412 protein-coding genes, 3 tRNA genes, 1 rRNA gene and 3 pseudogenes (1 of these 419 running past the window's edge) are annotated in these 404962 nt (G+C 64.6%); 197 read left to right on the plus strand and 222 right to left on the minus strand.

What is annotated here, in order from left to right; translation table 11 throughout:
• Nucleotides 1–2056: the 3' portion of a ComEC/Rec2 family competence protein gene (locus tag BMX67_RS02530; protein WP_090732290.1), read on the plus strand. It extends 128 nt beyond the left edge of the window; 2056 of the gene's 2184 nt are visible here — the last part of the coding sequence; the start codon falls outside the window, past its left edge; the stop codon is at nt 2054–2056.
• Between the two features lie 66 nt (nt 2057–2122).
• Nucleotides 2123–2575, plus strand: a complete 453-nt coding sequence (locus BMX67_RS02535) for a DUF2380 domain-containing protein (RefSeq protein ID WP_090732292.1) — start codon at nt 2123–2125, stop codon at nt 2573–2575.
• Here the strand turns inward: BMX67_RS02535 and BMX67_RS02540 are convergent.
• The gene (locus BMX67_RS02540) at nt 2572–2904 is read right to left on the minus strand and encodes a TfoX/Sxy family DNA transformation protein (RefSeq protein WP_090732293.1); all 333 of its coding nucleotides are present in this window, start codon (nt 2902–2904) and stop codon (nt 2572–2574) included. The two genes, BMX67_RS02535 and BMX67_RS02540, sit on opposite strands and share 4 nt — an antisense overlap.
• 62 nt (nt 2905–2966) lie before the next feature.
• Here BMX67_RS02540 and miaB point away from each other — a divergent pair, with 62 nt between their 5' ends.
• Entirely contained in the window at nt 2967–4298 is a 1332-nt protein-coding gene (gene miaB / locus BMX67_RS02545; RefSeq protein WP_090732295.1) for a tRNA (N6-isopentenyl adenosine(37)-C2)-methylthiotransferase MiaB, read from the plus strand.
• A gap of 188 nt (nt 4299–4486) precedes the next feature.
• On the opposite strand, the gene ccoP is transcribed toward miaB, so the two are convergent.
• From ccoP to ccoN, 4 genes are read right to left on the minus strand one after another with little or no spacing between them, the layout of a single operon-like run.
• On the minus strand, nt 4487–5506 hold the full coding sequence (ccoP, locus tag BMX67_RS02550) for a cytochrome-c oxidase, cbb3-type subunit III (RefSeq protein WP_090732296.1): 1020 nt from the start codon (nt 5504–5506) through the stop codon (nt 4487–4489).
• A complete protein-coding gene (locus tag BMX67_RS02555; RefSeq protein WP_090732298.1) occupies nt 5506–5709 on the minus strand; it encodes a cbb3-type cytochrome c oxidase subunit 3 in 204 nt (67 codons plus the stop codon). Before BMX67_RS02555 ends, ccoP begins: the two co-directional genes overlap by 1 nt.
• Nucleotides 5710–5719: 10 nt before the next feature.
• Nucleotides 5720–6445: a cytochrome-c oxidase, cbb3-type subunit II gene (gene ccoO / locus BMX67_RS02560; RefSeq protein ID WP_090732299.1), complete on the minus strand. Its 726-nt coding sequence runs from the start codon at nt 6443–6445 to the stop codon at nt 5720–5722.
• A 13-nt stretch (nt 6446–6458) separates the two neighbouring features.
• On the minus strand, nt 6459–8063 hold the full coding sequence (gene ccoN / locus BMX67_RS02565) for a cytochrome-c oxidase, cbb3-type subunit I (RefSeq protein WP_090732301.1): 1605 nt from the start codon (nt 8061–8063) through the stop codon (nt 6459–6461).
• Between the two features lie 194 nt (nt 8064–8257).
• On the opposite strand from ccoN, the gene BMX67_RS02570 reads away from it, so the two are divergent.
• Nucleotides 8258–9097: a universal stress protein gene (locus BMX67_RS02570; RefSeq protein ID WP_090732302.1), complete on the plus strand. Its 840-nt coding sequence runs from the start codon at nt 8258–8260 to the stop codon at nt 9095–9097.
• 16 nt (nt 9098–9113) lie between these two features.
• Here BMX67_RS02570 and fnrL read toward each other — a convergent pair whose 3' ends face one another.
• Nucleotides 9114–9887 carry a transcriptional regulator FnrL gene (gene fnrL, locus BMX67_RS02575; protein WP_090732304.1) on the minus strand — a complete coding sequence of 258 codons (774 nt, stop codon included), beginning with the start codon at nt 9885–9887 and terminating at the stop codon, nt 9114–9116.
• A gap of 20 nt (nt 9888–9907) precedes the next feature.
• On the opposite strand from fnrL, the gene hemN reads away from it, so the two are divergent.
• The gene (gene hemN, locus BMX67_RS02580; RefSeq protein WP_090732305.1) at nt 9908–11260 is read left to right on the plus strand and encodes an oxygen-independent coproporphyrinogen III oxidase; all 1353 of its coding nucleotides are present in this window, start codon (nt 9908–9910) and stop codon (nt 11258–11260) included.
• 52 nt (nt 11261–11312) lie between these two features.
• Here hemN and polA read toward each other — a convergent pair whose 3' ends face one another.
• Complete coding sequence (polA, locus tag BMX67_RS02585) at nt 11313–14117, minus strand: DNA polymerase I (protein WP_090732306.1); 2805 nt, start codon at nt 14115–14117, stop codon at nt 11313–11315.
• Between the two features lie 101 nt (nt 14118–14218).
• Here polA and BMX67_RS19755 point away from each other — a divergent pair.
• Nucleotides 14219–14347, plus strand: a pseudogene (locus BMX67_RS19755) (DUF2256 domain-containing protein); the annotation flags it as partial.
• A 107-nt stretch (nt 14348–14454) separates the two neighbouring features.
• Here BMX67_RS19755 and BMX67_RS02595 read toward each other — a convergent pair.
• A complete protein-coding gene (locus tag BMX67_RS02595) occupies nt 14455–14643 on the minus strand; it encodes a zinc-finger domain-containing protein (RefSeq protein ID WP_090732843.1) in 189 nt (62 codons plus the stop codon).
• A gap of 147 nt (nt 14644–14790) precedes the next feature.
• Here BMX67_RS02595 and BMX67_RS02600 point away from each other — a divergent pair, with 147 nt between their 5' ends.
• Nucleotides 14791–15714, plus strand: a complete 924-nt coding sequence (locus tag BMX67_RS02600; RefSeq protein WP_090732308.1) for an ABC transporter ATP-binding protein — start codon at nt 14791–14793, stop codon at nt 15712–15714.
• 18 nt (nt 15715–15732) lie between these two features.
• Here the strand turns inward: BMX67_RS02600 and BMX67_RS02605 are convergent, their stop codons facing one another.
• On the minus strand, nt 15733–16116 hold the full coding sequence (locus tag BMX67_RS02605) for an HIT domain-containing protein (RefSeq protein ID WP_090732309.1): 384 nt from the start codon (nt 16114–16116) through the stop codon (nt 15733–15735).
• Between the two features lie 17 nt (nt 16117–16133).
• Entirely contained in the window at nt 16134–17711 is a 1578-nt protein-coding gene (locus tag BMX67_RS02610; protein ID WP_090732311.1) for a DUF5928 domain-containing protein, read from the minus strand.
• A 150-nt stretch (nt 17712–17861) separates the two neighbouring features.
• On the opposite strand from BMX67_RS02610, the gene BMX67_RS02615 reads away from it, so the two are divergent.
• Nucleotides 17862–18680 (plus strand): sulfotransferase family protein, encoded by an 819-nt coding sequence (locus BMX67_RS02615; RefSeq protein ID WP_090732845.1) that lies wholly within the window; start codon nt 17862–17864, stop codon nt 18678–18680.
• 61 nt (nt 18681–18741) lie between these two features.
• Here BMX67_RS02615 and dps read toward each other — a convergent pair whose 3' ends face one another.
• The 5 genes from dps to ndk all read right to left on the minus strand — a co-directional run bounded on the left by dps (nt 18742) and on the right by ndk (nt 22070).
• Nucleotides 18742–19215, minus strand: a complete 474-nt coding sequence (gene dps / locus BMX67_RS02620) for a DNA starvation/stationary phase protection protein Dps (protein WP_090732846.1) — start codon at nt 19213–19215, stop codon at nt 18742–18744.
• A 139-nt stretch (nt 19216–19354) separates the two neighbouring features.
• On the minus strand, nt 19355–19588 hold the full coding sequence (locus BMX67_RS02625) for an acyl carrier protein (protein WP_022707216.1): 234 nt from the start codon (nt 19586–19588) through the stop codon (nt 19355–19357).
• Nucleotides 19589–19758: 170 nt separating this feature from the next.
• Nucleotides 19759–20496, minus strand: coding sequence for a 3-oxoacyl-ACP reductase FabG (gene fabG, locus BMX67_RS02630; protein ID WP_090732312.1), 738 nt, complete (start codon nt 20494–20496; stop codon nt 19759–19761).
• A 54-nt stretch (nt 20497–20550) separates the two neighbouring features.
• Complete coding sequence (fabD, locus tag BMX67_RS02635; protein ID WP_090732315.1) at nt 20551–21477, minus strand: ACP S-malonyltransferase; 927 nt, start codon at nt 21475–21477, stop codon at nt 20551–20553.
• A gap of 170 nt (nt 21478–21647) precedes the next feature.
• Nucleotides 21648–22070 (minus strand): nucleoside-diphosphate kinase, encoded by a 423-nt coding sequence (gene ndk / locus BMX67_RS02640; RefSeq protein WP_090732317.1) that lies wholly within the window; start codon nt 22068–22070, stop codon nt 21648–21650.
• A 170-nt stretch (nt 22071–22240) separates the two neighbouring features.
• Here ndk and BMX67_RS02645 point away from each other — a divergent pair, with 170 nt between their 5' ends.
• The 15 genes from BMX67_RS02645 to urtE all read left to right on the plus strand — a co-directional run bounded on the left by BMX67_RS02645 (nt 22241) and on the right by urtE (nt 35495).
• A complete protein-coding gene (locus BMX67_RS02645) occupies nt 22241–23308 on the plus strand; it encodes an AI-2E family transporter (RefSeq protein ID WP_175479790.1) in 1068 nt (355 codons plus the stop codon).
• Between the two features lie 62 nt (nt 23309–23370).
• A complete protein-coding gene (locus BMX67_RS02650) occupies nt 23371–24126 on the plus strand; it encodes a GNAT family N-acetyltransferase (RefSeq protein WP_090732320.1) in 756 nt (251 codons plus the stop codon).
• 141 nt (nt 24127–24267) lie between these two features.
• Complete coding sequence (locus BMX67_RS02655) at nt 24268–25083, plus strand: urease accessory protein UreD (RefSeq protein ID WP_090732321.1); 816 nt, start codon at nt 24268–24270, stop codon at nt 25081–25083.
• Nucleotide 25084: 1 nt separating this feature from the next.
• The gene (locus BMX67_RS02660) at nt 25085–25396 is read left to right on the plus strand and encodes an urease subunit gamma (protein WP_022707223.1); all 312 of its coding nucleotides are present in this window, start codon (nt 25085–25087) and stop codon (nt 25394–25396) included.
• A complete protein-coding gene (locus BMX67_RS19500; RefSeq protein ID WP_175479791.1) occupies nt 25397–25573 on the plus strand; it encodes a hypothetical protein in 177 nt (58 codons plus the stop codon).
• The gene (locus BMX67_RS02665; RefSeq protein WP_090732323.1) at nt 25570–25875 is read left to right on the plus strand and encodes an urease subunit beta; all 306 of its coding nucleotides are present in this window, start codon (nt 25570–25572) and stop codon (nt 25873–25875) included. The genes BMX67_RS19500 and BMX67_RS02665 overlap by 4 nt, the downstream gene beginning before the upstream one ends.
• A 2-nt stretch (nt 25876–25877) precedes the next feature.
• The gene (gene ureC, locus BMX67_RS02670) at nt 25878–27566 is read left to right on the plus strand and encodes an urease subunit alpha (RefSeq protein ID WP_090732324.1); all 1689 of its coding nucleotides are present in this window, start codon (nt 25878–25880) and stop codon (nt 27564–27566) included.
• Nucleotides 27567–27574: 8 nt separating this feature from the next.
• Nucleotides 27575–28081: an urease accessory protein UreE gene (locus tag BMX67_RS02675; protein WP_090732326.1), complete on the plus strand. Its 507-nt coding sequence runs from the start codon at nt 27575–27577 to the stop codon at nt 28079–28081.
• Entirely contained in the window at nt 28056–28703 is a 648-nt protein-coding gene (locus BMX67_RS02680; protein WP_090732328.1) for an urease accessory UreF family protein, read from the plus strand. Before BMX67_RS02675 ends, BMX67_RS02680 begins: the two co-directional genes overlap by 26 nt.
• Entirely contained in the window at nt 28700–29338 is a 639-nt protein-coding gene (gene ureG, locus BMX67_RS02685; RefSeq protein WP_090732329.1) for an urease accessory protein UreG, read from the plus strand. The genes BMX67_RS02680 and ureG overlap by 4 nt, the downstream gene beginning before the upstream one ends.
• A 195-nt stretch (nt 29339–29533) precedes the next feature.
• A complete protein-coding gene (gene urtA / locus BMX67_RS02690) occupies nt 29534–30814 on the plus strand; it encodes an urea ABC transporter substrate-binding protein (RefSeq protein WP_090732330.1) in 1281 nt (426 codons plus the stop codon).
• Between the two features lie 63 nt (nt 30815–30877).
• The gene (urtB, locus tag BMX67_RS02695) at nt 30878–32812 is read left to right on the plus strand and encodes an urea ABC transporter permease subunit UrtB (RefSeq protein ID WP_425438957.1); all 1935 of its coding nucleotides are present in this window, start codon (nt 30878–30880) and stop codon (nt 32810–32812) included.
• A 1-nt stretch (nt 32813) separates the two neighbouring features.
• The gene (gene urtC, locus BMX67_RS02700; protein WP_090732332.1) at nt 32814–34049 is read left to right on the plus strand and encodes an urea ABC transporter permease subunit UrtC; all 1236 of its coding nucleotides are present in this window, start codon (nt 32814–32816) and stop codon (nt 34047–34049) included.
• Entirely contained in the window at nt 34046–34786 is a 741-nt protein-coding gene (gene urtD / locus BMX67_RS02705; protein WP_090732334.1) for an urea ABC transporter ATP-binding protein UrtD, read from the plus strand. Before urtC ends, urtD begins: the two co-directional genes overlap by 4 nt.
• Nucleotide 34787: 1 nt before the next feature.
• Nucleotides 34788–35495 (plus strand): urea ABC transporter ATP-binding subunit UrtE, encoded by a 708-nt coding sequence (urtE, locus tag BMX67_RS02710; RefSeq protein WP_090732336.1) that lies wholly within the window; start codon nt 34788–34790, stop codon nt 35493–35495.
• Between the two features lie 75 nt (nt 35496–35570).
• Here the strand turns inward: urtE and BMX67_RS02715 are convergent, their stop codons facing one another.
• On the minus strand, nt 35571–36020 hold the full coding sequence (locus BMX67_RS02715) for a DNA polymerase III subunit chi (protein WP_090732337.1): 450 nt from the start codon (nt 36018–36020) through the stop codon (nt 35571–35573).
• Between the two features lie 49 nt (nt 36021–36069).
• The gene (locus BMX67_RS02720; RefSeq protein ID WP_090732339.1) at nt 36070–37542 is read right to left on the minus strand and encodes a leucyl aminopeptidase; all 1473 of its coding nucleotides are present in this window, start codon (nt 37540–37542) and stop codon (nt 36070–36072) included.
• 113 nt (nt 37543–37655) lie between these two features.
• Here BMX67_RS02720 and lptF point away from each other — a divergent pair, with 113 nt between their 5' ends.
• The 6 genes from lptF to rsmA all read left to right on the plus strand — a co-directional run bounded on the left by lptF (nt 37656) and on the right by rsmA (nt 45497).
• On the plus strand, nt 37656–38783 hold the full coding sequence (gene lptF, locus BMX67_RS02725) for an LPS export ABC transporter permease LptF (protein WP_090732340.1): 1128 nt from the start codon (nt 37656–37658) through the stop codon (nt 38781–38783).
• Complete coding sequence (gene lptG / locus BMX67_RS02730) at nt 38780–39901, plus strand: LPS export ABC transporter permease LptG (RefSeq protein WP_090732341.1); 1122 nt, start codon at nt 38780–38782, stop codon at nt 39899–39901. Before lptF ends, lptG begins: the two co-directional genes overlap by 4 nt.
• A gap of 26 nt (nt 39902–39927) precedes the next feature.
• Nucleotides 39928–42282: an LPS-assembly protein LptD gene (locus BMX67_RS02735; protein WP_090732343.1), complete on the plus strand. Its 2355-nt coding sequence runs from the start codon at nt 39928–39930 to the stop codon at nt 42280–42282.
• 32 nt (nt 42283–42314) lie between these two features.
• Entirely contained in the window at nt 42315–43586 is a 1272-nt protein-coding gene (locus tag BMX67_RS02740; protein ID WP_090732344.1) for a peptidylprolyl isomerase, read from the plus strand.
• Nucleotides 43586–44551, plus strand: a complete 966-nt coding sequence (pdxA, locus tag BMX67_RS02745) for a 4-hydroxythreonine-4-phosphate dehydrogenase PdxA (RefSeq protein ID WP_090732346.1) — start codon at nt 43586–43588, stop codon at nt 44549–44551. The genes BMX67_RS02740 and pdxA overlap by 1 nt, the downstream gene beginning before the upstream one ends.
• A gap of 91 nt (nt 44552–44642) precedes the next feature.
• Nucleotides 44643–45497 carry a 16S rRNA (adenine(1518)-N(6)/adenine(1519)-N(6))-dimethyltransferase RsmA gene (gene rsmA, locus BMX67_RS02750; protein WP_090732347.1) on the plus strand — a complete coding sequence of 285 codons (855 nt, stop codon included), beginning with the start codon at nt 44643–44645 and terminating at the stop codon, nt 45495–45497.
• 22 nt (nt 45498–45519) lie between these two features.
• Here rsmA and BMX67_RS20015 read toward each other — a convergent pair whose 3' ends face one another.
• On the minus strand, nt 45520–45576 hold the full coding sequence (locus tag BMX67_RS20015) for a hypothetical protein (RefSeq protein WP_342707899.1): 57 nt from the start codon (nt 45574–45576) through the stop codon (nt 45520–45522).
• A 215-nt stretch (nt 45577–45791) separates the two neighbouring features.
• Between BMX67_RS20015 and BMX67_RS02760 the strand changes: the two genes are divergently transcribed.
• Complete coding sequence (locus BMX67_RS02760; RefSeq protein ID WP_245739125.1) at nt 45792–46217, plus strand: LysR substrate-binding domain-containing protein; 426 nt, start codon at nt 45792–45794, stop codon at nt 46215–46217.
• Between the two features lie 72 nt (nt 46218–46289).
• Here the strand turns inward: BMX67_RS02760 and BMX67_RS02765 are convergent, their stop codons facing one another.
• The 4 genes from BMX67_RS02765 to speB all read right to left on the minus strand — a co-directional run bounded on the left by BMX67_RS02765 (nt 46290) and on the right by speB (nt 50215).
• The gene (locus tag BMX67_RS02765) at nt 46290–47036 is read right to left on the minus strand and encodes a DUF4167 domain-containing protein (RefSeq protein WP_090732350.1); all 747 of its coding nucleotides are present in this window, start codon (nt 47034–47036) and stop codon (nt 46290–46292) included.
• Nucleotides 47037–47290: 254 nt separating this feature from the next.
• Nucleotides 47291–48115 carry a peptide chain release factor N(5)-glutamine methyltransferase gene (prmC, locus tag BMX67_RS02770; protein WP_090732351.1) on the minus strand — a complete coding sequence of 275 codons (825 nt, stop codon included), beginning with the start codon at nt 48113–48115 and terminating at the stop codon, nt 47291–47293.
• Complete coding sequence (gene prfA, locus BMX67_RS02775; RefSeq protein WP_090732352.1) at nt 48112–49167, minus strand: peptide chain release factor 1; 1056 nt, start codon at nt 49165–49167, stop codon at nt 48112–48114. The genes prmC and prfA overlap by 4 nt, the downstream gene beginning before the upstream one ends.
• Nucleotides 49168–49255: 88 nt before the next feature.
• A complete protein-coding gene (speB, locus tag BMX67_RS02780) occupies nt 49256–50215 on the minus strand; it encodes an agmatinase (protein WP_090732850.1) in 960 nt (319 codons plus the stop codon).
• Nucleotides 50216–50496: 281 nt separating this feature from the next.
• On the opposite strand from speB, the gene rpsF reads away from it, so the two are divergent.
• The 4 genes from rpsF to bmt all read left to right on the plus strand — a co-directional run bounded on the left by rpsF (nt 50497) and on the right by bmt (nt 52816).
• Nucleotides 50497–50859, plus strand: coding sequence for a 30S ribosomal protein S6 (gene rpsF / locus BMX67_RS02785; RefSeq protein WP_090732354.1), 363 nt, complete (start codon nt 50497–50499; stop codon nt 50857–50859).
• Between the two features lie 12 nt (nt 50860–50871).
• Nucleotides 50872–51099: a 30S ribosomal protein S18 gene (gene rpsR / locus BMX67_RS02790; RefSeq protein WP_022707247.1), complete on the plus strand. Its 228-nt coding sequence runs from the start codon at nt 50872–50874 to the stop codon at nt 51097–51099.
• 12 nt (nt 51100–51111) lie between these two features.
• Nucleotides 51112–51696 (plus strand): 50S ribosomal protein L9, encoded by a 585-nt coding sequence (gene rplI / locus BMX67_RS02795; protein ID WP_090732355.1) that lies wholly within the window; start codon nt 51112–51114, stop codon nt 51694–51696.
• Nucleotides 51697–51856: 160 nt separating this feature from the next.
• Nucleotides 51857–52816, plus strand: coding sequence for a betaine--homocysteine S-methyltransferase (gene bmt, locus BMX67_RS02800; protein ID WP_090732357.1), 960 nt, complete (start codon nt 51857–51859; stop codon nt 52814–52816).
• On the opposite strand, the gene BMX67_RS02805 is transcribed toward bmt, so the two are convergent.
• On the minus strand, nt 52813–53892 hold the full coding sequence (locus tag BMX67_RS02805; RefSeq protein WP_090732358.1) for a PA0069 family radical SAM protein: 1080 nt from the start codon (nt 53890–53892) through the stop codon (nt 52813–52815). The two genes, bmt and BMX67_RS02805, sit on opposite strands and share 4 nt — an antisense overlap.
• A gap of 126 nt (nt 53893–54018) precedes the next feature.
• Here BMX67_RS02805 and BMX67_RS19505 point away from each other — a divergent pair, with 126 nt between their 5' ends.
• Nucleotides 54019–54189: a hypothetical protein gene (locus BMX67_RS19505; RefSeq protein ID WP_175479792.1), complete on the plus strand. Its 171-nt coding sequence runs from the start codon at nt 54019–54021 to the stop codon at nt 54187–54189.
• Here BMX67_RS19505 and BMX67_RS02810 read toward each other — a convergent pair whose 3' ends face one another.
• Nucleotides 54190–54789, minus strand: a complete 600-nt coding sequence (locus BMX67_RS02810) for an HNH endonuclease (protein ID WP_090732360.1) — start codon at nt 54787–54789, stop codon at nt 54190–54192. It abuts the gene before it with no gap.
• Nucleotides 54790–54976: 187 nt separating this feature from the next.
• On the opposite strand from BMX67_RS02810, the gene BMX67_RS02815 reads away from it, so the two are divergent.
• Nucleotides 54977–55411 (plus strand): VOC family protein, encoded by a 435-nt coding sequence (locus BMX67_RS02815; protein ID WP_090732361.1) that lies wholly within the window; start codon nt 54977–54979, stop codon nt 55409–55411.
• 88 nt (nt 55412–55499) lie between these two features.
• On the opposite strand, the gene BMX67_RS02820 is transcribed toward BMX67_RS02815, so the two are convergent.
• Genes BMX67_RS02820 through BMX67_RS02830 form a run of 3 tightly spaced genes read right to left on the minus strand, consistent with a single transcriptional unit; the run spans nt 55500 to nt 57410 of the window.
• The gene (locus BMX67_RS02820) at nt 55500–56153 is read right to left on the minus strand and encodes an alpha/beta hydrolase (RefSeq protein WP_090732363.1); all 654 of its coding nucleotides are present in this window, start codon (nt 56151–56153) and stop codon (nt 55500–55502) included.
• Nucleotides 56150–56773: a DNA-3-methyladenine glycosylase family protein gene (locus BMX67_RS02825; protein ID WP_090732364.1), complete on the minus strand. Its 624-nt coding sequence runs from the start codon at nt 56771–56773 to the stop codon at nt 56150–56152. Before BMX67_RS02825 ends, BMX67_RS02820 begins: the two co-directional genes overlap by 4 nt.
• A gap of 4 nt (nt 56774–56777) precedes the next feature.
• Nucleotides 56778–57410, minus strand: a complete 633-nt coding sequence (locus BMX67_RS02830; RefSeq protein ID WP_090732366.1) for a GntR family transcriptional regulator — start codon at nt 57408–57410, stop codon at nt 56778–56780.
• A 66-nt stretch (nt 57411–57476) separates the two neighbouring features.
• Here BMX67_RS02830 and BMX67_RS02835 point away from each other — a divergent pair, with 66 nt between their 5' ends.
• From BMX67_RS02835 to ilvD, 5 genes are all read left to right on the plus strand, one after another.
• Nucleotides 57477–58148 carry a pyrimidine 5'-nucleotidase gene (locus BMX67_RS02835; RefSeq protein WP_090732367.1) on the plus strand — a complete coding sequence of 224 codons (672 nt, stop codon included), beginning with the start codon at nt 57477–57479 and terminating at the stop codon, nt 58146–58148.
• Between the two features lie 54 nt (nt 58149–58202).
• Nucleotides 58203–58388, plus strand: coding sequence for a hypothetical protein (locus BMX67_RS02840; protein WP_090732369.1), 186 nt, complete (start codon nt 58203–58205; stop codon nt 58386–58388).
• Nucleotides 58389–58463: 75 nt separating this feature from the next.
• Nucleotides 58464–59660: a UbiH/UbiF family hydroxylase gene (locus tag BMX67_RS02845; protein ID WP_245739127.1), complete on the plus strand. Its 1197-nt coding sequence runs from the start codon at nt 58464–58466 to the stop codon at nt 59658–59660.
• A gap of 224 nt (nt 59661–59884) precedes the next feature.
• Nucleotides 59885–60199 (plus strand): DMT family transporter, encoded by a 315-nt coding sequence (locus tag BMX67_RS02850; protein WP_090732372.1) that lies wholly within the window; start codon nt 59885–59887, stop codon nt 60197–60199.
• 109 nt (nt 60200–60308) lie between these two features.
• Nucleotides 60309–62147: a dihydroxy-acid dehydratase gene (gene ilvD / locus BMX67_RS02855; RefSeq protein WP_090732374.1), complete on the plus strand. Its 1839-nt coding sequence runs from the start codon at nt 60309–60311 to the stop codon at nt 62145–62147.
• 61 nt (nt 62148–62208) lie between these two features.
• Here ilvD and BMX67_RS02860 read toward each other — a convergent pair whose 3' ends face one another.
• Nucleotides 62209–62679, minus strand: coding sequence for an Lrp/AsnC family transcriptional regulator (locus tag BMX67_RS02860; RefSeq protein WP_090732375.1), 471 nt, complete (start codon nt 62677–62679; stop codon nt 62209–62211).
• A complete protein-coding gene (locus tag BMX67_RS02865; RefSeq protein WP_090732852.1) occupies nt 62676–63131 on the minus strand; it encodes an Lrp/AsnC family transcriptional regulator in 456 nt (151 codons plus the stop codon). Before BMX67_RS02865 ends, BMX67_RS02860 begins: the two co-directional genes overlap by 4 nt.
• Nucleotides 63132–63259: 128 nt before the next feature.
• Between BMX67_RS02865 and ilvC the strand changes: the two genes are divergently transcribed.
• The gene (gene ilvC, locus BMX67_RS02870; protein ID WP_090732376.1) at nt 63260–64282 is read left to right on the plus strand and encodes a ketol-acid reductoisomerase; all 1023 of its coding nucleotides are present in this window, start codon (nt 63260–63262) and stop codon (nt 64280–64282) included.
• Between the two features lie 70 nt (nt 64283–64352).
• On the opposite strand, the gene BMX67_RS02875 is transcribed toward ilvC, so the two are convergent.
• Both BMX67_RS02875 and BMX67_RS02880 read right to left on the minus strand, forming a co-directional pair.
• Nucleotides 64353–64988 (minus strand): NrsF family protein, encoded by a 636-nt coding sequence (locus BMX67_RS02875; protein WP_175479793.1) that lies wholly within the window; start codon nt 64986–64988, stop codon nt 64353–64355.
• Entirely contained in the window at nt 64985–65548 is a 564-nt protein-coding gene (locus tag BMX67_RS02880) for a sigma-70 family RNA polymerase sigma factor (protein ID WP_090732379.1), read from the minus strand. The genes BMX67_RS02875 and BMX67_RS02880 overlap by 4 nt, the downstream gene beginning before the upstream one ends.
• A 134-nt stretch (nt 65549–65682) precedes the next feature.
• Between BMX67_RS02880 and BMX67_RS02885 the strand changes: the two genes are divergently transcribed.
• The 4 genes from BMX67_RS02885 to BMX67_RS02900 are packed head-to-tail and all read left to right on the plus strand — an operon-like array spanning nt 65683 to nt 68047.
• Nucleotides 65683–65976, plus strand: a complete 294-nt coding sequence (locus BMX67_RS02885) for a BufA1 family periplasmic bufferin-type metallophore (protein ID WP_090732380.1) — start codon at nt 65683–65685, stop codon at nt 65974–65976.
• A gap of 53 nt (nt 65977–66029) precedes the next feature.
• Entirely contained in the window at nt 66030–66869 is an 840-nt protein-coding gene (gene bufB / locus BMX67_RS02890) for an MNIO family bufferin maturase (RefSeq protein ID WP_090732382.1), read from the plus strand.
• Nucleotides 66856–67569 (plus strand): HvfC/BufC N-terminal domain-containing protein, encoded by a 714-nt coding sequence (locus tag BMX67_RS02895; RefSeq protein WP_090732383.1) that lies wholly within the window; start codon nt 66856–66858, stop codon nt 67567–67569. The genes bufB and BMX67_RS02895 overlap by 14 nt, the downstream gene beginning before the upstream one ends.
• A 4-nt stretch (nt 67570–67573) precedes the next feature.
• The gene (locus tag BMX67_RS02900; RefSeq protein ID WP_175479794.1) at nt 67574–68047 is read left to right on the plus strand and encodes a DoxX family protein; all 474 of its coding nucleotides are present in this window, start codon (nt 67574–67576) and stop codon (nt 68045–68047) included.
• 119 nt (nt 68048–68166) lie between these two features.
• Here BMX67_RS02900 and dapA read toward each other — a convergent pair whose 3' ends face one another.
• A complete protein-coding gene (gene dapA / locus BMX67_RS02905) occupies nt 68167–69042 on the minus strand; it encodes a 4-hydroxy-tetrahydrodipicolinate synthase (RefSeq protein WP_090732385.1) in 876 nt (291 codons plus the stop codon).
• A 110-nt stretch (nt 69043–69152) separates the two neighbouring features.
• Here dapA and BMX67_RS02910 point away from each other — a divergent pair, with 110 nt between their 5' ends.
• Nucleotides 69153–71282 (plus strand): lytic transglycosylase domain-containing protein, encoded by a 2130-nt coding sequence (locus BMX67_RS02910; protein ID WP_090732855.1) that lies wholly within the window; start codon nt 69153–69155, stop codon nt 71280–71282.
• Here the strand turns inward: BMX67_RS02910 and BMX67_RS02915 are convergent.
• From BMX67_RS02915 to BMX67_RS02925, 3 genes are all read right to left on the minus strand, one after another.
• Nucleotides 71269–72225, minus strand: a complete 957-nt coding sequence (locus BMX67_RS02915; protein WP_090732386.1) for a DMT family transporter — start codon at nt 72223–72225, stop codon at nt 71269–71271. The genes BMX67_RS02910 and BMX67_RS02915 overlap by 14 nt on opposite strands.
• Nucleotides 72226–72317: 92 nt before the next feature.
• Nucleotides 72318–73109: an inositol monophosphatase family protein gene (locus BMX67_RS02920; RefSeq protein WP_090732388.1), complete on the minus strand. Its 792-nt coding sequence runs from the start codon at nt 73107–73109 to the stop codon at nt 72318–72320.
• Nucleotides 73110–73168: 59 nt separating this feature from the next.
• The gene (locus tag BMX67_RS02925; protein ID WP_090732390.1) at nt 73169–74083 is read right to left on the minus strand and encodes a LysR family transcriptional regulator; all 915 of its coding nucleotides are present in this window, start codon (nt 74081–74083) and stop codon (nt 73169–73171) included.
• Nucleotides 74084–74174: 91 nt separating this feature from the next.
• Between BMX67_RS02925 and metF the strand changes: the two genes are divergently transcribed.
• Nucleotides 74175–75050: a methylenetetrahydrofolate reductase [NAD(P)H] gene (metF, locus tag BMX67_RS02930; RefSeq protein ID WP_090732392.1), complete on the plus strand. Its 876-nt coding sequence runs from the start codon at nt 74175–74177 to the stop codon at nt 75048–75050.
• Between the two features lie 9 nt (nt 75051–75059).
• On the opposite strand, the gene BMX67_RS02935 is transcribed toward metF, so the two are convergent.
• Nucleotides 75060–76181 (minus strand): DUF2235 domain-containing protein, encoded by a 1122-nt coding sequence (locus BMX67_RS02935; RefSeq protein WP_090732393.1) that lies wholly within the window; start codon nt 76179–76181, stop codon nt 75060–75062.
• A gap of 34 nt (nt 76182–76215) precedes the next feature.
• Complete coding sequence (locus BMX67_RS02940; RefSeq protein ID WP_090732395.1) at nt 76216–77370, minus strand: type III PLP-dependent enzyme; 1155 nt, start codon at nt 77368–77370, stop codon at nt 76216–76218.
• A gap of 168 nt (nt 77371–77538) precedes the next feature.
• Here BMX67_RS02940 and BMX67_RS02945 point away from each other — a divergent pair, with 168 nt between their 5' ends.
• The gene (locus tag BMX67_RS02945; protein WP_090732397.1) at nt 77539–77970 is read left to right on the plus strand and encodes an Lrp/AsnC family transcriptional regulator; all 432 of its coding nucleotides are present in this window, start codon (nt 77539–77541) and stop codon (nt 77968–77970) included.
• Here the strand turns inward: BMX67_RS02945 and BMX67_RS02950 are convergent, their stop codons facing one another.
• Nucleotides 77971–78618, minus strand: a complete 648-nt coding sequence (locus BMX67_RS02950) for a winged helix-turn-helix transcriptional regulator (protein WP_090732399.1) — start codon at nt 78616–78618, stop codon at nt 77971–77973.
• Nucleotides 78619–78707: 89 nt separating this feature from the next.
• Between BMX67_RS02950 and BMX67_RS02955 the strand changes: the two genes are divergently transcribed.
• The 3 genes from BMX67_RS02955 to BMX67_RS02965 all read left to right on the plus strand — a co-directional run bounded on the left by BMX67_RS02955 (nt 78708) and on the right by BMX67_RS02965 (nt 83413).
• Nucleotides 78708–79427 carry a DUF1428 domain-containing protein gene (locus BMX67_RS02955; protein ID WP_090732401.1) on the plus strand — a complete coding sequence of 240 codons (720 nt, stop codon included), beginning with the start codon at nt 78708–78710 and terminating at the stop codon, nt 79425–79427.
• Nucleotide 79428: 1 nt separating this feature from the next.
• Nucleotides 79429–80202: a VOC family protein gene (locus BMX67_RS02960; RefSeq protein ID WP_090732403.1), complete on the plus strand. Its 774-nt coding sequence runs from the start codon at nt 79429–79431 to the stop codon at nt 80200–80202.
• 121 nt (nt 80203–80323) lie between these two features.
• Nucleotides 80324–83413, plus strand: a complete 3090-nt coding sequence (locus BMX67_RS02965) for a valine--tRNA ligase (protein ID WP_090732404.1) — start codon at nt 80324–80326, stop codon at nt 83411–83413.
• A 109-nt stretch (nt 83414–83522) separates the two neighbouring features.
• Here BMX67_RS02965 and BMX67_RS02970 read toward each other — a convergent pair whose 3' ends face one another.
• Genes BMX67_RS02970 through BMX67_RS02980 form a run of 3 tightly spaced genes read right to left on the minus strand, consistent with a single transcriptional unit; the run spans nt 83523 to nt 86306 of the window.
• The gene (locus tag BMX67_RS02970) at nt 83523–84623 is read right to left on the minus strand and encodes a pyridoxal phosphate-dependent aminotransferase (protein ID WP_090732406.1); all 1101 of its coding nucleotides are present in this window, start codon (nt 84621–84623) and stop codon (nt 83523–83525) included.
• Between the two features lie 42 nt (nt 84624–84665).
• Nucleotides 84666–84902, minus strand: coding sequence for an Lrp/AsnC ligand binding domain-containing protein (locus BMX67_RS02975; RefSeq protein WP_090732407.1), 237 nt, complete (start codon nt 84900–84902; stop codon nt 84666–84668).
• Nucleotides 84903–84932: 30 nt separating this feature from the next.
• A complete protein-coding gene (locus tag BMX67_RS02980) occupies nt 84933–86306 on the minus strand; it encodes an MATE family efflux transporter (protein WP_090732408.1) in 1374 nt (457 codons plus the stop codon).
• A 154-nt stretch (nt 86307–86460) separates the two neighbouring features.
• Here BMX67_RS02980 and BMX67_RS02985 point away from each other — a divergent pair, with 154 nt between their 5' ends.
• The 3 genes from BMX67_RS02985 to plsY are packed head-to-tail and all read left to right on the plus strand — an operon-like array spanning nt 86461 to nt 89293.
• Nucleotides 86461–87423 carry an aspartate carbamoyltransferase catalytic subunit gene (locus BMX67_RS02985; RefSeq protein WP_090732410.1) on the plus strand — a complete coding sequence of 321 codons (963 nt, stop codon included), beginning with the start codon at nt 86461–86463 and terminating at the stop codon, nt 87421–87423.
• Nucleotides 87420–88703 carry a dihydroorotase gene (gene pyrC / locus BMX67_RS02990; RefSeq protein WP_090732411.1) on the plus strand — a complete coding sequence of 428 codons (1284 nt, stop codon included), beginning with the start codon at nt 87420–87422 and terminating at the stop codon, nt 88701–88703. The genes BMX67_RS02985 and pyrC overlap by 4 nt, the downstream gene beginning before the upstream one ends.
• Nucleotides 88700–89293, plus strand: a complete 594-nt coding sequence (gene plsY, locus BMX67_RS02995; RefSeq protein ID WP_090732413.1) for a glycerol-3-phosphate 1-O-acyltransferase PlsY — start codon at nt 88700–88702, stop codon at nt 89291–89293. Before pyrC ends, plsY begins: the two co-directional genes overlap by 4 nt.
• Here plsY and BMX67_RS03000 read toward each other — a convergent pair.
• A complete protein-coding gene (locus tag BMX67_RS03000) occupies nt 89290–89712 on the minus strand; it encodes a hypothetical protein (protein ID WP_090732414.1) in 423 nt (140 codons plus the stop codon). The genes plsY and BMX67_RS03000 overlap by 4 nt on opposite strands.
• Nucleotides 89713–89924: 212 nt before the next feature.
• Here BMX67_RS03000 and BMX67_RS19845 point away from each other — a divergent pair, with 212 nt between their 5' ends.
• Nucleotides 89925–90989, plus strand: coding sequence for a glycerophosphodiester phosphodiesterase family protein (locus tag BMX67_RS19845; protein WP_090732415.1), 1065 nt, complete (start codon nt 89925–89927; stop codon nt 90987–90989).
• Between the two features lie 50 nt (nt 90990–91039).
• Here BMX67_RS19845 and BMX67_RS03010 read toward each other — a convergent pair whose 3' ends face one another.
• The 12 genes from BMX67_RS03010 to BMX67_RS03065 all read right to left on the minus strand — a co-directional run bounded on the left by BMX67_RS03010 (nt 91040) and on the right by BMX67_RS03065 (nt 101528).
• Entirely contained in the window at nt 91040–92410 is a 1371-nt protein-coding gene (locus BMX67_RS03010; protein ID WP_090732417.1) for a glutamate--cysteine ligase, read from the minus strand.
• A gap of 70 nt (nt 92411–92480) precedes the next feature.
• Complete coding sequence (locus BMX67_RS03015) at nt 92481–92987, minus strand: hypothetical protein (RefSeq protein WP_090732418.1); 507 nt, start codon at nt 92985–92987, stop codon at nt 92481–92483.
• 49 nt (nt 92988–93036) lie between these two features.
• Nucleotides 93037–93471: a molybdenum cofactor biosynthesis protein MoaE gene (locus BMX67_RS03020; protein WP_090732420.1), complete on the minus strand. Its 435-nt coding sequence runs from the start codon at nt 93469–93471 to the stop codon at nt 93037–93039.
• 2 nt (nt 93472–93473) lie between these two features.
• Nucleotides 93474–93719, minus strand: a complete 246-nt coding sequence (moaD, locus tag BMX67_RS03025; protein ID WP_175479806.1) for a molybdopterin converting factor subunit 1 — start codon at nt 93717–93719, stop codon at nt 93474–93476.
• Nucleotides 93715–94347: a CDP-diacylglycerol--glycerol-3-phosphate 3-phosphatidyltransferase gene (gene pgsA, locus BMX67_RS03030; RefSeq protein ID WP_090732423.1), complete on the minus strand. Its 633-nt coding sequence runs from the start codon at nt 94345–94347 to the stop codon at nt 93715–93717. Before pgsA ends, moaD begins: the two co-directional genes overlap by 5 nt.
• 131 nt (nt 94348–94478) lie before the next feature.
• A complete protein-coding gene (locus BMX67_RS03035) occupies nt 94479–94853 on the minus strand; it encodes a hypothetical protein (protein WP_090732425.1) in 375 nt (124 codons plus the stop codon).
• 74 nt (nt 94854–94927) lie between these two features.
• Complete coding sequence (locus tag BMX67_RS03040) at nt 94928–95725, minus strand: DUF429 domain-containing protein (RefSeq protein ID WP_090732426.1); 798 nt, start codon at nt 95723–95725, stop codon at nt 94928–94930.
• A complete protein-coding gene (uvrC, locus tag BMX67_RS03045) occupies nt 95700–97550 on the minus strand; it encodes an excinuclease ABC subunit UvrC (protein WP_090732428.1) in 1851 nt (616 codons plus the stop codon). The genes BMX67_RS03040 and uvrC overlap by 26 nt, the downstream gene beginning before the upstream one ends.
• A 290-nt stretch (nt 97551–97840) precedes the next feature.
• Nucleotides 97841–98617, minus strand: a complete 777-nt coding sequence (locus BMX67_RS03050) for an SDR family oxidoreductase (RefSeq protein WP_090732429.1) — start codon at nt 98615–98617, stop codon at nt 97841–97843.
• A complete protein-coding gene (locus BMX67_RS03055; RefSeq protein ID WP_090732431.1) occupies nt 98614–99540 on the minus strand; it encodes a calcium/sodium antiporter in 927 nt (308 codons plus the stop codon). The genes BMX67_RS03050 and BMX67_RS03055 overlap by 4 nt, the downstream gene beginning before the upstream one ends.
• 105 nt (nt 99541–99645) lie before the next feature.
• Complete coding sequence (locus BMX67_RS03060) at nt 99646–100452, minus strand: S49 family peptidase (protein ID WP_090732856.1); 807 nt, start codon at nt 100450–100452, stop codon at nt 99646–99648.
• A gap of 50 nt (nt 100453–100502) precedes the next feature.
• Nucleotides 100503–101528 (minus strand): LacI family DNA-binding transcriptional regulator, encoded by a 1026-nt coding sequence (locus tag BMX67_RS03065; RefSeq protein ID WP_090732432.1) that lies wholly within the window; start codon nt 101526–101528, stop codon nt 100503–100505.
• Nucleotides 101529–101629: 101 nt separating this feature from the next.
• On the opposite strand from BMX67_RS03065, the gene BMX67_RS03070 reads away from it, so the two are divergent.
• Nucleotides 101630–101706, plus strand: a tRNA-Arg gene (locus tag BMX67_RS03070).
• Nucleotides 101707–101946: 240 nt separating this feature from the next.
• On the opposite strand, the gene BMX67_RS03075 is transcribed toward BMX67_RS03070, so the two are convergent.
• Together BMX67_RS03075 and BMX67_RS03080 are read right to left on the minus strand one after the other, a co-directional pair.
• Nucleotides 101947–102798, minus strand: coding sequence for an alpha/beta hydrolase (locus BMX67_RS03075; RefSeq protein WP_090732433.1), 852 nt, complete (start codon nt 102796–102798; stop codon nt 101947–101949).
• A 54-nt stretch (nt 102799–102852) separates the two neighbouring features.
• On the minus strand, nt 102853–103314 hold the full coding sequence (locus BMX67_RS03080) for an Lrp/AsnC family transcriptional regulator (RefSeq protein ID WP_090732435.1): 462 nt from the start codon (nt 103312–103314) through the stop codon (nt 102853–102855).
• A 154-nt stretch (nt 103315–103468) separates the two neighbouring features.
• Here BMX67_RS03080 and ald point away from each other — a divergent pair, with 154 nt between their 5' ends.
• Nucleotides 103469–104587 carry an alanine dehydrogenase gene (ald, locus tag BMX67_RS03085; protein WP_090732436.1) on the plus strand — a complete coding sequence of 373 codons (1119 nt, stop codon included), beginning with the start codon at nt 103469–103471 and terminating at the stop codon, nt 104585–104587.
• 57 nt (nt 104588–104644) lie between these two features.
• On the opposite strand, the gene mscL is transcribed toward ald, so the two are convergent.
• From mscL to BMX67_RS03100, 3 genes are all read right to left on the minus strand, one after another.
• Nucleotides 104645–105079: a large conductance mechanosensitive channel protein MscL gene (gene mscL, locus BMX67_RS03090; protein ID WP_090732438.1), complete on the minus strand. Its 435-nt coding sequence runs from the start codon at nt 105077–105079 to the stop codon at nt 104645–104647.
• A gap of 177 nt (nt 105080–105256) precedes the next feature.
• Complete coding sequence (locus tag BMX67_RS03095) at nt 105257–105895, minus strand: DsbA family protein (protein ID WP_090732439.1); 639 nt, start codon at nt 105893–105895, stop codon at nt 105257–105259.
• Nucleotides 105896–105898: 3 nt separating this feature from the next.
• A complete protein-coding gene (locus BMX67_RS03100) occupies nt 105899–106432 on the minus strand; it encodes a DUF721 domain-containing protein (RefSeq protein ID WP_090732440.1) in 534 nt (177 codons plus the stop codon).
• Between the two features lie 86 nt (nt 106433–106518).
• Here BMX67_RS03100 and BMX67_RS03105 point away from each other — a divergent pair, with 86 nt between their 5' ends.
• Nucleotides 106519–107544, plus strand: coding sequence for an A/G-specific adenine glycosylase (locus BMX67_RS03105; RefSeq protein WP_245739130.1), 1026 nt, complete (start codon nt 106519–106521; stop codon nt 107542–107544).
• A gap of 16 nt (nt 107545–107560) precedes the next feature.
• Nucleotides 107561–108694 carry an alkane 1-monooxygenase gene (locus BMX67_RS03110; RefSeq protein ID WP_245739132.1) on the plus strand — a complete coding sequence of 378 codons (1134 nt, stop codon included), beginning with the start codon at nt 107561–107563 and terminating at the stop codon, nt 108692–108694.
• A 98-nt stretch (nt 108695–108792) separates the two neighbouring features.
• Here BMX67_RS03110 and BMX67_RS03115 read toward each other — a convergent pair whose 3' ends face one another.
• The 5 genes from BMX67_RS03115 to BMX67_RS03135 form a co-directional block, all read right to left on the minus strand.
• Nucleotides 108793–109923, minus strand: coding sequence for a site-specific DNA-methyltransferase (locus BMX67_RS03115; protein ID WP_090732442.1), 1131 nt, complete (start codon nt 109921–109923; stop codon nt 108793–108795).
• Nucleotides 109924–110014: 91 nt separating this feature from the next.
• Nucleotides 110015–110647: a ribonuclease HII gene (locus BMX67_RS03120; protein WP_090732444.1), complete on the minus strand. Its 633-nt coding sequence runs from the start codon at nt 110645–110647 to the stop codon at nt 110015–110017.
• The gene (locus BMX67_RS03125; RefSeq protein WP_090732861.1) at nt 110644–111123 is read right to left on the minus strand and encodes an ureidoglycolate lyase; all 480 of its coding nucleotides are present in this window, start codon (nt 111121–111123) and stop codon (nt 110644–110646) included. Before BMX67_RS03125 ends, BMX67_RS03120 begins: the two co-directional genes overlap by 4 nt.
• Before the next feature lie 22 nt (nt 111124–111145).
• The gene (locus BMX67_RS03130; protein ID WP_090732445.1) at nt 111146–112864 is read right to left on the minus strand and encodes a glycosyl transferase family 90; all 1719 of its coding nucleotides are present in this window, start codon (nt 112862–112864) and stop codon (nt 111146–111148) included.
• A 7-nt stretch (nt 112865–112871) separates the two neighbouring features.
• A complete protein-coding gene (locus BMX67_RS03135; protein WP_245739134.1) occupies nt 112872–114065 on the minus strand; it encodes an MFS transporter in 1194 nt (397 codons plus the stop codon).
• Nucleotides 114066–114336: 271 nt separating this feature from the next.
• Between BMX67_RS03135 and BMX67_RS03140 the strand changes: the two genes are divergently transcribed.
• Nucleotides 114337–115020 (plus strand): histidine utilization transcriptional repressor HutC, encoded by a 684-nt coding sequence (locus BMX67_RS03140; protein ID WP_175479795.1) that lies wholly within the window; start codon nt 114337–114339, stop codon nt 115018–115020.
• A 14-nt stretch (nt 115021–115034) separates the two neighbouring features.
• On the opposite strand, the gene BMX67_RS03145 is transcribed toward BMX67_RS03140, so the two are convergent.
• A complete protein-coding gene (locus tag BMX67_RS03145; protein ID WP_090732448.1) occupies nt 115035–116342 on the minus strand; it encodes a TRAP transporter large permease in 1308 nt (435 codons plus the stop codon).
• Nucleotides 116343–116568: 226 nt separating this feature from the next.
• Here BMX67_RS03145 and BMX67_RS03150 point away from each other — a divergent pair, with 226 nt between their 5' ends.
• Both BMX67_RS03150 and BMX67_RS03155 read left to right on the plus strand, forming a co-directional pair.
• Complete coding sequence (locus BMX67_RS03150; RefSeq protein ID WP_090732450.1) at nt 116569–117987, plus strand: L,D-transpeptidase family protein; 1419 nt, start codon at nt 116569–116571, stop codon at nt 117985–117987.
• 29 nt (nt 117988–118016) lie between these two features.
• Complete coding sequence (locus tag BMX67_RS03155) at nt 118017–118688, plus strand: extensin-like domain-containing protein (protein ID WP_139206440.1); 672 nt, start codon at nt 118017–118019, stop codon at nt 118686–118688.
• A 3-nt stretch (nt 118689–118691) separates the two neighbouring features.
• Here BMX67_RS03155 and BMX67_RS03160 read toward each other — a convergent pair whose 3' ends face one another.
• Together BMX67_RS03160 and BMX67_RS03165 are read right to left on the minus strand one after the other, a co-directional pair.
• Entirely contained in the window at nt 118692–119423 is a 732-nt protein-coding gene (locus BMX67_RS03160; protein ID WP_090732453.1) for a Crp/Fnr family transcriptional regulator, read from the minus strand.
• A gap of 104 nt (nt 119424–119527) precedes the next feature.
• Complete coding sequence (locus BMX67_RS03165) at nt 119528–120865, minus strand: FliI/YscN family ATPase (RefSeq protein WP_090732454.1); 1338 nt, start codon at nt 120863–120865, stop codon at nt 119528–119530.
• Nucleotides 120866–120963: 98 nt separating this feature from the next.
• On the opposite strand from BMX67_RS03165, the gene BMX67_RS03170 reads away from it, so the two are divergent.
• From BMX67_RS03170 to BMX67_RS03215, 10 genes are all read left to right on the plus strand, one after another.
• Nucleotides 120964–121350: a FlgB family protein gene (locus tag BMX67_RS03170; RefSeq protein ID WP_090732455.1), complete on the plus strand. Its 387-nt coding sequence runs from the start codon at nt 120964–120966 to the stop codon at nt 121348–121350.
• Between the two features lie 11 nt (nt 121351–121361).
• Nucleotides 121362–121754 (plus strand): flagellar basal body rod protein FlgC, encoded by a 393-nt coding sequence (flgC, locus tag BMX67_RS03175; RefSeq protein WP_090732457.1) that lies wholly within the window; start codon nt 121362–121364, stop codon nt 121752–121754.
• 12 nt (nt 121755–121766) lie between these two features.
• Nucleotides 121767–122045, plus strand: coding sequence for a flagellar hook-basal body complex protein FliE (gene fliE / locus BMX67_RS03180; protein WP_090732458.1), 279 nt, complete (start codon nt 121767–121769; stop codon nt 122043–122045).
• Nucleotides 122046–122048: 3 nt separating this feature from the next.
• Complete coding sequence (locus BMX67_RS03185; RefSeq protein WP_090732460.1) at nt 122049–122315, plus strand: flagellar biosynthetic protein FliQ; 267 nt, start codon at nt 122049–122051, stop codon at nt 122313–122315.
• A gap of 5 nt (nt 122316–122320) precedes the next feature.
• On the plus strand, nt 122321–123037 hold the full coding sequence (locus BMX67_RS03190) for a flagellar hook-basal body complex protein (protein WP_090732462.1): 717 nt from the start codon (nt 122321–122323) through the stop codon (nt 123035–123037).
• 11 nt (nt 123038–123048) lie between these two features.
• Nucleotides 123049–123834, plus strand: coding sequence for a flagellar basal-body rod protein FlgG (flgG, locus tag BMX67_RS03195; protein WP_090732463.1), 786 nt, complete (start codon nt 123049–123051; stop codon nt 123832–123834).
• Nucleotides 123834–124250 carry a flagellar basal body P-ring formation chaperone FlgA gene (gene flgA, locus BMX67_RS03200; RefSeq protein WP_090732465.1) on the plus strand — a complete coding sequence of 139 codons (417 nt, stop codon included), beginning with the start codon at nt 123834–123836 and terminating at the stop codon, nt 124248–124250. Before flgG ends, flgA begins: the two co-directional genes overlap by 1 nt.
• A gap of 16 nt (nt 124251–124266) precedes the next feature.
• On the plus strand, nt 124267–124992 hold the full coding sequence (gene flgH, locus BMX67_RS03205; protein WP_090732466.1) for a flagellar basal body L-ring protein FlgH: 726 nt from the start codon (nt 124267–124269) through the stop codon (nt 124990–124992).
• Between the two features lie 12 nt (nt 124993–125004).
• Nucleotides 125005–125520, plus strand: coding sequence for a hypothetical protein (locus BMX67_RS03210; RefSeq protein ID WP_090732468.1), 516 nt, complete (start codon nt 125005–125007; stop codon nt 125518–125520).
• A 72-nt stretch (nt 125521–125592) separates the two neighbouring features.
• Nucleotides 125593–126525: a glycosyltransferase family 2 protein gene (locus tag BMX67_RS03215; RefSeq protein ID WP_090732469.1), complete on the plus strand. Its 933-nt coding sequence runs from the start codon at nt 125593–125595 to the stop codon at nt 126523–126525.
• On the opposite strand, the gene rfbA is transcribed toward BMX67_RS03215, so the two are convergent.
• The 4 genes from rfbA to rfbC are packed head-to-tail and all read right to left on the minus strand — an operon-like array spanning nt 126522 to nt 129836.
• On the minus strand, nt 126522–127394 hold the full coding sequence (rfbA, locus tag BMX67_RS03220; RefSeq protein ID WP_090732470.1) for a glucose-1-phosphate thymidylyltransferase RfbA: 873 nt from the start codon (nt 127392–127394) through the stop codon (nt 126522–126524). The two genes, BMX67_RS03215 and rfbA, sit on opposite strands and share 4 nt — an antisense overlap.
• A complete protein-coding gene (gene rfbD / locus BMX67_RS03225; protein WP_090732866.1) occupies nt 127391–128245 on the minus strand; it encodes a dTDP-4-dehydrorhamnose reductase in 855 nt (284 codons plus the stop codon). The genes rfbA and rfbD overlap by 4 nt, the downstream gene beginning before the upstream one ends.
• Nucleotides 128242–129279 (minus strand): dTDP-glucose 4,6-dehydratase, encoded by a 1038-nt coding sequence (gene rfbB / locus BMX67_RS03230; RefSeq protein WP_090732471.1) that lies wholly within the window; start codon nt 129277–129279, stop codon nt 128242–128244. Before rfbB ends, rfbD begins: the two co-directional genes overlap by 4 nt.
• Nucleotides 129276–129836: a dTDP-4-dehydrorhamnose 3,5-epimerase gene (gene rfbC, locus BMX67_RS03235; protein WP_090732472.1), complete on the minus strand. Its 561-nt coding sequence runs from the start codon at nt 129834–129836 to the stop codon at nt 129276–129278. The genes rfbB and rfbC overlap by 4 nt, the downstream gene beginning before the upstream one ends.
• A 168-nt stretch (nt 129837–130004) precedes the next feature.
• Between rfbC and BMX67_RS03240 the strand changes: the two genes are divergently transcribed.
• Both BMX67_RS03240 and BMX67_RS03245 read left to right on the plus strand, forming a co-directional pair.
• On the plus strand, nt 130005–131531 hold the full coding sequence (locus BMX67_RS03240; protein ID WP_090732473.1) for a M10 family metallopeptidase: 1527 nt from the start codon (nt 130005–130007) through the stop codon (nt 131529–131531).
• 65 nt (nt 131532–131596) lie between these two features.
• Complete coding sequence (locus tag BMX67_RS03245) at nt 131597–131902, plus strand: hypothetical protein (protein ID WP_090732474.1); 306 nt, start codon at nt 131597–131599, stop codon at nt 131900–131902.
• A gap of 82 nt (nt 131903–131984) precedes the next feature.
• Here BMX67_RS03245 and BMX67_RS03250 read toward each other — a convergent pair whose 3' ends face one another.
• Nucleotides 131985–132563 carry a TetR/AcrR family transcriptional regulator gene (locus BMX67_RS03250; RefSeq protein ID WP_090732475.1) on the minus strand — a complete coding sequence of 193 codons (579 nt, stop codon included), beginning with the start codon at nt 132561–132563 and terminating at the stop codon, nt 131985–131987.
• Between the two features lie 103 nt (nt 132564–132666).
• Here BMX67_RS03250 and BMX67_RS03255 point away from each other — a divergent pair, with 103 nt between their 5' ends.
• Nucleotides 132667–133872: a multidrug effflux MFS transporter gene (locus BMX67_RS03255; protein ID WP_090732867.1), complete on the plus strand. Its 1206-nt coding sequence runs from the start codon at nt 132667–132669 to the stop codon at nt 133870–133872.
• Nucleotides 133873–133975: 103 nt separating this feature from the next.
• Here the strand turns inward: BMX67_RS03255 and BMX67_RS03260 are convergent.
• A tRNA-Leu gene (locus BMX67_RS03260) sits at nt 133976–134060 on the minus strand.
• Nucleotides 134061–134267: 207 nt separating this feature from the next.
• Here BMX67_RS03260 and BMX67_RS03265 point away from each other — a divergent pair.
• The 8 genes from BMX67_RS03265 to queG all read left to right on the plus strand — a co-directional run bounded on the left by BMX67_RS03265 (nt 134268) and on the right by queG (nt 145735).
• Nucleotides 134268–135254 (plus strand): complex I NDUFA9 subunit family protein, encoded by a 987-nt coding sequence (locus tag BMX67_RS03265; protein WP_090732476.1) that lies wholly within the window; start codon nt 134268–134270, stop codon nt 135252–135254.
• Nucleotides 135254–136057: an undecaprenyl-diphosphate phosphatase gene (locus BMX67_RS03270; protein ID WP_090732477.1), complete on the plus strand. Its 804-nt coding sequence runs from the start codon at nt 135254–135256 to the stop codon at nt 136055–136057. Before BMX67_RS03265 ends, BMX67_RS03270 begins: the two co-directional genes overlap by 1 nt.
• A gap of 152 nt (nt 136058–136209) precedes the next feature.
• Nucleotides 136210–137694, plus strand: coding sequence for an NAD(P)-dependent oxidoreductase (locus tag BMX67_RS03275; RefSeq protein ID WP_090732478.1), 1485 nt, complete (start codon nt 136210–136212; stop codon nt 137692–137694).
• Between the two features lie 78 nt (nt 137695–137772).
• Nucleotides 137773–138474 (plus strand): hypothetical protein, encoded by a 702-nt coding sequence (locus BMX67_RS03280; protein WP_090732480.1) that lies wholly within the window; start codon nt 137773–137775, stop codon nt 138472–138474.
• Entirely contained in the window at nt 138471–143009 is a 4539-nt protein-coding gene (gltB, locus tag BMX67_RS03285) for a glutamate synthase large subunit (protein ID WP_090732481.1), read from the plus strand. Before BMX67_RS03280 ends, gltB begins: the two co-directional genes overlap by 4 nt.
• A gap of 129 nt (nt 143010–143138) precedes the next feature.
• Entirely contained in the window at nt 143139–143861 is a 723-nt protein-coding gene (mtgA, locus tag BMX67_RS03290; protein ID WP_245739136.1) for a monofunctional biosynthetic peptidoglycan transglycosylase, read from the plus strand.
• A gap of 79 nt (nt 143862–143940) precedes the next feature.
• On the plus strand, nt 143941–144627 hold the full coding sequence (gene fzlA / locus BMX67_RS03295) for an FtsZ-binding protein FzlA (RefSeq protein WP_090732483.1): 687 nt from the start codon (nt 143941–143943) through the stop codon (nt 144625–144627).
• 49 nt (nt 144628–144676) lie between these two features.
• Entirely contained in the window at nt 144677–145735 is a 1059-nt protein-coding gene (gene queG, locus BMX67_RS03300) for a tRNA epoxyqueuosine(34) reductase QueG (protein ID WP_281249133.1), read from the plus strand.
• On the opposite strand, the gene BMX67_RS03305 is transcribed toward queG, so the two are convergent.
• Both BMX67_RS03305 and cobA read right to left on the minus strand, forming a co-directional pair.
• On the minus strand, nt 145705–148971 hold the full coding sequence (locus tag BMX67_RS03305; RefSeq protein WP_090732487.1) for a calcium-binding protein: 3267 nt from the start codon (nt 148969–148971) through the stop codon (nt 145705–145707). The genes queG and BMX67_RS03305 overlap by 31 nt on opposite strands.
• Nucleotides 148972–149091: 120 nt before the next feature.
• Nucleotides 149092–149853: a uroporphyrinogen-III C-methyltransferase gene (gene cobA / locus BMX67_RS03310; protein WP_090732488.1), complete on the minus strand. Its 762-nt coding sequence runs from the start codon at nt 149851–149853 to the stop codon at nt 149092–149094.
• A 155-nt stretch (nt 149854–150008) separates the two neighbouring features.
• Between cobA and BMX67_RS03315 the strand changes: the two genes are divergently transcribed.
• From BMX67_RS03315 to BMX67_RS03325, 3 genes are read left to right on the plus strand one after another with little or no spacing between them, the layout of a single operon-like run.
• Nucleotides 150009–151385, plus strand: coding sequence for a cryptochrome/photolyase family protein (locus BMX67_RS03315; protein WP_090732489.1), 1377 nt, complete (start codon nt 150009–150011; stop codon nt 151383–151385).
• A 3-nt stretch (nt 151386–151388) separates the two neighbouring features.
• Nucleotides 151389–151787 carry a DUF2177 family protein gene (locus BMX67_RS03320; RefSeq protein ID WP_090732490.1) on the plus strand — a complete coding sequence of 133 codons (399 nt, stop codon included), beginning with the start codon at nt 151389–151391 and terminating at the stop codon, nt 151785–151787.
• Nucleotides 151787–152449 (plus strand): SDR family NAD(P)-dependent oxidoreductase, encoded by a 663-nt coding sequence (locus BMX67_RS03325; RefSeq protein WP_090732492.1) that lies wholly within the window; start codon nt 151787–151789, stop codon nt 152447–152449. The genes BMX67_RS03320 and BMX67_RS03325 overlap by 1 nt, the downstream gene beginning before the upstream one ends.
• Here the strand turns inward: BMX67_RS03325 and BMX67_RS03330 are convergent, their stop codons facing one another.
• The 8 genes from BMX67_RS03330 to mobA all read right to left on the minus strand — a co-directional run bounded on the left by BMX67_RS03330 (nt 152450) and on the right by mobA (nt 159739).
• Nucleotides 152450–152986 carry a glutathione peroxidase gene (locus BMX67_RS03330; protein WP_090732494.1) on the minus strand — a complete coding sequence of 179 codons (537 nt, stop codon included), beginning with the start codon at nt 152984–152986 and terminating at the stop codon, nt 152450–152452.
• A gap of 11 nt (nt 152987–152997) precedes the next feature.
• The gene (locus BMX67_RS03335) at nt 152998–153705 is read right to left on the minus strand and encodes a TspO/MBR family protein (RefSeq protein WP_090732495.1); all 708 of its coding nucleotides are present in this window, start codon (nt 153703–153705) and stop codon (nt 152998–153000) included.
• Entirely contained in the window at nt 153705–154445 is a 741-nt protein-coding gene (locus tag BMX67_RS03340; protein ID WP_090732497.1) for an SDR family NAD(P)-dependent oxidoreductase, read from the minus strand. The genes BMX67_RS03335 and BMX67_RS03340 overlap by 1 nt, the downstream gene beginning before the upstream one ends.
• A complete protein-coding gene (locus BMX67_RS03345) occupies nt 154442–155692 on the minus strand; it encodes an MFS transporter (RefSeq protein WP_175479796.1) in 1251 nt (416 codons plus the stop codon). Before BMX67_RS03345 ends, BMX67_RS03340 begins: the two co-directional genes overlap by 4 nt.
• Nucleotides 155685–156845 (minus strand): SAM-dependent methyltransferase, encoded by a 1161-nt coding sequence (locus BMX67_RS03350; protein ID WP_090732500.1) that lies wholly within the window; start codon nt 156843–156845, stop codon nt 155685–155687. The genes BMX67_RS03345 and BMX67_RS03350 overlap by 8 nt, the downstream gene beginning before the upstream one ends.
• A 2-nt stretch (nt 156846–156847) precedes the next feature.
• Complete coding sequence (locus tag BMX67_RS03355; RefSeq protein WP_090732501.1) at nt 156848–157663, minus strand: DUF1365 domain-containing protein; 816 nt, start codon at nt 157661–157663, stop codon at nt 156848–156850.
• Nucleotides 157660–158967, minus strand: a complete 1308-nt coding sequence (locus BMX67_RS03360) for an NAD(P)/FAD-dependent oxidoreductase (RefSeq protein WP_245739140.1) — start codon at nt 158965–158967, stop codon at nt 157660–157662. Before BMX67_RS03360 ends, BMX67_RS03355 begins: the two co-directional genes overlap by 4 nt.
• Before the next feature lie 160 nt (nt 158968–159127).
• On the minus strand, nt 159128–159739 hold the full coding sequence (gene mobA / locus BMX67_RS03365) for a molybdenum cofactor guanylyltransferase MobA (protein WP_090732503.1): 612 nt from the start codon (nt 159737–159739) through the stop codon (nt 159128–159130).
• Nucleotides 159740–159832: 93 nt separating this feature from the next.
• Here mobA and BMX67_RS03370 point away from each other — a divergent pair, with 93 nt between their 5' ends.
• From BMX67_RS03370 to BMX67_RS03385, 4 genes are read left to right on the plus strand one after another with little or no spacing between them, the layout of a single operon-like run.
• Nucleotides 159833–160579, plus strand: coding sequence for a MotA/TolQ/ExbB proton channel family protein (locus BMX67_RS03370; protein WP_245739148.1), 747 nt, complete (start codon nt 159833–159835; stop codon nt 160577–160579).
• A complete protein-coding gene (locus BMX67_RS03375; RefSeq protein WP_090732506.1) occupies nt 160576–160971 on the plus strand; it encodes an ExbD/TolR family protein in 396 nt (131 codons plus the stop codon). Before BMX67_RS03370 ends, BMX67_RS03375 begins: the two co-directional genes overlap by 4 nt.
• 3 nt (nt 160972–160974) lie before the next feature.
• Nucleotides 160975–161355, plus strand: coding sequence for a biopolymer transporter ExbD (locus BMX67_RS03380; protein ID WP_090732507.1), 381 nt, complete (start codon nt 160975–160977; stop codon nt 161353–161355).
• A 4-nt stretch (nt 161356–161359) separates the two neighbouring features.
• A complete protein-coding gene (locus BMX67_RS03385) occupies nt 161360–162298 on the plus strand; it encodes an energy transducer TonB family protein (RefSeq protein ID WP_090732509.1) in 939 nt (312 codons plus the stop codon).
• 6 nt (nt 162299–162304) lie between these two features.
• Here the strand turns inward: BMX67_RS03385 and BMX67_RS03390 are convergent, their stop codons facing one another.
• The gene (locus BMX67_RS03390) at nt 162305–162490 is read right to left on the minus strand and encodes a hypothetical protein (RefSeq protein ID WP_090732510.1); all 186 of its coding nucleotides are present in this window, start codon (nt 162488–162490) and stop codon (nt 162305–162307) included.
• A gap of 37 nt (nt 162491–162527) precedes the next feature.
• Nucleotides 162528–163991 carry an MORN repeat-containing protein gene (locus BMX67_RS03395; RefSeq protein WP_090732512.1) on the minus strand — a complete coding sequence of 488 codons (1464 nt, stop codon included), beginning with the start codon at nt 163989–163991 and terminating at the stop codon, nt 162528–162530.
• A 120-nt stretch (nt 163992–164111) separates the two neighbouring features.
• Here BMX67_RS03395 and BMX67_RS03400 point away from each other — a divergent pair, with 120 nt between their 5' ends.
• Nucleotides 164112–165770 carry an NAD+ synthase gene (locus BMX67_RS03400; protein ID WP_090732513.1) on the plus strand — a complete coding sequence of 553 codons (1659 nt, stop codon included), beginning with the start codon at nt 164112–164114 and terminating at the stop codon, nt 165768–165770.
• 16 nt (nt 165771–165786) lie between these two features.
• Here the strand turns inward: BMX67_RS03400 and BMX67_RS03405 are convergent, their stop codons facing one another.
• Together BMX67_RS03405 and BMX67_RS03410 are read right to left on the minus strand one after the other, a co-directional pair.
• Nucleotides 165787–167091, minus strand: a complete 1305-nt coding sequence (locus BMX67_RS03405; RefSeq protein WP_090732514.1) for a calcium-binding protein — start codon at nt 167089–167091, stop codon at nt 165787–165789.
• A 260-nt stretch (nt 167092–167351) separates the two neighbouring features.
• Entirely contained in the window at nt 167352–168092 is a 741-nt protein-coding gene (locus tag BMX67_RS03410; protein WP_090732515.1) for a glucose 1-dehydrogenase, read from the minus strand.
• A 95-nt stretch (nt 168093–168187) separates the two neighbouring features.
• Between BMX67_RS03410 and BMX67_RS03415 the strand changes: the two genes are divergently transcribed.
• Genes BMX67_RS03415 through BMX67_RS03425 form a run of 3 tightly spaced genes read left to right on the plus strand, consistent with a single transcriptional unit; the run spans nt 168188 to nt 171527 of the window.
• On the plus strand, nt 168188–169129 hold the full coding sequence (locus tag BMX67_RS03415) for an ABC transporter permease (protein ID WP_090732517.1): 942 nt from the start codon (nt 168188–168190) through the stop codon (nt 169127–169129).
• Nucleotides 169126–169938, plus strand: coding sequence for an ABC transporter permease (locus tag BMX67_RS03420; protein WP_090732519.1), 813 nt, complete (start codon nt 169126–169128; stop codon nt 169936–169938). The genes BMX67_RS03415 and BMX67_RS03420 overlap by 4 nt, the downstream gene beginning before the upstream one ends.
• On the plus strand, nt 169935–171527 hold the full coding sequence (locus BMX67_RS03425) for an ABC transporter ATP-binding protein (RefSeq protein WP_090732520.1): 1593 nt from the start codon (nt 169935–169937) through the stop codon (nt 171525–171527). Before BMX67_RS03420 ends, BMX67_RS03425 begins: the two co-directional genes overlap by 4 nt.
• 45 nt (nt 171528–171572) lie before the next feature.
• Here BMX67_RS03425 and BMX67_RS03430 read toward each other — a convergent pair whose 3' ends face one another.
• Nucleotides 171573–173213: an MFS transporter gene (locus BMX67_RS03430; RefSeq protein ID WP_090732521.1), complete on the minus strand. Its 1641-nt coding sequence runs from the start codon at nt 173211–173213 to the stop codon at nt 171573–171575.
• Nucleotides 173214–173643: 430 nt separating this feature from the next.
• Here BMX67_RS03430 and BMX67_RS03435 point away from each other — a divergent pair, with 430 nt between their 5' ends.
• The 3 genes from BMX67_RS03435 (at nt 173644) to BMX67_RS03445 (ending at nt 176250) form a co-directional block, all read left to right on the plus strand.
• On the plus strand, nt 173644–174480 hold the full coding sequence (locus BMX67_RS03435; RefSeq protein WP_090732870.1) for a L,D-transpeptidase: 837 nt from the start codon (nt 173644–173646) through the stop codon (nt 174478–174480).
• A gap of 122 nt (nt 174481–174602) precedes the next feature.
• Nucleotides 174603–175307 carry a hypothetical protein gene (locus tag BMX67_RS03440; protein WP_090732522.1) on the plus strand — a complete coding sequence of 235 codons (705 nt, stop codon included), beginning with the start codon at nt 174603–174605 and terminating at the stop codon, nt 175305–175307.
• A 25-nt stretch (nt 175308–175332) separates the two neighbouring features.
• Nucleotides 175333–176250 carry a lytic transglycosylase domain-containing protein gene (locus tag BMX67_RS03445; protein WP_090732524.1) on the plus strand — a complete coding sequence of 306 codons (918 nt, stop codon included), beginning with the start codon at nt 175333–175335 and terminating at the stop codon, nt 176248–176250.
• 84 nt (nt 176251–176334) lie between these two features.
• On the opposite strand, the gene BMX67_RS03450 is transcribed toward BMX67_RS03445, so the two are convergent.
• Complete coding sequence (locus BMX67_RS03450; protein WP_090732871.1) at nt 176335–178536, minus strand: primosomal protein N'; 2202 nt, start codon at nt 178534–178536, stop codon at nt 176335–176337.
• A gap of 114 nt (nt 178537–178650) precedes the next feature.
• Between BMX67_RS03450 and fsa the strand changes: the two genes are divergently transcribed.
• The 5 genes from fsa to BMX67_RS03475 all read left to right on the plus strand — a co-directional run bounded on the left by fsa (nt 178651) and on the right by BMX67_RS03475 (nt 182539).
• The gene (fsa, locus tag BMX67_RS03455) at nt 178651–179304 is read left to right on the plus strand and encodes a fructose-6-phosphate aldolase (protein ID WP_090732525.1); all 654 of its coding nucleotides are present in this window, start codon (nt 178651–178653) and stop codon (nt 179302–179304) included.
• Nucleotides 179305–179337: 33 nt separating this feature from the next.
• On the plus strand, nt 179338–180039 hold the full coding sequence (locus tag BMX67_RS03460; RefSeq protein WP_090732527.1) for a DUF484 family protein: 702 nt from the start codon (nt 179338–179340) through the stop codon (nt 180037–180039).
• A gap of 32 nt (nt 180040–180071) precedes the next feature.
• The gene (locus BMX67_RS03465) at nt 180072–180977 is read left to right on the plus strand and encodes a tyrosine recombinase XerC (RefSeq protein ID WP_245739152.1); all 906 of its coding nucleotides are present in this window, start codon (nt 180072–180074) and stop codon (nt 180975–180977) included.
• A 114-nt stretch (nt 180978–181091) separates the two neighbouring features.
• Nucleotides 181092–181667, plus strand: a complete 576-nt coding sequence (gene msrA, locus BMX67_RS03470) for a peptide-methionine (S)-S-oxide reductase MsrA (protein WP_090732529.1) — start codon at nt 181092–181094, stop codon at nt 181665–181667.
• A complete protein-coding gene (locus tag BMX67_RS03475) occupies nt 181667–182539 on the plus strand; it encodes a 50S ribosomal protein L11 methyltransferase (RefSeq protein ID WP_090732531.1) in 873 nt (290 codons plus the stop codon). Before msrA ends, BMX67_RS03475 begins: the two co-directional genes overlap by 1 nt.
• Before the next feature lie 123 nt (nt 182540–182662).
• Here the strand turns inward: BMX67_RS03475 and BMX67_RS03480 are convergent, their stop codons facing one another.
• Together BMX67_RS03480 and BMX67_RS03485 are read right to left on the minus strand one after the other, a co-directional pair.
• Complete coding sequence (locus tag BMX67_RS03480) at nt 182663–182854, minus strand: DUF1127 domain-containing protein (RefSeq protein ID WP_090732873.1); 192 nt, start codon at nt 182852–182854, stop codon at nt 182663–182665.
• A gap of 175 nt (nt 182855–183029) precedes the next feature.
• Nucleotides 183030–183776, minus strand: coding sequence for a 16S rRNA (uracil(1498)-N(3))-methyltransferase (locus tag BMX67_RS03485; RefSeq protein ID WP_090732532.1), 747 nt, complete (start codon nt 183774–183776; stop codon nt 183030–183032).
• Nucleotides 183777–183791: 15 nt separating this feature from the next.
• On the opposite strand from BMX67_RS03485, the gene ubiA reads away from it, so the two are divergent.
• From ubiA to BMX67_RS03500, 3 genes are all read left to right on the plus strand, one after another.
• A complete protein-coding gene (gene ubiA, locus BMX67_RS03490; RefSeq protein ID WP_090732534.1) occupies nt 183792–184730 on the plus strand; it encodes a 4-hydroxybenzoate octaprenyltransferase in 939 nt (312 codons plus the stop codon).
• Between the two features lie 87 nt (nt 184731–184817).
• On the plus strand, nt 184818–186974 hold the full coding sequence (locus tag BMX67_RS03495; protein ID WP_245739158.1) for an OmpA family protein: 2157 nt from the start codon (nt 184818–184820) through the stop codon (nt 186972–186974).
• Nucleotides 186971–187300, plus strand: coding sequence for a cation:proton antiporter (locus BMX67_RS03500; protein ID WP_090732537.1), 330 nt, complete (start codon nt 186971–186973; stop codon nt 187298–187300). The genes BMX67_RS03495 and BMX67_RS03500 overlap by 4 nt, the downstream gene beginning before the upstream one ends.
• An 87-nt stretch (nt 187301–187387) precedes the next feature.
• Here the strand turns inward: BMX67_RS03500 and BMX67_RS03505 are convergent, their stop codons facing one another.
• The 4 genes from BMX67_RS03505 to rpsU form a co-directional block, all read right to left on the minus strand.
• Nucleotides 187388–188569 (minus strand): amino acid aminotransferase, encoded by a 1182-nt coding sequence (locus tag BMX67_RS03505; protein WP_090732538.1) that lies wholly within the window; start codon nt 188567–188569, stop codon nt 187388–187390.
• 1 nt (nt 188570) lies between these two features.
• On the minus strand, nt 188571–189425 hold the full coding sequence (gene sseA / locus BMX67_RS03510) for a 3-mercaptopyruvate sulfurtransferase (protein WP_090732540.1): 855 nt from the start codon (nt 189423–189425) through the stop codon (nt 188571–188573).
• Between the two features lie 74 nt (nt 189426–189499).
• The gene (gene smpB, locus BMX67_RS03515; protein ID WP_090732542.1) at nt 189500–189973 is read right to left on the minus strand and encodes an SsrA-binding protein SmpB; all 474 of its coding nucleotides are present in this window, start codon (nt 189971–189973) and stop codon (nt 189500–189502) included.
• A gap of 159 nt (nt 189974–190132) precedes the next feature.
• Entirely contained in the window at nt 190133–190339 is a 207-nt protein-coding gene (gene rpsU, locus BMX67_RS03520) for a 30S ribosomal protein S21 (protein WP_022705914.1), read from the minus strand.
• 99 nt (nt 190340–190438) lie between these two features.
• Here rpsU and BMX67_RS03525 point away from each other — a divergent pair, with 99 nt between their 5' ends.
• Both BMX67_RS03525 and BMX67_RS03530 read left to right on the plus strand, forming a co-directional pair.
• Nucleotides 190439–191095 (plus strand): COQ9 family protein, encoded by a 657-nt coding sequence (locus BMX67_RS03525; protein WP_090732543.1) that lies wholly within the window; start codon nt 190439–190441, stop codon nt 191093–191095.
• Between the two features lie 9 nt (nt 191096–191104).
• Entirely contained in the window at nt 191105–192094 is a 990-nt protein-coding gene (locus tag BMX67_RS03530; RefSeq protein WP_090732545.1) for an NAD(P)H-quinone oxidoreductase, read from the plus strand.
• 267 nt (nt 192095–192361) lie between these two features.
• Here the strand turns inward: BMX67_RS03530 and BMX67_RS03535 are convergent, their stop codons facing one another.
• On the minus strand, nt 192362–192997 hold the full coding sequence (locus BMX67_RS03535) for a ribonuclease T2 family protein (RefSeq protein WP_090732875.1): 636 nt from the start codon (nt 192995–192997) through the stop codon (nt 192362–192364).
• Nucleotides 192998–193184: 187 nt separating this feature from the next.
• Between BMX67_RS03535 and BMX67_RS03540 the strand changes: the two genes are divergently transcribed.
• Nucleotides 193185–193937 carry a DUF1013 domain-containing protein gene (locus tag BMX67_RS03540; RefSeq protein WP_090732546.1) on the plus strand — a complete coding sequence of 251 codons (753 nt, stop codon included), beginning with the start codon at nt 193185–193187 and terminating at the stop codon, nt 193935–193937.
• Nucleotides 193938–194006: 69 nt separating this feature from the next.
• Here BMX67_RS03540 and BMX67_RS03545 read toward each other — a convergent pair whose 3' ends face one another.
• Complete coding sequence (locus BMX67_RS03545; RefSeq protein WP_090732548.1) at nt 194007–194261, minus strand: GlsB/YeaQ/YmgE family stress response membrane protein; 255 nt, start codon at nt 194259–194261, stop codon at nt 194007–194009.
• Nucleotides 194262–194362: 101 nt separating this feature from the next.
• Nucleotides 194363–195835 (minus strand): NAD-dependent succinate-semialdehyde dehydrogenase, encoded by a 1473-nt coding sequence (locus tag BMX67_RS03550; RefSeq protein ID WP_090732877.1) that lies wholly within the window; start codon nt 195833–195835, stop codon nt 194363–194365.
• Between the two features lie 190 nt (nt 195836–196025).
• Between BMX67_RS03550 and BMX67_RS03555 the strand changes: the two genes are divergently transcribed.
• The gene (locus BMX67_RS03555) at nt 196026–196694 is read left to right on the plus strand and encodes a DUF1236 domain-containing protein (RefSeq protein ID WP_090732550.1); all 669 of its coding nucleotides are present in this window, start codon (nt 196026–196028) and stop codon (nt 196692–196694) included.
• Nucleotides 196695–196755: 61 nt separating this feature from the next.
• Here the strand turns inward: BMX67_RS03555 and BMX67_RS03560 are convergent, their stop codons facing one another.
• The 5 genes from BMX67_RS03560 to BMX67_RS03580 all read right to left on the minus strand — a co-directional run bounded on the left by BMX67_RS03560 (nt 196756) and on the right by BMX67_RS03580 (nt 203852).
• Nucleotides 196756–197742, minus strand: coding sequence for a P1 family peptidase (locus BMX67_RS03560; RefSeq protein WP_090732552.1), 987 nt, complete (start codon nt 197740–197742; stop codon nt 196756–196758).
• Nucleotides 197743–197899: 157 nt separating this feature from the next.
• Nucleotides 197900–199405 carry an ABC transporter permease gene (locus BMX67_RS03565; protein ID WP_090732553.1) on the minus strand — a complete coding sequence of 502 codons (1506 nt, stop codon included), beginning with the start codon at nt 199403–199405 and terminating at the stop codon, nt 197900–197902.
• 12 nt (nt 199406–199417) lie between these two features.
• Nucleotides 199418–200467, minus strand: coding sequence for a quaternary amine ABC transporter ATP-binding protein (locus BMX67_RS03570; RefSeq protein ID WP_090732555.1), 1050 nt, complete (start codon nt 200465–200467; stop codon nt 199418–199420).
• 63 nt (nt 200468–200530) lie between these two features.
• On the minus strand, nt 200531–201496 hold the full coding sequence (locus tag BMX67_RS03575; protein WP_090732557.1) for an ABC transporter substrate-binding protein: 966 nt from the start codon (nt 201494–201496) through the stop codon (nt 200531–200533).
• Between the two features lie 31 nt (nt 201497–201527).
• Nucleotides 201528–203852 carry a DUF1989 domain-containing protein gene (locus BMX67_RS03580; protein WP_090732558.1) on the minus strand — a complete coding sequence of 775 codons (2325 nt, stop codon included), beginning with the start codon at nt 203850–203852 and terminating at the stop codon, nt 201528–201530.
• 110 nt (nt 203853–203962) lie between these two features.
• Here BMX67_RS03580 and BMX67_RS03585 point away from each other — a divergent pair, with 110 nt between their 5' ends.
• On the plus strand, nt 203963–204973 hold the full coding sequence (locus BMX67_RS03585; RefSeq protein ID WP_090732560.1) for a substrate-binding domain-containing protein: 1011 nt from the start codon (nt 203963–203965) through the stop codon (nt 204971–204973).
• 25 nt (nt 204974–204998) lie between these two features.
• On the opposite strand, the gene BMX67_RS03590 is transcribed toward BMX67_RS03585, so the two are convergent.
• From BMX67_RS03590 to BMX67_RS03600, 3 genes are read right to left on the minus strand one after another with little or no spacing between them, the layout of a single operon-like run.
• Nucleotides 204999–205427, minus strand: coding sequence for a type II 3-dehydroquinate dehydratase (locus BMX67_RS03590; protein ID WP_090732561.1), 429 nt, complete (start codon nt 205425–205427; stop codon nt 204999–205001).
• 12 nt (nt 205428–205439) lie between these two features.
• A complete protein-coding gene (locus tag BMX67_RS03595) occupies nt 205440–206624 on the minus strand; it encodes a nucleotide sugar dehydrogenase (RefSeq protein WP_090732563.1) in 1185 nt (394 codons plus the stop codon).
• 39 nt (nt 206625–206663) lie between these two features.
• Complete coding sequence (locus BMX67_RS03600; RefSeq protein WP_090732564.1) at nt 206664–208202, minus strand: asparaginase; 1539 nt, start codon at nt 208200–208202, stop codon at nt 206664–206666.
• 162 nt (nt 208203–208364) lie between these two features.
• On the opposite strand from BMX67_RS03600, the gene BMX67_RS03605 reads away from it, so the two are divergent.
• From BMX67_RS03605 to BMX67_RS03615, 3 genes are read left to right on the plus strand one after another with little or no spacing between them, the layout of a single operon-like run.
• Nucleotides 208365–208826, plus strand: coding sequence for a (2Fe-2S)-binding protein (locus BMX67_RS03605; RefSeq protein ID WP_090732565.1), 462 nt, complete (start codon nt 208365–208367; stop codon nt 208824–208826).
• Nucleotides 208827–208829: 3 nt separating this feature from the next.
• The gene (locus BMX67_RS03610; RefSeq protein WP_090732567.1) at nt 208830–210977 is read left to right on the plus strand and encodes a xanthine dehydrogenase family protein molybdopterin-binding subunit; all 2148 of its coding nucleotides are present in this window, start codon (nt 208830–208832) and stop codon (nt 210975–210977) included.
• A gap of 10 nt (nt 210978–210987) precedes the next feature.
• On the plus strand, nt 210988–211608 hold the full coding sequence (locus tag BMX67_RS03615; protein ID WP_090732569.1) for an Isoquinoline 1-oxidoreductase subunit: 621 nt from the start codon (nt 210988–210990) through the stop codon (nt 211606–211608).
• A gap of 49 nt (nt 211609–211657) precedes the next feature.
• On the opposite strand, the gene BMX67_RS03620 is transcribed toward BMX67_RS03615, so the two are convergent.
• A complete protein-coding gene (locus tag BMX67_RS03620) occupies nt 211658–212686 on the minus strand; it encodes a histone deacetylase family protein (protein ID WP_217645768.1) in 1029 nt (342 codons plus the stop codon).
• A 1-nt stretch (nt 212687) separates the two neighbouring features.
• Nucleotides 212688–213233 carry a DUF924 family protein gene (locus BMX67_RS03625; RefSeq protein ID WP_090732571.1) on the minus strand — a complete coding sequence of 182 codons (546 nt, stop codon included), beginning with the start codon at nt 213231–213233 and terminating at the stop codon, nt 212688–212690.
• An 83-nt stretch (nt 213234–213316) separates the two neighbouring features.
• On the opposite strand from BMX67_RS03625, the gene BMX67_RS03630 reads away from it, so the two are divergent.
• Nucleotides 213317–214075, plus strand: coding sequence for a TSUP family transporter (locus BMX67_RS03630; protein ID WP_090732572.1), 759 nt, complete (start codon nt 213317–213319; stop codon nt 214073–214075).
• A 123-nt stretch (nt 214076–214198) separates the two neighbouring features.
• Here the strand turns inward: BMX67_RS03630 and BMX67_RS03635 are convergent, their stop codons facing one another.
• On the minus strand, nt 214199–215182 hold the full coding sequence (locus BMX67_RS03635; RefSeq protein WP_090732574.1) for an asparaginase: 984 nt from the start codon (nt 215180–215182) through the stop codon (nt 214199–214201).
• A 150-nt stretch (nt 215183–215332) separates the two neighbouring features.
• Between BMX67_RS03635 and BMX67_RS03640 the strand changes: the two genes are divergently transcribed.
• The 3 genes from BMX67_RS03640 to BMX67_RS03650 all read left to right on the plus strand — a co-directional run bounded on the left by BMX67_RS03640 (nt 215333) and on the right by BMX67_RS03650 (nt 218093).
• On the plus strand, nt 215333–215857 hold the full coding sequence (locus tag BMX67_RS03640; RefSeq protein ID WP_411957337.1) for an invasion associated locus B family protein: 525 nt from the start codon (nt 215333–215335) through the stop codon (nt 215855–215857).
• A 185-nt stretch (nt 215858–216042) separates the two neighbouring features.
• Nucleotides 216043–217215 carry a dual-specificity RNA methyltransferase RlmN gene (gene rlmN, locus BMX67_RS03645; protein ID WP_090732575.1) on the plus strand — a complete coding sequence of 391 codons (1173 nt, stop codon included), beginning with the start codon at nt 216043–216045 and terminating at the stop codon, nt 217213–217215.
• Nucleotides 217216–217286: 71 nt separating this feature from the next.
• Entirely contained in the window at nt 217287–218093 is an 807-nt protein-coding gene (locus BMX67_RS03650; RefSeq protein WP_281249126.1) for a glycosyltransferase family 2 protein, read from the plus strand.
• Nucleotides 218094–218135: 42 nt separating this feature from the next.
• Here BMX67_RS03650 and BMX67_RS03655 read toward each other — a convergent pair whose 3' ends face one another.
• Nucleotides 218136–218948, minus strand: a complete 813-nt coding sequence (locus BMX67_RS03655; RefSeq protein WP_090732882.1) for an LOG family protein — start codon at nt 218946–218948, stop codon at nt 218136–218138.
• Nucleotides 218949–219063: 115 nt separating this feature from the next.
• On the opposite strand from BMX67_RS03655, the gene dapD reads away from it, so the two are divergent.
• Together dapD and BMX67_RS03665 are read left to right on the plus strand one after the other, a co-directional pair.
• Nucleotides 219064–219885 (plus strand): 2,3,4,5-tetrahydropyridine-2,6-dicarboxylate N-succinyltransferase, encoded by an 822-nt coding sequence (gene dapD, locus BMX67_RS03660; protein WP_090732578.1) that lies wholly within the window; start codon nt 219064–219066, stop codon nt 219883–219885.
• Nucleotides 219886–219932: 47 nt separating this feature from the next.
• A complete protein-coding gene (locus tag BMX67_RS03665) occupies nt 219933–220391 on the plus strand; it encodes a YaiI/YqxD family protein (RefSeq protein ID WP_090732580.1) in 459 nt (152 codons plus the stop codon).
• Between the two features lie 143 nt (nt 220392–220534).
• Here the strand turns inward: BMX67_RS03665 and BMX67_RS03670 are convergent, their stop codons facing one another.
• From BMX67_RS03670 to BMX67_RS03705, 8 genes are read right to left on the minus strand one after another with little or no spacing between them, the layout of a single operon-like run.
• Complete coding sequence (locus BMX67_RS03670; protein WP_090732581.1) at nt 220535–221335, minus strand: crotonase/enoyl-CoA hydratase family protein; 801 nt, start codon at nt 221333–221335, stop codon at nt 220535–220537.
• Nucleotides 221336–221372: 37 nt separating this feature from the next.
• Nucleotides 221373–222299: an AEC family transporter gene (locus BMX67_RS03675; protein WP_090732583.1), complete on the minus strand. Its 927-nt coding sequence runs from the start codon at nt 222297–222299 to the stop codon at nt 221373–221375.
• Entirely contained in the window at nt 222299–222967 is a 669-nt protein-coding gene (locus BMX67_RS03680; protein WP_090732585.1) for a nitroreductase family protein, read from the minus strand. Before BMX67_RS03680 ends, BMX67_RS03675 begins: the two co-directional genes overlap by 1 nt.
• 26 nt (nt 222968–222993) lie before the next feature.
• Nucleotides 222994–223971, minus strand: coding sequence for an iron exporter MbfA (gene mbfA / locus BMX67_RS03685; protein ID WP_090732586.1), 978 nt, complete (start codon nt 223969–223971; stop codon nt 222994–222996).
• The gene (locus BMX67_RS03690; RefSeq protein ID WP_090732588.1) at nt 223971–224240 is read right to left on the minus strand and encodes a sulfurtransferase TusA family protein; all 270 of its coding nucleotides are present in this window, start codon (nt 224238–224240) and stop codon (nt 223971–223973) included. Before BMX67_RS03690 ends, mbfA begins: the two co-directional genes overlap by 1 nt.
• Complete coding sequence (locus tag BMX67_RS03695; protein ID WP_090732589.1) at nt 224237–224749, minus strand: DUF2478 domain-containing protein; 513 nt, start codon at nt 224747–224749, stop codon at nt 224237–224239. The genes BMX67_RS03690 and BMX67_RS03695 overlap by 4 nt, the downstream gene beginning before the upstream one ends.
• Entirely contained in the window at nt 224749–225372 is a 624-nt protein-coding gene (locus BMX67_RS03700; RefSeq protein ID WP_090732590.1) for a response regulator, read from the minus strand. Before BMX67_RS03700 ends, BMX67_RS03695 begins: the two co-directional genes overlap by 1 nt.
• The gene (locus BMX67_RS03705; protein WP_175479799.1) at nt 225369–226706 is read right to left on the minus strand and encodes a histidine kinase; all 1338 of its coding nucleotides are present in this window, start codon (nt 226704–226706) and stop codon (nt 225369–225371) included. The genes BMX67_RS03700 and BMX67_RS03705 overlap by 4 nt, the downstream gene beginning before the upstream one ends.
• Nucleotides 226707–226815: 109 nt before the next feature.
• On the opposite strand from BMX67_RS03705, the gene BMX67_RS19510 reads away from it, so the two are divergent.
• From BMX67_RS19510 to BMX67_RS03730, 5 genes are read left to right on the plus strand one after another with little or no spacing between them, the layout of a single operon-like run.
• Nucleotides 226816–227181, plus strand: coding sequence for a hypothetical protein (locus tag BMX67_RS19510; protein WP_175479800.1), 366 nt, complete (start codon nt 226816–226818; stop codon nt 227179–227181).
• A gap of 54 nt (nt 227182–227235) precedes the next feature.
• Complete coding sequence (locus BMX67_RS03715) at nt 227236–227688, plus strand: GAF domain-containing protein (RefSeq protein ID WP_090732595.1); 453 nt, start codon at nt 227236–227238, stop codon at nt 227686–227688.
• A complete protein-coding gene (locus BMX67_RS03720; RefSeq protein ID WP_090732596.1) occupies nt 227666–228058 on the plus strand; it encodes a GFA family protein in 393 nt (130 codons plus the stop codon). The genes BMX67_RS03715 and BMX67_RS03720 overlap by 23 nt, the downstream gene beginning before the upstream one ends.
• A gap of 6 nt (nt 228059–228064) precedes the next feature.
• Complete coding sequence (locus tag BMX67_RS03725) at nt 228065–228691, plus strand: LysE family translocator (RefSeq protein ID WP_090732598.1); 627 nt, start codon at nt 228065–228067, stop codon at nt 228689–228691.
• The gene (locus BMX67_RS03730) at nt 228688–229335 is read left to right on the plus strand and encodes a pseudouridine synthase (RefSeq protein ID WP_090732599.1); all 648 of its coding nucleotides are present in this window, start codon (nt 228688–228690) and stop codon (nt 229333–229335) included. Before BMX67_RS03725 ends, BMX67_RS03730 begins: the two co-directional genes overlap by 4 nt.
• Nucleotides 229336–229588: 253 nt before the next feature.
• Here the strand turns inward: BMX67_RS03730 and BMX67_RS03735 are convergent, their stop codons facing one another.
• From BMX67_RS03735 to BMX67_RS03800, 14 genes are all read right to left on the minus strand, one after another.
• A complete protein-coding gene (locus tag BMX67_RS03735) occupies nt 229589–230932 on the minus strand; it encodes an alpha,alpha-trehalose-phosphate synthase (UDP-forming) (protein ID WP_090732600.1) in 1344 nt (447 codons plus the stop codon).
• 11 nt (nt 230933–230943) lie between these two features.
• Entirely contained in the window at nt 230944–231657 is a 714-nt protein-coding gene (otsB, locus tag BMX67_RS03740) for a trehalose-phosphatase (protein WP_090732602.1), read from the minus strand.
• 139 nt (nt 231658–231796) lie between these two features.
• Nucleotides 231797–232420: a cob(I)yrinic acid a,c-diamide adenosyltransferase gene (gene cobO / locus BMX67_RS03745; RefSeq protein WP_090732603.1), complete on the minus strand. Its 624-nt coding sequence runs from the start codon at nt 232418–232420 to the stop codon at nt 231797–231799.
• Nucleotides 232421–232432: 12 nt separating this feature from the next.
• Complete coding sequence (gene argC / locus BMX67_RS03750; protein WP_090732604.1) at nt 232433–233350, minus strand: N-acetyl-gamma-glutamyl-phosphate reductase; 918 nt, start codon at nt 233348–233350, stop codon at nt 232433–232435.
• A gap of 68 nt (nt 233351–233418) precedes the next feature.
• On the minus strand, nt 233419–233748 hold the full coding sequence (locus BMX67_RS03755) for a DUF779 domain-containing protein (protein WP_090732606.1): 330 nt from the start codon (nt 233746–233748) through the stop codon (nt 233419–233421).
• Nucleotides 233745–234803: a DNA topoisomerase IB gene (locus BMX67_RS03760; protein WP_090732607.1), complete on the minus strand. Its 1059-nt coding sequence runs from the start codon at nt 234801–234803 to the stop codon at nt 233745–233747. Before BMX67_RS03760 ends, BMX67_RS03755 begins: the two co-directional genes overlap by 4 nt.
• A gap of 104 nt (nt 234804–234907) precedes the next feature.
• Nucleotides 234908–236434 (minus strand): aldehyde dehydrogenase, encoded by a 1527-nt coding sequence (gene adh, locus BMX67_RS03765; protein WP_090732609.1) that lies wholly within the window; start codon nt 236432–236434, stop codon nt 234908–234910.
• Nucleotides 236435–236567: 133 nt separating this feature from the next.
• Complete coding sequence (locus BMX67_RS03770; protein ID WP_175479801.1) at nt 236568–237518, minus strand: GAF domain-containing protein; 951 nt, start codon at nt 237516–237518, stop codon at nt 236568–236570.
• 80 nt (nt 237519–237598) lie between these two features.
• The gene (locus BMX67_RS03775; RefSeq protein WP_090732611.1) at nt 237599–238837 is read right to left on the minus strand and encodes an ABC transporter ATP-binding protein; all 1239 of its coding nucleotides are present in this window, start codon (nt 238835–238837) and stop codon (nt 237599–237601) included.
• Between the two features lie 24 nt (nt 238838–238861).
• Nucleotides 238862–240397 (minus strand): alpha-amylase family glycosyl hydrolase, encoded by a 1536-nt coding sequence (locus BMX67_RS03780; RefSeq protein WP_090732886.1) that lies wholly within the window; start codon nt 240395–240397, stop codon nt 238862–238864.
• Nucleotide 240398: 1 nt separating this feature from the next.
• Complete coding sequence (locus tag BMX67_RS03785) at nt 240399–241532, minus strand: carbohydrate ABC transporter permease (protein ID WP_090732612.1); 1134 nt, start codon at nt 241530–241532, stop codon at nt 240399–240401.
• The gene (locus tag BMX67_RS03790) at nt 241532–242527 is read right to left on the minus strand and encodes a carbohydrate ABC transporter permease (RefSeq protein WP_090732614.1); all 996 of its coding nucleotides are present in this window, start codon (nt 242525–242527) and stop codon (nt 241532–241534) included. Before BMX67_RS03790 ends, BMX67_RS03785 begins: the two co-directional genes overlap by 1 nt.
• A 68-nt stretch (nt 242528–242595) precedes the next feature.
• Nucleotides 242596–243885, minus strand: coding sequence for an ABC transporter substrate-binding protein (locus BMX67_RS03795; protein WP_090732887.1), 1290 nt, complete (start codon nt 243883–243885; stop codon nt 242596–242598).
• A gap of 158 nt (nt 243886–244043) precedes the next feature.
• Nucleotides 244044–245102 carry a quinoprotein relay system zinc metallohydrolase 2 gene (locus BMX67_RS03800; protein WP_090732616.1) on the minus strand — a complete coding sequence of 353 codons (1059 nt, stop codon included), beginning with the start codon at nt 245100–245102 and terminating at the stop codon, nt 244044–244046.
• Between the two features lie 142 nt (nt 245103–245244).
• On the opposite strand from BMX67_RS03800, the gene pqqA reads away from it, so the two are divergent.
• The 6 genes from pqqA to BMX67_RS03830 all read left to right on the plus strand — a co-directional run bounded on the left by pqqA (nt 245245) and on the right by BMX67_RS03830 (nt 249242).
• Nucleotides 245245–245337, plus strand: coding sequence for a pyrroloquinoline quinone precursor peptide PqqA (gene pqqA, locus BMX67_RS03805; RefSeq protein WP_076522366.1), 93 nt, complete (start codon nt 245245–245247; stop codon nt 245335–245337).
• A gap of 70 nt (nt 245338–245407) precedes the next feature.
• Complete coding sequence (pqqB, locus tag BMX67_RS03810) at nt 245408–246289, plus strand: pyrroloquinoline quinone biosynthesis protein PqqB (RefSeq protein WP_090732617.1); 882 nt, start codon at nt 245408–245410, stop codon at nt 246287–246289.
• Complete coding sequence (pqqC, locus tag BMX67_RS03815; protein ID WP_090732619.1) at nt 246286–247038, plus strand: pyrroloquinoline-quinone synthase PqqC; 753 nt, start codon at nt 246286–246288, stop codon at nt 247036–247038. Before pqqB ends, pqqC begins: the two co-directional genes overlap by 4 nt.
• A complete protein-coding gene (gene pqqD, locus BMX67_RS03820; protein ID WP_090732621.1) occupies nt 247035–247334 on the plus strand; it encodes a pyrroloquinoline quinone biosynthesis peptide chaperone PqqD in 300 nt (99 codons plus the stop codon). Before pqqC ends, pqqD begins: the two co-directional genes overlap by 4 nt.
• Nucleotides 247331–248464 carry a pyrroloquinoline quinone biosynthesis protein PqqE gene (gene pqqE, locus BMX67_RS03825; RefSeq protein WP_090732622.1) on the plus strand — a complete coding sequence of 378 codons (1134 nt, stop codon included), beginning with the start codon at nt 247331–247333 and terminating at the stop codon, nt 248462–248464. The genes pqqD and pqqE overlap by 4 nt, the downstream gene beginning before the upstream one ends.
• A 4-nt stretch (nt 248465–248468) precedes the next feature.
• Nucleotides 248469–249242 (plus strand): quinoprotein dehydrogenase-associated SoxYZ-like carrier, encoded by a 774-nt coding sequence (locus BMX67_RS03830; protein ID WP_090732624.1) that lies wholly within the window; start codon nt 248469–248471, stop codon nt 249240–249242.
• 39 nt (nt 249243–249281) lie between these two features.
• Here the strand turns inward: BMX67_RS03830 and BMX67_RS03835 are convergent, their stop codons facing one another.
• Nucleotides 249282–249590, minus strand: coding sequence for an EF-hand domain-containing protein (locus BMX67_RS03835; RefSeq protein WP_175479802.1), 309 nt, complete (start codon nt 249588–249590; stop codon nt 249282–249284).
• 219 nt (nt 249591–249809) lie between these two features.
• On the opposite strand from BMX67_RS03835, the gene BMX67_RS03840 reads away from it, so the two are divergent.
• From BMX67_RS03840 to BMX67_RS03860, 5 genes are all read left to right on the plus strand, one after another.
• Complete coding sequence (locus BMX67_RS03840; RefSeq protein ID WP_090732625.1) at nt 249810–250517, plus strand: response regulator; 708 nt, start codon at nt 249810–249812, stop codon at nt 250515–250517.
• Nucleotides 250517–251683 (plus strand): FIST N-terminal domain-containing protein, encoded by a 1167-nt coding sequence (locus tag BMX67_RS03845; RefSeq protein WP_090732627.1) that lies wholly within the window; start codon nt 250517–250519, stop codon nt 251681–251683. The genes BMX67_RS03840 and BMX67_RS03845 overlap by 1 nt, the downstream gene beginning before the upstream one ends.
• On the plus strand, nt 251673–252995 hold the full coding sequence (locus BMX67_RS03850) for an ATP-binding response regulator (RefSeq protein ID WP_090732629.1): 1323 nt from the start codon (nt 251673–251675) through the stop codon (nt 252993–252995). Before BMX67_RS03845 ends, BMX67_RS03850 begins: the two co-directional genes overlap by 11 nt.
• A gap of 100 nt (nt 252996–253095) precedes the next feature.
• On the plus strand, nt 253096–253713 hold the full coding sequence (locus BMX67_RS03855) for a hypothetical protein (protein ID WP_090732630.1): 618 nt from the start codon (nt 253096–253098) through the stop codon (nt 253711–253713).
• Complete coding sequence (locus BMX67_RS03860; RefSeq protein ID WP_090732632.1) at nt 253710–254048, plus strand: hypothetical protein; 339 nt, start codon at nt 253710–253712, stop codon at nt 254046–254048. The genes BMX67_RS03855 and BMX67_RS03860 overlap by 4 nt, the downstream gene beginning before the upstream one ends.
• A gap of 4 nt (nt 254049–254052) precedes the next feature.
• Here BMX67_RS03860 and ubiB read toward each other — a convergent pair whose 3' ends face one another.
• Together ubiB and ubiE are read right to left on the minus strand one after the other, a co-directional pair.
• Nucleotides 254053–255582, minus strand: coding sequence for a 2-polyprenylphenol 6-hydroxylase (ubiB, locus tag BMX67_RS03865; RefSeq protein WP_090732633.1), 1530 nt, complete (start codon nt 255580–255582; stop codon nt 254053–254055).
• Entirely contained in the window at nt 255582–256328 is a 747-nt protein-coding gene (gene ubiE / locus BMX67_RS03870) for a bifunctional demethylmenaquinone methyltransferase/2-methoxy-6-polyprenyl-1,4-benzoquinol methylase UbiE (RefSeq protein WP_090732635.1), read from the minus strand. Before ubiE ends, ubiB begins: the two co-directional genes overlap by 1 nt.
• A 76-nt stretch (nt 256329–256404) precedes the next feature.
• Here ubiE and mutM point away from each other — a divergent pair, with 76 nt between their 5' ends.
• Entirely contained in the window at nt 256405–257250 is an 846-nt protein-coding gene (gene mutM, locus BMX67_RS03875; RefSeq protein WP_090732636.1) for a bifunctional DNA-formamidopyrimidine glycosylase/DNA-(apurinic or apyrimidinic site) lyase, read from the plus strand.
• Here mutM and BMX67_RS03880 read toward each other — a convergent pair.
• The 4 genes from BMX67_RS03880 to BMX67_RS03895 all read right to left on the minus strand — a co-directional run bounded on the left by BMX67_RS03880 (nt 257247) and on the right by BMX67_RS03895 (nt 260839).
• A complete protein-coding gene (locus tag BMX67_RS03880) occupies nt 257247–257690 on the minus strand; it encodes a potassium channel family protein (RefSeq protein ID WP_090732637.1) in 444 nt (147 codons plus the stop codon). The genes mutM and BMX67_RS03880 overlap by 4 nt on opposite strands.
• 43 nt (nt 257691–257733) lie before the next feature.
• Nucleotides 257734–258429, minus strand: a complete 696-nt coding sequence (locus tag BMX67_RS03885; protein WP_090732639.1) for a 5'-nucleotidase, lipoprotein e(P4) family — start codon at nt 258427–258429, stop codon at nt 257734–257736.
• A 51-nt stretch (nt 258430–258480) separates the two neighbouring features.
• Nucleotides 258481–259728, minus strand: a complete 1248-nt coding sequence (locus tag BMX67_RS03890) for an MFS transporter (protein WP_090732641.1) — start codon at nt 259726–259728, stop codon at nt 258481–258483.
• 160 nt (nt 259729–259888) lie between these two features.
• Nucleotides 259889–260839, minus strand: coding sequence for an SDR family NAD(P)-dependent oxidoreductase (locus tag BMX67_RS03895; protein ID WP_090732642.1), 951 nt, complete (start codon nt 260837–260839; stop codon nt 259889–259891).
• A gap of 126 nt (nt 260840–260965) precedes the next feature.
• On the opposite strand from BMX67_RS03895, the gene BMX67_RS03900 reads away from it, so the two are divergent.
• Nucleotides 260966–261601, plus strand: a complete 636-nt coding sequence (locus tag BMX67_RS03900) for a TetR/AcrR family transcriptional regulator (protein ID WP_090732643.1) — start codon at nt 260966–260968, stop codon at nt 261599–261601.
• 67 nt (nt 261602–261668) lie between these two features.
• Here the strand turns inward: BMX67_RS03900 and gyrB are convergent, their stop codons facing one another.
• The 6 genes from gyrB to BMX67_RS03930 form a co-directional block, all read right to left on the minus strand.
• Nucleotides 261669–264104: a DNA topoisomerase (ATP-hydrolyzing) subunit B gene (gene gyrB / locus BMX67_RS03905; protein WP_090732645.1), complete on the minus strand. Its 2436-nt coding sequence runs from the start codon at nt 264102–264104 to the stop codon at nt 261669–261671.
• A 120-nt stretch (nt 264105–264224) separates the two neighbouring features.
• Nucleotides 264225–265295 (minus strand): DNA replication/repair protein RecF, encoded by a 1071-nt coding sequence (gene recF / locus BMX67_RS03910; RefSeq protein WP_090732646.1) that lies wholly within the window; start codon nt 265293–265295, stop codon nt 264225–264227.
• Complete coding sequence (dnaN, locus tag BMX67_RS03915) at nt 265292–266410, minus strand: DNA polymerase III subunit beta (protein WP_090732647.1); 1119 nt, start codon at nt 266408–266410, stop codon at nt 265292–265294. Before dnaN ends, recF begins: the two co-directional genes overlap by 4 nt.
• A 98-nt stretch (nt 266411–266508) precedes the next feature.
• Nucleotides 266509–267894: a chromosomal replication initiator protein DnaA gene (gene dnaA, locus BMX67_RS03920; RefSeq protein WP_090732889.1), complete on the minus strand. Its 1386-nt coding sequence runs from the start codon at nt 267892–267894 to the stop codon at nt 266509–266511.
• Nucleotides 267895–268459: 565 nt separating this feature from the next.
• Nucleotides 268460–268729 (minus strand): 30S ribosomal protein S20, encoded by a 270-nt coding sequence (rpsT, locus tag BMX67_RS03925; protein WP_090732649.1) that lies wholly within the window; start codon nt 268727–268729, stop codon nt 268460–268462.
• 154 nt (nt 268730–268883) lie between these two features.
• Nucleotides 268884–269660, minus strand: a complete 777-nt coding sequence (locus tag BMX67_RS03930) for an enoyl-CoA hydratase (RefSeq protein WP_090732651.1) — start codon at nt 269658–269660, stop codon at nt 268884–268886.
• A gap of 139 nt (nt 269661–269799) precedes the next feature.
• On the opposite strand from BMX67_RS03930, the gene BMX67_RS03935 reads away from it, so the two are divergent.
• Together BMX67_RS03935 and glf are read left to right on the plus strand one after the other, a co-directional pair.
• On the plus strand, nt 269800–270786 hold the full coding sequence (locus BMX67_RS03935) for a glycosyltransferase (RefSeq protein ID WP_090732652.1): 987 nt from the start codon (nt 269800–269802) through the stop codon (nt 270784–270786).
• 104 nt (nt 270787–270890) lie between these two features.
• Entirely contained in the window at nt 270891–272036 is a 1146-nt protein-coding gene (gene glf / locus BMX67_RS03940; protein WP_090732653.1) for a UDP-galactopyranose mutase, read from the plus strand.
• A 247-nt stretch (nt 272037–272283) separates the two neighbouring features.
• Here the strand turns inward: glf and BMX67_RS03945 are convergent, their stop codons facing one another.
• From BMX67_RS03945 to BMX67_RS03970, 6 genes are read right to left on the minus strand one after another with little or no spacing between them, the layout of a single operon-like run.
• Nucleotides 272284–272874 (minus strand): hypothetical protein, encoded by a 591-nt coding sequence (locus BMX67_RS03945; protein WP_090732655.1) that lies wholly within the window; start codon nt 272872–272874, stop codon nt 272284–272286.
• Nucleotides 272874–273695, minus strand: a complete 822-nt coding sequence (locus BMX67_RS03950) for an ABC transporter permease (protein ID WP_090732656.1) — start codon at nt 273693–273695, stop codon at nt 272874–272876. The genes BMX67_RS03945 and BMX67_RS03950 overlap by 1 nt, the downstream gene beginning before the upstream one ends.
• A complete protein-coding gene (locus BMX67_RS03955) occupies nt 273692–274417 on the minus strand; it encodes an ABC transporter ATP-binding protein (protein WP_090732657.1) in 726 nt (241 codons plus the stop codon). Before BMX67_RS03955 ends, BMX67_RS03950 begins: the two co-directional genes overlap by 4 nt.
• Complete coding sequence (locus tag BMX67_RS03960; RefSeq protein WP_090732891.1) at nt 274417–274983, minus strand: cupredoxin domain-containing protein; 567 nt, start codon at nt 274981–274983, stop codon at nt 274417–274419. The genes BMX67_RS03955 and BMX67_RS03960 overlap by 1 nt, the downstream gene beginning before the upstream one ends.
• Nucleotides 274984–275006: 23 nt before the next feature.
• Nucleotides 275007–275969 (minus strand): YVTN family beta-propeller repeat protein, encoded by a 963-nt coding sequence (locus tag BMX67_RS03965; protein ID WP_090732659.1) that lies wholly within the window; start codon nt 275967–275969, stop codon nt 275007–275009.
• Nucleotides 275966–277150, minus strand: coding sequence for an ABC transporter substrate-binding protein (locus BMX67_RS03970; RefSeq protein WP_245739164.1), 1185 nt, complete (start codon nt 277148–277150; stop codon nt 275966–275968). The genes BMX67_RS03965 and BMX67_RS03970 overlap by 4 nt, the downstream gene beginning before the upstream one ends.
• A 176-nt stretch (nt 277151–277326) precedes the next feature.
• Here BMX67_RS03970 and BMX67_RS03975 point away from each other — a divergent pair, with 176 nt between their 5' ends.
• Together BMX67_RS03975 and BMX67_RS03980 are read left to right on the plus strand one after the other, a co-directional pair.
• Nucleotides 277327–277884, plus strand: coding sequence for an SRPBCC family protein (locus BMX67_RS03975; RefSeq protein WP_342707894.1), 558 nt, complete (start codon nt 277327–277329; stop codon nt 277882–277884).
• A 5-nt stretch (nt 277885–277889) separates the two neighbouring features.
• Nucleotides 277890–278828, plus strand: coding sequence for a YncE family protein (locus tag BMX67_RS03980; protein WP_090732662.1), 939 nt, complete (start codon nt 277890–277892; stop codon nt 278826–278828).
• Here BMX67_RS03980 and BMX67_RS03985 read toward each other — a convergent pair.
• The 10 genes from BMX67_RS03985 to hrcA all read right to left on the minus strand — a co-directional run bounded on the left by BMX67_RS03985 (nt 278803) and on the right by hrcA (nt 288189).
• Nucleotides 278803–279336, minus strand: coding sequence for a PQQ-dependent catabolism-associated CXXCW motif protein (locus BMX67_RS03985; RefSeq protein ID WP_090732663.1), 534 nt, complete (start codon nt 279334–279336; stop codon nt 278803–278805). The genes BMX67_RS03980 and BMX67_RS03985 overlap by 26 nt on opposite strands.
• Entirely contained in the window at nt 279333–280139 is an 807-nt protein-coding gene (locus BMX67_RS03990; protein WP_090732665.1) for a quinoprotein dehydrogenase-associated putative ABC transporter substrate-binding protein, read from the minus strand. Before BMX67_RS03990 ends, BMX67_RS03985 begins: the two co-directional genes overlap by 4 nt.
• A gap of 1 nt (nt 280140) precedes the next feature.
• The gene (locus tag BMX67_RS03995; RefSeq protein ID WP_090732667.1) at nt 280141–280794 is read right to left on the minus strand and encodes a c-type cytochrome, methanol metabolism-related; all 654 of its coding nucleotides are present in this window, start codon (nt 280792–280794) and stop codon (nt 280141–280143) included.
• A 111-nt stretch (nt 280795–280905) separates the two neighbouring features.
• Nucleotides 280906–282759, minus strand: a complete 1854-nt coding sequence (locus tag BMX67_RS04000; protein ID WP_090732669.1) for a methanol/ethanol family PQQ-dependent dehydrogenase — start codon at nt 282757–282759, stop codon at nt 280906–280908.
• A gap of 167 nt (nt 282760–282926) precedes the next feature.
• Entirely contained in the window at nt 282927–283754 is an 828-nt protein-coding gene (gene fghA, locus BMX67_RS04005) for an S-formylglutathione hydrolase (protein ID WP_090732892.1), read from the minus strand.
• A 193-nt stretch (nt 283755–283947) separates the two neighbouring features.
• Nucleotides 283948–284583 carry an ATP-dependent Clp protease proteolytic subunit gene (locus BMX67_RS04010; protein ID WP_090732671.1) on the minus strand — a complete coding sequence of 212 codons (636 nt, stop codon included), beginning with the start codon at nt 284581–284583 and terminating at the stop codon, nt 283948–283950.
• Nucleotides 284584–284662: 79 nt separating this feature from the next.
• Nucleotides 284663–285790, minus strand: coding sequence for an S-(hydroxymethyl)glutathione dehydrogenase/class III alcohol dehydrogenase (locus BMX67_RS04015; protein WP_090732673.1), 1128 nt, complete (start codon nt 285788–285790; stop codon nt 284663–284665).
• A 96-nt stretch (nt 285791–285886) separates the two neighbouring features.
• The gene (gene gfa / locus BMX67_RS04020; RefSeq protein WP_090732675.1) at nt 285887–286471 is read right to left on the minus strand and encodes an S-(hydroxymethyl)glutathione synthase; all 585 of its coding nucleotides are present in this window, start codon (nt 286469–286471) and stop codon (nt 285887–285889) included.
• Nucleotides 286472–286588: 117 nt separating this feature from the next.
• Complete coding sequence (locus BMX67_RS04025) at nt 286589–287089, minus strand: nucleotide exchange factor GrpE (protein ID WP_411958289.1); 501 nt, start codon at nt 287087–287089, stop codon at nt 286589–286591.
• 44 nt (nt 287090–287133) lie between these two features.
• Nucleotides 287134–288189: a heat-inducible transcriptional repressor HrcA gene (hrcA, locus tag BMX67_RS04030; protein ID WP_090732679.1), complete on the minus strand. Its 1056-nt coding sequence runs from the start codon at nt 288187–288189 to the stop codon at nt 287134–287136.
• Between the two features lie 73 nt (nt 288190–288262).
• Here hrcA and rph point away from each other — a divergent pair, with 73 nt between their 5' ends.
• Genes rph through BMX67_RS04055 form a run of 5 tightly spaced genes read left to right on the plus strand, consistent with a single transcriptional unit; the run spans nt 288263 to nt 291472 of the window.
• Nucleotides 288263–288976: a ribonuclease PH gene (gene rph / locus BMX67_RS04035; RefSeq protein WP_090732680.1), complete on the plus strand. Its 714-nt coding sequence runs from the start codon at nt 288263–288265 to the stop codon at nt 288974–288976.
• The gene (gene rdgB / locus BMX67_RS04040) at nt 288973–289581 is read left to right on the plus strand and encodes an RdgB/HAM1 family non-canonical purine NTP pyrophosphatase (protein WP_090732681.1); all 609 of its coding nucleotides are present in this window, start codon (nt 288973–288975) and stop codon (nt 289579–289581) included. Before rph ends, rdgB begins: the two co-directional genes overlap by 4 nt.
• Complete coding sequence (locus BMX67_RS04045) at nt 289574–289948, plus strand: RidA family protein (RefSeq protein ID WP_090732683.1); 375 nt, start codon at nt 289574–289576, stop codon at nt 289946–289948. The genes rdgB and BMX67_RS04045 overlap by 8 nt, the downstream gene beginning before the upstream one ends.
• A complete protein-coding gene (gene hemW, locus BMX67_RS04050) occupies nt 289945–291117 on the plus strand; it encodes a radical SAM family heme chaperone HemW (RefSeq protein WP_090732684.1) in 1173 nt (390 codons plus the stop codon). Before BMX67_RS04045 ends, hemW begins: the two co-directional genes overlap by 4 nt.
• Nucleotide 291118: 1 nt before the next feature.
• Nucleotides 291119–291472, plus strand: a complete 354-nt coding sequence (locus BMX67_RS04055) for a YbaN family protein (RefSeq protein WP_090732686.1) — start codon at nt 291119–291121, stop codon at nt 291470–291472.
• An 18-nt stretch (nt 291473–291490) separates the two neighbouring features.
• On the opposite strand, the gene BMX67_RS04060 is transcribed toward BMX67_RS04055, so the two are convergent.
• From BMX67_RS04060 to BMX67_RS04090, 7 genes are all read right to left on the minus strand, one after another.
• On the minus strand, nt 291491–292381 hold the full coding sequence (locus BMX67_RS04060; RefSeq protein ID WP_090732687.1) for a ParB/RepB/Spo0J family partition protein: 891 nt from the start codon (nt 292379–292381) through the stop codon (nt 291491–291493).
• A complete protein-coding gene (locus BMX67_RS04065; protein WP_090732689.1) occupies nt 292381–293166 on the minus strand; it encodes a ParA family protein in 786 nt (261 codons plus the stop codon). Before BMX67_RS04065 ends, BMX67_RS04060 begins: the two co-directional genes overlap by 1 nt.
• On the minus strand, nt 293159–293755 hold the full coding sequence (gene rsmG, locus BMX67_RS04070; protein WP_342707895.1) for a 16S rRNA (guanine(527)-N(7))-methyltransferase RsmG: 597 nt from the start codon (nt 293753–293755) through the stop codon (nt 293159–293161). The genes BMX67_RS04065 and rsmG overlap by 8 nt, the downstream gene beginning before the upstream one ends.
• Nucleotides 293752–295611, minus strand: a complete 1860-nt coding sequence (gene mnmG, locus BMX67_RS04075) for a tRNA uridine-5-carboxymethylaminomethyl(34) synthesis enzyme MnmG (RefSeq protein ID WP_090732693.1) — start codon at nt 295609–295611, stop codon at nt 293752–293754. Before mnmG ends, rsmG begins: the two co-directional genes overlap by 4 nt.
• 12 nt (nt 295612–295623) lie before the next feature.
• Nucleotides 295624–296889, minus strand: a complete 1266-nt coding sequence (gene mnmE / locus BMX67_RS04080; protein ID WP_090732695.1) for a tRNA uridine-5-carboxymethylaminomethyl(34) synthesis GTPase MnmE — start codon at nt 296887–296889, stop codon at nt 295624–295626.
• Nucleotides 296890–296899: 10 nt separating this feature from the next.
• Nucleotides 296900–298171 (minus strand): transcription termination factor Rho, encoded by a 1272-nt coding sequence (gene rho / locus BMX67_RS04085; RefSeq protein ID WP_090732696.1) that lies wholly within the window; start codon nt 298169–298171, stop codon nt 296900–296902.
• 126 nt (nt 298172–298297) lie between these two features.
• A complete protein-coding gene (locus BMX67_RS04090; protein WP_090732698.1) occupies nt 298298–298744 on the minus strand; it encodes a CopD family protein in 447 nt (148 codons plus the stop codon).
• Between the two features lie 484 nt (nt 298745–299228).
• Between BMX67_RS04090 and BMX67_RS04095 the strand changes: the two genes are divergently transcribed.
• The 4 genes from BMX67_RS04095 to BMX67_RS04110 all read left to right on the plus strand — a co-directional run bounded on the left by BMX67_RS04095 (nt 299229) and on the right by BMX67_RS04110 (nt 302294).
• On the plus strand, nt 299229–300083 hold the full coding sequence (locus tag BMX67_RS04095; protein WP_090732699.1) for a shikimate dehydrogenase: 855 nt from the start codon (nt 299229–299231) through the stop codon (nt 300081–300083).
• Entirely contained in the window at nt 300080–300667 is a 588-nt protein-coding gene (coaE, locus tag BMX67_RS04100) for a dephospho-CoA kinase (RefSeq protein ID WP_090732701.1), read from the plus strand. The genes BMX67_RS04095 and coaE overlap by 4 nt, the downstream gene beginning before the upstream one ends.
• A complete protein-coding gene (gene dnaQ, locus BMX67_RS04105) occupies nt 300660–301358 on the plus strand; it encodes a DNA polymerase III subunit epsilon (protein ID WP_090732703.1) in 699 nt (232 codons plus the stop codon). Before coaE ends, dnaQ begins: the two co-directional genes overlap by 8 nt.
• A gap of 63 nt (nt 301359–301421) precedes the next feature.
• Entirely contained in the window at nt 301422–302294 is an 873-nt protein-coding gene (locus tag BMX67_RS04110; protein ID WP_090732704.1) for a YihY/virulence factor BrkB family protein, read from the plus strand.
• Between the two features lie 49 nt (nt 302295–302343).
• On the opposite strand, the gene BMX67_RS04115 is transcribed toward BMX67_RS04110, so the two are convergent.
• Nucleotides 302344–303147 carry a response regulator gene (locus tag BMX67_RS04115; protein WP_090732707.1) on the minus strand — a complete coding sequence of 268 codons (804 nt, stop codon included), beginning with the start codon at nt 303145–303147 and terminating at the stop codon, nt 302344–302346.
• A gap of 96 nt (nt 303148–303243) precedes the next feature.
• Between BMX67_RS04115 and BMX67_RS04120 the strand changes: the two genes are divergently transcribed.
• The 7 genes from BMX67_RS04120 to BMX67_RS04150 are packed head-to-tail and all read left to right on the plus strand — an operon-like array spanning nt 303244 to nt 310220.
• Nucleotides 303244–303390, plus strand: coding sequence for a NepR family anti-sigma factor (locus BMX67_RS04120; RefSeq protein ID WP_090732709.1), 147 nt, complete (start codon nt 303244–303246; stop codon nt 303388–303390).
• Between the two features lie 3 nt (nt 303391–303393).
• Nucleotides 303394–303990 (plus strand): RNA polymerase sigma factor, encoded by a 597-nt coding sequence (locus BMX67_RS04125; protein WP_090732710.1) that lies wholly within the window; start codon nt 303394–303396, stop codon nt 303988–303990.
• Between the two features lie 20 nt (nt 303991–304010).
• Nucleotides 304011–305804 (plus strand): sensor histidine kinase, encoded by a 1794-nt coding sequence (locus BMX67_RS04130; RefSeq protein ID WP_090732712.1) that lies wholly within the window; start codon nt 304011–304013, stop codon nt 305802–305804.
• Between the two features lie 46 nt (nt 305805–305850).
• Entirely contained in the window at nt 305851–306543 is a 693-nt protein-coding gene (locus BMX67_RS04135) for a paraquat-inducible protein A (protein WP_090732714.1), read from the plus strand.
• On the plus strand, nt 306540–307202 hold the full coding sequence (locus BMX67_RS04140; RefSeq protein ID WP_090732716.1) for a paraquat-inducible protein A: 663 nt from the start codon (nt 306540–306542) through the stop codon (nt 307200–307202). The genes BMX67_RS04135 and BMX67_RS04140 overlap by 4 nt, the downstream gene beginning before the upstream one ends.
• 29 nt (nt 307203–307231) lie before the next feature.
• On the plus strand, nt 307232–309580 hold the full coding sequence (locus BMX67_RS04145; RefSeq protein ID WP_090732718.1) for a PqiB family protein: 2349 nt from the start codon (nt 307232–307234) through the stop codon (nt 309578–309580).
• 4 nt (nt 309581–309584) lie between these two features.
• Nucleotides 309585–310220: a PqiC family protein gene (locus BMX67_RS04150; RefSeq protein ID WP_245739166.1), complete on the plus strand. Its 636-nt coding sequence runs from the start codon at nt 309585–309587 to the stop codon at nt 310218–310220.
• Nucleotides 310221–310224: 4 nt separating this feature from the next.
• Here BMX67_RS04150 and BMX67_RS04155 read toward each other — a convergent pair whose 3' ends face one another.
• A complete protein-coding gene (locus BMX67_RS04155; protein WP_245739168.1) occupies nt 310225–311142 on the minus strand; it encodes a DMT family transporter in 918 nt (305 codons plus the stop codon).
• A gap of 92 nt (nt 311143–311234) precedes the next feature.
• Between BMX67_RS04155 and BMX67_RS04160 the strand changes: the two genes are divergently transcribed.
• Entirely contained in the window at nt 311235–312068 is an 834-nt protein-coding gene (locus BMX67_RS04160) for a helix-turn-helix transcriptional regulator (protein ID WP_090732720.1), read from the plus strand.
• 65 nt (nt 312069–312133) lie between these two features.
• Here BMX67_RS04160 and BMX67_RS04165 read toward each other — a convergent pair whose 3' ends face one another.
• Complete coding sequence (locus BMX67_RS04165; protein WP_090732721.1) at nt 312134–312433, minus strand: HU family DNA-binding protein; 300 nt, start codon at nt 312431–312433, stop codon at nt 312134–312136.
• 152 nt (nt 312434–312585) lie between these two features.
• Nucleotides 312586–314070 (minus strand): AMP nucleosidase, encoded by a 1485-nt coding sequence (locus tag BMX67_RS04170; protein ID WP_175479803.1) that lies wholly within the window; start codon nt 314068–314070, stop codon nt 312586–312588.
• Nucleotides 314071–314165: 95 nt separating this feature from the next.
• Between BMX67_RS04170 and BMX67_RS04175 the strand changes: the two genes are divergently transcribed.
• The 3 genes from BMX67_RS04175 to thpD all read left to right on the plus strand — a co-directional run bounded on the left by BMX67_RS04175 (nt 314166) and on the right by thpD (nt 317437).
• Nucleotides 314166–315023, plus strand: coding sequence for an SDR family oxidoreductase (locus tag BMX67_RS04175; RefSeq protein WP_090732723.1), 858 nt, complete (start codon nt 314166–314168; stop codon nt 315021–315023).
• Between the two features lie 50 nt (nt 315024–315073).
• The gene (locus tag BMX67_RS04180) at nt 315074–316300 is read left to right on the plus strand and encodes a UbiH/UbiF/VisC/COQ6 family ubiquinone biosynthesis hydroxylase (protein ID WP_090732898.1); all 1227 of its coding nucleotides are present in this window, start codon (nt 315074–315076) and stop codon (nt 316298–316300) included.
• A 198-nt stretch (nt 316301–316498) separates the two neighbouring features.
• Nucleotides 316499–317437 carry an ectoine hydroxylase gene (thpD, locus tag BMX67_RS04185; RefSeq protein ID WP_217645769.1) on the plus strand — a complete coding sequence of 313 codons (939 nt, stop codon included), beginning with the start codon at nt 316499–316501 and terminating at the stop codon, nt 317435–317437.
• A gap of 51 nt (nt 317438–317488) precedes the next feature.
• On the opposite strand, the gene BMX67_RS04190 is transcribed toward thpD, so the two are convergent.
• Genes BMX67_RS04190 through BMX67_RS04200 form a run of 3 tightly spaced genes read right to left on the minus strand, consistent with a single transcriptional unit; the run spans nt 317489 to nt 321792 of the window.
• Complete coding sequence (locus BMX67_RS04190; RefSeq protein ID WP_090732724.1) at nt 317489–319051, minus strand: alkaline phosphatase D family protein; 1563 nt, start codon at nt 319049–319051, stop codon at nt 317489–317491.
• A gap of 54 nt (nt 319052–319105) precedes the next feature.
• Complete coding sequence (locus BMX67_RS04195) at nt 319106–320560, minus strand: UdgX family uracil-DNA binding protein (RefSeq protein ID WP_342707897.1); 1455 nt, start codon at nt 320558–320560, stop codon at nt 319106–319108.
• Complete coding sequence (locus BMX67_RS04200) at nt 320557–321792, minus strand: putative DNA modification/repair radical SAM protein (RefSeq protein WP_090732725.1); 1236 nt, start codon at nt 321790–321792, stop codon at nt 320557–320559. Before BMX67_RS04200 ends, BMX67_RS04195 begins: the two co-directional genes overlap by 4 nt.
• Nucleotides 321793–321934: 142 nt before the next feature.
• On the opposite strand from BMX67_RS04200, the gene BMX67_RS04205 reads away from it, so the two are divergent.
• The gene (locus BMX67_RS04205; protein ID WP_090732902.1) at nt 321935–322507 is read left to right on the plus strand and encodes a LolA family protein; all 573 of its coding nucleotides are present in this window, start codon (nt 321935–321937) and stop codon (nt 322505–322507) included.
• Between the two features lie 176 nt (nt 322508–322683).
• On the plus strand, nt 322684–323583 hold the full coding sequence (locus BMX67_RS04210) for a DMT family transporter (RefSeq protein WP_090732727.1): 900 nt from the start codon (nt 322684–322686) through the stop codon (nt 323581–323583).
• On the opposite strand, the gene BMX67_RS04215 is transcribed toward BMX67_RS04210, so the two are convergent.
• Nucleotides 323561–324490 carry a LysR family transcriptional regulator gene (locus BMX67_RS04215; RefSeq protein ID WP_090732728.1) on the minus strand — a complete coding sequence of 310 codons (930 nt, stop codon included), beginning with the start codon at nt 324488–324490 and terminating at the stop codon, nt 323561–323563. The two genes, BMX67_RS04210 and BMX67_RS04215, sit on opposite strands and share 23 nt — an antisense overlap.
• A 106-nt stretch (nt 324491–324596) precedes the next feature.
• Here BMX67_RS04215 and BMX67_RS04220 point away from each other — a divergent pair, with 106 nt between their 5' ends.
• Nucleotides 324597–325595, plus strand: a complete 999-nt coding sequence (locus BMX67_RS04220) for a zinc-binding alcohol dehydrogenase family protein (RefSeq protein ID WP_090732729.1) — start codon at nt 324597–324599, stop codon at nt 325593–325595.
• Between the two features lie 9 nt (nt 325596–325604).
• Here the strand turns inward: BMX67_RS04220 and BMX67_RS04225 are convergent, their stop codons facing one another.
• Nucleotides 325605–326996, minus strand: coding sequence for an aminotransferase class V-fold PLP-dependent enzyme (locus BMX67_RS04225; RefSeq protein WP_090732731.1), 1392 nt, complete (start codon nt 326994–326996; stop codon nt 325605–325607).
• 87 nt (nt 326997–327083) lie between these two features.
• On the opposite strand from BMX67_RS04225, the gene BMX67_RS04230 reads away from it, so the two are divergent.
• From BMX67_RS04230 to pdeM, 5 genes are read left to right on the plus strand one after another with little or no spacing between them, the layout of a single operon-like run.
• Nucleotides 327084–327560, plus strand: a complete 477-nt coding sequence (locus tag BMX67_RS04230) for an Lrp/AsnC family transcriptional regulator (RefSeq protein WP_090732733.1) — start codon at nt 327084–327086, stop codon at nt 327558–327560.
• Between the two features lie 30 nt (nt 327561–327590).
• Nucleotides 327591–328583: a ligase-associated DNA damage response exonuclease gene (locus BMX67_RS04235; protein WP_090732734.1), complete on the plus strand. Its 993-nt coding sequence runs from the start codon at nt 327591–327593 to the stop codon at nt 328581–328583.
• Nucleotides 328580–330130: a cisplatin damage response ATP-dependent DNA ligase gene (locus BMX67_RS04240; protein WP_090732736.1), complete on the plus strand. Its 1551-nt coding sequence runs from the start codon at nt 328580–328582 to the stop codon at nt 330128–330130. The genes BMX67_RS04235 and BMX67_RS04240 overlap by 4 nt, the downstream gene beginning before the upstream one ends.
• Nucleotides 330127–332502 carry a ligase-associated DNA damage response DEXH box helicase gene (locus BMX67_RS04245; protein ID WP_090732737.1) on the plus strand — a complete coding sequence of 792 codons (2376 nt, stop codon included), beginning with the start codon at nt 330127–330129 and terminating at the stop codon, nt 332500–332502. Before BMX67_RS04240 ends, BMX67_RS04245 begins: the two co-directional genes overlap by 4 nt.
• Nucleotides 332499–333173, plus strand: a complete 675-nt coding sequence (gene pdeM, locus BMX67_RS04250; RefSeq protein ID WP_090732739.1) for a ligase-associated DNA damage response endonuclease PdeM — start codon at nt 332499–332501, stop codon at nt 333171–333173. Before BMX67_RS04245 ends, pdeM begins: the two co-directional genes overlap by 4 nt.
• Nucleotides 333174–333231: 58 nt before the next feature.
• Here pdeM and BMX67_RS04255 read toward each other — a convergent pair whose 3' ends face one another.
• The 8 genes from BMX67_RS04255 to BMX67_RS04290 form a co-directional block, all read right to left on the minus strand.
• Nucleotides 333232–333996: an outer membrane protein gene (locus BMX67_RS04255; RefSeq protein ID WP_090732740.1), complete on the minus strand. Its 765-nt coding sequence runs from the start codon at nt 333994–333996 to the stop codon at nt 333232–333234.
• Nucleotides 333997–334182: 186 nt separating this feature from the next.
• Nucleotides 334183–335328: an iron-containing alcohol dehydrogenase gene (locus tag BMX67_RS04260; protein ID WP_090732742.1), complete on the minus strand. Its 1146-nt coding sequence runs from the start codon at nt 335326–335328 to the stop codon at nt 334183–334185.
• A complete protein-coding gene (locus BMX67_RS04265; protein WP_090732743.1) occupies nt 335328–336704 on the minus strand; it encodes an aldehyde dehydrogenase family protein in 1377 nt (458 codons plus the stop codon). The genes BMX67_RS04260 and BMX67_RS04265 overlap by 1 nt, the downstream gene beginning before the upstream one ends.
• Complete coding sequence (locus BMX67_RS04270) at nt 336701–338056, minus strand: glutamine synthetase family protein (RefSeq protein ID WP_090732745.1); 1356 nt, start codon at nt 338054–338056, stop codon at nt 336701–336703. Before BMX67_RS04270 ends, BMX67_RS04265 begins: the two co-directional genes overlap by 4 nt.
• A 69-nt stretch (nt 338057–338125) precedes the next feature.
• Complete coding sequence (locus tag BMX67_RS04275; RefSeq protein ID WP_090732746.1) at nt 338126–339163, minus strand: TRAP transporter substrate-binding protein; 1038 nt, start codon at nt 339161–339163, stop codon at nt 338126–338128.
• A 63-nt stretch (nt 339164–339226) separates the two neighbouring features.
• Entirely contained in the window at nt 339227–340546 is a 1320-nt protein-coding gene (locus BMX67_RS04280; protein ID WP_090732748.1) for a TRAP transporter large permease, read from the minus strand.
• Nucleotides 340543–341124 (minus strand): TRAP transporter small permease subunit, encoded by a 582-nt coding sequence (locus BMX67_RS04285; protein WP_090732750.1) that lies wholly within the window; start codon nt 341122–341124, stop codon nt 340543–340545. The genes BMX67_RS04280 and BMX67_RS04285 overlap by 4 nt, the downstream gene beginning before the upstream one ends.
• Nucleotides 341121–341879 (minus strand): N-formylglutamate amidohydrolase, encoded by a 759-nt coding sequence (locus tag BMX67_RS04290; RefSeq protein ID WP_245739172.1) that lies wholly within the window; start codon nt 341877–341879, stop codon nt 341121–341123. The genes BMX67_RS04285 and BMX67_RS04290 overlap by 4 nt, the downstream gene beginning before the upstream one ends.
• A gap of 125 nt (nt 341880–342004) precedes the next feature.
• Between BMX67_RS04290 and BMX67_RS04295 the strand changes: the two genes are divergently transcribed.
• The gene (locus BMX67_RS04295; RefSeq protein WP_090732751.1) at nt 342005–342850 is read left to right on the plus strand and encodes a MurR/RpiR family transcriptional regulator; all 846 of its coding nucleotides are present in this window, start codon (nt 342005–342007) and stop codon (nt 342848–342850) included.
• Between the two features lie 97 nt (nt 342851–342947).
• Here BMX67_RS04295 and BMX67_RS04300 read toward each other — a convergent pair.
• Together BMX67_RS04300 and BMX67_RS04305 are read right to left on the minus strand one after the other, a co-directional pair.
• Nucleotides 342948–343112: pseudogene (locus BMX67_RS04300) on the minus strand (AAA family ATPase); the annotation flags it as partial.
• A gap of 169 nt (nt 343113–343281) precedes the next feature.
• Nucleotides 343282–343357, minus strand: a tRNA-Ala gene (locus tag BMX67_RS04305).
• 285 nt (nt 343358–343642) lie between these two features.
• Between BMX67_RS04305 and BMX67_RS04310 the strand changes: the two genes are divergently transcribed.
• A complete protein-coding gene (locus BMX67_RS04310; RefSeq protein ID WP_090732753.1) occupies nt 343643–344698 on the plus strand; it encodes a saccharopine dehydrogenase in 1056 nt (351 codons plus the stop codon).
• 71 nt (nt 344699–344769) lie between these two features.
• Nucleotides 344770–345951 (plus strand): PQQ-dependent sugar dehydrogenase, encoded by a 1182-nt coding sequence (locus BMX67_RS04315; protein ID WP_090732755.1) that lies wholly within the window; start codon nt 344770–344772, stop codon nt 345949–345951.
• 70 nt (nt 345952–346021) lie between these two features.
• On the opposite strand, the gene BMX67_RS04320 is transcribed toward BMX67_RS04315, so the two are convergent.
• Together BMX67_RS04320 and mutL are read right to left on the minus strand one after the other, a co-directional pair.
• Entirely contained in the window at nt 346022–346393 is a 372-nt protein-coding gene (locus tag BMX67_RS04320; protein ID WP_090732757.1) for a DUF3775 domain-containing protein, read from the minus strand.
• Nucleotides 346394–346445: 52 nt separating this feature from the next.
• Nucleotides 346446–348272, minus strand: coding sequence for a DNA mismatch repair endonuclease MutL (gene mutL / locus BMX67_RS04325; protein WP_090732759.1), 1827 nt, complete (start codon nt 348270–348272; stop codon nt 346446–346448).
• Between the two features lie 121 nt (nt 348273–348393).
• Here mutL and BMX67_RS04330 point away from each other — a divergent pair, with 121 nt between their 5' ends.
• Nucleotides 348394–348573 (plus strand): hypothetical protein, encoded by a 180-nt coding sequence (locus BMX67_RS04330; protein WP_139206441.1) that lies wholly within the window; start codon nt 348394–348396, stop codon nt 348571–348573.
• 60 nt (nt 348574–348633) lie between these two features.
• Here the strand turns inward: BMX67_RS04330 and BMX67_RS04335 are convergent, their stop codons facing one another.
• From BMX67_RS04335 to BMX67_RS04365, 7 genes are all read right to left on the minus strand, one after another.
• On the minus strand, nt 348634–349956 hold the full coding sequence (locus BMX67_RS04335; RefSeq protein ID WP_090732762.1) for a M16 family metallopeptidase: 1323 nt from the start codon (nt 349954–349956) through the stop codon (nt 348634–348636).
• Nucleotides 349953–351326 (minus strand): M16 family metallopeptidase, encoded by a 1374-nt coding sequence (locus BMX67_RS04340; protein ID WP_090732906.1) that lies wholly within the window; start codon nt 351324–351326, stop codon nt 349953–349955. Before BMX67_RS04340 ends, BMX67_RS04335 begins: the two co-directional genes overlap by 4 nt.
• 252 nt (nt 351327–351578) lie before the next feature.
• Nucleotides 351579–352799 carry a cytochrome P450 gene (locus BMX67_RS04345; protein ID WP_090732764.1) on the minus strand — a complete coding sequence of 407 codons (1221 nt, stop codon included), beginning with the start codon at nt 352797–352799 and terminating at the stop codon, nt 351579–351581.
• A complete protein-coding gene (locus BMX67_RS04350) occupies nt 352799–353323 on the minus strand; it encodes a DUF3035 domain-containing protein (protein ID WP_090732765.1) in 525 nt (174 codons plus the stop codon). The genes BMX67_RS04345 and BMX67_RS04350 overlap by 1 nt, the downstream gene beginning before the upstream one ends.
• Nucleotides 353324–353361: 38 nt before the next feature.
• Nucleotides 353362–354051 (minus strand): signal peptidase II, encoded by a 690-nt coding sequence (gene lspA / locus BMX67_RS04355; RefSeq protein WP_245739174.1) that lies wholly within the window; start codon nt 354049–354051, stop codon nt 353362–353364.
• Nucleotides 354051–355640 carry a bifunctional phosphoribosylaminoimidazolecarboxamide formyltransferase/IMP cyclohydrolase gene (gene purH / locus BMX67_RS04360; RefSeq protein WP_090732767.1) on the minus strand — a complete coding sequence of 530 codons (1590 nt, stop codon included), beginning with the start codon at nt 355638–355640 and terminating at the stop codon, nt 354051–354053. The genes lspA and purH overlap by 1 nt, the downstream gene beginning before the upstream one ends.
• 220 nt (nt 355641–355860) lie before the next feature.
• Nucleotides 355861–357117, minus strand: a complete 1257-nt coding sequence (locus BMX67_RS04365) for an RsmB/NOP family class I SAM-dependent RNA methyltransferase (RefSeq protein ID WP_090732768.1) — start codon at nt 357115–357117, stop codon at nt 355861–355863.
• A gap of 70 nt (nt 357118–357187) precedes the next feature.
• On the opposite strand from BMX67_RS04365, the gene BMX67_RS04370 reads away from it, so the two are divergent.
• The 5 genes from BMX67_RS04370 (at nt 357188) to BMX67_RS04390 (ending at nt 363437) form a co-directional block, all read left to right on the plus strand.
• Nucleotides 357188–357364 (plus strand): DUF1674 domain-containing protein, encoded by a 177-nt coding sequence (locus BMX67_RS04370; RefSeq protein WP_090732770.1) that lies wholly within the window; start codon nt 357188–357190, stop codon nt 357362–357364.
• Between the two features lie 2 nt (nt 357365–357366).
• Nucleotides 357367–358698, plus strand: a complete 1332-nt coding sequence (locus BMX67_RS04375; RefSeq protein WP_090732771.1) for an amidase — start codon at nt 357367–357369, stop codon at nt 358696–358698.
• A gap of 94 nt (nt 358699–358792) precedes the next feature.
• Nucleotides 358793–359998, plus strand: coding sequence for an aminotransferase class I/II-fold pyridoxal phosphate-dependent enzyme (locus BMX67_RS04380; RefSeq protein ID WP_090732773.1), 1206 nt, complete (start codon nt 358793–358795; stop codon nt 359996–359998).
• A gap of 4 nt (nt 359999–360002) precedes the next feature.
• Nucleotides 360003–362639, plus strand: a complete 2637-nt coding sequence (locus BMX67_RS04385; protein ID WP_090732775.1) for a DNA translocase FtsK — start codon at nt 360003–360005, stop codon at nt 362637–362639.
• A 132-nt stretch (nt 362640–362771) separates the two neighbouring features.
• Nucleotides 362772–363437 (plus strand): DUF2268 domain-containing putative Zn-dependent protease, encoded by a 666-nt coding sequence (locus BMX67_RS04390; RefSeq protein WP_090732776.1) that lies wholly within the window; start codon nt 362772–362774, stop codon nt 363435–363437.
• Here BMX67_RS04390 and BMX67_RS04395 read toward each other — a convergent pair.
• From BMX67_RS04395 to BMX67_RS04415, 5 genes are all read right to left on the minus strand, one after another.
• A complete protein-coding gene (locus BMX67_RS04395; RefSeq protein WP_090732777.1) occupies nt 363434–364144 on the minus strand; it encodes a rhomboid family intramembrane serine protease in 711 nt (236 codons plus the stop codon). The genes BMX67_RS04390 and BMX67_RS04395 overlap by 4 nt on opposite strands.
• Nucleotides 364137–364331, minus strand: coding sequence for a Trm112 family protein (locus BMX67_RS04400; protein ID WP_090732778.1), 195 nt, complete (start codon nt 364329–364331; stop codon nt 364137–364139). The genes BMX67_RS04395 and BMX67_RS04400 overlap by 8 nt, the downstream gene beginning before the upstream one ends.
• Nucleotides 364328–364951: an LON peptidase substrate-binding domain-containing protein gene (locus BMX67_RS04405; protein ID WP_175479804.1), complete on the minus strand. Its 624-nt coding sequence runs from the start codon at nt 364949–364951 to the stop codon at nt 364328–364330. The genes BMX67_RS04400 and BMX67_RS04405 overlap by 4 nt, the downstream gene beginning before the upstream one ends.
• Nucleotides 364951–365865: a thioredoxin gene (trxA, locus tag BMX67_RS04410; RefSeq protein ID WP_245739176.1), complete on the minus strand. Its 915-nt coding sequence runs from the start codon at nt 365863–365865 to the stop codon at nt 364951–364953. Before trxA ends, BMX67_RS04405 begins: the two co-directional genes overlap by 1 nt.
• 464 nt (nt 365866–366329) lie before the next feature.
• Complete coding sequence (locus tag BMX67_RS04415) at nt 366330–367115, minus strand: exodeoxyribonuclease III (protein WP_090732782.1); 786 nt, start codon at nt 367113–367115, stop codon at nt 366330–366332.
• Nucleotides 367116–367239: 124 nt separating this feature from the next.
• On the opposite strand from BMX67_RS04415, the gene BMX67_RS04420 reads away from it, so the two are divergent.
• Nucleotides 367240–368559 carry an MFS transporter gene (locus BMX67_RS04420; protein WP_217645771.1) on the plus strand — a complete coding sequence of 440 codons (1320 nt, stop codon included), beginning with the start codon at nt 367240–367242 and terminating at the stop codon, nt 368557–368559.
• A gap of 55 nt (nt 368560–368614) precedes the next feature.
• Nucleotides 368615–369589, plus strand: a complete 975-nt coding sequence (locus BMX67_RS04425) for a glutathione S-transferase family protein (protein WP_090732785.1) — start codon at nt 368615–368617, stop codon at nt 369587–369589.
• A 207-nt stretch (nt 369590–369796) separates the two neighbouring features.
• On the opposite strand, the gene BMX67_RS04430 is transcribed toward BMX67_RS04425, so the two are convergent.
• Complete coding sequence (locus tag BMX67_RS04430) at nt 369797–370483, minus strand: response regulator transcription factor (RefSeq protein ID WP_090732786.1); 687 nt, start codon at nt 370481–370483, stop codon at nt 369797–369799.
• A gap of 143 nt (nt 370484–370626) precedes the next feature.
• On the opposite strand from BMX67_RS04430, the gene ribA reads away from it, so the two are divergent.
• Nucleotides 370627–371685: a GTP cyclohydrolase II gene (ribA, locus tag BMX67_RS04435; protein ID WP_090732787.1), complete on the plus strand. Its 1059-nt coding sequence runs from the start codon at nt 370627–370629 to the stop codon at nt 371683–371685.
• Nucleotides 371682–372197: a L,D-transpeptidase family protein gene (locus BMX67_RS04440; protein ID WP_090732789.1), complete on the plus strand. Its 516-nt coding sequence runs from the start codon at nt 371682–371684 to the stop codon at nt 372195–372197. The genes ribA and BMX67_RS04440 overlap by 4 nt, the downstream gene beginning before the upstream one ends.
• A 9-nt stretch (nt 372198–372206) precedes the next feature.
• Here BMX67_RS04440 and BMX67_RS04445 read toward each other — a convergent pair whose 3' ends face one another.
• The gene (locus BMX67_RS04445; protein WP_090732908.1) at nt 372207–372860 is read right to left on the minus strand and encodes a YggS family pyridoxal phosphate-dependent enzyme; all 654 of its coding nucleotides are present in this window, start codon (nt 372858–372860) and stop codon (nt 372207–372209) included.
• Between the two features lie 73 nt (nt 372861–372933).
• The gene (locus BMX67_RS04450; RefSeq protein WP_090732790.1) at nt 372934–373899 is read right to left on the minus strand and encodes a porin; all 966 of its coding nucleotides are present in this window, start codon (nt 373897–373899) and stop codon (nt 372934–372936) included.
• A 268-nt stretch (nt 373900–374167) separates the two neighbouring features.
• Here BMX67_RS04450 and BMX67_RS04455 point away from each other — a divergent pair, with 268 nt between their 5' ends.
• The 6 genes from BMX67_RS04455 to BMX67_RS04480 all read left to right on the plus strand — a co-directional run bounded on the left by BMX67_RS04455 (nt 374168) and on the right by BMX67_RS04480 (nt 380216).
• Entirely contained in the window at nt 374168–374620 is a 453-nt protein-coding gene (locus tag BMX67_RS04455; RefSeq protein WP_090732792.1) for a DUF3576 domain-containing protein, read from the plus strand.
• Between the two features lie 94 nt (nt 374621–374714).
• Nucleotides 374715–377255, plus strand: a complete 2541-nt coding sequence (gene leuS / locus BMX67_RS04460) for a leucine--tRNA ligase (protein ID WP_090732793.1) — start codon at nt 374715–374717, stop codon at nt 377253–377255.
• A complete protein-coding gene (gene lptE, locus BMX67_RS04465) occupies nt 377242–377739 on the plus strand; it encodes an LPS assembly lipoprotein LptE (RefSeq protein WP_090732794.1) in 498 nt (165 codons plus the stop codon). Before leuS ends, lptE begins: the two co-directional genes overlap by 14 nt.
• The gene (gene holA, locus BMX67_RS04470) at nt 377736–378764 is read left to right on the plus strand and encodes a DNA polymerase III subunit delta (protein WP_090732796.1); all 1029 of its coding nucleotides are present in this window, start codon (nt 377736–377738) and stop codon (nt 378762–378764) included. Before lptE ends, holA begins: the two co-directional genes overlap by 4 nt.
• Complete coding sequence (locus BMX67_RS04475) at nt 378761–379939, plus strand: BaiN/RdsA family NAD(P)/FAD-dependent oxidoreductase (protein WP_090732797.1); 1179 nt, start codon at nt 378761–378763, stop codon at nt 379937–379939. The genes holA and BMX67_RS04475 overlap by 4 nt, the downstream gene beginning before the upstream one ends.
• Before the next feature lie 58 nt (nt 379940–379997).
• Nucleotides 379998–380216: a hypothetical protein gene (locus BMX67_RS04480; protein WP_090732798.1), complete on the plus strand. Its 219-nt coding sequence runs from the start codon at nt 379998–380000 to the stop codon at nt 380214–380216.
• Here BMX67_RS04480 and BMX67_RS04485 read toward each other — a convergent pair whose 3' ends face one another.
• From BMX67_RS04485 to glpD, 12 genes are all read right to left on the minus strand, one after another.
• Nucleotides 380217–380804: a glutathione S-transferase family protein gene (locus BMX67_RS04485; RefSeq protein WP_090732800.1), complete on the minus strand. Its 588-nt coding sequence runs from the start codon at nt 380802–380804 to the stop codon at nt 380217–380219. It abuts the gene before it with no gap.
• A gap of 4 nt (nt 380805–380808) precedes the next feature.
• Complete coding sequence (locus BMX67_RS04490; protein ID WP_090732801.1) at nt 380809–381228, minus strand: PaaI family thioesterase; 420 nt, start codon at nt 381226–381228, stop codon at nt 380809–380811.
• A 57-nt stretch (nt 381229–381285) separates the two neighbouring features.
• The gene (locus tag BMX67_RS04495) at nt 381286–381867 is read right to left on the minus strand and encodes a transglycosylase SLT domain-containing protein (protein WP_090732803.1); all 582 of its coding nucleotides are present in this window, start codon (nt 381865–381867) and stop codon (nt 381286–381288) included.
• 98 nt (nt 381868–381965) lie between these two features.
• Complete coding sequence (gene glpK / locus BMX67_RS04500; RefSeq protein ID WP_090732804.1) at nt 381966–383441, minus strand: glycerol kinase GlpK; 1476 nt, start codon at nt 383439–383441, stop codon at nt 381966–381968.
• A 141-nt stretch (nt 383442–383582) separates the two neighbouring features.
• Nucleotides 383583–385301, minus strand: coding sequence for an ABC transporter substrate-binding protein (locus BMX67_RS04505; protein ID WP_090732806.1), 1719 nt, complete (start codon nt 385299–385301; stop codon nt 383583–383585).
• Between the two features lie 39 nt (nt 385302–385340).
• On the minus strand, nt 385341–385604 hold the full coding sequence (locus BMX67_RS04510; RefSeq protein ID WP_342707900.1) for a DUF2160 domain-containing protein: 264 nt from the start codon (nt 385602–385604) through the stop codon (nt 385341–385343).
• A gap of 140 nt (nt 385605–385744) precedes the next feature.
• Entirely contained in the window at nt 385745–386164 is a 420-nt protein-coding gene (locus tag BMX67_RS04515; RefSeq protein ID WP_090732807.1) for a hypothetical protein, read from the minus strand.
• Nucleotides 386164–386985: a carbohydrate ABC transporter permease gene (locus BMX67_RS04520; RefSeq protein WP_090732808.1), complete on the minus strand. Its 822-nt coding sequence runs from the start codon at nt 386983–386985 to the stop codon at nt 386164–386166. The genes BMX67_RS04515 and BMX67_RS04520 overlap by 1 nt, the downstream gene beginning before the upstream one ends.
• Nucleotides 386985–387851 carry a carbohydrate ABC transporter permease gene (locus tag BMX67_RS04525; protein ID WP_090732810.1) on the minus strand — a complete coding sequence of 289 codons (867 nt, stop codon included), beginning with the start codon at nt 387849–387851 and terminating at the stop codon, nt 386985–386987. Before BMX67_RS04525 ends, BMX67_RS04520 begins: the two co-directional genes overlap by 1 nt.
• A complete protein-coding gene (locus tag BMX67_RS04530; protein WP_090732812.1) occupies nt 387851–388942 on the minus strand; it encodes an ABC transporter ATP-binding protein in 1092 nt (363 codons plus the stop codon). The genes BMX67_RS04525 and BMX67_RS04530 overlap by 1 nt, the downstream gene beginning before the upstream one ends.
• A gap of 29 nt (nt 388943–388971) precedes the next feature.
• Complete coding sequence (locus tag BMX67_RS04535) at nt 388972–390042, minus strand: ABC transporter ATP-binding protein (protein WP_090732813.1); 1071 nt, start codon at nt 390040–390042, stop codon at nt 388972–388974.
• Nucleotides 390039–391589: a glycerol-3-phosphate dehydrogenase gene (gene glpD / locus BMX67_RS04540; RefSeq protein WP_090732815.1), complete on the minus strand. Its 1551-nt coding sequence runs from the start codon at nt 391587–391589 to the stop codon at nt 390039–390041. Before glpD ends, BMX67_RS04535 begins: the two co-directional genes overlap by 4 nt.
• 142 nt (nt 391590–391731) lie before the next feature.
• Here glpD and BMX67_RS04545 point away from each other — a divergent pair, with 142 nt between their 5' ends.
• Complete coding sequence (locus BMX67_RS04545; RefSeq protein ID WP_090732816.1) at nt 391732–392502, plus strand: DeoR/GlpR family DNA-binding transcription regulator; 771 nt, start codon at nt 391732–391734, stop codon at nt 392500–392502.
• A 110-nt stretch (nt 392503–392612) separates the two neighbouring features.
• Complete coding sequence (locus tag BMX67_RS04550) at nt 392613–393773, plus strand: calcium-binding protein (protein WP_090732817.1); 1161 nt, start codon at nt 392613–392615, stop codon at nt 393771–393773.
• Here the strand turns inward: BMX67_RS04550 and BMX67_RS04555 are convergent.
• Entirely contained in the window at nt 393770–394135 is a 366-nt protein-coding gene (locus BMX67_RS04555; protein WP_090732819.1) for a winged helix-turn-helix domain-containing protein, read from the minus strand. The two genes, BMX67_RS04550 and BMX67_RS04555, sit on opposite strands and share 4 nt — an antisense overlap.
• A gap of 128 nt (nt 394136–394263) precedes the next feature.
• Here BMX67_RS04555 and BMX67_RS04560 point away from each other — a divergent pair, with 128 nt between their 5' ends.
• Complete coding sequence (locus BMX67_RS04560; RefSeq protein WP_090732911.1) at nt 394264–395445, plus strand: acetyl-CoA C-acyltransferase family protein; 1182 nt, start codon at nt 394264–394266, stop codon at nt 395443–395445.
• Nucleotides 395446–395791: 346 nt separating this feature from the next.
• Here BMX67_RS04560 and BMX67_RS04565 read toward each other — a convergent pair whose 3' ends face one another.
• The 5 genes and pseudogenes from BMX67_RS04565 to BMX67_RS04585 all read right to left on the minus strand — a co-directional run.
• Entirely contained in the window at nt 395792–396394 is a 603-nt protein-coding gene (locus BMX67_RS04565) for a queuosine precursor transporter (RefSeq protein ID WP_090732820.1), read from the minus strand.
• 89 nt (nt 396395–396483) lie between these two features.
• Nucleotides 396484–397380, minus strand: a complete 897-nt coding sequence (locus tag BMX67_RS04570) for an esterase-like activity of phytase family protein (RefSeq protein WP_090732822.1) — start codon at nt 397378–397380, stop codon at nt 396484–396486.
• Nucleotides 397353–398216 (minus strand): penicillin-insensitive murein endopeptidase, encoded by an 864-nt coding sequence (gene mepA / locus BMX67_RS04575; RefSeq protein WP_090732823.1) that lies wholly within the window; start codon nt 398214–398216, stop codon nt 397353–397355. The genes BMX67_RS04570 and mepA overlap by 28 nt, the downstream gene beginning before the upstream one ends.
• Nucleotides 398213–399754 carry an MFS transporter gene (locus BMX67_RS04580; protein ID WP_342707898.1) on the minus strand — a complete coding sequence of 514 codons (1542 nt, stop codon included), beginning with the start codon at nt 399752–399754 and terminating at the stop codon, nt 398213–398215. Before BMX67_RS04580 ends, mepA begins: the two co-directional genes overlap by 4 nt.
• A pseudogene (locus tag BMX67_RS04585) lies at nt 399684–400205 on the minus strand (acyl-CoA thioesterase); the annotation flags it as partial. The gene BMX67_RS04580 and the pseudogene BMX67_RS04585, both read right to left, overlap by 71 nt.
• A gap of 134 nt (nt 400206–400339) precedes the next feature.
• Here BMX67_RS04585 and BMX67_RS04590 point away from each other — a divergent pair.
• The 5 genes from BMX67_RS04590 to BMX67_RS04610 all read left to right on the plus strand — a co-directional run.
• Nucleotides 400340–400633 carry a YggT family protein gene (locus BMX67_RS04590; RefSeq protein ID WP_090732912.1) on the plus strand — a complete coding sequence of 98 codons (294 nt, stop codon included), beginning with the start codon at nt 400340–400342 and terminating at the stop codon, nt 400631–400633.
• Nucleotides 400633–402681, plus strand: a complete 2049-nt coding sequence (recQ, locus tag BMX67_RS04595; RefSeq protein ID WP_090732828.1) for a DNA helicase RecQ — start codon at nt 400633–400635, stop codon at nt 402679–402681. The genes BMX67_RS04590 and recQ overlap by 1 nt, the downstream gene beginning before the upstream one ends.
• A 204-nt stretch (nt 402682–402885) precedes the next feature.
• Entirely contained in the window at nt 402886–403782 is an 897-nt protein-coding gene (msrP, locus tag BMX67_RS04600; RefSeq protein ID WP_090732829.1) for a protein-methionine-sulfoxide reductase catalytic subunit MsrP, read from the plus strand.
• The gene (locus tag BMX67_RS04605; protein ID WP_090732831.1) at nt 403782–404402 is read left to right on the plus strand and encodes a protein-methionine-sulfoxide reductase heme-binding subunit MsrQ; all 621 of its coding nucleotides are present in this window, start codon (nt 403782–403784) and stop codon (nt 404400–404402) included. Before msrP ends, BMX67_RS04605 begins: the two co-directional genes overlap by 1 nt.
• A gap of 458 nt (nt 404403–404860) precedes the next feature.
• Nucleotides 404861–404962, plus strand: a 16S ribosomal RNA gene (locus tag BMX67_RS04610); the annotation flags it as partial.

A 404962-nucleotide genomic window follows, 5' to 3' on the forward strand; every position in this document is an offset into this window, starting at 1 on the left:
GGGCCTGTTTGCATGGGTGCCGGTACTGTTGTCGGCGGGAATCGGTGTGTGGTTCACCCGGCCGGGGCAATGGCCGGATGCAGCCTGGGCGGCGCTGGCAGGGTTGCTGCTGCTGTCGCTTGTGGCGGCACAGATGGCGCTGCCCTGGGCGGAACGCGGGCGCATCGGCTGGGGTCTGGCAGACGGCTTGCGGGTCGGGGCGGCGGGCCTGTCGCTGATGGTGGTGGGCTTCGGGCTTGCCGATCTGCGCAACCGGATGGTCGCCGCGCCGGTCCTTGAATGGCGCTATTACGGCCCCGTCGAAGGCCGGCTGGTCGAGATCGACCGTTCATCGCGCGATCGGATCAGGCTGACGCTGGATCAGCCGGTGCTGCGCGATCTGTCCCCCGACAAGACCCCCGCGCGGGTGCGGCTGTCACTTATGGAAGGCGCGGACGACAGGTTGCCCGCGCTGGGACAGCGGGTGATGCTGACCGGGCATCTGGGACCGCCGCCCGCCCCTGCGGCGCCGGGCAGTTTCGATTTTCGTCAGTATGCGTGGTTTCAGGGATTGGGCGCGGTCGGCTATTCGCGCACGCCGGTCATGTCCGTTTCGCCGCCCGAATCCGGGATCTGGACCGTTCATCGCGCCCGCATGGCGATCAGCGCCGAAATCCAGGCCCGCATCGGCGGACAGGCCGGCGCGGTGGCTTCGGCGCTGACGACGGGCGACCGGTCGGGCATCGAAGAAGCCACGAACGAGGTGATGCGCGCCTCGAACCTGTATCACATCGTCTCGATTTCGGGCCTGCACATGAGCATGCTGGCAGGGTTTGTCTATGCCGGTCTGCGCTATCTGCTGATCGCCGCGCAGGCGGCGCGGCTGATGTCGGGCCGCGCCACCCACAAGCAGGCCGCGATCGGCGCATTGCTGGCTTCGGCGGCCTATCTGTGGCTGTCAGGCGGTGGCGTCGCGACCGAACGCGCCTTCGTCATGGTCGCGGTGATGCTGATCGCGATCCTCGTCGACCGGCGCGCGGTCTCGTTGCGCACCGTCGCGCTGGCGGCGTCGATCATCCTGATCCTGAACCCCGAGGCGCTGACCTCGCCCGGATTTCAGATGAGCTTTGCCGCCACCATCGCCCTGATCCTCAGCTATGGCCCGTGGTCGCGCATCGCCCCGTATCTGCCGGTGTGGATCCGCCCGGTGGCGATGCTGCTGGTGTCGTCCTTCGTGGCGGGGATGGCGACCTCGCCCATCGCGGCCGCGCATTTCAACCGCATGGCGCAATATGGCCTGTTGGCAAACTTGCTGGCGGTGCCGGTGATGGGGACATTCGTGATGCCCGCCGCCGTCATCGCGGCGGTGCTGGCCCCCATCGGGCTGGCGGGCCCCGCGCTATGGGTCATGGGGATCGGGACCGAATGGATGCTGCGCGTGGCCGCATTCGTGGCCGGGCTGAACGGTGCGGTGACCGGTATCGCGCTGCCCCCCGGCGCGGTTGTGCCGCTGATGGGATTTGGCGCCTGCCTGTGCATCCTGTGCTGGCGGCAGGGGGCAGGCGCGCGCAGGCTGACACCTTTGGCGGCAGGCTTTGCCCTTGGCGGGCTGATGCTGGCGGCGGCGGCGGCACTGTGGCTGACGGCCAGCCGCCCCTTGCTGCTGATCGCACCCGAGGGCGAGGCCGTGGGCCTGATGACGCCTGCGGGGCGCGCCATCTCGAAGCCGTCGGGTGGATCCTTCACCGTCAGCACATGGCTGTCCGAGGATGGCGACATCACCACGCAGATGCAGGCCGCCGCGCGGCCCGCATGGCGCGGGGACAAACGCGACCGATATGCCCGCCTGCCCGACGGCTGGACCGTCTGGCACCTTACCGGGAAAGGATCGGGCGACCGCGCGCTGCCACATTGCCGCCCGCGACATGTCGTCATCGTCAGCGAAAAACTGGCGGTGCCTGGGCCGACCGATTGCCTGCTGCTTGATCTTGCGGCCCTGCGCCGCACCGGCGCGGTGGCGATGGACATGGGCCCCGAAGGCCCGATCCTGCGAACCGTGAACGGCACCCTTCGTTGATCCAGACCTTTTGCCGATTGCGTGTTGCAGGCGGCGCGACCTAGGCTGCCGAACAAGAGGTCCGTCATGCGCCATCTGTCCCTTGCCGCCTTCCTTGCCTGCCTCGCCGCGCCCCTATGGGCCGAAGGGATCGCGGTGTTTCCCGTCAAGCTGCTGGACACTTCGCATGAGGCGCGCGACCAGCGGGCCGATCACGATCGGCGGCTGATGCTGTTCGGGCAGGTCTTGGCCGACCACCTGCCCGATGCCCGGTTGATCGACCCGCAGGCACTGGACACCTGTCAGCCACAGCGAACCGAATGCCTGCTGGCCCTGGCACGCGACCAAGGTGCCGATCAGGCGGTGTTCGTGGTGATCCAGAAAACCAGCACGCTGATCCTGCAGGTCTTTGCCAATCGCGTCGATCTGACATCGGCGGACCGGGCCGACAGCCGGAACCTGAATTTCCGGGGCGACAATGATGCGGCATGGGAACGCGCCGCCCGGTTTCTGGCGGGGCAGCTGACGACGCCACGCTAACCGCGCGGCGCGATCACGCCGATTTCATCCAGCGCGGCCTCCAGCCCCGACAGGGGCTGGCCCCTGACCTCGGCCACCAGCGCATCAAAGCGGACGCGCAGCGCGGCCTTTTCCGCGCCCTTGCAATCGTTCCACGGACGTCCCTGCACCGCCATGCACAGCACGTAATAACCGATGAAATGCGGGCTTTCGCCCGCGACCAGCAGGGCGCGATAGGCCTCATGCGCGCCGATCCGGCGCAGATATGCGGCATCGGCCACCCCTGCGCCGATCAGGGCACGGGCGGTCGCGGGGCCGATATTGCGGATCTCGGTCAGATCGCTGGTCATCCCTGCCTTCCCAAAGCGCGTGATTTGCTGTATCAGCGCGCGGATTCCAAGGACAGCATGATATGACTCAGGACGCCACCCAGAAGGCCGCGAAAAAGCTATTCATCAAGACCTATGGCTGTCAGATGAACGTCTATGACAGCCAGCGCATGGCCGAGGCCATGGGCGCCGAGGGCTATGTCCTGACCGAGGACCAGTCGGATGCCGACATGGTTCTGCTGAATACCTGCCATATCCGCGAGAAAGCCGCCGAAAAGCTGTATTCCGATCTTGGCCGCCTCAAGCCGCTGAAGGCCGAAAAGCCCGACCTGAAAATCGGCGTCGCGGGCTGCGTCGCGCAGGCCGAGGGCGAAGAGATCGTGCGCCGGATGCCGCTGGTCGACCTGGTCGTGGGTCCGCAGACCTATCACCGCCTGCCGCAGATGCTGCGCGGCGAGGCGCCGAAGATCCTGACCGAGTTCCCCGAAGAGGACAAGTTCGACCACCTGCCCGAACGCAAGGTCACCCGCCGCGCGCCCGCGGCCTTCCTGACCGTGCAGGAAGGCTGCGACAAGTTCTGCGCCTTCTGCGTCGTGCCCTATACCCGCGGCGCCGAGGTCAGCCGCCCCGTCGAACGCATCCTGCGCGAGGCCCGCGATCTGGTCGCCCGCGGCGTGCGGGAAATCACGCTGCTGGGCCAGAACGTCAACGGCTGGCACGGGCTGGGCGAGGATGGCCGCGAATGGGGCTTTGGCCGCCTGATCCGCGCCATCGCGGAAATCGACGGGCTGGACCGCATCCGTTACACGACCAGCCATCCCAACGACATGGCCGACGACCTGATCGCGGCGCATCGCGACATTCCCGCGCTGATGCCCTATCTGCATCTGCCGGTGCAATCGGGCAGCGACCGCATCCTGAAGGCGATGAACCGCAAGCACACGGCCGACCAGTACCTGCGCCTGATCGACCGCATCAAGGACGCCCGCCCCGACATCCTGCTGACCAGCGATTTCATCGTGGGCTTTCCCGGCGAGACCGATCAGGACCATGCCGACACGCTGCGCCTGATCGAACAGGTCGGCTTTGGCACGGCCTTCAGCTTCAAATATTCGCCCCGCCCCGGAACGCCCGCCTATGACCGCCCCGAGGTGGACAGCGCGGTCGCCGATGCCCGGCTGCAGGAATTGCAGGCATTGCTGAGCCGACAGCAGAAGGCCGCCCAGGAAGGCATGGTGGGCCGCAGCCTTGGCGTCCTGTTTGAAAAGCAGGGCCGACTGCCGGGACAGATGGTCGGCAAGTCGGATTATCTTCATTCGGTCTTTGTCGAAGCGCCGGACGCGCAGATCGGCGATCTGGTTCAGGTGCGCATCGTCGAAAGCGCGGCCAATTCGCTGCGCGGCGAGCTGATCTGAACCGCCGGCCCCCAAGGAACGCGCGAACAGGTGGGGGCCGGCTGTCTTTCACGCGGTCCAGCCTGCGCGAAAGGTCGTGTCGCCATTTCGGTGGCGAATGACCGTGCGACCACCCCCAAGGAACGCGCGAACAGGACGGGGGTGGTCGCGGTCACGCCCGAGGGCGTGATCCGGAATGGTCGGGCGGGCTATTCGCCCCCGCCCAGACCGTGAACATAGGTGGCGACGGCGCGAATTTCGGCCTCGGACAGGCGCGAGGACCAGGCGGGCATCACGCCATAAGGGCCTTCGGTGATGATCCGGTTCAGCGCGGCGGGATCGCTGCCGTACAGCCAGACCGCATCGGTCAGGTTCGGCGCGCCCTGCGACCGGTCGCCGGTTCCGTCCTCCATGTGACAGGCGGCACAGTTGTCGGCAAAGATTTCAGCCCCCGCGCCCGCCTTGCCCGCGTCATGCGGCTGATCGGCCAGCGACAGGACGTAATGCGTCACCTGATCGATCTGCTGGCGGTCCAGCAGCCCATCGGTGCCAAAACGCGGCATTTCCGAATAGCGGGTGTCATCATCCTGCGGGTCGCGGATACCGTGTTGCAGCGTCAGGTGGATATCCTGCAAGCTGCCGCCCCACAGCCAGTCATTGTCCAGTAGGTTGGGATAGCCCCTGGCCCCCGCCGCACCCGAACCGTGGCATTGCGCACACCAGGTGCGGAACAGCGCCCCCCCGGCATTGGTCGCATAGCTTTGCAACTCGGGGTCCTGCGGGATCTGGTCCAGATCGACCGAGGCCAGCCGCGCCTGAATATCGGCATTGGCCTGATCGAATCGCGCGATCTCGGCGGCGACATTGTCACGGGTGGTGGTGCCGATCAGCCCCTTGGTCGCGCTGCTGACCAGCGGCACGGCGGGATAGGCCAGCATGTACAGGATCGCCCAGACGATCGTGACATAGAAGGTCCACAACCACCAGCGCGGCATCGGGTTGTCATATTCGGTGATCCCGTCCCATTCATGCCCGGTCGAGGGCACCTCGTCGGCCTGAACCTTCACGCCGTGGCGGCCCTTGCGGCGATGTCTGGGGGCCTCGGGCTGATCGGGCGCGGCACGCGGGGGGATGTCGCCGGCCAGCTTGGCGGCATGTTCGGCATCTGCCGCCGCGCGATTCTGGTCGATGGGCTCCTTGCCGTCGGGCTGCTTGTCCTTGTCGGCCATCACCGGCCCTCCTTCTTGTCGGCATGGCCCGCAATGTCGCGTGCGGGGCGCTTTTCGTTGCGGAAGATGCTTTCGGCCGCATCGCGTTGCTGGGCGCGGGCGCCGGGGCGGAAAACGAACAGGATCACGCCCAGAAAGAACAGCGTCAGGGCCAGCAGAACCCAGCTATCCGCCAATTGTCGCAGGAAACTATAGCGTTCCATGATGCCCCCCTTACCGCGCCGGATCCGGCTGGAAGGTCGAGAAATCGACCATCGTGCCCAGCACCTGCAGATAGGCGATCAGCGCATCCATCTCGGTCAGCTGTGCCTGCCGGTCGAAATTGCGCTGTTGCGCGCCGGGATAGCGTTCCTCCATCCCCGAGGCGTCGGCATCCGGATCGGCCTGGGCACGGAAATCCTGGGCCGCGGCGGCGATCATGTCCTCGGAATAGGGCACGCCGACCAGCGCATCGGTTTCCAGACGCTGCCCGACATGATCGGCCCCGATCACGCGATCCAGCAGAAACCCGTATTTCGGCATGATCGATTCAGGCACCACCGATTGGGGATCGCGCAGGTGGTCGATATGCCATTCGTCCGAATAGCGACCGCCCACGCGGGCAAGATCCGGCCCGGTCCGCTTTGAGCCCCATTGGAACGGATGGTCGTACATGGATTCGGCGGCAAGGCTGTAATGGCCATAGCGCTCGACCTCATCGCGCATCGGGCGGATCATCTGGCTGTGACAGACATAGCACCCCTCGCGGACATAGATGTCGCGCCCGGTCAGTTCCAGCGGGGTATAGGGGCGCACGCCCTCGACCTTTTCGATGGTGTTCTCAAGATAGAACAGGGGCGTGATCTGCACGATGCCGCCGATGGTCACGACGAGAAAGGAAAAGATCAGCAGAAGCGAGGCGTTCTTTTCCAGGATCTTGTGCTTGGCAAGAATGGACATGATCTGGGATCCTTCACTCGGCCGGGACGGCAATGGCGGTCGGATGGGCCTTGGGCTGACGGGCGACGGTCGCCCACAGGTTCCAGGCCATGATCAGGCCGCCGGCCAGATACATCAGGCCACCAAGGGCACGCACCACATACATCGGGAATTTGGCGGACACGGTGTCGGCGAAGGCGTTGACCAGAAAGCCCTGGCTGTCGACCTCGCGCCACATCAGGCCCTCCATGATGCCGGTGACCCACATCGAGGCGGCGTAAAGCACGATCCCGATCGTCGCCAACCAGAAATGCCAGCTGACCAGCGACAGGCTGTACAGCCTTTCGCGACCCCACAGGCGCGGCACCAGATAATACAGCGCGCCGAAGGTGATCATCCCGTTCCAGCCAAGGGCACCGGAATGCACGTGACCGATGGTCCAGTCGGTGTAATGCGACAGGCTGTTGACGGCCTTGATCGACATCATCGGGCCTTCGAATGTCGCCATGCCGTAAAAGCCCACGGCCACCACCATCATTCGGATGATCGGATCGGTGCGCAGCTTGTCCCAGGCCCCCGACAGCGTCATCAGGCCGTTGATCATGCCACCCCAGCTGGGCATCCACAGCATGATCGAGAACACCATCCCCAGCGTCGAGGCCCAGTCGGGCAGCGCGGTGTGATGCAGGTGATGCGGGCCCGCCCAGATATACAGGAAGATCAGCGCCCAGAAATGGATGATCGACAATTTGTAGCTGTAGACCGGCCGCTCGGCCTGCTTGGGGATGAAGTAGTACATCATCCCCAGAAAGCCCGCGGTCAGAAAGAAGCCGACGGCATTATGGCCGTACCACCATTGCACCATCGCATCCTGAACGCCCGAAAAGACCTGAACCGACTTGCTGCCGAAGATGCTGACCGGCATCGACAGGTTGTTGATCACATGCAGCATCGCGATGGTCACGATGAAGGCCAGATAGAACCAGTTGGCCACGTAGATATGCGGCTCTTTGCGCTTGATGATCGTGCCCAGGAACACGGCCAGATAGACCACCCAGACGGCGGTCAGCCACCAATCCACATACCATTCCGGTTCGGCATATTCCTTGGACTGGGTCGCGCCCAGCAGATAGCCGGTGGCGGCCAGCACGATGAACAGCTGATAGCCCCAGAACACGAACCAGGCGGCATTGCCGCCCCACAGCCGCGCCGCCGAGGTCCGCTGCACCACATAGAAAGACGTCGCGATCAGCGCGTTGCCGCCAAAGGCAAAGATCACCGCACTGGTATGCAGCGGGCGCAGCTTGCCGAAATTGGTATAGCCGTGCATCAGCTCGCTGAAATTCAGGACCGGGAAGGCCAGCTGGGCGGCGATCACCACGCCGACCAGAAAGCCCACCACCCCCCAAAAGGTCGTCGCGATCACGCCGGCGCGCACCACGTCATCCATGTATTGGCCGGTATCGGGGGCGACGACCGGCTCGTCGATGCGGCGCAGGGTCCAGATGAACATCCCGGCGGCAACGAACATGATCGTCAGCGCGTTGACCATATAAGCTGGGTCGCGGGCCAGATTGGCCCCGATCGCTGCTGCCAGGGCAACCGCGCCCAGCAAGATCAGCTTTACATAATTCCACATAGCTAAACCCTGTTCCTACGTTCCGGCAGCTGGCCCCGCATCGCGACGAATCACGGAAATGCGAGGTGCGTCAGGTGACAGATAGAATCGCCGGGTTCCGAAAACCTTGATCTGCATCAAGGCGCCGCTTGATCCCGATCAAGGACGCCGCCCGCCTGTCGGCGCAGTCTGGAAAAAACACGAAGGAGAGTGTCATGGCCTACAAGACGATCTTCACCGCCCTGTCCAGCAAGCAGCAAATGTCGCAGATCGATGCCGCCGCGGCCCTTGCCGCACGCGAGGACGGACATCTTGCCATTCTGTGCCTTGGTATCGATCACAGCCAGGCTGGCTATTACTTTCCCGGCGGCACGGCCTATACGGTTCAGGAATCCATCGAAAGCGCGATGCAGGACGCCGAGGGGCTGGAATCGCTGGTGCGCCAACATCTGGCCTCGGCCGCGGATCTGCGCTGGTCGGTCGAAACGGCGGTCGCGCAGATTGGCGGGCTTTCGGGGCTTGTCGGGATGCGGGCGCGGTTCTCCGATCTGACGGTTCTGGCGCGCTGCTATGGTGCCGACGCCCCCACCGACGCCGAAGCCGTGACCGAGGCCGCGCTGTTCGAGGGCGGTTGCCCCGTCATGGTCGTGCCGCCAGAGGACAGGCTGGCCTCGGCGCCGCGACGTGCGATCATCGCCTGGAACCAGTCGAACGAGGCCTTGGCCGCCGTCCGTCAGGCCCTGCCACTGCTGCAAGCCGCCGACAAGGTCGAGGTGACGGTGATCGATCCCGGTCGCGGCGGTCCCGAGCGGTCAGATCCCGGCGGCGCCCTGACGCAGATGCTGACGCGCCACGGCGTCAGGGCGGAAATCGCGGTTCTGTCGCGCACCGCGCCGACGATCAGCGACGAACTGAACCGCCGCGCGGTCGAGATCGACGCAGATCTGATCGTGATGGGGGCTTACGGCCATTCCCGCTTTCGCGAGGCGATCCTGGGCGGGGCCACGCGCAACATGCTGGAAAAGGCCAAGGTGCCGGTCCTGATGGCCCGCTGATCCGGGCGCGGCTGGGTCAGCTGATCCAGCCGCCATCCGCATCATCGCCCGATTCCTCGACCAGCCGGGCGAAATCGGTCAGCACGACGCCGCGCTTGCCCTGAAATTCGATGACGCCTTCGCGTTTCAGCGCATTCACCTGTCGGCTGACGGTTTCCAGCGTCAGCCCCAGATAATCGGCCATCGCCTCGCGGCTTAGCGGCAGTTCGACCTGCATCCGGTCGCCGGGCTTGCGGCGCTGCAGGGCGGCTTCGCGCCGGGCCAGGATGGTCAGGAAGGACGCGATCTTCTCGCGCGCGGATTTGCGGCCCAGCAACAGCATCCATTCCCGTGCCGCATCCAGTTCGTCCAGCGTCATTTCCAGCAGGCGATTGGCGATCTGCGGGGTCGTGCGCATCATCTCTTCGAAGGGTTTGCGGCGAAAACAGCACAGCGTCACATGACCCATCGCCACCGCGCTGAAGGCGGCAACACTGCGCCCCGGACGGCCCAGAAAATCGCTTGGCAGCAGCAGGCCGACCATCTGCGTGCGCCCGTCTTCCATCGTCTGGGTCAGCGAGGCGACGCCCGACACGACCGAGCCCACGAAATCCAGCGTATCGCCTTCCCAGACGATCCGCTGCCCCGGCTCATAGCTGCGATAGAATTTCATGTCTTCAAGCGCATCAAGCGAGTCGCCCTCGCAATGCGCACAGACCGCGCGATAGCGGATCGGGCATTCATCGCAGCGAATATCAACCTTCCGATGGGCCCCGGGCTGGTTGATCTGGGTCAATGACGGCGTATCCATGGTGCCTCATATCTGTTCGCATGAAGAATCTTACACAACTTCGTCAGCTTGGTCTATTCGACGCCCGTGTGCCTCGCTACACCAGCTATCCCCCCGCGACGCAGTTCAAGGGGCTGGCGCCCGACCTGCCGCACGCGTGGCTGCGGGCCGTGCCCCAAGGGGCACAGATTTCGCTTTATGTGCATGTGCCCTTCTGTCGCAGATTGTGCTGGTTCTGCGCCTGCCGGACGCAGGGGACATCGACGATGTCGCCGGTCGCGGGCTATGTGCAGACGCTGTTGGCCGAACTTGAGCTGCTGCGCGACGCGCTGCCGCAGGGCGTCACCCTGTCGCGGCTGCATTGGGGCGGCGGCACCCCGACCCTGCTGGACCCGCAGATGATCGCGCGGCTGGCGGGGGCGATCATGGACGCCTTTCCGCTGTGCCATGACGGCGAATTCTCGGTTGAGATCGACCCGTCCGAAATCGATGCGGCGCGGATGCGGGCGCTGGCGCGGGCGGGCATGACCCGCGCCTCGATCGGGGTGCAGGACTTCGACCCGCTGATCCAGCAGGCCATCGGCCGCGAACAAGGTTTTCAGGCCACCGCCGAGGCCGTGCGGCTGATCCGCGATCACGGCATCGCCAGCCTGAATGCCGACATCCTTTACGGATTGCCGCATCAGACCCCGGCGCGCATGTCCGATACCGTGCAAAAGCTGCTGGCCCTGTCGCCCGATCGCGTCGCGCTTTACGGCTATGCCCATGTGCCCTGGATGTCCAAGCGGCAGGTGATGATCCCCGACGACGCGCTGCCGGGAAACGAGGCGCGGCTTGACCTGTTCGACACCGCCCGCGCGCTGTTTCAGGCCGACGGTTTCGACCAGATCGGCATCGACCATTTCGCCCGCCCCGATGACCGGCTGGCGGTTGCGGCGCGGGCAGGACGGCTGCGCCGCAACTTTCAGGGCTATACCGACGATCAGGCACAGATCCTGCTGGGTCTGGGCGCCTCGTCGATTGCCCGGCTGCCGCAAGGATATGTCCAGAACGCCCCGGCCACGCAGGCCTATACCGCCGCCATCCGCGACGGGCGGCTGCCCCATGCGCGCGGACATGCCTTCACCGCCGAAGATCATTGGCGCGGTCGCATGATCGAGGCGCTGATGTGCGACTTTGAAATCGACGCGCTGGAATTCGTGCTGGACCACGGCATGACAGCAGCCGATCTGAAAGCGCTGTTCGCACCGATCGCGGCCCGGTTCGGCGAGGCGGTTCAGGTGGGGCCGTCAGGCCTGCGCATCACCGAAACGGGCCGACCGCTGACCCGGATGATCGCAAATGCGCTGGATGCCTATGCCTGTGCCCCGACCGGTCATTCGCCCGCCGTCTGACAGCGGGTGATCGGGCAGCGGGCGATGTGCCGGCGGGGCGATGGGGCGCGGATCAATGCGCCTCGGCCCAGTTCATCCCCGCGCCGGCATCGACGATCAGCGGCACCGACAGCTTGATCGCGGGTTCGGCCGCGCCCTCCATCACCTGCCGCGCGGCGGCGATCAGGTCGTCGACGGCGCTTTCCTCGACCTCGAAGACCAGTTCGTCATGGACCTGCAGCAGCATCCGCGCCGGCAGATCGCGGATCGCGGCAGGCATGCGGATCATCGCGCGGCGGATGATATCGGCCGCCGCACCCTGGATCGGCGCGTTGATGGCGGCACGGCGCGCGCCCCCGGCCGCCGGACCGGACTGATTGATGCCGGGGGTGTTGATCCGCCGCCCGAACAGCGTGGTGACGAAACCGTCGCGTTTGGCATCCTCGACCGTCTTGTCCATATAGGCACGGATTTCGGGGAAGCGTTCGAAATAGGTGTTGATGAAATCCTGCGCCTCGGCCCGCGGAATCCGCAGGTTGCGCGACAGGCCAAAACCCGAGATGCCATAGATCACGCCGAAATTGATCGCCTTGGCCTGACGCCGGATCATCGGGTCCATCCCCTCGACCGGGACATTGAACATCTGGCTGGCAGTCATGGCGTGAATGTCGATCCCGTCGCGAAACGCCTGTTTCAGCGCCGGAATATCCGCGACATGCGCCAGGATCCGCAATTCGATCTGGCTGTAATCCAGACTGACCAGCCGATACCCCTCGGTCGCCACGAATGCCTCGCGGATACGGCGGCCTTCCTCGCTGCGCACCGGGATGTTCTGCAGGTTCGGCTCGGTCGAGGCCAGACGCCCGGTCTGCGCCCCCGCGATGGAATAGCTGGTATGGACGCGCCCGGTATCGGGGTTCACGTGACCCTGCAACGCGTCGGTATAGGTCGATTTCAGTTTGCTGATCTGGCGCCAGTCCAGAACGCGGGCGGGCAGGTCATGGCTGACGGCCAGATCCTCCAACACGTCGGCGCTGGTCGAATAGGCCCCGGTCTTGCCTTGCTTGCCCCCCTCCATGCCCAGCTTGCCGAACAGGATCTCGCCCAGCTGCTTGGGGCTGCCGACATTGAATTTCTCGCCGGCAAGCTCGTGGATCTCGTCCTCCAGCTGCGCCATCTTCTGGGCAAAGGCGTTCGACATCCGACCCAGATGGCCACCATCGACACGAATGCCCGCCATCTCCATGTCGGCCAGAACGGGCACCATCGGGCGTTCCAGCGTTTCATAGACGGTACTGACCTTTTCCACCGGCATCATCGGCGCGAAATGCTGCCACAGGCGCAGCGTGACATCGGCATCCTCGGCGGCATAAGGCGTGGCCTTGTCGATCGGCACCTGCGCGAAGGTGATCTGCGACTTGCCCGATCCGATCAGTTCTTTGATCGGGATGCATTTATGGCCCAGATACCGCTCGGCCAGTTCGTCCATTCCGTGATTATGGGTGCCCGCATTCAACGCGTAGGACATCAGCATCGTATCGGCCAGCGGGGCCATGCGGATGCCCTGACGGGCAAGGATCTTCCAGTCGTATTTCAGGTTCTGCCCGATTTTCAGGATCGACGGATCCTCCAGCACGGGTTTCAGCGCCGACAGCACCTGATCCTGCGTCAGCTGATCCGGCGCAAGGCTGGGCGCGGTGGCGAACAACCCGTCGCCCGCCTCGCCCTCGACATGGCCAAAGGGGATATAGCAGGCCGTGCCGGGCGCGGTCGCCAGACAGATGCCCACCGGATCGGCACGCATGTCGTCCAGCCCGGTGGTCTCGGTATCGATGGCGACATGGCCCGTCTCGCGGATCGCGGCGATCCACTGATCCAGCGTCTCGATATCGCGCACCGTCTGATAGCTGGCGCTGTCGAACTGCGGCTGATCGGGCGCGGCCGGGGCTTCGGATGCGGGCGCGGCGGTGACGGCCGGGGCCTCGGCACCCAGACGGTCGGCCACGCGCGTGGTCAGGGTCCGGAACTCCATCTCGGTCAGGAAGCCCAGCAACGTCTCGGCGTCGGGGTCGCGCACCTCAAGGCTTTGCAGCGTGAAATCAAGTGGCGTCTTGCAATCCAGCTCGACCAGCCGCTTCGAGATCCGGATCTGGTCGGCATGGTCGATCAGCGTCTGGCGGCGCTTGGGCTGCTTGATCTCTGCTGCGCGCGCCAACAGCGTGTCCAGATCCCCGTAATCGTTGATCAGCTGCGCGGCGGTCTTGATGCCGATACCCGGCGCGCCCGGCACATTGTCGACCGAATCGCCGGCAAGCGCCTGCACATCGACCACGCGATCCGGGCCGACGCCGAATTTTTCGCGCACCTCTTCGGGGCCGATCAGCTTGCCCTTGATCGGGTCCAGCATGTCGACGCCATCGCCGACCAGCTGCATCAGGTCCTTGTCGCTGCTGATGATGGTGGCCGATCCTCCGGCCTCGCGGGCCTGGCAGGACAGCGTGGCGATGATGTCATCGGCCTCATAGCCCTCGATCTCGATGCAGGCGATGTTGAAGGCGCGGGTCGCATCGCGGGTCAGCGGAAATTGCGGGCGCAGATCCTCGGGCGGCTCGGGGCGGTTGGCCTTGTAAAGATCATAGATCTCGTTGCGGAACGTCTTCGAGGAATGGTCGAAGATCACGGCGGCATGGGTCGGGGCGGCGCTGCCATGCTCGTCGCTGACATATTTCCACAGCATGTTGCAGAACCCGGCAACAGCCCCGACCGGCAGCCCGTCGGATTTGCGGGTCAGCGGCGGCAGCGCGTGATAGGCCCGAAAGATAAAGGCCGACCCGTCGATCAGATGCAGATGGCATCCCTTGCCGAATCCCTCGCTCATGTCAGCCTCCTTCATCTTGCAGCAGCCAGCCGCGTTTTGACATGATCGGGCGCGGTCTGCCAGTGATCAGACCGGGAATGCGACAGGAAGGGCAAATGGCAATGCGGCGAAAATCGGACCTGCCCAGCAAGATTTGCGCAACCTGCGGACGTCCGTTCACTTGGCGGCGCAAATGGGCAAGGGTCTGGGATGAGGTGCGCTACTGTTCGGACAGGTGCCGATCCCGGCGCAACGGGGCAACCGCGCGGGGCGGCAGCGCCGCCCAGCCTCAAGGCCCCCTCGATGGGGGCGTTGAGGCTTCGCCGCCCCGGGACGGAACCCGGCGCGACGGAAGGTCTCAGTGATCGTCGTGCAGATTGTCGCGGTCGATCACAAAGCGCTTGTCGCAATAGCCGCAATCTACGAACCCCGTATCGGGCGAGATCTTCAGCCACACCCGCGGATGGCCCAGCCCGGCGGCATCGTCGCCGTCGCAGGCCACGCGCCAGGTCGTCACCTTCACCTCTTCGGGCGCGGGCATGCGCAGCGCCTCGGGGCCCTGCTCGGTCGAAAGCGGATTTTCGGGTGTCACACGCTCGGTCATGGCTGGCCTTCTTGTGGCGGCTTGCATCATCTGGTCTAACCCCATTAACGCAGCGCCGCCTGCCTTCGCAAGCTCTGCCAGGATGCCGACATGACCAATGCCATCGAAATCACCGGTCTGCGCAAGACCTATGCCGCCCAGGGAAACGCCCCCGCGAAGGATGCGCTGAAAGGTGTGGACCTGACCATCCCCTCGGGCAGCATCTTCGGCCTTCTGGGACCGAACGGCGCCGGAAAGTCCACGATGATCAACATTCTGGCGGGGCTGGTGAACAAGACCGCGGGCAAGGTGACGATCTGGGGGTTCGATCAGGACGTGAACCCGCGCCAGTCCCGCGCGGCCATCGGCGTCATGCCGCAGGAACTGAATGTCGATCCCTTCTTCACCCCCCGCGCCAGCCTCGAGGTGCAGGCGGGCCTTTATGGCGTGCCGAAATCCGAACGCTGGACCGACGAGCTGCTGGACATGGTCGGCCTGACCGATCAGGCCAATGCCTATGCGCGCACGCTGTCGGGCGGCATGCGCCGTCGCCTGCTGCTGGCCAAGGCGCTGGTCCATCGGCCGCAGATCCTGGTGCTGGACGAACCGACCGCGGGCGTGGACATCACCCTGCGCGAAATGCTGTGGAACAATGTCCGCAAGCTGAACCAGGCCGGCATGACCATCATCCTGACCACACATTACCTGGAAGAAGCCGAAGAGATGTGTGACGAAATCGCCATCATCAACCACGGCGAACTGGTCATCCGTCAGGGAACCCGCGACCTGCTGGCGCGTGCCGATGGCAAGACATTGGTCATTGATGCGGGGGGCCGCGTCGACCTGCCCGCCCTGCCCCAGGGTGCGCGCCCCGAATGGCGCAGCGACGGGCGGCTGGCGATCAGCTATCCGCCGTCGCGCGTGCGGGCCGATCAGCTGCTGGACGCGCTGCGCGGGGCCGGCGTGCCGATCATCGACGTCGCCAGCGAACAGCCCGACCTGGAAGATGTCTTCGTCGAGATGACCCGCGCCTGATCGCCTGTTTCCGGCGCCCTAGTCGCGCAGGATCACCATCGGCCCCATCATCCGACCGCCCATGATGTGCAGGTGGAAATGCGGCACCTCCTGCACGCCATGCGACCCCGCATTGGTGATCGCCCGGAAGCCCTGATTGCCCTGGTCCAGCCCGACGCCTTCCTTGGCGCAGACCTCCGCGCATAGCCGCATGAAGCCGGTGATCTCATCGGCCGAGGCATTGGCCGCGAAATCGTCGAAACTGACATATTTGCCCTTCGGAATCACCAGAACATGGGTTGGCGATTTCGGCGCGATGTCGCGGAAGGCCAGCGCGTGATCGTTCTCGGCGACCGTGTCATTGGGGATCTCGCCGCGCAGAATCCTGGCAAAGATGTTGCTGTCGTCATATTCGAAGGCCATGCGCCTCTCCTGCATTGTCAGTCCGTGAACAAATCGGGGGTCAGCGCCAGATCTTCTGCGATCGGCGCGGGAACATCCAGAAAGCGCGCAAGGGCGGCGGCATTCTCTGCCACGGGGCGCCCTTCGGCGATGCTGTTGAAATGGCCAAATCCCATGTCGCGCAGCCGCTCGACCTCGTGGCGCAGATCGCCGCGCACCACCGGGATCAGCCGCTGCACCACCTCGTCGGGCGATGCGGAATTGGTCAGGCCGATACGCTGCATGTGGCCGCGGATATAATCGTCATCCAGATCGGAATCGATGAACAGGATCCGCGTCTCGGCCCGATCCTCGGCGAAATCCGTGGCCAGCGACAAGGCCGAGGGGTCGATACACAGCGCGATGCGATGCGATTGCGTGTCGTCGAACAGCAGCCGCAGCAATGCCCGGCGATGTCGTTCGCGCTTGGGCAGGGTCGAGGCCATCCCCCCCAGATCGGGCAGCCCCGCCTGCAATTCGTTGAACACATAACCATAGGCCGGAATGTCGCTATGGGCGTTGATCCGCGCCGCCAGCCGTTTGGCGACATGCCATTTCTTGGCCACGATCAGATGCACGACACGATCCCGCCCCAGCGACCCTTCGGTTTCCCAGAACCGGGGCGCAAAGCGTCGCCCGACCCGCCCCTGCCCGGTCAGATAGCGAAACAGCCGCGGCCCCTCGTTCGAGATCGCGAACTGGGCGCCGTCTTCCTGCCACAACTGACCCAGACGCCGGCGCAGGTCCAGCGCCTCGGCGCTGATCTTGCGGGCAAACAGGTAATCCTGACGCAGCAGGAAATCGTAATGGTCGTTGTAGAAGGTCGCGGGCATCCCGTAATCGGAAAAGATCAGAAATGTCAGCGTGCGATTGCGCAGTTCGGCGCGCGGCACCAGATGGGCCACGATGGTCTGGAAAAAGGTCTCGTCGGGAATCCAGGTCGTGCGGAAGAACCGCAGCACGTCGCGCCGCTCATCGCAGAATTGCAGCACACGCTCGACCGTGGGACGGCGCAGACACCACCATTGCGATCCGATCATGACCTGTAGATCGGCGGGCGGCTGACGGCGCAGACCCAGCTTCTGCTGCAACGCAAGGCTGCGATAGAACAGCGTCTTGTGGGTGCGTTCGTTGAACCAGTGGCGATAGATCAGCCGTTCTTCCTTGAGACCGGTCTTGATCCAGTTGCCGTGGTGGAAATCATAGGCCTCGATGAAATCGGCATCCTCGCGATCCAGATAGGCCCGGACATATTCCGCCGATTTGATCGGCATGCAGTCCCCCGACAGCATGTAGAAATGCGTCGCCTGTGCAAATCGCGCCGCCGCCGCGCGCACGCTGTCCAGCGTGGCCGCGACCAATGACCATTCGCCCCAGCCGCATTTGTACCGCCGTGCGACCAGCAAGATCCGATCCTCGGCCGCCGCAGCGGCGTGCAGCCGCGCGTGATCCGCCGCGGGCGAGCTGCCATCGTAATGGATCGCGACGAAATCGCCCGTCGCCGTCAGCCGCCGCGCCTGCGCAATGACCCCGTCCGGGTCCTTGTGGCACAGCAGGATGAAGCAGATACGAGCCATCGGGTCCCGGTTTCAATCCAGACAAGTTGCGCGAAAAGATTGAATAATCAGCCGCGTTTTGCTTTGTCTTCCATGAAAGGCCCCATGCGGGCAAGTCCCGGTCACCGCAGTTTCCGCAATCGGACCGAATTGAAGAAGGTAAACAGGAACATGGGTTTCCCCGGCGTCTGGATGACCGAAAGCGAAAGCATGATCTATCGGGTGGTGCCGAAATGCGCCTGCTCGACCATCGGGCAGATCATGTATTTTTCAGATCACGGTGAATTTTTCGACGGCGACATCCATGATGCAAAGACCGGGCTGCACAAATGGTCCCGCGACGACAGCCACGCCCCGATCGAACGGGCCGTCCATGATCGCACCGCGCCGGCCTTTACCTGTGTGCGCAACCCCTATGCGCGGATCCTGTCGTCCTTCTTCGACAAGATCGCGGGGATTCAACGCAACGGCAGGCGCTATCGCGGCAATCTGGTACCGCAACTGGCGCAGCGTTATGGCATCGATGTCGGCAGCCCTGAAAACGATTTCGATTTCGACCAGATCGCCAGCTTTCGCCGCTTTCTGCTGTTTGCCCGAGACACCATCCGCTGGCGCCGCCCGATGGAGCCCGACATCCACTGGTCAGCCATGTCCGGCCATATCTCGACCTTCATCGTCAATGGTGGCCGTTATGACCGGATCTTCTTTACCGAGGCCCTGAACGACGGCATGGCGCAGGTTCTTGCAGATGCGCGCACGCCGCATCAGGTCGATCTGGCCAATGTGCCGCGGTTCAACGAAAGCGAAGGGCATGGCCCGAAACGCGCCTTCAAGGTCAGCGAATATTTCGACGATCTGTCGCGCCACCTGATCTGGGAAATCTACAAGGATGATTTCCAGCTGTTCCGCTATGATTTCGACGATCCTGACAACAAGATGCCCGTGGGCGACATCGACCTGGACGAGGTTCACGCCAAACTGGGCCGATAGCCCCCTGACGACGAAAGGGCCGCAGATGCGGCCCCTGTCCTGCACGGCATGATCTTTCAGATCACTCCAGATGGCTTTCCAGGAACCACAGATCCTTGTCCGCCGTGCGCGAGGCCGCCGTGAACAGGTCGGCGGTGTTCGCGTCGCCCGCCTCATCGGTGCTGTCGATTGCGGCACGCAGCTTGGCGCCATGATCGCGCATCCGTTCGCAGATCGCCTTGATGTGATCGGCGGATTTCACAAGATCGGTCGGATAGGGCGCCAGCGTGCTGGCCTTGGCGACCTCTTCGGCGGTGCCCACGGCGGTCCCGTCAAGGATCTGCACCCGCTCGGCCATGATATCCACATGCTCCTGGTTGTTGGCATAGACCGTGTCCAGCAACTCGTGAACGGCGATGAAATTGATGCCCTTCACGTTCCAATGCGCCTGCTTGATCGCCATCCCAAGCGCCAGCGCATCCGCCAGCCGCGCGTTCAGTTCATTGATCGCAGTCTTGCGGGCATTGTCGGTCAAACCTTCGATCTTCACAGCCATCATATCGCTCCTGCATTGCGGAATTCGGCGTGACAACACCGCGCCCCGCCTGCGGGTTCCTGCATGGCCGATATGAAAACGGCGCCCCTCCGACAGGAAGGGCGCCGTTTATCGAGATCAAATGATCGGCGTCAGGGGCTTAGACAGCGCCCTTGATGAAGTTCACTGCGTCGCCAACGGTCTGGATGGTTTCGGCAGCGTCGTCCGGAATTTCAATGCCGAACTCTTCTTCGAACGCCATGACCAGCTCGACGGTGTCGAGGCTGTCTGCGCCCAGATCGTCGATGAACGAAGCGGCTTCGACCACTTTGTCCTCGTCGACGCCCAGATGCTCGACAACGATCTTCTTCACGCGATCAGCGATATCGCTCATGTCATATCCTCATTCTCGCGGGCATCCGCCCAAAAATTACACGGACTATATGCCCGGTTCAGCACAGGGCGGTTCCCCTGCAGCTAAAGGCGGGGATATAGCACCGATGATTGGTCATGCAACCAGTTTTAAGTTGATTTTGGAACGGCGTTGCAGCGCCGCCGATCAACTCAGACCATCGCCATGCCGCCATTGACATGCAGGGTCGCCCCGGTGACGTATCCGGCCTCGCGGCTGGACAGATAGGCGACGGCTGCGGCGATGTCATTCGGGGTGCCCATGGCGCCTGCCGGAATCTGCGTCAGGATCTTGCCCTTCTGCTCATCGTTCAGCTTGTCGGTCATCGCGGTCTCGATGAAACCCGGCGCGACACAGTTGACCGTGATTCCACGGCTTGCGACCTCATATGCTAGCGATTTCGACATGCCGACCAACCCGGCCTTGGCCGCGGCATAATTGCCCTGCCCCGGATTGCCGGTGGTCCCCACGACCGAGGTAATGTTCACGATCCGGCCCCAACGCGCCTTCATCATCCCGCGCAGCACGGCCCGCGACAGGCGGAAAACACTGGTCAGATTGACCTCCAGAACCTGCGCCCATTCCTCATCCGACATGCGCATGAACAGGTTGTCACGGGTGATACCGGCATTGTTGACCAGAATATCGACCGATCCCATCGCCTCGGCGGCCGTTTTGGGCAGCCCGGTCACGGCCTCGGCGTCAGACAGATTCGCCGGCACGACATGGGCGCGCTCACCCAGCTTGTCGGCCAGCTCCCGCAGCGGCGCTTCACGCGTGCCCGACAGCGCGACGGTGGCCCCCGCCTGATGCAGCGCCTCGGCGATCGCGCCGCCGATGCCCCCCGAAGCGCCGGTGACCAGCGCATTCTTTCCCGACAGATCGAACATGCCTGTCTCCTTCTTCTTTGTCCAAATACCCATGGCGCAGGATCAGCCGCGCCGTCAGCCCTTCAATGCCGCGATATCGCCCGGCACGCCGATATTCCTGACGGCCGCATCCTTGGTGATCCGCTTGATCATGCCCGACAGCGCCTTGCCGGCCCCGATTTCCCAGAACTCGGTCACACCCGCCTCGGCCAGATTGGCAATCGATTCGCGCCAGCGCACGGTCCCGGTGACCTGTTCCACCAGCAGGCGCCGAATCGCGCCGGGCTCGATCACCGCCTCGGCGCGGACATTGGCGATCAGCGGCACTGCGGGCGGCTGAATCTCGACCCCGGCCAGCGCATCGGCCATGACGGCGGCGGCGGGCTGCATCAGCACCGAATGGAACGGCGCCGACACCGGCAGCATCAGCGCACGCTTGGCCCCGGCCTCTTTTGCGGCCGCGGCGGCCCGCTCGACCGCCTCCTTGTGACCCGAGATCACGACCTGCGCGGGATCGTTGTCATTGGCCGCCTGCACCACATCGTCGCCCGCGGCATCGCGCGCGATGCGATCGACGGTGTCGAAATCCAGACCCAGGATCGCGGCCATCGCGCCCTGCCCGACCGGCACCGCCTCTTGCATGGCCTGACCACGCAGGCGCAACAGCCGCGCCGTGTCTTCCAGCGTCAGCGCCCCTGCGGCACACAGCGCCGAGTATTCCCCCAGCGAATGACCGGCGACGTAATTGGCCTCTTGAATGCCGAATCCTTCGGCCTCCAATGCACGAAACGCGGCCATGGAGGCGGCCATCAGCGCGGGCTGCGCATTCTGGGTCAGCGTCAGGGTCTCGATATCGCCATCCCAGATCAGGTCGGACAGCTTTTCGCCCAAAGCCTCGTCGACCTGCTCAAACACGTCGCGCGCGGCCGGATAGGCCTCGGCCAGTTCGCGGCCCATGCCGATGGTCTGTGCCCCCTGCCCCGGAAAGACGAATGCCCGCATTGCGGCCCCCTGAAATGTTGTTCCTGGGAAACCGCATACCTTGCGCGGGGCTTTGCCGCAACTGACAGCACCCGGGCGCCGAATGGGCGCAGTCCGTCGCAGCCGCGCGCCATGACGAAAAAAGGCGCCCCGAAGGACGCCTTTTCCGAAGATCCGAAGACCCGGTTGGCTTAGCCGACCAGTTCCAGACCCGAGAAGAAGAACGCGATTTCCTGCGCAGCCGTTTCCGGCGCATCCGAACCGTGAACCGAGTTTTCGCCGACCGACAGGGCGAATTCCTTGCGGATGGTGCCTTCGGCTGCGTCCGCCGGGTTGGTGGCGCCCATCACTTCGCGGTTCTTGGCGATGGCGTTGTCACCTTCCAGAACCTGAACGACGACCGGCTCGGAGGCCATGAATTCCACCAGTTCGCCATAGAAGGGGCGTTCCTTGTGGACTTCGTAGAATTTGCCAGCCTGCTCGGCCGACAGCTTGATGCGCTTTTGCGCGACGATGCGCAGGCCGGCATCCTCGAACTTGGCGTTGATCTTGCCGGTCAGGTTGCGCTTGGTGGCATCGGGCTTGATGATCGAAAGGGTGCGTTCGGTCGCCATGGGTCTACCTTGTCTGTTTGACGTGCAGGGCAGCGGCCCCGCGATGAAATCCGCGCCCCGTTAACAGGCTTGCCGCGGGCGGGCAAGATTGGCGTGGTGGAACCGGCGGGATTTGCCGCAGTTTGACCATGACGACGCCCGCGACCCACCGCTTGCAGACAGGAGCCTCCATGCCCACGCCCCGGCCCCATCCCGACCGCCGCCCCGTTCCGCTGGCGACCATCCTGACGATCTTTGCCATCGCCCTTGTTCTGGCCGCGATCTGGGCGTGGTCGCGGGTGCTGTTGCTGGCCTTCGCGGCGATTCTGCTGGCGATCGCGCTGCGGGGCGGGGCGCGGGTGATGCACAACCGGCTGGGCCTGCCCTTTCGGCCCGGCGTGCTGATCACCGCCGCGGGCAGCGCGGGTCTTGTGGCGCTGCTGTTCGTCTATACCGGGCCGGCCATCTCGAAACAGTTCAACCAGCTTCTCGACAGCCTGCCCGACGCCTGGAAACAGGTCAGCGACTGGATGGATAACAGCAGCATCGGCAGCTTTGTGGAACAGCAGCTGGGGGGCGAGGGCGGCGATCAGGGTCAGGCCGCGGGCGGCAGCCTGTCATCGGCCTTCCAGTATCTGCGCGGCACCATCACCACCATGTTCGGCACCGCCGCCAACATCGTGCTGCTGATCACCATGGCGATCTTTCTGGCGCTGGATGCGGGCACCTATCGCGACGGGTTCCTGCGGCTGGTTCCGATTGGCTATCGCGACCGCGCCCGCGATATCATGGACGAAACCGGCACCGCGCTGGCCCGCTGGATGGGCGGACAGGCGCTGGACATGCTGATCGTGGCACTGCTGACCGGGGCGGGGCTTTGGCTGCTGGGCGTACCGCTGGCGCTGGTTCTGGGGGTGATCGCGGGGATCACCAACGTGATTCCCGTCATCGGCCCCTTCATGTCCGGCGTGCCTGCGGTCCTTTTCGCGATGACGCAGGGTGTCGACAAGGCGATCTATGTCACCATCCTGTTCGTCGTGATCCAGCAGATCGAGGGCAATATCCTGATGCCCATGATCCAGAAATACGCGGCCCATCTGCCGCCCGTCCTGACGGTCATCGCCATTGTCGCCTTTGGCAGCATTTTCGGCCTGTCCGGCATCATTCTGGCGACGCCGCTGTTGCTGGTCGCGATCATCCTGGTCCAGCGGATCTATGTCGAGGATATCCTGGGCGACCGCGACAGGGAACGCGGCTGAACGGGTTTCGTGATTCCGACATATCTTTGCGCTAGGATGGTCGCAGATATCAGGGTGACGCCATGCAGCCATTCCGCAAAGGTCGCCTTTCGGCGAGGCTGGCCGAAACGGCCGACGATCTGCAAGCCGCGCAGCGCCTGCGCTGGCTGTGCTTTGTCGCACGCACCGGGGTCGTCGATGACGGCACCGGGCTGGATGCAGACGCGCTGGACGCCGACTGCCTGCACATGATGATCGAGGATGCGGCCACCAGACAGCTGCTGTGCACCTATCGCTTTCTGCCGCTGGCCTGTGGGTCCGAAATCGCGCGTAGCTATTCCGCGCAGTTCTACAACCTGAAGGCCCTTGAATCCTTTGACGGCCCCATGGTCGAGATGGGCCGCTTCTGCATCCATCCCGAAACCCGCGACCCGACCGTGCTGCGTGTCGCATGGGCCGCCATGACCCGTTTCGTCGATGAGGCCGGGATCGAAATGCTGTTCGGCTGTTCCAGCTTTGTCGGCACCGAACCCGAGGCCCATGCCGATGCCTTCGCCATGCTGAAGGAACGCCATCTGGCCCCGCGCCGCTGGTTGCCGCGGGTCAAGGCCCCAAAGGTGTTCCGATTCGCCCGTGCGCTGCGTCTGCGCAAACCCGATCCGAAACGCGCCATGGCCGCGATGCCGCCACTGTTGCGCAGCTATCTGGCGATGGGCGGCTGGGTCAGCGATCACGCGGTCGTCGATCCGGTGCTGCGAACCATGCATGTCTTTACCGGGGTCGAGATCCGCGCGATCCCCCCGGCGCGGCGCAGATTGTTGCAGGCCGCCTCGAACTGAGGTCTCGCCAATTCCACTTTTGCCCGCCGCTTGGGCAGCTTGCACCAGTATCGAGCAGTCATCATGCAGATGCCCGTTCTCCGTGCAGTTTCGCCACGCCGGTGCATTGACCCTGCCGCGCCATCGGCGCCCTGTGCCCTCATGTTCGACGCATCTGCCCCTTCCGTGACCATGCAGCGCAGCCAGGGTGCCGCGCATGTCGTCATGGGGCCGCGCGGGCTGATCGACCTGTCGCAGCGCGGCTCGGCCAAGGCGATGCTGCCGCGCATGACGGCGGGCCTGCCCGAGATCGTGTTCCTGAACACCTCGGGGGGGCTGGCATCGGGCGACAGGCTGGCCTTCGCGGTCGATCTGCGCCCCGGCACGCGTGCGCTGGCCACGACCCAGACCGCCGAACGCGCCTATCGCGCGACGGACGACCCCGCGCAGGCGCAGGTGAGCCTGACCGTGGGCGCGGGTGGCTGGCTGGACTGGCTGCCGCAGGAAACCATCCTGTTCCACGGATCGAAGCTGGACCGCCACACGCGGATCGACCTTGCGGGCGATGCGGGCTGCATGCTGCTGGAAACCGTGGTTCTTGGCCGCATCGCCATGGACGAGGTTCCCGCCCGCCTGCATCTGCGCGACCGCCGAGAGGTGTATCGCGACGGTCGCATCCTGCATCACGACGCGCTGGCCCTGGACGATGCGACCCTGCCGCGCCTTGCCGGACCCGCGCTGACCGGCACGGCCCGCGCGCTGGCGACGCTAGCCGTGATCGCGCCCCATGCGCCCGATCTTCTGACTCGCGCGCGCGACGTACTGAACGAACCCGGCGTGACGGGCGCGGCCAGCGCCCCGCCCGGTCGCCTGGTCATCCGCCTTCTGGCGCAGGGCGACTGGCCCCTGCGGCGGCAGGTGAACCGCCTTCTGGGGGCGCTGCGCCCCGATCCCCTTCCCCGCATCTGGCAGGTCTGACATGAACCTTTCCCCCCGCGAGCGTGAAAAGCTGCTGGTCTCGGTCGCCGCGATGGTCGCCCGCAACCGCCTGTCGCGCGGCGTCAAGCTGAACCACCCCGAGGCCATCGCCCTCATCACCGATTTCGTGGTCGAGGGCGCGCGCGACGGCCGCACCGTGGCCGACCTGATGCAGGCCGGTGCCCATGTGATCACCGCGGGCCAGTGCATGCCCGGCGTGCCCGCCATGATCGAATCGGTGCAGGTCGAGGCAACCTTTCCCGACGGCACCAAGCTGGTTACCGTCCATCATCCCATTCGAGAGGAGGACTGAATGAGAACCCTGATCGCCGCCGCCACCCTGCTGCCCACCGCCGCACTGGCCCATCCCGGCCACCACGAGGACGCGGACCCCACCCACCTGCTGACCCAGCCCGACCACCTTGGCACGCTGGCCCTGATCGTGGCGGCGGGCGTCGCCGCATGGGTGCTGCTGCGGGGCCGCTCGTGATCCCGGGCGAGCTCCTGCCCGCCGAGGGCACGATCACCCTCAACGAGGGGCGGGACGAGATCGCGCTGATGGTCGCCAATACCGGCGACCGTCCCATCCAGGTCGGCAGCCACTACCACTTTGCCGAGACCAATCCCGGCCTGCGCTTCGACCGCGATGCCGCGCGCGGCATGCGCCTGTCGATCCCGGCGGGCACCGCCGTCCGGTTCGAGCCCGGCCAATCGCGGGAAATCCGCCTGATCCCCCTTGCCGGCGCGCGCGTCGTGCAGGGTTTCCGCCAAGACATCATGGGGGCGCTGTAACCATGGCCCAGACCTTGTCCCGTGCCGATTACGCGGCGCTTTACGGCCCGACCAAGGGCGACCGCATCCGGCTGGCCGATACCGAACTGCTGATCGAGGTCGAACGCGACCTGACCATCCCCGGCGAAGAGGTCAAGTTCGGCGGCGGCAAGGTCGTGCGCGACGGCATGGGCCAGTCGCAGGTCACCCGCGAGGGCGGCGCGATGGACACGGTCATCACCGGCGTCGTGGTCTTCGACCATCGGGGCATCGTGAAGGCCGATGTCGGCCTGAAGGACGGGCGCATCGCGGGCATCGGCAAGGCGGGCAACCCCGACACCCAGCCCGGCGTGACCCTGATCATCGGCCCCGGCACGGAAATCATCGCGGGAGAAGGGCGCATCCTGACGCCCGGCGGCTTCGACTGCCATATCCACTTCATCTGTCCCCAGCAGGTCGATCACGCGATCCATTCCGGCGTCACCACGATGCTGGGCGGCGGCACCGGCCCCGCGCATGGCACGCTGGCCACGACCTGCACCCCCGGCCCGTGGCACATCGCCCGCATGATGGAAGCCGTGGCAGACCTGCCCGTGAACATCGGCATCGCGGGCAAGGGCAACGCATCTGTCCCCGCACCGCTGGAGGAACAGATCCGCGCGGGCGCCTGCGCGATGAAGCTGCACGAGGATTGGGGCACTACCCCCGCCGCCATCGACAACTGCCTGACCGTCGCGGACCGCATGGACGTGCAGGTGATGATCCATACCGACACGCTGAACGAATCCGGCTTTGTCGAGGATACGATGGCCGCGATCGGCGGGCGCACCATCCACGCCTATCACACCGAGGGCGCGGGCGGCGGGCATGCCCCCGACATCATCCGCATGGTCGGCATGTCGAACGTCCTGCCATCGTCCACCAACCCGACGCGGCCCTACACCGGCAACACGATCGAGGAACATCTGGACATGCTGATGGTGTGCCACCATCTGGATCGTCGCGTTCCCGAGGATGTCGCCTTCGCCGAATCCCGCATCCGCCGCGAGACCATCGCCGCCGAGGACATCCTGCACGATCTGGGCGCCTTCAGCGTCATCTCGTCCGACAGCCAGGCGATGGGCCGCGTGGGCGAGGTGATCATCCGCACCTGGCAGACCGCCGACAAGATGCGCCGCCAGCGCGGACGGCTGGAGGAAGAGCAGGGCCAGAACGACAACTTGCGCGCCCGCCGCTATATCGCGAAATACACGATCAACCCGGCCATCGCGCATGGCGTCTCGCGCCATATCGGCAGCATCGAGGACGGCAAGCGCGCCGATCTGGTCCTGTGGTCCCCCGCCTTCTTCGGCGTCAAGCCCGAGATGGTCCTGGTCGGCGGGCAGATCGCGGTCGCGCAGATGGGCGATCCCAACGGCTCGATCCCGGTGCAGCCGGTCTTCAGCCGCCCGATGTGGGGGCATACGGGCCGCGCCTCGTCGATCTTCGTCAGCCAGGCGGGGCTGGAGGCCGGCGCGGGCGACGGCCTGTCGAAATCGCTGATCGCGGTCGAGAACACGCGCGGCATCGGCAAGTCCGACATGGCGCTGAACGACCGGATGCCGCAGATCGAGGTCGATCCCGAAACCTACGAGGTCCGCGCCGACGGTCAGCTTCTGACCTGCGAACCCGCGACCGAGCTGCCGATGGCGCAGCGCTATTTCCTGTTCTGAGGTTCGCCATGACCCTTCACTGCCACAGCATCATCCGCAACGCCCAAGGCCCCTTCGCCGCGGAAATCGCGCTGGATTACGAATCCCGCCTGCTGCGCCGCAAGCGGCTGACCAGCGCGGCGGGCGATTTCATGCTGGACCTGCCCGAGGTCGTCAGCGTCGAGGATGGCGATGCCTTCGCCCTGTCCGACGGGCGGCTGGTCGTCATGCGCGCGGCCCCCGAACCCGTGCTGGTCGTGACCGGCGATCTGGCGCGGCTGGCATGGCATGTCGGCAACCGCCACACCCCCTGCCGGATCGAGGCCGACCGCCTGATCATCCGTCAGGACCACGTGCTGGAGGCGATGCTGCGCCAGCTGGGCGCGACGGTCGAACGCGCCGAACTGCCCTTCAGCCCGGAAGGCGGCGCCTATGGCCACGGTCGCACCTTCGGGCACGATCACGGGCACGATCACGGCCATTCGCATGACCACGGGCATTCGCACGGCCATGACCACCATCACGAACACGCCTGAGGCCGCCCGCCTGCGGCTGGCGCAATACCTGTCGCCCGCCTTCCCGGTGGGTGGCTTCGCCTGGTCGCAGGGCCTGGAATATGCGATGGATCAGGGCATCGTGACGCGCGCGACCCTGCCCGCATGGCTGGCCGACTGGCTGGATCACGGCGCGGGCTGGACCGATGCCGTGATGGTCGCGCTGGCCCTGCGCGATGCCGGTCCCGAACCGGACGACCTGGCCCGCGCGGCCTGCCCGTCCTCGCAGCGGCTGGCCGAGACGGTGGAACAGGGCACGGCCTTTGCCGCCAACATCGCCGCGCTGACGGGGGACGCCGCCGCCCCCGCCACCCTGCCCGTCGCCTTCGGTCGCGCCTGCGCCGACATGCCCCTGCCCGCGCCCGAGATCATCGCGGCCTTCCTGCAGGCGCAGGCCGCCGCGCTGATCAGCGCCGCCGTGCGGTTCCTGCCGCTTGGCCCCATGCAGGGGCAGGCGATGCTGATCGGCCTGCAACCCGCGATCCTTGCCTGCGCCGCCCGTGCCGCCACCGCGACGCGCGACGACCTGCACAGCGCCGCATGGGGGGCCGACATCGCCGCCATGCGCCACGAAACCATGACCACGAGGATCTTCCGATCATGAGCCCGAACGCCCCCCCGAACCACGGTCCCCTGCGCGTCGGCATCGGCGGCCCCGTCGGCGCGGGCAAGACCACCCTGACCGAGCAGCTGGCCCGCGCCCTTGCGCCCCGCCTGTCGATGGCGGTCGTGACCAACGACATCTATACCCGCGAGGATGCCGAGGCGCTGATGCGCGCGCAGGTCCTGCCCGCAGACCGCATCCGGGGTGTCGAAACCGGCGGCTGCCCGCATACCGCCATCCGCGAGGATGCCAGCATCAACCTGGCCGCCATCGCCGATCTGAACGCGGCTATTCCCGACCTGGAACTGGTGCTGATCGAGTCGGGCGGCGACAACCTGGCCGCGACCTTCAGTCCCGAACTGGCCGATCTGACGATCTATGTCATCGACACGGCCGCCGGGCAGGACATCCCGCGCAAGCGGGGACCGGGGCTGGCGCGGTCCGACCTTCTGGTGGTGAACAAGACCGACCTGGCCCCGCATGTCGGCGTGGATGCCGCGCTGCTGGAAAAAGATGCGCGCGCCTCGCGCGGTGCGCGTCCGGTGATCATGGCCGCGTTGCGCCACGGCACCGGCGTCGATCAGATCGTCGATTTCCTGATCCGCGAAGGCGGACTGACCCCGCAGGCGGCCTGAAACTGCCCGCGCGGCAGGCAGTGGCGTCCCTACCTGCCCAGCATCGCACCACTGCCAAAGGACGCCGCGCGAAACCTGCCCGAATCCTGTTCAGCATCACCATTTCGTCATTTTCTGCATCTGCGAAGGCAACGACCTTCCCGAAAATCACAACAGGGACCCCGGCCAATGCGTCGTGCGGAAAGGGTGATGATAATGACCAAATTCACGAAGATTCTGATGATGACCAGCGCCATGGCGATGGCCGGCGCGGCCCATGCGCAGGACGGCGAACCGATCAAGATCGGCGTCCTGCATTCGCTGTCGGGCACGATGGCGATTTCGGAAACGACGCTGAAGGACACCGTGCTGATGATGGTGGAACAGCAGAACGCCAAGGGCGGCGTGCTTGGCCGCCCGCTGGAAGCCGTGGTCGTCGATCCTGCATCCGACTGGCCGCTGTTTGCCGAAAAGGCGCGCGAACTGCTGACCGTCAGCGAGGTCGACGCGATCTTCGGCTGCTGGACCAGTGTCAGCCGCAAATCCGTGTTGCCGGTGATCGAGGAACTGAACGGCCTGCTGTTCTATCCCGTGCAATACGAGGGCGAGGAATCCTCGAAGAACGTGATCTATACCGGTGCCGCCCCGAACCAGCAGGCGATCCCGGCAGTCGATTACATGGCCGAGGAACTGGGCGTCGAGAAATGGGCGCTGCTGGGCACCGACTATGTCTATCCGCGTACCACGAACAACATTCTGGAAAGCTATCTGAAGGAAAACGGGCTGGCCGAGGACGAGATCTTCGTCAACTACACCCCCTTCGGCCACAGCGACTGGTCCAAGATCGTGGCCGATGTCGTGGCGCTTGGCGCCGATGGCAAGAAGGTCGGCGTCGTGTCCACCATCAATGGCGATGCCAATGTGGGTTTCTACAAGGAATTGGCGGCGGCGGGCGTCAGCGCCGATGACATCCCGGTCATGGCCTTCTCGGTCGGGGAAGAGGAACTGTCCGGTCTGGATACTGCGAACCTTGTCGGCCACCTGGCGGCATGGAACTATTTCCAGACGGCCGAGTCGGATGAAAACACCGCCTTCATCGAGGAATGGCAGAAATTCACCGATGAAAGCCGCGTGACCAACGACCCGATGGAGGCGACGATGATCGGCTTCAACGCATGGGTCGCGGCGGTCGAAAAGGCCGGCACGACCGATGTCGATCCGGTTCTGGACGCCATCGTCGGCGTCGAGGTGCCCAACCTGACCGGCGGCACCGCGCAGGTCCTGCCCAACCACCACCTGACCAAGCCCGTCCTGATCGGTGAAATCCGCGAGGACGGCCAGTTCGACATTGTCAGCCAGACCGAACCGGTGCCCGGTGACGCATGGACCGATTTCCTGCCCGAATCCGCCGTTCTGGACGCCGATTGGCCGGGCAAGGACTGCGGCATGTACAACACCGAAACCGAAAGCTGCGTGCAGGTTCAGTCGAATTACTGATCCCGCGCGACCCGAAGGGGCGGCCCCGCCCCTTCGCCTTTTCCCTGTTGGAAAGACGCTGACGTGACCCATGCGACCCGCCCGCTGATCGCGGCCCTTGTGGCCTTCCTTCTGCTGATCCCGGCCTTGCCCGCCCATGCCAATGACGCGCTGCGGGCCGTTGTGGCGCAGAACATGGATCAGATCGAAAAGCCGTCGCGGCGGACGGTCGGCCCGCTGATCGACCAGATCGCCGCGACCGGGGCCGAAGGCGTGGCCCTGCTGGGCGCCTGGGCGGATCGGCGGCTGGGCCTTTCCACGGATGGGCGCGTCCTGATCGTGGATGGCGACATCGTGACGGATGCCGTCACCGGTGCGCCGGTGCCCGGTGCCGACCCCAAGATGCTGCGCCCCAATTCCGGCGTGCGCGGGGTGATCGAATCGGCGCTGGTCGCCAGCCAGATTTCCGACCCCGACCCCGCCATCCGCAGCGCCGCACTGGAAAGCATCGCCCGGTCGGGGACGGCGGATCATCTGGCCGCACTGACCGCCGCAGCGGCCGATCCAGACCCGACCCTGCAGGCGCGGCGCGACCGGCTGCGGACCCTGCTGACGATCCAGCATGACGACGATTCCGCCACCCGGATCGCGGCCATCGAATCGCTTGGCGGGGATGTCGGGCTTGATTTTCGCGCAGTGCTGAACCCGCTGCTGAGCACGCGTCAGATCGCCGCGACCGCCCCGCCCGAAGGCGCGAATATCGCGCGTGAACTGTCCCCCGGCGACGACGCGCTGTCCCGCAACGCGGCCTATGATCTGCTGAAGGCGCAGGGCATCGCCCAGCCGCGCCTGACCGCGGACGCGCAACGCGATGCGCTTGCCGCGCATATCGCGGATGGCGCGGTCGGCGGCATTCCGGTCGCTGATCTGTCCGACCCCGCCGCCCGCGACCGCGCCTACAAGGCGCTGGAGGCCACCGGTCAGGTCACCCCCGCCGCGACCGAGGCCGAGGCGCAGGCCGCCATCGACGCCCATCGTTTCTACGAAGTCTATGCCGAACCCGACAGCGCCGTCACCGATGCCGCCACCGCCGCCCAACGCAGCGCGCAGACGCGCCTGCTGGCGATGCGGGGCGTCGATCTGGGACTGGACGCGCTGTCGCTGGCCTCGATCTATTTCCTGGCGGCGATCGGGCTGGCGATCACCTTTGGCGTGATGGGCGTGATCAACATGGCCCATGGCGAATTCATCATGATGGGTGCCTATACCGGCTATGTCGTGCAGGGGCTGATCAGCGACCGCACGCTGTCGCTGATCGTGGCGCTGCCCGCGGCCTTTGCGGTGACCTTCATCGCCGGGGTCGCGCTGTACCGTCTGGTGATCCGGCATCTGGCGAAACGCCCGCTGGAAACGCTGTTGGCGACCTTCGGCGTGTCGATCGCGCTGCAACAGCTGGCCAAGAACATCTTCGGCACGCAGGCCCGCCCGCTGACCGCGCCCGGCTGGTTGGAGGGCGCGATCACGGTAAACGACGTCATCTCGATCAGCACGATCCGGGTGGCGATCTTCGTGTTGGCAGTGCTGTTTCTGGGCCTGTTCCTGTTCATCATGAAGCGCACCCGGCTGGGGCTGGAGGTGCGGGCCGTGACCCAGAACCCCGGCATGGCGGCATCCATGGGCATCAACCCCGACCGCATCGCGATGATGACCTTTGGCCTTGGGTCGGGCATCGCCGGGATCGCGGGCGTCGCCATCGGGCTGTTCGCGCAGGTCACGTCCGAACTGGGCCAGCAATATATCGTCCAAAGCTTCATGACCGTGGTCGTGGGCGGCGTCGGCAATATCTGGGGCACCCTTGCCGGGGCGGGGCTGATCGGCGTGCTGTCGAAGGTGATCGAAAGCTTCAACCCCTCGAACACGCTGGCGGCGCAGACCTTCATGATCCTGTTCATCGTGATCTTCATCCAGTTCCGGCCGCGCGGGATCATCCCGCAGCGTGGCCGCGCAGCCGAGGCCTGACATGACCCGCAAACCCCTGATCCTGCGCAACCCCTCGATCCTGATCGTGCTGGCGGTTCTGGCCGGCTTCACCCTGACCGTCACCCTTCTCAGCCAGGCCTATGGCAGCGGGGTGATCCCCACCTCGATGATCAAGGTTCTGGGCAAGACGCTGTGCCTTGCGCTGGCTGCCGTGGCGATGGATCTGGTCTGGGGCTATCTGGGCATTCTCAGCCTTGGTCAGATGGCGTTCTTCGCGCTTGGCGGGTACATGATCGGCCAGTGGCTGATGTATGCGCGGACAGAGGCCATCGTGGCCGCGTCCATGGCGCAGAACCCGATCCCGCCCACCCCGGCAGAACTTCAGACCGGCGTAGCCAACCAGATATTCGGCGTGGTCGGATCCTCGGACCTGCCCTTGGTCTGGAGCTTTGCGCATTCCCTGCCGATTCAGCTTGCGCTGGTGGTGCTGGTACCGGGGGTCTTGGCGCTGGTCTTTGGCTGGCTGGCCTTCCGCAGCCGGGTGAACGGGGTCTATCTGTCGATCCTGACACAGGCGATGACGCTGGCGCTGGCGCTGTGGCTGTTTCAGAACGACAGCGGCTTTCGCGGCAATAACGGGCTGTCGGGCCTGCAGAACATCCCCGGTCTGGAAGGCGTCGGACAGGCGCGGCTGTCGGTCTGGTTCCTGTGGGCCTCGGCCCTTGCGCTGGGGGTGGCCTATCTGCTGGCGGCCTGGGTGATCAGCGGCAAGTTCGGCAGCGTCGTCCGGGCGATCCGCGACGACGAAACCCGCGTGCGGTTTCTTGGCTATCCGGTCGAAGGGTTCAAGCTGGCGGTCTTTACGCTGGCCGCGATGATGACCGCGATTGCGGGCGCGCTGTATTACCCGCAGGCAGGCATCATCAACCCGGCCGAGCTGGCGCCCATCGCCTCGATCTATCTGGCGGTCTGGGTGGCGATCGGCGGACGCGGGCGGCTTTATGGCGCGATCATCGGCGCGGTTGTCGTGTCGCTGTTGTCCAGCTGGTTCACCGGCGGACGTGCCCCCGCGATCGAGCTGCCCTTCTACAGCGTGAACTGGGTTGATTGGTGGCAGGTCCTGCTGGGCGTGGCCTTCGTGCTGGTGACGCTGTTCGCGCCGCGCGGCATCGCCGGGATCGTCGACTGGCTGGGCGGCGTCATGCCGCCACGCCGTCACGGGCGCGATCTGGGCCCCGATCAGGGTGCCTTGCAGGAACAGGAGGCCAAGGCATGAGCGCGCTTCTGGAAGTGGACGGGATCTCGGTCAGTTTCGACGGGTTCAAGGCGATCAACGGGCTGTCCTTCAGCATCGGCGCTGCGGAATTGCGCGCGGTGATCGGCCCCAATGGCGCCGGCAAGACCACCTTCATGGATATCGTCACCGGCAAGACCCGCCCCGACGAGGGCCGCGTGCTGTGGGGCGAAACCTCGACCTCGCTGCTGAAGCTGAACGAGGCGCAGATCGCCCGCGCGGGGATCGGCCGCAAGTTTCAGCGCCCCACCGTGTTCGAGGATCAAAGCGTCGCCGACAATCTGACCATGGCGCTGCGTGCCAATCGCGGTCCCTTCGCGGTGCTGTTCTGGAAGCCCACCCGCGACACCGCCCGCCGCGTCGCCGAACTGGCCGACGAGGTCGGGCTGGCCGATCAGACCGACCGCAGGGCGGGCGAACTGAGCCACGGCCAGAAGCAATGGCTGGAAATCGGCATGCTGCTGGCGCAGGAACCGCGGCTTCTGCTGGTCGATGAACCCGCCGCGGGAATGACGCTGGCCGAACGTGAACAGACCACGACCCTGCTGAAACGTCTGGCGCAGACGCGGGCGGTCGTGGTCGTCGAACATGACATGGATTTTGTGCGCAGGCTGGATTGCAAGGTGACCGTGCTGCATCAGGGCGCGGTTCTGGCCGAGGGGTCACTGGACCATGTGACCCGAAATCCCGACGTGATCGAAGTCTATCTGGGGCGCTGAGATGCTGGACGCGACAAACCTGACCCTTCACTATGGCGGCAGCCAGATCCTGCATGGCATCGACATCGCCGCGCGGCCCGGATCGGTGACATGCGTGATGGGCAATAACGGGGTCGGCAAGACCTCGTTGATGAACCTGCTTGCCGGGCGGCACCCGCGATCGGGCGGGACGCTGCGTTTCGACGGCAGGGATCTGGGGCGTGCAAGCGCCCAGATGATGGCGCGGCTGGGCGTGGGCTATGTCCCGCAGGGGCGCGCGATCTTTCCGATGCTGACCGTGCGCGAGAACATGGAAACCGGCTTTGCCTGCCTGCCCCGGTCGGACCGTACGATCCCCGAGGAGATCTTCGACAGCTTTCCCGTGCTGGCCGAGATGGCCAATCGTCGCGGCGGCGACCTGTCGGGCGGCCAGCAACAGCAGCTGGCGATCGCGCGCGCGCTGATCACCCGCCCGCGCGTTCTGTTGCTGGATGAGCCGACCGAGGGGATCCAGCCCAATATCATCGCTCAGATCGGCCGGGTGATCGCCGCCCTGCGCGACCGCGGCGACATGGCCATCGTGCTGGTGGAACAATATTTCGATTTCGCCTGGGATCTGGGCGATGCGTTTCTGGTTCTGGAACGCGGGCGCGCGGTGGCGCAGGGGCCGAAATCCGCGCTGCGCCGAGAGGATCTGCACGCGCGGCTGGCGGGGCACGCGGCGGCATAGATAAGGGGGCTTCCCGCCCCCCTTTTGGCCTGCGGCCAATTCACCCCCCGGGGATATTTCCGCACAGAAGATGGTTCAGCGTTTGCGTTCCCAGCGGCCGGATTCCTCGGACCAGTATTCGGCGGTGACGCCTGCGCCGGTCAGCGCCTTCCACTGATCGCGGGCGCGGGCGGTCGCCGCCTGATCGCCGCCATCGAAAATGATGCAGCAACGTTCCAGGTCGGTGCATTCGGCCGGATCGACCTGCACTCCGTCCAGCGCCATCAGGCAGGACGGGGTATTGGCCGCCGCCTGCCCCGCGACGGTCAGCAGCACCGGCTGACGCGGATCATGGGGTCCGCCTGCCAGTCCATGCGGCAGGAACCCCTCGCCCCGCCACAGGTGATCGTCGAGGCGCTGCATCCGCGTGGGGTCGGCGCCGCGCAGCTCGACCCGCCAGCCGGCCTGCAGCGATTTGCCGATCAGGACCGGCAAAAGCTGTTCGGCGGGCGAGCGGGTGAGATGATAGAAAAGCGCGTTTCCCATCACCCGGCCCGTTCTGGCGCGGTCATGACCCCGACGGCGCGGCGCGGGGTCATTTCGGCTCGAACCGGTCGCGGACGAGGCGATCCAGCGTCATGACACCCCAGCCCGTCGCGCCCTTCGGGGCCAGATCGGTGGCCGAGGGCGGCAGGGCGACGCCTGCGATGTCGATATGCGCCCAAGGCTGATCCTTGCGGATGAAGCGTTGCAGGAACTGCGCCGCCGTGATCGAGCCAGCCGCCCGGCCACCGGTATTCTTCATGTCGGCCAGACGCGATTTGATCAGCTTGTCATAGGCATCGCCCAAGGGCAGGCGCCAGGCGCCTTCGCCTTCGGAACCGGCGGCGGACAGGATGCTTTCGGCCAGCTTGTCGTCATTGGCGAAAACGCCCGCGTTATCGTGCCCCAGCGCGATGATCACGGCCCCGGTCAGCGTCGCCAGATCGACGATGGCGGCGGGTTCGAACCGGGTCTGGGCGTACCACAGCACATCGGCCAGAACCAGGCGGCCTTCGGCATCGGTATTGATGACCTCGATCGTGTCGCCCTTCATCGATTTCACGATATCGCCGGGACGCTGCGCGCGACCGTCGGGCATGTTTTCGACCAGACCGACCAAGCCGACGACATTCGCCTTGGCCCGGCGCAGCGCCAGGGTCCGCATGACACCCGCGACGACGCCCGCGCCGCCCATGTCCATGGTCATTTCTTCCATGCCGGCGGCGGGCTTGATCGAGATGCCGCCGGTGTCGAAAACAACGCCCTTGCCGACCAGCGCCAGCGGCGCTTCGTCGCCACCGCCGTTCCAGCGCATCACCACGACCTTGGACGGGCTTTCGCTGCCCTGCCCCACGGCCAGCAGCGCGCGCATCCCCAGTTTCGCCAGCTCGTCTTCGTCCAGAACCTCGACCGTCAGGCCGATTTCCTCCATCGCCTTCAGGCGGTCGGCGAAATCGCTGGTGGTCAGCACATTGGCCGGCTCATTGATCAGGTCGCGGGTGAAGAACACGCCTTCGGCCACAGCCGCGCCATCCTTGGCCGCGCGGGCAAGCGTTTCGGGATCCTTGGCCATGAAGGTCACACGCGGCTTCTGCGTGTCGTCTTCCTGATCTTCGCGGGTCTGGTAGACCGAAAATTCATAGGCGCGCAGCGCAATGCCCAAGGCGATATCGGCGGCCTGCTTGCGCGCACCGGCCAGAACCAGCGAATGCGCCCTGCCCAGTTTCGCGCCGATGCTGGCACCGGCCTTGCGGGCCTCGGCGCTGGTGGCCTTGGGGGGCAGCATCACCAGTTGCAGCGACTCGGCGGCCATGCCCGCGGGATAGGCCAGTTCCAGCGCGGCACCGGGTTTCAGGGCCTTGCCCGCCTTCGAGTCCAGCGCCCGCAACGCGGCCTCGCGCGTGGCGCGGGGCAGGCCCGAGGGCAGCCGGGCGTCCGGCCCGACGATGATCGCGATGCGGCCCTGATGTTCGCCCAGCTTGTCGGTGGCGGTTTCGACGAATGTGATTTCTACGGGATGGGTCATGCCGGTTCCTCAATTCCTTGTTGCAAGAAACCTAGACCCGCAGCCGGGCCTTTTCCAGAGGCGCCCTTGCCGCTAGAACAACGGAACCCGACGCAGCAGGAAATCCGCCGCCCATGCCCCGGATCGACCGATATATTCTCAGCCAGCTGCTGACGCTGTTCGGCTTTTTCGCGCTTGTGCTGGTGTCGGTCTATTGGATCAACCGCGCCGTCAGCCTGTTCGACGACCTGTTGCGCGACGGTCAGACCGCGCTGGTGGTGCTGGAATTCACGGCGCTGACCCTGCCCTTGGTCATCTCGGTGGTGCTGCCGGTCGCGGCCTTCGCGGCCACGGCCTATGGCACCAATCGCCTGTCCGGCGAATCCGAACTGGTCGCGATGCAGGCGGCGGGGCTGTCGCCGTGGCGGATGGCAAGGCCGGTTCTGGTCTTCGGGCTGTTTGTCGGGCTGCTGGTCGCGGTTCTGGTGCATGGCCTTGTGCCGATGGCGCGGGCACGTCTGGCCGACCGCCAGACCGAGATCGCCGAGAATGTGACCGCCCAGTTCCTGCGGGCCGGATCCTTCCAGTATCCGGTCGATGGCGTCACCCTGTTCATCCGCGACATCGCCAGCGACGGCCGCCTTCTGGACCTGTTCATCGAGGATGCGCGCGATCCGGCCGACCAGACGGTCTATACCTCGGAAGAGGCGCTGATCCTGCGCGGCGACAGCGGCCCGGTTCTGGTGCTGTTGCAGGGCATGGCCCAGAACCTGCAGCGCAGCGATGCGGCCCCACCGCGCCTGTCGGTGACGCGGTTTCAGGAATTCAGCTATGACATCGGCGGCATGATCGGCGGCGGATCCCGCAAGGGGCGGGACCTGCGCGACTATGGCACCTTGCAACTGTTGAACGCCGATCAGCAGATGTTACAGGCGACAGGCGCCGACGCCGGACAGGCCCAGCGCGAGGCGCATGAGCGCATCGCCCAGCCCCTGCTGTCGCCCATCGCCGCGATGGTCGGCTTTGCGGCGCTGCTGGTCGGCGGCTATTCGCGGTTCGGCGTCTGGCGACAGGTGCTGTTCGCGATCGTGCTGCTGATCGGGGCGCAGTTTTCAACCAATGCCGCCGCACAGCAGGCGGGGCGCGATCCGGCACTGTGGCCGATCCTGTATCTGCCTGCGCTTGTCGGGGCGGGGATCTGCGTGGTCCTGCTGTGGTGGTCGGCCCGGCCACGCGGCCCATCCGGAAAGGGGGCGGCATGATCCTTGCCCGCTATGTCGCGCGGCGCTTTCTGCGCGCCTTTCTGTTGATCGCCGCGATCTTCTTCCTGATCCTGCTGCTGATCGACATGATCGAGATCATCCGCCGGTTTTCGGACCGCGATATCGGGCTGGCGGGGGCGGCGCAGCTTGCGGCCCTGAATATCGGCAGCAGCTTTTATCAGGTTCTGCCCCTGCTGACGGTTCTGGGCGGAATCGCGCTGTTTCTGGGGCTGGCCCGCAGTTCCGAAATGGTCGCGATCCGGGCCTCAGGGCGTTCGGCGCTGAAGGTGGTGACTGCGCCGGCGCTGACGGCGGTGGTTCTGGGCATGCTGTGCGTGGGCCTGTTGAACCCGCTGGTCGCCGCGACCGGCAACCTGTTCGACGAGGCGGTCGCGCGGATCGACCGGAACGGGCAGCAGACCGTCTCGGTCGGGGACAGCGCGGTCTGGCTGCGACAGGCGATCGCCGGTCAGGGCGCCGATCGGGACGGGGATGCCGGGCAGATCGTCATCCGCGCCCGCCGCGCCAGCCCCGATGCGACCACGCTTTACGACGCGACCTTCATGATCTTTGCCCCTGACAGCGGCCCGACCCGCCGGATAGAGGCGCGGCAGGCCCGACTGGAACCCGGCGCCTGGGCACTGACCGATGTCAAGGAATACCCGCTGGACAAGAACAACCCCGAGGCGCTGGCCGTCAGCCATGAAACGCTGTCGCTGGCATCGGATCTGACCGCCCAGCGCATCCGCGACGGTTTCGGCCGCCCCGAGGCCGTGCCGGTCTGGCAGCTGCCGGGCTTTATCGCCGGACTGGAACGGGCGGGCTTTTCCGCCGCGCGGCACCGCGTCTGGTTCCAGATGGAACTGGCCCGCCCCTTCCTGATGGGCGCGATGGTCTTGATCGCCGCCGCCTTTACCATGCAGCATATCCGGGGCCGCAACATGGGGGTTGCGGTACTTCTGGCCTTCGGGTCGGGGATCGGGCTGTTCTTTCTGCGCAATGTCGCGCAGGTGATGGGCGATAACGGACAGATCCCGCCCGCCATGGCGGCATGGTCGCCGCCGCTGGTCGGCGCGATGCTGGCCCTGGGATTAATCCTGCAGCGAGAAGACGGATGAACAGGACGACCGCAAGAACACGGCTGATGAGCGCGACGGTCCTGGCCGGGCTGACATGGATTGCCGCGATGCCCGCACAGGCGCAGGACATCTATGGTCAGGACGCGATGGAACCGGACAGCCGGATCAGTTCGGCCCCGCTGGACGGCCGCAGCGACAGTGCGCTGGCGCCGTCTGCCACGCGGCTGTCCGACACGCTGATCTCGGACGGGACGAACAGCACGCAACTGACCCGCAGCGCCGAGGCAAGCCGCGACATCACCCTGCCCGCCGACATGACCGGCCCGGCCACCCCCGAGGATGCGGCGACCGTTCTGGCCGACAGCATGTATCTGCAGGATGACAGCACGCTGATCGCCTCGGGTGGGGTCGTCGTCTGGTATCAGGGCGCAAGGCTGGTCGCCGATCGGCTGGTCGTGGACGGGCAATCGGGCGCATTGACCATCGAGGGGCCGATCCACCTGTCGCGCCCCGGCAGCGCCGATCCGGATGAAGACGCCATCCTGATCGCCGATTCGGCGCAGCTGGATCGCGAATTGCAAGACGGCATCATTCGCGGGGCGCGGCTGATGCTGAACCGCGAATTGCAGCTGGCCGCGTCGCAGGCCACGCGCAGCCAAAATGGGCGCATCACCCGGCTGGACAATGTCGTGACCTCGGCCTGCACCGTCTGCGCCGAGGATCCGGTGCCGCTGTGGTCGATCCGCGCCCGCAGCGTGACCCATGACGCCGAAACCCGGCTGCTGCATCTGGAACATCCGCAACTGCGCGTGGCCGGCGTACCGGTCGCGGCGGTTCCCTTTACCATCACCGCGCCGGATCCTTCGGTCGAACGGCAGTCGGGTTTTCTACGGCCCAGCTTCCGGACCACCTCGAATCTGGGTTTCGGGATCAAGCTGCCCTATTTCAGAACCCTGGGTGACAGCGCCGATGTGACCGTCACGCCCTATGTCTCGGCCAGCCGCACGCGCACGCTGGAACTGCGCTATCGTCAGGCCTTTGCCCGCGGCGAGATGGAGTGGAACGGCGCCGTCACCCGCGACGACATCCGCGAAGATGAGACGCGCGGCTATCTGTTCGGCGCGGGCCGGTTCGATCTGCCGCGCGGCTATACGCTTGGCTTTCAGGTGCAGGCCGCATCCGACCGGGCCTATCTGCTGGATTACGATGTCTCGGATGCCGACCGCCTGTGGAGCGGCCTGACCCTGGAACGCGTCACCCGCGACAAGCTGGTCTTCGCGCGGGTCGGCAATTACCATTCCTTGCGCGACGACGAGGACAATTCGACCTCGCCCACGCAGATCGGCGACGCGCTGTGGATCAACCGCTTCAGCCCGCGTCTGATCGGCGGCGAAGGCGCGCTGGAATGGTCGGTCCATGCCCATCGCCGCCCATCGGACACCGATATCGACGGGCGCGATGTCGTGCGCGGCTCGCTTGGTGTGGATTGGCGCCGATCCGAGATCCTGCCGGGCGGTGTCGTGGCGGCAGCGCTGATGGGGTTTGACGCCGACATCTATCACGTCGCGCAGGACAGCAATTACGAGGATCTGACCGCGCGGGCCGAACCGATGGTCGGCGTGGAACTGCGCTGGCCGCTGATGGGACAATCGCGCAATGCCAGCCACATCGTCGAACCCGTGGCCCAGATCCTGTGGTCGCCGAACGGCGATGATGACGACATCCCGAACGAGGACAGCCGCCTGATCGAATTCGACGAAGGCAACCTGTTCTCGGCCGATCGCTTTCCCGGTTGGGACGCCCGCGAAACCGGTCTGCGCGCCAATCTGGGGGTCAGCTGGACCCGGATCGCGCCGACGGGCTGGTCGCTTGGGGTGACGGCGGGGCGCGTTTTCCGCGCGGATGCGGACAATCAGTTTCCCGCAAGCTCGCCCCTGTCGGGACGGCGGTCCGACTGGTTGCTGTCGGCCACCTATGACAGCGGCACCGGGCTGGCGATCGCGAACCGGGCGCTGTTCGACGACAGTTTCAGCACCTCGCGCAACGAATTGCGCATCGGCTGGCTGCGCGAGGATCTACAGGTTTCGGCCGGTCACATCTGGATCGCCAGCGACGAGGCCGAGGATCGCGACACCGATACCAGCGAATTGACCGCGGAAATCGGCTGGCAGATCGCGCCGGGCTGGTGGGGCAATGCCGAAACCCGCTATGATTTCGCGGCGGACAGTGCGCAGATGGCGGCACTGGACGTCACCTATCGCAACGAATGCATCGCCGTCGAAATGGGCCTGTCGCGCCGCTTTACCGATTCGGACAGCTTCGAGGCTGAAACCAGCTTCGACCTGTCCGTCCGGCTTGGCGGCTTCGGGCGTCAGGATGAAGGCTTTGGCACGGTGGCGCGGCGCAGTTGCATGCGCTAGTCTCGCGACGAAAGAAGAATTGAGGGCAGCAGATGCGGCATTTCCTATCCAGCATGGCCATCGCGGCGGCAATCGCGTGCGCTCCGGCGTCTGCGGTACTGGCACAGAACCTGTTCGAGCCGGTTCTGTATATCAATGACAAGGCGATCACCCGCTATGAGGTCGATCAGCGGATGCGCTTCATGCAGATCTTGGGCGCAAGCGGCACCGATGCCGCCGCCGCCCAGGAGGCGCTGGTCCAGGACCGCCTGCGCGTTTCGGCCGCCGATCAGCTGGGGATCGCCGCCACCGACGAAGGGCTGCAAAACGGGCTTGAGGAATTCGCCTCGCGCGCGGGGCTCAGCGCCGCCGAATTCACCGCGCAACTGGAACGCGCGGGCGTCGAGCCGCAGGTGTTTCGCGATTTCGTCAAGGCGGGCGTGGTCTGGCGTGCCGTCATCCGCCAGCGGCTGTTGCCGCAGGTCGATGTCACCGATGCCGAGGTCGACCGCGAACTGACCAAGCGGATCGAAACCCCGATCATCACCCGTGTGCTGTTGTCGGAAATCATTCTGCCGGCTCCGGACGGGCAACAGAATGCCGCGCTGCGCCGGGCCGAATCGATCGCCGCCTCGGACCCGAACGAGGCACAGTTCGCCGCCGCCGCGCGGCAGTATTCCGCCTCGCAATCGGCGCAGGCGGGCGGTCGCCTGAACTGGCTGGATGTCGACAACCTGCCCCCGGGCCTGCGTCAGGTGGTCCTGTCGCTGCAACCCGGCCAGATGAGCCAGCCGCTGCCGGTGCAGGGCGCGGTGATCCTGTTCTTCCTGCGCGACAATGCGGGCACCCTGCGGGCAGGCGCGCGCGAACAGGTGCTGGAATACATGACGCTGCGGATGGCCTCGGTCACCGATGCCGCAACGCTGGCCGCACGCACCCGCAGTTGCGACGATCTGTATGTGCAGGCCGGGTCAGACCTGTCGCCCGCGATTCAGCGTCAAACCCTGTCGCAGAACCAGATCCCCGGCGCGATCGCGACGCAGCTGGCCTCGCTGGACGAAAACGAAACCGCGGTGCTGAACTATGGCGGTTCGGCCGATCTGGTGATGCTGTGCTCGCGCCAACCCGCGCTGCTGGCGCAGATGGACGACGACGTGGCGACCACCGCCCTGCCCGATGACGGGGTCGAGGCGGCCGTGCCCGGCGCTCAGGCGTTGCCCGACCGGACGATGGTGCGCGAAGACCTCTTGAACAGCAAGGTCAGCCAGATGGCCGATGCCTATCTGCAGGAATTGCGGGCCGATGCCGTGATCCGGCGCCCCTGATGGGCCGTCGCATCCTTCTGACCTGCGGAGAGCCCGCGGGCGTCGGCCCCGAGCTTGCCGTGAAGGCCTTGGGATGCGGCGTCGATTTCGCCTGGATTGGCGACCCCCGGCATCTGCCGGCCGGCACGCCGGTAGCCCAGATCACCGCCCCCGACGCTCAGGTTCCGCCGGGCCATCTGCCGGTGATCCGCCATGATTTCGCCGCCGATGCGACACCCGGTCAGCCGAACCCGGTCAATGCGCAGGGCGTCATCGACGTGATCGCCCGCGCGGTCGATCTGGTCGGTCGCGGCGATTTTGCCGCCATGACCACCGCCCCGATCAACAAGCAGGCCCTGAAGGAAGGAGCGGGCTTCGCCTTTCCGGGCCATACCGAATTTCTGGCACATCTGGCGGGCAATGTCGCGGTCGCGATGATGCTGGCCTCGACCAATGTCTCTCCGGCCTGCCGGGTCGTTCCGGCGACGATCCATATCCCGCTGGAACAGGTGCCCGCCGCGCTCAGCGACGAGGTGCTGGAACAGGCGATCCGCATCACCCATGCCGCGCTGATCCGGGATTTCGGCGTCGCGGCCCCGCGCATCGCTGTCGCGGGCCTGAATCCGCATGCGGGCGAAGGTGGCACCATGGGCCGGCAGGAAGCCGACAGGATGCGGCCGCTTCTCGATCGCCTGCGCGCGCAGGGGCTGGACATCACGGGACCGTTGCCAGCGGACACCATGTTCCATGCCCCCGCCCGCGCGGGCTGGGACGCGGCGGTCTGCGCCTATCACGATCAGGCCCTGATCCCGATCAAGACGCTGGATTTCGCCGGCGGCGTGAATGTCACGCTTGGCCTGCCTTTTGTGCGGACATCGCCCGACCACGGCACCGCGCTGGATATCGCGGGCCAGGGACGCGCCGATCCCGAATCGACCATCGCCGCCCTGCGCATGGCCCGCGACATGGCGGCCCTGCGCGCATGACCCGTTTTCCCCATCGCGCGACCTGCGGGGGGTCCGGGGGGCAGCCAGCCCCCCGGCCGTCGCGGGACGCAACCAACTCGGCCCGACCAAGATGAGCACGATCGACAATCTTCCCCCGCTGCGCGAGGTGATCGCACGCCACGACCTGCGTGCAAAGAAACAGCTGGGCCAGAACTTCCTTCTGGACCTGAACCTGACCGCGAAGATCGCCCGCAACGCCGGCGACATGTCCGGCTGTGACGTCCTCGAGATCGGCCCCGGTCCCGGCGGCCTGACCCGTGGCCTGCTGGCCGAAGGGGCGCGGCACGTCCTTGCCATCGAAAAGGACGCCCGCGCACTGCCCGCGCTTGCCGAAATCGCCGAAGCCTATCCCGGTCGCCTGACCGTGATCCATGGCGACGCGCTTCAGGTCGATCCGCTGGCGCATCTGACGCCCCCGATCCGCATCGCGGCCAACCTGCCCTACAATGTCGGGACCGAACTTCTGATCCGCTGGCTGACCCCCAAGGCCTGGCCGCCCTTCTGGGAATCGCTGACCCTGATGTTCCAGAAAGAGGTCGCCGAACGGATCACCGCCAAGCCCGGCTCGAAGGCCTATGGCCGTCTGGCGCTGCTGTCGCAATGGCGTGCCGATGCGCGGATCGTCATGTCCCTGCCCCCCGAGGCATTCGTGCCCGCGCCCAAGATCCACTCGGCGGTGGTGCATCTGACAGCCCTGCCCGAACCGCGCTATCCCGCCGATCCGACCGTTCTGTCCCAGGTGACCGCCGCCGCCTTCAATCAGCGGCGCAAGATGCTGCGCGCCTCGCTGCGTGGTCTGCATCCCGATATCGAAACCCTGTTGCAGGACGCGGGCATCGCCCCGACCGCCCGGGCAGAGGAAATCGATCTGGAACATTTCTGCGCGCTGGCCCGACATCTGCAACAGGCCCGAAGCGGGGGCTGACCCGCCGGGACCGGAGACGCCGCTATCGGCTGGCCGTCCCGACCACCGTGGACCCAGGCACGACGACATGGATCAGCATGATCGCCCGGTCCCTCCACAGGATGCCGACGACCAGCCAAAACCGTTCGCGGCATAACCGAGGATCTGGAAGATCGCCGATGTCGGAAATGCCGGGTCCGGTTCGAACGCCGCAAGCCACCTCAAGCCGATGCGCCCACCCCGGTTCCACCAGCCCTGACCAGCGCCACTCTTTTTATTGTCATGGCGTATCTTCGCCGGTCAGCTTGCCCTACCATGCTTGACGATTATGCTGCCTATGTTGGTCGGACCAGCCAGACGGACTGCGGTCGCAATCTGGTCGCTGGCGAAGATCTGCCCTTGGGTTTTGCGGCGCTGTCGCGGTTGACGCTTCCGCACGACACCCATGACCTGTGGCCGCAATTCATCACGGCGACGCAGGGGCCTGCCGCCCCCTTGCCGTCACGCGGGCTGCGGTTCAACCAGCTGACGCTTGCCCTTGATGCGGCATTGGCGGGTCAGGGCATCGCGCTGGCCCGTCGCCATTTGGTGCAGCGCGACCTGACCTTGGGACGCCTGATCCAACCGATCGGCGGCGCGCTTGAAGGCGGGCTGGATTTTCATCTGCTGACACCACGGCAAGGATCGTCACGGGCAAGCTTGCAGGTGCGGGATTGGATGCTTGGCTTGACCGACGCCTGATATCGCGCATCCGGTCAACGAAAAACGGGCCGCGACTGCGGCCCGTTGCGATTGTTGGTCCCGGAAAGGCGATCAGCCCTGCTCGGCTTCCTTGCCCGGGGCCTCGCCCGCATTGTCCTGCGCCTCGCCCTTGGGGGCGGCTTTGCGGCTACGGCCCGTCGGGCTGCGCGGCGTGCGCGGGCTGGACCGGCGGGCCGGCTTCTTGGTGGCACCATCGCCTTCGGGCGTGTCCACCGGGCCGCTTTCCGCAGCGTCGGAAGCGACCGCATCGGGCAGCCCTTCGCCCGCAGGCTCGGCTGCCTCGCCCTCATCCTGTGCGCGGCGGCTGCGGGGGCGGCGGGCGGGCCGAGTTTCCTCTGCCTTCGGCGCTTCGACCGGCTGTTCGGCGCTTACGGCCGCAACCTCGGCCTGTGCCGGGCTGTCGTCACCACCATCGGCCTCAACCTGATCGCGGCGCTGATGGCCGTGATCGCGCGGGCCATTGTCGCGACCGCCATTGCCGTCGCGTTCGTCATTGCCGCCATGACGCTGATTGTGGTTGTTGTGCTGCTGCTGTTGCTGACGCTCGGCCATCTCGCGCTGCGCCTCACCCAGCATGCGGGTGTAATGCTCGGCATGCTGCAGAAAGCTTTGCTCGGCCACGCGGTCATTTGACAGCTGCGCGTCACGGGCAAGGGTCAGATACTTGTCGATGATCTGCTGGGGCGTACCCCGTACCTTGCCCTCGGGACCCGAGCTGTCAAAGACACGGTTGACGATATTCCCCAGCGAGCGCTGGCGGTTCGACTTGTTACGCGAACGGGATTTGGATGATCTCATCAGTCTGTCTGTCAGTGGTTCCAGGTTGGTCTGGACGGCGTTCAGGGCGGCTTTGGCGGCGTTTACCGCGCCTCGCCGTTCAGCCCTGCCTTGCACCAATGACCGCGAAGGACGCGGACGGTCGGTTTCGGCTATGAAAGGCTGACCCGTGCGGTGGCCTTTCGGCCCCGACACTTGGCTGACTAAACATGCAGCAGCCTTCGATACAAGGGAAATCTTGAAAGATTCCCGAAAAATGCCCGTTTCGGCAGATTTCAGGCCGGAAAATCAGCCTGAACGACGCGATCCCGCCCATCCAGATCGGGCAGGACGCGCGTTTCCGCCCCCTGTGCCGCGAACATGGCGGCCACCGCAGGGCCCTGCGTCGGCCCGATCTCGACCAGAACATGACCGCCGGGGTTCAGATGCGCCCGCGCCCCGGCCGCGATCACGCGATAGGCGCCCAGCCCGTCGCCGCCATCGGTCAGGGCGCCATGCGGTTCCCAGTCGCGCACATCGGGGGCCAGCCCCGCCATTTCCGACACTGCGATATAGGGCGGGTTGGACAGGATCAGGTCGAACCGCCCGTCGATCCCGTCATACCAGTCGGCCTGCTGAAACCGAGCCTCGACCCCGATGCGGCGGGCATTGTCGCGCGCGACCTTCAAAGCCGCGTCCGAAATATCGGTGCCCAGCCCCCGCGCCCCGCGCCGCGCCGCCAGCACCGAAATCAGGATCGCGCCGGTGCCGGTGCCCATGTCCAGAATATCGTGTCCCGGCAGCCGCAGCGCCGCATCGACCAGCGTTTCGGTATCCGGCCGCGGGTCCAGCGTGTCCGCCGTCACCCGAAAGCGGTGGGCATAGAAATCGCGAAACCCGACGATCTGCGCCACCGGCTGATGCGCGGCACGCGCGGCGATGCCCTGCTGCATCCGGGCCAACTCGGCCTCGGACAGGTCGCGATCATCGGTCAGGCGCAGGCGCGACGGCTCGATCCCCAGCACCGCCGCAAGGATGCGATCGGCATCGCGGGCCGCGCCTTCGATCCCCGCCCGGCGCAGCGCCTCGGCCCCTGCCACGCGGGCGGCGGACAGCCTCATTCCTGCGCCGCCAGCCGCGCCGCCTGATCATGGGCCGTCAGCGCATCGATGATTTCGGCCAGATCGCCCGCCATCACCCGATCCAGCGCATAAAGCGTCAGGTTGATGCGGTGATCCGTCATCCGGCCTTGCGGGAAATTATAGGTCCGGATCCGTTCGCTGCGATCGCCCGAACCAACCTGACTTTTGCGATCGGCCGCGCGTTCGGCATCGGCCTTTTGCCGCTGCATGTCATACAGCCGCGCGCGCAGGACGGCCATCGCATTGGCGCGGTTCTGATGCTGCGACTTCTCGGAACTGGTAACCACGATCCCGGTCGGAATATGGGTGATCCTGACGGCCGAGTCGGTGGTGTTCACATGCTGCCCGCCCGCACCGCTTGCGCGCATGGTATCGATGCGGATGTCATTGGCGGGGATGTCGATCTGGGCATCCTCGGCAGCCTCGGGCAGGACGGCGACGGTGGCGGCGCTGGTATGGATCCGCCCCCCGGATTCGGTTTCCGGCACGCGCTGAACGCGATGCACGCCCGATTCGTATTTCAGCCGCGCAAAGACGCCGTCCCCCTCGATCCGGGCCACGGCCTCCTTGACGCCGCCCAGTTCCGTCTGCGCCAACTCCAGCAGCTGAAAGCTCCAGCCCTGGCCTTCGGCATGACGGCGATACATCGACAGCAGGTCGCCCGCGAACAACGCGGCCTCGTCCCCGCCGGTGCCGGGGCGGATCTCAAGAATGGCGGGCCGCGCATCGGCCGCATCCTTCGGCAGCAACGCGATGCGCAGATCCTGCTCCAGCGCGGGCAGCTCTTCTCGCAGGCGGGCCAGTTCATCCTCGGCCAGTTCGCGCATCTCGGGATCGGCCAGCATGGCCTGCGCCTCGGCCAGACCATCGCGCGCGGCGCGCCAGCGGTCGATCTGATCGACGACCGGCTTCAGATCGGAATATTCGCGGCTGATCTGGGCGATCTTGTCAGGGGCCGAGCCCGCGTTCAGCTGCGCCTCGAGAAACTCGAAACGCTGGATAATCTGGGCAAGGCGATCTTCTGGCAGCATGACCGTCGATTACCCGCCCGGCCCGAAACTCACAAGCCATGACAAGCGCGACGGGCCGGGTGACCACCCCTTGGCTGCACCTGTCATCTCAGCGACGGGTCCACCCGAACAACGCGATCAGCTCCATCGCGACATGGGCCCCCGCGATGGCGGTCGCCCCGGTCGTGTCATAGGGGGGCGACACCTCGACCACGTCGCCACCGATCAGGTCGACCCCGGCCAGTCCGCGCAACAGGGCCGCCGCCTGCCAGCTTGCCAGCCCGCCCCAGACCGGGGTCCCGGTGCCGGGCGCAAAGGCGGGGTCCAGCGCGTCGATATCGAAGGTGATATAGACCGGACGATCGCCGATCACCGCGCGCACCCTTTCCAGCGTGGCGTCGATGCCGTCGCGATGCACGCCCGGCGCATCCAGAATGGTGACGCCCAGTGTATCGGGATTGTCGGTCCGAATGCCGATGCTGACACTGGCCGCAGGATCGACAACGCCTTCCTTGATCGCCTTGTACAGGAACGTTCCGTGATCGATCCGCTTGGGATCGTCATCCACCCATGTATCCGAATGCGCGTCGAACTGGATCAACGCGACAGGCCCCCGCCGTGCCGCCACGGCACGCAGGATCGGCAGGGTGATGAAGTGATCCCCGCCAAGCGTGATCGGCGCCGCGCCGCCATCCATGATCGCCCCGATATGCGCCTCGATCCGGCCCGGAACCTCGCTGGTATTGGCATAGTCAAAAGCCATGTCGCCGTAATCGACCACATGCAGCAGACCCAGCGGATCATACCCCCAGCCATAGGGCGCATCAAAGGGCTGCAGGCTCGACGCCTCGCGAATGGCACGCGGACCGAACCGGGTGCCGGGCCGATGGGTCACCGCCTGATCGAAGGGAATGCCGGTCACCGCCAGATCGACCCCGCGCAGGTCCTTGGAATACCGGCGCCGCAGGAAACTGGTCGCCCCGCCGAATGCGTTCTCAAAGGACAACCCGCGCGGATCCTCGCGCGTGAAAGCCTGATCCACCTGCGTCTTCGCGTCTTCCAGGGCCATGACCCGCTCCTTTTCCCAGCGCGGGCAGACTGCCCAGCAACCGCCCGAACGGCAAGGGGCAACGACATCGCCGGCGATCTTCTGTGCCGAAATATCCGCCGGGGGTACGGGGGTGGCAAACCCCCGCGGCGCGACAAAGGCCGAATCACCTTGCATCTGCGGCATTCACCGCTATAAGACCGCATCCTTCCGCCGAGATGTGTGAACCGCGCAACCTCTCGTGGCGGGTGCGGAAGGTGTCATCCCGCCTATGAAGTGCGCCCGAAACCGAAAGGGATGCCATGCCTCTGTACGAGCATGTGCTGATCGCCCGCCAAGACCTGTCGAACACGCAGGCCGAAGGGCTGATCGAACATTTCTCGACCGTGCTGGCCGACAATGGCGGCAAGGTCGTTGAGAACGAATACTGGGGTGTCCGCACCCTCGCCTACAAGATTAACAAGAACCGCAAGGGCCATTACGCCTTCCTGCGTTCGGACGCGCCCTCGGCCGCCGTTCAGGAAATGGAACGCCTGGCCCGCCTGCACGACGATGTCATGCGCGTCATGACCATCAAGGTCGAAGAGCACGAGGAAGGCCCCTCGGTGCAGATGCAAAAACGCGAAGAGCGTGGCGAACGCCGCGAACGTCGCGAGCGGAACTGAGGAGTCTGACCCATGGCGAACAAACCGTTCTTCCGTCGTCGCAAGGTCTGCCCGTTCTCGGGTGAGAACGCGCCGAAGATCGACTACAAAGACACCCGTCTGCTGCAGCGCTATATCAGCGAACGCGGCAAGATCGTGCCCTCGCGCATCACCGCCGTCTCGGCAAAGAAGCAGCGTGAACTGGCCCGCGCCATCAAGCGCGCCCGCTTCCTCGCCCTGCTGCCCTATGTCGTGAAATAAGGAGACCTGATCATGCAAGTCATCCTTTTGGAACGCGTGGCCAAGCTGGGCCAGATGGGCGAAGTGGTGAAGGTCAAGGAAGGTTACGCACGTAACTTCCTGCTGCCCCAGGGCAAGGCCCTGCGCGCCTCGGACGCCAACATCGCCGCTTTCGAGGACCGCAAGGTTCAGCTGGAAGCCCGCAACGCGGAAAGCAAGGGCGAGGCCGAAAAGGTCGCGGCCAAGCTGGACGGCGAAACCTTCGTCATCATCCGCTCGGCTTCGGATGCCGGTGCGCTTTACGGTTCGGTCACGACCCGCGACGTCGCGGACACCGCGACCGAAGCAGGCTTCACGATCGAGCGTAAGCAGGTCGTGCTGGGCAACCCGATCAAGGATCTGGGTCTGCACACCGTCAGCGTCGTGCTGCACCCCGAAGTCACCGCCGAAGTGACCCTGAACGTCGCCCGCTCGAACGAAGAGGCCCAGCTGCAGGCACAGGGCAAGTCGATCCAGGATCTGGCAGCCGAGGCTGACGCCGAAGCCGAATTCGAGATCTCGGAACTGTTCGACGATATCGGTGGCGCATCGGACGACGACGGCGAAGACCGCGTCTGATCCATCGCGATCGCCTGAAGTTCTTGACCGCGCCGGGAAACCGGCGCGGTTTTTCATTCGTTCGGCTGCGGATTTGTTTCCGCCCCGATGGCGGATTAGACTGAGTTATGCGACACCGGCCGCAACGCTCGCGGACGGGCCCAACCGGAATGTGGTTTTCATGGATGACGCCCTAAGCCGGCTCTTGGCCCGGCACGACTGGATCCTTGCCGACGGCGCCACGGGCACCGCACTTCTGAACATGGGGCTGAAATCCAACGAACCGGCCGAGCTGTGGAACACCGACCATCCCGACCGGATCAGGGCGCTGTATCGCGGCGCGGTCGATGCCGGGTCAAGCCTGTTCCTGACCAACAGCTTTGGCGGCAATGCCAGCCGCCTGCGCCTGCATGGCGCGGCTGATCGCCTGCGCGACCTGAACCGCGCCGCCGCCGAACTGGGCCGCGAGGTCGCCGACAATGCCGGGCGCCCGGTCGTCGTCGCAGGCTCGATGGGCCCGACCGGCGACATCATGGCCCCGATGGGCAGCCTGACCCACGAAGCTGCGGTGGCGCTGTTTCATGAACAGGCCGAGGCCCTGAAAGAAGGGGGCGCCGATGTGCTGTGGATCGAAACCCTCAGCAGCATCGAGGAATTCCGCGCCGCCGCCGAGGCCGCGCGGCTGGCCGCAATGCCCTGGTGCGGCATGATGAGCTTTGACACCGCAGGCCGAACGATGATGGGGGTGACCTCGGTGCAGCTGGCCGCGCTGATCGACCGCCTGCCCTATCCACCGATCGCCTTCGGGGCGAATTGCGGTCTGGGCGTGTCGAACCTGCTGCGCAGCGTCAGCGGCTTCAAGGCGTCGGGCTGCGAACGCCCGATCATCGCCAAGGCCAATGCCGGCGTCCCGCATTTCGAGGCGGGCGACATCCATTATGACGGCACACCGCAGATGATGGCCGATTACGCCGTGCTGGCCCGCGATCTGGGCGTGCGGATCATCGGCGGCTGCTGCGGCACAACCCCCACGCATCTGCGCGCCATGCACGAGGCGCTGGAAACCCGCCCGAAGGGCCAGCGCCCCAGCCTTGAAACCATCGCCGACCGGCTGGGGGGCTTCAGCCCCGGTCATATCTAGAACAGCGACATCTGATCGCCCGCGCGCGGCGGCGGCCCGAAACGGCTGCTGTCCAGGGGCGGGCCTGCCTCGCGATATCCCAGCCGCTTGCGCGCCAGGCGAAAACGCTGCTGCGCCAGTTGCGCCTCGATCCCTTCGCCCTTGAACCGGGCCCCAAAGCGCGCGTCGTAATCCTTGCCGCCCCGCATCGCCTGCACCCGGTTCATGACATGTGCCGCCATATCGGGACGGTGCCTCTGCAACCAATCGCGAAACAGCGGTGCCACCTCATGGGGCAGGCGCAGGGCGATCATGCTGGCGGTGCTGGCCCCCGCCTCGCGTGCGGCGCCCAGAATCGCCTCGATCTCGGGCTCGGTCAGGACAGGTATCACCGGCGCCACCATCACCCGCACCGGCACCCCGGCCTTCGACAGATCGCGAATCATGCGCAATCGCGTGGCGGGCGTGGGGGCGCGCGGCTCCATCGCGCGGGCCAATGCGGGATCCAGCGTGGTGATGCTGACCCCGACCGCGGCCTGATCCCGCGCGGCCAGTTCCGCCCACAGATCCAGATCCCGCAGCACCGTCTGCCCCCGCGTCACCAAGGTGACCGGATGGTTCCAGTCGCGCAGCACCCGCAAGATGCCCGGCATGATCGCCAGCTTCGCCTCGACCGGCTGATAGGGATCGGTATTGGTGCCAAGCGCAATTGGCGCGACGCGATAGGACGGACGCGCCAGTTCCTTTTCCAGCAACTGCGCCGCATCGGGCTTGGCCGTGATCCGGGTTTCGAAATCCAGCCCCGGCGACAGGCCCAGATAGGCGTGGCTGGGCCGCGCATAGCAATAGATGCAGCCATGTTCACAGCCCCGATACGGGTTGATCGACCGATCAAAGGAAATATCGGGCGAACTGTTGCGCGTGATGATGCTGCGCGGGCGTTCGGTTACAACCTCGGTCCGCAGCAAGCGCTGTTCTTCGGGGATGTCCCAGCCATCCGCCTCCCGCACACGCTGATGCGGTTCGAATCGACCGTCAGGCCGTGTATCGGCCCCGCGCGCCTTCAACCGGTCATCGGGATCTTTGGGTGGCAGCATCCGCAAGAATTAGAACATACAACGAACACTTGCAACCCGTACCAGATTTGCCTGCGACAAATTGTACGGACCATCTTTCAACGCGGCCAGAACAGGCCCATATTCAAGGGTAAAGGAGGAAGCCCCATGCCATTGCCGCATTTTCTTCTGTTGGTGGTTGCGACCATGCTGGCCGCTGCGGTGACTCTGTGGGTCAGCCTCTCGGCGGGGGTGCCATTGGTGGCTTTCGGGCTTCTGGCGCTTAGCGCGGCCGCCCTTCTGCATATCTCGCGCGGCGGCCACGACCACGATCGCTGATCAGCTTTCCAGTTCCGCGTCCCAGTACAGAAAATCCATCCAGCTTTCATGCAGGTGGTTCGGCGGAAATCGCCGTCCGACCGCGTGCATTTCCTCGGGCGAGGGCTGGCGCGGCCGCCGACGCAGATGCAGGCCGGAATGGCGCAGGCTGCGATTGGCCTTACGCAGGTTGCAGGGCGAACAGGCCGCCACGACATTTTCCCAGCTGGTCACACCGCCACGTGATCGCGGCACCACATGGTCGAAGGTCAGATCACCCTTCGCGCCGCAATACTGACAGCAGAATTCATCCCGCAGAAAAAGATTAAAGCGCGTGAAGGCCACGCGCTTTTGGGGTCTTACATAATCTTTCAGCACAACGACCGACGGGATCCGGAAGGCGTGGCGCTGACTTCGGACCACCTCGTCATATTCCGCCAGAATGCTGACCCGATCCAGAAATACCGCCTTGATCGCCTCCTGCCAAGGCCACAGAGACAGCGGGTAGTAGCTGAGGGGGCGATAATCCGCATTCAGCACAAGCGCCGGATGGTGCTTCAAATTCGCAGGCTCGCGCACGAACTGCGTCCGAAATTCCGTGATCTGATGCCTGTCCAACATATCGCCTTCCCGCCTGCCCCGCTCAAGGGTGACCGGGGGCGCCCGTCAGAACCATGCCTCAACTATATATCGCGCCTTCGCTCTGACAAGCCCCCGGATGTATCCGGTTGTCCAAGCTGCTAAACCAGATCGGTGACAAGGGCATGACAGATTGCCAAATGCCCGCCTGGCTGGCAGGCTGCCCTTCATGCAATCAGACCCGCCGCCCTTGCTTGGAACACTGGAATCCGCGCTTTACGCAAGCGATCTCGACGCGGCCCGCAACTTCTGGGAAGGCGTGATGGGGCTGACCGCGTTCCAGACCAGCCCCGGCCGCCATGTCTTCTTTCGCGTGACCGATCAGCCGCGCCCGCAGGTGCTGCTGGTCTTCAACCCCGATGCAACCCTGACCCCGCCTCCGCCGGATGCGCGCCTGCCAGTTCCCCCGCATGGCGCCCGCGGACCGGGCCACTTCTGCCTGGCCACCGCCCCGAACCAGATGGACGCGTGGCGCCGCCACCTGGACCGCGCCGGCATCCCGATCGAGGCCGATTTTCACTGGCCCAACGGCGCGCGGTCACTCTACCTGCGCGACCCCGCCGGAAATTCGATCGAACTGGCCGATCCGGCGATCTGGGCCTAGCGCTTCTTCTTTGGCGAAATACCCTCGGGGGGTTCAGGGGGGCAGACAGCCCCCCTGGCGCCGCCGGCCTTCAGACCGGCAACCGGCCTCACTTGCCCAACCGATCCTTCAGAAAGCTCAGCGCGACCGACAACCCGTCAGGCGAGATACCGTGCCCGGTTCCCTTCATCACATGGCCATAGACCGTGAAACCGGCTGCTTCCAGCGCCTGACCGGCAAGACCCATATCCTCGAAAGGCACGACGGGATCCGCGTCGCCATGGATCAGCAGGACCGGCGGCTTGACCACGGACTCGGCGGCCAGCGTCTCGGGCGTCAGCAGGCGACCGGAAAATCCGACGATGCCCGCAATCTCGTTCTCGCGGCGTGGCAGGACATGCAACGCCATCATCGTGCCCTGCGAAAAGCCGATCACGACCAGCCGGTCGGCCGCGATCCCCTCATCCGCCAGCACCTTGTCCAGAAACGCATTCACCGCCGTGATCGAGCGGCCCATCGACTCCTGCGCCTGTGCCTCGGTCGATCCGTCAAGCCAGGGGATCGGGAACCACTGAAAGCCGAACGGATTGTTCACGCTGCGCTCTGGCGCATCGGGGGCGTAGAAGGCGGTGTTCGGCAAATGCGGCGACAGCGGATCGGCCAGCCCCAGAAGATCGGCGCCATCGGCGCCATAGCCATGCAGGAACACCACGGCCGCATCCGCGGCCTCCGGTCCCTTGCGGGCAAATTTCAGCTCTGTCATCGGATTCCCTCGCGTCCTTTGGCCAGCCGGTAATAGGCCCACAGCCCCCGTGCCGCAACCGCACGCCAGGGCTGCCAGGGCTGCGCCACCGCCCGCAGCGCCGCAGGGGTCGGGCGCGTCGGCAGGCCATACATCATCCGCGCGGCTTCCTGCAGCGCCAGATCGCCCGCCGCGAACACATCTGACCGCCCAAGCGCGAATTTCAGATAGATCTCGGCCGTCCAGACCCCGACGCCGGGCAGTGCGACCAGCGCGGCGATGGCTTCATCGTCGGGCATCCGCCGCAAACCCTGCCAGTCCAGCCCCGCGCCTGCAATCGCCTGCAGATAGCGCGCCTTGGGCCGCGACAGCCCGACGGCACGCAGATCCTCGGCTTCGGCGGCGGCGATCGCGGTCGCATCGGTCAGTCCCGCAGACTGCATGCGATCCCAGATCGCCGCAGCCGCCGCGATCGAGATCTGCTGACCGACAATGGCGCTGGCGATGGCCTCGAACCCGTCGCTGCGCCGGCGCAGCGGCAGGGGCCCCAGATCGGGCAGCACCCGCGCCCAGACCGGACAGACCGCCGCCAGATGCGCCGCGCCCTCGGCCAGATCGTCCTCGGTCTGGATCAGGCGCATCGGATCATTCCTGATCGGCGCCCGCGGCTTCCAGCTTCAACCGGGTTTCCCAGGCCATCGAGATATGCTGCCGCAAGGCCCGGTCCGCCGCATCCCCGTCGCCCGCGGCGATCGCATCCACGATATTCTTGTGTTCGGCCAATGCGGTTTCGCTGCGCCCCTCGGCCGCCAGCGATGTCCGCGCCATCAACGCCATGGTCCGATGGACCAGATCCAGTTGCTGCACCAGATAGCGGTTATGGGACGCCAGATGGATCTGGTGATGAAACCGCTTGTTGGCACGGGCCAGCGCCTCGGGCTTGCCGACGGCCTTCTGGTCTTCGGTCAGCATCTGCGCCAGAACCCTGACCTCTTCCGGGGTCGCGTGACGCGCGGCCAGACGCGCGGCCAGCGCCTCAAGCTCGGCCCGGACCACGTAAAGCTCGGCCAGCTGGTTATGGTCCAGCGAGGCCACGATCAGGCTGCGCCCGTCGCGCACCAGCATGGCCTGCGTTTCCAGCCGTTGCAGCGCCTCGCGCACGGGGGTCCGGCTGACGCCGAAACGCTCGGCCAGTTCGGATTCGACCAGCCGGTCGCCCGGCCGATAGGTGCCGGCTTCGATGGCGGCAAGGATCAGGGAATAGGCATCGTCTTTCATGGCGGCTACGATTGGCCGCGCGGCAGACAATTGCAAGCGTGCTGATCAGGGGGTATTCGCGCCGATATGGATTTTGCGCATGTCGATATCTGGATCTTCGATCTGGACAACACCCTGTACCCGCCGGAAATGGCGCTGTTCCCGCAGATCGAGGCGCGGATGACCGCCTATGTGATGCGGCTTTTGCAGGTGGAACAGGATCACGCCGACCACCTGCGCCGCGATTACTGGCGCCGCCACGGCACCACGCTGGCCGGGCTGATGGCCGAACACGCGATCGATCCGGTGGCCTATCTGGCCGAGGTGCATGACATCGACTTCACCGCGTTGCAGCCGGCGCCGGATCTGGCCCGCGCCATCCGCGCCTTGCCGGGACGCAAACTGATCCACACCAATGCCGACAGCACCTATGCCGCCAAGGTTCTGGCCGCCCGCGATCTTGACCTGTTCGAGGCGATCTACGGCGTCGAGGAAACCGGCTTTCGCCCCAAGCCCGCCCCCGAGGCGTTTCAGGCGGTGATCGCCCAGGCCGGGATCGACCCCCGCCGCGCCGCCTTTTTCGAGGATGATCCCCGCAATCTGAAGGTGCCGCACAGCCTGGGCATGCGCACCGTTTTGGTCGGACAGGGGCGCGACGGTCCCGACCTGATCGCAGGCGGCACCGATCACGGCCCCCATGTGCATCACCGCACCGATGATCTGACAGGCTTTCTGGAAAAGATTGCGGCGACGACCTGAGCCGGGGTAAAAGACCGGCGGAGCGCGCGCCACTTTTGTCCAGGAATCATTCCGATGACCGATCTTCAAGCTGGCAACAGCACCCGCCTTGCGCTGCGGATCTATCTGGCCGTTCTGGTCGTTCTTGTGGTGGCGGCTGCCATCGTTCTGGCCTTCGGCCTGCCCGCGCTTGGCGTGATCGGGCTGGTGCTGACCATTCTGGTCTTTGCCATCATGCTGGCCTTTACCGCCGGAAACTAGGCTGCGACAGCACGCCTGATGGCCTTTCGGGGCCAGGGGCGGCAAAATGATCGCGGCATTGCAAAGGGGCGCGTCGTGACGGGCGGTGTAGAAGATATCGATGTTCTGATTTCGGGCGGGGGGATCGCCGGGCTGGTCGCCGCGGCGGCCTTCGGGTCCGAAGGATATGCGACCCTCTGCGTCGACCCCGCCCCCCCGGTCACCGAAGAATCGCATCAGGGCGCCGATCTGCGCACCACGGCCTTTCTGCAACCCTCGGTCCGGCTGTTTCAGGATATCGGCCTGTGGGATCGGCTGTTTCCCCATGCGACCGCGTTGCAGGTCATGCGGATCGTCGATGCGGGCGGGGCCACGCCCCAGCCGCGCCTGACCCGCGATTTCGACGCCGCCGAGATCGGGGATGCGCCTTTCGGCTGGAACCTGCCCAACTGGCGGCTGCGCCGCGAGATCACAGCGCGTCTGGACCAGTTGCAGACGGTGCGCTTTCTGCCCGGCCGCGGCACGCGCGATGTCACCGCGCGCGACGAAGGCGCGCTTGTGACACTGGATGACGGGCAACGCTTTCGCGCAAGGCTGCTGATCGGCGCGGATGGGCGCAATTCGCCGGTCAGGCAGGCGCTTGGGATCGGTGTGCGCAGCTTTCGCTATGGTCAGAAGGCACTGGCTTTCGCGGTCACGCATGACCGGCCTCATGGCAATGTCTCGACCGAGGTGCACCGCTCGGGCGGGCCCTTCACGCTGGTGCCGCTGCCCGATCGCGACGGGCAGCCCAGTTCGGCCGTGGTCTGGATGGAGAACGGTCGCGAGGTCGCAAGACTGGCCAGCCTGCCCCGCGCCGAATTCGAGGCCGAGCTGAACGCCCGCTCGGCCGGGGTTCTGGGGCAATTGTCGCTGGCCACGCAGCTGACGCAATGGCCGATCATCAGCCAGATCGCCGACCGCTTTACCGGGCCGCGCACCGCCCTGATCGCCGAGGCGGCCCATGTCGTGCCGCCCATCGGCGCGCAGGGCCTGAACATGAGCCTGGCCGATCTGGCGATGCTTCTGGATCTGTCGCGCGACGGGCTGGGCGATGCCGAGGGATTGCGCCGCTTTGACCGCGCCAGGCGCCCCGAGGCCTATGCGCGACTGCTGGGGATCGACGCGCTGAACCGCACATCGCAGGCAGGGCTGCGACCGCTGCGCGACCTGCGGGCGGCGGCGTTGGGGGGGCTGTACGGCATCGCCCCCGTGCGTCGCATGATGATGCGCGCGGGTCTGGGGCTGCGCTGAGGCCCGCACCCGTTGCGCCAAGGCCGGGGCGCCGCATGACACATGCGGCGCCTTTTGCGTCCCGCGATGGCCGGGGGGCCAGCCCCCCGGACCCCCCGCCCCCCGTTCCGGCCATCCGAGGTTTGACTTTGACCGGGCGCGGACCTATCTGGGGGTCAGAGGACGACCTCCCCATATCGGGTATGATCGTCGGGACGACCCGGCACAGCATGCGAGTCGTGTAGATGCCCTGGTTGATCCTTTTCCTTGCCGGTTTGCTTGAAATCGTCTGGGCGGTTGCGATGAAGCAATCGCATGGCCTGACACGCCCCTGGCCCGTCGCGATCATGCTTGGCGGCATGATCGGGTCCTTCTGGCTGCTGGCCATCGCCATGCGGCAGATGCCCCTGGGCACGGCCTATATGGTCTGGACCGGGATCGGCGCCGTCGGCAGCTTTGTCCTTGGGCTGGTCCTGTTCAGCGAGCCGGTCTCGGCCGCGCGACTGGTCGCGGCGGGGCTGATCGTGGCCGGGATCGTGACGATGAAACTGGCTTCGTGACGCCGGACGCAGGTGCGGCGACAGATTAGGCCCGAAAACCGTTGCCTTGGGCAATTTCCTTCCGCCGAAAGCAGTGCTAAGCACAGCGCCAGCCAAAGGAGATCAGCCCATGCCAGCCTATCGTTCCCGCACCACCACCCATGGCCGCAACATGGCCGGCGCCCGTGGCCTGTGGCGCGCGACGGGCGTGAAGGACAGCGATTTCGGCAAGCCAATCATCGCCATCGTCAACAGCTTCACCCAATTCGTGCCCGGCCATGTCCACCTGAAGGATCTGGGCCAGATGGTCGCGCGCGAGGTCGAATCGGCCGGCGGCATCGCGAAAGAGTTCAACACCATCGCCGTCGATGACGGCATCGCGATGGGCCATGACGGCATGCTCTATTCGCTGCCCTCGCGCGAGGTGATCGCGGATTCGGTCGAATACATGGTCAACGCGCATTGCGCCGACGCGATGGTCTGCATCAGCAATTGCGACAAGATCACGCCGGGCATGCTGATGGCCGCGCTGCGCCTGAACATCCCCGTCGTCTTTGTCTCTGGCGGGCCGATGGAGGCCGGCAAGCTGGTGCTGGAAGATGGCAAGCTGAAGGCGCTGGACCTGGTCGATGCCATGGTCGCCGCCGCCGACGACGCCTATTCCGACGAGCAGGTCGAGGCGATCGAGCGTTCGGCCTGCCCGACCTGCGGGTCGTGCTCGGGGATGTTCACCGCGAACTCGATGAACTGCCTGACCGAGGCGCTTGGCCTTGCGCTGCCGGGCAACGGGTCGACGCTGGCCACCCATGCCGACCGCAAGCGCCTGTTCGTCGAGGCCGGCCACCTGATCGTGGACCTTGCGCGCCGTTATTACGAAGGCGACGATGCGTCCGTCCTGCCGCGCAACATCGCCAGCTTCGAGGCGTTCGAGAACGCGATGACGCTGGACATCGCGATGGGCGGATCGACCAACACCGTGCTGCACCTGCTGGCCGCGGCCCACGAGGCCGGGATCGACTTCACCATGTCGGACATCGACCGCCTGTCGCGCGGCGTGCCGGTCCTGTGCAAGGTCGCCCCCGCCAAGGACGACGTCCACATGGAGGACGTGCACCGCGCGGGCGGCATCATGGGCATCCTGGGCGAACTGGACCGCGCGGGCCTGCTGAAGACCGATGTGGGCAGCGTCCATGCCGCCTCGCTGGCCGAGGCGCTGGACCGTTGGGACGTCAAGCGCACCGACTCCGCGACCGTGCACGATTTCTATCGCGCGGCGCCGGGGGGCGTTCCGACGCAGGTCGCCTTCTCGCAAGAGCAGCGCTTCGAAGAGGTCGATCTGGACCGCGAGAAGGGCGTCATCCGCACCAAGGAGCATGCCTTCTCGCAGGATGGGGGCCTTGCGGTGCTCTATGGCAACCTGGCCGAGGACGGCTGCATCGTGAAGACGGCGGGCGTGGACGAATCGATCCTGACCTTCGAGGGTCCGGCCCATATCTTCGAGAGCCAGGACGACAGCGTCAGTGCCATCCTGACCGGCAAGGTCAAGGAGGGCGAGGTCGTGCTGATCCGCTATGAAGGGCCGCGCGGCGGGCCGGGGATGCAGGAGATGCTGTATCCGACCAGCTATCTGAAATCGAAGGGGCTGGGGAAGGCCTGTGCGCTGGTCACGGACGGTCGTTTCTCGGGGGGGTCCTCGGGGCTGTCGATCGGCCACGTCTCGCCCGAGGCGGCCGAGGGCGGCACGATCGGACTGGTCGAACAGGGCGACACGATCCTGATCGACATCCCGAACCGCAAGATCGAACTGGTCGTGGACGACGCCACGCTGGCCGCCCGCCGCGAAAAGCGCGAGGCCGAGGGCTGGAAACCCGCCAAGCCGCGCGCCCGCAAGGTCTCGACCGCGCTGCGCGCCTATGCTGCCATGACCACCAGCGCCGCCAAGGGCGCGGTGCGGGTGATCCCGGAATAAAAGCGCCCGCGCAAGGCTTCCAACGGTCGCGTCGATGACGCGGCCGTTGTTCATTGCAGTATCAGCCGCCCAAGGCCCCCAACGGCCCCGGCCTGCGTTCTTCGGACAGCATCACATTCGCCTCGACCTGACCGACGCCGGGCAGGGTCATGATGCGGCGACGCAGGATGCGTTCGAAATCGCTGATGTCGCGGGCGGTGATGCGCAGGCGGTAATCGAACTGGCCCAGAACGTGCTGCACCACCTGAACCTCGGGGATGGCGGTGACGGCGCGTTCGAAATCCTCAAGGCTGATGCGGCCCTTTGCGGCCAGCTTGATCCCCAGAAACACGGTCACGCCAAAGCCAAGCGCGGCGGCATCCACCACCACGCGCCGCCCCGCAATGACGCCGTGATCGGTCAGGCGGCGGATGCGTCGCCAGGCGGCGGGTTGGCCGATGCCGACGGCCCGGCCGATATCGGCGGCGCTGCGGGTCGCATCCTGGGCCAGAAGGCGCAGGATCGCCAGATCGGTGGCGTCCAGATCGGTCACAGCGGCAATTCCTCGCTGACCTTGATGGTCGAGACCAGCATCAGCGCATCCAGTTCAGAGATATGCGGCAGGGTCAGGATGCGGTCGCGATAGACCTGCTGCCAATGCGCCATGTCACGGGCGATAACGGTCGCGCGCCAATCGACGCTGCCCAGAAAACTTTGGATTTCGGTCACTTCGGGCACCTCGCGCAGGGCGGCCAGAAAGTCGTCGAAGGCGCGCGGATCGGTCTTGTCCAGGGTAAAGCGCAGGCTGACCTCGACCTCCCATCCCAGGGCACGCCAATCGATCCGGGCCTGAACACCGCCGAGAACGCCTTCTTCGCGCAGCCGTTCCAGCCGCCGCCACAGGCTGGCCGAGGTCACGCCCGCCCGCTCGGCAAGTTGTGCATTTGATGCCGAAGGATCGGCCAGAAGCTGGCGCAGAATGCGGCGATCCGTGCTATCGGGCATGAATTTCATTATTTCTGCATATCACAAGCATGATCTTTTCGACCAGATGTGAAATTGCGCGACGATTGCAGGTTTCCCTGACCGGCAAGGGCGCTAGAACCGACGCATCGGAAGGAAAGGATTTCCCCATGCGCGTTTACTACGACCGCGATTGCGACGTGAACCTGATCAAGGACAAGAAAGTCGCCATTCTCGGCTATGGCAGCCAAGGCCATGCCCACGCCCTGAACCTGCGCGATTCGGGCGCCAAGAACATCGTCGTCGCCCTGCGCGAAGGCAGCGCCTCGGCCGCGAAAGCCGAAGGCGAGGGCCTGAAGGTCATGGGCATCGCCGAGGCCGCCGCATGGTGCGACCTGATCATGTTCACCATGCCGGATGAACTGCAGGCCGAAACCTACAAGAAATACGTCCATGACAACCTGCGCGAAGGCGCGGCGATCGCCTTTGCGCACGGCCTGAACGTGCATTTCGGCCTGATCGAGCCGAAGCCCGGCGTCGATGTCATCATGATGGCCCCCAAAGGCCCCGGCCACACCGTGCGCGGCGAATACACCAAGGGCGGCGGCGTGCCCTGCCTGGTTGCCGTGCATCAGGACGCCTCGGGCAAGGCGATGGATCTGGGCCTGTCCTACTGCTCGGCCATCGGCGGCGGTCGTTCGGGCATCATCGAGACCAATTTCCGCGAGGAATGCGAGACCGACCTGTTCGGCGAGCAGGCCGTCCTGTGCGGTGGCCTGGTCGAGCTGATCCGCGCCGGTTTCGAAACCCTGGTCGAAGCGGGCTACGAGCCCGAGATGGCCTATTTCGAGTGCCTGCACGAAGTGAAGCTGATCGTCGACCTGATCTATGAAGGCGGCATCGCGAACATGAACTACTCGATCTCGAACACGGCCGAATACGGCGAATACGTGTCGGGCCCGCGCGTCCTGCCCTATGACGAGACGAAGAAGCGCATGAAGGACGTCCTGACGGACATCCAGAACGGCAAGTTCGTCCGCGACTTCATGCAGGAAAACGCCGTCGGCCAGCCCTTCTTCAAGGCGACCCGCCGCATCAACGACGAACACCAGATCGAGCAGGTCGGTGCAAAGCTGCGCGAGATGATGCCCTGGATCAGCAAGGGCAAGATGGTCGACAAGTCGCGCAACTGATCGACAGTCGAGACCGCAAAAAGGAAAGGGGGCCGCGTGGCCCCCTTTTTTCATTGCTGTCGTGACGCGGCTACCAGCGCAGCAATCGGCGCCCCGCCAGCCCGCCGATCACCATCGAGATGATCATGCCAAGCCCATACCAGGTCAGGAAGAACAGCGGCTGATCCTGATCGCAGCGGAAGGCATAGATGAAGGCGGCAAGCCCGCCGACACCCAGCCCGGCCAACGCCCCGCTATAGGCGGGCGCGGGGCTGGCCCCGTCGCGCAGCAGGACAAGAACCACGGCCAGCGTCGGAACCGAAATGCCCGTGACCGTCATCAGGCAGGTCAGGGCGGTCTGCCCGCGCATGATCGGCCAGACCCGGTCGGGCGGCGTGCCCAGAATGGCCAGCACCAGCCAGAACGCGGCCACCAGCCCCAGACCAGCCGCCACCCAGGCCGCAGGCACGCGCCGGGTCTGCGGTCGCGACAGCGTCAGCGACGCGATCAGCGCCACCGCACCGACCCCAAGGGGCAGCGCCCATTTCATCAAAGCGACCGGATCGGCCATGGCCTGTGCCAGATGCGGGCGGACACCGCGCAGGGCAATCGCCACCGCACCGCAGGCCAGCAGGCTAAGCCCGCCCCAGCCAACAAGCCGGGGACCGATCTGCCGAGGGGCCGTATCATCGGCCGAAATAATCGAGATAAGCTGTTCCGTTCTCACAACCCCGCCTCCTGACGGATCTCTGCAAGGCGCTTCAACGCACGGTGAAGGGCGACACGCAGGGCGCCTGTCGACAACCCCAATCGGCGGCCGCATTCCTCGCTGCCATGTTCATCGACGGCCAGACAACGCAGCAAGGCTGCGTCCCGGTCGGGCAACTGCCCGATCAGGGTCTGCGCGTCGCGCGATTCCAGCGGATCGGGCTCGGGGGCGGCTTCCAGCTGTTCGGCGAAATCATCGACCGGAACATGCACCCTGCGCCCCTTGCGGCGCAGCGCATCCACCAATTTATGCCGTGCGATCGCATAGACCCACGGGCGCAGAGGCTGGGTGCTATCCCAGGTCCCGCGCTTCAGGTGTATGGCCATCAAAGTATCCTGCACGACATCCTCGCACCAATCTGCATCCATTCCCGATGCCCGTGCGCGAATGATTCCGCGCAAAACCGGCACCATCTCTGACAACAGCAGGCGGTAGGCTGCGGCATCTCCGCCAAGGGCGGTCCGCATCAGTTCGGACCAATCAGGCTGAGCCCCTGACCTCCTGCCAGCTTTCGTCATCACATGTCCTTACGCAGTTGCTGCGGCACACGTTACACAGCGCGGCAAAGAAAAAAAATACATCACAAAAGCGTGATCTCGGTAACGGATCGCGATGCCGCCGCGAAGCGCATTCCAGGACGGCACGAACGTCCATGTCCAACACAGAGGAAGGAATGATCATGAACGCGAAGCTTGCAACCGCCATCGCCGCGGCCATCACCATGTCGGGCACCGTCGCCGCGAATGCCAAGACCGAAATGGAAAAATGCTATGGCGTGTCGCTGGCCGGTCAGAACGACTGCGCCGCCGGGCCGGGCACCACCTGCGCCGGCACCTCGACGACCGACTATCAGGGCAACGCATGGAAACTGGTCCCGGCCGGCACCTGCGCCGATATCGAAACGCCCGCCGGGCACAATGGCTCGTTGGAACCGATCGAAAGCTGATCCGGTCGGGGCGGGTCAGCCCGCCCCATCGCAACCATCGAGGAGGAGGACAGATGGCACTTCGCGCAGGGACGGGGGTCGGCTTCAAGCCACAGCATTTCACGGCCATTCAGGGCACGGCGCCCGACCTGGCCTTTTTCGAGGTTCACGCCGAAAACTACATGGGCGCGGGCGGCGCGCCCCATGCGATGCTGACCCGGCTGCGACAGGATTATCAGCTGTCGATCCACGGTGTCGGCCTGTCGATTGGCGGGACCCACCTGAATTCCGATCACCTGCAACGGCTGAAAGCGCTGTGCGATCGCTACCAGCCAGACAGCTTTTCGGAACATCTGGCCTGGTCCAGCCATGGAAACGAATTCCTGAACGACCTGCTGCCCCTGCCCTACACGCCCCAGAATCTGGACCGGATCTGCGATCACGTCGATCAGGTGCAAGAGGTCCTGGGCCGTCGGATGCTGCTGGAAAATCCTGCGACCTATGTGACCTTCGCCGAAAGCAGCATCCCCGAAACGGAATTCATGACCCGCATCGCGCGCCGCACCGGATGCGGTCTGCTGCTGGATGTGAGCAATGTCTTTGTCAGCTGCGTGAACCACCGCACCGATCCGCTGGCCTATCTGGCGGAATTTCCTCTGGACCTGGTCGATGAGATCCATCTGGGCGGGCATGAGGAAGAAGAACTGCCGTCGGGGCCGCTGCTGATCGATGCCCATGGCCGCGAAGTTGCCCAACCGGTCTGGGCCCTGTTCGGGCATGTTCTGGATCGCCGGGGCGCTGTCGCCACGCTGGTCGAATGGGACAATGACGTGCCCGACTGGGCCACCCTGAAGGCCGAGGCCGACCGCGCCGACGCCATGATCCGGGAAAGGGACAGCCATGTTGCGGCCTGATTTCACGACCGTCTTTCGCGCCGGGCTGGCCAATGGCACGGTTCCGGCGGGAACCTCGCCCGACCTGCCGCAAGAGGCGGCGCAGCGCTTTGCCGTCTATCGCAACAATGTGGCCCATTCGCTGTCCCAGGCCCTTGCCCGCCGATTTCCAGTGATCGAACGGCTGGTGGGGTCGCAATTCTTTGCCGCCATGGCCCGCGAATTCATCGCCGCCCATCCGCCGATATCGCCGGTGTTGCAGGAATGGGGCGGGGCCTTCCCGAAATTTCTGGAAGGGTTTGCCCCGGTCGGCGGCCTGCCCTATCTGCCCGCCGTAGCCGGTCTCGAATGGGCACGCGGACTGGCCTATCACGCCGCAGACGCCGTTCCGATCGCGCCCGAGGATCTGCACCGGATCGAACGACCCCGGCTGCATCCCTCGGTCCGGGTGCTGCGCTGCAACCACCCGGCCGTCAGCATCTGGCAGGCCAACCAACCCGGTCAGGACGGCCGCGTCAGCGCCCGTGGCCACGAGATCGCGCTGATCTGGCGCAAGCCCGACCTGTCGGTCGGCACCATGTCCATTCCCCCGCTGCAAGCCGCCCTGATCGAGGCTCTTCTGGACGGCGCCACGCTTGAGGCCGCGGCGCTGGTCACCGATCCGGTCCCGGTTCTGGGCCTGCTGCTGCGCGAAAACCTGATCTGCACCACCGGAGTATGAGGCCATGACGATCCACACCCAATCGACACCGAAATCCGGCACCATCCGCAAGCTGAACGCCTTGGGAGAGATGATCCCCTACAGCCTTGTCGCGCTTGCGGCGCGGATCTTTCCCGCCGCCATCTTCTGGATGAGCGGGCGTACGAAAGTGGACGGGTTCAGCCTGCAACCCTCGACCGTGTTCCTGTTCGAAAACGAATACAACCTGCCGATCATCCCGCCCGAAATCGCGGCGCGGCTGGCAACCGTGGCCGAGCATGTGTTCCCGGTGCTGCTGGTTCTGGGCCTGATGACGCGATTCTCGGCGCTGGCGCTGTTGGGGATGACGGCAGTGATTCAGATCTTCGTCTATCCCTCGGCCTGGGCGACGCATGGTCTGTGGGCTGCCTGTTTCCTGATGCTGGTCGCACGCGGGCCGGGGGCCTGGTCGCTGGATGCCGCTCTGGGGACGGATGACGCGGCGCGCGGAGTCCGCTGAGCGGTTCACCATCCAGGTTTGTTACGAGTGACAGGGTAAAACGCCCCGCCCGACCCCATCGAGGGGTCAGGCGGGGCGCGGCATTCGCCGCCGGCGCGGGCCGGCGATGTCAGGCGAGGTTACAGCAGTCCCGCATGTTCCAGCGCCGCGTCGATCAGGCGGCGCGTCGGATCGGTCAGCGGCGTCAGCGGCAGGCGCACGCGTTCATTGCACAGCCCCAGACGCGACATCGCATATTTGGCGCCCACCAGGCCCGGCTCGACGAAGATCGCGTGATGCAGCGGCATCAACCGATCCTGATATTCCAGCGCGGTCGCGTAATCGCCGCGCAGCGTGGCTTCCTGGAATTCGGCGCACAGCTTTGGCGCGACATTGGCGGTGACGCTGATGCAGCCCACCCCGCCATGCGCGTTGAACCCAAGCGCGGTCGCATCCTCGCCCGACAGCTGCACGAAATCCGTGCCGCAGGTGATGCGCTGCTGGCTGACGCGTTCCAGCCGCCCCGTGGCGTCCTTGACGCCGATAATGTTCGGGATGCGCGACAGCACACCCATGGTTTCAGGCATCATGTCGATGACCGAGCGGCCGGGGATGTTGTAGATCACGATCGGCAGATCGACCGCCTCGGCCAGCATGGTGAAATGCGCGATCAGACCGGCCTGCGTCGGCTTGTTGTAATAGGGCGTGACCACCAGCGCGGCATTGGCGCCCACCTCTTGCGCGTGGCGGATCAGGCCGATCCCCTCGCGTGTCGCGTTCGACCCAGCGCCCGCGATCACCGGCACGCGTCCCGCGGCGGCCTTGACCACCTCTTCGACGACGATGCGGTGTTCCTGATGGGTCAGGGTGGGGCTTTCGCCGGTGGTGCCAACCGGGACCAGCCCGTGGGTGCCCTGTTCGACATGCCACTCGACCAGCTTCTTCAGCGTGTCCAGATCCAGTTCGCCGTCCTCTGTGAACGGCGTGATCAGTGCGGGCATCGACCCTTTGAACATGACACGCTCCTATTGGCTTCCGTTAAAGTCGCGCGAACCTATATCCGCGCGCGCGACTTGCCAAGGATGTGAATTGCGCTTTCGTGACAGGGCGAACACACATGGGGGTGATGCGACATATCCGCGACATGCTGACCGCCGCCCTTGTTCTGACATTGCCCCTTGCCGCGCCGGCAAGGGCCGAGAATGCGGGCGCGATGGCGCTGGCGCTGTCTGCCGCCGAAACCCGCGACTGGTCCACGGCCCGCGCGGCGGCGGCCAGATCCGGCCCGCTGGCGCAGGCCCTGATCGACTGGCAGTCACTGCGGGCGGGGCTTGGCACGTTCGAGGACTATCTTGCCTTTCAACGCAACCACCCCGACTGGCCGGGGATGGCGCTGTTGCGGCGGCGGGGCGACGCGACCCTGCGGGCGGACCTGCCCGCAGACCAGATCACCGACTGGCTGGCGGGCCGCACCCCCGACAGCCTGCTGGCGGAAACCGCCTATCTGTCGACGCTGACACCCGACGCCGCGATCAAAGAGCGTGCGCGGTTCTGGGTGGAGACCCCGCTGGAACCGGCCGAGGCCGACGCCTTTCTGGCAACCTATGGCGACGAACTGGACCCCCTGCATCCCACCCGCGCGACGCGGATGCTGGACCGGCAGGAATGGGAACAGGCGGAACGGATGCTGCCGCTGCTGCCCGAACAGGCGCGGCCGCTGATCCAGGCTCGTATTGCCCTGCAGGCACGGCGCGACGGGGTCGATGACCTGATCCTTGCGCTGCCCGAAGATCAGCGCAAGGATCCCGGCCTGACGCTGGACCGGTTCCTGTGGCGGGTCGCGGCCAAATACCACGATGGCGCGCGCGAGCTGATGTTGCAGGCCTCGACCTCGGCAGAGACGCTGCGCGAGCCCGCATTATGGGCGCAGATGCGCGTCGATTACGCGCGGCTGGCGATGCGCAATGACGATTGGGCGCTGGCCGAAAAACTGGCCGCGCCGCATCACCTGACCCCGGACAATCGCCATTATTCGGATCTGGAATGGCTGGCCGGGTTCGCCGCGTTGAAACAGGATGCGCCGACCCGTGCGCTGGACCATTTCCGGCATCTGGAAACCGTGGTCGGCAGCGCCATCAGCACGGCGCGTGCGCTATACTGGCAAGGTCGCGCCGAAGAGGCCCGCGACAATCAGGCCGCCGCCCGCAGCGCCTATGCCCGCGCGGCCGAGATGCCCGGCGTCTATTACGGTCAGCTTGCCGCGGAAAAGGCGCATCGCATCATGCCTGCCGCCTTTGCCGTGCCCGGCAAGGCGGTCGAGACCCTGCCCGATTGGCGCGGCAGCGACCTGCGCGAGAACGAGGTATTCAGGGCAGGCATCTGGCTGCTGCGGGCCGGTCGCATGGACGATGCGCAGCGGTTCTTCCTGCATCTGTCGGAAACCGCCGCGCCGAAGGATATCGGGCGCATGGCCCGGTTGATGATCGAGGCGGGCGCACCGTGGCACGGATTGCGACTGTCGAAACGCGCCGCCGATCAGGGCGTGATCTATCCCGCCGCGCATTTCCCGCTGACCGGGCTGGAACAGGCCGAACTGGGCCTGCCGCCGGAACTTGTGCTGTCGATCGCGCGGCAGGAATCGGAATTCAACCACACCGTCAGCAGCCATGTCGGCGCGCGCGGGCTGATGCAACTGATGCCCGGCACCGCGCAGGAAATGGCCCGCAGCCTGGGCGAGCCTTATGACCTGCCGCGCCTGACCCGCGATCCGGCCTATAACGCGCGTCTGGGTGCGGCCTATCTGGCGGGGCTGCGCGACCGGTTCGGAACCTCGACCGCGCTGACGGCCTCGGGGTACAATGCGGGACCGGGGCGTCCGGCACGCTGGCTGACGCAATTCGGCGACCTGCGGCAGGATTTCGATCCGGTCGAATGGGTCGAGCTGATCCCCTTCGACGAAACCCGCAACTATGTCATGCGCGTGACAGAGGCGATGCCGATCTATCGTGCGCGCATTCAGGGAAAGCCCGCGCCCATCGTGCCCACCTGGGATCTGACCGGGGGCGGGCTGATGCCGGCGCCGCCGCTGCGGCTGACACTGGCGCTGTCGAAACGGCCCGTGCCAAAGCGGTTCATCGGGCCGGTCCTGCCCGAAGGCTGGACCGGTCCGCAGGCCCCCGACCTGATCGCCACGGACAAGGCAAGCCCCGCCGATGCCGCCGCCTTCGTCGGCGACGCGCCGGTCAGTGCGCCCTGACCCGCGCCCGCCACAGGGTGAACAGGCTGGCCGACACCACGATCAGCACACCGACGATGACATTGGGGCGCAGTACCTCGCCAAAGACCATGACGCCGATGATGCTGACCCAGACCAGCTGGGTATAGGCGAAGGGCTGCAGGGCCGAGGCCTCGGCCAGTTCATAGGCGCGGATCAGCAGATAATGCGAGGTGATGCCGCACAGGCACAGGATTCCCATCCAGATCCAGTCGGTTGGGGCCAGCCACTGGAACTGGCCGATCGCGACCAGCGTGATCGCCACCGCGCCCGCCGTCCCGGTCCAGAAGAAACTGACCATCGAGGGATCGTCACGCGCGACATGCCGGGTCAGCAGGCCGTACAGGGCGAACATCAGCGCCGCGACAAAGGGCAACAGCGCCTGAGGTTGCAGGACGCCGCCACCGGGGTCGAGGATGACCAGAATGCCCAGAAAGCCGATGCCGATGGCCGCCCAACGCCGCCAGCCAACCTTTTCACGCAGGATCGGCCCGGACAGGGCCGCGATCAGCAGCGGATAGGCGGCAAAGACGGCATGGGTTTCGACCAGGCCCAGCCGCACGAATGCCTCGACGATGACCAGCATCTCGGCCACCAGAATGATCCCGCGCAGGATCTGGGTCAGCGGACGCTTGGTGCGGATCGCCCGGCGCAGCCCGCCGGGCTGGCGCGACACCAGCGCGATCACGAACAGCGCAAAGGCCCAATAGCGGAACATCACGATCAGTTCGGTCGGATAGCTTTGGGCCAGAACCCGCGACAGCCCGTCCTGAATCGCAAAGATCAGCGAGGTCGCGCACATCAGCAGGATCGCCAGCCTGGTCCGGTCGCCCTGCGCGGGCGGCCGGGGTGCAACCGGCGGCGGCGCCGAGGCCGCAGCCGCGGTGCCGGTATAGGGGGTCTGCCGATTCGGATCGTCTGTCATCGCCGCCTGCCGTTCTGGAACGGGCCGGGCTTGCGCCCGGAATACAGCCGGGTCAAGCCTTGCAGATCACGCAGAAAAGGCGGCGTGACAAATCAATCGCGGCTGCGAATGACCTTGGCGAAGGGGTCGAAGATCTGCGGGTTGGCCGCGATCAGCCGGCCCGATTCCAACGGATCGTCACCGTCGCGGATACCTTCGACGAAACCGCCCGCCTCGCGCACCATCAGGATGCCCGCGGCCACGTCCCACGGCTTGTTGCCGCGTTCCCAATAACCGTCATAGCGACCGGCCGCCGTCCATGCCAGATCCAGCGACGCCGCGCCCAGACGGCGCACGCCTGCGGTCAGCGGCATCAGCCGCGCCAGATCCTGCAGCGCGGCGGGCAGCGGGCCACGACCGGCAAAGGGAATCCCGGTCGAGAACAGCGCCTCGTCCATGCGGCGACGGCCCGAAACGCGCAGGCGCTGATCGTTCATGAACGCGCCGCCACCTTTTTCGGCCACGAACAATTCGTCCTTGGCAGCGTCGAAGATCACCGCCGAGACGACCTCGCCCTTGTGTTCCAGCGCGATGCTGGTCGCCCAATGCGGCAGGCCGTGCAGGAAGTTGGTGGTACCGTCCAGCGGATCGACGATCCAGCGGCGGGTGGGATCTTCGCCCGCCTCTTCGCCGGTTTCCTCGCCCAGCCAGCCATAGTTCGGACGTGCACCGCGCAGCTCTTCCTTGATGATGCGTTCGGCTTCGCGGTCGGCGCGGCTGACGAAATCGCCCGCGCCCTTCACGCTGACCTGCAGGTTCTCGACTTCGCGAAAGTCCTTGACGAGGGCGCGCCCGGCCTTGCGGGCGGCCTTGATCATGATGTTCAGATTGGCGCTTGCCATCACATGCTCCGGAAACAGGGGTTGGGCGGCGTCATAGGGCCATGCGCGGCAAATGCCAAGCTTCAGGCCGCAGGGTTACGCAGCATTCGCAGGGCCTCGGTGCGAGAAAGTCGCACGACATGGGCCATATAGGGCTGTGACAGATCCGCTTCGCGCACGGCGGCGTAAAGCCTGCGCAGGATCCCGCCCTGCCCCAATGGCAACAACGCCAGTTCGGGATTCGCGGCCTCGCGGCGCAGCACCCAGTCCGGCATCACCGCAACCCCCCGCCCCGACGCAACCAGCATCAGCGCCACCGCCGTCAGTTCGACATTGCGGGTGCGGGCAGGTTCGACCCCCGCCGGGGTCAGGAACTGGCTGAACACATCCAGCCGCGGCCTGTCCATCGGATAGGTGATCAGCGTTTCGGCGGCCAGATCCCCCGGATCGGCGTAACCCTTTGCAACAAGGGGGTGATTTGCTGGCACGACCAGCGTCGGCGCATAATCGAACAGCGGCTGATAGGTCACGCCCGGCACCTCTTCGGGATCGGACGAGATGACCAGATCGACCTCTTCCCTTGCCAAGGCGGGCAAGGCACCGAAGGCCAGCCGCTGTCGGATATCGACATCCACATCGGGCCAGGCGCGGCGGAACAGATCCAGCACCGGCAAAAGCCAGTCGAAACAGGCGTGGCATTCCATCGCGATATGCAGCCGCCCGATGCGACCCATCTCGACGCCCTTGAATTCGGCCTCGGTTGCGGCGACCAATGGCAGAACCTGCTCCGCCAGCCGCAGAAGGCGCATTCCGGCGGCCGACAGGCGCATGGGTTTTGCACGGCGCACGAACAGTTCCACCCCGGCCTGTTCTTCCAAGGCCTTGATCTGATGGGACAACGCTGATTGCGTGATGTTCAGGACATGGGCCGCGCGGGCCAGCCCGCCCTGATCATGGACCGCCTGAACGGTCCGCAGATGCCGCAATTCCAGATGCATGATGAAATCGTCTCATGAACAACTTGAGGATTATGAATTTGTCTCACGACGCAGGCTGTGGCACAAGCCTGCCAAACGAAAGGACAAGAAAATGGCCCGCACGACCCCGAAAATCAGCTTCGAGTTCTTCCCGCCCAAGACGCTGGATGCCTCGTTCCGGCTGTGGGAAACCGCGCGCGCCCTGGCGCCGCTGTCGCCGGATTTCGTGTCCGTGACCTATGGCGCGGGCGGCACCACCCGCAAGCTGACCCACGAAGCGGTGACCACGATCAACCGCCATTACAAGCTGAACGTGGCCGCCCACCTGACCTGCGTCGAGGCGACCCGCGCGGAAACCATGGACATCGTGCAATCCTATGCCGATGCCGGGATCCGCGAAATCGTGGCGCTGCGCGGCGATGCGCCCAAGGGGCAGGACCGGTTCAGCCAGCATCCCGACGGCTTTGCCAACTCGATCGAACTGATCGAGGCGATTGCCGCACGGGGCGATATGACCATCCGCGCCGGCGCCTATCCCGAGCCGCATCCCGACAGCGCCGATACCGATGCGGATGTCGCTTGGCTGAAGCGCAAAATCGATGCCGGTGCCAGCAGCGCGATCACTCAGTTCTTCTTCGACGCCGAAACCTTCTTCCGGTTCCGCGACAAATGCGTCGCGGCAGGCATCGACGCGCCGATCCTGCCCGGCATCCTGCCCATTCAGGGCTGGGCCGGGGCAAAACGCTTTGCCGCCAGCTGCGGCACCTCGGTTCCGGCATGGGCCGAACAGGCCTTTGCCAAGGCCGTCGCCCAGGGCCCCGAGGCCGAGCGTGCGCTGGCCACCGATATCTGCGTCGACCTGTGCGAAAAGCTGATTGATGGTGGCGTGGACCGGCTGCATTTCTACACGCTGAACCGCCCCGAAATGACCCAGCAGGTCTGCGAGGCGCTTGGCGTCAGGGCCCATCATCTGGACGCTGTCGCCTGAGATCCGCGTTCAGGACTGTGCGGCGCTTCCGCCATCATCGCCGGGCTGCGTGACCTCGGGGCCGGCTTGGCCATCGGCCATGACGGCGCGCCGCGGCAGGATGCGCCGTTTCTGCACATCGGCGGCGAACTCTGCCAGATCACGGGTCAGGATCGCCGGGCCGGGATAGGGGCGCGGCACGGTCTGGTGCAGGTTTTCGGTCTGGTATTGACCGGCCAGCCGGGGCGCACGGGCCAGAAACGCCTTGCCCCAGCGGCGCCAGCTGCCGATCGAGGGCGCGGTCGCGTCGCATTCGAAATGGCGTTGCCAGTCCTGCGGCATGGGCAGCCCCTGTTCCTGCGCATGGCGCAGCATCCAGACCAGCGGAATATTCGCCAAGGGCCGCGCATATTCGAAGCCCGACAATTGTCCGCCGATATCGGCATGGGCCCCGCGGAACCACATCTGTTCGATCCGTTGCGCATCATTGCTGTCGTCCCACATGACCGGGGCAAAGGCCGCGCGGGTTTCATCCAGCGCCAGCGCCTGAAAGCCGTGCAGGACATTGCCCGCCATATGCGTATCGTGGAACCTGAAGCGCGGTTCGGTCAGCATCCACAGCACGGGCAGCCGGATCCCCAGCGCCATCACCGTGTCGAAACAGCCCAGCATCTGGATCGGCACATCATCCTGGCCGCGACGACGCCGGAACGTAGCGATGACCGCGTCGCTGCCCCCTTCGCTGTAGTAACGCCAGGCAAGACGGATATTCCGTTCGGTCGCGGCATCCGGGCGCAGCAGCCCGACCCGCGCGATCATCCCCGCGAGGCTGCGCACCGCAAAGGCCCCGCGGGAATAGCCGAACATGTAGACCCGGTCACCGGGGCGGTAACGGCTGGCCAGCCAGCCATAGGCGTCGATGATCCGCAGCGTCAGCCCGCGCCCCATCGCCAGTTCGGGAATGGTGCGCCAGCGATTCCATTGCTGCCCCTGCGCATAGAACACCCGCATCAGGTCGCCATTGGTCGGGCCATAGCCCCCCGTCAGCATCCGATGGATCCGCCCGACCGAACTGCGGCGACCCTCGGCCAGCGAAGCGAAGGTCCCGTCGATCAGGATGACATGGGTCAGAGGTGGTCGAATCGCTGGCATCACCGAAGGCTAGCACGCGAAGGTCAGGAAAAGCTTACTGCAATTCCATCACGGTCGCGTGGGTCAGGGCCCCGAAGCCGTTGAAGCGGGTGTTGGTGACGGTCGAATAGGCGCCGGCCCCGTGGAAAATCAGGTAATCCCCCTCGGCCACGGTCTGCGGCAGGCTCAGTTCACCCGGCAGACGGTCGACGGAATCGCAGGTCGGGCCAAAGATCACGCGTCCGGTCAGATCATCCTCGCGGGTGATCCCGGCGGGCGTGACGACCTGCACGCGGTCCAGATTGCCCACGATGGGCAGTTCGGCCAGCCCGCCGTAAACGCCGTCATTCAGAAAGATGCTGTGGCCGTCGCGCACCGCCTTGACCCGCGTGATCAGCGAATAGGCATCCGCGCACAGGCCACGGCCCGGTTCGCATACAAGGGCTGGCGCGTCGGCGCCGAACACCTCTTGGGTGGTGTCGCCGATCTTCTGGAAGATCGTTTCCAGTTCGGGCTCGACCCCGGTCACGCGATGCGAGGGGAAACCGCCCCCGACATTCAACCGCACCGCCTTGACGCCCGCGGCATCGCAGATGTCCTTGGCGACGCGGATATAGCTTTCCCACGCCACCGGATCGACGCATTGCGTGCCCGGATGGAAGGTCAGCGACGGGGTATAGCCACGCTCGGCCACGGCCTTCAGCAGTTCGGCGGCCAATTCGGGATCGGCCCCGAACTTGGACCCGAAATCATAGATCGCGCCCAGCACCGGCAGCTTGAACCGTGGCGAGATCTCGACCGCGGCACCATCGACGCTGGTCGGGACCAGTTCGAACAGCTTTTCCAGTTCGGACCGGCTGTCGACAGACCATGCCAGCACGCCGGCGGTCACGGCATGGGCAATCTCGGATCGCGCGCGGACCGGGTTGTGGTAGTGGCGCGCGGCCTGCGGGGCCAGACGACCGATCAGGTCGATCTCGGCGGGCGAGGCAACGTCAAAGCCACGGATCCCGGCCGTCACCAGATTCTGGATCACGGCCTCTTCTGGGTTGGACTTGACGGCATAGGTCACAAGCCCCGGAAATCCCTTGATAAACCTTTTTGCCCGTTCCTGCAGCACGGTCGGCGCAAAGGCCAGAACCGGATTTTCAGGCTGAAGGGTGCGGATCAACTCGGCCGGGTTGTCCCAGACGGTCTTGTGATGTCCCATGGGTGTCCTTTCGCGCATAGGAAACAGCTTAGCGGTAAGACTTGGTGGTCCCAAGCCAGAATGGCGCTTTTGGGTTCCGATTTCACCGATGAAAAGGGTAGTTTTGCATCTTAGACCAGTTATATTGCCGAACTTCATGTCATTTTGACGAAGAATCGGTAAAGCTGCATGGACGATCTGGATCGCAACATCTTGGCGCAGCTGTCGCAGGACGCACGCCTGTCGGTCGCGGTGCTGGCGCGGCGGGTCAAGGTGGCCCGGTCGACGGTTCAAGCGCGGCTGGAACGGCTGGAAAACACCGGGGCGATCGCGGGCTATACCGTGCGTCTGGGCGACGGGGCGCGGATCAACCGCATCCGCGCGACGGTTCTTCTGACGCTCGAATCGCGCAGCCTGCCGGGGATCCTGACCCGGCTGAAACAGATCCCGCAGGTCGAGCGGGTGCACACCACCAGTGGCCGCGTCGACCTGTTGTTGCAACTGGCGACCAGCACGACGGGCGAACTGGACGAGATTCTGGACCGGATCGGGGCCATCGACGGGGTGAAGACGTCGGAAAGCCTGATCCATCTGGGGACCAAGCTGGACCGCGCACTGTGATCAGCGCAGCCTGAACAGATCGATGAACCGCTGTGCGGCGGTCAGATCCCCCTGCGCATGGATCGCCCCCGACGCGACCGATCCTGTCAACGGCATCGGCCCATAGACCGCAATGGCCAGCGCGTTTCCGTCGCCTTCCAGCCAGAACTCGCCCCCCTCGGCGCCGGTCGTGACCGTCGCACCGCCATCGCCCTCCAGGCGCATCAGAAAGCTGTCCGTCCCCGACCGGAACCCGGCCACGGTCCGAAGGCCCTGTGCCGCCCGCCGGTCGATCATCGCCGTCATCGAGATCATCAGCGCCGTCGGGCTGATGAAGCGGCGCGGATCATGGCCCGGATGCAGCGCACCCCAGCGGCACATCGCCTGCAACACGGGCAGCAGCCCCTGCCCCGACGGGGTCAGCGCATAAAGCCCCGTCGCCCTGTCATGCGTCACCACCCCGGACTGCGTCAGCTGGCCCAACCGCTGGGTCAGGACAGCCGCCGTGATTCCCGGAAGACCTGCGCGGATCGCCTGAAAGCGACGCGGCACCAGCATCAGTTCGCGCACCACCAACAGCGCCCAGCGATCGCCCACGACATTCAGCGCATGGGCGGCAAGGCAGCCTTCGTCATAGCGGATGCGGGAGATGTCGGTGCGATCAGTCATCTTTTCATACTAAAAGTTGCTTTTTCATACTGCAAGCGCCATGCTGCGAGTCGTAAGCAACCCCGAACCTCACGAGGAGGGAAGTTCGCATGACTTACTATTCCGGCTTTGTCGCCGCCGTCCCCACCGCAGAAAAGGATGCCTATGTCGCCCATTGCCGTGATGCCTGGCGGATCCTCAGCCGCCATGGCGCGCTGCGGCAGGTCGAATGCTGGGGCGCGGATGTTCCGCATGGTAAAAAGACCGACTTTCACCGCGCCACGCAGGCCGGACCCGATGAAACGCTCACGTTTTCCTGGGTCGAATGGCCCGACAAGGCCACCTGCGACGCGGCATGGCAGCAGATGATGGACGACCCCGACATGGCGGCGATGACGATGCCTTTCGATGGCAAGCGCGTGTTTTTCGGCGGTTTCGACCCGATCTTTCAGTTCGGCACGTCGCAGCCGGGCCGTTATGTCCAGGGGTTCGTTCTGGCGGTGCCGGCCGAACGAAAACAGGCCTATGCCGACATGGCAGCCAGCGCCGAACAGATGTTTCGCGACCACGGCGCCAGTTTCATGATAGAAACATGGGGCAATGATGTCCCGCACGGACAGCTGACCGATTTCTATCGCGCGACACAGGCCAAGGATGGCGAGGTTCCGGTCTTGTCATGGATCGAATGGCCCGACCGCTCCACCTGCGACAAGGCCGCGCGCAGGATGCAGGACGACATGGCCGGGCAAGAGATGCCCGAAATGCCCTTCGACGGCACCCGCATGTTCTGGGCGGGTTTCCAGCCCGTCTTCGATGAAAGGAGCCTTTGACATGACCGCACATGGCACGCCCTGCTGGTATGAGCTGACAACCGGCAAGGGCGACCTGGCCAAAGCCGGGGATTTCTACGCCGCCGTTCTGGGATGGCGGATCGCGGATTCGGGGATGGAGGGGTTCTCCTATCATCTGGCGCGGATGGGCGATGACATGGTCGCGGGACTGATGGAAATGCCCGAGGATGTGCCCGACATGCCGCCGCTGTGGACGATCTATTTCACCGTGGACGACGCCGATCAGGCGGCCCGCGACATTATCGCGGCGGGCGGGCATATCCATCGCGAACCCGCCGACATCCCCGGCACCGGGCGCTTTGCCATCGCGGGCGATCCGGCAGGCGCGGGTTTCGGCATCCTGCAACCCCTGCCGATGGAGGATGGCAGCGACAGCACCGCCTTTGATCAGCAGAGGTCCGGTCATGCCAACTGGAACGAACTGATGAGCAGCGATCCCGCCGCCGCCTTCGATTTCTATGCCGGGCTGTTCGGCTGGACCAGATCCACCGCGATCGACATGGGCGAGATGGGCAGCTATCAGCTGTTCGCCCATCAGGGCACGGATATCGGCGGCATGATGGGGCTGGGCGCGGCGCCTGTCTCGAACTGGCTGCCCTATTTCGGGGTCGATGCCGTTCAGGGCGCGATGACGCGGATCACCGAACAGGGCGGCACCCTGATCCACGGCCCGCAAGAGGTGCCGGGCGGGGCCTTCATCGCCGTCGCCCGCGACCCGCAAGGTGCCCATTTCGCCGTGGTCGGGCCGAAATAGCCACCGCCGCGCGGAAATGCGGGCGGTTCATCACGGCCGCCCGCATTGTTTTACGCCCGCATCTCTTGGCCTTTGGCGCGTGCTTCGCTAATCCGGTCCCCAAGCAAGGGGATCATCAAAGATGAGCATGGACAAGAGTTTTGACGCCAAGGCCGCCGAGGCCCGCATCAGCGACGAATGGGAACGCAAGGGTGCCTTTGCCGCCGGGGTCAACGCCTCGCGCAGCGAGACCTTCACCGTGATGATCCCGCCCCCCAACGTGACCGGCAGCCTGCATATCGGCCATGCCTTCAACAACACGCTGCAGGACATCCTTGTCCGCTGGCACCGGATGCGCGGATTCGACACGCTGTGGCAGCCCGGCCAGGACCATGCCGGCATCGCGACCCAGATGGTCGTGGAACGTCAGATGGCACAGCGCGGCGAACCGAACCGCCGCGAGATCGGCCGCGACGCCTTTGTCGAAAAGATCTGGGCGTGGAAGCAGGAATCCGGCGACACGATCATGAACCAGTTGAAACGGCTGGGCGCGTCCTGCGACTGGTCGCGCAACGCCTTTACCATGTCGGGTGCCCCCGGTGCGCCCGCGGGCGAGGACGGCAATTTCCATGACGCCGTGATCCGCGTCTTTGTCGATCTTTACAACAAGGGCATCATCTATCGCGGCAAGCGTCTGGTGAACTGGGACCCGCATTTCGAAACCGCGATCAGCGATCTGGAGGTCGAGAACCGCGAGGTTCCCGGCCATATGTGGCATTTCAAGTACCCGCTGGCCGGGGGCGAGACCTATGAATACGTGGAACGCGACGAGGACGGCAACGTCACCTTGCGCGAGACCCGCGACTATATCGCCATCGCCACGACCCGCCCCGAAACCATGCTGGGCGATGGCGCGGTTGCGGTGCATCCGGATGACGCCCGCTATGCCCCCATCGTCGGCAAGCTGTGCGAAATTCCGGTCGGCCCCAAGGAACATCGCCGCCTGATCCCGATCATCACCGACGAATATCCCGATCCCGATTTCGGCTCGGGCGCGGTCAAGATCACCGGCGCGCATGATTTCAACGACTATGGTGTCGCGACCCGCAACAATATCCCGCTTTACGCGCTGATGGACACCAAGGGCGCGCTGCGTGCCGATGGCCTGTCCTATGCCGAAAGCGCCGAAATCGCATCCCGCGCCGCGCGGGGCGAGGATGTGGGCGATGTCAGCAATGTCAATCTGGTGCCCGAGGATCTGCGCGGCCTTGACCGGTTCGAGGCCCGTCAGCGGGTCATCGACCAGATCAGCGCCGAGCGGCTGGCCGTCACCTATCTGCACAAGGAAATCGACGAGGAAACCGGCGCCGAGCATCTGGAAAAGCGCCCGGTCGTCGAGAACAAGCCGATCATGCAGCCCTTTGGCGACCGATCCGGCGTGGTGATCGAACCGATGCTGACCGATCAGTGGTTCGTGGACACGCAGCGCATCGTCGGCCCCGCGCTGGAGGCCGTGCGGTCGGGTCGCACCCAGATCCTGCCGGAACAGCACAAGAAGGTCTATTTCAACTGGCTGGAAAACATCGAGCCCTGGACCATCTCGCGCCAGCTGTGGTGGGGGCACCAGATCCCGGTGTGGTATGGGCTGGACCTGTCGGTCGAAAACTTCACCGATGCCGAAAATGACGGCGCGCTGGACGAGGTCGAACTGTTCGGCCTGCTGGCCGACGGGCTGGTCCATACCGGCGTCAGGCAGCGTTGCGCGGCCAGTTTCGACGAGGTGCGCAGCCAGTTCCGCGACGACATCGCCGGCCTTCCCGTGCCGCTGGAGGCCAGCCGCGTGGTCGAGGTGGCAGACCGCCATGCCGCGATCGAGATGCTGGCCAAGGCGCTGGCCGATTACAACGTTTCGCAGGATCCGACGCATCTGGTCTATCCGATCTGGCGCGATCCCGATGTGCTGGACACCTGGTTCAGCTCGGGCCTGTGGCCGATCGGGACGCTTGGCTGGCCCGAACCCACGCCCGAAATGCAGAAATATTTCCCGACGGACGTGCTGGTCACCGGGTTCGACATCATCTTCTTCTGGGTCGCCCGGATGATGATGATGCAGTTGGAAGTGGTGAAGGACATCCCCTTCCACACGGTCTATGTCCACGGGCTGGTGCGCGATGAAAAGGGCGCCAAGATGTCGAAGTCGAAAGGCAATGTCATCGACCCGCTGACCCTGATCGACGAATATGGCGCCGATGCCATGCGCTTCACCCTGACCAGCATGGCCGCGATGGGCCGCGACCCCAAGCTGGGGCCGAAGCATGTCGAGGCGAACCGCAATTTCGTCACCAAGATCTGGAACGCGACCCGCTTTGCCGAGATGAACGGCGTGCGCGGCGGCGGTGCCCGCCCCGACCCGCGCCACACGGTGAACCGCTGGATCATCGGCGAGGTTGCGCGCATCCGCATGGCCACCGATGCCGCGCTGGAAACCTATCGCTTCAACGATGCGGCGACCGGGCTTTACGCCTTTGTCTGGGGCAAGGTCTGCGATTGGTATGTCGAATTCGCCAAGCCGCTGTTCGATGGCGATCATGCCGAGGAAACCCGCGCGACGATGGGCTGGGTTCTGGATCAGTGCTATCTGATGCTGCACCCGATCATGCCCTTCGTCACCGAGGAACTATGGGCCCTGACCGGGGATCGCGACGGGATGCTGGTTCACGGCGACTGGCCGGTCTGCGGCGCGGAGCTGATCGACACCGATGCCGACCGGCAGATGAACTGGGTGATCTCACTGATCGAGGCGGTCCGTTCGGCCCGCGCGCAGATGGGCGTGCCCGCCGGTGCGAAGCTGGACCTGATCGTGACCGAGGCCGACCAGCCCGCCCGCGACGCGCTGGCCGCCAATGCCCCGCTGATCGAACGTCTGGCCCGCGTGAACACCCCGCAGGATGGCGCGATGGCTCAGGGCATGATCGCGGTGGCCGCGCAGGGCGCCAGCTTTGCCCTGCCGATCGGCGATGTGATCGACGTCAAGGCCGAGACGGCGCGATTGCAGAAATCGCTGGCGAAATCGGAAAAGGACGCCGAGGGTCTGCGCAAGCGCCTGGGCAATCCGAAATTCACCGCCAATGCCGATGCCGAGGTGATCGAGGAAACCCAGGGCAAGCTGGCCGCGCTGGAGGATGATCTGGCGCGTCTGAAAACGGCATTGGCGCAATTGGCGGCGATGTGACGACACCGCCGACGGCGCGGCCCGGTCGTGCCGTCGGAAATTGGGTATTTGCACAAAGAAGAAGCGTCCGGGGCCGGAGCGACATGGGTCGTCGGCCTGGGGAGGCCCGTCAGAGACGGGCGAGGACGCGCGGCAGTGCCTCGGCCAGGACGTCGAGTTCGGCGGCGGGGGCGCAGCTGATGCGAATGCAGCGATCAAGTGGCGCGACGCCCGGCATGCGGATGAAGACGCCCTCATCCTCGAGGCCCGCGACGATGCTGCGGGCGAAATCGCCGTCGCGCCCGGTATCCAGCGCCACGAAATTCGTGGCCGAGGGCAGCGGCGTCATGCCATTGGCGCGCGCGATGATGCCGATACGGTCGCGGGCGGCGGCGACATCAGCGATGACATCGGCCAGCCAGCCCTGATCCTGCAGCGCGGCAAGGGCCGCGGCCTGCGCGATGCGATTCACCCCGAAATGGTTGCGGATTCGTTCGAACCCGGCGATCAGATCGGGATGGCCGATGGCATAGCCGATGCGCAGCCCGGCAAGTCCGTAAGCCTTGGAGAAGGTGCGCATCCGGATCACGCGCGGGTCGTCGGCGGTGATCTGCGGGACCGCATCTTCGGGGGCGAATTCGACATAGGCCTCGTCGAGGAGCAGCAGGCAGTTCGGCGGCAGATCGTCCAGCATCGCCTGAATGACATGGCCCGGATGCCAGCTGCCCATCGGGTTGTCGGGATTGGCCAGATAGACGAGGCGCGCGCCGACCTGATGCGCGCGGCGGACCAGGGCCTGCGGATCCTCGGCATCGTCGCGATAGGGCACCTTGTGCAGAAGCCCGCCAAAGCCCGCGACATGATAGTTGAAGGTCGGGTAGGCCCCGTCCGAGGTCACCACGGCATCGCCCGGCGCGATCATCAGGCGAACGAGAAGGCCCAGAAGCCCGTCCACGCCTTCGCCGATCACCAGATTTTCGGGGGCGACATCCAGATGGTCGGCCAGCGCATATCGTAGCGTGTGGCTGCTGGAATCGCCATATTGCCAGGCAAGCGCGGCCTCGTCGGCCATGGCGGCGACGGCCATCGGGCTGGGACCGAAGCCGTTTTCATTCGCCCCCAGACGCGCGGCGAAGTCACGACCGCGCCGACGCTGCAAGGTTTCGGGGCCGGTAAAGGGAACGGTCGCGGGCAGGCCCGCCGGAATCGGGGCGAATGACGGTATCTTCATGGCGCTACTGGTGGCCCATTCCGCCCGCTGCTGCAAGCGCCGCTAGAAGGCGCGGAAGGTCATCGTGGTCAGCGTGCGGCTGATATGGGGGATGTCGAACAGCTTTTCCGACAGATAGCGGCCGACATCCTCGTCCTCGGGGATGTAGATCTTGGCCAGAAGGTCGAATTCACCCGAGGTCGAGTAGAGTTCGCTGACGATCTCGCGGTCATAGATCGCCTCGGCGACCTGATAGGTCTTGCCGGGTTCACAGCGGAACTGAACGAAAACGGGGCGCATGTTACCTCCTGTCGGTGGGTTGGGCGCAGGTTAGACCGGCTGTTCGGGGCGGGTCCAGTCCCCGCGTTCAAGCCCGCGCCAAAAGCGCCACATCAGCAGCACCGCCGCCAGTGTCAGCCCGACACAAAGACCCAGCCAAAGCCCCGCGGGCCCCACGCCAAGCGGGAAGGCAAGCCCCCAGGCGACCGGCATGCCGACCGCCCAGTAGCTGAAGGCGGCAATGAACATCGGCACGCGGGTATCGTGGACGCCGCGCAGAAAGCCGATCGCAATGACCTGCAGGGCATCGGTCAGCTGAAACAGCGCCGCATACATCAGCAGGCTGGCCCCGATCCCCACGATCAGCGGCAGTTGCGGATCGGCGGGGTCCATGAACACCTGCACCAAAGGCCGGGCGAAGATCAGGTAGATGGCGATGAACAGCGCCGCGAACAGCAGGGACAAGCCGATCACGGTCACTGCGGCGTCGCGCATCCAGACCACATCGCCGCGCCCCTTGGCCTGCCCCACCCGGATCGTTGCGGCATTCGACAGGCCCAGATGCGCCATGAAGGTGATCGAGGTGATCTGCAGCGCGATCCCATGCGCGGCCAGTTGCGGTGTCCCGATCCAGCCCATCATCACGTTCGAGGCGACAAACAGCGCACCCTCGGCCAGAAGGGTGATGCCGATCGGCAAGCCGACCAGAAACACCGCCCGCATCGCAAGCCAGTCGGGTTTCCAGAAGCGGACGAACAATTCGTATTTCCGCGCGATGGGCAGCCAGTTGGCATAGATCGCCAGGGCCAGCGCCCCCGCGATCTGCACCGACAGGCTGGCGATGGCCGCACCGCGCACGCCCAGTTCGGGCGCGCCCAGATTGCCGAAGATAAAGGCATAGTTCAGCGCGATGTTCAGGGGCAGACCGGCCAGCGTGACCCACATCACGAACTGCGTCCGCTCCAGCGCGGCCAGATAGGAATTCAGGGTCAGGGCGACCAGATTGGCCATCAGCCCCCAGCCCGCGATGCGCAGGTAATCCTGGGCCAGCTGCGACACCACCTCGGTCTGGCCAAGGCCCAGCAGCACCGGGCGCGAGAACCACATCGACGGCATCACCGCCAGCCCGAACCCAAGCGACAGCCACAGGGCCATCCGGGTCAGGCGGCGGACCTCGGTCTCGTCGCCACGGGCAATGGCGGTCGCCATCAGGCCCATCACGGCAGTCCCGAACCCCATGCCCAGAAAGAACAGGATATGGACGAACGAGGTCGCGATCACCAGCGCGGCCAGCGGCTCGACCCCGTACCAGCCGATCATCACCGTATCGCTGACGCCGATCGCCATGCGTGCCAGATGGCTGCCGATCAACGGCAGACCCAGCGACAGCGTCGCCGCGACATGAGGGGCGTAACGTCCAAGCATGGCTTCGGCATATCCGGGCGCGCGCGACGCGGCAATCGGGGATTTGCAGCATCGGCAATTTGGCTTGTCCGCCCGGCAAGGTCCCGGCGCGGCTTGCCGGGTTCATTCCCATCTGCGATAGAGAAGCCGAACTTCGACCAGTCAGAGGCCGCCCATGAGCTTCCGCGCCCGTCACCTTCTGGGCATCGACCATCTTGCGCCTGACGAAATCGTCTCATTGCTGGATCTGGCCGAGGATTACGTCGCCCTGAACCGCCGCACGGTGAAACATTCCGATGTGCTGGCAGGGATGACCCAGATCAACATGTTCTTTGAAAACTCGACCCGCACGCAGTCCAGTTTCGAACTGGCTGGCCTGCGTCTGGGTGCCGATGTGATGAACATGTCGATGCAGACCAGCAGCGTGAAGAAGGGGGAAACCCTGATCGACACCGCCCTGACGCTGAACGCGATGCAGCCCGATCTGCTGGTCGTGCGCCATCCCCATTCGGGCGCGGTGAACCTGTTGGCCGAAAAGGTGAACTGCGCCGTGCTGAACGCCGGCGACGGGCGCCACGAACACCCCACGCAGGCACTGCTGGATGCACTGACCATCCGGCGCGCCAAGGGCCGTCTGCAGCGTCTGACCATCGCGATCTGCGGTGACATCGCCCATAGCCGCGTCGCCCGGTCGAACCTGATCCTGCTGGGCAAGATGGAAAACCGCATCCGGCTGATCGGGCCGGCCACGCTGATGCCCGCCGGGGTCGCGGATATGGGGGTCGAACTTTATGAGGACATGCACGAAGGGCTGAAGGGCGCCGATGTCGTCATGATGCTGCGCCTGCAAAAGGAACGTATGGATGGCGGCTTCATCCCGTCCGAACGGGAATATTACCACCGCTGGGGGTTGGATGCCGACAAGCTGGCGCTGGCATCCGACGATGCGATCGTGATGCATCCCGGACCGATGAACCGGGGCGTGGAAATCGACGGGACCATCGCCGACGACATCAATCGCAGCGTGATCCAGGACCAGGTCGAAATGGGCGTCGCCGTCCGCATGGCGGCACTGGACCTGCTGGCCCGCAACCTGCGTGCCGAACGGGGCCGCGCCGCGACGGGGGTGATGGTATGACCGCGACACTGTTCACCAATGCCCGCCTGATCGATCCCGAAACGCAAGATGACGCGGTCGGCAGCCTGCTGATCCGCGACGGCGTGATCGTCAGTCGCGCGACCGTGGATGAGGCCGCCCCCGAAGATGCCCGGATCGTCGATTGCGGCGGGCGCGCACTGGCCCCCGGTCTGGTCGATTGGGGCGTCAAGATCGGCGAACCCGGCGAGCGCCACAAGGAAAGCTTTCGCAGCGCCGGGCTGGCGGCGGCGGCGGGCGGCGTGACCACCATCGTCGCGCGGCCCGACACGATGCCGCCCATCGACACGCCCGAGGCGCTGGAATTCGTCACCCGCCGCGCCGCCGACGCGCCCGTCAACATCCGCCATATGGCCGCGCTGACCAAATCCCGCGAAGGCCGCGAGATGGTCGAGATCGGCTTTCTGAACGATCTGGGCGCGGTGGCCTTTACCGATGGCGTGCGTGTCACCGGGGATACCAAGCTGCTGGCCCGCTGCATGACCTATGCGCGCGGTCTGGATGCGCTGATCGTGGGCCATCCGCAGGAACCGGGCCTGTCCAGGGGCGCCGCGGCCACCAGCGGCAAGTTCGCCTCGCTTTACGGGATCCCCGCCGTGTCGCCCATGGCCGAGGTGATGGGCCTGGATCGCGACCTGTCGCTGGTCGCGATGACGCGCTGTCGCTGGCACGCCGATCAGATCACGACCGCGGGCGCCCTGCCCGCGCTGGCGCGTGCGCGGGATGCGGGGCTGGATGTGACGGCCGGAATCTCGATCCACCATCTGACGCTGAACGAATTCGACGTGGGCGATTACCGGACCTTCTTCCGCTTTACGCCGCCGCTGCGTTCGGAAGAGGATCGGGTGGCGATGGTGCAGGCGGTGGCCGAAGGGCAGATCGACGTGATCGCCAGTTTCCACACCCCGCAGGACGAGGAATCCAAACGCCTGCCCTTCGAAGCCGCCGCTCCCGGCGCGGTCGGGTTGCAGACGCTGCTGCCTGCGGCGCTGCGGCTGTATCACCAGGGTGGGCTTAGCCTGCCGCAGCTGTGGCGCGCGCTGTCGCTGAACCCGGCGCGACGTCTGGGCCTGAATGCAGGGCGGCTATCGCGGGGCGCACCCGCCGATCTGGTGCTGTTCGATCCCGACGCGCCCTTCGTGATGGACCGGTTCAAGCTGGCCTCGAAATCAAAGAACACGCCCTTTGACGGGGCCCGCATGCAGGGTCGCGTTCTGGGAAGCTGGGTCGCCGGCACCCGCGTCTTCGGAGAAACCGCATGACCCTGCTATTCGTCGCGCTGGCCGCAATTCTGGGCTATCTTCTGGGCTCGGTCCCGTTCGGCATCGTGATCACCCGCGCCCTGGGCCTGGGCGATCTGCGCCAGATCGGGTCGGGCAATATCGGCGCGACCAATGTGCTGCGCACCGGAAACAAGCCCGCCGCACTGGCGACGCTGCTGCTGGATTCCGGCAAGGGCGCGATCGCGGTCCTGCTGGCCCGCTATCTTGGCGGCGAGGTCGCGGCCATCGTCGCAGGCGGCGCCGCCTTTCTGGGCCATTGCTTTCCGGTCTGGCTGGGCTTCAAGGGCGGCAAGGGTGTCGCGACCTTTCTGGGCACCCTGATCGCGCTGCACTGGCCCCTGGGCCTGATCGCCTGTGCGACATGGCTGGTGACGGCGCTGCTGTCGCGCATCAGCAGCCTGTCGGCACTGGTCGCGGCGGCACTGTCACCATTGGTCGCGATGGTTCTGGGACGCGGCGATCTGATCCTGGTCTGCCTGTTCATGACAGCCCTGATCTTCATTCGTCACCGCGCCAATATCGCCCGCATCCTGCAGGGCAGCGAACCGAAGATCGGCAAGAAGGCCTAACGCTCGGCCACCAGCCGACGCCCGGCAGGACGGCTCGGGCGCTGCGGCGCGACCGGGCCGGTGACATCGGGCTGTTCTTCGGGGTCCTCGATCCGGGTCTGAACCTCTTGCAGGGGCGTTGCGCTGAAGGGGCGCTGCGCCCCGGTCGTGACGGCAGGTCCGGCATTGCCCTGTGCCGCAAGGCGGGTCAGGGCATCGACCCCGCGACGCGCCGAAATCGCAAGCGAGATCAGCCCCATGCAGGCCCCGGCCAGCAGGATCAGCGCCGCCGTTCCCAAAAGCCCCATGAAAATCGGCATCGGCGGCACGCCTTCGGACTGACGCACCAGCAAGGCCACCACAGCCACCAGCGCGACAAGCCCGGTCGCAAAGACCAGCCCGACCAGCCGCTGAACCCACACCATCAGATCCGCCCGCATCCTGCCCTCACAGTTCGTGTTTTCATCCCGGTGCCACCGGTCCCCGACAATTTCAAGCGACCCGGCACCCGCCGCCAGTCACCTTCTCGTGCAAAGCGCCAAGCGGACCGATGCGAAAGCGTCACGGAACCGTGACGTGACAGACGCAAAAAGGTTAACGCGCACCGTTAACACCCAAGCGATCAACAATCGCATAACTTGATGAGGAAGCCATGAAATTCCAGATGCTTGGGCTGGGCCTTGCGCTGGCAGTCGGCACCTTCGCCGCGCCCGCCTTCGCCGCCAGCTATAACACGCTGACCGGCGAAAAACCCCTTGTGGTCGCCCATCGCGGGGCCAGCGGCTATCTGCCCGAAGAAACGCTGGGATCATACGAACTGTCGATGCAGATGGGCGCGGATCTGATCGAACCGGATCTGCAACTGACCAGGGACGGCCATCTGGTCGCCATGCATGATTCCACGCTGACCCGCACGACCAATGTGGAAGATCTTTTCGCCACCCGGAACGGGAACTATTACGTCAAGGATTTCACCCTGGCCGAGATCAAGTCGCTGACGGTCCAGCCGACCGGCGCGCTGTCGCGCCCGGATTCGACCTATCCCGGCTTTACGCCCAGCATGGCCGATCCCTACAAGGTGCCGACCTTCGCCGAGGTGCTGGACCTGCTGTCGGCCTATAACGATGCCAATGGCACCCGGATCGGCATCTACCCGGAATCGAAGGCCCCGCATGACGCGACCAAGAACGCGCTGATCGTGCAGACGTTGAAAGACAAGGGCTTTTCAGATGCCGAGGATCGCGTGATCCTGCAGACCTTTTCCAAGGAAAGCGTCGCCGATCTGGCCGATCTGATCGCCGGTCACGACGTCAGCGCCGAGATCGCGCAGCTGGGCGCGGTGCGGGTTCAGGACGGGCTGTTCGGCGTGCGCGGCAGCGACGGGTTCAGCAGCCTGTCCCAGATCGCCGCGGTCGCGACGGGCGTGGGGGTCAGCGCCTCGGGGATCACGCGGGAATTCATCGCCGAGGCCCATGCCCTTGGCCTGAAGGTTCATGCCTACACCTTCCGCCCGCTGTCGCAGGAAGAGGCGATCGCCATGATCACGCCGTTCCTTGACTGGGGTCTGGACGGGTTCTTCACCGATTACACGGATTTCGGCCGCACCGCCGTGGACAGCTATGACTTGGCCCCGGTGCCGTTGCCTGCCGGGATGCCGTTGCTGTTGGCCGGTCTGGGTGGTTTCGCATGGCTGCGCCGCCGCAAGGCCGCTGCCTGATCACAACATCGCGGAAGGCACATTGGTGCCTTCCGCCATTCGCCGCGGGATCAATAGGAATATTCGCCGTAGATCTTCGACAGATCGCCCTGCCATTCACCGTGGTATTTCTCCAGCAGCTCATCGGCCGGGACCTTGCCGGTATCGACGCTTTCCTTCAGCGCGTTCAGGAAATGCGTCTCATCGGGGACCAGACCGCCCGCGCCCTCGCGGCCACGGTTGCGCAGGCCCTGTTCGGCAATCGCCAGAACCTCGCGCGCCAGATCGTGCAACCGGATGCCGTTCACCTCGCCCTGCAACGCATCGCGCCCCGCCGCGACGCGCAGGCCCTGACGGGTTTCGTGGTCCCAGCCCTTGACCAGATCCCATGCCGCGTCCAGCGCCTGCTGGTCATAGGTCAGCCCGACCCACAGCGCGGGCAGCGCGCAAAGACGCCGCCACGGGCCACCATCGGCGCCGCGCATCTCGATGAACTTCTTGACCCGCGCCTCGGGAAAGACGGTTGTCATGTGATCGGCCCAGTCCGACAGAGTCGGCACCTGACCGGGCAGCGCGGGCAATTCGCCCTTCAGGAAATCGCGGAAGGACTGGCCAAGCGCGTCGATATATTTGCCGTCGCGATAGACGAAATACATCGGCACATCGAGGACGTAATCCACCCATGCCTCGTAGCCGAACCCATCTTCGAACACGAAGGGCAGCATGCCGGTGCGGGCGTCATCCAGATTCTGCCAGATATGCGCGCGCCAGCTTTTCATGCCGTTGGGCTGATTGTCCAGAAAGGGCGAATTCGCGAACAGCGCCGTCGCCACCGGTTGCAGCGCAAGCGCAACGCGCAGCTTCTGCACCATGTCGGCCTCGTTGGCGAAATCCAGATTCACCTGCACGGTGCAGGTGCGATACATCATCTGCTTGCCAAGCGTTCCGACGCGATCCATGTAATCGGTCATCAGGCGATAGCGCCCCTTGGGCATCATCGGCATCTGATCCTGCGACCAGATCGGCGCCGCCCCCAGACCGATGAACCCCGCCCCGATCTGATCGGCCACGGCCTTCACCTCGGCCAGGTGGCTGTTCACCTCATCGCAGGTCTGGTGGATGGTTTCCAACGGCGCGCCGGACAGTTCCAGCTGCCCGCCGGGTTCCAGGCTGACATTCGCGCCGTCGCGTTCCAGCCCGATGATCTTGCCCTGTTCCAGCACCGGGGCCCAGCCAAAGCGTTCCTGCAATCCGGTCAGCATCGCCTGAATCGAACAGTCGCCCTCATAGGGAAGGGGCAGGTTCTTGTCCTTGCAATAGCCGAACTTCTCATGCTCGGTCCCGATGCGCCACGCATCGCGCGGCTTTTCACCGGCGGCAATATAGGCCGCCAGCTGATCGCGGCTTTCGATCGGGCCCCCGCCCTGTTGAGGTATCGACATGGTTCAGAGGCCTTTTTCGCGTTATCGGTCGGTCACAGGTGGCAATCGCCAGACGCCAAGTCAACCCGCGTCAGCCATTCCTCAGCCAAACGGTGCGCATCGCGTCATCCTGCGTCGCGACATGGGCAAGCGCCGCCGAGACCGCGCCCATGTCCAGCCCCGGCAACGCGGTAAAGGCATGGGCCAGCGCATCGGCCCCCGCGGCATCGACAGGGATCAACAGCGCCTCGCCGGACCGGCTGCGCAGACGCCAGTGACCGCGCCCGCGCAGGCGCAGCAACCTGATCTCGATCAGATCGCGCAGGGCGATCTCGCCGCCCAGAACCTCGGCCCCGTAATATCTGACCGCGCCTTCGATGATTTCGACCATGCCGGGCGCGGAAATCGCGCGGCGGAACGGCAGGCGCCGCCACGCCCCGATGGCCAGCGCGACCCCGACCAGGAGGATCAATGCCCCAAGCGTCAGAAAGAAATAGCCGCCCAGAAACAACAGCCACAGCCCCGCCGCCGCAACGGCCAGCGCCACAAGGGCTTCGGACCAGCGGCCAAGCGTTGCGCGCAGTTCGGGCCGGATCATGACCACCCCCTGCCCGCGCGGGCCGCCATGCTGACCCGGACGCGCGGTATCACCAGCGATCCAGCGCCTGTTCGTCGCTGTCCTTGGCGGCGACCCATTGCGCCGTGCCGTCCTGCCCGATCTCGCGTTTCCAGAACGGGGCGCGGGATTTCAGCCAGTCCATCATGAAATCGGCGGCATCAAAGGCCGCGCGGCGATGCCGTGCGGCAGCCGCGACCATCATGATCTGCGCCCCGACCGGCAGCCGGCCAAAGCGGTGAATGATGCGCCAGTCGATCAGATCGAACCGCTGCGCCGCCTGCCGACCAAAGCGGTCAAGCGCCTGTTCGGTCATGCCGGGATAATGTTCCAGTTCCAGCGCGGCCATGCAGCCACTGTCGTCACGGACGATGCCGGTAAAGGTCACGACCGCGCCCGCACCCGCACCGAAACCCTGCAATTCCTGCGCAAGATCGAAGGGCTGTTCCTGAACGCGCGCGCCCATGACTAGCCACCCGTCATCGGCGGGAAAAACGCGACCTCGCGCGCATCGGTCAGCGCGGCATCCAGATCGACCAGTTCCTGATCGACGGCACAGCGCACGGCGGTCAGATCGGCAAAGGCGGCCGCGTGCCAATCGTCGCGGGCCGCAAGCTCGGCCACCAGATCGCGCACGGTCGCGGCGCTGGTTTCGACGCGCTCACGCGGGACGCCGATCCGTTCGCGCAGCCAGGCGAAATACAGCACATCAATCATCATCGCGCGGCTCTTTCAGATAGGGCAAGGCCTTGATGAAATAGTCCCAGCCGGTCCAGGCCGTCAGCGCCGCCGCGACCCAGATCAGCAACAGCCCAAGCTGGCTGGCCAGATCGGACCAGGTATCGGACCATGGCAGCCGCGTTTCACCGACCAGGGGCGCCTTGCCGTGTTCGACATAGGCCAGCCCGGTGCCCAGAAAAAGCACCGCGATCGCGACCATCTGGAAGGTCGTCTTCCACTTGGCGACCTTGGTCACCTTCAACAGCTTGGCATTCGGACCCAGAAATTCGCGTAGGCCCGACACAAAGACCTCGCGGAACAGGATCACCGTCGCGGGCAGGATCAGCCAGGGGTTCATGCCGGAATAGCCGGTGATCACGACGATCGCGATAACCACCATCGCCTTGTCCGCGATCGGGTCCATCGCCGCGCCAAATCGGCTTTCCTGCTGCCAGGCGCGGGCCAGATAGCCATCGAACCAATCGGTGATCGCCGCGACCAGAAACAGCGCAAGCGCCGCCCAGTCGGCCCAGGGGCGCTGAAAATAAAGAAACATCAGCGGCACGCCCGGCGCGGCCAGCAGACGAAGAAGGGTCAGGATATTGGGCAGGTTCCAGCGCATGCCGGCAAGCTAGTCCCAGATGCGCCCGTTGGAAAGGGGCCGGATGTCGCGCCTGCCCGATCACGGGTCGTGACGGGCCAGAATCCGGCGCAGGCGATGACCCGCGCCGGGGCTGGATACCGGTGGCGGACCTAGGGCGCCTCGGGGAACAACAGGAATTCACGTTCGCCGATGGTCAGCCGCGTGGCCTTGATCCGGTTTTCGCCGAAATGGTGGATGCGGCGGCCATGGACCTGCACCGGGTCCCCTGGCAGGGCCTGTGCCTGTGTCAGGCCGACCTGATCGTTGCGGGCGTGGTTTGCCAGCTCGATCGTCCAGTTGGTGCCATCGGGGGCACGCACCTGCAGCGTCGGATCGCTGCCGGCGATGTTGTTGTCAGTCACGACGGCCTCGAACCGGATCAGTTCGGCGTCGAAATCCGACCAGGCGTCGCGGGCAATCATGTCGTCATAGGCAAAGACGCGTCGTTGAGCCCCGGCAAGGCCGGGGTGGAAGGGAAAGGGCATTCTCGCCTCCTTCTGCGATGCGGTGAGCAGGTCGCAACCATAGCGCGATTCGTCCGGCAGATGGGGGTAAATACCTACCCCAGCCGCGCCCCGGCGAATTTCGGCACCCAGATCGCAGACCGCGCATCGCCGTATGCCTGTGCCGTGCCGGACAGGATATGTATCCCGGCCAATGCGCAGATGATGGCATCCAGTTGATCTTCCGTCGCTTTCAGCGTGGCCAGCCGCGCATCGGGCGGTGGCAGCGGCAAGGCGGCATCGCTGCCGGGCAGTGCCGCCTGCAGGTGATCCAGCACATCGCGCCAGACGCGCATCAGCGCCACGCGCCGCTGCGCCGGTGCAAGACCGCGCCAATAGGCGCCGATCCGCCCGACCTTGTAGGGCAGCCGACGCGATGCGCCTGTCAGCTCGATCAGGGCGGGATGGGGATAGACCTCGGCAAGCCTGCCATCGGGACAGGCCTCCGTACACAGCCCATAGCCAAGATCGGCAAAGCCCCGCCGCAGATCGTCCGCGATCGGGCCCGGTCGACTGGCCGAGGGCGAATGCGTGCCCGCGCCGCGGCCGCCATAGGCGCGGCTGACGGCGTTGTCCGAAACCCTGCGCCCGACGATGGGGTCCAGCGACAGGGGCATGTCCACCGCGACCAGGTCGGGCGCCCGACCGCAATGGTGCAGGCAGGCGGCGATCAGATCATCCGCCGCACCGCCGCCACCGGTGAAATCCGAATAGCTGGGCCACAACCCGGCCAGCCGCCAGCCAGCGCCGTCCTGAACGGCCAGGGCAACGCCGCTGGGATGATGCGCCGTCCAGGCCGCATCGATGCCCAGAACGGCGTGGCGCGGGCTATCCCTTGGCGTGGAAATGGTCATAGACCTTCTGGGCCAGCGCAGCCGAGATGCCTTCGACCGCCTGCAGATCGGCCAGCCCGGCGCGGCTGACGGCCTTGGCACTGCCGAAATGGGCCAGCAAGGCGCGTTTGCGCGCGGCACCGACGCCGGCGATTTCGTCCAGCGGATTCGCCATCACCGATTTCGCCCGCTTGGCGCGATGGGTGCCGATCGCCCAACGATGCGCCTCGTCGCGCAGGCGCTGGACGAAATACAGCACCGGATCGTTCATCCGCAACGCGAAGGGCGCGCGCCCCATGCGGTGAAATTCTTCCTTGCCGTGATCGCGGTCCACGCCCTTGGCGACACCGACCATGGGAATATCCTCGACCCCCAGTTCCGCCATGATCTGATCCACCGCCGAAACCTGTCCCGCGCCGCCATCGATCAGCAGCAGGTCGGGCCATGCCTCGGTCTGACGATCCGGGTCCTCTTTCAGCAGTCGGGTAAAGCGGCGGGTCAGCACCTCTTTCATCATCCCGAAATCGTCGCCCGGCGTGATCTCGGTGCCCTTGATGTTGAACTTGCGGTACTGGTTCTTGATCCAGCCTTCAGGCCCCGCGACAATCATCCCGCCAACCGCGTTCGTGCCCATGATATGACTGTTGTCATACACCTCGATCCGGCGCGGCGGGGCGGGCAGGTCAAAGGCATCGGCCAGCCCCTCCAGCAGCCTGGCCTGCGCGGCGCTTTCGGACATGCGGCGGGCAAGGCTTTCGCGGGCATTGCGCAGAGCATTGGTGACCAGTTCGAATTTCTCGCCGCGCTGGGGCACCGACACATCGACCTTGCGGCCCGCCCGTTCGGCCAGCACGGCTTCGGTCAGTTCCGGATCCTCGACCCCATGCGACAGAAGCACCGCGCGGGGCGGCGGCTTGTCGTCATAGAATTGCAGCAGGAACGCCTGCATCACCTCGTCGGCGCTTTCGGCACCGCCCAGACGCGGATAGAAATCGCGATTGCCCCAGCTTTGATTGCCGCGAATGAAGAAAACCTGCACGCAGGCCTGACCGCTTTCCATGTGCAGCGCGATCACATCGGCCTCGGCCACGCCCTTGGGGTTGATCGCCTGAACCGACTGCACCGCGGTCAGCGCCTTGATCCGGTCGCGCAGCGCCGCGGCACGTTCATATTCCATCGCTTCGGCAGCCTCGGCCATTTCCTGCGCCAGATTGGCCTGAATCGCGGTAGTCTTGCCTTGCAGAAACCGTTCCGCATCGGCCACCAGCGCCGCGTAATCGGCCTGACTGATGCGACCGACACAGGGCGCGCTGCACCGCTTGATCTGATAAAGCAGACAGGGGCGCGTGCGCGATTCAAAGGTGGAATCGGTGCAGTTGCGCAGCAGGAACACCCGCTGCAACTGCGTCAGCGTGCGGTTCACCGCGCCCGCGCTGGCGAAGGGGCCGTAGTAATCGCCCTTTTCCGATTTCGCGCCGCGATGCTTCTTGATCTGCGGATAGTCATGGCTTTTGGCGACAAGGATGTTCGGAAAGGACTTGTCGTCACGCAGCAGCACATTGTAGCGCGGCTTCAGCTGCTTGATCAGGTTCTGTTCCAGCAACAGCGCCTCGGTCTCGGTCCGGGTGGTCAGGAACATCATCGACCGGGTTTCGCGGATCATCCGCGCGATCCGCGCCGAATGCCCCGAAGGCCGCGCATAGTTCGACACCCGCGCCTTCAGATCGCGCGCCTTGCCCACATACAGAACCGCGCCCTGCGCATCCAGCATCCGGTAGACGCCGGGGCTTTTGTCCAGCGTGCGGACATAGTCCTGAATCAGATCGTGGCCGGTTTTTTCAGTCATGCATCAAGGGAACCGATTCTTTGCGTTGGCTGCAAGTTTCAGACGTCGTTTTCAAGAGACAAGCTTTCCACCGAATCTGTGGATAAATCTGTGGAGGGGATGTGAGGCCGATGCGAGTCACGCAGCAATCGTTACAGATTCTTGACATTGCCTAAGATTCAGGCAGGTCTGGATGGCTTTGTTTTAAAACGATTTTTTTATTCACCGGCGCAAGCACATGATTTTCCGTGCAGAATCCGCACCCGGCAAAACCCCGCCGATGTCCAGTGGACAGAGCCGATTTTTCCCCGCTATTCGCGCCCCTGCACATCCGGTGTCCGCCATCCCAGATGCTGCCCGCCATCCACGCAGATCAGCTGACCGGTGACCGCCTTGGCATCCAGAAAATAGCCAAGCGCCGCGGCGATATCACCGGGATCGGCGCCGCGTTCCAACACAGTCGCCGCGCGTTGCGCCTTGAAATGGCTTTCAGATTGCTTCGCGCCTTGTAGGGTCGGCCCCGGCCCGATGGCGTTCACCCGGATGCGCGGCGCAAGTGCCTGTGCCGTGGTCCGCGTCATCGCCCACAGCCCCGCCTTGGCCAGCGAATAGGTCATGAATTCAGGTGTGGGTTTCAGGACACGCTGATCGACCATATTCACGATCAGACCCTTTGCCACAGGTTCGCCCGCGTCATCCGAATCGGGCGCCGGCACCTGTGCGGCAAAGGCCTGTGTCAGCTGAAAGGGCGCACGCAGATTGGACCCGATATGCCGGTCCCAGCTTTCCATCGTGGCGCTGGCGATATTGTCGTATTCAAAGATCGAGGCGTTGTTTATCAGCACCCGCAATTCGCCCATCGCCCCGGCGACGCGCGGCACCAGCGCCTCGGTCGCGGCGGGGTCCAGCAGATCGGCCTGAAACACCTGTGCCTGTACCCCCTTGGCGCGGGCGTCCCGGGCAGTCGCTTGCGCCTCGTCTTCCGAACTGTCGTAATGGATGGCGATGTCATGGCCGCGATCGGCCAGATACAACGCCATGGCACGGCCCAGCCGCCGCGCCCCCCCGGTAATCAGTGCAACGGTCATAGCAACACCCACGCATAAGCGGCATAGGCGGCCAGCAGCGCCCCGCCCGCCCGACGGCCGATCCTGATCCCACGAAACAGGAACGGCACCAGCAGCAGCGAGCTGCCCAGCATCACCCAAAGGTCAAGCTGCAGCATCTGCGCAGGCACCGGCAGCGGCGCGACAATCGCGGTGACGCCCAGAATGGCCAGCAGGTTGAAAATATTCGAACCGACCACATTCCCCAGCGCCATATCTGCCCGCCCGCGCATCGCCGATGCGACCGAGGCCGCCATTTCCGGCAGCGAGGTTCCGATCGCAACCAGCGTCAGGCCGATGACGGCCTCGCTGATGCCCATGACCCGCGCGATGTCCGCGGCGCCCTTGACCAGAAGCTGTGCCCCCAGCGGCAAGGCCACCAGGCCGATCACCAGCCATGTCGCGATCTTCCAGCCCTTGGCACCCAGGGCCGCACCCTCGATCTCATCGGCATCGACCGAAGTGGCCGTCGAAATCTGACGCCACAGCACGGCGGCCAGCGCGACAAGGCAGACCACCCCGGCAATGCGCCCGATCTGCCCGGTCAGCGCCAGCGCGATCACCAGAACCGAGGCCGCCAGCATCATCACGCAGCTTTCGCGCAGGTCGTGCCCCTTGGTCGGAATGCCCGACACCAGTGCCGTCGCCCCAAGGATCACCAGCACATTCGCGATGTTCGAGCCGACGACATTTCCCAGCGAAATATCGGTCGACCCGCCAAGTGCCGCCGACAACGACACCAGCATTTCGGGCGCGGAGGTGCCGAAGGCTACCACCGTCAGACCCACGATCAGGGGAGACACGCCCAGCCGCAGGGACAGGTTCACCGCCCCCTTGACCAATGTGTCGCCACCCAGAACCAGCAGCACCAGCCCGGCAAGGACCAGCAGAATATCAACGATCACGGCGCGACAGCCCCAGCAGTTTCAACAGGAATTTTCGAAATCCGGGGCCGCTGAACAAGGCCAGCGCCACCATGATCAGTAGAAACAATATGACGACGCGAACGCTCATCCGGCACCAAACCTTGCAAATGCCGCGCGTTCGTCGGCGGCGTCCAGAACCGCATCCGCCGACAGGCCCAGCCTGCGAAACAGCGACCGGCGCGGGCTGTGAACCATGAAGCGGGTCTTGTCGCCGAAGATCTCTTTCATCTTCGGCACCAGATGGCCGATCCCGTCGGCAAGCCCCAGTTCCACGGCTTCGCGCCCGGCCCAGAATTCACCGGTGAACAGGTCGCGCCCCTTGGGCAGCCTGTCGCCCCGGCGCGCGGTCACATGATCCTTGAAAGCGCCGTGGATGGGTTCCAGCACATTGTGCAGACGGGCCACATCCTCAGGCTTTTCGGGACGGAACGGGTCCAGCGTCGATTTCGACTGTCCGGCCGTATGCACCCGACGCTCGATCCCCCAGCGGCCGATCAGATCGTGAAAGCCGAACCCGGCCGAAATCACCCCGATCGAGCCAAGGGCCGAACTGTCATCGGCCCAGATCTCGTCCGCCGCGCAGGCCAGCCAATACCCGCCCGAGGCGGCGACATCCTCGACAAAGGCATAGACCGGGATGTCGGTCTCTTGCGCCAGCCGCCGGATCCGGGCCGCGATCAGCGAGGATTGCACCGGCGATCCGCCGGGCGAATTGATCGTCAGCGCCACCGCACTGGGTTTTCCGCGCTTGAAGGCACGTTCGATCAGGGGGGCAAGCGCGGCATCGTTCAGGCCGCCGCCGCGTCCCGACATGCCGATGGCCCCTTGCAGGCGAATGACCGACACGCGCGGCCCGCGATTCAGAAAACGGGTCAAAAAGGGTATACGCATGGGGGCAGACATAGGCGCTGCCTCGCGCCGCCACAAGCGGCAGCCCGCGTCTAGGACGTGATGTCGCGGATCGTGTCGCCCGGCATGAAGGTCGGCACCATCTGGATCACGCGATCCTCGGGCGCGACCTCCTTGCCGGCGACAAGGCGCGCGGCCCGACGCCCGATATCGACGCGGCGCGCATCGGTGGTGGTCAGCCGGATCGGCAGCCCGTCCAGCAGATCGACCCCGTTGAACCCGGCAAGCCCGATCTGACCGGGAATGTCATAGCCCTTGTCCAGGCAATGCAGAAGCCCGCCCGCCCCGATCATGTCGTTCGAGAAATACAGGAAATCCAGATCCGGCGCGCGGCCAAGGATACGCTCGGTCAGTTCGCGGCCCTTCAACAGCGATGATCCGCCCTGATAATATTCCCGCGCCTCAAGCTGGATCCCGGCGGCGTTCAGCCCTTCCTCGAAGCCCACCAGACGTTTGCGCGCCCGGTGATCCTCGGGCATATGCGTGCCGACAAAGCCGATGCGGCGATAGCCCGCCGCAATGATCCTTTCGGCCATCTCGCGACCCGCGCGGATATGGGAAATACCCACCAGCGTATCGATCGCCTCGCCATCGGTATCCATGATCTCGACCACCGGGATCCCGGAATTCGCCAGCATCGCCCGCGAGGCCTTGCTGTGTTCCAACCCCGCCAGGATCACCCCAGAAGGCCGCCAGGACAGCATGTCATAAAGGACCATCTCTTCGCGGGCGGGCGAATAATGCGTGACACCGATCACCGGCTGCAGCCCGGTATCGTCCAGTTCGGCGGAAATCCCGCCCAGGACGTCCGGAAACACAAGGTTTGACAGCGACGGGATCACCACAGCCACCAGATTGACCCGCTGGCTGGCCAGACCGCCCGCGATCTTGTTGGGCACATAGCCAAGCGTCTTGGCCGCGGTCAGCACCTTTTCCCGCGTCGCGGCCGAGACATCGCCCCGGTTGCGCAGCACACGGCTGACGGTCATCTCGGACACGCCCGACGCCTCGGACACATCGCGCAAGGTCAAGGGGCGGCGGGGGCGTTGGATTGTCATCTGGTGCCGGAAATAGAAAATGTGACAATCAGATGTTAGCGGACAGCAGAGGCGGCCACAACCTTGCCAAAGCTTGCAACAACGGTCAAAACGGCGACCAAGGCCCCGTGGCTCAACTGGATAGAGCAGCCCCCTCCTAAGGGGCAGGTTGCAGGTTCGAATCCTGCCGGGGTCACCAAGACTACCTGAATGTTCCCCTGAAGGGACAATTCAGCGACACACAGATCCTGGGGAATCCCCGATCAAGCGGACGATCCGGGAGTTCCTGAAGGAAGGCGGCCGAAGAGCTTCAGGAGCGATCTGAATGATATTGCGAGCAACGCGCGACCTATCACCGGCAACGATACGCGCCGCTTTCTGAATCAGTACCGGAGCTTGCTTGAGACGCGGACCGAGCCAATCAGGCGCGGGGCCAGGGTCATCCCGATCGCGCCAGATGCCAATTCAGTGTTCGTACAAGTGAGGGGTCGATGATCGAGCCGTGATCCTCTTCGGGCATCAGGTCGTAATCCAGGTGCAGCCCCCCGATCCCTGACAGGGCCGTCGTCAGGGCCGTGTCGATCATTACCGGTCCCACGCGACCGCCCTGGGCCATCGCGCGGGCGCGCAGCAGCATCAGGCCGCGTGGCGGGCTGAGGATCTGGCCGGCGCCGCGGACGCCCCCGGCAAAGGCGCGGGCCTCAGACACGACCTCTCCGGCATTCCACCAGGTCGAGGGGTCGGCTGCGACATAGCGGGCGAACAGGGTCGGGTCGTTGAACAAGGCATGAAAGACGAACAGGCCACCAAGCGAATGACCGTAGAGCGTGGCCTGTGCGGCATTGACCGGCGCCTCTTGCAGCAAGCGCGGGAACAGGTTCTGCCGCAGCATCGCCAGAAAGATGCCACGACCGCCGGTCTGGCGGTCATCGGGGGCACGCCATGTGCCGGGCGGTGGGTTCAGCAGAACCTTGGCCGGTGAGGTCAGATCCAGCCAGCGCCGCCCGCCCGCGGGATAGGTGATGCCCGCCAGCGCAACCGGGGAATCCGGTGCCAGCTTGTCGCGCAGATCGCGCAACATCGGCTGCATCCTGGCCCCGTCCAGCGCGACGATCAGCGAATAGCCCTGTGGCGGCGGCGCAGCCCTTGGCAGGGACAGCAGCACGCGCCAATCGCTGTGGCCATCGCTGACGATGAAATCACGATCCCGTCCGGGTGTGCGCCCCAGAACGCGCGGGGCGCACAGGCCCAGTCCAGCGGCCAGGAACAGGCGCCGAGACAATGCGGACATCGAACCTCCTTTCACCCAGCCATTCTGGCACCGCGCCGGTCGCGCGTCACGCCCCTAGACCGGGATCGCGGTGGTGCGGAACACGGTCCGCAGGGCAAAGCTGGAATGCATCTGCGCCACGCCGGGCAGGCGCGACAGATGCTGACGATGGATTCGCGCGAAATCGTCGGTATCCTCGACCACCACCTTCAGCAGGTAATCCGCCGTTCCGGCCATCAGATGACATTCCAGAACCTCGGGGATGGCGCGGACCGACCGCTCGAACGCATCCAGAACCTCATCGGCCTGACCCGACAGCGTGATCTCGACGAAAACCGTGGTCGGGCGGCCCAGCTTGCGCGCATCCACCAGCGCGGCATAGCCGGTGATCAGGCCCAGTTCCTCTAGCCGCTGAACCCGCCTGTGACAGGCGCTGGCCGACAGATGGACCCGCAGCGCCAGATCGGCGTTGGTGATTCGACCCTCGGCCTGCATCACCGACAGAATCCGGCGATCTATTGCGTCCATGTCAGCCATGTTCGAACTATCTTCATCCAGAATGCATTGATGCGATGGATTATCCTAACAGGGCGGGACGCGCCGCACCAGAAGGGCAGCACATTCACCCTGCGGGATGCGACAGTAGGATCACAGACTGCCGAAGGCAGCAGACATCAATGGGAGGATTGGCATGAAGATCGGATGCCCCAGGGAAATCAAGCCGCAGGAATTTCGCGTGGGCCTGACGCCCGCCGCCGCCGCCGAGGCGATCCTGCGCGGACACAGTGTTCTGGTGGAAACGCAGGCCGGAATGGGCGCGGGCTTTCCCGACGAGGATTATCAGGCCGCAGGCGCCGAAATCGCGCCCGACGCCAAGACAGTCTTTGACCGGGCGGACATGATCGTGAAGGTCAAGGAACCTCAGGCGCCCGAACGCAAGATGCTGCGCGAGGGGCAGTTGCTGTTCACCTATCTGCATCTGGCCCCCGACCCCGACCAGACCCGCGACCTGTTGGACTCGGGCGTGACCTCGATCGCCTACGAGACGGTGACCGATGCGCGGGGCGGCCTACCGCTGCTGGCTCCGATGTCCGAGGTTGCAGGCCGATTGGCGCCGCAGGTCGGATCATGGGCGCTGCAAAAGGCCAATGGCGGGCGCGGCACGCTGATGGGCGGCGTTCCGGGCGTGCGCCCTGCGAATGTCGTGATCATCGGCGGCGGGGTTGTCGGTGCGGCGGCGGCGCGTGTCGCGGTCGGCATGGGGGCGAATGTGACGGTCATGGACCGTTCGGTCCCGCGGCTTAGCTATCTGGACGATGTGTTCATGGGCAAGCTGACCACCCAATATGCCAGCGCCGCCGCGACCGAGGATCTGATCCAGACCGCCGACATGGTCATCGGCGCGGTCCTGATCCCCGGCGCGGCCGCGCCCAAGCTGATCACCCGCGACCAGCTCTCGATGATGCCGCAGGGCGCGGTGCTGGTGGATGTGGCGATCGATCAGGGCGGATGTTTCGAAACATCGAAGGCGACGACCCATCAGGATCCGATCTACGAGGTTGACGGCATCGTCCATTACTGCGTGGCGAACATGCCCGGCGCAGTGGCCCGGACCTCGACGCAGGCGCTTGGGAACGCGACCATGCCCTTCATGCTGTCCTTGGCCGACAAGGGCTGGCGTCAGGCCATCAGCGACGACGCGCATCTGCGTGCCGGGCTGTCGACGCATCAGGGCCGACTGACATCGCCCCCCGTGGGCGAGGCCCTGGGCATCGACGCCATCACCCCCGACCAGTTGCTGTCGCAATAAGAAAAGGGCGGCGCGCCCGAATTGGTGCGCCGCCCCGAATTTCTTGCCGGGTCTGGCTTAGCTGCGCGCCGCCAGAAGGTCGCGGATCTGCGCCAGAAGTTCTTCCTGCGTGGGGGCTGCGATTTCCTCTTCCGGGCCTTCTTCCTTGCGCTCGGACATTTCCTTCACGCGGTTCACCGATTTCACCAGCATGAACACGACCCATGCGATGATCAGGAAGTTGATGACCGCCATCAGGAAGCTGCCATAGGCAAAGATCGCCGCGCCCGATTCACGCGCGGCCTCCAGGCTGGCACCTGCGGGAACCTCGCCCGAAAGCACGAAATACTTGTTCGAGAAATCGATCCCGCCGGTCAGCAGACCGATGATGGGGTTGATCAGATCGCCCACAAGCGATGTCACGATCGCGGTAAAGGCCGCGCCGATGATGATACCGACAGCCATGTCCATGACATTGCCGCGGGCAATAAATTCCTTAAATTCGTTAATCATTCTACACCGTCCAAGTTGTCGCAATGAAATTTGCGGTTCAAGGGTATTGCGAATTGGTCCGTGAACCAAGTTCATCATGCGCAAAGGTACAACTTTTCGTGACGTAAAGCAGTCAAAATAAAAGCCGGGGCGCCATGACGACGCCCCGGCCCCGAAACGGCCAAGATCACAGATCGCTTACTGCGCTTCGGCCAGCTTTGCCTCGATGACCTCTTTCATGTCATCCCAGGGCTGGTTCATGACCTTTTCGCCGCCGATGATGAAGGTCGGGGTCGCCTCGATCTCATCTGCGGTGGCATTGGACTGGAACGTGGCGATCAGGCTTTCGGCGGTGGCCTTGTCGTCCCAGCACGCAGTCATCTGGTCTTCCGACATACCCGCCTTCAGGCCGATCTTGCGCAGGTTCGCGGCGATTTCATCACCCGAACCGCCCGACAGCCATTTCTTCTGTTCGTCGAACAACATGTCCGAAACGGCGTAATACTTGTCGTCGCCGCCACAACGCGCAAGGATCCCGGCCCAAAGCCCGACCGCATCGAAATAGACGTCGCGCTGAACGAACTTCACCTTGCCGGTGTCGATATATTCCTCTTTCAGCTTCGGAAAGTTTTCCTCGTGGAAATTGGCGCAATGGCCGCAGGTGAAGCTGGCATATTCCACGATCGTCACCGGCGCATCCTCGGCGCCCAGGGTGATGTCGGGCAGGGTCTGCGCCTCGGCGGTATCGGTCGCGGCGCCATTTTCAGCGGCATCCTGAGCCAGCGCCGGGCCGGCCAGAACAAGGGCAAGCGCAGTCGCGACAGAGCGGATCAGCATGGGTTATCCTTTCGGTGTTTTCCGTGTCTTCAGGTTCAGCGCCAGCCGGGCCATCGCCTCGGCCAGAACCGGATCGTCGAATTTCTGCGCCACTTCGCGCGCGCGGGCCTGATCCTGCGGATCGGGGGCGGCAGGTTTGCGCGGGGCATGGGTGAATTGCGCCTGCCCTTCGGCAAAGCCGGTGGCCGCGGTCTGGGTCAGCACGATCTTCTGGATGGCGTTATAGCCATAGCAGGCATTCACCCGTTCGCGCAGCTGCGGCAGCTGCATTTCCACCATCGGCGCCGTCGGCCCGCTGGTCAGCAACGTCAGCGTCGCACCAAGGCCCGCGCGACTGTGGCTGACCCGCACCGGGCGCGTCATCCGCGCCAGTTCGACACCCGCGATTTCAGGCCAATGCGTCAGCAGCCGCGCGACCGCAAAGCCCCGCCCTTCGGCCGCCTTCTGGACCCGATGCGACAACAGGCTGGACGCCGCTTCAAAGCCGCGTTTGCGGCGTTTGGCGAAGGCAGGGGCTGTGTCGGGTCTCTGGGCCATTGCTGCTTGTTCGGTTATCACTGCACTCATGCATAATCAGCAAGTCGCGCGGTGGAAAGCGCGGTATCGGCGCGGAGGTCTGAAAATTGCGTGACGACAAGGTGATCGCGCCAGCATTGCTTGACTGGTATGACCGCCACGCCCGCGTGCTGCCCTGGCGCGTGCCGCCCGGTGGGCCGCCTGCGGATCCCTATCGCGTCTGGCTGTCCGAGGTGATGCTGCAACAGACGACGGTGGCCGCGGTCAAGGCCTATTTCCAGCGGTTCACCGAATTATGGCCCACGGTCCAGGATCTGGCCGCCGCGCCGGATGCGCAGGTCATGGCCGAATGGGCGGGGCTTGGTTATTACGCCCGCGCCCGGAACCTGCTGGCCTGCGCCCGACAGGTCGCGGCCGAGGGCGGCTTTCCCACCACCCGCACGGGGCTGCGCGCCCTGCCCGGCATCGGGCCCTATACCTCGGCGGCCATCGCGGCGATTGCCCATGACGCGCCGGAAACCGTGGTCGATGGCAATGTCGAACGCGTCGTCGCGCGGCTGTTCGCCGTCAACACCCCGCTACCCCGCGCCAAGCCCGGCCTGACCGCGCTGGCCGAAACCCTGACCCCGCAGGAACGCCCCGGCGATTACGCACAGGCGATGATGGATCTGGGCGCCACCATCTGCACGCCGCGCAACCCGGCCTGCGCCATCTGCCCGCTGGTCGATCCCTGCGACGCCCGCGCCGAAGGCATTGCCGCCGAATTGCCACGCAAGGCGCCGAAGCAGCCAAAACCAACGCGGCAGGGCACGGTCTGGGTCGCCCGCAGCGGCGATGCCATCCTGTTCGAGGAACGCCCGACCAAGGGTCTGCTGGGCGGGACGCTTGCCTTCCCCTCGACCAGTTGGGATGGCCGCGACCTGCCGCCGCCCGGCCCCGCAGACTGGCAAGAGATCGGGCAGGTCCGCCATGTCTTTACCCATTTCACCCTGACGCTGACCGTCCTTCTGGGCGATCTGACCGGCAATCCCCAGCGCGGCCACCTGGTCCGGCTTGACCGGATCGACCGCGATGCGTTGCCGGGCCTGATGCGCAAGGTCTGGGATGTGGCGCAGGCCGAAATCGCAGCGTAACATCCGGGGCATGAACATGAACGCATCCCGCCGCCTGCCCCACGCCGCACCGTTCTGGATCTCGCTGGTGATGCTGCCGCTGGTCGCCATTGCCGCGACATTCGGCGGCTGGTGGTTCCTGCTGCTGCCACTTTATGCGTGGTACGTCACGACCCTGCTGGATGCGGTTCTGGGGCTGAATGGCGACAACCCCGATCCCGACAGCGATACCGCCCAGCTGTTCTGGCACCGGGCGATCACCATCATCTGGTTTCCGTCGCAGGTTCTGGCGATCTTTGGCGGGATCTGGGCCGCGACACAGGGCGGGCATCTGTCGGGCTGGGAACGTATCGGGCTGTTCTTCGGTATCGGCGTGCTGTCGGGGACCATCGGCATCGTCTATGCCCACGAGTTGCTGCACCAGAAAACGCCGATCGAACGCTGGCTGGGCGATCTGCTGTTGGCATCGGTCCTGTATTCGCATTTCCGGACCGAGCATCTGCTGGTTCACCACTCGTGGGTTGCGACGCCCCGCGACGCGGTATCCGCCCGCTATAACGAGGGGTTCTACCGATTTTTCCTGCGGGTGCTGATCGACAGCCCGATCAGCGCGTGGCGGGCCGAAACCGGCCGTCTGACCCGCGCCCGCCGCAGCCCCTGGGACAGGCGCAACCCGTTCTGGCGCTATGGCATGCTGCAAGCGGCGATGATCGCGCTGGCTTTTGCCATCGGCGGATGGGCGGGGGTCTGGCTGTTCGCCTTTCAGGCCTTCATCGCCATCTGGCAGTTGGAGCTGACCAATTACGTCGAACATTACGGCCTGACGCGACAGCATCTGGGCGATGGCCGATATGAACATATCAAACCGCGCCACAGCTGGAACGCCAGCCATACGGCGACGAACTGGCTGCTGATCAATCTGCAACGCCATTCCGATCACCACTACAAGCCCGACCGCCGCTTTCCGTTGTTGCAGACCTATGATCGGGATCAGGCCCCGCAATTGCCGCTGGGATATCCGGCGATGACCTTCGTGGCGATGGTCCCGCCATGGTGGCGCAGGCGGATGAACCCGCGCGTCAGGGCATGGCGGCGGCAGTTCTACCCCGAGGTGCAGGACTGGGGCCCCTACAATACCGGCGATCTGCCGATGCCGCGCAACGCATTGTAACCGGCGGCGCCGAAAAAACCCCGCCATGTTGGACATGGCGGGGCAAGGCGGCCCTGCCCGTCACGGGGCAAGGCTGCGGCGAAACCGTGAAGTCGGGATCAGTTGGGGCGGGAAACCTCGCCCTCCATCTCGGCGCGGATCTGCTGGCGCAGAATGTCGATCGGGATCATCTTTCCCTCGCGCCGGAAATGCCAGTAGGTCCAGCCATTGCAGGAGGGGGCGCCTTCCAGCGCGGCACCGACCTGATGAATGCTACCCTTGACGTCATTGCCGATCAGGCTGCCATCCGCGCGGACCTTGGCCTTGTGCCGGTTGCCGATGGAATACAGTTCTTCGCCGGCGCGCAGCATGCCACGCTCGACCACCTGTCCGAAGGGGACGCGCGGCTCGGCACGCTTGGCCTTGGTGGTGGCCAGCGCCTCGGCATCCAGACGACGGGTGCGGGCCAGTCGCTTTTCCGCGACCTCGCGATAGGCGGCCTCACGCTCGATCCCGATAAAGTCGCGGCCCAGCATCTTGGCGACCGCGCCGGTGGTGCCGGTGCCGAAGAACGGGTCCAGGATCACGTCGCCGGGATTGGTGGTGCCGATGATCACGCGATGCAGCAAGGCTTCGGGTTTCTGGGTCGGATGCGCCTTGTCGCCCTTTGAATCCTTCAACCGCTCGCCGCCATTGCAGATCGGGATCACCCAGTCGCTGCGCATCTGCGTGCCTTCGTTCAGCGATTTCAGCGCCTCGTAGTTGAACGTGTATTTCGAGCTTTCCGACTTGGCCGCCCAGATCAGCGTCTCATGCGCGTTGGTCAGGCGCTTGCCCCGGAAATTCGGCATCGGGTTCGACTTGCGCCAGATCACGTCGTTCATGATCCAGAAGCCCTGGTTCTGAAGCTCGGCCCCGACGCGGAAGATGTTGTGATAGCTGCCGATCACCCAGATCGCGCCATCGGGCTTCAGGATGCGGCGCGCGGCGGCCAGCCAGTCGCGCGAAAAGCTGTCATAGGCGGCGAATCCGGCGAATTGGTCCCATTCGTCATCGACGGCATCGACCTTGGAATTGTCGGGCCGGTGCAGGTCGCCGCGAAGCTGCAGATTGTAGGGCGGATCGGCAAAGATCAGATCCACGCTATCCTCGGGCAGCGCGTTCATGATCTCGATGCAGTCACCAGCCAGAATCTGGTTCAGCGGTAAGGGCCGCGCGGAATCCGCGCGTTTGCTTTTGCTCTTCGTCATCTCTGCCTCGATGGGAACTGCCGGATTTTTCCGGTCTGGTATGCCTCTAAAAATGATTCAGAGGCGAATCGCCGTCAATTTCTTTTTTGAATCAGCCGGTTAGCTTTTGCGGTTTACACAAGATATTGTGGACGGGTGCAAACGAACGCCTATGATGAGGGGTCACCCCCAGATCTAGCAGGGCTTTCTTATGCGCCGGCGTGCCGTAGCCTGCATTCGATTCCCAGCCATAGCCGGGGTGCTGTTGCGCCAAATCCACCATGATGCGATCGCGCAACACCTTGGCCACGATCGAGGCGGCGGAAATCGACAGGCAGCGCGCGTCGCCCTTGACCACGGGCTCGCTGGGGACGGTCAGGTCGCGCGGCACGCGATTGCCGTCGATCAGCGCGTGGCAGGGCACCTGCGCCAGCCCCGAGACCGCCCGGCACATCGCCAGATGCGAGGCGTGATAGATGTTCAGCTGGTCGATCTCGGCCACCTCGACATGGGCGACGGCCCAGTCGCAATTGGTCATGATCCAATCGGCCAGCGCCTCGCGGCGCAGCGCGGTCATCCGCTTTGAATCGTTCAGGCCATCGGGAATGTTGTCCGGGTCAAGAACCACCGCGGCGGCGGTGACCGGCCCCGCCAGCGGGCCACGCCCGACCTCGTCGACGCCGCAGACGCGTCGCGCGCCGCGCGCAAGGGCGGCCTGTTCGAAACTGAAATCGGGCTTGTTCATCCGGTGACCGTTACAGCGGGAATATCGACCTCTTCAAGATTGACTCCACTTCCCTCACGGTCGATGACCAGAAAATCCGCGGGCCGGTCCAACGGCGTCAGCACCCCGTGCCAGACGCCCGCGCGCAGATTCACCCCCATCCCCGAGGGCACGATAAAGGCCAGCGGCGCGCCGGGACGTCCGTCCTGATCGGGGGCGACGATCGACAACCAGGCATCCGGACCCAGCGGCATGAACGCCTGCGACCCCAGCGGATGACGTTCCAGAAGCGTGCAATCATAGGGCAGGCTGACCGGTTGGGACCGGAAGATCGAGATGATCGCCTCGCCCTCGCCACGCTGGACCTGTGCCAGGGCGTGATGGCGTTCGCAGCGCCCCTTGTTGATCATCTTGTCGGGGCTGTCCTTCGGGGTCAGCAATTCGCCAAAGGGCGCAAAGGCGGCGGCGCTGATCGGCCGGGCGGTGATCGTGGTCATCATGTTCTCCTGTCGGGGCAGATTAGCGGGCCTGCGCCAGCCCGTCGAGGATCCGCGCCTTGACCGCCGCGATCAGCCCCCGGTCCGACAGCAACCGCACCTCGGCGCGGGCATTTTCCGACATCCGCATACATTCCAAAGGATTTTCCCTCGCCCATTTCAATTTCTGGGGCAGATCGTCGCAATATCTTTCGACCGGGATATAATGTTTCCACGGCTTGAAACGACCGGAATAGAACACCTCCCAGCCATCTTCTTCCTTCAGCAGAACCGAATTGCTGTTGATGGCCGGAATAAAGTTTGAACCGTGGTCATAGCCCGCCATGCACAGCTGATAGCGAAACCCGTGAAAGAACCCGGCCGGTTGGCGCTCATCGCAATAGGGCGCAAGCAGCGGATCCGCGGCATGGTCGCGAAAGCCCCAGGCCATGACCACCCGCATGTCGTAATCGGGATCCTCCCAGAACCGCCGCACCACCGCCAGACGCGAGGTGCGGCACAGCCCCTGCCATGCCGCCTGCCGGGCGTCGGGATCATCGCCCGCCCTTGCCAGCCTGCGCAGAAAGCTGTGCGAAGCGGGACCGGGGCGGATGCCCTCGCGACGCTCGCTGCCCGAAATCATGCCTCGCCAGACCAGTCGGTCGGCCTTGTCCTCGAACGCGATGCGGTCGCCGCTGCCATTCGGATCAAAACCGGGATAGCCGGGACCGTAGTGACCCGACAGCGGGAACAGGACCATGTTGCGTGCGCCCATGCGACGGTTGTGGCACAGGGTGGGCTGGTCCTGCACCGCCCCCTGCGGCGAGCCGACCCAACGCGAATCCTCCATGTCGATCAGCACGGGATCGCGCCGCCCCAGGCCCAGAATATCGTTGATGACCCCCTCGGCGCGGCGATGCTTGGCCGCCGCATCCGGCGCGGTCAGCGCGATGTCGCGGTCATGCCCCGGCAAGCGCGCGACGCAAAGGGGCCGCGCATGTCCCCTGGCCCCGACCACCGCATCGCCGCCACCCCAGAAGGCCGACAGATGGGACAGGCTGGCCCGGCGATCACCGCGCGGATCAAGCCCCTTCAGGCAGAAATCCGCAACATCCGCGACGAAATCTTCGTTCATCGGCAACGGATCGGCAGGCAGGTTTTCGGCCAGATCGCCGATCCGCTGCCCCAAGGGATCATGCCCGTCGGACCAGAACAGCCGCGGTCGTCTGGGCAGCCGGACAAAGGGGTGCAGCGCCTCGGCCAGGGCGCGGGGGTGCTGGCAGGTCATGTCGATGCGGATCAGGCCGTCCCCATCGCCGAATGTCGACTGCACATGGTCCAGATGGTCCTGAAACCCCTTGACCCACAGATCGGGCAAGGCCTCTTCGTCGACCTGAAGGTGATTGGCATAGGCGCGCAGGGTCAGCCCGTCTGCCGCCGTCAGACGGTGCAGCAACCAGCGCTGCATATTGGGCACGGTCAGCACGAAAACCGCGTTCGGAAACTGCGCTTTCAGGTAATCGACCGCGCGCCACATCTCTAGCGGGGGGCGCCACCACGGGGCCTGCCGCCACAGGCCGGTGAACAGCCTTGCGCGTGACCAGCGCTGCAACGGCGGGCGCCCCGTGGCCATGGACCAGGCGATATCTTCCGCCAGATCGCCCGGCGCGGCGCGGGCCACGCGGTGGCCATTCGCCTGAAACAGCGCCCGCAGGACATGGCCGCCACAGCCGTCGGGACTGATATCGAAGACACGCCGCATCCCTGCGCTAGCCAAGCCGATCCTGCCGCGGAAGCAACACGGTCAGAACCCCCAGGATCGGCAGGGCCGAGCAGATCAGAAACACCGTCGCAATCCCTTTTGCATCGGCCAGAATGCCCAACGCCGCCGCCGAAATTCCACCCATTCCGAAGGAAAAGCCAAAGAACAGCCCCGCGACCATGCCGGTGCGCCCCGGCAGAAGTTCTTGGGCGAAGACGACGATGGCCGGAAAGGCCGAGGCCAGGATCAACCCGATCACGACCGCCAGAACCCCGGTCGCGAACAGGCCGACATGCGGCAGGATCAGGCTGAAGGGCAGAACGCCAAGGATCGAGAACCAGATCACCCGCAAGGGGCCGACCTTGTCACCCAGCACGCCGCCCAGCATCACGCCCCCGGCCATGCCCGCCAGAAACAGGAACAGCATCAATTGCGATCCCTGTGCGGTCAGGCCGAATTTCTCGATGGTGAAAAAGGTGAAATAGCTGTTCATCGAGGCGGTGTAGATATTCTTGGTGAAGGTCAGCACCGCCAGCACCACGATCGAACGGATCACGACCGCACGCGGCAATCGCAGCGTCGTGTCGCGCTGCACCGCCGTGGCACGCCGCCGCCCTTCGGCCCAGTTGCCAACCTGATACAGCATCGCCACACCCAGCGCCGCGGCGACCGCGAACCACGCCACCGCGGGCCGACCCAACGGCACGACGATGAACGCCGCCAGCAGCGGCCCCATCGACTGACCGAAATTCCCGCCAAGCTGGAACAGCGACTGCGCGGTTCCGAACCGCCCGCCCGAGGCCAGCCGCGCCACGCGCGAGCTTTCGGGATGAAACACCGCCGAGCCGATGCCGATCATCATCGCCCCGGCCAGCAGCATCGGATAGCTGTGCGCGAATGCCAGCAGCAACACCCCGCAGAAGGTGGATCCCATGCCGAAGGGCAGGGATCGCGGCTGTGGATGGCGGTCGGTCACCGTGCCGATCACCGGCTGCAACAGCGAGGCGGTCACCTGAAAGGCCAGCGTCATGACCCCGATCTGCGTATAGCTCAGCGAAAATTCCTGCCGCAGCAGCGGATAGATCGCAGCCAGCATCGACTGCATCACATCGTTGACCATGTGGCACAGGCTGATCGCGACCAGCACGGTCCATGCCGTGCCCATGCCGCGTTGCATATTCACATCCGGTTGCGCGCTCATCCCTGCCTCCTGTCGGTTTCAGGAAACTAGCCGCCGGAAAAGGGCTTTCACAATACGCAAACTCCGCAACCCCCGGATTAGCCAAGAAGAAAAATAACACCCATAAGGAAATATATGCGCTTATGAATGCCTTTTTGGACAGGTTCTCAAGCTCGGCTCATTCCGTATGACTCGTTTAGTATTGATTAACAGGTTTAACGAGATGGCAAAGCTTCCTGATTCACTTGCGAGGTCCCTGCACCCTCCCGGCCAGGCCAACAGCACCCGACGCATGAATACCTGGCAATCGGTGCGGGCCGATGTGATGGAACGGATCAGGGCGCGCGAATGGCTTCCGGGTGAATTGATCCCGACCGAGCAAGAGCTTGCCGTCGAACTGGGCTGTGCCCGTGCGACCGTGAACCGCGCCCTGCGCGAACTTGCCGACAGCGGCATCGTCGAGCGCCGCCGCAAGGTCGGCACCCGCGTTGCGGCCACCCCCTCGCGCCGGGCGACGCTGGAAATGCCGCTGATGCGGCACGAAATCGAGGCCACCGGCGCGACCTATGGCTATCGCATGACCAGCTATGAAATCACGATGCCGACCCAGTTGGCGCAACGCGCATTGCAACTGGAACATGGCAAGCAGGCGATCCTGATCAAGACACAGTTCCTTGCCGATGGCCGCCCACATTGCTGCGAGGCCGTCTGGCTGAATGCCGAGGCGCTTCCCGATTTGCAGCGCAAGGACCTGGAGTCGCTGCCCCCGCAGGAATGGCTGGCGCGCAACCTGCCGCTGACCCGTGGCAAGTTCACCATCCTTGCGCAGGGCGCATCGGGTGATTGCGCGACCAATCTGGAGGTCCCCGAGGGCACGCCGGTCCTGACGATCGAACGGCTGAACTGGACCGACGCGACGCCGATTTCCTATGCGCGCCAGTTCTATCGCCCTGAACACAGGCTTGTGTCGGAATAGACGGCCCGGATGGTCTAACGGGCCATCAGGCCGGGCAGCCACAGCGACACCGCCGGAAACAGGATCAGCACCAGCAAAACCAGCAGATCGACCATCAGGAACCGCGCCACACCGGCAAAGATGCGGTCCATGCCGATATTTCGGGTCACGCTGCCGATCACGAAGACATTCAGACCGACCGGCGGCGTGATCAGCGCGATTTCCAGCAGCTTGACCACCAGAACGCCGAACCAGATCAGATCCAGCCCATAGGCCTGTGTCAGGGGCAGCATGATCGGCACGGTCAGGACCAGAATGCCCAAAGGCTCGATCACCATGCCCATCAGCAGATAGACGATCGCGGCGATGGCCAGCACGGTCAGCATCGGCAGCCCGGCCGATCGTGCCGCATCCGCCAGAACCTGCCCCACGCCGGTCAGGTCCAGAAAGCCCATGAAGATCCTGGCCGCCGCGATCAGCGCCAGCACCGACAGGCTTTGGACCGCGCTTTGGCGCAGCACCTGCCACAGATTTTCGACATTCAGCCGCCCCTGCAGAAGACCGATCACCAGCGTGACCAGAACGCACAGGGCGGCGGCCATTCCCGGCGTCGCCCAGCCCGAGGCGATGCCCCCGACGATGATCGCCAGCAGGATGACCGGCGGCCACAGCGCCATCGACGCCTCGCGGCGGCTGGCCCTTGTGTCGCTGGCGGCGGGGGCGACACCGCGATCCTCGGCGACCCACCAGATGACCACACCGACCATCCCAGCCAGCGACAGCAGGCCCGGCAGGATGCCCGCGATGAACAGATGCCCGACGGATGTATCGCTGAGCAGACCGAAAATGATGAACAGAACCGACGGCGGGATCAGCGATCCCAATGTCCCGCCGACCGCCACGGCCGAGGTCGCAAGACGCGCGTCATAGCTCTGCTTCAGCATCTCGGGGACGCAGATCCGCCCCATGGTCGAGGCGCAGGCGACCGAGGACCCCGAAATGGCCGCGAACCCGCCGCAGCCCATGATCGCGGCGATCGCCATGCCGCCGGGTACGCGCTGCAGCCAGACGGCAGCGGCGTCATAGATGCGCGTGCTGATGCCCGCATAGAAGGCCAGATTTCCCAGCAGCAGGAACAGGACGACCATCGCCACCGCATCGACATGCAGCACCTGCTGCAACATCGCCAGCATCGCCTGCCCGCTTTCCCACGGCCCTGCCCCCAGCGCGAATTCCGCCGCCAACACGCCAAGCGCCGCGACCGCGCCCGTGGCCAATGCCACCGGGACCCGCGCCAGAAGCAGGACGATCAGGATCGCAAGGCCAAGCCAGCCGATCAGCATGCGGGCCGCGCAGCACGGGCGGGGACAGGCTGTGACGACCTCACGTCATTGCCTCGTCGGTCGATCCCGATGGCCGTTGACCCATCTGCCCCTCCTTCGCTGCACACCGGGATAGCAGGCCACCCGAAAGGCCACAACGCGCGATTGACCGAAAAGTGACAGGCAGGATATCTGGCGCTTCGCCGTCAGAAAGTGGATTCTGCCGGTGCAACAGACGGAGACTTTCATGACGGCCTTCCCATACCGGATCGCACTGGCGACGCTTCTTGCCACGACGGGGCTGCAGGCGGGCATGGGGCATGCCGAAACGACCTTCAGCGCCGATCAGATCGACGCCGCGACCTATGCCGGCGGTGATCTGCCCTCGGGTCGGTCGGCGATCACGGCAAAGGTTCAGGTGCTTCTGGACCGGTCCGGGATCTCGCCCGGCGTGGTCGACGGCTTCAGCGGCGGCATGAGCCAAAGCGCGATCATGGCCTTCGAACGCCGCGCCGGCCTGCCGATGGATGGCCGCATGGACCCGACCGTCTGGCAATTGCTGCAACCCTATGCGGCGGCCCCGGTAACGATGGCCTATACCATCACGCCCGAGGACGCGCAGGGGCTGGTCGATGCGATCCCGTCCGATTACGCCGAAAAGGCCGCGATGAGTTCGCAGGGCTTTACCAGCATTCTGGAAAAGCTGGGGGAACGGTTTCACATGGACGACAAGTTCATCACCTTCCTCAATCCCGGTGCGACGATCCAGCCCGGCACGACGATCCGCGTGACGACACCGACGAAACCGATCAAGACCAAGGTCAGCCGCATCATAATCGACAAGGCCACGCGCCGCGTCGCCGCCTATGACGCGATGGGCGACATGATCGTGGACTATCCCGCCACGGTCGGATCGAACGATACGCCCTCGCCCTCGGGGACGCACAAGGTCGTCACCACGGCCATCAACCCGAACTATACCTACAATCCCGACAAGAATTTCCGTCAGGGCGAAAACAACAAGCCGCTGGTGATCCCGCCCGGCCCGAACGGTCCCGTCGGCAGCGTCTGGATCGACCTGTCGCAGCCGACCTATGGCATTCACGGAACCCCGACGCCCTCGCGGCTGTTTCACAGTCAGTCGCATGGATGCGTGCGCCTGACCAATTGGGACGCAGAGGAATTGGCACATATGGTCATCCCCGGCACCACCACGGTCGAGTTTCTGGAACCCGGCGTGACCATCGCCGATGTGACGCGCCCCGCGACACCTGCCCTGCCCGAGGTCGCAAGCTCGGCCGCCAGCGTCGCGATTTCGGCGCGTGCGCCGATCGCGCGCCCGGTTCGCGACGCCGCAACGACGACGGCCACCCTGCCCCCAGCCACTTTGCCCCCGTCCAGCACTGCGCCGCTTTCCCTGCCGCAGGCGGCAACGCAGGCGGTCCAGGCCATCATTCCTGCCGCCGCAAGCCAGTCGCCCCTGCCGGGTGGCGGCCAGATCTTCGAGGACACGACGGAAGAAAACGCGCTGCCGCTGCCCGATGCGATGCCCCTGCCTGAAACGCTGCCCGAAGCATTGCCGCAATCCACGGCGGATCCGCTGAGCGATGCATTGTCGGGTGCGTTGCCGGATGCGACGGTCGTGGCACCGTCGCCGCAACCGTGAACGCGGCGCGACGCCTTGCAACATTGGTCGTGGCGATCACCGCCATGACCCCGGCGCAGTCGGACATCCGACCACCCGAACGCCCCGAACCGCCTGCGACCGCACAGGACCCCATCGCCCCCACCACCGAAACGGATCAGGATTTCGCAGCCTGTCGCCTTGCCCTGTCCCTGCTGGGCGCATCCTTTCGTGAACTTGATCCCGTCAGCGACCCGGACGACCCCGAATGCGGAATCGCCCGCCCTTTGCAGATCACCGAGATCCTGCCCGGCCTGCAGCTTGACGGGGCGCCTGTCCTGCGCTGCGACACCGCCCGCAGCCTTGCCCTTTGGGCGCATCACGCATTGCGACCCTCGGCGGCCGCGCTGCCCGGTGCCCCGCGCCTGACCGGGCTGCGCGTGGGTCCGGGTTACAGCTGCCGCGCCCGCGTCGGCACCGGCGCCACGCGGCCCAGGATTTCGCAACATGCCTTGGGCAATGCCGTCGATATCACCGGCTTCACCTTTGATGGCCGCGAACCGATCGCGGTTCAGCCGCGACAGGACAGCGGCAACCTGGACGAGGCGTTTCAACGCAGCGCCCGTGCCACGGCCTGCCTGTTCTTCAGCACGGTTCTTGGTCCCGGCAGCAATGACGCACATGACGACCATCTGCATCTGGACGTGATGCCGCGTACAGGGGGCTGGCGGCTGTGCCAATGAAACTCAGCGGCGCAGTTGCTCAAGATCCAGATAGGTCGGGTCAAAACGCGCCAACCGCACCAGCGCCGCCCAGTCCAGGATCTGCACATCCGACCCGTTCCACCGCAACGCACCGCGGTCGCGCAGATCCCGCACGGCGCGGTTCACATGGATCGGCGAATAGCCTAGGATTTCCGCCAGTTCGCGCTGCAGCAAGGGCATGCAGAACCGGTAATCGGACGCGGCCCCCACGGCGTTCAGCCGCGTGTAGATTTCACAGATCAGATGCGCCAGATGGGCACTTGACCGCAAGGATGCGGCCGCGACCAGCCACTGCCGGTGAATCGCGGCGTCGATCAGGGTCGCCATCCACAACAGGCGGGTCAGATGGGGGAAGTTTTCGGTAATCTCGGTCATTTCGGCATGGTCGATGAATTCGACCTCGGACGGCCCGACCGAGATGACGGAATGCTCCAGCCCGGCCAGCACGAAACCGTGCAGATCGACGAAATCCCCCGGCACATGCAACGCCGTGATCACCCGATCCGTCGGACGCCCCACCAGTTGATGCGCACGCGCGGACATGCCGCGCAGCATCATGCAACTGCGCCTCGCGATCCGATCCTCGGGAACGATGACCTCGCCGGGACCGAACGAAACACGCTGGGTCTGAACCTTCCGCAATCTGTTCAGATCGACGTCAGACAAGGTGTCACGTCGTTGAAGATACCGGATAAAATACTCGCTGATCGCCATCTTGCCCCTCCTTTCCAAGGGCTGCGGGACAGTTGCAAATAGACAAGTCCCGCGCAATGACATGCCGGGTCCGTCTAACATTCATTAAGCCGCTTGCCCTGCGATCAGTTCCGCCTCGTCTGCCCGGCGGCGCGGGCCGGATGCCGCAACGCTGCCTCCAGCGCGGCAAAGCTGTCGGAGATCGCGGCCGATGACGTGGCCACGAATTTTTCCAGTTGCGGGAACAGGCGCACGGCTTCGTCCAGCTGCGGATCGGACCCCGGTGCATACAGCCCGGCACGAATCATCAGCTCGGATTCGGCATAGGCGCCAAGCGCCGCCCGCGCCCGCCCGATCATGGTGTTTTCAGCCGGGCTTGCCGCATCGGGCAGGGATCGCGACACCGATTTGACCACATCCACCGCCGGAAAACGCCCCCGTTCGGCAATGCTGCGCTCCAGAACCACATGACCATCCAGCGTGCCGCGCAGGATGTCGGCGACGGGTTCCTCCATATCCGACCCGGCAACCAGAACGCTGAAGATCGCGGTGATATCGCCGCTGTCATCCAGCCCCGGACCGGCCCGTTCCGACAGAGCCATGATCAGATTCGAAACCGAGGGCGGAAAGCCCCGAAAGCTGGGCGGTTCACCCGCCGCCAGGGCGATTTCACGATGCGCCTCGGCAAAACGGGTGATCGAGTCGGCCAGCAACAGCACATGCTTGCCCTGATCGCGAAAATGCTCGGCCACCGCCATCGCGGCCCAGGCACAGCGACGCCGGATCAGCGGTGAACGATCCGAGGTCGCGGTCACGATGACCGCGCGCTTCATTCCTTCGGGGCCAAGCGTCTTTTCGACGAATTCGCGCAGTTCCCGTCCACGTTCGCCGATCATCGCGATGACGACGACATCGGCCTGCACCCCACGCGCCAGATTGGACAGCAGCGTCGATTTGCCCACACCCGAGCCCGCGAAAAGGCCGATTCGCTGGCCCTGCACCAAGGGCAGCAAGGTGTCGAACACGGCAAGGCCCGTCGGCAGCCTTGCGCCCAGACGCTTGCGACGCACTGCCGGCAATGCTTCGCACCGGAAGGGACGCGGCGCTTTGCCTTGTGGCAGGGGCCTGTCATCCAGCGGCTGGCCCAACGGGTCGATGATGCGCCCGATCCACGCGTCACAGGGCGAGATGGTCGGGGCAAACATCAACTCGACCTCGGCGCCGATCGAAAGCCCTTCGGGGTTTCCCTCGGGCAGCACCTCGGCGAATCGCTGGCTGAGGCCGACAATCTCGCCCGCGACATCGCCCGATGACAGCTTGACCCGGACGCGATCCCCGACCGAGGCCTGCGCCGTCAGCCCCGCAACCGAAATCAGCCCCGCGCGGATCGTACGCACGCGCCCGTAATAGTTGACCGGACTGACCGCCTGTATCCGTCGCGCGACCGATTCAATTTGATCCATTTCGGCTTCCTTTCAATCGCGGGCAAATCCGCGCCTCGAAACGGTTTCTAAACCAAATGGGGTTAAGACCCGGTTTATCGGAACTGAGGAGAAGCCTCATGTTTGAGCGTATTGAACTGATGAATATGGCGCGGGCGATGACCGACTACGCCGCCAAAAGACAGACGGTCGTCGCCCGCAACGTGGCGAATGCCGACACCCCGGGTTACGCCGCGCGCGATCTGGAACCATTTGAAGACAGCTATCGCAACCAGCACGCCCCAGAGCTGCGCCGCACACGCACAGGCCATATCGACGCCACCGTCTGGACCGCGGATGAGCGCCGCGAATTCAGCGTCGATGGCCCGGCATCGCCGAATGGCAACAATGTCTCGCTGGAAGAAGAAATGCTGCGGGCGGCCGAAACCAAGAAGCAGCATGAACTGTCCCTGGGCATCTATCGATCGGCATTGGATCTGATGCGCACCAGTCTTGGTCGCAGCTGAGGGGTGATGGAATGAACGAACATGTCACCCCCCTTCGGCTGGCCGCATCCGGCATGCGCGCCCAAAGCGAGCGCCTGCGCCACACGGCCGAGAATATCGCCAATACCGACACGCCCGGCTATCGCCGCAAGCTTGTCAGCTTTGAAGAGGCGATCCGCTTTGGCCGCCCCACCGGCGAGGTCGAGGCTTCGCGTACCCGGCTGGACCGGTCGGAACTGCCCCAGGTCTATGATCCCTCGCATCCGATGGCGGATGAGCAGGGCTACTACCAGGGCTCGAATGTCGATCTGATCGTCGAGATCGCGGATTCCCGCGAGGCTGGCCGCAGCTACGAGGCCAATCTGCGCGTTTTCGAACAATCCCGCCAGATGGGAAGCTCTCTTCTCGATCTGCTGCGCCGCTAAAAGGATATTGCCATGCTGACCCTGAACGCCGCCAACGCCTATTCCGCAGCCCGCAGCGCGGTCGCGCCCGGACAACCCGATGCCGCCGCCAAGGTCGGCGATGCCGCCGAGGGTTTTGCCCAGGAAATGGCCCGGATCGACAGCGCCGCAACCGGCGCCATGACCGGCCAGGTCGAGACCCACCAACTGGTCCAGACCATCGCCGAAACCCAACTGGCGATGGAAACCGTGGTCGCCATCCGCGACAAGGTCGTCGAGGCCTATCAGGAAATCTTGCGGATGCCGGTCTAAGCCATGTCCGAGACGCTTCTTTTCGACATGATGCGACAGGCGCTGCTGATCGCGGTCCGAATCTCGGCCCCGATGCTGGCGGTGGCGCTGATTGCCGGGGTGGTGATCGGCCTGTTCCAGGCGCTGACCTCGGTTCAGGAAATGACCCTGACCTTCGTGCCCAAGGTAGGCCTGATGCTGATCGTGTTCTGGGTCACCATGAGCTTCATGACCACCGCCCTGTCCGATTTCTATGTCGGGCAGATCATCCCCCTCATTGCAGGAAGCTGACGCCCATGGACAACGCCATCTATGCCGCGCTGACCCGTCAATCCGGGCTGATGAAGGAAATGCGGGTCGTCGCGAACAATATCGCCAATGCAAATACCACCGGCTTTCGTCGCGAAGGGGTGATCTTTGCCGAACATCTGGCACCGGTGGACGGGCGCGGGGACACCCTGTCGATGGCCCATGCCCGCGGGCGGCTGATCGATCTGAACCAGGGTGTCCTGAACCAGACCAATGGCAGTTTCGATCTGGCGATCGAGGGGGACGGCTTCTTCATGGTCCAGACCCCGCAGGGCGATCGCCTGACCCGTGCCGGCGCCTTCATGCCCTCGGGCGAGGGGGAATTGATGAATGCCGACGGCCATCGCCTGCTGGATGAAGGACAGGCCCCGATCCTTGTGCCCGCGGGCGCGACGGGGGTGTCCGTGGCCGGTGACGGTACGGTTTCGGCCAATGGCGTGCCCTTTGCCCGGATCGGCGTCTTTACCGCCGCCGAGGATGCGCAGCTGACCCATGACGGCGGCACGCTGTTTGCCACCGACACCGATCCCGAACCTGTCGAGAACCCGCAGATCCGGCAGGGCTTTCTTGAAGAATCCAATGTCGACGCCGTGTTCGAGATCTCGCGCATGATCGAGGTGCAGCGCGCCTACGAACTGGGCCAATCCTTCCTTGATCGCGAAGATCAGCGCATCCGTGGCGCGATCACCGCGATGACCCGCTGAAAGGCAGATAGATGAGAGCTTTGCAGATCGCCGCCACCGGGATGAGTGCGCAGCAAACCCGTGTCGAGGTCATTTCCAACAACCTCGCCAACATGTCGACCACCGGCTACAACGCCCGCCGCGCCGAGTTCGCGGACCTGCAATACCAGCAGGCGGTGCGACCCGGCTCTGTCGCGGCAGCCGACGGCACGGTCATCCCGGCGGGGGTGCAACTGGGCCTGGGCGTGCGCCCGACCGCCGTGACCGTCAATCTGGCGCAGGGCTCGCTCAGTCAGACGGGCGGTGATCTGGACATCGCCATCGACGGCGACGGCTATCTGGAGGTTGTTCTGCCCTCGGGCCTGTCGGCCTATACCCGCGATGGCGGGCTGAAACGCTCGGCTGACGGGCTGGTCGTGACCTCGGACGGGTATCAGGTCGCGCCCGGCATCACCATCCCCGAGGATGCACGCTCGATCTCGATCAATGCCGGGGGCGAGGTTTATGCCTATTTCAGCGACCGCGTCGAACCCGAGGAACTGGGTCAGCTGACCTTGGCGGGATTTGCCAATGAAAAGGGGCTCGAGGCGATGGGCTCGAACCTGTTTCTGGAAACCGCCGCATCGGGCGCGCCCCTCGTGGTGAATCCCGGCGAAGAGGGCATGGGGATCCTGCGCCAGGGCTATCTGGAAGACAGCTCGGTCGATGCCGTGCGCGAAATCACCGAACTGATCAAGGCGCAGCGCGGTTACGAACTGAACGCCAAGGTCATCACCGCCGCCGATCAGATGATGGGCGCAACGGTCCAGGTGCGCTGATGCGTCGGGCGTTGCTGATCCTGGGCCTGCTGCTGCCCCACGCCACCCATGCCGGCGGACTGGCCGCCGCGCGCACCCTGCCCGCCGGTACGGTGATCGGCGCGGCCGACCTGCGCGCAAGCGATGGCGACCATCGCGGCCTGACCGATCCGTCGCAGGCAATCGGGCTTCAGACCCGCATCACCATCTACGAAGGCCGCCCGATCCAGGCCAGCCTGTTGCAAGCACCGATCCTGGTCAATCGTAACCAGCTGGTCCGGCTTGATTTTCAGAAAGGCACCCTGCGCATCGCCACCAATGGCCGCAGCCTTGACCAGGGTGCCGCGGGCGATCTGGTCCGCGTCATGAACCTTGGTTCGCGATCCACCATCACCGCGCGGGTCAACTCCGACGGCACGCTTAGCGTCGCGCATTAGATTGCAAGGACATCTCATGAAAGCCCCCCAACTTCTTTGCCTTATCCTTGCCGTGACCGCCTGCGAGCGTGCCGATCATCTGGGCCGACCACCCACCCTGACCGACCCACGCGCCAGCGAGGAATTCACCGCGATGATCAACCCGCCATTGGAAATTCCGGTCGATTCCGGCCGACCCGAAGCCGCCGCTTCGCTTTGGGCGGGGGCGCATTCCTCGCTGGTCAGCGACCGCCGGGCAGCCGCGCGGGGTGACATCCTGACGGTCGTCATCGAAATCGATGACCGTGCGGAAATCAGCAACAGCTCCGACCGCTCGCGGGCGGCGGGTGAAAACCTGTCGATCCCGCAGATGGTCGGCATTCCACAACGGCTTGCCGACAAGCTGCCCGCCGGTGCCGGATTCGATGAGCTGGCGGATGCCAAATCTTCCTCCAGCTACAAGGGCGAGGGCAGCATTTCGCGTCGTGACAAGCTGACCCTGCGCGTGGCGGCCACGGTCATCGACTCGCTGCCCAACGGGACTTTGCAGATCGAAGGTACGCAAGAGGTGCGCGTGAACTACGAACTGCGCGAACTGACCGTCAGCGGCTTCGTGCGACCCGCCGATATCGACCGGCAGAACGAGATCGCCTATGACCGCATTGCCGGTGCGCGCATCTCTTATGGCGGGCGTGGCCAGATCACCGATGTCCAGCAGCCGCGCTATGGCCAGCAGGTCGCCGATATCCTGCTGCCCTACTAAGGACGCGGACAGATGAAGAAGATCCTTACACTGGTTCTGCCCCTGATCGCGCTGCTTGGCGGCGCGTTCGCGGGCGACATGCTGCGCAGCGATGCGGCCCCGACAGGCGCGGATCATGCCGACGATGCCGCACATGCCGAAAGCCCGCCCAAGGACAAGCCCGCAGACCACGCCAAGGACGATCATGGCGAAGCTGCAAAGACCGCCGCAGCGGTTTTCAGCTTTCCCGGTCAGTTCTTCGTCCCGCTGGCGCGCAATGGCGACATGGGCGCGATGATGATCCTGACGCTGTCGCTGGAAACGACGGAAGATCAGCTGCAGATGCTGCAAACGCGCGAACACAGATTGCGCGATGCGCTGCTGCGCCAATTGCTGATCGCCGCAAATACCGGGGCCTTCGATGGCAATTACACGACCGAGGCACGACTGCTGCCCTTGCGGGAAAGCCTGCTGACCGCAGCCGCCCCGATCGGGGATGACAAGATCAGCGCCGTCCTGATCGAGGCAATTGCACGTCAGGGCGGTTAGCGCCTTGGCGGTTGCGTGGTCCGGTCGAAGCAGGCAGAACGTGCCGCGCAATAACCGGATCTGCCCCACGCCATGCCCTCATCCACGGTCGTCATCCTTCTTGCCAGCTATAATGGTGCGGCGTTCCTGCCCGCGCAGTTGGACAGCATCGCGGCGCAAAGCCATCGCGATTGGCGCCTGATCGTATCGGACGACGGTTCAAGCGATGCGACACGGCAGATCGTGGGGGACTTCGCCGCGCGCTATGCCGCCGGTCAGGTGACAGTGATCGACGGGCCACGTCAGGGCGCGACGCGAAATTTCCTGCATCTGGTCGAACAGGCCCCGCGGGGACCGGCGCTGGCCTTCTGCGATCAGGACGATGTCTGGTATCCTGAAAAGCTGGCGCGCGCGATGGCTGCAATCGCCCCGCATGATGGCCCCGCGCATTATGCCGCCCGTACCATCATCTGCGCCGAGGACCTGACCGAATTGACGCCGTCGCGCCGCTTTTCCCGTCCCTTCGGATTTCGGAACGCCCTGATTCAGGCCTGCATGGCGGGAAACACCGCGGTGTTCAATCCGGCCGCCGCGGCGATCCTGCAGCAGGGCGTGGGCGCGGCGATCGCGGCGGGGATCGAATCGCATGACTGGTGGGCCTATCAGCTGATTTCGGGCGCGGGTGGCCTGCCGATTCACGACCCCGAACCGGTGCTGTCCTACCGTCAGCACGGCCGCAGCGAGATGGGCCGCAACGACACCCCGCGCGCCATGGCCAAACGTCTGGGCCAGTTGTTTCAGGGCGATTACGGCAGTTGGTTGCAGGCCAATCACCGGGCGCTGGACCAGTCCCGTCACTTGTTGACCGCCGGGAACCGCGACCTTCTGGACCGGATGCAGGACGCCCTGCACAAACCCGGTCCCCTGGCCGCCGCGATGTTGGGACGACTTGGTCTGTATCGCCATACGCCGGCCGGCACGGCGGCCTTCTATGCCGCCGCACTTGCCGGGCGCCTGCGGCCCTAGTTCAGCAGTCGCAGCAAGTAGTCGCCATAGGCGTTCTTTGAAAACTTGGCGGCGCGTGCCCGCAGGTCATCGGCGCTGATCCAGCCCGCATCATAGGCGATTTCCTCGGGGCAGCCGGTCTGCAAACCCTGACGGTTTTCCAACGTCCGCACAAAGTTTCCGGCGTCCAGCAGGCTGGCATGCGTGCCCGTATCCAGCCAGGCAAAGCCGCGCCCCATGCGTTCGACCGTCAGGCTGCCATCGGCCAGGTAGCTTTCCAGAAGGCTTGTGATCTCCAGCTCTCCGCGGTCGGAAGGCTTGACCTGGGCGGCCCGCTGCGGCGCGGTTCCGTCAAGGAAATACAGCCCGGTCACGGCATAATCCGACGGCGGCACCTTGGGCTTTTCGACGATCTGAACCGCCGTGCCATCCGCATCGAAGCCGACGACGCCATATCGCTCGGGGTCGGACACACGATAGCCAAAGACCGTGCCACCTGTCTGCCGCTGATCCGCCGCCTGCAGAAGAACCGGAAGGCCATGCCCGAAAAAGATGTTGTCGCCCAGAACCATGGCCGAGGGCGCACCGTCCAGAAAATCCTCGGCCAGAAGATAGGCCTGTGCCAGCCCGTCGGGCGAGGGCTGCACGATCCATTCGAACCGCAGGCCCCATTGGCCGCCATCGCCCAGCAGCCGCTTGAACTGTTCCTGATCCTCGGGGGTGGTGATGATCGCGATCTCGCGGATCCCGGCCAGCATCAGCACCGTGATCGGGTAATAGATCATTGGCTTGTCATACAGCGGCAGCAACTGTTTCGAAACGCCCATCGTGATCGGATAAAGCCGCGTCCCCGAGCCTCCGGCCAGAATGATCCCCTTGCGCTGTGTCATGCCCCTACCCCTGCATCCCTGATGACCTTGGCCAAGCCCTTGCGCCAATCGGGGCGCGAAATTCCGAAGTCGTCCTTGATCCGACTGCAATCCAGCCGTGAATTCGCCGGACGCCGCGCGGGCGTCGGATAGCCCGAGGACGGAATATCCACGACCTCGGGCGACAGACCGGCCTGCGCAAAGATCCGGCGCGCGAAATCTGCCCAGGACAGATCGGGCGCGCCGGAAAAATGATAGATGCCCCCCGGACGGTCGGGCTGGGCCAGCATGGTCCGGGCGATGACCAGAAGCGCCTGCGCGATATCCACAGCCGGGGTCGGGCCGCCGATCTGGTCGGCCACGATGGTCAGCCGGTCACGCTCGGCCCCCAGTCGCAGCATCGTCTTGACGAAATTCGCCCCGAATGCCGAAAATACCCACGAGGTCCGCAGGATCACATGACGCGCCCCCGACGCCGCGATTGCCGCCTCGCCCGCCAGCTTGGTGGCGCCATAGACGCCAAGGGGGCCGGTCGGGCAGGTTTCGTCACGCGGCTGATCGCCACTGCCATCGAACACGTAATCGGTCGAGACATGCAGCAGCGGGATCCCGAGTTCGGCACAGGCATGGGCCATGGCGGCGGGCGCATCCGCATTGACCAGCCGTGCGATGTCGGGCTGTTCCTCGGCGCGATCGACGGCGGTATAGGCGGCAGCGTTGATCACGATCTGCGGGCGATGGTCGCGGATCGCCTTGGCACAGCTTTCGGGATCGCTCAGATCGGCCTGCGACCGCCCCAGAAACACGGCATCGGGGGCCAGCAGGCGCAGTTCGCGGGCCAGCTGCCCGGTTTCACCGAAAACCAGCATCAGCCTGTCCCCAACCGCTTGCCCACACCGTCGCGGTTCAGCAACGGCTGCCACCAATCGCGATTGCCCAGATACCATTCCACGGTCCGGCGCAGCCCTTCCTCGACGGTCAGCGAAGGGCGCCAACCCAGTTCGTCGCGGATGCGCGTCGGGTCGATGGCATAGCGGCGATCATGGCCCGGACGGTCGGGCACGAAGCTGATCAGCCGGTCATGCGGCGCGCCCTGCGGCGACAATTGATCCATATGGGCGCAGATGGTGCGCACCAGGTCGATATTCGTCGCCTCGTTCTCGCCCCCGATATTATAGCTGCGCCCGACCTGCCCCTGCTGCAGCACCAGCAGCAGCGCATCGGCGTGATCCTCGACATACAGCCAATCGCGGATATTGCCGCCATCGCCGTAAACCGGGATCTGTTCACCGGCCAGCGCCTTAAGGATGACGACCGGCACCAGCTTTTCGGGGAAGTGATAGGGTCCGTAATTGTTGGAGCAATTGGTCAGGACGACCGGCAGGCCATAGGTTTCGTGCCAGGCCCGGACCAGATGGTCCGAACCCGCCTTGCTGGCGGAATAGGGGCTGCGCGGGTCATAGGGCGTGGTTTCGGTGAACTGCCCGGTCTCACCCAGACTGCCGAAGACCTCATCGGTCGAGATGTGGTGGAAGCGAAACCCTTCGGGGCGGCCCTTGGCGATCCAGTGGCTGCGGGCAGCCTCCAACAGGTTGAACGTGCCGATGACATTGGTTTCGACAAAGGCCGCGGGGCCGTCGATGGACCGGTCGACATGGCTTTCGGCGGCCAGATGCATCACTGCATCGGGGCTGTGTTCGGCAAAGACACGGTCCAGCGCCGCGCGGTCGCGAATATCGACCTGCTCGAAGGCATAATCGGGGCTGTCGGCGACCGCGGCGACATTCGCCAGATTGGCCGCATAGGTCAGCGCGTCCAGATTGACGACCTGATGGCCACGCGAAATCGCCAGCCTGACAACGGCAGAGCCGATGAACCCGGCGCCGCCGGTCACAAGAATTTTCATGCCGCACCCTTCGCGGTAAATGGTGAAACCCAATCGTCGAAGGCGGGGGCGGCAAGGTCCTTGTCGGACAGCAGCGGATCGCTGACGCCCCAGTCGATGCCCAGGCTGTCCCAGCGCACGGCACCGTCGCTGGCGGCATCGTAATGCGCGGTGCATTTATAGACGATCTCGGTATCGGGTTCGCGGGTCACGAAACCATGCAGGAACCCGGCAGGGATCCACAGCTGTCGCCCGTTTTCAAAGCTCAGCTCGGTGCCGTACCACTGGCCATAGGTCGCGCTGCCCTGCCGCGCATCGACCGCCACGTCCCACAACGCCCCGCGACCGCAGCGCACCAGTTTGCCCTGTGCATGGGGCGGCGACTGATAATGCAGCCCACGCAGCGTGCCGACCTTGCCGGACATGGAATGATTGTCCTGCACGAAGTCCGGCAGGTGGACACCCGCCTGTTCCAGCTTTGCCCGGTTCCAGCTTTCGGAAAAGAAGCCACGCGAATCGCCATGTCGGGCGGGCGTGATCACAAGCACTTCTGGAAGTGATGTGGTCTCGATCTGCATAAGAGGTCACCCAAAACAATCTACCTGTCGGGGTATAGGCAAGACGATGGGCGAAGTCACGCAGCGTCCCCCCAATTCGTTAGGCGAAACTTTACCTATCCCGGCTATCCAATCTGGAAGCGCGCGGCCGGTTCATGGCAATTGCACATATTCAGATCGGACATTGTCATGAGCCACCAGACCAATTTGCAGATCGCGCGATACCTGACCACAGGTTTTTACGAAGATACCGGGCGTCCGGCCTCCAGCTTTCCGATATCAAGCACGGGCATGCTGACGGTGTTCGAAACGCTGGCCAGCCCCGCCGTGGCCCGGCTGGCCGACTACGCATTGTCGGCCTGGACCTCGGTCAGCGGGATCGGGTTTCGTCAGAACGGCACGAACCAGAACCACGACATCAAACTGCAGGACAGTGCGTCGGGCGCGTGGTCGCAGACATGGTATCTGGGCAACGGCGATTCGACGAAATCGGTGGTGAATGTCAGCCAGGACTGGTCCGCGACCTACGGAACGCAGCTGATCAGCTATACGACGCAGACCTGGATCCACGAAATCGGGCACGCGCTGGGTCTGGGTCATTCCGGTCCCTATAACGGCAGCGCCAGCATTGCTGACGCCGTCTTGCAGCAGGACAGCTGGCAGCGCACGGTGATGTCCTATTTCGCGCCGTGGGAAAATCCATCGGTCAACGCCGATGCCAGCTATGTGCTGACGCCGATGCCCGCCGATATCGTCGCGGTTCATTCCCTTTACGGCACACCCAGCGGGATCCGCACCGGAGCCGATGTCTATGGCTATGACGGCACCGCGTCCGGGGCCTACGCGGCCATCACCACCCTTCTGGAGAATAGCGCATCGGTGCGCCCGTTTTTCTTCACCATCTTCGATCAGGGCGGGCGCGACACGATCAACATGTCGCAAGACGGGCGCAGCCAGACCGTCAACCTGCGCCCCGACACGTTTTCCAGCGTTCTGGGCGGCACCAACAATATGGGCATCGCGCATGAAACCCTGATCGAGAATTATGTCGCCGGCAGCGGCGCGGATCGCGTGGGCGGCAACTGGCTCGCGAACGATATCCGCGGCCTTGGCGGCAACGACCGGCTGGACGGTCGCTGGGGCAATGATGTGCTGCGCGGCGATCTGGGCAATGACACGCTGCTGGGCGGGCGCGGGAATGATCGCCTGTGGGGCAACCAGAACAGTGACCGCCTGTTCGGCGGCGATGGCGATGACAGCCTGGATGGCGGCATTGGCAATGACACGCTGGAAGGCCAGAACGGTGCTGACCGCCTGTTCGGCGCCGATGGCCGTGACACGCTGATTGGCGGGCATGGCTGGGACAAGCTGTTCGGCGGCGCCGGCGACGACCGCCTGATCGGCGGCAGCTATTCAGACGGGCTTTGGGGGGGCGCGGGGGCCGACCAGTTCGTCTTTGGCTGGGCGGCGAATTCGGACACGAGCCGCGACCGCGTCTGGGATTTCCGGGCCGGGGTCGATCATATCGACCTGCGCGGTATGGGCCTGAACTTCATCGGTCGGCGCGGCTTTGATGGCTCTGACGCCGTGCTGCGCAAATGGACCGACGAATACGGCACACATCTGACCGCGGATCGCGACGGCGACCGGGACGCGGATTTCCACCTTGTCCTGCGCGGCATATCGGATGTCGCCGCCGACGATCTGTGGCTATAGCGCCAGGATCGGAACCCGCCGCGACCACATAGCGTTGATCATCCGAACACCCATACGAGGTTCAGATGCTACGCCACATCGTCCTTAGCGCGACCCTTCTGGCGGGGCCGGCATTTTCGCAGGAAGCGCCCGCAACCTCGCCCGATTGCGACGCCGCCAGCATGGCACAGCCCGCCTCGGACGCCAGCCCCGAGGCTGACCGCGCCGTGGAGGGCAATACCGGTTGGAGCGGCGGCACCGGCGGTTCCTTCATAGGCACCAATTCGCAGGGCTCTGTCTCGCATGTGACCTGGCATCCGCCGACGGCCCGTGGGCTGGATCTGTCCGGCACGCCCGAAAACTGGCCCGATCCTGCCGGTGGCCGCTGCTAGATCTGCGATGTCGCGCCCTGAAGGCCGGCGCCTGACCCCAACCGGACGCGGTGAAAGGGCGATGGTGTCGCCCCGCCCGCCCCTACGGCTGCCCGAACACCTCTGACGCGATCGCCTGTGCGAAGTGACGGTCCAGCCCCCGCCGGTTGAGCAAGCGGTACCAGAACGCGCCGTGGACAAGTCCCGAGATCAGTTCGGCATCCCGCCCTGACGAAAGCTCTCCGCGCGTCTGGGCCTGTCGCAGCAGGTCCGTGATCATCTGTTCACGCGGCAGAATGAACCTTGCTGCAAATTTTTCCTGAAATGCCGCATCCTGCTGGGCTGCGGCGATCAGGGCGCGCAAGACATCCCCATTCACCAGTAGATGGTCGAACACATTGGCCAGAAACTCTTCCAGCAACTCGCGGCAGGGCCGCGGATCGTCCAGACGCGGGGCCGCCGCGTAGCTTTGCGTTTCTTCCAGCACGGCATCCAGCACAAGATCCGCCTTCGTATCCCAGCGATTGTATAGCGTCTGCCGCGCCACACCGGCCTGTTTGACGATTGCCGCGATCGAGACCCTTTCGTAGCCATTCTCGCGGACAAGCCGCAACGCGGCCGCCCGCAGATCCAGACTGGCCTGCGCGTTCACCGGCCGTCCGCTGACATTCTTCGTGGTCATGCACAGCACCTGTTCATCAATGCACTCTGGCCCTTCCTTTACATTAAAGACGGCAGTCCATTAATTTAATGGACCAAAGTCCACTAACGCTATCGGATTGATGATGCCCCAATTTTCTCCAACCCCCAAACACGCCGCCACCATCACGGCGACCCTGGGCCTGCTGTCGCTGTTTCCCCCGCTGGCGACGGACATGTATCTTGCCGCGCTTGGGGACCTGGCCCTTTCGATGAGGGCCACACATACAGCGGCCGAGTTTTCCCTGTCGATCTTCTTTCTTGGCCTGTGCCTGGGGCAGCTTCTGCTTGGCCCGCTGACCGATAGCTACGGTCGAAAAGCCCCGCTTCTGATCGGGATCGCGATCTTTGGCGCAACCTCGGTCGCTTTGCTGCTGGTCGATGACATCGCCTGGTTCAATGCGCTGCGTTTTCTTCAGGCCATCGGCGCAAGCGCCGGCATGGTCGTGGGGCGCGCTGTCGTGAAGGATCTGTATGACGGGCGTCGTGCGGCGCAGGTGATGACCGTTCTTGTGATGCTGCTGACGATCGGCCCGATCGCGTCGCCGACACTGGGCAGCATCCTTCTTGAGGCTTTCGGGTGGCGCTCGATCTTTGCGACGATGGCTGTCATCAGCGTGCTGGCCTTTGGCCTGTCGCTGATCGTGCTGCCCGAAACCCTTCCGGCTGGCGACCGCAAGGCGCAGCCCCTTGCCAATGGTTTGCGGGCCGCGGCCGCGCTGTTGTCGCAGCGCAGTTTCGTGGGCATGGCGCTTGTCTCGGGCCTGGTGCAGGGCGGCATGTTCGCGTTCATCACGGGATCCTCCGCGGTGTTTCAGGGGATCTTCGGGCTTGGCTCACTTCAGTTCGGCGTCACCTTCGCCCTTATCGCCGCCGCATTGGTGATTTTCGGCAAGCTCAACGGCGCCCTGCTGAACCGTTTCAGCCCTAGACAGATCGTCACGGCGGGCCTGCCCCTGTTCCTTGCCGCGACCCTGATCCTGACATTGACGTCCGGAACGCAAAGCCTGTGGGTGTTCGCCGTTCCGCTTTGGCTGTCGATCGGCATGGTCGGGCTGCTTTCGGCCAATGCGATGTCGATGACGATGGAGCTTTCGGGCAAGGATGCCGGCATGGGATCGGCATTGCTTGGCGCCAGCCAGTTCGCGATCGCCTTTACGGTCTCTTCCTGCGTTGCGCTTGGGGCCAAGGAAACCGCGCTGCCCATGACCCTTGGCCTGCTGGTGCCCGCCTGCGCTGCGACACTACTGTTCCAGACACTGCGCGAACGCATCCGGCCCGCGACCGTGTAGGGCGGCAGTCCGCGATCCTCCAGCTTTCAGACCAGCGCGTTCGGGGACCAGAAACAAGAAAACCCCTGAAACTCAATTGTTGTTGAGTTTCAGGGGTTTGCTATGGTGCCCAGGAGAGGACTCGAACCTCCACGCCTTGCGGCACACGGACCTGAACCGTGCGCGTCTACCAATTCCGCCACCTGGGCAGGTGGTGTGAGGCGGGTCTCTAAAGGCAGTTCAGGGGGCCGTCAATGGCGATTTCAGAAAAAATCGCATTCGGGCGAAAATTTCTTTCCTGGGGGTCGGGACATCCTGTCGCGGCGCGCCGAAGCGCCCCCGCTTCACCTTGCCCGACCGGCTGGGCTTGGGTAATGATCGCCCGCAACAGTGGGCACGAAGGAGGCGCAGAGCCGATGGCGAAACTGGTCACGATCTTTGGCGGCTCGGGATTTGTCGGACGGCAGGTCACGCAGCTGATGGCCAAGCGGGGCTGGCGCGTCCGCGTCGCCGTGCGCCGCCCGGACGAAGCCCTGTTCACCCGCACCTATGGCGCGGTCGGCCAGGTGGTTCCGGTGCTGTGCAACATCCGCGACGAAGCCTCGGTCCGCGCCGCGATGTCCGAGGCCGACGCCGTCGTGAACTGCGTCAATATTACGAACCCAGAAGGCAAAAGCACCTTCAGCAGCGTCTTTGAAGAAGGGGCCGCGATCATTGCGCGCCTGTCGGCCGAAATGGATGTCGCGCAGATCGTCCACATTTCGGGGATCGGGGTCGATCCCGATTCTGACAGCAAATATGTCGCCGCCAAGGCCCGCGGCGAACGCGCCGTGCTGACGGCGCGCCCGGACGCGATCGTGCTGCGCCCGTCGGTGATCTTCGGAACCGGCGACAGCTTTTTCAACCGTTTCGCCAGCATGGCGCGATTCGGTCCGGTGATGCCGATTTCGGGCGCATCGACCAGAATGCAGCCGGTGCATGTGGATGACGTGGCCCTTGCCGCCGCCAAGGGGGCCTGCGGCGAGGTTCCGCCGGGCATCTACGAACTGGGCGGCCCCGAGGTGATGACCCTGCGCGAAATCATCGCCCTGGTGCTGAAAACCATCCATCGCCGCCGCCTGATCGCGAACATGCCGTTCTGGATGGCGGGAATCGGTGCGGGCGTACTGGACGGCGCAAGCTATGTGACCGGCGGCCTGTTCACGAACCGCATTCTCAGCCGGGATCAACTTGCGCTGCTGCGGGAAGACAATGTCGTCTCGGACGGGGCCAAGGGCTTTGCCGATCTGGGCATCCAGCCGACCGCGCCCGAGGCGGTACTGGAACAATATCTGTGGCGCTTCCGCCCGTCGGGGCAATATGACGCCATCAAGGATTCGGCCAAGAACCTGCGCAATCACTGATGCCCCACAACACCATCGTCGCCGCGGTCCTCGGACTTCTTGAGGGCCTGACCGAGTTCATCCCGGTCTCATCGACCGGTCACGTCCTGCTGGCCGGCCATTTCCTGAACTTCCATTCGCCCGGTCGCGCCTTCGAGGTCGTGATTCAGCTGGGGGCGGTGCTGGCCATTCTTGGCGTCTATGCCACGCGGCTATGGGGCATCTTCTCGACCGCCCCGCATGATGCGCAATCGCGGCGCTTCATCCTGGCGGTGCTGCTGGCATTTCTGCCGGCGGTGGTGATCGGCGTGATGGCCCATGACATCATCAAGACGGTCCTGTTCGAAACCCCGCTGCTGATCGCCGTGATGCTGATCCTGGGCGGGATCGTGATTCTGTTCGTGGACCGCATGGCCACAAACCCGCGCTATGACCGGGCCGAGGATTTTCCGCTGTCCATGGCGTTCAAGATCGGCGTAATCCAGTGCCTTGCGATGATTCCCGGCGTCTCGCGATCGGGCTCGACCATCGTGGGCGCGTTGCTGCTGGGCGCGGACAAACGCTCGGCGGCAGAGTTTTCGTTCTTTCTGTCGATGCCAACGATGCTGGGGGCCTTCGTCTACGATCTCTACAAGAATCGCGATGTGCTGGACGCCGCGGCGCTTGGCGATATCGCGGTGGGATTCGTCTGCGCCTTCATCACCGCGATCTTCGTCGTGCGCTGGCTTTTGGGCTATGTCTCGCAAAAGGGTTATGCGCTTTTCGGTTGGTGGCGTATCATCGTCGGGACGGTCGCGCTGATCGCGCTTTTCGCCACTACGTAACACATACTGACCTATTTTGACCAGATTCATCGCCGCCCCACCCATCAAGGCGGCGAAAATCGCAATTTAGGTCAGCACTACTGACTTTTCATTCCCTGCGCCTTGGTTTATCGCAACTGCGGGAGTTCCTGACAGTTGGAAGGTGCGCAGCTATGGCCACGCAAAAAATGCTGAAATTCGTCTCGACGCCGCGCGAGATGCCGGAAAAACGCAGCGCAGCTGAGCGGAGCGAGGACTTCCACGAGATCTATCGCGAATTCGCGGCGCAAAAGGCGGCCGAACAGGCCGGACGTTGCAGCCAGTGCGGTGTGCCCTATTGCCAGACGCATTGCCCGCTGCACAACAACATCCCCGACTGGCTGCGCCTGACCGCCGAAGGCCGCCTGGAAGAGGCGTATCGCGTCAGCCAATCGACCAACACCTTCCCGGAAATCTGTGGCCGCATCTGCCCGCAGGACCGCCTGTGCGAGGGCAATTGCGTCATCGAACAGTCGGGCCACGGCACTGTCACCATCGGCGCGGTCGAAAAATACATCACCGATACCGCATGGGAAAACGGCTGGGTCACGCCCCGCGCACCGGTGCAGGAACGTTCGGAATCGGTGGGGATCATCGGTGCCGGCCCCGGCGGCCTTGCGGCGGCGGACATGCTGCGCAAGCAGGGCTTTCAGGTCACGATCTATGACCGCTATGACCGCGCGGGCGGGTTGCTGACCTATGGCATCCCCGGATTCAAGCTGGAAAAAGACGTGGTCATGCGCCGCAACAAGCTGCTGGAAGACGGCGGCGTCGAATTCGTGCTGAACTGCAATGTCGGCGAGGATATCAGCTTTGACGCGATCCGCGGCAAGCATGATGCTGTGCTGATCGCCACCGGCGTCTACAAGACCCGCGATCTGGAACTGGACAATGCCGATGCCGGCGGCGTCGTGCGCGCCATCGACTATCTGACCGCCAGCAACAAGGTCGATTTCGGCGATGACGTTCCCGATTACGAGGACGGCGAACTGAACGCCAATGGCAAGCGTGTCGTTGTCATCGGCGGCGGCGACACCGCCATGGACTGCGTCCGCACCGCCATCCGTCAGGGCGCGCAGTCGGTCAAATGCCTGTATCGCCGCGACCGCGCCAACATGCCCGGCTCGCAACGCGAAGTGCAGAACGCCGAAGAGGAAGGCGTCGAATTCGTCTGGCTGTCGGCCCCCGGCTCGTTCAGCGGCCATGTCACCGGCGAGGCTGCCGTCGCGCAGGAAGCCGATGTCGATGGCGTCGATCAGGTTGCCAGCGTGCGCATCCAGAAGATGCGTTTGGGCGCGCCCGATGTCAGCGGTCGCCAGTCGCCCGAACTGATCGAGGGCGCGGATTACGACGAACCCGCCGATCTGGTGATCAAGGCGCTTGGCTTCGAACCCGAAGACCTGCCCAAGCTGTGGGGCGTCGATGGGCTGGAGGTCACCCGCTGGGGCACCGTCAAGGCAGACTTCCAGACCCACCAGACCTCGATTCCGGGCGTCTATGCGGTGGGCGACATCGTGCGCGGCGCAAGCCTGGTCGTCTGGGCGATCCGCGATGGCCGCGAGGCCGCCGAATCGATCGCCAATTTCCTGACCGGCGATGCCCGCGTCGCGGCGCAGTAACCGGGGTCCGCGATGATCCATCCTGCACCCCGCTCCCCCGCTCAGGCCCGCGCCCTGCCCCGGCAGGATGCGCGTCCCGTGGCGTTTGGGCTGCTTGCCGCAGCGGCGGCACTGCTGATCGCGCTGCCGCTTTCGGCCGGAACGTTCAAGCCGCCGCAGGGCTGCAATCTGGAACTGACCGCCCAGAATCGCGGCTGTTCGGTCACGCAATATTACCGCTGCGAGATCGACCCCAAGGGCCACCAGCACAGCGCCATCTTCACCCGTGAGGGCATGACCCATCTGTCGCTGATCGACAGCGAGACCCGCTGGATCGAAAGCACAGACCCCAATACCGGCGTGCGCGATCTGCTGGTCTCGGATTCCCCCGATCACGCCAGCTTTTCCACGCTGATGGCCGAGGGGCGCGACGATTTCGATTTCTGGACCGTGTCCAACACGGGCGAGCGTCTGCGCCATGTCGGCCATGACGAACTGACCGGCAAGACCGTCGATATCGACGGGGTCCAGCTGGAGGAAACCCGGTTCGAACTGACCACCTTTGACGACGCCGGCGAAGAATTGATCCGCCGCACCGGTCAGCAATTCGTCAGCCGCGCGATGCGGCGCTTTTACGGCGGGGTCGAAAGTCAAAGCGACTGGACCGGCATCCGCAAGAACACCGATGACAGCCCCGTCCTTTTCAGCTTTCCCGGCGAAAAGGGCTTTGGCGACACGACACCACAATTCGACTGCGATCAGCTGATGACGCAGCTTCAGCTTGAAAGGGCCCAGCTATGAGCAAGGATTGGCAAGCACAGGAACAGGCCCGCCGCGACTGGATGGCCGAAAACAGCCTGTATCGGCATGATGACGAACATTCCTCGTGCGGCGTGGGCTTTGTCGTCGATCTGGACGGCAAACCCAGCCGTCAGGTCGTGCAGAACGGCATCGACGCGCTGAAGGCGATCTGGCATCGAGGTGCGGTGGACGCAGATGGCAAGACCGGCGATGGCGCCGGCATCCATGTGCAGATCCCGGTTCCGTTCTTCTACGACCAGATCCGCCGCACCGGGCACGAGCCCGACAAGGACAAGCTGATCGCGGTCGGTCAGGTGTTCCTGCCGCGCACCAATTTCGCCCAGCAGGAAACCTGCCGGACCATCGTGGAATCCGAAGTTCTGCGCATGGGCCACTATATCTATGGCTGGCGTCACGTGCCGGTGAACACCGCCGTTCTGGGCGACAAGGCCAATGCCACCCGCCCGGAAATCGAACAGATCCTGATCCGGTGCGAAAAGGATATCGATCAGGTCCAGTTCGAACGCGAACTGTACATCATCCGCCGCCGGATCGAGAAAGCCGCCGCAGCGGCCCAGGTCACGCAGCTGTATTTTTGTTCGCTGTCCTGCCGCAGCATCATCTACAAGGGCATGATGCTGGCCGAACAGGTCGCCGAATTCTATCCCGACCTGAAGGACGAGCGTTTCGAATCCGCCTTCGCCATCTATCACCAGCGCTATTCGACCAACACCTTCCCGCAATGGTGGCTGGCCCAGCCGTTCCGCATGCTGGCCCATAACGGCGAAATCAACACGCTGAAGGGCAACCTGAACTGGCTGAAAAGCCATGAAATCCGCATGGCCAGCAACGCCTTTGGCGACATGGCCGAAGACATCAAGCCGATCGTGCCGGGCGGCAGCTCGGACTCGGCGGCGCTGGATGCGGTGTTCGAGGTTCTGGTCCGCTCGGGGCGCAGCGCACCGATGACCAAGACCATGCTGGTCCCGGAAAGCTGGTCCAAGGCCACGACCGACATGCCCAAGGCATGGGCCGACATGTACGCCTATTGCAACGCCGTGATGGAGCCCTGGGACGGCCCCGCCGCGCTGGCCATGACCGACGGTCGCTGGGTCTGCGGTGGACTGGATCGCAACGGCCTGCGTCCGATGCGCTATGTCGTCACCGGCGACAACCTGCTGATCGCGGGGTCCGAGGTGGGCATGGTACCGATCAACGAATCCACGGTGCGCGAAAAGGGCGCGCTTGGGCCGGGTCAGATGATCGCGGTCGATATGTGGGACGGCAAGCTGTACCACGACAGCGAGATCAAGAACCGTCTGGCCGACAGCCAGCCCTTTGGCGAATGGATCGAGAAGGTCACTGACCTGAACGACATCATGCGCGATCTGCCCGAAACCTCGACGTTCAGCGGCGACGAACTGCGCCGCCGACAGACCGCCGCGGGCTATACGCTGGAAGAACTGGAACATGTCCTTGCGCCAATGGCCGAGGATGGCAAGGAAGCCATCGCCTCGATGGGGGACGACACGCCGCCGGCGGTGCTGTCGAACCAGTATCGCCCGATGAGCCACTTCTTCCGCCAGAATTTCAGCCAGGTGACCAACCCGCCGATCGACAGCCTGCGCGAAACCCGCGTGATGTCGCTGAAAACGCGGTTCGGCAACCTCAAGAACGTGCTGGACGAAAGCAGCGCCCAGACCGAGATCCTGATCCTGGAAAGCCCGTTCATCGCCAATGGCGAATATGGCGAGATGTGCAAGATGTTCGGTGATTCCGTCACCTTCATCGACTGTACCTTTGCCGTCGATTCGGGCTCCGAGGCGCTGGCCGAGGGTCTGGCCCGCATCCGCGCCGAAGCCGAGGATGCCGTGCGTTCGGGCGCGGGTCATCTGGTGCTGACCGACGAAGGTCAGGGCACCAACCGCGTCGGCATGCCGATGATCCTGGCCACCAGCGCCGTCCATAGCTGGCTGACCCGCAAGGGCCTGCGGACCTTCTGCTCGATCAATGTGCGCAGCGCCGAATGCATCGACCCGCATTACTTTGCCGTGCTGATCGGCAGCGGTGCGACGACGGTGAACCCCTATCTGGCGCAGGATTCGATCCAGGACCGCATCGACCGCGGCCTGCTGACCGGCACCCTGATCGAAAACATGCGCCGCTATCGCGATGCCATCGATGCCGGGCTGCTGAAGATCATGGCCAAGATGGGCATTTCGGTCCTGTCCTCGTATCGGGGCGGCCTGAACTTCGAGGCTGTCGGCCTGTCGCGCGCCATGGTGGCCGAGTATTTCCCCGGCATGCACAGCCGCATCAGCGGCATCGGCCTGCACGGGCTTCAGGACAAGGTGAAGGACATCCACGCCAAGGGCTGGTCGGGCGAGAATGCCGATCTGCTGCCGGTGGGTGGGTTCTACAAGCTGCGCCGCTCGGGCGAAAAGCACGCCTGGGAAGCCAACACGATGAAATTGCTGCAGATGGCTTGCGACAAGGCAAGCTATGACATCTGGAAGCAGTTCTCGAAAACCATGCGGGCGAACCCGCCGATCCATATTCGCGACCTTCTTGACATCAAGCCGCTTGGCAAGCCGGTGCCGATCGAGGAAGTGGAATCGATCACCTCGATCCGCAAGCGTTTCGTGACGCCGGGCATGTCGCTGGGGGCGCTGTCGCCCGAGGCGCATATGACGCTGAACATCGCGATGAACCGCATCGGCGCGAAATCCGACAGCGGCGAGGGCGGTGAAGATCCGGCCCACAGCCACCCGCTGCCCAATGGCGACAACCCCTGCGCCAAGATCAAGCAGGTCGCATCGGGTCGTTTCGGCGTCACCGCCGAATATCTGAACGCCTGCGAGGAACTGGAAATCAAGGTCGCGCAGGGCGCCAAGCCCGGCGAGGGTGGCCAGCTGCCCGGCATGAAGGTGACCAAGCTGATCGCCCGCCTGCGCCACTCGACGCAGGGCGTGACGCTGATCTCGCCGCCGCCGCACCACGATATCTACTCGATCGAGGATCTGGCGCAGCTGATCTACGACCTCAAGCAGATCAACCCGCGCGCCAAGATCACCGTCAAGCTGGTCGCATCCAGCGGCGTCGGCACGATCGCGGCGGGTGTGGCCAAGGCCAAGGCCGACGTGATCCTGATCTCGGGCCATAATGGTGGCACTGGCGCGTCGCCCGCGACATCGGTGAAATTCGCGGGGCTGCCGTGGGAAATGGGCCTGACCGAGGCGCATCAGGTTCTGGCGATGAACCGTCTGCGCGAACGCGTCACGTTGCGCACCGATGGCGGTCTGCGCACCGGTCGCGACATCGTCATGGCCGCGATGATGGGGGCCGAGGAATACGGCATCGGCACCGCCGCGCTTATCGCGATGGGCTGCATCATGGTGCGCCAGTGTCAGTCGAACACCTGCCCCGTGGGCGTCTGCACGCAGGATGAAAAGCTGCGCGCGATGTTCACCGGCAGCGCCGACAAGGTCGTGAACCTGATCACCTTCTATGCCCAGGAAGTGCGCGAGATCCTGGCCTCGATCGGGGCGCGCAGCCTTGACGAGGTGATCGGCCGCGCCGACCTGCTGACCCAGGTCAGCCGTGGCGCCGCGCATCTGGACGATCTGGACCTGAACCCGCTGCTGATCACCGTCGATGGCTGGGACAAGATCGTCTATGACCGTTCGAAGCCGCGCAATGCGGTGATGGACACGCTGGACGCGGAAATCATCCGCGACGCCGAGCGATTCTTCAGCGATGGCGAAAAGATGCAGCTGTCCTATGCGGTCCGCAACACGCTGCGCACCATCGGCACGCGCACATCCAGCATGATCGTTCAGAAATTCGGCATGCGGAACAACCTGCAGCCCGATCACCTGACCGTGCGGCTGACCGGCAGCGCCGGACAGGCGCTGGGTGCCTTTGCCGCGCCGGGGCTGAAGCTGGAAGTGTCGGGCGATGCCAACGACTATGTCGGCAAGGGCCTGTCGGGCGGCATGATCACCGTCCGTCCGCCGATGGCCAGCCCCCTGAAGGCCGAGGACAACACCATCATCGGCAACACCGTGCTGTACGGCGCGACCAACGGCTATCTGTTCGCCGCCGGTCGCGCGGGCGAGCGTTTTGCCGTCCGCAACAGTGGCGCGAAGGTGGTGATCGAGGGCTGTGGCAGCAACGGTTGTGAATACATGACCGGCGGCGTGGCCGTGATCCTTGGGCGCATCGGCGCGAACTTTGGCGCGGGCATGACCGGCGGCATGGCCTATCTTTACGATCCCGAAGGCGTTGCGCGCGATTACGTCAATCCGGAATCGCTGGTGATGTGCCCGGTCACGCAGGACCATTGGGAAGCCGAGCTGAAGGGTCTGATCGAACAGCACGCCAAAGAGACCATGTCGCAGAAGGCGGAAAAGATCCTGCAGAACTGGGACCAGGAAAAGCAGAACTTCCTGCAGATCTGCCCCAAGGAAATGCTGCCGCATCTACCCTACCCGATCGCGGCCATGGACGAACCTTCGGCCATGCCGGCCGAGTGACGCGGCACCGCCGTTTCAGACCGGATCACGCGGCCCTTCACGGGGCCGCGTTTTTCGTTTCACGCCTCGCTGCTGTGCGCTTGACCAGACGGCCAGCCGCATGAGAAAGCCCTTGGCATGGTCCTGCGCATGATCCTTCGCCCCCCTGCCGTTTCGGCAAAGCCACATGCGGGCGCGGATCGCAGACGTCGCCGCATCCGTCCCCTGCGCTGGGTCTTGGCATGGCTGCGCTGGCTGGCGCTGCGCGGGCTGTTGCTGATGGCGGTGCTGGTGGGGATCTATGCGCTGATCAACCCACCCACGACCTGGACCATCGTGCAGGAATCGCGACAGCGTCCGATCCAGCCCCGCGAATGGACGGATATCGAGGATATCGCCCCGGTCATGCGCCGTTCGGTGGTCGCCGCCGAGGATGCCAATTTCTGCCTGCATTGGGGCTTCGACATGCGCGAGATCCGCAAGGTCGTTGCATCGGGGTCCAGTGCCGGGGCCTCGACCATCACCCAGCAGACCGCCAAGAACGTGTTTCTGTGGCAGGGGCGCAGCTGGCCACGAAAGGCGCTGGAGACGGTCTATACCCCGATGATCGAGGCGTTCTGGTCAAAGCGCCGGATCCTGGAAGTCTATATGAACGTCGCCGAGTTCGGTCCCGGCATCTTTGGCGTCGCGGCGGCGGCGCGGGAATATTACGGCACCACGCCAGACCGGCTGAGCCCGGTTCAGGCCGCGCGTCTGGCCGCGATCCTGCCCGCCCCCAAAAGCCGCAGCCCGCATCGCGCCTCGGCCCGGTCGCGCATGATCGCCGATGGTGCCGCCACGATCCGCATCGACGGACGCGCCGGCTGTTTCTGACCCCGGCGGCGCGGTTGAAACGCAAGGGGCGCGGGCTTATCAAGGCCGGGTTAAGACACGAAGGGGTCTCGAGCAGTCAATGAATACAAATACGCAGACCACCCGACTTTACCATTCGACCCTGTCGCCCTTTTGCCGCAAGGTTCGTCTGGTCCTGGCCGAGAAGAAGATCGAGGTCGAACTGGTCGAGGAGAAGTACTGGGAAAACCCGCCCGACCTGAAGCGGCGCAACCCGGCGGGAAAGCTGCCGGTGCTGCGCCATCGCGGCCACATGCTGGCCGAAAGTCAGGCCATCGTCGAGTATCTGGACGAGGTCGTCGCCGATCCCGCGCTGATGCCGCGTCAACCGCTGGACCGGCACGAGGTTCGTCGTCTTTGCGCGTGGTTCGACGACAAGTTCAACAGCGAGGTGACCCAGCCGATCATGAACGAACGGGTGTGGAAGAAGATCACCCGCTCGGGCTATCCCGATAGCCGCGCCGTCAAGGACGGGCTGCGCGCGATCAAGGAACATATCGACTATCTGACCACGTTGCTGGAGGCGCGACGCTGGCTGGCGGGGAACGCGATCTCGCTGGCCGATTTCACGGCGGCTGCGCATTTTTCCTGCCTGGACTATATTTCGGACGTGGATTGGGACCGGTCCGAGGCGGTGCGCGACTGGTATGCGACGATCAAGTCGCGTCCGGCCTTCCGCTCGGTCCTGGCAGATCAGGTTCCGGGCATCCACCCGGCCCCGCATTATGCCGAACTGGACTTCGGATAAGGAGGGGGGGCGCTGCCCCCCATCGCCTGACGGCGATTCCCCCCGGGATATTTGGACCAAGGCAAAATCCGATCTTGCCGAGTTCTCTCGGGAGGCTGGATTTGCGAAGATGCGCGTGGCCGCGCCCGATGCGGTGCCCGAGCTGCCCGAAAGGCTGCGGCACTTTCTGGATCAGGGCCGTCATGGCCAGATGGGGTGGATGGCCGAGCGGACGCATTGGCGGGCCGATCCCGCCGCACTGTGGCCCGAGGCGCGCGCGGTCGTCATGTTGGCCGAGCTATACACGCCCGCGGGCGATCCGCTGGAGGTTCTGGATCGGCGCGATCATGCGGCGGTCAGTGTCTATGCGCAGGGGCGCGATTATCACGACCTGGTCAAGAAGCGCCTGAAGCGCGTCGGGCGATGGCTGCTGGAGCAACATCCCGGGCATCAGATCAAGGTCTTTGTCGATACCGCCCCGGTGATGGAAAAGCCGCTGGCCGAGGCCGCGGGTCTGGGCTGGCAGGGTAAGCACACCAATCTTCTGGCGCGCGATCTGGGCAGCTGGTTCTTTCTGGGCGCGATCTTCACGACGGTGCCACTGCCCGCCGATGCGCCCGAGGTCAGCCATTGCGGGTCCTGCCGCGCCTGTCTGGACATCTGCCCGACCAAGGCGTTTCCCGCGCCTTATCAGCTGGATGCGCGGCGCTGCATTTCCTATCTGACGATCGAGCATCACGGGCCCGTCGACCCCGATTTGCGGCCGCTGATGGGCAACCGAATCTATGGCTGCGACGATTGTTTGGCGGTCTGTCCCTGGAACAAATTCGCGCAGGCCGGGTCCGAGATGCGCTATCGCGGGATCATCGACGCCCCCCCGCTGGCCGAATTGGCGGTTCTGGATGATGCGGGATTTCGTGCGCGGTTTTCCGGCAGTCCGATCAAGCGGATCGGGCGCAATAGGTTCGTGCGCAACGTGCTGTATGCGATCGGAAATTCGGGCGATGCATCGCTGCTGCCGCTTGCGCGGGGGCTGATCGGGGATCCGGATGAGACGGTCGCGGATGCGGCCGACTGGGCGGCGGCTTGGCTGCAGGATCAGAGCAGGAAATCCTCGCCATCCAGGTGAAGGCGTTCGTTCAGGCGGATCATCATTTCAGCAGCGCCGTCATTGTCCAATTCGATGAAGATGCGGGTTTCCTGCCCGACATATTGCCAGCGCAGCTGATCGGCCCCGGAAAAGCCGTTGCGGCCGCGAAAGGTCAGATCAAGAGCGGTCAGATCGATCAGGTCCTGTCCGGGGGTGAAGTCCAGGATCAGGTCTGCATCATAGCGGCGGCTGTCGGACTGCTGCTGAAAGCGAAAGACATCCCGTCCGGCCCCGCCATGCAGCGTGTCGTTGCCACCGCCACCGATCAGCAGGTCGGCCCCTCCGCCGCCCTGCAGAAGATCATCACCCAGATTGCCCCACAGTGTGTCATTGCCGTTGCCGCCATACAGGCGGTCATGGCCGCCGCCGCCCGCAAGGCGATCCGCGCCGCCGCCGCTGAAAAGGCGGTCATTGCCAAGATTGCCAAGAAGCGTATCGCGCCCGCCACCCGCCTTGATCGTATCCGCGCCCCAGCCGCCGTCGAACCAGTTGTCATGGTTATAATCGACCAGCAGGTCGTTGCCCAAATTGCCCGAAAGCCTGTCGCGACCGCCGCCGCCATACAGCCGGTCATTGCCGTTGCCTCCGAAAAGGCGGTCATCGCCCGCCTCGCCCCAAAGGAAATCGTTGCCGTCCTCGCCGTAAAGGCTATCGGCGGCGGCACCCGCATACAGCCGATCATGTCCCGGCCCGCCCCTGAGCAGGTCCTTCCCGGTCCCCGATTTCAGCGTGTCATGGCCAAACCCGCCGAACAGGCGATTGTTTCCACTTAGATCGGACAGCTGGTCATTGCCCTGATTGCCGTTCAGGGTGTCATGCCCGGCATTGCCGAAAAGACGATCATTCCCTGACCCTGCCGCGACATAGTCGTTGCCCCAGCCCGCATTGATCAGGTCGTGGCCCGCGCCGGTGAACAGGCGGTCGTGCCCCCCGTTTCCGTAAATGCGGTTATTGCCGGAATAATCCTCGATCCGGTCGTTGCCACCCTGCCCCCAGATATGGTCATTGCCATCGCCGCCAATGATGCGATCAGAGCCGCCGCCGCCATAGATCCGGTCATCGCCGCCGCCGCCGTCGATGTGATCCGCGCCCGCCCCCGACCTGATCGTGTCGTGCCCGAAGCCGCCGTAAAGCCGGTTAGTGCCGTGATAATCGATCAGCTGGTCATTGCCGGAATTGCCGAACAGCGTGTCATCGCCCGGCCCGCCATCCAGATAATCGTTGCCATTGCCGCCATGCAGCGTGTCATTGCCATCCGATCCGAAAAGGCGATCGGCGCCATCCTCGCCATAAAGCAGATCGCGACCCTGCCCGCCCCATAGCGAATCGTTGCCGCGCCCGCCCCACAGGCGGTCGTCACCCGCCTCGCCATACAGCCTGTCATTGCCGTCATCGCCCCACAGCTGATCGACGCCGTCACCGCCGTAAAGGCGGTCATTCCCCTCATCCCCGAACAGGCTGTCCATCCCGGCCTCGCCATACAGCCAGTCATCGCCATCCTGTCCCCGGATGCGGTCATCGCCCTCTTCGCCCCGAACCGTATCATCGCCGCCCATCGCCGAGATCATGTCATTTCCCGCCCCGGCCGTGATCGAATCCGAGCCGCCCCCCCCCATCAGCGTGTCATCACCATCGCCGCCGAACAGGAATTTGCCCTGGGTCGAGGGCAGGTCGTCATCGCCGATGGTGGTGGGGTCGACCTCGGGCAGGTCGTAATGGGTGATCGGGAACAGCGCGTTGCTGAAATCGTCCTTGGTCAGGCTGCGGCCATCGCTGGTAAAGATGTCGATGACCGCCTTGTGGTAATAGATCTTGATGCCATAGCTTTGCGGCACGAAGGTCAGCTGCCAGATGCTGCGGATCATGTCCAGCTGGCTCAGGTCCAGGCGGTCCTTGCCGACCTCGTAATCCTTGATGGCGACGCGGCCTTCGAAATTGGCGGGCACGAAAACATCCGCGCCCGCCCCGCCGAACATGGCGATAGAGTCCGATGTGGCGATCAGGATGTCGTCGCCATCGCCGCCATGCATCCAGTAGGTGCCCGACTGCGCCAGCAGCAGATCATCCGCCGCGCTGCCGGTCGGCGCGCCGATGGGGGCCAGGCCAGTCGTGCCGACATTGCCGGGGTCGAAGGACAGCTGGGTGATCCCCACCTCGGACGATGACGCGACGAACAGCGCGATCTTGCCGCCGATCACCTTCGCCTCGATATCCGCGATCCGCGAAAGGGTCATGGCGTTGGTGTCGACGATCGTATCCAGATGCAGCAGCCGGCCATCGGGCTGCAGGGTGAACACGCTGATCCCGCCATCGACCCCGCCCGCGAAGATATAGGCACGCCCGGCGACGGTCACCGCGTCCAGCGCGGTGATCGATTGAAACCGGGTGGTCAGTTCGTCGATCACATGGTCGGTATTCTGCAACCGCCCGTCCGGCATCAGATGAAACACCGTCAGCGAGGACGACGCAGAGGCGCCCAGCACGACAAAGCTGCGCCCACCGGTTTCCAGCACGGCGACCTGCGTGGGCACCGCATAGCCTGCACCCAGAAGCCCGCTATGCAACGTGCCGGTGCCGATCTGGCCGCCCGCGAGGATCGGGTGGGTCGAGACGAAATCACCCAGGCTGGACACCGCGATCAGGAATTTCTGCCCGCCCGACGCCAGTTCGACCATACGGTCGATGGAAGAACCGGCCAGATAGCCGCTGTCCGGGATCTGGACCTGCGTGATCCGGGTCAGGCTGCCATCGCCTTGCAGCTTGTCGACGACAAAGCCAAGACTGCCCTTGGTCGCCGAAAACAGATAGCTGCTGGCCCCCAGCTGAAACTGCCCCAGCGCAGTCAACTTGGCCCCCAGATCGTCGACCAGCCCCGCAAAACCGCCCAGATCGCCGCCACTGTCCAGCGACAGGCCCAGCCCCTCGGCCCCGCCCAGATGCGTCAGGGAGACATGCGACTGGCCGTTCACCGTGATCATCGTCAGGCGGGGGGCGCCAAGATAGCCGAAGCCGGCAAGATAGGCCTGCTGATCGACCGCGATCAGCGGGATATCGGCGCTGCCAAAGCGATAGCTTGTGATCCCCTTGCCATAATACAGATTGGCCGCAATCAGCAGATCCTGCCCGCCGACCGACGCGATCTGCAGGTCGGAAAGTGCCGACAGCCAAATCTGATCCGTGGCCCCATAGGTAACCACGTGACGATAGGTAAGCATAATTGACCCAAGCGGCACAAACGGCCGACCATGGAAAGCTAGGACAGGAACCTTAAATGCCCCTTTACGCCCTGGCCGATCACCAATCTTCTTCAGGGTATTTTAGCTAAAGCGCCGTATTCAGGGACGATCGGGGGCTTGATCGCCGTGAAATGCCAGCGGACCGTACAGAATCAGCCCCGGCTGGATGACCTCGGCCCGCTGCATCATCGCGGCCAGCTCATCGACGGTGGTGCGGATCAGCCGTTGATGCGGGTGGCCCACGGCCTCGGCGAACAGGGCGGGGGTGGTGCCGGGCAGCCCATGGTCGCACAGACCCTGCGCCAGCTTGGGAAAGCTGCGCTGCCCCATGAACACGACGGTCGTCACCGAAGGGTCGGCCACGGCGGCCCAGTTGATGTCTTCGGGCAGGTGGCCGGTCACATCCGCGCCGGTCACGAACTGTACCCGCCGTGCGGTCAGGCGCCGGGTCAGCGGCATCCCCGCCGCCGCCGCCGCCGCGCTGGCCGAGGTGACGCCGGGAATGATCTCGAACGGGATGCCTGCCTCGGTCAGAGCGATCAGCTCTTCTTCCAGACGCCCGAAGATGCCGGAATCGCCCGATTTCAGCCGCACGACGCGCCGTCCGGCCCGCGCATGTTCGACCAACAGCGCATTCACATGTTCCTGCCGCGCCGATGGACGCCCGGCGCGTTTGCCGACCGAAATCAGCTGCGCCTGCGGATCGGCATGATCCAGAACCGGCCCCGACGCCAGATCATCGAACAGCACCACCTGCGCCTGCGACAGCCGCTTGGCGGCCTTCAGGGTCAGCAATTCGGGATCGCCCGGCCCTGCCGAAACCAGTGAAACGAAACCGGGCTCTGTGTCGGAATGGGGCAAATCACTGGCCTGCGATTGGGAATGCCCGACAAGGCTATAGCATTGCGCCCCCGGCTCACAATGGCGCAACTGTCGGACAGGCGTGGAAAATTCGGCCTTGGGCGAAACTTTCCGGCGGCTCGCGCGTGTCTATCGGTGAAGGACAGGAGAATTGAATGACGGTCATCTGCTGGTTCAGGCGCGTTCTGCGCCTTGACGATCACCCCGCGCTGGTCGCGGCGGCCAAGGCGGGCCCGGTGATCCCGCTGGTGATCCTTGATCCGGCCGAGGCCGCAAACCACCCCGCCAACGCCCAACGTCAGGCCATGTCCCTGCCCCGGCTGGAAGCCAGCCTGCATCAACGCCAGAACCGCCTGATCGTGCGTCGCGGCGACCCTGCCAAGGTGCTGGAAGACGTGGCCCGCGAAATCGGCGCGACCCAGATCCACACGACCGAGGGCTTTCCCTTCGCCAGCGATCACGGGCTGAAGGCTGCGGCGGAACGCGGCGGGGCCGAACTGCACCTGCATCCGCTGGCCGATCTGGTGCCGCGCGGTTCCGTGCTGACGCAGCAGGGGGGCATCTACAAGGTATTCACGCCCTTCTGGCGGGCATTGCGGGGCGTGGATATCGCACCGCCCTTGGACGCGCCCCGCCTGACCGCGCCCGAGGACTGGCCCGAAAGCGACGGGACCGACTGGCCCGAGGCACGGGCCGCCATGCGCCGCGGCTGGGATGTCGTGGCCGCCCATATCGACGCGGGCGAGGATCAGACCCGCGACCGGCTGGACGAGTTCCTGGACGATCCGGTCACCGATTACAAAACCCATCGCGACCAGCCCTGGCGCGCGCGCGGCACCTCGGCGCTGTCGGACGCGCTGGCCGTGGGTGAGATCAGTGCGCGGCGCATCTGGCAGGTCGGCATGGCCGCACGCGAACGCGGCAAGCAGGGCACCGAGGACTTCCTGCGCGAGATCGCCTGGCGCGAATTCGCGCGCGAGCTGTTTCACGAAGCCCCGCAGATGGACCAGACCTGCTGGCGCGAGGAATGGAACGAATTCCCGTGGAAACGCGACAATAACGACGCCGAAAGCTGGCGCCGCGCCCAGACCGGGGTGCCGATGGTCGATGCCGGCCTGCGCGAGCTGTTCGTGACCGGCCGGATGCATAACCGCGTGCGGATGATCGCGGGCAGCTATCTGACCAAGCATCTGCTGACCGACTGGCGGGTCGGGCTGGATTGGTTCGCGCGCACGCTGACCGATTGGGACGCGGCCTCGAACGCGATGAACTGGCAATGGGTGGCCGGATGCGGGCCCGATGCCTCGCCCTATTTCCGGGTGTTCAACCCAGATACCCAGGCCGAAAAATTCGACGCGCGCGCCCAGTATCGCAACCATTGGCTGAGACCCGACAGCGCGGGCGCCAAGGCGTTTCAGGACGCCGCGCCCCTGTCCTGGAAGATCGACCTGCGGCGCAACCACAGCCCGGCCATTTCCCTGTCCAGCGGTCGCGCCCGCGCCCTGACCGCCTATGAGGATTTCAAGGAGTAGATCATGCAGACCGCCATCCTGTATATCGCCACATTGGTGATTTTCCTTGCCGTCGACGTGGTCGGGATCAAGCTGCTGATCCGCCCGGTTTTTGAACGTCACATCGGAGATCTGCTGGCCGATCAGTTCCGGCTGGGTCCGGCGGCGGCCTTCTATGCGTTCTACATCATGGGGCTTTTGTATTTCGTGTCGCTGCCTGCCCTGCGGCAGGCGGCACCGGGCCAGGCGCTGTTCGGCGGGGTGCTGCTGGGCCTGATGTGCTATGGCACCTATGAATTCACCAGCTTCGCCGTGATGCGCGACTGGTCATGGCAACAGGTCATCGCGGATACGCTGTGGGGCGGGTTTCTGACCGGGCTGTCGGCCTGGGCGGGACTGGCCGTGGCGCGGATGGTGGGCTGATGCGGGCGCTGATCCTTGGTGCATCGGGCGGCATCGGGGCGGCGCTGTTGGCCACGCTGGAACAGGACGGCGCCACGGTCATCGGCCTGTCGCGCAGCGCCGATGGGCTGGATCTGACGCATGCGCCGTCGATCGCACGCTGCGCGGATGCCCTGACGGGGCGGTTCGACCTGATCTTCAATGCGACCGGTGCGCTGGTCATCGACGATCACCAGCCCGAGAAAAGCTTTGACGCCGTCGACCCCGATGCGATGGCCGCGCAATTCGCGCTGAACGCGACCGGAGCGGCGCTGGCGATCCGGCATTTCGCGCCGCTGCTGCGCGATCGGGGGCGGGCGGTCTTTGCCTCGCTTTCGGCGCGGGTCGGGTCCATCGGGGATAATCGGCTGGGCGGCTGGGTCGGCTATCGCGCGGCCAAGGCCGCGCAGAACCAGATCATGCGCACGGCCGCCATCGAATGGCGCCGCCGGAATCGTGACAGTATCTTTCTGGCGCTGCATCCCGGCACGGTGAAAACGCCGCTGACGGCGAAATACGCGGATCGCTATCCAACCATCCCGGCCAGCCGCAGCGCGCGTGCGCTGCTGGATGTCATCGCGGACCGGACGCCCCAGGACAGTGGCGGCTTCTGGGACTGGAAGGGGCAGCAGGTGCCGTGGTGATCAGCCCGACAGATAGGGGGAAAAGGCCTGACGGATCCCCGCGCCGCCGGGTTTGGCAAAGGACCGCCATGTGCCGATGATGCGCCCATCCGGGGCCAGTAGCACCTTGTTGAAATTCCAGTTCGGGGCAAAGCCGGTCTGATCCTTCACCCAGCGATAGAAGGGGTGCACATCGCCCTTGGCGACGTGAAGGATATCGGTCATCGGCAGGGTGATCCCATATTCGACCGTGCAGTATTCCTTGACCTTCTTGGCGTCGTCCAGTTCCTGGTTGAAATCATTCGACGGCACGGCAAGAACCACCAGCCCCTTCTTGCCTTCGGTGTCGTGCAGCTGCTGCATGTCACGCAACTGACCCGAAAACCCGCAAAGCGAGGCTGTATTCACCACCAGAACCGGCTTGCCGCGCCAATCCGCCGTGCGCAATCGGCCACCATCGATCGAGGGAAAGGTGAAGCTGGGCTGATCGGCAGCGGCCGCCCGCGATCCCAGCAGGGTGGCGACGGTCGCGCTGCCCAGAAAATGGCGACGATGCATATATGCTCCTCCTATGCGTGCGACCGGGCGCGCAGGGTTTGCAGGACCAAAAGCCCCGCCCCAACCGCGGCCACGGCCAGAACCAACCAGTTCCCCGCACCCGCATTCGCGACCATAATCCCGATCAGCGCCCAGATCACCCCCGCCGGATAGGCAATTTCGGCGGGTCGCGCGGCCTGAACGGCAAGCGCCAGCGCGGTCACGCCCGTCAGGCACAGGATCGCGGCAGGCGTTTCGCCCAACAGGCCGAAACCGCCCAGCACGATCCCCAGTGACGCGCCGCTGGCCGCCGTCAGCCAACCCGCATACAGCGCGGCGGGCCGCACCTGCCAGACAGCATCGCGCCGCCCCGCCAGCAGAAAGGCGGCCACCGCAAAGCCCAGCATCGCAAGGATCATCAGCGTCGCCAGCACCGGTGCGCGCAGGGCGGTCGGCAGCCAGAAGAACCCGATGCCCAGACTGATCAGCAAGGGCAATCTGCCCCTGCGCCAGTCGTCGTCATCCGCCGCGCGCCACAGGCCATAGCCCGCCCCGGCGATCAGCCAGGCATAGATCAGCCCCCAGATCGCGAATGCCCATCCCGCCGGCTGGATCGGCGGATCCTGTTGCGGCACCGGGAACAGGTCCGGGGGATAGCCCGCGAAATTGTCGAAGATCATCGGCGAGGCCGCAAAGGCCAGCGCGGCGATCAGCACCAGAAGCGCAAGAAGCCGGTTCATCACGCATCCTCGCGGCTAAGGCGCCGGGTCAGGCGCATCGACAGCCCATAGGGCAAGGCGCGGATCAGCTTCAGGCTGCGGGTCAGACGGTGCGGAAAATGTATCTCGAACCGGCGACCGGCCAGCCCGTCGCGAATGGCCTCGGCGGCCTTTTCGGGGCGGATGATGGCCGGCATGCGAAAATCGTTCTTTTGCGTCATGCGGGTATCGACAAATCCGGGGCAGATCAGCCGGATATCCAGATCCGACCGTTCGGCACGCAGGCTTTCGGCCAGATTGATGACCCCGGCCTTGGTCGCGGAATAGATCTGCCCCTGCGGCAGGCCGACATATCCGGCAACCGATCCGCACAGCGCCAGTTGCCCGCCCGGACGCAGCACCGTCGGCCCGATCTGGGCCATGTGAAAGCTGCCGGTCAGATTCACCTGAATGATCTGCGCGGCCTTGTCGGGGTTCAGATCGGCGATGCGCCCCGGATCATACAGCGCGGCCAGATGCACGATCCGGTCGACCTTGCCCGACAGCGCGATATTGGCCGCCGCCGCATCAAAGCTGCCGCGGTCCACCACGTCCAGCGGCTGAATATCGGCACCACCCAGTTCATCGGCCAGTTCCGCCAATGGCGCGCGGTTGCGGGCCGACAGGATCAGGCTTGCGCCCTGATTTGCGTAAAGGCGTGCCAGTTCCCGTCCGATGCCGTGGCTGGCGCCGACGATCCAGATCCGTTCACCCGTGGTCACATCCGGCCCTTTCGATGCAGATAGATCAGCAGCCCGATCGCCAGCGCCCGCAGGCACAGCGGCAACAGGGCATAAAGCCAACGTAAAGCATCCAGCGCCTGTTCCGAATTCTGCGCCGCAGGGCGAAACCCGATCTGCGCCAGAAGCGGCAGCGCGATCGCCCCCGACAGCGCCAGCGCCGCCTTGGTCAGAAAGGCCAACCCGGCATGGGCGCGGGTCGCCGCACCCGCCGCATTCGCCGCGCCCAGACGTTCCGACAGGATCGCGGGCGGCAGGACAAGATCGGCCCCGAAGGTCAGCCCGGTGACAATGCAGACAAGAAAGAACAGGCCCACCGTCCCGTCCCCCAGGCCAAGCGCGCCAGAAAAGCCAAGGATCGACAGGCACAGTGCCGCGACCCAGATCCGCGTCGCCCCGTGGCGTTCCGCCAGCCATGCCGACAGCGCGGCCCCCGGCAGCGCGGCGATGAAATAGGTCAGCAGAAAGGCCCCGGTCAACGCCTCGGCCCGCAACAGGTCGCGAACCACCATCAGGATCAGCGCGGCCGGAAAGGCCGCCGACAGCAGGACCAGCGCCGCAACCGCAAAGAAACCGATCAGGCTGCGCAGATCGACCGGCTGGCCCGGCACGCGCGATAATTCCAACCGGGCGGATTGCTGCCAGCGCAGGAACAGCGGGATCGTCGCGGCCAACCCCATGATCAGCACCGCCGCCAGCGCCAGAAGCGCCGCCCCTCGCCCCATGCCGGGGGCCAGCAGCGCGGGCAGCGCCACCGCGATGATCAGTCCGATCAGGCCCAGCCCTTCGCGCGTGCCGCTGATCCGGGCCTTGGCAGCAGGATCGCTGCGCCACAGCCCGCCGAACGTCATCAGATTGACCGAAATCAGGCTATGGCCAAAACTTGCCAGCACCATCATCGCCGCAAACCATATCAGCACGGGTGCCGCCGGCGGCAGGAACAGCCCCGCCACCCCCACGGACAGCAGTACCGCGCCCAGCAGGATCATCGCCGGCCGCCGCCCCGGCCAGCAATCGCCCGCCCAGCCGACAACCGGATCCTGCACCGCATCGATGATCCGCAGCACGCCCAGAACCGCGCCCAGTGCGGCCAGCCCCACCCCCATCTCGGCGGCATAGTAATCGGGCGCGTGGATATAGATCGGCAGCCCGCCCACCGCCAAAGGGGCCGCCAGCGCGCCATAGGTCAGGCAGTCGAAGCGCGCCGGACCCGAGACCGGCCTAGGCATGGGCCAGCTGATATTGCACGACATCGGTGCGCCCGACCTCGAACGAGGCGGCGCAGGCGGCCAGATAGAACCGCCAGACCCGGACAAAGCGATCATCGAAGCCCAGCTTGCGGATCTCGGGCAGTTGTTCGTCGAACCGGCGCAGCCATTCGCGCAGCGTCCGGGCGTAATCGCGGCCAAAGCCAAAGGCGTCCTGCACCGCCAGCCCGGCGCGATTGGCCTCGGCCACGAAACGCTGCGGCGCGGGCAGCATGCCACCGGGAAAGATGAAGCTGCGGATCATGTCGCCGCCCTTGCGATAGCGGTCGAAATAATGGTCGGCCACGGTGATGACCTGCACCACCGCCCGCCCGCCTTGGGCCAGCGCCTGCCCCAGCTTGCCGAAATAGGTGGGCCAGTATTTTTCGCCCACCGCCTCGAACATCTCGATCGAAACGATATGATCGAACTTGCCCTGTTCGTCGCGGTAATCCTGCAGCGCGATCTCGGCGCCGGTGCCCAGACGGTTGCGGGCATATTCGGCCTGCTCGGTCGACAGAGTCAGCCCCTTGGGCGCAAAATCGCCGCGTGCCAGCGCCCGTTCGGCGAACCCGCCCCAGCCGCAACCGATTTCCAGCAAGCGCCCCGAACTGGTGCCCAAAGCATCGATGATCCGGTCATATTTGCGCGTCTGCGCCCCGGCCAGATCATCGCCCGGCGCATACAGCGCCGAGGAATAGGTCATCGTCGGATCCAGCCACAGCCGATAGAAATCATTGCCCAGATCGTAATGGGCCGCGATGTTGCGACGCGATCCGGATCTGGTGTTGCGGTTGAACAGATACAGCACCTGCGCGGCCATGCCGTAGATGCGCCGCCCGTAGATATAGCTGTCCAGCACATCCTCGTTCAGCAGCGCCAGCGTCAGCAGCGCCTCTAGGTTCGGGGTGTCGCACCAGCCGTCGCGATAGGCTTCGGTCAGGCCGATATCGCCCCGCGCCGCCAGCGCCGGGATGGTCCGCCAGTCATGCAGGATCAGCGTCGCATCGGGGCCGGGTTCGACCCCGCCAAAGCGGTGGATCCTGCCTTCGGGCGTTTCGATGGTCAGCACGCCCTTGCGCACACCCTCGGCGGTTTTCAGGAATTCCTGCTGCAGCTTCTGTTGAAAGATCATGCCTACCCCCTGACATCGCCCTGTTCATTTGCGGCCCTGCCGCTTGCGGTCGAGCTGCGCCGCGACAGTTGCACCGGCTTGCTGCGGTATCTGGCGCCGCGCGCAAACAGTCGTGCCGCCTGTAGATGGATCAACCCCATCACTTTCTGGGACTGAAACGGATGGCGCAAGGCCGCGCCCCGGATGCTGGACCCGTCCAGATCGCGCGCAGGCCCCACCATCGAGGTGCCAAGGCTGCGGCTGCCATCGGCGGCGGTCCAATCCACCCAGGCGCCGAAACGCCCCGGCCCGGTATCGAACCGGAAACGATAGCCCCCCGATCGCGGCAGGAAGGGCGAGACATGGAACAGCTTTTCCCCCGCCAGCCGGTCGCCGGGCGCAATGGGCCGCAGATCGTCGTGATGGCACAGATACAGATGCCGCTCGCCAAAGGTGTTCGACACTTCGGCAAGGACCGCCCGCAGATCGCGCCCCGGATCGCGGCACAGCCAGAAGCTGACCGGGTTGAACCCATAGCCGGAACTGCGCGGCAGGGTCACCAAGGTCACGTCGCTGGCCTGCGACAGCCCTGCCGGGTTCAGCAGATCGGCAATGAAATCAGACAGCGGCCGCCCGTCGCGATACCCGTAATCGCGCCGCCGGATCGACCAGATCCCTGCGCGATCCACTGCCAGAGGCAGATCGCCCGCATCGATGGCGCGGACCGGCAGGGCCAGATAGGTGGCACGGTATCTGAAGTCGCGCGGCAGGTCGCCGCGCCGCCCGTGCCAGATCCGTGCGTCGATCACCCCGCCCTGCCAAAGATCGGTCGTGGTCATGCGGCCTCTGCCTCTGCCGCCCAAGGGTCCTGACCCAGGGGCCATTCGATTCCCATGGCCTGCGCGACCCGCAGGGCCGACAGCAGCCCGTCTTCGTGAAACCCATAGCGGGTCCACGCCCCGGCATAATACACCCCGCCCCGCCCCTGAATCGAGGGCAGACGCGATTGCGCCCGGATTGCCGCCTCGTCGAACAGCGGGTGATCCAGCATTGCCTGATCATGAATGTCGCGCGGTTCGGATTCCGGGTTCAAGGTCACGATCAGGGGCTTGTCGGTCGTCAGGTTCTGCAACCTGTTCATCCAGTAGGACAGGCTGATCGGCGCGTTCGGATCGGGGCGACGCGCCTCGGTGATGTAATTCCACGCGGCCCAGGCGGCCTTGCGGCGCGGCATGAAGCGTTCATCGGAATGCAGCACCATGCGGTTCGGCTGGGTGCGGAACCTGCGCAGGATCTGTTCTTCCTCGTGGTCGGGATGGTCCAGCATCGCCAGCGCCTGTGGCGCATGGGTCGCGATGACCACGCGGTCAAATCGCTGTGGGCCATGCGGGCTGACGACGGTCACACCCTCGTCGTCGCGCAGGATCTTGAACACCGGCGCCCCCAGCCGCACCCGGCCCTGAAGCCGCGACAGGATCGCCTGAACATAGGCGCGCGACCCGCCGGCGACGGTGCGCCATTCCGGCTGACCGCTGACCGACAGCAGCCCGTGATTGTCAAAGAACCGAACAAAGCTGGCCGCCGGGAAATCCATCATGCCCCCCGAGGGCGTGGACCAGATCGCCCCCGAGATCGGCAGCAGGAACAGATCGCGGAAATCATCGCCCAGCCGCAGCTGTTCCAGCATGTCGCCAAGACTAAGCCCGCTGCCCTGATAGGCCATCGCCTGCCGGAAAAAGCGCAGGATGTCGCGCAGCATCAGCAGATGGCGCGGATCCATCGCCCGACGCGGCTGCGCGAACAGCGCCCGCGTGTTTCCGGTGCCGTATTCATAGCGCCCGCCCCCGAAACTGGCGGAAAAGGTCATGTCCGAAGGGCCGGTCGCCACGCCCAGATGATCCAGCAGCGGCATGAACAGCGGATAGGTCCGGCGATTGCAGACGATAAAGCCGGTATCGACCGCCGTCTTGCCGACCTGCACCGTGCGGGCATGACCGCCGGGGCGCGGCTCGGCCTCGAACAGGGTCACGTCATGATGCGGGTCCAGCAGCCATGCCGCGCCAAGGCCGGAAATGCCGCTGCCGATCACGGCGATCTTGCGGCGCAACGGGGTGGGACGGATGGGCTTCACGGTAATCGTCACATGCGTTCTCCTGCTGGGTATGGGAACACACGGACGACGAGAGGAAACTGATGCAGGAAAATGACAAATCCTCTCGAAAAAACCTGATCGATATCACATCATAAACCGCAAATACGCAAATGGTTGCATGTGAACAGAAAAATCTGTTGGCGGTGGCGCCTTAGGGCAGATCGTGACGCGACAGGATCGACCGGGCGTGATCCAGCTGGGCGGGCGTGTTCACATTGTAGAACGGATCGACAAAACCGGCGGGCCAGATCACACGCGTCGCGCCATGCGCCTGCGTGAACCCGCGCACACGCCGTTGCCCCGCACTCAGCCAGTCGCGCAGATCATGGCGCAGCCCCGTGGGCCACAATCCGATCGTCGGATGATCGCGCAGCACGCCCCGATCGTCAGGGCTGGCTGCCAATGCCAGCCCGCCGACGCCGGACAGGCGGGCGGTCAGGTCGGGCGGCAGGAACGGTGTATCGCCCGCCACGGTCAGCACCGATGCCGCACCAAGTCCCGCGGCCCAGTCCAGCGCAGCCAGAACCCCCGCCAGCGGACCGGGCTGATCGGGCAGGCTGTCGGGCAGCACCGGCAGCCCCAGATCGGCAAAGCGCGCCGGATCGCCATTGGCGTTCAGCGCGACCCGCCCCGCCTGCCCTGCCAGCCGAGCCTGTACATGCGTCAGCAGGCAGCCCGCACCAAAGGGCAACAGCCCCTTGTCGCCGCCACCCATGCGCGACGACCGGCCTCCGGCAAGGATCACTGCGGGCGGTTTTTGCATCATGCTTCCTTCTTGGACATGCTAGTCTTGGGCGGCAAGCGAATTCCGGGGCCATTACTTGACATCTTTAGTCGGATTATTTAGCGCCACGTCATGAAAGGCCGCGATGCGGTCGACCTGCCGCTGCGCCACCAGCCTGAAGGAGCCACCCCGATGACCCAGTTTTCCTCTGCCCTCGGTGCGCTGCCGCTGTTTGGCATGATCCGCGATGGCGGCTGGACGATGTGGCTGATCGCGCTGTTGTCGGTCATCACGCTGGCCGTCACGCTGTGGAAAGTCCTGTCGCTATGGCATCAGGGCGTCTGGGGCGGCACGCATTCGCGCCGCGCCGTCGACCTTTGGGGGCAGGGCCGCCGCGCCGAAGCGCTGGCACAGGTCAAGGGCCGCCCCTCGGCACGGGCGCGGGTCGCACAGGCGGCGATCGGCACGATGCTGGATCCCGCGATCGACGAAGCCACCGCCCGCGAGGAAACCACCCGCGTCGCCCGTCAGGCGCTGTACCGGTCGCGCGAAGGGCTGCGGATCCTGGAACTGATCGCCACCATCGCCCCGCTTCTGGGCCTGCTGGGCACGGTTCTGGGCATGATTTCGGCCTTTCAGGTCTTGCAAGAGGCAGGCAGCCGCGCCGATCCCTCGGCCCTTGCCGGCGGTATCTGGGAGGCGCTGTTGACGACCGCCGCCGGCATGGCCGTCGCAATTCCGGCAGGCGTCGCGCTTAGCTGGTTCGAATCGATCTCGGATCGGTTGCAGGCGGATCTGGAGGATCTGGCGACGCGCATCTTCGTGAAGGCGGCCGATGCACCGGCAACCCCGCAGCGCCATCTGGAGGCCGCGGAATGAACCAGCCGGGCTTCAGCCTTGGCCCCCGGCGGCATCCCCGCCGGATGTCGCTGACGCCGATGATCGACGTCGTTTTTCTGCTGCTGATCTTCTTCATGCTGTCCTCGCGCTTTGGGCTGGACGCGGTCCTGCCCATCGCGGGCGGTGCCGAGGGGGCAGGCAGCGAATGGCAGGGCGCACCGCGCCTGATCGACGTGGCCCCCGATGCGGTGCTGCTGAACGGCGTTGAAACCGCGCAGACGGATCTGCCCGATGCGTTGCGCCCGCTGATGCCCGACGATGGCGGCGCGGTGATCCTGCGCCCCCGCGACGGCGCCGATCTGCAACGCGTCGTCAGCGTCATGGATGCGCTGACCGTCGCCGGGTTCGGCAACATCATCCTGGTCGAATAAGCCATGCAGATCCAGATGCCCCGCCGCCGCCAGAAAGGCGAAACGATCATCCCGATGATCAATGTCGTGTTCCTGCTGCTGGTGTTCTTCCTGCTGACCGCGCAGATCGCGCCGCCCACCCCGTTCGAGGTCACGCCCCCCGACAGCGCCGCCGATCAGGCCGCGCGGGATCAGGATGTGCTGTATGTCTCGGCCACGGGCGAGCTGGCCTATAACGCGGCGCGCGGCGAGGATGTCTGGCCGCTGATCGAGGCGGGCGATCCGGCGCAGCCACTGGAAATCCGGGCCGATGGCGCGGTCGAGGCGACGACCGTCGCGGCCCTGCTGAAACGCCTGCGGGCCGCCCGCGAGGCGGGGGCGCAACTGGTCGTGAACGGAGGCTAGGCCAATGCGGCGAGCATGGGAAATCGGCGGCTTCGTGACCATCGCGGCGGCATTGCATGTCTCGGCCGCGGCGCTGATGCTGCCTGACGAACTGGCCAGCGGTGCGCCGATGGATGCGCCCCCGGCTGCGCTGTCGGCAGGATCGGGCCAGATGGCCGAACTGATCGCGGCATGGGAAACCCCGCCCGAGGCCGCCGAGGTGTCGGAACTGGAAACGCCCGAGGATGTCACCCAGCCCGACCCCGCCCCCACAGCGGACCGCGCCCCGCAGATGGCGGCGATGACGCCCGCGCCGATCGCAACGCCCGAGGTCGTCCCCGTGCGTCCGAATCTGCCCGAACCGCCGCCCGATCAGCCGCAGGTCACGCCCCCCGAACTGCCGGAGCTGCAAAGCTTTGATCCGCCCAAAATCCCGGTCGAACCGCAATCCGATCTGGCGCTGCAGGCGTCGGAACGGCCGCTGAACCGCCCGGCGCGACCCAAGCCGCAGGCCCAGCAACCCAAACGCGCGGCCAAGCCCGATCCGCAGCCTGCGCCAAAGGCGCAACCCGCCCAGCAACAGCGTGCCGCCCAAAGCGGTGGCGGCGCCGGCGGCAGCGCGACCCAGCGGTCTGCCGGGGGCGGTGGCGGCGGACAGGCCCTGTCGGCCAGACAGCAGGCCAGCCTGATGTCGCAATGGGGGGGGCAGATCCGCAATTGCATCAGCCGCCGCGCCGCGGCCCCGCGCGGGGTGCGTCAGGGCGGGCGTGTCACGCTGTCCCTGCGCATCGGGCGCAACGGCGCCGTGCAGGGCGTCGGCGTCGCCGGTTCGTCAGGCGTTCCGCAACTGGATCAGGCGGCGGTCAACGCGGCGAAACGGGCCGGGCGCTGTCCCGCCGCCCCGGCGGGGCTTGGCGATGCCAGCTACAGCTTTCAATTGCCGATCAATCTGCAGGTCCGCTGATCCGGCCTAGTCGCGGCGCAGACGCGGGGCATGCCAGTCGCCGCGCTGCGCCTGACGGTGCAGATCCAGCGAATCTTCCAGCAACGCCTTGCCCCAGGCGGCGCGCTGTTCGGGTGGCAGGCGGCGATTGCACTGCGCCAGTTCGGCCGCGTCATTGGCCAGCAATTGCAGCTCGGCCACGAAATCGGTCATGGCCGCGCCGTCCGGTTCGGGGCCGCAGGCAAGGGCATCAGTTCGCCGCCGCCTCGGACGGCAGGGCCGGGGCCGCGGCGCCGTCATCTGGCGCGGTTTCGGTGCCCTCGTCGGACTGGATCAACCGATTGTCCTGCCATTCACCCGATGCGACCTGACCCGTGGCATAGCGCATGACGCCCTGCCCCTGCCGCTTGCCCATCTCGAAGCTGCCTTCATAGCGGTCGCCATTGGCATAGGTCGCGACACCGTCGCCGTCGATCTCGCCCCCCTTCCAGCCGCCTTCATAGACAAAGCCGTCCGGCGTGGTCAGCTTGCCCTGCCCTTCGCGCAGCCCGTTGACGAAGGCACCGGTATAGACCGTGCCATCGGCATAGGTGGCCTGCCCCTCGCCGTGGCGCTGACCGTCCTGCCACGCACCGGAATAGGTGTAGCCGTCCGGATAGGACATGCGGCCCTGGCCGTGATTGCGGGCATTCCTGAAGCTGCCCTCATAGACCATGCCATTGGCATAGGTGGCCTTGCCATCGCCCTCGATCACGCCATTGGCCCAGGCACCCTGATAGGTGGATCCATCGGGATAGGTGATCTTGCCGGTGCCATGGGGCCGGTCGTTCTGCATCTGACCGGCATAGACCGAGCCGTCGGGATAGGTGATCTGGCCCTGCCCCTCCATCCGGCCCTCGACCCAGTCGCCGCTATAGACATAGCCGTCAGTGCCGGTGAACGTGCCCTTGCCGTGGCGGCGATCGTTCTGAAACTGACCGTCATAGACATCGCCATTGGCATAGGTCGCGATGCCCGCACCCTCGCGTTTGCCGTTCTGCATCTGACCGTCATACTTGTCGCCCGAGGCCTGCACCAGAACCCCGCTGCCCGACATCTGCCCGGCAGCCCAGATACCGTCATAGACCATCCCGTCCGCCATGGTCAGCTTGCCACGCCCGGCGCGCTGGCCGGCCAGCATTCCACCTTCGTAGACGGCCCCGTCGGGATAGGTGATCTTGCCCTGACCTTCCTTGACCCCGGCCTTCCAGTCACCTTCATAGCGATAGCCGTTGGGCTGGGTCAGCACCCCCTTGCCCTGATGCAACCCCTTGACGAACTGCCCCTGATAGCTGCTGCCATTGGCATAATTCGCCACGCCCTCGCCGACGATTTCGCCCGCGACCCACTGGCCCTCATAGGTGCCGCCATCGGCATAGGTGATCTTGCCCTGACCATCGGGTTTGCCCTTGGCGAACTGACCTTCATAGACCGAACCATTGGGAAATTCGGCGCGGCCCTGCCCCATGATCTGGCCCTCGACCCAGTCGCCCTCGTAGCGATAGCCGTTGGGCAGCACATAGCTGCCCTGCCCGTGCTGACGCCCGTTGCGGAACGTGCCTTCGTAGACGCCGCCATCGTCATATTGCTTGGTGATGACCTGCGCCTCGGCCGCGGTCAAACCTGCCATCAGCCCGAACGCCAATATGCCTGCTTTTGTCGCTGCCCGTTTCATCGCCCGTGCCCTTCGCCTTTTGCCCTTGGTCTATCGCAAGCGCGGCGCTGCGCAAAGCCCGACTTTTCCTTTCAGGAATGATCCCCTATCACTGGGCGCGCAATCATACGGGGTCCCGCCATGTCCGACCGCTTTCGCCTGACAATCGCCCAGTTGAACGCCACCGTCGGCGACCTGCGTGGCAACGCGCAAAAGGCACGCGACGCCTGGCAGGCCGCACGCGACGCCGGGGCCGACATGGTCGCGCTGCCGGAAATGTTCATCACCGGCTACCAGACGCAGGATCTGGTCCTGAAGGCCGCCTTTACCGAACAGGCCGTCGCGGCGGTCATGGAACTGGGCCAGTCGCTGACCGGCGGCCCGGCCATCGGGATCGGCGGCCCCTGGCGCGAAGGCGACAAGCTGTACAACGCCTATTTCGTGTTCCGCGATGGCAAGCTGGTGGCGCGGGTGCTGAAACATCACCTGCCCTTCAAGCAGCTTTTCGATGAATTGCGCCTGTTCGACAGCGGCCCGATCAGCGGCCCCTATGTCGTGGGCGACGCCCGGATCGGCAGCCCGATCTGCGAGGACAGCTGGTATCCCGACGTGGCCGAAACCCTGGCCGAAACCGGGGCCGAGATTCTGGTGGTGCCGAATGGCAGCCCCTATCACCGCGAAAAGCTGGACCTGCGCATGGGCCATATGGTCGGTCGCGTGGTCGAAACCGGCCTGCCGCTGGTCTATGTGAACATGGTCGGCGGGCAGGACGATCAGCTTTACGACGGCGCCAGCTTCGTGCTGAACCCCGGCGGCAAGAAGGTCGTGCAACTGCCCCCCTTCCAGGAGGCGGTCGAACATGTAGATTTCATCCGCACCGCCGAAGGCTGGCAGGCCCAGCCCGGCCTGATGGCCCCACAGCCCGATGCCTGGGAACAGGATTACCACGCGATGATGCTGGGCCTGCGGGAATATCTGCGCAAGTCGGGCTTCCGGAAGGTCGTTCTGGGCCTGTCGGGGGGCATCGATTCCGCGCTGGTCGCCACCATCGCCGCCGATGCCATCGGCCCGGAAAACGTGCGCTGCGTCATGCTGCCGTCGGAATATACGTCAAAGGGCAGTCTGGATGACGCCGCCGATTGCGCCACCCGGCTGGGCACGCGGCTGGACACGGTCAAGATCGACGGCGCGCGCGACGCGGTGTCGGGGGCGCTGGCCCATCTGATGGAGGGCACACAACCCGACGTCACCGAGGAAAACATCCAGTCCCGCCTGCGCGGTGTCATGCTGATGGCGCTGTCGAACAAGTTCAACGAAATGCTGCTGACCACCGGCAACAAATCCGAGGTCGCGGTCGGCTATGCGACGATCTATGGCGACATGGCGGGCGGCTATAACCCGATCAAGGACCTGTACAAGACGCGGGTGTTCGAAACCAGCCGCTGGCGCAACGCCAATCACCGCGACTGGATGATGGGCCCCAAGGGCGAGGTGATCCCGCCGCAGATCATCAGCAAGCCCCCCTCGGCCGAGTTGCGCCCCGACCAGAAGGACGAGGATTCACTGCCCCCCTACGAGGTGCTGGACGCGATCCTGGAAGGTCTGGTCGAAAAGGATCTGGCGCTGAAGGATCTGGTTGCGCAGGGCTTTGACGCCGACACGGTGCGCAAGGTCGAAAAGCTGCTGTATATCAGCGAATGGAAACGCTATCAGGCGGCGCCGGGTCCGCGCATCTCGACCAAGGCTTTCTGGCTGGACCGCCGTTATCCGCTGGTGAACCGCTGGCGCGACGAGCTGTGACCCGTCGCGCGGCGCCTTACAGGAAGAAGTCGCGCATCAGCATGTTCATCGCGTCGTCCAGGATGATGGTCAGTTCGGCCCGCCGGTCGCCATCGGCATCGGCAAGGATCCGGGTTTCGCCATTGGCGCGGACATAGCGCAGTTCGCCCTCATCGCCGCTGAAACGGCGCTGGCCGATGAACTCGAACCGTTGATCGCCGCCCCGGCCCTCATTGGCATCGACCTGACGCAGGTCGATCTTGTCGCCCTGTCCGCGCCTGAAATCCATGACCCGGTCGGCGCGGGCATCGAAATCGTCGCGAAAGCGGAAATGATCGGCACCCAGCCCGCCGATCAGCGTATCCGCCCCCTCGCCGCCCATCACGACATCGCGGCCCGCCCCCCCGGCCAGGCGATTGTTGTCGTAATTGCCGATCAGCACATCGTTTCGCGATCCGCCGATCAGATGTTCGATGTCGCGCAGTTCCAGCCGCCCGCGGGCGGTATCGACCTTGCCGCTGTCCAGATCGGCATGAATGGCGACCCTGAATGCCGCCATGTTCACCGTGTCGCTGTCGCGATGTGCCGGGCCAGAGGTGCTGCCGCCGCCATTCACGATGACCCGATGCCCCGCATCGGCCTGCATCTTGAAGATCAGCGTGTCGGCATCATGCCCAAGATGCACATAGTCGGCGCCGCCCTTGTTCAGCACGACGCGATCCATGCCGCGCCCCGCATCGATCACGCCGATCCAGTTCGCACCGGTCGTGATCAGATCCGCGCCGTCGCCGGTCGATATCCGGCCCGCCTCGCTGCGGACGGTGATGGTGTCATTGCCATCCAGCGACTTAATGGACTCGACCCCTGCCCCGCGATCATTGACCACCAGCCTGTCGCGGCCATCGCCCAGATCGACCGTACCCAGCCAGTTCGTGCTGTTCAGCGTGACGACATCATTGCCATCGCCCGCGGAAATCAGCGCAACCCAGAAATTTCCGTTCACGGTGATGTTGTCATGCCCGCCGCTGGTGTCGATGATCTCGGCGCGTGTATTGGTCAGCGATATGACATCCTTGACGTCATTGCGGCACAGGATCGCGTCCAGCCTGCGACTTCCCGCTGCGCTATCCGCGATCCGCAACCCAAGCGAGCCGGACGCCCGAAGGATCGAACTGTTCCAGTCCCCGGTCATCTCGACGGTCAGCAATGGCCCGACGCTGGGTGAATAGAAAAACGCGCCGTCCAGCCATTGGTCGAACCACTGGTAATATTCGGTCCCCCCGACCGAGATTGGCGTCACCCCATCCATCGCGATGGTGGTCGAACTGTTGATCGTAGGCATGGCACCCCCCTTTCATGCATCAGGGGAAATATTCTGCCATGAACCATATCGCGTGGCCGAAGATTATATTGTCATGCTTTAATTATCGGCCCGACAAATTATCAGTGAATAATGACGCAGTTTCTATCAAGCACGGCTTCTGAATATCCATTGAAGCACCGAATTCGAAAAGCCGCGGGGATCGCATCGTCCCGGTGGCCAGCCACGCGGGCCCGCCCGCGTGATGGCAAATGTGCAGATCATAGGGAAATCGTGGCGAATCAGATGCAGCGACCGCCATCGACCTCCATCGCGACACCGGTAATCATCGACGCCTCGTCCGAGGCCAGAAAACATGCGGCATTTCCCATATCCTCGGGCGTCGAAAAGCGGCCGATGGGAATAGTGGACAGAAACTTGGCGCGAATTTCGGGCGTATCCTGCCCCATGAAACTTTTCAGCAGCGGGGTTTCCCCGGCGACCGGGTTCAGCGCGTTGACGCGAATGCCGAACGGAGCCAGTTCGACCGCCATCGCCTTGGTCGCGGTGATCAGCCACCCTTTCGAGGCATTGTACCAGTTCAGATTGGGCCGGGGCGACACCCCCGCCGTCGAGGCCACATTCACGATCGCCCCCGTACCGGCCTGCTTCATCAGCGGCACGATCTCGCGGGCGATCAGGTAGATCGACTTGCAATTGACCGCCATGACCCGGTCGAAATCATCTTCTGTGATCTCCTCCATGGGACCGGGCAGATGGGTGACGCCCGCATTGTTGACCATGATGTCGATGCGCCCGAACCGCTGTGTGACATCGGCGACCATTGCGCGGACGCTGTCGGCATCAGAGACATCGGCCTGTACCGCCATGCCGCCAAGCTGATCGGCGATCCCGGCAGCGGCCTCGCCATTGATATCCGCGACCACGACCCTTGCCCCCTCGGCCGCGAATTTGCGCGCGATGCCCGCGCCGAACCCGCTGCCGCCGCCGGTGACGATGGCGACCTTGTCTTGCAATCTCATCAGGATCCTCCCTTTCCCTTGCCGGCATCATGGCGATGACAGGCCCGACCGCAAGGCACTTTACCGTTCTGTCATGCGGGGTTAGCGTCCGTTCCATGTTGCGCTATCTCCTTCATCGGGTGATCTCTCTGGGGCTAGGCCTTGTGGCGGCCTCGGTCCTGATCTTTGCCGTGGTCACGCTGGTGCCCGGCGATCCGGCCAGCTTCATGCTGGGCACCGGTGCGCAGCCCGAAACCGTCGCCGCGCTGCGTCAGCAGATGGGCTTGGACCAGCCCTGGCCGCTGCGCTATCTGACCTGGGTCGGGGCGCTGTTGCAGGGCGATTTCGGGCAAAGCCTGACCTACAAGACGCCGGTGGCCGGGATGATCCGGGACCGGATGCAGGTTTCGCTGCCACTGGCGCTGATGGCGCTGGTGCTGGCGGCGGCGGTCGCCTTTCCGGTCGGGCTGTTTGCGGCATCGCGGCGCGGACGCGCGGGCGATGTTGCGGTAATGGGCGGCACGCAGCTGGGCATCGCGCTGCCGAATTTCTGGTTCGCGATGCTGCTGGTCCTGATCTTCGCGGTCAAGCTGCGGTGGCTGCCCGCGGGCGGGTTCGCCGGATGGGGCGATCCCGTCGCCGCGCTGAAATCGCTGATCCTGCCGGCCATCGCGCTGGCGCTGCCGCAGGCGGCGATCCTGGCGCGGGTCCTGCGGTCGGCCCTGATCGAGCAACAGGGCCAGGATTACATCCGCACGGCACGCGCCAAGGGACTCAGCGCCGGCCAGACGTTGCGGCGTCACGCGCTGCGCAATGCGATGATCCCGGTGCTGACAATCATGGGGATGCAGTTTTCCTTCCTTCTGGCGGGGGCGATCATCATTGAAAACGTGTTCTACCTGCCGGGTCTGGGCCGCCTGATCTTCCAGGCCATCAGCCAGCGCGACCTGATCGTGGTGCAATCCGCGGTGCTGGTGCTGGTGGCGGCGGTGATCGCGGTGACCTTTCTGGTCGATCTGGCCTACGCCGCCATCGACCCGCGCCTGAGGCAGCGATGAAGCCCGGTCTGATCCTTGGCGCCACGCTGGCGGCGCTGGCCCTGCTGGCGGCGGCGCTGTCGCTGGTCTGGACACCTCATGACATCACGCAGCTGGCCATCGTACAGAAGTTGCAGCCCCCGTCGGTAGCCCATCCGTTCGGCACCGACCATTTCGGCCGCGACATCCTGTCGATGGTGATGCTGGGCGCACAGGTCTCGATCGCGGTGGCGCTGGTGGCGGTGGGCATCGGCATGGGATTGGGCGTGCCCTTGGGCCTTCTGGCCGCGGCCCATCGCGGCGGCTGGCTGGACGAGGTCGTCATGCGGGGCAACGATCTGATCTTCGCCTTTCCCAGCCTCGTCATTGCCATCCTGATCACTGCGGTCTTCGGCCCTTCGGCCGTGAACGCGATCATTGCCATCGGCATCTTCAACATTCCGGTCTTTGCCCGCGTCACGCGAGGGGGGGCGCTGCCGATCTGGACGCTGGACTATATCCGCGCGGCCGAGGTGTCGGGCAAGGGCCGCGCCCGGATCAGCCTGCAGCATATCCTGCCCAACATCGCCAACCTGCTGATCGTGCAGGGCACCATCCAGTTCAGCCTCGGGATCCTGGCCGAGGCCGGGCTGTCCTATGTAGGCCTTGGCGCACAGCCACCCACGCCCAGCTGGGGGCGCATGCTGGCCGAGGCGCAGACCATGGTCACGCTGGCCCCGCATGTCGCGATCATCCCCGGCCTGTGCATCGTGTTGACCGTGCTGGGGCTGAACCTGCTGGGCGACGGGCTGCGCGACGCGCTGGACCCGCGGCTGCGGGTGACGCGATGATCCGGGTCCGCGACCTGTCGGTGACGATCGGCGACGTCCCCATCCTGCGCGATATCGATCTGGACCTGTCGCCCGGCCTGATCACCGGGCTGGTCGGCGAAAGCGGATCGGGCAAATCCATGACCGCGCTGGCCCTGATGCGCCTTCTGCCCGCGCGCGCACGGGTGCAGGGCCGGATCACTCTGGACCGGACCGACCTGACCGCAATGCCCGAACGTCAGATGTGCCGCATCCGCGGCCGCCGCATCAGCATGATCTTCCAGGAACCGATGACCGCGCTGAACCCGCTGATGACGATCGGCGATCAGGTGGCCGAGGTCCTGCGCATCCACCACGATCTGGACCGTGCCGCCGCGCTGCAGCGGGCCCGCGAACGACTGGACCGCGTCGGCCTGCCCGCGCCGCGCTTTCCGCTGACGCTTTTCCCGCATCAGCTGTCGGGCGGTCAGCGTCAGCGTGTCGCCATCGCGCTGGCCATCGCCGAACGCCCCGATCTGCTGATCGCGGATGAACCGACGACCGCGCTGGATGTGACCACGCAGGCGCCGATACTGGACCTGCTGCGGGATCTGGTGCGCGACGAAGGCATGGCGCTGCTGCTGATCACCCATGATCTTGCCGTGGTCGCAGGCCTTGCCGATCGGGTCGTGGTGATGAAATCCGGCCGCATCGTCGAAGCCGACAGGACCGAGGCCCTGTTTCGCACCCAGTCGCACCCCTATACCCGCGACCTGTTCGCAGCCTCGCGGCACGCACCCGCACGCGCCACGCCGCGCCGCGACGACGCGCCCCTGCTCAGCATCCGCGAGGCCCGCCGTGACTACCGCCTGCCCGGCGGCGGCAGCCTGACCGCCGTCGACGATGTCACCCTGACCATCGGGCGTGGCGAAAGCGTCGGCCTGGTCGGGGAATCGGGCTGCGGCAAATCCACGCTGACCCGCGCGATCCTGGGCCTCGATCCGCTGCAGGCGGGCCAGATCCGCCTGGACGGCCAGACCATCCGCGCGGGCCATCGGATGCCGCCCGCCCTGCGCGCCCAGATGCAGGTCGTGTTTCAGGACCCCTTCGACAGCTTCAACCCCCGATGGCGCGTCGCAAGGCTCATCGCCGAACCGTTCCACCTGACCGGCCGCCCGCCCGACTGGCGCGACCGCGTGGCAACGGTCCTGTCCCAGGTCGGGCTGGCCCCCGCGGATGCGGACAAATACATCCACGAATTCTCGGGCGGTCAGCGTCAGCGCATCGCCATCGCCCGCGCCCTGATCATCCGCCCCCGGCTGATCGTGCTGGACGAGGCCGTCAGCGCCCTTGATGTCCGTGTCCGCGCCCAGGTCCTCGACCTGCTGGCCGATCTCAGGATCAGCCACGGCCTGTCCTACCTGTTCATCAGCCATGATCTGGGCGTCGTGCGCGGTGTCACCGACCGCGTTCTGGTGATGGAAAAGGGCCGCATCGTCGAAGACGGCCCCGCCCAACAGGTGATCGACCGCCCCGATCACCCCGCGACGCGCCGCCTTGTCGCGGCAATGCCCCGCATCCCGCAGGACTGGACCACCGGATCTTATGTGCCGAAATATCCTCGGGGGTGAATTGGCCGCAGGCCAAGAGGGGGCGGACAGCCCCCTTTCCATGACCTAGGGAATCTCGATCTTGCCGACCAGCGGGATGTCGTCCTGCGGACTGACGGCATGGCGCTCGATCATGCGATGCACCACCGGATCGCCGTCGCCCCGGTGCAGCGCGCGCAGCGCCACGGTGACCTCGGCATCCGATTTCGTGCGCCGCAGATTGTGGCGGACATATTCATCCCAGGTCGCGATGTGATAGCTTTCGGTCCAGTGCTCGGGATGTTCCAGATCGCGCAGCATCGCCCAGTTCCGCGCCCCGTCGCGGCGCCGGATATTGCGACGCAGCCGCATCAGTCGCAGAAACTCCTGCACGTCATCGGGGGCGATGTGATAATCCACCATCACCATGATAGGCCCCGACCGCCCCCGCAGATCCAGCGCCAGCTCGGGCTCGCGAAAGCGGTTCACAGGGTCCAGATCGACGGTGCCGAATTCCGGCGCCTTGAACCAGAACCCGACCACTGCGCCGAACGCCAGCACCGCGCCCGCCATGGTCAGCGCCGTGCCGATCCCCTGCGCCCCCGCGACGCCGCCCCAGATCCACGACCCGGCGGCCATGCCCCCGAAGGTCGCGGTCTGATACAGCGCCAGGGCACGCGCCACGACCCAGCGCGGCGTCGACAGTTGTACGGTGACATTGAACAGCGACAGCGCCAGGACCCAGCTGGCCCCCGCAGGCAGCATCGCCAGCCCATGCAGCCAGATCTGATCGGTCTGACCCAGCACGATGGCCGCACCGGCAAAGCCCGCAAAGGCCAGCCGCACGATATGTTCGTTGTTGAACCGGGTTCGGATGCGCGGGTTCAGCAACGCCCCGATGATCGCACCGACACCATAGCAGCCCAGCAATCCGCCGAACAACAGCGACCCGCCCTCGGGGTGGCTTTTCGCCACCAGCGGCAACAGCGCCAGCACCGCAACGGCGGCAAAGCCGAACAGCGCCCCGCGCAGGATCACCTTCATCAGGTTGGGCGACAGCGCGACATAGCGCAGCCCGGCCGACAGCGCGGGCAGAAAGGCCTCGGGCGGGGCGGTGCGCGGGGCGATCTGCGGCTTCCAGCGCAAAAGCGCACCCAGAAGCGGAAGATAGCTCAGCGCATTCACCGCAAAGGCCGCAGCCGCGCCAAAGCTGGCAACGATGATGCCCCCGGCGGCAGGTCCCACGCTGCGCATCATGTTGAAGCCGACCGAATTCAGCGTCACCGCCGAGGCCAGATCCTTGCGTGGAACCAGATCCTGCATGCTGGCCTGCCAAGGCGGGTTGTAAAGCGCCTGCCCCGCCCCGATCAGAAAGGTGAAGCCCAGCAACAGCCACGGCGTCAACCCGCCCTGCCACGCCACGACCGCCAGGATCACCGAAATCCCGGCCATCAGGCATTGCGCGGCCAGCAACAGGGTCTTGCGGTCGAAAATATCGGCCAGCGCCCCCGAGGCCAGCGCCAGCAGCATGATCGGCAAGGTGTTCGAGGCCTGCACCAACGCGATCAGCGTCGCGCTGTCGGTCAGCTGCGTCATCAGCCATGCCGCCCCGACCGCCTGCACCAGGCCGCCGAAATTCGACACGAGGGTCGCGGACCACAGCGTCCGAAAATCGCGATGCCGAAACGGCGCCAATGCCGAGGGGCGCGCCTCATCCTTGCTGGTCACGGGATCTGGCCTTGCTTGGTTCTGTGCCACCTTGTCAGGCTTTGCGCAGGAACTGCAAGCTCACTGGCAGGATCATCGCGCCCCTGCCCGCTGGCCTGCATCCGCGCCGACCCGGCAGGCCATCAAGCGCGGCCCGGTCACCTTTGTTCAACTTTTCTCGCCCAGAAGCGATGTTTCCATGAAACCGAACCGCCGTCCGGCCCGTTCCCCCGCCATGACGACTTTGTCGGACTGGCACCGTCACGCAACAGCGATTCCGCGAATCCAAAGGGTTTCGGGGCCACGGGGTTGACGCGAGGGGCGATGTCACAGCCTGATGGAATGTCACGCGAATCCGCCGCAGGTCTGCCCCTGTGCCGTGATCTCGCCCTGAATACGCTGCCGCGATCGCGCCTCTGCCGGTGCGCTCGACGATAAAAAGGAACAGATGATGCGCCTCGCCCCCCTTCTGATGGCGGCTGCTCTTGGTTTGGCGGCCTGCGCGCCGACGCAGACGACCACGACCGCCACCGCCCCTGCCTCGGGTATTCCCGCGATCTACGAAGCCCGCACCGATATCGGCCCGAATGGCGAACCGGTTCAGATCCCTGCCGTCCGCGCCGCCTATCTGACCGAACGCAACAGCCGTCAGCGCGTGGCCTATAATGGCCCCGAGAGCCCCGGCACCATCGTCGTCGATCCCTATGCGCGCGTTCTCTACGACGTTCTGGAAAACGGCGAGGCGATGCGCTTTGGCATCGCAGTCGGACGCGCGGGCAAGGGGTTCAACGGCAACGCCACCATCTCGGTCAAGAAAAGCTGGCCCAGCTGGACCCCGACGCAGAACATGATCCGGACCGAGCCCGAACTTTACGCCCAGTTTGCGGGCGGGCTTCCGGGCGGGCTGAACAACCCGCTGGGATCGCGCGCGCTGTATCTGTATCGCAATGGCCGTGACACCTATTACCGGATTCACGGCACGATGGACCCGTCGTCCATCGGCAAGGCGACGTCGGCCGGCTGCATCCGCCTGTTCAATCAGGACATCATGGATCTTTTCGACGAAACCGAGATCGGCAACCGCGTCAAGGTTCGCAGCCAGGCGGAAAGCCTGCGGATCGAAGGTCCGATGATCGAAACCCCCGAAGGCTATGTCATTCCGGCCGCCGATGCCGCACAGGCCCAGGTGGCCCCCGCGGGTGACGCGGCCGTCGCCGGTGTGCCGACCACGACCGTGGTGACCGCCGCCGGCGTCTCGCCTGTCGAAAGCGCCGTACCGCCGCGCTAGGCATCGTCCGAGATCCTTGAAAACCCTGGCCCCGATCCCGTTTCGGGGCCTTTTCAATTGCGGGAACCGGTCGTTTCGCGCAATTTGGGCCAAACCAGCCAGACAGCGCCAAGAGGGCCGTGATGCCGAATTATCTGAAACTGGAACAAGAGCTTCTTTCGACTGCCCATCGCGATCTGGCGGAAAAATCGCGCCAACCCGCAATCGGCGCCCTGACCGACGCGGCGCTGCTGAAGCTGATCGCGGATCTGGACAAGGCCCGCGCGGGCGCAGGCGCGTCGGGAACCGATGGACAGGTGACCGCCGCGGATCTGTTCGCCAACGCCCTGCGCCGCGCCGCCACCGAACGCCGCCGCCGCGGCCTGTCCCCGGCGGCCAGCGCGAACACCCCGACCGGACCCGCGCCAAAGGCCGCGGCAAAACCCGCCGCCCCGCGCCGCAGCCGCAAGCCCGCCACGCGGCAGGCCACGGCGCGCAAGACCACGGAAACGCGCAAGACCGACCTTCGCACCGGCTCGCGCCGCGTGGTCAAACCTGCGGAACCCGCCACAGTCACCCCGACGCAAAGTCCCGCGCCGCAAAAACCTGCACAAGAAGCCGCGCCGAAACCCACGATCGACAAGGCCGCCCGCAAAGCCGCGAAAGAGGCTGAAAAGGCCGCGCGCAAGGCCGAAAAGCAGGCAGTGAAGGCTGCGGAAAAGGCCCGGAAGAAAGCCGCCAAAGAGGCCGAGAAAGCCGCCCGCAAGATGGAAAAGGCGCTGGCCAAGGCGGCGGCCAAGAAGGACAAGACGAAGAAGGCGAAAAAGGCTAAGAAGAAGGCCAAGTAACCCCTGACGACCTTCTTCGGCTGCGATGCGTGTCCTTCTGGTAATAGCTCTGGGTCTGGCGATGGCGTCTCAGGCGGTCGCCCTGCCGGGCGTCGATGCCGTTCATGGCCGCCCGCCTGCGCCGCAGGCCAAGGACATCCGCTGTTCTGACGATGGCCGCGACTGCGTGCGGCTGGATCATTATGTGGCCGATGTCTGCAAGCTGATCGAACGCAATGCTTCGGAACATGGGTTGCAGCCCAGCTTTCTGGCACGGCTTCTGTGGAAGGAAAGCCGTTTCGAACCGGGCGCCGTCAGCCCCGCCGGAGCGCAGGGGATTGCCCAGTTCATGCCCGGCACCGCCGACCTGTATGATCTGGACGACCCGTTCAACCCGGCGCTCGCGATCCGCAAATCGGCCTGGTATCTGGGCTATCTGACCCGGCGCTTTGGCAATATCGGGCTTGCCGCCATCGCCTATAATGGCGGCGAAAATCGCGCCACGCGCTTTGTCGCGCTGCAGGGCGGACTGCCCTACGAGACACAGGATTATGTCGAGGCCATCACCGGTGTCGGCGCGCTGTATTGGCGCGACAATCCTCCCGCCGAGGGTGATCTGAAGCTGGCCCTTGATCCGGATCGCGATTTTCGCAGCGCCTGCGTCGATTTGGCGGGCAACCGCACGCTGCGCGAATTCGTGACCGAACCGCGCGTGTTCCCATGGGGCGTGATCGTGGCCAGCCATCCCAATCGGTCGGGGGCGGTGCAGCAGGTGGCACGGCTGAACCGCGCCCTGCGCCCGGTGCTGGGCGACAAGAAAATCGGCTATGTGCGCAAGCGCATCACCGGGATGCCGCGCCCGGTCTATACTGCGCAGATCGGCTATGACAGCCGGGGCGAGGCGTATAATTTCTGCCTTCGTTTCAAACGGATCGGCGGTCGCTGCATCGTCCTGAAGAACTGACCCCGACCAAACCGCGGGACAGCCCGCAGGGGGTCCGGGGGGTGTGAACACCCCCGGCGGTCGCGGGACGCAAAGCCCGGCCGATTACAGAAAGCTTTGCGGATCTATATCGACCGACAGCCGCAGATTGGCGGGCAGTTTGACTGGCGCCAGCCAATCGGCGATCGCCGCCTGCACCGGGGCCTGTCGTGGCGCGTGGATCAGCATCCGCATCCGGTGCCGCCCGCGCACCCGCGCGATGGGCGCGGGCGCGGGCCCCCACAGGGTCGCGCCCGCATCGCGCAACGGCTCGGCGTGATCGGCCAGATAGCGGGCGAAATCACTGACCACCGGCAGATCGGGATGCGACAGGATGATCCCCGCCAACCGGCCGAAGGGCGGCATCCCCATCGCCTGCCGACCGGCGGCTTCGGCATCCCAGAAGGATTCGTCCTCTCCCGACAGGATTGCGCGGATCACCGCATGGTCGGGCTGATGGGTCTGCAACATCGCCACGCCCGGCGCCGCGCCCGATTGCCGACCGGCACGGCCCGCAACCTGCCGCATCAACTGAAAGGACCGCTCGGCGGCGCGCAGATCGGCCCCTTGCAGACCCAGATCGGCGTCGATGACCCCGACCAGCGTCAGGCGCGGAAAATTATGCCCCTTGGCCACGATCTGCGTGCCGATGATGATGTCGGTATCGCCATTCGCGATCTCGGCGATGGTCTCTTTCAACGCGCGGGCCGAATGGAACAGATCCGAGGACAGGACCGTGGCCTTGGCATCGGGAAACCGGGCGGCGACTTCTTCGGCGATACGCTCGACCCCCGGACCGACCGGCGCCAGCTTGCCTTCCACGCCGCAGGACGGACAGGCCGTCGGGATGGGGCGCGTCTCGCCGCATTGATGACAGACCAGCCGGTTCTGGAACCGGTGCTCGACCATCCGCGCGTCGCATTGGTGGCAACCGATCTGTTCGCCGCAGGCGCGACAGACCGTGACCGGCGCAAAGCCGCGCCGGTTCAGGAACAACAGCGACTGTTCGCCCTTGGCCAGCCGCGCCTCGACCGCCTGCGCCAGACTGGGCGAGATCCAGCGCCCGCCCGGCAGATCCTCGGATCGCAGGTCGATCGCAACCATGTCCGGCAACTCTGCCTCGCCATAGCGCGACCGCAGATCCAGCCGACGGTATTTGCCGCTGGCGGCATTGGCCCAGCTTTCCAGACTGGGCGTGGCCGATGCCAGGATGACCTGCGCCGAACTGATCGAGGCCCGCAGCACAGCCATGTCGCGCGCGCTGTAGAACACGACATCCTCCTGCTTGTAGCTGCTGTCATGTTCCTCATCGACGACGATCAGGCCAAGATCGCGGAACGGCAGGAACAGCGCCGATCTTGCGCCGACGACCATGCCGACCTCGCCCCGCCCGGCCATGTGCCAAAGCCTGCGCCGCTCGGTTCTGGTGATGCCGCTGTGCCATTCGCCGGGCCGTGCGCCGAACCGTGCCTCGACCCGGTCCAGAAACTCGGCCGACAGCGCGATTTCCGGCAACAGCACCAATGCCTGCCGCCCCTGCGCCAGACATTCGGCGACCGCTTCCAGATAAACCTCAGTCTTGCCCGACCCGGTCACCCCGCGCAGCAGGGTCGTGCCATAGCCGCCGCCCGCGATCGCGCCGCGCAGGCTGTCCGCGGCCGCCTGCTGATCGGCGGCCAGCGGCTTGCCCGGTCGTGCCGGATCCAGCACAGGATAGGGGGCGTCACGCGGCGCCTGAATTTCGGCCAATGCGCCCTGCGCCACCAAGCCCTTGACCACCGAACCGCCTACCCCGGCCAGCTGCGCCAGTTCGGACGGGGCAAAGCTGGCCCCGCCGTGATCCGCCATCACCTGCAGAACGCGCTGGCGCGCCTCGGTCATGCGCTGCGGCGGGGCATCGCCCGGCACGATCACCCGTCGCGCGGCGGGCGGCTGATCCAGATCCGGCGCCCGCGTCGCCATGCGCAGCATCAAGGGCGGCGGCGTCAGCGTGTAATCGGCGGCGCGGGTCAGAAAATCCAGGAAACCCGGCTGGAACGGCTCGGCGTCCAGCACCTTGGCGACCGGACGCAGCTTGGCCAGGTCGAAATCGCCCTTCCCCTCGCCCCAGACAAGGCCCAGTACCCGGCGCGGCCCCAGCGGCACCATCACCAGCGCCCCCTGACGCACACCGTCTTCGGGGGACAGGTAATCCAGAATGCCCACGGGTTCGCAGGTCAGGACCGCGATTCGCGCGCGGGCGGGGAAATAGGCGGGCAGATCACGCATCGGGGACAGATAAAGACGCGGCACCGGGCGGTTGCAAGCCCCGGGGTTGTTCCTCTTTCCGATGGCGGCCATGTCGGGTAGAACCCGGACGAACCGCACAAGAGGAGCCGGGCCATGAAATTCTTCGTCGATACCGCAGATGTGGACGCCATCAAGGAACTGAACGATCTGGGCATGGTGGACGGCGTGACCACCAACCCCTCGCTGATCCTGAAAGCCGGCCGCGACATCGCAGAGGTCACCAAGGAAATCTGCGATCTGGTCGACGGTCCGGTCAGCGCCGAAGTCGTCGCCGAAAAGGCCGAGGACATGATCCGCGAAGGCAAGCATCTTGCCAAGATCGCCGACAACATCACCATCAAGGTGCCGCTGACCTGGGACGGCCTGAAGGCCTGCCGCACACTGTCGAACGAAGGCCACATGGTCAATGTCACGCTGTGCTTCAGCGCGGCACAGGCATTGCTGGCCGCCAAGGCGGGCGCGACCTTCATCAGCCCGTTCATCGGCCGTCTGGACGACATCCACCTGGACGGGATGGATCTGATCGCCGATATCCGCGAGATCTATGACAATTACGGCTTCCAGACCGAAATCCTCGCCGCGTCGATCCGCAGCGTGAACCATGTCGTCGAAGCCGCCAAGATCGGTGCCGATGTCATCACCGCCCCGCCTTCGGTCATCAAGTCGATGGCGAACCATGTCTTGACCGACAAGGGTCTGGCACAGTTCAATGCCGATTGGGCAAAGACCGGTCAGAAGATCGGCTGAGGACAGCCGCCACAGGCGGCGGAAAGGGGCAGGATGACGGCAACACCCGAGGCGGATCAGGGGCTGGACCCGGAAACCCGCGACAAGCTTCTGGCCGACCCGGCCGTCATCCTGGAAGACCGCGATCTGATGCGCGCCCTTGTCGCCGCCCGCGAAGCCGAGATCGGTGACAATGTCATCGATATTCGCGGCCGCGCGATGGAGGCGCTGGAAGGTCGGCTGGACCGGCTGGAAGCCCAGCATGAAAACGTGATCGCCGCCGCCTATGACAATCAGTCGGGCACGGCGGTCGTGCATCGCGCGGTGATCGGCCTTCTGGAATCCGCCGATCTGGCGGAACTGACCGACAGCCTTCAGGCCGACATCGCCCCCCTGCTGCGGATCGAGACCCTACGCCTTGTGGTCGAGGCCGACCCGCGCCTGACGGCCCTGCCCGAAGATGTCGTCATCGCCCCCGAAGGCGCGGTGGGCCGCATTCTGACCGCGGGCCGCCGGATGCCGCGCGGCGATGACATCATCCTGCGCCCCGCATCCCCCATCACCCGCCCCATCCATGGCCGCACCGTCGCATCCGAGGCGCTGCTGCCGCTGGATCTTGGGGAAGGCTGGCCCCGCGCGTTGTTGCTGATGGGCAGCGCCGAGGAACAGCGATTCATGCCCGCACATGGCACCGACCTGCTGCGCTTTTTCGGTCAGGTCTTCCGGCTGGTGCTGTTGTCGCGCCTGCGCGGATGACGGTGCCGACGCCTTTGGCCCTTGCGCCCGCCATGGCGGACGCGCTGGCCCGCTGGCTTGAGGTCGAGGCCGCGACCCGCGACAGGTCCCGCCACACGATCACCGCCTATCGCGCCGATCTGCTGACCTTTCTGGCCTTTCTGGGCGGTCATCTTGGCGAGGCCGTCACGCCCAAATCGCTGGCCCGGATCCGGCAGACCGACATGCGCGCCTTTGCCGCTGCGGAACGGGCGCGCGGGTTGGGGCCGCGATCGCTTGCACGGCGGCAATCGGCGGTGCGCAGCTTTCTGCGCTGGATCTCGGACCGCGAGGGTTATGACCTGTCTGCCGCGCTGGCCACGCGCAGCCCGAAATACATGCGGTCCCTGCCCCGCCCACTGTCGCCGGAACAGGCGCAGGATGCGCTGGACATGGTTGCCACCGGCCATGACACACCCTGGGTCGCGGCGCGCGACGTGGCGGTGATGACGCTGCTGTGGGGCTGCGGATTGCGCATCAGCGAGGCGGTCGGCCTGAATGGCAGCGACTGGCCGTTTCGCGACAGCCTGACGATCACCGGCAAGGGCAAACGTCAGCGCCAGGTCCCGATCCTGCCCGTGGCCCGCGATGCGGTCGCGGCCTATCTGCATGACTGTCCGTGGCAGACCGAACCCGATCTGGCGCTGTTCCGGGGCGTGCGGGGGGGGCGTCTGGATGGCGGCCAGATCGCCGCATCGCTGCGCAAGGCACGCGCGGCGCTTGGCCTGCCGCCCACTGCCACCCCGCACGCACTGCGCCATTCCTTCGCCACGCATCTTCTGGCCGCAGGCGGCGATCTGCGGACGATTCAGGAATTGCTGGGCCATGCCAGCCTGTCGACCACGCAGGTCTATACCGGGGTCGACGACGCGCATCTGATGGCGGTCTATCGCGCCGCGCATCCACGCAACCGGGGCTGATTGCCGCAACATGGCTTGATTGCCGCCCCGACTTCGCGCTTTCTTCACCGGGCGGCCCGCGAACCGGCGGGCGGTCAGCGGCGTTACCCCAGACCCGAGCAGAAGGACAAAGCGATGACGACACATGCGATATTCGACCGGCCGCTGGACGCGAAGGCCCCGCAGGGCTTTGATCAGGCGGTGTTCGGGATGGGCTGCTATTGGGGCGTGGAACGGCTGTTCTGGAAACAGCATGGCGTCTGGCTGACCGAGGTGGGCTTTGCCGGCGGGCAGACCGAAAACCCGACCTACGAACAGGTCTGCAAGGGCGATACCGGCCATGCCGAGGTGGTGCGGGTCGTCTTTGACAGTTCGCTGATCAGCTATGACCACCTGTTGCAGCTGTTCTGGGAACATCACGATCCCACGCAGGGCGACCGTCAGGGCAATGATGTCGGGCCACAATATCGCAGCCTGATCATCGCCCAGAATGACAGCCAGCGCGCCGCCGCCGAAGCCTCGCGCATCGATTACAACAACCGGCTGGCCGTGCAGGGCTATGGCGAAATCACCACCCGGATCATCGATCAGGTCCCGTTCTGGCCCGCCCATCCCGAGCATCAGCAATATCTGGCGAAAAATCCGCAGGGTTATTGCGGGCTGAAGGGCACCGGGGTAGAGGCGTCCATGCCCAATCCGGACCCGATCTGATGACAACATATACCGCCCTGACCCATGCCGCAGGCCGCGCCCCCGCCGAGGCGCTGTGCGAAGCCTGCGAAGAACTGATCCCCGAACCCGTCGGCACCGGCGTGTTCGAGATCGAGGACGGGTCGAACCGCTGGGAAGTCGGGGTCTATTTCACCGAAAAACCCGACGAGGTCGCGCTGGCCCTGCTGGCCGCCGCATGGGGGGCCGAGCCTTTCGTGATCTCGGAACTGCCCGAGGTGGATTGGGTCGCCCATGTGCGCCGCGAACTGACCCCGGTCGAGGCCGGACGCTTTTTCGTCTATGGCAGCCATGACGCCGACAAGGTTCCCGAAGGTGCCGAGGCCCTGTGCATCGAGGCCGCGATGGCCTTCGGCACCGGCCATCACGGCACCACCAAGGGCTGCCTTGAAGCGCTGGACCGTCTGGCGAATGCCGGCTACGAGGCGCGGCGCATCGTCGATATCGGCTGCGGCACCGCCGTTCTGGCGATGGGCGCGGCGCGGATCTGGCCGGTCACGGTTCTGGCCAGCGATATCGACCGCACCGCCGTCGACACCGCCGAGGCGAATGTGCTGGCCAACGGGTTGGCCGGACGTGTCGAATGCGTCGAGGCGGCGGGCTTTGATCACCCCATGCTGGACCGGGCCGCGCCTTTCGATCTGGTGCTTGCCAATATCCTGAAACAGCCGCTGATCGACCTGTCGGGCGACATGGCGACCCGCGTCGCCGCAGGCGGCAAGATCATCCTGTCCGGCATTCTGACCCATCAGGGTGACGAGGTGGTCGCTGCCTATCAGGCGGCGGGCTTTGCGCTGGATCAGCGCGACGATCTGGGCGAATGGGTCACGCTGGCCATGACACGCCAGGGCTGACGGCCCGACAAAAGCGGGCAGATCGACAGGGTTTGCCTGCCCAAGCCATTGCCAACGCCCGGACATGAAAAAACCCCCACTGCAACCGCATGGGGGTTCGTTCATCTATTGCGTTGGCCTGATTCAGCCGCGCGCAATCCGCTCGATGTCGCCGCGGCACAGACCGATATCGTCCAGTTCGCGGTCGGACAGGCGGTTCAACTCGCGGCGCGTGACGCGGATATCGTTCCACGACCCGAGCAACGAGACGATGCGTGCGACGAAGCTGCCAAAGCCCCCAACAGCCATGCTGCGGTTCGTTTCAATGGCGGACATCATATCACCTGTTCTTGGTTTGCCTGAATGTCAGGCAGGTTTCGGATAGGCAGGTAGATAATCTGTGCAACTGCAGAACAGTAGTCGCAGAAGCGGCAAGGCCGCTATGCAGATTTTGCAGCCATTGCTGACCAGAATCGACTTTCTGCGGCGCAGAAACGACATCCTGTGCAGGTCAGATGTCGGATTCGTCCTGCTTGACCTTGCGCCAATCGCCCAAATTGGCCTGCCACAGGGCCAGCGCGGCGACCGCCGCCGTGTCGGCGCGCAGGATTCGCGGACCCAACGCGATTCGCGTCACGAATGGCAGCGCGGACAGGCGGCGGCGCTCGGGCTCGGAAAAGCCGCCTTCGGGACCGATCAGGATTGCCCAGGGCCCCGGCATCAGCCCGGACAGCGTCTGCGCCGGGCCGGCGATCGCCTCATCGGCCCACAGAATGCGGCGTTCCGCGTCCCAGCCGTCCAGAAGGCGCGACAAGGCTTGCAGATCCTCGACGGCGGGCACGAAGGTGCCGCCGCATTGTTCGGCGGCCTCGACGGCATGGGCCTGCAGGCGATCCTGCCGGATCCGTTCGGAATTGGTGAAATCGGTCTGAACGGGCAGGATCCGCGCCGCCCCCATCTCGGCCGCTTTCTCGACGATGAAATCGGTGCGGGCCTTCTTGATCGGCGCGAACATCAGCCACAGATCGGGCGGGTCCTGCTGCGGCGCGGATTGGCGGATCAGATCCAGGCTGCCGCCGCGCTTGCCCGCCTCGGTGATCTGCGCCAGCCACGCACCGTCGCGGCCGTTGAAGACCGTGATCTGGTCGCCCGCCTTCTGCCGCATCACCCCGGAAAGGTAATGCGCCTGCCCTGCCTCCAGCGGCACGGGTTGTCCCGCCGCCAAGGGGTGATCTATGAACAATCTGATCTTCGCCATGATGGGCCCGACGCTATGCAAAGCCGCACCGAAAGACCAGATGCCGTCGTCGACGCACCCAAGGGAAACTGGGTCGACCGCCATGCCCCGCCGGCATGGCGGCCGCTGCTGCGGCTAAGCCGGGCGGATCGCCCCATCGGCACATGGCTGCTGCTGCTGCCCTGCTGGTGGGGAATCGGGCTGGCGATGATGACCGATGCGCCACGCTGGTTCGATCTGTGGATCGCGCTGGCCTGCCTGATCGGCGCCTTTGTGATGCGCGGCGCGGGCTGTACCTGGAACGACATCACCGACCGCCATATCGACGCACAGGTCGCCCGGACCCGGTCGCGGCCACTGCCCTCGGGCGCGGTCAGCCTGCGCGGGGCGTTCCTGTGGCTGGCGGCGCAGGGGCTGATCGGGTTGCTGATCCTGCTGACGCTGGGACCGGCGGCGATCTGGATGGGGGTCGCATCGCTGGTGCTGGTGGCGATCTATCCCTTTGCCAAGCGCTTTACATGGTGGCCGCAGATCTTTCTGGGGCTGGCCTTCAACTGGGGCGTGATGCTGGCCTATGCCGCGCATATGGGCCGGGTCGATGCCGCGCCGGTGATCGCATGGCTGGGCGGGATCGCATGGACCATCTTCTACGACACCATCTATGCCCATCAGGACGCCGAGGACGATGCCCTGATCGGCGTGAAATCCACCGCGCGCCTGTTCGGTGACAACAGCCCGCGAATTCTGGCGGGTTTTGCCCTTCTGGCGACGCTGCTTCTGGGAATCGCGATCCTGCTGACCGGTCGCAATCTGTTGATAGGCGGGATCGGACTGGCGGGCTTTGCCGCCCACATGGCCTGGCAGCTGCGGATTTTCGAACCCGATCAGGGGGATACATGCCTGCGCCTGTTCCGGTCCAACCGTGACACGGGGCTGATCCTTGCGCTGTTTCTCGCCATTGCGGGGCTGGCATGATTGCGCGATGCGGTTCGCGCCGCTAGACCCGTTTCGGCTTGCAACAGCCCAAGGTGCCCGCCCATGGCGTCGTCCCGCAGCCGTCGAATGTCGACCTCTCTTGCCACATTGATCACGCTTGCCGGTGCGGCGGGCCTGTCCTGGTGGGGGGCGCAGTCAGCGGCGCAATTCATCGAGACCAGGTCGCGCCAGGATGTGACACTGGCCCTGGCGACGGCAGGCCAGGACTGGGTCCAGGTCGAAACCAATGGGCTGCAGGTCAGGTTGACCGGCACCGCCCCGACCGAGGTCGATCGCTTTCGCGCGGTGACGCAGGCGGGCTCGGTCGTGGATTCCAGTCGCGTTGTCGATGACATGACCGTCGCGTCACGGGATGCGATGGTGCCGCCCGAATTCAAGGTTGAACTGCTGCGAAACGATGACGGCATCTCGCTGATCGGGCTGGTTCCGGCCAAGACCGACCGCGAGGCGCTGGTCCGCAGCCTGCGCACCGAAACCGCCGCGCCCAAGGTGACCGATCTTCTGGAGTCGGCGGAATATGCGGTGCCCGAAGGCTGGGCCGACGTGCTGGCCTATGGTCAGCGCATCGCGCAGATGACGCCACGCGCCAAGATCTCGATCGCCCCCGGCGAGGTGCAGGTGACGGCGCTGGCCGACAGTCGTGCCGAAAAGGGCCGTCTTGAAGCCGAATTGAAACGTCTGGCCCCCAAGGGCATCAAGCTGGTCACCAATATCTCGGCGCCGCGCCCGGTCGTGGCGCCTTTCACCCTGCGCTTCCTGATCGACGACCAGGGCCCGCATTTCGACGCCTGCGCCGCCGATACCGAGGCCGCGCAGAAGCAGATCCTGGATGCGGCCGTCCGCGCCGGTGTCGACGGCAACCCGACCTGCACGCTTGCGCTTGGTTCGCCCACGGCCGATTGGGCCGGCGCGGCGGTCCCGGCGATCAAGGCCGTTGCGGCACTGGGCAAGGGATCGGTCACGATCTCGGACGCCGATATCGCCCTGATCGCCCCCGAAGACGTGCCCGCCGACACCTTCGCCGAGGTGGTGGCAACGCTGGAACAGACGCTGCCCTCGGTGTTCTCGCTTCAGGCGCAGCACGAGGAAAAGAACGACGCCACCCAAGGGCCCGCGGAATTCGCCGCCACCTTGTCCAGCGACGGACGCCTGTCCATGCGCGGCCGCATCGCAGACCAGCAGATGCGCGAGGCCGTCGACAGCTTTGCCCGCGCCCGTTTCAGTACCGTCAGCGGCAACCTGCGCGGCGACGCCTCGATGCCCTCTGGCTGGACCGTGCGCGTGATTGCAGCGCTCGAGGCGCTTGACGGGCTGGCGAACGGCACGATCACCGTCACGCCCGACCTGATCGAACTTGGCGGCACATCGGGCGATCCCCGCGCCACCGAACGCGCCGCGGCAAGCCTGTCGCGACGGCTTGGGGCGGGTGCCGATTATCAGCTGGCGATCCGCTATGACCGCTGGATGGATGCCGCGCTGGCCCTGCCCGACGGACAATATTGCGTCGATCAGCTGAACATCGTCATGTCCGAAAGCGAAATCGGCTTCGAACCCAGCAAATCGACCATCGCGGGCGATCCCGCCCCAACCCTGTCGCGGCTGGCAGGCATCATGCAGGACTGCGCCGACTATCAGATCGAGGCTGGCGGCCACACTGATTCCCAGGGCTCCGAAGGTTTCAACGCCGATCTGTCCCGCGCCCGCGCGCAGGCCCTCTTGAAGGCGATGTCCGATGCCGGGATCGATACGTCCAACATGACGTCGCGCGGATATGGCGAAAGCCAACCCATCGCCAGCAATGATTCCGAAGCCGGGCGCGAAGAAAACCGCCGGATCGAGTTCCGCCTGCTGTCCGAATCGCCGGTGCGCAACGAACCCCTGCCCGCCCCGGTGGTGCTGGAAGGCGTGACCAGTGACGCCTCGGCCAATGCGGAAACGGCGCAACCGGACGTGACCGCCGAACAGGGCCGCGCCATGGCCTATGGACCACAACTGCCGACAACGGAATCGCAGGAATCGGATGGTGACGCCGACCCCGCGCCGGTCTCGACCGCACCGGCGACCCTGGGCGTGACCGAACAGTTTCAGACACTGGACGAGCGCGAGGAAAACCTTAGGCTGCCCGTGCAGACGCCCGATGCCGATACCCCGCGCCCCGAAAAACGGCCGGACGACGAAGACGGCGCGGATGAAACGACCGCAGCAGACGAGACCGCCGAATGAACCGCACCGAATTCATCACCGCCACAGCGGTCATCCTGTTCAGCGCCTTCGTTCTTGGCTGGTTCGCCTGCTGGGTGGTCCAGCGCCTTGCCCGCCCCACCAACGCGAATATGGGCGAACTGGACCACATGGCGCAGCAACTGCACGATGCCGAGGAAACCCGCGATCAGGCCATCGCCCAGCTTGAAGACAGCGAGGCCCGCCTGAATTCCCGCCTGCGCGAAACCGAAGCCGAACTTCAGGCCGCCATGGACGGGTTGCGCGAAAGCCGCAACGAGGTCGAAGAACTGCGCGACTATATCGAAAAGAAGCTGGCCCGCCGTTAAGGTCCGCCCTTCGCCCCATCTTCTGTGCGGAAATATCCCGGGGGCGTCCCGCAGGGACGGGGGCAGCGCCCCCATCCCGCAGTCCGGTCAGATACCGGCGTCGATGATCGCGCGGGCCAGAACCGGAACCGTATCGCGGTTCAGCCCCGCAATGTTCAGGCGCGAATCGCCGACCATGTAGATCGCCGAATCCGATTTCAGCTTCTGGACCTGCTCGGGCGTTGCGCCAAGCCGTGAGAACATGCCGCGATGCTGGGCGATGAAATCGAACCGGTCGCTGCCCGACAGGTCACGCAACTCGGATGCCAGCTGATCGCGCAGAGCCAGCATGGTGTTGCGCACATCTTCCAGCTCGGCCTTCCAGTCGCCGCGCAGCGCGTCGTCGGTCAGGATGGTGCTGACGATCCGCGCACCATGGTCGGGCGGGAAGGAAAAGTTCTGGCGGTTCAGATAAGCCATCGCGCCCTGTGCCAGATCGCGCGCCGACGGATTTTCCGACAGCGCCATCAGGATGCCGGTCCGTTCGCGATAGATGCCGAAATTCTTGCTGCAGGATGCCGCGATCAGAACCTCGGGCAGGCTTTTCGCGACCAGCCGGGTCGCTTCGGCATCGGCGTCCAGACCGTCGCCAAAGCCCTGATAGGCCAGGTCGATCAGCGGCACCGCGCCGGATTTTTCAAGGATCGCGATCACCTCGCGCCACTGGTCCAGCGTCAGGTTCGCGCCGGTCGGGTTGTGACAGCAGCCGTGCAGCAGCACGATGTCGCCCTTGCCCGCCTTGGCGATATCGGCCTTCATCCCCTCGAAATCGACGCCACGGGTCGCATTGTCGAAATAGCGGTATTCGACAAAGGGCAGACCCATGAACTTCATGATCGACAGATGGTTGGGCCAGGTCGGGTCCGACACATGCACTGTCAGATCGGGATTCGCCATCCGCGCCAGTTCCAGCGCCTGTCGAATCGCCCCGGTGCCCCCCACCGACGCCACCGAGGCCAGACGGTCCGCGGGCACATCGCCCAGAACCATCTGCGCCATGGCATTGCGGTATTCGGGCTCGCCCGCCAGACCGGTATAGGCCTTGGTCGTCTGGCTTTCCCAGATCCGCTGCTCTGCCGCCTTGACCGCCCGCATCACCGGCGTCACGCCTTGCGGGTCCTTGTAGACGCCGACGCCAAGGTCGATCTTTCCCTGACGGGTGTCGGCCTTGTATTCCTCGATCAGCATCAGGATCTTGTCGGGGGCTTGCGGTTTCAGGTTGGACAGCATCTCAGGCGTCTCCGGTTGCAATATTCAGGTCGGCGAAGCTGCCCCATTCGGCCCAGCTTCCATCGTAGAGCGAGTGATTGCGATGCCCGATCCGTTCCAGCGCCAGGCTTAGGATCGCGGCGGTCACACCGCTGCCACAGGTGGTGATGGCAGGCTTCGACAGATCGACGCCCGCCTGTTCGAAGGCGGCGCGCAGCGCGGCCTCGTCCTTCATCGTGCCATCGTCGTTCAGCAGCCGGCCGAAGGGCAGGTTCTTCGATCCCGGAATATGGCCCGAGCGCAGGCCGGGGCGCGGCTCGGCCGCCTCGCCGCGAAAACGTTCGACCGCGCGGGCATCGATGATTTCGTGATCGCCCAGCTTCGAGGCCGCGGCCACCTGCGTCACATCGCGAACCAACCCTGCCTGACGTTGCACGGTAATGTGCCGGTCGCGCAGGATCGGCGGCATGTCTTCGGTTTCGCGACCTTCGGCCTGCCATTTCGCAAGACCGCCATCCAGCACGGCAACATCGGTCTTGCCCATCAGGCGAAAGGTCCACCAGACCCGCGCCGCGCTGCGGACGTCGGAACTGTCATAGATCACCACCTGATGCCCGTCGCCCACGCCCATGGCGCGCATGCGGCTGATGAACATCTCGACCGGCGGGGCCATGTGCGGCAATGCGCTGCGGCCATCGCTGATCGCATCGACATCGAAAAACCGTGCGCCGGGGATATGGGCGGCCTCGTATTCCGCACGGGCATCGCGACCGGTCGCGGGCATGTGCCAGCTGGCATCGATCACCCGCAGATCGGGATCGTTCAGATGGGCGGCCAACCATTCGGTCGAGACCAGCGTCTTTGGATCGTCCTGCATCTGCCCCCCACACGTCGTTCAGCACGCTGACCGATCTACAGGGGGATTGACGGCGCTGCAACGCCAAGCGGGCCCTAGCCCTGCTTCAAAAGACGCTGTTTCTGGCGATTCCAGTCGCGTTTGGCGCTGGTTTCGCGCTTGTCGGCGACTTTCTTGCCCTTGGCGACACCGATCTTCAGCTTCACCAGCCCCTTGTGATTGAAATACATCACCAGCGGCACCAGCGTCATGCCCTCGCGTCCGACGGCCTGCCACAGCCGTGCCAATTCGCGCCGACTGACCAGCAACTTGCGCTTACGGCGCTCTTCATGGCCGAAAACACCCGCGTTCAACAGCGTCGCGATATAGCCATTGATCAACCACAGTTCGCCATCTTCGATGCTGGCATAGCTTTCGGCAATGTTCGATTGCCCGGTCCGCAGGGATTTCACCTCGGATCCGGTCAGGACGATGCCAACCTCAAGGTCGCTTTCGATAAAGTAATCGAAACGCGCACGCCGATTCTCGGCGATCACCTTGTAGTTCTTGTTGTCGGGTTCCTTGGCCATGACGCGGTTAGATAAGTACCCGCAGGGCGGCTGTAAAGGTGGACCGGTATCCGCCGCGGGGGCGCACATGAAAGAAAGCGCCCATCGGGTGGTCCCGATAGGCGCTTATCGTTTTTCTAAGCTGAGGCACCAGGGCTTCAGACTAGGCGTCGCGTCGCCTTACAGCGCGCCTTCGCGCTGTGCCTTTTTACGGGCCAGCTTGCGGGCGCGGCGAACGGCCTCAGCCTTTTCACGGGCTTTCTTGACCGACGGCTTCTCGAAATGCTGCCGAAGCTTCATCTCGCGGAAGACACCTTCGCGCTGAAGTTTCTTCTTCAGGGCACGAAGCGCCTGTTCGACGTTGTTATCGCGAACGTTGACCTGCATGTGGTTGTCACCACCTTCCTAAGTTAGAGTTGATAAGATTGCAGGAAGCGCCCCTTTAGCAGACGCGCCCCTGCTTGTCCAGAAAAAGGCCGTGAGACCATGGAAACCGACCGCGATGCCCTTCTTGCCGCTGCCCTCGACCATGTTCCGTTCGAAGGGATGAACGACCGCGCCCTGCTGGCCGGGGCCGCCGACCTGCAAATCCCCGAAAGCCTTGCGCGGGTCCACTTCCCCCAAGGCGGCGCCGGGCTGGCCGCGGCCTATCACCGCCGCGCGGATGCCGAACTGCGCGACTGGCTGGCCCGCACCCCACCCGAAGGACGGTTCAGCGATCGCGTCGCCGCCTCGGTCTGGCAGCGGCTTGGGCTGGTCGATCCCGAACTTGTGCGCGCCGGAGCCGCCACGCTGGCCTTGCCGCAGAACGCAGCCCTGGCGGCGCGGCTGGTCTGGGAAACCGCGGATGTGATCTGGGCCGGGTTGGGCGACACATCGGATGACGCCAACTGGTATACGAAACGCGCAACGCTGTCGGCGGTGATCAGCGCGTCGGTCCTGTTCTGGCTGGGGGATGACAGCCCCGACCACGCCGAAACCCGCGCCTTCATCGACCGCCGGATCGAGGGCGTCATGCGCTTTGAAAAGGTCAAGGCACAGTGGCGCAAGCTGCCCGGCGCCAAGATGATGGGCAAGGTGGCTTTCGGCTGGATACACCCGCCGCGGGATCGTAACCTGCCCGGACGCAGTTCGACCAAGTAAGGAGCGACGATGTTTCCCGACGCGATGAATGTGATCAAGATTTCCGAGCCCGGCGCCGCAGAGGTTCTGAAACCCGTCCGCCGCCCGGTCCCGGTCCCAAGTCACGATCAGATATTGATCCGCATCGCCTATGCCGGGGTCAACCGTCCCGACGTGCTGCAACGCATGGGGGCCTACGCCCCGCCACAAGGCGCGTCGGACCTGCCCGGCCTCGAAGCCTCGGGCGAGGTGGTGCAGGTCGGCGCCGGGGTCACCCGCTGGCGCAAGGGCGACAAGGTGACCGCGTTGCTGCCCGGCGGCGGCTATGCCGAATACGCCGTCTGCCACGCCGATCATGCCCTGGAAATTCCGCGCGGCCTGTCGATGCGCGAAGCTGCCTGCCTGCCCGAAACCGCCTTCACCGTCTGGTCGAATGTGGTGACCCGGGGCGGCCTTCAGGCCGGGCAACGCTTTCTGGTTCATGGCGGAACGTCGGGCATCGGGATGATGGCCATTCAGGTCGCAACCTCTCTGGGCGCGCGCGTCTGGGCGACCGCGGGCAGCGCCGCAAAATGCCAGGCCGTCGAAAGCCTTGGCGCCACGGCAATTAACTACCGCGACGAGGATTTCGTCACCCGGATGCAGGCCGAAGGCGGGGCAGATCTGATCCTGGACATGGTCGGGGGAAGCTACATCCCCCGCAACATCAAGGCGCTGGCCGATGACGGCCGCCTGGTTCAGATCGCCTTTCTGGAAGGACCCAAGGTCGAACTGAACTTTGCCCAGATCATGACACGGCGCCTGACCCTGACCGGCTCGACCCTGCGTCCGCAGTCTGACGCCGCCAAGGCCGAGATCGCCGAAGACCTGCGGGAACGCCTGTGGCCTCTGGTTTCGTCAAGCGCGGTCAAGGTAACGATCGACAGCGAATTCAAGCTTGATGAAGCCTGCAACGCGCATCAGCGCATGGAAAGCAGCCAGCACATCGGAAAGATCGTCCTCAAAGTCTGCCCCGACTAGGCGAGCTGCCAGTCCGGTCGCCTCCGGCGGGGATTTTTAGACACAGAAGATGAACGAAGGGCACGCACCCCATTCCAGCGCCCGTCCGGAAGGGGTGCGGCATCTCCTATGGCGGCCATCGGCGTCCCCGCCTGTTCCGCCCCATGACAGTCGCAGTAATTGCTGAAGAAAGCGTAAACGGCCTCCAGATCTTCTGTGCTCAAATATCCCGGGGGTCCGGGGGCTGGCCCCCGGCTGGCGCGGGACGCAGGCCCACGATCCAAAACCTTAACGGACACGTTCCATCAATATGTCGCGCCGTCCGCAATCGCGGCTTATATCCGATGCGCAGGATCGCGGCTCAAGGTTCCTGGTCAGGCAAATGCGCACCTCTTGCAATGCGTCGCGCCGACAGGTGACGGTAACGCCATCTCTTTCAAGCGCGGGGTTGGAGTCGATGAACGCCTCCTCGACCACGCTGGGGGGCAGCCTGATGTCCTTGGCCAGATCATCGAACACCTCCGGGACCTGAACGGATCGGGCCGCATCCCGGATCGCCTGATAATATGCGGACGCAGACAGGCCCGAGCAACGCCCATGCTTTTTCCACTGGTACCAGGCAAGCCCGCCCGATCCCATGACATCCGCCATCGCGGCACTTTCGCGGCGCGAGGGGTCACGCTCGGACGTGCGGCAATCCTGTGGCCAGCCCTGTTCATATTGCGGCCAAAGACCGTGCACGACGAAATCCGTCTTTCGGCCGATATCGCATTGATCCGCGTCGCGATCGTCACCGGTTTCCCGGCACCAGCTTGGCGACCAGCTGAGCGCCAGAACATAATAGTCGAAATCCCCGGCAATATCGTCTGCGGGGGCGGGCGAGGCCAGAAAGGCCGACAGGATCAGGGCGGATAGCAGGCGCATGTGCCGCAGGTTAACCGCTTTGGCCCGCGCGTCCATGCCATTTTCGCGCGAATCCTCTTTTCTAACCGCCCTCGAATCGCTATATGGCGGGCAATTCCCCCCGAAAACGAGGAATGGCACCCGCCTTAAGCCGTTTCCCGGCCCAAGAATGGCGTGCCTTGGGGGCAGAGATGCGAAGGAGACTGACATGAACAAGCCGCTGATGGCCAAGGCCACCGCTGTCTGGCTGGTCGACAACACCACGCTCAGCTTCAAGCAGATCGGTGATTTCTGCGGGATGCACGAGCTTGAAGTGCAGGGCATCGCGGATGGCGATGTCGCGGCTGGCGTGAAGGGCTACGACCCGGTCGCATCGAATCAGCTGGATGCCGAGGAAATCAAGAAGGGCGAGGCCAGCGCGACCTACAAGCTGCGCTTGAAGCATAATCCCGCCGCCGAAGGCGAGGAAAAGCGCCGTGGCCCGCGTTATACCCCGCTGTCCAAGCGTCAGGACCGCCCGAACGCCATTTTGTGGCTGGTCAAGTTCCACCCGGAACTGGCCGATGCGCAGATCGCCAAGCTGGTCGGCACGACCAAGCCGACGATCACCTCGATCCGCGAGCGGACGCATTGGAACATCCAGAACATGCAGCCGATCGATCCGGTCGCATTGGGCCTGTGCCGTCAGACCGAGCTGGATTCCGCCGTGCAGAAGGCCGCCAAGAAGCGCGCCGCCGATGGCGATGTGATGACCGATGATGAACGTCGCATGCTGGTCAGCACCGAAACCTCGCTGTCGATGGGCGACGAGCCGCGCCTGCCGTCGTCGATCGCGGGTCTGGAAAACTTTTCGCTGTCGAAAAGCGACGATGATGACGATCAGCCGCAGCGCGAAGTCGATGCCGACAGCTTCTTCAACCTGCCCGACAGCAATGAGGATGACGAAGACGAGGATCGCTGATCCCCTTCGCTTCTCGCAAAAGGCCGGCGCAATTCGCGCCGGCCTTTTTCATTGACGACAGGTGACGGATCACGTCCGTCCGCGAATGGCGCGTCCGGCCCAGATCAGGATGCAGGCACCGATCACCGCGACGATCACCTGGCCGATGGCCCCGCCCGCCGTGGTCGAGAAGATCAACCGGAACAGCCAATTGCCCAGAACCGCCCCCAGAATGCCAAGGATGATGTTGGTGATCAGGCTGTGATCGCCCTTCATGATCTTTTCCGCGATCCATCCGGCGATGGCGCCAAGTATGATCGACATGATCCAACCGAAACCGGCCATAGAAAACTCCTGTCAGAATGCTGCGGACCGCGCCGGGTCCTTCGCAGGGAAATGCGGAAAGCCGGGGCTTCGTTCCCTGCGAAGGCAGGTTTCAGCGCAGATCAGATCGACAGGCAGACATATTTCATTTCCAGAAAGTCCTCGATCCCGTGGCGGCTGCCCTCACGACCCAGGCCCGACTGCTTGACCCCGCCGAAGGGCGCAACCTCGGTCGAGATGATGCCCGTGTTCACACCGACGATACCATATTCCAGCGATTCCTGAACGCGGGTGATGCGGCCGATGTCGCGGGCGTAGAAATACGACGCCAGGCCGAAGATCGTGGCATTGGCCTTTTCGACGGCCTCTTCCTCGGTCTCGAACTTGAACAGGGGGGCCAGCGGACCAAAGGTTTCCTCGGTCGCGACCTTCATGTCGTCGGTCACCCCGGTCATCACGGTCGGCTTGAAGAACAGGCCGTCCATCCTTTCGCCGCCGGTGACGACAGTGCCGCCGCCGTCCAGCACGTCCTTGATATGTTCCTGCACCTTGTCCACCGCGCCTTCGTTGATCAGCGGGCCGGTGGTCACGCCATCCTCCAGACCGTCACCGACCTTCAGCTTGTCGACAGCCTCGGCCAGTTTCTTCGCGAAGGCATCATAGACACCTGCCTGCACATAGATCCGGTTCGCGCAGACGCAGGTCTGGCCGTTGTTGCGGAATTTCGACGCCATCGCGCCTTCGACCGCCGCGTCCAGATCAGCGTCGTCAAAGACGATGAAGGGCGCGTTGCCGCCCAGTTCCATGCTGCATTTCATCACCTGATCGGCGGCCTGGCGCAGCAGGATGCGACCCACCTCGGTCGAGCCGGTGAAGGTCAGTTTGCGGACCTTGTGATTTTCGCAGAATTCCTTGCCGACCTCGCTGCTGCGCGAGGACGTGACCACCGACAGGATGCCCTTGGGCAGGCCCGCGCGTTCGCCCAGAACCGCCATGGCCAGCGCCGAAAGCGGCGTTTCGGCGGCCGGACGCGCGACAAAACCACAGCCGACGGCCAGGGCAGGACCGGCCTTGCGGGCGATCATCGCGTTGGGGAAGTTCCAGGGCGTGATGCTGCCCACCACGCCGATCGGCTGGCGGATGACGGTCAGGCGCTTGTCAGGCTGATGTCCGGGAATGGTTTCGCCGTAGACGCGCTTGGCCTCTTCGCCGAACCACTCGATGAAGCTGGCGCCATAGGCGATCTCGCCCTTGGCTTCGGCGAAGGGCTTGCCCATTTCGGCGGTCAGGATACGGGCCAGATCGTCCTGATTTTCCATCATCAGGTCGTACCATTTGCGCATGATCTGCGCGCGTTCCTTGGCCGTGCGTGCGGCCCAGCCCTTCATCGCGGCCTCGGCGGCGTCGATAGCCTGCGCCACCTCGTCACGCGACAGGTCGGCGACCTTGGCGATCACGTCGCCGCGCGCGGGATTCGTCACGTCAAAGGTTGCGCCATCCTTGGCATCCACCCACTCCCCGCCCAGAAAGGCGCGCGTCTCCAGCAGGCTGGGGTCGCTGAGCAGGGATTTCAGATTGGTCTGTTGCTGAGTCATATCTGCCTCGTATGTCGCGGTTTCGCGCGAATGATGCACATGCCGACCGGACGTTGTCAAAGCGATGCAGGTTCCCGCCGATGGGCGTAATTTAATGTGATGCCCCGCACCGGAACGGGCGCGGTCGATGCGGTGTTGTCGCCGCAATGGTCCGCAAGATGGACCGACCAGTTCAAGGAAGGAGCGTGACATGAAGACGCTTTTCACGACGACCGCACTGATCGCCTCGACCCTTGCCGGGGGTGCGATGGCACAAACCATGGCCACGGCCAGCACCGATCTGAACATCCGTTCGGGCCCCGGCGTGCAGCACGAGGTGACCGGCGTGATCCCCGCAGGCGATGAGGTCGCGGTCGCGGGCTGCATCGACAGCGCCAATTGGTGCGAAATCGGCCATGACGGCGCAAGCGGCTGGGCCTATGGCGACTACCTGACCGCCAAGCTGGGTGACGAGGTGAAGCCGCTTTATCCGAACCGTCAGGAAATTGGCGTGACGGTGGTGGAAACGCCGGTTCAGAACCCGCAGGAAGGCGCGAATACCGCGGTCGGCGGTGTCGGTGGCGCGGCCATCGGTGCGCTGGTCGGCGGCCCCGCCGGTGCGGTTGCGGGCGCGGCCATTGGCGGCACTGCAGGCAACGCCGCCACCCCGGAACCTGCCCCCGAAGTCCGCACCTACATCACCCAGAACACGGTCGATAACATCTACTTGGAAGGCGAGGTCGTGACCGGCGCCGGAGTTCCGGAAAATGTGACCTTGCAGGATATTCCCGATTACCCAGATTACCGTTATGCGCGCATCAACGGACAAGATGTTCTGGTGGAACCAAACGCACGCCAGATCGTCTACATATATCGCTAAGTGTTCCCTCTCTCTTTCTTGGCGATCTCTGGGGGCGGTGCGCATGTCGCACCGCCCTTCGCTATGTCAGGTCGCGCCAGCAGGGTTGCAGATCGCCCGGTTCGGGCGTCGCGTGATAAACGCCCCGCGCAACCGCCCGCGCCATGACCGAAGCCGCCGCATGGCCCAGCAGATAGGGGTCCGTCGCCGGGTCCGACATTGGCCGCTGTCCGGTCGAGACCGCGAAGATCAGATCCCCGTCGAAAGGCGTGTGGCTGGGCACCAGGGCGCGTGCGAACCCGTCATGCGCCACGGTCGCAAGCCGTTGCAGCCCGGCCTTGTCCAGCGCGACATCGGTGGCGACGATGGCGATGGTCGTCGCCTCGCCCAGTTGCTTGCCGGGCCTTGGCTCGTCATGCGGGGCAAAACGGTCCGGTAGGCCGCGGCCGCCGAATTCGTCATCCATTTCCCACGGAGCCGCCCAGAAATGCGCGCCTTCGCCAACGGTGGGCGATCCCAGCGCATTGACGACAACCAGCGCCCCGATGGTTGCCCCCGTTTCCAGCACCGCCGAAGCCGATCCAAGGCCCCCCTTGATGCGCCCGGTCAACGCGCCGATACCCGCGCCGTGGCTGCCAAGGGCAAAATCCGCCGCCGCCGCATCGAAGGCGGTGCGACCCAGGGCCGGATAGGGGTTCCGGGTCCAGCCCTTGTCGCCGCCATTCAGCAGGTCGAACACGATCGCGCCCGGCACGATCGGCACGCGCAGCCCGCCCACCGCAAAGCCGCGCCCCGCCTGCGCAAGCCCCGCCATGACCCCGTCACAGGCCGCCAGCCCAAAGGCCGAGCCGCCCGACAGCACCAGCGCATCGACCTGCGAGACCAGCTTGTCGGGCGCCAGAAGGTCCGTATCCCGCGTTCCGGGGGCGCCGCCCATCACCTGAACCGAGGCCGTGAACGGCGCATCTGCGGTCAGGACCGTGGTGCCGGATTTCAGCGCCGCATCGGCGGCGTTGCCGACGCGCAATCCGGCGATATCGGTGATCAGATTTCGGGCGCCTGGTCGCATGGGACATCCTTGGTTGGCGGATCGGTTCCGCTGTCTGCCCTCGCTGCCTAGCACGACTGCGCATATCAGGCATCACCGACGACCCTGCCGCCGGAAATGCGACAGCCGCGATTGCGGGACGGCAATCGCGGCTGCGCCCGAAAGGGGGGTGGCGGGGCTAGCGCCGCTTGCCGGCCACGATCCGATCAAGGATCAGCGCACAGAACAGGATCGCAAGCCCGGCCAGAATGCCCTGCCCCGCAGCGGCATATTGCAGCGCCTCCAACACGTCCTCGCCCAGCCCCTTGGCGCCGATCAGCGAGGCAACGACCACCATCGCCAGCGACAGCAGGATCGTCTGATTGACCCCCGCCATGATCGTTCGCGCCGCCAGCGGCAGATCCACGCGCCACAGCAGATAGCGCGGCGTCGCGCCAAAGGCCAAGGCCGCCTCGCGCACCGCGCCCGGCACCTGCTGAAGGCCCAGAACGGTGAACCGGATCACAGGCGGGCTGCCGAAGATCATCGTCGCGACGACCCCTGCGGGCTTGCCCGAACCGATGAAGGCCACGACCGGGATCAGATAGACGAAAGAGGGCATCGACTGCATGAAATCCAGAACCGGGCGGACCACCGCAAAGACACGCGGCCGCCGCGCGCAATAGATGCCAAGCGGGATCCCCAGCGTGATCGAGATCAGCGCCGCCGCACCCAGCAGGGCGATGGTCGCCATCGCCTTGTCCCAGAAGTCCAGCAGCCCCAGATAGGCCAGCGCGGCACCGGTAAAGATCGCAACGCGCGCCCCGGCCGACAGATAGGCCAGCATCACGATGACCAGCGCGACCACGGGCCAGGGCGTGCCGACAAAGACGACCTCCAGCCCGTCCAGCAATGCCCGCATGCCCAGGGTCAGCGCATCGAAGAATCCGCGTCCCGCCGTCTTGGTCCAGTCGAATGCCGACTGGATCACGTCGCCGACACCCAGACGCCAGTTCCGGTTGGTGGGAAATTCCGACAGGAAGGCGACGGCCTCAGGCTGGGCGAACTTGATGGTGCTGGGCAGCACGACCAGCACGAACAGCAGCCCCGACAGCATCATGCGCGGCACCGACCAGCCATGCGCCACGCTGCGATCCGAACGCCAGCGTGCGAATTGTCCCTCCAGCGTCCAGTTCGCCAACGCGGCGGTCATGAACCGGAAGCACAGCAGAAGGATCAGCCCGAAGCCGATATAGTACAACCCCGTGCCATCTGCCTGCGCTGCCGCCACCTCGGCCTGCGCCAGCGCATCTTCCAGCGAGGCCGCCGCGCGTCGCAGCGATTCCAGCGTCGAGGCACCGGATTGTTCGGCGGCTTCGATCTGCTGGCGGCGCAGATCCAGCGTTTCCGCGATCCGTGCGGCGCGTTCGCGCGACTCGCGGCCCAGATCGCCGAACAGCCCGCGACCAAGCTGGATGAAGGCGAATGTCTCGATCACCAGAAAGCCAAGGAACCACGACCACAATCCGCGCGCGCCGAACCAGATCGGGCCAAGAAGGGCCGCCGCCGGGTTCAGCGTAAAACGATAGCCGGGCGCCTGCATCATATAGGCAAAGACATGGCGGTAATAGCCTTGGCCCCGTCCGACGAAATCGTCGATCAGCCCGCTCATCCGCTGCGAGATATCGGTCCTTTCCTGCGTCATCGTCGGGTTCTCCTAACCTCTGTTGTTCTGGATCGCCCGCATCAGCATGGGGCGGTTGATGACACCGACCGCCGAGCCGCTTTGGGTGACGCGGGCAATGCCGTGGCCATCGACGCAGATATCCATCAGCGCGTTCAGATCCATGTCGGGATGCGCCTCGCGCGCGTCGCCCGGCACGGGGCCGTAGGTCGCCTCGAACTCGTCGACGGGGCGCATGACGGAATGGGCAAAGACCATGTTCAGCTTGGAAATGCCCGCGACGAAATCAGCCACATAATCATCGACCGGGTTCAGGATGATCTGTTCCGGGGTGCCGATCTGCACGATGCGGCCATCCTTCATGATCGCGATGCGGTGGCCGATGCGGATCGCCTCGTCCAGGTCATGGGTGATGAACATGGTGGTCTTGTTCAAAGATCGCGACAGGTCCATGAACTGGTCCTGCAACTGCCGGCGGATCAGCGGGTCCAGCGCCGAGAACGGCTCATCCATCAGCAGGATATCGGGATCCGAGGCGATGGCACGGGCCAGGCCCACGCGCTGTTGCATGCCGCCCGACAGCTCATGCGCGTATTTGTCCTCCCAGCCGGTCAGGTTCACCAGATCCAGCACGCGATCCGCCTCTTCCCAGCGGCGTGCCTTGCCGGTGCCGCGGATCTCCAGCGGCATGGCGACATTGTCACGCACCGTCCGGTGCGGCATCAGGCCGAAATTCTGGAACACCATCGCGACCCGGTGGTTGCGCAGGCGGCGCAGATCCGCGCCGTTCAGCGACATCACATCCTCGCCCCCGATCAGGATCTGACCGGCCGAGGGTTCCAGCAGCCGGTTCACATGGCGCACCAGCGTCGATTTGCCCGAACCCGACAGGCCCATGACACAGAACAGTTCGCCGCGCTCGATCTGGAAGGTGGCATCGGCGACGCCGACCACGCAGTTGAACCGTTCCAGCACCTCGGCCTTGCCGATCCCTTCGGTCCGCAGCGCGGCCATCGCCTCATCCGCGCGTTTTCCGAAGACTTTCCAGACACCACGGGCGTCGATGGCGATATCCTTGGCCATTGCTGAGCCTTTCTTCTGGCGGTTTCAGCGGCCCCGACCCAGCCGGCCGGGGCCGCACAGGGATCAGTTCAGGCCAAGCCAGCCGTCGATCGTGTCGCCATTCGCCGCGATCCAGGCGCTGACGACCTCACCGACATCCTTGCCTTCGACCACGACCTCGGCGGTCATCTGCGACAGCGCATCCGAATCCATGTCGATACTGGCCAGGAACGAGGCCGCCGCCGGGTTGCGCGTCTGCAAAGAGGTCGAATAGGCGACCTTCACGGTCTTGACCTCATCGCCGCTGGTGATCGAAGACTTGTTGTACCAGTCGGCATCCTGATCGGGCTGGATCATGGTATATTGCTGGGGGTCGTAATCCGGCTCTTCGATCATCGTCACATCGTACAGCGCGTGAACGTAATGCGGGCTGTAGCAATAGAACACCACGCCCTTCTGCTGATCGATCGCATCCTTCAGGCGCGAATAGAACACCGTCTCATCCTCGGTGCCGGGCTCCAGAAAGCTTTCGATGCCATAGTCGCGCACCTTGACCTTGTGGATATTGGTCGAGGACCAGCCCGACGCGCCGACCCAGATCTCGCCCTTGCCGTCGCCGTCAAAGTCGTACAGGTCCTGCGCATCCGGCGTCGCCAGGTCAAAGATCGAGCGGATATTGTGATCCTCGGCCATGTAGGTCGGGGTGCAGAAACCCGCGCGCCCCTCGTATGATCCCGACGACAGCGCCACGGTGCCTTTCTGGTCGACATATTCATCGGTCAGCGATGCCTGGTTGGGCAGCCACACATCGGGATGCACGTCGATATCGCCGCGCCCGCCATCCATCGCCTCGAAGATCACCGCATTGGCGCCGGGCGCATAGCCGACCTCGCCGCCAAGGCGGGTTTCGATCACCTGCCCGATCACATGGGCCATGATCTTGGCTCCGGGCCAGCTTGGCTCGCCGACCATCACCTTGTCCTGCGCCATGGCCACAGATGCCGCAAGCGCGAATACCGAAGCGGTCGCCGTCGTTGTCAGATATCTCATTCTGTGTCTCCTGTTGGTTGGCAAGCTTGTTTCAGGCTCTTGCTTTCTTTCGTTGCGGGTCGACAAAGGGGATGTCGGTGACGGTGGCGCCAAGCCGCTTCATCCGCCCGTTCATCATCCCGACCTCCAATTCCGTTCCGTTCGCCGCATGTTCGACCGCGATCCGGGCCATCGCGATGCTGCATTCATAGGTCGGCGAACGGGTGGCCGAGGTGATGACCCCGACCTGACGTTCGCCCGACAGGACCGGTGCGCCATGGGCCGGCACATCGTCACAGTCGAAGATCAGCCCCTTCAGCACGCGGCGCGGGTCGGCAGCATTGCGTTGCAGCGCGGCCTTGCCGGTGAAGTCGGCCTTGTTCAGATCGACGGCAAATCCCAGACCGGCCTCGAACGCGTCCACGCCCGGCGCGAATTCGGCGTCGCCGGCGGCCAGACCGGCCTCGATGCGGATGATGTTCAGCGCCGCCGAACCCATCGGGGTCAGGCCGAATTCCTCGCCCGCCTCCATGATCGCGTCCCACAGGGCGACCGCGTCGGATTTGGCGCAGAACAGTTCATAGCCCAGTTCGCCCGTGTAGCCCGACCGCGACAGCATGAAGGGCCGCCCCTCGCGGTCATGCAGCCGCGCGACGGTGACGCCGAACCATTTCAGGTGATCCAGCGACGGCACGGTCGGCTGCGTGAAGGTGATCTTGCGCAGAAGGTCGCGCGATTTCGGCCCTTGCAGCGCAAGGTTCGGCAAGGCGTTGCGCATCGCGTTGATCCGCACCTGCAAGCCTTCGCGTTGGGCAAGTTCGGTCAGCACGCGACCGCTTTCCTCGCTGCCGCAGCACCAGCGGAACAGGTCGGGGCCGATGCGGAACAGGGTGCCGTCATCAATGACCGTGCCGCTGTCGTCGCACATAAGCGTATAGGTCCCGCGCCAGACCGACAGCTTGGCGACATCGCGGGTCAGCGCGCGTTGCAGCAGGCGTTCGGCATCCGGGCCGACGATGTCGTATTTCCGAAGCCCGCTCATGTCCTGAACGGTGACCGCATTGCGGCAGGCCCAGTATTCGCCGATCGTGCCGACCGAGGGATAGGACACCGGCACCCACAGGTCCCGCGCCGGCGCGAAATGCTGTGTCAGCGGGGCAAGCCTTTCGTGGAAGGCGGATTCTTCGCTGATCAGCATCGGGGCATCCTCTTTTTCGCGATAGGCGACGGCGCGGCGGATCGGCGTATCGGGCCGATAGATGCGCACATGAATGTCAGTGGGGTTCCAGCCGTTGATCGGGTCCAGATCATCGGGACAGGCGGTCGAAACGCAGACCAGATCGTCCATCGCGCACATGGTCACGTAATCACCCGGCCGCGAATAGGATTCCTCGGTCATGATGTGATGCGACTGGGCATCGATCCAGGTGTTCCAGAAGAAGTTGATCGCCGGCCAGGCCCCGCGACGCTCAACGCCAAAGGGTTGCAGCGCGTGGGACATGTTGTCGGAACAGTTCAGGTGGCCGGGAAAGCCGCGTTCCTCATAGCCGCGCGCGGTGCAGGCAAGGCCGAAGGTATCGTGACGCCCGCAGGTATCCTGAACCACGTTCAGCAACGGGCGCATGTCGCGGTCGAAGAACTTGTCCAGCAGCCCCGGCCCCGGATAGGACCGCCGCACCATCGACCGGGTCGCGGTACTGTCGATCATCAGTTCTTCGCCGCGCATCAGCCCGTCGCCGCGAAAGGCCATGAAATCAGAACATTGCTGGCCGTGAACGTCGATGATCTGAACGTAATCGCCCTTGCGCAACTCATAGGCCCGTGCGGTGCCGCGCAGGACGGTGAACTCGTCCCGCACATCGCCCAACAGCGGCGGCAGGACCAGGGACCGCGTCCGGGCGGGCTGATGCGCGACGGTGATCGCGCCACCCACGCCATGCATCACAAGATCCTGCGCGATAACAGGTCGCAAGACCCAGACAGTCGCCGGGGCCGACGCGCGCAGCACGATGATCTCACCCGTGCCGATGATCGACGCGGCAGGCGGCAGCGACGCCGCATCGCCACCATTGCCCGCGATCCAGCCCGCCAGCGCCGCGCCATCGAATTGCGCCCGATCCGGCGCGGTCGCGGCATCCAGCCCAAGATGGCTCAGCGCCGCGTCACCCCGCCCGTCATAGGCCAGCAGCTGCACCCGGTCATGCGCGGCCAGCCCGTCCAGTGACAGAAGGTCGCCCGCGTCCAGATCGACACGCACGGCCTGACGTGGCGCCAGCACCTGACTGATCGTGTCTGGCCTGTCGAAACCCGGAAAGGACCGGGCGCGGGTCCGGAACCCGATATTGCTGAACCTGCGAATATTGTCGTCATCAAGCATGGGGATTCCCGCTGAGAATCACGTTTGTAACTAGTTTCAATGGTTGTTGTAACTGGTTACATGTGTCAAGAATTTTCATTGACGAATGTAGAGCGGCACGACGGGCAGTCATGGCGGATGGTAAAAAACGGGCAAATCTGCGCGATGTCGCGGCGGTTGCGGGCGTCTCGGTGGCAACCGTGTCACGCGTGCTGAACACACCCACCGCCGTCACCGAGAAAACCCGCGAACGGGTGCAGGCCGCCATCGACGAATTGCGCTTTGTACCCAGTGCCGCGGCCCGCGCGATCAATTCGGGGCGCACGCGGATCGTCGGTGCGCTGATCCCGACGCTGGACAACGCGATCTTCGCACGGTTCTTGGACGCGATCGAAAGCCAGCTGGCACCGCATCAGCTCTCCCTGATCGTCGCCACCACCAATGACGACCCCGAGCGCGAGGCCCAGAAGGCCCAGCATCTGGTCGATATCGGGGCCGAAGGGCTGATCCTGTCCGGCATCACCCATAGCGACGCGCTGTATCGCCTGATCGAACGCGTTCAGATGCCTGCCATCGCGACCTCGTATTTCGACGCGGGCTATCGGTTGCCGACGATCGGCTATGACAACCGCGCGGCGGCGATCATGGCGCTGCGCCACCTTGTCGATCTGGGCCATCGCGACATCGCCGTCCTTCACGGCCCGCAGGGCAACAACGACCGGACCCGCGCCCGGATTGCGGGACTGAAGGATGCCGGCCTGCCTGCCCGCCTGTCATTTCACGAAACCGAACTGTCGATCGGCGGCGGCAGCGCGACCGCGCATGACATCCTGACAGCCGGACCCGCGCCCAGCGCCATCCTGTGCCTGTCGGATGTTCTGGCCTCGGGCGCGTCCTTCGAATTGCGGCGCGCCAGCCATGACGTGCCCGGACGGATTTCATTGATGGGGATCGACGACCTGCCGGGGTCGTCCTTTCTGGAACCGCCGCTGACGACCGTAAGGTTGCCCGTGCGTGACATGGGCGATGCCGCGGCCCGGGCGCTTGCGGAATGGGTGGAACAGGGCCGCATCCCGCAGCCACAGGAATTGCGGCCCGCGCTGGTGGTCAGACAATCGACCGGTCCGGCGCGGGATCGCTGATCCCCGCGCCGATGCCGCCGACAGGTCAGCCGATCAGCGTGGCGACATGGCGCACCGCCGCGCCATATCCTGCGACGCCCATACCCGCGATGACGGCATCCGCGCGCAGCGACACGAAGGAATGGTGGCGAAACTTCTCGCGCTTGTGGACCTGGCTGATATGCACCTCGACCACGGGGCCGTCAAAGCTGTTCAGCGCATCCAGCACCGCGACCGAGGTATGGGTCAGCGCTGCCGGGTTGATGACGATGGCGGCGGCTTCGTCGCGAGCCTCGTGGATCCAGTCGATCAACTGCCCTTCCCAGTTGCTTTGCAGAAACCGGATCTGATGATCCCCCGCAGCCGCGACACACAGCGCCTCGACATCCCGCAGCGTGTCATGGCCATAGATTTCCGGCTGCCGCTTGCCCAGCAGGTTCAGGTTCGGCCCGTTCAGGACATAGATCAGTGACATGGCGTTTCCCTATCAATCGATGCCGAACAGATCGCGTGTATAGATCTTGTCGGCCACATCGGCCAGTTCGGGCGTCCGGCGGTTTGCGACGATCAGATCGGCCTCGGCCTTGAAGGCGTCCAGATCGCGGACCACGCGGCTGTTGAAGAACAGGTCGTCCTGCAACACGGGTTCGTAGACGATCACTTCGATCCCCTTGGCCTTGATCCGCTTCATGATCCCCTGAATCGAACTGTCGCGGAAATTGTCGGACCCGGCCTTCATCACCAGACGGTGGATGCCGACGACGCGCGGCTGTCGCGCCACGATCTGTTCGGCGACGAAATCCTTGCGGGTCGTGTTCGACTGCACGATGGCCGAGATCAGGTTCTGCGGAACATCTTCGTAATTGGCCAGCAGCTGTTTGGTATCCTTGGGCAGGCAATACCCGCCATAACCAAAGCTGGGATTGTTGTAGTGATCGCCGATGCGCGGGTCCAGGCTGACACCGTCGATGATTTCACGCGTGTTCAGCCCGTGGCGCAGGGCATAGCTGTCCAATTCGTTGAAATAGGCCACGCGCAGCGCAAGATAGGTATTCGAGAACAGCTTGATCGCCTCGGCCTCGACGGGGCCGGTATGCAGGACGGGCATGTCCTTGCGCAGGGCGCCATCGACCATCAGCTGCGCGAATTTCCGCGCCGCAGGCCCGTGATCGCCGACCACGATCCGCGAGGGATGCAGGTTGTCGTAAAGCGCCCGCCCTTCGCGCAGGAATTCCGGCGAGAAGATGATCCCCTCATAGCCGGTTTCCGCGCGCATGCGGCTGACAAACCCCACCGGCACGGTCGATTTGACGACGATGCTGGCTTGCGGCGCGTGCTGGCGGGCCAGATCGATCACATGCTCGACCGTCGACGTGTCGAACCGGTTGCTGCGCGGGTCGTAATTCGTCGGCGTGGCGACAATGACGAATTCCGCGCCCCGCATCGCGTCGGCGGCATCGGTGGTGGCGGTCAGGGACAGGTCGCGCTGCGCCAGAAACTGCGAGATTTCATCATCCTCGATCGGTGACAGGCGCGCATTCACCTGCGCCACCCGCCCCGCGTCGATATCCAGCGCGGTCACGCGATGATGCTGCGCCAACAGGACGGCATTCGACAGGCCGACATAGCCCAGCCCCGCCACCGCGATCCTTGTCTTGTCTTGCGCCGTCATGCCCTGCCCTGTCCGTTGCGACCCCGTGGTTTCTGGACCTCACGTATCGCCCTGTCCAGAGAAACCCGCCACCCGCCGTACCCGACCATCCGCGTGATGCAGGTCCAGAATCGGCACGCCATCATCGTGACGCAGGATCAGAACCGCGCCCGGACCTTCCGTCCCGGAATCGTTCCACAGCACGGCGCCGTCTTGCGCGATCAGCCGCAGACCCCGACAATCCAGCCGCAACTGTCCGACATGCCCCGGCGCGGGCGCCCAGACCGTATCGCCCGCAGCATCCAGCAGGCGCAGACCCGCGTCGGGATCGTTGACCAGCCGCGCCGCGCCATCCACCGCCTGCAACAACTGGCCGGGGCGCAGCACGGGGTCGATATCCGCGCCCATCCGGTCGCGGGCAGGCGTTTCCCCGGCAAGCCCCCGGCGGATCAGCGCCCGCAGATCATCGTCATCCCAACCGTTGTGATCGGCGGCCGCGCACAGGATCAGCGCCTTGGCATAGGCGGCGACGGGCGTCATCTGCCCGGCCTCGACCGCGCCGGTCTCGGCCAGCCACGCGCCCGCGGCATAGTGGAACGCGCCGACCGCACCCCCGATCACGCGGCTGCCATCGACGACCAGTACCCCGGCATCGCGGGCCTGCATCAATGCGGCACAGATTTCACCCCGCTGCGGATCATCAACATCACCAGCGGGGAAATTGCCTTCGCCATATGCCTCCAGCACGATGGCGCGGGCACCCCGGTCCACCGCATCGCGGATCATCGCGGCCAATGGCGATCCGGCAAATCGCGCCGGAAAGGCCGGCAACTGGACCACCGACAGTCCGTCAATGGCGTCGTCGATCGCGGTCAGCTGATCCTGCACCGAGCGTCGGGCATCGGGATGGTCCAGCGCGACCTTGGGCATCGCGGGCCCCGGAAGGGGGGGCGCATCGCCCACCCGGCAGCCGATCCCGACCTCGGCCAGGGGGGGCAGATGCGGGCTGTCAAAGGCCGCGAACCGCGTCGAGGACACCTTCAGCGCCCGGTTCCCGCGCAGCAGCTTGCCATCGAAGAACAGCGCGACCTCGGGCAGGCGCAGCCGGGCGGCGGAAATCGCGCCCGCGACATTGGCAAAGGCATCGCTGCCTGCGTTCAGGACCAGACCCTGCGCGGTCTCGCGAAACAGCGGCAGTTGCGATCCGGTCAGGATCACCGGTTTCGACAGAACCGCGCGGCCCATGCCCAGCCGATCGAATTGCGACAACAGAAAGGACAGCGCCGCGCCGCTGAAATCCATCGTGTCGGTGCCGTGCAGGATCACGAAGGCATCGTAATCGTCGTAACGCGCCAGCACCGCCCGCGCCATCACGCACCAGTCGCGCGGCTGAAGGTTGGTGCTGTCCAGCGTGTCGTGTCCATCGGGACCGAAGGGAAGGCCGGGGTGAAAATCGATCCGCAGCCGCGGATCGGCGGCAGCCAGCGCCGGCATCATCAGATCCCGCGCCGCATCGGCGAAACGCGCCGCGGGCAAGGGCGCCAGCGGCGTACCCACGCAACTGATCGTGCCGCCGGTATTGATGATACAGATGCGCATGACCGCCCCTCGCCCCTATGAATACCCTGACCTCTTAGGGCCGAAGAACTTTCCGGTCAAAGCACTGGAACCGGGACCGGCCCTGACGCGTTGCGAACGCCGGTCGTGTTTCCCAGCTTACTGTGCGATACTCGACCCCGTCAGCCAGGGAGACCAGCCAGCATGACAATCAACTTTACCGTGAATGGCGAAGACCGCAGCGTGGATGTCGATCCCGACACGCCGCTTCTGTGGGTCTTGCGCGACGAATTGAAAATGACCGGCACCAAGTTCGGTTGCGGCATCGCCCAATGCGGCGCCTGCACCGTGCATCTGGACGGAATGCCGCGCCGGTCCTGCGTGACGCCGATCTCGATGGTCGACGGATCCGATGTCACCACCATCGAGGGCGTCTCGGGCCCCGAGGCCGAGGCCGTGCAGGCCGCCTGGACCGCCATCGACGTGCCGCAATGCGGCTATTGCCAGTCGGGCCAGATCATGTCCGCGACCGCGCTTCTGCAAATGGTCACGAACCCCACCGATGAGGATATCGACAACGCGATGGCGGGCAATATCTGCCGCTGCGCCACCTATGTCCGCATTCGGCAGGCGATCCATGACGCCGCCAAGACGTTGGAGGGTTAAGCCATGAACATTCAGACCAGCCGCCGGGGCTTTCTGACCGGGCTGATCGTGGCCGTGGCGCTGCCGCGTCTGGCACGGGCCGAAGGACGCGCGGGTTATTTCAACGAACTGCCCGCCGGCGACAGCGAATGGGCGCCGAACGCCTTCATCCGGGTCGCCCCCGACAACACCGTCACCGTGCTGATCAAGCATATCGAATTCGGCCAGGGCCCCTATACCGGCCTGACCACCCTCGTGGCCGAGGAAATGGACGCCGACTGGGGCCAGATGCGCGCCGCCGCAGCCCCCGCCGATGCCGAGAAATACGCCAACCTCGCCTTCGGGATGCAGGGCACGGGCGGCTCGACCGCCATGGCCAACAGCTTCATGCAGATGCGCAAGGCCGGGGCCGCCGCGCGCGCCATGCTGGTTGCCGCCGCCGCGCAGAAATTCGGCGTGTCGCCCGACCAGATCACCATCGAAAAGGGCGTGCTGCGCGCGGGCGATCAATCCGCAAGCTTCGGTGAACTGGCCGAAGCCGCCGCCAGCCAGACCGCGCCCGAGGATCCGCCCGTCAAGGACCCCGCCGATTTCCGCCTGATCGGGACCGATCTGCCCAAGGTCGATACCAAGGCCAAGACCGACGGGCAGGCGCAGTTTTCGCTGGATGTCTATCGCGACGGAATGCTGACCGCCGTGGTCGCGCATCCGCCGAAATTCGGCGCGACGGTGGCAGGCTTCGACGACAGCGCCGCCACGCAGGTCGCCGGGGTGCGCAAGGTCGTGCAGATCCCGCAGGGCGTTGCGGTTCTGGCCGACAACACCTTTGCCGCGCTGAAGGGCCGGGCCGCATTGAAGGTGGACTGGGACGACAGCGCCGCCGAAACCCGCAGCAGCGAACAGATGGTCCAGGAATGGACCGCCGCGGCGCAGGCCACCGGCAACAGCACCAAGGATTGGGAAATCGAAGCCTCGGGCGATGTCGATCAGGCGCTTGCCGATGGCGACGTGCTGGAAGCCACCTATGTCTTTCCCTATCTGGCCCACACCCCGATGGAGCCTCTGGACGGTGTCCTTGAACTGCGCGAGGGCGAGGCCGAGGTCTGGATGGGCAGCCAGATGCAGACCGGCGATGCCGCCGCCGTGTCGCAGGTTCTGGGCATCGACAATGTGCGCCTGCACACGATGCTGGCCGGCGGCAGCTTTGGTCGGCGCGCCCAGCAGGATTCGCATTTCGCCGCAGAACTTGCCGCCGTCGCCAAGGCCAACGGCCCCGGCGCGGTCAAGCTGATGTGGACGCGCGAGGATGACATCAAGGGCGGCTATTACCGCCCGCTGACCGTCCATAACATGAAGGGCGCGATCGGCGCGGACGGCAAGCTGACCGCCTGGGATCACGGCATCGCCTCGCAGCCCATCTTCATCGGCACGCCATTCGAACCGATGCTGCAGGGCGGTCCCGATTTCAGTGCCTTCGAAGGGGCGTCGGAGCTGCGCTACGCAACCCCGAACCACCGGCTGCGCTGGTCGCAGATGGACTCGCCCGTGTCGACGCTTTGGTGGCGTTCGGTCGGGCATAGCCATACCGGCTTTGCCGTCGAATGCTTTATCGACGAATTGCTGGAAAAGGCCGGTCAGGACCCGATCGAAGGTCGTCTGGCCCTGCTGGGCGACGATCATCCGCGCGAAAAGGCGGTGCTGCAACGTGCCGCGGAAATGGCGCAGATGTCTGGCGATTACGGCTATGGCGTGGCGGTGGTCAAATCCTTCGACACCTATGTCGCCCAGATCGCCGAGGTCGAGGATCGCGGCGGCGTCCCGCATGTGCGCCGCGTCTGGTGCGCGGTCGATTGCGGCATCGCCGTGAACCCCAATGTGATCCGCGCCCAGATGGAGGGCGGCATCGGCTATGGCCTGTCCGCCGTTCTTTACAGCGAAATCACGCTGGAAGAAGGCGGCCTGATCCGGCAGGCCAACTGGGACGGCTATCCGATCATGCGCATCCCGCAGATGCCCGCGGTCGAGGTGGCGATCATCCCCTCGGCCGAACCGCCCACCGGCGTCGGCGAACCCGGCACCCCGCCCATCGGCCCCGCCGTGGCCAATGCCTGGCGTCGCATGACCGGCACGGCACTGCGCCGCCTGCCCATCATCCCCGTTCCCGTGGCATAGGAGGCCGCACATGATCCGAGTATTTCCGGTGGCGGCGCTGGCCGCCCTGCTGACCATGCCCGCCGCCGCGCAGGACAGCGCCGCCCCTGCCGAGGACCTGCGCCCGGTGTCCGAATTCGACAGCATCGCCGATCAGAACGAACGGTCGGCCGCGCTGTTTCAGGAAATGGGCAAGGTCCTGACCCATCCGCGCTGCGTGAATTGCCACCCCAAGGGCGACAGCCCGCTGCAGGGTGATGACATGCATCCGCACATGCCGCCGGTCATTCGTGGCGATGCCGATTTCGGCGCCCCCGGCATGACCTGCAACACCTGTCACGGCGCCGAGAATATCGACATCGTCGGCGCCGGCGGCATCGAAAGCATCCCCGGCCACGAGCCGTGGTCGCTGGCCCCGATCGAGATGGCCTGGCAGGACAAGTCGCTGGCCGAGATCTGTGAACAGATCAAGGATCCCGAACGCAATGGCGACCGCACGCTGGAGGATCTGCACGAACACATGGCCGAGGATGGGCTGGTCGGCTGGGGTTGGCATCCCGGCAAGGGGCGCAGCCCGGCCCCCGGCAGCCAGCAGGCCTTCGGCGAACTGACCCGCGCCTGGATCGATACCGGGGCAGCCTGCCCCGGCTGATCCGCCTGACATTCCCGAACGCCCCGCCCGACCGGCGGGGCGTTCTGCCTTACTGCGTCCAGCCGCCCAGGAAGCTGGCGATGTTGTCGGTCAGGTCATCCGACAGATAGCCCCCTTCCTGCACCATGACGGTCGGCAGCCCCGCGGCGCGGATGTGGCGGGCGGCCCGGGCAAAGCCTTCGGTGGTGACCGACAGCCCCCGCAGGGGGTCGTTCTCATGCGCATCCAGCCCCAGCGCCAGAACCAGCGCACCGGGCGCGAATTCCGCGATCCGCGTCAGGGCCTGGTCAATCGCGGCCAGCCACTGCGCGTCGCCCTGTCCCTGCGGCAGCGGCAGGTTCAGGTTGAAACCCTGCCCCGCGCCCCGACCGGTTTCATGCGCATATCCCAGATAGAACGGATAGAACGAGCCCGGATCGGCATGGACCGACACCGTCAGCACATCGGCGCGGTCATAGAAGATCTCTTGCGTGCCGTTGCCGTGATGAACGTCGATATCCAGCACCGCCACCCGGTCATGCCGCGCCCGCAGCGCCTGCGCCGCGATGGCCGAATTGTTCAGAAAGCAATGCCCCGCCGCCATGTCCGCATCCGCATGATGCCCGGGCGGACGACACAACGCATAGGCCGCCCCCGCGCCATTGGCCACAGCATCGGCCGCTGCCAATGCGGTATCGACCCCGCGCAGCGCGGCCTGCCATGTCGACGGCCCGACCGGGCAGGCCGTGTCGGCCATGTGCCAGCCCGCGCGACCGACGATCCCCTGGGGATAGGTCTGGGTCGCCTTCTGCGGATGAAGATTGGCCACCACCTCGGCCCCGGCGGCGGGGAAGGTCTGCCATTCCGCCCAGCAGTTCTGCAGAAAATCCAGATAGCGCGCGGTGTGGATCTGACGCAGCGGACCATGATCGGCCACCGGGGGATCGATGGTCGTCAGCCCCACCCGCGTCAGCCCCGCCACAAGCCGGCGGGCGCGTTCGGGCAGTTCCTTGTTCGGACCCGGAACCCCGCGCAGCATCCAGAAGCGCGGGTCATGGGCATCGGTATCGGGCGCGTAAAAGCAGGGCAGCTTGGTCATCTCAGAACCCGTCATGTGTTTTCAGGAACTCGGCCTCGGCCGGGGTCGTGTCGCGGCCCAGCACGGCGTTGCGATGCGGAAAGCGGCCGAACCGGGCGATGATGTCGCGATGTTCGCGGGCGAAATGCAGCGAATGCTGATTTCCAAGCGCCTGATACAGTCGCACCGACATGTCCTGATCGGCCAGATCCTCGCTATGCATGAAGGGCAGGTAGAAGAACTGCCGCGCGGTCGGTTCGGAATCCTGATCGAACCCTTGGCTCAGCGCCATCTTCGCCGTCGCCAGCGCCTGATCGTTGCTTTCGAAGGACCGGGCCGATCCCCGGAACATGTTGCGCGGAAACTGATCCTGCACGATGGTCAGGGCCAGCGCATCCGCCGCGTTATGCATCCAATGCGGCAGATCCCCGGCAAACGCGGCCTCGTAGGTGTCGCCGAACCGCTCTGCAATGCTGCGGTCGATCTGGTCGGATTTCTTGAACCAATACGGGCGCATCTCGTCAGAGAACCAGAAATCGCGAACCTCTTGCGGTGATTTGGCGGCCATCGGACACTCCTTTTCGGACCCGGCACAGCAAAGGCCTTTCGGCGCCGCTTTACAAGGCCCGCCGAAAGGCGCAATGCGGCCATATGCTTGAACTGACTTTCGACCTTGTGCTGATTTTGCTGGCGGCGGGTTTCGCGGCGGGCTTCATCGATTCGATCGCCGGTGGCGGTGGCCTGATCACCGTGCCGGCGCTGATGCTGGCCGGCGTGCCGCCCGCACAGGCGCTGGCCACGAACAAGGTGCAGGGTGCCTTCGGCGCGGCCACGGCGGCGGTCAGCTATGCCGCCAAGGGGCTGGTCGATCCGCGTCGGCAATGGAAGGCCGCACTGCTGGCCGGGCTGGGCGGGGTTCTGGGCGCGGGGCTGGTTACCTATCTGCCGACCGAGGCGTTGCGCCTTGGACTGCCGGTGATCCTGATCGGGATCGCGATCTTCTTTGCGGTCAAGCCGGGCCTGAACGATCTGGACCGGACCCAGCGGATGGCCCCCGCGCTGTTCGCGGCGCTGATCGTGCCGATGGTCGGTTTCTATGACGGCCTGATCGGGCCGGGGGCCGGGTCGTTCTACATGATCGCCTTTGTCACGCTGGCGGGCTATGGCGTGCTGAAGGCGACCGCGCATACAAAGCTGTTGAACCTGTTTTCCAATCTGGGTGGGCTGCTGACCTTCGCGCTGATCGGTCAGCCGCTGTGGCTGCTGGGCATCATGATGGGCGTGGCGCAGATCGCGGGCGCGGCCCTGGGCGCGCGGCTGGCGGCGCGGGTCGGGTCGCGGCTGATCAAGCCGCTGTTGGTCGTCACCTCGACCGTGCTTGCGGCGCGGCTGCTGTGGGAGATGCTGTAGCAGGGGCCGATGCCCGCTCTGCCAAGGGGCACCGGCCGACTTTGCAGAGAGAGGCGGGATCGGGGGAGCGACTCCGGGCCTCGGGCGCAGTAAAACAGGTCTTTGCGTCGGATTCGTGACGGATCAGGGAAAACCGGCCGCGGTCCGCATTTCCCCCGTCACCATCCCGCGCCAATTGGTGATCGGCCCGTTCAGAAACCGGTCCACGACCGGATGCTGCGCCTCCAGCACGCCCAGATGCACCAGAATCGCGGTGATCGCGGCCTCGCTGGCACGGGTGGCCCCGTCGGTGATCTTGACCGCGCAGCCCAGCCCCAGATCGGGGATGATCGCCACGAACACGCCTTCCGCCCCCGTCTTCACCGCGACCCGCCCCTTCATCGCGCGCATCAGTTCGGTGCAGGCGCGCCCCTCGCCCGCGACCAGCGCGGGATGGTTGCGCATCGCATCGACCAGACGCCGCATCGCCTGCCCCCGCAGATCGCCGCCGGGATTGGCGAATTTCGCCATGGCCGTCGCCAGGCCGCGCAGGCTGGTCGCGAAATTCGGGGCCGAGCAGCCGTCGATGCCGAAGCCGGGACTGGTTTCGCCAGTGACCTCTTCGAAGGTCTGCCGCATGGCCATCTGAACCGGATGATCGGGGCGGATATAGTCCGCATCGCCGCCCAGATGCCGGTTCAGGGTCAGAAAGCCCGCATGTTTGCCGGAACAGTTGTTGTGCATCTGGCAGGGCGATTCGTCGGAACAGATCAGGCGGCGCTTCTCGTCCTTGTCGCGGGGCAGATGGCTGCCGCAGCGCAGATCGTCATCGCCCATCCCCATGCCGGTGATCCAGTCCCGCACCGCATCGAGATGAAGCCGTGCGCCATTGTGGCTGGCACAGGCCAGCGCAAGGTGCCGGTCGGTCAGACCCGCCGCATCGGCCGCGCCGCTTTCCAGCAGGGGCAGCGCCTGTACCATCTTGCACGAAGATCGCGGAAAGACGACCGTGTCGGGAATTCCCCAAGCCTCGACCACGCCCTTGCTGTCGCAAATGACCGCATGACCGCGATGCAGGCTTTCGGGACGCCCGCCACGCCACAACTCTATCATTTCGGCTGAACGCATCGCAATTTTCCCCCTGACAATTGCGCGATTTCATGACCTGCGCCCTTTTTTGGGCCATGATTTTCGTTATCGTGAAGGTGGACGGTTGAAAAGAGCACCGCAATCGGGAAAAACGCCGGGCGAAACGGCGAAATGGCAGGAGGCCAGAGCATGATGAAGACCACGCTGCGCGGCATTGCGGCGACCCTGGTCCTGACGACCGGGATCAGCGCGGCAAGTGCCCAGGAATCCACGAATGTCGTGGCAACCGAAGGGGATTGGACCGTATTCGCAGCCAGCAACCCCAAGGAATGCTGGGCGGTATCCCCCCCGAAATCGACGCTGAACACCGATGGTCAGGGCAACGAAAAGGAAGTGACGCGCGGCGATATCCGCCTGTATGTCGCCTATCGTTCGGGGCAGAACGGTGAGGTTTCCTTTACCGGCGGTTATCCTTTCGCACCGGATTCGACCGTCGAGGTCGATATCGGCGGTCAGAAATTCAACCTGTTCACCGAGGGCGAGAATGCCTGGACCGGCAGCCCGGCCGAGGATGAAAAGCTGATCGGTGCGCTGCGCGCAGGGTCCAGCGCGGTCTTTACCGCACGGTCGTCGCGCGGAACGACCACCAAGGACACGTTCAGCTTGGCAGGCATCACCGCCGCGACCAATACCGCCAAGGCGCGCTGCCAGTAACCCGACACGGGCGTGTCATCAGGCGTGGTGGGCGTCAAGGATGGGGGCGCTGCCCCCGTCACCTTCGGTGACTCCCCCGGGATATTTCGTCCAAGGCAAGAAACAGGCCGGTTGATTTTCGGCCTGCTTTCGCTTATCTGCAGGTCTTTCGCCCAAAGCCCACGCAACAGCCCCCCGGTAGACCCATGTCCGCTCCGATCACGCAGGATGTCCTGACCATTCCCCGCAAGCTGCCCGATGCCGCGCGGAAGAACATCGTCGGCCTGACCCGCGACCAGCTGCGCGACGCGCTGATCGAGGCCGGGACCCCCGAAAAGCAGGCCAAGATGCGCGTGGGCCAGGTCTGGCAGTGGGTCTATTACTGGGGCGTGCGCGACTTCGCCCAGATGACGAACCTGGCCAAGGATTACCGCGCCATGCTGGCCGAGCGGTTCGAGATCTCGCTGCCCGAAATCGTCACCCGCCAGATCAGCACCGACGGCACGCGCAAGTACCTGCTGCGCATCGCCGGCGGCCACGAGGTCGAGGCCGTCTATATCCCCGAGGAAGGCCGCGGCACGCTGTGCGTCAGCAGCCAGGTCGGCTGCACGCTGACCTGTTCCTTCTGCCACACCGGCACCCAGAAACTTGTCCGCAACCTGACCGCCGGGGAAATCGTCGGCCAGCTGATGCTGGTGCGCGACGATCTGGGCGAATGGCCCGAGCAGGGCAAGCCCAAGGACGAACAGCGCCTTGTCAGCAACATCGTCCTGATGGGCATGGGCGAACCGCTGTACAATTTCGACAATGTCCGCGACGCAATGCGCGTCGTCATGGATGGCGAGGGGCTGTCACTGTCGCGCCGCCGCATCACGCTGTCCACCAGCGGCGTCGTGCCGGAAATCGCCCGCACCGCCGAAGAGATCGGCTGCCTGCTGGCGATCAGCTTTCACGCCACCACGGACGAGGTGCGCGACAAGCTGGTGCCGATCAACAAGCGCTGGAATATCCAGACGCTGCTGGACGCGCTGCGCGACTATCCGCGCCTGTCCAACAGCGAGCGTATCACCTTTGAATACGTGATGCTGGACGGTGTGAATGACAGCGACGAGGATGCCCGCCGGCTGGTCAAGCTGATCCGAGGCATTCCGGCAAAGATCAACCTGATCCCGTTCAATCCCTGGCCCGGTGCGCCCTATGACCGGTCCAGCTGGGAGCGGATCGAGGCGTTTGCCGATATCGTCTACAAGGCCGGCTATGCCAGCCCGATCCGCACCCCACGCGGCGAGGATATCATGGCCGCCTGCGGCCAGTTGAAATCCGCGACCGAGCGGGGCCGCAAGTCGAAGGCCCAGATCGACGCCGAAGCGGGGGGATAGACAGGCGCGCTTCGACGCGCCCGTCGCTTTGGGGTGGACATGCCATCGGTTTATCGGGAAACCTGACCCGGTTGCCCGCGCGGCGTCCGAGTTACTGGTTTTCGACAGAAAAATGCCCCCCCCCCCCCATTTCCATCGTGATCACGACACATCATCGCCCGGTCCTTTTGCGACGGGCGATCATGTCCGCCGTCAGACAGGGCGATCTGTCGGAAATCATCCTGTGTGCGGATGAGGCATCGGCGCAGACGGCCCGCGTCGCGGCCGAGTTGCTGCGACCGACCGACAGCTTTCTGCAATTGCCGCATCTGCGCGGCCCCGCCGAGACCCGGAATATCGGGATGTCGGTGGCCCGCGGCCAGTGGGTATGCTTCCTTGATGATGACGACAGCATCGAGGATGGGTTTTTCGACCGGGCGCTGCCGATCCTGCGGGATACCGAGGATGTGGTCTATGTGAACTACACTCAGATCCGCGAGGATGTCGCCGATGACGGGACCGCCCGTGAAACCAGCCGGCGACAGATCAGCCTGCGGCAGCACCGGGTCAGGGATCTGGCGGTGCAGAATTTCATACCCTCAAGCGCGTTGTTCATTCCGCGCAGGCTGCTGGACGGGTTGTCCTTTGATCCGGCGCTTGCGTCGCATGAGGATTGGGATTTCATCCTGCATCTGTGGCGGCGGGCCGGATTTCGGCACGCGGATATAACGGGGCCGAACTATCACGTGTCCAATTCGGCCACGCGCAACGATACCGGGGCGGCAGCGCGGGCCGATATCTATCAGCAGATCTATCTGCGGCACAAACATGTCAGGCCCCGGTCCTGGTACAAGCGTCTTAAGAAACTACGGCATATCAGGTCGCAGATCGGCGCGTGATCGCCTTGGCGGGCGGGCGATCACCGGGCGGGGCCCGATCGGTCAGGACCAGGCGTCGATGATGTCGATCGCCTCATCGGCGGTTTCGACATAGCGGATCAGGTTCAGATCCTCGTCGCTGATCGTGCCGGCGCGGGCCAGCGCCTTCCAGTTGATGATCTCGTCCCAGAAGTCGCGGCCGAACAGCAGGATCGGCAGCGGCTTCATGCGGCGGGTCTGGATCAGGGTCAGCGTCTCGAACAGTTCGTCCAGCGTGCCGAATCCGCCGGGAAAGACCGTGATCGCGCGGGCCCGCATCAGGAAATGCATCTTGCGCACGGCGAAATAGTGGAAGTTGAAGCACAGGTCGGGCGTGACATATTCGTTCGGCGCCTGTTCATGGGGCAGCACGATGCCAAGGCCGATGGACTGGCCGCCGGCCTCGTCGGCGCCCATGTTGCCCGCCTCCATCACGCCGGGGCCGCCCCCGGTGCAGATGACATAATCGCGGCCATAGCTGGCCAGGCTGCGTTCGGTCATCTTGCGGGCAAAGATGCGGGCCTCGTCGTAGTATTTCGACAATTCGCCCAGGGTGGGCGTCCGGGCCTGATCGGCCTTGTCGGGCGACGGGATCCGCGCGCCGCCGAACATCACCACGGTCGATTCGATGCCGCGTTCGTCCATGATCATCTGCGGTTTCAGCAGTTCCAGCTGCAACCGGACAGGGCGCAGTTCCTCGCGCAGCAGGAATTCGCGGTCGGTGAAGGCAAGGCGATAGGCCGGGGCGCGGGTCTGCGGCGTCTGCGGCGTGCGGTCGGCGCGGGCGGCGTCTTCGTCGCTGTGCGGGAAGGTGTGGGCGCGTTCTTCTTCTGACATGTCGGACATGAATGCCTCATCGATGGTCCATGCGGATTGCACGGGCTTTCCCCGAGGCTTATAGCCCACAGCACAGTATTTCCACCCGCAGGCGACAGATCGAGGAGAGGCGCAGATGACCGAGGCTTTGGAAAAGGCAATCGAAACCGCGTGGGAGCACCGCGCCGAGATCACCAGCGCCACGAAGGGCGAGACCCGCGAAGCCGTCGCCGAGGCGCTGAACCGTCTGGACAGCGGCGAATTGCGCGTGGCCGAAAAGCGCGGCGCCGACTGGCATGTGAACCAGTGGGCCAAGAAGGCCGTGCTGCTGTCGTTCCGTCTGAACGACATGGAAGAGATGTCGGGCGGCCCGCAGGGTAGCAACTGGTGGGACAAGGTGCCCTCGAAATTCGCGGGCTGGGGCGAGGCCCAGTGGAGGGACGCGGGCTTCCGCGCGGTGCCGGGCGCCATCGTCCGCCGCAGCGCCTTCGTGGGCAAGGGGGCCGTGCTGATGCCGTCCTTCGTGAACCTGGGCGCGCATGTGGGCGAAGGCACCATGGTCGATACCTGGGCCACGGTCGGCAGCTGTGCGCAGATCGGCAAGAACGTGCATCTGTCGGGCGGCGTGGGCATCGGTGGCGTGCTGGAGCCGCTGCAGGCCGGTCCGACCATCATCGAGGACGGATGCTTTATCGGCGCGCGCTCCGAGGTGGTCGAAGGCTGCATCATCCGCGAGGGCTCGGTCCTGGGGATGGGTGTCTATATCGGCCAGTCGACCAAGATCGTGGACCGCGAAACCGGCGAGGTCATGTATGGTGAAGTGCCCGCGGGATCGGTCGTCGTTTCGGGCTCGATGCCATCGAAGAATGGCGTCAACCTGTATTGCGCGGTGATCGTCAAGCGCGTGGACGCCAAGACGCGGGCAAAGACCTCGGTCAACGAGTTGCTGCGCGACTAGGCCCGTGCCCGGCGCGCAGCGCGCGTCAGGCCGGAAAGGGGCAGGAAATGAGCACGCTTTACATTGATGCGGATGCCTGCCCCGTCAAGGCAGAGGCCGAGCGGGTCGCGACGCGGATGCGGGTGCCGATGGTTCTGGTCTGCAATGGCGGCCTGCGCCCGTCGGCCAACCCGCTGGTCTCGCTGGTGATCGTCGCGGACGGGCTGGATGCGGCCGATATGTGGATCGCCGAGCGCTGCGGCGCGGGCGATGTCATCGTGACGTCCGATCTGCCGCTGGCGGATCGCTGCATCAAGAATGGCGCGCGCGTGGTGCAGCCCAATGGCGAGGTGCTGAACCCGCGCAATATCGGGGCGCGACTGGCGACGCGCGATCTGATGGCCGATATCCGGTCGACGGATCCGTTTCATCGCGGTGGCGGGTCCGGTTTCGGCAAGGTGGAAAGATCGGCCTTTCTGCAGTCGCTAGACCGCGAACTGTCGGCTGCGCTGCGCCAAGCCAGATAGGTCAGGCGCGCCGAGTCCCCCAGATCGGGAAGACATCAGGCGCTTTGTCCGATTTCCGGGCGGGCCCTTGGCCCGGCCATCGAGGCCGGGCCAAGGGCGGCGTCGCAGCCGGCCTCAATGGCCGGCTGCGACGCCGCCTTCCCTCACCCCTTGGGCTTGATCTTGTTGGCGGTGCCTTGGGCAAAGGCCGCAAGCCGAGCCTTTGCAGCCTCTTGGGTATTCACGACGCCCGCGACCACCGCCTCGGCATAGGCCGCATCCAACGCGCTCATATTCTGCATATGACTGATGGCTGAACAGATCGCGAAATTCGACAGGGGCGGGTTCTGCGCCGCATTGCGCGCGATTTCCAGCGCCTTCGCCTCGGGATTATCGACCAGATACTGGCACAGGCCGACATCGACCGCCTCCTGATCGCGATAGAGGCGCCCTGACAGCATCATGTCGATCATTCGCGCCTTGCCGATCAGATCGGCCACCCGGATCGTCGCGCCGCCGCCCGTGAACAGGCCCCGCTGACCTTCGGGCAGGCCGAAGTAGGTATCGCGCGCCGCCACCCGGATATGCGCCGCCGAAGCCAGTTCAAGCCCGCCCCCGACGACCGCCCCCTTCAGCACCGCGATGATCGGCACGCCCCCGTATTCCATCTTGTTGAACGCCTCGTGCCAGCGCAAACAGACATGCATGAAATCGCTGGCCGAGCGGTCCTCTCGGTGATGTTCGACCAGATCCAGCCCTGCGCTGAAGTGATCGCCATTGGCGCGCAGGATGGCGGCCTTGATCCCCGCACGCGGCAGCAGACTGAAAATATCGACCAGTTCCTCGATCGTGGCGATGTCCAGCGCGTTGCGCTTGTCCGGGCGGTTCAGCGTGACGGTGGCGATGCCGTCATCATCAACGTCCAGCAAGATGTTCTTCAGGGTCAGGTCCGCGAGATCGCGCATGAGGTTCCTCCGTCTTGTGTTGATGTCTTTGGCGCGCTCAGGCCTGCCCGATCAAGGCCATGACCAACGGGATCGTCACGATGCTGACGGCGGTCGAGATCAGGATCGCGGCCGAAACGCGCTGCTGGGCCACGCCGAAATACTGCGCAAGGATATAGACATTGCCCGCCACTGGCAGCGCGGCGGCCAGAACCATTACCCCCGCCGGAAACGCGCCCACCCCGAACAGGATCGCGGTCACGGCCACCGCGGCCGGATGCAGCACCAGCTTGGCCGCGCCAAGCCAGCAGGCCGCGCCCAGCCGCGCCAGTTGCAGCCCGGCAAGGCTGGCGCCAATGGCAAACAATGCCCCCGGCGTCGCGGCCGAGCCCAGCATGGTCAGGAAATCGTCCAGCGGGGCGGGCATCGGCAACTGCGCACTGGACCAGATCAGCCCCGCCAGCATCGACAGGATCATCGGGTTCGAGACAATGCCCCGCAGAACCGGCAGGACCGCCCGCAACCGCAGGCCACCGCTGCGGGCGGCGTGGATGATCAGCGTGATCAGCGTCGAAAAGACCAGCATGTCGATGGTCAGGATCATCAGGACCGGGCCGATCGCACGTTCGCCCAGCAACACCACCAGCATCGGAACCCCCAGAAAGCCGGTATTGCCGATCATGCAGCATTGCGCCTCCATCGCGGCCTCGGGCACGGCCAGCCCGCGCAGCCGGCCAAGGACCAGTCCGACCAGCCAGACCAGACCGGATCCCGTCAGATAGGCCATGACGAAACGCCCATCGAACAGGGCACCCAGATCCAGACCGGCGGCAAAGCGGAACAGCATCGCCGACAGCGCGAAAAAGAAGACGAACCTGGTCAGCCATGCCGCGCCCTCGGGCGGGAAAAAGCGGCTGCGTGCGGCCAGCCACCCCAGCCCGATCAGCGCGAAGAAGGGCAGTGTTTTCAGAAACACTGCCAGCATCAGAAGACCGACATGATCTCGGACAGGGGTTTCTTCACCTTGGCCGCCGCGGGAACCGTGGCATCGGGTGCGGGCAGGCCGACCGGCAGGATCATCAGCGGCTTTTCGTTTTCGGGCCGGTCGCACAGCGCGTTCAGGAATTTCATCGGATTCGGTGTATGTTCAAGCGTGACCAACCCCGCCTGATGAATCGCGGCGATCAGCATGCCGCAGGCGATGCCCACGCTTTCGGGGACGTAATAATGCTTGTGCCGCTGACCGTCGCGAACGCCCCAGCGTTGGGCAAAGACCACGATCAGCCAGGGCGCCGTGGTCAGATGCGGTTTTTCGGGCCCGGTTCCCACAGGTTCCAGCGCGCTAAGCCATTCATCGCCGCCGCCCCCGGCATAGAAGGCGCGTTCCTCGGCCTCGGCGGCGGCGCGGATCTGCATCTTCATTGCAGGGTCCGAAATCGCGGCGAAATGCCAGGGCTGCTGATTGGCCCCCGAGGGCGCGGTCGCTGCGGTCTGGATACAGGCCTCGATCACCTCGCGGGCAACGGGGGCATCGCTGAAATCGCGCACGCTGTGCCGGCGGCGCATGTAATCGCGAAACGCCTGAACGCGTTCCAGGGATTCGTCATCGGGCAGCTGCACCCGGTCCGGCAACGCCAAAGGCTTGTAACTCATCCATCCCCCCGTTCCTTATCAAGGGGCTATCCGGAACCGATCAACACCCCCACGGCCAAGACCAAACCACCGCCGACCACCACTTGCAAGGTCGCGCGCCAGAATGGCGTCTGCATCCAGCGGTTCTGGATCCAGGCGATGGCCCAGAGTTCGACGAACACGACGCAGATGGCGATGATCGTGGCGGTCCAGAAATGCGGGATCAGATAAGGCAGCGCGTGGCCCAGTCCGCCGACCGCCGTCATCACCCCAGAAGCGATCCCGCGTTTCAACGGCGAGCCGCGCCCGGACACCACGCCGTCATCGGACGCGGCCTCGGTAAAGCCCATGCTGATCCCCGCGCCGATGCTGGCGGCCAGACCGACCAGAAAGGTCGTCCAGGGGTCCTGCGTGGCAAAAGCCGTCGCAAAGATCGGCGCCAGGGTCGAGACGCTGCCATCCATCAATCCGGCCAGTCCCGGCTGCACCCATGTCAGCACGAAATCGCGATGGGCGACGGCCTCTTCCTCGGCGCGGGCCTTGGGGGACAGGTGCTGTTCCATCAGGATGTCGGCGCGGGCCTCGTGGCCGCGTTCGGCCGCGGCCAGATCGCCCAGCAACTTGCGGATACCCGCATCGGTGCTGGTCTGCGCGGCGCGGGCATAGAATTCGGCCGCGTCATGTTCCATCAGCGCGGCTTCGTCGCGGATCGCCTCAAGCGACATGTTCTGCATCATCCAGGCGGGGCGACGGCTGTAATAGCCCGCCACATGCTCTCGCCGGACAACGGGGATGACATCGCCGAACCGTTCCTGAAACGCATCGATCAGTAGGCGGCGATGCGCATCCTCTTCTTCGGCCATGCCGGAAAACACGGCGGCGGTGGCGGGGTAATCGGCCGACAGAAACGCCGCCCAGTTGCGATAGATCCGGGCATCGTCTTCCTCGGAGGAAATCGCGAGGGCAAGGATTTCCGCTTCGGACAGATCGGCAAAGCGTTTCCGGTGGCCGCGAAAGCTGGTCATCATGGCGTCATGTCAGTCTGGATATCCGGGGAAGGGTCGGGGCCGCGCTGCACCGTGTAGGCGCGTGCGCCGTCGGGACGATCCTGCATGCCCAGCAGACGATGCCCGGCCTCGGCACAGAAATGCGGCACGTCGATTATCGCCGCCGGATCGGTCGCGATCAGAACGGCCCGTGCCCCCGGCGACAGCGACAGCAATGCCTTGCGCAGACGCAGCACCGGCAGCGGGCACAAAAGGCCGCGCGCGTCGATTTCGGCCCCTGCGGTCATGCGGCCTCGGTCAGTTGACGGTGGCACCATGTCACAAGATCGGCGGGTTGCAGGCGGGTGGCCATGCCCTGCGCGAAATCCTGAAACGCCTGCCGCTGTTGACGCGGCACATGCAGCAGCACGGGGATACCCTGCAACATGGCCTGCCCGATCACATCGCGAAACCCACGGCCCACGGCCTCTTGCCGCCCGAATTTCGGCAGGATCATCAGCGCGGCCCCGTCCATCCGGGACTGCAGCCGCGCCGCCGCCAGTTCCAATGCGCCCGTGTCCAGGCGACAACCGCTGGACCCACCCCCCAGGGATTGCGAAATGCGGATCGGGTTCGTCTCGTCGCCCAGAACGATCAGATCCATGTCGCAGGCGCAGTCGGGGCCCAGATCGCGGTTGATCTGGATCGCCCCGGCAACGCGATGGCCCGTCGCGGCCATGTCCTGCGCAAGATCGGCCAGCAGGCGGTCGGACTCGCCCGGCGATGCAGTGTCATCCAGTCCGAACCAGGCCAGCATCAGACCCCGCTTTCCAGTGCAAATTTCATCAAGCCGTTGATCCCTTCGACGCCCAGTTTCTTCTTCAGCGAGGATGAGGTGTTGGCCGCCGTCTTGTAGCTGACACCCAGATCATCCGCGATGGCCTGAAGCCCCATCCCGCGCCCGATCAGGGCGAGAACCTGCCGTTCGCGGTCGCTCAGCGCCGACAGCGGGTCCGCGCTTGCCCCCGCACGCAACGTTGCCAGCGCGACCGCCTGTTTCGGCGACAGGTAGAATTCGCCGGCCTCAAGCTGACGGATCGCGGCGCGAAAATCCTCGGGGGCGGCGTTCTTTGACAGAAAGCCATTCGCCCCGGCCTGCAGGGCGCGGGCGGCAAAACCGGTCTGATCGTTCATCGAAAAGATCAGGATCGGCGCATCCGGCGCGGCCTGCCGCAGCGGCGCAACCAGATCCAGCCCACCCTTGCCCGGCAGGCTGATATCCAAAACGATCAGCGCGGGCAGTTCGCCCGATCGGATCTGGTCCAGCGCCTCTTCGCCCGACATGGCCTGACCGACGCTGTCATAACCCAGATCGCGCAGCAGACGGCTGGCGCCCAGATGGGTGATGGGATGATCGTCAATGACCAGCGCGTGTTTCATGCGGGTTGTCCTTCTGCCCCCTGCCAGCGCGGCAGGCGGGCATCCAGCGTGGTTCCATTCGGTGTCGAAGACAAGCCAAGGCTGCCCCCCAGCGCCGTGATCCGTTCGCGCATTCCGGTCAGCCCGGTGCCTTCGCGGTGGTCGGCGGCCATGCCCTGTCCGTCATCGGCAAGGATCATGCGCCAATCCGCCGGATCGGTCCAGAGACGGATCGTCACGCCCCGCGCGCCCGAATGCCGCAGTGCATTGGTCGTGCCCTCTTGCAGGATGCGGAACAGGGTCAGGGCCGTGGCCTCGTCGGGTTCGGGCAGACCCGGCATCAGATCCAGTTCGAACCGGACATGACCGAACCGGCGCTGCAGATCCTCGACATAATCGGTCAGCACGCCTGCCAGCGGCAATTGCCCGATGGCCACGGGGCGCAGGTCGTCCAGCAGGGCGCGGTTCACGCGGGCGATTTCCTCGGCGATGGTGGAAATGGCGATCGCGTGGTCACGGATCGCCTGCGATGGCGCCGCCTCGTGCAGGGCATCCGCCTCGACCCGCAGGCCGAACAGACAGGGCCCCATCTCGTCATGCAGATCTCGGGCGATGGATTTGCGTTCGGCATCCGCGCGCCCGATCACCTGCCGTTGCAGATGCGCGGTCTGTGCCTGTGCCTGCTGCAACGCGGCCGCCAGTTCATCGACGCCATCGGCAACCGGCGACAGGTCCGGCTGGGCAATGGGCCCGACCCGCGCGGACAAATCGCCCCGGCGCAGATCGCCCAGCCGTGCCGCGATCAGCGCCACGGGCCGCAGCGCCCGCCGCGTCGCCAGCCAGATCAGCGCCGTCTGCGCCACCGCCGCGAAGGCCGCCAGCCCCAGCATGGCACGGAGACTGCGCCAGGCCGCCGCGATCTCGGCCCCCGGATCGGTCCCGATATAGACGAAACCGCGCAGCCGCCCCTGCAGCGACACCGGCAGGCGGGTTTCCAGTGGCGCGGGTGCGACCAGTGCCGCGAACCAGGCGGGGGCGGGGTCATAGGTCTCGGGCGGGGCGACGGGCTGACGCACGGTGCCGTCGCGCGGGTCCAGCACCCCGATCCGGGTATGGCGCGGCGGCACCAGCCGGTCAGGCAGCAGCGCCATCACCCGATCGGGCGGCACCGCGCCCTGCATCGTGCCGACCGTCGCCAGAACCAGCGACCGCGCCGTCTGTGCCGCCAGCCGGCTTTCGGCCGCGATTTCACCGCGCAGCCCATTGACCCGCACCACCGCCAGCGCCGCAAACAGCGCCAGCTGCACCGCAAGGATCACCAGAAGAAGGCGCGAGGTCAGGCCGAAACGGGTCATGGCACGCAGATTGGCGCAACCCGGCATCCGGGTAAACGGGCGACTGCGTTGAAACGAATCGGTTTGGCCCGCAAGCTTGTGGTGTGATCTGGTTTCAAGGGGATATGTCATGCTTCGAACGACCGCAGTTCTGGCCGTGCTGTGCGGCCTTCCGGCCCTGCCCGCCGCCGCGCAAGGGTGCCAATCCGTCACCCTGCCCGCGAACTTCACCACCGGCGACATCAAGGGTACCGCCCCGGCCGACGGGATGGTCTGTTACGACATCAAGCTGCCGCGCGGACAGAATATCAGCATCGAGGTCGCCAGCGGGCGCAACATCATCTTCACCGGCCCCGGCTGGGACGCGCGCAGCGACCGGATCTTTGTCGGCGATCTTCCCGGTCGGCTGAAAATCAGCGTCGGGCAGCTGATGCGCGCGGCACAGCCAGAGCCCTTCGCCATCCGCCTGCGATTCGAGGATGCGGGGAACGGCTAGACCGCGCGATCTGGCCCCTTTTCGCCGCGCGTGGCCTGACATAGATAGATCGGCATGACCGATTATACCGATATCGCTGCGCGCATCCGCGCCCTGACCGAAGGCGAAACCGACGAGGTTGCGCTGATGGCGACCATCGCCTGCGAACTGCACCATTCGGACGACAGGTTCGACTGGACCGGCTTTTACCGCGTGACCGCCCCCGAGCTGTTGAAGATCGGGCCCTATCAGGGCGGGCATGGCTGTCTGGTGATCCCGTTCTCGCGCGGCGTCTGTGGGGCCGCGGCGCGGACCGGTCAGGTGCAGCTGGTTGCCGATGTCGATGCCTTTCCCGGCCATATCGCCTGCGCCAGCTCGACCCGGTCGGAAATCGTGCTGCCTGTATTTGGCAAGGGCGGCCGTTTGATCGGCGTACTGGACATCGACAGCGACCGCCCCGATGCTTTCAATGAGGCCGACGCGGCCGCATTGAAGGATATTCTGGATGACGCATTCGGACAGCTTTGAGGCAACGGGCACCTGCCTGTGTGGCGGCGTGACCTTTACCGGGCGCATCCCGGGTGACGCGGTGACCGCCTGTCATTGCGGCCAGTGCCGCCGCTGGTCGGGGCATGTCTGGGCCTCGTTCCACCTGGAAGAGCCGCAGGTTTCCGGCGACAGCCTACGCTGGTATGCCTCGTCCGATCAGGCCGAGCGGGGCTTTTGCGCGACCTGCGGCAGCTCGCTGTTCTGGCGGCCCAAGGGGCGGCGCACGCTTTCGGTATCGCCCGGGGCGCTGGACAATCCGACGCAACTGCGGCTTCGTAGCCATATCTTCACGGCGGACAAGGGCGACTATTACGCGCTGACCGATGATCTGCCTTCACAGGAGCAGTAGGACCCGATGATCTGGGACACCATCGCCAATATTCCCTCGGCGCAGTTGCTGGCCTTCCTTGCGGGCGGGCTGGTGCTGAACTTCGCACCCGGACAGGATGTGTTCTTCGCCAGTGCCTGCGGCATTCAGGGCGGCACGCGCGCCGGTATCCTGGCCGGCCTGGGCGTGGGTCTGGGGGTGCTGATGCATCTGACCATGGCCACCGTCGGCCTTGGCGCCGTCGTCGCCGCCCACCCCGAGGCGCTGCGTGCGATCAAATATGTCGGCGCGGCCTATCTGCTGTGGCTGGCCTATAAAAGCTGGACCGCAGGCCCCGTCGACCCAAGTGCGCGCGGCAGCGTGCGGCCCTGGAACATCATCCGCCGCGGCTTCATGTCGAATGCGCTTAACCCCAAGCCGGTGTTGTTCCTGCTGGCCTTCCTGCCGCAGTTCACCAATGCCGCCTGGGGACCGATCTGGCAGCAGATCCTTGGCCTTGGCCTGATTTTCGCCTTCACCGGCACGCTGGTCACGATGGGCTATGGCATCGTCGGCGGACTGGCCGGTCAGGTCATCGGCAAGCGTCTGGGTCTGGTCAACCGGATCGCGGCGGTGATGTTCGCAGGGCTTGCGATCCGCCTTGTCGCGAAATGAGCTTTGTCTACGACCCGCCACAGGACGCGCCCCGGGTCATCCATGCCGACCACGAGATTCTGGTGGTCAACAAACCTTCGGGGTTGCTGTCGGTGCCGGGGCGCGGCCCAGACAAGGCCGATTGCCTGATCGAACGCCTGCGCGGGGCCTTTCCGACGATCCTCCTGGTACATCGGCTGGATCAGGACACCTCTGGCGTGATGATCTTCGGCCTGACGCCGCATGCACAGCGCAGCCTGTCCAAGCAGTTCGAGGAACGGCGCACCAAGAAAGCCTATGTCGCGCGCGTCGCAGGTCGGTTGCAGCCCAAGACCGGGCGGGTCGATCTGCCACTGATCGTCGATTGGCCGAACCGGCCGCGCCAGAAGGTCGATCACGAAGCGGGCAAGCCCGCCGTGACCGATTGGCGAGTGATGAAGGCAGAAGATCACGAAACCCGCGTCCGCCTGTCGCCGGTGACCGGGCGCAGCCACCAGCTGCGTGTGCACATGGCCGAAAGCGGCCATCCGATCCTTGGCGACCCGTTATACGCGACGGGCTGGGCGGCAGACCATCCGCGCCTGATGCTGCATGCCGAAAGCCTGCGGGTGAAACATCCCGAAACCGGCATTCAGCAAAGCTTCAACGCACCGGTCCCGTTCTGATCGCAAAAAGAAGCCGCCCTTCCCGGCCGACGGAGGGAGAGGTCGGCCAAGAAACGGGCGGCTTTTCCAGGACACCCGGTGTCCCGGGCTGGGAGGAAATGGTGCGACAGCCGTGCCATCGCATGAGATCAGCTTACCCGGCAAAGGCGATCTCCTGGCAGCCTTTGCGACAATCGGGCGACCGACTGCGTCACATTGCCCGTTTTTTGCGCAGATCGGTCCCGCCCTGCCCGTCACGCTTGCGCCGGCGCGATCAGTTCAGCGCATCCAGATAGGTCGCGGACCACCAGCCGATATCGTTTTCGATCACCCCTTGCAGCAGCGCCGAATGGCGTCGCCTGCGTTCATTCGGGGTCATGCGGATCGCGCAGGCCATCGCCTCGGCCAGTTCCCATGTGTCATGGGGGTTGATGATCAGGGCATCCTCCATCGTCTCGGCCGCCCCGGCGAAACGCGACAGGATCAGCACGCCGGGATCAGACACGTCCTGCGCGGCGACGAATTCCTTGGCGACAAGGTTCATCCCGTCGGCCAGCGGCGTGACCAGTCCGATCCGCGCCTGACGATACAGCCCCGCCAGAACCTTGCGCGGCAGCGGTCGGTGGATAAAGCGGATCGGCGTCCAGTTCACCGTGGCGAACTGGCCATTGATGCGGCCCGCCAGATGTTCGGTTTCCTCGCGGATATCGCGATAGGCCTCGACCTCTTCGCGTGTCGGCGGCGCGATCTGCAAAAACGAAATGCATTCATGCAGATCGGGGTTGTTTTCCAGCAGCAGTTGAAAGGCGCGAAATCGGTGCGGGATGCCCTTGGAATAATCCAGACGATCGACACCGATCATGATCTCGGACCCGGTCAGGCTGCGCATCCGATCCTCGACCTGCGCATGGCGGGCCTCTTCGATGAAGGCGGCGGTATCAATCCCGATGGGAAAGACACCGGCACGGGTTTCCTGCCCGTTCAGGCAATAGCCCCCTTCGGCCAGGGGTTCGATCCGGGCCAGTTGCCGCGCGCTTTCAACGAAATTCGACAGATCGCGTTCGGCCTGAAAGCCCAGCAGATCGTAATGCGACAGCCAGTCGAACATCTCATCCGGGTTGGGCAGCGTCGCCATATCCGACGGGCCGGGAAAGGGAATATGCAGGAAATGCCCGATCCGCGCCGTCACACCCCGGCTGCGCAATTCGGCGGCCAGCGGAAACAGGTGGTAATCCTGCACCCAGATGCGGTCGTCGGGGCGCAGATGCGGCACCAGCAGATCGGCGATGCGGGCATTGACGCGGCGATAACCCTCCAGTTCCTCGGGGTGGATATGCATCAGGTCGGGCCGGCCATGACAGACCGGCCACAGGACCGAATTGGAATAGCCCAGATAATAGGCCTCGTAATCGGTCGGCGTCAGATCGAACGAGGCGCGTTCGAAGGGCGCACCATCGTGAAAGACCAGCCGATCGGCCGGTTCCTCGGCCTGTTCGCCGGAAAAGCCGACCCACAGCCCGCCCGAGCTGCGCAGCGCATCCGCAAGCGCGACAACCAGCCCGCCCGACGGGTTGTCGCCCAAGGGCAATCGGTTCGAAACGGCAACCAATCTGGACATGTTCCCCCCTGTTACCTTGCCAGCCACTGTGCCAATGCCGCCGGATCCGGCAGGCGATAGCGCGCGACACTGTCACCGTCGCCGATCTTGATGCCAAAGCCGCCGCGCGATTGCGCCGCCGCCATCGCGACCTCATCGGTCAGGTCGTCGCCGGCATAGACCGGCACCCGCCCCAGAAAGGGCTCGGACGCCAGCAGGCGCAGCAAGGCACGATCCTTGCCCGCATCCTTCGGGCGCAGTTCAAACGCCATCTTTGCAGGCTGGATCGCCAACATCGGATAGCCCGCCGCCAGTTCATCCATCGCAGCCTGCGCCCATTCTGCCAGATCGGGGCGCGCCCGGTAATGCAGCACCACGCCATGCGGCTTTGGTTCGATCAGCACGCCATCATGCGCCGCGGCGATGTCCTGCGCCTGCTGATGCAGCGCGGGGATATCGATGCCCTCGCCCGCGGGCGGTTGGATCGGCTGCCCCGGCAGGGCAAGCTCGGCCCCGTGGCTGCCGGCGATGGCCCCCGGAAATTCGGGCAGGTAACGGCGCAGATCATCGACATTGCGCCCTGATATCAACGCGACCGCCCCCTGCAACCGCCGATGCAGCTGCGCCAGCAGGTCGGGCAAGGCGTCGGGAACAGTGATCGAATCCGGGGTCGGGGCAATTTCGACAAGGCAGCCGTCGAAATCAAGAAACAGGGCGGCATCTTCGGGCAGGTCAGGCGGGGTCATCGACTTTCTTGCGGTTGCATGGCCAGGGTTCAGGCCGCGCCACCATGCTGCGTGCCGCCGCCCGCCAAGACAACACGCAAAGGCGATTTTCGTTCACGCCCGATCACGATTTCATAAACTGCCGGGAAAGCGGGCGACGTCAGAATTCGACGCCCGGTTGCGCCTTCACCCCGTCGCGGAACGGATGTTTCACCGCGCCCATTTCGGTCACCAGATCAGCCGCCTCGATCAACGCATCGGGCGCGTTGCGGCCGGTCAGGACGACATGGGTCATGGCGGGCTTTTCCTCGGCCAGAAACTCCAGAACCTCGATCGGATCCAGAAGGCCAAGGCGGAAGGCGATGTTGATTTCATCCAGCAGGACCATGCGGTTGCGGTCGTCGCGGATCAAGTCGCGGGCCTTTGCCCAGCCCGCCGCCGCCGCCGCCAGATCGCGTTCCCGGTCCTGCGTTTCCCAGGTAAAGCCTTCGCCCATCATGTGAAACTGGCACAGATCGGCGAAATGCCGGGTCAGGATGCGCCTTTCGCCGGTATCCCATGTGCCCTTGATGAACTGCACCACGGCGCAGGGCATGTCGTGACCGATGCAGCGCATGATCATGCCAAAGCCGCTGCTGGATTTGCCCTTGCCCGGACCGGTATGGACGATGATCAGGCCCTTTTCGCCCGTCTTGGTGGCCATCATCCGGTCGCGGGCGGCCTTGATTTTGGCCATCTTGGCGCTGTGGCGCGCGGCCTCTTCCGGGGTGATCGCTGCGCTCATCCCTGATCCCCCTTACAAGCCGGTGGTTTCGTCCAGTCCAAGCATGATGTTCATGTTCTGCACCGCCGCCCCGGACGCGCCCTTGCCCAGATTGTCCAGCACCGCGACGATGGTGGCACAGCCGTTATCCTCGTCGCCCTGCACGCTGATTTCCAGCATGTTGCTGCCGTTCAGCACGGTCGGGACGATGCGGGCGCCGACCTGATCCAGATCCAGCACGCGGACAAAGTTCTGACCCTCGTAATGCGCGGCCAGCGCCTGTTGCAGATCGGCCATGCTGCGCCCCTCGCCCAGATGCAGCGGCAGCTGCACCGCCATGCCCTGCGCGAAATTCCCGACCGAGGGTGCAAAGACCGGCTGAAGGTTCAGCCCGCCATGCACCATGATTTCGGGAATATGCTTGTGTCTTTGGGTCAGGCCATAGACGAAATGCGCGGGCGCGTCGCCATCCTCGTATTCCGCCACCAGCGCCTTGCCGCCACCGGTATAGCCGCTGACCGCGTTGATCGACAGCAGTTCATCAGGATCGACAAGGCCGGCCGCGACCAGCGGGGCCAGCATGGCGATCGCGCCGGTCGAATAGCAGCCGGGGTTGCTGACCAGCCGCGCCTCGGCGATCAGGTCGCGGTTGTCGCCGTTCAGTTCGGGAAAGCCAAAGACCCAGTCGTCATGCACCCGATGCGCGGTCGAGGCGTCGATCAGACGCACATCCAGATCGCGCGACAGATCGACCGCCTCGCGGGCGGCATCGTCGGGCAGGCACAGGATGGCGATATCCGCCTCGGCAAAGGCGTCGCGCCGGGCGGCGGCATCCTTGCGGCGTTCGTGGTCGATCTGGATCAGGCGGATATCATCGCGCCGGGTCAGACGTTCGCGGATCTGAAGACCCGTCGTTCCTGCCTCGCCGTCGATGAAGATGCTGTATGCCATGATCGAACCCCCATTTGGTCAAGGGGGTTATAGGACAAGCCCGCCCTGCCGACAATCGCGCAGGCCGTTCAGATGCCGCAAACCTCGGACCGGGTCAGGAACCGCTTTTCGCGCCCGTTGTCCAGGCTGAACATCCCGCCGCGCCCCGGCACCACATCGATGACCAGATCGGTATGTTTCCACGTCTCGTATTGACTGGCCGAGATGTAGAAGGGCGCGCCGCCGATCTCGCCGATCATCACGTCACGGTCGCTGACCTTGAAGTCGCCTTGCGGATAGCACATCGGACTGGACCCGTCGCAGCAGCCCCCCGACTGGTGAAACAGGACCGGCCCGTGATCGGCGGTGATGTCGGCGATCAGGTCCAGCGCCTCTGGCGTGGCGGTGACGGTGCTCATGTCTTCAACCTCCTCCTCAGGAATTTCAGGACCTGCGCTTCCTCGGGGCGCAGATCCGCGCGGGACAGATTCTCCGCGATTTCATCTTGCAGTTCCAGTTTCAGTTCATCCGCCAGATAGGCATCTATGATCTGCGGATGGACATAGCATTTGCGACAGATCGTCGGCGTGTTTCCCAACCGCGCGGCGACCTGTTCGATGGCCATGCGCAGATTGGCCTTGGCGGCGGCCTTGCTGTCGGCGCGTTCGCATTCGTGCAGCGCGATCGCGGCCAGCACGGTGCCGGTCCAGGTGCGGAAATCCTTGGCCGTCACCTCGCGTCCCGTGACATCGCGCAGATAGTCGTTCACATCGCCCGAGGTCACGCGCCGCCTGTCGCCATCATCGTCCAGATACTGGAACAGATGCTGGCCGGGGATGTCCTGCAATGACCGGATCACCCGCGCCACGCGCCGGTCGGTCAGACCCAGATCCCATTCCTTGCCCGACTTGCCCCGAAAACGGAACCGGACGCGACTGCCTTGCAGGTCGACATGGCGTTCGCGCAACGTCGTCAGCCCGTGGGACCGGTTCTTCCGCGCATAGCTGGAATTTCCGACCCGGATCAGGCTGTGTTCCAGCAGGTAGACGATGGTTGCCACGATCTTGTCGAAGGGGGTGCCGTGGCGGCGCATGTCCTGATCCACACGGTCGCGAATGACCGGCAGCGCGGCTGCGAATTCCAGCATGTGGTCGTATTTGGCGCTGTCGCGCAACGCCCGGAAATCTGGGTGATAGATATATTGCTTGCGCCCCTTGGCGTCGCGCCCGGTCGCAAGGATATGCCCGTCGGGATCGGGACAGATCCAGACATCCGTCCATGCCGGCGGAATGGCCAGGGACAGCAGCCGCTTGCGGGTGCGTGCATCGCGGATCGTGCGGCCCTGTTCATCGCGAAAACTGAACCCTTTGCCCGCCCGCACGCGGGTCAGGCCCGGCATGTCGTCGCCCACATGGAACAGCCCGGCGCTGCGGGCGGCATCCTTGGGGTCGATGATGGGGCTGTCCTTGGGCATCGGGGCAATCCGGCAGGGAGAACGCGTTCCGCCCCAACGCCTCAAGTCCCCCGCGGGTTGCGGGAACGCGCCGGGCCCGAAGGCCCGACCCGATTGCAGCATGATCAGAAGAAGCCCAGCTTCTTGGGGCTATAGCTGACCAGCATGTTCTTGGTCTGCTGATAATGATCCAGCATCATGCGGTGGTTTTCACGCCCAATGCCCGACTGCTTGTAGCCGCCGAAGGCCGCATGGGCCGGATAGGCGTGATAGCAGTTGGTCCAGACCCGGCCCGCCTTGATCGCGCGGCCAAAGCGATAGCAGGTATTCGCCTCGCGCGACCAGACGCCCGCGCCAAGCCCGTAAAGCGTGTCATTGGCGATCGACAGGGCCTCGTCATTGTCCTTGAAGGTGGTCACAGATACCACGGGACCAAAGATTTCCTCCTGGAAGACCCGCATCTTGTTGTGGCCCTTAAGGATCGTCGGCTTGATGTAATGGCCGCTGGACAATTCGCCGCCCAGATCGGCCGCCTCGCCGCCGGTCAGAACCTCGGCGCCCTCTTTGCGACCGATGTCGAAATAGGACAGGATCTTTTCCTTCTGCTCGCTGCTGGCCTGCGCGCCGATCATCGTGGCACTGTCGCGCGGGTCACCCTGCACGATGTCCTTCACCCGTTGCAGGGCACGGTCCATGAACCTGTCATAGATCGATTCGTGGATCAGCGCGCGCGACGGGCAGGTGCAGACCTCGCCCTGGTTCAGCGCGAACATCACAAAGCCCTCGATCGCCTTGTCGAAATAGTCGTCATCCTCGCGGGCGACATCCTGGAAGAAGATGTTGGGCGATTTGCCCCCCAGTTCCAGCGTCACCGGGATCAGGTTTTCCGACGCGTATTGCATGATCAGTCGACCGGTGGTGGTTTCCCCGGTAAAGGCGATCTTGGCGATGCGCGGATTGCTGGCCAGCGGCTTGCCGGCCTCCAGGCCGAAACCGTTCACGATGTTCAGAACGCCCGGCGGCAGCAGATCCCCGATCAGGTCGATCAGCACCATGATCCCGGCCGGGGTCTGTTCGGCGGGTTTCAGCACCACGCAGTTGCCGGCGGCCAGTGCCGGGGCCAGCTTCCAGGTCGCCATCAGGATCGGGAAGTTCCACGGGATGATCTGTCCCACCACGCCAAGCGGTTCGTGGAAGTGATAGGCAATGGTGTCGTGATCGATCTCGGAGATTCCGCCTTCCTGCGCACGCAGGACCCCGGCGAAATAGCGGAAGTGATCGACCGCCAGCGGCAGGTCGGCGGCCATGGTTTCCCGGATCGGCTTGCCATTGTCCCAGGTCTCGGCGGTGGCCAGCAGTTCCAGGTTGGTTTCGATCCGGTCCGCGATCCTGTTCAGGATATTGGCGCGTTCGGCGGCCGATGTCTGGCCCCATTTGTCCTTGGCGGCATGGGCGGCATCCAGCGCGGCCTCGATATCCTCGGCGCCGGAACGGGCAATCTCGCCGATTTCGCCGCCGGTGATCGGGGTGGTGTTGACGAAATAGCGTCCGGTCTTGGGCGCGACCCATTGCCCGCCGATGAAATTGTCATAGCGCTTGGCGAAGGGCATGACGCCGACACCCTTGAATTCATGTGCCTGATCGTTCGGCATGGTTGGCTTCCTCCTCTGATGTGCCAGGGCTCCCGTCCCTGGATATGACTTCAACCTTGGCCGTCAGCGGATTCGTTTCAACAGGACCAAGGTCGCGGTCGCGGGCAACTGTCTCACCGGTGAGACAGTGCCGTCATCTTTCGCCCAGACCCAGCCGCGCCATGCGCCGGTACAGGGTCGCGCGTCCGATCCCCAAGGCCCGCGCCGCCGCCGAGACATTGCCCTCGGCCCGGGCCAGCGCGCGGGCAACGGCGGCGCGTTCGGCCTTGTCGAACCCGCTGAGACTGTCATCACGGCCCAGCAGATCGGCCGCTGGTCGTGGCCGGAAATCGCCTTCGCGTTCCAGCCCCAGCGCGCGGCGGGCGGCCCGCGTCGCGCCAATGGCCAGATCGTCCTTGTCCACCGCCAGCAGCGTCGCCGCCTCGGCTGGATCGTCCGAGGCCAGGACGATCCGTGCTTTGGGAAAGCTGGCGCGAAAATAGACCGCCTCGATGGCGCGGGCGGTCTGGGCGACCTGCGCACCGATCAGCCGGTTATAGCGTTCGGTCTGATCGGCCCGCGCCGAACTGACATCCAGCGCCGCAAGCAACCGCCCGTCCGGCCCCCAGATCGGCGCGTCCATGCAGGACATGCCGGTGTTGCGAGTGTGGAAATGTTCGTCGCGATGAATGGTGATCTGGCGCCCCTCGGCCAGACAGGTGCCGATACCATTGGTGCCTTGCGCGGCCTCGGACCAGTCGGCGCCCTGCCACAGACCCCAATCGCGAAATTGCGCCGCATCCGCGTCGCTGACCCGTTGATCCAGCACCACGCCGGTCGCGTCGGTCAGCAGCACATTGCAGCCCGACAACCCGACCAGCGTATACAGCTGATCCAGTTGCGGGGCGGCGCAGGTCAGGAACTGTTCCATCAGCAGGCGCCGCTCGGCCAGTTCAGCATGGCTCAGGCGGTCGGGGCGGCGTCCCGCGCCCGGATCCAGCCCATAGCGCATCAGCGACCGGCGCCAGGACGCCGTCAGGGCCGAGCTCGCGGATGCGGATTGCGACCGCTCGGCCACGATATCTGCGTGGCTGCGTTGCGTCATGATTCCTCCCAGCTTGGGAAGATTATAGCAGATGCGCGGCGCGGCAGGCTGCGACTTTGGTCGAATAGGCCGACGGTTGCCTAGCGGGCCGGGCCTTCGGGTTTGATCGTGCCACCCTCGATCCGGTCATCGCCCGTATCGGACCTTCCGGGCATGGAGGCCGCGCCGTCCGCGCCCCCCACGCTGCCCGCCGCGGCGGTGGTTCTGGGCCGGTACGGCGGCAGGTCCGCGCCATCACGATACAGCAGCGATTGCCCGTCATGGAACAGGTGCAGCGCGTGGGGATCGGCGGTCAGGCGCACCGTCTTGCCATTCAGCCCGGTATGGATGCCCGGCAGCTTGGCGATCACCGGCACGCTGTCCTGATTGGTGCCGAAATACAAAAGCGTCACCTCGCCCAGGGCTTCGGTCAGATCGACCTGCCCTTCAAAGATCGCATCGCCGTCGGTTTCGCGCATATCCTCGGGGCGGACGCCCAGATTGACGGCCATGCCCTGATCGCCCTCGCGGGTCGGGATCGCAACCTGCGCCACGCCGCCGCCATCCAGCGCGACGGTCGTCATGTCGCCCACCGCTGTGACCTTGCCGGGCAACAGGTTCATCGCCGGGCTGCCGATGAACTGGGCGACGAATTCATTCACCGGCCGTTCATACAGTTCCAGCGGCGCGCCGACCTGCGCGATGCCGCCCCCCGCCAGAACCACGATCCGATCGGCCAGCGTCATCGCCTCGGTCTGGTCATGGGTGACATAGATCATGGTCCGGTCGGGCATGGATGCCTTCAGCTGCGCGATCTCGATCCGGGTGGCGACGCGCAGCGCCGCGTCCAGATTGGAAAGCGGTTCGTCGAACAGATAGACCTTGGGGTCGCGCACGATAGCCCGGCCGATGGCCACGCGCTGTCGCTGGCCACCCGACAGCGCCTTGGGCAGGCGATCCAGATAGGGCGTCAGTTGCAGCATCTTGCCCGCGCGGTCGGTCGCCTCGCGGATCTGGTCCCTGGACTGCCCCGCGATCTTCAGCGCGAAGGCCATGTTGTCGCGCACCGTCATATGCGGATAAAGGGCATAGGACTGAAACACCATCGCGATGCCGCGCTGGCTGGGCGGGATGTCGTTCATCCGCTGGCCGTCGATCTGCAGCGTGCCGCCGCTGATCCGTTCCAGCCCCGCGATCATCCGCAACAGCGTCGATTTCCCACAGCCCGAGGGGCCGACGAAAACGATGAATTCGCCCGATGCGATGGTCAGGTCGATATCGCTGAGGACCTGAACGTCGCCATAGGATTTGGCGACGCCTTCCAGTTTCAGATCGGCCATCCGGTTTCCTCCCCTGAACCTGCCCTAGCCTTCGATGATCTGGACCTGCCAGGGCGCAAGGCCGGCGGCCTCGTCATCCGACAGGTTGGCCCTGATCCGAAGGGTCTGCTCGCTGTCTGCGCGGATGAAGGACAGGACCGGCCCCTGGGCCGACATGTCCGACATGCTTCCCAATCGCAGCGCGCTGTGCTTGTTGCGCAGCCCGATCGCCCACCGATAATGATGCAGGACGGACTGGGCGTCGGCCTCTTGCCCGACGACGGTGCGTTGCAGATGGGCATGGGGCACCGGCAGCCATGGCTGGCTGGTCGAAAAGCCGCCATTCACGCCCATGTCCCAGACCATCGGCGTCCGGCACCCGTCGCGGCCCTTGTATTCAGGCCAGAACTCGATGCCATACGGGTCGCGCAGATCCTCGAACTGCAATTCGGCCTCGGGCAGGCCCAGTTCCTCGCCCTGATACAGGCAGACGGAACCGCGCAGGCACATCAGCACCGTCGCATAGGCCTTGGCCGCCTGATCGCTCAGATTCCAGCGGCTGATATGGCGTGCGACATCATGGTTCGACATCGCCCAGCAGGGCCAGCTGTTCGGCGCCGTCGCCTGCAACTGGTCAAAGACCTGCACGATCCGCGCGGCGGGCAGATCCTCGCCCGACAGGAAGTCGAACACATAGGACATCTGCACCCGGCCCGGCACGCCGGTATATTCCTCCAGAAGTTCCAGCCCGCGTTCGCTGTCGCCGATCTCGCCCACCACGACCGCGCCGCGCGGCGCAAGCTTGGCGGCAAAGCGTTCCAGAAAGGCCAGATTTTCGGGCTGCGACTTGTCGTATTTGTGGCTTTGATGGTTATAGGGGTTCACTGCGGGCGCGGTGTCGGCCTTGCGCAGTTCCGGGGCCAGCGGCGGGTTGTCGCGCAGCTGGGCATCGTGGAAATAGAAATTGATCGTATCCAGACGAAAGCCGTCGACGCCTTTGTCCAGCCAGAATTCGGCCATCTGCAACAGCGCGTCCTGCACCTCGGCATTGTGGAAATTCAGATCCGGCTGCTGGCTTAGAAAGTTGTGCAGGTAGTATTGTTCGCGCCGCGCATCCCATTGCCACGCGCTGCCGCCAAAGATCGACAGCCAGTTCGTCGGCACCGTGCCGTCGGGCTTGGGGTCGGCCCAGACATACCAGTCGGATTTCGGGTTGTCGCGGCTGGCGCGGCTTTCCTTGAACCACGGATGCTGGTCCGAGGTATGCGACATCACCAGATCGATCATCACCTTCAGGCCCAGATCATGGGCCCGCTCGATCAGCCAGTCGAAATCCTCCATCGTGCCGAACAGCGGGTCGATGCCGCGATAATCGCTGACATCATAGCCGAAATCCTTCATCGGAGAGGTGAAGAAAGGCGATATCCAGACCGCATCCACCCCCAGCGAGGCGACATAGGGCAGGCGCTGCGCGATGCCTGCCAGATCGCCAACGCCATCGCCGGTCGTGTCCTGAAAACTGCGGGGATAGATCTGATAGATGATCCCGCCCTTCCACCATTCCGTCTTGTTTTCCGTCAAATCATCCACCTTTCACGGATCCGGCCAGCAGCCCGCGGACCAGATATTTCTGCATTGCAAAGAACACGATCAGCGGCACCGCGATCGAGATGAAGGCCGAGGTCGCCAGAATTTCCCATTCCCCGCCTTTCGAGCCCATCAATTCGCGCAGAACGCCGGTCATCACCAACTGTTCCCGCGTGTTGCCCAGAAACACGGTCGCAACCAGCAGATCGTTCCACACCCACAGGAACTGGAAGATCGCGAAACTGGCCAGCGCCGGGAAGGACAGCGGCAGGATGATCCGGCGGAAAATCTGGAACTCGGTCGCGCCATCGACGCGGGCGCTTTCGATCACCTCGCGCGGCAAGCCGACCATGTAGTTGCGCAGCAGATAGACCGCGAGTGGCAGGCCAAATCCGGTATGGGCCAGCCATATCCCCAGATAGCCCTTGCCGATGCCGATCTCATTATGCAGCCTCAGCAGCGGGATCAGCGACACCTGCAACGGCACCACCAGCAGGCCCACCACGGCGGCGGTCAGGATCGCGCGGCCGGGAAATTCCATCCAGGCCAGCGCATAGGCCGCAAAGGCCGCGATCAGGATCGGGATCACCGTCGCCGGGATCGTCACCGTCAGCGTGTTCATGAAGGCGCGGCCCAGCCCCTCGGCGGTCAGGACGCGCTGATAATTGCCTGTGGTGAATTTCGGCGGCACCTCGGTGGTGGTAAAGATTCGCTCGCCGCGCCGCATCTCGAACGGTTCGGGCGAGGTCAGGCGATAGCTGCCATCGGCATTGACGGTCAGTTGCCAGCCATCCTCGATCTCGGTCGTGTCGCCGGGCTGAAACCGGGCCGGGTCGCGCGCGCCGGTGCCCCAGGCGACCAGCGTCTGATCGCCCTCGGTCACGTTCCCCTCGATGACGTACAACCCACCCTCCTGCACCGCATCGTCATCGGTGCCGGTGCGCACAAAACCGGTCTGTTCGGCCGCGGAAAACGACTGCCACCAGCCGCTGTTGGCGATCTGGTCGCGATCGCGGAACGACGACACGAACAGGCCCAGCGTGGGAATCGTCCACAGCAGAACCAGAAGGAAGGCACAGATATTGACGACCCATACCAGCGTGGATTTCTGTCCGGCCATCCCGTCCATCAGCGGACCTCCTTGCGGGCGTTGCGGATGTTCCAGACCATGATCGGCGTCACCAGAATCATCAGTACGATGGCAATGGCCGAGCCGCGCCCGTAATCGGGGCTGCCACGGAACATCCAGTCATACATCAGGTTCGCCAGAACCTGCGTGCCCCATTGGCCGTTGGTCATGACAAAGACGATGTCAAAGACCTTCAGCACGACGATGGTGATGGTGGTCCAGACCACGGCGATCGTGCCCATGATCTGCGGCACCTTGATCTTCATGAAAACCTGCAGCGGGCTGGCGCCGTCCAGAATCGCGGCCTCGATGGTTTCCTCGGGGATGCCGCGCAGGGCCGCCGACAGGATCACCATCGCAAAGCCGGTCTGGATCCAGACCAGCACGATCATCAGGAAGAAATTGTTCCACGGGATCAGCGTCAGCCAGATCTGCGGATCGCCGCCCAGCCGCGTCACGATCCAGTTCAGCAGCCCGATCTGGGTTTCGCCCTCGGCGCGGAATTCGTATATGAACTTCCAGATCACGCCCGCGCCGACAAAGCTGATCGCCATCGGCATGAAGATCAGCGACTTGCCGATATTGCCCCATCTGATCCGGTCGGTCAGCTGCGCCGCGATCAGCCCGAACAGCGTGGACAGCGCCGGCACGACCAGCAGCCACAGCATGTTGTTGCGCATGGATTCGCGGAATTTCCCGTCGCCCAGCAGCCAGGTATAGTTGTCGACACCGACGAAACGGCTGCCGGTGGAGTTGTGCAGCGACCGCCACAGGCTGTCGATGACCGGATAGACCAGATACATGGTCAGAAACAGGATTGCCGGGCCCAGAAACAGCCAGGGCCGTATCTGGTTGGCCTTGCGGATATTGTCGCCCGCATTCGGCCCCTTGGGCGGGTAGATCGTATCAAGGACCATATTCGATCCCCAGAACCACGCCACGCATCCGAAGACGCCGATGGCGATGGTGCTGATGGCCAGCCAGAACAGTTCCATCCCGTTACCCCCGCTTTGCTATGGCGCGGCGCGGGGTCTGCCCGCGCCGCGCCCTATCTTGGGTGGTGCTACTTGATCGTGTCCCAGGTCTGCTGGATCTGGTCGCCGACCTCTTGCGCGGATTTGCCGCCGGTGAAATCGACCATGCCGGTCCAGAAGGCGCCCGCGCCGATGGCCCCCGGCATCAGGTCCGACCCGTCAAAGCGGAAGGTCGTCGCATCCTGCAGGATCTGACCCATCTTTTGCAGCGTCTCATCGCCATAGGCGTCGGTGTTGACGCCGGTATGAGGCGTCAGGAAGCCCCTTTGCGCCATCCAGATCTCATGCGCGGCGGGCGTTTTCAGGAAATGGATGAAGGCCAGCGCGGCCGGATTGTCGGACAGCGCCGAAAACAGCGTGCCGCCGCCCAGAACCGGTTGCCCCAGATCACCCTCGGCGGGGGCCGGGAAATAGAAGAAATCGGCATCCAACCCGATCTCGACCCCTTCCGGGAAGAAGGACGGGATGAAACTGGCCTGACGATGCATGAAACAGGCGGGCGGGCTGTCGAACAGACCTTTCGGGCTGTCGCGGAAATCGGTCGAGGCCACGGCCCCGGACCCGCCCGCGACATGATCTTCGTTCTTGGCGAACCAGCCGAATTCCTCGATCGCGGCGACGACCTTGGGATCGTTGAAGGGCAGGTCGTTGGTGGTCCAGGCGTCGTAATCCTCGGGGCTGTTCATGCGCAGCATGATATCCTCGACCCAGTCGGTCGCGGGCCAGCCGGTCGCCCCACCCGAGCCCAGCCCGATACACCAGGGCGTTTCGCCATCCGCCACGATCTGTTCGGTCAGCGCCTTCAGATCCTCGTAGGTTTCGGGAACCTCATAGCCCATGTCCTCGAAATTCTCGGGGACATACCAGACCAGCGATTTCACATCCGCCTTGTAGGGAAAGGCATAGGTATGTTCGGCCCCGTCCGCACCTTCATAGGTCGACAGCGCGGCCCAGCTTTCGCCGGCGGCGTAATTGTCCCTGATCCACTGGCCGGTCTCGTCGCCCAGATCGGTCAGATAACCCTTTCTGGCCAGATCGGCGGCCAGGCCGGGTTGCGGAAACACCGCGACATCGGGGGGCGAGCCTGCCTCGCTGTCGATGACGATCTGCTGCTCGAAACTGTCCGACCCGGAATAGTTGACCGTCGCCCCGGTCGCATCCTCGAAATAGGGAAAGATCGAGCTGAACAATTCCTGATCCGGGCCAAGCCAAGGGCCCAGCACGGTAAAGGACTGGCCTTCAAGATCGCCATGCGCGGCTTTGAAATCCTCAAGGCTTTGCCAATTGATGCGGTCGTCGCTGCCCGGCTCGATCACCATCTGCGCCTGCGCCAGACCCGCCGTCAGCGCCAGCACCGCCACGCTTGTGTAGAAAGTCTTCACATCGTCCTCCCTGATTTTTCCTGAAGCTTCTGCGCCAAATCCCCGCACGTCAAGTTATCGCTATCACCCAGACAAGTTTCAGTGGTACAGCGCCGTCATTCCCATTCCAGTTCCTTGAAGGCTGCGGTGGCGTCGCGCGCGACCGTCGGGGCAAAGGCGTTCCAGCCGGGTTCAAACGGCGCAAGATCCTGCGCGATCTGTGGCACGGCGGCTGACATCGGCTTGCCCGCCGCGATCTGCGCCCGCGTCGCATCGGCCAGCGCGACCAGAAACGCGCGTTGCGGACCGATGGCGCTTTCCCAATCCTGCGCCACAGGCCCATGACCCGGCACGATCAGGCGCGGCATCGGGCTGGGCGGCAGCCTGTGCCAGTCCAGCCATCCGGTCAGCGATCCATCGACCACCGGGGTCAGGTCGCGAAAGACCAGATCACCGGCAAACAACACCTGTTCGCGGTCGTCGCGCACCATCAGGTCATTGTCGGTATGCGCGGTCCGGGCCGGAATCAGGCTTAGCACACGCCCGCCCAGATCGATCTGCGCCACGTCACGGACCGCATGATCGGGCAGCACGACCCGCGTCCCGATCATGGCTTGCGGCGAATACAGCCGCGCCAGATTTTCCAGATAACGATCCTGCCGGAAAGTCAGCGAATTGGGCAGCGCATGATGCCCCCAGATCTGCGCGCCCGCCTCGGCAAAGACCGAGGCACCCAGAACGTGATCGGGATGCATATGCGTCAGGATCAGATGACTGATCGGCTTGTCGGTGATCTGCCGCAGCGCAGCATAAAGCATCTGCCCCTGTATCCGCGACACACCCGCATCAATCACCGCGACCGACAGATCACCAACCACGACGCCCAGATTCGCGATCTGTCCGCTGTCGCTGTCCTCAAGCTGCCGTGTTTCGCCCAGGTGAACGAAAACCCCCGGCGCGATCTGGTCCAGTTTCAGCGTGGGCAGCTTGTCGGCGGGCAGGCATGTCGTCGCCTGCCCCGCAAGTTCGGGATGGTCCGACAGCCAGTTCCGGCTGATTCGGTCTGCGCCGTTCTGGCAGGATTTCATGTCGTCGGCCTGCCCCTGCGGCAACAGGATCGGGCCGCAGGCACCGGGTTGGGTGACAAGACAGGCGGTCAAAATGAGATGGATCATTGCCGAACCTTCCCGTTTCAGGGCCGCATCGGGTTAATAAATCCAACATGCGACCTTGGTCTTGTTGACCCACCCTGCATCCCAACTACCATAAAATCCAGTCGTGATCTGTCACGGCAGCTGATCTAGGAGGAGGAAACCGATGGCCTGGACCAAACCGACCCTGAAGGAAATCGCCTGCGGCATGGAAATCAACATGTATGCCCCGGCCGAGGACGAGCCCGTCCTGTTCTGATCCGGACAGGGCATTCAGGACACGGCCCTGTCCGAACCGCTCGGGCAGGGCCGTTCGCATGTGAGGGCGCATGAAGATCATCATTCTGGGCGCGGCTGCGGGCGGTGGGCTGCCGCAGTGGAATTGCGGCTGCGCAAATTGTGCCGCGGCGCGGCATGGGCGGATCCCGTCGCTGACCCAAAGTTCCATCGCGGTCAGCGCGGATGGGGGTGAATGGGCGATCCTGAACGCCTCGCCCGATATCCGGATGCAACTGGCCGCGACACCGGCGCTGCATCCGTCGGGGCCGCGACAGATGCCGCTGCGTTCGGTTCTTGTGACCAATGGTGATATCGACCATGTCGCGGGTCTGCTGACCCTGCGCGAAAGCCAGCCCTTCGATCTGTTCGCGACCGCCGCGATTCACGACGCGCTGGCGCAGAACCCGATGCTGACCGCGCTGCGCGACGATCTGGTGCCGCGCCGGACGGTCGCGCTGGATCAGACCATCGACCTTCTGCCGGGCCTGACCGCGACGCTGTTTGCGGTGCCCGGCAAGGTGCCGCTGTATCAGGAAGGCGCCGTGGTCGAAACCGGGCTGGTCGGCGAAACCACCGTCGGGGTCGAACTGCGCAGCAAGGATCGCCGCGCGCTGTATATTCCCGGTTGCGCCGATATGCCCGACTGGCTGGCCGACCGCATCAGCGGCGCGGACGCGCTGCTGTTCGACGGCACCCTTTGGGAAGATGACGAGATGATCCGCATGGGGCTGGGCCAGAAAACCGGTCGCCGCATGGGGCATATGTCGGCGCAGGACAGCATCCGCAGCCTTGCGGACCTGACCATCGGACAACGCATCTTCGTGCATCTGAACAACTCGAACCCGCTGACCGATCCCGACAGCCCGCAAACCGCCGAAGCGCGTGCGGCCGGCTGGCGGATCGCCCGCGACGGAATGGAGATCGCGCCATGAAAGACCTGCCGCAGGGACCGCAAGGCCGCGACGATTTTGAAGCCCGTCTGCGGGCCATCGGGGCCGAACGCTATCACGACCGGCACCCGTTCCACGCCCGGCTGCATGGCGGCGACTGCACCCCGGATCAGGTCCGCGCCTGGGTCATCAACCGCTGGATGTACCAGTCGCGCATCCCTATGAAGGACGCCGCCTTCATGTCACGGGTCGAGGATCCCGCCCTGCGCCGCGCCTGGCGCAAACGGATCGAGGATCACGATGGCGGCGTGACCGAAGGCGGCGGCATCCGGCGCTGGCTGGCGCTGGCGCAGGCGGTCGGGCTGGACCCCGATTACGTCGCCAGCGGCGCGGGCATCATGCCCGCCACCCGCTTCGCCGTGGACGCCTATGTGCGCTTTGTCCGCGATATGCCGCTGTTGGATGCGGTGGCCGCCAGCCTGACCGAATTGTTCGCCCCCCGGATCCATGCCCAGCGGATCGAAGGCCTGCTGGCGCATTACGATTTCGCCGATGACAGCAGCCTCGCCTATTTCAAAAAACGCCTGACCGAGGCCCCCGAGGATGTGAAATTCGGTCTGGATTACGTGCTGACCCATGCCGATACCCGCGAAAAACAGGATGCGGCGGCGGCGGCGCTGATCTTCAAGACCGATGTCCTGTGGGCCCAGCTGGACGCGCTGTGGCACGGCTATGTCGAGCGCAATATTCCCCCCGGCGCCTGGCGCCCCGGCGAAGGGATGGCCCGATGACCGCCGCCCCGCTGATCGCGCCCGAAGACGTGCCCTATCTGCCGCGCGGCGTGCGGCTGCAGGATGATCGCGTGCGCGGCATCCGGGTGCTGCAGGCCCCGGAACGGGCGATGCAACTGGATGCGATCGGCGATGCGATCCTGTCGGAGCTGGACGGAAAACGCAGTCTGGACAGCATCGCCGCCGCGCTTGCCGCCCGCTATCACGCCCCTGTCGAACAGATCGCCGGCGACATCCGCGACTTTCTGACCGGCCTGATCGAAAGACGCATGGTCTTCGTGAAGGACGCGCCATGAAGGACCAGCCCGCGCCACATGATCTGGACGGCAACCCCGTCACGCCGGGCCTGCCGATGGCGATGCTGGCCGAAATCACCCATCGCTGCCCGCTGGCCTGCCCCTATTGCAGCAACCCGGTCGAACTGACCCGCGCGGCACAGGAACTGCCGGCCGAGGATTGGGGCCGGGTTTTCCGCGAGGCCGCCGAACTGGGCGTGCTACAGGTCCATATCTCGGGCGGGGAACCGGGGGCGCGGCGCGATCTGGCGCAGATCGTCGGCCATGCCCGCGATGCGGGGCTTTACGTGAACCTGATCACCTCGGGCATCGGGATCACCCGCGACCGGCTTCAGGAACTGGACCGCGCAGGCGTCGATCATGTGCAATTGTCGCTGCAGGGCATCCGCCCCGACATGGCCGACCGGATCAGCGGTCATCCCGGATCATGGGACAAGAAGATGGGCTTCGCCGATTGGGTCACCCAGATCGGCTTTCCCCTGACGATCAACGCCGTCGTCCACCGCCAGAACATGGAACGCCTGCCCGACATGATCGCGCTGGCCGAACGGCTGGGCGCGCGCCGGATCGAGGTCGCGACCGTCCAGTTCCACGGCTGGGCCGACCTGAACCGCGCCGCGCTGATGCCGACGCGCGATCAGGCGGGCTTTGCGCGTCAGGTGGTCAATGACGCCCGCTTGCGGCTGCGCGGGCGCATGGTCATCGACTATGTTCCCGCCGATCACCATGCCGTCTATCCCAAGGCCTGCATGGGCGGCTGGGGCAGCACCGGGCTGAATGTCGCGCCGGACGGATCGGTCCTGCCCTGCCACGCGGCGCAATCCATCGGCTGGATGCGGTTCGACAATGTCCGCGACCGCAGCCTTGGCGAGATCTGGCACCATTCGGACGCGTTCAACGCCTTTCGCGGCACCGAATGGATGGCCGAACCATGCCGATCATGTGAGCGGAAAACCGTGGATTTTGGCGGCTGCCGGTGCCAAGCTATGGCATTGGCCGGGGATGCACGGGCCACCGATCCGGTCTGTTCCAAATCCCCGCTGCATGCGCAGGTCGTCGCACGCGCCGAACAGGATGCGGGCGCAGACAGGACGGAATTCGTCTATCGGCGCATGAAAAAGGGAGGATGAGACGATGAAAGCATGGCTTCTGGCCGGGCTTTTTCTGGCCTCGCCCGTCTTGGCGCAGGAAAACCCGTTGCAGCCATCCCAGACATGGAACGACCTGCGCGAAAGCGTCGTGGGTCTGTCCGCCGAACCGCCTTTGGACCCCGCGACACTTGATCTGGACGCGCCGACCCGCGCCCATGATGCGGCCATCGTTCCGATCCGGCTGACGCAGCCCAGCGATGCCGCGCCACTGACCGGACTGACCTTGGTGATCGACGAGAATCCCGCCCCCGTCGCGGCGGAATATTCCTTCGGCCCCGCCCTGATGCCCCTGGACTTCGAGATCCGGGTCCGCGTCGATGCCTATTCCGATATCCGCGCGATTGGCGACCGGGCGGATGGGTCCAAGGTCATGGCGGGGCGCTTCGTGAAGGCATCGGGCGGCTGTTCGGCCCCGGCGGGCAAGGACATGGCCGCGGTCGAATCCAGCATGGGGCAGATGCGCTGGAAAACCGCCACGGCCGATGGCCGCACCATCGGCACGCTGATGATCCGCCACCCGATGTTTTCGGGACTGCAGCGCGATCAGGTCACGCTGTTGAACATTCCGGCGAATTTCATCGACAAGCTACAGGTCCGTCAGGGCGATGAGCTGCTGTTTTCCATGCAGGCCGGGATTTCCGTCAGCGAGGATCCGGTTTTTCGCTTTGCCTTTGACCCCAATGGCCAGCCGATCACCGTCCATGCCGAGGATCTGGATGGCCATGTCTGGGATCGGACCTTCGCTGCGAACAGCTAGGCGGTCGGGGCCGCGGCTGCGCGACCCCGTTGGTGGGCGTCAGCCCTTCTTGCGCGGCTTCGCCTGCGACAGTTCGGCCTTGGTCAGCACGCCGTCATTGTTGCGGTCCAGACGCTGGAACATCCGTTCGGGGTTGCCGCGCCTGGCATCGTCGCGCCTGTCGTCATGATCGTGCTGCGGACGCTGCGCAGCCGCCCTGATGAATTCGGCCTTGGTCACCTTGCCATCCTTGTTCAGGTCAAGCCGCTGCATCATCGCGGCGGGATCCGGCCGCGTCTCATGCGCCGACGCGGCGCCCGCGATCAAAACCGACAGCCCCGTCAGGGCAAGAATAAGTGCTTTTGTCATCATCTGGTCCTTTCCAGTCGCCGCGATCTCTGTTGCGGCTGCGCGGTCCTAGCCCGGCGCGGGGAAACCCATCGGAAACGGCGGCCGGTGGCGGTGTCTGATCACACCGAAGTCGTAGATCGGGCTTGCTTTGTGACAGACCCCGCCTAGAATTGATGTATCAGACGGTCCCGCCGGGGAGGGGCGGTGCCGTCTTTCAAAGGTTTGGGAGGAGCCGCGATGACTGCCGCAGCAATGCAGCCCAAGGGGCCGCAGGCGCCACGGCCAAATGCGGATCAGGTCCGCGAAATTCTGATCGTCGACGACCATCCGCTGATGTGCGACGCGCTGGCGCTGACGCTGAAGATCAGCTTTGGCCTGCGCAATGTGCGCACCGCGCGCAGCCTCGCCGCCGCCGTGGAACAGATTCGCGATCAGGGCGAACCCGATGCCGTGATCCTTGATCTGAACCTGCCCGACGCCCGCGGGGCCGAAGGGTTGGTGACGCTGCGCCGGCAATTGCCCGATGTCCCGATCACGATGATTTCGGCCGATCTGGAAACGGCGATGATCTCGGCCGCGATGGCGGCGGGGGCGCAGGGCTATATCAGCAAATCGCTAAGCCGCGAGGCGCTGGTCGACAGCCTGCGCCGCATGTGGGACGGCGAGTTCGTCACCCCGGAAGGCTATCAGCCCGATCAGGCCAATGCCGAGGATGAGGCCCGCGCCGAACTGGCGCGCCGTTTTGCCACGCTGACGCCCCAGCAGATGCGCATTCTGCGACTGATCTGCCAAGGCAAGGCCAACAAGGAAATCAGCTATGAACTGTCCATCGCCGAAGCGACCGTAAAGACCCACATCACGGCGATCATGTCCAAGATCAATGCCCGCAGGCGAACGCAGGCGGTGCTGTTGGCCAATACCATCCGGTTGTTCGAGGCCAATTGATGAATACCGCCCCGGCCGTGAAGGAGGGTCCGGCCGGGCCGGTGGTCGTGCAGGCCGACCGCAAGGCCCCCAATCTGGCTGCGCGCCTTGGGGCCGGTCTGCGCGCCGCAAATCCCGCCTTCGTGTTGCTGTTCGGCGCGGCGGGACAGCAGCTTGCCGAGCTGGGCGACAGCCTGCGCGATGGACTGCCCGATGACTGCATGGTGGCGGGCTGTTCCTCGGCGGGGGAAATCGGGCCTGACGGCTATAGCAGCGACAGCGTGGTCGCGATCGGCTTTCCGCGTGACAGCTTTCGCGCCAATGCACTGATCCTGAAAAATCTTTCGTCGCTTCCGGTGTCGAACTGGATGGCATCGCTGCGGCAGATGAATGCGGGCTTTGCCGCCGATCCATCGCGATCCAGCTTTGGCATCCTTCTGGTCGACGGCGTGACCGGGCAGGAAGATGCGCTGGTCGCCACGGTCGAGGCCGCCCTGCCCGCGCTGCCCGTTATCGGAGGCTCGGCCGGCGACGGGCTGGAATTTCGCAGCACCACCCTGTTTCTGAACGGCGAACTGCATCAGGACGTGGCGATTTTTCTGCTGATCGAAACCGATCTGTCGGTCAGCGAGGTCACGTTTTCGCATTTCAGCCCCACCACCACCCGCGCCGTCGTCACCGCCGCCAGCCCGGATCGGCGGCAGATCCTTGAACTGAACGCCGAACCCGCCGCCGAGGAATATGCCCGCCTGACCGGCATCCCGCGCGACCGGTTGACGCCAACGGATTTTGCCCGCAGCCCGCTGCTTTTGCGTACGGGGCAGCGCCATCATGTCCGCGCCATCAGCGAAGCCACCCCGGATGGCGGTCTGGCCCTGATGTCGGCCATCGATACCGGCACCGTCCTGACCCTTGGCCGCAGCGAGGATCTGACCCAAGGCTTTACCGAGGCGCTGGAATCGCTGCCGCGTCCGCCGCTGATGATCCTTGGCTTCGACTGCATCCTGCGCCGGCTTGCGCTGGAACGCGCGGGTCGGGTCGCCGATATGTCGGGGATCTTTTCGCGCTTTCGCGTGATCGGTTTCAACACCTATGGCGAACAACACAGCGGGATGCATGTGAACCAGACATTTGTCGGGCTGGCCTTCATGCCGCCTCCATCGGACCGACCCATAGATGCTGCGTGACGACGATCCGCCCGAACGGCAGGTGGCCAAGCTGCGGCGCATTTCGGATGTGCTGATCGACAGGATCGACCGGCTGGAAGCGTCGCGTGGGTCGGCATGGTCGATGTTTCAGGCCGCCGTCGCCCTGGAACAAGAGGTGATGGCCCGAACGCGCGAACTGGAACAGGCGATGGCCGATCTGTCGCAACGCAACCGCGAACTGGCCGTCGCACGCGCCGCCGCCGAAGAGGCGAACCGATCCAAGACACGTTTCCTGCGCGCGGCCAGTCATGATCTGGTGCAGCCGCTGTCAGCCGCGCGGCTGTTCTTGTCGGCGCTGACCGACACGCCGATGGACGATCAGCAGAAAGAACTGACCCAGCGGCTGTCCGGCGCCTTCGAATCGGTCGAACAGCTGATGCATGCCGTCTTGGACATTTCGCGGCTGGACAGTCAGCGGATCGAGTTCAACCGCCAACCCGTCGCGCTTGGCGATCTGTTTCGCAGGCTGGCGGCCGAATTCGCGCCGATGGCGCAGGCCAAGGGGCTGCGACTTGGTTTCGTGCCGACCGATGTCGTGGTCGAAAGCGATCCGATCTTCCTGCGGCGGATCGCGCAGAACCTGGTTTCGAACGCGATCAAGTATACCCATACAGGCGGTGTCGTCGTCGGCGTGCGGCGGCGCGGCGCGGTCGGCTGGCTTTGCGTCTTTGACAGCGGCATGGGCATCCCCGCCGTCGATCGCAACCGGATCTTCGATGAATTTCAGCGGCTTGGGCATGATTCAGGCACGCCGGGAATGGGGCTGGGCCTGTCGATCGTGCGCCGCGCCTGCGCCAAGCTGGGCCATCCGATCAGCCTAAGCTCCGAGGCGATGCGCGGCACGCTGTTCCGCGTCGGACTGCCCCTGATCGACGGCGATGCGCCACGCCGCAGCACGCCGCAGGATGCCGCGATCCGGCGCCTGCGTGGGCGCGTCGCGCTGGTCGTGGAAAACGACGATGCCATGCGCCGCGGCTACGAGATGATTCTGGCGGAACGGCTGGGCATGATCCCGCGCGTCACCGGCGGCACCGCCGAGGCGCTGGCGGCCATGGGCGACGAACCGCCCGACGCGATCATCGCCGATTACAGCCTTGAGGGCGGCGATACCGGAATTGCGGCCATTGATGCGTTGCGGGCGGCGGCGGCACGTCCGGTTCCGGCCGTCGTCGTGACCGCCCATCGCGACCCCGACATCGCCCGCGCCTGCGCCGCGCGCGGCGTGCCCCTGCTGGAAAAACCCGTCCGCCCCTCGGAACTGGGCGAGGCGCTGGTCGATCTGCTGCGATGACGGGGCTGCGACCAAGGGATGAGAACGCCGTCACAGCGCTTTGTCGCGTCCCGGCCCCGGCGCAAACTCGGCTCAACCGAAACCACCGAAAGGCCCACCGATGAGACGCCCCCATGATCTGGCCGCGCTGATCCTTGGCCTGGTCCTGTCCGCCCCCGCATGGGCCGGCGAGGCGGGCGATGCGGTCTTTGCCGAACGCGGTCCCTGGGCGCTTGGCGATCAGGTGCTGACCTACCGGATGCAGGTGCAGGGACCGCAGGTCGACGGGTTTCTGCCCGTCGCCGATGGCAGCCTGCAACTTGCGGAAACCATCGACCCTTCGGACAATCAGCCGGTGTTGCAGGTCGTCCAGAAGACCGACGATCGCAGTCGCAAGATCGGGCCGTTCCCGGTTTCAGGCGGTGATCCGGTGCTGACCTTCTTTCTGGAACAGACCACCCGCGACATGGCGGCGCTGACCGGGGGCAGCCCGTTCTATATCCGCAACCGGATCAAGGATGCGGTCTTCCGGGGCGGCGACATCACCCCCGATCAGAACGGCCGGACCGCGCGGTTCCAGCCCTTTGCCGATGACCCGAACGCCGAAAGGATGCACGGCTTTCAGACGCTGACCCTGACGTTTCATCTGGACGACGATCCCGCCCGGCCCATCCGGGAAATGCGCGCCCGCACGCAGGGCGAGACGCCGGGCTATGACCGTCACATGGTTCTGAAATGAGGGCGGCGGTTCTGGTGCTTGCGATGATCCTGCCCGCGACGCCGGGCATGGCGCAGGCGGTGAACGATTATCCGACCAATGCGCGGGCCGAATATGTCTTTGCCTGCATGGCGACCAATGGCCAGACGCGCGACATGCTGGATCGGTGTTCCTGTGCCATCGACCAGATCGCCTCGGTCCTGACCTACAAGGATTACGTGCAGGCCGAAACCGTGCTGCGGATGCGGCAGGTCAGCGGCGAACGCGCTTCGATGTTCAAGGGCATGGCGCAGATGACCGAAATCGTCGCCAGACTGCGCCGCGCCGAGGCCGAGGCCGAGATCCTGTGTTTCTGATCCGTCAGGCCAGCATCATCCCCAGACCCAGCCCGACGACCAGCGTCGCGGCACCCGCCGCCATCGCGACCCAGGGTTTGCGCGACGGCACCGCCGGCGCGGGCCGGGCATGGGCGCGTTCCCACAGGATCTGATCGACCAGATTGGGCAGCAGCGGACCATACCGCCCCAGCGTCTGCACCACCTTGGCCGTGTCCTTGGCAATTGCCCGCGGACCCAGATTTTCCTTGATGTAATCCGACACGACAGGCTTGGCCGCGTCCCAGATATTCAGCTGCGGATCCAGCGACCGGGCCACGCCCTCGACCACGACCATGGTGCGTTGCAGCAGGATCAGTTCGGTCCGCGTGGGCATGCCGAACCGCTCGGTCACTTCGAACAGATAGGCCAGCAGGCTGGCCATCGAGATGCGGCTGGCATCGGCGCCGAAGATCGGCTCGCCCACCGCGCGCAGGGCGCGGGCGAACTGGGTTTCGTCACGGTCGCGCGGCACATAGCCCGCCTCGAAATGGACGCGGGCCACGCGGCGGTAATCGCGCTGGATAAAGCCGTACAGGATTTCGGCATAGACGCGGCGGGTATATTCGTCGATCTCGCCCATGATGCCGAAATCATAGGCGATCACATCGCCATTCGCCGCGACCTTCAGGTTGCCGTGATGCATGTCGGCGTGAAAGAACCCGTCGCGCAGCGCGTGCTGCAGAAACAGCTGGATCACGCGCTTTGCGATCTGGCTGACATCATGGCCCGCCGCGATCAGCGCCTCGCGGTCGCCCATCGGCAGACCCTCGGCCCAGTCCGAGGTCAGCACCCGCCGCCCCGACAGGATCCAATGCGGTTCGGGGATCTGGAAATTGTCGTCGTTGCGGGTGTTTTCTGCAAATTCCGACGCGGCGGCGGCTTCCAGGCGCATGTCCTGTTCGCCGGTCACCACGCTTTGGAAATGGCTGACCACATCGCGCGGGCGCAGGCGGCGGCTGCCGGGTGACAGCGTCTCGATGATGCCGGCGGCGAAATGGAAGGCATCGATATCGCGGCGGAAGGCGGCAGCGATGCCCGGACGCAGCACCTTGACCGCGACCTCGCGGCCGGTTTCGCGAACGCGGGCGCGGTGAACCTGCGCGATCGAGGCCGCCGCCACGGGCTCGGAAAATTCCGAGAACAGCGCATCGACGGGCTGACGCAGTTCGGCCTCGATGATGGCCTTGGCCTGATCGGTCGGAAACGGTGGCAGCCGATCCTGCAACATCCGCAAATGGCCCGCCAGTTCCGGGCCGACCACATCGGCGCGGGTCGAAAGGATCTGGCCGAACTTGATATAGGCCGGACCCAGCGCGGTGATCGCGCGGGTCACCGGCGGCAGGTTCGGATCGCCCTTGTAGCCCAGCCAGCGAAACGGCCAGCCCATCACCCGCGCCGCCACCCGCAGGCGCGGCGGCGCATCGACGGCATCCAGCGCGACACCCATCGCGCCGGTGCGTTCGAAGGTGGCGCCTGTGCGGATCAGCCGCAGGATGTTGTGCGGTCCGCGCATTAAAGCTTCCAACCCGAATGCAGGGCGGCAATGCCCATCGACAGGTTGCGCCACTGTACCCGGCCAAAGCCCGCATGGCGGATCATGTCGGCAAACCTGTCCTGATCGGGAAAGCGGCGGATCGATTCGACGAGATATTGATAGCTGTCGCGGTCGCCGGTCACGGCCTGCCCCATCGCCGGGATGACGTTAAAGCTGTAGCGGTCATAGGCCCATTGCATTGCGGGAACCGGGATCTGGTTGAATTCCAGAACCATCAGCCGCCCGCCGGGGCGCAGCACGCGATAGGCCTCGGCCAGGGCGTCGGGGATGCGGGTCACGTTGCGGATGCCGAAGCTGATCGTATAGCGGTCAAAGCTGTTATCGGCGAAGGGCAGCCGCATCGCGTCGCCCGTGACCCAGGCAAGCCTGTCGTCCAGTTCCACGGCCTCGGCACGCTTGCGCCCCTCGACCAGCATGGATTCGGTCATGTCGCAGACGGTAACGCGGGCCTCGGGGGCGCGATCCAGAAACCGAAAGGCGATATCGCCGGTGCCGCCCGCCACGTCCAGCAGATGCTGACCGGCCCGCGGGGCCAGCCAGTCCATCATCGCGTTCTTCCAGACGCGGTGGATTCCCGCGCTCATCAGGTCGTTCATCAGGTCGTAACGCGAGGCGACACGCGAAAAGACGCCGTGAACCATGCCCGCCTTGGCGTCTTCGTCCACCGTCTGAAAACCGAAATGGGTTTGTTTCTTGTCGCTCATCACGCTTGCCGTTTATCCGCCTAGTCGCCAGATAAGCCTGACGCATCGCGCGCACAATGCAGCGAAAGGACCAGGATTGCCAGAACTGCCGGAAGTCGAAACAGTCAGGCGCGGCCTTCAGCCGCATCTGGAAGGCCACCGCATCGCCCGCGCCGAAATGCGCAGGCCCGATCTGCGCTGGCCCATGCCCGTGGATCTGGTACAGGTGCTGACCGGGGCCACCGTCACCGCGCTGCGGCGGCGGTCCAAATACCTGCTGGCCGATCTGGACCGGGGCGGGATCCTGCTGATGCATCTGGGCATGTCGGGCCGGATGCTGGTCGAGGGGGCGGGGCTGGCGGGCTTTCACCGCGATCCCGGCATCATCGCCCGGCACGATCACGTCGTCCTGACGACCGAGGCCGGGACCACGATCACCTTCAACGACGCACGCCGCTTTGGCATGGTCGACCTGATCCGCGAGGGCGACAGCCACCCGTTGCTGGATCATCTGGGGCCGGAACCGATGGATGCCGCCTTTTCGCCCGCCTATCTGGCGGCGCGGTTCGATGGACGCCGGGCACCGGTGAAACAGGCGCTGCTGGATCAGCGCATCGTGGCCGGGCTGGGCAATATCTATGTGAACGAGGCGCTGTGGCGGGCCGGCATCGACCCGCGCCGCGCGGCGGGCCGGATCGGAATGGCGCGGCTGACCACGCTGGTCGGCCACATCCGGGATGTGCTGGACGAGGCGATCGCGGCGGGCGGTTCATCGCTGCGCGATCACCGGCAGGCCTCGGGCGAGCTGGGTTATTTCCAGCACAGCTTTGCCGTCTATGACCGCGAGGGCCAGCCATGCGGCAAGGCGGATTGCCCCGGTACGGTCCGTCGCGTGGTGCAATCGGGGCGGTCCAGCTTTTACTGCCCGACCTGTCAGCGTTAGGAAGCTCGGTCCCGCCAGTCGCGCTGTTTCTGGTGAATGCGGCGCAGGGTTTCGATCAGCGTGGCCGACAAAAGCCCCATCAACAGCAGCCCGTTCGCCGCCGCCAGACCGCCCAGAATTCGCCACCCCGGCGGCGGCACCAGATCGCCCAGCCCCAATGTGGTAAAGGCCACAAGCGAAAAATAGACGCTGCTTTCCAGGGTCGGAAATACATCCAGCGCCACGAAGGCCAGCGCCCAGATCCAGACCGATATGGTCATCATGACCATCGTCCACAGCATCGCGACGACCAATGTCCCCATCAGCTTTGGGCCATGTGGCGGCCGTGACAGCCAGTCGCGCCAATGTCCCAGCAGATAGGACAACCCCCACCAGCCCGCCGCGGCGATGACCGCGCTTGTCACAATCAGCGCGCTGCCCAGCAGCAGTTCCGTCAACATCCAAATCGTCCCCGGATCACCTGCCCCATTTCAGCAGCAGCGATCAGACCTTGTCCAGAACCGGCGCGATCCAGGGGCGCAGATCGGCCTCCATCCAGGTGCCATGGGCGGCATTGGGAAAAACGATCCAGTCTTCGCCGAAACGGTCCGCATGTGTTTCGGTCAGGCGGTGCTGGTCATCCAGATCGACACCGGCAAAGGCCCCGTGGAAGTCATGCAGCGTGTCGCCCAGCTGCAAGATGATGCGGTGCGCTGCCTCGATCGCGGCGCGACGCTCGGCCTTGGGGGGGCCGAACAGCTGAACCTGTTCGGCGCGAACCTGCGGCAGACCCAGCTTCGACAGGGTTGCAATGGTCGCCAGCTTGTTTTCATCGAACCGGTCGGAGACATAGAAAATGGTCACGCCCAGACGGTCGGCCAGCGCAAAGAATTCGGCCGCGCCGGGGATCAGATGCGGGTCGCCTTCGCGTTCCCACAGCTTCCAGGTGTCCAGATTGTCATGCCCGCCATTGTCCATCGCGTGGGCCATGACGGCGCTGTTGTCCAGAATGGTTTCGTCGATATCGCTGACCACGGCCAGACCCGCGCCCTGACCGCCATTCCCGGCAACCGCCGCCTGCAGGCGCAGCGTGGCCAGCACATAGCATTGCCGTTGCAGGGCCCGAACCTCGGCCGAGCGCTGTTGATAGCGAACGGCGATGGCGTGTTCGCGGGGGTGGCGTCTGGTCGTCTGGGTCATTCTGGCATCCTTTCCGGGCGCGGCAGACGCTAGGCCCGCCGCGCGGAAAGGTCAAACCGCGGCGGCTGTCGGCAGACGTGCCGGGGCCTCGCGGATGGGCAGGTGGATCAGCGCGCTGATCGCGCCGACGCCCACGCCGACCCACCAAACCAGCGTGTAATCGCCATAGGCATCATACAGCGCGCCACCCAGCCAGACCCCAAGGAACGACCCGATCTGATGGCTGAGAAACACGAACCCATACAGCGTCCCCATGTAACGCAGCCCATAGATATGCGCGACCAGACCCGAGGTCAGCGGCACCGTCGCCAGCCACAATGCGCCCATGACCAGCGAAAAGACGATGACGCTGGTCGGCGTGATCGGCATCAAGATAAAGGCCGCCGCCGCGATGGTCCGCATGGTATAGATCCCGGCCAGCAGGTATTTCTTGGTAAACCGCTTGCCCAGCCACCCCGCGTAGATCGAGCCGACGATATTGGCCAGTCCGATCAGGCTGATCGCCGCCGCGCCCAGGGCCGAGGTGCTGGTGATCCCGATGCTGGCAAGCGTGCCCAGGGGGCTGATGGGGCCGCACATCTCGGTAATCATGGCCGGAAAATGCGCGGTGATGAAACCCAACTGATAGCCGCAGGAAAAGAAGCCGATAAAGATCATCAGATAGGACGGGTCGCGAAAGGCGCGGCGCAGGACCGTGCCCATGCTGTCGTCCAGTTCGGTGCGTGTCGCCGGGCGGCCGCCGCCCAGCATCGGCAGAAAGACCAGACAGGCCAGCACCATGACACCGAAGATGATGAAGACGGATTGCCATGTGTAATAGGCCAGCAGGATTTCGGCCAGGGGCGCGCCAAAGACCTGCCCCGCCGACCCCGCCGCGGTGGCGATGCCCAGGGCAAGGCTGCGGTTTTCGTCACTGGCCGCGCGGCCGACCACCGCCAGAATGACCCCAAAGCCTGTGCCCGCGATGCCAAATCCCACCATCACCTCCAGCATCTGCATCGAAGCGGGTGTCGTGGCATAGGCCGACAGGATCAGCCCCAGTGAATACAGCATCGCGCCCAGAATGATCGACCAGCGATCCCCCCAGCGTTCCGCCAGCGCTCCGAAAATCGGCTGACCGATGCCCCAGGCAAGGTTCTGGATCGCGATGGCCAGGCTGAATTCGGCCCGCGGCCAGCCGAATTCCTCGCCGATCGGGATCTGGAACACGCCGAAACTGGCGCGCATCGCAAAGTTGATCAGCAGGATCAGCGATCCACCGATCAGAACGGGGGTGAACAAACGGGCAGAGGCGGTCATGGCAGGCTTTCATCGCGACAAACTGCCACAGGCTTGAAGCCTTGCCGCCGGAATCTCAAGCCTGACCTTTTGATGAAATTCATCACGAGGCCTGATGAACGGCCCCCCATCCATGACCATGCCTGACATATTCCCGACGTGTTGCCGCGGCGATGGCCGGTCACAAGCTCCAGATATGGCCGGTGTCCTTTTCAGACCGCTGCCACAGCCTGACCATGACCGGCTTGTCATGGGCATGGGCGTTCAGGGTGCCGCGGCCAACCGGGCCGACGAATTCCCGGACCCCGGTCGGACCGTACAATGCGCGTTGCTGGGGCAGCGCCTCTTCCGTGGCGCACATGACTTCGGGATAGGCCCCCTGCCATGCGGTCTGGACCATCGGCGTCTTGGTCATCAGCCACCAGACAAGGCGCATCGCCCGGCTGCCGCTGGTCGAGATCAGCGAGGTCGCGGACGAACCGGGATGGCACACATAGACCGCGACATTGCGCCGGGCCGCCTTGACCCGGTCCTGAAGCTCATAGGCGAACATCATCTGCGCAAGCTTGCTTTGGGAATAGGCGGCGTTCGCGCCATAGCCCCTGTCCCAATTCATGTCGTCGAAGCGGATCGTCTTCGTTCCCATGTTATAGCCAAGGCTGGCGACGACCACGATCCTGCCCCGGTTCGTATCGATGCGGTCGAACAGCATCCCGCACAGGGTGAAATGTCCGTAATGGTTGGTGCCAAGCTGGCTTTCGAATCCGTCGGCGGTCAGCCTGCGCGTCGGCACCTGGGCGATGGCGGCGTTGCAGATCAGCGCGTCGATGCGCGGAACGGTGCGCAGCACCTCTTGCGCTGCGGCGCGAACCGATGCCTGCTTGGCAAGGTCCATCAGGATAAAGCGCACCGCCGCGTCGGGACCGAACTCGTCCTGCAATGCCGCGACGGCGGCGGTCGACTTTTCGGCGCTGCGATTCAGCATCACGACCTCTGCGCCCCTGCCCAGCAGGATGCGCACAGCCTGAAAACCCGCGCCTGCGTTCGCGCCGGTGATGATGAATGTCTTGCCTGAAAGATCACCAAGGCGTTCGGGCGTCCAGCCCTTCGGTCCGAAAGTCAGATCTGCCATCCTGTTCTCCTGCGGTCAGCGCGCGGTGGGCGCTTGCATTTGTAAACCCGGATGTTTACATATGACGGCAGGAGATGAGTGTAAACACACAGGTTTACAAATTCTTCGTGGAACACGGCTGGACAGATGAAACTGACTGATAAGAAACGAAAAGATATTCTTGATGCCGCGATCCTTGAGTTCCGCGAACAGGGCTTTCCGGCGGCGAGGGTCAACCGGATCGCCGAATTGGCCGAGGTGTCCAAGCGCACGCTCTACAAGCATTTCGAAAGCAAGGAGTTGCTGTTCCAGGCCATCACCGACATCCTGCTGGACGAAATCGCCGCCGCGCCAAAGCTGCGCTATGCACCGGATGAACCGCTGCGCGATCAGCTTGTCGCGGCGGTCAGGGACTATGTCACCCACCTGACCGGCGATCATTACATGGGCCTGAACCGTCTGGTCATGTCCGAATTGCTGCGAGATCAGAAACTGGCCCAGGCATTCCTGACCAAGGCAGCGTTGCAGGATGGCCCGATTTCATCCCTCATTGGCGACGCCATGACGTCGGGGGCATTGCGTCGCGCCGATCCCGGAATTGCGACAGGTCAGCTTCTGTCGATGGTGAAGCATTTTCTGGTCTGGCCGGTTTTCCTTACCGGTGCCAAGCCCGATCTGGACGCTGACGCCGTGATCGGCGACTGCGTCCAGATGTTTCTTGCCTTTTATCGAACCGACGGCCTGACAGCAGAAACCCGGCCGGGTCCGGTCGGCAATCCCTGACCCGGCGGTCACCGAACCCTGCTGCGATGCAGGGTCCGGTTGCCACAAGACCGGGGCTGTCGCGGATCTAGATATCCAGATTCTCGACGCTCAGGGCGTTTTGCTGAATGAACTCGCGGCGCGGCTCGACGACATCGCCCATCAGCTTGGTGAACAGGTCTTCGGCCTCGGCAACGTCCTCGATGCGGACCTGCAGCATGGTGCGGGCCACCGGGTCCAGCGTGGTTTCCCACAGCTGCTCGGGATTCATCTCGCCCAGCCCCTTGTAGCGCTGCAGCGACAAGCCCTTTTCGCCTTCAAGGAAGATCGCCTGCAACAGACCCAGGGGACCGAAGATCGGAATCTCGCGATCCTTGCGCACCAGACGGGCCGGACGCGCATAGACGTCCTGCAACGCCTGCGTCATGTCGCCCAGACGGCGGCTTTCCCCGCTGCGCAGCATCTGACCGTCCAGCGTGCGGTTTTCCTCGACCCCGCGCAGCACGCGGGTCAGACGGATGCCGGCATCCTGCGTCGGGCGACCGGTCCAGCCGCGTTCATATTCCTCGGCGATCATGTCCAGACGCGCGGCAACGGCATCGGCGACACCCTGGGCATCGCTGTCGACGCGGCCCGGAACCAACGCCCCCGCGATCGCGGCCTGTTCGGTGATATGGGGCGGGTAATGCGTGGGATAGGCGCGCAGAACGCGGCGGGCTGTCCGGGCCTCTTCGACGACGCGGGCCAGATCGTTGCCGGTGATATGCTGCCCGTCGGCAAGGCGCAGGCTGGCACCATCGACGCCCTGCTGGATCAGGTAATCCTCTAGCGCGGCTTCGTTCTTCAGATAGACCTCGGACCGGCCGCGACCGACCTTGTAAAGCGGTGGCTGCGCGATATAGAGATGCCCCGCTTCGATCAGTTCCGGCATCTGGCGGAAGAAGAAGGTCAGAAGCAGCGTCCGGATATGCGCGCCGTCCACATCGGCATCGGTCATGATGACGATCTTGTGGTAGCGCAGCTTCTTCAGGTCGAATTCGTCGCGCCCGATCCCGGTGCCAAGCGCGGTGATCAGCGTGCCGACCGTTTCCGATGACAGCATCCGGTCAAAGCGCGCGCGCTCAACGTTCAGGATCTTGCCGCGCAGGGGCAGCACGGCCTGATTTTTCCGCGACCGGCCCTGTTTGGCCGACCCGCCTGCCGAGTCACCCTCGACGATGAACAATTCGGACAGCGAGGGATCCTTTTCCTGGCAATCGGCCAGCTTGCCGGGCAGCGAGGCGACATCCATCGCGGTCTTGCGGCGGGTCAGTTCGCGCGCCTTGCGGGCAGCCTCGCGGGCAAGGGCGGCCTCGATGATCTTGCCGACGATCTGCCTGGCTTCGGTCGGATTTTCCTCGAACCACTCGGACAGTTTTTCACCGACCAGCCCCTCGACAGCGGGACGCACCTCGGACGAGACCAGCTTGTCCTTGGTCTGGCTGGAAAATTTCGGATCGGGCACTTTCACCGACAGAACGCAGGTCAGCCCCTCGCGGGCGTCGTCACCGGTAAAATCGACCTTTTCCTTGCGGGCAATGCCGCTTTCCTGCGCGTATTTCGTGATCACGCGGGTCAACGCGCCGCGGAAGCCCGCCATATGGGTGCCGCCATCGCGCTGCGGAATGTTGTTGGTAAAGGGCAGCACGGTTTCATGGTAGCTGTCATTCCACCACATCGCGACCTCGACCCCGATGCCGTTCTTTTCGCCGGTCATGAAGATCGGCTCGGGCATGACCGAGGTCTTGGACCGGTCAAGGAACTTGACGAATTCACGCACGCCGCCGTCGTAATACAGTTCTGTGCGCAGGGGTTCGGCGGGGCGCTCATCTTCCAGGATGATGCGGACACCGCTGTTCAGGAAGGCCAGTTCCCGCAGGCGGTTTTCCAGCGTCTTGTAATTGTATTCCAGATTGCTGAACGTGCCGTTCGGATCGCTGATCTTGGACGAGGCAAGGAAACGCACCTCGGATCCGGATTCGCCGGGGGCATCGCCGACGACGCGCAGATGCTCGGCCGTTTCGCCTTTTTCGAACCGCGCGTAATGTTCCTTGCCATTGCGCCAGATGCGCAGTTCCAGCCAATCCGACAGCGCGTTCACCACCGAAACGCCCACACCGTGCAGACCGCCCGACACCTTGTAGCTGTTCTGGTCGAATTTGCCGCCCGCATGCAGCTGGGTCATGATGACCTCGGCCGCGCTGACGCCTTCGGTCGGGTGCATGTCCACCGGAATCCCGCGCCCGTTATCGCGGACGCTGACGCTGCTATCGGCGTGAATCTTGACCTTCACATAATCGGCATGACCGGCCAGTGCCTCGTCGATGCCGTTATCGACGACCTCATAGACCATGTGATGCAGACCACTGCCGTCATCCGTGTCGCCGATATACATGCCGGGACGTTTGCGGACAGCCTCCAACCCTTTGAGAACCTTGATTGAATCGGCGCCATATTCTGCGGGCTGCGGGGCGGTATTGGTCATGCGTCAGCGTTCCTGTCAATATCCTGTGGATATAGCCGTTTCGCGCGGCAAAGTCACGGCAAAGCCACGATTTTTCACGCCTTTCGCCATGTTTTGCCACCAGCCGCGCCCGGGTCCGGCCTAGTCCCGTTCCCGGGCGGTGGAACGCCCGTCTTCCTTGGCCACGACCAGCCTGCGCGACCGCGTTCCGAAGGCGTCGAACAGCTCGGCCCCGGTGCCGGTCAGCAGCGTCTGGGCGGGCAGCGCGACGATCTGGTCATACAGCGCCGCGCGGCGGTCGGCGTCCAGATGGGCCGCCACCTCATCCATCAGCAGGACGACATGCTCGGACGACAGGGCGCGCGCATTGGCAAGGATCAACGACAGCAACAGCGCCTTTTGTTCACCGGTCGACGACAGCGCCGCGGGCATGTCCTGCGGGCCCCAGCTTGCGCCCAGATCGGCGCGATGCGGGCCGGTCAGGCTGCGCCCCGCCGCCAGGTCGCGCGGACGCATCCGGGCAAGGCGCGCGGCAATGCTGTCGGCCTCTGCGTCATCGGCATGGCCTTCGCCAGCCAACAGCGAAAGCCGCGCGGCAGGGAAATCCCCGCCCTGCGCCGTCTGGATCCGATCAATGGCCTGCAAGCGGTTCGCGGTCAGCGCCGCGCCCGCCTGCGCCATTCGCGATTCCAGCGCCCGATACCAGCCCGGATCAGCCACCTGATCCTTCAGCAGCCGGTTGCGTTCGCGCATCGCCTTTTCATAGCCAAGCGACAGATCGGCATGGTCGGGAAACAGGCTCAGCGTCAGGCGATCCAGAAAACGGCGGCGGGTCTCGGGCGGATCGGACCAAAGCCGATCCATCGAGGGCACCAGCCAGATCACGCGCAACAGCCGCGCCAACGCGGTCTGTGGCACCTGCTTGTCATCGATCTGCACGATGCGGGTCTGACCCGGCGCGGCCGTGGTTTCGACGCCGGACTCACCGATCTCGGCGCGGATACGCCAGCCCGCATCGGGACCCTGCCGCGCCTGATCCGGTGCCGCGGCCGCACGCAATCCGCGACCCGGCGCCAGCATCGAGACGGCTTCCAGAATATTCGTCTTGCCCGACCCGTTCGGCCCGAAAATGGCAAGCGGGCGATCATCCAGCCGCAGATCCAGACGCGGCCATGACCGAAACTGCGCCAGCGACAGCCGGTGCAGCGTCACACGCGCATCGGCATGACGACATAGACGGCGCTGGTATCGCTGCCTTCGCGGATCAGCGCCGCATCGCCCGACCCGTTGAACAGGAACACCGCGTTGTCGCGGTCAACCTGGCTGGCGATTTCCTGAAGGTATTTCGCGTTGAAACCGATCTCCAGCGCCTCATCGGCATAGGCAACGATCAATTCTTCCTCGGCGGCGCCGGCATCGGGGGCATTCACCGACAGGATCAGGCGATCGGCATCCAGCGCCAGCTTGACCGCGCGCGACCGTTCGCTGCTGACCGTGGCCACGCGGTCCACCGCGCGGGCGAAATCGGTCGCGTCGACCTCCAGCTGCCGGGTGTTGTTGGCGGGGATCACCCGCGAATAATCCGGGAAGGTGCCGTCGATGACCTTCGATGTCAGCGTGATCGTCGGCGTCGCAAAGCGGATCTTCGTCTCGCTGACGGACACCGCGATATCGGCTTCGTCATCATCCAGGAGCTTGCGCAGCTCGGCCACGGTCTTGCGCGGCACGATCACGCCCGGCATGTCATCGGCGCCACCTGGCAGGGGCGCGTCGATCCGCGCCAACCGGTGTCCGTCGGTCGCCACGCAGCGCAGGACCGGCCCATCCTCGGAACTGGCGACATGCATATAGACGCCATTCAGGTAATAGCGCGTCTCTTCGGTCGAAATGGCGAATTTCGACTTGTCGAACAGGCGGCGCAAAACCTTGGCGGGTGCGCTGAAATTCGCGCTGTATTCGGTCGAGGCCATGACCGGGAAATCTTCGCGCGGCAAGGTCGCCAGATTAAAGTTCGAGCGTCCGGCCTGCACGTTCAGCCGCCCCGATGCATCGTCCGAGGTGATCTGCACCAGCGCGCCATCGGGCAGCTTGCGCGCGATTTCGTTCAGCATCACCGCGCTGACCGTGGTCGCGCCGGGCCGTTCCACCTGCGCGGGGGCGCGGTCCACAACCTCGGTATCCAGATCAGTCGCGCGGAAGCTGACGCCATCCGGCGTGGCTTCGATCAGCACATTGGCCAGAATCGGAATGGTGTTGCGGCGTTCGACCACCGATTGGGCCTGCGATACGGCTTTGACCAGAACGGCACGCTCGATCGAGAATTTCATCGCTTTTCCCTGTCCCTATGGCCGCTCGGGCCCGTCCGTCGGACCCGATTAGTAACCGCGCGATCAGGCAGTCACAAGGTTTTCGTTCAACCGCCTGATCAGGCTTCCAGAAGACGCTTCAACATGGCGATATCCTCGGCCAGGCTGGTATCCTCGGTCGACAGTTCCTCGATCTTGCGAACGCCATGCATGATGGTGGTGTGATCGCGCCCGCCAAAGCGGCGGCCGATCTCGGGCAGCGAGCGGCTGGTCAGCTGTTTCGACAGATACATCGCGATCTGGCGCGGGCGGGCGACATTGCGCGCACGCTTGGGGCCCATCATGTCGGCCAGACGGATGTTGTAATGCTCGGCGACCTTGCGCTGGATATCGTCGATGCTGATCTTGCGATCATTGGTGCGCAGGATGTCGGCCAGGCATTCCTGCGCGACCTCCAGCGTGATTTCGCGGCGCAGCAGGCTGGCATGGGCAAACAGGCGCTGCAACGCACCTTCCAGAACGCGGACGTTCGTGGTGATGCGATGGGCCAGAAATTCCAGAACGCCGTGGCCGATTTCCAGGTCGGGCTGCTGGCGGCGGAAGGATTCGGTCTTGGACTGCAGGATCCCAAGGCGCAGCTCATAGGTGGTCGGGTGCAGATCGACGATCAGGCCGCAGGACAGGCGCGACTTGATGCGCTCCTCAAGACCCTTGATCTCGGCGGGGGCCCGGTCGGCGGAAATGACGATCTGCTTGCCCTGATCGACCAGGGCATTGAACGTGTGGAAGAATTCTTCCTGCGTGCTGTCCTTGCCGGCGATGAACTGCACGTCATCGACCATCAGCATGTTCACGTTCCGGAACATGCCCTTGAAATCCATGATGGTGCTTTCGCGCAGCGCCTGGACGAAACGGTACATGAACTGTTCCGCTGACAGATACAGAACCTGCGCCATCGGGTGACGGGTCTGATAATCATGGGCGATGGCGTGCATCAGGTGGGTCTTGCCCAGACCGACGCCGCCGTAAAGAAACAGCGGGTTGAAACCGACGGGCCCGCCCTCGGCGACGCGACGGGCGGCGGCATGGGCCAGTTCGTTCGGCTTGCCGACGACGAAATTGCTGAAGGTGAAGCGCGGATCCAGCGGGGCACCCAGATCCGATTTCGCGGCGCTGACGGGACGGGCCGCGGGCTGCGAGGCTGCGGGCGCGGTCGTGGCAACCGCGTCACCTTCGGCCGCCACGGGGGCGACGCCGCCCTTCGGCGCGATCTCGAAGCGCAGACGATCGACCTGCGGCCCAAGGCGCGACAGCTCGACCATGATTTCATTGGCAAAGTGGCGATTCACCCAATCCGAGATGAACCGCGTCGGGCTGGCAAAGCGTGCCACGCCATCCTCCAGCGCGGTCAGGCGCAGAGGTTTGATCCAGTGGTTGAAGTTATTCGGACCGACCGCCTGTTCCAGCTTCGTGCATGCCTGTCCCCAAATATCTTCCATCGTCATGTCGCCCCGACTTTCATACTGTCCCCAATCCCTGCCGGTGACCCCGACAAGCTTTTTGCGCGACGCGTCCCTCTTGGCGATCGTCAACAGGCATGCCCTGCGACTCCCGCAGGGAATCGCATGTCTGGGCGCCAGCCCGCAGAAAATTCAAGACACGGGCCCAGCTGACAACCGGTGGCAGCCGGCGGCCATGAACCCAAGGGTGGAAGAGAAACCCCCAACATCACCCGGACGCTTGCTTACGACAGGTCTGAAAATGACCGGCCCCTGGCGCGTCCTGTCCCCCAAGAGAGCGACGTGAATCGCAAGGCTGAAACTAGCAACAGCCGCGAGTTTCGCGCAACCGAACTATGCGCTTGACAGGCAAAGGCATCGAACGAATCTGCGAGGCCTTTGACTCATAAGCGAATTTCCTGAACGCGTTCAAATCAAACGATTTCTTAAGAAATTCTGCACACGCACAAATGACAGACGGGTGCAGGGCCGCAGCCCGCACCCGCCTGTTCAATACCTGCCCTTAGCGGGCCGTATCATTGGAATTTCCGCCCCCCGAAGGGGTGTGGAATCACTTCGCCGTCAGCGCCTTCACGCGCGACGACAGGCGCGAGATTTTCCGCGCTGCAGTATTCTTGTGGTAGACACCCTTGGTGACGCCACGCATCAGTTCGGGCTGAGCCGATTTCAGCGCGTCGCGGGCCGCATCGGCGTTGCCCGATGCAATGGCTTCTTCGACTTTGCGCAGATAGGTGCGGATGCGCGAGCGGCGGGCCTTGTTCACGTCGGTACGACGCAGAACCTGACGGGCGCGTTTCTTGGACTGGGGCGTATTTGCCATGATCTTGGGTCCTTACGGTCTTTCAAGCGTTTCAATCGCGCAAAAGACCCACCCACGCCTTTCGAAAAAGACGATCATGATTCTTGCCAAAGCGGGCCCACGCGCATGTAAGCGTGGGCCTATACGGGATCATTCCGAAAAAGGAAACCCCTTATCAGCGATCGCGGAACTGGGCTTCGCGTTTTTCAAGGAACGCGGCCATGCCTTCCTTCTGGTCCTCGGTCGCGAACAGCGCATGGAACGCGCGGCGCTCGAACAACAGGCCTTCGCGCAGGGTCGTTTCATAGGCACGGTTGACCGATTCCTTGACCGTGCGGGTGGCAACGGTCGATTTCTCGGCGATCTTGCGGGCGGCCGACAGCGCCTCGGGGATCAGTTTCGGGGTCGGCACGACGCGGCTGACCAGACCCGAGCGTTCGGCCTCGGCGGCATCCATGAAACGGCCGGTCAGGTTCATGTCCATCGCCTTGGCCTTGCCGACAAAGCGGGTCAGACGCTGGGTGCCGCCGATCCCGGCAACGACGCCCAGATTGATTTCGGGCTGGCCGAACTTGGCGTTCTCGGCGCAGATGATGAAGTCGCACATCATCGCCAGTTCGCAACCGCCGCCCAGGGCATAGCCGCTGACGGCGGCGATGATCGGCTTGCGCAGACGCATCATCGGCTCGATCGAGGCACCGAACAGGTCTTCGGTATAGACATCGACATAGCTTTTCTCGGCCATCTCCTTGATGTCGGCACCGGCGGCAAAGGCCTTTTCACTGCCGGTCAGCACGATGCAGCGAATCTTGTCGTTGCGGTCGGCTTCGGTCAGGGCCTCGCCCAATTCGGTCAGAAGGGTGGAATTCAGCGCATTCAGCGCCTCGGGGCGGTTCAGACGGATCAAAGCGACCTCGTCTTCGACTTCCACCATGATCGTTTCATAAGCCATTGGATTGGCCCTCGTTGCAAATGAGCATCGGCGCGAGTCCTAGCAGCGTCATCCCCGCGTGACCAGTATTTGAACGCAAAGGTCTGCCGTCCCGTCCCGGCCCCTTGCCTGTCGCCCGCGGATTGCCCAAGAGAACGTCATGGAAAACCCTTCTGCCCCCCCTGTCCCCGGTCTTCGCATCGCGGCGCTGGTCGTGACCTACAACCGTCTGGAAAAGCTGCAACAGACGGTGCAACGCCTGCTGTCGGAACCGGTCGATCATGTGCTGGTCTTCAACAATGCCTCAACCGACGGCACCGACGCTTGGCTGGCGGCACAGGACGACCCGCGCCTGATCCATCATCGGCACGGGACGAATAGTGGCGGCGCGGGGGGATTCGATCTGGGGTTGCGGCGGGTCATGCAGGATCTGGACCCCGATTGGGTGATCCTGATGGATGATGACGGGCGTCCGGCGACGGGCACGATCGCGGCCTTTCGCAGCCGGGACTGGTCCGGCTGGGACGCGGTCGGCGCGGCGGTGCTGACCCCGGCGGGCGAAATCTGCGAGATGAACCGCCCCTATCGCAACCCGTTCTGGCGCGGGGCCGAGTTTCTGCGCACCCTTTCCGGCAAGGGGCGGCACGGATTTCACCTGCAAGACCCGGCCTACGCACCCGACGCACCGATGATCGAAGTCGACATGTCGTCCTTTGTCGGGCTGTTCCTGTCGCGCCGCGCGGTTCAGGTGGCGGGCTATCCCGACGGGCGGCTGTTCGTCTATGGCGACGATCAGCTTTACACCCTTCAGATGCGCCGCAAGGGTCTGCGCATCGGCTTTGCCCCGGCGATCCGCTTTGAACATGACACCGAGGCGCGGCAGGCTGCGGGCGGCGTGGTGCTGCGCCCGCTGTGGAAGGTCTATTACATGTATCGCAACGCGCTGATCGCCTATCGCGTGGCTGCGGGACCGTGGTTCTGGCCGCTGGTGCCGCTGCTGGTGGTCAAATGGCGGCGCAAGGCGCGCGATTACGGTGATGACGCCCCGGTCTTTCGCCGCATGCTGAACCTTGCCCTGCGCGACGGATTGCGCGGTCGGGTGGCACGGGCGCATGATCAGGTGGTAAAATCGGCGGAAATGCCCTGAAACCAGACGAATCGACCAAGTTTTCCTTGTTCCCCCCAACCGCCAGAAAGTAAGCAGCGCCAGAAAAGGCGGCGCAGGCCGCGGTGACAAGGGACAGGCCGAAGATGAAGATTCTATTGGTTGGTGCGGGGCTTTCGGGCGCGGTAATCGGACGCAAGCTGGCCGAGGCCGGGCATGAATGCCGGATCATCGACGCCCGCGATCATATCGGGGGCAACTGCTATACCCGCCGCGACCCCGAAACCGATGTGATGATGCATGTCTACGGGCCGCATATCTTTCACACCGACGACGAAGAGGTCTGGACCTATGTGAACGGCTTCACCGAATTCATGCCGTTCCAGAACCGGGTCAAATCGACGACTCAGGGGGCTGTCTATTCACTGCCGGTGAACCTGCTGACCATCAACCAGTTCTTCGGCAAGACGATGCGTCCCGACGAGGCCCGCGACTTCATCGCCGAACAGGCGGATCTGACCATCGAGGACCCGCAGAACTTCGAAGAACAGGCGATGCGCTTTGTCGGTCGCGACCTCTACGAGGCCTTCTTCAAGGGCTATACCGAAAAGCAATGGGGCTGTTCGCCGACCGCGCTGCCCGCCTCGATCCTGAAGCGGTTGCCTGTGCGCTTCAACTATGACGACAACTACTTCTTCCACCGTTTCCAGGGCATGCCCAAGGACGGCTACACCCCGATGATCCAGGCGATTCTGGACCACCCCGGCATCACCGTCGAGTTGAACACGACCTACAGTCCCGACATGGCCGCCGATGTGGACCATGTGTTCTGGTCTGGCCCCCTGGATGGCTATTTCGGCTATGAACTGGGCCGTCTGGGCTATCGCACGCTGGATTTCGAACGGTTCACCCATCAGGGCGATTACCAGGGCTGTGCGGTGATGAATTATGGCGACCGCGACGTTCCCTATACCCGCATCACCGAGCACAAGCATTTCAGCCCCTGGGAAAGCCACGAGGGCAGTGTCTGTTATCGCGAATACAGCCGCGAATGCGGGCCCGACGACATCCCCTATTACCCGATCCGACTGGTCGAGGAAAAAGCCCTGCTGGAAGACTATATCGCCAAGGCCGAAGCGACGCCGGGCGTGACCTTCGTCGGGCGTCTGGGCACCTATCGCTATCTGGATATGGACGTCACCATCCGCGAAGCGCTGGACACGGCGGATGTGTTCCTGTCGGGCGTGACCAGCGGCACGGCGATTCCGGCCTTCGTCAAATCGCCACGCTGACCCCGGAACCCGGTCGGATCGGTGACAGGTCCGGCATCGCGGCCGTGAACAAACCGGGATGCCCGTTCCCCGCAAGGGCAAGGCATCCCGGCAAGCAGCCCCGCACCTTGGGATCGGTGCAAAACGGCCATCGGACAATATTACAAAACAACTCGCTACACGGGTGATCTACGCCCTGAACACACCTGTTCCAACCTGTTCTTTTGGGCAGTGTTATTGAACGTAAATGGCACACATGACGCCGCCCTTACGGCAGATGGCTGGAAATCGCGCGGGCCAGGGCAAAGGCCCGCTGTTCCAGAATGACGGGCGTTTCGCAAACATAGGTCAAGGATTGCTGGCGTTCGGTGAAGATGCGCTGATCCCAGTCCAGTGCCTTTTCCTCGGCGTCGATCGCATCGAAATCGGGTTCCTCCGCCTGCTGCATCTGCGCCATCCTGTCGCGGCGGTCCTGAATCGTCCGTGACAATCGCACCTGCTGCTGGCCATAGCGTGCAATCCCGTCGATCAAGGCGCTGCGATCCGGTTCGATGCGGTCGAACACCGCGACCATCAGCGCCGTCAGATCCGGCGCGTCGGCGTCATCGGCAAAGGCCGCGATGTCCTGCTCGGCCTGCTCGATCGGCAGGCGGCGCTGTTCCAGGCGCGCGGCCAGTTCCGCGATCCGCGGCTGACGCGACAGATCGCGGATCGCCTGATCCGGCACCGGCCCGGCCCACATCTGTCCCAGCGACAGATGCGGCTGTTTGCGCTGGATGCAGGGCCATGTCGGATCGGTGCCCTCGGCGGCATGGGCCGGGCCGATGCCCAGCATCGCAAGCAGGATCAGGTAACGCATCACGGCTTTCCCCTTCTGCGGGCCAGCAGGCCCTTTGACGGATCATACATGAAGACCGCGCCGCCGAAAAACAGCGCCAGACAGCCCAGGACCACCCCAAGCGACAGCCAGTTCACCTGAAGATACAGGGCAAAGCGGATCAGTTCGACCGCATGGGTAAAGGGGTTCACCGCGCAGATATCGTGCAGCAGGGTCGAACTTTCACGCATCCGCCACAGCGGGTACAGCGCCGATGAGGCAAAGAACATCGGGAAGATCACAAAGTTCATCACCCCGGCAAAATTCTCCAGCTGGCGAATGGCCGATGACAGGAAAAGCCCCATCGCCCCCAGCATCATCCCCGACAGGATCAGCGCCGGCAGCACCGCCAGATAGCCCCAGATCGGCGGCTGCACATCCCAGAACCACGCGATCGCAAGGAAGGTGTAAACCTGAATGATCGACACCAGAACGCCTGCGACAAGCTTGCTGGCCAACAGGAACCAGCGCGGGAACGGGCTGACCAGCAATGTCCGCATCGCCCCGGTTTCGCGGTCATGGACCATCGACAGCGAGGATTGCATGCCGTTGAACAGCTGAATCATCGCGCACAGGCCGGGTGTGACATAGACCTCGTAGAGAACATAGGTCTGATAGGGCGGCGTGATCGACAGGCCCAGAACCGCCCGAAACCCGGCGGCAAAGATGAACAGCCACACCAGGGGCCGGACCAGCGCCGCCAGAAACCGACCCCTTTGGTTGACAAAGCGCAATGTCTCGCGCCGCGCGATCCCCAGAAACGCCGTCAGCCAGGCGCGCGGCGGAAAGGCGCGATCGGTCATGCCGAAACCCCGGTCAGGTCCAGGAAGGTCCGGGTCAGCCCGGCCTGCCCCGCGATATCGCCCGCCCGCCCCTGCCGCAGCACGCGACCCTCGTGCAGGATCACCAGATCGTCGGACGGATGGATCTCATCCATGATATGCGTCGCCCACAGGACCGATACCCCGTGATCGGCAATCAGCGCACGGGTCAGGGCCAGCACCTCGGCCCGCGATTTCACATCCAGACCGACGGTCGCCTCGTCCAGCAGCAGGATGTCGGGACGATGGATCAGGGCGCGGGCGATTTCCGCACGCCGCTGCTGACCGCCGGACAGCGCGGTGATCCTGTCGCCTGCACGTTGCGACAGGCCGACCTGATCCAGAACCTGGGCGATGCGCCCCTTGGCCTGATGCCGTCCGATGCCGTGAAGGCTGGCGTGATAGGACAGGTTCTGCCGCACCGTCAGATCGGCGTCCAGCGCGCGGCTTTGAAAGACGACGCCCAACCGCGCCAGCGCCTGCGCCGGGTTCTGGCGCAGATCGTGACCGGCGACCCGGATCCTGCCGGAACGGTTGTCGTAAAGCCGCGTGATCAGGGAAAACAGCGTGGTCTTGCCCGCGCCATTGACCCCAAGAAGCGCGGTGAAATTGCCGCGCGGAACCACCAGCGACACCTGATCCAAGGCGCGTCTGCGCCCGAACTGATGACTGAGATCGGTGATGTCCAGCGCGGCAGATGACATTACTGAATATTGAACACGGCCTGTTGCGTTTCCCCCGACGATCCCGGGATCGACAGGGTATGGCGCCCCGGAACAACGGCGATAAAGCTCATGGTGGCGGTGCCCGCATCGTCGAACTCAAAGCTGTGGACGCCCATGGGCCGGATCTCAATATCGTTGATCACGATTTCATTGACCCAGACGGCGCGGAAGAAATCGCCCCCCGACAAAGCCAGTTCCTGACTGCCGTCGGCATTGATGTCGATCCGGTAGTAGCCACCTGATTTCAGCGTGTATTCCCCGCCCGCAACCGGCTGTCCGGCGGCAAGGGTCAGCGGTGCCAGATCGCTGCGATTGTCGCGCGCCAGCAAGCCCGAGAAGCCGTAATCGAACTTGCCCTTGGCGTCATAGGTCGTGCTGGCCTCGCCGTCCGCCTCTTCTTCGTCATCATCATCATCGTCGTCATCCTCTTGGGCGGCCATATCGGCCTGCGCCTCGGATGCGGTGTCGTCATTTGCGCTGTCCTGTGCCATGGCCGGACCGCCAAGTCCCGCCAGCATCATCAGTATCGCCAGAAATCGCGTCATATTCATCCCTCCCAAAGTTTCGATCAGTCCGGCGCCACGACCACGCCCCAGGGCTGTTGGCCGACCTGCACCGATTTGATCACCTTTTCCGCCTCGACATCGATGACCGAGACGTCGTTCGAATTGCCGTTGGTGGTGAACAGCATGGATTCATCCGGCGTGAAGCCCATCTGCCAGACACGCTGTCCGACCAGCAGGTAATCGCGAACCTCATCGGTTTCGCCATCAACAACGGCCACCCGGTTCGCCGGCCCCAGCGCGACGAACACCTTCTTGCCATCCGCGGTAACGCGCACGCCGACGGGCTGGATCGCCTCGGGCAGAACGCCGGGGATCTCGAATTCGATCTTGTGGGTGATCTGCTGGCTGGCGGGGTCGATTACGCTGACCGTGCCGCCGATTTCCGAACTGACATACAGCTTTGATCCGTCATGGTTGTATTCGGCAAAACGCGGGCGCGAATCGACCAGGACATTCGCATAGATTTCAAAGCTTTCGCTGTCGATGAAATGCGCCATATTCGTCGTTTCCGAGGTGTTGATGACGGTCTTGCCATCCGGGCTGACGCCCATCCCCTCGGGTTCGACACCGACCGGAATCTCGGCCAGAACCTTGTGGGTTTCGGTGTCGACAACGGTGACAAGGTTGTCGTCCTCATTCGCGATGTACAGCGGGTTCCCCGACGGATGCAGCACGAACAGCTCGGGGTCCGGCCCCGACGGCAGGGTGTGGGTTTCCTCCATCGTCTGGGGATCGAACACCCGCACCAGATCATCATCCGAGGCGCAGACATACAGTTCGGACCCGTCCGGACTGATGGTGATGCCGCGCGGACGGTTTCCGGCGGGATAGGTGCCGATCACCTCCAGGGTTTCGCTGTCCAGCACGGTGACATCATTGCCCTTTTCATTGGTGACGAACACGCGGTTCGCCATCGCGGGCGCGGCGGCCAGGCACAGGGCGCAGGTCAGGATCGGCTTCATCATGGCGTTTCAAACTCGCATTCCGTTTCAGGGCGGTCGGTTCCCAGCGTGTCCAGCTGGCTGGTCTGATGCAGATATTGTTCCTGCGGACTGACCGAGATCATCAGCTGCCCGGTGGTCAAAAGGATCGGCTGGCGCAACTGATGATCCCAGTCGCGCATGGTCAGCTTCTGTCCCTTGAAACCGGCGACCTCGAAATCCTGCGACAGCATGAAATCCTTCAGCGTCTGCACGTCGCCGGACCCGGTGCGCGTCGCTGCCTCGCCGATCAGGCGCAGTGCTAGCCAGGTCTGATAATCCTCTTCGCGCATGGGGCGGTTGGCCAACGCCTCGAACCGGTTCTGAAACTGGCTTGCGCCCCAGGCCTCCATCGCGGGATGCCAGCTGCGCGGCACCAGCCCGGCCGAGCCTGCAACCGGCCGCGGTTCCCATGTCTGATAGGGCAGATAGGCGGCGAAGACGTCGGTTTCATCGGCAGCGACCACCACGTCGTGTTCGGCCGCCCGCTGGGTGAAAACCGGCATCTGCTTTTGCACTTGGACATGGCCCGAATCCGTGCGCCTTGCGCCGCCCGTATCCTCATAGACGCGCTCTTCGACGATCTTGGCGCCGAATTTCACGGCCGAGCGGCGCAGCGCGTCGGCGAAATCGGTATCGACGCCGTGACTGCCTTCGATCAGGAACCAGCGCGGCCAGTTCTTCCACATCAGGAATTGCGTCAGCCCGTCAGCCATCATCGCATGGCTGGGCGCGACATGGATCGTGTTCAGCCGGCAATCGGCACCGCGCAACCGGTCGCCGCGTGCCAGGGCATTCAGGATCAATGCGCGATCGCCCGCCCGATCAGCCAGATCCAGCGTCATCTGATCGTCGGCCAGAACCACGACAAAGGCGATCCCGTCGGACAGCAGCCGATCCAGATCGGCCATCGCAGCGTCAGGCGTGGTCGCAACCTCGGTCGCGTCGAAATCCTGGCCCATGAAGCGGCCGGTGGTGTCGTTATCCTCGATCGCCAGCCGCGCGCCCGCGAAACCCAGATCGTCGGGCGGCAGATCCAGCCGCGAGATCGGTGGCAAACCTTCCCGGTCGACCCGCAGCACCGCCGCCGGTATCAGAACCGGATCGGCGGCGGTCTGTGCGACAATCGGGCTGGTCAGCGCAACAAGGCCGACCATGGATGTCATGATTCCCTTGAACATTTCCGAACTCCCCCGGATATGTTCACCGCGCAATTCGATTCCGACAACCCGTTTATTCTTCCCGGTTTTCGTGGGAACTTTTGGCTAATCCCTAGGTCTTATGGACGCGGGCGGCCCGGCGCGGGCATGGTGGTGGCAAAGGCTTTTGCGCGGGGGGAATGATGAAATCAGCTTTGATCGGTGGGGTTCTGGGTCTTGGCATGATCCTGGCGGGGGCGGCCCATGCGCATGGACCGTCGCGCCAGAAGGTCCAGATAAGCGCGGTTCTGGACGCCACCCCCGAAGAGGTCTGGCAAGCCATCGGTAATTTCGACGACATGGGCTGGCACCCCGCCGTCGCGCGGACCGAGATCACGCCCGAAGGCGCCCCTGCCGACGTGCCTGACGAATCCACGCGCATTCTGCATCTGAAGGCGGAATCGGGCGATCCGACCATCACCGAACAGCTGATCGGCCTTAATCCCGACAAGATGATGTATAAATACATGATCACCGATGTCGCGGTCGAGGTTCTGCCGGTGACCAATTATTCCTCGACCTTGCAGGTGCGCGACAAGGACGGCAAGGCCGAGGTGATCTGGAAGGCGGGCTTCTATCGCGGCTTTCCAAACAACGATCCACCGGAAAACCTGAATGACGAGGCTGCCATCGCCGCCGTCACCGCCGTCTACGAGGCCGGGTTTCAGGGTCTGGTTCAGCAGTTCGGCAAGGCCGAATAGCTCGGATGCGCCTGACCGTTCTGGCGCTGATCGCCGGGCTTCTGCCCGGTGCGGCCCCGGCACGGGATCTGGGCTTTGTCACCTCGCAGAACGGGAATGCGGTCAGCGTCATCGACCTTGAAACGGCGGGCATCATGGCGACGGTCCCCCTGCCCGGCGCGCCCGCGCCCGTCGCCTATGACGCGGCAGCGGATCGTGCCTATGTGATTGCCGCCGATACTGGCCGTCTCTGGGTCCTGGACAGTGCCGGGCAGATCCTGAAGCAGCGCGACCTGGGTCAGGGCGCCTTCGGGCTGGCAACGGGGCCGCAGGGCGCGGTCTATGTGGCCGACTGGTTCAGGGGGCGCCTGTCACGGCTTGGGCCGGATCTGCAACCGGTCTGGCAATCCGATACCGGAGCCGCGCCCGCAGGCGTCGCCGTCGATCAGGCTGGCGATCTGATCGCCGTGGCCGAACGCGACGACAACAGCATCGCCATTTTTCGCGCCGTTGACGGCCAGCTGTTGCATCGCGTGGCCACCGCGGGTGACCATCCCTTCGCGGTCACCTTTCACGCAGGCGTTCTGTACAGCGCCGATGTTCAAAGCGACCTGTTGTCGGTGATCGATCCGGTTGCCGGGCGACTGATCGCGCAGATCGCCACGGGCAGCCATCCTTACGGCATCGCCTTCGCGGGCGGGCGCGGCTTTGTCACCAACCAATATGCCGGCAGCGTGACGATCTTCGATCCGGCCACGCGGACCGTCCTGACAGAACGTCCGGTCGGCGATTATCCCGAGGGCATCGCCCCCCTGCCCGACGGCAGCGGCGTGATCGTGGCGAACTGGGATTCCGATACTGCCGTCATTCTGGACGCAGGCAGCCTGTCCATCCGCGCGCAGATCGACCTGCCGCCCGGCCCGCGCGCCTTCGGTATGTTTACGGGTCGACAGGCTGGGCCGTGACCAGATCCCGGCCCAACGCGGTTTCCCAGCCATCGGTGCCCTGCGGATACCAGTGCACCGCCTGATATCCCAGCCCGACCGCGCGCTTGGCGGCGTTCCAGCTCATCCAGCAATCGGCACGGCAGAAAATCACCAGCGGCGCGGATTTGTCGTTGCCGGTCGCCTTGGATAGTCCGTTTTCCAGACGGCTCTGTTCGGCCGGGGCAAGGTCCTGATAGCCGGTATCCCACAGCCATAGGGCGCCCGGAATGGTCATGTGCTGCGGTTCGCGCCAGACCGTGTCCTTGGGCAGATCATCGGGGCGGCGCTTGCGCGGCAGCACATCAAGAAAAGCCGCGCCCTGATCATGCAGGGCAAGCGCCTGCTCAGGGCTGACGACCTGCGCACCGGCCAGCGTGTCGGGAACGGGGGCGCGGTATGGTTCACCCCGGAAACCTTCAGGCTCGGCGACCTGGGCGGCGACACCCCCGGCACAGGCCAGCCAGATGGCGGCGGCAAAGCGGATCATGGCAACATCTCCTTCCCGTAATCATCGACAAGGGGCACACCCGCCTGTCGCAACGTGGCGTGGATTTCGTCCTGATGGCGGCGGATCAGGCTGTTCAGCTGCCGCTTCCATTCCTGTTCGCCAGGCCGGACGCCCATGGTGATGCGGTAGAACATCCTGGGCCCGGACGTTTCCTTCAGTAGCGGCGTGAACTGCAGATCCGGATCATCCTTGATGCGCGGCCCGATCAGCGGGCCCCACAGCACCGCCGCATCCAGCGACCCGTCGCGCAACCCGGCCAGAAACCCGCCCAGCGGATCCTTGACCCGCCGGTCGACGAACAGATCGGCGCCGCGCATGTCCTTGGCCAGCCCGGCCCGCGCCATCACAGTCGCGGGCGGCGTTCCGGCCACGACCCCGACGGGATGGCCCCGCAACGCCGGGTCGGCCAGATGGTCTACCCCCGCCAGGGGCCCGTCGCGGCGGGTCACGAGTCCATAGACCGAGGTGTAGTAGTGGTTGGTGTTCTGCACCAACTCGTCCCCCTGAGCATAACCCATCACCACATCGCAGGTGCCTGCCCGCAAGGTCTTGGTAATGAACCCCATTCCCGACGGAAACCAGCTATAGCTGACCGGCAGATCAAGCCATTCCCCGAATTGCTGCGCTAGCAGGTTCTCAAATCCGCTGCCGTCATCGGAGGACATGGGCAGATTGGCCGGGTCGGCGCAGACGCGGAACTGCGTCGTGGAACGCAGATCCGCGACCTGCGCCTGTGCCGCACCGGCCCCCAGAAGCATCGCTGTCAGAACAAGCCCGCGCATGTCACATCGACATGCAGGAATCTTCCTGCGCGGCGAATTCGTCGGTTTTCGGACCCTTCTTCGCCGGGCGACCGCGCGGCAATTCATCGACCCCACGAGCCAGCAGATAGGCATAGATGTCGTCGATATAGCACCAGACATTCTTGTTGGTGCCGAAGGCGGGCATCACCTGATTCTGGGCCGAGTTGACCTCTTGCTTGCCCGAGGCGACGACCTGCATGAAATCGTAATAATCCATCCGCAGAACCGAATCCTTCAGCGCGGGGGCATAGGTCGACCCCTCGCCATCGGGGCCGTGACAGACATGGCATTCCGCCGAATAGCGGCGGAACCCGTTGAAGGTCGCGAAATCGACGGTGCCGTCCTCTTCGATCTTGAAGGTGGGGATGTCGTCGGCGTTATACCAGCGACCATTCTCGGTATAATCGGGGGTGATATCCATACCGTTGGGCAAGGTGGTCTGCCCCTCGGCCATGTCGACCGGCGCGTCATTTCCACCTTCCTGGGTGTCGGCGGGGGCACTGTCGCCACCACCGGATACGGCAGCCGCGGCGCCTGCGCCTGCCTCGGCGGGGGGTGTCTCGGACTGCGCGAAGGCCGGAACGGCCAGCGACGCGCCAAGGACCAGCGCCGTGAGGCTGGTAATGGCTTTCATTCCAAATCTCCTCCTGTTGGAAACTGCCTGCTCTCCTCAGACAGAACCGCCCCAGTCTAGTGCTGGGGCGGCCCTTTCACAGATCAACTTGAGTTGTGCGAAACCAAAGTATTAGCCGCTGGTGCCTTCACCTTCGGCGGCTTCGGCCGGCGCGGCGGCCATATCGCCGGGAAGTTCGAACACCGTCAGCTGACCGCCAAGTTCGGTATAGTCGCTTAGTGCGGCATAGCCGCCCACGGCACCCAGACCGTCATTGGGATTGGTCAGACCCGCCGCCAGACCGATCCCGGCCCAGCCTCCGACGCCCGACAGCACGCCGATATACTGCTTGCCGTTGGCCTCGTAGGTCATGACATTGCCGATGATCCCCGAGGGGGTCTTGAAGCTGTAAAGCTCGTCCCCGGTTTCGGCATCCACCGCCTTCAGATAGCCTTCCAGCGTGCCGTAGAACACGATGCCGCCCTTGGTCGCCAGGGCGCCGGACCAGACCGAGAACTGTTCAGGCAGCGACCACTTGATCTCGCCCGCGACATTGTCCCAGGCGATGAAGTTGCCCATGCCGCCATGACTGTCGGGGGCCGGATACATGGCCAGCGTCGCGCCGACATAGGGCTGACCGGCGGTATAGGCCACGCGGAACGGTTCGTAATCCATGCAGACATGGTTGGTCGGCACGTAGAACAGACCGGTATCGGGCGAATAGGCCGCCGGCTGCTGGTCCTTCGAGCCAAGGGCCGCCGGACAGATCCCGGTCGAGTTCACATCCTCGCCGTTCTGTTCGGTCGAGTAATCGGCCACGACCTGCGGGCGCCCATATTGGTCGGATTCGGGATCCATGACGACTTCAGTCGCCCAGTTGACCGCCGGATCGAACTTTTCAGCCACCAGCAACTCGCCGGTTTCGCGGTCCAGCGTATAGCCAAAGCCGTTGCGGTCGAAATGGGTCAGCAGCTTGCGCTGTTCGCCATCGACCTCTTGATCGGTCAGGATCATTTCGTTGACGCCGTCATAGTCCCATTCGTCATGCGGCGTCATCTGGTAGAACCACTTCGCCATGCCGGTATCGGCATCGCGGGCCATGATGGTCATCGACCAGCGGTTGTCGCCCGGACGCTGCGACGGGTTCCAGGTCGAGGGGTTGCCGGTGCCATAATAGACCAGGTTCAGGTCCGGATCATAGGAATACCAGCCCCAGGTCGTGCCGCCGCCGATCTTCCACTGATCGCCTTCCCAACTGTTCAGGCTGCTGTCGGCGCCGATGGGCTTGCCCAGATGCATGGTGTTTTCGGGATCGACCAGCATCTCTTCGTCGGGGCCGGTCGAATAGGCTTTCCAGGCTTCGCTGCCGTCGGACAGGTTATAGGCGGTCACCCGGCCACGTACGCCGTATTCACCACCCGATACGCCGACGATCACCTTGTCCTTGACCGGCAGAACCGTGGCGGTGTTGGTTTCACCGATCGCCGGGTCGCCGGTCACGACCTTCCATTTTTCCTCGCCGGTCTTGGCGTCCAGCGCCACCAGCGTCGTATCGGCCTGATGCAGCAGGATCATGCCGTCGGCATAGGCCACACCGCGGTTGACCGTGTCGCAGCACATGACCGCGATTACATCGGGGTTCTGCTGCGGCTCATAGCGCCACATGATCTTGCCGTCATTGGCCAGATCCAGCGCAAAGACCTTGTTGGGGAACGGCGTGTGAACATACATCACGTTGTCGATGACAAGCGGGCTGCCCTCGTGGCCGCGCAGAACCCCGGTCGAGAATGACCAGGACACGCGCAGATCGCCGACATTTTCCTTGTTGATCTGGTCAAGCTGCGAATAACGGGTATTGGCATAATCGCCGGTCTGGATCGCCCATTGCTGCGGGTTCGAGATGGCCTCGGTCACGCTTTCATTGGCATGGGCGCCGACGCCCGACAGAATCAGCGCGGCTGCCGCACTGTTCAGTAGATGTTTCATGGATGTGCTCCTCCGCTGTTGGTCCGGCGTCGCGGCGTTTCCTCCCCCCGCAGCGGACCTTCATCAGTGTTGGGCGCATATCCCGTTGCGTCAATCAGCCGCCCTGCCAGTTACCCCTAAAGTCTTATGAGGAATTGGCAGGGCGGTCGGGAACTAGTGGCAAAGGATCACAGCAGACGTTCGGCATGCCACATGACGTGGTCGGCCATGAAGCTTTGCACGAAGAAATAACTGTGATCATAGCCCGGCTGCATCCGGAACTGGCCGGGTTGACGGCGCGCCATCATCGCATGGGCCAGCGCCTCGGGCTTCAGCAGGTCCAGAAACTGATCGCTGCTGCCCTGATCGATCAGAACCTCGCCGGGATAGCCATGTTCGGTCATCAGCAGGGTCGCGTCATGGGCACGCCACGCGGCCTCGTCATCGCCCAGATAGGCCGATAGCTGTTTGCGGCCCCAATCGGATTGGGTCGGGTTGGCAATGGGGGCAAAGGCCGACACCGACCTGTAGCGGTCGGGATGGGTCATCGCGATGGTCAGCGCACCATGCCCGCCCATCGAATGGCCGGTGATGCCCATGGCGTCGCGGTCGATGGCGAAATTGTCGCTGACCAGTTCGGGCAGCTCATGCACGATATACTGCCACATCTGGAAATTCGGCTTCCACGGGACTTGCGTCGCATTGACATAGAAGCCCGCGCCCTTGCCCAGATCGTAGGCCTCGTCATCGGCCACATCCTCGCCGCGTGGCGAGGTATCGGGAAAGATGATCGCGATCCCGGCTTCGTCGCACCATTGCTGGGCGGCGGCCTTGGTCATGGCGTTTTCATGGGTGCAGGTCAGGCCCGACAGATACCACAGGACCGGCACCCGCCCGAATTGCGCGGCCTCGGGCAGGTACAAACCAAAGGTCATGTCGGTGCCGGTCGATTGCGATCTGTGGCGATAAACGCCCTGCGTTCCGGCAAAGCTGCGATTTTCCGAGATCGTTTCCAGGGTCACGGCACGCTCCTTTCAGGGTGAGGATCAGTCGGGCGCAGGAAAGCCAGCCTTGCCGCGAACCGCAATGCAAAAACGTCCCTTGCGCCACGAATGGTGCAGAAGGTCGTTGTGGATTTTCGCAAGAAACATCTGCGGGCCACGCCCGGTCACAAAGGAAGCGGGGCAGGGTTTCCCCCGCCCCGGATCGTCATTTCAGTTCATCCACGCTGCGGATGACCTTGCCCAGAAGGCCGTAATCCAGCGCCTCTTGGGTGTTCAGCCAGAAGTCGCGATGCGTGTCCTTCTCGATCCGTTCCAGCGTCTGGCCGGTGGCGTCCGCAAAGATCTGGTTCAGGCGATCGCGCATCAGGCGGACCTGTTCGGCCTGGATCATCATGTCCGAGGACGTGCCCCCGATCCCGCCCGAGGGCTGGTGGATCAGAAACCGCGTGTTCGGCAGGCAGTAGCGGTTTTCCTTTTCCGCACCCACAAAGATCAGCGCGCCCGCGCTGGCCACCCAGCCAGATCCGATCGTGCGAACGGTCGGGCGGATGAACTTGATCACGTCATGGATCATGTCGCCCGATTCCACATGCCCGCCGGGCGAGGAAATCAGCATGTTGATCGGCTCGTCGCTGTCCTCGGCCAGGGCCAGAAGATGGGCCACGGTGCGCTGTGCCAGTTTGTCATTGATAGGGCCGGCGACAATCACCGTGCGCGATTTGAAGTACAGCTTGCCGATCTTGTCGCCTTCGGGCAGGCCCAGCTCGCCGTCCTTGTCGCCCTTGACCGGGTGGTCGTCGTCATCATCGTTGTCGTCATCGTCCAGCCATTGATGGCGCATGGGCCTGCTCCTTCGTGTTCCTCATGGCAACGGCGGGACCGGAGCCCCGCCGTTCTTTTACCTAAGCAGCCGTGAAGGATCAGTAAAGCACGACCGAGCGGATGGATTCCCCGTGATGCATCAGGTCAAAGCCCTTGTTGATGTCATCCAACGGCATGGTGTGGGTGATCATCGGGTCGATCTCGATCTTGCCGTCCATGTACCAATCGACGATTTTCGGCACATCGGTGCGCCCGCGCGCGCCGCCGAAGGCGGTGCCCTTCCAGACCCGGCCGGTGACCAGCTGGAACGGACGGGTGCTGATTTCGGCCCCTGCGGGCGCCACACCGATGATCACCGACTGACCCCAGCCGCGATGCGTGCACTCCAGCGCGTCGCGCATGACCTTGACGTTGCCGGTCGCGTCAAAGCTGTAATCCGCGCCGCCGATCTGGTCGAAGGGGGTCTTGGTCAGCTCGACGATTTCCTGAACGACATTCTCGACATTCTTCGGGTTGACGAAATGGGTCATGCCGAAACGCTCGGCCATTTCCTTCTTGTCGTCGTTCAGATCGACACCGATGATCATGTCGGCACCGGCCATGCGCAGGCCCTGAATGACATTCAGGCCGATCCCGCCCAGACCGAAGACAACGGCCTTGGCGCCGATCTCGACCTTGGCGGTGTTGATGACGGCGCCGATCCCGGTGGTCACGCCACAGCCGATATAACAGATCTTGTCGAAGGGCGCGTCCTCGCGGACCTTGGCAAGCGCGATTTCGGGCAGGACGGTGTGATTGGCGAAGGTCGAGCAGCCCATGTAGTGATAGATCGGCGTGCCATCCAGCATCGAAAAGCGGGTGGTGCCATCGGGCATCAGGCCCTGACCCTGCGTCGCGCGGATCCGCGTGCACAGGTTGGTCTTGCCCGACAGGCAGGACGCACATTCGCGGCATTCCGGGGTGTATAGCGGAATGACGTGATCGCCCGGCTTCAACGAGGTCACGCCCGCGCCGACCTCGACCACGACACCGGCGCCTTCATGGCCCAGGATCGCGGGGAAGATGCCTTCGGGATCCGCGCCCGACCGGGTGAATTCGTCGGTATGGCAGATGCCGGTCGCCTTGATTTCGACCAGAACCTCGCCGGCCTTCGGGCCTTCAAGGTTCACTTCCATCACTTCTAGCGGTTTACCGGCCTCTAGGGCCACGGCGGCACGGGTTCTCATAATCGACTCCTGTCCTTTCGATCGGGCGTTATCTTCTGGCCGAAGGGGCCGTGGCTGCGGCCCCCCTGGATTTGTCGTCAGGCGCCGGGGCCTGTGTCACGCGGGCAACGCGCCGCTGCGCTTGGCCGCATGCGTCGCGATTGCATCCATCAATGCTGGCGACAGCACGTCATAGGGTTCCAACCCAAGCTCGCGCAGTCGCGACCGAATCCCGTCCATCCGCGACGGATCGACACCGCATTCGATCACCGAACTGACATAGGCGGCGAATTCGGGCGCGGACCAGCCCTCCGCGTCAGACAATTCCGTGTGGACAAAGTCCAGTCCATAAAAAGGATGATCCTTGTTCTCGATGCGGCCGAACATGTGCACCCCGCAGCCGCAACAGCGATAGCGCTGGATCGCGGCATTGCCATCGACGATTTCCAGCCTGTCGCCGTTCTGCAGGATTTCGACCGCGTTGCGCGACACGACCGCGACATGGCTGAAGATGGCGCCATCGGGCTTCCAGCATTTGCTGCACCCGCAGACATGGTTGTGGGATGTCTGCGCGCCGATCCTGACCTTGACCGGATCCGCGGCGCAATGACAGCACAGCACGCCGCCCGAAAAGCTGGGGGTTCCCGGTTTGACCCCATGATCCACCGCAGGGTGGATGCGGATACCCTCGGGGTTAGTCATGGTCCCCTCCTCCGATGACCTAACGTCCCCAAGCGTCGCGCGCCCGGGAACAATCGGCAAGTCGGCGGAAGGTTGTAGCGCCGCGCGGACAGGCAATCTCCGCGCGGCAGCCCCAAATCAGCTTGCCGGTGTCGAACTGACTCCGACCTTGGCGGGGCGCAGCAGACGGTCATGCAGCGCAAAGCCGTTTTCCATGACCTGAATGATCTCGCCCGCGGTGGTGCCGGGGACGGGTGCCTCGAACATGGCTTCGTGCCAGGTCGGGTCGAACTTTTCGCCATTGGCGGGGGTGATCACCTTGATGCCATGCTTGGCAAAGACGTTCGACAATTCGCGCAGCGTCAGTTCGACCCCCTCGATCAGGGCCGAGGCCGCCGCGCGCTGTTCGTCGGTCGCGGCCTCAAGCGCGCGGTTCAGCGCGTCATGGACCGGCAGCAGATCACGCGCCAGACGCGAGCCGCCATAGTTTTCGGCGTCGCGACGTTCCTTGTCGGCGCGCTTGCGGGCATTTTCCGCATCGGCAAGCGCACGCATCCATTTGTCGCGAAACTCTTCACGCTCGGCCGTGAGGCGCGCAACCTCGTCTTCGGCTTCGGTTTCGGCCAGCGGGTCTGCCATGATGTCGTCGATCGGCTGTTCGTTCTGCTCGGTCATCTTCCAACTCATCCTTTCCGGCCGGACAGGACGCGTCCAACCAGCTGGGCGGTGTAATCAACGATCGGAACGATCCGGCCATAGTTCAGCCGGGTCGGTCCGATGACGCCCACCGCGCCTACAATCTTTCGGTCGGCATTCATATAGGGTGAAACCACCAGAGCGGAACCCGAAAGTGAAAAAAGCTTGTTCTCGGAGCCGATGAAAATGCGCACCCCCTCGCCTTTTTCGGTCAGTTCCAGAAACTCGACGATGTCGCGCTTGCGTTCCAGATCGTCGAACAGCACCCGGATGCGGTCCAGATCGGCGGCTTCGCTGTCCAGCAGGTTGGCCCGCCCGCGCACGATCAGCCGCGGGTCGGTGGTTTCACCGTTCCACAGCGCCAGCCCCGATTCGACCAGTTCGGCGGCCAGCACGTCCAGTTCGCGCCGCCGCTCTGTGATCTGGCGGGACAGGTTGCTGCGCAGCTCGGCCAGGGTCCGGCCCTCGGCCATGGCGTTCAGGAAATTTCCGGCCTCGCGCATCGACGAAGGTGTCTGACCCGGCGGCGGGGTAAAGATGCGGTTCTCGACATGGCCATCGGCAAAGACCAGCACGACCAGCGCCCGGTCGGGGGCAAGGCTGACAAACTCGATATGGCGAATCGGGGCCTCGTGTTTCGGCATCAGAACCAGCGACGCACCATGGGTGATCGAACTCAGCGCCGTGCTGACCCGATCCAGCAGCAGCCCGGTATCGGGATCGTCATTGCCAAGCGTCTGTTCTATCGCGGCGCGGTCGGTCGGCGCGACGGCGTCGATTTCCATCATGCCATCGACGAACAGCCGCAGCCCCATCTGCGACGGCAACCGCCCCGCCGAGATATGCGGACTGTCCAGAAGCCCCATGAATTCCAGGTCCTGCATCACATTGCGGACGGTCGCGGCGCTCAGCCTTTCCGACAGCGCACGCGTCAATGTGCGCGAGCCGACAGGCTCACCGGTTTGCAGATAGGTCTCGACCACCCGGCGGAACACTTCGCGGGACCGGTCATTCAGCTCTGACAGCAGCGATTCCTGGCTCATATGCCTCTCGGTCTTGCGTCGCGGGGGGCGGCCCCTGTATTGGGCAGCCAATCTTCATCGGAAAGGAAAAGCCATGCGCCCTTCAGGCCGGAATCTAAGCCAAATGCGCCCGATTTCAATCGAAACCGGGGTGATGCGGCACGCCGAGGGGTCGTGCCTGATCCGCTGTGGCGATACCCATGTGCTGTGCAGCGCCTCGATCGAGGACAATCCGCCCCGTTTTCTGAAAGGAACGGGCCTGGGCTGGGTCACCGCCGAATACGGCATGCTGCCCCGCGCCACCAATACCCGCAACCGCCGCGAAGCCGCACAGGGCAAGCAATCGGGCCGCACGCAGGAAATTCAGCGCCTGATCGGCCGCAGCCTGCGCGCCGGCGTGGACCGCGTCGCGCTGGGTGAACGGCAGATCACCATCGATTGCGATGTCATCCAGGCCGATGGCGGCACGCGCTGCGCCTCGATCACGGGCGGCTGGGTCGCGCTGCGTCTGGCGGTGAACAAGCTGCTGGCATCGGGCGCGCTGACCACCGATCCGATCGTGGATCACGTCGCCGCCGTCAGCTGCGGCATCTATGCCGGTCAGCCGATCGTCGATCTGGACTATCCCGAGGACAGCGAGGCCGGCACCGACGGCAATTTCGTCCTGACCGGCTCGAACCGGCTGATCGAGGTACAGATGTCGGCCGAGGGCGCCACCTTCAGCCGCGATGAGATGTCCAAGCTGCTGGATCTGGCCGAAGGCGGCATCGCCGAACTGGTCGCCGCGCAAAAGGCCGCCCTGGCATGAGGAAATTTCAGGACAAGCGCCTGCTGATGGCGACGCATAACGCCGGAAAACTCGCCGAGATGCGCGCCCTGCTGGCCCCTTACGGCGTCGAGGTGATCGGCGCCGCCGAGGCCGAACTGGCCGAGCCGGTCGAGACCGAGGACAATTTCGTCGGAAATGCCCGCATCAAGGCCCGCGCCGCCGTTCAGGCGACCGGCCTGCCTGCCCTGTCCGATGACAGCGGCATCAGCGTCGATGCGCTTGGTGGCGCGCCCGGCGTCTATACCGCCGATTGGGCCGAGACTCCGAACGGGCGCGACTTCGCGATGGCGATGGAGCGCACCTGGTCCGAGCTGGAGGCCGTGAACGCCCCTGAACCTCGCAGCGCCCAGTTCCGCTGCACGCTGGTGCTGATGTGGCCCGACGGCCATGACGAGGTGTTCGAAGGGGTTCTGCCCGGACGCGTCACCTGGCCCCCGCGCGGCGCCGAGGGCCACGGCTATGACCCGATCTTCGTGCCCGACGGTCACGATATCACCCTTGGCGAAATGAGCGCCCAGCAGAAGAACAGCCTCAGCCATCGCGCATTGGCCGTGGCGAAGCTGATCGAGGGCAGCTTTGCGTAAGATCACCACCGGATCGCCCTTCGAGGAAAGGATGGCCTATAGCCGGGCCGTGGTGAAGGGCGGCTGGTGCTTTGTCTCGGGCGTGACCGGCTATGACTATCGCCGGATGGTCATGCCCGAGGACGTGGCCCAACAGGCGCGGAACTGCTTTGCCACAATCGCCGATGTCCTGGACCAGGCCGGGTTCCAGATGGCCGATATCGTACGGGTGCAGTATACCGTCACCGATCCCGACCATGTCGACGCGCTTGCCCCGGTGCTGCGCGACTATCTGGCGCATATCTGCCCTGCCGCGACGATGGTTGTCGCCGGGCTGATCCGACCCGAAATGAAGGTCGAGATCGAAGTAACGGCGATGCAGGAATGACCACACAGATCCCGCAGGATGATTGGCGCAATGGCGGCTTCGGGCTGTATGTCCACTGGCCGTTCTGCGCCGCCAAATGCCCCTATTGCGACTTCAACAGCCATGTGACCGCGCAGGTCGATCAGACCCGCTGGGGCCGCGCCCTTGCCGCCGAAATCGCACGTCTGGCACAGGAACTGCCGGGGCGGCACCTGAACAGCATCTTCTTTGGTGGCGGCACCCCGTCGCTGATGGCGCCCGACACCGTGGATCAGGTGATCCGCGCCGCCCGCGCCGCCTGGGGTTTTGCCAATGACATCGAGATCACGCTTGAGGCCAATCCCACCAGCGTCGAAAAGACCCGCTTCGCGGGCTTTGCCGAGGCCGGTGTCAATCGACTGTCGATGGGCATTCAGGCGCTGAATGACGACGATCTGCGCCGCCTTGGCCGGATGCATTCCGTCGCCGAGGCGCGGGCCGCATTCGACGTCGCGCGCGACTGTTTCACGCGCGTCAGCTTTGACCTGATCTACGCGCGTCAGGGCCAATCGCGCGACGCCTGGCGGGCGGAATTGCAGGAAGCCCTGTCCATGGCCGTTGACCACCTGTCGCTGTATCAACTGACGATCGAACCGGGCACCGCCTTTGGCGCCCGTGCCGCGGCGGGCAAGCTGCGCGATCTTCCCGATGACGATATCGCAGCCGACATGTATCTGGAAACACAGGATATTTGCGAGGTCGCCGGGCTTTCGGGCTATGAAACCTCGAACCATGCGCTGTCCGGCGCGGAAAGCCGGCACAATCTGATCTATTGGCGACAGGGCGACTGGGCTGCCGTCGGCCCAGGCGCACATGGGCGCATCACCCTGCCCCACGGACGCTTCGCAACCGAAGCGCATCGCCAGCCCGGTGCCTGGCTGGATGCCGTGGAAACCAAGGGAACCGGGGAATCCGATCGTGCGTTTCTGCCATTGGACGAACAGGCGACGGAATATCTGCTGATGTCGATGCGGCTGCGCGAAGGCATGAACGAGGCGCGTTATGCGACGCTGGCGGGCCAACCCTTGGAAGAACGGGCAGTGACCGACCTGATGGATCTGGGCATGGTTCAGCGTCGCGACGGTTACCTGCAGGCCACGACCAAGGGGCGACCGGTCCTGAACGCCATCCTGCGCGAATTGGCTGCCTAGAATGCGCGTGTTCTGGTATCTGCTAGGATGCGTTGCGCTGGCCTGTGGCATTATCGGCATCGCCCTGCCGGTCGTGCCAACCGTTCCATTTCTTCTGGTCGCCGCGTGGGCTTTTGCGAAATCATCGCCCCGGCTGCAGCACAAGATCCTAAGCCACCCGACCTACGGCCCACCGGTCCGCGCCTGGCAGGAACGGGGCGCGATTGGCCGCGTCGCCAAGATCTGGGCAGTGGGGGCGATGACCGCAGGAGTGACGCTGTCCTTCGTGCTGGGCATGCCCCTATGGGTGGTTGCCACCCAAGCCGCAATTTGTGCTGGTGTCGGCGCGTATGTTGCCAGCCGACCCGAGGCATGAAGCAGATCTTGTAATGGTTCAGCCCGAGCGTCCAAGAATTTGGCACAGCTGATCCAGCTGATCCAAGTCCTTGTATTTCACCGTCAGCTGACCACCACCACTTGTGGCTGAATGCTTGATCGCGACTTTCATGCGCAGGTGCACCGCAAGATCGGTTTCCAAGGCGCGGGTGTCGGCATCCTTGTCGGCGCCACGCTGCGACCGGGCCTGTCCGTTCTGCGGTTCCGACTGTTTGCGAACCAGATCCTCGGTTTCGCGTACCGACAGCCCCTTTTCGATAACCTTGCGGGCAAGCTGCGCGGGATTTTCAGCCGTGATCAGCGCCCGCGCGTGCCCCGCGCTAAGCTTACCGTCCTTGACAAAATCCTGCACGATCTCTGGCAGGTTCAACAGGCGCAGCAGGTTCGCGATATGGCTGCGGCTTTTGTTCAACGCCTCGGCCAGCCGTTCCTGAGTATGCCCGAAACGGTCCATCAACTGACGGAATGATGCGGCCTCTTCGATTGCGTTCAGATCCGCACGCTGAATATTCTCGATGATCGCGACTTCCAGAACCTCGGTATCGCTGAGATCTCGAACGATCACCGGCAGTTCGTGCAGCTGCGCCATCTGCGCGGCACGCCAGCGACGCTCGCCGGCTACGATCTGATACATCTCTGCGTCGCCCGGATGCGGGCGGACGATCAGCGGCTGAAGAACACCGCGGTTCTTCAACGACTCGGCCAGTTCCTGCAATGCCGCAGGTTCGAATTGCCGGCGCGGCTGATCAGGGTTGGCCATGATCTGCTCGATCGGGACCATCGTCCGGTCACGCGTCGGGGCGACACCGGGACCGGCAAGATCGACATCCGCCATCAGGGCCGAAAGCCCGCGACCCAGACCGCGCTTGGCAGCTTTTTGTTCGGACATCACGCGGCCTCCTCTGCCAGCTTCAATCTTGCGGCGAACTCTGCCGCGAATTGGCGATATGCCGCACTGCCTTTCGAACCCGGGTCATATTCCAACACCGGTTGGGCATGCGACGGCGCCTCGGACACGCGCACATTCCGCGGGATCACGGTGGGATAGACAAGATCGCCCAAGGTTGCGCGGGCGTCTGCTTCGACCTGCTGCGACAGGTTGTTGCGATAATCGGACATCGTCAACAGGATCCCATTGATGCGAAGTTCCGGGTTCGCGGTCTGCCGAACCTGCTTGACCGTCGACAAAAGCTGCGACAACCCTTCCAAGGCATAGAATTCGGCCTGAAGTGGGACCAGAACGCTATCGGCAGCCACCATCGCATTGACAGTCAGCAGGCCAAGTGCGGGCGGACAGTCGATCAGGATGATCGTACCGGGCAGCGCCTCGGACAACTTATTGCGCAGCAGCCGGGTCCGGTCCGGCATCTGAGACAGATCGACATCAGCAGAGGCCAGATCCGAGGTGGCGGGAACGATCAGAAGATTTTCGATATCGGTGGGTATGGCTGTACTTGCCAGCGTCTCAGACCCGGAAAGCAGATCGTAAACCGTCAGATCGCGCTGATCGGCCTCAATACCCAATCCAGTCGACGCATTTCCCTGGGGATCCAGATCCACCAAAATCGTCGGATGCCCGGCCTGTGCCAGCGCCGCACCCAAATTCACCGCAGTCGTCGTCTTGCCAACCCCACCCTTCTGGTTCGCAATCGCGACGATATAGTGGTTATTCATGCGTCACTCCGCTGATCTTCAAAATAGCCGCACCAGGCTGCGTCACGCTTTCATAGCTTTCGACATCAAATGCCCAAGCTTGTCGCGCTTCGTCAACCTCGTCCTGCCATCGCTGCCCCTTCATCAACCAAGCCTGCCCATTTGCGCCCAGATGACGCGTCAAATATGGCATGAGGCGAGGCAAAGGGGCAAGGGCGCGGGCGCTTAGATAGTCCGCATTTTGCCGCGTCGCCTGTTCAATTCTTGCCGTCAGGACTTGCGCATTTTTCAGATCAAGTTCGCGGATGGCGGTGCGAAGGAACGTCGATTTTCGCTGATCGCTTTCAATCAAAGTGATCAACAGATCCTGATCGGCCAGAGCGATAGCAAGCACGATACCCGGAAATCCCCCTCCACTTCCGATATCGACCCACGAACCCGATACCGCCGAAACCTGTGCGGCAAGCTGCAAACAGTCGTCGATATGACGCCCCTTCAAGTCATCAAGCGTCGACGGGGCCACCAGATTTATCCGGGGGTTCCACTTCCTGATCAGGTCTTGATAAGCGTCAAGCCTGGCCGTTGTTTCACGTGAAACATGCATTCTCATGCGCGACGCCGTTTCGCCCCCCGGGAAATCGCGACCAGCAGTGTCAAGGCTGCTGGCGTCATCCCTTCAATCCGCGCGGCCGCGGCGAGGTTCCGAGGCCTTGCCGCATCAAGTTTGGAACGCAACTCGCCAGACAAGCCTTCAATGGCAAGAAAATCCAAATCAGCCGGCAACGAGATCTCTTCATCACCCTGGATCGCAGCTGCATCCCGCGATTGACGATCGGCGTATTGGGCGTAAAGTGCGTCATTTTTGACCTGCTGAAGCGTTTCTGCTGACAGCTCCGCCAGGAACGGTGCCACAAGAAACAGATCCTCAGCCGCGATGTCGGAGACGCCCAACAGAGTGAAAACAGAGCGGCGAACGCCATCCTGCCGGGTCTGAAAACCCTGTTTCGATAGCTCATTTGGGGAGAATGTAACCTCTTTGGCCCGGACGACCGCAGACCGATACGCAGCCTGCCGAGCCTCATAGCTTATTCTCCGTATTTCCCCGACGCAACCAAGTTCGATGCCAAACGGTGTCAGGCGCTGATCCGCGTTATCGGCCCGCAATGTCAAACGAAACTCGGCGCGCGATGTGAACATCCGGTAGGGCTCGGTCACGCCACGCGATGTCAGATCATCGACCATGACGCCGATATAGCTGTTAGTACGGCTGAAAACAGCGCGATCCCGCCCTTGGACTTGCAACGCTGCGTTGAGCCCTGCGACCAAGCCCTGCGCTGCGGCCTCTTCATAGCCGGTCGTGCCATTGATCTGACCCGCGAGGTAAAGGCCAGAGACAGATTTCACCTGCAACGTCTCGGTCAGCGCCCGAGGGTCGATATAGTCATACTCGACGGCATATCCGGGTTGCAAAATAACCGCATTTTCAAGGCCATGTATCGACCGAACATAGGCCTCTTGGACATCGGCTGGCAGCGAGGTCGAGATGCCATTGGGATACACGGTATCGTCCGCCAGCCCCTCCGGCTCCAAGAAGATCTGATGCGCGGTCTTATCCGCGAAGCGAACAACCTTATCTTCGATCGAAGGGCAATACCTGGGACCGCGCCCGGATATGTGACCGCCATACATTGCGGACCGCTCAATGTTATCGCGTATAATTGCGTGCGTCTGTTCGTTTGTATGCGTTATCCCGCAGGAGATCTGCTTCTGTGCCGGTGTATTATTCACATAAGAGAACATGACCGGATCAGCGTCTGCGGGTTGCGCCTCCAGTATTTCCCAATTGATGGTCTTTCCGTCAAGACGCGGCGGCGTCCCGGTTTTCAAACGACCAATCGGAAGATCAAATTGCAACAAAGACGCGGCCAGTTCATTGGATGCACTGTCGCCCCAACGACCTGCGGCACGCGACACGTCGCCGATATGGATAACGCCGTTGAGAAAGGTGCCGGTTGTCAAAACAACGGCGTCAGCTGTCAACGCGCCGCTGGCCTTAAGTTCAACGCCGGTCATCACACTATCATCGTTGGAGAGGCGGATAACCTCATCGAAGAACAATTCTAGGTTCTGGATCTCTCGCAGATACCGGTTTGCTGTCTTTCGATAGATCGCGCGGTCCATCTGGGCGCGTGGTCCCTGAACCGCGGGGCCTTTACGACGGTTCAACAGTCGGAACTGAATTCCCGCCTGATCAGCGATGCGCCCCATCAAACCGTCCATTGCGTCAACTTCACGCACCAGATGGCCCTTACCAAGGCCGCCTATCGCCGGATTACAGGACAACGTGCCGATATCAGCTTCCTGCATAGTAACAAGCGCCGTTCTGGCACCCATACGCGCACTGGCGGCAGCAGCTTCGACGCCGGCATGCCCGCCCCCGATCACGATGACATCGAAATGTTTCACGTGAAACACCCTCTATTTTCCAATGCAGAACGAGCTGAAGATGACATCTAGATACTCTTCCGCACCGATTCTGCCAAGCAGGCGATCCAAGGATACGGCCGCTTGGCGTATCTGCTCGGCCAAAAGTTCTGGCGGAAGGTCCTCCAAACCAACAAGGGCCTGACGCGCATCAACAAGCGCGTTCAACTGTCGTTCGTGGCTAGTAACACCCGCCCCAGATATCCGATCGGACAGACGGTCGAAAATCTCGGCCAGCAACTGATCGATGCCTTGGCCGGTCACCGATGAAATCGCCAATCCCTTACCCTCGGCCGCTTGATCAGCTTTGCCGCGGATGATCAGATCGCCGTCAATAAAACTATCTTGGTAGATTGACCCATCATCCGAAAGATGCAGCCGAAGATCTGCCGCCAAGGCGCGCTGTTTCGCACGTTCAACGCCCAGCTGCTCTACCACATCACCGGTATCGCGCAATCCTGCTGTATCCAGCAAGGTGACCGCCAATCCCTTCAGATCCAGGCGCAACTCGATGATATCGCGTGTCGTGCCGGCGATTTCCGACACCAGCGCGACATCCCTTTTCGCTATACGATTGATAAGACTTGATTTACCGGCATTCGGCGGGCCGATCACGGCCACTTCGAACCCTTTTCGGATCCGTTCGGCCGCCGGAAAGCCGCCAATCTCTTGATCAAGGCCCTCAACCAGTTGATTCAGAAGGACAAAGACTTCATCCGGCACATCATCCGGTACCTCTTCATCCGCGAAATCGACACTGGATTCCACCAAGGCGCCAGCCCGGATCAGCAACGCGCGCCACTCTTCCGTCTTGCGTGCCAATTCGCCACCGGCCGAGCGGATGGCCAGTTGCCGCTGCGCCTCTGTCTCGGCGTCCAGAAGATCACCCAGACCCTCTATCTCGGCCAGGTCCATGCGTCCGTTCAGGAACGCCCTTCGGGTAAACTCGCCGGCCTCGGCGGCCCGCAGGCCCCTGCCCCGCAGAAGCTCTGCCACACGACGCACGATCACCGGCGCGCCATGCAGATGCAGCTCGGCGACCTCTTCACCGGTAAAGCTTTCACCCGCAGCGAACCAGATCACCAATGCCTGGTCCAGAACCTCGTCACCATCGCGTAGCGAACGCAGATAGGTCTGGCGCGGACTTGGCAACGGACCTGCCATCATTTCCGCAGCCGCACGCGCCCCGGATCCACTGATCCGGACGACGGAAACGCCACCCCGCCCCGGCGGAGTGGCTTCTGCAAAAATCAGGTCCATCGCAGCCCCGTCAGGCGTTCATTGAATCGAAGAACTCGGAATTGGTTTTGGTCTGTTTCAGCTTCGAGATCAGGAACTCGATCGCGTCGGTGGTACCCATCGGGTTCAGGATCCGGCGCAGCAGATAGGTCTTTTGCAGATCCTTCGCCTCGACCAGAAGATCCTCTTTCCGGGTGCCGGATTTCAGGATGTCCATGGCCGGGAAGACGCGCTTGTCGGCCACCTTGCGGTCCAGGACGATCTCGCTGTTACCGGTGCCCTTGAATTCCTCGAAGATCACCTCGTCCATACGCGAACCGGTGTCGATCAGCGCGGTTGCGATGATCGTCAGCGAACCACCCTCTTCGATGTTCCGTGCCGCACCAAAGAAGCGCTTGGGCCGCTGCAGCGCATTCGCATCGACACCGCCCGTCAGAACCTTGCCCGAGCTGGGCACGGTCGTGTTATAGGCGCGGCCAAGTCTTGTGATCGAATCCAGCAAGATCACAACATCTCGTTTATGCTCGACCAGTCGTTTGGCTTTTTCGATCACCATTTCGCTGACCGCGACGTGACGGCTGGCAGGTTCGTCGAAGGTCGAGGAAATTACCTCGCCTTTCACCGAACGCTGCATGTCGGTCACTTCCTCCGGGCGTTCGTCGATCAGAAGGACGATCAGATAGCATTCCGGGTGATTCCGGGCGATCGAATGCGCGATATTCTGCAGCAGAACGGTTTTACCCGTGCGCGGCGGCGCCACGATCAACGAACGCTGCCCCTTGCCGATCGGCGCGACCAGATCGATGATCCGTGCGCTGCGATCTTTGATCGTTGGATCCTCGATCTCCATGTTCAGGCGATCATTGGGATAAAGCGGGGTCAGGTTGTCGAACGCGACCTTGTGGCGGGCCTTGTCAGGGTCTTCGAAATTGATCCGCTCGACCTTGGTCAAGGCGAAATAACGTTCGTTTTCCCCAGGTGCGCGGATGACACCCTCGACCGTGTCGCCGGTGCGCAGCGCGTGCTGACGGATCATGTCCGGGCTGACATAGATGTCGTCGGGACCGGGCAGATAGTTCGCCTCGGTCGAGCGCAGAAAGCCGAAACCGTCCTGGACAACCTCAAGAACGCCCTCGCCGCCGATATCCCAGCCCTCTTCGGCATGCTCTTTCAGGATCGAGAACATCATCTCGCCCTTGCGCATGGTCGATGCGTTCTCGACTTCCCATTCCTCGGCCATGGATAGCAGATCGGCGGGACTTTTTGCCTTCAGATCGGAAAGATTGAGGCGTTCTTCGCTCATTTCATCACCTTCCGCATGGCAAAAGCACAGGAATTGCCGACGCGTTCTATGTCATGGAGAATCCCGCACCGGACGGCCGGGTTTGCCGCGAAATAAGCGCGACAGAGCGACGAGTCAATCTTTTCGTCAGAATTTCACGATCACCGACGCCACGATGACGACCATCAGAAGGGTCGGAATCTCGTTCATCAAACGGTATTTTTTGCCCGAAAGCGCAACTTCGTCGCCCAGACGACGCGTTTCCGCGGCGCACCAGTGGTGGAATCCTGTCATCGCAATCACCGAAATCGCCTTGGTCCAGGGCCAGATCATCGTCCAATCAACGATTCCCGGTGTCAGAACCAGGCAGATTCCACTGATCCAGGTCGCAATCATCGCCGGTTTCATGATCAGACGCAGCAATTTGTCTTCCATGACGACGAAACTGCCCTTCGGCTCGGCCGAATCCATGCCGCGTTCGGCGTGATAGACGAACAATCTGGGCAGATAGAACAATCCTGCCATCCACGAGATGACGGCCATCACGTGAAACGCTTTCACGTAGGGAAAAAATTCTAGCAGCAGGTCGATCATGCGGATCGTTCTGCCCGCTCCCTATCCAAATAAAAAGAGAGAAAGAAAAGGATGATGTTGTAGTAGGCCCTGAGGATAAGGGGATGACCGGGTTCGACACAGGCTCATCCTCAGAATCAAGGCCTGTGGATAAAGCTGTGATTACCTCATCGCAGATCCCTTTCCGGCAATGAATCCAATCAGATCACATGTGGATAAGTTCGGGGATCAAATTGGTCGACCAAACTTATCCCCAAAACTGCGCAGTTCAGGTCGAAACTTATCCACCTGTGGGTAGATTGCGGGCGTTCGGACTCTGTTCTGTGATGGAATCACCCCCGATTTTGCAAAGTGATGATTCGCAAACATGATTCCCGGACTCTTACCCACGGATTCTGTCCACAGGCCTTCCGGGGCTGTCTTGCATTCTATGCGAAAGGGACTTTTTTCCGCGCGGCTTGGGCCCTACTCTGCCCGCCACAGGAACAAACTTGCCGTGACCCCGATGTCTGACGACCTGCCGCAGGAACAGATTACGCATGCGCCCCTTGCGGGGGTGATCGGGATGCCGATTGCGCATTCCCGTTCGCCGCGCCTGCATGGCCATTGGTTGCGCCGCTATGGCATCAACGGCCACTACATTCCCCTGCCCGTCATGCCCGAACATCTGGCCGAGGTGCTGCGCAGCCTGCCCCGCGCGGGTTTCGTCGGGGTGAATGTCACCATTCCTCATAAAGAGGCGGCATTGACGCTGGCAGATGTGGTGACCGACCGTGCGGCGCTGATCGGGGCGGCGAATACGCTGATCTTCCGCCCCGACGGCAAGATCCATGCCGACAATACCGACGGCTATGGCTTTATCGCCAATCTGCGCCAGCATGCGCCGGACTGGGTGCCGGCCTGGGGACCAGCGGCGGTGATCGGTGCGGGCGGTGCCGCGCGGGCGGTCGTGGCCTCGTTGCTGGATAGTGGCGTGACGGAAATCCGCATCACCAACCGCACGCGGGTCCGTTCCGAACAGATCCGGGCCGAATTCGGTGCCCGTGTCGTCGTCTATGACTGGGCCCAGGCGGGGAACATGCTGGAAGGCGCCGGAACGGTCGTGAATGCGACCGCGCTTGGGATGACCGGGAAACAGCCGCTGCGCGTCCCGCTGGACGCGCTGTCGCCCGACGCGTTGGTCACCGATCTGGTTTATACGCCGCTGAAAACCCCTTTCCTTGCCGAGGCAGAGGCGCGGGGGTGCCAGATCGTCGACGGTCTTGGGATGCTGCTGCATCAGGCCGCACCCGGTTTTGAACGCTGGTTCGGTCAGCGCCCCGAGGTTGACGACGAAGTCCGGCGGGTCGTTCTGGAATGAGCTACAAACTGGGCCTGACCGGCAGCATCGGCATGGGCAAGACGACCACCGCGCAGATGTTTCGCGACATGGGCTGTCCCGTCTGGGACGCGGATGAGGCCGTGCATCGGCTGTATTCGGCGGGCGGTGCGGCCGTCGCGCCGGTCGCGCGGGCCTTCCCAACGGCAATTGCCGCCGATGCGGTGGACCGGACCGCGCTGAAACACCTTCTGGCCGATGATCCCGCCGCATTGTCGCGGCTTGAGGCGATCGTTCATCCGCTGGTGGCCGCCGACCGTGCCGAATTTCTGGCCCGGCATGCTGCCGATCCGGTCGTCATTCTGGATATTCCATTGCTGTTCGAGGCTGGCTATCGCGACCAGATGGACGGCGTCGCCGTGGTGTCCACCGATGCGGACACCCAACGCGCCCGCGTCCTGGCCCGTGGCGGCATGACCCCCGATACCCTGCAGATGATCCTGTCGCGGCAGATGCCGGATGCCGACAAGCGCGCCCGCGCCGATTGGATCATCCCGACCGATACGTTGGACGGTGCCCGCGCTGCGGTGCGGCAGATTCTGGACAAGGTGAAAACCGATGCGTGAAATCGTTCTCGATACCGAAACCACCGGCTTTGACGCGGAAAAAGATGACAGGATCGTCGAAATCGGCGCGGTCGAGCTGTTGAATCATTTGCCGACGGGCCGGACCTTCCACGTCTATATCAATCCCGAACGCAGCATGCCCAACGAGGCGTTCGAGGTGCATGGTCTGGGCGATGACTTTCTGCGCGACAAACCGAAATTTGCCGAGATCGCGCAGGATTTTCTGGATTTCGTGGCCGATGACGCAAAGCTGGTGATCCACAACGCGGCCTTCGACATGAAATTCCTGAATGCCGAACTGCGCCGCGCCGGGCATCCGACCCTGCCCTGGACGCGGGCGCTGGATACGCTGGCGATTGCGCGGGAACGGTTCCCCGGCTCGCCGGCCTCGCTGGATGCGCTGTGTCGTCGCTTTGGGGTCGACAACTCGAACCGGGAACTGCACGGCGCGCTTCTGGACAGCGAGATTCTGGCCGAAGTGTATCTGGAGCTGATCGGCGGCCGCCAGCCGGATCTGGTTCTGGACCGTCCCGGTCAGGAACAGGATGTGGCCGCCACCGACCGCAGCACCGTGCGCCGCGCCCCGCGCCCGACGCCCCTGCCGCCGCGGCTGACCGACCAGGAAGCCACCGCCCATCGGGATTTCATCGCCAAGCTGGGCGATGGGGCGGTCTGGGCGCGCTATCAGTAACATCCCCTTGTTGCCTCGGCAGGTTTCCCGCGTAAGCTTGGGTCAACCAATGCGCGGGGCCTGATGCTGAGTTTTCTACGCGATTTCTGGTCGTTCTGGCAGGCGGTCTTCGAACGGATGGACAAGATCCACATGGGTCTGATCGCGGCGGGCGTGGCCTTCTATGCGATGTTCGCGGTTTTTCCCGGCCTTGCAGCCATTCTGGCCCTGTGGAGCCTGTGGTTCGATCCGAATGTCATCATGGCCTATGTCGATGTCGCGCACGAATTCCTGCCCGATGGCGCGGCCGAGATCATCGATCAGCAGGTCATGTCGCTGACGGCCAGCGGGCGGACTTCGATCGGGTGGACCTCGTTTCTGTCCTTCATGATCGCGACCATCGCCGCCCGCGCCGGGGTCGATGCATTGGTGCGCGGGCTGAACGCCGCCTATGGGGTCCGGGCGCATTCGACGATTTTCGGCTTTCTTCTGGCCTATCTTCTGACGCTGGCGATCATGGGCATTTCGCTGGCTGGGCTGGCGACCATCGTCGTGGTGCCGGTGATCCTGAATTTCATGGTCTTTGCACCGTTTCGGACCACGCTGGTCACCGCGCTGCCCTGGGCCGGGATGTTCGTCATCGTCATTCTGGGGATCGGGATCCTGTATCGCTATGGTCCGAATGTGAAGGCACCGCGCACGCCGATCTTCACCTGGGGCGGCCTGTTCGCGGCGCTGCTTTGGGCTGCGGCCTCGGTCGCGTTTTCCGCCTATCTGGGCAGCTTCAACAGCTATAACCGCATCTATGGGTCCATCGGGACGGTGGTCGCATTGCTGATGTGGTTCTATCTGGCCGGGTTTTCAGTGATGCTGGGGGCGTTGATGAATGTCGAACTGGCGCGCCGACGCCGTATCCGCGCGGTGCGCGAGGCCCGCGAAGCCGTGGCCCGGACATGAAAAGGGGCGCCACAAGGCGCCCCGCGAAGTTCCGGCTTGTCAGAAAGGCTTACGCCTCAAGCCCTTCGGTCGAGGCAAAGAACATGGCCTGACTGACCGCCGAACGAACCTGTTCTTCGCTATAGGGCTTCGAGATCAGGAAGGCGGGTTCCGGGCGATCGCCGGTCAGCAGCCGTTCCGGGAAGGCGGTGATGAAGATCACCGGGATATCGCCCATATCGGCCAGCAATTCATTGACCGCGTCGATCCCCGAGGATCCGTCGGCCAGCTGGATATCGGCCAGGATCAGGTCGGGGCGCTGTTTGCCGGCCAGCTCGACCGCCGCGCTGTGGGTGCGTGCGATGCCGGTGACGCTGTGGCCCATCGCCTGAACGATGCCTTTCAGGTCCATCGCGATGATGGTCTCATCCTCGATCACCATGGCCTTGCCGCTGATCGCGTTGCTCATTTCGGTCATCGCGATGGTGACAAGTTCCTCGGCTTCGGTCTGGTCGATCTGCATGACGCGACCGATCTGGTCAAAGCGCAGCTCCTCGATCGTGCGCAGCAACAGGGCTTCGCGCGAATTCGGGGTCAGATTGCGCAGGTGATCCTGTGCACGCTGTTCGCGGGTGCTGAGTTCGCTGTCCTCGACCGGCTGACCCGAGCTTTGCCAGATGGCATGGAACGCCCGGAACAGGGCGATGCGGACATCGTCCTCGCCGTCAAGAATGGAACGGTCGGAAAGAATGGCTTCCAGAGTCGCGGCGGCGTAGTTGTCGCCGGCGGTCTGGCTGCCGGTCAGGGCACGTGCATAGCGACGCAGAAACGGAAGTTCGCGTCCGATCGCCTGTGCTAGATCTGCAGAAGACATGACAGTAGTCCTTGAATTTCGCATATTGCGCGGAACTTTGTCCTTCACCTACAGGTTAGGCAAGGTGCGCACAAGTTTTCCGAGGCTAACAAAAGTATGACCCCAAAGAGAGATAGCCAGCGAAGTGACGCGATTCAAAGGCAGATCGACGAAAACCTTCGCCGCGTGTACGAGCAGGACAAGCAGGAAGAAATTCCCGAACGCTTTCTCAGTTTGCTGGAAAAACTGCGAGAGCAGGAGTGATTCATGGCTGATGCCAACAAGCGGAACAGTGACCGCAATCCTGCTTCGGCGGGCGACCCGCGTGACGAACTGGTCACGCATCTGACGGCTCTTCGGGCCTTTGCCCTGTCCCTGACCCGCGAGGGTGCGGCGGCAGACGATCTGGTTCAGGATACCATCGTCAAGGCCTGGACGAACATGGACAAGTTTCAGGCAGGCACCAACCTGCGTGCATGGCTGTTCACCATCCTTCGCAACACCTTCTATTCCGCCCGTCGCAAGACCAAGCGCGAGGTCAGCGATACCGACGGCATCCACGCCGCGCGTCAGGCGACCCGCCCGGAACATGACGGCCGCCTTGCGCTGAAGGATTTTCGTGCGGCGTTCGAACAATTGCCCGATGAACAGCGCGAGGCGCTGATCCTTGTGGGCGCGTCGGGCTTTTCCTACGAAGAGGCTGCGGACATGACCGGCGTTGCCATCGGAACCGTCAAGTCGCGCGCCAATCGCGGGCGTCGCAAGCTGGCGGAACTGCTGCATATGGCCGAAGATGAAGAGCTGGACATGACGGATCAGGCAACCCTGGCGGTCATGGCGGCAAATCAACCCGTAAGGCGCTGACGCGCAGACGGAGACTTGGTGTGCTACGACGGCTGGGCGAACGTTTGGGTTTTACACGGCGGCTGGGCTTTCGTCTGGGGGCCCTGCTGTCCGTTGCCATTCTGCCGATCGGCCTGATCTCGCTGGTTCAGAACCTGCATCTGTCGCGCGAGGCGATGCGCGGCGCCGATATCGCGATCCTCGGGCGGACAGCCTCGGCCGCCGCGGGGGAACGCGCCCTGTTGCAAAGCGCGCTGGGATCGGCCGATGCGCTGGGGCCCGCGGTTCTCAGCGCGATGGACGATCCGGCGCAATGCGCCAGCCTGATGCGCAATTTCATCGAACGCAGCGCAACCTATGTCTATGCGGGCTTTGTGCCCCTGAGTGGTCTAAGCACCTGCAATTCCAACGAAAATGTCGGTGCCACCGCGGATATGCGGGACTCGTCGGCATTTCAGACATTCGTCGAGACGCCCGGAACGATGGTGCGGTCGATCGACCGTGGGGTGGTCAGCGGCCGTTCCGTCGTTCTGGTGATGCAGCCGCTTTATCGCGACCGGCAGCTTTTGGGCTATATCGGGCTATCGCTGACGCATGAGCTGTTGCGATCGACCCACGCGATCAATTTCGGGACCGATGGCGCACGCATCGTGACCTTCAACCATCACGGCGATCTGCTGACCTCGGACAGCGATCCCGAAGATCCGATGGCGGATCTGCCGCGCGATACCGAACTGGTCAGTCTGCTGTCGCGCACCGAAACCACCTTCCGCAGCCTGTCCAATGCCGGTGAGATGCGCGTCTTTACCGTTGTGCCGGTGGTGCCGGGTCTGGTCTATGCGCTTGGCAGCTGGTCGCCGACCATCGCCGGCATCGGCCTGTTCGAACTGTCCCGATTTGGCGCGATCCTGTTTCCCATCGCCCTGTGGCTGGTGTCGCTGGCGGTGGCCTATTTCGCGGTCTTTCGGCTGGTTCTGCGCCATATCGGTGAATTGCGCGGACAGATGCGCCGCTTTGCCATTGGCGACCGGACGGCCCCGCCACCGGTTCTGAAGGATGCGCCGACCGAAATCGCCGATGTCAGCCAGACCTTTCACAACATGGCCCGCATCCTGATCCGCGACGAAGAGGCGATGGAGGCGGCCGTTCAGGAAAAGACCGTGTTGCTGAAAGAGGTCCACCACAGGGTGAAGAACAACCTTCAGCTGATCGCCTCGATCATCAACATGCAAAGCCGCATGATCGACGATGACGATGCCAAGCAGGTCCTGCGTTCGGTTCAGGACCGGGTGGCCGCGCTGGCGACGATCTATCGCAATCTGTATCAGGCCGAACATCTTGACGCGGTCGAGGCCGGACGCCTGATCGAGGATATCATCAACCAGATGGCCCGCGCAGCACTTGGCGGTTCGGCCCCGATCCGCATCGACACGCGGCTTAGCCAGATGACCCTGCTGCCCGATCAGGCTGTGCCGCTGTCCCTGCTGGCGACCGAAGCGTTCACCAATGCGCTGAAATATGCGGGCAAGGGGCCGGATGATGCCGCGCCGTGGATCCGCATCACGCTGAAGGAAACCGAACCGGGGCAGGGGCTGCTGGAAATCGTCAACTCGGTCGGCAGTCGGGTCGATGCCTCGCAAGAGGGAACCGGATTGGGCAGCCAGCTGATCGATGCCTTCTCGATCCAGCTTGAGGGCGAGGTCGAACTGGGCGTTCAGGACAACATGTTCCATATGCGCCTGCCGTTCCGCATCCAGAAACCCACGGGCAGTTCGTCGAACATGCCGCGAAATGTGGTTTTGACGTCAGCCGCCCGCGACGGCGCGCGGCATTGAGCCAACATGAGGTTGCGTCCGCCCTGCGGTCGCCTATCTTGAATATATGTTGAAGCAAGGCACCTTCGATCTGAAGACCGGCGCGGGGCTTATCGCCTGTCCGCGCTGCGACGCGCTGCATGTCGAAGAGGAATTGCAGGACGGCGAAACCGCCCGCTGCATTCGTTGTGAAACCGTTCTGGCCAGCCCGCGTGGCGGTGCCTTCGTGCGGCTGATCGCACTGTCCTTCACCACGATGGTGCTGATGATGGGCGCGATCTTCTTTCCTTTTCTGGAAATTTCGCGGATGGGTTTCGGAAATGCGACCTCGCTGTTCGGCGTGGTTCTGGCTTTTGCCGACGGGGTTCTGCTGCCGCTGGTGCTGTTGATGCTGGTGGTGGTGGCGGGCCTTCCGGTGCTGCGGGCCTTCCTGATGGTCTATGTGCTGGTGCCGCTGGCGCAGGGCAGGGCGCCCTACAGCCATGCCGCGCGGGCGTTTCGCTGGTCTGAAACCCTGCGGCCCTGGTCCATGGCCGAGATTTTCATCATCGGCACCGCCGTCGCATTGGTAAAGGTCGCGGGCCTGGCCTCGGTCCATCTGGGCCCGGCCTTCTGGGCCTTTTGCGGGCTTATCCTTGTCAATGTCGCCTCGCGCAGCTTCATGTGCCAGACGACGATCTGGGATGCGATCGAGGATAGCGGCCTTGCCACCGACGGCCGCGAACTGGTCGATCCGAACGCACAGGCAAGCCGGACATGAGCGATCAGCCCCAGGAACACAGCGGTCCGGTGATGACCGCCCATCACGCGGGTCTGGTCGGCTGCCGCAGCTGCGGTCGCGTCTGGCCGCAGGCGCAGCCGCGCTGCGACCGCTGCGGCGAACATCTTGCGCCCCCGGACCGCCGCTGCCTGCAACGCGTCTGGGCGTGGTGGTGCGCCGGGCTGATCATGTATATCCCGGCCAATGTCTTTCCGATGATGCGCACGCAGACCCTTGCCGGGCTGCATGGCAGTTCCGAGGCGACCATCGTCGAGGGCGTGGTCGAGTTGATCCATTACGGCAATTACGACATCGCCGCGATCGTGTTCATCGCCTCGGTCGTGGTGCCGATGGCGAAATTCATCGCGATCGCGTGGCTAGCGCTTGCTGCCGGGCGTCCGGCCACTGCCGATCAGGCGCATACCCGGCTGAAGATCTACGAGGTCGTCGAATTCATCGGGCGTTGGTCGATGATCGACGTCTTTGTCGTGGCGATCCTGTCGGCGCTTGTGCAGCTGGGCTTTGTCGCCTCGATCCATCCGGGGCCGGCGGCGGTGTCCTTCGCGCTGTCGGTTGCCTTCACGATGCTGTCCGCGCAAAGCTTTGATCCAAGGCTGATCTGGCGCGGATTGCCCTTGCGACACAACAACGAGACCTGAAAACATCGGGTCAGGGACAGATATAACACATGACCGATAACAGCACTTCGCTCAAGCCTGCCAGCCCGGTACGCAAGACAGCGGCCCGCGCGGCGCGGGCCGGGGTGAATGTCGTCTGGCTGGTGCCGATCCTTGCGCTGGTCGTGACGCTTGGGGTGGCGTGGAATTCCTTCGCCGAGAGGGGCAAGGTGATCGAGGTCGAATTTGCCGACGCCACCGGCATTTCGCCGGGTGAAACCGCGCTGCGTTTTCGCGAGATCACCGTGGGTCAGGTCGAGGCCGTCCGTTTTACCAGCGATCTGTCGCGGGTCGTGGTCGAGATCCGGGTGGACAAGGATGTCGCCAAATATATCGACAGCGACGCGCAGTTCTGGATCGTCCGTCCGCAGGTCAGCGCGCAGGGCGTGACCCGTCTGGACACGGTGCTGACCGGCTCGTTCATCGAGGGGTACTGGGATGCCGAGGTCAAGGATGACGCGACGCAGTTTGCCGGGCTGGAACGCCCGCCACTGATCCGCGAGGACGCGAAAGGCAGCTGGGTCCGCCTGACCATGCAAGAGGCCGAGGGCATCAGCCCCGGCGCGCCGGTCATGTTCCACGGCGTTCAGGTCGGTCGGTTGGAAAACCTGCGCCTGTCGGATGAGGATGACGGCGTGGTCGTCGACGCCTTCATCGAGGCGCCGCATGATCAGCGCCTGACCACCGCGACCGTGTTCTGGGACACGTCGGGTTTTTCGGTCTCGCTGGGGGCGCGGGGCGTGTCGCTGAACGTCAACTCGCTGTCGTCGCTGTTGCAGGGGGGCGTGTCCTTTGACACCTTCGTGTCGGGTGGCGATCCGATCCAGCGTGGCCAGACCTTCGTTCTGCAACCCGATGAGGATACCGCCCGCGCCAATGTCTTTGTGAATGACCGTCAGGGTCAGTTGCAGCTGTCGATGACGCTGGACGGTGCGGTGCAGGGTCTGGAAAAGGGTGCCGAGGTTCTGTTCAAGGGCGTTCGCGTCGGCAATGTCTCGTCCCTGAAATCGGCCATCGATCCCGATGGCGACGGGGCCGAGGTCCGGCAGACCGTCACGCTGGACATCTCGCCCCTGAAACTGGGTCTGGATCTGGACGCCAGCCCCGATGAGGCGCTGGACTTCCTGCAGGAGCAGGTCGAAGCCGGGCTGCGCGCCCGCGTGACCAGCAGCGGCCTGTTCGGCACCACACTGATGGTCGAACTGGTCGATATCCCGGATGCCGAACCCGCCCGCATCGATACCGAGGCGACACCGCTTCCGCGGATCCCCAGCGTCGATGCCGAATTGTCCGATTTCAGCCAGACCGCCGAAGGGCTGCTGACGCGGGTGGGCAACCTGCCCATCGAAGAGGTGCTGAAATCCGCGACCGACATGATGGACAGCGTGACCGCGCTGGCCACATCGCAGGATACCCGCGCCATTCCGCAGGATCTGCGGGCCGCCATTGAGGATGCGCAGGTCACCCTGTCCGACATTCGCGGCATGGTCGGCGAATTCCGCGACAGCGGCGCGGCCGACAACGCCGGTGAGGCGCTTGGCACCGCCCGCGAGGTTGCCGACAAGCTGAACGCCGCGCTGGAAAACCTGCCGGCGATCATGCAGTCGATCCAGAAGGCCTCGACCTCGGTCGAGGATGTCGATTTCGCCTCGATCGGGGCGCAGATCGACGCGACCTTGCAGGATGTCCGCGACATCGTCAGCACGCCCGAGGCCGAGGCGCTGCCCGAAAAGGTCGCGACGCTGGTCGAGACGCTGAACAGCACCGCCGCCCAGATCGACACGCTTGCCAGCGAGATCCAGGCATCGGGCGCCGGTCAGAACCTGGGCCGGATGGTCGACGAGGCCACCTCGGCCTTCCGGTCGGTTCAGGATGCTGCCGCCGATGTGCCCGAAATGGTCGATCAGATCGATGCCGCCGCTGCCGAAGTCGAACAGTTCGATTTCGCCGCGATCAGCACCCAGGTCGAAGGTATCCTGGCCGATCTGCGCGCCATGCTGGGCAGTGAAGATGCCGAGCAGTTGCCGCGCAACCTGTCGAACACGCTGGAGGCGGCCTCGGGGCTGCTGAACGATCTGCGTGACGGCAATGCCGCCGGCAGCCTGAACAATGCGCTGGATTCGGCCAGCGTCGCCGCCGACGAGGTCGCGAAATCGGTGCAGCAATTGCCCGCGCTGATCCAGCGCCTGCAAGCCACCGCCGCGCGTGCCGATGCGGTCATGGCCGCCTATGGCGATCGGTCGGCCTTCAACAATGAAACGATCAACATGCTGCGCGAATTGCGGCGTGCGACCGAAAGCTTCGGGTCACTGGCCCGGATGATCGAACGCAATCCACGCGCCTTTATCTTGGGACGGTAAGATCATGAACACACGACTTCTGCTGGCGATGGGCTTTGCCGCACTGGGCCTTGCGGCCTGTTCCGACCCCGAGGCGACGGGCCGTTACCTGATCGATCCGCCCGCCACCGGCGCGCAGGTGCCCAATCGCATCGGCACCGCCGAGCTTCTGGATGTGTCGCTGCCGGAATATGCCGCCGACCAAGAGGTGATGTGGCAAAGCGCCGATGGTGCCGTCAGGTCGAACCCGGACAACCTGTGGGCCGACAGCCCGCAGCGCGGCTTTACCACGGCCCTCGCGCGCGAGATCTCGACCGTGTCGGGCGCGACCGTGATCGAAGAGCCCTGGCCCCTGGCGGAACCGCCGCAGCGCCGTGTTCAGGTGCGGGTGGAAAAGGCGCTGGCGCAATCGAACGGCGTCTATCGTCTGACGGGGCGGTATTTCGTTTCGGATGAAGGATCGGGCGGCGTGAACCACGCGCGCAGCTTTGACATTTCGGTGCCGCTTGCCAGCGATCAGCCCGCCGCCGTCGCGCCGGCGCTGTCGCAGGCGATCAGTCAACTGGCCCAACAGATCGCGACGCTGTCGGGACCGGGGCGCGCGATCACGACGCGCACCCCGGCCGATCCCTTTGCGCTGGACCCGATCTTCGGGTCATAAGCGTCTAGCCCGCTTTGACCTGCCGGGTCGCGATCCGGCGGGTCAGCCACGTGATGCGGCTGAACATCACGATATTGCCCAGCAGAACCAGCCCCAGACCGGCGACCGCGCCGGGCGTCCAGCGGAACCCCTCGAACAGGGTCGAAATCAGCAGCGCGACCACCGGAAAGATCACCGTGGCATAGCCCGCGCGCGCCGATCCGATCCGCGCGACCAGCATCAGATAGGTCGTGAACCCGATGACCGAGCCGATCACCGACAGGTAGACCAGCGCGGTCCAGTAGGTCAGCCCGGTGGGCATCACCATCGGCGTGCCGGTCAGCCCGATCACCCCCAGCAGCACCAGCGCCCCGATGCCCATGCCCCAGCTGTTGGCCACAACGGGCGAGATCCCCATCTGGCTGTTTCTGCGCGACGCCATGTTGCCAAGCGAAAAGATCATCGTTCCAAGGCCGGCCCAGCCGATGCCCTGCAAGGTCCGGGTGGCGTCCGTGCCCGAAAGCTCGGCCTGAAACAGCAGGAACAGTCCGGTGGCGCCGATCACTCCGGCCAGTACGACCCGCGCCGTGATCCTGTCGCCGAAAAGCAGGCGCGCATTGATCGCGTTGAAGATCGACGCCAGCGAAAACACCACCGACACCAGCCCCGAGGGGATCAGCGCCGAGGCATTGTAGATCGCGACGAAATTGAAGCTGAACAGGCACAGCGCCTGCACCAGAACAAAGCGCCAGCGATGGGGCAGGCGCATACGCCCGATGGCGGCCAGACCCGCCAGCATGACGATGCCCGCCAGCGCGAAACGCAGGAAGATCGACTGAATCAGGGGCACCTCGCCGATCTGGGCCGAGATGCCGATCCATGTGGTGCCCCAGATCAGGACGGTGGCGACAAAAAGAAAGATCGTGTTCATATCGGGCGGCATAGCCGGGATCGCGGCGAATGTTTTGCAGATTCTTGCGCTGAACTGCCCGTGCGGGCTTTTGCGGGGCAGGGGGCGGGGTTAGCTGTCATCTGATGAAGGACACGGTTCGGGGATATATGCGGGCTTCGCCCGTCGCACGCCAGATCGCACAGCTGGATCTGGGCGATGGCTGTGGCGTGGCGATCTGGGAGAACCAGGATGACGAACGCCATTACGACGCACCCCGCGACCACACGTTCAGCCTGTATCTGCAAGGCGGCACCGGTACGCAGCGTCTGGATGCGGGTGGGATCGCGGGGCGACCCGGTGCCATCTGCGTCATGCCCGAGGGCTGCGGCTCTGCCTGGCGCATCACCGCGCGGTTCCGTTTCGTGCATCTGTATCTGTCGGATGCGCGACTGCGGTCGGGCTTTGCCTGGATCCATGATTGCGACGCGCGACAGATCGACCTGCCCGAGGCGACCTTTGCCGAAAACCCGCGGATGGCCGGACCGCTGCGGGCGATGTCCGCCGCGGCGCTGGACGGTGACGCATTGCGGGGCGGCACGGCGGTATCCGATCTGATCCGCGGCCTGTCGCCACGGCGCGTCCCGCTGCGTGGCGGGATGGCGCCCTATCTGCTGCGCCGGGTCGATGAATGGATCGAGGCGCATCTGGATCAGACCATCCATCTTGCGGATCTGGCACTGCTGACCGACCTGTCGCCGTTCCATTTTCACCGCATGTTCCAGCACTCGCGCGGGATGGCGCCCCATGCCTGGGTGACGCATCGGCGGGTGATGCGGGCACAGACGCTGCTGGCGGGACATGCGCCGATCGCGGCGATCTCGGCGGCCTGCGGCTTTTCCAGCCAAAGCCACATGACCCGCGTCTTTCAGGCCCGCACCGGCATGACCCCGGCCCGGTATCGCCGCCTGTCGGTCTGACGGGCATGAAAAAAGGGGGTCAGCCCGTGGCCGACCCCCTTTCTATCCGTTTGCCTTTGGGCAGATCAGCTGTTGACGCTGTCCTTCAGGGCCTTGGCAACGGTGACCTTGACCTGCTTGTCAGCCGGCTTGGTCATCATTTCCTGGGTCTGCGGGTTGCGGACCTGACGCTCGGGGCGGGCGCGGCAAGCGATCTTGCCGATGCCGGGCAGGGTCACGGCGCCGCCATTTGCGACTTCGCGGGTCACAACGGCTGCAATCGCGTCCAGTGCCGCGGTTGCCGATTTCTTGTCCGAGCCCATTTCTTCGGCCAGCGTCGCCACCAGTTGCGTTTTGGTCATCGGTTTAGCGGAAGGCGTAGCCATGTCTTCTGTCTCCTCTTGCCCGGTTCATCGGGGGCCAATAATTAGCGCCTTTTGCGGCATATCGCCTGCTACACACGCTTTTGACGGGCAGATCAAGCCTTTTTCGCGAAACACGGGAAAACCAGCATTCCTTGGCCCGATCTGACGCGCGGTCACAGGAATGCGGTCTCGTTGAACGAGCGCAATTTGCGGGAATGGATGCGTTCCAACGGCATTTCCCGCAGTTTTTCCATCGCCCTGATCCCGATCAGCAGGTGGTTGGCGACCTGGGTGCGATAGAAATCGGTGGCCATGCCGGGCAGCTTCAACTCTCCGTGCAGGGGTTTGTCGCTGACGCATAGCAGGGTGCCATAGGGCACGCGGAACCGGAAACCGTTGGCGGCGATCGTCGCGCTTTCCATATCCAGCGCCACGGCCCGCGACAGCGACAGGCGGTGGACCGGCCCCGACTGGTCGCGCAGTTCCCAGTTGCGGTTGTCGATGGTGGCGACGGTGCCGGTCCGCATGATGCGCTTCAGCTCGTAACCTTCCAGACGCGTCACCTCGGCCACGGCCTCCTGCAGGGCCACCTGCACCTCGGCCAGGGCCGGGATCGGCACCCAGACCGGCAGGTCGTCATCCAGCACGTGATCTTCGCGCAGATAGGCATGGGCCAGCACGAAATCGCCAAGCGACTGGCTGTTGCGCAGCCCTGCGCAGTGGCCGACCATCAGCCAGGCATGGGGACGCAGCACGGCGATATGGTCGGTGGCGGTCTTGGCGTTCGACGGACCGACCCCGATATTGACCAGCGTGATCCCCTGACCGTGTTCGCGCTTCAGGTGATAGGTCGGCATCTGCGGCATCTTGGGCAGGGTCGTCAGCGGCGCATCGGCATCGGTGATTTCCTGATTTCCCGGTGCGACGAAGGCGGTATAGCCCGAGTCCGGGTCGGCAAGCACGCTGCGGGCGAAGGCCTCGAACTCATCGACATAGAACTGGTAGTTGGTGAACAGGACGAAGTTCTGGAAATGCTCGGCCGCGGTGGCGGTGTAATGCTGCAGGCGGGCCAGCGAATAGTCGATGCGCTGCGCGGTGAAGGCCGACAGATATTGCGTGCCATCGGGCTGTGGCCCGGCGACGCCGTTGACGATGTCATCATTCATCGTGTTCAGGTCCGGCACGTCGAAGACATCGCGCAGCGAAAAATCCAGAACGCCCTCCTGCGGCACCGCAAGATCGGGGCGGGTGGCAACGGCGAAATGCACGGGCATCGGCGTTTCCGACAGCCCGACCGTCACCGGCACACCATGATTGCGGATCAGCAGGGCGATCTGTTCTTCCAGATAGTTGCGGAACAGGTCGGGGCGGGTGATCGTCGCGGCATAGCTGCCCGGATCGGTCACATGGCCAAAGGACAGGCGCGAATCGACCTTGGTGTGACTGGCGACCGTCAGCCGCAATTCGGGATAGAATGCCCGGAACCGGGCCTTTGGCGTGCTGCCATCGGTCAGCGCCGAGAAGTTCCGCGTCAGGAAATCGGTGGCTTCCTGATATAGCTGGCACAGACGCTCGACCGCGCTGGCGGCATCGGTGAACTGTTCGCGCGGGCGCGCTTCGGGGGTTTCGACGGGCAGAAAACGGGAATCCATATCCATGCGGGAAAGTCCTTCTGATTGGTTCGACCCTGCCAGCAGGGCGCGGGAACGGCAAGCGTCTGGCGCCCGTTTGCCGCCGGCGTTACGTTGCCGTCATGGAAATGCTGATATTCGGTCATGGTTACACTGCGGGTTATCTGACCCCCCTGCTGCGGCAGGCGGGCTGGACGGTTACGGGAACGACGCGCGACGATCCCGCGCGGGTCCGCGCGGCGGGGGCGCAGCCGCTGATCTGGCCCGGCGATCAGGCAGGCGTCGTGGCGGCGATCCGGCGTGCGGATGCGGTCCTGATTTCGGCCGCGCCGGGGCCGGATGGCGATCCGGTTCTGGCGGAACTGGCTGATCGGATCGCCGCGTCGCGGCTGCGCTGGTTGGGCTATCTGTCGACCACCGGGGTCTATGGCGACCGCCAGGGCGGCTGGGTCGACGAGGACAGCGAGCTGGACGCCTCGACCGCGCGCGGGCAGGCCAGGATTGCCGCCGAGGCCGCGTGGCGTGATCTGGCCGCGCGACATGATCTGCCGCTGCATATCTTCCGTCTGGCGGGGATCTATGGGCCGGGCAGGGGGCCCTTTTCCAAGCTGCGCAACGGCACGGCGCGGCGGGTGATCAAACCTGGGCAGGTCTTTTCGCGCATTCATGTCGAAGACATCGCACAGGTGCTGATGGCCTCGATCGCGCGGCCGGATCCGGGGGCGGTCTATAACCTGTGCGACGACGATCCCGCGCCGCCGCAGGATATCATCGCCTGTGCGGCCGACATGCTGGGCATGCCCCCCCCGCCCGAGGTGACCTTTGACCAGGCCGATCTAAGCCCCATGGCGCGGTCCTTCTATGCCGACAGCAAGCGGGTTCGGAACGACCGGATCAAGCGCGATCTGGGCGTGAGGCTGACCTATCCCGATTTTCGCAGCGCATTGCAGGCGATCCTGAAGGCCGAGGCGGACGGATAGCGAAAAAGGGTCGCATGGACTTTGCGCCGGACCCGTGCAAGATCGCGGTCATGAAGACGGATTTCGATGTCGTGATCGCGGGCGGCGGGCTGAACGGCCCGACCTTGGCACTGGCTTTGGCGGGGGCCGGTTTGCGCGTGGCGGTGGTCGATCCGCGCCCCGCAGATGCACGCGCCGGGCAGGAATTCGACGGGCGTGCCTATGCGCTGGCGGTCGCCTCGCAGCGGTTGTTGCAGGCGCTGGGTCTGTGGGGCGATCTGGCTGCCAGCGCCCAGCCGATCGTTCAGGTCAAGGCATCCCAGGGCGACCCCGGCGAGGGTGCCGCGCCCTTCTTTCTGCATTTCGACAGCGCCGAGATCGAGGAAGGCCCCGTCGGCTACATGATGGAGGATCGTTTTCTGTATCGCGCCCTGCTGGCGGCGATGCAGGGGCGCGTCACCCATCTGTCGGGCCTGTCGGTCGCGGGGCAACGGGCGGGCGATGCCGCTGTCGCGGTTGATCTGTCCGATGGGACCTGCCTGTCCGCGCGGGTGCTGATCGGCGCCGATGGACGCGGATCGGGGGTTGCGACGCGGGCGGGTATCCAGCGGCAGGGATGGGATTACGGTCAGACCGCGCTGGTCGCCGCCATCGACCATGAACTGCCGCATCAGGGCATCGCGCATCAGTATTTCATGGCGACCGGGCCGCTGGCGATCCTGCCGCTGCCGGGCGGGCACCGCAGCAGTGTCGTCTGGTCCGAGACCCGCGACAACGCCACGGCCATCGCCGCGCTGCCGGATGCGGATTTCCTGAAGGTCCTGCAACCGCGCTTTGGCGATTACCTGGGCGCGATCTCGCTGGCCGGGCCGCGTTTTTCCTATCCGCTGAGCCTGTCCCTGGCGCGCGACTATGTGACACCGCGCGTGGCCTTGGTCGGCGATGCCGCGCATGGCGTGCATCCGATCGCGGGGCAGGGGCTGAACCTTGGTCTGCGCGATGTGGCGGCGCTGGCCGAAACCATCGTCGATGCAGCCCGCCGGGGCGAGGATATCGGCGCGATCAATGTGCTTGAACGCTATCAGGGCTGGCGGCGTTTCGATGCAACCAGCCTTGCCCTTGGCATGGATGCGGTTAATCGCATGTTCGGTCAGACCAACCCGCTGATCCGCGCCGCGCGCGGTCTGGGGATGCAGACGGTGACCGCGATCCCGTCGCTGCGGCGCGGGTTCATGCGTCAGGCCGCGGGCCTGTCGGTCGATCCGATGCCACGGCTGTTGCAGGGCCGGGCGCTGTAATCCGCGACCGGGTTGACCCGCGCCGTCCCGACTGACAGCTTCGCGCCCGTCACGCGATCTGGCAGGCCGCGCCGGCAGCGCTGATCTTTATCAATCGCCCGGACCGGAACGTGGCCCTTGTCGTCGCGTTGGCTGATCGTGTTCGCGACCGCCTTGCGGACATGATGCAGAACCCAGATTCAAAGGAGGAGAGACGTCATGAATGTCATGCACCCACAGAAGCAATTCGCGGGGCAAGACCTTTATCCGACCCGCCTGCCCGATGAAGAGCGGATCACCGAAAGGCAGGACCCCGTCCTGTGGTCGGACTGGACCGAAGACGCGCCGATCACCCGTGACGAGGCCGATCATTACAAGGACAAGGGCTATCTGGTGCGACGCGACCTGTTCAGCCCCGACGAAGTGACGAAGCTGATCGAGGCTTCGGCCGAGATCCGTGCCGATGCCTCGGCCATCCGGGCCGAGGATCTGGTGACCGAACCGGGCACGGATGCCGTCCGCACCATCTTTCGGCTGGATGACCACAGCGACGTGTTCGCCCGGCTGGCCCGCGATCACCGGCTGGCCGATACCGCGCGCTTCCTGCTGGGCGACGAGGTTTACCTGCACCAGAGCCGGTTGAACTATAAGCCGGGCTTCACCGGCAAAGAGTTCTATTGGCATTCCGATTTCGAAACCTGGCATGCCGAGGACGGGATGCCGCGGATGCGGGCGGTGTCGGCCTCGGTCCTGCTGACCGACAATTCGGCGCTGAACGGTCCCCTGATGCTGATCCCCGGTTCGCACCGTCGCTTTGTCGCATGTCAGGGCGAAACGCCGGACGACAACCACCAGTCCAGCCTGAAAAAGCAAGAGATAGGCGTGCCCTCGACCCGCATGCTGGAACGGCTGGCCTCTCAGGCGGGGCTGGATGCCGCGACCGGACCGGCGGGCACGGTGATCTTCTTTGAATGCAACACGCTGCATGCCTCTAACGGGAATGTAACGCCGTTCCCGCGCTCGAACGCGTTCTTTGTCTATAACGCGGTGTCGAATGCGGCGGTGGCGCCATTCGCGGCACCGAAGCCGCGTCCGGCCTATCTGGCCCATCGCGGCAAGGTCGAGCCGCTGGCCGTGCAGCGCGACCGTTTCGCCTGACGCGACCGTGACACGCCCCCGCCGCATCGGGCGGGGGCGTCCGTCACCAAATCACGCGGTCTTGGGGTCCAGCGTGATCGACCACAATTCCTGATCGGCGCGGTCCATCAGGCGCACGGTCATCTGGCCCGAGGCCCCTTCGATATCGACCATGCCGAAGAACTGCATCCCGGCCGAAGGCGGCAGGTTGGCCTGACCCGGTGCCGGGGCCTTCACGAATTTCACCTCGGGGCCGAAGGTCATGTCCATGTCGTTCGGACCGAAGGTCCCGGCATGCAGCGGGCCGGACACGAATTCCCAGAACGGTTCGAAGTCCTGGAAGCTGGCGCGGTCGGGGTGGTATTCATGCGCAGCGGTGTAATGCACATCGGCGGTCAGCCAGACGGTGTTCAGGATCTTTTCGTCGCGGATAAAGCGCAGCAGCTGCGCGAATTCCAGTTCGCGGCCCTTGGGTGCGCCGGGATCGCCATTGGCGATGGCTTCGACATATTTCTGATCCTCGGACACCTTGTCCCAGACATTGACGCCGATCGGCATGTCGCAGGCGATGACCTTCCACGTCGCATCCGAGGCTTTCAGCGCGGCTTTCAGCCAATCCAGCTGCGCCTTGCCCAGAACCTGCGACTGGGCGGTGACCTCATCCTCCATCCCTTCGCTGTTGGCGCCACGATAGCTGCGCAGATCAAGGAAGAAGATGTCCAGCAGCGGACCATAGGCGATCTTGCGGTAAACACGGCCGGGTTCGGCGGGCGTATAGCTGATCGGGGTCATTTCATGGAAGGCGCGCTGGGCGCGGGCGGTCAGCAGGGCGACGGATTTTTCGGTATAGCGGTCATCGCCGGTCAGGTCCTTGCCGGGCGACCAGTTGTTGACGACTTCGTGGTCGTCCCACTGAAACAGCGTCGGCACCATGGCCGACATGGCCTGCGCGTGCTGATCCATCTGGTTGTATTTCCAGCGGCCGCGGAATTCGTCCAGCGTCTCGGCGACCTTGCGGACCTCATCGGTCAGCACCGTGTTGCGCCAGATGCCGCCCTCGATCTCGACCTCGTCCTGCATCGGGCCGTCGGCATAGATGGTGTCGCCGGAATGGATGAAGAAATCGGGCTGATGCGCGGCCATGGTGGCGTAGGTGCGCATGCCCTCGTCATCGATGCCCCAGCCCTGACCGGCGGTATCGCCCGACCAGACGAACCGGATGTCGCGGCGGGTGGTCGGCGCGGTGCGGAACTGGCCGATGACCGGTTCGCTGCTGGCATTGCTGTCGGACAGGTCGGTGGCGGTCATGCGGTAGAAGACGGTCTGATCGCCCGCGATCCCCTGAAGCATCGCCTTGACGGCATAATCGCTTTCGGGAAGCGCGTTCAGCGCGGCGACCTGACGTGCATTCTGAAAGCTTTCATTGGTGGCGACTTCCAGCGCGATCCGCGCGGGGCGGTCGGCGCGGGTCCAGACCATGCCGCCCTGCGCGGTGATGTCGCCCGATTGCACGCCATGGGTAAAGACCGGGCGGCTGCCGGCGCGGCTGATGGCGGGCATCGCCAGCAGCGAGCCGGTGGCAAGGCCGGACATCAGAAGGCTGCGGCGGGACATGCGGGATGCGCGGAAGGACATGTTTCTGGCTCCTGTTGGCGGGATGCGCGCAGGGTTAGTCCGGCTGCATGACGGTTAAGTGTCGGAAGTGCAGTGATTTTGTGACCATTGGCCCAGCAGCTGCGCCGCCTGAGACAGATCGGCGACAAGCTGCGCCCGCGCGGTTTCCGCGGTCGGACCATCCTGCCGCAGGATCAGGCTGGGATGCCATGTAATCAGCACCGGCCCGCCATCCAGCGCGGTTTCGACCCGACCGCGCCGCGGTGTCAGCGGATCGCGGTTGCCGGTCAGGGCATGGGCAGCGGTTGCGCCAAGCGCCACCGTCAGGCCGGGTCGCAGCATCTGTCGTTCCAGATCCAGCCACCAGCGGCAATGCCGCACCTCGCCCGCTGTCGGGGTCTGATGCAGGCGTCGTTTGCCACGCGGGGTGAATTTGAAATGCTTGACCGCATTGGTCAGCCAGCTGCGGTCGGCATCGATCCCGGCTTCGGCCATGGCCCGGTGCAGCAATTGCCCTGCGGGACCGACAAAGGGCCTGCCCTGCAGATCCTCATGGTCGCCGGGGGCCTCGCCCACGATCATCAGCCCTGCGGCGGGATCGCCGCGACCAAAGACGGTCTGGGTGGCCGCGTGGCACAGATCGCATCGGGTGCAGCGCGCGGCCTGATCGCGGGCCTGATGCAGCGTCACGGGCGGGCCGTCATCGGGCACCTGCCGCAGCCGCGCCGTAACCCGCGCCGCCCGGCTGGGCGCGGTCGAGGCACCCGCCTGCGCCATGGCCTGCACGCGCCGGGGCGCATCGGCCAGCATATCGGGGATCAGCCGCGTTTCCGGCAGGTTCTTCCAGTATTTCACCGGCATTTCGGATCGCATCGCACCGATCTTGATGCGCGCGGGATTGAAGATATTGGCAAAATAGGTGGCCCACAGATCGTGGCTTGCATCCTGCGGCAGGTCGGGGCGCGGTGCGGGCGGGTCATAGGCGATTGGCCCGCCGTCAAAGCGGGCGATCCCCTCGGGCGTGGCGATCAGCCAGTTCATGTCTGCGAAACGCTTGGCAAAGAACGGGGTGCCGGCTTCCAGAATCGGATGCTCGGGCTCGAACCACGCACCAAAGCTGCGTCGCGCCCCGCCGCCCGGCAATTCGTGGAACCGCACAAAGGCGTGCATCTTGTGAATGTCGCGCCGCACCGATTTCGCCATGCGCGACAGCCGGTCGATCATCGCATCGGCGGGATTGTCCAGAAACCCGCGTTCGATCTGCGCGCGGATCAGCGCGGCATAAAGCAGGGCAAAGCGTTCGGGGTCGGAATGGCTGACGACCTGCCGCGCAAGGTCCAGAAATTCCCTGGTGGCGCGGACGGGCCGGTCGCCTGCGGGGGGCAAGGGGTCGGCGCCGAACAGATCCGGCGCATCGCCCGGTTGCGCCCAGGTGACATCTTCGGGGCGGATCCCGGCGCTGGCCAGTTGCCGCGCGGCGTCGCGCCAGGCCTGAAACCGTTGAAACCGGGGCAGGTCGATCCGGATCACGAAAACAGGTCCAGCTGTTCCGGCGGCGGGGCAAATCGCGCGCGCAGCCCGTCGCTGTCGGTCAATGCGCCGGGATGCCAGTCGGGCAGGGTCACGAAGGGCCGGGCCTTGGACATGATCGCCCCCATGCGCAGCAGATCGCCATAGCGCACCGCACCGTTCCGCCGCGCCGCAAGGATCCGGCCCACCGTCTTGGTGCCAAAGCCCGGCACGCGCAGCAGCATGTCGCGGCTGGCCCGCGCCACATCGACCGGAAATGCCGCGCGATTGGCCAGCGCCCAGGCCAGTTTCGGATCGATCGCCAGATCCAGGTTGCCCGAAGGATGCGCGGCGCCGATCTCATCGGCCTCGAACCCGTAAAAGCGCATCAGCCAATCGGCCTGATACAGACGATGTTCCCGCATCAGCGGCGGCTTGATCAGCGGCAGCGCGGCCGAGGCATCGGGAATGGGCGAAAAGGCCGAGTAATAGACCCGCTTCAACCGATAACCCGTGTAAAGATTGGCGGAGGTGGTCAGGATCTGCCGATCGGTGGTCTGATCCGCGCCCACGATCATCTGCGTCGATTGCCCCGCGGGCGCGAAGCGCGGCGGGCGCTTGCCGGTGAAGGATCTTTCCTTCGCGGCTTCGCGACCCAGACGCACATCGGCCATGGCCGCGCGGATTGTTTCGGGCCGTTTTTCGGGCGCAAGGCGGCGGATACTGGCATCCTGCGGCAATTCGATATTCACCGACAGGCGGTCGGCATAAAGCCCGGCTTCGGCCACAAGGTCGGGGGCGGAATCGGGGATGGTCTTCAGGTGGATATAGCCCTTGAACCCGTGATCCACCCGCAGCATCCGCGCGATGCGGACCATGTCGCCCATGGTCTGATCGGGGCTGCGGATGATGCCCGAGGACAGGAACAACCCCTCGATCATGTTGCGGCGATAGAATTCAAGCGTCAGCTTTACCACTTCGTCCGGCGAGAACCGCGCGCGTTCGACATTGCTGCTGACCCGGTTGATGCAATAGGCGCAGTCATAGATGCAGAAATTGGTCATCAGGATCTTCAGCAGGCTGATGCAGCGTCCGTCGGGCGTATAGGCGTGACAGATCCCGCTGCCCCCCGCCGAGCCGATGCCCCCGGACCGCGAATCGCGCCGCGTCGTGCCGCTGCTGGCGCAAGAGGCATCGTATTTCGCCGCGTCCGACAGGATTGCCAGTTTCTGCTGAATCGATTTCATCGCCATGCGCGCAGTATGCGTTCCTTGTTTGTTCCTTTCAATATGATCTATGTTGTCAGGAACCATAACGAACCCGCGAGCGTTCGCGCCCATTGCCATCCGTCAGACGTGATGTGCAGATGGAATTGAAACGGATATGATCGGGGTCATGAACATTCGCTCTCTCGCCCTTGCGCCCGCCCTTGTCCTTGGCCTTGCCTTTCCGGCGCTGGCCGAGAAAATCCCGCTGGGAGAAATCTCGCGCTATCTCAACAGCCTGAAGACCGTCTCATCGGAATTCACCCAAGTGAACGCCGATGGCAGCATCTCGACCGGGACGGTCTATATCCGCCGTCCGGGCCGTGTCCGGTTCGAGTATAACAACGACAAGACGCTGATGGTCGCCTCGGGCGGGACGGTGACGGTGGTGGACCCGAAATCGAATGGCGGGCCGCAGAAATACCCGCTGTCGAAAACACCGCTGTCGATCATTCTGGCGGCAAATGTCGATCTGGGCCGCGCCAATATGGTCACCGGCCACAGCGAGGCCAAGAATTCGACCGTGGTAACGGCGCAGGACCCCGAACATCCCGAATACGGCAATATCCAGATGGTCTTTACCAGCCCGACCGAGCTGCGTCAGTGGGTGGTCACCGACGATAGCGGGCAGAAGACGACCGTGATCCTTGGCGAGATGCGCAAAGGCGCGTCCATCGCGGATTCGAAATTCGTGATCCGCTGACCCTGGATTTCCCCCCCACGGATTGGGGCCGCGCAGCCGGACGGGCTGTGCGGCCCTTTTTCGTCGCGATGGCCCGACCCATGCATTCCGACCTGCCCAGCCATGCGATGCGGGGGCTTTCTGTGCGCCGTCGGCTCTGCTAGCGATTCTTCATTATCTGCAATGGGGGGAAGGTCATGGATTTACGCGCGGTTCTGATGGGGGTGACCTTCGCGATCATGTGGGCCTCGGCCTTTACCACCACGCGCATGATCGTGACCGAGATGCCGCCCCTTCTGGCCCTTGCCGCGCGTTTCGCGATTTCCGGCGCCATCGGTATCGGGCTTGCGCTGGCCCTGGGCGAAAGCTGGCGCCGGCTGACGCGGGCGCAATGGCGGGCGGTGGTCATTCTGGGCCTGTGTCAGAACGCCCTGTATCTGGGCCTGAACTGGGTCGCGATGCAGTGGATCGAGGCCGGGCTGGCCTCGATCATCGCGGCGACGATGCCCTTGATGGTGGCCCTGCTGGGCTGGATCGTGCTTGGCGAAAGACTGCGGCCCATGGGGGTCGGCGGGCTGTTTCTGGGCCTGATCGGGGTGGCGATCATCATGGGGTCGCGCCTGCAAGGCGGCAGTGACCCGGTGGGCATCGCGATGGGCTTTGTCGCGGCGCTGGCACTGGCCGTGGCGACGCTGACGGTGCGCGGGGCCAGCGGCGGGGGGAACGTGATGATGGTCGTCGGCCTGCAGATGCTGGTTGGTGCGGTGTCGCTGGCCATCATCGGCCCGATCTTCGAGGATTGGCACCTGACCCCCGGCCCACGCCTGTTCTGGGCCTTTGGCTATACCGTGCTGGTGCCCGGACTGGCCGCGACCTGGATCTGGTTTCTGCTGGTCGGGCGTATCGGTGCGGTCAAGGCGGCGACCTTCCATTTCCTCAGCCCGTTCTTCGGCGTGACCATCGCCGCGCTGCTGCTGGGCGAGGAACTGGGCATCGGGGATGCCATCGGCGTCGGCATCATCATGCTGGGCATCCTTGCGGTGCAGTTGGCCCGGCAGCCCGCCCCGACCCCGGTCAGGCGCCCGCCCCCGGCGTGACGGACTGCACCCGCCACGCCTCGGGGCGCAGCGATTGCAGCAGGAAATCCATGAAGCAGCGGACCTTGGGCGTCAGCACATTCGACCGCGGATAGATCAGCCACAGGACCGAGGCGTCGTCCAGCCGCCAGTCGGGCAGCAGGTGGATCAGCCGCCCCGCGCGGATTTCATGTGCCACGCTCCAATGCGAATTGATCGAGATCCCGGCCCCGGCCAGCGTCGCGATCCGCTGCGAGGTGCCGTCATCCAGGATCGTCCGGCAAACCATGCTGCGCGGATCCAGGGTAAAGCGCTGCCCCGTCGCATCGACCAGATCGCGGGCCGCCGTGGTGGCCCATGACAGAAAATCATGCCCGCCCAGTTCCTGCGGCACCGATGGCGTGCCGCGCCGGTCCAGATAATCGGGCGACGCGCAAAGGATCCGCGTATCGTCGCCCAGCTTGCGCCCGCGCAGACTGCTGTCCTGCAACGGACCGTTGCGCAGGGCCAGGTCAAAGCTGCCTTCGATCAGGTCGAACCGGGTATCGGACAGCCGCAGGTCCAGCGTGATATCCGGATACAATTCGTGGAACTGCGGCAGCAGCGGCATGATATGCAGCTGTGCGAAACTGCTGGGCGCGGTGAACCGCAGCGTGCCGGATGGCTGCTGGGCGTTCAGGCCAAGCGCCGCGCGCGCGGCCTCGGACTGGGCCAGGATGTCGCGGGCATAGGGCAGAAAGGCCGCACCGTCCTGCGACAGCGACACCTTGCGCGTGGTGCGGTGCAGCAGCTCGGCCCCCAGCTCATGTTCCAGCTTGGCCAGACGCGCGCTGGCCATGGCCGGGGCCAGCCCAAGACTGCGCCCCGCGGCAGAAATATTCAGCCGCTCGGCCGCAATGACAAACAGGCGCAGGGCTTCGATATCCACGGGATTATCCTGAAATTCGGAAAACTGAACTCTGATATGCGGCGTTACCCCACGTTTTTAAAGCGCTATCTTCCGATGCAAGCGATTTGGCAGAAGGATGATCGACATGAGGGCACTTGGCTATGAGCGCACGGGCGCAGCGGGCGAGGTTCTGGTTCAGCAGGATATCGACCGACCCGAAATCGGGCCCCGCGATCTTCTGGTGGCGGTCAAGGGCATCTCGGTCAACCCGGTCGATGTGAAGCTGCGCGCGAACCGTGACCCGCAGGGCTTTGGCACATTGGGTTTCGATGCCGCCGGTGTCGTGGTCCAGGCCGGCGCCGAGGTGACCGGCTATCGCACCGGGGACGAGGTGTTCTATGCCGGTGATGTGACGCGCGCGGGCTCGAACGCCGAATTTCAGGCCGTGGATGAACGGATCGTGGGCCGCAAACCCGCCTCGATGGACTTTACCGAGGCCGCCGGCATGCCGCTGACCACGATCACCGCATGGGAAATGCTGTTCGACAGCTTCCGCCTGACCGAGGGGGACGGCACGGGGCAGTCGCTGCTGGTGATCGGCGGGGCGGGCGGGGTCGGTTCGATCCTGATCCAGTTGGCCAAAAGGCTGACCGGGCTGACCGTGATCGCCACGGCGTCGCGGCCCGAAACCCAGGACTGGGTGCGCAAGATGGGCGCCGATCACGTGATCGATCACCGTCAGGATCTGGTGGCGCAGATGCGCGACCTGAACATCGCACCGCAATATGTCGCAAGCCTGACCGGCACCGAACAGCACTGGCCCGCGATCATCGAACTGATCGCCCCGCGCGGTCATGTGGCGCTGATCGACGATCCGGCGTCGCTGAACATCCTGCCCGCCAAGCCCAAGGCGCTTAGCGTCTCGTGGGAATTCATGTTCGCGCGCCCGATGTTCGGTGCTGACATGCTGGCGCAGCGTGATCTGCTGAACCGGTTGTCGGCGATGCTGGACGCGGGCGATCTGCAATCCACCGTGACCCGGCGCGCCGACAGCCTGACCCTTCAGACCCTGGCCGCCGCCCATGAATTGCAGGAAAGCGGTCGCGTGATCGGCAAGCAGGTGCTGCCCGGTCTTTCGGCCTAAGGCCGCGCGTCAGGCCGCGACCGGGGTAAAGATCGCCGTGGCGGGATCGACGCGATAGCGGTGCAGATGATCCTGCGCGTTTCGGGCCAGATCGACGATCGCGTCCAGAATGGCGTCGATCTCGGCCTCGGGCGCGGCCCAGCACAGGTTCAGGCGCACGAAACCGGGCTTTTCGATCTCGTGACCGTTCAGAATGGCCTGGCGCATACGCTGTGACTCGGTCGCCCCGATGCCCAGCAGCCGATGCACATAGGGCCCGGCGCAGGCGCAGCCCCCTCGCGCCTGCACGCCATGCAGATCGGACAACATCCGCGTCGCCAGCTGCTGATGAATGAAGCCGCCGCGCCCGTCACCGATGCGAAACGACAGGATCGGCAACCGCGCGGCGCTGCCTTGCCCCAACAGGCAAAGCCCGGACACCTCGCACAACCTGTCGGCCTTGCACAGCCAGCGCCGATGGATCGCGTCGATCGCGGCCTGCCCGACATGGTCCTTCAGCGCAAAGACCATGGCCGCGCGAATGTCGCCCAGAACATTCGGCGTACCGCCCTCCTCGCGCGCTTCGATCGTATCCGCATAATCATGCGCCCGGTCGTTCACGAAACGCACCGTGCCGCCGCCCGGCAGGGTCGGACGCCGCGCCACCACCGCGTCGCGTCGCAGCACCATCACACCGCTGGCCCCCGGACCACCGATGAATTTATGCGGCGAGGCGACGACCGCATCCATCCCAAGTCCCATGTCGATCGGCAGATAGGGCGCCCCCCCGGCAAAATCCCAGACCACCGTCGCGTTCGCACGCTTCATCACCCCGGTGACGGCGGCCACATCGGTCAGAACGCCGGTCACGTTCGAGGCCGCCGAAAACGCCCCCAGAACCGGCTCGTCCGTTGTCAGTTCCCGCGCCAGAATATCCAGATCGGGCCCGCCCGCAGGCCCTTCTGGGATCTCGACCACGCGGGCGCCGGATTCCCGCCATGGCAGAATGTTCGAGTGATGCTCATAGGGTCCGATCAGCACTGTCCAGCCCGGCCCGACCCCGAACAGATGCACCAGCCGGTTCAGCCCCGCCGTCGCCCCGGCCCCGGTGAACACGACCGCATGGTCGCCCGTGCCGCCCACACAGCGCAGGATCTCGGCCCGTGCCGCCCGCCGCAGGCGCGTCATCACACCGCCGCAATGGCTGGCCTCGGTATGGCTGTTGGCATACCAGGGCAGAATTTCGTCCATGATGCTGGCCTCGACCTGTCGCAGCGCCCGCCCCGAGGCCACGTAATCGGCATAGATCATCCGCCGCGGCCCGAATGGCCCCTCGATCACCGCATCGCGCCCGATCAGCCCGTCATGGATGCTTCCCACATCCCCCAATCCCGCGCGAAACCTGTCAAAGAAATCCATCATGCCACTCCTGATCTCGACGCAAGGTGACACAGGTATAGCGAGGTTTTGATTTCTTCTTTGTCAAAATACCCCTATCCTGCGGGTCAAATGAACGAACAGACGCATCAGATCGACGAAATCGACCACCGGATCCTTGCGGCTCTGCAACAGGATGGCACCCTGTCGCAACGCGCCTTGGCCGAACGGGTGAACCTGTCCCAGAACGCCTGCTGGCGACGGCTTCAGAAACTGACGCAGGCGGGGATCCTCAAAGGCAATCGCGCGGTGATCGACGCGGATCGGGCGGGCCTGCATCTGACGGTGTTCGTGATGATCCGCACCCGGCACCACGACGATGCCTGGGCCCGGCATTTTCGCGCCCGCGTCGACTCCATCCCCGAGATCACCGAACTGCACCGCATCGGGGGCGAATGGGACTATATGGCGAAACTGGTGACGACCTCGATGGCGGGCTATGACCGCTGCTACAAGGCTTTGATCGCAGATATGGATCTGGAACGCGTGACGGGCGTTTTCTCGATGGAAACGATCTTCGAGGCCCGGCCTCTGCGCCTGCCGCGTTGATTTTCACGAAATGTTCGCCATCTTGGACCCATGCGCGCCGATCAGATACTGCATCCGACCGACCACGGCCTGTATTGCCCGCCCGGTGATTTTCATATCGACCCGATCCGCCCGGTTCCCCGTGCGCTGATTACGCATGGCCATGGCGATCATGCCCGCGCGGGACACGGCGCGGTCCTGGCCACGCGCGAAACGCTGGACATCATGGCGATCCGCTATGGCGAGGATTTCACCGCGTTCCGGCAGGTCGCCGACGGGTGCATCCGGATCGGCGATACGCAGGTCAGCTTTCACCCGGCGGGACATATCCTTGGTTCGGCCCAGATCCTTGTTCAGCCCGATCACGGACCCAGGATCGTCGTATCGGGCGATTACTGCCGTCGCGCCAATCCGGTCTGCGCGCCGTTTCAGCCGGTGCCCTGCGACATCTTCGTGACCGAGGCGACCTTCGGCCTGCCGGTCTTTCGTCATCCCGATCCGGTCGATGAAATGGCCCGCCTGCTGGCCAGCATGGCCGAATTTCCCGACCGTCCACATCTGATCGGCGCCTATGCGCTTGGCAAGGCGCAACGTCTGATCGCCTTGGCCCGGCAGGCCGGGATCGACGCGCCCATTGCCATCCACGGTGCCCTGCAGCGCCTGTCGGATTATCACATCGGGCAGGGTGTCGATCTGGGCCCGCTGGTCCCCGCGACGGCCGATGACGTGCCATCGGGGCTGGTCATCGCCCCGCCCTCGGCCTTTGCCAGCCCATGGGTGCAGCGGTTCCGCGACCCGGTGATCGGCTTTGCGTCGGGATGGATGCAGGTCCGGGCACGCGCCCGTCAACGCGGTGTCGAACTGCCCCTGATCGTCAGCGACCATGTCGACTGGCCACAGGTCACCGACACGATCCGCGAATTGTCGCCCGAACAGGTCTGGATCACCCACGGAACCGAGGACGGGCTGATGCGCTGGTGCGAGCTGAACGGCTTTGCCGCCCGCCCCCTGCGCCTGGTCGGCTATGAGGATGAACCGGAATGAAGGCGTTTTCGCATCTTCTGGAACGGTTGGCCTTCACCCCGGCCCGCAATGCCAAGCTGCGGCTGCTGCGCCATTATCTGGAAACGACCCCGGACCCGGATCGCGGTTATGCCCTGGCAGCGCTGACCGGAGATCTGAAACTGCGAGCGGTCACGCCCAGCCTGCTGCGCGGCTTGATGGCGGAACGGATCGACGAACAGCTTTTCGCCCTGTCCTATGATTTCGTCGGCGATCTGGCGGAAACCATTGCGCTGCTGTGGCAGGGCGATAGCGATCAAGAGGTGCCCCTGCGCGATGCGGTCGACCTGCTGTCCAACACCGGCAAGGCGGCCCTGCCCGCCGCCATTGCCGACATGCTGGACCGCCTGCCGCCCGCGCAGCGGCTGGCCTTCCTGAAGCTGGCAACCGGCAATATGCGCGTCGGCCTGTCCGCCCGCATGGCCCGGATCGCGCTGGCAGATATGGGCCAGCCGGATGTCGCCGATATCGAGGAGATCTGGCACGGCCTGACCCCGCCCTATCAACCGCTGTTCGACTGGATCGCGGGCGGTGAACGCCCCGCCCATGCCGCGCTTGCGCCGTTTCGTCCGGTGATGCTGTCCACGCCGGTCGATCTGGAACAGCTGCGCGCCTTCGATCCGGCGGATTACATGGCCGAATGGAAATGGGACGGTATCCGCGTTCAGGCGGTGAATGACGGTGGCACCCGCAGGCTGTATTCCCGCACCGGCGAGGATATCGGCGCGGCCTTTCCCGATATTCTGGATGCGCTGAATTTCAATGGTGCCGCGGATGGTGAATTGCTGGTCCGGCGCGGGACCGAGGTCGCATCCTTCGGCGATCTGCAAAAGCGGCTGAACCGCAAGACCGTCGGCAAGACGATGCTGGACAGCCACCCGGCCGCGCTGCGCCTGTATGATCTGATGATCTGGCAGGACCGGGATCTGCGTGACCTGCCCCTGTCGGAACGTCGCGCCATCCTTGAGGAAGCCAATTTCGGCAGCGACCGGATTGATGTCTCGCCCCTGCTGACCTTCACGACCTGGGACGATCTGGCGGCGCTGCGGGCCACGCCGCCCAGCATCGTGATCGAGGGGGTGATGCTGAAACGCCGCGACAGCCTGTATCTGGGCGGGCGTCCGCGCGGGCCGTGGTTCAAATGGAAACGCGATCCGATGCTGGTGGATGCGGTGATGCTGTATGCGCAGCGCGGGCGTGGCAAGCGATCCGGTTTCTACAGCGATTTCACCTTTGGTCTGTGGGATGGCGATCAGCTGGTGCCGGTCGGCAAGGCCTATTTCGGCTTTACCGACGAGGAACTGCGCCAGCTTGACCGTTTCGTGCGGACGAACACGACGGATCGCTTTGGCCCGGTTCGGGCCGTTGCCCCCAAACTGGTGCTGGAGGTCGCGTTCGAGGGGCTGAACGAATCCAGTCGCCACAAATCCGGCATCGCGATGCGTTTTCCCCGGATCAGCCGCATCCGCTGGGACAAGCCCGCCGCCGAGGCCGATCACCTGACCACATTGCACGGGATGCTGCCGTGACGCTGCCGACCGCGTTTCAGGACTGGTTCGCCCGGCAGGGCTGGCAGCCGCATCCGCATCAGATCGCGCTGCTGAAGGCGCAGGGCGACAGCCTGCTGATCGCCCCGACGGGCGGTGGCAAGACGCTGGCCGGGTTCCTGCCCAGCCTTGTCGATCTGCGCGATCCGCCGGGCGGGCTGCACACGCTTTATGTGTCGCCGTTGAAGGCGCTGACGGCGGATATCGCGCGCAATCTGGCGCGGCCCGTGGCCGATCTTGGGCTGGATCTGCGGATCGAGGATCGCACCGGCGACACCCGACCCGGCCAGCGCGCGCGACAGCGTGTGGACCCGCCCGATATCCTGCTGACGACGCCGGAATCGCTGGCCCTGATGCTGTCCTATGAACAGGCGCCGCGCATCTTTGGCAGCCTGCGCCGCGTGGTTCTGGACGAATTGCACGCGCTGGCCGAAAGCAAGCGCGGCGATCAGCTGATGCTGTGTCTTGCGCGGTTAAGGTCCTTGGCGCCGGGGGTGCAGGTGACGGGCCTGTCGGCAACAGTCGAGGATCCTGGCGCATTGGCGCGGTTCATGGGCGGTGCGGATATCATCCATGCCGATCCCGGCCCCGATCCCGATATCGCGATGCTGGCAACGACGCAGTCCGCGCCCTGGGCGGGCGGTGGCGGTCACTATGCCATCCCCGAGGTACTGGACCAGATCCGGCAGGCGCGGACCACCATCGTCTTCATCAACACCCGCGCCCAGGCCGAGCTGTTCTTTCAGGCGCTCTGGGCGGCGAATGACGAAAACCTGCCGATCGGGCTGCATCACGGCAGCCTGTCGCGCGAGGCCCGCCAGAAGGTCGAAACCGCCATGGCCGCGGGGCAGTTGCGCGCCGTGGTGGCGACCGGCAGCCTTGATCTGGGGATCGACTGGGGGGCGGTCGACCTGGTCATTCAGATCGGGGCCCCAAAAAATGTCAAACGACTGGTGCAGCGTATCGGCCGCGCCAATCACCGCTACAACGCGCCGTCATGCGCGCGGATCGTGCCCGCCAACCGCTTTGAGGTGATCGAATGCGTCGCCGCGTTGCAGGCGGTGCGGGAACGCGATCTGGATGGCGACCCGCGTGGCCCCGGTCCGCTGGACGTGCTGTGTCAGCATATCCTGCTGACCGCCTGCGCCGGTCCGTTCGATGCCGATGACCTGTTTCGCGAATTGCGCGAGGCCGGCCCCTATCGCGATCTGACCCGCGCGGATTTCGATGCCTGCCTGGATTTCGCGGCGACCGGCGGCTACGCGCTGCGGGCCTATGATCGCTGGCAGCGGCTGATGCAGCGGGACGGGCTGTGGCGTCTGCGCGATCCGCGTGCGGCCCGCGATCTGCGAATGAATATCGGCACCATCGTCGAGGCCGAGATGCTGAAGGTGCGGATGCGCGGTCGCGGCGGTGCGCCCCTGGGCGAGGTCGAGGAAAGCTTTGCCGCGACCCTGCAACCCGGTGACACCTTCCTGATCGGCGGGCAGACGGTGCGCTATGAAGGGCTGCGCGAACTGGTGGTCGAGGTGACGAAACAGCCCACCAAACAGCCCCGGATCGCGGTGTTTTCGGGCCTGAAGCTGGCGACATCGACGCAGCTGTCGCATCGGGTGCAGGCGCTGATCGGCGATCCGTCGCAACATGCCCTGCTGCCTGGTGAAACCCGCGACTGGCTTTCCTTGCAGGCGCGGGTCAGCGCCCTGCCGCGCGATGGCGTCCTGCTCAGCGAAAGCTTTCCGCATCAGGGCCGCTGGCATCTCGCGCTGTATGGGTTTGCCGGGCGAAATGCGCTGCAAACGCTTGGGCTTTTGATGACACGGGTGATGGAACAGGCGGGGCTTGGGCCCTTGGGGTTTCTGTCGACCGATTACGCGCTGCTGATCTGGTCGATGGACCCGGTGCGCGACCCCGCGGCGCTGTTGAACCGCGATGCGCTGCGCGAGGGCCTGGGCGACTGGCTGGCCGGGAATGCGGTCATGAAGCGCAGCTTTCGCACCATCGCCACCATTGCCGGCCTGATTCAGCGCAACCTGCCCGGCCAGCGCAAGACCGGTCGGCAGGCAACCTTTTCCAGCGATATCCTGTACGATACCCTGCGCCGCTATGATCCCGATCACCTGCTGTTGCGGATCACCGCCAGCGAGGCGCGGCGCGGATTGGTGGATTTCGACCGGATCGAGGACATGCTGCGCCATTCGCCCCATCACGATCACCGAATGCTGGATCGCGTCAGTCCGCTTGCGGCGCCGTTGCTGCTTGAGGTGGGGCGCGTGCCGATCGCGGGGCAGGGGCGTGAACGGCTGGCCGAAGAAGAGGCCGCCGCCCTGATGGCCGAGGCCGGCCTGACATGAGCGGGTATGAGTTCGACTTTGACGGCCAGCGCCTTCAGGCCCGCGCATCCGGCGCGCTGTACTGGCCTGCGCGCCGCTGGCTGGTCGTGGCCGATCTGCATCTGGGAAAATCCGAACGCATGGCCCGGCGCGGGGGCGCCCTATTACCCCCCTACGAGGTGCAGGCGACGCTGGATCGCCTGCAATCCGAGATCGCGGCGACCGATCCGGCCTGCGTGATCAGCCTGGGCGATGGGTTCGATGACGATCTGGCGCTGACCGCGCTGCCCGACGCGCTGTGCGCGCAGTTGCACGACATGGCGCGGGGGCGGGTCTGGCACTGGATCACCGGCAATCACGATCCGGTCCCATTGCGGGTCGGCAGGCTGCCGGGGTCGGGGCTTGCCGAACTGCGCGATGGCCTGCTGTTTCGCCACGAGGCCGGGCAGGGGCCGGATGTGTCGGGTCATTATCATCCCTGTATCCGGCTTGCCGGACAGCGGCGCCGTGCCTTTCTGATCGGGCGGGATCACCTGATACTGCCCGCCTTCGGGGCCTATACCGGCGGGCTGATCGCGGATGATCCGGCGTTGACGCGGCTGATCCCGACGGGGTTGGCGGTTGCCTGCGGCGATCGCGCCATCCCGCTGCCGCTGCCTGTTTCGGGGGCGGTGCGGGGGCGCCGGGCATAGGCGCATGAAAAAGGCCGGCGCATCGCTGCGACCGGCCCTTCGTGACATGTGTCAGGGATCAGAAGTTGAAGTTGATACCCATCTTGACGTTCTGATGCTTCGGCGTGGCCACCGTCACGGCAGAGCTGTTCGTCGCGCTGTCGGTGAAGGTCACATCCTCGCGGCCGAAATCGCGATACTGGTATTCGGCAAAGATCGACATGCGGTCGTTGACCTGACGTTCGACCCCAAGTCCCAGCACGTAACCCTGCGCGGTATAGCCTTCGGTGGCCGACCCATCGCTGCCCGACAGCTTGTAGTCGAAATCACCATGGGTCACACCGGCTGCGCCGTAGATCATGGTCTGCGGGTTCACCAGATAGCCGGCCTTGAAGACCAGCGAGGCGATGTAGTTGACCGAGGATTCGACATTGCCGTCGGAGGTGGACCCATCGGCAAAGCCGAGGGTGAAATCCTCATCGGCATCGACGCTGCCGCCCTCGATGGCCAGCTCGGGGCCATAGACCCACTGGCTGCGCTGCCAGCGATACCCGGCATGCAGATCGACGGTGGGGCCCGAAATCTCGACATTGGTCAGGTCGGTGCGGCGGAAGGCGCGTTCGCCACCCTCGAAGAAGTCCAGTCCGACCTCATCATCGGCGCCGAAGGAATATCCCAGCGAAACACCGCCATAGGCGCCGCCCCAGGTGCCGACGGGGGCGGGTTCGACCGGTGCGATCGGGGTCGTGTCAACCGGCGCAACATACCCGCCGGCCTGTGCTGCGACCGGCAGAAGGGCCGCTGCAAGAACGACTGCGGGGATTGTGCACGATTTGAAACGCATTTTATTGCTTCCCTACTGAACCAAGACGGGCCGACGGAATCGACACGAAAACCAGATACAGCATAGCACGGGGAAAGGTTGATCGCAGGTTAATCGCGTCGATGTCATCGCGTTTTCCGGGCCACAGACGCAAGAAAGCCACAGCGCACAGGCCGGGCGCGGGGGAAAGCCCGCGCCCGGCGGGGATTACAGCACCGCCTCAAGCAGGCTGCGGATATTGGCGGCGGTCAGTTCGACCGGGTTGCCGCCGCAACTGGGATCCTTCAGCGCGCCCTCGATCAGCTTGTCCATGTCGGGGTCGGTCACGCCAAGCGCGGACATCCGTTTCGGGATGCCGAGGCTGTCGTTGAACCCGTCGACGAAGTCGCGGAAACCGTCGAAACCGCCCTCGATCCCCAGATAGGGCGCCGCGCGGTCAAAGCGGTCGCGGATCACCGGGGCGTTCAGGGCCAGAACGGCGGGCATGCAGACCGCGTTGGTGGTGCCATGATGGGTGTGGTGGATCGCCCCGATCGGGTGGCTGAGGGCGTGGATCGCACCCAGCCCCTTCTGGAAGGCGACCGCCCCCATCATCGCGGCCGACATCATCTGGGCGCGGGCGTCGATATCGCCGCCATCGTGATAGGCGCGGGGCAGGTTCTCGATCACCAGGCGCATTCCTTCCAGCGCGATGCCCTGACTCATCGGGTGGTAATGCGGGCTGGAAAATGCCTCGACGCAATGGGCAAAGGCGTCCAGCCCGGTGCCCGCCGTGATGGCGCGGGGCATGCCCACGGTCAGTTCCGGGTCGCAGATCACCACCGAGGGCAGCACCCTGGGATGGAAGATGATCTTCTTTTCGTGGCTTTGCGAATTGGTGATGACCGAGGCGCGGCCGACCTCGGACCCGGTGCCCGCGGTGGTCGGCACGGCGACGATGGGCGCGATCGCGTCGCTGTCGGCGCGGGTCCACCAATCGCCGATATCCTCGAAATCCCACAGTGGGCGGGTCTGGCCGGCCATGAAGGCGACCATCTTGCCCAGATCCAGCCCGGAGCCGCCGCCAAAGGCGATCACCCCGTCATGGCCGCCCTGCCTGTAGGCCTGAACCCCGGCCGCCAGATTGACTTCGGTCGGGTTGGGATCGACCTCGGCAAAGATCGCGCGGCCAAGGCCCGCGGCCTCCATCACATCCAGCGTCGATTGGGTGACCGGCAGCGCGGCCAGCCCGCGATCGGTCACCAGAAGCGGTTTGCGGATCCCGGCCTGCGCGCAGGCCTGCGCCAGTTCGGCGATACGGCCGGGTCCGAATTTGATCGCGGTCGGATAGGACCAGTTGCCAACTAACGTCATCAGCTTGCCTTCTTCAGGTGATAGGATTTGGGCCGGGTCAGGTTGTGATAGCCGATCAGCGACAGCCCGCCGCCGCGACCTGTGTTCTTGCAGCCGGTCCAGCACAGCGAGGGATCAAGGTAATCCGCGCGGTTCATGAAGACGGTGCCGGTGTCCAGCCGGTCGCCCAGGGCGATGGCGCGGTCGATATCGCGGGTCCACAGGCTGACCGTCAGGCCGAACTGGCTGTCATTCATCAGCGCCACGGCCTGATCGTCATCCCTGACCGGCATGATGCCGACGACGGGGCCAAAGCTTTCGTCGCGCATCACCCGCATGTCGTGGCTGACGTTGGTCAGGATCTGCGGTGTCAGATAGGCCGCGCCGTCATCCTCGGGGAAGGCCGGGATATGGGCAACGGCCCCGTCGGCGACGGCTTCGTCGATCTGGGCGCGGACCTCGGCGGCAAAGCGGGTATTGGCCATCGGGCCGATGGTGGTGTCGGGGTCCAGCGGATTGCCCAGCTTGTAGCCGCGCACCAGCTCGATCGCCTTGGCAAGAAAGTCGTCGAACAGGCTTTCATGGACATAGATCCGTTCGATCCCGCAGCAGCACTGGCCGGAATTGAACATCGCCCCGTCGATCAGCGTGGCAACGGCGGCGTCCAGATCGGCGTCCTCCATGACATAGCCGGGGTCCTTGCCGCCCAGTTCGGTGCCGACGCCGGTGAAGGTGCCCGCCGCCGCCTGTTCCATCGCGGCGCCGCCCGCGACTGAGCCGGTGAAGTTCACGAAATCAAAGCTGTTGGCCGCGATCAGATCGGCGGTGGTGTCGTGGTCCAGAAACATGTTCTGGAACAGATCGGCAGGCAGGCCCGCCGACAGAAACGCATCGGCCATCCGCTCGCCGACAATAAGGGTCTGCGTGGCATGTTTCAGGATCACCGCATTGCCGGCGATCAGCGCGGGTGCAACGGTGTTGATCGCGGTCATGTAGGGATAGTTCCAGGGCGCGACGACGAAGACCACGCCATGCGGAACCCGGCGGATAAAGCGGCGAAACCCGGCATCGTCGCCGACCTCGATCGGGGCCAGACCTTCCTGCGCCAGTTCGGCCATCTTGCTGGCGCGTTCCTCGAACCCGCCGAATTCGCCGCCATAGCGGACCGGGCGGCCCATCATATGCGCCAGCTCGGGCACGATCTGATCGTTCAGCGCCCCGACCGCCGCGACCCCTGCCAGCACCAGATCGATGCGGTCCTGCAACGGCCGCGCGGCCCAGTCGGCCTGCGCCTTGCGGGCGGCCCTGATGCGGTCGCGGGCGGCATCGAAATCGACGGTCTCTCGGGTGGCGTAAACCGACCCGTCGATGGGCGATATACAGCGCAATGCGGTCATGCCTGTTCCAGTCCTCTTGCGATTTCGTAGTCGGTGACCACGCGGTTGAATTCCTCGATCTCCCATTCCGCGGCGCGGGCGTAATGGGCAATGGTGTCTGCGCCGAAGGCCTGTGCCAGCATGTCCGATCCGATCAGCGCCTCGCGTGCCTCGCGCAGGCTGTGGGGGACGTGCTGGCAGGCATCATCGGCATAGGCGTCTCCTGCGAAGGGCTTGGGCAGGGGCAGTTCCTCGCGGATGCCGCGCAGCCCCGCGGCCAGCATGGCGGCGCTGGCCAGATAGGGGTTCATGTCGGCGCCCGGCAGGCGGCACTCGATGCGGATCGCCTTGGTTCCCGCGCCGCACAGGCGAAAGGCCGCGGTGCGGTTGTCGACCGACCAGACGATGCGGGTCGGCGCAAACGTGCCTTTGGCAAAGCGTTTGTAGCTGTTGATATAGGGCGCCAGAAAATAGGTGTATTCCGCCGCATAGGCGACCAGACCCGCGATGTAGTGATCCATCAGGACCGATTTGCCCAAGGGCCGGTCCGCGTCGAAGAAGGCGTTCTGTCCATCCTGCCACAGCGATTGGTGCACATGGCTGGCACTGCCGACGCGATCCTTGTGCCATTTCGGCAGAAAGCTGGCCGCCAGCCCGTGCTGATGGGCGATTTCCTTGACGCCATGCTTGGCCAGCGTGTGGTGATCCGCCGTCGCCAATGCGTCGGCATAGGTCATGTTCAGCTCTTCCTGACCGGCCTCGGCTTCGCCTTTCGAGCCTTCGATCGGCAGCCCCATCGCCCGCAGGTGATTGCGGATCGGGCGCATGACATATTCTTCCTTGCTGGTCTGGAAGATGTTGTAATCCTCGTTGTAGGTCGAGATCGGCTGAAGCCTGAAACCGCCGCGCGCGATGTCGTCATGCGTGCCTTGGAACAGAAAGAATTCCAGTTCGGTCGCGGTGATCGGTTGCAGGCCCATCCCCTGCGCCTGCGCGATCTGATCCTTCAGCATCTGGCGCGGGGCAAAGGGCACCGGCGCGTGGCTGTGATGATCCAGCACATCGCACAGGCACATCGCGGTGCCGGGCAGCCAGGGCACGATCCGCAGCGTCGTCAGATCGGGTTTCAGGGCGTAATCGCCATAGCCGCTGTGCCACGAGGTCGAGGCATAGCCGTCGGGCGTCGCCATCGCCAGATCGGTGGCCAGAAGATAGTTGCAGCAATGGGTTTCGTCGCCCGCCATCTGCAGAAAGGCTTCGGCGTGGAATCTTTTGCCCATCAGGCGGCCCTGCATGTCGATCAGGCAGGTCAGCACGGTGTCGATCGCGCCGGACTGGATCCGGGTCTTGAGGTCGTCAAACGATATGGTCATGTCTGTTCTCGGGACGGATGCGCGTGTCGCGGATGGCCCGCCCCGACAGCCGGGACGGGCCGGGGCGCCTTAGCTGTAGCGATAGGGACGACCGGCCTTTTTCATGTCGTCATTGTATTTGCGCAGGATCTCGACGACCTTGGCCTTGACCGGGCTTTCGGCGGCGATTTCCTCCCAGAAGGTCAGGGCGGCATCCTCGACCTGCTGCCATTCGGCGTCGGGGATGGTGGTCAGCTTCATCTTGTCGCCATTCACGCGCAACGATGCCTCGCCGCCCCAGTACCACCACTGGCGATAGTAATGCGACTGGTCGCAGCAGACCCGGAACAGCGTCTGCAGATCCTCGGGCAGTTCGTTCCAGCGATCCATATTGGCAAAGAACGACCCGGCCCACGCGCCCGAGATGTTGTTGGTCAGGAAGTAATTGGTCACATCCGCCCAGCCGACGGTGTAATCCTCGGTGATGCCCGACCAGGCGATCCCGTCCAGTTCGCCGGTCTGAACGGCAACCTCGATATCTTCCCATGGCAGGGTCACGGGCACGACGCCGAACTGGCTCATGAAGCGGCCGGCTGTCGGGAAGGTGAAGACGCGTTTGCCCTTCAGGTCCTCCAGACTGTTGATCGGGTCCTTGGTTGCGAAATGGCAGGGGTCCCATGCACCGGCGCTGATATGCTTGACGCCGACGGCGGAATATTCCTCGTCCCAGATTTCGTTCAGGCCGTATTGGTTGAACAGCACCGGCACATCCAGCGAATAGCGCGAGGCGAAGGGGAAATAGCCGCCGAACACCGTCACATCGGTCGGCGAGGCCATGGAATCGTCATCCGACTGCACGGCGTCGATGGTGCCGCGCTGCAGGGCGCGGAACAGTTCGCCCGTGGGGACCAGCTGATCGGCGTAATACAGTTCGATATTCATGCGGTCGCCCGCGATCGTGTTGAACATCTTGATCGCCGGGTCCAGCACATGTTCGGCCAGGGCGGCGCCGGCATAGGTCTGCATCCGCCATGTGATCTTGCCTTGGGCAAGGGCGGGCGTGGCCAGCGGCGCGGCGGCCGCGCCGACGGCGGCGGTGGACAGAAACTTGCGTCTTGTCGTCTTCATGTCGTCGATCTCCTGTTGGTGGGTTCCATTCTTCAGGACTGCGCCTTGCGGCGTTCTTGTTGTTCAGTTTCCGTAGACCAGTTGCGGCAGCCACAGCGCGATCTGCGGAAAGGCCATGATGATGGCCAGCGCGATCACCATCACGCCGACGAAAGGCACGATCGAGGCATAGATGTCGCGCAGCCGGATTTCCGGCGGGGCCATGGCGCGCATCAGGAACAGGTTATAGCCGAAGGGCGGCGTCATATAGGCGATCTGGGTGGTGATCGTGTAAAGGACGCCATACCAGATCAGGTCAAAGCCAAGGCTGCCGACCAGCGGCACGTAAAGCGGCGCGACGATGACCAGCATCGCGGTATCGTCCAGAAACGTGCCCATGACGATGAAGCTTAGCTGCATCAGGATCAGGATCACCCAGGGGCTCAGACCCAGCTGTTCGGTGAACAGGCTCTCGATCGCGCGGACCGCGCCCAGCCCGTCGAAGACCGCGCCAAAGCCAAGCGCGGCAAGGATGATCCACATGAACATGCAGGAAATCGCCAGCGTCTGTTTGACACAGCGATGCAGCAGCGCCCAGGTCATCCGCCGTTTCAGCACCGAGGCCGCCAGCGCCGCCAGAGCCCCGATGGCCGAGCTTTCGACAAGCGAGGTCCAGCCCCGCACGAAGGGCACCATCATCACCGCGAAGATGATCAGCGGCAGCGCGCCCGCGCCCAGCAGGCGGATCTTTTCGGCGCGGGTGACATCGCCCGCATCCTCGGCCACGGGACCCAGCGCGGGGTTCAGGCGGCAGCGGATCCAGATATACAGGATGAACAGCGCCGCCATCATCAGGCCCGGCACCACCCCCGCCAGCCACAGCTGACCGACCGGCTGCCGCGCGATCATCGCGTAAAGCACCAGCACGACCGAGGGGGGCACCAGGATGCCAAGGCTGGACCCGGCCTGAATGACGCCCGTCACCATGATCTTGTCATAGCCGCGCCGCAGCAGTTCCGGCAGCGCGATGGTCGCGCCGATCGCCATGCCCGCGACGCTGAGCCCGTTCATCGCCGAGATCAGCACCATCAGCCCGATCGTGCCCATCGCCAGCCCGCCGCTGACATTGCCGAACCAGACATGGAACATGCGGTAAAGATCGTCGGCCAGCCGGCTTTCCGACAGCACATAGCCCATGAAGATGAACATCGGCAGGGTCAGCAGCGGATACCATTTCATCAGCTTCATCGCCGCCGAGAACGGAATGTCCGGCCCGCCCGTGCCCCACAGCGCCAGCGCGGCGATGGCGGCGATGGCCCCGATCGCGCCGAAGACGCGCTGTCCGGTGAACAGCATCAGCATCATCGAGCTGAACATGAAGATCGCGATATGTTCCTGGCTCATTTATCCGCCTCAAGCGTTTTGTCGCCGCCCAGCAGCAGAATATCCTTGGCCAGTTCCGACAGGGCCTGCAGCAGCATCAGGAAGATCCCGAGGATCATGACCGCCTTGATGGGCCAGATGACCGGCTTCCATGCGGTGGGGGAATTTTCCAGCCGGCCGATTTCCTCGGCCCCGGTCACCAGACCCGCAAAGAACCGCAGCGGCTGATCGCCCCAATAGCCAAGCGAATAGGCCGTCGATCCCAGCGCGCCATACAGAAGCACGCCCAGATAGAAGATCAGGAACATCACGGTGACGCAATCGACCGCCGCCTTCCGCCGCGCCGACCAGTCGCCATAGAACAGGTCCATCCGCACATTGGCGCCGGTCAGGATCGCATAGGGCCCGCCCAGCATGAAATAGCCGACCATCAGGAACTGCGCCATTTCCAGCGTCCAGATCGACGGCAGGAAGAACGCCTTGGAAACCGAGGACCACAGCAGCACCCCGATCATCGCGAACAGGCCATACATGGTGACAAGGCCGATCAGCTTGCTGATCCGGTCGATGGCATTGGCATAGGCGCGCAACAGCCTCATATGCCGCCCCCCGTGCGGGTCGCCTGCAGGATGGTATCGGCCAGATGCGCGGCCATGTCCCTCGCGCCGCCCGCGTTATCGATCAGGTCGTTGCGGATCTCGATCATCGTGGTCGGCAGGCCCCGGTTTTCGGCATGGCGCACGATGCTGTAGGTCACGCCGTCCTTCGCGCTGTAGGGGGCGTTCAGCTCGGCCCGGAAACGGCCCTTGGCCCGTTCGACCCGCAACGCGGCCTGGCTAAGCGCGGCCCGATCGCGAAACAGAAAGCCAAGCTGGGTGTCGCGCGGCTGACCGTGATAGACTGCGGTAAAACTGTGGATGGTGACAATGCTGACCGGCCCGCCCACACGCTGCATCTGCAGGTCGATCAGCTGTGTCGCGGCATGATGAAACGGATCGTGGATCAGCATGCAGCGGCCCGCGATGTCGGTTTCGGACAGGTCGCGGTTGCCGGGTATGTCGAACACCTCGCTGCGTGGCGGGATGCAATCGGCCGCGGTCGGCGGGCGGTTGCAATCGTAAAGCAGCCGCGACACCCCGCAGGACAACAGCGGCGCATCCAGGATGCGCGACATCTCGGCGGCGACAGTCTCGGCCCCGATATCCCAGGCGGCATGGGACAGGCGGGCCGCATCATCCAGCCCCATGTCGCCGAAATCCTCGGGGATGACATGCGCGGCATGTTCACAGATCAGGACAATCGGCGCGGCACCGTTCGTCTTGCGAAACCATATCGGGGACCATTGCTGATTCACCACATGCACCTCGGACCTGAATTTTGTAGAGGCTGCTACACATCCGCTTTCTGTGTCAATTATATTATGTAGCAGAAGCTACAATCTGCTATACGATGTAGCATACTGAACTAAGGTAGCGAGACATGCTGGTCAGAGATCTTGTGGAAAAACACCGGGCCGAGTTCACCACCGCCGAGCGCAGGCTGATTCCGTTCCTGAAAGACGACTCGCTGGTGATCGAGCTGCAATCCATCACCAAACTGGCCGAAGCGGCCGAGGTATCGACCCCGACGGTGATCAGACTGGCCCGAAAACTGGGCTTTGACGGCTTCCCCGCGCTACAGGGCGCGATCCGGGCCGAACTTGCCGAACGGATCAAGCAGCCTCTGGCCAAGCTAGAGGCACCGATGGCCGAAAGCGGGGCCGATCACCTGATCAACCGCTTTGCCGAAAAGGTCGTGCAGAATCTTGGCCAGACGATCGGGCAGCTGAACCTTGCCGATTTCGCCGCCGCCGCGACATTGCTCAGCAGTTTCGACAGGCCCGTCTATCTGATCGGCGGTCGCATCACCCAGCCCGTCGCCGCCTATTTCGCCAATCAGCTGGCGAATGTACGCCCGCGCGTCACCTTGATGAGTTCCTCGCGCAGCGCATGGCCGCAGACGGTCATGGACCTGGACGATCGCACGGTGCTGATCATCTTCGACATCCGCCGCTATGAAAAGAAGATGGAGCGGTTGGCCGAATTCGCCGTCTCGCAGGGGGTGCAGATCATCTTGCTGACCGATCAATGGGGTTCGCCCATCGAAAAGATCGCCCATCACTGTTTTCGCGCCATGGTCGAGGCCCCGTCCAGCTGGGATTCGACCCTGGCCCTGAACTTCCTGGTCGAGACCTTCGTGGCGCAGGTCCAGCGCGAAGCCGCCGATGCCAGCGCCGAACGCATCCGGCGCATGGAACACGTGATCGGCGCGACCGAAATATTCTGACAACGCGGTCTTGGACGAGGTCGAACGCGATTGTGCGGCCTTCGGGGGGAATGTGACACGTTGAACCGACCCCCATTTCAACCGAAAATCTGGGCATGCGATCCGCCCACGGGAGAGCGTCTCCGCCGCTTGCCATCTCCTCGCGAATGACCGCGCGGCCGGATTCGGGGATCGTGCGAAAGCCACGGCGGGCGAGCTCGGTGATCAGGCTGGTCTTGCCCGCACCAGGGCCGCCCGTCACGACAAAGAAATGGTCGCTCATGGGCCACCCTCGGATTTGACAGGGGAAAGCGCTGCGAAGCTATCGACACGCTAGGAGCGGCGATCAAGGCAGCATGGATTTTCGTAGAGAAAACAGCACCCGTCTGCGTGGCAGAGGCAAATCCTCTGACGAAAAAGGCAGAACTATCTGGTGCTTTTCAAAAGATCTTTGGTGGAGCCAAGGGGAGTCGAACCCCTGACCTCTTGCATGCCATGCAAGCGCTCTACCAACTGAGCTATGGCCCCACGGTCCAGCAGAAACTGTCGTTCTTGCTGTAGAGGGGCGTATAAGTTTGTGCGCCGTCAGGTGCAAGTCAAAAAATGCGGTTTCATTGGAAATTCGGGCGAAGGCATTCCGTGGCGCGGAGTCGGTCTGGGTGGTTCGCCCTTGGGTCAGCGAACTGCCAGGGGAATCGTGAGCCTGGCTGTCGGGGCGATGACCGCGACCTCATATCGGCGTCGGTTCGCTTGTCGCGGGGCGCGGCGCTGCTACAACTATTGCGCAAGACGCCAACAGCAGGGGAGATCGGGATGACACATCTGTGGGTGCGGGCCGAAAGTCGTTCGAACGAGGAACGTGTGGGCATCACCCCTGAAGGTGTGGCCAAGCTTCGGGCTGCGGGGATGAGGGTGACGGTCGAGGACAGCCCGCGCCGCGTGATCTCGACCGAGGATTACGCGCGCGCCGGCGCCGATATCGCGGTCGAGGGCACCTGGCCTGCTGCGCCCGACGATGCGATCATCTTCGGGCTGAAGGAATTGCCGCAGGATGGAACGCCGCTGCATCATCGCCACATCATGTTCGGGCATGCGTTCAAGGGGCAGCCGGATGGTCAGGTGTTGCTGCGCCGGTTCCGCGAAGGTGGCGGGGCGCTGTATGATCTTGAGTATCTGCTGGACGCGGACGGAAGAAGGCTGGCAGCCTTTGGCTATTGGGCCGGGTTTGCCGGGGCGGCGGTGTCGCTGAAATGCTGGGCTGCGCAGCAGCGTGGCGAAATCTGCCCGCCGGTGCAGGCCTATGCCGATCAGCATCGTCTGACCGAGGATCTGCGCGCCCGGCTGGACGCGACCAACCTGACACGCCCGCGCGCGATCGTGGTGGGTGCGAAGGGGCGCGTGGGCCGTGGTGCTGCGGATCTGTTGTCGCAGCTGGGCGTGGCGGTGACCCGTTGGGACATGGCGGAAACCGCGCATGGAGGTCCGTTCCCCGAGATCCTCGCGCATGACATCTTCATCAATGCCATCCTGGCGCAGCCGGGGGCGCCGGTCTTTGTTCCGGCCGAGGCGGTCGGTCCGGGGCGTGCCTTGCGCGTGATCGGTGATGTGGCCTGTGATCCGACCAGCGCGTTTTCCCCGATCAAGGTTTACGACCGCTGTACGACCTGGGATGCGCCTGCGCTGCGCGTCGCCGAGGCGCCGCTGCTGGACGTAATGGCGATCGACAACCTGCCCTCGATGCTGCCGCGCGAATCGTCGCTGGATTATGCGGCGCAATTGCTGCCCGTGCTGGCGCAGTTGGACCGTATCGAGGCCGGGCCTTGGGGCGGTGCACGGGCGATCTTTGACCGCCACGTGTCGGGGCGGTGACCGGGGTTCCGGGGAACGGACAGGCGACAGGCGGCGTTCGGCCATCAGGCCGCAACCACCGGAGAGACATCATGTATCGTTCAGCATTCATGGCGCTGGCCATCCTGACCGCAGGGGGCGCCGCCGCGCAGGGGTTCAACCAGGCGCCGCCGAACGCGCCGGACCAGACACCTGCCTTCGACGGGCAGACCCGCGCGCCGGTGCTGTCCGACACGCCCTTGTCACGGCAAGTCATCGCGGATGGCCTGGACCACCCCTGGGGCATGGCACAGATGCCGGACGGGGCGTGGCTGGTCACCGAAAAGCCCGGGCGGTTGCGCATCATTGCCGCCGACGGATCCTTGGGCGAGCCGATTGCCGGCCTGCCGAAAGTCGATGCGCGTGGTCAGGGCGGGCTTCTGGACGTCGCGATCGCGAATGATTTTGCCGAGACACGTCGTGTCTGGGTCAGCTTTGCCCAGCCGCGCGAGGGTGGCAAGACCGCCACTGCCGTTGCAACCGGGATCCTGTCGGCGGATGGGCGGCAATTGCAAGAGATGAACGTCATCTGGCAACAGCAGCCGGCATGGAAGTCGACAAAGCATTATGGATCGAGGTTGGTTCTTGATGGCGAGGGCGGTCTGTTCGTGACGACCGGCGAACGGTCCGATCCCGAACCGCGCGTCTATGCGCAGAATGTGCGTGCGACCTTGGGCAAGGTGGTACGGATCGACCCGATCAGCGGGGCCGCGATGGGCGATCCGGGCGTGGCCGAAGCCCTGCCCGAGATCTGGTCCTGGGGACATCGGAACATCCAGGGTGCGGCGCTTGGCCCGCAGGGCGAACTGTGGACGATCGAGCATGGTCCGAAGGGCGGGGATGAGCTGAACCGCCCGCAGGCAGGGCGCAATTACGGCTGGCCCCGCGTGACCTATGGCGTTGAATACAGCGGACAGCCGGTGGGTGAGGGCGTCACCCAATTGGAAGGGACCGAGCAGCCGGTCTATTACTGGGACCCGGTGATCGCGCCCGGCGGCATGGCCTTCTATGAGGGAGAGATGTTTTCCGATTGGCAGGGCGATCTGCTGATCGGGGGGCTGAGGGCCGGGGCCGTCGTGCGCCTGCAGATGCAGGATGGGCGCGTCACGGGTGAGGCGCGGCATGTTCAGGGGATCGGCCGTGTGCGCGATGTCGCGGTTGCGGATGACGGCGCGATCATGGTGCTGACCGATGCGGCGAATGGGGCGCTGATCCGGCTGACACCTTCGAAGTAGGGGAAGGGGGGCGGAACGGGCAGGGCCCGTTCCGGTCGCTGCCGCTGGGCCGGGCGCGCCTTCGGCGCGGTCAGACGGGTTTTTGCAGGTCGTCTTCAGCCTCTTCGGGTGAAATGCCAAGCGCATCCATCCCCGCCTCGAGCAGATCGGCCAGGCGGGGTTCGCCCATCAGATAGTCTTCGGTCGGGGTCGTCTGTTCCGTACGGGCCGTGGCGATGGCCTCGGACAGATCTGCGGCATCGAAGCTGTCGCGGCCTATCCACATCACGGCGACAAGGCTGGCCTGTTCGTCCTCGTTGAGACCGGCGATGAAATCATGCAGCTCGGTTCGGGTGCCATGCTGTCGGCGTTCGCCCTGATGCGCCCAGGCGTTGACGCCGCTGTCATATTCACGGGCGCGGATGATCACATGGGCGATCTTGTCGGCGGTGATGTTCAGCATGGCGGCCCCCCTGATCCGGATGGCGAAATTCTGGACCCGTTGCCCGGCCCGGTCAATCCTTGCGGCCGAACAGGCGTTCGATGTCGGACAGGCGCAGCTTGACCCATGTCGGGCGGCCGTGATTGCACTGACCGGATTTTGGCGTCCGCTCCATCTCGCGCAGGAGGGCGTTCATTTCATCCGCGCTCATCCGCCGTCCCGAACGGACCGAGCCGTGGCAGGCCATCGAGGACAGGACCGCATCGATCCGCGCGCGCAGACGGTCAGAGGCGCCCTGATCGGCGAGATCGTCCAGAATGTCGCGGATCAGAGGCGCGGCATTCAGCCGGGCCAGCATCGCCGGCACCTCTCGTATGGCGATGGCGCCGCCGCCGAAGGGTTCGATCACCAGCCCAAGATCGGCCAGTTCCCCGGCGATTGACAGGATCCGGCTGGCATCAGATTCGGACAGATCGACGATCTCGGGGATCAGCAGCGCCTGGCTGGGAATGCCGTGCTCGGCGGCCTGCGCCTTCAGTCGTTCATAGACCAGACGTTCATGGGCCGCGTGCTGATCGACGATGACCATGCCATCGGCGGTTTGCGCGATGATGTAATTTTCGTGTACCTGTGCGCGGGCCGCCCCCAGAGGCGCATCGGGAAAGGGTGCAGCCTGCGGTTCCTCGTATCGGGCCGAGGGCAGATCAGAGAAACCCGGGTCCAGAACCGGTGGCGGCGCCTGCAGGTCCAGACTTGCGCGCAGGGCCTGCGGCGATGGGCGGTAATCCATCTGATAGCTGCGGGCGGGCGGCGTCTGGTCCGGTTCGGGGCGAAAGGCCGCAAGGGTCGCATCGCCCACCGTCGAGGATGCGCGATGACCGGCATTGGCCATGCCGTGCCGCAGCGCGCTGACCAGCAATCCGCGCGCCGATTGCGGATCGCGAAACCGGACCTCGGCCTTGGCGGGATGGACATTCACATCGACAAGCTGCGGATCGCAGGTCAGATACAGCACCGCCGCCGGATGCCGCCCCGAGGCCAGCACATCCATATAGCCCGCGCGCAGGGCCCCGATCAGCAGCTTGTCCCGGACCGGGCGGCCATTGACGTACAGATGCTGGGCCACCGCCGCGCCCCGCGAATAGGTGGGCAGGGCGGCGAAGCCGGTCAGGGTCAGCCCGTCGCGTTCGGCATCCAGAGCGATCGCGTTGTCGATGAAATCGCGCCCCATGACCCGCGCCAGCCGGGTCTGAAGCGCGCCGAAAAGTTCGCCCTGTTCGGCATCCGCGCGAAACAGTTCCCTGCCATCGGCGGTCAGCGTGAAGCCGACATAGGGTTCGGCCATGGCCAGTCGCCGGATGGTGTCGGCCACGGCCTGAGTCTCGGCCCGCTCGCTGCGCATGAATTTTAGCCGGGCGGGTGTGGCGAAGAACAGGTCGCGCAGGTCGACCACGGTGCCGCGATTGGCGGCGGCGGGGCGCACCGGTTCCATTCGGCCGGCCGCGACCACGATCTGAGCACCTTCGGCCCCGGCGGGTCGGCTGGTGATGGTCAGCCGCCCGACCGCCGCCAGCGATGGCAACGCCTCGCCCCGAAAGCCAAAGCTGCGAATCGCCAGAAGGTCACTGCCGTCGATCTTGCTGGTCGCATGGCGTGACAGGGCCAGCGGCAGGTCCTCATCGCTCATGCCGCAGCCGTCATCGGTGACGCGGATCAGCCGCTTGCCTCCGGCCTCGATGGCGATGTCGATGCGGCTGGCCCCGGCATCCAGCGCGTTTTCGACCAGTTCCTTTACCGCCGAGGCCGGGCGTTCCACCACCTCGCCCGCGGCGATGCGGTTGGCGGTCGCTTCGTCCAGTTGCCGGATGACCGGGCGGATATGGGGTGCGTGGCTGTTCATCTTACCAGATATAGCAGGGTGAAGAGGCGGGTGAAAGAAAATCGCGGCGGAATCCGGTCGCCGGGAAACCGGACAGGCGGGTATCGGGTTGGGTCGGCATATGCAACGAAGGATGCAAGCCATGATGCAGAAGATCACGCTGACCCTGATCTGCGGGATGACGCTGGCGGTTGCCGCCTGCGGCCCCAACACCGCCACCCGCGCCACGACCGGTGCCGCAACCGGGGCGGTCATTGCCGGACCGGTCGGTGCCGTGGGCGGTGCGGCCCTTGGTGGCAGCGGCGCCGTGCAGGTCAAATGATCACCGCCTGAAACGCAAGGCGCCCGCAGGAAGCTGCGGGCGCCTTGTCATGTCGACAGTTCAGTTGGTGGCGGGTGGATCGCTGTCGATACCTTCGGGGCGTCCGACCAGCACGAAGCGCAGATCATCCGACCTCAGCAGCCTTTGCGAGACGCGCTGCACATCCTCGGCGGTGACGGCCTCGACCCGGTCGTTGCGGGTGTTCACATAGTCGATGGGAAAGCCGATCAACTGCATCCCGGCCAGGATCCCCGCGATCTTGCCGTTTCCGTCAAAGCGCAGCGGGTATTCGCCGGTCAGATAGGTCTTGGCATCCTGCAATTCCCGGTCGGTCACGCCCTCGGCGCCCATGCGGTCCCATTCCTGCCGGATCAGGTCGATCGACTGCGCGATATTGGCGTTCGATCCGGCCATGCCGCCCTGCCATGTCTGGCCATAGATCCCCGTGGCCAGCCCGGTGCCGACGCCATAGGTCAACCCGCGCTTTTCGCGGATCTCTTCCATCAGGCGCGAGCTGAACCCGCCGCCGCCCAGAATATGATTCGCGACATAGGCGGCAAAGTAATCCGGATCGTCGATGGGCAGGCCCGGCCCGGCAAAGCTGACGACGGTCTGCGGACTGTCCCAGTCGATGACCGTCACGCCCCCCGTCAGTTGCAGATCCGCCTGCCGGGGCAGCGGGGCGGTGCCCTTTTCGGGCAAGCCGCCAAGGATCTTGTCCAGAAGCGGTCCAAGCTCCTCGGCCGAGATATCGCCCGCCGCCCCCACGACAACGCGATCCCGCGCCAAGACACGGTTCTTGGCCGCGACCAGATCCTTGCGTGTCAGCGCGGCAAGCGAGTCGGGCGTGCCATTGATCGAGGTCGCATAGGGATGGTCGCCCCAGGCCTGTGCCGCCATTTCCTTCGAAGCCAGCGATTGCGGATCATTCGCCTCGGATCGCAGGATCGCCTGCACCTGCCCGCGGACCCGGTTCACGGCCTCTTCGTCGAAACGCGGTTGAGTCAGGGCGCGGGCCAGAAGGTCGGCGGCCTCGTCACGGTTCTCGGTCAATGCGCGCATGGTGACCGACAGTGAATCATCACCGACGTCAAAGCTGAAATTCGCGCCCAGATCCTCGACCGCGCGGGCGAAACCGGTGGCATCCAACTGCCCCGCGCCTTCTTCCAGCGTGGCGGTCATCAGATTGATCGCGCCGCGCTTGCCTTCGGCATCCAAGCTGGCCCCACCCCGGAAATCGAAGGACAGCGCGGTGAACGGGATCGTCGGATCCTCGACCAGCCAGGCCTTGATCCCGCCGGGCGAGGTCACTTCCTGAATGTCGATGGCATGGGCGGGAACGGCAAGAACCGCAAGAACCAGGGCAATCGCGGCGCGGATCATCCTTTCACCTCGTTGCTGGCTGGGGTTGTGGCGGGGGCGGCGGCGTCACTGGCCGCGTCGGCAGGGGCCTTTGCGGGGGTCTTGCCCGCGCCGGCCTGTTCCTGCGGTGGCTGGGGCAGCAGCCAGCCGGTCACGGTGGCCTTGCTGTCCAGCAGGTCGCGGGCGGCGGCATGGACATCCTCGGCGGTGACGGCGGCCAGAATCTCGGGCCAGTCATTCACGTCCTGAACCGAAAGACCCGTCGCCAGACCCTGCCCGTAATCATAGGCGCGACCCTGCGCGCTGTCGCGGGCATAGACCTGCGCGGCGCGGATGCGGGTCTTGACCCGTTCCAGATCGGCGGCATCGGGGCCGGTTTTCAGAAATTCCGCCAGCGCCTTGTCCAGCGCGGCTTCGGCCTTGTCGGTGTCCAGATCGTCGGCGGGAACCATCGACAGCGAAAAGGTCGTCGGATCGACCGACAGCCCGTCATAATAGGCATTCACCCAGATCGCATCGCCCGTCAAAGCCAGCTTCCGACCCAGAACCGAAGTCTGCATCGAGCCGCCCAGCAATTCCGCCAGCACCGTCAGCGCGGCGGCGCGGGTCTGGTCGCCGGGGTTGCGTTCGGTCGTCAGATAGCTGCGGATCAGCGTCGGCTGCGACACGCGCGGATCTTCCATCTGGATGCGGCGGGGGGACCGCTGCGGAGGTTCCTGCGGGCGCAGGCGCGGTTCGGCCTCGCCCTTGGCGGGGATCGGGCCGTAATAGGTTTCAGCCAGTTCGCGCGCCTGTTCGGGAGTGACATCGCCCGCAAGGATCAGGACCGCCTCGTTCGGGGAATAATGCGCGTCATACCATGCGATCGCATCTTCGCGCGTCAGGCCCATCATCTCGTCACGCCAGCCGATGATCGGACGGCCATAGGGATGGTTGTAGAACTGAACCGCGTTGCGTTCCTCGCGGAACAGGGCGCCCGGATCGCTGTCGGTGCGTTGGGCGCGTTCTTCCAGAACGACCTGCCGTTCGGCCTGCCAGTCATCCTCGCCGATCTGAAGATTGGCCATGCGGTCGGCCTCCATCTCCATGATCAGGGGCAGGCGGTCGCTGGCGATGCGCTGAAAATAGGCGGTGTAGTCATACGAGGTGAAGGCATTGTCGCGCCCGCCATTCGCGGTCACGGTCTTGGACAGCTCGCCGGGTTCCAGCTTGTCGGTGCCCTTGAACATCAGGTGTTCCAGATAATGCGCGATGCCCGATTTTCCCGGCATCTCATCGGCGGCACCGATCTTGTACCAGACCATCTGCACGACGACCGGGGCGCGGTGATCCTCGATCACGACGGTCTCCAGACCGTTGGGCAGGGTGAAATGGCTGATGCCTTCGGGCATCGGGGCCGTATCGGCCGCCTGGGTCGCGGCCGGGGCGGGTTTCGGGACGGGCTTGTCGGCGGGCGCCTCGGCCCCGGCGGCTGCGGCGAAAAGGCCAAAGGCCAGGGCCGCGGGCAGCAGGGCAGCGGGGGGGCGGCGGTGCATCTGGGCAGAACCTCCTGTTTCCTGCGCGGAAATCTGACGGGTGAACGCGCCCCGCGCAAGCCGCCCTCGCGCCATTGTGTGATCGTGGGCTGCGACCGGATGTCCCGATCAGGCCGGGATCAGCGTGACGGGCAACGCGACCGGACCATGTGCCTGCAAGCCCGGTTTCCAGCGCACCGGGCCGCAACGCCCGATCTGGCGGGTGCGGGTCAGAAGCTGGCCGAACAGGATTTCCATGTTCAGCCGGGCCAGATTGTTGCCCAGACAGACATGGGCGCCCTGTCCAAAGGCCAGATGCACGTTCGGCCTGCGGGTGATGTCGAACCGATCGGGGTTGGCAAAGGCCGCCGGATCGCGATTGGCGCTGGCGTAAAGCAGGCCGAACTTGGTGCCCTGCGGCCAGTCGCGCCCAAGGATGGTCAGATCCTTCGCGGCATAGCGGTGAAAGAACGGCAGCGGCGCGGCATAGCGGAAACTTTCCTGAACCGCGCCGTGCATCAGGGTCGGATCGTCGCGCAGCAATGCCATCTGGTCGGAGTGATCCAGCAGCGCGTTCATTGCGTTGCCCATCGCATCCACGGTCGAGCCGTGCCCCGCATGCAGCAGCTGCATCAACGTGGCGATCAGCTCATCCTCGGTCAGCCGGCCTTCCGCCCGGACCTGCAACAGCGCAGTGGTCAGATCGTCTTGCGGTTTCGCGCGGCGGGCGCGGCACAGATCCTGCAACAGATCGTGGAACAGGCGGGTCGCCTCTTCGGCGCGGGCTTTCTTGGCGGGCGTGCGGTCCACGTCGAAATAGCTGACCACATCTTCGGACCAGCCAACCATGATCCGCGCCATGTCGGGCGGGGTGCCGATCAGCCGCCCGATCACCTGCGCAGGCAGATCGGCGGCCAGATCGGCAATGAAATCGATCCGCCCCGCGCCAAGCGCGCGGTCAAGCTGCGCGGTGACATGGTCCGACACCCAGCCCCGCAACCCTTCCAGCCGGGTCTTGGTGAAGAACGGGAACACCGCCTTGCGCAGCCGGTCATGATCGGGCCCGTCGATTTCCAGCATCGAGGTCTGCACGAAACGTTCGTGAAACGGCATGTCGTGGAAATTCGCGGCCCGCTGCATCGCGCGCCGCTGATCGGCGCTGGCAAAGGCCTGGGTGCCGCGCACCATCCGCCGGTCCAGCGCGATCTGCCGGATATCGTCATGGCGTGCGACTAGATAGCCGCCGAAATCGTCCCAGAAGGGCAGATCGTCCCGCGCGCGCAGGGCCTGATAGCCGGCCCAGGGATTGCCGGCGAAATCCGGCGAGGCCGGATCGAAACCGGCGATCATCAGTCTTCGGCAGAGCTGGGCGGTCCACTGGGCGTCCGGGCCCCGGCCCGCTGCCAGCGCAGCTGCTCGGCATAGGGGTCCAGCGCCATGCGTTCATAGGCGCGCAGATAGACGTCGCTGCCCGCCAGCCGCTCCAGCGGGCGGGGGCCATTGCGCTGACGCCATTTCAGATCTTCGGCGGCCAGCGTTTCGCGGATCCCGGAATCGGTCCCGTTCCGCCCGGCATAGGCAACAAGCGCCTGATCCGCGGCGCCGATCCCGCGATCCGACAATGCCGCCGGGTTGCCGCCAAGCGCGCCGACCGCATCGGCCATCGGCGTGGGGTCGGTGATATTACCGCCACCCGGCGTCGGTGCGGGCAGGACGGCCAGATCGGGGGGCATCGACAAGGGCTTGGTCGGCAGTACCGAGAACTCATCGGGGCTGCGCGCACCGCGATCCAGATTGGTCAGCTTCGGATCGCCGCCGCAGGCCGCGACGCCGAACAGCGCGACTGCGCCCATCATCTGCCAGATTGCCCGCATTGCCCCTGCCTCTTCTTTCGTTCGGCCCCGTTCTAACGTTATTTGTTGGCCTCGTCACGGGTGTTGTCGGCAGCTTTCTCGGCGGCCGGTCTGCGCGGTCGGGCCGGGGGCTTGGGCTGGGTTTTCTTCGGCGCTGCCTTGGCGGGCTTCGGCTCGCCCTGTGGCAGCAGGACCAGACCGAACGCGCCCATGAAGATCGCGATATCGGCGACGTTAAAGCTGTAGGGGTTCTGCCAGCCCGGCAGCGACATGTTCAGGAAATCGGCTACCGCGCCATAGGCGACCCGGTCGATCACATTCCCAAGCGCGCCACCGATCAGCAGTCCGCCCGCGATCCGGCCCAGCCGCCCTGCGGCCGAACGCCACAGCCAGACCCAGACCCAGCCCGAAATCACCAGCGCGATCCCGATCAGAACCCAGCGCATCTGATCCTGACCCGATGCGAACAGCCCGAAATTCACGCCCTGATTCCACGCCATGCGCAGGTTCAGCCACGGGGGCAGCAGATCGATCTCGCGCACGCGATCCAGCTGCATGACATGGATCACCCAATATTTCAGCGCCTGATCCAAGGCGATGATCAGTGCCGTGATATAGCCGGTCAGGCGCATATCGGCACGGACCGGCGGCTTGGGCTTGCGCGGCGCACGGGGGCGCGGCGCAGGCTTGGGCGCCGGTTTGGGGCTGCTGTCGGCCTTTGCAGGCTCCAGGGGCAATTCCTGCTGCATCAGTGCCGGAAATGTCGTTGACCGGTAAAGACCATCGCCAGGCCCAGACGGTTGGCCGCGGCGATCACCTCATCGTCGCGCATCGATCCACCGGGCTGGATCACCGCCTTGGCGCCCGCCTCGGCCAGTGCCTCGATGCCGTCGGCAAAGGGGAAGAACGCGTCCGATGCCACGGCGGACCCGATGGTCAGCGGCTGGGCAAGACCAAGCGTCTCGGCCATGTCCTCGGATTTGCGGCGACCGATGCGGGTGCTGTCGACGCGGCTCATCTGGCCGGCGCCGATGCCGACGGTCGCACCGTCCCTGGCATAGACGATGGCGTTCGATTTCACATGCTTGGCGACCGTCCAGGCGAACAGCAGGTCGTTCAGTTCCTGTTCCGAGGGCTGGCGTTCGGTCACGATCTTCAGCGCGTCGCGGGTGACATGGCCGTTGTCGCGGCCCTGCGCCAGAAACCCGCCCGCGACCTGGCGGAAGGTCATGCCGGCGGCAGTCGGATCGGGCAGCCCGCCGGTGGTCAGCAGGCGCAGGTTCTTCTTGGCGGCGAAGATGCGCTTGGCGTCCTCGTCCGCGTCGGGGGCGATGACGACCTCGGTGAAGATCTTCACGATCTCTTCGGCGGTCGCCCCGTCCAGCGGCTGGTTCAGCGCCACGATCCCGCCAAAGGCCGAGGTGGTGTCGCAGTCGAAGGCCCGCTTGTAGGCCTCGATCGCGGTCGCGCCCTGGGCCACGCCGCAAGGGTTGGCGTGTTTGATGATCGCGCAGGCCGGGCCATTGGCCGGGTCGAATTCGGCGACCAGCTCAAAGGCGGCGTCGGTGTCGTTGATATTGTTGTAGGACAGTTCCTTGCCCTGCCACTGCCGGGCGCTGGCGACGCCGGGGCGGGTGTCGCCGGTGACATAGAAGGCGGCTTGCTGATGCGGGTTCTCGCCATAGCGCAGCCCCTGCGCCAGCGTGCCGGCAAAGGCGCGGCGGCGGGGCGTTTCCTCGCCGATGGCGCCGGCCATCCAGGTGCTGACCGCGGCGTCATAGGCGGCGGTGCGGGCATAGGCGATCTGGGCCTGACGCTGGCGGAAGCCCATGGTGGTGTGATCGTCATTGGCGTCCAGCTCGGCCAGCAGGGCGTCGTAATCCTGAACATCGACGATGACGCTGACAAAGCCGTGGTTCTTGGCCGCCGCACGGATCATCGCCGGGCCGCCGATATCGATGTTTTCGATGCAATCGGCGTAATCGGCGCCCTTCGCCACGGTTTCCTCGAACGGGTACAGATTGACGACCAGCAGATCGATCGGGCCGATGCCATGCGCCTGCATCGCGGCCAGATGCTCGTCATTGTCGCGCAGCGCCAGAAGACCGCCATGCACCGCCGGATGCAGCGTCTTGACGCGACCGTCCATCATTTCGGGAAAGCCGGTGACATCGGCCACGTCCTTGACGGTCAGCCCCGCCTCGCGCATCGCCTTGGCACTGCCGCCGGTGGACAGGATCTCGACCCCGCGTGCCGCAAGCTTCTGGGCAAACTCGATCAGACCGGTCTTGTCGGACACCGAAATCAGGGCGCGCTTCAGGGCGACGGGATGGGACATGGGGGAACCTCGCAGCTGGATCTGGGGCGTGACCTATCGTGCAACCCGGCCAAGGTCCAGCTTTCCCAGTGGGTCAAGCCCGGTTTTGGCGGCTTCCGGCGCGGCTGCGCCGGGCGGGCCGTGGGCGAGGGAAGGGGATGGGCAGGGGGTCCGGGGGGCGGCAGCACCCCCGGCGGTCGCGGGACGCAGAAAACGCCGCGGGTTTCCCGCGGCGCGCCCTTCATGTCGGCTTTTGCAGATGTGCCAGATAGAACCCGTCCATCCCGCCGCGCTCGGGCCAGTAATCCGGGCGCAGCCGCAGACCGCCCTCGGGGGTGATCCATGCCGGGTCGATGCCCGGCAGATCGGGGTGCAGCACCTGCAACCCCTCGTGGCGGGTCAGGGCGGCGCGGATCTGTTCCTCGCCCTCATCGACCAGCAGCGAACAGACGGCATAGACCATGCGCCCGCCCGCCGGCAGAAGGTCCAGCGCGTGATCGATCAGCTGCGCCTGCAAGGCCACCAGATCCGCGATACCCGATCCGTCGCGCAGAAAGGGCAGGTCGGGATGGCGGCGGATGGTGCCCGTGGCCGAACAGGGCGCATCCAGCAGAATCGCATCCAGCCCGCCCTTGGGCCGCCAGTTCAGGGCGTCGGCGGTGACGATCTCGGCGGTCAGGCCACAGCGGCGCAGATTCTGGGACAGGCGTTTCAGCCGCGGTGCGCTGATATCGACGGCCGTGACTTCGGCCTCCGCCGCAGCCAGTTGCAGCGTCTTGCCGCCCGGCGCGGCGCAAAGATCGGCGATCCGCTGGCCCTTTTGCGGGTTCAGCAGCCGCACGGGCAGCGCGGCCGCGGCGTCCTGCACCCACCAGGCGCCCGCCTCGAATCCCGGCAGGGCGGACACCTGAACCGGTCCCGCGATCCGCAGCGACCCGGTCGGCAGCGTCTCGGCCTCGGGCAACGCCTCTGCGGCGGGTTTCGGCGTCAGGTCCAGCGGCGCGGGCCGTTGATGCGCGGCCTCGATGGCCTTGGCGACATCCTTGCCCCATTGCGCCGCGATCGGTCGGCGCAGCCAGTCGGGCAGGCGCTGCGGCGGCATCCGGTCCCAGTCCTGATGGGCCGATACCTTCCGCAGCACGGCATTGACCATGCCTGCCGCCGCCTGGCCGCGCTTGCCCAGGGACCGCGTCAGCGTCACCGCCGCATCGACGACGCCATGGGCGGCGGCCTTCAGTTCCAGCAGCTCGACCGTCGCCAGGATCAGCACATCCGCGACCTGTGGCGTGGGCTTGCGATTGACATGGGCGGCGATCACCGCCTCGGCCCTGGCGCGGTGGCGCAGGGCGGTCGCCGCCAGCCGCGCGGCGCGGGCCTGATCGCTGACCGACAGGATCGCCAGACCCTCGGCCTGGTCGGACAGTGACCGCCCATCGCGGACGCCCTGCAACAGTCGCCATGCGGCTTTCCGCGCCTGATCGGTTCCCGGCTTTGCCAAAACGCTTTCCTTCGCCTAGATGTATCCAGATGCAACCCGCGACATTTACGTCCAATCGGGAGATGTTTCCATGAGTGATCGACCCGATCTACCCCCCGCCGCCCAACGCGCCCTGGCCGAGGCCGAGGCCCGCCGCAAGGCTGCCGCCGCCGACAAGCCGCTGCCGGTCGAATATGGGGGCCGCGACGGCCCCGAGCCGGTCCGCTTCGGCGATTATGAAAAGAACGGCATCGCGGTGGATTTCTAGGAATGAAATGGCTGCGTGCCTCGGCCGTCGCACAGGGCCGCGCGATCATGGCGGGGCTTCTGGACCCGCTGGACCAGACCGAGGCCTATCTGGAGGCCGTGCAGTCCCACCCCTATGGCCGGCGCATCTATGCCAGGCTGACCCCGGACCGCGCGCGCGCCGAGGCGATCGCTGCCCATGACCGCGCCCGCGCCGAGCTGCGCCGCAGCCTGCTGGACGGCGTCGCGATCAGCTGGAAGGACAATATCGACAGCGGCGGCATCCGGACCGAGGCCGGTTCGCGCCTGCTGGAAGGTCGGGTGCCGCGCCGCGATGCCGATCTGCTGTCGCAGGCCACGCGCGACGGGCTGATCTGCCTGGGCAAGACCCACATGACCGAACTGGCCTTTTCCGGGCTGGGGCTGAACCCCTCGACCGCGACGCCGCCGAATGCGCTGGATGCCGACAAGGCGCCGGGCGGATCGTCCTCGGGGGCGGCGGTCTCGGTGGCGCTGGGGCTGGCGGCGGCGGCGATCGGGTCCGATACCGGCGGATCGATCCGGGTGCCTGCGGCATGGAACGACATCGTGGGTTTCAAGCCGACGCATGGCGCGCTGCCGTCGCGCGGGGTCGTGCCGCTGTGCCGCCGCTTTGACGTGGTCGGACCGCTTGCCCGCAAGGTCGAGGACTGCGCCGAGATCATGGCCGTTCTGGTCGGCAAGCCCGCCGTCGACCTGAAGGGCGCCAGCGCGCGCGGGCTGCGCATCATGGTTCTGGACGGTCTGCCCTTCGCCGAGGCCGAGGACGGTCCCGTCGCGGCCTTTCACGATGCGCTTGGCCGGCTGGACCGCGCCGGGGCGCAGATCACGCATGGCGACTTCGACATCGTCGACAAGGCCATGGCCCTGTCGCCCCGCCTGTTCGCCCCCGAAGCCTATGGCATCTGGCGCGCCCAGATCGAGGACGCGCCCGAACTGATGTGGCCGCCGATCCTGACTCGTTTCCGCGGCGGCGCCGATATCAGCGCCGCCGATTATGTCAGCGGCTGGGAAGTGCTGGACCGCCTGCGCCGCGAATGGGCGGCCAAGCTGGCCGGTTTCGATGCGATCCTGCTGCCGACAGCGCCGATCCTGCCGCCGGATGTCAAACGGCTGTCCGCAGACGAGGATTACTTTACCCGCGCAAATCTGCTGACGCTGCGCAATACCCGGATCGGCAATCTGCTGGGCCTGCCCGCGCTGTCCCTGCCGACCGGGCATCCGGGCTGCGGGCTGATGGCGATGGGCCATCGCGGCGGCGACCGGCACCTGCTGCGCGTGGGGGCGGGCATCGAGGCCGCACTGGCGGTCGATTAAGCCATGTTCTGCCCCGTTTTGCTGGACGCAGCCCCGTGATGACGCTACTGTTTTAGCTAATTAATCGGGGCAAAGACCCCGGAGCGAGGCAGACATGGCAATCCCCGAGCGGTTCTCGAACCTGCCGGAATATGCGTTCCCGCGCTTGCGGACGCTGTTGTCGGGTATTGAACCCGGCCTGAAACAGGGCGAATCCCCGATGGTGCTGACCATCGGCGAACCACGGCATCAGATGCCCGATTTTCTGGGCCGCGTGCTGGCCGAGAATCTGGCCGGTTTTGCCAAATATCCCACCAACGAGGGCATGCCTGCCCTGCTGGATGCGATCGGCGGCTGGCTGGGGCGGCGCTATGACCTTGATGTCGCGCCGGAACGGATCATGGCGCTGAACGGCACCCGCGAGGGGCTGTTCAACGCGGCGATGGCGCTATGCCCGGAACAGAAGAACGGGCAGCGGCCCGCGATCCTGATTCCGAACCCCTTCTATCAGGTCTATGCCGTCGCCGCGGCGGCCGTGCAGGCCGATCCGGTCTTTGTGGCCGCGACCCCGGCCAGCGGCAATCTGCCCGATTACGCGGCCTTGCCCGCCGAGGTGCTGGACCGCACCGCGATCGCCTATCTGTGTTCGCCCGCCAATCCGCAGGGCGCGATTGCGGATCGCGATTATCTGGAACGGTTGATCGGGCTGGCCGAGCGGCATGATTTCCTGATCTTCGCCGATGAATGCTATAGCGAGATCTATCGCGACGCGCCGCCGCCGGGCGCGTTGGCCGTGGCGACGCAGATGGGGCTGGCCGACCGAGTGGTGATGTTCAATTCGCTGTCGAAACGGTCGAACCTGCCGGGGCTGCGGTCGGGCTTCGTGGCGGGCAGCGCGGAACATCTGGTGCAGATCCGGCGCCTGCGGTCCTATGCGGGCGCACCGCTGCCCCTGCCGCTGCAAGCCGTCAGCGAGGCCGCGTGGCGCGACGAGGATCACGTGATCGCCAGTCGCGACCTGTATCGCCGGAAATATGTCATCGCCGACCGCGTTCTTGGCAATGTGCCCGGATATCGGCCCGTTCAGGGCGGCTTTTTCCTGTGGCTGCCGGTCGCGGATGGCGAAGAGGCCGCGCGGCGTCTGTGGGCGCGGGCGGGCATTCAGGTGCTGCCCGGCGCCTATCTGTCGCGCGAGGTCGATGGCGGCAATCCGGGCAAGGAATTCATCCGGGTGGCGCTGGTGGCGGCGCCCGAGGAAACCGAGGCCGCGCTGACCCGGCTGCGCGGCGTGCTGTATGACGAGACGACGGGGGAAGGATAAGGCGATGGCAAGCTGGCAGGCAAAACACCGCGATCCGCTGTTCGACCAGAACACACAGGCGGCGCTGGAACGGCGCGGCAAGGAATTGCTGGGCGCGGGCTTGATCGTCGTCGGCATCCTGATTTCGATGATGCTGGGCAGCTGGTCGGCCGATGACCCCAGTTTCCTGTCGGCCACCGATGCCCCGGCCCAGAACATGCTGGGCAGTTTCGGCGCCTATATCGCATCGCCATTGATGATGATCGCGGGCAAGGGCGCGTGGATCCTGGTGGTCGGTGCCTTTGTCTGGGGCATCCGGCTGATGCTGCATCGGGGCGAGGACCGCATCATGCGGGCAATCTTCCTGCCCATCGCGATGGCCAGTGCCTCGGTCTATTGTTCCAGCCTCGCACCGGGTCCGCAATGGCAGCAAAGCTATGGCATGGGCGGGCATTTCGGCGACATGATCATGGGCGCCCTGCTAAGCCTGATCCCGCTGAAGGCGCAGATCGGGATCAAGCTGGCGGCGCTGTTGGTGGCGGCGGGATCGGTCGCGCTGCTGGCCTTCACGCTTGGCTTTGACAAGACCGAACTGACGGCGCTGTGGCGGCGCTTCAGGACCGGGCTGATGGTTGCCTATGGGGGCGCGATGCGGCTGCTGGGTCGCGGGGCCGTGGCCTCGGTCGGGATCAGCGACCGGATCAAGGCCCGGCGCGCCAAGGGCCGCGACAGCACAGAGCCCGCGCCCGCAGCCCGCGCCGAACCGAAGATGCGCCGCGCCTCTGTGCCGCCGCAGCCCGATTTCCAGCTGGAAGAGGAACTGCCCGAGCCCGAACTGATCGAGCGTGATTGCGATTACGACGGCGCCGGTCCGTCCGAGGCCGAGGTCAAGCACCGCATCAGCGACGCGATCACCAGCCGCAGCGACCGTCCGAATGTTCTGGCTGCCGTGGCCGCCCGTCTGGTCCGCGAGGGCGAGGCAAAGCCCGCCGCCGATCAGCCGGAATTCCAAGTTGAACCCGCCGATCCGGTGCCTTTCGGTCAGGACACCGAACGCAAGGTCGTTGCGCCGGTGAAGAAACCGGGTGCCGCAACATCGCGACAGGCCCGCGCCGAGGCCGAGCCGGATTTCGATTTCGACGACAGCAACAGCGATTACGAAAAGCCCGCGCTGTCCCTGCTGACGGCGCCGAAAGAAAGCGATCAGCAGCAGATCTCGGAAGAGGCGCTGATGGAAAACGCCCGTATGCTGGAGGCGGTGCTGGACGATTACGGCGTGAAGGGCCAGATCACCGAGGTCCGCCCCGGCCCGGTCGTCACGCTGTATGAACTGGAACCCGCGCCGGGGCTGAAGGCCAGCCGTGTGATCGGTCTGGCGGATGACATCGCACGGTCGATGTCGGCCCTGTCGGCGCGTGTCAGCACCGTGCCGGGCCGCAGCGTGATCGGCATCGAACTGCCCAACAGCCGCCGCGAAAAGGTGCTGCTGCGCGAAATCCTGGCCAGCCGCGCCTTTGGCGATGGCACGCAACCGCTGCCCCTTGCGCTTGGCAAGGATATCGGCGGCGACCCGATCGTTGCGAACCTGGCCAAGATGCCCCACCTGCTGATCGCGGGGACCACGGGCTCGGGCAAGTCGGTCGCGATCAACACCATGATCCTGTCGCTTCTTTACAAGCTGACGCCGGATGAATGCCGCCTGATCATGATCGACCCAAAGATGCTGGAACTGTCGGTCTATGACGGCATCCCGCATCTGTTGTCGCCGGTTGTCACCGACCCCAAGAAGGCCGTCGTCGCGCTGAAATGGGTCGTGGGCGAGATGGAGGACCGGTACCGCAAGATGTCCAAGATGGGCGTGCGCAACATCGAAGGTTACAACGGCCGCGTCCGCGAGGCCCTGTCCAAGAACGAGATGTTCAAGCGCACCGTCCAGACCGGTTTCGACGAGGACACCGGCGAACCCATCTTCGAGACCGAGGAATTCCAGCCCGAAACCTTCCCCTATATCGTGGTCATCGTCGATGAGATGGCCGATCTGATGATGGTCGCGGGCAAGGAAATCGAGGCCTGCATCCAGCGCCTTGCGCAGATGGCGCGGGCCTCGGGGATCCACCTGATCATGGCCACGCAGCGTCCCTCGGTCGATGTCATCACCGGCACGATCAAGGCGAACTTCCCGACCCGGATCAGCTTCCAGGTGACCTCGAAGATCGACAGCCGCACCATCCTTGGCGAACAGGGCGCCGAACAGCTGCTCGGTCAGGGCGACATGCTGTATATGGGCAATGGCGCAAGGATCACCCGTATTCACGGCCCCTTCTGCAGCGATGAAGAGGTCGAAGAGGTGGTCACCCATCTGAAATCCTTCGGGCCGCCCAGCTATAAATCGGGCGTGGTCGAAGGCCCCGACGAGGACAAGGCCGATGGCATCGACGCCGTTCTGGGCCTTGGCGGCGGCGATGGCGGCGATGATGCGCTCTATGATCAGGCGGTGATGATCGTGGCCAAGGACCGCAAATGCTCGACCAGCTATATCCAGCGGAAACTGGCCATCGGCTATAACAAGGCCGCGCGTCTGGTCGAACAGATGGAGGATCAGGGCGTGGTCAGCGCCGCGAACCATGTCGGCAAGCGCGAGGTTCTGGTGCCCGAAGTCTAGGCCCGCGCCGCAGATGCCCTATCGAACCCGGCAGCTTTTGCTGTCGGGTTTTTTCATAGCTAGGGGCAGGGCGGCGTCGCGGTTGCGATCTTGCCGCTGGCGCAGCTATGCGGAACCTGTCAATCTGCGCGCATGACCGTCTGGAACATCCATTTTCTGAATGCGCGCAATGGCCTGACCCCGATCATGGACCAGATCCGCGCGACCGCGCGTCAGGTTCTTGCGCAGGTGTCCGAACAGGCCGAGCTGCCGCGCTTTGATCTGGTCATCAAGGGCAAGGCCGGCGGCGGCATCCCTGAATGGGGCATCGGCGGCCATGCGCCTGCGCCGGGCCTGATCGAGGTGACGCTGAACCCCGAACGGTTCGATCCGGCCCCGCTGCGGCGCACGCTGGTCCACGAGATGCATCACCTGATCCGCTGGGACGGGCCGGGCTATGGCCGATCCCTGGGCGAGGCACTGGTCAGCGAAGGGCTGGCGGGTCACTTCGTGTTGCAGGTTCTCGGCGGCAAGCCCGATCCCTGGGACGCGACGGTACCGGCCTCGGGGGCGCCGCGACGGGCGATGAATGAATGGTCACGGCTGGATTACGACCATGCCGAATGGTTCTTTGGCAAGGGCGGGCTGCGCAAATGGACCGGCTATGGGCTGGGTCACCGGCTGGTCGGCGACTATCTGGCGCAGAATGCGGGCAGCAATGCCGCCGATCTGGCGACCGTGGCCGCCGATCAGTTCCGTTCGACCATGCGGCACCTGGCCGGATCGGACCCGTCCGAGGACGCGCCCGCCACCGATTAGCGGCGCGGCGTGGCCCGGATGCCGGTAAAGACACCCATCAGCAGACCGGCCAGCGCGCCGCCCAGATGCGCCTCCCATGCGATGGCGGGCATGGCGACGGTCAGCACGATGTTCAGCACCACGAGTATCGTCACCGCGCGGATCAGCTGACCCAGGGGGCGCTGACGGCGATAGCCCGCGACCGCCGCATGGGCGACCAGCGCGCCCGCCAGCCCGAAGATCGCGCCCGATGCCCCGACCATCGGGCCTGCGTCAGGTTTCATCACCGCGAACAGAAGGGCGGCGGCGATCTGGCTGACCAGATAGACCACCGCCATCCGCCGCGCACCGATCAGGCGGTGCAGTTCGCGCCCGACGGCGGCCAGCGACAGCATGTTCATGCCCAGATGCGCCAGCCCGGAATGCAGCAGGCCATAGCTGAAGAACATCAGCGCGGGCTGGCCCGGATAGACCCCGTGCAGCGCGTGGAATTGCGGCGACCAGAACCCCAGAACCGCAAAGACCGCCTGCCGGACGGGCAGGGTAACGTAATAGGTCAGGCCGCCAAAGCCCTGCATCCGGACGGGAAAGCCGGTCCCGGTCAGATCGCACAGCGCCAGCGTGCCTTCGATCAGGCAGCAGATGACGATCAGCACGATGACCCAGCGCGGCAGCGTCAGGCTGGTGCGAGAGCGCGGCATCCAGGCCTGATCGGTCATCTCAGCCATCCGCCTTGATCTGGCGTGCCTCGTCGATCAGCATGATGGGAATGCCCGCGCGGATCGGAAAGGCCAGCCCCGCCGCCTCGGAAACCAGTTCCTGCCGTTCCGCATCAAAGCGCAGCGTGGCATGGGTCACGGGACAGACCAGCGCCTCCAGCATGTGGCGGTCATAGGCGTGGGGCGCATCACTCATTGCAGTCGGTCCTCGTTCTCGCCGTTGCGCAGCGAATATTCGATCAGCCCTTCCAGCAGCGCGCGCCGCTCGCAAAGCGTTTGCGCCTGTAGCAGGGCCTGTTTCTCGGCGTCGTCGAAGGGCAGCATCATAGCGAGGGAATTGATCAGCATCTCATCCTCGGCCTGTTCGGCGGCGTCCCAATCGGTCGACAGTTCATGCATGTCCATATAGCGGCGCAGCATGTCGATAAAGCCGGGGCGTTGCAGGTCCGGGTCGGTTTCCGGGCCGCGCAGATCGCGCTTGAAGCCCGACCAGTCGATCTGTCCCTGAATATAGGGGGCAAAGCCTTCCTCGACCTGATCCAGCCGAAAACGCGAGATCGCCCGAAGCGAAATCATCATTCGCCCGTCCTCGCCTTCCGAAAAGGCGACGACGCGACCGGCGCAGCCGATGTCGCTCAGGCCGTCACCCTCGGGCTGAATCATGCCGATCAGGCGGTGCTCGGTCTTCAGCACGTCTTCCAGCATCTGCAGATAGCGCGGCTCGAAGATGTGCAGCGGCAGCTTGGTCCGCGGCATCAGAACCGCGCCGGTCAGCGGAAACAGGGGGATCCGCTGGGGCAGGTCAAAACGCAGCATCAGGCGAAGATCATCGAGGACAGGCGGCGGCGGCCCTTCTGCGCAATCGGGTCCGTCGGTTTGAGGCTGTCGAAGATGGTCAGCAATTGCGCCTTGGCCGCGCCTTCGTTCCAGTCGCGGTCGCGGCGGAAGCTGTCCAGCAGCATATCGACCGCCTCTTCGACCTCGCCCGCGGCATGCAGGGCCTTTGCCAGTTCCAGCCGTGCCTGCTGATCGTCGGGATCGGCCTCGACGGCGGCGCGCAATTCACCCAGGGGGCCCGCGCTTTCGGCCTGTTGTGCCAATTGCAGCTGGGCGCGGGCGGCTTCGACCGGGGCCGAGCCTGCGGCCTTGGGCGGCACCTGTTGCAGGGTCGACGACGCGGCCGCGGCGTCGCCTGCGGCCAGATGGCCCCGGATCAGACCGCCCCAGGCTTCGGCGCTGTCGGGATCCTCGCCGATGATCGCGGTAAAGGTTTCGATGGCATCGCCATGCGCGCCCTCTTCCAGCATCGCTTCGGCGGCGGCGATGGCCTCTACAAGCCCGCCGTCATCGCCCGACATCGCAGCCAGCTTGTCCACGAATTCCTTGATCTGGCTTTGCGGCACCGCGCCCTGGAAGGCATCGACGGGCTGGCCCTGGAAGAACGCGTAAACGGTTGGAATCGATTGCACGCGCAACTGTCCGGCGATCATCTGGTTTTCATCCACATTGACCTTGGCCATGCGGACCTTGCCCTTGTGGCGGGCAACCTCGGCTTCCAGTTGCGGGCCAAGGGTCTTGCAGGGGCCGCACCACGGCGCCCAGAAATCAACGATCACCGGGACCTGCATCGAGGCCTCGACCACTTCGGCCATGAAGTCGGCCTCGGTGACGTCCTTGATGAAATCAGCGGTTTGCGGCGGGGTCTGTGCGCCATCCAGAAGCATAGTCATCTTGTTCCCAACGGGTTCGGTGTCGTTTCGAGCAATATGGGATGAACTGCGCCCGAGTCAAAGCCCAGACCTGCACCAAGCGATTCGATCGCCCTTCGCGATGGTGTTATCCCCGGCTGGAACGCGGTGAAATCCGCGTTCGGGCGACAACTTTCGGGCGAGAGCGTTTTTGCAGATACGGCTGCAGGATGTGAAATATTGAAATGAGACTAAAAGTCGCACTTTTTGCTTGATGCGCAAGTTTCCGCGCATCAAGGATGGTCTTCACGCGTCCATGGCGATCCCACTGGTCCGGGTGTCCGCACCCGTTCCATCGCAGCCGCATGTGATCATGCGCCTGTGAGGGGTGGTGCCGATCACTGATCGCGCGGCACCGGGACAGGGCGGTCAGGGCCTGATCGGCGCGTCGGTATCGTAACAAGTCTGCCCGCACTTCCCGTGCGGGCATTTTTCTTGTCCGGCGTCTACAGATCGAAGCTGGCAAAGACCGGGGCGTGGTCACTGGGCTTTTCCCAGCCGCGCACCGGGCGCAGGATGCGGCTGCCATGGGCGGCATTGGCGATATCGGGCGTGGCCCAGATATGGTCCAGACGGCGGCCCTTGTCGGCGGCGTCCCAGTCGCGGGCGCGATAGGACCACCACGAATACAGCAGGCCTTCGGGGATGTCCTTGCGGGTCACATCGACCCAGCCGCCGGCATCCTGTGCGGCCAGCAGGTGCTCGACCTCGATCGGGGTGTGGCTGACAACCTTCAGAAGCTGCTTGTGCGACCAGACATCGTCTTCGCGCGGGGCGATGTTGAAATCGCCGACCATGATCGATTTCTGCGGCTTGTCGGCGTGAAAGACGTCGCGCATCTCGGACACGAAATCCAGTTTCTGCCCGAATTTCTCATTCACCTCGCGGTCGGGGACATCGCCACCCGCGGGGATATACATGTTGTGGATGGTCACGCCGTTGTCCAGCCGCGCGGCCACATGGCGGGCATGGCCCAGTTTCGCATAGTCGCGGTCGCCCGCATCGGTGATCGGCAGGCGCGACAGGATCGCCACGCCGTTATAGCCCTTCTGCCCGCGCGCAACCATGTGGGTATAGCCAAGCGCGCGGAACGCCTCGGTCGGGATCTTTTCGACGGGCGATTTGCATTCCTGCAGGCACAGGATATCGGGCGCCTCTTCGCGGAGAAGCCGGAGCACCAGCTCTTCGCGCAGGCGGACGGAATTAATGTTCCAGGTGGCGAGGGTGAACATGGGCCGGCTCCTTTTTCCGCGCGGACCCTAGCGGCGACGGCCCCCGCTGTCGAGCCAGCCAATCGACCCTTGGTGATCGGGACCCCGGCGGGTAAGCATCGGGCAGGGCAAGCAGGGGCACATGATGAAGCTGACCGTGGATGAGGCACTGGCCAAAGGGGGCATCGGCGCGTTTCAGTGGCGGTTGCTGGCGATTTTCGGGATGGTCTGGGCGGCGGATGCGATGCAGGTCATCGCGGTCGGCTTTGCCTGGCCCTCGGTCGCGGCCAGTTTCGGACTGGACCGTGTCACCGCCTTGCAGATCGGCACGGTGTTCTTTCTGGGCATGTTCGTCGGCGCCTTTGTGTTCGGACGGCTGGCCGACCGCGTGGGGCGGCGCGGCATCCTGCTGCTGACGGTGGCGATGGACGCGGTCTTCGGGCTGGCCTCGGTTCTGGCGGGCGATTTCACGCTGTTGCTGATCTTGCGATTTCTGACCGGTATCGCGGTCGGGGGAACATTGCCCGTCGATTACGCGATGATGGCGGAATTCCTGCCACCCCGGAATCGCGGGCGCTGGCTGGTCTGGCTGGAAGGGTTCTGGGCCATCGGCACCATCATCATCGCGCTGACCGCCTGGATCGCCAGCAGCGCGGGGATCGCCGATACCTGGCGCTGGATCTTTGCCGTGGCCGCACTGCCCGCATTGATCGGGTTCTGGCTGCGCTGGTGGATCCCGGAATCGCCGATGTTCCTGATCCGCAACGGTCGTCAGGCCGAGGCGCGGCAGGTCGTGAACCGCGTGTTGCGCGCCAATGGCGTCGACCCGATCGCGGACGAGGTGCAGATCGTGCCCGCCCCGGTCGCGGCTTCGGCCGAACGCTCGATCCTGTCGCCGGGGCTGCGCCGCGCCAGCCTTGGCGTCATGGCGGTCTGGTTTCTGGTGTCGCTGTCCTATTACGGCGTTTTCGTCTGGGTGCCGGGGCAATTGGCGACCGAGGGATTTGGCTTTGTGCGCGGCTTCGGCTTTGTCGTGATCCTCGCTCTGGCGCAGGTGCCGGGATATGCGCTGGCCGCCTGGGGGGTCGAGGCCCTGGGCCGCCGCGCCACGCTGATGGGGTTTCTGCTGCTGTCGGCTGCGGGCTGTTTCCTGTTCACCATCGCTGGTTCCTCGGCCGTGCTGGTGGCGGGGTCGCTGATCCTGATGAGCTTTGCACTGCTGGGCACATGGGGCGCGCTTTATGCCTTTACCCCCGAACTTTACCCCACCAACCTGCGTGGCACCGGCATGGGCACCGCAAGCGCGGTCGCGCGTCTGGGCGGCATTCTGGCGCCCAGCCTGCTGGCCATCGCCTTCAGCCGCGGCTTCGGTTTTGCCATCGGCGTGTTCGCCGTGCTGCTGCTGCTGGCGGCGGTCGCGCTGTTGCTGGTGCGGGACGAAACCCGCGACCGCGCCATCGGATAGGGTGCAACCGGCCTGCGGGTCCGCCCGTTGCCCCGGATACGGATAGGAGGAAACGATGGGCCAACTGGTCAACGGCGTCTGGAAGGACGAATGGTACGACACCGACGCACATGGCGGTGAATTCGTGCGCAGCAATGCCAAGTATCGCAACTGGGTCACGGCGGACGGCACCCCCGGCCCCAGCGGCGAGGGCGGTTTCAGGCCCGACAGCGGGCGCTATCACCTCTATGTGTCCTATGCCTGCCCCTGGGCGCATCGCGCGCTGATCTTTCGTCAGCTGAAGGACCTTCAGGATCATATCGGCGTGTCGGTCGTGCATCCCGACATGCTGGGCGAGGGGTGGGAATTTCGGCAGGACTTTCCCGGCACCACCGGCGATCGGCTGTTTGACAGCGATTACCTGCGCGACATCTATCTGAAGGCCAATCCCAATGCCTCGGGGCGGGTGACGGTGCCGGTTCTGTGGGACCGCGAACGCGAAACCATCGTGTCGAACGAAAGCGCCGATATCATCCGCATGTTCAACGCGGCCTTCAACGCGCTGACCGGCAACGAAGACGATTATTGGCCGGAACATCTGCGCGGCCGGATCGAAACCGTGAACAGCCGGATCTATGACAGCGTCAACAACGGCGTCTACAAGGCCGGTTTCGCCACCTCGCAGGCGGCCTATGACAAGGCGGTCGGGCCGCTGTTCGACAGTCTGGACTGGATCGAGGGGCTTCTGGCCGACCACCGATACCTGACCGGCGAAACCCTGACCGAGGCCGACTGGCGGCTGTTCACCACCATCGCCCGTTTTGATGCGGTCTATCACACGCATTTCAAATGCAATCGGCGCCGCATCGTCGATTACCCTAATCTGTGGGGCTGGGCGCGCGAATTGTATCAATGGCCCGCTATCGCGGAAACCGTCCGGCCCGACCATTATACGCGGCACTATTACTACAGCCACGACATGGTGAACCCGAACCGGATCATCCCGACCGGCCCCGATGAGGACTGGACCGAACCGCATGGACGCGGCTGACCCGGCCGAAAAAGAAACCCCGGCGCCGCAAGGCACCGGGGCATCAGAGAGGGAGGGGTTTGTGGCCGCATCCTCCGACCACTGGGCTTCGGGTCATTAACGCGGCGCCTGTCACGCGGTTCCATCCCATTGCGACGGTTTCGGCAGGCAGTGATGAAAGGGGCGACATGACAACGCCCGACCTGATGGCCGGGCGTTTCGCAGGACTTATGCCACCAGGCGATAGCCACCTGATTCCGTGACCAGCAGGCGCGCATTGCTGGGATCGGGTTCGATCTTCTGGCGCAGACGGTAGATATGGGTTTCCAGCGTGTGCGTGGTCACGCCGGCATTATAGCCCCAAACCTCGTGCAGCAGCACATCGCGCGGCACCACACCATCCTGAGCGCGATACAGGAATTTCAGGATATTGGTTTCCTTCTCGGTCAGGCGGATCTTGCGATCCTTCTGATCGACCAGCATCTTCATCGCGGGCTTGAACGTATACGGCCCAAGCTGGAAGATCGCGTCCTCCGACTGTTCATGGGTGCGCAGCTGCGCCCGCAGCCGGGCCAGCAGGACCGGGAACTTGAACGGCTTGGTCACGTAATCATTCGCGCCGGCGTCCAGACCCAGGATCGTGTCGGCATCGGTGTCATGACCGGTCAGCATCACGATGGGGCATTTCACGTTCAGCTTGCGCAGCTTCTTGCACAATTCGCGCCCATCGGTGTCGGGCAGGCCGACATCCAGAACCACCAGATCGAAGATCGCGTTCTTGCTGGCCTCGACGGCCTCGGCGCCACTGCCTGCTTCGATCACATCGAAATCATCGGTCGCGACCAACTGCTCGGCCAGGGCTTCGCGCAGGTCCTCTTCGTCATCGACCAGCAAGATTTTTTTCAGTCCGGGCATGTTGCCTCCTTTGCGTCATTGCGCAAATGAGTGGGGTGGGACCGGTTCTTCGTCCAGCAACATGTCGAAAATCTCACATGGAGTTGTCGGAAATCGGCACTATGTTTCAGAATGTTTCAAAAATTCGTGGCCGTGACCCTGATATGAGCCTGCTTCCAACCCTTGCCGAGATGGTGTCCCGCGCCCGTGCCGATCTGCGCATGGGGCTGCCCGTGATGATCGGCGGCTATCTGACGGCCGCGGTCGAAACGCTGACGGCGGATCGGCTGGCGGCGATGCGCGCACTTGGCCAACCGGTGATCGTGCTGACCGAAAGGCGGGCCTCGACCCTGAAGGCGCGGGCCTATGACGGTGGATTGGCGCGGGTCGACCTGCCGGGTGACGCCGATCTGACCTGGCTGCGCGATCTGGCCGACCCCGCCAACGATCTGCGCCACCCGATGAAGGGCCCGCTGTTCACTCAGCGTCAGGGCGACACGACCGCGCATCGCGCCTCGCTGGCCCTGGCGAAATCGGCACAGCTGCTGCCCGCGACGCTGATGGTGCCCGCACCCCCGTTGCCCGACCTGACGCAATTGCCCGATCAGCCCCTGCTGGCGCAGTTGACGCAAGAGGCCGCGATGGCCCCGGTCGCCGCGGCGCGCCTGCCACTGTTGTCGGCGGAACGCTCGCGTCTGCATATCTTCCGCCCCGATGACGGCGGCGCCGAACATTACGCGATCGAGATCGGCGACCCGCCGCGCGACAGCGACGTCCTGACCCGCCTGCACTCGGCCTGTTTCACCGGCGATGTGCTGGGCAGCCTGAAATGCGACTGCGGACCACAGCTGCACGCCGCGCTGAATGCCATGGGGCAGGCGGGGGCGGGCGTGCTGCTGTATCTGAACCAGGAAGGGCGCGGCATCGGGCTGGCCAACAAGATGCGCGCCTATGACCTGCAGAATCAGGGCTTCGACACGGTCGAGGCCAATCACCGTCTGGGATTCGAGGATGACGAACGCGATTTCCGTATCGGGGCCGCGCTGCTGAAACGGCTTGGTTTTTCCAGCGCACGCCTGATGACCAACAACCCGCGCAAGGTTGCGATGCTCGAGGGGCATGACATCCGCGTCACCCAGCGCGTGCCCCTGATCACCCCGCGCAACCGCTTCAACACCGACTACCTCGATACCAAGGCCGAAAAATCGGGGCACCTGCTATGACCCCGCAGGACATGATCCTGACGCCATCGGGCCTGCGCTTTCGCGGCCGCCTCTATCCTTGCAGCATCGGCAAGACCGGCGTCACGACCGACAAGCGCGAAGGCGACGGCGCCACGCCTGCGGGTCGGCACCACATCACCGGGCTGTGGTATCGCCCCGACCGCCTGCCGCGTCCGGCGCCCTGGGCGCGGGCCATCGGGCCGGGCGATCTGTGGTGCGACGATCCCGCACATCCGTCCTATAATCACCATGCCCGCGCGCCATTGGTCGCCAGCCACGAACGCCTGCGCCGCGCCGATCCGGTTTACGATCTCGTGCTGACGACCGACTGGAACTGGCCCGATGCCCTGCCGGGGCGCGGCTCGGCCATCTTCCTGCATCAATGGCGCCGGCCCCGGTTCGGCACCGAAGGCTGCATCGCCTTCAGCCGCGCCGACCTGTTCACGATCGTCCGCATGGCGCGACCCGGAACCCGCCTGATCGTCGCTTCTTCTTTGTCCAAATACCCCTGACGCGACGGCTCAGCCGTAATCGCGGGCGCCGAAAATGGCCGAGCCGACGCGGATATGCGTCGCGCCCTCGGCGATGGCGGCTTCAAAATCGGCGCTCATCCCCATCGACAGCTTGGGCAGACCATTCTCTTCGGCCAATCGCCGCAGCAGGCGGAAATGCGGCACCGGGTCTTCGCCTTCCGGCGGAATGCACATCAGCCCCTCGGGGGTCAGGCCCAGATCGCGGCATGAGGTCAGGAAACCGGGCAGCTCATCGGCCAGGATCCCGGCTTTCTGGGGCTCATCCCCGGTATTCACCTGAACGAACAATTGCGGGCTGCGCCCCTGTTCCGTCACCTGCTGCGCCAGCTTGCGCGCAAGCGACATCCGGTCCAGCGTATGGATCGCATCGAACAAGGCGACGGCGGGCTTGGCCTTGTTGGATTGCAGCGGCCCGATCATATGGACCGAAACACCGTCATAGGCATCGCGCCAGCCGGGCCATTTGCCCTGTGCTTCCTGAACGTAATTTTCGCCAAAGGTCCGATGACCGGCATCCAGAACCGCGGTCACACGCGCATCCGGCTGCACCTTGCTGACCGCGATCAGCGTGACGGCACCCGCGGCCCGTCCGGCGGCCTGTTCTGCCGCGGCGACGCGGCGCTTGATCTCATCCAGTCCCATGGAAAGGACAAAACAGAAAGAAAAGAGCGGGCGCAAGGCCCGCTCTTTCCGAAACTCACTTTTGATCCAGGGATCAGAAGTTGAAGCGAACGCCCATGTCGGCGCGGACGTTTTCGTCGTAGCCACGCTCGATCGAGCCGGCCAGGTAAGCGCCGCCCAGGTCGTACTTGGCGCCGATACCGAAAGCGTTGTCGGTTTCGTTCGAGTCACGATCGTTGTTCGCGATGTACGCGCTGACGGTGGTCAGCGGTGCAACAGCGTAGTCGCCGTACAGGACGATGGTCTTGCCCTGGTTGTCGGCATCCGAATCTTCGTCGATGTAGTTCAGGCCGACGCCGTTTTCGGTGCCCGGCATGGTGTAGTAAGCACCGACAAAGTACTTCTCTGCGCCGTCAACGCCAGCGGCGTTGTTGACGTAGGCACCCGACAGAGCGATCTGGTTCCAGGTGTAGTCAGCTTTCAGGCTGAACTCTTCGTCGTCGCCACCGGTGGTCTGGTCGGGGTCGACATACGAAGCCATGACGCTGGCGCCGGCGATTTCGTATTCGACAGCAACGCCCATGCGGTTGTCGGTTTCGTTGACGATCTCGACGGTGCCGTCGGCGTTCATGCGAACTTCGTCATTGCCGTAGCCCGAGGTCGAGAACGCGTAGAAATCGCCCTGAGCGTTACCGAACGAACGGCTGATCAGACCAACTTCCGATTCGTAGATCAGGCCGGCCGAGTCGAACGCGGTGTTGACGTTGCCGACCGAGACGGTCAGGCCACCAGCGGTGACATACAGGTAAGCGGGCGAAACATTGCTGCTGCCTTCGCCATCGTCGTACTGCAGGCGGATGCGGCCACCGAAGTCAACGCCCTGATCGCTCGACGTGGTCGCGTCGATGTTCATGCGCAGGCGGGTTTCCAGCTGCGATTCCTGGTCGCGGCCTTCCTGGTAGTCGATCGCGGTGCGGCCATAACCCGAGATGGTCACGTCTGCGGCTGCGATGCCAGCCGACAGGGTCAGCGCGGTCGTCGCGAAAAGAACCTTTTTCATGGTCGTGTTCCCTCTTGTCTCTCTGATGCCCAAACCGGCTCGACCGTCTTGGGTATGGATCGTGTTTCCTCTTTTCGCTTTTGTGATGCAACGGAATCACGACTTGATCACGGTCTTTGCGATTTTCTGTGATGCACATGGGCCACACCTGAACTGTGGCCCCATATTGCGTGTTTCACGGGGTTTGGCGCTGTCGCGGTCAAGATGCTTGTGGCCGTGGGGCGATCCGCGCTAAAGCTGCGGCAATTGCGAAGAACCGGGGGACCGCATGAAGACCGTGACCGCAACGCGCCTGATTCTTGCCGCCTGCCTGACCGCCGGGCTTGCGGCCTGTGGCGGCAATGCCGATGCCCCCGCCGTTCGCAAGGTGGAAGATTCGACGATCTGGGATCTGTTTGCCAATCGCACGGACCCGAACGCCACCGTTTCGGTCAACAAATACCTTTGGAACGCCAGCCTGGAAGTGCTGAACTTCCTGCCGATCCAGTCGGTCGATCCCTTCACCGGGGTGATCGTGACCGGCTATGGCACCCCCCCGGGGGGTGGCCGTTCCTATCGCGCGACGGTCAAGATCAGCGATCCGGCCATGGATGCCCGCAGCCTGAAGCTGGCCCTTCAGGGTCCGGGCGGCAGCGCGGTCGAACCCGGCACCGTCCGCGCGGTCGAGGATGCGATCATGACCCGGGCCCGCCAGATGCGGATCCGCGATCGCGGTCTGTAAGGGCATTGCGGGCGTTTGCGGCCCGCCTGCCACTGGACCCTAACAGGCGGCGCGTATAAACCCTGCGGGCAAGAGATGATGCCCGAGGTCCGATATGCCCTATGATCCGTCCAGCAGCGAAGCCCGGTGGCAGAAGGCCTGGGCCGATGCCGGCAGCTTTGCCGCCATCCGCGACGAGCGCCCCAAATATTACGTGCTGGAGATGTTCCCCTATCCCTCGGGGCGCATCCATATGGGCCATGTGCGCAACTACACGATGGGCGACGTGGTGGCGCGGTTCAAGCGCGCGCAGGGGTTCAGCGTGCTGCACCCGATGGGCTGGGACGCCTTCGGCATGCCCGCCGAGAATGCCGCGATGGAGCAGGGCGGCCATCCCCGCGACTGGACCTATGCCAATATCGCCACGATGCGCGACCAGCTGAAGCCGCTTGGCCTGTCCATCGACTGGAGCCGCGAATTCGCGACCTGCGACGACGATTACGTCCATCAGCAGCAGGCGATGTTCCTGGACATGCTGGATGCGGGCCTGATCACGCGCAAGTCGGCGCAGGTGAACTGGGACCCGGTCGACATGACCGTTCTGGCCAATGAACAGGTCATCGACGGCAAGGGCTGGCGGTCGGGCGCCACGGTCGAGCGCAAGGAGCTGACCCAGTGGTTCTTCAAGATCAGCGACTACAGCGACGAGCTGCTGTCGGCGCTGGACGGGCTGTCGGGCTGGCCGGAAAAGGTGCGCCTGATGCAGGCCAACTGGATCGGCAAGTCGCGCGGGCTGCAGTTCCGCTTTGCCACCGTCGATGCGCCCGAGGGATTCGACGCGATCGAGGTCTATACCACGCGCCCCGACACGCTGATGGGCGCAAGCTTTGCCGCGCTGTCGCCGGATCACCCGCTGGTGAAGAAGCTGGCCGAAACCCGCCCCGAGGTCGCCGCCTTCATCGAGGAATGCAAGCGCATCGGCACCACCGAAGAGGCGATCGAGACCGCGCCCAAGCTGGGCTTCGACACCGGCCTGACCGTCACCCATCCGCTGGACCCAAACTGGCAGCTGCCGATCTGGGTCGCGAATTTCGTGCTGATGGATTACGGCACAGGCGCGATCTTCGGCAGCCCGGCGCATGACGAACGCGACCACGAATTCGCCACGAAATACGGGCTGCCGATCCGCGCGACCTTCGGGCAACCGGGGATGACGCTGGAACAGGCGGACGAGCTGGTCGCCGCCGCGCCCTTCGTGCCGCTGAAATCCGAGACCGTCACCTATGTCCGCGGTTTCGCGGGCGATGCCGACCAGACCGGCGAGGCCGCGGTGGATGCCGCCATCGCCCATGCCGAGGCGCAGGGCTATGGCGAGGGGGTGACCAAGTTCCGCCTGCGCGACTGGGGCATCTCGCGCCAGCGCTACTGGGGTTGCCCGATCCCGGTCGTGCATTGCGACAGCTGCGGCACCGTCCCCGAGGCCAAGGAGAACCTGCCGGTCCTTCTGCCGCAGGATGTGACGTTCGACGTGCCGGGCAACCCGCTGGACCGTCACCCGACCTGGCGTCAGGCGACCTGCCCGAAATGCGGTGGTGCCGCGCGCCGCGAGACCGACACGATGGACACTTTCGTCGATTCGTCCTGGTACTATGCCCGCTTTACCAGCCCCGGTGCCGACACGCCGACGAACCGCGCCGATGCGGATTACTGGATGAACGTGGACCAGTATATCGGCGGCATCGAACACGCGATCCTGCACCTGCTGTATTCGCGCTTCTTCGCCCGCGCGATGGTCAAGACCGGCCACCTGCCCGAGGCCGCGAAGGAACCCTTCGACGCGCTGTTCACCCAAGGCATGGTCACGCACGAGATCTACATGACCCGCGATGCCAAGGGGCGTCTGGTCTATCACCTGCCCGAGGACGTGACCGACGGCAGGCTGGCCGACGGCACCGAGGTCGAGATCATCCCCTCGGCCAAGATGTCGAAATCGAAGAAGAACGTCGTCGATCCGGTCAATATCGTGCAGGGCTTCGGTGCCGATACAGCGCGCTGGTTCATGCTGTCCGACAGCCCGCCCGAGCGTGACGTCGAATGGACAGCGGCAGGGGCCGAGGCTGCGGCCAAGTTCCTGGGCCGCGTCCACCGCCTGGCCGAGGATGCGCCCGCCGACGGCCCCGAGGATCTGGACCTGGCTCGCGCCGCCCACCGCGCCATCGCGGATGTGACCAAGGCGATCGAGGGCTTTGCCTTCAACAAGGCGGTCGCCAAGCTGTATGAACTGGCCAATGCCATCGGCAAGTCCAAGGCCGGCGGCGCTCAGCGGGCCGAGGTGCTGCGCATCACCGCACAGCTGCTGGCCCCGATGGTCCCGCACCTGGCCGAGGATGTCTGGTCGCTGGCAGGCGGGCAGGGGCTGGTCGTCGATGCGCCCTGGCCCAAGGCGGACCCCGCGCTGCTGCAGGATGACAGCGTGACGCTGCCCATCCAGATCAACGGCAAGCGCCGGGCCGAGATCACCGTCCCCAAGGACATGGCCAAGGACCAGATCGAGGCGCTGGTGATGTCGGATGAAACCGTGCAGCGTTTTCTGGAAGGTGCCCAGCCGAAAAAGCTGATCGTGGTGCCGGGGCGGATCGTCAATGTCGTCGCCTGATCGGCCAAGCCGCCGCGTCGCCCTGCTGGGCCTACTGGCCCTGTCGGGCTGCGGGCTGACCCCGGTCTACGGGACCGGGGGGGCGGGCAAGCGGCTGTTCGGCAAGATCCGGCCACGCGATCCGCAGACCTATCAGGACTTTGCCTTCAATCAGCGCCTGTCCGAACGTCTTGGCCCCGATGCGGAAGGCGCGTTCGATCTGGACTATGTCATCAGCATCGGCGTGGTTCCGCAGGCGATCACCCCCGAAGAGGTCACGACGCGCTATTCGCTGAATGGCACCGTCGATTTCGCGCTGAAGGATGCCTCGGGCGTGGTTCGGGCGCAGGGACGGGCCAGCGGCTTTACCTCATATTCGACGACCGGCACGACCATCGCCACCCTGACCGCCGAGGGCGATGCCCGCAAGCGTCTGGCGCGGATGCTGGCAGATCAGGTGGTTACGCGGCTTCTGGCCGCCAGCCCGGACCTGCCCCAGACATGAACCTGAAGGGCGGTGAAATCGCCCGCTATCTGGCGCGGCCCGATCTCTCGCGCCCGGCGCTGCTGATCTATGGTCAGGACGCGATGCGCGTGGCGCTGAAACGGGTCGAGGCGGTGAAGGCCCTGACCGGCGAGAATGCCGAAGAGGAAATGCGCCTGAACCGGATGCCGGGGGCGGGCCTGCGCAAGGATCCCGCCGCGCTGATGGACGCGATCAAGGAGGTCGGCTTTTTCCCCGGCCCGCGCGTCGTTCTGGTCGAGGAAACACCCGACACTGCCGCCGACGCGATCCGTGCCGCGATCGAGGCATGGCAGCCCGGCGATGCGGTCATGGTGGTGACGGCGGGCGGGCTGGCGAAATCCTCGGCGCTGCGAAAGCTGTTCGAGCCGCACAAGCAGGCCGTCGCGGCGCCCATCTATGACGATCCACCCGGCGAGGACGAGATCCGCCGCTGGCTGGAGGCTGCGGGCCTGCGCGAGGTGCCGCGCGATGCCATGCGCGATCTGGCGACGCTGGCCCGTGCGCTGGATCCCGGCGATCTGCGCCAGACCATCGAAAAGATCGGGCTGTATAAATACGGTGACGACACCCCGCTGACCCCGGCCGAGATCGCGCTGCTTGCCCCGGCCACGATCGAGGCCGATCTGGACGAGTTGCTGCATGTCGTCGCCGAGGGGCGGGCCGGTGAATTCGGACCGTTGATGCGCCGAATCGAGGGGCAGGGCACGCAGCCCGTCGCGCTGGCGATTTCCGCGCTGCGCCATTTTCGCGCGCTGCATCTGGCGGCGTCCGATCCGCAGGGCCCTGTCGCCGGTCTGTCGCGGATGCGTCCGCCCGTGTTCGGGCCCCGGCGCGACCGGATGGCGCGGCAGGCACAAAGCTGGGGCGTCGGCCCGCTGGAAGAGGCCGTGCACACATTGGTCGATACCGATCTGACGCTGCGCAGCGCCAGCCGTGCGCCGCAGATGGCCCTGATCGAACGTGCCCTGATCCGCCTGGCGATGATCGCCAAGGGCCGCAGGTGAGCGCGCCCTTCGCCCTGGTCATCGGTGGCGGTCCGGCGGGGCTGATGGCGGCGGAAACCCTTGCGCGCGCGGGGCTGGCCGTGATCGTGGCCGAGGCCATGCCGACGCCGGCGCGCAAATTCCTGATGGCCGGAAAGTCGGGCCTGAACCTGACCAAGCATCAGCCCATCGACCGGTTTCTTGGCCATTTCGACGGCGCTGCCGCGATGGCGCTGGATTTCGGGCCGGAACAGGTGATGGACTGGGCGGGCGGGCTTGGCATTCAGCTGTTCACGGGTTCGACGGGGCGCGTCTTTCCGACCGGAATGAAAGCCTCGCCCCTGTTGCGGGCATGGCTGGCACGGCTGCGCGGGATGGGGGTCGATCTGCGCACGCGCTGGCGCTGGATCGGTATCAAGGACGGGATGCGGTTCGACACGCCACAAGGGGTGCAGCTGCTGCGCCCGCAGGTTACGGTGCTGGCGCTTGGCGGGGCAAGCTGGCCCCGGCTTGGATCGGATGCCGCCTGGCTGCCGATCCTGCAAGACGCGGGCGTGAAGATCGCGCCGTTTCAGCCCGCGAATATGGGGTTTCGGGTCGAATGGTCGGATGCCATGTCCCGCCATTTCGGCCAGCCGGTCAAGGGCACGCAACTGATCGCGGACGATCATGGCAGTCGCGGCGAATGGGTCATCTCGCGCCACGGGATCGAGGGGGGCGGCATTTATGAGATCGCCGCCGCGCTGCGCGAAGGTGCTGCGGGCCGGATCGACCTTGCGCCGGATACCGATCTGGCCGCGATGCGGATGCGCTTTCAGCGGCCCAAGGGCAAGCTGTCGGTCGGGAACTGGCTGCGCAAGGTGATCGGCGACCCGGTCAAGGTGGCGCTGTTGCTGGAATGGGGCAGGCCTTGGCCTGCCGATGCGGCGGGCTGGGCCGATCGTGCGAAGGCCCTGCCGATCCGGCATCTTGGATCGATGGATCTGGACCGCGCGATTTCCAGCGCCGGCGGCGTGCAGGCCGCCAGCATCGGTCCCGATCTGCAACTGACCGATCTGCCGGGTGTTTTTGTCGCCGGAGAGATGCTGGACTGGGAAGCCCCGACCGGGGGCTATCTGCTGACCGGATGCCTGTCGCAGGGTCGGGCTGCGGGGATGGCGGCCGCGCGGCGCATGAAAGGCTTGATAGGACAGTAATCCTGTCGTATTATTCGGTCATGGGAGGAAACCGACTGGCTTTGGCAAAGGGTTTCCAATGGCTTACACGATCACTGACTTCACCCCCGAAATGCGTCGCCGCGTCGACGGCTTTTTCACGCGCGTCGGCGACGGCATGGCGGCCTATCTGGATGCGCGGTCGCGCCGCGGACAGATCGACCTGCTTGAGGCGAAAACCGATGAGGAACTGGCCCGGATGGGCCTGACGCGCGACAGGATCGTCGCCCATGTCTTTCGCGACGTGATCTGGGTCTGATCAGCGTTCCGCGGCCCGCTGCCATGCGGGCCGTTCGCGCATCCGGTCCAGATAATCCGACAGGCGCTGTTCGGCGATGGGAAACCGCGCCGCCAGCGCCCAGGACAGGCAATGTGCCAGAATGAAATCCGGCACCGTCGGTTGCGCCCCCATCAGATAGGGGCCCTCGCCGATCCGGTGGATCAGGGTTTTCTGGCTGTGCTCGAATTCCCAGCGAAGCGTGTTCTTGATCGCGCTCAGGCGCATCTCCTCGGGCAGGACAAAGCTGTGTCGCGCAGCCAGCCACAATGCGGCATCGAATTCGTCCAGCAGAAACTGGGTCAGGCTGTCCTGCCGCGCCCGGTCCAGCGTCCCGGCGGGATAGGTGAACCCGCCATGACGGTCTGCCAGATAGGTCAGAATCGCGGTGGAATCGGTGATCGGCGTGCCGTCATCGATCAGTACCGGCACCTTGCCCGCAGGGTTGAACTCGACGACGCCGTCGCTGCGCGGATTCGCGGGCACATGCTGATAGGGCTGGCCCAGTTCCTCCAGCAGCCACAAGACCCGGAAGGTGCGGCTTTTGCCGGTGCCGATCACGGTGTACATCGGGCTATTCCTTCCATTCCAGAACCAGTTGCGTCTGCGTGACGATGGCGGCGGTCTTGCCGTCATCGCGGGTGATCGTGGTCTGCCAGATCTGCGTGGTTCGGCCGCGATGCAGGGGTGTCGCGACGGCATGCGCGGTATCGCCGATCCGGATCGGGCGCAGGAAGTTGGTCTTGCTTTCCAGGGTGGTGGTGGTCATGCCCTGCGGCAGGTTCATGAAGGTCGCCGTTCCGCCCGCGTTATCGGCCAGCCCCATGATCGCGCCACCGTGCAGCACGCCATTTCGATTGGCCAGAAGCGGCGTGACCGGCATCTCCATCTCGACCCGCTCTGCCGAGGCGTGGATCAGCCGCGCGCCAAGATGGCGGGCGAACTCTGGCTGCGCGGCTGCGCGGTCCTGCAGGGCATTGGGCTGTTCGGTCATGCTGTCCCCCTTCGCTTCCATCAAAATCGGCGGACGGGGGCTTGGCAAGAGGGGGGATCAGGCCTTTCCGCAGGAAATCAGCTGGGTGCGATAGGTCTTGGCGCGCTGACCGACCTTGCCGGCCACGCCGACAAGCCAGCCCTTGGACAGATAGGATTTGCGCGCATAGCCCGCACGGCCTTCGTGATAGGCCAGATATTGCGAGGTGGCGTCCCATTTCGACAGGCCCAGCCGTTTGGATGATCCGTCCATGTACCAGCCCATGAAATCGGTCGCGTCATTGATATTGTCGCGGCGGGCTCGGCGATTGCCGGTTTCCTTCACATATTCCTCCCAGGTGCCGTCCAGCGCCTGGCTATAGCCATAGGCGCTGCTTTGGCGGCCGATGGGAATCACCCCCAATGCATATTGATGCGGGGTGCGGGCATCGCCGATGAATTTCGATTCCTGGTGAATCGCGGCCATCTGCACATGCACCGGCACGCCCCAGCGGCGTTCGGTTTTCTTCATGGCGCGCAGATAGGCGGGGCGCTCGGCCACGATGGCGCACGCATTGTCCAGATTACGCGGCGCCTTGTAGTTGCCGCCGCCGCATGATGCGACCAGCCCGACGATCGCGAGTTTCAGAAACCTGTTCATCCTGCCCTCTTGTCGTTTTTCCGAAATATTACGGGAAAACACGCCAAGGTGAAATCACAAAGCCTACAGGATCGGCGGCTGGCCGCTGGCAGGTGATGTCAGATCGACATCACCGCCTGAACCGCGCGTTGCCAGCGGGCATAGCGGGCGTCCCGGTCCGATTGTCCCATTCCCGGTTCGAACCGACGGTCCAGGCGCCATGCCTTGGCATATTCCTCGGGCGCGGGGCACAGCCCGGCCTGATAGCCCGCCAGCCAGGCCGCGCCTTGCGCCGTGGTTTCCGTGTTCTCGGGACGATCCACCGGGGCGCCGATGATATCGGCCAGAAACTGCATCGCCGGACCGCTGGCCGTCATCCCGCCATCCACGCGCAGCACCGCGTCGCCGGCCGCCGACCAATCGGCACGCATCGAATCAAGCAGATCACGCGTCTGGAAGCCGACACTTTCCAACGCGGCCAGCGCAAGTTCCGCCGGGCCGGTGTTTCGCGTCAGCCCGAAGATCGCGCCCCGCGCCTGAGGGTCCCAATGCGGCGCCCCCAACCCGGTGAAGGCCGGCACCAGAATGATCTGCTGGCTGCGGTCGGCCTCTTGCGACAGGGGGCCTGTCTCTCCGGCCTCGCGGATCATCTTCAGCCCGTCGCGCAGCCATTGTACCACCGCGCCCGCGATGAAGATGCTGCCTTCCAGCGCGTAGACGGGCTTGCCCTTCAACTGATAGGCGATCGTGGTCAGCAACCGGTTTTCCGACCGCACGGCTTCGGTTCCGGTATTCAGCAGCGCAAAGCAGCCGGTGCCATAGGTGGATTTCATCATGCCGGGCTGGAAACAGGCCTGCCCCACGGTCGCGGCCTGCTGATCGCCCGCCACACCAAGGATGGGGATCTCGCGCCCGAACAGGTCCGCGCGGGTGATCCCGAATTCCGAGGCACTGTCCCGTACCTCGGGCAGCAGGGCCATGGGCACGCCAAACAGCTTGCACATATCTTCGGACCAGCGGCCCTTGTGGATGTCATACAGCATCGTCCGGCTGGCATTGGTCGCGTCTGTCACATGCGAGCGACCGCCGGTCAGCTTCCAGATCAGAAAGCTGTCAACCGTGCCAAAGGCCAGATCCCCCGCCTCGGCCCGGGCCCTGGCCCCCTCCACCCGATCGAGGATCCAGGCAATCTTGGTGGCGCTGAAATACGGGTCCAGCAGCAGCCCCGTCGTGTCGGTAACCTGATCTTCGACACCTTGGGCCTTCAGCCGGTCAATGACATCGGCGGTACGGCGATCCTGCCAGACAATGGCATTGTGGATCGGCGCGCCAGTCTTGCGGTCCCAGATGATCACGGTCTCGCGCTGATTGGTGATGCCGATAGCATCGATACGCGGATTTCCCGCCTTCTCGATGGCCCCGCGCGCGGTCGCAGCGCTGGTGGTCCAGATATCGTCCGGCTCATGCTCGACCCATCCCGATTGCGGGAAGTGTTGGGTGAACTCCTGCTGCGCCTTGGCCTGCACCCGCAGGTCGTCACCGAAAACCAGCGCGCGCGAGGACGTTGTCCCCTGATCCATGGCTAGAATGGTCATTTCGGCTGTTCTCCTTCCATTTCTTCTTTGCGCAAATACCCCCGCCGGAGGCACCCGACATCACCGCCGGGATCATTGGGTATTTGGACAAAGAAGAAGGGGCGGCCAGATGACTGCCCCTTCCAAGACTATCTGACGAGATTACTCCTGCCAGCTTTTGACGAGTTCGTCATAGCTGATCGTCTCGGGTTGCGGCTTTTCGTTTTCAAGTTGCAGCTGGGGCGCGATGGTGCCGTTTTCCTTGGCGAAGTTGTTCCACCATTCAAGATCATGCTCTTCCGCCAGTTTCGGTCCGATATCGCCCTGGATGCCGGCACGTTCAAGACGCTCCATGACCTTTTCCTGTTCGGCGCACAGGCTGTCCATTGCCTCTTGTGCGGTCTTGGCGCCCGACGAGGCGTCGCCGATGGCCTGCCACCACAATTGTGCAAGCTTCGGATAGTCAGGAACATTGGTCCCTGTGGGCGACCAGTTCAGCCGCGCGGGCGAGCGGTAGAATTCGATCAGGCCGCCCAGTTTCGGGGCGCGTTCGGTGAAGCTGTCATGTTGGATCGACGATTCGCGGATGAAGGTCAGGCCGACATGGCTTTTCTTCACGTCCACGGTCTTCGAAGTGACGAATTGTGCGTAAAGCCATGCAGCCTTGGCGCGGTCATCGGGGGTCGATTTCAGCAGCGTCCAGGATCCGGCGTCCTGATAGCCCAGCTTCATGCCGTCCTGCCAATAGGCACCATGGGGCGAGGGGGCCATGCGCCATTTCGGCGTGCCATCCTCGTTCACGACCGGCAGGCCGTCCTTGACCATGTCGGCGGTGAAGGCCGTATACCAGAACATCTGCTGGGCGATTTCGCCCTGTGCCGGGACCGGGCCGGATTCGCTGAAGGTCATGCCCTGGGCCGCGGGCGGGGCATAAGCCTCCATCCAGTCCAGGTATTTCTGGATGGCATAGACCGAAGCCGGGCCATTGGTGTCGCCGCCGCGGGCCACGCAGGAGCCGACGGGGCGGCTGTTCTCGTCGACGCGGATGCCCCATTCATCGACCGGGACGCCGTTCGGGATACCCTTGTCGCCGTTTCCGGCCATCGACAGCCACGCATCGGTGAAACGCCAGCCGAGGCTGGGATCCTTCTTGCCATAATCCATATGGCCGTAGACCTGCTTGCCGTCGATTTCGCGGCCGGTGAAGAACTCGGCGATGTCCTGATAGGCCGACCAGTTGACCGGCACGCCCAGATCGTAGCCGTATTTCTCTTTGAACTCGGCCTGGATGTCGGCATCGTTGAACCAGTCATAGCGGAACCAGTAGAGGTTCGCGAATTGCTGGTCGGGCAGCTGGTACAGGTTTCCGTCCGGCGCGGTGGTGAAGGATTTCCCGATGAAATCGTCCAGATCCAGGCCGGGATTGGTGACATCCGCCCCCGCATTCGCCATCCAGTCGGTCAGGTTGCGGGCCTGCTGATAGCGCCAATGGGTGCCGATCAGATCGGAATCGTTGACATAGGCGTCATAGACGTTTTCGCCCGACTGCATCTGCGTCTGCAGCTTTTCGACCACATCGCCCTCGCCGATCAGGTCATGGGTGATCTTGATGCCGGTGATCGCGGTGAAGGCCGGGGCCAGAACCTTGGCTTCGTATTCATGCGTGGTGATGGTTTCCGACACGACGTTGATTTCCATCCCGGCGAAGGGCTGGGCGGCGTCGACGAACCATTGCATCTCGGCTTCCTGCTCTTCTCGGGTCAGGGTCGAGTTGTCGATTTCGGCATCCAGAAAGGCCTTGGCCTCGTCCATGCCGGCCTGTGCGGAACTGACCATCAGCGCCAGCGCCAGCGCCATGGCCGTTGTCAGGTGTAGTTTCATTCTCTCCTCCCACGTGATGCCGGGTTTTCCCGGCGGTTTTCACACCCAGCGAAAGACCGCTGCGGCGTAGATCAGGGCGCAGCCCAGGCCGCCCCAAAGCGGCATGCCGATCAGCCCCAGCCAGATCAGGCAGATGAAGGCGCTGCCGAGCAGGCTGATGAACAGGCGGTCGCCGCGTGTCGTCGTGATGCCCAGAATGCCTTTGCGCGGCGTCTCCGGAAAGCGAATTGCAAGCCAGGTGAACAGGATCAGCAGGCCCGCGATGATGGTGAAGAACAGCGCGGTCGGAAAGGTCCAGGCCATCCAGCCGCCGGGATCGAGGCTGCCGGTCCAGTCCCTTGCCTCGTCGCGCAGGGGCACCTGCGTGGACAGCCAGAACAGGAAGCCGATCCACAAGACGCCCGCGATCGCGAAACCGGTATTCAGGGATTTGCGCATCGCCTTCATCCACTTCCCATAGATTTTGTGAAGCCGCCCAAAAGCCCGCCAACGAGGTCGCCGAGATTGGCGTATCCTTCTCCACTTGCGTTCACTTTGGTGATCGCTTGGCCGAGCGTCAAATCACCGTTAAATCTCGAGCTGAGAAGCTTATAACCCTTAGACGTAAGTACGAACCGAAGAGCGTACACCTCGCCTTCAGAAGTACCATTCATGAACTTAATTTTTTCGCTCGAGAAAACTACGCCTTCATTCTGAAGCCAGTTCATCGCATCAATGAATAGCAATCTCGTTTCATTCCCGCTTTCGTAGCCAAGCTCTTTGCTCCCGAACGTGGTTCGTTGGACACCATATGGTGCCAGATGTGCCACAATTCTCGCCACCATTTCTTCGCTGCGGGCCAGCGACTCGCCAGCTCCGTCCATCACACCCGTCCCAGGGCAAAGCCCTTGGCGATGTAGTTGCGCACGAACCAGATAACGAGTGCGCCGGGGATGATGGTCAGGATGCCGGCGGCGGCCAGCACGCCCCAGTCGAGCCCCGAGGCGCTGACCGTGCGGGTCATAGTGGCGGCGATGGGTTTCGCGCTGACCGAGGTCAGGGTGCGCGACAGCAGAAGTTCGACCCAGGAGAACATGAAGCAGAAGAAGGCCGCGACGCCGATGCCCGATGCGATCAGCGGCATGAAGATCTTTACGAAGAAGCGCGGGAAGGAATAGCCGTCGATATAGGCGGTTTCGTCGATTTCGCGCGGGACGCCGGACATGAAACCTTCGAGGATCCAGACCGCAAGCGGCACGTTGAACAGGCAATGTGCCAGTGCGACCGCGATATGCGTGTCGAACAGCCCGATCGAGGAATAGAGCTGAAAGAAGGGCAGGGCAAAGACCGCCGCCGGGGCCATGCGATTGGTCAGAAGCCAGAAGAACAGATGCTTGTCGCCCAGAAACCGATAGCGGCTGAAGGCATAGGCCGCGGGCAGCGCCACGGTGATCGAGATGACGGTGTTCATCACCACATAGATCAGGCTGTTGACATAGCCCATGTACCAGCTGGGATCGGTCAGGATCGTGCGGTAATTGTCCAGCGTCGGGTTTCGCGGCCACAGGCTGAAGGCGCCGAGAATTTCGGCATTGGTCTTCAGGCTCATGTTCAGCAGCCAGTAGATCGGCAGCATCAAAAACAGCAGGTAAGCTGCCATGACGATGGCCGCGCCCCGGCCCTTGGATTCAGCGACGGCGGCCATTACAGCGTTTCCCCTTCCTTGGTCATGATCGTGTAGAAGACAAAGGAAATCAGCAGGATCACAAGGAAATAGATCAGGCTGAACGCCGCCGCCGGGCCCAGATCGAACTGGCCGATGGCCATTTTCACAAGGTCGATCGACAGGAAGGTGGTGGCATTGCCCGGCCCGCCGCCGGTGACGACGAAGGGTTCGGTATAGATCATGAAGCTGTCCATGAAGCGCAGCAGCACCGCGATCAGCAGCACGCCCTGCATCTTGGGCAATTCGATATAACGGAACACTTTCCAGCGCGACGCCTGATCGATCTTGGCGGCCTGATAATAGGCGTCGGGGATGGATTGCAGCCCGGCATAGCACAGCAGCGCCACCAGCGAGGTCCAGTGCCAGACATCCATCACGACGACCGTGATCCAGGCATCCACCGCGTCATTGACGTAGTTGTAGTCCACGCCCAGCTTGGACAGCGTATAGCCCAGAAGCCCGATATCCACGCGACCAAAGACCTGCCAGATCGTGCCGACCACGTTCCACGGGATCAGCAGGGGCAGCGCCATCAGCACCAGGCAAAACGACGCCCAGACGCCCTTCTTGGGCATGTTCAGCGCGACGAAGATGCCAAGCGGGATCTCGATCGCGAGGATGATGGCCGAGAACAGGATCTGACGGCCAAGTGCGGCGCGGATCCGATCCGAGCTGATGACCTCTTCGAACCATTCAAGCCCGGCCCAGAAGAACTGGTTGTTTCCGAACGTATCCTGGACCGAATAGTTGACCACGGTCATCAACGGCAGCACCGCCGAAAAGGCGACCAGCGCCAGCACCGGCAGCACCAGAAACCAGGCGCGGTTGTTGACGGGTTTATCCATCAGGCGGCCCTTTCACTGGCAAGGGGATCGACGCGCCAGTCGTCGCGATAGACATGGGCGCGGCTGGCATCGGGGATGACGCGGTTCGTATCCGCGGGGATCGGCTGATCCTCGGGGACGATGACATTGACGTCGCTGCCGGCGACCTGACCGCGGACGATTCGGTGATGGCCGACATCCTCGATCCGGCGGATGGTGAAGGGCAGGCCCTGATCGCCGGTGCCGAGGGTCAGAAACTCGGGGCGGATGCCGATCTGGGTCTTGCCGGTCAGCGGGCCATAGCCGTGGGCCAGCGGGATCGTGGCGCCTGCGATGCGGGCCTCGGTCCCCTGAATCTGGGCATCCAGCAGGTTCATGCCGGGCGAGCCGATGAAATAGCCGACAAAGGTGTGTTCGGGCGTGTCGAACAGGGCTTGCGGGGTGCCTGCCTGCACGACACGACCGTCATACATGACCACGACCTGATCGGCGAAGGTCAGCGCCTCGGTCTGGTCATGGGTCACGTAGATCATCGTATGGCCAAAGCGGCGATGCAGTTCCTTCAACTGCGTGCGCAATTCCCACTTCATATGCGGGTCAATCACGGTCAGCGGTTCGTCGAACAGGATCGCGTTCACGTCCTGGCGGACCATGCCGCGGCCAAGGCTGATCTTTTGCTTGGCATCCGCGGTCAGGCGCCGGGCGCGGCGGTTCAGCACCTCGGTCATGCCGATCATCTCGGCGATTTCGGCGACACGGGCGGCGATCTGATCGGCGGGCAGGCCGCGATTCTTCAGCGGGAAGGCCAGATTGTCGCGGACGCTCATGGTGTCGTAGACCACGGGGAACTGGAACACCTGCGCGATATTGCGTTCCAGCGTCGGCAGGGCGGTCACGTCCTGATCGCCGAACAGGATGCGGCCCTGCGACGGCACCAACAGCCCCGAGATGATGTTCAACAAGGTCGATTTGCCACAGCCCGAACTGCCCAGCAGCGCATAGGCGCCGCCATCCTGCCAGGTCATCGTCATCGGTTTCAGCGCCCAGTCGGCGTCCGAGGACGGGTTCGGCAGATAGCTGTGTGCCAGATTTTCCAGTGTGATTTGTGTCATCTTTTCCCTCCCTTATGCGCCGCTGCCCGTCAGGCGGCAGAGGCGTAGGGCGCGCCGCGGGCAAGCTGGCCCGCTTCGGTGAACAGGTAGACATGCGCAGGGTCCAGCCAGACGGTCAGCTGTTGTCCGTGATCCAGCTTGTGGACCCCCTCGACCAGACCGACCCAGCTGTCTGGGCCGTGGCGCAGGTGCAGGAAGGTGACGGCGCCGGTGATTTCGGTCGTCTCCAGCACTGTCCCCAGCGGTACCGCACCGGGGCGTTCGTGCAGCGACAGATGCGCGGCGCGGAAACCGGCGCGGTAATCGCCATCGGCCAGATCGCCCGCAGGCCATTCTGCGGCGTGAATGGCCGCGATGCCGTTCCTGACCGTCACGGTCTTGAAGTTCATCGGCGGATCGCTGAACACGCGGGCGGTCGTGGCGTCCGTGGGCGCGCGATAGACCGTCGGCGTCGGGCCGAACTGCGTGACCCTGCCTTCCCACAGCGTCGCGGTATTGCCGCCCAACAGCAGCGCCTCTTCGGGTTCGGTGGTCGCATAGACGAAGATCGCGCCCGATTCCTCGAAGATGCGGGGGATCTCGGCGCGCAGTTCCTCGCGCAGCTTGTAGTCCAGATTGGCCAAGGGTTCATCCAGCAGGACCAGTCCGGCCCCCTTGACCAGCGCCCGCGCCAGTGCGCATCGCTGTTGCTGGCCGCCCGACAGTTCCAGCGGCTTGCGGTCCAGCATCGGCGTCAGGCGCATCATCTCGGCGGTGTCGCGGACGCGGGCGTCAATCTGGTCGCGGGCCACGCCCATCAGCCGCAGCGGCGAGGCGATATTGTCGTAGACGCTCATCGAGGGGTAGTTGATGAACTGTTGATAGACCATCGCGACCTTGCGGTCCTGCACGCGCTGGTCGGTGACATCCTCGCCATTCCAGAGGACGCGGCCGGTGCTGGGTTTGTCCAGCCCGGCCATCAGCCGCATCAGCGTGGTCTTGCCCGCCAGTGTCGGGCCAAGCAGGACATTCATGCTGCCGGGGCTAAGTGTCAGGTCGGTCGGATGGATATGCACCTGACCGCCAACCCGTTTCTCGATCCCCCGCAGCTCCAGCGTCATGCAGCACTCCTTGCGTTGGTCATCCATGCCTCCAGCGCGTCGATCTGGGCCTGATCCATGCGCAGGCCCAGTTTGCTGCGCCGCCAGACGACATCGTCTGCATGGCGGGCGAATTCATGTGTCATCAGCCAGTCTACCTCGGCTTCGGTCAGGCTGGCACCGAAATCGCGACCCAGATCCTGCGCCGAAGCGGCCCCGTTCAACAGGCGCCGGGCATCGGTGCCATAGGCGCGAACCAGGCGCGTCGCCCAACGACGGTCAAGGAATGGGTGGTCGGCCATCAGCCCGTCGATCAGCGCCGAGACGCCATCGACCGCAAAATCGCCGCCGGGCAAAGGGGCGCCGGCGGTCCAGGCGGGGCGGGCCTGCGGGAAATGCGGCACCAGCTTTTCCAGCGCATGTTCGGCCAGACGGCGATAGGTGGTGATCTTGCCGCCAAAGACGTTCAGGCAGGGCGCGCCCTTTTCGTCCATCGACAGGACATAGTCGCGAGTGGCTGCCGTCGCGGATTTCGCGCCGTCATCGTACAGGGGACGTACGCCGGAATAGGTCCAGACGATCTGGTCGCGCGTCACCGGCGTCGCGAAGTATTCGGACGCGAAACGGCACAGGTAATCCTGTTCCTCGGCTGTGCATTCCGCATCCAGCGGGCTGCCCTGATGGTCGCGGTCGGTGGTGCCGATCAGGGTGAAATCGTCCTGATAGGGGATCGCGAAGATGATCCGCCCATCCGCGCCCTGGAAGAAATAGGCCTTGTCGTGATCGTACAGCTTCCTCACGACGATATGGCTGCCGCGTACAAGCCGCACGGTTTCGGTGCTGTCCAGATGGGCCACGTCGCGGATCACCCGACCGACCCACGGCCCGCCCGCATTGACCAGCGCACGGGCATGGAACACCCGCCCGTCATCCAGCGTGACACGCCAGACGCCATTGTCGCGCACGGCCTCGGTCACCTCGGTTCCGGTGATGATATCCGCGCCCTTCATCGCCGCATCGCGGGCGTTCAGCGAAACCAGTCGCGCATCCTCGACCCAGCAATCGCTGTATTCATAGGCTTTCTTCAGGCGATCCTTTAGCGGCGCACCTTCCGGGCTTGCGCCAAGCGACAGCGACCGCGTGCCGGGCAGGATCTTGCGACCGCCCAGATTGTCATACAGGAACAGACCCGCGCGGATCAGGAAATTCGGGCGATGCCCCTTGGCCCAGGGCATCACCAGCGCCAGCGCCTTGCTGACGGGCGTGTCCGATTCGAAGGTCATCTTGGGGTCCAGGGGCAGCACGAAGCGCATCGGCCAGCTGATATGCGGCATCGCCTGCAACAGCACCTCGCGTTCCTTCAGCGCCTCGCGGACCAGCCGCACTTCCAGATATTCCAGATAGCGCAGGCCACCATGAAACAGCTTGGTCGATTTCGACGAGGTTGCCTGTGCGAGATCGCCCATTTCGGCAAGGCGCACGGTCAGGCCGCGCCCGACGGCGTCACGGGCAATCCCGCAGCCATTGATGCCACCGCCGATGATGAACAGGTCTGTCGTTTCCGACATAAGCTCCTCCCAAAGCTGGGGTTATCCGATCACGTCGCTGTGACGGCTGTCAATTCAAATTTTCGCAGATGCGCGTATATATTCGGATTGACATGAAGCGCACATGACGCTTCCGTGATAATCGGGAAGAGGGAGGCCGGAAATGGCCCTGAACATTCGCCAGATGGAAATTCTGGAGCTTGCGCGCGCCACTGGCCGCGTCGCGGTCGAGGAACTGGCCGAACGCTTTGACGTGACGCTGCAGACGATTCGCCGGGATCTGGGTGAACTGGCCGATCAGGGCGAACTGGACCGCGTGCATGGCGGGGCGGTTCTGCGGTCGGGGGTCAGCAATATCGGCTATGAACAGCGTCGGCGCATGAATGATGCGGCGAAATCCGCGATTGCGCGGGCCTGTGCCGCCGAAATTCCGGACAATTCCTCGGTCATTATCAACCTTGGCACCACGACCGAGGCGGTGGCACGCGAATTGCTGAACCATCGCAACCTGACCGTCATCACCAACAACATGAATGTCGCCAATATCCTTGTCGCCAATGACAGCTGCGAGATCATGGTCGCGGGCGGGGCGCTGCGCCGGTCGGATGGCGGGCTGGTCGGTGATCTGACGACCGAGTTCATGGCCCAGTTCAAGCCCGATTTCGCGATCATCGGCGCCTCGGCGCTGGATGCGGATGGTGACCTTCTGGATTTCGACATGGCCGAAGTGCGTGTCAGCCGTGCCATTGCCGGACTGGCCCGGCGGACCTTTCTGGTTACCGACATCAGCAAGCTGGAACGCTCGGCCCCCGTGCGCATCATCCCCATGTCCGAGGTGGACAGCGTGTTCGTGGATGCCCCCCTGCCGCCGGATCTGGCGCGGCAATGTGTCGAATGGGGCACGCAGGTCATCGTCGCACCGCCGCGCCGCTGAAACTGCGTGACTTTGACGTCAATTATGACGATTCATTCTTGAATATGTCACAACGCGGCGGGTCTGCGCGGCGGTGACGGCGACGTTTGTCACAGAGTGAGTTTTGCGCGATGGCGGTTATAAGAGCCTATGACACGGTCAATGCAGGTTTCGATCAGCGTCAGCTGATCCCCGGACTGATCTTCGCGACCAGCTATGGCGACATTTTTGCCCCCGACAGCTATAGTCAGGTACTGGGTACGGTCTATCGCGATTCCTACGTGTTTCAGTGGGATCCCGTGCAGTTGGGCGACCACTATTATCTTCTGGCCGGGTCGGGTTTCGAAGGCAGTTCCCGGGGCGGGCTGACCGACGGGACGATCGAATTGATCGGCGATGCCGTCAAGGTCGGTGGCAGCTATCTGGATTACTATTCCATCACCGGTCTTTCCATCGATGTCGCGCGGCTGGTCGATGTGTTGCAGACTGCGGGCTGGGCGGATGACCGTCGCCTGATGGATGCGGAATTTTCCGGCAATGACCGCTTCTATCTCAGCGGGTATGGCGATTTCGCCAAGGGGCTTGGCGGGGCCGACCTGATCTATGGCCGTGGGGGCGGCGACACGTTGTCGGGCGGGCTGGGCAATGACACGCTGCATGGCGAGGCCGGGCGCGACGTGATCTGGATGGACCCCGGCAATGATGTCATTCGCGGTGGCAGCCAGATCGACACGCTGCGCGCCGGGACCAGGGCGGATCTGCGCATCGATCTTGGCGTGACCACCGCGCAGGCGACCGGGCTGGGACGGGACCGGATCCTGTCGATGGAAAACGTGATCAGTGGTGTGGGCGATGATCGCCTTCTGGGGAACCGGGCGGCCAATCGTCTTGATGGCGGCGCGGGCGACGATGTTCTGCATGGGCGGATGGGGCAAGACGTGCTGATCGGCGGATTGGGTGCAGACACCCTGACCGGAGGTTTTGGCGCGGATCATTTCCTGTTCCAATCCGCCGCCCAGACGGGTCGCAGTCTGGCAAGTTCGGATTACATCACCGATTTCCGTCCCGGCGTGGACAAGATCGACCTGTGGCTAAGCGGCGCAAGGTTCAGTGAGACCGGGCGCTGGACCGACGGGCGCGGGGCGCAGATTACCTATCGTCATCTGGATCGCGACGGCACACAGGCCGACCGGACCATCGTCTATATCGACGGCAATGGCGATCAGACGACCGATGCCCTGCTGCGCCTGAAGGGACTGCACGATCTGTCGATCAGCGATTTCGACTTCTAATCCGGCCGTCGCATCAAGGCCTGCAGGGCGGCCAGATCTCCGGCCCCCTGCAGGTGCAACAGCTGTTCCAGATTGCGGTAATGGCGCAGCACCTCGCGGCCCAGATCGGTCAGTTCGGCACCGCCACCCTTGCTGCCGCCGCGACTGGACTGGATCACCGGTCCGGCGAAGGCGCCGTTCATTTCCTCGACCAGCGACCATGCGCGTTTATAGCTCATGCCCATGTCGCGACCGGCCGCGCTGATCGAGCCCAGCCGGTCCACCAGTTCCATCAATCTTGCCTTGCCCGGTCCCAGAACCAGCGGCGCGTCATATTCCAGCCGCAGTTTGATCCTGGGGGCGGGTGCGGGGGGCTGGATCATGGCCCTTTGTGCGGGGGTGGGTCGTCGCTGGCAAGGACTGTCGCAACGGAATCCCGCCAGGACCGGGTTTCGCGATTGCGATGCGGGCCCGCGGGCCTAAGCTGTCGCCAGAATTTCAGGAGGGGATCATGTCCGAAAACGAAATCGTCATCCTGTCGGGCGTGCGCAGCGCGATCGGCACCTTCGGCGGCAGTCTGGCGGCCATCCCGCCCATCGACCTTGCCACCACCGTCACCAAGGCCGCGCTGGACCGCGCAGGCATCGAGCCGGGCCAGATCGGCCATGTCGTTTTCGGCCATGTCATCAATACCGAGCCGCGCGACATGTATCTAAGCCGCGTTGCCATGCTGAACGCCGGCATTCCCCACACGGTGCCCGCGATGAACGTGAACCGTCTGTGCGGGTCGGGGGCGCAGGCGATCGTGTCGGCCACGCAGTCTCTGCTGTTGGGGGATGCGGATTTCGCCGTCGCGGGCGGTGCCGAATCCATGAGCCGTTCGCCCTATGCCGTGCCTTCGGCGCGTTTCGGGGCAAAGATGGGCGATCAGGTGATGCTGGACATGATGACCGGCGCGCTGACCTGTCCGATGGGCACCGGCCATATGGGCGTGACCGCCGAAAACGTGGCGGCGGAACATGACATCACCCGTGAACAGCAGGACGAATTCGCGATGGAATCGCAGCGCCGCGCGGCGGCGGCGATCGCGTCGGGGCGCTTTGCCGATCAAATCGTCCCGATCGAGGTCAAGACCCGCAAGGGCGTCGTCGGGTTCGATATGGACGAACATCCCAAGGAAACCAGCCTTGACAGGTTGGCCGGGCTGAAGCCGGTCTTTCAGAAGGGCGGCAGCGTCACGGCGGGCAATGCCAGCGGCATCAATGACGGCGCAGCGGCGCTGGTTCTGGCGCGGGCAAGCGCCGCGGATGCGGCGGGGTTGAAGCCGCGCGCCCGGATCCTTGGCTATGCCATCGCGGGGGTGCGCCCCGAAGTGATGGGGATCGGGCCGATCCCTGCGGTGCAGGCCCTGCTGGACAAGACCGGATTGCAGCCCGGTGATTTCGATGTCATCGAATCGAACGAGGCCTTTGCCGCGCAGGCGCTTGCGGTGAACAAGGGGCTGGGGCTGGATCCGGCGCGGGTGAACCCGAATGGCGGTGCGATCGCATTGGGCCATCCGGTCGGCGCAACCGGCGCGATCCTGACCGTCAAGGCTGTTCACGAGCTGGAACGCAGCGGCGGCCGCAAGGGTCTGATCACCATGTGCATCGGCGGCGGTCAGGGCATCGCCATCGCGATCGAGCGTATCTGATCAGCCTTCGGGCCGAAAAGGGAAAGGGCGCGGCCGATCCTGGCTGCGCCCTGTTCCTTGCCCCATTTCGGGCGGGTCGGGCCCGCGACATCTGCCGCCTGTCTGGCCCTATGGGAAACGGGTCGTCCAGATCAGACGACCCGCGAGATCCATGGAGATGGCCCGGTTAGGGATGGAAAATCCGTCCGGTCCCAATCAAGGTTTACGACCTAAAGGGCTGCCTTCAGGCCACGGCCCCCCTGACTGTTCCGACACCTCTCTCCAACATCACTCTCGACACTGGACCACCTCCTTTCACTAAGTTGCCGTTATAGGGAAAGGGTGACACAGATCGAAAATCTGTCAATCAGATTTCTTGTGGTTTGCGCAACAGATTGCGGACGGCAAGGCGGAAAGGCACAAGTGCAAGTAGCGCCAGACCGAATTTGACCAACCAATCAGCAGTTGCCAAAGAAACCCACAGCGCGGTGTCCGGTCCGTAACCAAGCAGCGAAACCTGCTCATTCGCCCAGCCTGTATTAGCGTCGGCGGGCAGAAGATCGCTGAAGGCGATTCCGAAGAACAGCGCGGTGTCGGTCGCCGATCCGATCAGGCTGGACACCAGCGGCGCAACCCACCAGCGACCTTTGCGCAACATGTCAAACAGTTTCACATCCAGAAGCTGTGCGATCAGGAAGGCGGTTCCCGATCCGATGGCGATGCGCAGGGTGGTCTTGTCCATGCCCGCGGCGATCAGTGAACAGATCACGCCGGCGGCAAACCCCGCCAGAACCACGCGCCGCGCGGCGGTGATGCCATAGACGCGGTTCATCACGTCGGTCACCAGAAAGGCGAAGGGATAGGTGAAGGCCCCCCATGTCAGCCAGTCTCCGACGACGAACTGAACGAGGATATTCGAGGCCACGACAATCGCGGCCATGGCAATGATGCCGGGCAGGTAACGGGTCATCCTTGGGGTTTCCGTTTTACAAGGTGGCGGAACAACTCGGCCCCGCGCCTTGCGGGACAAGGGCGGATAGGACGCCGCAGGCCCGTCTGTCAATCGCGCAGACGATATTCCACCAGCTCGGTCCGCTGGACGAACAGGAAGTTGTCGTCGGAAATCATGGTCAGGCGAATGCCCTGACCGTCATCCCAGACCGCCAACCCTTCCAGATTGTCATATTGCAGCGAATTGGTTTCCAGCAGGGTCTGTTCGGCCCGAACGCCGTCCTTGCCCAGCTGAAACCGCCTGATTCGAGAGGAAAATCCCAAAAGCCCCTGAAAATCTCGTTCCAGCAGATACAGCCAGCCATCCGGTCCGAAATCCGCGCCGACCGGCAGCCAGCGCCCGCTGCGCGAAATGCTGAAGGCGCGGTGCCATTTGCCGTCACGGACCGTAAATACCGGAAACGGGCTGTCCGGCGAGACCGAGCGTTCGGGCAGTGTGTACAACGTGCCCGCCGGGTCGATCGCCAGTGATTCGAAGCCCGAATTGACGCGCAGCGCCTTGATCTTGGGCGGGCGTGACAGGGGACGGGCAGGGGCATCGGGGCTGTCATAGGCGACGATGCGGTCCAGCCCCTCGAAGCTGACCCAGATGGTGCCGTCCGCGCCGATGGCCAGCCCTTCGCTGTCCCCAAGATAGCCGGGTTTCAGCGGGCGGTTGCGGCTGTCCTTCAACTGCGCGCGGCCGGCCACGTTCATGTGCCGGATTCGCCCCGACGCGTCGCGTTCGATACTGCCCCAGAACAGGTTCGAGCGGTCGGACAGCGCGTGAAAGCCAAGTCCGTCATCGGACATCTCGATGCCCGAAAAGCCGCCAAAGCGCGGGTCGTTGTCGCGCCAGACATAGGTTCCGACATATTCCAAAGTTGCGGCCGGCGCCTTGGCACCGGCCGCGATCAGGATTGTCGTCAGGGCCGCGATCAGGGGGCGGCAGCGACGGTTCGGCATTGGGATGGCAGCTCGCTCAGTCGGTAGGTGCGCGGGTGGCGGTAATTCGGGTTGGGCGGCGCGGGTTTCACGCGGCTGGGGTCAATGCGGTTCTTGATCCATTCGGCGGCCTCGGCGCAGCCATCGCCGCGCGGCGGGGCTTCCTGTTCCCGACAGCTTGACCCCTTGGGACAGCTGAGGCGCACGTGGAAATGATAATTGTGATTGTTCAGCGGGCGGATCTTGCGCAGCCAGCTGCGGTCGCCCTTTTCCATCTGGCACATGGCGACCTTGACCACGGGATCGGTGAAGATCCGTTCCACCCGGCGATCGCGGGCGGCGGCGCGCAGGATCGCCATATGGCCGGGGTTCCAGTATTTCGTCAGGCCGGTGCCGCGGCTGTCCACGACCGAGACCGAGGATATGCTTTCGCGCTGCGCCGGGCTGAGGGTCAGCGAACTGGGTGGCAGCATCCAGATGTCGGCATCCAGACCCATCTGATGGCTGGCATGGCCCGAGGTCATCGGCCCGCCGCGCGGCTGGCTGATATCGCCGATATACAGCCCCTTCCATCCGGCCTGCTGGGCCGCGCGGGACAGACCCTGCAGAAAGCCGATCATCTCGGGGTGGCCCCAGTTGCGGTTGCGCGACAGGCGCATCGACTGCCAGCTTGGGCCGCTTTCGGGCATCTGGACAAAGCCCTGTCCGCAGCCCTGGGAATAATAGCCCAGGGATACCGCCGGGCCTTGCGACGCGGATCGGAACGCGCCGAAGACATCCTTGGCAAGCGGATCGGACATGGCGGGGGATGCCAGCCCTGCGCACAGGGCGGCGGCGGTCAGGATTTTGCGGATCACTGCTGGGCCTCTCCTTCCGGTTTGACCCAGACTAGCAGAACCAGCGCCAGAAGAAACATCACGATCAGGGGCGAGATGCCGATGCGCTGATTTCCGGTCATTGCGGTGACGCTGGCAATCAGGAAGGGCGCCAGAAACGCCGTGGCCTTGCCCGATAGCGCATAAAGGCCAAAGCCCTCGGTCGCCCGTTCCTCGGTCGTGTGACGCACCATCATCGTGCGGCTGGCGGCCTGCAGCGCCCCGCCCGCGCCGCCGATCAGCGCCCCGCAGGCAAAGAAGATTGCGTCGGGCAGGCGCAGCCCGGCCAGGACCGGCCCGTCGGGGACCGCCATGCCGAACAGGGTCTGCCGGTTCATGCCGACGACGATGACGCAGACCGCGATCAGCACCAGCGTCGCGGCGATGATCACGGGTTTGGGCCCAAAGCGCCTGTCCGCGCGCCCGCCGATCCAGCTGATGATGCTGGCCGAGATGGCGCTGATGACCCCGAAGATGCCGGCCAGAAACACCGGCCAGCCCAGCACCGTACCGGCATAGACCCCGCCAAATCCGTAAAGCGCGTTCAGCGCATCGCGCGACAGCATCGAGGATATCAACCAGCTTGCAAGGCTGTGGCGGTGGCGCAGGCTGCGGATCAGCGCCCACAGATCGCGCAGGGCCACGCGGATGCGGATCGGGCTTTTCGGGCCGCGCGGTTCCTTCACCCAAAGGAAGAACGGAATCATGAAAAGGGCATACCAGATCGCGGTGAACGGCCCGACGAATCTTGTGCCCTCGCGCAGTTCGGGGTCCAGCCCGAACAGGGGCGGCAGGCCGATCAGCGTGCGCCCGCCCGGCGTTTCGGCAAACAGCGCCAGCATCAGCGCAAGCGACACCACCCCCCCCAGATAGCCGAAGGCAAAGCCCGTGCCGGACAGGCGGCCGATCTCGTCGCGCGGGGCCAGTCCGGGCAGCAGGGCATTGGTGAAGATGGCCGCGAACTCGGCCCCGATCAGGCCGATGCCGAACAGGGTCACGGTGCGGATCAGCGCCGGTTGATCGGGCATCAGGAACCACAGCCCCGCCGCGCCGGTCACGTAGAAGGCCGAGAACAGCCAGATCCACGGCATCCGCCGACCCGATGTATCGGCCACCGCGCCAAGGATCGGTGCCAGAATCGCGATCACCGCACCTGACATCGCCAGCCCGTAGCCCCAAAGCGATTGGGCATGGGCCCCGGCAAGGGTGACGCTGTCGCCCAGGGTGATGAAATGGTGCTGGGCCACTTCGGCGAAATAAATCGAGAAGATGAAGGTGATCAGCAGCGTGTGATAGGGCTGGCTGGCCCAGTCGAAAAACCACCAGCCCCAGATCCGCCTGCGGTTCATCCCCTGTCCCCCCTGCCGTCGCTTTGGGCCCCATAAGGCCCAAGCCGGGCTAGGCTGACAAGAGCGGTTTGACGCTTGGCGGGTCTTGCGGCGTGCGTTCGGGCGGCCAGGGCCGGGCCGCGTCGGCCTGAATCCAGGCCTGCACCCATTCTGGCAGGGCCGGGCTTTCATCGGTCAGGCCCAGGGCCTCCATCACCTTGCGGGGCGGAACGATCCCCTCTTTCGAGGTCACCGCCGACCGGATCAGCACCTGGTTGCAGCATTCGTCCCCGCGCCACATGGACTGGTCCATATAGACAAAGCGATCGTCCCAGCCGATCGTCCGCGACACCATGGTGAAACGGTCAAAGGCCCGGATGCGCCGGCGATAGCGGGTCGAGTTGCCGGCAACGGTGATGCCCCAGCCCTTGTCGCGCAGGATCGGGACCAGCCCGGTCCGCTGTGCCAGGGGGATGCGGCCCAGATCGAACAGCGTCAGCGTGCGCCCGTTATTCAGTTCGATCCACGGGTCCAGATCCCAGGGCCAGCACATATGCGTCGAAATATGCGGATCCAGCGGTCCCAGCCTTGGCGCGTTGCGGAACTTGATCATTTCCTTGGCAAATCGGATCAGCGGATACATGTCGCCCCTTGCGTCTGATTGGCCTTGGGGTGGCCTTTACCCACAGGATCGTCAACCCGGACGCTGCGGCAACCGTCTTGCACGCGGGGCGCGGGATGGCCATACAGGGGCCGATTGCTGCCAATGGGGACAAGATGGGAACGCTTTATCAGGCCTTGCAACTGATCCTGCAGGTGGTGTGGTTCGTGATGATCGTCCACATCATCATGTCGTGGCTGATCAATTTCCAGGTGCTGAACCTGCGTCAGCCGATGGTCGCGCAGATCTGGGACGGGCTGAACCGGCTGCTGGAACCGCTGTACCGCCCGATCCGCAATATCCTGCCCGATACCGGTGGGCTGGATCTGGCGCCGCTGGTGGTGTTCATCATCATCATCATTCTTCAGAACGCCCTGGCGAACAACGCTGGCTTCTTCTTCGGCATGTGATGCCGAAGGATCTGGCGGCTGGCGATCTTCTGCGGCAGGTCTGGGGCTTTGACGGCTTCCGGCCCGGTCAGGGTGAGATCGTCGAGGCCGTGGCGACGGGCCGCGACGTGTTGGCGATCATGCCCACCGGGGGCGGCAAGTCGCTGTGCTATCAGCTGCCCGCGCTGATGCGCGATGGTCTGACGGTGGTGATATCGCCACTGATCGCCCTGATGCGCGATCAGGTTCGCGCCCTGGGCGAGGCCGGGGTCGCGGCGGGCGCGCTGACTTCGGGCAATACGCAGGATGAAACCGACGCGGTGTTTCAGGCGCTGGATCAGGGCGCGTTGAAGCTGTTGTACATGGCGCCCGAACGTCTGGCCTCGGGCGGGACGATCAATTTGCTGCGCCGCGCCGGTGTCACCGCGATTGCCGTCGACGAGGCGCATTGCGTCAGCCAGTGGGGCCATGATTTCCGTCCCGACTATCTTCGCATCGGTGAATTGAAGCGGGTGCTGGACGTGCCGCTTGCGGCGTTTACCGCCACCGCCGATGCCGAAACCCGCGCCGAGATCGTCACCCGCCTGTTCGGCGGGGCCGAACCGGTGACCTTTCTGCGCGGCTTTGACCGCCCGAATATTCGGCTGGCCTTTCAGCCCAAGGACAGCCCGCGCAAGCAGTTGATGCAATTCGTGGCCGCGCGGCGCGGTCAGTCGGGCATCGTCTATTGCGGCGCGCGGGCGCGGACCGAAACGTTGGCCGCCGCCTTGAACGAGGCCGGTCACAGCGCCGTTGCCTATCACGGCGGCATGGAGGCGCAGCAGCGCCGCGAGGTCGAGGGCCGCTTTCAGCGCGAGGACGGGCTGATCGTCGTGGCGACGGTCGCCTTCGGCATGGGGATCGACAAGCCCGATATCCGCTGGGTTCTGCATGCCGATCTGCCGAAATCCATCGAGGCCTATTACCAAGAGATCGGCCGCGCCGGCCGCGACGGCGATCCCGCCGATACACTGACATTATATGGCCCCGACGACATTCGCCTGCGTCGCACGCAGATCGACGAGGGCCTGGCCGAGGCAGCGCGCAAGGGGGCGGATCACGCACGGCTGAACGCGCTTCTGGGTCTGGCCGAGGCGACGGGCTGCCGCCGTCGCCGCCTTCTGGCCTATTTCGGCGAGGATATGGATCGGGATTGCGGCAATTGCGACCTGTGCCAGACCCCGCCCAAGCTGTTCGACGGAACACGCGCGGTGCGGATGGCGCTGTCGGCGATGCTGCGGACGGGTGAGTGGTTCGGCACCGGGCATCTGATCGACGTGCTGACCGGAAACGCCACCGAAAAGACGCGCGAGCGTGGCCACGATCACTTGCCGACCTTCGGTGTGGGGCGTGACCACAGCCGCGGTCAGTGGCAGGCGATCTTTCGGCAGATGATGGGGCTGGATCTGTGCCGCCCCGACCCGGAACGCCACGGCGCCCTGCATCTGACCGATGCCGCCCATCCGGTGCTGCGCGGCGAAGAAAGCGTGACCCTGCGCCACGACACAACCCTGCGCGCCAAGGGCGACAATGTGATCCGGACGCAGGTGTCGGAAGAAGACGAACCGCTATTGTCCGCGCTGAAGGCCAAGCGCCGCGCCCTGGCCGAGGCCGCCCGCGTTCCCGCCTATGTCATCTTTCCCGATCGGACGCTGATCGAGATGGCGCAGCGCCGTCCGCAGGATCTGGACCAGATGGCGCGGATCGGCGGGGTGGGGGCAAAGAAGCTGGACAGCTATGGCGCCGAGTTTCTGCGCGTGATCGCGGGTGATCAGCCGCAGATGCATCCCCATCGCCGCGCCCTTGCCGGGCGGCCCGAAGGCGCGCTGTTCGATCGCCTGATCGAGGTGCAGGCGCGATTGATGCGTGGCGAGGATGGGACCGAAAAGCCGCTGTCCTGTTCGACCGCGCAACTGCGCCGCGTCGCCGAAAGCCGCGCCGCAAGCCACGCCGATCTGGCGCGGCATCTGGATCAGCCCCGGATCGACCGCTTCGGCCAGGCGTTTCTGGACGAGATCGCCCGCACCTGAGCCCCCGCCGCGCGAAGGTTCCGCCTGAACCCGACTGCCCCTTGCGGTGTTGGGTCACGGCGATGTCATCGCCCCGCCTGTAACGCCCCGGCCCTTGCCGGCGAAGGGTAATAGGAACGTGATGCGCAATTTTGCCATCTCGGGCCGTGTCTGGGGCATGGTGCGCAGGGCTGCGGAGTCGCGGCCATTGAATAGGAGGTATGTATGAAACTGACCTGGGCCGATGTGACGCCGAAACCGCTGTTCCTGAACCGGCGAAGCTTTATCGCCTCGGCAGGGGCGCTGATCGCCTCGCCCGCGCTGGCGCTGACGGGCAAGCCCTCGCAGTTCTCGACCGATGAAAAGCCGAACAGTTTCGAAGAGATCACCAACTACAACAATTTCTACGAGTTCGGGACCGGTAAAGAGGATCCGGCCCGCTACGCCGACAGTCTGACCACCGATCCCTGGTCGGTCGAGATCGGCGGCCTGGTCGATCGCCCCGGCAGCTATGGCGTCGATGATCTGGCCCCCGACAATGCACTGGAGGAACGGATCTACCGCCTGCGCTGTGTCGAGGCGTGGTCGATGGTGGTGCCGTGGATCGGGGTGCCGCTGGTCTCGGTGCTGAACAAGGTCGGGGTTCAGCCCTCGGCCAAATATGTCGCGTTTGAAACGCTGTATCGCCCCGAAGAGATGCCGGGCCAGAATCGCCCCTTCCTGGACTGGCCCTATCGCGAGGGGCTGCGGCTGGACGAGGCGATGAACCCGTTGGCGATTCTGGCGACGGGCCTTTATTCCGATCCGCTGCCCAATCAGAACGGGGCGCCGATCCGTCTGGTCGTGCCGTGGAAATACGGCTTCAAGTCGATCAAGTCGGTGGTGAAGATCACCCTGACCGACACGCAGCCGGTCGCGACCTGGAATGCCCTGCAACCCTCGGAATACGGGTTCTATGCCAATGTGAACCCGCAGGTGGACCATCCCCGCTGGAGCCAGGCCACCGAACGCAAGATCGGCGGGGGGCTGTTCGGCGGTCGCGAAGAAACGCTGATGTTCAATGGTTACGCCGAACAGGTCGCCTCGCTTTATGCGGGGATGGATCTGGCGAAGAACTACTGATGCAACGCAAGCTGAACGATCTGTTCCGGCGTCTGCCGGTCTGGGCTGTCTGGGCGGCGGGCCTGATCCCGCTGGCCCTGCTGGTCTGGGATACTTTCATGGGTGGGCTGGGCATCGATCCGATCCGCGATATCGAACACCGGCTGGGCCGGACGGCGCTGTATTTCCTGATCGCCAGCCTTTGCGTCACGCCGCTGCTGCGCGTGGCGGGGATCAGCCTGATGAAGTTTCGCCGCGCGCTGGGGCTGCTGGCCTTCACCTATGCGGGGCTGCACGTCCTGTCCTGGCTGACGATGGATATGGGCTTTCTGTGGGCGCAGATGGGGCGCGACATCATCAAGCGGCCCTATCTTCTGCTGGGAATGGTCGGATTCGTCATCCTGCTGGCGCTGGCCGTCACCTCGAACAATGCCTCGATCCGGCGGATGGGCGGGCAGGCGTGGCGCAAGCTGCACAAGCTTGTCTATCTGGCCGCGCCGCTGGTGGCGCTGCACTGGATCCTTGCGCTGAAGGTCTTTCCTGTAACACCGGGCTTCTGGCTGGTCGTGATTCTGGCGCTTTTGGGCCTTCGCGTGGCGATTCCGCGCCCCCTGAAGCGTTCGCGCCCGGCTCGCGCATAAATAAAATATTTAAAATCAGGAACTTGTCAGTTTTATGACGGAAAGTCCGATTTTTTTGTCCGAATCCGCTTGCAGCCCCCGCCGTCTATCCGTAAACACCGCTTCACCGAGACGGCGGGGACGCAAGAACGGGACGAAGCGGAAGGCAACAGCTTGAAACTTCGGGGAAATTCAGGAAGTTAAGCGGCTGGGTTAGCGCTAAGAGATTGGCGCTCCGGTTGTTTTGTTTCCTCTGCTTTTTGACATTGATGGAATTATGAAGGGATATGCGGGCGGTTTGGTCGTAATCGACTAAGGTCTTGCATATCGGCTCTCTAGCTTCGGCGATGATGAGAGTGTCAGCTTCACTGTTTGTCGGCTCACGCAAGTGAGGACGATGAACAGATGATTATCCGGTCCTTTTGGATTGGATGACAGATGTGCAAGGTTCGACGTCAAGGATAGTTCTTCGGAACTTTCAACTTGAGAGTTTGATCCTGGCTCAGAACGAACGCTGGCGGCAGGCTTAACACATGCAAGTCGAGCGAGATCTTCGGATCTAGCGGCGGACGGGTGAGTAA

It is taken from the genome of Paracoccus homiensis, assembly GCF_900111675.1.
Classification (GTDB): Bacteria; Pseudomonadota; Alphaproteobacteria; order Rhodobacterales; family Rhodobacteraceae; genus Paracoccus; species Paracoccus homiensis.

Coding starts and splice junctions, on each gene's coding strand:
- prmC (WP_090732351.1), bottom strand. CDS start 48,115: ATGAGGCTGTCCGCCGCCCGCGTGGCAGGGGCCGAGGCGCTGCGCCGG.
- BMX67_RS03115 (WP_090732442.1), bottom strand. CDS start 109,923: ATGACGAAGAGCAAAAGCAAACGCGCGGATTCCGCGCGGCCCTTACCG.
- BMX67_RS03970 (WP_245739164.1), bottom strand. CDS start 277,150: ATGACATCCATGGTCGGCCTTGTTGCGCTGACCAGCCCGATTGTCGCA.
- pqqB (WP_090732617.1), top strand. CDS start 245,408: ATGAAGATCATCATTCTGGGCGCGGCTGCGGGCGGTGGGCTGCCGCAG.
- BMX67_RS03715 (WP_090732595.1), top strand. CDS start 227,236: ATGACCGATTATACCGATATCGCTGCGCGCATCCGCGCCCTGACCGAA.
- urtD (WP_090732334.1), top strand. CDS start 34,046: ATGAGCGCGCTTCTGGAAGTGGACGGGATCTCGGTCAGTTTCGACGGG.
- BMX67_RS04565 (WP_090732820.1), bottom strand. CDS start 396,394: ATGACCCGTTACCTGCCCGGCATCATTGCCATGGCCGCGATTGTCGTG.
- ccoN (WP_090732301.1), bottom strand. CDS start 8,063: ATGTGGAATTATGTAAAGCTGATCTTGCTGGGCGCGGTTGCCCTGGCA.
- flgC (WP_090732457.1), top strand. CDS start 121,362: ATGAACGAACATGTCACCCCCCTTCGGCTGGCCGCATCCGGCATGCGC.
- BMX67_RS04425 (WP_090732785.1), top strand. CDS start 368,615: ATGGGCCAACTGGTCAACGGCGTCTGGAAGGACGAATGGTACGACACC.
- BMX67_RS03450 (WP_090732871.1), bottom strand. CDS start 178,536: ATGCGTGATCTGCCCGCCTATTTCCCCGCCCGCGCGCGAATCGCGGTC.
- sseA (WP_090732540.1), bottom strand. CDS start 189,425: ATGCAGGACGATCCAAAGACGCTGGTCTCGACCGAATGGTTGGCCGCC.
- BMX67_RS03420 (WP_090732519.1), top strand. CDS start 169,126: ATGAAGCCCGGTCTGATCCTTGGCGCCACGCTGGCGGCGCTGGCCCTG.
- dapD (WP_090732578.1), top strand. CDS start 219,064: ATGACCGAGGCTTTGGAAAAGGCAATCGAAACCGCGTGGGAGCACCGC.
- BMX67_RS02610 (WP_090732311.1), bottom strand. CDS start 17,711: ATGGCTCGTATCTGCTTCATCCTGCTGTGCCACAAGGACCCGGACGGG.
- BMX67_RS04140 (WP_090732716.1), top strand. CDS start 306,540: ATGAGCGATCAGCCCCAGGAACACAGCGGTCCGGTGATGACCGCCCAT.
- BMX67_RS03785 (WP_090732612.1), bottom strand. CDS start 241,532: ATGGACGGGATGGCCGGACAGAAATCCACGCTGGTATGGGTCGTCAAT.
- BMX67_RS02915 (WP_090732386.1), bottom strand. CDS start 72,225: ATGACAGACGATCCGAATCGGCAGACCCCCTATACCGGCACCGCGGCT.
- BMX67_RS02840 (WP_090732369.1), top strand. CDS start 58,203: ATGACCGATCTTCAAGCTGGCAACAGCACCCGCCTTGCGCTGCGGATC.
- BMX67_RS03460 (WP_090732527.1), top strand. CDS start 179,338: ATGACGGCAACACCCGAGGCGGATCAGGGGCTGGACCCGGAAACCCGC.
- fnrL (WP_090732304.1), bottom strand. CDS start 9,887: ATGGATACGCCGTCATTGACCCAGATCAACCAGCCCGGGGCCCATCGG.
- BMX67_RS03190 (WP_090732462.1), top strand. CDS start 122,321: ATGGACAACGCCATCTATGCCGCGCTGACCCGTCAATCCGGGCTGATG.
- BMX67_RS03035 (WP_090732425.1), bottom strand. CDS start 94,853: ATGCCCTTTCCCTTCCACCCCGGCCTTGCCGGGGCTCAACGACGCGTC.
- BMX67_RS03695 (WP_090732589.1), bottom strand. CDS start 224,749: ATGCTGGCCTGGTTCGGACTGGATGACACTGCATCGCCGGGCGAGTCC.
- BMX67_RS02810 (WP_090732360.1), bottom strand. CDS start 54,789: ATGTTGGACAGGCATCAGATCACGGAATTTCGGACGCAGTTCGTGCGC.
- BMX67_RS04270 (WP_090732745.1), bottom strand. CDS start 338,056: ATGACCATATCGTTTGACGACCTCAAGACCCGGATCCAGTCCGGCGCG.
- BMX67_RS02605 (WP_090732309.1), bottom strand. CDS start 16,116: ATGGCCTTCGAATATGACGACAGCAACATCTTTGCCAGGATTCTGCGC.
- BMX67_RS03735 (WP_090732600.1), bottom strand. CDS start 230,932: ATGTCCAGATTGGTTGCCGTTTCGAACCGATTGCCCTTGGGCGACAAC.
- rfbC (WP_090732472.1), bottom strand. CDS start 129,836: ATGCAGATCGAGACCACATCACTTCCAGAAGTGCTTGTGATCACGCCC.
- hemW (WP_090732684.1), top strand. CDS start 289,945: ATGACCACACAGATCCCGCAGGATGATTGGCGCAATGGCGGCTTCGGG.
- bufB (WP_090732382.1), top strand. CDS start 66,030: ATGGCACTTCGCGCAGGGACGGGGGTCGGCTTCAAGCCACAGCATTTC.
- BMX67_RS02615 (WP_090732845.1), top strand. CDS start 17,862: ATGGGTTTCCCCGGCGTCTGGATGACCGAAAGCGAAAGCATGATCTAT.
- BMX67_RS02895 (WP_090732383.1), top strand. CDS start 66,856: ATGTTGCGGCCTGATTTCACGACCGTCTTTCGCGCCGGGCTGGCCAAT.
- BMX67_RS02535 (WP_090732292.1), top strand. CDS start 2,123: ATGCGCCATCTGTCCCTTGCCGCCTTCCTTGCCTGCCTCGCCGCGCCC.
- BMX67_RS04240 (WP_090732736.1), top strand. CDS start 328,580: ATGAAGGCGTTTTCGCATCTTCTGGAACGGTTGGCCTTCACCCCGGCC.
- rdgB (WP_090732681.1), top strand. CDS start 288,973: ATGAGGAAATTTCAGGACAAGCGCCTGCTGATGGCGACGCATAACGCC.
- BMX67_RS04310 (WP_090732753.1), top strand. CDS start 343,643: ATGACACATCTGTGGGTGCGGGCCGAAAGTCGTTCGAACGAGGAACGT.
- BMX67_RS03440 (WP_090732522.1), top strand. CDS start 174,603: ATGCCGAATTATCTGAAACTGGAACAAGAGCTTCTTTCGACTGCCCAT.
- BMX67_RS04220 (WP_090732729.1), top strand. CDS start 324,597: ATGAGGGCACTTGGCTATGAGCGCACGGGCGCAGCGGGCGAGGTTCTG.
- smpB (WP_090732542.1), bottom strand. CDS start 189,973: ATGGCCAAGGAACCCGACAACAAGAACTACAAGGTGATCGCCGAGAAT.
- BMX67_RS04055 (WP_090732686.1), top strand. CDS start 291,119: ATGCGCGTGTTCTGGTATCTGCTAGGATGCGTTGCGCTGGCCTGTGGC.
- BMX67_RS04340 (WP_090732906.1), bottom strand. CDS start 351,326: ATGCCCGAAGGCATCAGCCATTTCACCCTGCCCAACGGTCTGGAGACC.
- BMX67_RS03465 (WP_245739152.1), top strand. CDS start 180,072: ATGGCGGACGCGCTGGCCCGCTGGCTTGAGGTCGAGGCCGCGACCCGC.
- BMX67_RS03570 (WP_090732555.1), bottom strand. CDS start 200,467: ATGGCCAAGGATATCGCCATCGACGCCCGTGGTGTCTGGAAAGTCTTC.
- BMX67_RS04605 (WP_090732831.1), top strand. CDS start 403,782: ATGCAACGCAAGCTGAACGATCTGTTCCGGCGTCTGCCGGTCTGGGCT.
- gfa (WP_090732675.1), bottom strand. CDS start 286,471: ATGACTAACCCCGAGGGTATCCGCATCCACCCTGCGGTGGATCATGGG.
- argC (WP_090732604.1), bottom strand. CDS start 233,350: ATGGCATACAGCATCTTCATCGACGGCGAGGCAGGAACGACGGGTCTT.
- miaB (WP_090732295.1), top strand. CDS start 2,967: ATGACTCAGGACGCCACCCAGAAGGCCGCGAAAAAGCTATTCATCAAG.
- BMX67_RS19845 (WP_090732415.1), top strand. CDS start 89,925: ATGAAATTCCAGATGCTTGGGCTGGGCCTTGCGCTGGCAGTCGGCACC.
- BMX67_RS04235 (WP_090732734.1), top strand. CDS start 327,591: ATGCGCGCCGATCAGATACTGCATCCGACCGACCACGGCCTGTATTGC.
- BMX67_RS04155 (WP_245739168.1), bottom strand. CDS start 311,142: ATGCCGCCCGATATGAACACGATCTTTCTTTTTGTCGCCACCGTCCTG.
- BMX67_RS02825 (WP_090732364.1), bottom strand. CDS start 56,773: ATGCGCCTGATCCAGACCGAGGACGATCTGGCCGAGGGCGCGGCGCAT.
- BMX67_RS03140 (WP_175479795.1), top strand. CDS start 114,337: ATGAATACCTGGCAATCGGTGCGGGCCGATGTGATGGAACGGATCAGG.
- ribA (WP_090732787.1), top strand. CDS start 370,627: ATGAGCCTGCTTCCAACCCTTGCCGAGATGGTGTCCCGCGCCCGTGCC.
- BMX67_RS03315 (WP_090732489.1), top strand. CDS start 150,009: ATGACGGTCATCTGCTGGTTCAGGCGCGTTCTGCGCCTTGACGATCAC.
- BMX67_RS02760 (WP_245739125.1), top strand. CDS start 45,792: ATGCTTGACGATTATGCTGCCTATGTTGGTCGGACCAGCCAGACGGAC.
- BMX67_RS04490 (WP_090732801.1), bottom strand. CDS start 381,228: ATGACCGAACAGCCCAATGCCCTGCAGGACCGCGCAGCCGCGCAGCCA.
- BMX67_RS02655 (WP_090732321.1), top strand. CDS start 24,268: ATGTTCGACGCATCTGCCCCTTCCGTGACCATGCAGCGCAGCCAGGGT.
- BMX67_RS03130 (WP_090732445.1), bottom strand. CDS start 112,864: ATGCGGCGTGTCTTCGATATCAGTCCCGACGGCTGTGGCGGCCATGTC.
- BMX67_RS03255 (WP_090732867.1), top strand. CDS start 132,667: ATGCCCCAATTTTCTCCAACCCCCAAACACGCCGCCACCATCACGGCG.
- BMX67_RS04380 (WP_090732773.1), top strand. CDS start 358,793: ATGGCAATCCCCGAGCGGTTCTCGAACCTGCCGGAATATGCGTTCCCG.
- rpsR (WP_022707247.1), top strand. CDS start 50,872: ATGGCGAACAAACCGTTCTTCCGTCGTCGCAAGGTCTGCCCGTTCTCG.
- ureG (WP_090732329.1), top strand. CDS start 28,700: ATGAGCCCGAACGCCCCCCCGAACCACGGTCCCCTGCGCGTCGGCATC.
- BMX67_RS03635 (WP_090732574.1), bottom strand. CDS start 215,182: ATGCGTTCAGCCGAAATGATAGAGTTGTGGCGTGGCGGGCGTCCCGAA.
- BMX67_RS03595 (WP_090732563.1), bottom strand. CDS start 206,624: ATGACGGCGCAAGACAAGACAAGGATCGCGGTGGCGGGGCTGGGCTAT.
- BMX67_RS03390 (WP_090732510.1), bottom strand. CDS start 162,490: ATGACCGATTTCGTGGCCGAGCTGCAATTGCTGGCCAATGACGCGGCC.
- mobA (WP_090732503.1), bottom strand. CDS start 159,739: ATGCAAAAACCGCCCGCAGTGATCCTTGCCGGAGGCCGGTCGTCGCGC.
- BMX67_RS03370 (WP_245739148.1), top strand. CDS start 159,833: ATGAAAGGCCGCGATGCGGTCGACCTGCCGCTGCGCCACCAGCCTGAA.
- fsa (WP_090732525.1), top strand. CDS start 178,651: ATGAAATTCTTCGTCGATACCGCAGATGTGGACGCCATCAAGGAACTG.
- BMX67_RS03165 (WP_090732454.1), bottom strand. CDS start 120,865: ATGGATCAAATTGAATCGGTCGCGCGACGGATACAGGCGGTCAGTCCG.
- prfA (WP_090732352.1), bottom strand. CDS start 49,167: ATGCTGCCAGAAGATCGCCTTGCCCAGATTATCCAGCGTTTCGAGTTT.
- BMX67_RS04420 (WP_217645771.1), top strand. CDS start 367,240: ATGAAGCTGACCGTGGATGAGGCACTGGCCAAAGGGGGCATCGGCGCG.
- BMX67_RS03050 (WP_090732429.1), bottom strand. CDS start 98,617: ATGACCGTTGCACTGATTACCGGGGGGGCGCGGCGGCTGGGCCGTGCC.
- hrcA (WP_090732679.1), bottom strand. CDS start 288,189: ATGAGCCAGGAATCGCTGCTGTCAGAGCTGAATGACCGGTCCCGCGAA.
- BMX67_RS02555 (WP_090732298.1), bottom strand. CDS start 5,709: ATGGAACGCTATAGTTTCCTGCGACAATTGGCGGATAGCTGGGTTCTG.
- BMX67_RS03640 (WP_411957337.1), top strand. CDS start 215,333: ATGATGAAGACCACGCTGCGCGGCATTGCGGCGACCCTGGTCCTGACG.
- BMX67_RS03690 (WP_090732588.1), bottom strand. CDS start 224,240: ATGACCGCAGGGGCCGAAATCGACGCGCGCGGCCTTTTGTGCCCGCTG.
- BMX67_RS03345 (WP_175479796.1), bottom strand. CDS start 155,692: ATGCCTAGGCCGGTCTCGGGTCCGGCGCGCTTCGACTGCCTGACCTAT.
- dnaQ (WP_090732703.1), top strand. CDS start 300,660: ATGCGTGAAATCGTTCTCGATACCGAAACCACCGGCTTTGACGCGGAA.
- glf (WP_090732653.1), top strand. CDS start 270,891: ATGAAGATTCTATTGGTTGGTGCGGGGCTTTCGGGCGCGGTAATCGGA.
- BMX67_RS02885 (WP_090732380.1), top strand. CDS start 65,683: ATGTCCAACACAGAGGAAGGAATGATCATGAACGCGAAGCTTGCAACC.
- fzlA (WP_090732483.1), top strand. CDS start 143,941: ATGAATACAAATACGCAGACCACCCGACTTTACCATTCGACCCTGTCG.
- BMX67_RS04495 (WP_090732803.1), bottom strand. CDS start 381,867: ATGAACAGGTTTCTGAAACTCGCGATCGTCGGGCTGGTCGCATCATGC.
- BMX67_RS04450 (WP_090732790.1), bottom strand. CDS start 373,899: ATGAAAAAGGTTCTTTTCGCGACGACCGCGCTGACCCTGTCGGCTGGC.
- BMX67_RS02540 (WP_090732293.1), bottom strand. CDS start 2,904: ATGACCAGCGATCTGACCGAGATCCGCAATATCGGCCCCGCGACCGCC.
- BMX67_RS04295 (WP_090732751.1), top strand. CDS start 342,005: ATGCTGGTCAGAGATCTTGTGGAAAAACACCGGGCCGAGTTCACCACC.
- BMX67_RS02645 (WP_175479790.1), top strand. CDS start 22,241: ATGCCCACGCCCCGGCCCCATCCCGACCGCCGCCCCGTTCCGCTGGCG.
- BMX67_RS04180 (WP_090732898.1), top strand. CDS start 315,074: ATGAAGACGGATTTCGATGTCGTGATCGCGGGCGGCGGGCTGAACGGC.
- BMX67_RS02900 (WP_175479794.1), top strand. CDS start 67,574: ATGACGATCCACACCCAATCGACACCGAAATCCGGCACCATCCGCAAG.
- pqqA (WP_076522366.1), top strand. CDS start 245,245: ATGGCCTGGACCAAACCGACCCTGAAGGAAATCGCCTGCGGCATGGAA.
- BMX67_RS04405 (WP_175479804.1), bottom strand. CDS start 364,951: ATGCTGCGTTTTGACCTGCCCCAGCGGATCCCCCTGTTTCCGCTGACC.
- BMX67_RS03840 (WP_090732625.1), top strand. CDS start 249,810: ATGACTGCCGCAGCAATGCAGCCCAAGGGGCCGCAGGCGCCACGGCCA.
- BMX67_RS02980 (WP_090732408.1), bottom strand. CDS start 86,306: ATGCTTGGACGTTACGCCCCTCATGTCGCGGCGACGCTGTCGCTGGGT.
- BMX67_RS03265 (WP_090732476.1), top strand. CDS start 134,268: ATGGCGAAACTGGTCACGATCTTTGGCGGCTCGGGATTTGTCGGACGG.
- BMX67_RS03990 (WP_090732665.1), bottom strand. CDS start 280,139: ATGCGCGGGCTTGTTCTGACAGCGATGCTTCTGGGGGCCGGTGCGGCA.
- BMX67_RS02970 (WP_090732406.1), bottom strand. CDS start 84,623: ATGAAGATACCGTCATTCGCCCCGATTCCGGCGGGCCTGCCCGCGACC.
- BMX67_RS02715 (WP_090732337.1), bottom strand. CDS start 36,020: ATGGGAAACGCGCTTTTCTATCATCTCACCCGCTCGCCCGCCGAACAG.
- BMX67_RS03585 (WP_090732560.1), top strand. CDS start 203,963: ATGGCGGATGGTAAAAAACGGGCAAATCTGCGCGATGTCGCGGCGGTT.
- BMX67_RS03575 (WP_090732557.1), bottom strand. CDS start 201,496: ATGAGATATCTGACAACGACGGCGACCGCTTCGGTATTCGCGCTTGCG.
- lptE (WP_090732794.1), top strand. CDS start 377,242: ATGTCGTCGCCTGATCGGCCAAGCCGCCGCGTCGCCCTGCTGGGCCTA.
- urtC (WP_090732332.1), top strand. CDS start 32,814: ATGACCCGCAAACCCCTGATCCTGCGCAACCCCTCGATCCTGATCGTG.
- polA (WP_090732306.1), bottom strand. CDS start 14,117: ATGAGCGAGGGATTCGGCAAGGGATGCCATCTGCATCTGATCGACGGG.
- BMX67_RS03885 (WP_090732639.1), bottom strand. CDS start 258,429: ATGACCCAGACGACCAGACGCCACCCCCGCGAACACGCCATCGCCGTT.
- BMX67_RS04480 (WP_090732798.1), top strand. CDS start 379,998: ATGGCTTACACGATCACTGACTTCACCCCCGAAATGCGTCGCCGCGTC.
- rho (WP_090732696.1), bottom strand. CDS start 298,171: ATGAGCGAAGAACGCCTCAATCTTTCCGATCTGAAGGCAAAAAGTCCC.
- BMX67_RS02720 (WP_090732339.1), bottom strand. CDS start 37,542: ATGACCCATCCCGTAGAAATCACATTCGTCGAAACCGCCACCGACAAG.
- BMX67_RS04285 (WP_090732750.1), bottom strand. CDS start 341,124: ATGAGGCTGTTGCGCGCCTATGCCAATGCCATCGACCGGATCAGCAAG.
- lptG (WP_090732341.1), top strand. CDS start 38,780: ATGATCCTTGCCCGCTATGTCGCGCGGCGCTTTCTGCGCGCCTTTCTG.
- thpD (WP_217645769.1), top strand. CDS start 316,499: ATGAATGTCATGCACCCACAGAAGCAATTCGCGGGGCAAGACCTTTAT.
- holA (WP_090732796.1), top strand. CDS start 377,736: ATGAACCTGAAGGGCGGTGAAATCGCCCGCTATCTGGCGCGGCCCGAT.
- BMX67_RS03680 (WP_090732585.1), bottom strand. CDS start 222,967: ATGAGTTACAAGCCTTTGGCGTTGCCGGACCGGGTGCAGCTGCCCGAT.
- ald (WP_090732436.1), top strand. CDS start 103,469: ATGAAGATCGGATGCCCCAGGGAAATCAAGCCGCAGGAATTTCGCGTG.
- glpD (WP_090732815.1), bottom strand. CDS start 391,589: ATGTCGGAAACGACAGACCTGTTCATCATCGGCGGTGGCATCAATGGC.
- BMX67_RS03530 (WP_090732545.1), top strand. CDS start 191,105: ATGTTTCCCGACGCGATGAATGTGATCAAGATTTCCGAGCCCGGCGCC.
- BMX67_RS02910 (WP_090732855.1), top strand. CDS start 69,153: ATGCGACATATCCGCGACATGCTGACCGCCGCCCTTGTTCTGACATTG.
- rlmN (WP_090732575.1), top strand. CDS start 216,043: ATGTCCGCTCCGATCACGCAGGATGTCCTGACCATTCCCCGCAAGCTG.
- flgG (WP_090732463.1), top strand. CDS start 123,049: ATGAGAGCTTTGCAGATCGCCGCCACCGGGATGAGTGCGCAGCAAACC.
- BMX67_RS04510 (WP_342707900.1), bottom strand. CDS start 385,604: ATGGCCTGGACCTTTCCGACCGCGCTGTTCTTCACCATCATCGCGGGC.
- BMX67_RS03060 (WP_090732856.1), bottom strand. CDS start 100,452: ATGCGTATACCCTTTTTGACCCGTTTTCTGAATCGCGGGCCGCGCGTG.
- pdeM (WP_090732739.1), top strand. CDS start 332,499: ATGAGCGGGTATGAGTTCGACTTTGACGGCCAGCGCCTTCAGGCCCGC.
- BMX67_RS03700 (WP_090732590.1), bottom strand. CDS start 225,372: ATGAAACACGCGCTGGTCATTGACGATCATCCCATCACCCATCTGGGC.
- BMX67_RS04560 (WP_090732911.1), top strand. CDS start 394,264: ATGTCCGAAAACGAAATCGTCATCCTGTCGGGCGTGCGCAGCGCGATC.
- BMX67_RS04160 (WP_090732720.1), top strand. CDS start 311,235: ATGAAGGACACGGTTCGGGGATATATGCGGGCTTCGCCCGTCGCACGC.
- BMX67_RS02985 (WP_090732410.1), top strand. CDS start 86,461: ATGAGCTTCCGCGCCCGTCACCTTCTGGGCATCGACCATCTTGCGCCT.
- ubiE (WP_090732635.1), bottom strand. CDS start 256,328: ATGAGCGACAAGAAACAAACCCATTTCGGTTTTCAGACGGTGGACGAA.
- lptF (WP_090732340.1), top strand. CDS start 37,656: ATGCCCCGGATCGACCGATATATTCTCAGCCAGCTGCTGACGCTGTTC.
- BMX67_RS04280 (WP_090732748.1), bottom strand. CDS start 340,546: ATGAGCCAGGAACATATCGCGATCTTCATGTTCAGCTCGATGATGCTG.
- BMX67_RS02945 (WP_090732397.1), top strand. CDS start 77,539: ATGGACGATCTGGATCGCAACATCTTGGCGCAGCTGTCGCAGGACGCA.
- BMX67_RS03610 (WP_090732567.1), top strand. CDS start 208,830: ATGAACATTCAGACCAGCCGCCGGGGCTTTCTGACCGGGCTGATCGTG.
- BMX67_RS19510 (WP_175479800.1), top strand. CDS start 226,816: ATGCTTCGAACGACCGCAGTTCTGGCCGTGCTGTGCGGCCTTCCGGCC.
- BMX67_RS03985 (WP_090732663.1), bottom strand. CDS start 279,336: ATGATCCGCTTTGCCGCCGCCATCTGGCTGGCCTGTGCCGGGGGTGTC.
- rsmA (WP_090732347.1), top strand. CDS start 44,643: ATGAGCACGATCGACAATCTTCCCCCGCTGCGCGAGGTGATCGCACGC.
- BMX67_RS03185 (WP_090732460.1), top strand. CDS start 122,049: ATGTCCGAGACGCTTCTTTTCGACATGATGCGACAGGCGCTGCTGATC.
- BMX67_RS04205 (WP_090732902.1), top strand. CDS start 321,935: ATGAACATTCGCTCTCTCGCCCTTGCGCCCGCCCTTGTCCTTGGCCTT.
- BMX67_RS03125 (WP_090732861.1), bottom strand. CDS start 111,123: ATGACCACGATCACCGCCCGGCCGATCAGCGCCGCCGCCTTTGCGCCC.
- BMX67_RS02820 (WP_090732363.1), bottom strand. CDS start 56,153: ATGACAGAGCTGAAATTTGCCCGCAAGGGACCGGAGGCCGCGGATGCG.
- pqqD (WP_090732621.1), top strand. CDS start 247,035: ATGACCGCCGCCCCGCTGATCGCGCCCGAAGACGTGCCCTATCTGCCG.
- BMX67_RS19500 (WP_175479791.1), top strand. CDS start 25,397: ATGAGAACCCTGATCGCCGCCGCCACCCTGCTGCCCACCGCCGCACTG.
- BMX67_RS03670 (WP_090732581.1), bottom strand. CDS start 221,335: ATGCGCGATCTCGCGGACCTGACCCTGAAGAACATCTTGCTGGACGTT.
- BMX67_RS02960 (WP_090732403.1), top strand. CDS start 79,429: ATGACCGCACATGGCACGCCCTGCTGGTATGAGCTGACAACCGGCAAG.
- BMX67_RS04320 (WP_090732757.1), bottom strand. CDS start 346,393: ATGCTGAACATCACCGCCGACAAGATCGCCCATGTGATCATCCGCGCC.
- BMX67_RS04400 (WP_090732778.1), bottom strand. CDS start 364,331: ATGAGTGATGCGCCCCACGCCTATGACCGCCACATGCTGGAGGCGCTG.
- BMX67_RS04015 (WP_090732673.1), bottom strand. CDS start 285,790: ATGAGAACCCGTGCCGCCGTGGCCCTAGAGGCCGGTAAACCGCTAGAA.
- BMX67_RS03135 (WP_245739134.1), bottom strand. CDS start 114,065: ATGAGCGCGCAACCGGATGTGAATATGCAACGCGGCATGGGCACGGCA.
- mnmE (WP_090732695.1), bottom strand. CDS start 296,889: ATGGACCTGATTTTTGCAGAAGCCACTCCGCCGGGGCGGGGTGGCGTT.
- BMX67_RS03435 (WP_090732870.1), top strand. CDS start 173,644: ATGCGCCTCGCCCCCCTTCTGATGGCGGCTGCTCTTGGTTTGGCGGCC.
- msrA (WP_090732529.1), top strand. CDS start 181,092: ATGACGACACATGCGATATTCGACCGGCCGCTGGACGCGAAGGCCCCG.
- speB (WP_090732850.1), bottom strand. CDS start 50,215: ATGGCCCTGGAAGACGCGAAGACGCAGGTGGATCAGGCTTTCACGCGC.
- BMX67_RS03110 (WP_245739132.1), top strand. CDS start 107,561: ATGAACGCATCCCGCCGCCTGCCCCACGCCGCACCGTTCTGGATCTCG.
- BMX67_RS19505 (WP_175479792.1), top strand. CDS start 54,019: ATGCCATTGCCGCATTTTCTTCTGTTGGTGGTTGCGACCATGCTGGCC.
- ilvC (WP_090732376.1), top strand. CDS start 63,260: ATGCGCGTTTACTACGACCGCGATTGCGACGTGAACCTGATCAAGGAC.
- BMX67_RS04545 (WP_090732816.1), top strand. CDS start 391,732: ATGGCCCTGAACATTCGCCAGATGGAAATTCTGGAGCTTGCGCGCGCC.
- BMX67_RS03880 (WP_090732637.1), bottom strand. CDS start 257,690: ATGTTGACGGAACTGCTGCTGGGCAGCGCGCTGATTGTGACAAGCGCG.
- ilvD (WP_090732374.1), top strand. CDS start 60,309: ATGCCAGCCTATCGTTCCCGCACCACCACCCATGGCCGCAACATGGCC.
- BMX67_RS03410 (WP_090732515.1), bottom strand. CDS start 168,092: ATGAGATTGCAAGACAAGGTCGCCATCGTCACCGGCGGCGGCAGCGGG.
- BMX67_RS03010 (WP_090732417.1), bottom strand. CDS start 92,410: ATGTCGATACCTCAACAGGGCGGGGGCCCGATCGAAAGCCGCGATCAG.
- BMX67_RS02865 (WP_090732852.1), bottom strand. CDS start 63,131: ATGCCCGATAGCACGGATCGCCGCATTCTGCGCCAGCTTCTGGCCGAT.
- BMX67_RS03725 (WP_090732598.1), top strand. CDS start 228,065: ATGATCTGGGACACCATCGCCAATATTCCCTCGGCGCAGTTGCTGGCC.
- trxA (WP_245739176.1), bottom strand. CDS start 365,865: ATGACTATGCTTCTGGATGGCGCACAGACCCCGCCGCAAACCGCTGAT.
- BMX67_RS02675 (WP_090732326.1), top strand. CDS start 27,575: ATGACCCTTCACTGCCACAGCATCATCCGCAACGCCCAAGGCCCCTTC.
- BMX67_RS03550 (WP_090732877.1), bottom strand. CDS start 195,835: ATGACTCAGCAACAGACCAATCTGAAATCCCTGCTCAGCGACCCCAGC.
- rsmG (WP_342707895.1), bottom strand. CDS start 293,755: ATGAGAATGCATGTTTCACGTGAAACAACGGCCAGGCTTGACGCTTAT.
- BMX67_RS03975 (WP_342707894.1), top strand. CDS start 277,327: ATGAAATCAGCTTTGATCGGTGGGGTTCTGGGTCTTGGCATGATCCTG.
- BMX67_RS03930 (WP_090732651.1), bottom strand. CDS start 269,660: ATGGCTTATGAAACGATCATGGTGGAAGTCGAAGACGAGGTCGCTTTG.
- BMX67_RS04530 (WP_090732812.1), bottom strand. CDS start 388,942: ATGACACAAATCACACTGGAAAATCTGGCACACAGCTATCTGCCGAAC.
- BMX67_RS03855 (WP_090732630.1), top strand. CDS start 253,096: ATGAGACGCCCCCATGATCTGGCCGCGCTGATCCTTGGCCTGGTCCTG.
- BMX67_RS04265 (WP_090732743.1), bottom strand. CDS start 336,704: ATGACCGCATTGCGCTGTATATCGCCCATCGACGGGTCGGTTTACGCC.
- BMX67_RS04025 (WP_411958289.1), bottom strand. CDS start 287,089: ATGGCAGACCCGCTGGCCGAAACCGAAGCCGAAGACGAGGTTGCGCGC.
- otsB (WP_090732602.1), bottom strand. CDS start 231,657: ATGACCCCGCCTGACCTGCCCGAAGATGCCGCCCTGTTTCTTGATTTC.
- BMX67_RS03605 (WP_090732565.1), top strand. CDS start 208,365: ATGACAATCAACTTTACCGTGAATGGCGAAGACCGCAGCGTGGATGTC.
- BMX67_RS03505 (WP_090732538.1), bottom strand. CDS start 188,569: ATGCTGTCCAACCTGAAACCGCAAGCCCCCGACAAGATCCTGATGCTG.
- flgH (WP_090732466.1), top strand. CDS start 124,267: ATGAAAGCCCCCCAACTTCTTTGCCTTATCCTTGCCGTGACCGCCTGC.
- BMX67_RS04120 (WP_090732709.1), top strand. CDS start 303,244: ATGACCCCAAAGAGAGATAGCCAGCGAAGTGACGCGATTCAAAGGCAG.
- BMX67_RS04335 (WP_090732762.1), bottom strand. CDS start 349,956: ATGATCCGCGCCGCGATTGCCCTGGTTCTTGCGGTTCTTGCCGTTCCC.
- mutL (WP_090732759.1), bottom strand. CDS start 348,272: ATGAACAGCCACGCACCCCATATCCGCCCGGTCATCCGGCAACTGGAC.
- BMX67_RS04440 (WP_090732789.1), top strand. CDS start 371,682: ATGACCCCGCAGGACATGATCCTGACGCCATCGGGCCTGCGCTTTCGC.
- BMX67_RS04315 (WP_090732755.1), top strand. CDS start 344,770: ATGTATCGTTCAGCATTCATGGCGCTGGCCATCCTGACCGCAGGGGGC.
- BMX67_RS03275 (WP_090732478.1), top strand. CDS start 136,210: ATGGCCACGCAAAAAATGCTGAAATTCGTCTCGACGCCGCGCGAGATG.
- BMX67_RS03580 (WP_090732558.1), bottom strand. CDS start 203,852: ATGCTTGATGACGACAATATTCGCAGGTTCAGCAATATCGGGTTCCGG.
- BMX67_RS04525 (WP_090732810.1), bottom strand. CDS start 387,851: ATGGATAAACCCGTCAACAACCGCGCCTGGTTTCTGGTGCTGCCGGTG.
- rplI (WP_090732355.1), top strand. CDS start 51,112: ATGCAAGTCATCCTTTTGGAACGCGTGGCCAAGCTGGGCCAGATGGGC.
- BMX67_RS03730 (WP_090732599.1), top strand. CDS start 228,688: ATGAGCTTTGTCTACGACCCGCCACAGGACGCGCCCCGGGTCATCCAT.
- BMX67_RS03065 (WP_090732432.1), bottom strand. CDS start 101,528: ATGACAATCCAACGCCCCCGCCGCCCCTTGACCTTGCGCGATGTGTCC.
- BMX67_RS03495 (WP_245739158.1), top strand. CDS start 184,818: ATGTCGACCTCTCTTGCCACATTGATCACGCTTGCCGGTGCGGCGGGC.
- BMX67_RS03500 (WP_090732537.1), top strand. CDS start 186,971: ATGAACCGCACCGAATTCATCACCGCCACAGCGGTCATCCTGTTCAGC.
- BMX67_RS04330 (WP_139206441.1), top strand. CDS start 348,394: ATGATGCAGAAGATCACGCTGACCCTGATCTGCGGGATGACGCTGGCG.
- BMX67_RS04515 (WP_090732807.1), bottom strand. CDS start 386,164: ATGGACGGAGCTGGCGAGTCGCTGGCCCGCAGCGAAGAAATGGTGGCG.
- BMX67_RS04200 (WP_090732725.1), bottom strand. CDS start 321,792: ATGGCGATGAAATCGATTCAGCAGAAACTGGCAATCCTGTCGGACGCG.
- ccoP (WP_090732296.1), bottom strand. CDS start 5,506: ATGGCCGACAAGGACAAGCAGCCCGACGGCAAGGAGCCCATCGACCAG.
- urtE (WP_090732336.1), top strand. CDS start 34,788: ATGCTGGACGCGACAAACCTGACCCTTCACTATGGCGGCAGCCAGATC.
- BMX67_RS03625 (WP_090732571.1), bottom strand. CDS start 213,233: ATGGCCGCCAAATCACCGCAAGAGGTTCGCGATTTCTGGTTCTCTGAC.
- BMX67_RS04375 (WP_090732771.1), top strand. CDS start 357,367: ATGAAATGGCTGCGTGCCTCGGCCGTCGCACAGGGCCGCGCGATCATG.
- rpsF (WP_090732354.1), top strand. CDS start 50,497: ATGCCTCTGTACGAGCATGTGCTGATCGCCCGCCAAGACCTGTCGAAC.
- BMX67_RS02850 (WP_090732372.1), top strand. CDS start 59,885: ATGCCCTGGTTGATCCTTTTCCTTGCCGGTTTGCTTGAAATCGTCTGG.
- glpK (WP_090732804.1), bottom strand. CDS start 383,441: ATGACCATTCTAGCCATGGATCAGGGGACAACGTCCTCGCGCGCGCTG.
- BMX67_RS04415 (WP_090732782.1), bottom strand. CDS start 367,115: ATGTTCACCCTCGCCACCTGGAACATTAATTCCGTCCGCCTGCGCGAA.
- BMX67_RS02925 (WP_090732390.1), bottom strand. CDS start 74,083: ATGCATCTGGAATTGCGGCATCTGCGGACCGTTCAGGCGGTCCATGAT.
- BMX67_RS03655 (WP_090732882.1), bottom strand. CDS start 218,948: ATGTCAGAAGAAGAACGCGCCCACACCTTCCCGCACAGCGACGAAGAC.
- BMX67_RS03895 (WP_090732642.1), bottom strand. CDS start 260,839: ATGGCAGATCTGACTTTCGGACCGAAGGGCTGGACGCCCGAACGCCTT.
- fliE (WP_090732458.1), top strand. CDS start 121,767: ATGCTGACCCTGAACGCCGCCAACGCCTATTCCGCAGCCCGCAGCGCG.
- urtA (WP_090732330.1), top strand. CDS start 29,534: ATGACCAAATTCACGAAGATTCTGATGATGACCAGCGCCATGGCGATG.
- fabG (WP_090732312.1), bottom strand. CDS start 20,496: ATGTTCGATCTGTCGGGAAAGAATGCGCTGGTCACCGGCGCTTCGGGG.
- BMX67_RS03720 (WP_090732596.1), top strand. CDS start 227,666: ATGACGCATTCGGACAGCTTTGAGGCAACGGGCACCTGCCTGTGTGGC.
- metF (WP_090732392.1), top strand. CDS start 74,175: ATGGCCCGCACGACCCCGAAAATCAGCTTCGAGTTCTTCCCGCCCAAG.
- BMX67_RS04115 (WP_090732707.1), bottom strand. CDS start 303,147: ATGTCTTCTGCAGATCTAGCACAGGCGATCGGACGCGAACTTCCGTTT.
- BMX67_RS03860 (WP_090732632.1), top strand. CDS start 253,710: ATGAGGGCGGCGGTTCTGGTGCTTGCGATGATCCTGCCCGCGACGCCG.
- BMX67_RS03395 (WP_090732512.1), bottom strand. CDS start 163,991: ATGAAACGGGCAGCGACAAAAGCAGGCATATTGGCGTTCGGGCTGATG.
- BMX67_RS02625 (WP_022707216.1), bottom strand. CDS start 19,588: ATGAGCGATATCGCTGATCGCGTGAAGAAGATCGTTGTCGAGCATCTG.
- BMX67_RS04535 (WP_090732813.1), bottom strand. CDS start 390,042: ATGACGCTGGAGCTGCGGGGGATCGAGAAACGGGTTGGCGGTCAGGTG.
- BMX67_RS04230 (WP_090732733.1), top strand. CDS start 327,084: ATGAACGAACAGACGCATCAGATCGACGAAATCGACCACCGGATCCTT.
- BMX67_RS03245 (WP_090732474.1), top strand. CDS start 131,597: ATGCTACGCCACATCGTCCTTAGCGCGACCCTTCTGGCGGGGCCGGCA.
- BMX67_RS03675 (WP_090732583.1), bottom strand. CDS start 222,299: ATGCTGGCAGTGTTTCTGAAAACACTGCCCTTCTTCGCGCTGATCGGG.
- BMX67_RS03760 (WP_090732607.1), bottom strand. CDS start 234,803: ATGCCCAAGGACAGCCCCATCATCGACCCCAAGGATGCCGCCCGCAGC.
- uvrC (WP_090732428.1), bottom strand. CDS start 97,550: ATGACTGAAAAAACCGGCCACGATCTGATTCAGGACTATGTCCGCACG.
- BMX67_RS04175 (WP_090732723.1), top strand. CDS start 314,166: ATGGAAATGCTGATATTCGGTCATGGTTACACTGCGGGTTATCTGACC.
- cobO (WP_090732603.1), bottom strand. CDS start 232,420: ATGAGCGCAGCGATCACCCCGGAAGAGGCCGCGCGCCACAGCGCCAAG.
- rfbB (WP_090732471.1), bottom strand. CDS start 129,279: ATGAAAATTCTTGTGACCGGCGGCGCCGGGTTCATCGGCTCTGCCGTT.
- BMX67_RS03565 (WP_090732553.1), bottom strand. CDS start 199,405: ATGACGCAGGAAAGGACCGATATCTCGCAGCGGATGAGCGGGCTGATC.
- BMX67_RS03040 (WP_090732426.1), bottom strand. CDS start 95,725: ATGACCATTTCCACGCCAAGGGATAGCCCGCGCCACGCCGTTCTGGGC.
- BMX67_RS03540 (WP_090732546.1), top strand. CDS start 193,185: ATGAACAAGCCGCTGATGGCCAAGGCCACCGCTGTCTGGCTGGTCGAC.
- pyrC (WP_090732411.1), top strand. CDS start 87,420: ATGACCGCGACACTGTTCACCAATGCCCGCCTGATCGATCCCGAAACG.
- hemN (WP_090732305.1), top strand. CDS start 9,908: ATGAAGAATCTTACACAACTTCGTCAGCTTGGTCTATTCGACGCCCGT.
- BMX67_RS03350 (WP_090732500.1), bottom strand. CDS start 156,845: ATGATCTTTCAACAGAAGCTGCAGCAGGAATTCCTGAAAACCGCCGAG.
- BMX67_RS04090 (WP_090732698.1), bottom strand. CDS start 298,744: ATGATCGACCTGCTGCTAGAATTTTTTCCCTACGTGAAAGCGTTTCAC.
- BMX67_RS03960 (WP_090732891.1), bottom strand. CDS start 274,983: ATGACGCGATTTCTGGCGATACTGATGATGCTGGCGGGACTTGGCGGT.
- BMX67_RS03120 (WP_090732444.1), bottom strand. CDS start 110,647: ATGAACAAGCCCGATTTCAGTTTCGAACAGGCCGCCCTTGCGCGCGGC.
- BMX67_RS02570 (WP_090732302.1), top strand. CDS start 8,258: ATGGCCTACAAGACGATCTTCACCGCCCTGTCCAGCAAGCAGCAAATG.
- BMX67_RS04345 (WP_090732764.1), bottom strand. CDS start 352,799: ATGATCGCCGGTTTCGATCCGGCCTCGCCGGATTTCGCCGGCAATCCC.
- BMX67_RS02680 (WP_090732328.1), top strand. CDS start 28,056: ATGACCACCATCACGAACACGCCTGAGGCCGCCCGCCTGCGGCTGGCG.
- coaE (WP_090732701.1), top strand. CDS start 300,080: ATGAGCTACAAACTGGGCCTGACCGGCAGCATCGGCATGGGCAAGACG.
- BMX67_RS02650 (WP_090732320.1), top strand. CDS start 23,371: ATGCAGCCATTCCGCAAAGGTCGCCTTTCGGCGAGGCTGGCCGAAACG.
- BMX67_RS04060 (WP_090732687.1), bottom strand. CDS start 292,381: ATGTCCGAACAAAAAGCTGCCAAGCGCGGTCTGGGTCGCGGGCTTTCG.
- BMX67_RS03955 (WP_090732657.1), bottom strand. CDS start 274,417: ATGTCATCTGCCGCGCTGGACATCACCGATCTCAGTCATCAGTTCGGG.
- BMX67_RS04395 (WP_090732777.1), bottom strand. CDS start 364,144: ATGGCTGAGATGACCGATCAGGCCTGGATGCCGCGCTCTCGCACCAGC.
- msrP (WP_090732829.1), top strand. CDS start 402,886: ATGAAACTGACCTGGGCCGATGTGACGCCGAAACCGCTGTTCCTGAAC.
- BMX67_RS02830 (WP_090732366.1), bottom strand. CDS start 57,410: ATGAAAGACGATGCCTATTCCCTGATCCTTGCCGCCATCGAAGCCGGC.
- rpsT (WP_090732649.1), bottom strand. CDS start 268,729: ATGGCAAATACGCCCCAGTCCAAGAAACGCGCCCGTCAGGTTCTGCGT.
- BMX67_RS03980 (WP_090732662.1), top strand. CDS start 277,890: ATGCGCCTGACCGTTCTGGCGCTGATCGCCGGGCTTCTGCCCGGTGCG.
- BMX67_RS03560 (WP_090732552.1), bottom strand. CDS start 197,742: ATGCGACCAGGCGCCCGAAATCTGATCACCGATATCGCCGGATTGCGC.
- BMX67_RS04225 (WP_090732731.1), bottom strand. CDS start 326,996: ATGATGGATTTCTTTGACAGGTTTCGCGCGGGATTGGGGGATGTGGGA.
- BMX67_RS04170 (WP_175479803.1), bottom strand. CDS start 314,070: ATGGATATGGATTCCCGTTTTCTGCCCGTCGAAACCCCCGAAGCGCGC.
- ubiA (WP_090732534.1), top strand. CDS start 183,792: ATGCAAAGCCGCACCGAAAGACCAGATGCCGTCGTCGACGCACCCAAG.
- BMX67_RS02965 (WP_090732404.1), top strand. CDS start 80,324: ATGAGCATGGACAAGAGTTTTGACGCCAAGGCCGCCGAGGCCCGCATC.
- BMX67_RS02740 (WP_090732344.1), top strand. CDS start 42,315: ATGCGGCATTTCCTATCCAGCATGGCCATCGCGGCGGCAATCGCGTGC.
- BMX67_RS03250 (WP_090732475.1), bottom strand. CDS start 132,563: ATGACCACGAAGAATGTCAGCGGACGGCCGGTGAACGCGCAGGCCAGT.
- BMX67_RS03170 (WP_090732455.1), top strand. CDS start 120,964: ATGTTTGAGCGTATTGAACTGATGAATATGGCGCGGGCGATGACCGAC.
- BMX67_RS03425 (WP_090732520.1), top strand. CDS start 169,935: ATGATCCGGGTCCGCGACCTGTCGGTGACGATCGGCGACGTCCCCATC.
- BMX67_RS03020 (WP_090732420.1), bottom strand. CDS start 93,471: ATGGGCGCGCGCGTTCAGGAACAGCCCTTCGATCTTGCGCAGGAATTG.
- bmt (WP_090732357.1), top strand. CDS start 51,857: ATGGATGACGCCCTAAGCCGGCTCTTGGCCCGGCACGACTGGATCCTT.
- BMX67_RS04555 (WP_090732819.1), bottom strand. CDS start 394,135: ATGATCCAGCCCCCCGCACCCGCCCCCAGGATCAAACTGCGGCTGGAA.
- BMX67_RS03330 (WP_090732494.1), bottom strand. CDS start 152,986: ATGCATCGTCGCCATTTTCTGGGCAGCGCGACCGTCGCCACCCTGCTG.
- BMX67_RS02935 (WP_090732393.1), bottom strand. CDS start 76,181: ATGCCAGCGATTCGACCACCTCTGACCCATGTCATCCTGATCGACGGG.
- BMX67_RS04125 (WP_090732710.1), top strand. CDS start 303,394: ATGGCTGATGCCAACAAGCGGAACAGTGACCGCAATCCTGCTTCGGCG.
- BMX67_RS04455 (WP_090732792.1), top strand. CDS start 374,168: ATGAAGACCGTGACCGCAACGCGCCTGATTCTTGCCGCCTGCCTGACC.
- rfbA (WP_090732470.1), bottom strand. CDS start 127,394: ATGACACAGCGCAAGGGGATCATTCTGGCCGGAGGCTCGGGGACGCGG.
- BMX67_RS02660 (WP_022707223.1), top strand. CDS start 25,085: ATGAACCTTTCCCCCCGCGAGCGTGAAAAGCTGCTGGTCTCGGTCGCC.
- fabD (WP_090732315.1), bottom strand. CDS start 21,477: ATGCGGGCATTCGTCTTTCCGGGGCAGGGGGCACAGACCATCGGCATG.
- BMX67_RS03355 (WP_090732501.1), bottom strand. CDS start 157,663: ATGACCACGACCGATCTTTGGCAGGGCGGGGTGATCGACGCACGGATC.
- BMX67_RS02815 (WP_090732361.1), top strand. CDS start 54,977: ATGCAATCAGACCCGCCGCCCTTGCTTGGAACACTGGAATCCGCGCTT.
- BMX67_RS04550 (WP_090732817.1), top strand. CDS start 392,613: ATGGCGGTTATAAGAGCCTATGACACGGTCAATGCAGGTTTCGATCAG.
- dnaN (WP_090732647.1), bottom strand. CDS start 266,410: ATGAAATTCTCGATCGAGCGTGCCGTTCTGGTCAAAGCCGTATCGCAG.
- BMX67_RS03600 (WP_090732564.1), bottom strand. CDS start 208,202: ATGCGCATCTGTATCATCAATACCGGCGGCACGATCAGTTGCGTGGGT.
- BMX67_RS03770 (WP_175479801.1), bottom strand. CDS start 237,518: ATGACGCAACGCAGCCACGCAGATATCGTGGCCGAGCGGTCGCAATCC.
- BMX67_RS03095 (WP_090732439.1), bottom strand. CDS start 105,895: ATGCTGATCCGCTCTGTCGCGACTGCGCTTGCCCTTGTTCTGGCCGGC.
- BMX67_RS03705 (WP_175479799.1), bottom strand. CDS start 226,706: ATGACCCGTTTCGGCCTGACCTCGCGCCTTCTTCTGGTGATCCTTGCG.
- BMX67_RS03590 (WP_090732561.1), bottom strand. CDS start 205,427: ATGTCACTGATCTATGTCCTGAACGGGCCGAACCTGAACCTGCTGGGC.
- BMX67_RS03240 (WP_090732473.1), top strand. CDS start 130,005: ATGAGCCACCAGACCAATTTGCAGATCGCGCGATACCTGACCACAGGT.
- BMX67_RS03800 (WP_090732616.1), bottom strand. CDS start 245,102: ATGATCCATCTCATTTTGACCGCCTGTCTTGTCACCCAACCCGGTGCC.
- BMX67_RS03305 (WP_090732487.1), bottom strand. CDS start 148,971: ATGCTTACCTATCGTCACGTGGTTACCTATGGGGCCACGGATCAGATT.
- BMX67_RS02950 (WP_090732399.1), bottom strand. CDS start 78,618: ATGACTGATCGCACCGACATCTCCCGCATCCGCTATGACGAAGGCTGC.
- BMX67_RS04590 (WP_090732912.1), top strand. CDS start 400,340: ATGGGAACGCTTTATCAGGCCTTGCAACTGATCCTGCAGGTGGTGTGG.
- BMX67_RS02975 (WP_090732407.1), bottom strand. CDS start 84,902: ATGCGCCCCGTTTTCGTTCAGTTCCGCTGTGAACCCGGCAAGACCTAT.
- BMX67_RS04370 (WP_090732770.1), top strand. CDS start 357,188: ATGAGTGATCGACCCGATCTACCCCCCGCCGCCCAACGCGCCCTGGCC.
- dps (WP_090732846.1), bottom strand. CDS start 19,215: ATGGCTGTGAAGATCGAAGGTTTGACCGACAATGCCCGCAAGACTGCG.
- BMX67_RS03445 (WP_090732524.1), top strand. CDS start 175,333: ATGCGTGTCCTTCTGGTAATAGCTCTGGGTCTGGCGATGGCGTCTCAG.
- BMX67_RS02880 (WP_090732379.1), bottom strand. CDS start 65,548: ATGACGAAAGCTGGCAGGAGGTCAGGGGCTCAGCCTGATTGGTCCGAA.
- BMX67_RS04255 (WP_090732740.1), bottom strand. CDS start 333,996: ATGCGTTTCAAATCGTGCACAATCCCCGCAGTCGTTCTTGCAGCGGCC.
- mtgA (WP_245739136.1), top strand. CDS start 143,139: ATGATCCTTCGCCCCCCTGCCGTTTCGGCAAAGCCACATGCGGGCGCG.
- BMX67_RS03080 (WP_090732435.1), bottom strand. CDS start 103,314: ATGGCTGACATGGACGCAATAGATCGCCGGATTCTGTCGGTGATGCAG.
- rph (WP_090732680.1), top strand. CDS start 288,263: ATGCGCCCTTCAGGCCGGAATCTAAGCCAAATGCGCCCGATTTCAATC.
- BMX67_RS03830 (WP_090732624.1), top strand. CDS start 248,469: ATGAAAGCATGGCTTCTGGCCGGGCTTTTTCTGGCCTCGCCCGTCTTG.
- BMX67_RS03335 (WP_090732495.1), bottom strand. CDS start 153,705: ATGAACCGGCTTCTTGCGCTTCTGGTGCTGATCGCCGCGCTGGCCTTT.
- ndk (WP_090732317.1), bottom strand. CDS start 22,070: ATGGCGACCGAACGCACCCTTTCGATCATCAAGCCCGATGCCACCAAG.
- BMX67_RS03775 (WP_090732611.1), bottom strand. CDS start 238,837: ATGGCCGATCTGAAACTGGAAGGCGTCGCCAAATCCTATGGCGACGTT.
- BMX67_RS03270 (WP_090732477.1), top strand. CDS start 135,254: ATGCCCCACAACACCATCGTCGCCGCGGTCCTCGGACTTCTTGAGGGC.
- BMX67_RS03795 (WP_090732887.1), bottom strand. CDS start 243,885: ATGGTGATCGAGCCGGGCAGCGACGACCGCATCAATTGGCAAAGCCTT.
- BMX67_RS03215 (WP_090732469.1), top strand. CDS start 125,593: ATGCCCTCATCCACGGTCGTCATCCTTCTTGCCAGCTATAATGGTGCG.
- BMX67_RS04165 (WP_090732721.1), bottom strand. CDS start 312,433: ATGGCTACGCCTTCCGCTAAACCGATGACCAAAACGCAACTGGTGGCG.
- BMX67_RS04190 (WP_090732724.1), bottom strand. CDS start 319,051: ATGTCCTTCCGCGCATCCCGCATGTCCCGCCGCAGCCTTCTGATGTCC.
- BMX67_RS03945 (WP_090732655.1), bottom strand. CDS start 272,874: ATGCGTTACCTGATCCTGCTTGCGATGCTGGGCATCGGCCCGGCCCAT.
- BMX67_RS03900 (WP_090732643.1), top strand. CDS start 260,966: ATGAAACTGACTGATAAGAAACGAAAAGATATTCTTGATGCCGCGATC.
- BMX67_RS03790 (WP_090732614.1), bottom strand. CDS start 242,527: ATGGAACTGTTCTGGCTGGCCATCAGCACCATCGCCATCGGCGTCTTC.
- ubiB (WP_090732633.1), bottom strand. CDS start 255,582: ATGCGCGGACCGCACAACATCCTGCGGCTGATCCGCACAGGCGCCACC.
- BMX67_RS04390 (WP_090732776.1), top strand. CDS start 362,772: ATGACCGTCTGGAACATCCATTTTCTGAATGCGCGCAATGGCCTGACC.
- BMX67_RS02955 (WP_090732401.1), top strand. CDS start 78,708: ATGACTTACTATTCCGGCTTTGTCGCCGCCGTCCCCACCGCAGAAAAG.
- BMX67_RS02940 (WP_090732395.1), bottom strand. CDS start 77,370: ATGGGACATCACAAGACCGTCTGGGACAACCCGGCCGAGTTGATCCGC.
- BMX67_RS03850 (WP_090732629.1), top strand. CDS start 251,673: ATGCTGCGTGACGACGATCCGCCCGAACGGCAGGTGGCCAAGCTGCGG.
- BMX67_RS02835 (WP_090732367.1), top strand. CDS start 57,477: ATGGATTTTGCGCATGTCGATATCTGGATCTTCGATCTGGACAACACC.
- BMX67_RS02735 (WP_090732343.1), top strand. CDS start 39,928: ATGAGCGCGACGGTCCTGGCCGGGCTGACATGGATTGCCGCGATGCCC.
- BMX67_RS03145 (WP_090732448.1), bottom strand. CDS start 116,342: ATGCTGATCGGCTGGCTTGGCCTTGCGATCCTGATCGTCCTGCTTCTG.
- dnaA (WP_090732889.1), bottom strand. CDS start 267,894: ATGACGATGGAAGATATTTGGGGACAGGCATGCACGAAGCTGGAACAG.
- gltB (WP_090732481.1), top strand. CDS start 138,471: ATGAGCAAGGATTGGCAAGCACAGGAACAGGCCCGCCGCGACTGGATG.
- BMX67_RS03375 (WP_090732506.1), top strand. CDS start 160,576: ATGAACCAGCCGGGCTTCAGCCTTGGCCCCCGGCGGCATCCCCGCCGG.
- BMX67_RS03160 (WP_090732453.1), bottom strand. CDS start 119,423: ATGGCGATCAGCGAGTATTTTATCCGGTATCTTCAACGACGTGACACC.
- BMX67_RS03320 (WP_090732490.1), top strand. CDS start 151,389: ATGCAGACCGCCATCCTGTATATCGCCACATTGGTGATTTTCCTTGCC.
- BMX67_RS03210 (WP_090732468.1), top strand. CDS start 125,005: ATGAAGAAGATCCTTACACTGGTTCTGCCCCTGATCGCGCTGCTTGGC.
- BMX67_RS03075 (WP_090732433.1), bottom strand. CDS start 102,798: ATGTCCGCATTGTCTCGGCGCCTGTTCCTGGCCGCTGGACTGGGCCTG.
- BMX67_RS02805 (WP_090732358.1), bottom strand. CDS start 53,892: ATGCTGCCACCCAAAGATCCCGATGACCGGTTGAAGGCGCGCGGGGCC.
- BMX67_RS03950 (WP_090732656.1), bottom strand. CDS start 273,695: ATGACCGATCGCGCCTTTCCGCCGCGCGCCTGGCTGACGGCGTTTCTG.
- leuS (WP_090732793.1), top strand. CDS start 374,715: ATGCCCTATGATCCGTCCAGCAGCGAAGCCCGGTGGCAGAAGGCCTGG.
- flgA (WP_090732465.1), top strand. CDS start 123,834: ATGCGTCGGGCGTTGCTGATCCTGGGCCTGCTGCTGCCCCACGCCACC.
- BMX67_RS03755 (WP_090732606.1), bottom strand. CDS start 233,748: ATGAGCACCGTCACCGCCACGCCAGAGGCGCTGGACCTGATCGCCGAC.
- BMX67_RS04275 (WP_090732746.1), bottom strand. CDS start 339,163: ATGAAGACGACAAGACGCAAGTTTCTGTCCACCGCCGCCGTCGGCGCG.
- BMX67_RS03150 (WP_090732450.1), top strand. CDS start 116,569: ATGACGGCCTTCCCATACCGGATCGCACTGGCGACGCTTCTTGCCACG.
- BMX67_RS03935 (WP_090732652.1), top strand. CDS start 269,800: ATGGAAAACCCTTCTGCCCCCCCTGTCCCCGGTCTTCGCATCGCGGCG.
- BMX67_RS04065 (WP_090732689.1), bottom strand. CDS start 293,166: ATGAATAACCACTATATCGTCGCGATTGCGAACCAGAAGGGTGGGGTT.
- BMX67_RS03545 (WP_090732548.1), bottom strand. CDS start 194,261: ATGGCCGGTTTCGGTTGGATCATGTCGATCATACTTGGCGCCATCGCC.
- lspA (WP_245739174.1), bottom strand. CDS start 354,051: ATGCAGCAGGAATTGCCCCTGGAGCCTGCAAAGGCCGACAGCAGCCCC.
- BMX67_RS03995 (WP_090732667.1), bottom strand. CDS start 280,794: ATGAAAGCCATTACCAGCCTCACGGCGCTGGTCCTTGGCGCGTCGCTG.
- plsY (WP_090732413.1), top strand. CDS start 88,700: ATGACCCTGCTATTCGTCGCGCTGGCCGCAATTCTGGGCTATCTTCTG.
- BMX67_RS02600 (WP_090732308.1), top strand. CDS start 14,791: ATGACCAATGCCATCGAAATCACCGGTCTGCGCAAGACCTATGCCGCC.
- dapA (WP_090732385.1), bottom strand. CDS start 69,042: ATGTTCAAAGGGTCGATGCCCGCACTGATCACGCCGTTCACAGAGGAC.
- BMX67_RS03890 (WP_090732641.1), bottom strand. CDS start 259,728: ATGACCGCCTCTGCCCGTTTGTTCACCCCCGTTCTGATCGGTGGATCG.
- BMX67_RS03485 (WP_090732532.1), bottom strand. CDS start 183,776: ATGGCGAAGATCAGATTGTTCATAGATCACCCCTTGGCGGCGGGACAA.
- BMX67_RS03845 (WP_090732627.1), top strand. CDS start 250,517: ATGAATACCGCCCCGGCCGTGAAGGAGGGTCCGGCCGGGCCGGTGGTC.
- adh (WP_090732609.1), bottom strand. CDS start 236,434: ATGCCGAACGATCAGGCACATGAATTCAAGGGTGTCGGCGTCATGCCC.
- BMX67_RS03535 (WP_090732875.1), bottom strand. CDS start 192,997: ATGCGCCTGCTATCCGCCCTGATCCTGTCGGCCTTTCTGGCCTCGCCC.
- BMX67_RS03100 (WP_090732440.1), bottom strand. CDS start 106,432: ATGGCCCAGAGACCCGACACAGCCCCTGCCTTCGCCAAACGCCGCAAA.
- BMX67_RS03385 (WP_090732509.1), top strand. CDS start 161,360: ATGCGGCGAGCATGGGAAATCGGCGGCTTCGTGACCATCGCGGCGGCA.
- pqqE (WP_090732622.1), top strand. CDS start 247,331: ATGAAGGACCAGCCCGCGCCACATGATCTGGACGGCAACCCCGTCACG.
- BMX67_RS03475 (WP_090732531.1), top strand. CDS start 181,667: ATGACAACATATACCGCCCTGACCCATGCCGCAGGCCGCGCCCCCGCC.
- BMX67_RS03620 (WP_217645768.1), bottom strand. CDS start 212,686: ATGACCAAGCTGCCCTGCTTTTACGCGCCCGATACCGATGCCCATGAC.
- BMX67_RS02765 (WP_090732350.1), bottom strand. CDS start 47,036: ATGAGATCATCCAAATCCCGTTCGCGTAACAAGTCGAACCGCCAGCGC.
- mbfA (WP_090732586.1), bottom strand. CDS start 223,971: ATGACCAGCTTTCGCGGCCACCGGAAACGCTTTGCCGATCTGTCCGAA.
- BMX67_RS04580 (WP_342707898.1), bottom strand. CDS start 399,754: ATGAAAGCCCGGCCCTGCCAGAATGGGTGCAGGCCTGGATTCAGGCCG.
- BMX67_RS04210 (WP_090732727.1), top strand. CDS start 322,684: ATGGATTTACGCGCGGTTCTGATGGGGGTGACCTTCGCGATCATGTGG.
- BMX67_RS04260 (WP_090732742.1), bottom strand. CDS start 335,328: ATGACGTTAGTTGGCAACTGGTCCTATCCGACCGCGATCAAATTCGGA.
- pdxA (WP_090732346.1), top strand. CDS start 43,586: ATGGGCCGTCGCATCCTTCTGACCTGCGGAGAGCCCGCGGGCGTCGGC.
- BMX67_RS04430 (WP_090732786.1), bottom strand. CDS start 370,483: ATGCCCGGACTGAAAAAAATCTTGCTGGTCGATGACGAAGAGGACCTG.
- BMX67_RS03325 (WP_090732492.1), top strand. CDS start 151,787: ATGCGGGCGCTGATCCTTGGTGCATCGGGCGGCATCGGGGCGGCGCTG.
- BMX67_RS03400 (WP_090732513.1), top strand. CDS start 164,112: ATGTCCGACCGCTTTCGCCTGACAATCGCCCAGTTGAACGCCACCGTC.
- BMX67_RS03630 (WP_090732572.1), top strand. CDS start 213,317: ATGCTTGAACTGACTTTCGACCTTGTGCTGATTTTGCTGGCGGCGGGT.
- gyrB (WP_090732645.1), bottom strand. CDS start 264,104: ATGACCAATACCGCCCCGCAGCCCGCAGAATATGGCGCCGATTCAATC.
- BMX67_RS04385 (WP_090732775.1), top strand. CDS start 360,003: ATGGCAAGCTGGCAGGCAAAACACCGCGATCCGCTGTTCGACCAGAAC.
- purH (WP_090732767.1), bottom strand. CDS start 355,640: ATGTCCCATCCCGTCGCCCTGAAGCGCGCCCTGATTTCGGTGTCCGAC.
- BMX67_RS03965 (WP_090732659.1), bottom strand. CDS start 275,969: ATGATGAAGCCGATCCTGACCTGCGCCCTGTGCCTGGCCGCCGCGCCC.
- BMX67_RS04010 (WP_090732671.1), bottom strand. CDS start 284,583: ATGCGCCATCAATGGCTGGACGATGACGACAACGATGATGACGACGAC.
- pgsA (WP_090732423.1), bottom strand. CDS start 94,347: ATGCGCTGGAACCTGCCCAATATCCTGACCCTTCTTCGTCTGCTGGCC.
- BMX67_RS03525 (WP_090732543.1), top strand. CDS start 190,439: ATGGAAACCGACCGCGATGCCCTTCTTGCCGCTGCCCTCGACCATGTT.
- BMX67_RS03415 (WP_090732517.1), top strand. CDS start 168,188: ATGTTGCGCTATCTCCTTCATCGGGTGATCTCTCTGGGGCTAGGCCTT.
- BMX67_RS03380 (WP_090732507.1), top strand. CDS start 160,975: ATGCAGATCCAGATGCCCCGCCGCCGCCAGAAAGGCGAAACGATCATC.
- BMX67_RS04350 (WP_090732765.1), bottom strand. CDS start 353,323: ATGCGGGCAATCTGGCAGATGATGGGCGCAGTCGCGCTGTTCGGCGTC.
- BMX67_RS04445 (WP_090732908.1), bottom strand. CDS start 372,860: ATGGGACTGGATGAGATCAAGCGCCGCGTCGCCGCGGCAGAACAGGCC.
- BMX67_RS03555 (WP_090732550.1), top strand. CDS start 196,026: ATGAAGACGCTTTTCACGACGACCGCACTGATCGCCTCGACCCTTGCC.
- mscL (WP_090732438.1), bottom strand. CDS start 105,079: ATGATTAACGAATTTAAGGAATTTATTGCCCGCGGCAATGTCATGGAC.
- BMX67_RS04570 (WP_090732822.1), bottom strand. CDS start 397,380: ATGCCGAACCGTCGCTGCCGCCCCCTGATCGCGGCCCTGACGACAATC.
- BMX67_RS04150 (WP_245739166.1), top strand. CDS start 309,585: ATGAACACACGACTTCTGCTGGCGATGGGCTTTGCCGCACTGGGCCTT.
- ureC (WP_090732324.1), top strand. CDS start 25,878: ATGGCCCAGACCTTGTCCCGTGCCGATTACGCGGCGCTTTACGGCCCG.
- BMX67_RS04520 (WP_090732808.1), bottom strand. CDS start 386,985: ATGGCCGCCGTCGCTGAATCCAAGGGCCGGGGCGCGGCCATCGTCATG.
- BMX67_RS03665 (WP_090732580.1), top strand. CDS start 219,933: ATGAGCACGCTTTACATTGATGCGGATGCCTGCCCCGTCAAGGCAGAG.
- BMX67_RS03000 (WP_090732414.1), bottom strand. CDS start 89,712: ATGCGGGCGGATCTGATGGTGTGGGTTCAGCGGCTGGTCGGGCTGGTC.
- BMX67_RS04145 (WP_090732718.1), top strand. CDS start 307,232: ATGACCGATAACAGCACTTCGCTCAAGCCTGCCAGCCCGGTACGCAAG.
- BMX67_RS03835 (WP_175479802.1), bottom strand. CDS start 249,590: ATGACAAAAGCACTTATTCTTGCCCTGACGGGGCTGTCGGTTTTGATC.
- pqqC (WP_090732619.1), top strand. CDS start 246,286: ATGAAAGACCTGCCGCAGGGACCGCAAGGCCGCGACGATTTTGAAGCC.
- BMX67_RS04505 (WP_090732806.1), bottom strand. CDS start 385,301: ATGAAACTACACCTGACAACGGCCATGGCGCTGGCGCTGGCGCTGATG.
- recQ (WP_090732828.1), top strand. CDS start 400,633: ATGCCGAAGGATCTGGCGGCTGGCGATCTTCTGCGGCAGGTCTGGGGC.
- BMX67_RS03480 (WP_090732873.1), bottom strand. CDS start 182,854: ATGTCCGCCATTGAAACGAACCGCAGCATGGCTGTTGGGGGCTTTGGC.
- BMX67_RS04110 (WP_090732704.1), top strand. CDS start 301,422: ATGCTGAGTTTTCTACGCGATTTCTGGTCGTTCTGGCAGGCGGTCTTC.
- ccoO (WP_090732299.1), bottom strand. CDS start 6,445: ATGTCCATTCTTGCCAAGCACAAGATCCTGGAAAAGAACGCCTCGCTT.
- BMX67_RS04135 (WP_090732714.1), top strand. CDS start 305,851: ATGTTGAAGCAAGGCACCTTCGATCTGAAGACCGGCGCGGGGCTTATC.
- BMX67_RS04095 (WP_090732699.1), top strand. CDS start 299,229: ATGTCTGACGACCTGCCGCAGGAACAGATTACGCATGCGCCCCTTGCG.
- BMX67_RS03015 (WP_090732418.1), bottom strand. CDS start 92,987: ATGATCCGGCCCGAACTGCGCGCAACGCTTGGCCGCTGGTCCGAAGCC.
- BMX67_RS04000 (WP_090732669.1), bottom strand. CDS start 282,759: ATGAAACATCTACTGAACAGTGCGGCAGCCGCGCTGATTCTGTCGGGC.
- BMX67_RS03615 (WP_090732569.1), top strand. CDS start 210,988: ATGATCCGAGTATTTCCGGTGGCGGCGCTGGCCGCCCTGCTGACCATG.
- BMX67_RS04485 (WP_090732800.1), bottom strand. CDS start 380,804: ATGTACACCGTGATCGGCACCGGCAAAAGCCGCACCTTCCGGGTCTTG.
- BMX67_RS03405 (WP_090732514.1), bottom strand. CDS start 167,091: ATGCCTACGATCAACAGTTCGACCACCATCGCGATGGATGGGGTGACG.
- rpsU (WP_022705914.1), bottom strand. CDS start 190,339: ATGCAGGTCAACGTTCGCGATAACAACGTCGAACAGGCGCTTCGTGCC.